The sequence below is a fragment of the Hydrogenophaga palleronii genome, assembly GCF_031457455.1.
GTDB classification, from domain to species: domain Bacteria; phylum Pseudomonadota; class Gammaproteobacteria; order Burkholderiales; family Burkholderiaceae_C; genus Hydrogenophaga; species Hydrogenophaga palleronii_A.
The window spans coordinates 340244-793112 of the sequence record NZ_JAVDWU010000001.1; the positions used below are offsets into that span (position 1 = coordinate 340244).

Here is a 452869-nt window from a genome sequence, read left to right on the forward strand (position 1 = left end):
ACCTTCCAGTTCGCCATCGTCACCGTGGGCATAGCCGCGTTGTACCGCTTCGTGCCGAACACCCATGTGCGCTGGAACCATGCGCTGCTGGGCGGCTTGTTTGTGGCCACAGGGCTTGAGCTGGCCAAGAAGGTGCTGACCTGGTACCTCGCTCAGGTGCCGACCTATTCCGTGGTGTACGGCACCTTCGCCACATTGCCCATCCTGCTGATCTGGATCTATGTGGCCTGGGTGATCGTGTTGCTGGGCGCGGTGGTGGCCGCCTACCTGCCCAGCTTGTTGTCGGGCGTGGCGCGGCGGGGTGATGTGCCCGGCTGGAGTTTTCAGCTGGCGCTGGAAGTGTTGCAGTATTTGCGTCTGGAAAGGGAAGCCCACGGTGCGGGATTGAGCCTGGAAGGTCTGGCGCAACGCATGCGGGTGGAGGCCTTGCAGCTGGAGGAGCCAGTGGCGGCCATGGTGGCGCTGGACTGGTTGGGGCGCCTGGACGAGGACGACGAGCGCTACGTGCTGCTGATCGCCCCCGAAAGAATCTCACTGGCCCCGTTGGTGGAACGGCTGCTGCTCGTGCACAGCGACAGCACCGCCCGCTTCTGGACCTTGAGCCAATGGAGACAGCTCACGGTGGCGCAAGCGCTGGACTCGTCAGAGGCCGGCGGGATGCAGCACTTGGGTGGTGGTGTGGCCGAAGCGGCCGTCACCGGATCGAAAACGCCGCTCTGAGGAATCCCCGAAAGCGTGCCCGGCCGCCTCTCGTCGGCGGTTCGGCGAGCTGGTAGCCGGGAAAGCGCTGCAGGAAACGCCCAATGGCGATTCGGCCTTCCAGGCGTGCCAGGCTCAGGCCAGCGCACTGATGAATGCCGAAGCCGAATGCCAGGTGCCGGTTGTTCTCTCTCGTCAGATCCAGCACCTCGGGCCGATCAAACTGCGCAGGGTCGCGATTGGCCGCGCCGATGCACAGGGTCACCAGCGCGCCTTCGGGCAGGTCCACACCGCCCACGGTCGTGGGTTTGAGGGCCCGGCGGTTGCCCAACTGGTTTGACGACTCGAAACGCAGGAACTCGTCCACCGCCAGCGTCAGGGTGTTTTCCAGCATGGCCGGATCGCCTTGCTGCGCGCGCAGGGAGTCAAGCAGTCCTTCCCTGGCGTGCGGATGCTCCTGCAGGGCCAGCAGGCCATTGCCGATCAGGTTGGTGGTCGTTTCGTGGCCGGCGTTGAGCAGGAAGATGCAGTTCTGCAGCAGCTCCACCTCGCTGAGCTTGTCCCCCGTGGCGTCGCCCTGGATCAGGCGCGTGAGCACGTCGCGCTCGGGATCGCCAGGCTGGCGGCGCCGCTCGGTGACCAGTGTGCGCAGGTAGTCGAGCATTTCTGTCACGCTGCGGTTGCCCAGCGCGTGCTGCTCGGGCGTCACTACCGGTTCGAGCGCGCCCAGAATCGCCAATGACCAGTCGCGCAGCGGGCCCCGGTCGCCATGCGGAACGTCCAGCAGGTTGCCGATGATTTCCACCGGGATGGCCGAGGCGAAATCTTCGATGAGGTCGCCACCACCTTGTGCATCGATGCGGTCCAGAAGCTGATCGACCAGTTGCACCAGGCCTGGCTCCATTTCGGCGATGGCGCGCCGTGTGAGCGCGCCCATGATGAGTTTGCGCACCCTCGTATGCAGGGGTGGATCGTTGAACACCAGGCTGGTGGTGTGGTGTTCGAACAAGGGCGAGTCAGCGCCGTACTTGGGGGCGAACTCCACGTGCTTGTCGGAACTGAAAGTCTGGGCGTCCCGGTACACCGCCACCAGATCGGCGTAGCGAGTGAGGAAGCAGGAGCCGTCGGGCATGCGCCGGATCGGCTCGGTCTCGTGCAGCACGGCATAGACCGGGTACGGATTGGCGAGGAAGTCGGCGGGCAGGGCGCGCAGGTCGAAGCTGGCAGCAATCTCGCGCGCACGTGCCGCGCTCATGGTGGGTGTGATCTGGTCTTTGAACATGGTTCGGCGATTGTGGCTGTGAGTCGCGCGATGGGGGTGCTGGTTTTCCCGTCACGCATGCTCCCGCTGCTGCTGCTGCTGCTGCTGCTGCTGCTGCTGCTGCTGCTGCTGCTGCTTCGGCAGGCCATGACCGACCTCAGGTTTTTCCCTTCGGGAGCGAGAAATAGAAGGTGGCACCGAAATCAACAGCGCCTTCTGCCCACGCCCGGCCACCATGCCGGGAGACGATCCGCAAGACGTTGGCCAGACCGATGCCCGTGCCCTGAAACTCCTCGAAGCGATGCAGGCGCTGAAAGACGCCGAAGAGCTTGTCGCGGTACTGCATGTCGAAACCGGCGCCGTTGTCCCGGACGAAAACCACGGTTTCGGCCGCTTGATCAGGCGGGCAGCCGATGGTTATCTCTGCTTTTTCACGTTTCTGGGTGTATTTCAGGGCGTTTGAGATCAGGTTGACCAGCACCACACGCAACATGGCGCGATCGCCGGTGACCATGGGCAGTTCGGCAATGTGCCAGTCGACCTCTCTACCTTCGATCTCGGGCGCCATCTCCCGAACGATATCGGCCACCAAGGCACCCAGGTCCACGGCGGTCTTGCTCATCTCCTGGCGCCCCATCCGGGAGAAAGACAACAGATCGTCGATCAGCAGGCTCATGCGGCGGGTGGCGCTGGCAATCGATTCGATGAGCTTCAGATTGTCTTGATCAAGTGTCGGCGCAGCGCTCTCCTTGAGCAGCGACAGATAGCCGTCGATGTGGCGAACCGGCGCGCGCAGGTCGTGTGAGACAGAGTAGGAAAAGGCTTCCAGCTCCTTGTTTTTTGCGGCCAGTTCGGCCGTGCGTTCGGTCACTTCGCGCTCCAGTTTTTGGCTGTATCGCTTGAGCCGCATGACCCGCAGGCGATCAGCGTTGAAAGCCAGGCCCAGCAGGAGCACCAGCATCAGGCAGATGAACCACCACGTGGCCCACCACGGCGGCGTGATGGTGACCTTGAGGCTGCTTCCCTGGTCGTTCCAGACGCCGTCTTCGTTCGAGCCCTGCACGCGGAACAGGTACTGGCCCGCAGCGAGGCCGGTGTAGACCGCCAACCGTTCGTTGCTCCCCACTTCGCGCCAGGTCCTGTCAAAACCTTCCAGTTGGTAGCGGTACTGGTTCTTGGACGGCGCGACATAACTCAACGCAGAAAACTCGAACGAGAGACTGTTCTGGAAGTGGGGAAGGGTCAGCGCATCGGTGCTGCTGATGCGCTTTGTCAGCACCGGGTCGTTGCCGCCGACCGGCACGGACTTGCCAAACAGCCGGAAATCGGTGAGCACGACCGGCGGAACAAAGGGATCATCCTTGATGTTGTCGGGGTGAAAGACATTGAAGCCGTTGATGCCACCAAAATACATTTCGCCGGTGCGCGGGCTTTTGTAGAAGGCCGTGAAGACGTTGAACTCGTTGCTTTGTAGTCCGTCCAGGACGTCGTAGTTCCGGAAGGTCTTCGTCTTGGGGTCGAAGCGGGTGAGGCCGTTGTTGGTGCTGATCCACAGCTTGCCTTGCGCGTCTTCCAGGATGCCTGCGATGGTGTCGTTGGGCAGTCCTTCCTTCTGGGTGTAGACCGCCGAGCAAGTTCCGGTGGTCCGGTCGAAGGCACACAGGCCACCGGCCGTTCCGACCCAGAACTGACCGACCTGATCTTCATGGAGGACCCGCACCGCGTCGTCGGGCAGACTGGCAGGATCTTTTGGATCGTTGTGGTATCGCTGGAAGGTTTCTGTCGCCGGGTCGAATCGGCTCAGGCCGCCGCCTTCCGTGGCCACCCACAAGGTACGCGCGCGGTCTTCGTAAATGTCGGTGACCGAGCCGCCTCCCAGACTGGTCGGCTGGCCCGGGTCGTGTCGGAATTGCCGGAAGGTTTCCGTTGCACGATCAAAGCGGTTCAGTCCATTGTTCCAGCCACCCACCCACAAGTCGCCGCTTGAGTCGCGGTAGAGCGCGCGGACAATGTCGTCGCTGAGGGTGTGGGGGGAATTGGGGGTAGCCCTGTAAGCCTTGAATTGGTTGATCTTGGGGTCAAACCGGTTCAGCCCACCGTTGTAGGTGCCGAACCAGAGTGTGCCATCCGGGTCTTCCTGGGTGGCTGTCACCGAACCGTTGGAAATGCTGGTCGGGTCTGCGGGGTCGTTGCGATAGGTCCGCCATGTGTTGGCGCTGCGATCCCAGCGGTTGAGGGTTCGGTCATTGCCGATCCACACGATGCCATTGCTGTCCTCAAAGAGCGAGAGGATGAAGTTGTCGGCAACACTGTTGGCATCTTGCCCGCGTCGGTAGAGGGAAAATTTGGGCGGCCGTGTTGAAAGTCTGTTCGCCCCGCCGCCCAGGGTTCCCACCCACAATGTCCCGGAAGGGTCTTCCCAGAACGCGCTGACGAAATTGTTGCGCAAGCTGTGGGGGTTGGCGGAGTCGTGCTTGTATTGCACAAGCCGGCGCTGAGCCGGATCAATTTTCAGGACGCCTGCGCCTCCGGTGCCCAGCCACAGCGTGCCAGTCGCATCTTCATGGATGGTCGTTATCGCATGGAGGCTGGCCACATCTCGCTGACTGGCCACCACGGTATGGCGTGTGAAGAGGTTGGTGCGCCGATCCAGCGAAACCATGCCCTTGTGGGTGACCACCCAGAACGTCCCGGCCCGGTCTTCGTGCATTCCGTGCACGCGTGAGTCCGGCAGCGCGTGCGGGTCGTCGGGGTTCGAGGCGTACCGGGTGATCCGGCCTGAGACCGGGTCGAGCTGGTTCAGCCCCGCGTCTGCCGTGCCGATCCACAGCGTTCCGTGCGAATCCCGGTAGACGCTTTCGATGTTGTTGCTGCTCAGACTGTTGGGATTCTGCGGGTCGTGCCGGAAGTGGGTCGCGGCGCCCGTCGCCAGGTCGAGCCGGTTCAGACCACTGTCATTGGTGCCTATCCACAATGTGCCCTGTGGGTCCTCCAGCAGGCCGGCTTTTGAAATGCTGTTGCTGCTCAGACTGCTGGGGTTCCTGGGGTCGTGGCGGTAGTGGGTGAAGGTTTCCGTTGCCGGGTCGAACCGGTCCACCCCTGCGCCGGTGGTGCCCAGCCACAACACGCCGCCGTGCCCCAACTGAATGCTCACAACGGTGTTGTGGCCCAGACTGTTGGGGTTGTTGCGATCGAATCGAAAGTTTCGGAAGGCATAACCGTCGTAACGGCTCAGGCCGTCGCCGGTTGCAAACCACAGGAAGCCCTGGGTGTCCTGGGCGATACCGTACACGTTCCCGGACGGCAGTCCCGCTTCTCCGGTGAGGGCTATAAACGGACGGTCCGTGCCGGCAACCACCTGCAGTCTCACGGTGTCCGAAGGCTCGCGGGCATGGACCCCCAGGGACGCCGAACCCAGGAGTACCAGTACGGTCAGAAATGGGGCGATCGCAGTCCTTAAGAATGCGTAAGCGTTCATGTTCTTCTTGTCGCCGTTCTTGGACAGACGCCAGTTTGGCGGAGCACCGCCACTTTTTTTCAGGATGACAGTTCCCGCTGCGCTTGGTTATTTTCGTCGATTGAGTGGCGGTTGGGGGAAATAGGGCTTGCGGCGGCGTCAAGCTTTCCATTCGCCCATCTCCGGTCGCCATCAGACGGGTTTGGCGGGTACCCGACGCCCAGTCGGGAGCATCCTACTGAGTGCTTAGGCGGCTCGCAATACCGGTGGCGGCGGGCTGTTGGCAGGGCGATCCAGCATCTGGCGCGCGATCTCCCCAATGCGCGCGAGGGCCTGCATGGTCATGGCGTTCCAGGGGCCGGAGAAGTTCAGGCGCAGGCAGTTGCGGTAGCGGTCGGTGGCGGTGAACAGCTCGCCCGGGCCGAAGGTGATGCCTTCGCTCGCGCAGCGCCGAAACAGGTCCATGCAGTTGATGGCCGGACTGAGCTCCAGCCACAGCGTATCGCCCGAAGGCGGGTTGCTCACGCGTGTACCCTGGGGAAAGTGGTGGGCGATCAGGTGCCGGGCCTCGCTCCGGCGCTGTCGCATGTGGGTGGAAAGGCGCCGCAGGTGGGCCTCGTAGCTGCCCTGGGTAAGCAGGTCGGCCAGGGCTTCTTCCAGCACCACATTGGTCGCTGCACCCTGTAGCCGCTTGTGGGTGGCAATGGTGTCGCGCCAGCGGCCGGCCTCGACCCAGCCCAGGCGGATGCCCGGCGTCAGGGTCTTGGCGAACGAACCGCAGATCATTACATTGCCTTCGGTGTCCCAGGCCTTGGCGGCCTTGCGCCGCTCGTCGCCGGACAACAGGTCGTTGAACACCACGTCCTCGATCAACGGCACGCGCCGCTGGGCCAGCAGGCGCACCAGCCGCTGCTTGGCCGACAGTGGCATCACCGAACCCAAGGGGTTGGACAGCGTCGGGGCGGCGAGCACGGCCTTGATGGGCTGCGTGTCCAGCGCCAGTTCCAGTGCGGGCAGCGAGAGACCGGTGGCCGGATGGGTCGGAATCTCCAGCACCCGCAGGCCCTGGGACTCGATCAGGTCGAGGTAGCCAAAAAAGGTCGGCGACTCCAATGCCACCACGTCTCCCGGCAAGGTGACGGCGCGCAGGCACAGGCTGACTGCATGGGTGCAACTGGCGGTGATGATGATGTCCGACGCATCGAACGCGCAGCCCAGGTGCAGGGCGCGCTGCGCCACCGCCTGACGCAGCGCGGGGCGCCCGGCATCGGCCTTGTTGTATTCGGTCAGGCTGCGCCGGTGCACGCGCGAGGCTCGGCCCACTGCCACGCGCAGGCGCTCATCGTCAAACAGGTCGCTGCTCTGGGGCGTGAATCCGCCAAAACTTGCACGGTCGCCGGGCTGGTGGAGCAGGGCGAAGGCTTCGGAACGGCTCTGGCGCTCCAGCAGAAAGCTGCGCTGTGGCGGCGCGCTCAAGCCGGGCTGTGCGATGCGTTGGGCGCGGCGCACGAAATACCCGGCCTTGGGGCGTGCCTGCACCAGGCCCTGTTCTTCCAGTTGGCGAAAAGCCTGCATGGCAGTGGAGATGGACACGCCTTGCGTCAGCGCTGTCTCGCGCACCGAAGGCAGCCGTTGGCCCGCCTTGAACGTGCCGTTGTGGATCAGCTGTGCCAGTGCCTGCGCGATCTGCTGGTACAGCGGCAGGATGGGGCCGGGGCTGGGGGGCGAGACCGGACACAACGTGAGAGTGGTTGGCGGCGCTGACATGGCATATCCATGCTAACCCAGCGCCCGGCCACCGCCGGGGCCGGCAGCGACGTGGACCGGTACAGATCAACCTGAAAGAGACCACACAGATGCGGCCTGTACCGGTTTCGCAGGCCCCAACTGGGCGAACGGTGTGTCTGTTGCGGGGCGGCGTGATCAAAGACAGTGGAGCCTCATCCAAAGGAGATCCGCCATGCACCCCACCGCGCCGACCACCCGCCTGCTGCCGCTACAGACGCGCATGATCAACGCCAGCAACGGCATGCGCCTGAGGGTGGTCAGTGGCCACTTCTGGCTGACCCAGCCGAACGCAGAGCAAGACCTTTTCCTCGGCCCCGGTGCCAGCGTCGACCTGCGGCAGGACTGGGTGGTGATCGGCGCCGACGCCGGTCCCCGCCCGTCGGCAGATGCGCCGCCCTGCTACAGCGAGTACCTGCTGACGCCATTGGCAGAAGCTCTGCCGAACCCCTGCTGGAACCACGCGGTCTGGCGTGTTTTGCAACGATGGATTCGGCAGGCAGCGGTCGCGACACGAAGCGCATGGCCCCGCGCCTTCGCCAAGTGACCGTCAGCGACCCTGAAGAAAATCCCGGATGCCAAACAAGGTGGCATCGGGCGTCTCGGTCATCTGGTGGTGACCCACCGGCAGGTTGAGCACCTGCACCGTCTTGCCCGCGGCCTGGGCCCCCTTGATCAGCCCTTGCGCGGCCTTGGGGTGCGTCATCTGGTCCTGGCTGCCCAGCAGGAACAGCACCGGGCAGGTGAGGGCCGCCATAGCGGCATCGCCACCGGCGTAGCTGTCGCAGGCCACAAAGCCGCGGTGGAACACGTTGACCCGCGTGTTGCTGGCCAGCACCCTGCGGCCCAGCGCCGTGCTGGCGCCGAACACCCAGGTGCCCGGGCCCAGCGCCGAAGGCGGGGCGGCCAGCGTGCTGCGCGAGAACACGTTGACCATCTTGAGCGCTTTCTCGGGCTCGTTGAGCGAAGCTTCGATGAGCGCGGGTGACACCTTCATGGGGTAGGCGGTGCCCACCAGCACCAGGTGGCTGACACGGTCTTTCAGCCGGGCCGCTGCTTCCATAGCGATCAGCGAGCCCCAGCTGTGGCCCACCAGGGCGGCCTTTTGCACGCCCGCGGCATCGAGCAAGGCGCCGATGAAATCGGCGGCTTCTTCCACCGAGGCGGGCGCTTCACCCTCGCTCTTGCAATGGCCTGGCAGGTCCACCGCCAGCACATTCCAGCCGTGGTGGGCCAGGTAGCGGCTCTGCAGGATCCAGACGCTGTGGTCATGGAGGACACCGTGAATGAACACCACGATGGGTTTTGCGGAATCAAAGGCCTTGCCGCCGGTGTAGCAGTAGGTGGGGGCGTTGTTGACGGTCAGGTACATGGTCAGGCCCCCGCTTTCTCGGCCGCTTTCAAGGCGCGCTTGAGGTCGTCAATCAGGTCGTCGGCGTCTTCCAGGCCGATCGACAGGCGGATGGTGCCTGGGCCGATGCCGCCGGCGGCCAGCGCTTCGTCGGTCATGCGGAAATGCGTGGTGCTGGCGGGGTGGATGACCAGGGAGCGGCAGTCGCCCACGTTCGCCAGGTGGCTGAAGATTTTCAGTGCTTCAATGAAGGCCTTGCCCTGCTCTCGGCTGCCCTTGATGTCGAAACTGAACACCGAACCGGCGCCCCGCGCGCCAAAGCGCAACAGCTTCTCCGCCAGCGCGTGGCTGGGGTGGGTTTCGAGCAGGGGGTGGCCCACGCGGCCCACCAGCGGGTGGCTGGCCAGGAACTGCACCACCTTTTCGGTGTTGGCCATGTGGCGGTCCATGCGCAGGGACAGTGTTTCCAGCCCCTGCAGGATCAGCCAGGCGCTGTGCGGCGACAGGCAGGCGCCGAAATCGCGCAGGCCCTCGCGGCGCGCCCGCAGCAGGAAGGCGCCCACGGTGCTCTCTTCGCTGAACACCATGTTGTGGAAACCTTCGTAGGCCTCGGTGAGTTCGGGGAAACGGCCGGACTTTTCCCAGTCGAAGCTGCCCGCGTCCACCACCACGCCGCCGATCACGGTGCCATGGCCGCTGAGGAATTTGGTGGCCGAATGGTAGACCAGGTCGGCGCCCAGCTCGAACGGTTTGACCAAGTAGGGTGTGGTGAGTGTGGAGTCCACCAGCAGGGGCACGCCGGCCTCGTGGGCAATCTGCGCCACGGTGGGAATGTCCAGCACGTCCAGCCCCGGGTTGCCCACGGTCTCACCGAAAAACAGCTTGGTATTGGGACGCACGGCCGCTCTCCAGCCGTCGATGTCACCGGGTTTGACGAAGGTGGTGTCGATGCCGAAGCGGCGCATCGTGTAGTGCAGCAGGTTCTGGCTGCCGCCATACAGCGCGGTGCTGGCCACGATGTGTGAGCCCGCGCCCATCAGGGTGGCCACGCTCAGATGCAAGGCCGCCTGGCCGCTGGCGGTGGCAATGGCCCCGATGCCGCCCTCGAGAGCCGCCATGCGCTGTTCGAACACGGCGTTGGTGGGGTTGCTGATGCGGCTGTAGACGTGGCCGGCGCGCTCCAGGTTGAACAGGGCCGCGGCGTGGTCGCTGGACTCGAAGACGAACGAGGTGGTGAGGTGGATGGGCACCGCGCGTGCGCCGGTGGTGGGGTCAGGGGCAGCACCCGCGTGCAGGGCGAGGGTGTCGAAGCCCGGGTCGGCGTATCCGGCCATGTGAATGTCTCCTGGGAGTCAAGGGTTCGGCGGGTCGCCAGACCGTGTTGACAGGTTGTTTCAAAGCGATCGAAGCGGCCTCGCCCATGGCAGGGAAGGCATGGTTGCTTGGCGTGATTGTGGGCTATATTCCTCCTCAGGCCAGCCCGACTGGCGACAGTGCAACTCCGAGGAGACCAGGCATGAAAGTCAGCGACATACTGCGCGTCAAAGGCGGCACGCTCTACACCATCTCACCCAACGAACCGCTTGAGCGGGCGGTGCAGACCATGGCCGAGTTCGACATCGGGTCCCTGGCGGTGATGGAGCACGGTGAGCTGGTGGGCATGCTCACCTTTCGCGAACTCATCCACACCCTTGCCCGCAGCGGCGGCTCCTTGGGCAACCGCACGGTGCGCGCCGTGATGGACGACCACCCCATGAGCTGCACGCCGGAAACCGAGCTCGAGCAGGTACGCCCCATGATGCTGGAGAAGCACACCCGCTATATGCCGGTGATGGACAACAAGATGCTGATGGGCGTGATCAGCTTCTACGACGTGGCCAAGGCCGTGGTCGACAGCCAGAACTTCGAAAACAAGATGCTCAAGGCCTACATCCGCGACTGGCCGGAAGAAGAAAACGGCAAAGCCGAACCCAACTTCCCCTGATCACCAAGCAAAGCGCCCCGCACTTCGGGGCGTTTTGCTTTGGAGAATTCGTAGGCGTGAAGGAGCCTTTCAAGTAGCACCGTGGAACCGGCTTCGCCGGGCCACAGGGTGCTGCCCCCTGAGGGGGTGACGCGCGCAGCGCGGCGCGGGGGGGAGCCCAAGTCAACAAGTGCTGAATATCGCTTCCCGCACCCGCGGATAGATCTGCTGGTTCCAGCGGCGCCCGCTGAACACGCCATAGTGCCCCACGCCGGTCTGCACATGGTGGGTCTTGCGGTAGGGGCGCACGCTGCTGCAGAGGTCCTGTGCAGCCACCGTCTGGCCCACGGCGCAGATGTCGTCGCGCTCACCTTCCACCGTCATGAGCGCGGTGCGGCGAATGGCCGCCGGGTTCACGGTGCGGCCTTGCCAGGTGAGCTTGCCCATTGGCAGGTCATAGGTCTGGAACACCTTTTCCACCGTTTCCAGGTAGAACTCGGCCGGCAGGTCGTTGACGGCCAGGTACTCCTCGTAGAAGTTTTGGATGGTGGCGGCTTCTTCCATGCGGCCGTGGTCCAGGTGTTCGAACATCAGGCGGAACGACTCTTTGTGGCGTTCCGGGTTCATGCTCATGAAGGCGCTGAGCTGCACGAAGCCGGGGTAGACGCGCCGCATGACACCCGCGTGGGGCAGGGGCACGCGGCTGATGAGGTTCTTTTCGAACCACTCGATGGGCTTGCTCACCGCCAGCCGGTTCACTTCCGTGGGGTTGATGCGGCAGTCGACCGGGCCGGCCATCAGCGTGAGGCTGCGGGGCTGTGCCGGGTTGTCGTCTTCGGCCATGATGGCCGTGGCAGCCAGTGCCGCCACGCAGGGCTGGCACACCGCCACCATGTGGCTGTCCGGCCCCACCGCTTCGGTGAACCGGATCATGTAGCTGATGTAGTCGTCCAGGCTGAAGCCCCCGTGCTGCAGGGACACGTCGCGGGCGTTGTGCCAGTCGGTGATGTAGACGTCGTGGTCTTGCAGCAGGGTGCGGGCGGTTTCGCGCAGCAAGGTGGCGAAGTGGCCGGAGAGCGGTGCCACCAGCAGCACCGGAGGCTGATAGGGCAGGCCGGCGTCTGCCTTGCGGAAGCGCAGCAGGGTGCCAAAGGGCAGCGTGAGCACGGTTTCTTCGGTCACGGGTACGTCCTGCTCGCCGACCATGACCGAATGAATGTTGTACGGCGGGCGCGCGTGGGTCAGCCGCATGCGCGAGAACACGTCGCAGGCAGCCGCCAGCTTGCGCAACGCGCTGCGTTCGGTCTGCTGAAACAACAGTGTCGAGCTGATGTACTGGGCCGCGAGCCGGAGCGGGGATGCCAGATCGGACTGGAACTGATAGGCCTGATACAGCATGGCGGACTTTCCGGAGAAGGATGCACCGAATGCAGGCAAGGAATGGGCCAGCGAACCTGCACCGAATGGGTGCGTGGGGATGCAGGGATTGCGCACAAACTTGGCACAGCCCTTGCTCAGTGCATGCCCTCACGAGGAGCTCTTCATGGCCACAGCGGTTCTCACGATCAGCAGCAAAAACTATGGAGCCTGGGCGTTGCGCGGCTGGTTGATGGCCAAACTGGCGCGCCTTGACTTCACTGAACACGTGATTTCGCCAGACGATCCCGACATGAAGGCCGAAATGCTGCTGCTGTCAGCGTCCGTGCGTGTGCCCGCCCTGGAGCACGACGGCGTGCATGTCTGGGACACCCTGGCCATTGGCGAATACCTGAACGAGATCAAGCCCAAGGCCGGGCTGCTGCCGGCAGACCGGGCTGCGCGCGCGCATTGCCGTTCGGTGTGCGGCGAGATGCATTCGGGCTTCAGCGCCATGCGTTCGTCGCTGCCCATGAACATCAAGGCCCACTTTCCGGGCTTCAAGCTGTGGTCGCGCGCCCAGGCCGATATCGATCGCATCGAGGCCATCTGGACCGAATGTCTCTCTACCTACGGTGGTCCCTACCTTTTTGGTGCCAAGCCCTGCATCGCCGACGCCATGTTCGCGCCGGTGGTCACGCGTTTCATCACCTACGAAGTGGCCTTAGACCCGGTGTGCGTGGCCTATTGCGACACCATCATGGATTTGCCGGCCATGAAGGAATGGGTGGCGGCGGCCGAAGCCGAGCCGGACGAGATCGATGAACTCGATGCAGAGTTCTGACCTATCTCCACCTCCACCTCCGCGCCCGCTCAAGAGTTCAAGGTATCAACCGATCTGCAGCGCGTGAAGTGTCTTGATCCAGGGGGCACCGTGGAACCGGCTCTGCCGGGCCACCAGTGCCGTCCCCCCTCGAAGCGCCGCAGGCGCGCCACGGAGGGGGGAAGCCGCAAAGCGGCGCAGGGGGGAGTCGCTAGCCCTACCAGGGGGTGGGAGGCGGAATCTCGCAGACGGGCTCGACGGGCACCGATTTGAAATCGGCGGGCGACACGATTTCCAGGTATTCCATGTCGGGGGAGTAGTCGAACAGGTAGTGGCGGATGCCGGGGCGCTGGTGCACCACGTCGCCGGCTTCGACCAGCGTCACTTGCTCTTCGTACATGAACTTGGCCCAGCCCTTGATCATGATCACGATCTGGAAGTCGGCTTCGTGGATGTGCCAGCCGGTACCGCCGTCGGGCGGCTCGTTGGCCTTGACCAGGTGGGCGATCACCTTGCCATGGGTGGCCTCTGCGATGCCCAGGTCGCGGTAGAGAAAAAAGTCGCGCAGGCCGCCTCGCACGAACGCGGTGTCGTTCGGCTTGACGTGGGAGAACAGGGTGGTGGTTCGGTCCAGCATGGGGCGCTCCTTGACACTGAAGGCAGCTGGATGGCTGCAATGCAGCGCCAAGCATGAAGCGTTCCATTGGTGGCTTGGGTGCAGGCTGGCCCTTCCTATCCGCCAACGGACTGCGCTGTGCACCAGTTTGGGTGAAGGTGCACGCCCTCGGACCCCGGGCCTCAGGGATAATCCAGCCCCATGAGCGGCAACACCATCGGCACCCTTTTCTGCGTCACCAACTTTGGTGAATCCCACGGCCCGGCCATTGGCTGCGTGATCGACGGTTGCCCGCCCGGCATGGCGCTGAGTGAAGCCGACATCCAGATCGAGCTGGACCGGCGCCGCCCGGGCACATCGAAGTTCGTGACCCAGCGCAACGAACCCGACACGGTGGAAATTCTCAGCGGCGTCTACGAGGGCAAGACCACCGGCACACCCATTGCCCTGCTCATTCGAAACACCGACCAGCGCAGCAAGGACTACGGCAACATCCTGCAGACCTTTCGCCCCGGCCACGCCGACTACACCTACTGGCAGAAATTCGGCATCCGCGACCCGCGCGGTGGTGGGCGCAGTTCGGCCCGGCTGACGGCGCCCACGGTGGCCGCCGGCGCCGTGGCGCGCAAGTGGCTGAAGGAAAAATTCGGCACCACGTTCCGTGGCTGCATGACGCAGATCGGCGAGCAGGTGATCCCGTTCGAAAGCTGGGACCATGTGCCCCACAACCCGTTCTTCGCACCCGTGGCCGACGTGTCCGCGCTGGAGGACTACATGAATGCGCTGCGCAAGAGTGGCGACTCGTGCGGCGCGTGCATCCGCGTGACGGCGACCGGCATGCCCGTGGGGTTGGGCGAGCCGCTGTACGACCGGCTCGACGCCGACATCGCGCACGCGATGATGGGTCTGAATGCCGTCAAGGGTGTGGAGATCGGTGCCGGTTTCGCCAGCGTGGCCGACAAGGGCAGCACCCACGGCGACAGCCTCACGCCCGAAGGCTTCGCCGCCAACAAGGCCGGTGGTGTGCTGGGCGGCATCAGCACCGGGCAGGATCTGGAGGTGGCCATTGCCATCAAGCCCACCAGCTCGATCCTGATTCCACGTGAAAGCATCGACACCACCGGTGCCGCCACAGAGGTCATCACCAAAGGCCGACACGACCCCTGCGTGGGCATTCGCGCCACCCCCATTGCCGAGGCCTTGCTGGCGCTCGTGGTGATGGACCATGCGCTGCGGCACCGGGCGCAGTGTGGTGACGTGGTGTTGCCGACGCCAGACATTGCCGCTGTGGGCCGCGGTTGATTCCCTTTTTGCAGCCTTCACAACCGTTCGCCCTGAGTTTGTCGAAGGGCTCGCAAAGGCTTCGACAGGCTCAGCCCGAACGGAGCAGTCGGTGAGTCAGCGCAAACAGCTGTTCCCTTTCGCCATGCTGTCGGCGAGCTACTTCGCCCACATCGGTTTTTTCAATCCCTATCTCCCGCTGTGGCTCAAGGACATGGGGTTCAGCCTGATCGCCATCAGCGTGCTGACCTCGGTGCAATCGGCCACCAGGCTGTTTGCGCCTTATGCCTGGGGCACGCTGAGCGACCGCACCGGTGAGCGCGTGAAGCTGCTGCGCTACGGGGGCACGGCAGCTCTCGTGCTCTCGCTGGGCTTGTGGTTCGACATGGGTGGTGTGGCGCTGTTCATCGTGCTGCTGCTCATGTTCAGCCACACCAGCGCCATGATGCCCATGAGCGAGGCAGCGCTGGCCCATCTGGTGAGCCATGGCGGCGCGTTCGACGCCCGCCGCTATGGCCGCGTGCGTCTGTGGGGCTCGCTGGGTTTTCTGCTCACGGTGGTGGCGGCAGGGGCCTGGTTCGAGCGCTTCGGAATGTCTCACTTTCCGGGCTGGACGGCGCTCACGCTGGCCGCCGTGGCCCTGAGTGTGTGGATGTTGCCGGATGCGCGCGAGGCGGCACACCACACCGACGAGCACCCTAACGTGTGGCCGGTGTTCCGCCAGCCGGCGGTGCGCTGGTTTTTCCTCTCGATGTTCTTCCATGTGCTTTCGCACATCTTCATCTACATCTTCTTCTCGCTCTACCTGGATTCGCTGGGCTACAGCAAGACCGTGATCGGCCTGCTCTGGGCGGTGTCGGTGGTGATCGAGATCGGCTGGTTTTTCACGCAGGGGCGCTGGTTGCCCTTGCTATCGCTGCCCGGTTGGCTGGTGCTGGCGGCCGCGCTCATGGCCCTGCGCATGGGCATCACGGCCGGCCTGCCGCTGGTGTGGCCGCTGCTGTTGCTGGCGCAGGCGGTGCACGCCATCACCTTCGCGGCGCACCACACGGTGTGCATCGCCTTGCTGTCTCAGCATTTTCCCGGTCGCCTGCGCGGGCGGGGTCAGGCGCTGTATTCGGTGCTGGGTTATGGGCTGCCGGGGGTGTTGGGCGGCGTGGGTGGCGGCTTCCTGAGTTCGGCGCTGGGGCTGGCCAGCGTGTTCTGGCTTTCCATGGTCAGCGCGCTGGTGGCCACCGGTTGTGCGCTGCGGTTGCGCCAGCTGGCACACCCAACCCGTCAGCCACAGTCCCTGCAATCGTGAACACGCTCTGAAGCGCTGTGCGGGCTCTTCTTGCAAATGAAAGGGGCCCCGAGACGGGCAGAATGATGTCTGTCCAGGCCGATGGGCCAGTCCCCGCAGCAGGCGCCTTGAGACGGGCTGCTGTTTCCCAACTCAGGCGCCACAGCCGTTGCGTCTGCCTACTCATATGGCCTCACATCAGTCCACCACCAGGGGTCGTGCACCCAGCAAGCCGCCGGAAATACCGCCGTTCTGGCACAAGCTGAATGCGTTCTTCCTGTTTCCTTTCCAGAGCAAACCGCTGGTTTATGCCTTGTTTTTGTCGCTGTGTGCGCTGGCAGTGACCGTGTCACCGCTGATCGCCTTCTTCACGTTGCTGGGCATCCTGCTGGCCACGGCCCGCTACAGCTTCAAGGTGGCGGCCATGGCGTCGATGGGTGTGATGCGCAGCGCGGACTACGACAGCACAGCCAGCGACCCCGGCTGGACCTACTTGCCCTGGAAGTTTCTGGGCGTGTTGGTGGTCCATGGGCTGGTCATCGGCTTCATGGCCAGAGCCAGTGAGGGTCTCGCCGATCTGGGCAGTCTGGTGTCTTCGCTCTTGATTCCCGCGACGCTGATGGTGTTGATCCAGTCCTGCAGCCTGCGCAGCGCGCTCAACCCTGCCGAGTTGTTGCGCGCCATGGCGGCTGTGGGGTGGCCCTACCTGTTGTTGTGCGTGTTCATGTTGTTACTGAGCATGGGCATGCCCATGGCGTGGGCGCTGTTGGTGCCGTTGGCGCCGAAGACGCTGATCGCCCCGGTGCTCATGTTCGTGGTGGTGTACTTTTCCTGGGTCACGGCCAGCATGATCGGCTACGTGATGTTCCAGAACCACCAGAAGCTCGACATCGACCTGGTGAAGGAGCCGGAGGAGGCTGTGTCTGGAACTGGGCAGGGCCGACCGGAAAATCCGGTTGCGAAGCTGGCCCGTGAACGCGATGCGGAGGTGGCGACCCTGATCCGCGAGGGCCAGGTCCGTGAAGCGTACGACTTCGCCTACGACTGGCAGCGCGTCAACCCCGACAGCCTGGCCGATCAGCGCCGCTACCACCGGGTACTGTTGCTGACGGACAAGAAGGACACTCTGGTGTGGTTCACGCAGAAGTACATCCAGAGCCTGCTCAAGGAACGCAAAGGGCAGGATGCCTTGAAGGCGCATGCGGCGACCCTGGACAAGGTCCCCGATCTCGTGCTGGAGTCTGCCGAACTTACGCTGGAGCTGGCGCACCTGGCCTGGAAGAGCCTGGACCACAAGCACGCCACGGCCTTGCTCAAAGGATTCGACAAGCGCTATCCGCGCCACCCTGCCATCCCCCAGGCCTACGAGCTGATCTCCCGCATCCTGCACCAGGGGCTGGGTCGCACCGACCAAGCCCTGACTGTGTACCGGGTACTGAAAGAGCGGTATCCGCAACATGCCAGCACCCAGGAAGTGGGATGGTTGCTGCGTGACCACACGGGAGAGGCAGTGGCTACAGCACCCCTGCGCTCAGCCTGAGACCGCTGACGCCGTCCGCCTGGTTGCTCAACCGCGCAGCGCGCGATCCACGACGCATGAAACGGTCTGACCCAGGGGCACCGCCGAGGACGGCCAGTGCCGCCCCTTTGAGGGGTGACGTGAAGCGGCGCGGGGTGTTTCATTTCTGCTTCGCCAGTAACTGAGTGACAGGTGCCGTCGGCGCGTGGGCCTGAAGGGCTGGCAGCCAGCCCATGGCCGCTTCCCACTGGTTGTTCTGAGTCAAGCCGTTGACCAGAAAAGTGAGCGTGTCGGGCCACTTGGGGTGAACAGACGTATTCCGCTGCAGCAGCCCGGCCAGCCGCTGAGCGTCGTCCCAGGCGTGTAGCTTGACGAACACCGGGATCAAATGAACCAGCGTGTTGGCGCTCAGGCGCAGACCGGGCTTCGCCAGTTTCAGGTAGGTGTGGAAGTGGGCGTGCGTGCGCTTGCGCGCGGCGTGATCGGTGTCAGGCAAGGTCAGCAGCAGCTTGGCAGCGGTGTGGAACTCATCGCTAGCAGGGAAGTGCTGTGCCACCTCGAACCAGGGCTCCAGTACTTCGGGATCACGGGGGCGCAGGCGGGCGGCGCTGTGCCAGGCCTGGTTGGCGGCGGCGTAGTCCAGCTCATCGGTCAGGCGCAGGGCGCGCTGGATGCTGGCCCGGGCTCGGGCCTCGTTGCCAGACAAAGGGGCGGCAACGGTGGGTATCAGGTTGGCGGGGGCATCGAGTTTTTTCAACGTCATCAGGAGCGCCATCAACAAGGCCCCGCTCAACAAACCACCAAAGTGGGCCATGTAGTCCACGCCCTGGCCGCCCAGCCATTGCTGCAGCAACTCATGGGCCATGTACACCGGCAGCATCATCAGCGCGGGCCATTTGGCGTAGTTGAAGTAGAAGAACAGCATGTAGAAGAACTGGATGCGCCGCAGCTTGTACATCACCACGTACATGGCCATCAGTCCCGCAATCGCTCCCGAGGCGCCCAGACCGTAGGTGGCCGTTCCAGCGTGGCTCCACAGCGACACGGCCGATGCACCCACGCCGCAGAGCAGGTAGAGCAACAGGTACAGCCGGGAACCCAGTGCCATCTCCAGTGTGAAACCGAAGAGGAACAGAAACACCATGTTGCCCAGCAGGTGGCCCACACTGCCGTGCAGGAACGTGGCGGTCAGCAAGGTCTCAGGGCGGTCCGTGAAGCCGCGATCAAAGTACTGCGCCCAACGGGTGGTGAAGGGCTGCGGTTCATGAGGTGCCAGCTGGGACCGAAGCCTCCGCCACTCGGCGTGTTGCGGGTCGTTCTCTCGGATCACCTGGCCCGCCAGCAAAACCTCGCGAAAGCGCTGCTCGTGCCACATGTCCTGGTACACCCATGCGTCTTTCCTGCCTTTCCACAGCGACTCCACCATCTCCAGATGTGGTTTGCCCTCCGGCGCCTGCTGGACCTGTCGCTCCAGATGGCGGATGTAGTGCGGCACCTCCAGTTCAGCCAGGCCGCTGAGGGCATAGTGCTCTGCGCTGCGCGCCACCGCCCGTTCTTCCGGCGCCTGCCAGCCCCAGTACACCAGCATGTTGATCACGATGATGAGCACCGTCATCCAGGGCGGTGCGTGCCAAGTAGGCTTGTTGGCAAGGGGTATGGCAAAGAACATGGGGCCACATTGTGCCGCTGCGCCAAACGGGGCCTTTCCTGTGGCTGCGTTCGTGAAGCAGTGCTGGCGCCCGCTGGAATCCTGCCTGGCTAAAGCAATGCGCGCAGTCCTCGCGCGGCCTCCAGCAGCACCGGCAGCACACGGGCCAGGGCGTCGACCTGGCTTTCCTGGTTGATCGGCATGGTGATGCTGATGGCCCCGTGCACACCGTTGTGCCGGTCCAGCAGCGGCACCGCGATGCCGCGTGTGTTCAGTTCCAACTGCTGTTCCAGCATGGCCCAGCCCTGGCGGCGGAAATGCTGCAGCGCCTCGTGCAAAGCCTGGGGTGTGGCGAGCGTGTAGGGCGTGAAAGCCTGCAAGGTGCGGCCGGTCAGCCAGGCATCGCAAGCCGCTTCGCCCCAGGCGGCCAGAATGGCCATGCCGGCGGTGGACAGCTGAGCCGGGATGCGCGAACCCAGGATGTAGCCGGTGTTCATGTGCCGCTGCGAACCGCTGCGCGCGATGTAGACGGCTTCGTCGCCGTCGAGCACCCCCAGGTAGGCGATTTCCTGTGTGCCGCCCGCAATGCGCTGCAGAAAAGGGTGCACCAGCCGGGGAAAGCGCGCCGATTCCAGGTAGGCATGGCCCAGGCGCAGGATGCGTGGCGTGAGCCAGAACAGCTTGCCATCGGTGCCCACGTAGCCCAGGTGCGCCAGCGTCAGCAGGTAGCGGCGTGCGGCCGTGCGCGTCAGGCCGCAGCGTGCCCCGGCCTGGCTGGCGGTCAGGCGGGGGTGCTGGTCGTCAAACACTTCAATGATGGACAGGCCCTTTTCCAGCCCGGCGATCCAGTCGCGTTTGTCCAGCGTTGAAGGGGGTGAAGGCGTGATGAGGTCCATGTGGCGAAGGGTGTCGTGACCGTGGAAAACCCGCAAAGCGATCGATGATCGATCGGAATTGAGCGATTATCGATCGCCAAAGGGCGCCTCAGGCGCCGCATCCACGACTGGCGCTACTACAGTGCTGAAAGAGTGCGGCCCCTGCAGGTGCGGGTGCGCCAGCGCCTCATTCGGAGACCTGCATGAGTGACCTGCTGCTCAACCACCCTGAGGGCCGCGAGCCCTTGCAAGCCTCATTCAGCGATGCCGCGAACCCGCTGGGGCTCGATGGCATCGAGTTCATCGAGTACGCGACTTCGCAGCCGCAGGCGCTGGGCCAGATGCTGGAAATGATGGGCTTTCGTCCCGTTGCCCGCCACCGTTCCCGCGAGGTGCTGCTGTACCGCCAGGGCGAGCTGAACATCGTGGTCAATGCCCATCCTATCGACGCCAAGGGCGCCGGGCACGGCAGCAGCGTGCCCACGCTGTCTGCCATGGCCCTGCGGGTGCGCGACGCGCGCGCAGCCTACCACTGCGTGCTGGAGCGCGGTGCCTGGTCGGTGAGCACGCACGCCGAGGTCATGGAGCTCAACATCCCGGCCATCCACGGCGCAGGCAGCAGCCGCATCTACTTCGTGGACCGGTACAAGGAGTTCTCCATCTACGACGTGGACTTCGTGCCGATTCCCTCGGTGGACCAGCACCCACCGGCCACCGCCGGCATCCACTTTTTTGGCATCGTGCAGTACATCGGACCGGAGCGCAGCAACGACTGGATCGCGTTCTACAACGAGCTGTTTGGCGCGGAGCTGATCCCTGACGAGCAGCGTTTCGGCATCATGCCCAAGGGCACGCTGCTGCGGGTGCCCGCACTGGACTCGGCCAACCGGTTCATGCTGCAGTTGATCGAACCCGAGATCAATGTGGTGGACAGCGATGAGCGGCTGCAACGCATCGGGCTGGGTGTGCCCGACGTGCTCGCCGCCGTGAAGGCCTTGCGCGCCCTGGGTGTGGAGTTTGTGGAAACGCAGGCCGCCCACACTGAGCAGCGCGGTGCCATCAGCAAAACCTACCTCGGATCGGTGGTGTTCGAACTGGTGCACAGCCCCCTGGCCACCGCACAGGCCTGACGCCATGAACAGCCCTCACACGATCGCCGAAGCCATCAACTGTTTCGGCATGGACACCATCACTTTCGCCGGCCCGCTCGAGGCCAAGCTGGCGGCGATGAAGGCGGCCGGTTTCTCCCAGGTGATGCTCAAGGCCAATGATCTTGTGGGCCACCCTGGCGGACTGGACGCAGCGGTGCAGGCCGTGAAAGACAGCGGCCTGCGCGGCACCGGTTTTCAGGTGCTGCGCGATTTTGAAGGCCTCTCCGGTCACCTGCACCACTACAAGGTGGACATCGCCAAGAGCATGCTGGAAATGTGCGCCACGCTGGGCTGCAAGGTGTTGCTGGCCTGTTCATCCACCTCCACCCATGCCAGCCAGGACCTGGACCACATTGCGCGCGACCTGCGCAAACTCGCGATGCTGGCGCTGCCCCTGGGCATTCGCATCGCGTATGAAGGCTTGTCGTGGGGCCGCACCATCAACGAGTTCACCACCGCCTGGGACTTGGTCTGCCGCGCCGACTGCCCCAACCTGGGACTGGGCATTGATTCGTTCCACATCTTCGCGGCCAAGACCTCGCTGGAAGAAATCGACTACCTCGATCCTGAAAAAATCTTTCTGGTGCAACTCGCCGACTTCATGTGGCAGGAAACCAGGACCTTTGAAGAACGCATGACCACCGCGCGCACCTTCCGCGTGTTCCCCGGTGAGGGCGTGCACAGCGAACAGCTGGTGGACCTGGTGCTGCGGCTCGACCGGCTCGGCTACGAGGGTGACTACAGCTTCGAGGTGTTCAACGACGATTACCAGCAGATGCCGCTGCCGCAGGTGGCCGAGCGCGGCCGCCGATCGGCCCTGTGGCTGGCCGAAGATGTGCTGCGCCGCTCGGTGCCTTTGCCAAACCAGATGCGGTTGAAATCGCTGGCGGGCCGTTAAGCTGGGTCCGTTCGATCAGGGCCACGTGCACGGGCGTGCTTCCTGGCGACGACACTGAGCATTCATGCGACAAGGAAACCACATGCACCTACGTGGACAGGCCCAACTGGCGATCTGGAGCGACATAAAGCCGGAACAGGAAACCGACTACCTGCACTGGCTCACGCGGGAACACGTGCTGGAGCGGGTTGGCGTCGACGGCTTCCTCTCCGGACGGGTGTTTCGATGCGAGGTCGCCGACAGGCGCCGCTTCTTCATCACCTATGAACTGCGGGAGGCCGGCGCACTGGCGGGGCCGTCGTACCTGGCACGGCTGAACGCGCCCACGCCATGGTCGCAGCGCACCATGCCCATCCTGCAGAACTTTGCGCGTGGCGGTGGCCCTGTGGTGGCGCGTGCCGGCCTGGGCTGTGGCGCGGTCGTGGTGCCCTTGCGTATCGACCTCGAAGCCGCGGGTTTGTTGACTGCGCACGCGCAGCAACATCTGGTGCAGCGGATCGCAGGCCTCGACGCGGTGGCGCAGGTCTGGCTGATGCAGGTGGATGCCGCTGCGACCGGCGTGCCTACAAAAGAGAAATCCATGCGACGCAGTGAGGAAGGCGCGTTCGATGGCGTGCTGGTGGTCGAGGCCCTGCACGAAGCGGCAGCGCGCGCGGCTGTGGATGCGCTCATGAGCAAGGAACTGGCCTCGGCAGCACTGGCCGACCGGGAGGTGTTTGCCGCCTGTTTCCAGTTGGACCGCCGGCTGGCGGGGCTTCCCTGACGCGACCGTGGCCCGTCGCCTGTTCAGCGGCCCTCAGGCCTGGGTATCCAGCAGGGTTCCCAGCATGCGGTTCTGCGTCTCCACGGTGCGCAGATTGGCGGCAAAGCTGTAGAGGCTCATGCGCTGTTCAACCAGATCTTCGGCCAGGTGGCCGAAGGGCGCACCGCTCGCCGATGCCGTCTCGGGTTGACGCTCGACCTGTGCGTTCACGCCGCCAAGGTCCGGGCGGGCGGTCTGGGTCACGACCTGGCGCTGGAAGCCCGGCGTCAGCGCGTTGGCCACGTTGTGGGCCGTCGTGTCCAGCCGCAGCTGGGCGGCTCGCATGCCGCTCATGCCGGTGAATGCTGCGGAGGTGACGGACATGGCCATGGGTGGATCTGCTTTGAAAAGGACGGCGCTTGCGCCATACGCACCTGATCGGCACCTGGTGGCGGATCTGAAGCCGTGGGCGCCCGTCAGGCGACAAACGGTTGCCGCATGGCCCGGACAAGGTAGCGGGCGGCGGGAGTCAGTCGCTCAGGCGTGCAACAGAGCGCAGCACATCTGCCGTGGTGGTGGGCAGGCCGAAGTACTCCAGGTAGGCCGGAATCTGCTCGAACAGCATGTCAGTGCCCACCTGCACGCGGCAGCCGCGTGCCTGTGCGGCCGTCAGGAAGGCCGTCATGGTGGTGCGCATGACCACTTCGCCGACGAAGGTGTGCGGCTGCAAGCGCTCCACGTCCAATGGCAGAGGGTCGCCTTCGTTCATGCCCATGGGCGTGGCGTTGACGACGAGGTCGAAGCCGGCCGGATCGTTGCTGCCGGTGTGGGCTGCAATGCCCGGGTAGTGGGTGGTCAGGCGCTGTGCCAGTGCGTGGGCCGTGGCGGGGTTCACGTCGAAGAGGTGGATGGCCTTCACGCCAGCGGCCGCCAGAGACGCAGCAATGGCGCAACCCACGCCGCCGCAGCCCACCACCAGCGCGCTGGCACCGGTCAGATTCAGTCCCTTTAGGCGCACGCCGCGCACAAAGCCTTCGCCATCGAAGTTGTCGCCCTGCAGACGGCCGTCGGCAGTGCGACGCACCGCATTGCAGGCACCAGACACCCGCACCGCCGGGGTGACCTCATCCATCAGATCCACGGTCACCACCTTGTGCGGCATGGTGATGAGCGCGCCCCGGATGTTGGTGAGGCGGAAAACTGAACGCAGGAAATCAGGGTAGTCGGCCGACTGGCACCCCATGGGAACGACCACGGCGTTGATGCCCGAGTGCTCGAAGTAGGGGTTGTAGATCATCGGCGACTTGAAGCTGTGCGTCGGGTAGCCGATGTGGGCGATGAGTTCGGTGTGGCCGTTGATGGTGGCCGGGGTACTTTGTGTCATGGTGATGGGCGGCTTCTGCCTACCGGAAAGACCTGCAATTGCACATCAGCGGGCGTGCGCTGCACCGGCGCGATGCACAGGCGTTGGTTCAGCCACGCTTGCGGGCCGGCGGGTGGCCCGGCGGCGTTTGCCGCGAATGGGCCGATGCGCGCGTCGATGCTGAACGCGAAGCTTGGGGCCGGGGGCGTGGGGACCGGGTTCATGTCGTGATCGTGACGTCCCTGAGCCAGGCGCACATGCGCTGAAACGAAGCCTGCGCCGAGCCGTAATAGGCCTTGGCGCGCAGGTAGCCATGGATCAGGCTCTCCCCCCGGTCCAGCACGGCGGGTGTGCCGTCGGCTTGCAGCGCTTCGGCATAGGCAATGCCTTCGTCGCGCAGCGGGTCGTGTTCGGCCACCGCAACGTAGGCAGGCGGGAGTCCGGCGTGGCTCTCGGCCAGCAGCGGTGCCACCAGGGGATTGAGCAGGCCGGCTGGGTCGGGGCTGTACATGGCGTTGACCGCCGGCATGGATGCCACAGTGACCAATGGACCATCAGCGTTTTCGCGGTGGGACGGTCGGTCGGTGTTGAAGGATACGGCCGGGTACACCAGCAACTGCGCACGCAGCGGGTAGGCGCTGCCGCGCAGCACCAGGGTCACGGCCGCGGCCAGGTTGCCGCCAGCGCTGTCGCCGCCGATGGCAATGGCGTCTGAGTCGATGCCCAGCGCCTCAGACTGGTCAAAGGCCCAGCGCGTCACTGCTGTGCACTCATGCAGTGCGCGAGGAAAGGGGTGTTCGGGCGCCAGGGCGTAGTCCACGCTGATGACGATCTGCTGGTTCGCTGCTGCAATACCGGCAGTGATGTCCCAATGGGTTTCGGGGCTGCCCTGCATCCACGCACCACCGTGCATGTAGATCAGGGCGGGCAGCGCACCGACGGCCTGCGCGGGCCGGAACGTGCGCACCCGCACCTGTATGTCGGTCTCGGGAACGTCCACCAGATGCACATCGGTGACGATGCCTTCGGGGTGCGGCTCGCGCATCCCGGCGGCCACCACCTCGAAGTGGGCGCGTCGCTGGGCCGGGCCTGCGCCGGCAGGCAGGGTGGACCAGGCTTTGTCCCAGTCGGTGAGAAAACGTTGGATATCGGGATGGATCATGGGTCGGTGTGAACGGACATGAACAAAAGACGCTTGGTCTCTCAGCCCTGGTAGCCGAACTGCCGCGGCAGCCAGAGCACGGCGCCGGGCACATAGGTGAGAAAGGCGAGCGCGGCCAGCATCACGAACACGAACGGCAGGGTTTCCTTGACGATGCGCTTGATGGATTCGCCGGTGATGTTGCCCATGATGAAGAGAAGCAGCCCGTAGGGCGGCGTGATCAGACCGATCATGAGGTTGACCGTGACCACCACACCGAAGTGCACCATGTCGATGCCCAGCAGCTTGGCCGTGGGAATGAGGATTGGGACGATGACGAGGAGGATGGTGCCGCCTTCGAGCAGGGCGCCCAGCAACAGCAGCAGCACGTTGACCATCAACAGGAAGGTCATGGGTGTGAGGTCCATCGCGGTCATGAACTGGCTGACCGCCTGCGGAATATCTTCGCGGGTGACCACGTAATTGAACACCAGCGCACCAGCGATCAGAATGCCGATGGAGGCCATGGACCGGCCGCTGGAGAGCAATGCTCGGTACGCACCGACCGGTGTGACCGAGCGGTACAGCACCACCGAAATCACCAGCGCATACAGCGCGGCCACGGCGGCGGCTTCGGTGGGCGTCATCACGCCACTGTAGATGCCGCCCAGCAACACCACGGGCATCATCAAGGCGGGAATGGCGCGCCAGGTGATGCCGGGCAGTTCGCGCAGCGGCACCGGCGTTTCCACCGGGAAGTTGCGCACCCGGGCCAGGTAGGCATTCATGGCCATGAGCACCAGGGCCAGCAGCAGGCCCGGCACCACGCCGGCCATGAACAGGAAGCCGATGGAAGCGTCAGAGATCAGCCCGTAGAGCACCAGTGGAATCGACGGTGGAATGATGGGGCCGATCACGGCCGAAGCCGAGGTGATGGCCGCCGCGTAGGCGGGGGTGTAGCGGCCGTCCTTGGTCATCATGTTGATCACCATGCGGCCCACGCCGGCTGCGTCGGCAATGGCCGAGCCCGACATTCCCGAGAAGATCAGCGACGACAGGATGTTGACGTGCCCCAGGCCGCCCCGGAAGCGGCCCACGATGGCGTTGCAGAAGCGAAGCAGCCGGTCGGTGAGCGAACCCATGTTCATGATCTCCGCCGCCAGGATGAACAACGGGATCGCGAGCAGGGTGTAGGTGTTGTTCAGGCCTTGCAGCAGCTGTTCGGCGGCAATGCCCATGTCCTGCCCGGTGATGAACAGGTAGACGACCGAGCTGGCAATCATGGACAGCCCGATGGGCAGGCCCATGAGGCTGAGCGCAAAGATCAGGTAGACCGTGAGCGCAAAGGGCGAAAAGAAGTTCATACCGGGTCCTTGGCGCCATCGGTTGTCAGCGGGTCGTCGTAGAGGCGGCCGCGCAAGGCCTCAATGCCGATGTACAGGTGGCGCACCACCATGGCCACCACGAAGGCGATGTAGATGGAAAACAGGTGGTCCATGCGGATGCCCAGCGAGGCGGTGGACTCCACCTTCATGAAAGTCACATAGCTCCAGGCCGAAGGCATCGAGCCCACCAGGATCACCACCACCGAGACGCTCACCACCACGGTGAACCAGCGTTTGACTTCGCGCGGCACCTGTCCGATGAGCACGTCGAAGCGAATGTCTTCGCGGTTGCTCATCACGAACGAAGCACCCCACAGAATGCCCCAGATCCAGGTGATCACGCAGATCTCCTCGGTCCATGCCACGGGCTTGTTGAACACATAGCGGAACATGATCTGCAGGATGAAGGACACGAACATCGTGGCCATCATCACGACTTGCACGTGGTTGGCGCCCAGCCGGAGCCAGCGCAGTAAACGGAGAGCAAGGGGCAAGGAGGAGGTGGAATGCATGGCGGGATTCCGGGTCGTTCAGTTCAGGCGGTTCAATGGCTCCGGTGCGTCACCTGCCCCGCACGAGGCACCCCTTTCCTGGGGCACCGAGGAACCGGCTTTGCCGGGCCTCAGGTGCCGTCCCCCTCCCGCCGAAGGCGAGAGAGGGGGAAGTCGCGAAGCGGCGCAGGGGGTGATTACAGCTTGTTGATGCGGTCCAGCATACCGGCTGGCCAGTCGTTGGCGAACTTGGACTTGCTGTACACGTCGAGCACGTGCTTGCGGAACGCCGCCAGATCCGGGGTGTAGACGTCCAGCCCTTGCTGTTTCATGAAGGCCTCCTGCTCCACGTCGTCCTTGAGCGCCTGGGCGGTCACGGCAGCGGCGAACTTGTCGGCGGCATCCTGCACGGTTTTCTGCTGTGCGGGACTCAGGCTGTTCCACTTGCTCAGGCTGATGGCGAAGAGGTTGTTGGCCACCAGGTGGCTGGTTTTCACGATCTGCGAGCTCACCTCGTAGAACTTCATGCTGCGCACCGCGCCCATGGGGTTGTCCTGTCCGTCGATGGTGCCGGTCTGCAGGGCGGTGTAGACCTCGGTGAAGGCCAGCGGCGATGGGTTGGCGCCCATGGCGGTGCCCACGAACTGCCAGCCTTCACCGGGCGGCATGCGCAGCTTGATGCCGGCCAGGTCGGCCGGGGTCATGATCTTCTTCTTGGGCTTGAGGCCCAGGTGGCGCGTGCCGATGTAGGGCACCGACAGCACCTTGATGCCCATCTTCTCTTCCATCATGGCGAACAGCGCCTTGCCCACGTCGCTGTCGAACACGGCCTTCATGTGCACATGGTCGCGGAACACATAGGGCGTGGTCACGATGCTCCAGGCGGGAACCTGCCGTTGAACGTCGAAGGCGGCCAGGTTGGCCATGTGCAGGTTGCCCCGCTGCATGGCCACCGGCTCGGTGCCTTGCTTGAACAGGGTGGCGCCGAAGTAAGGCTTGAAATCGAAGTCGGCGCCCAGCGAGCCGCCGAAGGCTTCCTTGAGGATGGCGGCGCGCACGTCGCTTTCGGCCACCGTGTCGGAGTAGATCAGTTCGACTTTGCCCTGGGCAAGTGCAAGGGCAGGCAGGCCGGCAATGGCCAGACTGGCGGCGGCGCCCAGCAGTGTGCGACGTTGGATGTGTGCGGTCATGGTGTGTCTCCTCTTGGGGGTGGCAGGGGCGGTTTCAACAGGGTCGAATGCGGCTTGAAAGGCCTGCGTCTAATAATGTACGAACTGGTTAATTAAATCAACGAGATGCGATCGGGGTTTTCCCTGAGATCGGGATGAAAGCCGCTGAACGGTGGCTGGCCCGGGGGAATTGAGAGAAAGCGGCTGGCGCCTCAGTCGCGGCGCAGGTAGCGTTCGACCATCTCCACCACACTCTTGCGCCGCTGTGCCACCCAGTCCGGTGCGGTGGTGTCGCGCTTGAAGATCAGGCCAAAGGTGTGCCGGTTAGACACGTTGAAGAACGTGAGCGCCGAGATGGAGGCGTGAATGTCCAGTGCGTCCAGCCCCGGGCGGAAATCGCCTGCAGCCACGCCTCGGTCGTACAGCGACTGGATGGCCGAGATGGCGGGTACGTTGAGTTCCTGAATGAAGGGGCTTTGCGCCAGGTATTGCCCCCGGTTGATGTTTTCGCCCATCACCAGGCGGATGTAGTTTTCGCTCTCCCGGTGGTGGTCAAAGGTGTATTCCACCAGCTTGCGCAGCGCGTCCACCGGGGCCAGGTTTTCCAGATCAAGCTGGCCTTCATGAAACCGCATCTCTCCGTAGGAGGCCTCAAGCACCGCCAGATAAAGGCCCTCTTTGCTACCAAAATAGTAGTAGATCATGCGCTTGCTGGTCTGGGTGGCCGCGGCAATCTCGTCAATGCGTGCGCCCGCCAGTCCCTTTTCGGCAAATTCGCTCATGGCCACCTCGAGGATGTTGGCCATGGTGCGATCAGGGTCGTTGGTGCGGGGGGTTTCCCGGGCTTGTGCCTTGGGGCGGCCAGCTTTGCGCGCGAAATGTACCGGTTCGTTCATGGCGGCAGTATAGGTTCGGCTTTCGCCGCTGTGGGTATTGAGGGTGCCAGTCTGTGAGCCCTGGGCTTCAGGGTGCCGGATCCACCACCGGCCTTCGGCGCAGTGGGTTGAAACCGGTCACCAGCGCGGAAGCCAGCAGTACCAGGGCACCACCGAAGAATATCCCGGGCGAGAGCGCTTCATCCAGGAACAGGTGGCCCCAGGTGACGCCAAACACCGGAATCATGAACACCGGGCTCATGGCGGCCACTGGCGACACGTGCCGGATGATGCGCACATGTGCCCAATAGGCCAGGCCAGAAGTGACCACGCCCATGAGCACGACCGCACCCATGGCTTCCGCAGTGAAGGAGGCCTGCGGCAGTGCCCAGAGGGCGCCGGGCAGCACCAGCACCATGGCCGCCACATGGATGCCCGCCGCGATGGCCAGCGGCTGCATGCGGGTGGTGGCGCGTTTCATGAGCGGCGTAGAGAAACCGTAGCAGGCGGCGGCGGTGACGCAAGCCAGCGCAGCGGCGAGCGTGGCTGCGTCCGGCTGCATCGGACCCAGCCGCACAATCAGGCCCACGCCCACGAAGCCGCACACACAGCCCAGCAGCTTGCGCACGGTCAGCGTGTCTTCCTTGTACCAGGCAGAAGCCAGCGTGCCGAACACCACCGCCGTGGTGTTGAGCAAAGCGCTGTACCCGGCGGGAAGCCGCAGGGCCGCCCAAGCGTACAGCAGGAAGGGCACCGCGACCGACAGCGCACCCAACACCATCAGCTCTCGCCAGTGTTCCCACGGCCATTTCTGCTGCAGGCCGCGCATGATCAGCGCCAGTGTGGCGCCCGCCAACGCCACGCGGCAGCCGGCCAGCACCAGAGGACCCATGACGGGGCTGGCGATGCGGATGAACAAAAAGGAAGCGCCCCAGAGCGCCGACAGGGCGACCAACTGGGCGAAGTGGCGGGATTTCACCGCTCGATTGTGGGGCCAGAGTGCAACCCGTCTGAGCCGGCCTGTCGCGGGCAGGACCGGTCGTTCATCCGGCGAGCTGGCTGGCCTTGCGCACCAGGCCCTCAATGGCCAAACGGTAGCCGTCGGTGCCGAACCCGACCACGATGCCGGCCGCCGCTGGCGACACATAAGAGTGGTGGCGGAAGGCCTCGCGCGCGTGCACGTTCGAAATGTGCACCTCAATCACGGGCATGGGCTTCACGCCGCTGATGGCGTCGAACAACGCCACCGAGGTGTGGGTGAACGCGCCCGGGTTGAACACCACGCCCACCAGCTCACCGGCCTTGAAGCGGCGGCCGGCAGCGTGGATCTGGTCGAGCAGGTCGCCTTCGTGGTTGCTCTGGAAGGCTTCAAGCGAGTGACCCAGACCCTTGGCCACCTCGCTGCACATGGCCTCCACATCGGCCAGGGTGGTCGCGCCGTACACGGCAGGCTCGCGCGTGCCGAGCAGATTGAGGTTGGGGCCGTTGAGCAGGAGGATGGTGGACATGGTGATTTCGGAATAGGGTGAAAGCAGGAGGAGGGGGTCAGACCAGGGGCACGGTGAGCCGCTCGATCACCGGCCGGGTGTCGGGGCGCACCCCTCGCCACCACTGGAAGGCCTCGGCAGCCTGTTCGATCAGCATGCCCACGCCGTCGGCCACGCGGGCCACGCCGGCCGTGCGTGCCTGTTTCAGGAAAGGGGTGAGCCCCTTGCCATAGACCATTTCGTAAGCCAGCGCGCCAGGGGCAAACACGCCTGGCGGCAAGGGCAGTGTGTCTTGCGACAGGCCGGTGGACGTGGCGTTGAGTACCACATCAAAACTCAGGCCAGCCAGGTCGTCGTAGCCTCCGGTTTGCAGGTCCACGTGCGCGGCAAAGTCGGCCTTGAGGGCGTGCGCCTTGGCGGCGGTGCGGTTGGCCACGGCAATGAGCGCAGGCCCTTGCCCGGCCAGCGGCAGGATGGCCCCGCGTGTGGCACCGCCCGCGCCGCACAGCAGCACGCGCTTGCCCGTCAGCGACACGCCCTGGTTGCGAATGATGTCGTTGACCAGGCCGATGCCATCGAAGTTCTCCGCCAGGATGCGGTCACCATCGAACTTCAGCGCATTCACCGCACCGGCCAGCCGCGCGCCCTGGGAGGGATCGGTGGCCAGCTCGAAGGCCTGCAGTTTGAACGGCAGGGTCACGTTCGCGCCGCGTCCGCCCGCTGCGCGAAACGCCATCACGGTGTCGCGAAAGGCGTCCACCGGTGAGTCGATGGCGGTGTATTCCAGCACCTGACCGGTGGCCTGTGCGAACAGTCCATGGATTAGGGGCGACTTGCTGTGCGAAATGGGGTGGCCGATGACGGCGTAGCGATCGATCATGTGGCTCTGGGCAAACTGAACACGGGCGTTGGAGCGCCGATTGTCGCGCAAGCCCTTGATCTGGGCGTGGGCATCGGCGGTGGGCTTATTCTCGCCAGGCTCGTGGTCACCATCCTGAATCATCATGTCTCCACTCAAAATCGATTTTGTGTCCGATGTGTCCTGCCCCTGGTGCGCCATCGGCCTGGGTGCGCTGGAAGAAGCCCTGACCACCCTGAAGGACGAGGTGCAGGCCGAACTGCACTTCCAGCCTTTCGAGCTCAACCCGCAAATGGACCCCGGCGGCCAGGACATCGGTGAGCACCTGGCGCAAAAATACGGTTCCACCCCCGAACAGCAGCGCCAGATCCGCGAGACCATCCGGCAGCGTGGTGCGGACGTCGGGTTTGTGTTCAACCCCGAAGGCAGGGGCCGCATCTGGAACACCTTCGATGCGCACCGCCTGCTGCACTGGGCCGCTTTGGAAGGCCAGCCTGGACAGCAGCACGGACTGAAGAAAGCGCTGCTTGCGGCCTGCCATACGCGTTCGCAAGCCATGGAGTCTCACGACGTGTTGTTGGCCTGCGTCGCCGACGCTGGCATGGACACGGTGCGCGCCCGGGCCGTGCTGGCGTCCGCCGAGTTTGCGCAAGACGTGCGCGAGCGCGAGCGCTTCTTCACCAGCCACGGCATCCATTCAGTGCCGGCGGTGATCATCAATGATCGCCACCTGATCTCCGGTGGTCAGCCGGCGGCGGTGTTCGAACAAGCGCTGAGGCAGATTGCTGCGGAAAGCGCCACATGAACGGCGAGGCGCCGACCTGACGCGGACCTGTGTGTCAGGGCTGATCGGGATCGCCTTGCGCCGATCAATCGGGCGGGGCTCCCAGGCGTCAATCGGGCAAATGGGCCTCTTCGATGACACATCTGCATCGAGCAGGGGATGCCGATGTGCCGTGGGTGCATGAGTGGAATGGGCGGCACTGTTGAATTTCGGACCCAATTCACGTGACATTTGGTGAGAAAAAGAAACACCCGGCGGGTGTGCCACGTGGTTGCGTTTGTATCGCGCCATCCCATGCTGAGGGCCATTTGCCGCCTGAAGGTCGCTGCGCAAGGCGGGAAAGCTTGAGTCAAGCCCCGAAGACCAGCGACGTTTGAGACACCAAACCGGCGCCAACCTGCGCTGATGCGGTTGCACTTTCTGTGCGCATCTGATGCGCACATGGAAAAATTCGCGACAACTTCTTAACGGGTCAACCGTGCTGCCGATCGCCGAATTCGTCGAGCCGATAAGCCACGGGAGATTTCGCGGAGCATTCTTGGAAACCCATCGATTGACCGGAAATGTTCACTGAAGCGGAAGAATCCAGGCTCGTCGGGGATTGGGGAGGTATCACCACTGCCTACCCGAGAGAGGCGACCATCGGCGGGCTTTTCCTGGAGACAGCGCGCCGTTTCCCGGAAGGCGAGGCGCTGCGTTCCGGTGTGCGTTCGCTCACGTATTTCCAGTTGCATTCGGAGGCGAGCCAGCTCGCGCTGCAGTTGCGCGATGCCGGTGTTGCTCCCGGCGATTTGATCGCGATCAGTTCGCGCTCTTCACCGGAAATGATCGTTGGATTCCTCGCCATCCTGCTTGCTGGTGGCTGCTGCGTGCCGATCGACCCCAGCTATCCCAGGGACCGCTTCGCGCTGCTGCTGGAGGACTGTGGTGCGTCCATCGGCCTCGCGACGACGGGTTGTCAGGCCTACTATCCGCCGGGGTGGAGGGGGAAGATCATCCCGATCCCCGCAACAGGCCAGGTGAGCGCCCCGGCAGAGCTTCCGGAGATCCCGCTGACGGCGGAGCATCCGGCGCATCTGCTTTTCACCTCAGGCTCCACCGGACGGCCCAAGGGCGTCCTGCTTGCCCATCGTGGCGTGGTGCGGTTGGTCAGGAATCAGAACTTCCTCACCATCACGCCTGACGACGTCTTCCTGCAAGCCGCGCCGGTGTCTTTCGACGCATCGCTTCTCGAGATCTGGGGCCCGCTGCTCAACGGCGGCCGCCTGGTCCTGCTGCCCAACGGCCCGGGCATCGCGGAAATCGCCTCGGCGGTCTGCGAACACGGCGTCACCACACTTTGGCTCACGTCCGGCTTGTTTCAACTGATGATGGACACAAGCCCTGAGGCTCTCAAAGGGCTGCGCTATCTACTGTCGGGAGGCGATGTCCTGTCCCCTCTCCATGTGCGTCAGGCGCTGGAGGTTCTGCCAGACACCCGGTTGATCAACGGCTACGGACCCACCGAAAACACCACGTTCACCACCTGCCACACCATCACCCTGGCGGATCTGAACAAACCCTCGATCCCGATCGGCAAACCGATCGCCAACACCACGGTACATCTGTTGGATGACGCGCTCAGACCGGTCCCGGTTGGCATGCCGGGCGAGCTTTGCACCGGCGGAGACGGTCTGGCCATCGGCTACCACGGCGCGCCCGAACTCACCGCGGAAAAGTTCATCTTCCATCCCGAGTTCGGCAGGCTCTATCGCACCGGCGATCGCTGTCGCCGGGCGAGCGACGGCACCATCGAGTTTCTCGGTCGTGGTGACCATCAGGTGAAAGTCCGTGGCTTCCGGGTCGAACTCGGTGAAATCGAACTCCTTCTCGCCAGCCACCCGGACGTCCGCCAGGCCAGGGTCGCCGTGCGTGGGGAAAGCGCGGAAAGCAAACGCATCTTCGCCTGGGTCACGCTTCGCGAGCGCGTCAACCTTCTTGAGGCCGATCTGACAGCGTTCCTCGAGGCCCGGTTGCCGGCCTACATGCGACCCGACGCCGTCGGCATCATCGAATCGTTCCCACTCAATGCGAACGGCAAGATTCAGGTATCTGCCCTGCCTGACCCAGCGAGAACCCGGCGCGAGACTGTGACGAGACCAGCGGCACCGCCCGTTGGAGAGACGCAAGAGCGGCTCGCGGTGATCTGGCGTGAGTTGCTCGACATCGCGGACATCAACCGCGACGATGACTTTTTCGCTCTCGGCGGCCACTCGCTGATGGCCCTGCGGATGTTTGCCCGGATCCACAGCGAGTTCGACCGATCGCTGCCGCTGGCCACCTTGCTCCAGCATCCCACGATCGAAGGTCTCGCCCGCGTCTTGTCCCCACCGGACGAAGATAAGTCGGTCGAAAACCCTCCGATTCCGGGCAAGGGCAATGTCGTCACGCTCGCCTCTGGTGGCGAGGACACCCCTCTGTTCTGTATCCACGGTGGTGATGGCGGGGTTCTGTTCTACCGCAGTCTCGCGGCGTTGATGCCACCGGAAATCCCGCTGCATGCCATCGAGTCGCTGGAGCTTGGTAGCAGCGGTCCTGTCGAATATTCCAGCATCGAGGAAACGGCGGCAGGCTACATCCGCAGCCTGCGGGCCGTCCAGCCGCACGGGCCTTACCGCCTTGCCGGATACTCGTTCGGCGGCGTGGTGGCGCATGAAATGGCCATCCAGTTGACCCGGGAAGGCCACGCAGTTGAATTCGTGGGCCTCTTCGACACCCACAACCCGGTCGCCCCGGCGCGGTTCTACACGCTGATGGAGCGGCTGGGAGTCTTTTGGCGACAGAACTCGGCCGAGCCGGTCGGGCGCCGGCTGAAGCGGGTGATGGACCGTTTGATCGAAGGGATTCGGACCAACCGCCGGGTGAAGGCGGAAACCAGGGCCGCGCAACGCAGCGGTCCGGCGCCGCCCTACAGCGATCTGCGCCGCGTGCAGGTGCGCCAGGAAAACTGGCGTGCCATGCAGGCCTACCGCCCCCCGCCTTACCAGGGACGCATCACCCTTTTCAAAACCTCGATGATCAGCGACAAGGTCGAGCGTCCGGATGACTATGGTTGGGCTTGCCTTGCCGGCGGTGGGCTGAACATCGTCTTTATCTCCGGAGAGCACCTCACCCTTTTTGAGCCGCAGAACGTTGCCACCCTTGCGCATGCGCTGACGGAATCCCTTCTTCAGTCCGAGCGCTTGACGCGTTGATCGTTGCCCCGCTGGCCTGATCGTTCAGACGTGAAGGCCCGGCCGGGCCAGCGCCTTGGCGAGACGATTGCGCTTGACGGTGGAGCGCGGCACCTGCTGCGGCAGGTGGTCAAACCAACGGCGCACATCGTCTTCCACACACAGGCCGTGCATATAGTTGTAGATAGCCTTGCGCAGGCCGACGCCCAGTGCGTCGTGGTCCACCCCGGTGGGGTCGATGAAACCGATGTCGTTTTTGGCAAAACTCACCGGTGGCAATGGGATCAGTTCGATGCCGTATTCGGCCGGGTTCAAGCCCACCGGCGAATGCACGGTGCAGCTGAAGCGGTGGAAGAAGCCGCTCTGGATGCAGCCGTGTTCGAACAGCTGGCGCACGTACTCCAGCGCATCCACCGTGTCCTGCAGGGTCTGGGTGGGAAAGCCGTACATCAGGTAGGCGTGCACCAGAATGCCCGCGTCGCTGAAGCCTTTCGTCACGCGGGCCACCTGTTCCACAGACACGCCTTTTTTCATCAATGTGAGCAACCGGTCGCTGGCCACTTCCAGGCCACCGCTCATGGCGATGCAGCCGCTTTGCGCGAGCAGTTCGGCCAGTTCGGGCGTGAAGGTTTTTTCGAAGCGGATGTTGCCCCACCAGGAAATGTTCAACTGGCGGCGGATGAGTTCTTCGGCCAGCGCCTTCAGGGCCTTGGGCGGTGCGGCCTCATCCACGAAGTGGAAGCCGGTCTGGCCGGTTTCATTCACGATGGCCTCGATGCGATCGACCAGCGTGGCGGCGGTGGCGGTTTCGTAGCGGCCGATGTAGTCCAGGCTCACGTCGCAGAAGCTGCATTTTTTCCAGTAACAGCCATGGGCCACGGTGAGTTTATTCCAGCGCCCGTCGCTCCACAGCCGGTGCATGGGGTTGAGCATGTCGAGCAGGCTCAGGTAGTGGTCCAGCGGCAGACCGTCCCAGGTGGGGGTGCCCACGTCCTCAAACGGAATGTCGGGTTCGCCGAGGTGGATGTATTGCACCAGGCCTTCGTCGTTACGCACGAAGGTGCGCACCAGACGCTGCCGGGAGCGTTGGCCACGCAGATGCTCCATCAGCGCCAGCACCGGGCGTTCGCCCGCATCCAGGGTCACGTAGTCCACGAAGTCGAACAGGCGAGGGTCGCTCAGCTCGCGCAGTTCGGTGTTCACAAAACCGCCGCCCAGCGCCACGCTGATCATGGGGTTGTGCATCTTGATGGTTTGCGCGATGCGCAGCGCCGCGTACACCGACCCCGGGAACGGTACTGACAGCAGCACCAGCGCGGGCCGGTGCTGTTCCAGTGCGGCCAGCGTCAGGTCCTGCAGCAACCGGTCCACCAGCGTGGGCGGTGCGGCCAGTGCCTGGGCCAAGGGGTCAAAAGTGGGCTGGCTGCTGGCCAGCGATTCGGCGTAGCGAACGAACTCGAATCGTTCGTCCACCGCGTCGCGCAGCACGTCGGCCAGGTCGTTCAGGAACAGGGTGCACAGATGGCGGGCCTTGTCCTGCACGCCCAGTGCGCCAAAAGCCCAGGCCAGCGGATCACCGCTGCCGTCATCTTCATAGGCATCCAGCGCCGCAAAGCGAAGGCCTTCAGGCAGCAGACCGCGCGCGGCAATACGATGGGCGAGGGTGGAATCTCGGCCCTGCAGAAAGCGGATCACCGGCCCGATGGTGGCGCGGTAGGTGTCGAACTGGTCCAGGAAGGCATGCACGCTGCCGGTGCGGTCTCGCTCGGGCAGTTCCAACGCCTGCCCACGCACTGCTTCCAGCCCGGCCGGCGTGAACAGCTTGAGCACCAGCGCCAGCGCCAGATCCGCCTGCACCGCATCCACACCACGCGAGCGCAGGAATCCTGTGAGATAGGCGGTGGAAGGGTAGGGCGTGTTGAGCTGCGTCATCGGCGGGATGAGGCTCAAGACGCGGAAATCGGATGTCATGGAGCGTGGCAATGGGGAGAAGCAATGAGCTTAGCCCAAGAAGCAAGGCAGGGCGCGGTCGCCAAGAAGATCCCCCGCCAATATGCTTCCGGCATGCGTGCCCCCAATCCAGAGGTGCCGTGGAACCGGCTTCGCCGGGCCACAGGAACCGCCCCCTTGCAGGGGGGTGACGCCGAAGGCGGCGCGGGGGGTAGTCAATCCCTGCGCGGGGGTAGTCAACACTCCACGATATTGACGGCCAGACCTCCCCGCGACGTCTCCTTGTACTTGGTCTTCATGTCGGCGCCGGTCTCGCGCATGGTCTTGATCACCTTGTCCAGGCTCACAAAATGGGTGCCATCGCCACGCAGCGCCATACGCGCGGCGTTGATGGCCTTGACCGATGCAATCGCGTTGCGTTCAATGCAGGGGATCTGCACCAGGCCGCCCACGGGGTCGCAGGTCAGGCCCAGGTGGTGTTCCATGCCGATCTCGGCGGCGTTCTCCACCTGCTCGGGTGTGCCACCCATCACCGCACACAGGGCCGCAGCGGCCATGGAGCAGGCCACGCCCACTTCGCCCTGGCAGCCCACTTCCGCGCCGCTGATGCTGGCGTTTTCCTTGTAGAGAATGCCGATGGCCGCTGCAGTGAGCAGGAAGTCGACCACGCCGTCGTCGGTGGCGCCGGGCACGAAGCGGCGGTAATAGTGCAGCACCGCCGGTACGATGCCGGCCGCGCCGTTGGTGGGTGCGGTGACCACGCGGCCTCCGGCGGCGTTTTCTTCGTTCACCGCGAGCGCGTAGAGGTTGACCCAGTCGAGCACGGCCAGCGGATCGGTCAAGGCCTTTTCCGGGTGGGCGAGCAGGTCCTGGTGCAGTTGGTGCGCACGGCGCTTGACCTTGAAGCCGCCTGGGAGCACGCCGTCGGTGCTGCAGCCGCGCACCACACAGGCCTGCATCACCTCCCAGATGCGCAACAGACCAGATCGCACCTCAGGCTCGCTGCGCCAGTGGCGTTCGTTGGCCAGCATCACCCCGGCGATCGACAGGCCGTGTGCCTGGCAGCGCTGCAGCAGCTCATCGCCTGAGCGGAAGGGGATGGGCAGCTCGGTGGTGTCGGGCGCAATCGCCTTTTGCTTGCTGCCGTCGGCCGCCACCTCTTCACTCACGATGAAGCCGCCACCCACCGAGTAGTAGGTGCGCTCGGCCAGCAGCGCGCCGCCGGCGTCCCAGGCGCTCAGGCGCATGCCGTTGGCGTGGAAGGGCAGGGTCTGGCGAAAAAAGGACAGGTCTTCGCGGTCGTTCCAGTCCACGGCGCGTTCGCCCAGCAGCGGGATGCGCCCGGTGCTTCGGATGGTGTGGATGGTGGGTTTCACCGCGTCGATGGGTACGGTCTCCGGGTCGTGCCCGCACAGACCCAGCAGCACGGCCTGGTCGCTGCCATGGCCCTTGCCGGTTGCCCCCAGCGAACCATAAAGCCCGCAGTGCACCCTGGCCACTTGTGCCAGCAGCCCATGGGACTGCAGGCCGCCCACGAACAGCCGCGCGGCCCGCATGGGCCCCACGGTGTGTGAGCTGCTGGGCCCGATACCGATCTTGAACAGATCAAATGCCGAAATGGCCATGGTGTCTCCTGGTTGTTGTGATGTGTTTGTGGTGGCTCAAGCCGTGGCAGATCGCAGCGTGGCACGGCTTGCCTGTGGGTGCTGCCACTGTGCCACGTGATGGGTGAGCTGGTGCGCCGTGATGGCGGAAAGTGTCCAGCCCAGGTGGCCGTGGCCGGTGTTGTAGAAGACGTTGGCGCGGCGACCGGCACCCACGCGCGGCAGCATGCTGGGCATCATGGGGCGCAGGCCGGCCCAGGGTTCCACGCGGCGCGTGCTCACACCGGGGAAACAGCGGTTCACCCAGTCCACCAGCGGGCGGATGCGGTCGGCGCGGATGTCCAGGTTGAAGCCGTTGAACTCGGCCGTGCCCGCCACGCGGAAACGGTCGGCACCCAGCCGGCTGGTGACGAGCTTGGTTTCGTCATCGAGCAGGCTCACCCGCGGTGCGGCGGCCTGGCTGGTTTCGTCGTTCAGCATCACGGTGATGGAATAACCCTTGACCGGGTACACGTTGAGCCGGTCGCCGAGCTGTGCGCCCAACGCGCGGCTGTGCACACCTGCGCACACCACCACCGCATCGGCACTCAACACTTCGCCGTTTTGCAGCGTCACCTGGGCAGTCTGGTCCGTGCTTTGTACGCGCGTCACGGTGTGACCGGTCAGCAGCTTCACACCCAGGCGTTCGCAAGCCAGGCTCAGGCCGTGGGTGAATTTGTGGATGTCGCCGGTGCTGTCACTCTCGGTGAAGTAGCCGCCAAAGTACTCGCCCTGCAGTGTGGGCTCGATGGCGCGCATTTCCTCCGGCGTCACCGCGCGACGCGGCAGACCGCCTTCTGCCAGCAGCTTCGACACTTCACCCGCATGTTCGAAGCCGGCGCGGTCGCGGTAGATGTGCAGGATGCCTTCGCGCTTGAGGTCGAAGTCGATGCCCTCCGCTTCGGCCCAGCCGAACAGGTGTTCGCGCGCCGCCACAGCCAGCTTGGCGGTGGCCACGGTGTTGTCACGGTACTTCGGGATGTTGGCCACGAACTCGGCAAACCAGCTGAGCTTGTGCCAGGAAGGCTTGGGGTTGACCAGCAGTGGCGCGTCGGCCTTGAGCATCCATCTCAGGCCCTTGATCAGCGTGCTGGGGTGGGTCCAGACTTCGGCGTTGGAGGCTGATAGCTGACCGCCGTTGGCATGGCTGGTTTCCATGCCCGCGTAGCGGTGCTTTTCAATCAGGGTGACCTGGTGACCCTGCCGGGCCAGGGTGTAAGCGCTGGTGACGCCGGTGATGCCGCCGCCAATGACGATGAGGTGTGTCATGGAATCTCTCGGAGAAAGTCGTCAAACGTGGGAGGACACAACCCGCACACCGTGTGCGGGCCATGACCCCCTCTGTTTGGGACCTGAGAGATTCGCCCCCTGCCATTGCGGTAGGGCTTGCTCCTGCGGTGGGCCGGGAGACGAATCCCGGCCACTCTTCAGAGTGTGTGTAGCGCGTCGACCGGTCCTTTTGCCTGAGAGTTTCCGGGGCGGTTGCTCCTTCGGCGCCGAGCTTCGCGGCCTTGCGCGAAGTCGGTCTCTCCCGATCGACTGCTGGCGATTCTAGCCATTCCCCGCACCGGTGGGTGCCTTTCAAAAACCGTGCTGACGAATTAACAGCTGTTAATGCGCATTCCCGCTCGCGCAGCAACACTGCCGTGGCGGCCGATGGGTGCCGCTGCTTGACGGAGTCGAAGAATGTTTGTTGAGGACAACCGGGTCGCCATGGCCCGCAGGACCTTTCTGGGTGCCATGGCTGCCGGGGTCACCGGCGCGGGAGCGCAGGCCGCAGACAAGCTGTCCGCGCGCCTGCCGGCGGCCATGGTTCAGCCGGGCGGAGCCGACGTGCCCTACGGCCAGCCATCGTCCCACGAGGCCCATGTGCAACGCACGCTGTCCACCCAGTCCGGCTTCCCGGTGTGGCGCACGCCGCTGCAGCATCAGCATGGCATCGTCACGCCGAACGGGCTTCATTTCGCGGTCCACCACAACGGTGTGCCCGACATCGCGCCTGAGCGACACGCGTTGCGCATACACGGCCTGGTGAACAAGCCATTGCGTTTTGATCTGGAGCGGCTGATGCGCTACCCCATGGTCAGTCGGGTGCACTTCCTGGAATGCGCCGGCAACTCGGCGGCCAACGCCTTGTCGCCAACCGCCCTGGACGAATCGCTCGGCGAACTGGCGGGTGAGGTGTCTTGCGCGGAATGGACCGGGGTGCCGCTGTCGTATTTGCTGCACGAAGCGGGCCTGAAGGAGGGTGCGCAATGGGTGGTGGTCGAAGGGGCCGATGCCGGTTCACACAGCCGCAGCCTGCCGCTAGAGGCCTTGCTGAAGGACGCCCTGGTGGCGCTGTTTCAGAACGGGGAGAGGTTGCGTCCTTCCCAGGGCTATCCGATGCGCCTGTTCATGCCCGGCTGGGAAGGTAACGTGAACGTGAAGTGGCTGCACCGCCTGGAAGTGACCGATCGGCCGGCCTTCACCAAGGACGAGTCCGGCCTGTACACCCAGGTGCTGGCCGATGGTCGTATCGAACGCTTCGCGTTTCACATGGAGGTGAAGTCGGTCATTACCAATCCTTCAGGGCGCCAGACCCTTCTGGAGCCTCATGGTTTTTACGAGATTTCCGGACTGGCCTGGTCGGGTCGGGGCCGCATCGCCCGCGTCGAGGTGTCGGTCGATGGCGGCCGGTCGTGGGTCGTTGCTCAATTGCATGCGCCGGTGCTGGACCGCGCTTTCACGCGGTTCAGCTTGCCGTGGCAATGGACGGGACAGTCGGCCGTGCTGATGAGCCGCGCCACCGACGAGCATGGCAAGGTCCAGCCCCTGCGCAGTGAATGGAAGCGGCGCTACGCCATGCACTCCTTCAACCACTACAACGCGGTTCAGGCCTGGCGCGTGCGCACGGACGGTCGGGTGGAGAACGTGTATGCGTGAAGGCCAATACGCCAACGCACCGACCGACTGGGGCCCGCATCTTCGGTACATGGCAGTCGCAGGCATCCTGTGTGTGTCAGGCAGCGTCTGGGCGGCCGATGTTCAGTCGCCGCCCATCATCGGACTGGGGCAGAGAATGCCGGCGGAAGAAGTTGAGCGATATGCCATCACCGTGTTTCCGGATGGCCGCAATCTGCCGCCGGGGCAGGGCAGTGTGGAGCAGGGCGCTCGGCTGTATCAGCTGCACTGTGTAGCCTGCCACGGCGCAAGCGGCACCGAGGGACCGGCTGCGCGCTTGGCAGGTAGGGACGGCTGGATCGCCTGGAGCGACCCTTTCCGACCACTGCGGGTGCGCAAGTACCCTTTGCATGTGCTGTCGGTGGGCGCGATGTGGCCCTACGCCACCTCGGTGTTCGACTACGTGCGCCGGGCCATGCCGCCCCATGCGCCCAAGAGCCTGAGCAACGACGAGGTCTATGCGATCACTGCTCAGTTGCTGTTCATGAACGGCCTGCTGGACCGCAGCGCTGTGGTGAACCAGCAGAACCTGCCGCAGGTGGTCATGCCGGGGCATGCCAGAACATTGAGTGCCTGGCCCCCGCAGGATTGAACCTGAATTCCGCAGAAGCGCAAGGCTCAGGTATTCAGCATGCCCAGACGCGCGCGGATGCGTGAGAGCGAGACCGGCGATATGCCCAGGTAGCTCGCCACATGGTGCAGAGGCAGGCGCTGGGCCAGTTCGCCCTGGGTGGCCAGGAAAGACTGGTAGCGGGCTTCTGGCGGTTCGCTCAAGAGTTCGGCCTCGCGCTGGGCGTGTTGACGGAACTGGTAGCCCAGGGCCTCTTCCAGCAGGGGCTGGATGCGGGGAAAGCTGAGCTGCCACTGCTGCAGTGTGGCGTAGCTCAGCTCGACGGCTTCGGTCACTGCCAGGGCTTCGATGGCGTAGGGGCTGGGCAGCACCAGCGGCGGCATGCTGCCAGCCACCCAGCTGCCGGCACCGTGGAAAGACCGGTTGCGCTCGGTACCCTGTTCGTTCAGGTAGAACAGGCGCACCACGCCGCTTTGCAATTGCCAGCAGAGCGTGCTCGCTTCGCCAGCGTGCTGAACAAGCGTGCCCGCAGCGAACCGGCGGCGTGGCAGCGCAGCCCAGCGAGCGGCCAGACCGGGCTCGGACTGGACCAACATCGCCAGTTCGGGCGGCTGGCAGATGGAGCAGGCACCGGTAGCGGGTGTCGCCATGGTGTTTCTCAATGAGAGGCGATTCGACAGCAGATCATTCGGCCTCGCCCACTGGCACGCAACTGCAGAACAGATTGCGGTCACCATAGACGTTGTCCACCCGGCCCACCGGCGGCCAGTATTTCGCATTGGCCCGGGTGGAGGTGCTGGCCGCCCCGTCCTCGCGCGAATACGGGTGAAGCCACTCCGCCTTCATCAGACTGACGGCGGTGTGAGGCGCGTTCTTGAGCGGGTTGTCGTCCTGTGGCCAGGTGCCGTTTTCGATCAGCCGGATCTCTTCGCGGATGGCGATCATGGCGTCAATGAAACGGTCCAGCTCTTCTAGCGTTTCACTCTCGGTGGGTTCAACCATCAAGGTGTTGGCCACCGGGAAGCTCAGCGTGGGCGCATGGAAGCCGTGGTCCATCAGGCGCTTGGCCACGTCTTCGGCCATCACACCGCTGGTTTCCTTCAGGCCGCGCAGGTCCAGGATGCACTCGTGCGCCACGTGACCGTTGGCCGACGCGTACAGTGTGGGGTAATGGTCGGCCAGGCGTTTGCTGATGTAGTTGGCGCTGAGGATGGCGGTTTCGGTTGCGTGCTTGAGGCCGTCGGCGCCCATCATGCGGATGTACATCCAGCTGATGGGCAGCACAGCGGCATTGCCCAAAGGAGCCGCGCTCACTGCCCCCACGCCACCGCGAATACCTGCCGTTTCATGGCCGGGGAGGAAAGGCACCAGGTCTTCCACGACACACACCGGGCCCACGCCAGGGCCACCACCGCCGTGCGGAATGCAGAAGGTCTTGTGCAGGTTCAGGTGGCTCACGTCGCCGCCGAACTCGCCGGGCGCGGCCACGCCCACCAGCGCGTTCATGTTGGCACCGTCCACGTACACGCGTCCGCCGTGTTCATGCACCAGGGCGCACAGCTCTTTCACGGTGGTCTCGAACACACCGTGCGTGCTGGGGTAGGTGATCATCACCGCCGCCAGGTTGGCGCTGTGCTGTTCGCACTTGGCCTTCAGGTCGGCCATGTCCACGTTGCCGTTGTCGTCGCACTTGGTCACCACCACCGTCATGCCCACCATCTGCGCGCTGGCTGGGTTGGTGCCGTGCGCGCTGCTGGGGATCAGGCAGATGTTTCGGTGGGCTTCGTCGCGCGAAGCGTGGAAGGCCTTGATGGCCAGCAGTCCGGCGTATTCGCCCTGGGAGCCTGCATTGGGCTGCAGGCTGATGCCGGCATAACCCGTGGCCTCGCACAGCCAGGCGCGCAGTTGTTCATCCAGCACTTTGTAGCCCTGCAACTGGTCGGCCGGGGCGAAGGGGTGCACGTTCGCAAACTCGGGCCAGGTGATGGGGATCATCTCGCTGGTGGCGTTGAGCTTCATGGTGCAACTGCCCAGCGGGATCATGCTGCGGTCCAGCGCCAGGTCCTTGTCGGACAGGGCACGGATGTAGCGCAGCATGCCCGTTTCGCTGTGGTGGGTGTTGAACACCGGGTGGGTGAGGAAGTCGCTGGTGCGGCGCAGTTCGGTGGGGATCAGCGGCTCGATGCCTTTCTCGAAGGCCTCGAACGTGGGCCGTGCCTGGCCGTCATTTGCGAACACCGACCACAGCTTCGCAATGTCTTCGCGCGTGGTGGTTTCGTCGAGCGTGATCGCCAACGATTCGGCGCACACGCGGCGCAGGTTCATGTCAGCTGCACGCGCTCGTGCCAGCAGCGCATCGGTCTGTGGGCCGCTGAGCACGCACAGCGTGTCAAAGGCGGTGCGCTTGCGCAGCGTGTGGCCCAGGCTTTGCAGGCCCTGCGCCAGCACGGCGGTGTAAGCGGCCACGCGCTGCGCAATGCGCTTCAAGCCCTGCGGCCCGTGATACACGGCGTACATGCTGGCCACCACCGCGGGCAGCACCTGCGCAGTGCAGATATTGGACGTGGCTTTTTCGCGGCGGATGTGCTGCTCGCGCGTCTGCAGCGCCAGCCGGTAAGCAGGGTTGCCGTGCTTGTCCACGCTCACACCCACCAGGCGGCCTGGCAGGCTGCGCTTGTATTCGTCGCGGCAGGCCATGTAGGCGGCATGGGGGCCGCCGGCGCCCATGGGCATGCCGAAGCGCTGGGTGGTGCCGACCACGATGTCCGAGCCCATCTCGCCCGGCGGCTTGAGCAGGGTCAGTGCGAGCAGGTCGGCGGCGACGATGAAGGCGCCGGAACGGGCGTGGGTTTGGTCCGCATAGGCGCTGAGGTCTTCGATGGAACCCATGCTGGCTGGGTACTGCGCCAAAGCCGCAAAATGTTCTGCCGCCAGCGCGGCGTTCCATTGTTCGGCGTTTGTTGTCACCACCACTTCGATACCCAGAGGTGCCGCGCGGGTGCGGATGACCTCGATGGTTTGCGGGTGACAGTAGCCCGACACCACAAACACCTTGCTCTTGCTCTTGACCGATCGCATGGCCAGCGTCATGGCCTCTGCGGCGGCCGTGGCTTCGTCGAGCATGGAGGCGTTGGCGATGGCCATGCCGGTGAGGTCGGTGACCATCGTCTGGAAGTTCACCAGTGCCTCCATGCGGCCCTGGGAAATCTCAGCCTGGTAGGGGGTGTAGGCGGTGTACCAGGCGGGGTTCTCCAGCACGTTGCGCAGGATCACGCCTGGCGTGTGCGTGCCGTGGTAGCCCTGCCCGATGAAGCTCTTGAGCACCTGGTTCTGACTGGCGATGGATTTGAGTTCGGCCAACGCGGCGGCCTCGGTCACCGCTGGGGGCAGGTCCATCACCACGCTGCGCGCGATGCTGCGCGGCACGATGCTGTCGATCAGGGCACGGCGCGAAGCCTCGCCGATGACGGACAGCATGTGGGCTTCATCGGCTTCGCTGACACCGATGTGGCGGGCGATGAATTCGCTGGGGTTTTCGAGTTCACCCAGGGGTTTGACGGCGGGCATCAGCATGGCTTGCCTTAAGGGAGATGTTGATCTGCGGTTCTTGAAGAGGGGCGGCGCGAAGCGACGCTAGGGAGACATCCATTGCTCCGGCGTGAAATGCCTTGTTCCAGAGATACCGTGGAACCGGCTTTGCCGGGCCACTGGTATGCCTTGCAGGCCGCAGCCCCGCCAGAGACGGGGCTTCTTCGGGCTGTCCAGGCCTGCGCAGGCAGGCCTGGAGCCGCGGCCCTCAGCCCCCTTGAGGGGGTCGCGCGCAGCGCGGCGGGGGTGCTCACTCTCACCCTGCAGCGAAGGCGTCGTAAGCGGTCTTGTCGAGCAGGGTGTCCACCTGGGATGCGTCCGAGAGCTTGATCTTGAAGAACCAGCCGGCAGCGAGCGGATCGCTGTTGGCGAGCGATGGGTCGGCACGCAGAGCTTCGTTGACTTCCGTGACTTCGCCGCTGACTGGCATGTACACATCGGCCGCAGCCTTTACGGACTCGACCACGCCAGCCACGTCCTTCTGGGCAAAGGTCTTGCCCACTTCGGGCAGGTCAACAAAAACCACGTCGCCCAGGGCGTCTTGCGCATGGGTGGTGATGCCGACGGTGGCGATGTCGCCCTCCACGGTGATCCATTCGTGGTCTTCGGTGTACTTGGTCGTCATGGGTTCTCCAGTAAAAGGGGAGGTTGAGAGCGAGGGTGGTTTTCTGGTCCAGAGCCACCGCAGAACCGGCTTTGCCGGGCTGCTGGTGGCGTTCCCCTTTCAGGGGGCGGACGCGAAGCGGCGCAGGGGGTCATCCCCTGTGATAACGGTTGGGCACGAAGGGCAGCGCCACCACTTCCATGGGCACCACCTTGCCACGCACGATGGCGTGCACCCGGGTGCCCACGGGGGCATGCACCGGGGTCACGTACCCCAGGGCCACTGGCTTGTCGGCCGTGGGGCCGAGCAGGCCGCTGGTGACTTCGCCGATGGTGTCACCCTGCAGGTTCTGCAGCTCGGTGTGATCACGCACAGGAACGCGTTCCAGCGCCACCAGCCCCACGCGCTGGCGGGTCAGAGGCTGGGCGCCATCGAGTTGCGCGAGCACGGTGTCGCTGCCCGGGAATTCCCCGGCGCGCGCACCACCGGTGCGGCGCACCTTTTGCATGGCCCAGGTGAGTGCGGCCTCCACCGGTGTGGTGGTCGTGTCGATGTCGTTGCCATACAGGCACAGGCCGGCTTCCAGGCGAAGCGAATTGCGCGCACCCAGGCCAATGGGTTTCACTTCGGGCTGCGCGAGCAGGGCTCGGGCCAGCAACTCAGCGTGTTTGCCGGGCACCGAGATCTCGAAGCCGTCTTCGCCCGTGTAGCCGCTGCGGGTGATGAACAGGTCGGCACCCTCCCACGCGAAGGCAGCGCCGGTCATGAACACCAGTCTTTCCACGCCCGGTATCAGGCGCTGCAGCGCCTCCACGGCCTTTGGCCCCTGCAGCGCGAGCAGGCCGCGATCATGCAGATGCTCGACCTTGCAGAGGGCGCCGATGGTGGCCTGAATGTGGGCGATGTCGCCCACCTTGCAGGCGCCGTTGACGATGACAAATATGTCTTCGCCCCGGTTGACGAGCATCAGGTCGTCGATGATGCCGCCGGATTCGTTGAGCAGCAGCCCATACCGCTGTTTGCCCACTGGAAGGTCGACAACATCCACCGGCATCAAGGTTTCGAAGGCCGACGCAGCGTCTTCACCGATCAACCTGAGCTGCCCCATGTGGGACACGTCGAACAGGCCGGCCGATGCGCGCGTGTGGTGGTGTTCCTGCAGCACGCCCATCGGGTACTGCACCGGCATGCTGTAGCCGGCAAACGGCACCATGCGGGCACCCAGTTCAAGGTGCAGGGCGTGTAGCGGGGTCTGAAGCAGTTCGGCGTCGAGAGGTGGCACGGCAGGCTTTCAATGGCGATTGAAATGGAGGCAGAACCCGCAGACGGGTCTCACGGTTCATCCGTGTCTGCCCCTCTGTCCGCTCTACCTGAGAGATTCATGTGGACGATGCCGCATTTGCTCCTTCGGTGGATCGCCTGCACCAGGTGGTGGGCGACCTCTCTCCAGTGGGGAACACCGGCCTTGCGGCTGGTGGTCATCAGTCCTTTTGCCTGAGCGTTCAGGGCCGGTTGATCGACCTCCTGCGCCTTCGGCGGCTCCTCGGGGGAGCGCTCTCCTGATGGGCTGAGTTTAACGGAATCGCCGCGTCGCGGAACTCATTCCACGTTGTCGAGCAGATGATCGGGCAGCAGCTTGGCAAAGCGTTCGCTGATGCCGTCCGCGCGCTCGCTGCCGGCGAGGCGCTCCACGTCGGCAATCAGGGCTCGCCCCGCCACCAGCATCGCCTGCGGGTCCCGGGCTTCGCGCAGGGCCTGGCGGTGGTGGCTGGCCAGGGCCTTGTCACGGGGGGCGAACAGCCGTTCGCTGATGTCAAACAGGAACATGCGGGCCGAAGCCAGCGAGCGCGCACCGCTGAAGGACTCGCCGTGAGCGACTGCCCGCTGCCCGGCAGGACTGGATGCGCCTGGCGTGAGCGCGGCTGTGCCGGCAGGGTGTCGCCGCTCCAGGTATCCCTGGGCCAGCAACTGGTTGAGCAGGCGGCGGCCATCACCCTGCATCAGCTCGGCCATCTTTGACTCGCTCTGCCGGCCATCGGCCAGGAGCAACAAGGTGCGCTCGCGCTGCCCCAGGGTCCGGTTCCCTGGGCGCAGCTCTTGCCGACCTTTTTCGGTCTTGATCAACATTGAATTCACGACTCCAACAACGATTTGCCGAGTGTGTGTCCTGCATATGTCACCGTCATGAATGACGGTTGCCGATGGAGGTGCCAGGGCGTCAGGCCAGGAAATGGTAGGTCTGCGAGGTCTCGTCGCAAGACACGCGGCGGTGCGCCCGGTGCATGCTGGCCTCCACCCGGCGGGCATTGGGCTCGTCGCTCTGGGCGATCCAGTCCAGTGCGGCTTCACGGCTGCGCCCGAACTGCACATGACGGGCCGCCAGGCGCTCCAGCCGCAGCGCGCTGTCTACCTGCAGGTACCAGACTTCGTCCAGTGCGGCGGCGGCCGCCTGCCAGGGTGATTCATCGAGCAGCAGGTAGTTGCCCTCGGTGATCACCAGGGGCGTGTGGGGAAACACCGGCAGCGCGCCTGCCACGGGTTCTTCGATCTCCCGTCGGAAATCCGGCGCATAGACCACCTCGTCATGGCCCTGGTGGCGCAACCGCTGCAACAGCGCTGCATAGCCGGCAGCGTCAAAAGTGTCAGGGGCGCCCTTGCGTTGGGTGCGGCCCAGTCGCAGGAGTTCGATCTGGGCCAGATGGAATCCGTCCATGGGCACGGCCTGCGCCCGCTGCCCGAGGGCCTGCACCAGCAGTGCCGCCAGGGTCGACTTGCCTGCACCGGGTGGTGCGACCAGCCCTAGCAGGCGGCGCGGACCGGCGCTGAGTGCGTGCAGGCGCTGCAGCAGCTCAGGGTGGAGGCACGGCACTTGTGTGTTGTCGCTCACTGGATGACCCTCCGTGCTGCGCATGGGGGCTATGCGCCGCCATTGCGCAAGGCCATGAGTCGGTCACGCGCGTGCTGTAGGTGCTCACGCAGGGTGTACCAGCGGTCGGCGAAGCGGTCAGGCAGCTCCATGTTGGCCACCTGCCGTTCAAGGAAGTCCAGCCGGGAGAGCGCCGCGCGCATCGCGGCAGGATCGGTGGCGGTGATGCTGGACATGTCTTGCTCAAGAAACTTCAGGTCGCCGTAGAAGTGCTGCAGCGCGGCGTCGACCCGCCATTCGATGTAGCGGGGCGCACGCCACAGCAACAGGCCGCCCAGCAACACGATGGGCAGCACCGCAAACAGCCACAGCTGGGTCCACTGCGCTGCGCGGAAGGGCAGCAGTGTCTCCATCCACGGACGCAGGCCCTGGGCATGCCGCAGCGCCGTGGGCGAGACTGCGAAGTCGCTGCCCAGGGTGGTGGGGTACATCCCTTGCCTTTCCAGAAAACCCGCCATCACATGCAGCTCGCCCGCCACATCGAGCAGCGCCCGCTGCGCGGCAGGATGCAGGCCAGGACGAACCAGCAGATGGGTCAGGGTGACCATGGTGGGCAGGTCGGATGCGGGCAGGTTGCTGCGCAGTTCGATCGACCCCTGGGGCATGATCACCGCGCGCAGATTGGGTTCGCGGGCGGCCAGCGCACCCGCACGTTCAATGCCCAGAATGCGCACATTGTCCATTCGCACCAGGGCATTGGCGGTCTGTGAGTCCCCTGTGGCCACGTGAATCACGGCATCCACTTCGCCGCTGGCCAGTGCAGTCAGGGCCTCGTCTCCCACATGGTCTGTGAGCTTGACTTCGTCCCCGTTGATGCGCAGATGGGCCAGCAGCAGGTTGGCTGCCAGACGATTTGACGAGTCCTGCACCGATGTCGCAATGCGCTTTCCCCGCAACTGGTCGATGTGTTCGATGCTTCGCTGGGCCACCACCCAGATGATTTCGTGTCCCACCACCGACAGCGCCTGCACGCCGTTGGTCTGTGCTGCGTACAGCCCTTGCGCGAAGGTGACGTCGATGGAAGGATCGCCCTCTGCCATGCGATGCAACGGATCCTGCGGGCGGGGGTGTGTGACGATGTCCACCGCCAGACCCAGGTGTTCCAGTCGGTTGGCGTAAGCACGTGCCAGCTTCAGATAGCTGCTCTGGGCCGGGCCGGTCCCGATCACGATCCTGGTGGGCGGCAAGGGGTCCCACACCCGTGCCACCACCGCGAGCAGCAAGCCCAGCGAGAGCACGATGGGGAGGTAGAGCAGCCACCAGCGGCGGCGGTAGAGCAGCAGGAGCTTCATCGGCCGCGGTACCCCCGGATGCGCGAGCGGACGAAGTCCACATGCTGGTGCAGGGTGTACCAGCGTTGAGCAAGTTCTTTCGGCAGCTTCAAGGACCCGATGGCCTGATCCATTTCGCGCAGGCGCCCGTTGATGCGGCTCAGCTCCATGCCTCCGACATCCACGTTCTTGTTGATCAGGTCGTTCTCGATGAATTTCAACTCGCCGTACCAGCGCGTGATGCGGCTTTCCAGGCGCCAGCGCACCCAGGCAGGCACCATGCGGAACAGCGCGACGGTGAGCAACAGCAAGGGCACACAGATGATCAGTAGACGCTGCAGCACCTGAACCCACCAGAAGGGCAACACACTCTCCATCGGCCCGAGGCCGCGCAACAGCACCTGCCTCGCCTCGGGGGCCGACGGAAAATCGCTCGACCTCAACGACGGAAACTCGCCCGCCCGGTGAAAGGCGCCGGCTTTTCCGTGCACTTCCATCGCGACGGCAGTGGCCATGCGCTTTAGCGCGGGGTCCAGGTCCTGCCTGACCAGCAAGTGCGCCGGTGTGGTCAGCATGGGTGTGTCAGAAGGCGGCAGGTTGGCGCCCAGGCCGTCTTGCGGCAGCAAGCGGCTTTCCAAGTAGTTGTTGCGCTCGGCGATGGCCGTGGTGCGCTCCAGGGTGGCCAGCGTCAACGCCGGGTTGCGCAGCAGTGCCAGCACCCCAGGCGAGCTTGGCGACGCCACCATGAAAACGGCGTCGATCTCGCCGCGCGTCAACGCCTCGTTCGCGGCCTGCCCGCTCAGGTCCGACCAGATCAGCTCGTCCAGCCCGATGCGCTGCTGCATCAGCAACCTTTGCAAGAGCACGCGGTGCCCGCTGCGTTCGGGACCGGCCGCGATCCGCAGACCGCTGAGTTGCAGCAATGAGCGGATGGGTGGGTTGCGGCTGAACAGCCACAAGGCTTCGATATCGACGCTGGCAAGCGTCTGCACGCCATCCTGCTGGCTGGACTCACTCATCGGCGATGACCAGCCATACCCACCTTGCACCAGCGCCAGATCGGTTTGGGGTGGATCGCTTTGCAGGCGCTCCAGATTCTGGGTCGAGCCCTCTGACGCCAGCACGGTCAACTCGATCCCCCTACGGGAAAAAGCTTCCACGTAACGGTTGGCGTAAAACTGGTAAGCCCCATCGGCCAGGCCCGTGCTGATCGTCAGCTGGGTGGGCGGCATGGGATACAGCCTGACCCACACCAAGCTGGCCAGCGCCAATGCCAACACCGCCAATGGCAGGCGGATCATCAGCCAGCGGTGTTGGTACAGGGCAGCAGAATTCATGGGTTTCCACAGGGCACGGGTGTCACAGAATAAATCAAGGTTATGTTTCGCAATGGACTTTTGGCGTGGTGTGGCGCAGGTGCAGCAGATGCGGGGCAAAAAAAAGACCGCACATGGCGGTCTTTTTTGACGGGTGAGGAGCTTCACATGCCCGCGTAGTTGGGGCCACCGCCCCCTTCGGGTGTGACCCACACGATGTTCTGCGTCGGGTCCTTGATGTCGCAGGTCTTGCAATGCACGCAGTTCTGCGCGTTGATCTGCAGGCGGTCGGTGTTGTCTTCATTCTTCACGAATTCGTACACGCCAGCGGGGCAGTAGCGGCTCTCGGGGCCGGCGTACTTCGCCAGGTTGATCTGCACCGGCACGCTTGCGTCCTTGAGCGTGAGGTGCGCCGGCTGATGTTCTTCGTGGTTGGTGTTGGACACGAACACGCTGGAGAGCTTGTCGAAGGTGAGCACGCCATCGGGCTTGGGGTAGCTGATCTTCGGCATCTCGGCCGCCGGGCGAAGCTTCACGTGGTCAGGGGTGGTGTTGTGCAGCGTCCAGGGCGGGCTGCTCACGCCCACCTTGGGCAGGAACCAGTGCTCCACGCCGGTCATGAGCTTGCCCAGCAGCGGGCTCTTCTTGAACCAGTTCTTGAAGTTGCGGTACGTCCACAGCTCTTCATGCAGCCAGCTCTTTTCGAACTTCTGCGTGAAGGCGCTGAGTTCGTCGCTGCTGCGCCCGGCCGTCACCGCCTCAAAGGCCGCTTCGGCACAGAGCATGCCGCTCTTGATGGCCGCATGGCTGCCCTTGATGCGCGCGGCGTTCAGGAAGCCGGCATTGCAGCCCACCAGCGCGCCGCCGGGGAAAGTCAGCTTGGGCAGGGCCTGCGGCGTGCCGTTGTTCAGCGCGCGCGCGCCATAACCCAGGCGTTTGCCGCCTTCGATGTGGGCCTTGATGCTGGGGTGTGTCTTCCAGCGCTGCATTTCTTCGAACGGCGACATCCAGGGGTTCTGGTAGTCCAGCCCCACCACCAGGCCCAGCGTGACCTTGTTGCCTTCCAGGTGATAGAGGAAGCCGCCACCGAAGGTGTCCGCGTCCATGGGCCAGCCGGCGGTGTGCACCACCAGGCCCGGCTTGGCTTTGTCGGCCGGGATCTCCCAAAGTTCCTTGATGCCGATGGCGTAGGTCTGCGCGTCCTTGCCTTCGGTGAGCTTGAACTTCGCCAGCAACTGCTTGCCCAGATGACCACGCGCGCCTTCGGCAAACACCGTGTATTTGGCATGCAGTTCCATGCCGATCTGGAAGCTGTCGGAAGGCTCGCCGTCCTTGCCCACACCCAGGTTGCCGGTGGCCACGCCCTTGACCGAACCGTCATCGTTGTAGAGCACTTCGGCAGCGCTGAACCCGGGGAAGATCTCCACACCCAGCGCTTCGGCCTGCTCCCCCAGCCACTTGGTGACCGCGCCCAGGCTGATCACATAGCAGCCGTCGTTGTGGAAGTTGCGCGGCATCAGCCAGTCAGGCGTGCGGGTGGCACCGGTTTCGCTGAGCACCAGCAGGTCGTCGCCAGTCACGGGCTGGTTCAGTGGAGCGCCCAGTTCCTTCCAGTTCGGGAACAACTCGGTGATCGCCTTGGGGTCCATGACCGCACCGCTGAGGATGTGGGCGCCGGGCTCGGAGCCTTTTTCCAGCACGCACACGTTGATCTCGCTGCCTTTTTCTGCGGCCAGCTGTTTCAGGCGAATGGCGGTGGACAGGCCTGCGGGGCCGCCCCCGACCACAACCACGTCGTATTCCATGGCTTCGCGTGGGCCGTAGGTGCTGAGGATCTCTTCAGGGGACATGTCGTGGTCTCGCTCTGTGGGTTGTCATGGCGCTGCTGGTTGGCGCCATGAAGAGACGCCAGCGCCGGAGAACGGTGAGCAAGCCTCACCGTATCGCGGGGTTGACTGTGATTCTAGTGGTCGATGCGACACAATGACTGTCACGTCCAACACGCGTTCGCCACATGGGCGCATATTTGAGGAGCCTCTCTAATGTCCTACAGCCTCGATCTTTCTGGCCGGGTGGCACTGATCACCGGTGCTTCCGGCGGCCTGGGGGAACAATTTGCCAAGACGCTGGCGCGCGCAGGCGCTGCCGTGGTGCTGGCGAGTCGTCGAACCGACCGGCTGATGGCGTTGCGGGCACACATCGAGGCCGATGGCGGGGATGCTCACGTCGTTGCGCTGGATGTGACCGATCAGGCGTCCGTCAAGGCTGCGGTGGCGCATGCCGAGACCGAAGTGGGTGCCATCGACATCCTGATCAACAACTCCGGGGTGAGCACCACCCAGCGACTGGTGGATGTGACGGAAGAAGACTACGACTTCATTTTCAACACCAACACCCGAGGCGCCTTTTTTGTGGCCCAGGAGGTGGGCAAGCGCATGCTGGCTCGGGCCAAGGGGGCTGCACCAGGCACTTTCGTGGGTGGGCGCATCGTCAACATCGCGTCGATGGCCGGTCTCAAGGTGTTGCCGCAAATCGGCGTTTACTGCATGAGCAAGGCCGCCGTGGTGCAGATGACCAAGGCCATGGCGGTGGAATGGGGCAGGTATGGCATCAATGTGAACGCCATCTGCCCGGGCTACATCGACACCGAGATCAACCACCACCACTGGCAGACGGAGCAGGGACAGAAGCTCATCGGCATGTTGCCGCGCAAACGTGTGGGACAGCCAGCCGATCTGGACGCCCTGCTGGTGATGCTGTGCGCAAACGAGAGCCATTTCATCAACGGCGCCGTGATTGCCGCCGATGATGGCTTTGGTGTCTAGCTTTGTCTCCCCACCTGCGCCGCAGGGATCATCCCCCCGCGCCGCCTTCGGCGTCACCCCCCAAGGGGCAACACCTGTGGCCCGGCGAAGCCGGTTCCTTGGCGTTTCTGGATTCAGGCACTTCGCTCCGGTGGGGTGTCTGGTTTGGAGTCTTTTTTTTTCCTTGCTTGAATTGACATGAGCAGTGTGGTGATCGATCGTCCGCTGGGCTTGCCGCCCGGCATGTGGCTGGGCATTCTGGCCGGGCTTGGGGCAGGTGCGTTCTGGGGCATGACCTTCATTGCGCCCTTGCTTGTGGCGGGCTTCAGTTCGGTCGACTACACGGTGGGGCGGTTTGTGGCCTGCGGTGTCTTCAGCGTGCTGCTGCTCGCCTGGGCCCAGTTCAAGCAACGCGCCATGGGCGGTGCGGCGGCGCGGTTGCCCAGCTGGCGCCAGGCCAGCGCGGCCGTGGGCTTGAGTCTGCTGGGTTACACCGGCTACTACCTGCTGCTTGTGCTGGCCATTGCGGACGCCGGCGCTGCCCTGCCGGTGCTCATCATCGGCACCATTCCGCTGGCCATCATGTTGCTGGGCAAGCCCGCCGGCTTGCGCTGGAAGACGCTGGCGCCTGCCCTTGTGCTCACCGCGCTGGGGCTGGCGCTGATGATGCAGGCCACGGCGGCTGAAGTGGGTGAGGGCGGCAGTGGCCACCTCTTTCGTGGCTTGGTCTATGCCGTGTGCGCCATGGCCAGCTGGACCGCTTTCGGCCTGCTGAACGCTGCGTGGCTGCGCCGACACCCGGAGGTGAATTCCACCCTGTGGGCCAACTGGCTGGGTGTGGCGGCCGGCCTGGGGGCGCTGGTGCTCTGGATGTTCTGGGGCAGTGCCTGGGCCGACATGGTGCAGCGTCCCGGTTTCTGGCCGTTTGTGGCGGTGTGCGCCGTCACCGGTATCGGCTCGGCCTGGGTGGCTGCCGTGTTGTGGAACATGGCCAGCCGGCGGCTGAGCCCCAGTCTCGCGGGCCAACTCATCGTCAGCGAGACGGTGTTTGGCCTGATCTATACCTTTGCCTGGAGTGGCCAGTGGCCTGCACCCGTGCAGTGGGCGGCTTCTGTGCTGTTCGTTCTCGGCATTCTGGCATCCATACGGGCCCACCGATGAAATTCGAACTACCCGAAAAGAAGCGCGAAGTCCACCGCATGACCATTCCTATCCGCTGGGGCGACATGGATGCCATGGGGCATGTGAACAACACGGTGTACTTCCGCTACCTGGAAACCATCCGCATCGACTGGATGCGCAGCATCGGCTGCGTGCCCGAGCCACTGGGCGAGGGCCCGGTGATCGTCAACGCCTTCTGCACCTTTCACAAACAGCTGGAGTTTCCGGGCGATGTGATCGCCATCATGTACGTGAGCGACACCGGCCGCAGCAGTTTCGAGAGTTGGTGCACGCTCAGCCGTGCGGACGACCCCGACACGGTGTACGCATCGGGCGGTGCCACCACCGTGTGGGTGGATTTTCCCAAGCAAAAGTCGGCACCAATACCTGACAAGTTGCGCCGCCACCTCGAAGGCTGACGGCACCGCTGCAGGGATCAGGCCGCTTTGGCCTTGGGCAGCCGACCCATCAGGTAGAACTCGGGGTTGGGGGTCATGCCGCTGAAGCTGGCCATGCGATTCGACAAACCAAAAAATGCGGTGATGGCCGCGATGTCCCAGGCGTCTTCGTCGTTGAAGCCGTGCGCGTGCAGGGCTTCAAAGTCGGCGTCTTCGATCTCGTGCGATTCCAGGCACACCTTCATGGCGAAGTCGAGCATGGCGCGCTGGCGCGGGGAAATGTCTGCCTTGCGGTGGTTGACAGCCACCTGGTCGGCCACCAGCGGTTTTTTCTCGTAGATGCGCAGAATGGCGCCGTGGGCCACCACGCAGTACAGGCAATGGTTGGCTGCGCTGGTGGTGGTCACGATCATCTCGCGGTCACCCTTGCTGAGGCCGGAGTCTTCCTTGAGCATCAGCGCATCGTGGTAAGCGAAGAAGGCGCGCCATTCCGCCGGGCGACGTGCCAGCGCCAGGAACACGTTCGGCACGAATCCCGCCTTTTCCTGCACCTCCATCACTTTGCTCTTGATGTCCTCGGGCAGGCTGTTCAGGTCGGGCAGGGGATAGCGTGGCGTGCTCATGGGTGTCTCCGTCATGGGTGTGAGGTATCGGTGCCAAAGTTTATCCTTGCAGTCCTCTTCACAACGTCAACCGGAGCACACATGCAGGACGAGCAGTACCAGCGGGGCCTGGCCACCCGCAGAGAGGTCATGGGCGATGAGTTTGTCGACCGCGCGCTGGGCAGCGTCACGCCCTTCACCCAACCCATACAGGATCACATTTCGCGTGCCGCCTGGGGCGATGTGTGGCAGCGCGACGGCCTGGACCGCAAGACGCGCAGCCTGATCACCGTGGCCATGCTCACCGCGCTGGGCAAGCAGCATGAGCTCAAGGGGCATCTGCGTGGCGCGCTCAACAACGGGGCCACACCAAAGGAGCTGCAGGAGGTGTTGCTGCACGCGGCCGTGTATTGCGGCATTCCCACCGCGGTGGAGGCCTTTCGCACCGCCAGCGACGTGGTGGGCAGTGGCGACATCTGATCGCAGCGGTCGACGCAGTACCCAGGTGCCTTTCTTGCTGGCATTTCTGCACCGAAACCGGCCTGTGTGAAGGGGCCAGGTCACCCCGTGGCGAACCACGAGGCCGCCGTCTTCCGCTTTCAACCCATCAAGGATTTGTTCATGTCCACATCCCGTAGAACCCTGATTGGCCATGCGCTCGCGCTGGCCCTGGGAGCATCGCTGTTCGCTTCGCCGCTGCTGGCCCAGACGCCCACCCGCATCCTGGTCGGGTTTCCGGCCGGGGGCGGTACCGATGCCATTGCCCGCATCCTGGGTGAGCGCCTCAAGGACGAACTCGGTGCCCCGGTGATCGTGGAAAACAAGGCCGGTGCTGGCGGCCAGATCGCTGCACATGCGCTCAAGGCGGCAACGCCAGACGGGCACACCCTTTTTCTGAGCCATGACCACAGCATCACCATCCTGCCGCTGGTGATGAAGAACCCCGGCTATGACTCAGCCAAAGACTTCGTGCCAGTGGCCGGATTTGCCACCTTCGTCAACGCCATTGCGCTCTCGGGCGGCACGCCCGCCACCAGCTTCAGCACCTATGTGGACTGGGTGCGGCAGCAAGGCGGCAAGGGTGCGGTGGGCATTCCCGCGCCCGCATCGGTACCGCAGTTCCTGGTGCAGGAGGTGGCACGCAAGAACGGCCTGGACCTGGTGGCAGCGCCATACCGCGGCAGCGCGCCCATGATGGCCGACATGCTGGGCAACCAGATCGCCGCCGGCGTGGCGTCCATTCCGGACTTCATTGAAAACCACAAGGCCGGCAAGCTGCGCGTGGTGGCCGTCATGGGCACCCAGCGCCAAGCCGCCATGCCCGAGGTGCCCACCTTCGCCGAACTGGGTCTGGCCGGGTTTGAAGAGATGCCGTACTATGGCCTGTTTGCGCCCGCCGGCACACCCCAGGCCACGCTCGACCGGCTGGCCGCTGCCGTTCAGAAGGCGATCGCCCAGCCCGACGTGCGCGACAAACTCACCGCCATGGGCCTGACCGTTGGCTACATGAGTGGCAAAGAACTCGGTGCGCGCGAGCAGGCTTACGGCAAGGTCTGGGCCAAAATCATCAAAGACAGCGGCTTCCAGCCGCAGTGAGTTTCAAAGGTTCACCGCCAGGCGCGCCAGTGCAGCCCGGCGGTGAACCCCCACCTTTTCAAACACCCGCTGCAGGTAGGTGCGCACGCTGGGCAGGGCGATGCCCAGTTCTCGTGCGATCTCCTTGTCGGTCAGGCCTCGTCCCACGCAGCGCGCCACGGCAGTTTCGCGGGGGCTCAGCAGGGCCATGGCCCTCTCGCTTGCATCGATGTCCGGTCGGCGCGCATCGCGTGCGCGGCGCAGTGCGGCAGCGAAGGCCGGCTCGATGAACTGCAGCAGCGATCGATCGTGCCCTGAAAAGTCGCGACCAGAGCGCCCGCGCCAGATGCGCAGGTCACCCAGGGCCTGCGCACCGTCGAAAGCGTGGAGGTTGATCCCCCAATGCAGGCCGTCGCGGCTGAGGAAGTCGTTGAAGAACTCACAGCGCAACAATTCACCACGGGGCATCACCTCGCTCACCAGCGTGGCACGGCGGCGTTGTTGCAGACGAAAGGTGATCGGATCGCGGTACTGGTACCAGGTCTCGTAGCGACTGAGGTTGCCTGGGTCCATGTTGATGGACACACCATGATCAAAACGGCCCGTGGCTTCGTCCCATACGTAGGAGGCGAAATGATCCGCGCGGAACAGGTGCAGCAATTGCCCACCCAGACGGGCGCGGATGTCGTGTTCGTTCAGGTCCTGGGCCAGCAGTGCGAAGCACGTTGCCAGCTGACCTTGTGCGGTGGGACTCAATTGCATGGCGGCAGGCTACCCCGGTCAAGGGAAGCGGTCAATCCGGATTGGGGAGCGGTTCGCATGATCAGCAAGTCGTGTGCCTGTGTCGTGTCATCCTTCTTCACGACAGACATCACATACAAGGGCGCGCAACATTGGGATCCCATTTATTGCCGGAGCCACAGTCATGCGTCAATTCCTTGTTTCCATCTGGGTGGGCCCGCTGGTGCTGGCAGGTTGTGCCGGCACGGGTGGGCCTGTGCCCGACCTCACCTCCCTCACCGCCAGCGAGGCCGCCGCAGCGGTTTGCAGTGGACGCGTGAGCAGTGAAACCCTCACACGCGCCTACCTGGCCCGCGCCAAAGCCCGAACCGCACTCAACGCGTTCGTCACACTGGACGAAGCGGGGGCCTTGACCGCTGCCCGGCAGGCCGATGCCCGCCTCGCCAGTGGCGCCCCCTGCCTGCCACTGCAGGGCGTGCCCGTGGTGGTGAAGGACAACATTGAAGCGGCCGGCCTCCCGACCACGGCGGGCACGCCCGCACTGAAGGGATTCGTGCCCAAGGCCGATGCGCCCGTGCTGCAAAAGCTGCGCGACGCAGGTGCCGTGTTGCTGGGCAAGACCAACATGCACGAACTGGCATTCGGCATTTCCGGGTTCAATGCCAACTTCAATACCGGCCCACAGCCCGGGGTGCGAAACGCCTACGATCCATCAAAAATGTCCGGCGGGTCGTCGTCCGGCACGGCGGTGGCCGTTGGAGCACGCATGGCGCCCGCCGGCCTGGGCACCGACACCGGTGGGTCCGTGCGCCTGCCATGTGCGCTCAACGGCTGCGCGTCCCTCAGGCCCACCATGGGTCGCTACGATCAGACAGGCATCGCCCCCATTTCACACACGCGCGACACCGCAGGACCCATGGCTGTGTCCATGAACGATGTGGCGCTGCTCGACCGCGTGATCGCCGGTGGTGATGCCGTGTCGGCCGCCAATCTGCAGGGCGTGCGCCTGGGTGTGGTGCCCGATTTCATGGCCAATCTCGACGTCGACACCCGGGGCGCCTTTGACGCAGCGATCCAGCGCCTGCAAGCGGCCGGTGTCACCGTGGTCCCCGTGGCCATGCCCAGGCTCATGGAATTCAACGGCTTGGTTGGCTTTCCCGTGGCCATGTTTGAGGCCCACGACGACATGGTGCGCTATCTGCGAGAGCGCGGCACCGGTGTGATCCTGCCGCAGCTCGTTGCGGGCATCACCAGCCCTGACGTCAAGGGCACCTACGAGGCCCTGGTGATGCCCCGCAAGCTGCCCGCGCCGCCGCCGGCCAACCTGGTGGATGCCGAGCCGGCCTACCGTGCCGCACTGGCCACCCACCGCCCGGCGCTCATCCGGCTGTACACAGACACCTTCGCCCTGCACCGCCTCGATGCACTGGTGTTTCCTACCGTGCCTCAGGTAGCACCGGATGCGGGCCCGCAGAGCAGCAGCCTGGAGACCTTTGGCCTGTTCATTCAGAACACCGATCCTGGCAGCAACGCGGGGCTTCCCGGGGTGCAGGTCCCCATCGGCCTGGGCGCTACCAGCCGGCTGCCCGTGGGCATGGAGCTCGATGGCCCCGCCGGCAGCGACCGCCGCCTGATGGCGCTGGGCATGGCCATCGAGCAGTTGCTGGGGCGCGTACCGCCCGGCCGCTGACCACTCCCATCAGCCTCTTCAGCCCGCCAGCAACCGGTGCACCAGATCCGGCGTGCTGTGCGCCTGGTACTTGCGCATCAGCCGCGCCCGGTAAATCTCCACCGTGCGCGGGCTGATGCCCAGCGCTTTTCCGATCTCCTTGCTGGTCAGGCCATCCATCAGAAAGGCGGCCACTTCGCGCTCGCGGGCGGTGAGCTCCGCTTTGACCGTGCGGCGCGAGCTCAGGTCCTCGAAGCTCCAGATGCCGGCTTCGTGCGGGGCTTCGCGCCTGAGCGCACGCCCGGTCACATGGCACCAGAAGGTTTCTCCCTTGAGCCTTCCGTCCACCCGCTTCATGATGCGGTCGTCGGCATAGGTACCGTTGCGCCCGAGCAGCGGCAACATGCGGGCACCCGTGCGCTCGTATTCGTCGGCACTGGGGTACAGGATCTGAAAACTCTGGCCCACCAATTGGTCGCGCGTGGCGCCGAACATCTCGCACAGCGCCTGGTTGCAATCGATCATGGTGCGTTGTCGCGAAAGGGCCAGGCCAATCGGCGCCAGCTCGAAGGCCAGGCGGTAGTCGATATCCAATGGGGCAGGGTTAGTCATTACGGCAAACTACGTATGTCATTACGTAGTATCGTAGCCTTCGTTCCATTTCAATTCTTGGAGGCACCGACGTGAACAAGATTTACCCGAGCGCAGCAGAGGCCCTCAAAGGCGTGGTGGCCGATGGCCAGCTCATGGCCGTGGGCGGCTTTGGCCTTTGCGGCATCCCCGAGGCGCTGATCGACGCCTTGCGCGACAGCGGCGTGAAGAACCTGACCGTGATTTCCAACAACGCGGGTGTCGACGGTTTCGGCCTGGGCAAGCTGCTGGAAACGCGCCAGATCAGCAAGATGATCTCCAGCTACGTGGGCGAGAACAAGGAGTTCGAGCGCCAGTACCTGGCCGGTGAGCTGCAACTCGAATTCACCCCCCAGGGCACGCTGGCCGAAAAGCTGCGCGCTGGTGGCGCCGGCATCCCGGCTTTCTTCACCAAGACCGGCGTGGGCACCCTGGTGGCCGAAGGCAAGGAGCTGCGCGAGTTTGATGGCGAAACCTATGTGATGGAGCGTTCGCTGGTGCCCGAGGTCTCGTTGGTGAAGGCACATCGCGCCGACAAGTCCGGCAACCTGCAGTTCCGCTACACCGCGCGCAACTTCAACCCAGCCGTGGCCATGGCGGGCAAGATCTGTGTGGTCGAGGTGGAGGAAGTCGTTGAAACCGGCGCCATCCATCCGGATCAGATCCATCTGCCCGGCATTTATGTGCACCGCATCGTGCTCAATGCGAATCCCGAAAAACGCATCGAGAAACGCACGATCACAGAGAAAGCAGGAGTCTGAACATGCCCTGGAACCAAGACCAGATGGCGGCCCGCGCCGCCCACGAACTCGAAGACGGCTTCTACGTCAACCTCGGCATCGGCATTCCCACGCTGGTGGCCAACCACACGGGCAACAAGGAAGTCTGGCTGCAGAGTGAAAACGGCATGCTGGGCATTGGCCCCTTCCCGACCGAAGACGAGGTCGATGCCGACCTGATCAACGCCGGCAAGCAGACCGTGACCACCCTGCCGGGCTCCAGCATCTTCGGCAGCCACGACAGCTTTGCCATGATCCGCGGTGGCAAGATCAATCTGTCTATCCTGGGCGCCATGCAGGTCAGTGAGAAGGGCGACCTGGCCAACTGGATGATCCCCGGCAAGATGGTCAAGGGCATGGGCGGCGCCATGGACCTGGTGGCAGGCGTGAAGCGCGTCATCGTGCTCATGGAACATGTGGCCAGGAAGAAAGACGGCACCGAAGACCTGAAGATCCTGCCTGCCTGCACCTTGCCGCTCACCGGCGTGGGTGTGGTCGATCGCATCATCACCGACCTGGGCGTGATGGACGTGACGCCCGAAGGCCTCAAGCTGGTGGAGCTGGCCCCTGGCGTGACACGCGAGTTCATCCAGTCCAAGACCGGCGTCACCTTGATCTGATCGGTCTTCGGGCACCCGTTTGCCGGCGGTTGCAGATTCACCCCCTCCTGGCAGGAGGCAGGGTGCCAGCTGGGTGCGCGGGTAAGACACGGTGCGCCTGCGAGGGGCCCGCAAGCGTGCGAAGCCCGGGCTGCGTGTTTTTTGGCGTGGCGCTGCGGCGCCGCGCCCTCGCTCGAATGGCCGACAAGGAAATGCGGCTTTGTCCTACGAGCCTCCTACTGTCGTCCCGATATCGTCAGGTGCATGCCAACCGATCGATAAGAAGCAGAAGGAGCAACATTTGGACAACATTTTTGAGGCCTTGCGCGAAAGCCACGAAACCCAGCGCAAGCTCTGTCGCCAGCTCGTTCGCATCAAACCGGAGGATGCTCGTGCTCAACAGGTTTTCAGGGCGCTCCGCATTGAACTGGCGGCGCATGCGGCCGCAGAGGAACGCTTTCTCTATGCCCCGATCCTGCTTGACGACATGGGATTGAAGTCGTCTCGCCATGCGCTCGCCGAGCATCACGAGATTGATGAATGTGTGGAGGAGATGGCCAGGGCAAGAGGCCAGCACGACGTCTGGCTGGAACTGGCGAAAAAGCTGTCACACGAGGTGCATCACCATCTTCGAGAGGAAGAACGAAAGTTCTTTCAGATCTCGGGAAAGATTCTGAGCGACGGGCAGAAAAAGCAGTTGGCCACCAAGTACCGCAAGGACCTTGATCGCATGCGCACGGTGGTAGCACCTTGATGCGAGGGCCATTGCATGCAGCGCCCAGCTGGTTCTGAAAAAGCGCCGATGGAGCGGGTGAAGGGAATCGAACCCTCGTATGAAGCTTGGGAAGCTGCCGTTCTGCCATTGAACTACACCCGCTTGAGCGAGTCGGATGATAACGCACTTGCATGGGTTGCCAGTTGAGCGAATGCGTGCAGCAGCCAGAAGCGATGCATGGCCTCTCACGAGGTTGGACAAGTTTTCGTAAACCAGACTTTCAAGGAGCTGAGATGACAACCTATAGACCATTTTCCATTCTGATGGCTGGCGTGCTGGCCGTGGGTTTGGCCGGTTGTGGCGCCACTGGTGGCCCGCGTGAAACTGGCGGGACTGTCATCGGTGGTGTTCTCGGGGGCGCGTTGGGATCGCAAGTGGGCGGCGGCTCGGGGCGCACTGTTGCCACGGTGATCGGCGCCTTGATCGGTGCGAACATCGGCGCCAATGTGGGCCGCTCCATGGATACCACCGACCGCATGCGCACCGCGCAGGCGTTCGAGACGGCACCCACCGGGCAACCAACGCAGTGGGTCAACCCGGATACCCGCAACCAATATCAGGTGACCCCTACGCGCACCTATGAACGAGGCGGGGCGCCGTGCCGCGAATACACCATGCAGGTGATGGTAGGCGGTCGTCCTGACACGGTCTACGGCACCGCCTGCCGTCAGTCCGATGGCTCCTGGCAGGTGATGAACTGATCAGTGCACGAGTTGGGAACCAACTCCGCCTGGAACCAAGCAACTCGGAAGGTTGATCCGCTCCGACTGGAGGGTCCTCATCCAGGGGCGACAAGGGTCCGGCTTCGCCGGCCCGAGACGCCGTCCCCCTCCAAGCCGAAGGCGCAAGTGAGGGGGAAGACGCGTCAGCGGCGCAGGGGGTGTCTTACTTCTGAATATCGCCCAGGCAGAGGTACTTGATCTCCACGTAGTCGTCCATGCCGTGGTGTGAGCCTTCCCGGCCCAAGCCGGACTGCTTCACGCCGCCGAAGGGCACGTGCTCGGTCGCCAGAATGCCGACGTTGATGCCCACCATGCCGTATTCCAGTGCCTCTGCCACGCGGTAGATGCGGCCGATGTCGCGGCTGTAGAAATAGCTGGCCAGGCCGAATTCGGTGTTGTTGGCGGCGTCGACGGCTTCTTGCTCGGTCTTGAACTTGAACACCGGAGCAAATGGGCCGAAGGTTTCTTCTCTGGCGCACAACATGTCGGCCGTGGCGTCGGCCACCACGGTGGGCTCAAAGAACTGGCCTTCGAGCCGCTTGCCGCCCGCCACCACGCGCGCGCCTTTAGCCACGGCGTCGTCCACGTGGCGCTGCACTTTCACCAATGCGGCTTCTTCGATCAGTGGGCCTTGGTTCACACCGTCTTCAAAGCCGTTGCCCACCTTGGCCGTCTTCACCTTGGCGGCGAACTTGGTGACGAACTCGTCGTACACGCCCTCTTGCACATACAGCCGGTTGGAACACACGCAGGTCTGGCCGGCGTTGCGGTACTTGCTGGCAAAGGCGCCTTCCACGGCGGAGTCGATGTCGGCGTCGTTGAACACGATGAAAGGCGCATTGCCGCCGAGTTCGAGCGACATCTTCTTCACCGTGGGCGCGCTTTGCGCCATCAGGATGCGGCCCACTTCGGTGGAGCCGGTGAAGCTGATGTGGCGCACCACATCGCTGGCGCAGAGCACCTTGCCCACGGCGATGGAGTTCTGGTCGTCGGCCGTGATCATGTTGAGCACACCGGCCGGGATGCCGGCACGGATCGCCAGCTCGGCGGCGGCTAGCGCGGTCAGCGGCGTGAGTTCGGCGGGCTTGATGATCACCGGGCAACCAGCAGCCAGTGCGGGCGCGACCTTGCGCGTGATCATGGCCAGCGGGAAGTTCCAGGGCGTGATCGCGGCGCAGACGCCAATGGGCTGCTTGAGCACCATCAGGCGGCGGTTGTTGTCGAACTGGGGGAGGGTCTCGCCGTTGACGCGCTTGGCTTCTTCTGCAAACCATTCCACGAAGCTCGCACCGTAGACCACTTCGCCTTTGGCTTCGGGCAGGGGCTTGCCCTGTTCGGCGGTCATGATGCGGCCCAGGTCGTCCTGGTTGGCCATGAGCAGGTCGTACCACTTGCGCAGGATGATGCTGCGTTCCTTGGCGGTCTTGTTTTTCCAGAGGGGCCAGGCGGCATTGGCCGCAGCGATGGCTTTTTCCGCATCGGCCGGGCCGAGGTTCGCCACGTCGGCGAGCTTCTGACCGGTGGCGGGGTCGAGTACATCAAAGCGGCTGGCACCTTTGACCCATTCACCATTGATCAGGGCGTCGGTCTTGAGCAGGGTGGGGTCGTTCAGCAGGGCCAGGGGGGAGGTCTTCATGTCCATGGTTGTCTCGTTCGGTTCGGTAAAAGGAAGAGGTTAGCGCCAAAGCCGGCCGCATGCCGTCACCGGTATTTCACCCCTGGGAGCACGCAGAGCATTTCAAACAGCAGGTTGGCGCCCAGCAAGGCGGTGTTGCCGCTGGTGTCGTAGGCTGGGGACACTTCGACCAGGTCGCAACCGACAAGGTTCAACCCGCGGCAGCCGCGAACGATCTCCAGCGCCTGCGGCACGCTCAAGCCGCCGATCTCGGGAGTGCCGGTGCCGCCGGCGTAGGCTGGGTCGATGCCGTCGATGTCGAAACTGAGGTAGGTGGGGGTGTCCGGGCCGATCTTTTCGCGGATCTGCGCCATCAACGGCGCCAGGCTGGTCCACCAGACTTCGTGTGCCGGTACCACGGTGAAGCCTTGCTGGCGCGGCCAGTCAAAGTCTTCGGCCGAATAACCGCTGCCACGCAAGCCGATCTGCCAGACCTTGTCGCCGATCAACAGACCTTCTTCCACGGCGCAACGGAACGGTGTGCCGTGGGCGATGCGCTCGCCAAACATGTCGGGGTTCACATCGGCGTGCGCGTCCACATGGATCAGCGCCACCGAGCCATGCTTCGCCTTGATCGCGCGCAAGATGGGCAGGGCGATGGTGTGGTCGCCGCCCAGTGTGAGCGGGATGCACCCGGCCTCGATGACCGGGCGGTAGTGCTGCTCGATGATGTCCACCGACTTCAGCAAGTTGTAGGTATTGATCGCCACATCGCCCAGGTCTGCCACCTGCAAGGCGTCGAAGGGCGCGGCGCCGGTGGCCATGTTGTAGGGGCGGATCAGGCACGACTCGGCGCGAATCTCGCGCGGACCAAAGCGCGCGCCAGGGCGGTGGCTGGTACCGATGTCCAGAGGCACGCCAATGAAGCCGGCATTCAGACCCACGGCGGAAGTGGCCACAGGCAGTCGCATCATGCTGGCCATGCCACCAAAGCGCGGCATGGTGTTGCCGCCCAGGGGTTGATTGAGAGGGGTGGGGTGGGTCATGTGCGGTGTCTTCTCATGCTCACGCCGTGGTGCTGCCCTTGGACTGGATGTGGTCGGTCAAGGTGGTGTTGGTATGGAGGGGCATGGTCGAGAGGTTTCGCGGTGAGGGTTTGCCTGTCAGTACGGGCCCTGCCGTCTGGTTTCAACGTCATCCAGGGCAAAGAATTCGCAGAGATCCGCGTCTGGAATCTGCTGTTCCGCGTAGTCGAACCGCCCATGCTCCAGCATGGCGCGAGATGCCCGACGGATCAGGCCCAGGCAGGCCCGTGCGAGGCTGCCTCCGGTGCTGATGCGCCGCACGCCCAGGCCGCGCAGGTCCGCCACCGTCAACGAAGACGAAGCCAGCCCCATCACGACGTTGACCGGCGCAGGCACTTCCGCGACCAGCCGGCCGATATCGTCCGCGGTCGTCAGACCCGGAACAAAGACACAATCCGCGCCAGCCTGCGCGAAGGCCTGGCACCGTTCGATGGCTTGCGCCAGGGCCTGTGTGCCGCCGATCAGGCAGGCGTCCGTCCGGGCGGTGAGTGTGAACCAGGAACTCGCGGAGCGCGCTGCGCGAATGCGGTCAAGGGCCAGCCCAAGGTCGTAAAGGCCGTCCGGACTGTTGGGGCTGGCATCCTCGATATTGCCGCCGACGGCGCCGGCCTGGATGGCCATGGCAACGGTTTGCGCCACATCGTCCGGGCTGGTACCGAAACCCGCTTCCAAGTCGGCGCTGACCGGTACCGACACCGATGAGGCAATGCGGTGCACAGCGTCCATCATCTCGGCGCGACCGATGGCCTGCGCGCCATCCGGAAGTCCGCGCGAATACGCGATGCCTGCACTGGTGGTGCCCAGCGTCGCAAACCCCTGGGCCGACAAGATGCGTGCGCTCCCCGCGTCCCAGGCATTGGGCATCAGGAAGCAGCCGCTGTTTCCATGCAGCGCTCTGAAGGCGACGGCTTTTTCCGCGGTGTTCATGGTTCCTCTCTGGGGCAACGCGTCACTTGCGGCGCCCACGCAGCCATTCCAGCGTCAACATCAACGCCGTGGTGAACAAGGTCAGCAGCGTGGCCACAGCAGCAATCGTGGGTGAGATGTTTTCGCGAATGCCGGTGAACATCTGGCGCGGCAGCGTGACCTGTTCCGGACCGGCCAGGAACAGAGTGACCACGACTTCGTCGAACGAGGTCGCAAACGCGAACAGCGCGCCCGAGATCACACCCGGTGCGATAACGGGCAGTGTGACGCGGAAGAAGGTTTCCAGCGGGCTGGCGCCCAGGCTCAGGCTGGCCTTCACCAGGTTGTGGTTGAAGCCTTGCAGCGTGGCCAGTACGGTGGTCACGACAAACGGGGCGCCCAGAGCGGCATGCACGATAACGAGGCCCAGGTAGGTGTCGTTCAGCCCCCACTTGGCGAAGTACAGGTAGCTGCTCACACCCACCACCACGATGGGCACCACCATGGGTGCGATCAGCAGGCTGGTGATGAAGCCTTTGCCGAAGAACTTCGTGTTCGCCAGGCCCATGGCCGCGAGCGTGCCCAGCACGGTGGCCAGCAGGGTGGCGAGCGGGGCGACGATGAAGCTGTTCTTCGCAGCACGGATCCAGTCGTCGGAATGGAACATCTCGCGGTACCACTGCAGCGACCAGCCTTCAATGGGGTAGGCGAGGAACGAACTGTCGCTGAACGACAGCGGGATGATCACGACCACTGGCAGCAACAGGTAGACGATGACACCGATGCCAACGCCGCGCAGGGCGAACCAGCCCAACTTGTCGAGCAGGGTGTAGTAGGCGGGGAAGACGGGCAGGAGTTTCATGGATGAACGACCCGACGGGCCGCCCCAAGGGTTGTTCGCGCCCCCGTGGGGGGCAGCGAGTACATGCAATGACGAGCGTGGGGGTGCATGTTTCTTTCCTGTTACCCGAGGCTGAGTTCGGCCTTGGAGACCTTGCGGTACAGCGCGTAGAGCACCATGGTGGCGGTCAACAGCACGGCGCCGAGCGCGCAGGCCATTCCCCAGTTGACTTCGACGTTGGTGTACTGCGCCACGTAGTAGCTGAGCATTTGATCGGCCGGTCCGCCGAGCAGGGCGGGCGTCACGTAGTAGCCGATGCAGGTGATGAAGACCAGCAGCCCCCCTGCGGCCACGCCCGGGTAGGTCTGCGGCAAATAGATCCGGAAGAAACCGGCCAGCGGCGTGCTGCCCAGTGAGATGGCGGCGCGCAGGTAGTTGGGTGGCACCGACTTCATGACGCTGTAGAGCGGCAGGATCATGAAGGGCAGCAGGATGTGCACCATGGCGATGATCACGCCCAGGCGGTTGAACAGCAGGGGAATGGGCGCATCGGTCGCGCCGACCCAGATCAGGAAACGGTTGATCAAACCGTTGTTCTGCAGCAGCACGATCCACGCCGCGATGCGCACCAGCACCGAGGTCCAGAACGGCAGCAGCACCAGGATCAGCAGCACGTTGGCCCGGCGGGCGGGGAGCGTGCTGAGCCAGTAGGCGAGCGGGTAGCCCAGGAGCAAGGCTGCTGCAGTGACGATGGCGCTGATCTGGAAAGTGCGGCCCAGGATATCGCTGAAGGCGGCCTCGTCGGCCCCCACGCGCTCAATGTCACCCTGGGCGTTGCGCTTGAAATCGAGCGAGGCAAGCAGGTAGTCCGGTGTCCAGCGGGAGCTGTTCTTGGCGATGGACTGCCAGTAGGGCAGTTCTTCCCAGCGCGCGTCATGTTCAATGAGTTTGCTGCGCGCCTCGTCGGCACTCAGGTTGTCGCCCAGGGGCAGAGCCCGGTAGGTGCCCATGACCAGCGAACGGGCACCAGCCACCTCGCTGTTGAGGCGGCGGGCCAGCGTGCCGGCCTGGGCGGTTTCTTCGATGCTGCCCAGGTCCGCCAGGATGGCGGCGTAGGCGGCGGCCGGCGGCGGGCTGTTGCGATCCCAGTCGACCAGCGCCTGCCCGGTGTGGGGCAGGACGTCGGCCACTTCGGGGTTTTCGACCGCCCGCACCAGCAAGGAACCCAGCGGAACCAAAAAAAACACCAGCAAAAACACCAGCAAGGGCAGGGTAAGTGCCAAGGCGCGCAGTTTCCTGCGCCGCTCAGCGCGGCGCAACTGTGCGGCGAGGGTGCCCCCCGCCAAGGCCTGGCCAGCGTCCCCTGCCGGGGCGGGTCGTTCCAGGGCGACCCCTGCGAACGGCTGAAGATCAGTTCCGCTGGCGCTCATCACTGCGCTGCCCAGGCGGAGAAGCGCTTCTCCAGGGCTTCACCCTGGTCGGCCCAGAAACTGATGCCGAACTGCAGCGCGTCCTTGCTGTTGGCGGCGGACGTGGGCAGCATCCCCAGGACCTTGGCGTCGAGCTTTTCCAGCGCCTTGTTGTTGGTCGGGCCATAGCTGATGTGCTTGGCGTATTCGGCCTGGGCGTCAGGCGAGCTGGCCATGGCAATGAACTTCAGGGCGGCTTCCTTGTTGGGCGTGCCCTTGGGCATGACCCAGTAGTCCAGGTCGTAGATGCCGCCGGTCCAAGTGATCTGGAGGTTCTTGCCTTCGCGCTGGGCGGCGTCGATGCGGCCGTTGTAGGCGGTGGTCATGACCACGTCACCGGCGACCAGGAACTGGGGCGGCTGCGCGCCGGCTTCCCACCACTGGATGTTGGGCTTGAGTTCGGTCAGCTTCTTGAACGCACGCTCGGCGCCCTCCTTGGTGGCGAGCACCTTGTAGACGTCGGCGGTCTTGACGCCGTCGGCCATCAGGGCGAATTCGAGGTTGTAACGGGCGCCCTTGCGCATGCCGCGCTTGCCTGGGAATTTCTTCACGTCCCAGAAGTCGGCCCAGGTGGTAGGCGCGGTCTTGAGCTTGTCGCCGTCATAGGCCATCACGGTGGACCACACGAAGGTGCCCACGCCACATTCGTGTACGGCGGCCTTCTGGAAGTCGGCCTTGTTGCCGACCTTGGCCCAGTCCATCTTCTCGAACAGGCCTTCGTCACAGCCTCGGCTCAGGTCCGGGCTCTCGACTTCGACCACGTCCCAGGTCACTTTCTTGGCCTCGACCATGGCCTTGATCTTGGCCTGTTCGCCGTTGTATTCCACGGCGGTGATCTTGCCGCCACCGGCTTTCTCAAAGGGCTCGAAATAGGCCTTTTTCTGGGCGGCACCATTGGCGCCACCAAAGTTGACGACCGTGAGCTGGCTCTGGGCCATCACGGGCAGGGCGACCATCATGGCCGCAGCCAGGAAAACGGGCTTCAGTTTCATCGGGGTTATCTCCAGGGGTTGAGGAACGGGGAACGGGAAAACTGCTTCAACGGTAAATACGGAGGTGTTCCGGCGGGATGTGCAGGTGGACGGCTTGGCCGGCGTCCATGTGGCCCAGGTGCTGCAGCGGTACCTTGACGCTGATCTCGGGCTGCCCGCTGACCTGGCAGCGCAGGCGCAGGTGGTCGCCGAAATAGATCACGTCGCCGATGGCCGCGCCCAGGCGGTTGTGGGTGGGGTCACTTCCGTTGACCACGGTGATGCGTTCGGGCCGCACGCTGCACTGCACCGCCTCACCAGCTTGTGCCTGGTTGACGTTGACGCCAGTCAGTCGCGTACCGTCGGCGAGCGCCACCTCACAATGTTCGCCCGTGGTCTGTACCACCTGGGCGTCGAGCACCGAGTTGTCGCCCACGAAGCTGGCGACAAAGCGGTTGGACGGTGTTTCGTAGAGCCGGTCGACCTGGTCGATCTGCTGGATCACGCCTTCGCTGAACACCGCCACGCGGTCGGACATGGTGAGCGCTTCCGACTGGTCGTGCGTCACGTAAACAAAGGTCACGCCCAGGCGGCGGTGCAGCGCCTTGAGTTCCAGCTGCATGTGTTCGCGCAGTTGCTTGTCGAGCGCGCCCAGCGGCTCGTCCATCAGCACCAGCTGCGGGTCGAACACCAGCGCGCGGGCCAGCGCCACGCGCTGCTGCTGGCCACCCGAGAGCTGAGCCGGGTAGCGGCTGCCCATGTGGCCCATCTGCACCATGTCGAGCGCGCGCTTCACCTTGGCTTCGACGTCGGCCTTGCCAAGCTTGCGCACAGTCAGCGGATAGGCGATGTTGTCGGCCACCGTCATGTGCGGGAACAGCGCGTAGTTCTGGAACACCATGCCGAAGTTGCGCTTGTGCGGCGGCGTGCGCGTGATGGGCACGCCGTTCAGGCTGATCTCGCCCGAAGTCGGAGACTCAAAGCCCGCCAGCATCATCAACGTGGTGGTCTTGCCCGAGCCCGAGGGGCCAAGCAGCGAGAGAAACTCGCCCTTCTGAATCTCCAAGTTCAGGTCTCGGACCACCAGGGTGTGGCCATCGTAGGTTTTCTGCACACCGGTGAAGGTGACGAGTGCGTTGGGGGTGGTCATGGGCGCGATCGGTTCTGGCGTAAGGACTGGAAGAGGTTCACGACTGGTCATGCAACCATCGTGCCGGGTGGGCGCCGAGGGAGGGGGGCGGCAGATCGGCGACGGGGCGCTGCCCGTCCAGCACCATCGGATTGGCGATCATGGGTGGCACTGTGGCACTTTCGGGTTGTATGCGCAATCCGCGCGCCGCCACGTGGGGATGCGCCATGACTTGAGCAATGTCAAGAATCGGCGAACAAGGCACGCCTGCGGCGCTCAGCAGCCGCACCCATTCGGCGGTGTCGCGCGCCATCGTCCAGCCGGTGAGCAGCGGCACCAGCGTGGCGCGGTGCTCCACCCGCGCCGGGTTGGTGGAAAAGCGCGCGTCGCGCGAGATTTCCGGGTGGTCGCAGGCTTCGCAGAAGCGCGCGAACTGGCCGTCGTTGCCCACAGCCAGCACCATGTGGCCATCGCGCGTGGGGAACACCTGGTAGGGAACGATGTTCGGGTGGGCGTTGCCCATGCGGGTCGGCGTCTGGTTTCCAATCAGCTGATTGGCGGCCTGATTGGCCAGCATGGCGACCTGCACGTCGAACAGGGCCGCGTCGATGTGGCGCCCCTTGCCGGTGCGTCCACGTTCGTGCAGTGCAGCCAGGATGGCGGTGGTGGCATAGACCCCGGTCATCAGGTCGGTCACGGCCACGCCCACTTTCTGCGGTTCGGCGCCCAGGTCGCCGGTGATGCTCATGAGCCCCGCTTCGGCTTGAATCGCAAAGTCGTAGCCGGCCTTGTGCGCCAGCGGGCCGTTTTGCCCATAGCCGGTGATGGAGCAATAGATCAGGCGCGAATTGATGGCTTGCAGGCTGGCGGCGTCGAGCCCGTATTTGGCGAGCTGGCCGACCTTGTAGTTCTCGATCAGCACGTCCGCGTCGCGCACCAGCTCGCGCACCTGCTGGATGCCTTCGACGGTCGCGATGTCGATCGCCACCGAGCGCTTGCCGCGGTTGGCGCAGACGAAGTAGGCTGCCACACGCTCGGCGCCTTCGCCCCACCAAGGCGGGCCCCAGTTGCGCGTGTCGTCGCCCGCACCCGGGCGCTCCACCTTCAGGACTTCGGCGCCGTAGTCGGCCAATAGCTGACCGGCCCAAGGGCCGGCGAGCACGCGCGAGATGTCGAGCACACGCACGCCCGCGAGTGGGCGGGGTGTGCTGGCGCCGTCGGGGGGCTGGTCTGCGCTCATGCCGCGAAAGCGGCTTCGAGCGAGGCAGCAATGATCGCCAGGCCCTCGTCCAGCAAGGCATCGCTGGCAGTCAACGGCACCAGGATACGCACCACGTTGCCGTAGGTGCCGCAGGTCAGGATGATCAGGCCGCGTTTCGTGGCTTCGGCGGCGAGCGCCTTGGTCAGGTCGGCGTCGGGCTGGTGCGGGTCGCCGTTCTTGCAGAGTTCCATGGCCACCATGGCGCCCAGGCCGCGCACGTCGGCGATGCATGTGTGCTTTTTCGCCAGCGCCTGCAGGCTGGCGGTGATGCGCTGGCCCACGTCGCGGCTGCGTTGCAGCAGGTCGTGTTTCTCAAACTCGTCCATCACGGCCAAGGCTGCAGCACACGCCATGGGGCTGCCGGCGTAGGTGCCACCCAGGCCGCCGGCAGCGGGTGCGTCCATCACCTCGGCGCGGCCAACCACGGCAGAAATGGGGAAACCGCCGGCCATGGACTTGGCCAGGGTGATCAGGTCAGGGGCAATGCCGCTTTGCTCGCAGGCGAACCAGGTGCCGGTGCGGCCGGCGCCGGTCTGCACCTCGTCGCAGATCATCAGGATGCCGTGCTGGTCGCACAGGGCACGCAGGCGCTGCATCAGCTCGGGTGGCGCCACGTTGAAGCCGCCTTCTCCCTGCACCGGTTCGATGATGATGGCCGCCACGCGGCGGGCTTCGATGTCGTTCTTGAAGATCTGTTCGACCGAGGCGATCGCGTCATCCACGCTCACGCCGTGCAGCGCGCTGGGGAAGCGGGCGTGGAAGATTTCGCCCGGGAAGGGGCCGAAGCCGGTCTTGTAGGGCGCGACCTTGCCGGTCAGGCCCAGGGTCAGCAGGGTGCGGCCGTGGTAGCCGCCGGTGAAGGCGATCACGCCCGAGCGGCCGTTGTGGGCGCGCGCGATCTTGATGGCGTTCTCCACCGCTTCGGCGCCGGTGGTGAGGAACAGGGTCTTCTTGGCGAAGTCGCCCGGGGCCTTGGCGTTCAGGCGCTCGGCCAGTTCCACGTAGGGCTCGTAGGCCAGCACCTGGAAGCAGGTGTGGGTGTACTGATCGAGCTGGGCCTTCACGGCTTCGATCACGGCCGGGTTGCGGTGACCGGTGTTGAGCACGGCGATGCCACCGGCGAAGTCAATGTAGCGTCGGCCTTCCACGTCCCAGACCTCGGCGTTTTCACCTTTGGCGATGAAGATCTGGTGGCTGTGACCCACACCGCGCGGGATGGCCGCCTGGCGGCGGGCCATGAGCATGGCGTTGGTGGCTTGGGGTTCGCGTTGCATGCAGGGGCTCCGATCATGAAGAAATTTCAGATTGGGGCGGACTGTAGGCCGCATGGGCCGCAGCTAACATATACAGACAGTGCCTGCACAGCGATGCACTGTGCAGCCCCACAGACCTGTACAGAATTACCCTGATAGCCGCCGATGTTTACCCTGAACCCCAAAAGCACCAGCCCGCTCGTGGTGCAGATCGTCGAGGGGTTTCGCGACCTGATCCAGAGCGGCAACCTGCGCCCTGGCTCCAAGGCGCCCTCCATCCGCCAGTTCGCCCATGCCCACGGCGTGAGCGTGTACACCGTGGTCGATGCCTACGACCGGCTGGTGGCGCTGGGCTATTTCACCTCGCGCCCGCACTCGGGCTTTTTCGTGCGCAAGCGCGAAGGTGTGGCGCCGCAGGCGCCCGGCACGCTGCCCGCTGAGACCGCGAACTACAACTTCGACTCCATGTGGTACCTGCGCCGGGTGTTCGAGGCCCGCGCGCTGCGCATGAAGCCGGGTTGTGGCTGGTTGCCGGGCAGCTGGCTGTTTGAAGAAGGTTTGCGGCGCAGTCTGCGCACGCTGGCGTCTGAGAACGTGGATCTGGGGGGTTATGGTGAGCCCAAGGGCTTTGCGCCGCTGCGCCAGCTGGTGCGCGACCTGCTGGCCGAACAGGAGATTGCCGTCAGCGCCGATCAGGTGCTGCTCACCCAGGGTTCCAGCCAGGCCATGGATCTGGTGGCGCGCCGCCTGGTTCGCCCGGGCGATGCGGTGCTGGTGGACGATCCCGGCTATCCCAACCTGCTGTTTTCACTGCGTTTCCTGGGTGCCCGGCTGATCGGCGTGCCACGCACGCCCGCCGGCTACGACCTCGCTGCGCTCGAAGCCCTGGTGATCGATCACAAGCCCAAGGTGTTCTTCACCCAGCCGCGCCTGCAGAGCCCCACCGGCTCGGTCGCCAACCTCGCGCACCTGCACCGCGTGGTGCAGCTCGCCGAACAGCACCATTTCACCGTGGTGGAAAACGACATCTACGCCGACCTCGACCCCGAGCCCCGGCCGTCGCTTGCCAGCCTGGACCAGTTGCAGCGGGTGGTCTACATCAGCAGCTTTTCCAAGACCATCTCGCCCAACATCCGCGTCGGCTACCTGGCCGCGCCACCCGACTTGCTGGAAGATTTCGCCCAGCTCAAGATGATCTCGGGCCTGACCTCGTCAGAGTTCAACGAGCGACTGGCCTACGGCGCGTTGGTGGACGGCCGCTGGCGCAAACACCTGCGCAACCTGCGCGAGCGCCTGGCGCAAGCGCATCAGCGTGTGGCCCAGCAACTGGAGAACCTGGGGTTCGAGCTGTTCTGCGAGCCCAAGGCGGGCATGTTTCTCTGGACGCGCCATCCCGAGATCCAGAATGCGACGGAGCTGGCCTACAAAGCGGCGGAACAGGACATCCTGATCGGGCCCGGCCATCTGTTTGCGCCCGACCTTCAGCCCAGCCCCTGGTTCCGTTTCAACGTGGCTTTCACCGAAGAACCGCAGGTGCTGGCGTTCCTGAAAAACCATCGGCAGACCGCCTGAGGCCCGGAATTCCGGGCGCGTTCCGACGTACCTTCGCCAGTTTGCGAAAATACCCGGTTCGGCGCTTCCCTTGCGCCAGACCGTTCCAGATCGACAGAACTTCTACAAGGCCCACATGACCCGCCCCGTCACCGCAGTTGCTTCCGTTGCCGACATTCGCAAGTCCTTCCTGGACTTCTTCGCCTCCAAGGGTCACACGGTGGTGGCGTCCAGCCCCCTGGTGCCGGGCAACGACCCCACGCTCATGTTCACCAACTCGGGCATGGTGCAGTTCAAGGACGTGTTTCTGGGCACCGACAAGCGCCCCTATGTGCGTGCCGCCTCGGTGCAGGCCTGCCTGCGCGCCGGGGGCAAACACAACGACCTGGAAAACGTGGGCTACACCGCGCGCCACCACACCTTCTTCGAGATGCTGGGCAACTGGAGCTTTGGTGACTACTTCAAGCGCGAGAGCCTGAAGTGGGCCTGGGAACTGTTGACCGAGGTCTACAAGCTGCCAGCCGAGCGCCTGCTGGCCACGGTGTATGAAGAAGACGACGAGGCCTACGACATCTGGACCAAGGAAATCGGTCTGCCGCCAGAACGCGTGATCCGCATCGGCGACAACAAGGGCGGTCGCTACAAGAGCGACAACTTCTGGATGATGGCCGACACCGGCCCCTGCGGCCCCTGCAGCGAGATCTTCTACGACCACGGCCCGCACATTCCTGGCGGCCCCCCGGGCAGCCCCGAAGAAGACGGCGACCGTTTCATCGAGATCTGGAACAACGTGTTCATGCAGTTCAACATGGCCGAAGACGGCTCGGTCACGCCACTGCCAGCGCCCTGTGTGGACACCGGCATGGGCCTGGAACGGCTGGCCGCCATCCTGCAGCACGTGCACAGCAACTACGAGATCGACATCTTCGACGCGCTGATCAAGGCCGCCGCCCGCGAGACCGGGACCAAAGAGCTGACAAACCCTTCGCTCAAGGTCATTGCCGACCACATCCGTGCCACCGCGTTCCTCATCAGCGACGGCGTGATTCCGTCGAACGAAGGCCGCGGCTACGTGCAGCGCCGCATCGTGCGCCGCGCCATCCGCCACGGGTACAAGCTCGGCCAGAAGACGCCGTTCTTCCACAAGCTGGTGCCCGATCTGGTGAAGCTGATGGGCGATGCCTATCCCCACATGGCCAGCCAGGCGCAGCGGATCACCGAGGTGCTCAGGGTGGAAGAAGAGCGTTTCTATGAAACGCTGGCCAACGGCATGGAGATTCTGGATGCGGCGCTGGCCGATGGCGCGAAGGTGCTGCCCGGTGACGTGGCCTTCAAGTTGCACGACACCTACGGTTTCCCTCTGGACCTCTCGGCCGATGTGTGTCGCGAGCGAGGCCTGACCGTGGACGAAGCCGGTTTTCACGCCGCCATGGAAGCCCAGAAGGCCAAAGGCCGTGCGGCTGGCAAGTTCAAGATGGACAAGGCATTGGAGTACACCGGAGCCGGCAATGCTTTCATCGGCTACGAGTCGCTGGAATCACCGGCCAAGGTGGTGGCGCTGTACCTGGACGGCATGGCGGTGGCCGAGCTCAAGGCCGGTCAACAGGGAGTCGTGGTGCTCGACACCACCCCGTTCTACGCCGAGAGTGGCGGCCAGGTGGGCGACGAAGGCGTCATCACCAGCGGCTCTGCCCGTTTCACGGTGGGCGACACGCAGAAGATCAAGGCCGACGTGTTTGGCCACCACGGCGCCATGGAGCAGGGCACGCTCGCCGTGGGTGACACGGTGACCGCCAGCGTGAACATGGACCTGCGCGCCGCCACCGTGCGCAACCACAGCGCCACCCACCTGATGCACAAGGCCTTGCGCGAAGTGCTGGGCGAACACGTGCAGCAGAAGGGTTCGCTGGTGAACGCCGAGCGCACCCGCTTCGACTTTGCGCACAACGCACCCTTGACCGATGCGCAGATCCGTGAAATCGAGGCGCGTGTCAACGCCGAGGTGCTGGCCAATGTGCCCACACAGGCCCAACTGATGGACATCGAAGCGGCGCAGAAAACCGGGGCGATGATGCTGTTTGGCGAGAAGTACGGCGAGATCGTGCGTGTGCTGACCATCGGCTCCACCCAGGAACTGTGTGGTGGTACGCACGTGCAACGCACGGGTGACATTGGTCTGTTCACCATCGTGGCCGAGGGCGGCGTGGCCGCTGGCGTGCGCCGCGTGGAGGCGGTGACGGGTTTGAATGCCCTGGCCTATATGCAGGAAATGGAAGCCACGCTGGGCGGCGTGGCCGGCACATTGCGCGTGGTGCCCAGCGAGGTGCCGGCGCGGGTAGGCGCGCTGCTGGAACAGCTGCGTGAAACAGAGAAAGAAATGACCGCACTCAAGGGGCGCCTGGCTTCGGCACAGGGCGATGAATTGGTGTCGCAAGCAGTCGATGTCAACGGTGTCAAGGTGCTCGCTGCCACGTTGCAGGGTGCCGATGCCAAGACCTTGCGCGACACCATGGACAAGCTCAAGGACAAGCTCAAGAGTGCCGTGATCGTGCTGGCAGCCGTTGATGGCAACAAGGTGCAGCTGGCGGCTGGCGTGACCGCCGACAGCGTGGGCAAGGTCAAGGCCGGAGAACTGGTCAACTTTGTGGCGCAGCAGGTGGGTGGCAAGGGCGGCGGCAAGCCGGACATGGCTATGGCCGGTGGCACCGACGCCTCGGGTCTGCCCAAGGCGCTGCAGTCCGTGCAGGGCTGGGTGAAAGAAAGGCTCTGACCCTCTGCTCCGCCCTCGCGCGGCGAGGGGCGATCAATCGGGCCAGCTCAGGGCTTGCTGGCTTTCGAAGTGCCGCAGCGCACCGGTGAGGGGGTCCGTGAAGCGAATCGCCTTTGCCTGCAGGCGCAGCGGGTGGGCGAAGTCTTCAGCTTCGTCCGGCCCACGCAGAACACGTGGGTAGAACTGGTCGCCCGCAATGGGCAGCCCCAGCGCGTTCATGTGCACGCGCAACTGGTGGCGCTTGCCGGTGACCGGCTTCAAGGCGTAGCGCGCCCATTCACCGCGCCGTTCCAGCAGATCAATGTGGGTTTCGCTGTTGGGCTCACCAGTGGCTTCGGTCATGCGGAAAAACGCATCAGCCTCTTCGACGATGCGGCTGCGTCGCTCCAGGGGCCAGTCAAGGCGTTCGTCGAATGGTGCGATCGCCTCGTAGGTCTTGGCGACGGCCCGATCGCGGAACAGCCCCTGGTAGGCCGCCCTGTCCTGTGGGCGCAGGCTGAACACCACCAGGCCGGCAGTTTCGCGGTCGATGCGGTGGATGGGGCTCAGCGTGTCGATACCCAGTCGGTTCTTCAGGCGCACCAGCAGGCTTTGCTGCACGTAGCGCCCCGTGGGCGTGACGGGCAGGAAGTGGGGCTTGTCGGCCACCAGCAGGTGATCGTCCTGGAAGACCACGGCCTCCTGGAAAGGCACGTCCGGCTCGTCTGCCAGGTGGCGGTAGTAGTAGACCCTGGCGCCCGGAAGAAAGGGTGCGTCAGGCAGCAGGGCCTGGGCCGATTCATCGAGCACCTCACCTCTGTCCATGCGCTGGTGCCAGCTGTCTCGCCCGACGGCTGAGAGGCGGTCGGCCAAATAGTCCAGCACCGTGCTCCATGAGGCTGTCTTGTCGGGTGGCAGAGCCACGCAACTCGGCGACACGCCATTGCGCGTCGGGATGAGGGAACTCCGGCTGGGGCGGGCCACTGTCGGGGGCGCGTGGCCCTGGTTCAGTTGCGCCGGAACACCAGGTCCCACACACCATGGCCCAGCTTCAAGCCCCGGTTCTCGAACTTGGTGAGTGGGCGGTAGTCCGGTTTGGGCACATAGCCGTCGCTGCCAGGAGGCGCCGTGTTGACCAGCAGGGGTTCGGCGCTCAGCACCGTCAACATTTGCTCGGCATAGGGATGCCAGTCGGTGGCCAGGTGCAGGTAGCCACCGGGTTTGAGGTGGCGCGCCAGCCGGTTGACGAAGGGCGACTGAATCAGGCGGCGCTTGTGATGGCGGCTCTTGTGCCAGGGGTCGGGGAAGAAGATGTGCACGCCGTCCAGGCTGTTTTCGCCCAGCATGTGGTCCAGCACTTCCACCGCATCGTGGCGCACGATGCGGATGTTCTCCAGCCCTTCATCACCCGCCAGTTTGAGCAGAGCGCCGACGCCGGGCTCGTGCACCTCGCAGCACAGGAAGTTGTCTTGCGGACGGACGCGGGCGATGTGTGCCGTGGCACCGCCCATGCCGAAGCCGATTTCCATGACCAGCGGCGCCTGCCTGCCAAAGGCCGCATCGACGTCCAGTGGCTGCGGCGTGTAGGGCAGCAAAAAGTGGGCGCTGTAGAGCTCGTAGGCTCGCGCCTGTGCCACGGTGGTTCGCCCGGCTCTCAGCACATAGCTCTTGACGACGCGCATGTAGGTACCCGGCGGGGGGCCAGGCTTTTTGGCTGGGTCGGCGGCGGCCGTGGGCTCGGCGTTGTGAGTGGTGTCTTCGGTCATGGGCGTTCACGGATGCGGTGGGAGATTTTAGGTGGCCTTGCTTCTGTAGCTCCTGTGCTTATCTGATCTGAAGCAACGAGACAAGGCGTGCTGCAGTTCACGGAGCGCGCCTGCTGCGCCCGGTAAGCCCCGATGGGCGGTCGAATTAGACGACCCAATGCCCTTGGCGTCAGATAGGATCAAAAAAAGAATACCTTCAACAAGAACAAAGCGGCGTGAAACACACGCCGCTTTCAATTTGGGAGCTTACCTGCACCATGGCTGATTTTTCCCCTCGTTCCTCCGGCATCACCCGACGCAACTTCACCCGCCTGGCCGCCAGCGCCGCTGTGCTGGGTGCACCGGTGCTGCATGCCCAGACCAACAACCGCATCGTGCTGGGTCAGTCCGCCGCGTTCACTGGCGCAGCAGCCCAGCTGGGTATCCAGTTCCATGCAGGCGCCAAGCTGTTCTTCGACCAGCTCAATGCCCAGGGTGGCGTGAACCAGTCGCGCATCGAGATCATGCAGCTGGACGACGGCTATGAGCCCGATCGCTGCGCCGCAAACACCACCAAACTCATCAACGAAGACGTGTTTGCCCTGTTCGGCTACATCGGCACACCCACCAGCGTGGTCGCTCTGCCGCTGGCCACCACCGCACAGGTGCCATTCGTCGCGCCGTTCACGGGTGCCATGGGTCTGCGCCAGCCATTCAACCGCATGGCGTTCCACTTGCGCGCTTCGTACAACGACGAAACCGCCCTGATCGTGCGCAACCTCACCAACCTGGGCATCAACCGCGTGGCGGTGTTCTATCAGAACGACGCCTATGGCCGGGCCGGGCTGGACGGCGTGACGCTGGCCCTGACCGAGCGGCGCCTGGAGCCGGTGGCTGTGGCCACGGTCGAGCGCAACACGGTGGAAGTGGCGCAAGCGGTGGCCACCCTCAATGCCGCCAAGCCCCAGGCGGTGGTTCAGATCAGTGCCTACAAGTCGTGCGCTGCCTACATTCGCGCGGCCCGCGCCGCAGGCTACGGGGGGTCGTTCTACAACGTGTCCTTCGTCGGTACCCAGGCCCTGGCCGACGAGCTCGGCAAAGACGGAGCGGGTGTGGTGGTCTCGCAGGTGACGCCCACGCCGTACCGCACCACCCAGCCCATCACCCGCGAGTTCCTTGAGGCGGTGGCCAAGGGGGGCAACAAGGTGCAGCCCAACTTCTCCAGCATGGAAGGCTTCCTGGCGGCACGGTTGTTCACCGAAGGCCTGCGTCGCGCGGGTGCGCGGCCCACCCGGCAGAGCTTCATCTCCGGCATGGAGGCCATTGGCGATCAGTCGTTCGGGGGCTTCTCGGTGTCGCTGAGTCCCACCGACCACGTGGCATCCAGCTTCGTGGAGCTTTCCATGCTCTCCGGGGACGGAAAGGTCCGCACCTGAGCGTCTGGGGTCGGCGTGGGGGTCAGCCCCAGCGCTCCCGCCACGCCTGGACCCATCGATAAAGCAATTCGGGCACCTGCGCCTTCGCTTGAGGCAAACCCAGGCAAAGGGCCGCCTGATTGAGTGCTGTTGCAGGATCTGACAGGTTCAGTGCCGCGGCGCCGGTCTGTTTGCTCAGCTTCTCGCCTTTTGCGTCACGGACCAGCGGGGTGTGCAAATAGCTCGGGGTTGGCAAAGACAGGGCCTGTTGCAGCAGGATCTGACGCGCCGTGTTGTCGGCCAGGTCCTCGCCTCGCACCACAGCGTTGATGCCTTGTTCGGCGTCGTCCACCACCACCGCCAGCTGGTAGGCCCAGAGGCCGTCTGCACGCAGCAGCACAAAATCGCCCACGTCACGGTCCACGTCCTGCGCCTGTCGCCCCAGGCGCCGGTCGGTCCATTCCACCCGAGAAGCACCTGCGTCGCACAAAAAACGCCAGGCCCTCGGAGGCCGTCCGTGCAAGCCGCCCCGCTCAGGCCGGCAGGTGCCGGGGTAGATCGCCGCCTGGTGGCGTTCGCGTGGCTGCCCCATCGCCCGCAGGGCGAGTTCGATGTCCTTGCGTGAGCAGGCACAGGGGTAGGCGCGGTTGCCATCAATGAGTTGCTGGAGTGCCGCCTGGTAGAGGGCGCTGCGCTTCGATTGCCAGACCACGGGTTCATCACTGACCAGACCGCAGGCGGCCAACTGCTGCAGCAGAAAGGTGTCTGCACCCGGCACACACCGGGGCATGTCCACATCTTCCATGCGCACCAGCCACTGGCCGCCGTGCGCACGGGCGTCCAGCCAGCTCGCGAGGGCCGCCACGAGCGAGCCGGCATGCAACGGGCCGGTGGGGGAGGGGGCGAAGCGGCCCCGGTAGGCTTGGGTGGTGAGGGCGGTTCTGGCACTCACTGGACTACTCTCCGTGCTTCGGGGTGAGCGCCTTCGGGACGGCCCGGCGGCGTTTCATGGGGGCTGATCGACCGCTGACCGGCTGTGTGCGAACCCCGCCGGCCTCTTTTGGCAGCCTGGCTCAGGCCATCGCCAGTGCCAGTTCCAGCCCGGAGACAAAGGCGTCTTCCACCCGGTGCCCCAGGCACCAGTCGCCGCAAAGGCCCAGCCCCAAGTTTGCGTCCATCAGGTATGGCTTGCCCAGGGGTATCTGGGTCTGGGCGAAGCGCCAGCGGTGGACCACCGCGTGGCTGGGTGTGGCGCGAATGCCGGTGATCTCTGCGAAACCCTTGAGCATCTTTGCCTTGACCCGCTCGCCGTCGTCTTCCAGGTGTTTGGCTGACCAGGCCGGACTGGCCTGGATGGTCCATCGTTCGACGGGTTCGCGCCCGGGCTTGCTCGATTCGCGGGCCAGCCAACTGATGCGGTGGTGCGTGCTGCGCGCGGCGTTCCACTGTGGTCCCAGGTGGGGCAGGCCGGGCTGCATGGCCTGGGGGTAAGCAACCATCAGCGTCCAGCAGGGCGCCACGTGCACGCTTGCCAGCGCCTTGCGCAACTCTGGCGCCAGGCCCGATGAGCGCAAGAGGTCGTGCGCCTGGGGGTGTGGGATGGCAAGCACCACGCGGTCAAAGCCACCCAGCACGCGCAGGCCGCCAGCATTGTCTTCTGTGCGGACCTGCCATTGCTGTGGGTGAAGGGCATCGCGTTCAATCTGCGTGGCCCGCGTTTCAAGCAAGGCGGAGGCACTCAAGTGACCATGCTGGTCGGGCCTGAGCAGGGGTTCCGCCCACATGGCCACCAGGGCGCTCATGCCGGGCGAAGCCACAAAATGCGGTTCGGTGGGGGGTGGAGCGCTGGCCAGCACATGGCCGAATTCGTCAAGTACACGCACGGTGCTCGCGCTCCACGGTCGCACCACCTGGGTGGCGTTGCTGCGCAAGGCCTTCTCGAAACGCGGGTCGCGCACGGTGAAGTACTGCGCGCCATGGTCAAACCCGCCGAATTCGGTCCGCCGGGTCGCCATGCGCCCGCCAAACCCCCTGCTTTTTTCCAGCAGCGTGACCCGATGACCCGCTTGCACCAGCGTGCGGGCGCAAGCCACACCGGCCATGCCCGCGCCAACGACAACGATGTTCAGCGGCAAGGCCGCAGCCGGAGGTTTGGACTTGCGGGTCGAGGCGGTGTTTTTCATGTTCGGTTCTGCGGTGGAGGGCAAGGAGTGAAACCGACTGTAGCAGCCTGCTCATCCATACAAACCCCGATGGCGTCAAATCTGATGGTGGTTGTTGAGCAGCGCGGCCCGCGTGGTGGGGTGTTGCAGCCGGTCAAGCCACCAGCGTAGCGCCCGCCCTGTGTCACCCGCGCTGCGTGGCTGTCGCCAGGCATAGGCGAGCCGGATGGAGCTGGTGGGTCGTTCCACTTTCTTGACAATGAGCCGGCCCGCATGAATGAAGGGCTGGGCCATGGCCAGCGGCAAGAAGCCTGCGCCCAGTCCGCGCAACTGGGCCTCGAGCTTGTGCTGCATCGTGGGCACGGTGAGCACGTCCTGCCCGGGCACCAGGTTGTGGGTGACACCGTTGCCCCGTTTCGTGCTGTCGGCCACGGCAACGGCCCGGTACTGGGCGCGCTCTTCGTCGCACAGGCTGTGGTTGACAGAGGCCAGCGGGTGGTGGGGCGCCACTGCGAAGACGAACGTCATCGAACCCAGAGGGGCGGACTGGATTTCGGGCAGTGAGAGTTCGTGGGTGACGCCCAGGGCGATGTCCGCCTGGCCGCTTTGAAGCGCTTCGATCGTGCCGGACAGCGTCTCCGCGCGGATCTTCACGCGGGTTGGCGCGTTCTCTGCATAGAAAGCCTCGCAAAGCTCGAACAGCGTGGTGCGCGAGATCACGGCGTCGGCCGCGAGCGTCAGCTCCGGCTCCCAGCCTGTGGCCACGCGCTTGACCCGCTGCGCCACGGCATCGAGTTCGTCGAGCAGGTACTGGCCCGAGCGCAGCAACTCTGCACCGGCGGGCGTGAGTACCGCGCGGCGGGCGCTGCGGTCAAACAGCAGCACATCCAGTGCATCTTCGATCTGGCGCACGCGGTAGGTGAGGGCGCTGGGCACCATGCCCAGTTCGCGAGAGGCGGCGGCCATGCTGCCCAGGCGGGCCACGGCTTCAAGCAGACCGAGGTTTTCCGGGGAGAGGGCGGCGCGGGGTGAGGCAGAAGCCATGTCTGGGGCCTTCGATGATTCAATTCATTTGAATGATGCCATCAAACCCGTGCAGTCCGGTAGATGGGCCTGAGGTTCAGAATTGTCCCCACGTCACGCCGAATCGATGGATGCGGCAACCCACTCCTAACTCCTAAACAGGAAAGGAACACGCCATGATGAAGATTCGCCGCTCTGAAGCCCGTGGATATGCCGACCACGGCTGGCTCAAGAGCTTTCATTCGTTTTCGTTTGCGGAGTACTTTGACCCCGCCTGGATGGGCTGGGGCAATCTGCGAGTGATCAATGAAGACCGCATTGCGCCCGGCACCGGTTTTGGGACCCATGGTCACCGCGACATGGAAATCATCAGCTATGTGCTGCAGGGCAACCTGGCGCACAAGGACAGCATGGGCAACGTCAAGGGCATTCCGCCCGGTGACGTGCAGCGCATGAGCGCTGGCAGCGGCGTGCGACACAGCGAATTCAATCACGCACCCGATCAGACCACGCACTTCCTGCAGATCTGGATTGAACCGAACGTGACCGGCATTGAACCGGGCTACGAGCAGAAGAGCTTCGGCCCGGATCAGAAGCGCGGCAAACTGCGTCTGGTCGCGTCCAACGGAGGCGCTGAAGGGTCGGTGCACATCAACGCCGATGCGTCGATGTACGCGGGCCTGTTTGATGGCACCGAAGAAGCCCGCATCGAACTGAACCCGGCACGCAAGGCCTATGTGCACCTGGTGCGCGGGGAGATTGAAGTCAATGGTGAGACGCTGAAGGGCGGTGATGCCGCCGTGCTGGCCGAAGAAGGGCAGCTCCATCTGGCGAATGCCAAGGACGCAGAAGTGCTGGTTTTTGACCTCGTTGCCTGATCCCTTACAACCCTTTTCATACCCAAGGAAATTCTCATGAACACGTTGCAAAACCCCCTGGCCCTTGTGTCCCGTCTGTTGCTGGCCGCAGTGTTCCTGCCCGCCGGCATCAGCAAGATCGGTGGCTTCGAAGGCACCGCCGGCTACATCGCGTCTGTCGGTCTGCCCATGCCGGCGTTGGGCGCGGCAGTGGCCATTGCGGTGGAGGTGCTGGGTGGCGTGGCCCTGATTCTGGGCCTGGGCACCCGGTGGGCAGCGCTGGCACTGGCCGCATTCACCTTGGTGGCCTCGTTCTTTTTCCACAACTTCTGGGCCATGCCCGCCGAGCAGCAGATGATGCAGCAGCTCATGTTCATGAAGAACATCGGTCTGGTGGGAGGCCTGCTCGCGCTGGTTGCGTTCGGTGCAGGCGCGTTCAGTCTGGACGCTCGCCGCAAGGGCTGATCCCCATTGATGGGCAAGAGTGGTGCAGGGGCTTCGTTCGAAAGAGGACTTTGCCCTTGTGCCGGCAGGCACATGGAAGGGCGCCAGACAGGCCGCGACCGCGCTCCAGCCTTGTGTTGTCATCCGCACAGAGGGGCGATGAGGGTCAGGGTATGGTGGTGCTGGAAATCGGGGCTTGTGGCGCGCACGCCGTTTTTTTCGGTCAGCCGCTGCGGGAACCTGTGGTGCTCTCCGGCCATTCGTCGGAAGTCAGGAGAAGACACCGCAGCCCATGCCTGGATTTTCAGAGCGGCGCCCCATGGGCGAGCAGAGCGCTTGGTTGCGCGCTGAATTTCATTGAATCTCGCTGAAGAATTTTCTTCCACCTGCAAATCTGCGCGCCCGGCCGATGCCATGGGTGCCAACTTCAAGGGGTTTTGAATGGCAAAAGTTGTCGTGGTTTACCACTCCGGGTACGGTCACACCCAGCGCATGGCGCAGTCGGTGGCACAGGGTGCCGATGCCGAACTCATCGCCATTGATGCCGATGGCAACCTGCCTGATGGCGGCTGGGATGCGCTGGACGCGGCCGACGCCATCATCATGGGCTCGCCCACCTACATGGGTTCCGTGAGCTGGCAGTTCAAGAAATTCGCTGATGCCTCCAGCAAGCCCTGGTTCGCTCAGAAGTGGAAGGACAAGATTGCGGCCGGCTTCACCAACAGCGCCGGCATGAACGGCGACAAGTTCAACACCCTCACCACTTTGTTCACCCTGGCGATGCAGCACGGCATGATTTGGGTGAGCCAGGGCCTGATGCCCAGCAACACCAAGGGCGCCCAGCGCAACGATGTGAATTACCTCGTCAGCTACAGCGGCGCCATCGCCCAGAGCCCGTCCGATGCCGGTGCCGGTGACATGCTGCCCGGTGATCTCGAAACCGCCCGTCTGTTCGGTGAGCGCGTGGCCGCTGTGGCGGCAAAATTCAAGGACTGATCCTTGGGTCAGCCCCCTCGGGGGGGGCAGCGACCCGCGCAGCGGCGGAGCGTGGGGGCAACCCAGCCCTGCGGCGGAGTGTGGGGGTATAGCCTTACCATCGGGGCCTATGAAGTTCCTGAGTCTCATTCCCTTGCCCGACTGGCTGGCGCTGGTCTGCTTTTTTGCCCTGTGGATCGGCTACGCCTGGTTCGCAAAGGTGTGGGGCCGCAAGCGAGGTTCGCTGATACAGACCACCAACCGGTACCGGGGCTACTGGATGCTGCAGGCCACCGCGCGCGATCCGCGCATGCTGGATGGCCTCATCACGCAAGCACTTTCCAACACCCCGACCTTCTTTTCCTCCACGTCCATTCTGGTGATCGGTGGTCTGTTTGCCTTGCTGGGCACCACCGACAAGGCCACCGAACTGATGAGCGAGATCCCGTTCGCACAGACGACGACACTCGTGGTGTTCGAGTTCAAGATCCTGGTGCTGGTCTCGATCTTCGTTTATGCCTTTTTTCGCTTCTCCTGGTGCATGAGGCAATACACCTTTGTGGCCCTGGTGATCGGCTCCATGCCGTCGCCCAAGGAATTTGAATCCGGCAAGTTCGACCGGCACCGCTACGCCGAGCGCGCCTCGGCCATGGTAGGTGCCGCAGCCGAAACATTCAACGATGGTCTGCGGGCCTACTACTTCTCTTTTGCGGCGCTGGCGTGGTTCATTTCACCTGTGGCCATGGTGGTCGCCACACTGGCGGTGGTTGCCATTCTTTACAGCAGGGAGTTCCGTTCGGAAGTGCTCGGCATCTTGAAAGACGACGTAAATCCGCCTGACTGAGGCCGCTGTGGAGTGGAGTGGCTCCTAAAATGGCCGGATGTTCATACACCTGCGCCTGCACACCGAATTCTCCGTCGTTGACGGCACCAACCGCATCGACGACACGGTGGCCGCCGCCGCTGCCGATGGCCAGCCCGCCCTGGCCATCACCGATCTGAGCAACCTGTTCGGCGCGGTCAAGTTCTACAAGGCCGCCCGGTCGGCTGGCGTGAAGCCGCTGCTGGGCGCAGAGGTGATGTTGCAGGGGTTCAGCGATGAAACCCCGGGCGCCATGCCTGGCAGCCACCAGCCCGCAGCACCGCGTGTTGTGCTGCTGGTGCAAGACAACCAGGGCTACCTGAATCTTTGCGAACTGTTGGCCCGTGCCTGGACGCGCAGCGGTGCGCGTGGGGTGGCGCTGGTGCAGCGCGAATGGCTGGAGGAGCTGAATGCGGGTTTGCTGCTGCTCTCAGGGGCGCAGGCCGGGCCTGTGGGCCAGGCGCTGATCCAGGGCGACGCCCAGCGTGCCGCCGATCTGGCGCTCCAGCTTGCCGGCCTGTTCCCGCACCGCTTCTATCTGGAACTGCAGCGCGCTGGCCGCACCGACGACGAGCGCCACGTGATCGCTGCCGTGCAGCTGGCGGCGCGTCTGCACCTGCCGGTGGTGGCCACGCACCCGGTGCAGTTCCTCGAGCCCGACGACTACGAATCGCACGAGGCACGGGTCTGTATCGCAGACGGCGAAATCCTGGGCAACAGCCGGCGCGTGCGGCGCTTCACCCGCGAGCAGTATTTCAAGAGCGCGCAGCAGATGCAGGCGCTGTTTGCTGATGTGCCCTCTGCTGTGGCCAACACACTGGAGATCGCCAAGCGCTGCAACCTCACGCTGGTGCTGGGCAAGCCGCAGTTGCCCGACTTTCCCACTCCACTGGTCGACGGCGTTCCCATGCCGATGGCCGACTTCTTCCGGCAATCGTCGTTTGAGGGTCTGGAAGAACGGCTGGCCCATCTGTACCCCGACGCGGCCAGGCGCGACGCCGAGCGCCCGCGCTATGTGGAACGTCTGGAGTTCGAGATCAACACGATCCTGAACATGGGATTCCCGGGCTACTTTTTGATCGTGGGCGACTTCATCAACTGGGCCAAGAACAACGGTTGCCCCGTGGGTCCCGGCCGAGGATCTGGCGCCGGTTCGCTGGTGGCCTATGCGCTCAAGATCACCGACCTCGACCCGCTGCAATACAACCTGCTGTTCGAACGGTTCCTGAACCCGGAGCGGGTGTCCATGCCCGACTTCGACATCGATTTCTGCCAGACCAACCGCGACCGCGTGATCGACTATGTGAAGGACAAGTACGGCAAGGACGCGGTGAGCCAGATCGCCACTTTCGGCACCATGGCCGCGCGCGCCGCCATCCGTGACGTGGGCCGGGTGCTCGACTTTTCCTACGGCTTCTGCGACGGCATCTCCAAGCTGATCCCGAACAAGCCGGGCATGTCGGTCACGTTGCAGTACCCGCCCGTGCCCAAGAAGGAGGGCGACAAGAACAACTACGCCATCGAAATGGAGCCGGTGCTGGCCGAGCGCATCCAGAAGGAAGACGACGTCAAGACCCTGATCGAGCTGGCGCAGAAGCTCGAGGGCATGACGCGAAACATCGGCATGCACGCCGGTGGCGTGCTGATCGCGCCGGGCAAGCTCACCGACTTCTGTCCGCTCTACATGCAGCCCGGCAGCGACTCGGCCGTGAGTCAGTACGACAAGGACGACGTGGAGGCCGTGGGCCTGGTGAAGTTCGACTTTCTGGGTCTGGCCACGCTCACCATTCTGGAGATCGCGCGCGAGTTCATCGTCAAACGCCACCAGGGCAAAGAGAACTTCCGTTTTGAGGACGTACCGCTGGACGACCAGCGCGTGTACGCGCTGTTCTCACGTGGGCAGACGGAGGCTGTGTTCCAGTTTGAAAGCCGCGGCATGCAGGGCATGCTCAAGGACGCCAAGCCCACGCGTCTGGAAGACCTGATCGCGCTCAACGCGCTGTACCGTCCAGGGCCCATGGACCTGATCCCCAGTTTCGTGGCGCGCAAACATGGGCGCGAGCCGGTGGAATACCCGCACCCGGCAGTGGCCGAGATGCTCAGCGAGACCTACGGCATCATGGTCTACCAGGAGCAGGTGATGCAGACCGCGCAGATCCTGGGCGGCTATTCGCTCGGCGGCGCCGATTTGCTGCGCCGCGCCATGGGCAAGAAGAAGGCCGAGGAAATGGCCGAGCACCGCGAAAAATTCCGTGCCGGTGCGCTGGCCACGCATGGCATCACCCAGGAAAAAGCCGACGAAGTCTTCGACTTGATGGAGAAGTTCGCGGGCTACGGCTTCAACAAGTCGCATGCGGCTGCCTACTCGCTGCTGGCGTACCACACAGGATGGCTCAAGGTGCACTACACCGCCGAGTTCTTCTGCGCCAACATGACCGTGGAAATGGACGACACCGACAAGCTCAAGGTGTTGTTCGAAGACGCGCAGAAGATGGGCATCAGCTTCGAGGCGCCCGACGTGAACCGCGGGTTCCACCGCTTCGAGCCCATCACCGACAAGTCCATCCGCTACGGCCTGGGCGCCATCAAGGGCACAGGCCAGCAGGCCATCGAGGCCATCGTGGCCGCGCGTGAAGGCCGGGGCGAAGGCCCGGCCGGTCAAGAGAGCGGTCCGTTCAAGAGCTTGTTCGACTTTTGCCGCCGCGTGGACCGCACAAGGCTGAACAAGCGCACCGTGGAGGCGCTCATCAAGGCGGGCGCCTTTGATTCGTTGCACCTGAACCGCGCCGAGGTGCTGGCATCGGTGGAGCGGGCCTTCGACTTCGCGGCGGCCCAACAGGCGAATGCCAATCAAGGTGGCCTGTTCGATCTGATGGGCGGTGACGACCACGGCTCCAGCACCCAGGAACCCGACCTGGTGTCCACGGTGCCCTGGGGCGTGAAGGAGCGGCTCACGCTGGAAAAAACCGCGATCGGTTTCTACTTCTCCGGCCATCTGTTCGACGAGGTGCAGCGCGAGGTGAGGCGCTTTGCGCGAACCGAGCTCGCCGATGTGAAAGAAAGCCGTGACCCGGTGATCCTGGCCGGCATCGTCACCGACTTCCGCATCATTAACGGTCAGCGCGGCAAGCTGGCCCTGTTCAAGCTGGACGACAAGACCGCCGTGCTCGAGGTCAGCGCCGACGAAAACCTCATCAACCTGCACCGCAATGTGCTCAAGGAGGACGAACTCATCGTGGTGCAGGCCGTGGCTCAGCCCGACCGATTCTCCGGTGGTCTGCGACTGAAGATCCAGCACATCTGGGATCTGGCGGCGGCCCGCTGCCGTTTTGGCAAATACCTGCGGGTGGCCGTGAACGGGCAGGCGCCTTCCATCGCCGAACTGGTGCGCGAGTTCCCGCCCAAGCGCGAAGTCACCGATCAGGGTGAGCTGGTGAGGGGCCTGCCTGTGCGCCTGGCCTTGCAGCGCCCGGGCGTGCAGTGCGAACTGCAACTGGACGATCGGGCCTTGTTCTTCCCCACGGATGCAGCACTCGCGAGCTGGATGGCGCAAGCGCACGGGCAGCAGGCCGAGATTGTGTTCGACTGACCGGTCCGATTGACTCAAGGCTTGATTGCAAGGCACCAAAAAGGTGCCTTAGTGCCGTGAAATAGCGCATGGATGGGTGTCCGCTCGCTCAATTTAAGGAGGCGTCGGTCGATACTTTCGTAAACCATGAAACTGCAACACAAAGCCTGGGTGCTGATATTGCTCGTCGTTGCACTCTGCGCCGGCGGGGCCATGCTGGGCGCGCGCTTCATCGTTTCCGAGTCGTTTGAACGCCTGGAAGCCGACCGCGCGGCCACGGAAGGTGAGCGCGCCCGCCGTGTGCTGGATCAGCAGGTTCAGGCCTTGAGTGCCACCGTGCGCGACTACGCGTTCTGGGTTGACGCGGTGGCCTATGTGCTTGGGCAGAAACCCGAGTTCATGGACGACAACTTCGACACCGAGAATCTGGGGTACCTGGGTATTTCGGAAGTGCTGGTGCTCGATGCGCGGGGCAACACGGTGTCCACCGTGGCGCGCGTGGGAGGCGACGAGCTGGGTGAAATCGCTGCTGATCGTGTGGGTGCCCTGCGCGATCTCATGATGCCTGTGCTTGCTGCCGGAGATGTCAAAGCCTTTCTGAAGACCCTTCGCGTGGTTGATGGTCAACTCGAGGTGGTGGTGGGTGCTGCGGTGCACCGGCCGGACGACGAGAGTCCGGTCGCCGTGGGGGCCATCGTCATGGTGCGCCGTTTCGACGAAACTGCGGTGGAGAGCCTGTCCAATGTGTTGATGATGCCGGCTCGCCTGTCGTTGACCGCGCCGGACCACGCGGGTCAGCTTTCACATCTGGAACCCGGAAACGACGATCACGACGAGTTGCACGCAGTGCTTGTCGACCAGCAAGGGCTTCCGGTGGCCGAGCTGGTGCTGTCGCTGGACCGGCGGCTTCATCAGCAGGCCGAAACGGTGGCGTGGACGGCCATGGGCCTGGCGGCTTTGGCGGGTCTGCTGGCCAGTGTGCTGCTGGTGACCTTGCTGGATCGCATGCTGCTTCGCCGCGTGCAGGGTCTGCACGACGACCTGAAGCGCATCACCGAAGGTGATCTCACCGGGTCGGTGAGCGTGCGACCGTTGGGCAAAGATGAACTGAGTCACCTGGCACGCGGCATCAACCAGTTGCTTGACCGTGTTCGACGGGATGCCGTGGCCCAGCGTGAGGCGCATGCACAGCAGGAAGCCTTGCAGATGCAGTTGCTGCAAAGCCAGAAGATCGAGGCCTTGGGACGCTTTACCGGTGGCATTGCGCACGACTTCAACAATTCACTGGCCGCGATCTCGGGGTGGACAAAGATGGCCGTGGAAGATCTCGACTCGGCACACCCCAGCCACGAAGCCTTGCAGCACGCGCTGAAAGCCACCCGGTACGCCGACGGGCTGATGCGCCAGTTGCTCGCCTACAGCCGCCAGTCGCCGCCGCGCATGGAGCGGGTGCGCCTGAGCAGCTTGATCGAAGAAGTCCGTACGCTGGTGGCCTCCGGTTTGATACGCCGCAGCCAACTGGACATCCACCTGTTGACAGAGGACGACTGGGTGCAGGCCGATCCCACTCAGATGCAGCAGGTGCTGGTCAATCTGCTGATGAACGCTTCCGACGCCATGCAGGGCGAGGGCACCATCCACCTGACGCTCGATGCGTTTGATTTGCAAGCCGGCGCGCCGATTGCAAACCAACCCGAAACGGCAGGCCTGCCGGCAGGGCGCTATGTGTGTCTGCGTGTGCGCGACGAAGGCCCCGGCATTCCGCCAGAGCACCTGCACAGGGTGTTTGACCCCTTCTTCACGACAAAAAAGGTGGGACGCGGCACCGGCCTGGGTCTGTCGGTGGTGCACGGCATCATGTCGCGCCACGGTGGAGAAATCGGTGTGGCCAGCCCCCCTGGAGAAGGCGCATGCATGACCTTGTACCTGCCCGCAGCAGAAGAAGCGCGCACGGGCACCCCTGTCCAGCATCAGTCCCCGCCCATGCAGAAGAGTCGTCATCTGCTGTTCGTGGACGACGATCAGCTCGTTCGCCATGCCTGGAGTCGCCTGCTCGAACGCCAGGGGTGGCAGGTCACCCGCGCACGTGATGGGGAAGAGGGCTGGAAGCTGTTCACACAGAGCCAGACCCGCTGGGACGTGGTGCTGACCGATCTGACCATGCCCCGCCTCAATGGCCTGGGTCTGGCTTCCCGCATTCGGGCCACCAGGAGCCCACCCCCCATCGTGCTCATGAGCGGCAATATCGGGACCGAAGAGCGCCTTGAGCTGCTGCGCACCAGCTTTGCAGCGGTGTTGCACAAACCCGTCGATGCGGCCGAGCTCGAAAGCGTGCTGCGCGAAGTTACCCAGGACCGCGCCACTGTCGTTGATTGATGCAGAGCGTCTGGTGCGCCGAGTGCGCTGGCCTGTGGGCTGGTGGAGACGGGAGGCACCGGGCGCAAGGCGGAGCTCGGCGCAACGCGGCCGCTCCACTACAATGCGGGTTTTCCCTTGGCCTTGAGCATGCCGTCATGGCCCATGCCGCCCCATCGCGCCACACGGAGCCACCCTTGTAAAACCTTCAACCCGACCGTTTCGTTTGTCGTTCCGCGCCTTGCCCTTGCCTGCATTGCTGCGTGGCCGATCTGACTCGGTATACGGGTGAATTGCCTGCTGTCACCACCGGCAGCCCAGGCAACACGGGGTTCGTATGCACGGCTCGTGAAACCTCCGCGTTTCAATCCTCTTCGTCCCCATCTCCATCTTATTGACAGCCCGCCGAGCTCTCTTTTCGGCGGTGCGGAGTGTTTGAATTGATCAAGAATTTCCGACAGGACTGGTTGTCCAATGTCCGCAACGACTTGCTCGCCGGCCTCGTGGTTGCACTGGCGCTGATCCCCGAGGCCATTGCCTTTTCCATCATTGCGGGTGTGGACCCCAAGGTGGGCCTGTATGCCTCGTTCTGCATTGCAGTAGTGATTGCCTTCACCGGCGGGCGCCCGGGCATGATTTCCGCCGCCACCGGGGCCATGGCGTTGGTGATGGTCACCCTGGTCAAAGACCACGGTCTGCAGTACCTGCTGGCGGCCACGGTGCTCACCGGCGTGCTGCAGATCATTGCCGGGTGGGTGCGCCTGGGCGTCCTGATGCGCTTTGTGTCCCGCTCGGTGGTCACTGGCTTTGTCAATGCATTGGCGATCCTGATCTTCATGGCGCAGTTGCCCGAGCTCACCAACGTCACCTGGCACGTGTACGCCATGACGGCTGCAGGCCTGACCATCATCTATGGTTTGCCCTACATCACCAAGGCCGTGCCCTCGCCGCTGGTGACCATCGTCGTGCTGACCGGTGTGGCCATTTTCATGGACCTGGACATCCGCACTGTGGGCGACATGGGCGAGCTGCCCGACAGCCTGCCGTTTTTCCTGATCCCGGACATCCCGCTCACTTTCGAAACGCTGCAGATCATCCTTCCCTACTCGCTCACGCTGATGGTGGTGGGTTTGCTGGAATCGCTCATGACCGCCACGATCGTGGACGACCTGACCGACACCAAGAGCGACAAGAACCGCGAATGCGTGGGGCAGGGCGTGGCCAACATCACCAGCGGCTTCATCGGTGGTATGGCCGGCTGCGCCATGATTGGCCAATCCATCATCAACATCAAATCGGGTGGTCGCGGTCGCCTTTCGACCTTGTCGGCGGGTATCTTCCTGTTGCTGATGGTGGTGTTCCTGGGTGACTGGGTGGGCAAGATTCCCATGGCCGCGCTGGTGGCGGTGATGATCATGGTGTCCATCGGCACCTTCAATTGGAGCTCCATCCGCAACCTGCGCGATCACCCCAGGAGTTCCAGCTTCGTGATGATCGCCACCGTTGCGGTCACGGTGGCCACGCACGATCTGGCCAAAGGCGTGCTCACCGGCGTGTTGCTCTCTGGCTTTTTCTTTGCCCACAAGGTCGGTCAGATCCTGCGTGTGCGGTCGCTGTCTGAGGCCGAAGGCCGCACCCGCACCTACACCATCCTGGGCCAGGTGTTCTTCGCTTCAGCCGATCGGTTCATTGCCTCGTTCGACTTCAAGGAAGTGATTGAAAAGGTGCGCATCGACGTGAGCCGCGCGCACTTCTGGGACATCACCGCCATCGGTGCGCTCGACAAGGTGGTGCTCAAGTTCCGCCGCGAGGGCACGGAAGTCGAGGTGATCGGCCTCAACGAAGCCAGTGCCACCATGGTCGATCGATTTGCGGTGCACGACAAGGATGGCGCAGACAACATGCTGATAGGCCACTGATCCGGGAGACGAAAACATGACACGAGACCTCAAAGTCCTCGCCTGTGTCGACCAGTCGGCCTACGCCAATCACGTGGCCGACTACGCCGTCTGGGCCGCATTGCGCATGAATGCCCCGCTGGAGTTCCTGCACGTGATCGATCGCCACGCGCCTGTGGGTGCCGGTCAGGATCACAGCGGCTCCATCGGTGCCAACGCCCAGGAAAATCTGCTCTCGCAGCTCTCTACCGAGGACGAAGTCCGGAGCCGCGCGGCGCGCGACAGCGGGCGCATCTTCCTCAACACACTGCGCGAACGCGCACTGGCGGCTGGCGTGTCCACTGTGGACACGCGTCAGCGCCATGGCGACCTGGAAGAGACGCTGACCGAACAGCAGAACGACGTGCGGCTGTTTGTGCTGGGCCGCAGAGGAGCCTCGGCCGACAACACCCAGCGCGACCTGGGGCGCCATGTCGAATGGGTGGTGCGTGCTTTGCAGCGGCCGATTCTGGTGGTGACCGAGGGCTTCAAGGCGCCCGAGCGGGTGCTGATAGCCTTCGATGGCAGCAGCATCACGCGCAAGGGTGTGGAGATGGTGGCAGCAAGTCCATTGTTTCAAGGCCTGCCCATTCACATTGTGATGGCCGGCAAGCCCGGCCAGGATGCTCCCAAACAGATGGAGTGGGCCCGCAACAAGCTCGAAGCCGCCGGCTTTGGCGTGGTGACCGAGATCGTGCCGGGCGATCCAGAGACCGTGATCGGCGCAACCGTGCGCAGCAAGGGCATCGACCTGTTGATGATGGGTGCCTACACGCACTCGCCGTTGCGCAGCCTGGTCATGGGCAGCAAGACCACCGATCTGCTGCGCGTGGCGCGAATTCCGACGCTGCTGCTGCGCTGAAAGGGCGGGGGGCAGGCCTGGTGCTCCTGCAGCCCGTCGTCAGTCCTGCGGCCGAAGCCCAATGATCAACGACGAAGGCACACGACCATCGGTGTCGCGCGGCAGCGTGCCCGTGCGCTCGATGGCGCGCAGGGCGGCATCGTCCCAGGCCTTGTTGCCGCTGCTCTTGACCAGACGGCTCGATGTGATGGTGCCATCGGGCAGCGTGCGGATTTCGATTTCCGCACGCGGGTTGCCGGGCGCCGGTTCGGTGAAGAGCACATTGGGCTTGATGGTGGCCGCCACGCGGCCGGCGTAACCAGGGGAGGGTCCGCTGGATTGTTGTGCCGTGCCGGTGGCCTGGGGGCCGCCGCTTGCGCCAGCCTGTCCCATCATGCGGCGGATCTGATCCTGGCGGGCGCGCTCCTGCGCCGCCGCCTGCTCTTTCTGCGCCTCCGCCTGCTTGCGCGCATGCTCGCGTTTGGCGGCCTCTTCCTTGGCCTGCTTTTCCTTGCGTTCCTTATCTGCCTTGGCGCGCTTCTCTGCTTCCGCCTTGGCCTCGACCGCTTTCTTGGCATCCTCGGCCTTCTTGGCATCCGCAGCCTTCTTCGCTGCAGCCTCGCGCTCCCGCTTTTCTGCCTCCGCCTTTTTCTTGGCCCGTTCCACCGCGATCTGAGCCTCATTCGGGGCGGGCGGCGCTGGCGGAGGTGGCGCAGGCGCGGGGGACGGCTCTGGAGGGGGAGCCGGTTCAGGCTCGGGTTTGGGTTCGGGTGGGGGCGGCACAGCGCGTGGCGCTGCCTGTTGCGGCAGGCGCGACCAGATCTCAGCCTCGAAGGTGGCGGTCGGGTCGTCGTGCTTCCAGTTCACGCCCCAGGTCAGGGCCGCAATCAGCAAAGCATGAACCACCAGGGCAAGGCCCATGGGGCCCAGCCAGCGGCCGGCGCGGGGGGGAGCGAGGTCGAGATGGTCGGCGGTCGATTGCATGGATTAGCGAGAACTCTGAACCGACAGACCCACGCGCTCGATGCCGGCGCGCTGCAGGGCGTCCATGACCTTGACCACCGCTTCGTATTTCACGTTCTTGTCGGCGCTGATCACCACGGGTGCGGGCGCTGTACCTTCTGGCGCCGTACCTTGCAGCTGACTCACACGCTCGACCAGTTGACTCATGGGTACATCCTGGCCTTCACCTTTGGTGCTGCCTTCGCGCACTTTCAGCTGTTCGTCCTTGTCGATCACCACCTGCACGAAGTGCTCGGGCTGACGCGCAGCCTGGCCCACGGTGGGCAGTTCGATCTGGCTCGGCGTGATGAGCGGGGCGGTCACCATGAAGATGATCAACAGCACCAGCATCACGTCAATGAAGGGCACCATGTTGATTTCGTTGATGGTGCGGCGACCACGTCCGCGGGATGACACGGCTGGCATGTTCAGTGTCCCGAGGCGGTTTGGGGAGGCGTGTGCACGCCCAGGTTGCGCTGCAGGATGTTGGAGAACTCTTCCATGAAGGTCTCCATGGCATTGGCCACCCTGTCGATATCGTGCGCAAAACGGTTGTAGGCCACCACCGCCGGGATGGCCGCAAACAGGCCAATGGCGGTGGCCACCAGTGCTTCCGCGATGCCGGGTGCGACGCTGGCCAGCGTGACCTGGGCCATGGCCGCCAGACCGGTGAAGGCATGCATGATGCCCCAGACGGTACCGAACAGGCCCACGTAAGGTGCCACCGACCCCACCGTACCCAGGAAGGACAGGTTGGTCTCCAGCGCGTCGAGTTCACGCTGGAAGCTGGCGCGCATGGCACGGCGGGCGCCGTCGAGCAAGGTGACGCCATCGGTGATCTTGCGTTCACGCAGCTTCTGGTATTCGCGCATGCCGCTGGCGAAAATGCGCTCCATGGGGCCACCGTGACGCGCACTTTGCGCCGCTGCCGCATACAGGTCGTTGAGGTTGGTGCCTGACCAGAATTCGCGCTCGAAGCCCTCGTTGTGATTCTTGACGCGCTTGATTGCGAAGATTTTTCGGAAGATCGCTGCCCAGCTGACGATCGACATGACGATCAGCAGCAGCACCACCGCCTGCACCACCCAGCTGGCGTTGAGCATCAATTGAACAATCGAGAGGTCTTGGGTCATGGGCTTCGGAGTGAGAAGTCTGGAAAAGGTTTCGTCTGGCCGAACGGGATTCAGAAGCTGATGCCGAGGGCGTTCAGCACAGACGCGGGAATTCGTTGGGGGCGCAGGGTCGCTGCATCGACCCAGCCGATCCGTATGGTGCCAGAGCACAACAACACCAGATCTGCTTGCGCCGAATCGGTGGGCACCCGGGTCGATGGCGTCTGGCAGTGCGCGGACTGCCCGATTGTGAGCGACGCGCGCCCCGCTTCCAGCACACGCGCTGTAACCAGAAGAAAATCATCCAGCCGCGCTGGGCGCTGGTAACGCACCTGCGTGTCGGTCACCACGAACATGCCGCCGATTTCGTCCCGTAGGCGCTGTTGCTCAATGCCCAGATGCCTGAGCCATTCCGTGCGCGCGCGCTCGAAGAACTTCAGGTAGTTGGCGTAAAAAACGATGCCGCCGGCGTCGGTGTCTTCCCAGTAGACGCGGACGGGCCACTGAAAGCCACCCAGCTCGTCTGCCGCGTTCACAGCGCCTGCTCCATGCGTTCAATCGCCTCTTGCAATTGCGGCATCGAACTGGCGGTGGAAAACCGCAGGTAACGCCAGGGCTCTGCACTGCCAAAGTCGCGACCCGGTGTGGCTGCGATCTGGCAGCGTTTCATCAATTCAAAGGCCAGCGCCCAACTGCCCCCTTCATCCGGGCGTTCGCCGTGTGGGGGGATGTCCCATCGGTCGCACCACTGGCGCACGTCGGCCCAGGCATAGAAGGCACCATCCGGCATCACGGGCACGGTCAGCCCCAGGCGATTGAGTTCGGGAATGAAAAAATCCCGGCGGGCCTTGAATTCGGCACGGCGTCGCTCGTATTCCGCCAGGCTCTCCGGCGCAAAGCAGGCCAGCGCCGCATGTTGGGCAATCGTGCTGGCGCAGATGAACAGGTTCTGCGCCAGCCGTTCCACCGCATGCACCAGCGCGGGGGGCACCACCAACCAGCCCAGGCGCCAGCCGGTCATGTTGAAGTATTTGGAGAAGCTGTTGATGCTGATGATGTCTTCGCCCAGATCGGTGCCGTCGGCGCCGCGCAGGCCCAGTGCACTGTGACCATAGGCATCGTCGAAACTGAGCCCGAGGTAGATCTCGTCGACCATCGTCACGCCGCCCTTGCTGCGAACCCACTGCGCGATGCGTGCCAGTTCTTCACGGCCGATGGACGTGCCTGTCGGGTTGGACGGTGAAGCGAGCAGAACTCCCCGGGTGGCCTCTCCCCAGGCCGCTTCGACCTGGGCGGCACTGAGCTGGAAGCGGTTCTCCGGCCCTGACGGAATCAGCACCGCGCGTCCCTCGGCGGCCTGCACAAACTGGCGGTTGCAGGGATAGCTCGGGTCCGGCATCAGTACTTCGTCGCCTGCCTCGATCAAGGTGAGACAGGCCAGTTGCAAGGCAGCTGAGGCACCCGCCGTGACGATGATGCGCTGCGGGTCGATGTCCAGCCCAAAGCGCGAAGCGTACCAGCCGCTGATGGCCTCCCTCAACGCGGGCAGGCCCGTGGCCTGGGTGTACTGGCTGTGGCCCGCCTGGATGGCTCGCTGGGCAGCGGCTTGTACCAGCGGTGGCGCGGTGAAATCCGGCTCACCGATGTTGAGGTACAGCATGGAGCGGTCACCGGGCCGTAATTCGGCCGCCTGGGCCGCAGCGGCCTTGGCCAGTTCCATCACGTAAAAGGGTTCGACGCGCTGAGCCCGTCGGGAAATCTTCATGGCTTGGTCCCGAGCGCGTCAGGACGCTTCATCGCCCGAGCGGATGGCCGGGCCTTTGCGTGTACCTGTTTTTGCGGGTGCAGCTGCGACTTCCACGGGCCGCAACTGGGCGGCCAACTGGTGCAGCACGCCATTGACGTACTTGTGGCCATCGGTGCCGCCAAAGGACTTGGCGAGTTCAATGCACTCGTTGAGCACCACGCGCCAGGGCACGTCCAGGCAATGCTGGAACTCGTACACACCGATCCACAGCACGGCGTGCTCGATCGGCGAGATTTCGGCCATGGGCCGGTCCAGCAGCGGCGCAATCAGCACGTCTTGTGCAGAAGCGCCGGCAATGCAGCCGTGCAACAGCGCGTCGTAGTGCACGCTGTCTGCCTTGTGGAAGCCGCTGAGATCGCGGGTGAACGCGTCGATGTCGCCCGCGTCGTTGCGGCCGACCAGGTGCTGGTACAGCGCCTGGAGGGCGAATTCGCGTGCGCGGGTGCGGGCCGACTTGTCGGCCGCCTTGCGGGCCTTGGGGGGCGTGGTGGGAGCGTCAGTCATCGTCTCAGGCAATCTGTTCAAGCAAGTGCGCCATCTCAACCGCGACGCGGGCCGCATCGCGGCCCTTGTCCACCTGGCGCGCAACGGCCTGTTCCATGTTCTCGGTGGTGAGAATGGCATTGGCGATCGGGATCTGGTAGTCCAGCGACAGGCGCGTCACGCCGGCCCCGGATTCGTTGGCCACCAGCTCGAAGTGGTAGGTCTCACCGCGGATGATGCAGCCCAAGGCGATCAGCGCGTCGAAGTCGTCGCGCTCTGCCAGAGCCTGCAGGGCCACCGGCACTTCGAGGGCGCCAGGGACCTTCACATGCGTGATGTTCTTTTCCTGCACGCCCATGGCCAGCAGCTCGTCATGGCAGGCTTCGAACAGGGCGTCGGTGATGGATTCATTGAAGCGGGCCTGCACGATGCCCACGGCGATTTTTTTGCCGTCGAGGGGGTCTGTGCTGCCTTTGTCTGCGCCAAACATGTGGAATTCCGTTTCTATTTTTTGTTGATGACCGAATCAGTCGTCGTGGCCGAGGTAACCGGTGATTTCCAGCCCGTAGCCCGTCATGCTGGGCATGCGGCGCGGTTTGCCCATGAGCTGCATGCGATGCACGCCGCACTCCCGCAGAATCTGTGCACCCACGCCGTAGGTGCGAAGATCCATGCGCCCGCGCTCTGGCGCCTGCGCGGACCGGGCGGTGCCTTCGAACTGAGCCAGCAGCTGGGCCGCCGTTTCGCCGCAGTTGAGCAACACCGCTACGCCCATGCCTGCCTTCTCCAGATGTCGCAGGCTGGCTTCCAGACTCCAGCTGTGCATGGACCGGTTCACTTCCAGCGCGTCAAGTACCGACAGGGGCTCATGAACCCGCACCGGCACCGACGCTTCCGGGCTCCACTGGCCCTTGACCAATGCCAGATGCAAGGCGCCGCTGGGCTGGTCACGGAAGGCGGTGACGCTGAACTCGCCGAACGCGGTGTGCAGCGGGCGTGTGCCCAGTTTTTGCACCAGGGTTTCGTTGCGGCTGCGGTGTTCGATCAGATCGGCAATGGTGCCAATCTTCAGGCCGTGCTCGGCCGCAAACAGCTGCAGATCGGGCAGGCGGGCCATGGTTCCGTCGTCCTTCATGATCTCGCAGATCACGGCCGAAGGGCTGCAGCCAGCCATGGCGGCCAGATCACAGCCGGCTTCGGTGTGGCCGGCGCGCATGAGCACACCGCCTTCGACCGCCTGCAGCGGAAAAATGTGGCCCGGCTGCACCAGATCGGTGGCTTGAGCACCCGGAGCAACCGCCGCCTGCACGGTGCGCGCCCGGTCGGCCGCAGAAATACCGGTGGTCACGCCTTCCGCCGCTTCAATAGAGACCGTGAATGCCGTGCTCATCTTGGTGCCATTGCGCGGCACCATGGGCGGGAGGTTCAAGCGCTCGCAACGCTCACGGGTCAGGGTCAGGCAGATCAGGCCGCGGCCATAACGCGCCATGAAATTGATGGCTTCTGGCGAAACATGATCGGCTGCCAGCACCAGATCACCTTCGTTCTCACGGTCCTCTTCGTCAACCAGAATGACGATTTTTCCGGCCCGCATGTCCGCGACGATGTCTTCAACAGGCGAAATCTGGACCGGTGCCAGGGTATCGGTGGCGCTCATGCGTTTTCCTTGGAGGAGGGTAGGGCGCCCGCGCTGAGCATGCGCTCCACATAACGCGCGACGGTGTCAATTTCAAGGTTGACGGCGTGGCCCGCAGCCAGCTGGCTCAGGGCGGTGTTTTCCACCGTGTGAGGAATGAGGTTGATGCTGAACTCGCAGCCTTCGGCGCTGTCCTCGATCTGGTTCACCGTAAGGCTCACGCCATTGACGGTGATGGACCCTTTGTAGGCCAGGTATTTGCCCAACGAAGGTGGCGCCATCACCCGCAGCTCCCAGCTTTCGCCCACCTGGGCAAAACGCGTCACCCGACCCACGCCGTCCACATGCCCTGACACGATATGGCCGCCCAGGCGGTCATTGGCCCTGAGCGCTTTTTCCAGATTGATGCGGTGGCCCGGTTCAGCCAGGCCCGTGGTCCGTGCCAGCGACTCGGCGGAAATGTCGATGGTGAACAGCCGCTGATCGGGATCAAGGGAGGTGACCGTCATGCAGGCGCCATTGAGCGCAATGCTGTCGCCCAGGCCCACGTCGTCGAGGTAGCCTGGCGGCGCCTCGATAGCAAGTCGCCTGCCATGGTCCAAAGAACTGCCCAGAGCGTGGAGGGCGGCGATGCGCCCCACGCCGGTGATGATGCCGGTAAACATCGGGCTATTTTCGCAGGGTTTGTGCGCCTGCTCCGGGCAACGTCAGCCTTGGCCTGCTGCAAGGACCGAATAAAACCCGTGGCAGGTGGGATCAGCCCTTGAGAAACGCGTCTCGATCCACCCCGCGCGCCAGAATGCGCAGGTCTTTGCCCACCCGTTCAACCGACTGGAACTGCAGCGGCAACCCCTCGCCGAGCTGCTGCAAGGGGCCAAAATTGGAAATGCCAGCACCTTGCCCCAGCAGTGTGGGCGCCAGGTAGAGCAGACATTCGTCCACCAGGCCGGCGCGGAGAAACGATCCGTTGAGCTTGTAGCCTGCTTCCAGGTGAAGTTCGTTCACCTCGCGCTGGGCCAGATCTTTCAACATGGCGCCCAGGTCCACCTTGCCGTTGGCATCGGGCAAACACCTGATCTGCGCGCCCAGTGCTTCTAGCGCAGCCTGTCTGGTGGCACCGGGCCGAGCGCAGTAAATCCAGACCTGGCGGGGCAACCCGTGTGCGGCGGGCTGAAACAGCCGGGCATCCGGCGGCGTTTCGAGGCGGCTGTCGACGATCACCAGATGGGGCTGCCGAGTCGCCGGCACCAGCCGCACGTCAAGCATGGGATCGTCTTCAAGCACCGTACCGATACCGGTGAGCACCGCACAAGCCCGCGCCCGCCAGCCATGGCCATCGGTGCGCGATTCTTCAGAAGTGATCCATTGGCTGGTGCCATTGGCCAGCGCCGTCGTGCCGTCGAGCGAAGCTGCCATTTTCATGCGCACCCAGGGGGTGCCACGGATCATGCGGCTGAAGAAGCCGATGTTGAGTTCCCGCACAGCACGTGTCACCTCATGGTCTGCCGACAGTACCTCCACTTCAATGCCTGCAGCCCTCAACTTTTCAATCCCGCGCCCCGCGACCAGCGGATTCGGATCTCTCGTTGCGACCACCACCTTCCGCACGCCAGCCACCACGAGGGCGTCGCAGCAGGGAGGTGTTCGCCCGTGATGAGAGCAGGGCTCCATCGTCACATAGGCGGTGGAGCCCTGGATGTCCATGCCTTGCGCTACTGCAGCGCGCAACGACATGACTTCGGCGTGCGGACCACCCACCTGTTGGGTGTGGCCGATGGCGCGCCGCGAATCCTGGGAGATCAGGGCGCAACCGACCGCAGGATTGGGTGCGCAGATGAGTCGTGCCAGTTGACCCGCCTCGGCCGCAGCAAGCATGGGGTCGGCGCTTGCCGAAGCTTCATCAGATTTGGGGTTGTTCAAATCGAAAGTACTCACATAGACTCCATCGATTGGAAAAATGGGTTCTAAAGAACTCACGCGCTGGCATCTCATGTGAAGTGGCGATGCAGCGAACGATCATGCAGTGTCAGGGAGGTGCGCGTGCGAAAAGGGAGTATGGGGAGTATGGGGAGTGCGAGGGGTGTTACTGCGGTGGAACTTGCCGTCGTGCTGGCAATAATGGCCATTCTGGCGTCGGTTGCCATACCGAGCTGGAAAGAGTTTTCAGCACGGCAGCGCAGGGATTCGCTGGCCAGTCAGTTGACTGCGCATATGGCATTGGCTCGAAGTGCAGCGATTAGCAGAGGGAGGCCGGTGGCACTGTCTACGCGGGGCACCGGCTGGCATTCTGGCTGGCGGGTGCATTTGGAATTGCACCGCAATGGAAGATGGGACGCCAATGAACCCATACTGGCCGAGCACGAAGGCGACCCTCAAGCGCAGATGGTGGGGAATGGGGCCATGAGCCGCTACCTGATATTCGACGCTGATGGACGCCCCGCACAGAACAATGGCGGTTTTCTGGCGGGGAGCATGGAGGTCTGCATTCCTTCGCAGCAGGGAGTCACCATGCTGGTGATGAGTGCAACCGGCCGCGTCCGCCAGGAACAGCGTCAGTCAGGCTGTTCGCGCTGAGGACACCCGTTGCGCCTTTATGTCGATGTCCCAACTGCTCTGCGCTCACTGCCAGCAGAGATTCATGGCGGCCGTGCCACTGCGGCCCTTGGTACCAGCCTGTGTCAACGTCAGTGTTCCGCACCCGGCATCATTGGTCGCTTGGCCGCCTTGTGGAACTGCTTGAATCGTGTAGGTGGATTGGGTGGGTTGGCCAGCCGTGAAGCTGAAGGTGTAGAAGGCGGTCATTTCCGCCCGACAGGTGGGATTCGCCAGCGCCACAGCGACAGGGGGGGTGGCCGCCGTCTGGTCGTAGCGCATGTTGGTGGTATAGAAGCGCTCCATGAACTGCGCCATTTCCACCAGACATCCCTGAGCGGCAGTGCGGCGGGTTTTGGTCACTGATTGAATGTAGCTCGGGTATGCCACCGCCGCCAGGATGGCAACGATGGCGACCACGATCATCACCTCAATCAGGGTGAAGCCCCGATGGCTGGATTTGTTGCTCATTGGTTTGTCCGTCGCATGACTGTAAATGCATTAGTGAGTTGGGTCACCGCACGATCTCCCGCCATGAAATGCGACCACGTAAGCCGGAGCCTGCGGGGCGGATGATCGCAACGCTGCCCACTTCTCCTTCCGAACCACCCCCTACCAAAAAGGGATCAACCAGCGCTGCCTCACCAGGCTTGCCGACGCCCAGGTCGATGGACCCCGGATAAACACCGTTCAGCATATCTTGCGTTGCAGGGTTGTCGTCAACATCGAAGAGGGGACTGGCCAAACGGCCACCGGTGAATGGGTTGACCGCATTCAGGTAACCACGACCCCCGGGGTTACATACGTCGTCCACGGGAATGACGGAACTGGCAAGCAGGGTTGGGTTGGTCAAGTTGTAGAAGCGCGAAGCGGTCACCATCCGTTCACCTTCGAGCACATTGTTGAATATCAGATCAATGACCCAGCCTCTCCTCGTCTGCATGGCATTGGGTTGGATCTCCCTGAACGTGCGCACGGGCCTGCCCGCGACCTCGCCGGCGTTCAAGAGACCGGGTGTCTGTAGCAACTCACTGCGCAATATGGGCGTTCCTGTGTCAATCAGGCCGTACCACGACTGCAATGCCGTGTTGGACGGGTCGGAGGTTTGAAAGTCGCTGCCGGTGCCGAAATGCACAAACCACCGACCCACATGCGGGTCGCCAGCGTATTCCGCCTCGGTTTTCATGGTCGCGGTAATGGGCGCCGTGATGGGTTGTGCCACGCCAGCGCTGGTCTCGGCGGTGAACAGCGGTTGACCACTATTGGCAATCGACCATGAAGCAGCCGAGTTGCCGGAGAGGTTGAACTTCCAGACGTTGCCCATCAGGTCGCCAGCGTAAGCCGTTGTTACCCTGCCGGCATTGTCCAGAACAAGGCCCGGGGTGGCAAGGCCATTGTCCCCGGCCACTCCAGTATCCAGCTTGCGAATCAGGGCGCCTGTACTCAAATTGAAGACGTAGAGCACGGCTCGGCGGTTGGTGCTGTTGTAGCCGTTGCCAATGATCACAGCCCATGTGCCATTTTGCAGTTGGGCGATGATGGGGCGGCCCAGCATGTAGCCCAGATCTGCATCGGTGGGAGAAAAGTACTCCCAGAGCACGTCGTCGCCATCGAAGTTGGCCGGGTCCGTCACATCGAGGCCGTACAAGCCTTTGCCACCGCGACCCAGCGCGCCCACCAGGTAGTTGCGGCCAGCCGTCTGGGTTCTGTTGGAGACGGCGATGTCGCCATCCACAAAATATTCGTGGTTTTGATCAAAAGCGACTTGAGACAGGTTCCTCAGGCGACTGAGGACAGCGCTGGGGATGTAGGCAAATTGCTCCGCCCCGTCCGTGCCACTGAACGCGTGCAGCATGCCGTCATTGGCACCCACGAATACGGTGCCCGTATCGGGCAAGTAGAAAGGCGAAGAGTGTGCGATATCACCCAGCACGGTATGCGGGTTACGGTCACGGAGCGTGCCTCCGTTGGCGATCTCAAGATCGCGATCTCCACGCAGATAGTTGACGATATTGGAGTTGCCCAATAGGGCCCGTTCGCTGGTGGAGAGCAGGCCCCAGTCAAATTCCGTACCGTCCAGCGTGCCGCCTTCCATTGACCCGAAGTAAATGCGGCGAACGTCGTGGGCTGGCAGCTCTTCGGCAGCATTCCAGGTGGCAGCAGCTGCCACGCCCCTATTGGTAGTGTCGTTCGTGACACGGTAGGCCAGCAAGCCACCTGACCAATTTTCCGGGTTGAAAAGTCCCTGGAAGACAAAGGTGGTGGCTGACGCACTGGTGCTGTTGGCCACCACGTTAGCTCCGCTGCCAGCACGGTTGATGATGTTGTCGAAGGCTCTGCGCAGCGACTCACTGAGTTCGAGAGGGTTTTGGACGAAGAAATAGGTGTCCGGCACGCCGTCCCCATCCCGGTCCCACTCAGAAGTCTGATCTAGTGTTCCGCTGTTGTTGCCGTCTACATAGCCGCCATGTTTGGCCGCATACCAAAGAGGGTCCTTGAGCAAGGTGGCAGCAGCGTTGTTGCTAGGCGTGAAAGTGTAGGTGGCGGGCGTCGGGGAATCGGTTGATGGATTCGCATAGGGCAAGGTGCCGCAGTCGGCCGGCATGGGACTCTGATTGCAGTCCCCTGGTGCCTGGCCAGGTCTGACGTTGAGGAAGTAGCCCGGCGTGGCGCTGTTGTCCTTGGCCACCAGATAGATACCGTCGGCAGAGGAGCCGGAAACAATGTAGCCCATGGAGTGCCCAATGCCACCAGCCTCGTAGGTTGGGGTCACGGTCACTTCCACCTGTCCTGCGGCGTTTTCCTGGATCACGTACCTTGCGATCGCATCCATGTCGTGGTCGGCGCCCTGTTCCACGTCTTCAAAGTTGATCTGGAATATGGCTTCGTAGCGTCCCTCGTTGGCTGAAGCGTCTGCATCGCCTGTGCCGGAGTTGGCAATTCGCTCCACGTAGAAATCCACAATCTGGTTGGTGGGCTGGAACTCGCCACTTGCAGCGTTGATGCCGCTGCCGCTGACGGATTTGGCAAAGGGGACGATGGTCACCGAGCGACCATTCGACGTGGTGACTTCGATCTTTGGTAAGGGGGAACTCAGCGCAACGACGTAGGTGTCAGCCGATTGCCTGCCTGTCAGTTCAGGCCGGAGGTCGGTGTCCCTGGCGTATTTGGCAACGGATGCGCTGTAGTAGCTACCTTGTTTGGTGGGTTCTTCTGGGGCCAGGCCACGGATTGTTCCCAAAGAATTGACAGTCTTGGGTGTGGGTGCTGCATCATAGAGAGCTTCAGATTGGCCTATGAACCTCAAACCGGTGATGTTTGATTCAATCGTTGTGATGGCATCGCCGATGGTTTCGACATTCAAACCGGTCAGGTCACCGGTAAAGGATGGTGCAAAGTAAGAGCCAGGCAACTGGTTGGAGTCGAACGACGGATTGACATCAGAAATGGTCAAAAAGCTGGCGCGGGCACAGGCAGCACCACTTGCCTCACTGTTCGGTGAATACGGATCGTCCCATGTCACTGAACTCAGCCCCACCTGCCCGTCTATGGTCTCGTCCCCAGCATAGGCCGCGGTGGCAGCGGAGCTGCCGGCAAAATAGCGCGTCGCTTCATAAAGCATCTCTCCGATGGGGTTGCCCCAGTCAGGGAATTCGCCCTGATTCATCGCCCTGGTCGTGACCCATCCACCTCTGTAGCGGTTTTCCGTGTTGCCGTTGTTGAAGTCGCGAATGCGCAGGTTATTGATGGTGTTGACAATGCGGGCGTTCGCATTGAATTGGCCGGTGGTGCTGTTGACTTCGTTGCTGAAGGAAGACACCACTTTGCGCAAACGGCCGCCGCTCATGTTGCGGTCGTAGCTGCCGGTCAGCAGGCCGAAATACATGCTGTCGTCTTCGCCATAGTCGTGCAAAAGGCCGACCGGTTTGTAGACGGGAGAACCACCATTCGGGTACTGCTTGCAGCCTGCGTTGAATATGGCGGTACAAACCTCAACCCTGACACTGAAGTCTTGTGCGGCACCGGTCCCGCTTGGAAAGCTGCCTGTTGAAAGTGAACCGGCCAGCACAGGGCGCTCCTTGGACGCCCATTCCCAGATCCTGTGGTTATTGCCAACGTCGGTGCGCACGCGCAGCAAGGGTTGCCGATCACTGCAATCGCTCAGAGTCGCACAATTGATTCCGTTGGTGTCGGTCAGGCTACCGAAAAAATGCCGTCCGTTGTTGGCAGGCAGGGCGAGCGGGGTGTAGTCTGCGATGTCGTAGCCATCTGTGGCCACGCTGTGGTATTCCTTGCCCCAGCTATGCGCATCCTGCGGAATGTAGGCGCGGCGCAAGATGGTCTGTGTGGTACTGTCCACTTCCCGATGGCCGCCATAAAGCACTTTGCGCAGTGCGTCGATACGGGTGGTGGTCACGTAGTTGAGCCACCGGCCTGACCATTGTGCGGTCCCGGTGCAGCGACCGGTATTCGCTTCTGCCGTGCCTCCAGGGGAAAAAAGATTGGACGCGTAGTTATAACAAAGGGTGGAGTCAAACAGGCCGTAGTAGTCGATGGACGGCTTGAATCTCACGTCCAAAGTGCCGTCGCCATCGACATCGCTGGCATCGTTGTAGGCTTCGTAAAACAGTTTGTGGTCTTTGCCCATCACCAGCATGGTCATGGGTGTGGCGTTGGTGGTGGCGCCCAGCGGCGTGTTGGGCCAGGTGATTGCATTGGCGCCAAAATAGACGGCCAGCGCCGAAGTGGCCACCACCACCTGTGCAACCCGGTTTGCAATCGTGGACAGCTTCATGGTGTTGCTCTCTGTTCTGTGTTTCATGATGTTCCTCTCCTATTTCCGTATCTCAGGTGGTTTACTCCGTCGCATAGACGGATTGAAGAATCACTTCGGCGCGGTCGGCACCGGCTTGGCTGCGGGCTGAGATGCGGTAGCGGGCACAGGTGTTGTTCGCCAGCGGTTGGCTGGGGTCACAAGGGAAGGTGTTCCCCAGGAATTCCACAAAGTACTGCGGCGAGGATCCGGCCTGGGTGTTCAGGGTCACACCAGTTGCGTTGGTCCATCCCGTAAAGCCGGCAAGATTCCAGCGCCCTTCGCAGAAAGTTCCCGGCGGGGAGCAAAGGCCCCCAGAGCAAGATGAAGAGCACTGTGTGTTGTTGACAGGAGTGGTGAGTGCCAGAGCTTGGGCATGCCTGGGTGTTGCTGAAGCCTGAGCATCCGCAATGGCTTCACCGGCCCGGAGCCCCGCTTCTGCGGCCTGGAAGGCCAGACTGCGGTCGTAGAAGTTGGAGGCCATTTTTTCTTCCAGCACCACGTTGCGCAGGCTGGCTACCCCGACCAGAGTGATGAGCACCATCAGGATCAATGAAACGATCAGGGCAGCGCCGCGCTCGCGGCGCAGAGTGGCCTGGCGGATAACATGCAATTTTTTCATGGCAGGCGGTTGCGAAGGGTGACCACGTAAGTCATCTGGCGCTGAATGGGTGCGTTGTCGGTGCCGACGTTCTGCAGCGTCTGAAGTGTGAGAGTGACTCGGACTGCAGACACATCCGCCCAAGAGGTTACTGAGGTGGCGTCTACATAGTTGGTCGGCAGGGGGCCGGCGGCAGTAGGCTGAAGGTAGGTCAATTGAAGATCGGTGACGCCTTCGGCAATTTCTTCTGTGAGGGTGGAGGGCGTCCCACCGGAGTTGACCAAGCGCGCCCGGTAGAGAGATCTTCCTCCGCGGCCATTTGCGCCGACGTACCAGATTTCGCTCGACAAGCGGATCAAAAATCCACTGTCAAATACGTACTCATTTCCGTTCGCGCTAGAGCAATCGGTCGGGAAGCCCAAACCCTTGCTGCAGTTACCCGGCGTTCCTGTCCCTGAGTTGTGGACAACGGTATCATTGGTGGGCGAAGCGCTGGTTACTTGCAATAGGGCAGACTGCCGATAATTGCAAACCATGACGATCTCGCCATCGCTCAAGCCGTGGCTGGTGGTACCAAGTTGAAACTGAGCAGAAACAGGATTGTGGTCTTCAATAACTGCCCCTTGGTTTGCGTTGGCAAATACCAGAAATACTGCGTCGGTACCTTGAATCCTTTGGGCGGCAGCGGTGCCGAAGCCCACGCCGTCTGCAGCCACATCGTTGTCATAGCCCCGAATGCCATCTCCCCAGTTGGCCCACCAATGCGTGCCCGGGTTGTTGATCGTGTTGGCAGTCGGAATGCCACGACCACAAGGGCTACCACCAGCTTCGCGTAGTTGCCTTGCCATCAGCTCCACAGCGGTACGACCGCTTTCCTGCATGCGTGAGAGCTGTTCGGTGGTGCGGTAGGCCTGCTGGTTGCTGAGGAACACGCTGATGGCGCCCCCAACCAGAAACAGGCCAAGCGCCAGGGCGATCATCAGCTCGACCAGACCGAAGCCTCTGAGATGCTGGCGCGAAGGCAAGGGATTGCGGGTGCGTAGATGCCGGGTCATGGTGGTTCTTTTCACAGCACACTGATCGTTTCGACCGAATAGTTGTCACTGCCTTCTGTGGCGCGACTGTCATCCCAAAATACTCGAATCGTGCAGCGGTTACCCACGCAATTGATTTCGCCGCAAGTGGTGTCGCGATCTCCCAAGGTTTGTTTCATGGACTGCAACCACAGACGTTGGTCGTTGGTGATGAGCGTGCCGCCAGCGTTGACGTTGCAGGTCCTGTTCATGTTGTACTGCCCGGTACGGGCTGCATTCACATTGGCACGCATGGCGTCCAGCATGAGGTAAGTGAGGGTCACGGCCTGGCTGCGCTCGAAAGCGCTCTGGCCGTTTTTGAGCGCACGGCTCTGAAGGCCGGCGATGCCAAGAAGTCCGATGGCCAGCACAAGCACCGCAACCAGTACTTCGATAAGACCAACACCTCTCTGGGACGATCGCCTGCCGCTGGATGCTTGCCAAGCAAATGGACGGTACTTACTCAACATGGATAGACCCCGTGCGAATCCTGATGGTGCGTGTCTGAGCACCCGAAGTGATGGTGATCGTTCCGCCGGTGACCAGGGCGGTGCCGACCGCACTGCTGCCACAGGTACAGCTGTAAGGCAGGCCATCGGAACGGAAATCGGTGCAAATATCGGTTGCAGTCGTGTTTCCTTGGAGCGTGCCTTCCCGAATGGCGGTCGCTGAGGCGGGCGTGCGAACGATCCAGCCAGTGTTTGAATTGCAGAAGCGGTGGGTGGCATTCTTGCGAATGGCTTCGCTGCGTGCCGCCTGAAGGCCTCCAAGCAGTTCGTTGGATTGCGCAGCAACCCTATTTCGTTCCAGCATGTCCCGAAAACTTGGAACTGCTATGCCCAGCAGAACTGCTGCCACCGCCAGGGTCACCATCAATTCGATCATGGTGAATCCCTTGGAAAGGGTGATTGGGCTCCGCAGAATATGTGTCGACGTGTTCAAGCACTCTCCGTACAGGCAGTTACAAAAAATCACCAAGGCAGCAGTTTTTCCATACTGACTGATGAGCCTATCAGGGGAATGAAGGCCTTTTGTAAGAAGTGCGACGGACGGAAGAAGTTGCAGGTTGTACGGGAGCGGGGTGCTTTCTCAGGCCTTGGAGCGAGACGTTTCTCGCACGGCATCCATGAACTCGCTCACATCGTCAAAGCTCCGATACACGCTGGCAAACCGGATATACGCGACCTTGTCGAGCTTCTTGAGCTCGCGCATCACCATTTCACCGAGGCGGGCGGCAGGGACCTCGCGAGCGCCCAGGTTGAGCAGTTTTTCTTCAATTCGGTCAATCGCAGCGTCGACCTGTTCCGTGCTGACGGGGCGCTTGCGCAGCGCCAGGCTGAACGAGGCGCGCAGTTTGTCAGGAACGTAGTCCACACGGCGCCCGTCTTTTTTTACCACCGCGGGAAAACTCACGTCTGGCCGCTCATAGGTGGTGAATCGTTTTTCGCAATGGCCGCATTGCCGCCTGCGGCGGATGAAACCAGCGTCTTCAGACACACGGGTTTCCACGACCTGGGTTTCGAGATGACCGCAGAAGGGGCATTTCATGGGAGGTCGTGGATCGTATGTGTCATTAAATCAGCCGTAAACGGGGAAGCGGGCCGTGAGCGCGTTCACCTTGGCGCGAACCGCTTCAATATTGGCCGGATCGCGGGGGTTGTCCAGCACGTCGGCGATCAGGTTGGCGGTCAGCCGGGCTTCTTCGTCCTTGAAGCCCCGGGTGGTCATGGCTGGAGTGCCGATGCGCACGCCGCTGGTGACCATCGGTTTTTCCGGGTCGTTGGGGATGGCGTTCTTGTTGATGGTCATGTGGGCGCTGCCCAGCACGGCCTCGGCTTCCTTGCCAGTGATGCCTTTGGCGCGCAGATCGACCAGCATCACATGGCTTTCGGTGCGGCCGCTGACGATGCGCAGGCCGCGTGATGTGAGTGTTTCGGCGACGATGTGCGCATTTGTGAGCACTTGCTGCTGATATGCCTTGAATTCCGGCATCAGCGCTTCCTTGAAGGCCACCGCCTTGGCCGCGATCACGTGCATCAACGGGCCGCCTTGAAGCCCGGGGAAAATGGCGCTGTTGATGGCCTTTTCGTGCTCGGCCTTCATGAGGATGATGCCGCCGCGAGGCCCACGCAGGCTCTTGTGCGTGGTGGAGGTGACCACGTCGGCATGGGGCACCGGGTTGGGGTAGACGCCTGCCGCGATCAGGCCGGCGTAGTGCGCCATGTCGACCATGAAAATGGCCCCCACGTCCTTGGCCACTTTGGCAAATCGCTCGAAGTCGATGCGCAGGCTGTAGGCTGACGCGCCAGCGATGATCAGTTTGGGCTTGGTTTCGTGGGCCTTGCGCTCCATGGCCTCGTAGTCGATGGCTTCATTGGCGTCCAGGCCGTAAGACACCACGTTGAACCACTTGCCCGACATGTTCAGCGGCATGCCGTGGGTGAGGTGACCGCCTTCGGCCAGGCTCATGCCCATGATGGTGTCGCCGGGCTTCAGAAAGGCCAGAAACACGGCTTCGTTGGCAGAGGCGCCGCAGTGGGCTTGCACGTTGGCGGCATCGGCACCAAAGATCTGCTTGACGCGGTCAATGGCAAGTTGCTCGGCGATGTCCACGTATTCGCAGCCACCGTAGTAGCGCTTGCCCGGGTAGCCTTCGGCGTATTTGTTGGTGAGTTGGGTGCCTTGTGCGGCCATGACGGCCGGCGAGGCGTAGTTCTCGCTGGCGATCAGCTCGATGTGGTGTTCCTGGCGGGCGTTTTCGGCCTGAATGGCAGCGAACAATTCAGGGTCGGTTTGCTCGATGAGAATGTTGCGGTCGTACATGGTGGCAGTCTTGGGTGACGTGAATCCCTGTGCCTTGCGCGGTGCAATGACAGGGGCTGCCCAGGCGAACGGCTGAACGCCAGACCGACATACAAGGGTCAGGCGGCACGCTTCCCAGTGGTTGTCCCTTGCCTGCAGTTGCTCGGAAGGGGGTCCACGTCAACACCGCCACGCGGGTCATGCCCGGTTCCCGTGGTGTGCCTATCGCCAGTCGCGTACCCGCAGAGTTTAGCCGAGTGTCGTCAATCTGACGTCGGCCAATCCTGATCTGATCTCTACCCGATGGAGATCATCAGGATTGGGCAACCGTGACGTTGGTGGCTGGGGTGACACCTCCTGAAGGCTGCTGAACCGCATCATCTGCCACAGGAGCAATGGCGGGCGCTCGCCGCGCGGAGGCGTCTGGCAAGGTGGCCAGGGCAGACTCCGTGGAAACAGCGGCCGACTCCAACGGCGCAGGATCGACGGTAATGATGGGGCGTGCAGGGGCAATGTATCGAGGTACCGGCTTGCCCAGAGCCACGTGCTGCAGCCGCGTGTGCTCAGCCATCACCTTGTTGATGTAGTCGCTGCCATCGGAGGAAACGGCGCCCACGTAATAGCGAAGGCCCCCTTCGACGGACCCGGCTCGGCGAATGCAGTCCTTGAGCACCATCACGCCGACGCGAAGGTTGGTCAGTGGATCAAAGGCCGCCAGCTTGCCTCCGAAGTCTTCGTACTTTTCGGTGTGAACCTTGGTCAGCACCTGCATGAGTCCCTGAGCGCCCACCGGGCTCTGTGCGAAGGGATTGAACCGGGACTCGATTGCCATCACCGCCAGGATCAGGGTCGGGTCAATTTTCACCTTTTCGCCGATCTCAAAAGCCTCGCTCACCAGGACCGTCAACGGCTCAGGCGCCACCCGATATTTCTTGCTTAGCCAAAAAGCCACCCGGGCCTGCTGTTCGGGCAGCGATTGCGGATGAGCCGCCGTGACACGATCAATGGCGGTGGGTTCCGGGGCGATGGCCACCTGGGGGATAGTGTTCGCTTGTCGCTCCACCAGCCAACTCAGCAATTGTTGTTCGGCATTGGCTCTAAGGTCGCTCCGCGCGCCCAGCACGATGAGGCTCACGGCGAGGGCCGTGCCCATGAGCGCCAGCCCGTTGTGTGTGACTTCAAAAAACCCGCGGGCCACATCGCCCGCCGCAACTTTCACTGATGACCCCACGGCATGCAAGCCGCGAAGAGATGTGGGTTCGTTCGTTCTTTTCATGGTGTCGCTCCAGACTTCTCCAACCGGCCAGAGGGGCCGGTGGTTGGGGTGGGGTCGCCATCGGTGGCAGCACCTTGCAGGGTTGCCTCGGACTTAGCCTTGTGGGGCAGCGGTTAAGGGTTTACCCGTTGAATTGGGCAAAGCCAGCGGATGTTAGGTGGGGCTTAGTGTCAAGTCAAGTATAAAAACTCAATTTATATGCCAAAAAAGAATATCAAATGGAATGAAAAAGTTCCCCCACAGAGTTCGCTAGCGCGCAAGCGTGTGTGGCTGCGGCCTCTGAGAGCCTTACCTGCGGGACCTGGGACATTTACCGCTTGTCGCCCAAAAGCAACCCTTCATGTCTGATTCCTCCAATGTGAGGACGATGATGGGCGGGCAGGCCGTGATTGAAAATCTCCATCAAACCACGGTCTTGGAGGCTTGATGCGGTTGACGATACCGGGTAACCTGCAATCGCCTGTTGTCACAACAGGTGCTGCTGGTGACTCGATTCATTCGATAGCCGGCCCCAACGGGAGCAATCTGTTGCTTCCAGGCTGGGGAGACATCCATCTCTCTCCGCCAAATCCGACGGCATGAGCATTTAGCCCGCCGTCAACCCCGACGGGTTTGACCCGTCGGGGTTTCTTTTTTGTGCAATCGAGATGCGATATCCACTTTTTCACAGACCTTCCCTTGCTCGCGGCGGCGGAAGGCTTGCAGGAGCGAATGCCTCTTCTACTCATCTATCCAGGTGTCTTCTGGGATTCGCCCCTGGGCGTTGGCAGCGCCGCATGAGGTGCCTGCGCCAACAGCGGTGACAATACCGGGTTGCGAGCCGTGTTCTGATGGCCCAAGCGAATCATCTGCCCATCATCCATACCTCTCCATGTCGCTGTTCTCTCTGCGAAAATCCGCGCCCCAGTCCCCAGCCCCTGAATCTGCCGTGAACTCGCCTGCACCGTCCAAATCCGCCTCCGCCCATCCGCTGGACGCTCTCACCGGTGGTGCTTTTTCAGCACCCACCTCAGGCGAGCGCACCGCAAGAATTCGCGAGTGGCTCACGACCTCGCCTTCACTGGAGCAGATGTCTGACGTGTTCAAGGAGCTGTCTCACCGCGATCGGGGGGCATCCAAGCCACTGAAGGAAAAGCTCGACGAACTCAAGCGGCAGAAGAGTCAGGAGCAGATCGCCGTGGAATGGGCTGCCAAGGCGCAGGCGATGCTGGATCAGGCACGCCTCAATCTGGCCGATGCGCTGGCGTGGCAACGCGACGCGGCAAGGGCGGGAGCCCCCCTGTCGCGTGAGCCCCTGTCGGGACTGAAGCAAGCGCTTGGTGAACGCGTCAAGGCCATCGAGGACTTGCAGCACCGTGTGCAGGTCGAGCGGGAGGCGGCCGTCCTGATTGCCCAGCGCATTGAGGTGTTGTCGACCAAACCCTGGAAAGAGGCCCAGGCCAGCGCGCCTTCCTTGAGTGCCGACGTGAGCCATTGGCAGGAGCAAGTGGCTGGCCTCACAGAAGATCCCCAGTGGTCCAGCGTCGAGGCCAAATTCCCCACCATGCTGGATGCTTCCAGGAGCCAGCTGCAACTGGTCTGGGAGGCATTTGCAGCGGCGCTCGACCAAACCGTGGCAGCCGATGCAGATCCGCAGGCGCCATTGCCAGCCGTGCCGGTCTGGGCCGATGAGCTGCGCCTTGCCCGCGGGCAGGATGTCTCTGTCGCCGCTGAAAAGAACAATCAGAACACCCAGGCCGCGCAAGAGAAGCGCGCCCGCGCAGGCGCCGAGATCGACAAGGCGCTGACCGTGCTGGAGCGGGAACTGGCAGAAGGGCATGGCAAGGCCACGCCCAAGGCGGCCGCAGATGTGCGGGGCTTGCTCAAGACCCACGGCCGTCTGGTCAGTGCCGAACTGGAAGCCCGGGCGCATGCGGCGCTGTCTCAGGCAGGCGAGCTCGAAGGCTGGCAGCGCTGGCGGGCCGATCAATTGCGCGAAGAGCTGGTGGCCAAGGCCGAAGGTCTTTTGCGGGCGCCAGAGGGCCAGCGTCTGGGTGGCCGGAAGATGCAGGAAACGCTGCGCAGTCTGCGCGAACAATGGAAAACCACCGACCAGGGTGGTCAGGCCAACCATGCCCTGTGGAAACGCTTCGACGAGGCGTGTACCGAGGCGCACAAAGTGGTGGAGACCTGGCTGGCGCAGGTCCGGCAGCAGGCGGAGGTTCACAAGGCCCAACGCCTGGCCATCATTGACGAACTCAAGGCCTGGGCCGAGTTGCACGCTGCCAGCACTGACTGGAAGGCCCAGGTTCGGGAGTTGCACCGGTTTTCCGAGCGTTGGCGCGAAGCTGGGCATCTCAGTGAAAAAGCGTTTGCCGAATTGCAGCCTGCATGGAAAGACGTCATGCACAAGGCGCACGCGCCCCTGGAAGCGGCGCAGGCCGAGAGCACGGCGCGTCGTCGTGCCCTGATCGACGAAGCCGTTGCACTGGGTTCGGCTCCGCAGTTGCGTATTGATGCCGTCAAGGCGCTGCAACAGCGGTGGCAGGCCGAAGCGCACGCGGTGCCGCTGGAGCGCAAGCACGAACAAAAACTGTGGGAGGCCTTCCGGCAGCCCATCGACGACGCGTTTGCTCGCAAGAGCAGCGAACGTGAAAAAGCCGTCACGGCGCTCAGTGCGCACGATCAACGCGTGCTCGACGCTTCGCGGGCATTGGAAGCGGCCAGCGCCAGTGGAGACGCTCAGCGGATTCGGGAAGCCATGCAGTCACTTGAGCTGGCGCTCGCAGGGCAAGCCGATGCGGCAGCCAGCAAGGCTGAAGCAGTGAGTCAGCCTCCAGCGGCGCAAGCCGAAGTGGCCACTGATTCAACGACGGAGCAGTCTGCCGAAACAGTGGCTTCCGGCGAGCCAGCAGAGGACATGGCCGCGCAGGACAGCGAGGCCGATGTGAAGCCAGCGCCTGCCGCTCCGGCGTCCCCACCCAAGAAAGTGGTGGCGGTGCGAGGCGACGACCGGCCCGGCATGAAAAAGGCCGAGCCTGCCGCTCGCGATGGTCGCCGGGGGGATCGGCCCGATGGGCGCCGTGATGGACCGGGCATGGGCCGGGCCGACGCACGCGGCCGGGGCCCTGGCGCGTCGTCACCGTGGCGTGAAGAGCGCGAACCGCGTGGACCGCGTCTGGGCGACGCGGCCTTTCGTGCCCAGCGTCAGGCCATTGAAGCTGCCCAGATGAGCCTGCGTAAGCTCGCCGCGCAAGCTCATGGCGAGGTCCTGACCCAGCTGATGACCGCGTGGGAGCAGCGCGATGCCGAGCAGTTGCCGACGGCACAGGCTCTGGGGCCCCGCGTGAACGCGTCCAGCCGCAATGCCTGGGTCTCAGCGCTGGCCAAAAATGCCGGCCCGCTCCATGCTGAAGTGCTGCTCCGACTTGAAATCGCCGCTGAAGTGCCCACACCTGCCGAGCATCTGAGCGAGCGCCGCATGCTGCAACTGCAATTGCTCACGCGCAAGCACGCAGCCGCACCTGCTGAAACCTGGGTCGAAGATGTCGCATCGGTACTGGCATCCCGCTTTGATGCTGCGGCCGCGCGGCGCTTGCAGACTGTGCTGAAGAGCTTGTTGAAGCGCTGACTTGACCCACCCCCGCGCCGCTTCGCGTCACCCACTCAAGGGGGCGATACCTGTGGCCCGGCGGAGCCGGTTCCACGGTATCTCTGGATTGAGACATCTCGCTCCGGAGGAGTTGCACACCCCGCAGCGTTGCGCGCTACGCATTCAGGAGAGCGCACCATGTGCTTGGCGGGGTCTGAAAAAGCCGTCGTACAAAGGCAGCAGCGTCGGAAATTCTTCGCCAAACCGGTCGCGGCGCACGAAGTACGCTTCGCAGGTGACGGCAAAGAACTCTGCCGGATTCGTGGCCGCGTAGGCGTCCAGCCAAGGCGGTTCGACGCCAAATCGTTCCGACATGGACACGGCTTCGCGAAAGTCGTCAAACGCTTGTTGCATGGTCTGGCGCCAGAGGCGCTGGCCGCCGGCAAGCGAACCCGTCCCCAAAAAGCCGGATGGCAGCGGCGGGGCGCCACCGGGAGCGTCGCCCAGCCTGATGTCTCGCATGTCCATTTTGTGGACAAACTCGTGAATCACCAGATTGCTGCCGCTGGCGGCCGCCTCGCCCGCCATCGCCACCGCATCCCAGGTGAGCATGACAGGCCCGCGGTCCATGGCCTCGCCGGCCAGGACCTCGTTATAGTGATGCACCACCCCTGCGCCATCGACGACCTTTCTCCGGGCCACCACGGCGCCGGGCTGCACCACGATGCCGACGAAGTCGTCGTACCAGTCCAGCAACTCCAGCGGATCTGAAGCGGGCCGCCCCGACGGACTGTGCATGTGCAGCAAGGGAAGACAGGCTTGCGCAGCAATGGCCAATGCCATGGCATCGGTCAGACGCAGGCCGTTGGCGGGATGAAATTCCTTTTCGTTCAGAAAGTGGGCGCTCAACAGACGCAGACGTTGCTGTTCGACCGAACTCAGTTGGCCCAGAAACGCATAGGCGGCCACCACCTGGTTCCAGAGCCCATCGGGCACCGGCGGCGGGCGGCGCCATCGACGGGGCAGCCACCTCTGGATCAGGTCGAACATCGGCTGGTGCGGGTGGGGTGGCGGTTGTTCAGGGCGGCGTCATGGGTAGACGTTGCATGCCTTGGGCACCGATGCGCAACACCTCGGCTCGCGAGTGCTGGCCGCCGACCTCCCAGTCGCTGAGCACCACCCGCTGCAGTCCGCCGCCAAGCGGATGCTCGGCAGGACGGTGTGTGTGCCCATGTATGAGCGTCTGCGCCTGAGCGTGCAGCAACCACGCTTGTGCAGCAGGGTGATCCACGTCCGCCCAGCTGTGAGGGTCGCCCGCAGCGCTTTGCTTGCGCGCTTCGCTTTGCTGCCGCAGCTCGCGGGCGATGGCTTCGCGTTCTTCCAGCGGGCGCTCCAGAAACGTGCGCTGCCATTGTGGATGCCGGACCTGTTCCCGAAACTGCATGTAGTCGGTGTCGGCCAGGCAGAGTGCGTCACCATGGCTCAACAACCAGCGATGGTCCAGAAAATCCAGGGCGGTCGGGTCGCTCAGCAATTGCATGCCGCAGGCCTGTGCCGCGACTGGGCCCAAGAGAAAGTCGCGATTGCCCACCATGAAATACACCGGGGTCTGCTCGGCATGGGTGCGAATGACTTGGACGCATGTGCGCCAGAAATCGTGTTCAGCGGTACCAGTTTGAGCCAGTACATCGTCGCCCACCCAGACTTCAAAAAGGTCACCCAGGATGAACAGCGCGTCGGCCCGTTCAGTGAGCGGGCGTTCGAGGTAGCGCCGCCAGGCTTCGAACGTGGCCGGTTCGCTCGCCTGCAAGTGCAGGTCGGATATGAAATCGACCGTTTGCCAATGGGCCGGAGCCCGCAGCTCGGCAAAGCGGCCTGGGAGGTTATTCATGCCGGATAGGTGTGACCTACGCCACCCTCACCCCAACCCTCTCCCGACAGCGGGAGGGGGAACAAAGCCCGCAACGAAAGAAGTGGTGCCCAATCCAGAGGCACCGAAGGTCCGGCTCCGCCGGCCCATGGGTGCCGTCCCCCCTCCAAGCGCCCTGGGCGCGCCAGAGAGGGGGGACGCCGCGAAGCGGCGCAGGGGAGAGTCCATCAAAGCGCCACGGCCTTTTCAATCACCACGTCGTCCTTGGGCACGTCGTCATGGAAGCCTTTGCGACCGGTGGGCACGCCTTCGATCTTTTTGACGATGTCGGCACCGCCAACCACCTTGCCGAACACGGCGTAGCCCCATCCCTGGGCGCTGGGGGCGGTGTGGTTCAGGAAGCCGTTGTTCGCAACGTTGATGAAGAACTGGGCAGTGGCCGAATGGGGGTCACTGGTGCGAGCCATGGCCAGTGTGTAGGTGTCGTTCTTCAGGCCGTTGTTGGCCTCGTTGGTGATCGGGGCATCGGTGGGCTTCTGCGTCATGCCGGGTTCGAAGCCGCCGCCTTGGACCATGAAGCCCGGGATCACGCGGTGAAACACGGTGTTGTTGTAGTGACCCTTGTTCACATAGGCCAGGAAGTTGGCCGCAGACAGAGGGGCTTTTTCGGCATCGAGCTCGATGGTGATGACGCCGTGGTTGGCGATGTGCAGTTCGACTTGGGGGTTGGCCATGTTCATTTCTCCAGAGTGGCTTGGGTGATGGTGATGGGAGTTTTGGGTACGTTCTGGTGTCCACCCTGGTTGCCGACGGCTGCGTTGCGGATCTTGTCGACCGTGTCCATGCCCTGGATCACTTTGCCAAAGACCGTGTAGCCGTAGCCGTCGGGTGCGGGTGCGTTCAATCCGGCGTTGTCGACCACATTGATGAAGAACTGCGCCGTGGCGGAATTCGGGTTCGCGGTGCGAGCCATGGCAATGGTGCCGCGGTCGTTCTTCAGTCCGTTGCTGGCTTCCAGCGGAATGGGCGAGCGAGTGCGCTTTTGTTGCAGATCGGGCGTGAAGCCACCACCCTGGATCATGAAGTTGCTGATCACGCGGTGGAACACGGTGCCGTCGTAGTGCTTGTCTCGCACATACTGCAGGAAATTCTCGACCGTCTTGGGGGCTTTGTCGGGGTACAGCTCAAGCACCACGTCGCCCATCGAGGTGCTCAGCTTGACCTTGGGTGCGGCAGACGGCGATTGGGCCAACGCGGGCAACAAGGTGAAGGAGAGCAGGCCAGAGATGACCAGAGTGCCAAGGCGCCTGCGAGCGGGCTGCGATACGTGTTTCATACTTGTCCTTCAAAAAAAATCTTCCACTGGCCATTTTCAAGGCCCCAGTACTGGCGCTTGGTCACACCGCGAGATTGACCCTCCGCCACCTCGCCGAAAGTGACCACCATGGTGTCTTCACTGTCGCGCCAGCGCAGCACGGACAGATCCTTGAGCTGGATGGTGCGGTCGCCCTTGTTGCGGAGTTCGCTGTCCACGCGCGCCCACCATTGATCCGGGTTGCGCCCCGCGCTGCGGAACTGGTCAGAGTAATAGGGCTTCAACCCCTCCATCATTCCCAGGCTTTTGGCGTTGCGCCAGGCTTCCAGGGTGGCATGGAAGGCCTTGCGGTCCGGGTCCAGCGCATCGGGTTTCACCCATCGCAACTCCTGGGCAATGATCACCGGCGTTGAGCGAATGGCGACCGTGGCCAGCAAACGCTGAAGGTCCGGGTTGGACAGCACCACGCAACCGTCAGAGGCTTGAGGCGCGCGCACAAACTGGGCGCGCGGTGTTCCGTGCAGCCAGATGCCGTGTCCGGTCTTGCCCCGGCGCACATCAAGAGCATTGGGGTAGTTGATGGGCAGAGCCCCTGCGCCGTAGAGGTCGGGCAGGTTGGCAGGGTTGAGGTTGCTGGTGATGTAGTAGACCCCGAGCGGCGTGCGCTGATCACCTTCCACCACCTTCTCGATGCCTGAAAGCCCCACTGAAATATAGAAGTCGCCAATCAGGCGCAGTTGCGGCGTGGGTGGCTCACCCATTGCCGACTCGCTGGAGGCGAGATTTTCAAACAGGTAAAGACGCGATCTGGACGCGTCAACCGCAATGACATGCCGGCTCCTGGGGCCAAGGGCCAGGATCTGGTCGGGCATTGTGCCTGCCGGGGGGCGCTCCGTGAGCGCACGCAGCCTGCGGCTGGACTCGTCGCGCAAGGCCGCCAACTGCTCCCGGGCAGCGAGGGCTGTGGTGTCCGGTACGTTGCCCAGCTGACGAACGGGATGCGACTGCAGCGTGAGCAGGTCACCCAGAACCAGTTGGGCCAGTTGAAAGTTCGGGTGCGCCGTCACCAGGTTTTCGGTCAAGTGCAAGGCTTCCCTGTGCCTGCCCTGGCCAATGCGCTGGTAGATCTCGATCAACCTGGCCTCGGCTTCACCCAGCAGTGGCAGCACGTGCTGGAAGCTCTCGTCGGTCAAGCTGATGGAAGTCATTCCATTGCCGGAAGATGAGACCGCACTGAGGGGCGTGCTCACCACTTTGGCCTGCGCGCTTTCGATGAATGAGGGGAGGGCGTCCAGGCCACCCCGTGTGGTGGCGCCATCGTCTTCCGAGCCCGCGCGGGAGAATAACGACCCGGCTTCAGACCACAGGGCACTGTTGCCCAGCACGAACATGAAGCCCAGCAGAGCGGCCGCGCCAATGGCCAGTTGCAATGAACCGCCTCGTTTGAGCCCGGTGACCGGTGTGACTGCCGGCACAGGCAGCTGCAGACTGGCATGGCCAGTCTGCGAAGCGCGCGAACTGGCCATCAGGATCCCGTGGATTCCTTGACGATCAGCCATCGGTTTCCGCTCCTGACCAAGTCAAGGGTCTTCAGGCTGGTGACGTTCAGGGTGTCTGATGTGTAGACCTGCCGGAACCGCGCGGTGGCCCGATCGCCGTTGACTGCCACGTCCAGATCGTTGACTTCAACATTGATGCGCTGCCGGGGCACGATGCGCGCGCGCCGTTCGGCTTCCCAGTCGCTGCGCGCCTGACCACCGGTCGGCGTGAAGCTGGGTGCATAGGCCCCGAGGTAGTCCGGCATGCTCTTGTTCGACCATGCCTGTGCCCATTTCTGCACAGCGCTTTCGACGTCGGCTTGCCCGGCACCTCCGGTAGCGGCAGGCGTGGCAGGCGCGACCGGCGTGGCGGGGGCGGCCGCAACAGCGGGGGCTGGAGGTGCCGCAGATGTTGCAGGTGCTGCAGCCACCTTCTCGGCCTGGGCGGAGCGGCTATCGGCCGAAAAGAGGCTCCGGATCAGGCTGAGCTTGGGGGCCGCGCCTGTGTTGCCGGCATCCAGCTGAAGCGCCTTGCTGTAGGCCTGGCTGGCCAGCTTGGCGTACACGTCACCCAGGTTCTCGTGGGCGGTGGCGTAGCTGGGGTTGGTCCTGATGGCCATCTCGAGCGCGGCGCGCGCCTTGTCGAACTGGCTCTGGCCCGCGTACAGCACGGCGAGGTTGTTGTAGGGCTCTGGTAGCTCCGGATAGTCCTGGGTCAGGCTGAGAAATGCGGCAATGGCTTCGCTGGTCTTGCCGGATTCCGTCAGGATCACGCCCTTGAGGAAACGCATCTGCGGGTCGGCAGGCTTGGTGGCCAGGTACTGGTCGGTCTTGGCAAGGGCTTCGTTCAGTTGCCCAGCACGCACAAGCCGATTGACGTCGGCGTACGGGTCTGCCTGGGCCATCACAGCTGTGCTGCCGAGTGCCGCTGAAACCGCCAGCGACACGGCCAACCGGCGCAGGCTGGAGCGCATGCCACCGGGGGTGGCCGGGCCTGCCTCATGGTTCTGAAAAAACGGAGATTTCGTCGAATGGAACATGAGACCTCAGGGGCTGACTGGATATGAACTGGCCATGCAACAGGACCCTGGATCAACGATCATCAGGCCCGATGGACACACTGGCACAGCGCCGGGCTGGCTATACTGGCGCATTGTATCTGAGGGGTGTCGGTGTTCGACCCTTGCCCGCCCGGTGACTCCGGGGGAGGGCAAGCGGTAATGCAACACTCGGGCTGAAGCAATGGCCATGCGGGTCGTTTGCCTGGCGCAACAGATGCTCCCCCCTCTTTTCCCTCCCATGACTTTAAGAATCTACAACTCGCTATCGCGACGGCTGGAAGATTTCCAGCCCATCGAACCCGGGCACGTGCGCATGTACGTTTGCGGCATGACCATCTACGACCTGTGCCATGTGGGGCATGCGCGGATGATGATGGCGTTCGACGTGGTTCAGCGCTGGCTGAAGGTGAGCGGTTACAGGGTCACGTACGTTCGCAACATCACCGACATTGATGACAAGATCATCCGGCGTGCCCTGGAGCGGGGCATCAGCTTGCGCACGCTGACGGACGAAATGACGGCAGCCATGCACGAGGACATCGGTGCCTTGGGTATCGAGCCCCCGACACTGGAGCCCCGCGCCACCGAGTACATCCCGCAGATGCTGAGCCTCATCTCCCGCTTGCAGGACAGGGGGCTGGCCTATCAGGCCGACAACGGAGATGTGAACTTTTCGGTGCGCAAGTTCGAGGGCTACGGCAAGCTGTCGGGCAAGTCGCTGGACGATTTGCGCGCGGGTGAACGGGTGGCGGTGGCCCAGGACAAGGCCGATCCACTGGATTTCGTGCTGTGGAAATCGGCCAAGCCCGATGAACCTGCTGAGGCCAAATGGGAGAGCGCTTTCGGCCCGGGGCGGCCCGGCTGGCACATTGAGTGCTCTGCCATGTGCAGTGCCACGCTCGGCGAAACCTTCGATATCCATGGCGGAGGCGCCGACCTGCAGTTTCCTCATCACGAGAATGAAATTGCGCAGAGCGAGGGTGCCAACGGCAAGCCACTGGCCAGGTTCTGGGTGCACAACGGCTTTGTGCGGGTGGACAACGAGAAGATGTCCAAGAGCCTCGGCAACTTCTTCACCATCCGCGAGGTGCTGGTCAAATACGACCCGGAGACGGTGCGTTTCTTCATCTTGCGGGCCCACTACCGCAGTGCACTGAACTACAGCGATGTGCATCTGGACGATGCGCGTTCGTCGCTCAAACGTTTGTACACCGCACTCAGTCTGGTCCCGTTCAACAAGCTCTCGGTGGATGCCATTGACTGGCAGCAGCCGCACGCGCAGCGCTTCAAGGCGGCCATGGATGAAGATTTCGGGACGCCGGAGGCGGTGTCCGTGTTGTTTGATCTGGCCAGCGAAGTCAACCGCCACAAGGATGCGGCCAGTGCGGCACTGCTGTGTGCACTGGGTGGCACATTGGGTCTCCTTCAGGTCGACCCGGCGAGCTATCTGCAGTCGGGTGGTGTCCGTGCACAAGAAGGTCCGTCTGACGAAGCGGTGCGGTCCTTGATTCAGCAGCGGGCCGCCGCCAAGCAGGCCAAAAACTTCGCAGAAGCCGATCGCATCCGTCAGGAACTGGCAGCGCTCGGCATCGTGCTCAAGGATGGCCCTGCCGGCACCACTTGGGAGCGGTCCTGATGGCGCCGGTGGCCATGCCGGTACCGCTGCAGGACGCGCCTGAGTACTGGGTCGAGGCCTGTCGCCATCTGATCAAGCGCGACCGGGTGATGAAAAAACTGATTCCACAGCACGGTGGTGTGTGCCTGCAGTCGCGCGGCGACGCGTTCGTCACGCTGGCGCGCAGCATCGTGGGCCAGCAAATCTCCGTCAAGGCCGCCCAAGCGGTGTGGGACCGTTTTGAAGCCCTGCCCAAGAAGATGGTGCCGGCGCAGGTGCTCAAGCTCAAGGTGGACGACATGCGCGCAGCCGGTCTGTCTGCCCGCAAGGTGGAGTACCTCGTCGACCTGGCGCTTCACTTTGCCAACAACCAGGTGCACGTCGGTGCCTGGGCCGACATGGACGACGATGCCATCATCGCCGAGCTGGTGGCGATTCGCGGCATCGGCCGCTGGACGGCGGAGATGTTCCTGATCTTTCACCTGATGCGTCCCAATGTGCTGCCCTTGGACGATGTCGGGCTTCAAACGGGCATCAGCCGCTGCTATTTTTCAGGAGAGCCTGTCAGTCGCAGCGAAATACGTGAAGTGGCGGCCAACTGGGCACCCTATTGCAGCGTGGCGACTTGGTATATTTGGCGCTCGCTGGACCCGGCCCCGGTCGCGTATTGATCAAAAGACGTCGTTGTCGCAGACTCCCGCCCCACAGGATGCCCAATTCCTTCGCATGTGGGCTGCGGACCATCACAAGACCACAGGAGTGAACCTTGGCCAAAAAGAACTTTCTCGATTTTGAGCAGCCCATTGCCGAACTCGAAGGAAAAATTGAAGAACTCCGGTATGTGCAGACCGAATCGGCCGTGGACATCTCTGCGGAGATCGAACAGCTTTCCAACAAAAGCCTGCAGCTCACCAAGGACATCTACAGCACGCTGTCGCCTTGGCAGATCACGAAGATCGCCCGGCATGCGGACCGCCCTTACACGCTGGACTATGTGCGCGACATCTTCACGCACTTCGTCGAACTGCACGGCGACCGCCATTTTTCAGACGACCTGAGCATCGTGGGCGGCCTGGCCCGCTTCAATGGGCAACCCTGCATGGTGCTCGGCCACCAGAAAGGCCGCGATACCAAGGAGCGCGGGCTGCGCAACTTCGGCATGACCAAGCCCGAGGGCTACCGCAAGGCCTTGCGGCTGATGAAGCTGGCCGAAAAATTCAAGCTGCCTGTGTTCACTTTCGTGGACACGCCCGGTGCCTACCCGGGCATTGACGCCGAAGAGCGGGGCCAGTCGGAGGCGATCGGGCGCAACATCTTTGAAATGGCCCAGCTGGAAGTGCCCATCATCTCCACCATCATTGGTGAAGGTGGTTCCGGCGGTGCGCTGGCCATCTCGGTGGCCGATCAGGTGCTGATGCTGCAGTACTCGGTGTACTCCGTGATCAGCCCTGAAGGCTGTGCGTCCATCCTCTGGAAAACCAGCGACCGTGCCAGCGATGCGGCTGATGCGCTGGGCATCACGGCGCACCGCCTCAAGGCATTGGGGCTGGTCGACAAGATCGTGAACGAGCCCGTGGGCGGGGCGCATCGCGATCACAAGCAGATGGCCGCCTTCCTCAAGCGCGCGCTGGGCGATGCCTGGCGCCAGCTGGCCGATCTCAAGGTGAAAGAGCTGGTGGATCGACGCTATGCGCGCCTCAACAGCTACGGCCGCTACACGGACACCAAGGTCGACAGCAAAAACGACAAGCGCTGAGAGACTGAGAGTCTTTTGCTCATGTCCGCTCACCACCCCAAAACGCACCCGCTAGTCTCTGCAAACGCGCGCCATAGAACGAGCTATGGCTGTGCTTTGCGCCTTGATCGGGCACGTTTTGGCGCGTTGCTCGGACACGCCCAAAAAACTCTCAGCCTCTGAGGTGATCGCCCGGCCTGCGCCACCCGACGCCTGCGAAAAGGCGGTGGGCGATTGGTGCGGGCAGTTTCTCAGAACCGACAACCGCGCTGGCGAAGAAGCCCCTTGTATGGCCGTGGCCTACAGTGCGGGGGCCGATTCCACCGCCCTGCTGTTGGCCGTGCAGCGGCAGTGGCGGGGCAGGGTGGTGGCCTTGCATGTGCACCATGGCTTGCAGGCCGCCGCCGATGACTTTGAAGCGCGTGCCCAGGCACTCTGCGCCTCGCTTGGCATCGAGCTGCATTCGGCCCGGCTGGATGCCACGCCTTCGCCTGGACAAAGCCCGGAAGACGCTGCGCGGATCGCGCGCTATGGCGCATTGGCCCAGCTCGCACAACAGGCGGGGGCCGCCTGCGTCCTGCTGGGGCAACACGCAGACGATCAGGTTGAAACCTTGCTGCTCGCGCTGAGCCGTGGTGCCGGTTTGCCCGGGTTGGCGGCCATGCCCGGCCGCTTCATGAGGCACGGCATGTGCTTCGGCAGGCCTTTTCTTGACCTGCCAGGCGCCACCCTGCGCGCCTACGTGACGTCGCAATCCGTGGCTTTCGTGACCGATCCCACCAACGCCGACGAGCGGTACACGCGCAACCGGATTCGAGCGGTGCTGTCGCCCGCCTGGGAGCGGTGTTTCCCCGGGTACAGACCCATGTTGTTGCGCAGCGCCCGGCATGCCGCACAAGCGCAGAGTCTGCTGGAAGATCTTGCCCGACTGGATCTGGAGCGGGTGGGGTCGCCTCCTTCCATCGCTGCCCTACAAACGCTTGCGAGGGAGCGCCAGGCCAACGTGGTGCGCTACTGGTTGCGAACCAGCGCCCAGGTGGCGCCCAGTGCGGCGCAACTGGGTGAGCTGCTCGACCAGGTGGGCTGCTGCACCACGCGCGGCCATTCCATCTGGTTAAAGGTGGCCAATGGGTTCGTGTGCCGATCAGGCGATCGGCTGGTTTACCGGCCGTCGATATAATCAAAGGCTTTGTCCGACCGCGCGCCAGGCGCGGCCCGAGCCGTCTGGGTCCCAGGCGCAGCGGGTTGCACCTCCGAGCATCTTCCCGACACACGCAATGGCATTGATCGTTCACAAGTACGGTGGCACCTCCATGGGGTCGACCGAACGCATTCGCAATGTGGCTCGCCGCGTGGCCAAATGGCACCGCGCCGGCCACCAGATGGTGGTGGTGCCCAGCGCCATGAGCGGTGAAACCAACCGCCTGCTGGGGCTGGCCAAGGAACTTGCCCCCGGCCAGACCAACGCCGCTCACGACCGCGAGCTGGACATGCTGGCCGCCACCGGTGAGCAGGCTTCATCGGCCTTGCTGGCGATTGCGTTGCAGGCCGAGGGTCTGGAAGCGGTGAGCTACGCCGGATGGCAGGTGCCCATCAAAACCAACAGCGCCTTCACCAAGGCCCGCATCGAATCCATTGACGATCAGCGCGTGCGTGGCGATCTGGATGCGGGCAAGGTGGTGATCGTCACCGGCTTTCAGGGCATTGACCCGGACGGCAACATCACCACGCTGGGGCGTGGCGGCAGCGACACCTCGGCCGTGGCCGTGGCCGCAGCCCTCAAGGCCGCAGAATGCCTGATCTACACCGATGTGGACGGTGTCTACACCACCGACCCGCGCGTGGTTCCCGAAGCGCGCCGCCTGGCGCGCGTGAGCTTCGAGGAAATGCTCGAGATGGCCAGCATGGGTTCCAAGGTGCTGCAGATCCGCTCAGTGGAGTTCGCGGGCAAGTACAAGGTGCCCCTGCGCGTGCTCTCCAGCTTCACGCCCTGGGACATCGACCTGACCGAAGAGGCCGCCTCCGGCACCCTGATCACTTTTGAGGAAGACGAAGACATGGAACAAGCCGTTGTTTCCGGCATTGCGTTCAACCGCGACGAAGCCAAGATTTCGGTGCTGGGCGTGCCCGACACCCCGGGCATCGCCTACCAGATTCTTGGCGCGGTGGCAGAGGCCAACATCGAGGTGGACGTGATCATCCAGAACCTGAGCAAGGGCGGGCTGACCGACTTCAGTTTCACTGTGCACCGCAACGACTACCAGAAGGCACTCGACCTGCTCAAAGCCAAAGTGGTGCCGGCGCTGGGCGCTGCCGAGGTGGTGGGTGACGCGAAGATCTGCAAGGTGAGCATCGTGGGCATCGGCATGCGCAGCCATGTGGGCGTGGCCAGCCGCATGTTCAAGTGCCTGAGCGAGGAACGCATCAACATCCAGATGATCTCTACTTCAGAGATCAAGACCTCCGTGGTCATCGACGAGAAGTACATGGAGCTGGCGGTCCGCGCTCTGCACCGCGAGTTCGATCTGGACCAGACCGCCGACACGATTTCGGGCTGATACCTGCTGCGTGATGGCCTCGGTAGATGAGGCATAATACGCAGCTTCGGAGCGATGACCGAGTGGCCGAAGGTGCTCCCCTGCTAAGGGAGTATGGGGTGTAGAGCCTCATCGAGGGTTCGAATCCCTCTCGCTCCGCCAGACTGAAGCCTAAGTGACTTGTTCACTTAGGCTTTTTTCTTGGGCGTTTTCAAGGCTTTGCTTCTTGTCGGTGCCAACACTTTTTCGCTTGCCATCAGAACCCTTCCACCCATGCGCACCCCGCCACCCTTGATGGCCCTTTCGGGCACCGCCTTCGCGATCTTGCTGCTCATCGCCTTCATGATGGGCGCGAATCATGTGGCCGCGCGGATCGCCTTCGATCATGGCGTCGATGTGGCCACGGCGGTGACGTTTCGAAGTGCCGTCACGGCCTTGGTGGTGGTGGCGCTGCTGCGAATCTACAAGGTGCCTTTTCAGTTGACCGCACGCCATCGCCGCGCCCTGCCTGCCATGGGGTTGCTGGTGGGCATTCAGAGTCTGTGTCTGTATTCGGCCGTGGCCCGTCTGCCCGTGGCCATTGCGCTTCTGGCCTTCAACACCTACCCGCTGTGGACCGCCTTGTGGGCCCGTGTGGTGTACGGCCAGAAGCCGCCACCCAGCCTGGTGCGCGCCATGCCGGTGATGCTGTTCGGTCTGGCGCTCGCACTTGATGTCCTGGGTGCCTCATCCGGCCTGGGTGCGTCAGGACAGTGGCAGCAGATCGGTGCAGGCGTGGCGTTCGCCCTGACCGCGGCGGCCACGTTTGGCCTGGCGCTGGTGCTTACCCAGCACGAGACCGGTGATCTGGACGGGCGCTTGCGCACGGCGAGCACCATGGGCATCGTGGCGGTGCTGGCCCTGGCCGGCGTGGCCTCCCAGGGCGGCTTTCAGCTGCCACAGGCCCTGGCAGGGTGGTGGGGGCTGGTGGGCCTGACGGTGTTGTACGGAACGGCCTTCACCATCATGTTCACCGTGCTCCCGCGTCTGGGTGTGGTGGGCAATTCGGCCATCATGAACATCGAGCCGATTTTTGCGCTGGTGCTGGCCTGGGCCATTCTGGGGCAGGCGATTGCACCGGTGCAGGTGCTGGGGGGGCTGGTGGTGGTGGCCACGGTGGTGTGGCTGGGGCTGCGCAAGAACTGATGCCGTTCCTGACGGCGACTGGGCTTGCTCAATCGTCCACGGATGCGCTCCACCGGTCGTTCCAGGGTGCTGCGCCGGGGCGGTCACGCCGGTCACGCAGTTGATCGATGTCGCGCCGGTCGCGTTTGGTGGGGCGCCCAAGCGGCTGTGAATGCGCGGGTTCGGGTGCCAGGCGACGTCGCTCGGCGTTCTCTGCGCGCCGTGCGATGGATGCAGCGGTTTCTTCAAAGAGCAAGGCCGCCACGGGGGCCGGGCCACGCACGCCACTGACGCCGCGAACCACGATGGTCCTCGTTCCGTCTGAATGGCGAAGCTCGATCGTGTCGCCCGTGCGCACTTCTCGCGACGGTTTGGCCGCCTGGCCATTGACCTGAACCCGGCCTTTGTCGATTTCATCGGCGCTGAGCGCGCGGGTCTTGTAGAAGCGGGCCGCCCAGAGCCATTTATCGAGACGGACGCGAACGGACGGGGTGGCGGAGCCGGGGTGAACAGGCATCGTGCTTGAGGTCAGCTGGTGAACACGACCGAAAGGTAACATGCCGGGCATGACCCAAGACGACCGTCTGCCGCGCGACGCGCAAAGCATTCTTGAGCTGGCCGCCCGGTCCATGTTCGACCTGTTTGCCAACGCCAGCGAGGGCATGATGCTGGTGGACCGCAATGCACGGGTGGTGTGGATCAACGACCAGTACCGCCGCTTTCTGCCGGCCCTGGGTTTTGAACGCGAAGAGGATTTTGTCGGGCATCAGGTTTCCAGCGTGGTGCAGAACACCCAGATGCATCAGGTGCTGGCCACGGGAAAACCCATCCTGATCGACCTGTTGAGCAACAAGGCCGGCACCTTCGTGGTGAGCCGGATTCCCCTGCGCGACGAAGCGGGAGAGGTGATCGGCGTGCTGGGCATCGTGCTGTTTGACCACCCGGAGACCACGCTGCAGCCGCTGATCACCAAGTTCGCCCGCCTGGAGCAGGACCTGAACGACGCAAGGCGCGAACTCGCCAATCAGCGTCGCACCAAGTACACCTTTGCCAGTTTCGTGGGGAGCAGCCCGGGCGCGCTGGAGGTCAAGCGCCAGGCGAGACGGGCGGCGCTGTCGGCAAGCCCCGTGTTGCTGCTGGGGGAGACCGGCACGGGCAAGGAGTTGCTCGCGCATGCCATTCATGCAGCATCGCCCCGGGCCGGTCGACCCTTTGTGAGCGTGAACATGGCGGCCGTGCCCGACACCTTGCTGGAGGCCGAATTTTTTGGTGTGGCGCCCGGCGCGTTTACGGGGGCCGACAAGAAGGGCAGGGACGGGAAATTCAAGCTGGCCGATGGAGGCACCCTGTTTCTGGACGAACTGGGTGACATGCCACCATCGGTGCAGGTGAAACTGCTGCGCGCGCTGCAGGAGGGCGAGATCGAGCCGCTGGGCTCCAACAAGATCGTACGGTTTGACGTGCGGGTGGTGGCAGCCACTTCTCGCGATCTTCAGCAGATGGTGCGCGACGGCGATTTTCGCGAGGACCTCTATTACCGTCTCAACGTTTTGCCCATTCGCGTGCCGCCCCTGCGTGAACGCCGAGGCGACATCCATCTGCTGATCGAGGCCTTGTGCGAGGACATTGCCGCCAGAGGTGGCGGGCCACAACTGGAGCTGACCGCTGACGCGCAGGCATTGCTGGCAGCGCAGGTCTGGCGCGGCAACATCCGCGAATTGCGCAACGTGCTCGAACAGCTGGCCCTGCGCAGCGACACCCACCACATCGAGGCCGCACAGGTGGGCGCGGTGCTGGCCGAGGCTGGCCTGACCCTCATGGAGCCGATGGCGGTGTCGTCGTCTGCGCCAGCGTTACCGGAGCCGGGGTCGGCGTTCCGGCCGCTGCCCGAACAGATCGCCGAACTGGAGCGCAGGGCCATTCGCGAAGCGCTCGCGCGCACCGACGGCAATCGCGCCGCGGCTGCAAGATTGCTGGGCATCTCGCGAGCCAGTCTGTACGATCGCTTACAAGCAATGCTGTAGATGTCTGAATTTCAGTCATGTGTCTTGTTTTTAGACATATTTTCTTGACTGATTTGTCTGAATTTCAGACGTTGCATTGGAGTAGGCGTAAAAAATCTGAACAAAATCAAACAACTTGTCTGTTGGCACGAAGCCTGCAATGAAAAGGCACGGCGCATCGCGCTGTGCTTCCATTCCAACAGGAGACAAGACATGACAAACCCCACCCGCCGTCTGGCGGTCATCGCACTCGCCTGCGCCGCTTCCCTTGCTGCTTCCGTTGCCACGGCTCAGGCCAGCAAAGGCGAAATCCGCATTGCCCACGTGTACGACAAGACCGGCCCGCTGGAGGCCTATGCCAAGCAGACGCACACTGGGCTGATGATGGGGTTGAGCTACGCCACCCAGGGCACGATGATGGTCAATGGCAAGAAGCTGGTGGTGATCGAGAAAGACAGCCAGTTCAAGCCCGATGTGGGTAAGGCCCAACTGGCCGCCGCCTATGCCGACGACAAGGCCGACATCGCCATTGGCCCGACCGGCTCCGGCGTGGCATTGGCCATGCTGCCGGTGGCCGAGGAATACAAGAAGATTTTGCTGGTGGAGCCCGCCGTGGCCGACTCCATCACCGGCGACAAGTGGAACAAGTACATCTTCCGCACCGGCCGCAACAGCAGCCAGGACGCCATTTCCAATGCCGTGGCGCTGGACAAGGCCGGCACCACCATCGCCACCCTGGCGCAGGACTACGCCTTCGGCCGCGACGGCGTAAAGGCCTTCAAGGACGCCATCAAGAACGCCAAGCTGGTGCACGAGGAGTACCTGCCCACCAACACCACCGACTTCACCGCCGGTGCCCAGCGCCTGATTGACAAGCTCAAGGATCAGCCCGGTCGCAAGGTGATCTTCATCATCTGGGCCGGTGCGGGTAATCCGTTCAAGATCGCCGATCTGGATCTCAAGCGCTACAACATTGAGATCGCCACGGGCGGCAACATCCTACCCGCGATGACGGCGTACAAGCAGTTCCCGGGCATGGAGGGCGCGAGCTACTACTACTTCGGCCTGCCCAAGAATCCGGTGAACGACGCCATGGTGGCCGAACACTACAAGCAGTTCAAGGCACCGCCCGACTTCTTCACCGCCGGCGGTTTCTCTGCCGCCATGGCGGTGGTCACTGCGCTGAAGAAGACCGGTGGCGACACCAACACCAACAAGCTCATCCAGACCATGGAAGGCATGAGCTTCGACACGCCCAAGGGCACCATGACCTTCCGCAAGGAAGACCACCAGGCCATGCAGAGCATGTATCACTTCAAGATCAAGGTCGACCCGGCGTTCGCGTGGGGCGTGCCGGAACTGGTGCGCGAGATCAAGCCTGAAGACATGGACGTTCCCATTCGGAACAAGCGCTGAAAGCGCTTGACCCCCTGCGCCGCTGAGGCGGCTTCCCCCTGAAAGGGGGACAACACGAGCGGCCCGGCAGAGCCGGTTCCGCCGTGTTCCTGGAAGGGTGCATTGCGCTCCGACCAGCTCATTTCTGATCGCCAAGGAACCCCTGGAGACACAGGGGCAGGAGAGGTTTCGCCCGAAAAGACCCGCTCTTGAACACCCCAGGAGACAAACCCATGAGCTTCCAGCCGCTTCGTTCGCTTGCCGTTTTTGCCACGCTCTCTGCGATTTCTGCCAGCACCGCATTCGCGGCCATCAACCTGCCTGCCTACAACGTGGACACCAACCAGACCACGGTATCCGGCCTGTCTTCTGGCGGCTTCATGGCCAACCAGCTGGGGGTTGCTTATTCCTCGCTGTTCAAGGGTGTGGGCGTTTTTGCCGCCGGGCCGTACATGTGTGCGGGCCTGAGCAACTACACCTCGTGCATGTACAACGCCAGCATCTCCAGCACGGCTTTGGCGAACATGCAGAACCGCATCGACACCTGGAGCGCCAGCGGGGCCATCGACAACAAGTCGAACATCGCGGGGCAGAAGGTGTACCTGTTCATCGGCACCAGTGACACCACCGTGGGTCAGAACCCCACCACCGCGCTCAAGACGCAGTACACCAACAACGGCGTGCCCGCGGCCAACCTGGAGCATGTGGTGCGCAGCGGCGCGGCCCACACCTTCCCCACGGACTTTGACAGCACCGGGAACAACGGCTGCGGCAGTGCCGCCTCGCCCTACATCAGCAACTGCAGTTACGACGGCGCCAAGGCGGTTCTGCAGAAGTTCTACGGCACCTTGAACCCGCGCAACAACGCGCCAGCGGCGGGCAACTACATCGAGTTCAACCAGACGCAGTTCACCACCAACCCGGGCATGGCTTCGACCGGCTGGGCTTACGTGCCGGCGAACTGTGCCAGCGGCAGCCAGTGCAAGGTGCACGTGGCATTGCACGGCTGCCAGCAGAGCACCGACAAGATCGGCGACAAGTTCGTCAAGAACACGGGCTACAGCCGCTGGGCCGACACCAACAGCATCATCGTGCTGTTCCCGCAGACCAAAACCGACAACACCAGCCGCAGCACAGCGGCCAGTGGCTCGCTGGCCAACCCCAACGCTTGCTGGGACTGGATCGGCTGGTACGGCGGCAACTTCGCTCAGAAGGCCGGCACGCAGATGGCTGCCATCAAGGCCATGGTGGACCGCGTGTCTTCCGGCACGGGCTCCGGCGGCGGCACACCGGCCCTGCCAGCACCCACTGGCGTGACCACCTCCAACCCCACCAACACCAGCATGACGGTGACCTGGAACGCAGTGAGCGGAGCCGACAGCTACAACGTCTACCGCAACGCCAACAAGACCAACGCGCTGCCGGTGACCGGCACCAGCTTCACCGACACCGGCCTGGCCGCAGCCACACAGTACAGCTGGACGGTTCGTGCGGCTGATGAAAACGGCATCGAGGGCGCCGTGTCGGCGGCCGCCACCGGCACCACCACCGGCAGCGCGCCACCGCCGGCCACCTGCTACACGGCCAGCAACTACGCACACACCACGGCGGGACGTGCCTATGTGGCGGGGGGGTACACCTATGCCAACGGGTCCAACCAGAACATGGGCCTGTGGAACGTCTTCACCACCCGCACCTTGAAAATGACGGGCACCAATTACTACGTGATCGGCACCTGCTGAGCCAAACCATCCCTCCAAGGAGACCATGAGCTTGTTATCCACCCAGAACCTGACCGTGCGCTTCGGCGGCCACGTGGCGGTCAACAACGTGACCTGTGCTTTCGAGCCCGGCACGCTGACCGCCATCGTGGGCCCCAATGGCGCGGGCAAGACGACCTACTTCAACCTGATTTCAGGGCAGATCAAGGCCAGCGCCGGCAGCGTGATGCTGGGTGGCAAGGACATCTCCGCCTTGGGCGCGCCTGCGCGTGCACAGGCCGGTCTGGGCCGGGCGTTTCAGCTCACCAACCTGTTTCCCAACCTTACCGTGCGGGAGAACGTGCGGCTGGCGGTGCAGGCGAGGGCGGGTGCGGGTCTGAACTTGTGGCGCATCTGGAGCGACCGGCGCGATCTGACCGAGAAAGCAGACGAGGTGCTGGCGGCGGTGGCTCTGTCGGATCGACGCGATGCCCTGGCTTCCAGCCTGCCGCATGGCGACCAGCGCAAGCTGGAGGTGGGCATTCTCATGGCGCTGGAGCCGCAGGTGTTCATGTTTGATGAACCCACGGCCGGCATGAGCGTGGACGAGGCGCCCGTGATCCTGAACCTGATCCGCAGCCTCAAGGCCGACAAGACCAAGACCATCCTGCTGGTGGAACACAAGATGGACGTGGTGCGCGAACTCTCGGACCGCATCATCGTGCTGCACAACGGCGAACTCGTGGCCGACGGCGAACCTGCCGCGGTGATCGCGTCGCCGGTGGTGCAGCAGGCCTACCTCGGCATCAACCCTGAAGAGGAAGCGACCGCATGAAACAGCCCTCACCCCAACCCTCTCCCGCAAGCGGGAGAGGGAGCCAGAGTCCCGTGCATTTCCCCCTCTCCCGCTTGCGGGAGAGGGCAGGGGTGAGGGTGCCGGCATGAGCAATCTTTTGAGCCTGAGGGGTGTTCACACCCACATCGGGGCTTACCACATCCTCCACGGCGTGGACCTCGTGGTGCCCGCCAACCAGCTCACCATGCTGCTCGGCCGCAACGGTGCCGGCAAGACCACCACGCTGCGCACCATCATGGGCCTGTGGCATGCCAGCCAGGGCAGCGTCACGCTGGACGGGCAGGACATCACGCAGAAACCCACGCCTGAAATCGCCCAGTCGGGCGTGGCCTATGTACCGGAAAGCATGGGCATCTTCTCTGACCTGTCCGTGCGCGAGAACATGCTGCTGGCCGCCCGTGGCGCACGCAAGCTCGACGACATCGACACCGATCGGCTGGAGTGGATCTTTGGCCTGTTCCCCGCCATGAAGAAGTTCTGGCTGCACCCTGCGGGCAAGCTCAGCGGCGGGCAGAAGCAGATGCTGGCAGTGTCGCGCGCCATCATCGAGCCGCGCAAGCTGCTGCTGATCGACGAGCCCAGCAAGGGCCTGGCGCCCGCGATCATCCAGAACATGATCGAGGCGTTTCGCCAGCTCAAGGCGGCGAACACGACCATTCTGCTGGTGGAGCAGAACTTCAACTTCGCCCGCCAGCTCGGCGATTCGGTGGCCGTGATGGACGACGGCCGCGTGGTGCACAGCGGGTCTATGGCCGAGCTGGCTGCCGACGAAGCGCTGCAGGCCAGGCTGCTGGGCCTGAGCCTGGGAGCACACCAATGAACCCAGGGAAACGTATTCCCCTGCATGCCGACGAATCGGGAGACATCGCGTGATTCAACTCAAGGAACTCGACTGGAAGCCCATGGCACTGGTGCCGGCGCTGGCACTCATTGCGCTGCCGCTCACCGGCAGCCCTTCCACCTGGCTCACGCTCACGGTGGCGGGGCTGGCCATGGGCATGATCGTCTTCATCATTGCTTCCGGCCTGACGCTGGTGTTTGGCCTGATGGACGTGCTGAACTTCGGCCACGGCGTGTTCATTGCGCTGGGCGCCTTTGTGGCCACCACGGTGCTGGGCACCATGGGCGGCTTCACCACCAGTGACAGCCTCTGGCTCAACCTCATGGCGCTGTTCCCTGCCATGCTGGTGGCCATGGCGGTGGCGGGTGCCATCGGGCTGGTGTTCGAGCGCTTCATCATCCGCCCGGTGTACGGCATGCACCTCAAGCAGATCCTGATCACCATGGGCGGCATGATTATTGGCGAAGAACTCATCAAGGTGTTCTGGGGGCCTGAGCAGATTCCGCTGCCCCTGCCCGAAGCGCTGCGCGGCTCCATCCTGCTGGGCGACGCGGCCGTGGCCAAGTACCGGCTGCTGGCCGTGATCGTGGGCGCTGCGGTGTTTGCCGCCATGGTGTGGACGCTCAACAGCACCAAGGTGGGTTTGCTGATCCGTGCCGGCGTGCAGGATCGCGAAATGGTCGAGTCCCTGGGCTACCGCATCAAGCGCCTGTTCGTGGGCGTGTTTGTGGTGGGATCGGCGCTGGCCGGCCTGGGCGGCGTGATGTGGGGTCTGTACCAGGAGTCGGTGATTCCGCAGATGGGCCACCAGGTCAACGTGCTGATCTTCATCGTCATCATCATCGGTGGCCTGGGCTCCACGCTGGGTGCGCTCATTGGCGCCTTGCTGGTGGGCCTGATGGCCAACTACACCGGCTTTCTGGTGCCCAAGGTGGCGCTGTTTTCCAACATCGCGCTGATGGTCGCCATTTTGTTGTGGCGGCCGCAGGGTGTGTATCCCGTCACGAGTCGATGACACCCCCCCGCGCCGCCTTCGGCGTCACCCCCCAGGGGGCGCAGCCCTTGGACCGGCGGAGCCGGATCTTCGGCTGCTGCTGGATGGCGGGTTCGCGTTCGACGCGGGTTGGCATCCATATCCAAGAGGCTTTTCATGTTGAGTAGATTGCTTTCCAACGACCTTCCGCGCAGCCGCTGGCTGGTGGCGCTGCTGGTGGTGCTGTTCCTGGGTCTGGCGTTTGCGCCGTTCCTTTTTCCGGGTGTGAAGGCGCTGAACGTGGCGGCCAAGGTGCTGATCTTCATTGCGCTGGTGGCGAGCTTTGATCTGTTGCTGGGCTACACCGGCATCGTGAGTTTTGCCCACACCATGTTCTTTGGCATTGGCGCCTATGGCGTGGCCATTTCGCTCAGCGCGGCCGATTCACCGACATGGACCGCGCTGCTCACTGGTGTGCTCGCGGCACTGGTGGTGTCGTTGGTGCTGTCGCTGGTGATCGGGCTGTTCTCGCTGCGGGTCAAGGCCATCTTTTTTGCCATGATCACCCTGGCGGTGGCCACGGCCTTTCTCACGCTGGCTTCTCAGCTCTCTGACTTCACCGGTGGCGAAGATGGGCTCACATTCCGTGTGCCCGAGTTGCTGCAGCCTGGCTTCTCCCTGCGCGAGGAGCCTTTGCTCACACCGCTGGGCGAGGTGGATCTGAACGGGCGCTTCATCAGCTACTACCTGATCTTCGTTTCCGTGACCGCCATCTTCCTCACGCTGCTGCGCATCGTGAACTCGCCGTTCGGGCGCGTGCTGCAGGCCATCCGCGAAAACGACTTCCGCGCCGAGGCGCTGGGGTACCGCACGGTGATCTACCGCACGCTGTCCAACGTGCTGTCGGCCAGCTTTGCCACGCTGGCAGGGTGTCTGCTGGCGATCTGGCTTCGCTACAACGGGCCGGACACCTCTCTCTCGTTCGAGATCATGCTGGACATCCTGCTCATCGTCGTGATCGGTGGCATGGGCACGATGTACGGCGCGGTGATTGGTAGCGTGCTGTTTGTGCTGGCGCAAAGCTACTTGCAGGATCTGCTGCGTGTGGCGGGCAACGCGACCGAGGGCATCCCGCTGCTGCCCGCATTGCTCACCCCGGATCGGTGGCTGCTGTGGATGGGCGTGCTGTTCGTGCTGTCGGTGTACCACTTTCCCACGGGCATCGTGGGCCGGTTGAGGGAGCGAACCGCCAGAGCGCTGCGTTCGTCGCAAGCACCCACCGATGGTGGTACCGGTAGCCCGACCCAACCGATCGCTCGGCGCTCTTGAACAACACAGCAGGTTCACATGACCACATCAGCCATTGTCCAATCGCGCTACCTTGCGTGCGAAGGCCGCGAAATCCACTTCATGGACTGGGCGCCCGCCACCCCCAACGGATCGACCGTGGTGGCCTGGCACGGCCTGGCACGTACCGGGCGCGACATGGACCCGTTGGCGGCCCATCTCACCGCACTGGGTTACCGGGTGATCTGTCCCGATACCATCGGGCGCGGGCTGAGCCAGTGGAGCCCGGACCCGCAAGCCGAATACTGTCTGGATTTCTACGCCCGCATTGCCACGGCCCTGGTGGACCAGTTGAAGCTGGAGCGATTTTTATGGGTGGGCACGTCGATGGGCGGCGCCATCGGCATGGTGTGCGCCGCTGGCCTCTTGCATGGTCGCATCCAGCGACTGGTGCTCAACGACATTGGCCCCAAACTGGCCGAGGCAGCGGTGGAGCGTATCCGCAGTTATGCCGGGCATCCGGCCGCGTTTGCCACAGTGGGTGAGCTGGAGCAGTACTTTCGCACCGTGTACAAGCCTTACGGCTTCCTCACCGATGCGCAATGGATCCTGCTCACCGAAAGTTCTGCCCGCCGCCTGCCCGACGGCCGTGTGACGCCTCACTACGACCCCGCCATGGTGCAGCAGTTCGTGCACCACCCGGCCGATTACGACCTGTGGGACACCTACGACCGCATCGATGTGCCGGTGCTGTGCCTGCGCGGTGCCGAATCCGATCTGCTGCTGTCAGACACCGCCGAGGCCATGCGCGACCGAGGCCCGCGTGCGCTGGTGATCACCATTGCAGGTTGTGGACACGCGCCAGCGCTCAATGTGCCCGAACAGCTGGATCTGGTGCAGCGCTTCCTAGCGGACGGGCAGGTCCAGCCTGCCGAGTTGCATGCCTTGCTGGAACAGGGCGCTGCGTCTGGCGAGCGTCCTTTGCCGATCGGGCACTGAACAGCGCCGGCGTTGAGTGGGTTGGACGGAGCGAGGTGCGCTCAATCCTTGGCGCCCAACGCCAGTGCACGCTCGCGGCTGTCCTTGAGTGCCATGGGGTCGTCGGCCTGTTTCGTTGGCCAACCCTGCAGGTGCCGCTCGGTCAGATCGGCCAGCGCCCGGATCCAGTCGGGGCTGTCGTTGAGGCAGTCGATGTAGTGAAACTGTTCACCACCCGCATGCAGAAAGGCTTCGCGGGCTTCCATGCGGATTTCTTCCAGCGTTTCCAGGCAGTCGCTGGTGAAACCCGGGCAGATTACATCCACCGTTTTGACGCCTTGTTTGCCCATGGCGATCAGCGTGGGCTCGGTGTAGGGCTCCAGCCACTTGGCTTTGCCGAAGCGCGACTGGAATGTGAGCTTGTAGCGGTCCTTGGGCAGACCCAGCCGTTCAGCCAGCAGGCGCGCGGTCTTGTGGCACTCACAGTGGTAAGGGTCGCCCAGTGTCAGGGTGCGCTCGGGCACGCCATGGAAGCTCATGACGAGCTGCTCGGCCTGCCCGTGGTGCATCCAGTGCGCCCGCACCCGCTTGGCCAGCGCCTCGATGTAGCCCGGGTCGTCGTGATAACGGTTGACGAAGCGGAATTCGGGCAAGTGGCGGCGCTTCATGCCCCACTGCACGGCCGCGTCGAACACGCTGGCGGTGGTGGTACCGCTGTACTGCGGGTAGGCGGACAGAATGAGCACGCGCGTCATGCCCTCTTTTTTGAGTTCGTCCAGCACCGCCGGAATGGACGGGTTGCCGTAGCGCATGGCGTAGCGCACGCTGACCTGGTGGCCGCGTTCGCCCAGGTAGCCTCGCAGCAAGGTGGCCTGTTTCTCGGTCCACACCTTCAATGGCGAACCCTCGGGTGTCCAGATGCTGGCGTACTTGGCTGCCGACTTTTTCGGGCGCACGCGCAAGATGATGCCGTGCAGGATCAGCCACCAGACTGCTTTGGGGATCTCGACCACACGGTGGTCCCCCAGGAATTCGCTGAGGTACCGGCGCAGGGCAGGGGCTGTGGGTTCGTCGGGGGTGCCCAGGTTGCACAGCACGATGGCCGTTCGGGCGGCCTGACCATGCGAGTAGGAGGGTTCGGGCTGGAATGGCATGCGCTATTCTCGCTGAGCCATGAAAACCCCTTTCTTTGTGTCCCGTCGCACCGCCAAAGACACCGGTCTGGACCCGGACCGCATCCGTGCGATCACGCTCGATCTGGACGACACGTTGTGGCCGATCTGGCCCACCATCGAGCGCGCAGAGGCCGCGCTGCATGCCTGGCTGACCGAACATGCCCCCGCCACCGCCGCCTGGGGCGCCACACCGGGTGTGATCCGCTCGGTGCGCAACCACATGGGAACGACCCGCCCGGACCTGGCACACGACATGAGCGCGTTGCGGCTGGAGTCCATTCGCCTGATGTTGCAGTGCGCGGGGGACGACACGACCCTGGCCGAAGCCGCGTTCGAGGTCTTTTTCGCGGAGCGCCAACGGGTGGACTTGTATGAAGACGCCTTGCCGGCGCTGGAGTGGCTCGCCAGCCGTTTTCCGGTGGTGGCGGTGTCCAACGGTAATGCCGATGTGCACCGCATCGGGCTGGGCGCACATTTCCGGGCGGCTTTCAGTGCGCGTGAGTTTGGGGTGGGCAAGCCAGATGCGCGGATCTTTCTTGCGGCCGCTGAGGCTGCCGGTGTTGACGCTTCAGAGGTGCTGCATGTGGGTGACGATCCGCACCTCGACGGCGTGGGTGCCTTGCAGGCGGGCATGCAGATGGCCTGGCTCAACCGCGAGGGGCAGGCCTGGAGCCATGCGCCGCTGCAACCGCATTTGACCGTGAAGGATCTGGCGGCGTTGTGCCTTGCGCTGGGCAAGTAAAGCGGCCGCCTGCCCGGATTTCACCTGAACCATGAGCCTGACGATTTACGGCATTGCCGCCTCTCGTGCCAGCCGGCCACTTTGGGCTGCCACTGAACTCGGTCTGGCTTTCAAGCACGTGACCACACCCTACGCCGGTGGCGCAACGCGCACGCCCGCGTTCCTGGCGATCAATGCCAACGGCCATATTCCCGTGGTGGTGGACCAGCGCTCACCCGAAGAGGGCGGAGAAACCGTGGTGTGGGAGAGCATGGCCTGCGCGCTCTACCTGGCCCGCCACCATGGGCGGCCCGACGGGGCGAGCATCACGCCTGCCAACCCGAGGGAAGATGCTGAGGCGCTGCGCTGGAGCTTCTGGGCCGTGACCGAAGCAGAAGCCGATGCGCTCACGGTGTTGATGCACCGGATGGCCATGCCCGCCGGGCGCCGCAAGCCTGAACTGGCCGCAGCGGCTGAACGCCGCCTCGCCGTGCCGTTCAAGGTGATTGAGCAGCACCTGCAGCGTCAGCATGATCAAGGGCAAGGCTATCTGGCAGCGACACGCTTCACGGTGGCCGATGTGTGTGTGGCCAGCGTGCTGAACTGGGCGCGTCCTGCCCGCGGTCTGATGGCGGCCCATCCGTTCACCCGCGCGTGGTTGATGCGTTGTGTGCAGCGGCCGGCGTATCGGGCGATCCACGCGTTCGGAGAAGCCTGATCGGGTGGGCGGTAAAAGGCGTAAAGGGCCGAAAAGGGCGGTGGTGATGTCCGCTGAAGTCTGCACTTGAGCCGGGCCAGTTGCGCTCTGCGACGGCCAAAACGTATAGTCAGTGAGTTCAACCCGGCTACCGGTGGTTGAGCGGCTGGTCACCAGGTTTGCAGCAGCGTTCGGACTTTTCAGGTTGGTCGGGTTCTCGAGGACCGCGCGCGACCCCATTCACCCCAACCTGGAGGACACCCATGCACAAACCGTCTCACCTGACTCTGCCCGCCATCATGGCGCTGCTGATGCTGGCCGCCTGTGGCAAGACCGAGGACAAGGCGCAGCCCACACCTGCGGCCGAGGTGGCGGCCGAGCAAGCCTGTGGCAAGGTGACGGTGGCGAACATGGGCTGGGAGTCGGCCGAAGTGCTGGCTCAGGTGGACCGGCTGGTGCTGACGCATGCGTATGGGTGCGAAGTGGAGCTGGTGCCGGGCGACACGATGCCCACGTTCAACTCCATGATGGAAACCGGCGAGCCCGACGTGGCGCCCGAAGGCTGGATCAATGCCGCCCGGCAACCCCTGACGGCGGCCATGCAGGAAGGCCGCCTGCATTTTGGCGCCAGGGCCTTGCTGGACGGTGGGGTGGAAGGTTGGTGGATACCGAAATACGTGGCTGAGGCGCATCCCGAAATCAAGACGATCGACGATGCGCTGAAACACCCCGACCTGTTCCCCTCTGCCACAGACCCCAAGCGGGGGGCTGTTCACAACTGCCCTGCGGGTTGGCACTGCCGCGTTCCCACGGAGCACGCGTTCAAGGCCTGGGGCGCTGCAGACAAGGGGTTTGAGCTGGTCGACGTGGCTTCGGCCAGCGAACTTGACGACTCGATTGCCAAGGCCTTTGAAAACAAGACCGGCTGGCTGGGCTACTACTGGTCACCCACGTCGGTGCTTGGTCGGTTTGAGATGGTCAGGCTTGAAGCCGGTGTGCCGCACGATCAGGAGGCTTGGGAGATGTGCAACGCCGTGGCCGGGTGCGACAACCCGGTGAAAAACGAGTGGGCACAAGCAGAGGTGTTCACCGTGATGACGGACCGCTTCTACAAGGAGGACGGACCCGCTGTACGGTACCTGGAAGCGCGCGGCTGGGACAACCGCACGGTGAATGCCTTGCTGGCCTGGAAGCATGAAAACCAGGCATCAAGCGAAGAGACTGCGAAGCATTTTCTGAAAACCCAGCCGGAGGTGTGGAACGCGTGGGTCACCCATGAGGTGGCCGACAAGCTGAAGGCAGCGCTTTGATGAGCGCGCGGCCGGAGACCGCGCCTCCATGCCACCGAACTCACCAACCCCAGAGCAGGCTCTTGGCGATCCAGCCGTTGGGTGCGTCGCTGCGTTCGACGCGGACCCACTTGCCGCGCTTCTCGCGCGTGCGAACGACCTCGCCATAGACGGCCTTTCCAACGATGCGGTGCTGCGTGCCGGGCCCACTGCGGACATTGGCAGTGGGCCGCTTCACAATGTGGTGCGGCTTGCTGCTGGTGAGCGAGCCGGCCACCCAGCCGGTGTCGCCTTCAAAGTCCTTCACCTGCAGCCACTTGTTCTGCCGCTTGACCACTTGCAGTGGGTAGCCTTTCTTGAGCTCCCACAAAATATCGTTATGGGTGCCGGGCCCCGAGCGCATGTTCAGCGTGCTGCCCTTGACGCTCACCATGTTCTGGGCCATGGCGCTGGAAAGGGTGGCCAGGCATAGGCTGGCGGCGATCACGAAATGGCGTGCGGTGGGTGCTCCAAGCATGCGTAAAAACTCCTCGTTCCAAGTTAAAAGTTGTGACCCGGGTCAGAAGGCTTGCGTGCCTGGAGGTTCCCGAGTCAGTGACATTTTGGCAGGCGATTCGTTTCAAGCCCCGTTAAGCCCCTGCCCGATCAGCGCAGGCAGCGGCAAAAACGTTTCGGGAGTTCGGCGTTGGCCGCTGTCAAAGGGCTTGTGCCACAGCCACTCCGCTGCGCACAGCGCCTTCCAGCGTCGCAGGGTAGGGGCCCTCCACATAGTCGCCAGCGGCCCAAAGCGCGGGTGCGATGCAAAGCGGTGGCCTTTGCAACTCGGGCGTGCAGGCGAAGGTGGCCCTTTTTTCGACCACCGTTTGAATCGGCTGCAGCGAGTCCAGGCCCAGTTGGCGCGCGGCTTGCTGCAACACCCGCGATTGCAGGTCGTCGCGATCGCCCACGCTGGCACTCACCACGAAGGCCAGTACGCCGTGGTTGCCGGGTTCGTTGGGCTGGAGTTGACCCCGGTCGAACACAAACTGGGCCGGTGCGCTGTGTGCGTCTGGCTCGGCCCGCAAAGCCAGCAGGGGAGCGGGCAAGTGCACACCTTCGGACCAGGCGTAGACGGTGGTGATGGCGGTGAAATTCAGGGCCTGCGTGACAGAAGCCCATGCACGGAGTTGCTGGGCGACATTACCGTGCAGCGAGCGGGCTTGGGCCTCGTCAGCGGCTCTGCGCATGGCCTGTGCCGCAGGCGTCGCAGCCGTCGCCCAGATGACCTGATCAAATCGCTCCTCGCTGAGGGCACCCTGGCGCTCCACCTGCAGAACCCAGCCATCAGACGCAGGGTGCAGCGCGATCACCCGGGTGCCCGCGTGCACGCACGTCGTTTTTGGGTGGTGAAGGCCGAGCCACCGCTGCGCTGTTTGCGGAAAAGCCATGGACAAGTCCACCCTTGGCAGCAGCAGGTTCGAGGCGCCCATGGATCCGTGGCCTTTTCCGAACAGGGCATCACGCATGACGCGCAGAAACACTTGCGCGCTGGACTGCGAGGCAGGCGTGTTCAGCGCCGAGACGCACAGCGGCTCGATCAGTTCGGCCATCACCCGGCGAGGCAGACGCGCGCAGAGCTCACTGACCGTTGTTGACGGCGGGCACCGGAAACCGGCTGCTCGCCAAGCCAGCGAGGTGCGTACCAGCGCCAGGCGTTCTGACCAGCTCCAACCCCTGGCCGTGGCAATGGCGGCCAGCGCGTCCAGCGGCGCGGGCCAGTTCGCTGCCCAGCGCGGCGTCTGCAGCCCTTGTCCGTCAGGGTAGGGCAAGGCCAGCGGCATTGCCCACAAGGCCTCGGCCAGGTTCACCCCCACACGCTCCATCAAGGCCAGGCTGTCGGTGTAGGCGCCGATCAGGATGTGCTGGCCGTTGTCCAGCGTCAGCGGAACGCCGTCTGGCCGCTGAGCCGCCATCGCGCGTGCCCGCCCGCCCAGTGTGCGGGCGGCCTCGAACACGGTGACCTCACTGCCACGCTCCGCAACTGTGACAGCCGCCGCCATGCCGGCCCACCCAGCGCCCACGATGGCCACTTTCATGGGGCAGTGATCATGGTTTCAAGTCGACCACTGTCGTACCTTGGCAGCGGCGGCGTTCTGCGGCGATGGCTTCGCGTTTGGAGCGGCGGTGGACCTGCGTGGCATGTGTTGAGATGGCCGGTGGTCAAAGCCGGCCCAGCGCCTGCACCCGCCAGGCCAGCCAGAACTTGCGCAGGGGCGTGAGGCTGACCCGCTGGGTCAGCACCAGCAGTGGCTCGCTGGCGATTTCCTTGAGCAGGGTACGGTAGATGCTGGCCATCATCAGGCCAGGCTTCTGCGGGCGTCGATCGGCTTCGGGCAGCAGGGCCAGCGCCTCGTCGTAGGTCTGCAGTGCGCGCTCGCACTGGAACCGCATGAGGGCGGTGAAACGGCGTTCGAAATCGGCCGGGTCGGTGCCGGGTGCGGCACTGCGTTTGAGCAGTTCGTGGGCCTTCACATCAAAGCGCTGGAGTTCGTTGACCGGCAGGTAGATGCGTCCGCGGGCGGCATCTTCGCCCACGTCGCGGATGATGTTGGTCAGCTGGAATGCCAGGCCCAACCGGTGGGCGTAGGTGGTGGTCTGTTCCTGCGTCTGCCCAAAAATGCGGGCCGCCACCTCGCCCACCACGCCGGCCACCAAGTGGCAGTACTGCTGCAGGTTGGCGAAATCCAGGTAGCGGTTCTGTTCCAGGTCCATCTGACAGCCGTCGATCACGGCCAGCAAGTGCCGGGCCTCGATGCCGAACGTGGCGGTATGGGGCATCAGCGCCTGCATTACCGGGTGGTTGCGTTCGCCAGCGTAGGCCTGCGCCACCTCGCGGCGCCACCAGGCCAGTTTGGTCTGGGCCACGTCGGGGTCTCTGACTTCATCGACGACATCGTCCACCTCCCTGCAAAATGCATAGAAAGCGGTGATCGCCGCGCGCCGTTCCGGCGGCAGGAACAGGAACGCGTAGTAGAAGCTGCTGCCCGAGGCGGCGGCCTTTTGCTGGACGTAGTCTTGAGGAGTCATGGAACCGGAATTTTTCCGGCAAGTGTACGCATCGGCGGCATGCGCCGGGCAGACAAGCCCTATCCGGCGCTGGCATGAAAGTGCTTGATGGTTGTCAAGCCGCAGAGAGGGTCGCTGGCATAGCATGAATCTGCAATCCTGCAATTCCCCACGAGACTTCAAATGAACGGTTCAAATCGTCGTATTTTTCTGATGCAATTCGCCGCTGGCGGCTCGGTGTTGATGGCCGGCGCGGCACATGCACAGGCGGCCCCTCTGGTCGATGAAAAAAATGCCCAGGCCATGGCGCTGGGCTATGCCGCTGACAGCACCAAGGTTGACGGCAAGAAGTACCCCAAACATGCAGCCACCCAGTTGTGCTCCAACTGCACGCTCTACACGGGCAAGGCCGGCGAGGCCACCGGTCCCTGCGGAATCTTCCCTGGCAAGCATGTGACCGCGAAGGGGTGGTGTAGCGCTTACGTCAAGAAGGCTTGACCTTCGCCAGTTGAAGGCGTCAGCGCCGGCAGAGGTCGGCGCTGTGCATCAGGCTCGACACGGCCGGGCGCATGAGCGGCCAGTGCCGCGCAGCACCACCCAAGGTGCTGCACAAGCGCAGCATGAGCCGGCGTTCCCTAGAGTCCACAGGATGGGGATAGGTTTGAGATGCCGCCTCAAGGTCAACAGACGGGTCTGCCATTCTTGCTCACACTCTTGGCCATGGCTACACGATGCGCAAGCCCGCTCTCCCGCTCAAGCTGCAGCCTTCTCAGCAGATGCTCGACCCCACTGAACAACAAAACTTCTTTGAACTCGTGCTTGGCATAGAACGGCGCGTTCCACGGAATGTGGGCAAACGTGGTGAGCGTGACGTGGTGGCAACCTCGCTCTCTGGCTGCAGAGCACACCAATTGAAGTAGTTGTGCGCCAACGCCTTGCTTGCCGTGGCTGGGCAAAACATCCATTTCCACAATGTGCAGGCTGTCTCCGATCTGCTCTGCGGCAGCGAATCCGACCACGCCGGAGGTCTCATCTTCCGCGACCCACAGCAGCACAGCGGCGAGAAAACCAGCCAGCATTTCGGGAGAAGTGGACGAAGCAAGATGCGGTGGCAACACTTCTGGCGGGAACAGCTTCTCGGCTTCAGCTTCGATTTGCGTCAAGTAAGGCAAATCGCTTTGGGTCGCTAGTCGGAGGTGCACGGTATTCATTTTGTGTGTGACCTTATTGAAACGGATTGAAGTGGGCGCATCGGCCTCGGGTAGCGGCGCAGTGCACCCAAATCTGCCAGACCATCGGATTCATCCACGCTGGGGACGGATTAAACAAAGGGCGAGTTGATGGCAATGAAGCCTGCGATGTTCAACACAACGGTGGCCCAAAACGCCGAGCGAAATGAAGCCTTGCTCGACTTGTGTCGCAGGAACTGCTGGGCAACGATCGCTCCTGGCCAACCGCCAGCCAGGCCGAGCAAGAGCAGATTTCGTTCTGAAATGCGCCAGCCGCCCGAGACGGCTGCTGACTTGTCTGCAGCGTATGCGCCGAAGCAGACGATGCTGGCAATGATGTAACCCATCGCCATCCAGCCGGGAACACTCCATACGAAGGCAACAGCCAAGTACACGATGCCGAACGCCAGGATCGCAAACATGCTCGCGGTTCCCCATTGTGCAGATGGGTGGGACTGCCTGGCCTTTGTGAGCCGGGCTGGCTTGGCAACTTCGACATTCTTCGCCCGCTTTTTCCCGTCACGGTTGAGTTCGACTTCGAAAGTGACCCGCTGGTTGAGTTGTGGCCGGCCAGCGCGGGACGAAAAAGCCTTGATGTGGACGAATACCTCTTGCCCACCTTGATCGGCTTCGATGAATCCAAAGCCTCGGTCATCGTTCCAGGTCTTTATGGCGCCGCTGAATCGCATGAATGTGGGTCTACCAGACGACATTGGTTGACAGGAAATTCGATGGCAAAAGCGGTGGACCGCTGTCGCCTTTTCGTTGCATTTGCGTGAGCGTCCTCATGGTCTTTCGCCATCAACCAATCCATCCGCACAGCCTCCCCCGCCGTTGCTTCAGATCCACCGCGCCCGGGCTTCCAGGTGGCGCACCGCTTGGTGGATCGGTCGCCGCAGGCGAAGTGTCTGAAGATGAATTGGCGCAATGGCTGCGCGAACGCATGAAGCCCCGACAGCCATGAGCGCCGCACCGGGCCGTTCCCAAGCAAGCTCGCACCGCAGCCCACAGGGCGAAGGTGTTCCAGTGAGCGCCAAGCGCATGGCAACTGTATCCGGGGCCAGCATGCGGTGACGGTCCGCAGGGCGAGGCCGCAGAATTGGCTCAACCCGCCTTCAACGCGGTCACTTCCACTTCGATCTTCATGCGCGGATCAAGCAGGCTGGCCGAGATCATCATGGCCGCCGGGCGCACCTCGCCCAGGTACTTGCGCAGCACCGGCCAGCAGGCTTCGAACTCGCTGGCGTCTGGCAGCACGTAGGTCACCCGCACCACGTCAGACCAGCGTGCACCGGCCTGGGTGAGGGCGGCTTCGATGTTCTTCATACATTGTTCGGCCTGCTCGACGACGTCGTCCGAGATGGTCATGTTGGTGTAGTTGAACCCGGTGGTGCCGGAGACAAACACCCAGGGGCCGGCGACCATGGCGCGGCTGTAGCCGATCTGGGTTTCAAAGGTGGAGCCGGAGCTGATGAGTTGACGGTTCATGGGGTGAGGTGCTAAGAGGTACCAGAGGCAAGACAGGGGTAGCGAGCAATGTACTGCTCGAAGGCCATGAGGCAACGCCAGCTTGGTGGTCTGGCAGCGGTGAGAGCATTGTTCGTTCTGAAAATGGAACGCTGAGTGCGATCTTTGCCCACTACCGGATTTTTCGCCATCCCCATATGCTCTATCTACGGGTTTTGACGCGCGTCTGGCGTCTGGCCGTTTCAAGGAGTTCTCATGAAAAAAGTGCTTGGTGTTCACAATGCGCCGCCCCGCCACTGGGTGGGTGACGGTTTCCCTGTGCGCTCACTGTTCAGCTACGACGGCCTGGGCCTGCAGCTCAGCCCGTTCCTGATGCTCGACCACGCCGCACCCACACACTTTGAACCGGCGGCTCGCCCACGCGGCGTGGGGCAGCACCCGCACCGCGGGTTCGAGACCGTGACCATCGTCTACCAGGGCGAGCTGGAACACCGCGATTCCACCGGTGCTGGCGGGAAAATTGGTGCTGGTGACGTGCAGTGGATGACGGCGGCCGGCGGGATCGTGCACGAAGAATTCCATTCGCGAGCGTTCACTGAGAGTGGCGGAACGATGGAAATGGTGCAGCTGTGGGTGAACCTGCCCGCCAAAGACAAGCTGGCGCCAGCGGGCTACCAGACGCTGCTGGACGCCCAGATCCCATCGGTGGACTTGCCAGACGGGGCAGGCCGTGTGCGCGTGATTGCGGGGTCGTTTGACGGGCACCATGGGCCGGCACGCACCTTCACGCCCATTGATGTGTGGGACATCCGCCTGCAGCCCAACGGCAGTTCGCAATTAAAGGCGCACGAAGGTCACACGCTGGCGCTGGTGGTGCTCAAGGGCACGGTGATGGTGAACGCGGAGCACGTGGCGCGCGAAGGCCAACTGGTGCACCTGGACCGGGCGGGCAGCGATGTCAGCATCGAAGCCAACGGCGAGGCCACGGTGCTCTGGCTTTCAGGCGAGCCGATCGATGAACCGGTGGTGGGCTACGGGCCGTTTGTGATGAACAGCGAGGCCGAGATTCACCAGGCGATTGCGGACTTCAACAGCGGCAAGTTCGGGCGGGTGCCGGCCTGAAAGCCTGAAATCAAGGCAGGGCGCCGCGTCAGCGCCCTGTGGCGTGCGCAGTCGAATCGGCCATTGCCGCCTTGCCCTTGGCCACCGGCGTCGGCTTGTCCAGTCGCACGCCGTTTTTCACCGCCACCACCTCGGCCATGATGGACAGCGCAATTTCGGCCGGGGTCTTGCTGCCTATGTAGAGGCCGGCCGGGCCGTGCAGCGCTTGCAGAGCTTCGTCAGAAAGACCGAAGTGTTCGCGCAGGCGGGCGCGGCGCTGTTCGCTGTTGCGCCTTGACCCGATGGCGCCCACATAAAAGGCCTGGGACTGCAGGGCGTCGATCAGCGCCAGGTCGTCCAGCTTGGGGTCGTGGGTGAGTGCAACCACGGCGGTGCGGGCGTCGGGTTTCAGGCGCAGCACCAGGTCGTCGGGCATTTCGTGGCTCAGCTGCACGCCGGGCAGCGCCCAGGTGGCGCACTGCTCGGAACGCGGGTCGCACACGATCACCTCGAAGCCCATGCTCAGCGCCATTTCGCTCAGGTAGCGCGAGAGGTCACCGGCGCCGATGACGATCAGCCTGGCCTGCGGACCCAGAAAGGTGTGCAGCTGGGTGTCGTCGAGCCGGGGCACGCCATCGCGCTGGCCAGGTCGCAGGGTCACTTCTCCACTGTTCAGGTCGAGCACGCGTTCGGTGCTCTGGCGTTGCTGGCAGGCCTGCAACAGCTCGTGCAGCCTGCTGTGGGCGGCCACCGGCTCCAGCACCAGTTCCACCGTGCCCCCGCAGGGCAGGCCAAAGCGGTGCGCCTCATCGGCAGAGATGCCGTAGCGCAGCACGGTGGGCGTGCCGCTGGCGCACACCGCGGCCACGCCGCCTTCGTGAATGCGGTGGATCAGGTCGTCTTCAATGCAGCCGCCCGAGACCGAACCCACGGTTTCGCCCCTGGCGTTGATGGCCATGAGCGAACCCGGCGGACGCGGCGAAGAGCCCCATGTGCGCGCCACGGTCACCAGCACCACCGGCTCGCCTGCGGCGTGCCATTCGGTGGCGGTGCGCAATACACGGGTGTCGAGGTCTTCCATGGCGGCTCCTGTGGGTGGCGATCATGCCATCTTGAAGGGCAGTTCGCGCAGCGGTTTGCCTGTCAATTGCGCAATGGCGTTGGCAAAGGCCGGCGCCAGCGGTGGCACGCCCGGCTCGCCCATGCCGGTGGGGGCGTCGGCGCTGGGCACGATGTGCACCGCGATGGCCGGCATGTCGGTGATGCGTGGCACCACGAAGTCGCCGAAGTTGCTCTGCTCCACCACGCCGTCTTTCAGGGTGATGGCCGCACCCGGCAGGCACATGGACAGGCCCATGAGCGCGCCACCCTGGATCTGCGCTTCCACACTCTTCGGATTCACCGCCAGGTTGCAGTGCACGCCGGCGGTGACCTGGTGCAGCTTGGGCGCACCGTCGACCACCGAGGCTTCCACCACATAGGCCACCACCGAGCTGAACGATTCGTGCACCGCCACGCCCCAGGCGCGGCCGGCGGCCAGCTTCTTCTTGCCGTAGCCGCTCTTGTCGACCGCCAGTTGCAGCGCGGCGCGGTGGCGTGTGGCCTTGGCGTCCATGAGCTTCATGCGGTAGGCCACCGGGTCTTGTCTGGTGGCGCGGGCGATGTCGTCGATCAGCGTTTCCATCACGTAGCCGGTGTGGGTGGATCCCACGCTGCGCCACCACAGCACCGGCACGTTGAGCTTGGGGTGGTGGGCGGAGAGCCGCATGGGCACGTGGTAGGGCTCTTTCATGCCTTCCACCATGGTCGTGTCCACGCCGCCCTGGACCATCATGGGTTCAAAGAAGGTGCCGGCCATGATGGACTGGCCAACGATCACATGGTCCCAGGCTAGCACCTTGCCTTCGGCGTCAAACCCGATCTCTGCGCGGTGCACGTGCATGGGGCGGTAGTAGCCGCCACGCACGTCGTCTTCGCGGCTCCAGAGTGTGCGCACCGGCGCGCTGTGGCCGGCGGCCTGTGCGGCCTTGGCGATGCTGCAGGCCTCCACCACATAGTCGCTGGCGATGATGGCGCGCCGGCCAAAGCCACCGCCCGCCATCTGCACTTCCAGGGCCACGTTCTCGGGTTTCACACCCAGCACGCGCGCAGCGGCGGCAGCGTCGGTGCCGGGCATCTGGGTGCCCACCCAGAGCTTGGCCTTGGCGTCGGCCCCTGTGCCAGTGAGCTGCACGGTGCAGTTCAGCGGTTCCATGGGCGCGTGCGCGAGGTAGGGGAACACGAATTCGGCGCTGATCTTGAGCGGTGCGCTGGCCAGCGGGGCCATGTCGGCGTCGTGCTTGATGTGGCCGGTCTTGGCCGCGAGCTCGCGGTAGCTGGCGAGCTGGCGGGTGCTGTCCACTTTTTCCCGGCCGGCGTCGTTCCACTGCACTTTCAGTGCCTCGCGACCCTGCTTGGCGGCCCAGTAGCCGTTGGCCAGTACGGCCACGCCTTCGCCGCCATCGTGCAGGGGCACGCGCAGCACCGCCTTCACGCCGGGCACGGCGCGGGCAGCGGCGTCGTCCACCGCGGCCACCTTGCTGCCAAACACCGGCGGGCGGGCCAGCACGGCAGTGAGCATGCCCGGCAGGTTCACATCGATGCCGAAGTCCTGCTGGCCGCTGGATTTGTCCCTGGCGTCGAGCCGGGTGGTGGGCTGGCCGATGATCTTGAAGCGGGCAGGGTCCTTGAGCGTCACCTGGGCTGGCACAGGCTGCTGCATGGCGGCTTCGGCCAGTTCGCCGTAGCCGAGGCGCTTGCCGCCGGGGCCAATGACGACGCTGCGCTCTGCGGCCAGCGATGAGACGGGCACGTTCCACTGTTTGGCCGCTGCCGCCAGCAGCATGGCGCGGGTGCGTGCGCCCAGCTCGCGGTACTGGGTGTAGGAATGTTTCATCGACGTGGAGCCGCCGGTGATGTGCAGGCCAAAGGCAGGGTCGGCGTAGGCCATGTCGGCGCTGCCGTGCACGGCCTGCACCCGGGTCCAGTCGGCGTCCAGCTCTTCGGCCAGCACCATGGCCAGGCCGGTGTGCACACCCTGACCGAATTCCAGGCGGTTGATGGTCACGGTGATGGCGCCGTCGCTGGCGATGCGCACGAATGCAGCCGGTTGTTGCGAGGGCTTGAGGCCGTCGGCCGCGGCGGGTGCAGCCGCATCTTGCTGGGCGTTGGCCAGCAGGGGGAAGGCGCCGAGCGCGAACCCTGAGGCGGTGGCCACCTTGAGGAAGCTGCGGCGGGCAATGCCTCCGTCGCTGGGGGTGTCAGACGCGTCTTGCAGGCGGTGGGCCAGCGCGGGCGGCAGCATCGACCGGATCTGGTCGGCGGAGAGGGAAGGGATGTGCATGGTGGTGTCTCCTGTCAGGCCAGCGAACGGGCCGCCTCCTGGATGGCAAGCCGAATGCGCGCATAGGTGCCGCAGCGGCAGATGTTGCCGGCCATGGCGGCGTCGATGTCGGCGTCGGTGGGCTTCTTGTTGGTCTTGAGCAGGGCGGTGGCGCTCATGATCTGGCCGCTCTGGCAGTAGCCGCACTGAGCCACGTCGTGCTTGACCCACGCGGTCTGCAAGGCGGTGCCCACGCGGTCCTTGCCACCGGTGGTGGACTCGATGGTGGTGATGGACTTGCCCGCGGCGGCTGAAATGGGGGTGACGCAGGACCTGATGGCCTGGCCGTCGAGGTGCACGGTGCAGGCGCCACAGAGCGCCGCGCCGCAACCGAACTTGGTACCGGTGAGGCCCAGCGTGTCACGCAGTGCCCAGAGAATGGGGGTGCCGGGGTCCACATCGACCGTGTGCGGTCGGCCGTTGACGTTCAAGGTGGTCATGGGGTGCTCCTGTTCTGAGGCGTCGTTGAAGCGGCAGAGTGTGCCGGGCGATGGCGGTGCAGATTTGCCGGTTTTGACGTATGTTTTGCCATTTCTGATGATTCACCATCGAAGGCCAGACCGGTCTGGCGAACGGCGGTACAGTCGCCTTCGACCGCTCCTGGTGGCGCTGCCCATTGCGGCGTCGTCCTGCACTCTCCGCACGAATCGAAACGCCATGTCCATCCAAGCGCTCGCCCACCAGATTGCCCGGGTTGCCGTAATTGACGGCGAACACACCACCGCGTTTGCGCCCCTGTGTCTGTACCGCAGCAGCGCCCGCACCGATCCCACGCCTTGCATTTATGGCCTTGGACTGGCGGTGGTCGCGCAGGGGCACAAGCAGGTGGTCGCTGGCGAACAGGTGCTGAACTACGGACCAGGCCAGTCACTGCTGGTCTCCGCAGACCTCCCGGTCATCGGTCAGATCGACCAGGCCGACGTGGCCCATCCGTTCCTGTGCGCCTACCTCGCGTTGGACGCTCGCGCGCTGTTGCAGATGGCCGCAGAACTGGACCTGCCCCCGGCGGGGCGTGAGCAGGTGCCACGCGCCTTGTCGCTGAATGTGATTGACACTTCCCTGATCGAGGCGGTGATCAGGCTGGTGCAACTGCTGGAGGAGCCTGAGCTGGTGAACACCTTGGCGCCCTTGGTACAGCAGGAAATCATGGCGCGTCTGCTGGTGGGACCCCATGGGCCGAACCTGCGTCACATCGTGGCCGGCGGCACACCCAGCCATCAGGTGGCCCAGGCCATGGCCTGGCTGCGGCTCAACTACAAGAACGATTTCCCTATCGACGAACTCGCTGCTCGCGCGCACATGAGCCCGTCCACCTTCCGCCTGCACTTTCGCGGCCTCACCGGCATGAGCCCCTTGCAGTACCAGAAGCAGCTGCGTCTGCAGGAGGCGCGGCAGTTGATGATGAACGAGGCGCTGGACGCCGGCACCACAGCGGCGCGCGTGGGCTATGAGAGCGCTTCACAATTCAGCCGCGACTACAGCCGCCTGTTCGGCGAACCGCCGCAGCGTGACATCCGGCGCATGCGCGATCCTTCGGCTTCCAGGGCAGCGGCCCCCGTTCATCGGCTGGCCATGTGAGTTTCCGGTGGGCCGGGTAGCAAACATGGAGGTTCGGCAAGCCGTGGCTGCGGTCAGGCCTCACAATCGAACATGCTCCTCAAAGTCACTCCTTTGCCCTCCACGCGTGAGCCCGAAATCACGCTTTCGTGCGCCCAGTGCCAACTGCGGCCACTGGAATTGTTCCAGGCGCATGAACCTGCCGAGCTGGAGCTGGTGCAGTCACTCAAGCGCCGCGACATGCTCCTGTCTGCCGGGAAGGCACTGATTCAGGAGGGTCAGGTCGACGCGCCGCTCTACACGCTGCACAGGGGTTGGGCATTTCGCTTCAAGACGCTGAGCGACGGGCGACGGCAGATCCTGAACTTTCTGCTCGCGGGCGACTTCATCGGGGTGCAGCAGAAGATGGGCGACGCCGCCGCGCACGGAGTGGAAACGCTGACCGAGGCCGTGTTCTGCGTGTTCCAGCGCGACTCGCTGTGGGAGATTCACCGGCGTTCGCCGACCATGGGTTTCAACGTGACCTGGCTCACCGCACACGAAGAATCGCTGGTGGACGACACGCTGCTTTCGGTGGGGCGGCGCAGTGCCGAAGAGCGCATCGCCATGCTGCTGATCCTGCTGTTCAAGCGGGCAGCTGCGCTGCAGGAAGACGCTGGCTCGAAGGGCGTGCCGTTTCCTTTGACGCAACAGCACGTGGCCGACGCGCTGGGTCTTTCGCTCGTGCACACCAACAAGACGCTGCGCAAGTTGGAAAAGCGCGGCTTGCACCAGATCGTCGAGGGCCGTTTGCACATGCGCGACGTGAAGGCGCTCGCGCGCCTGGCCGATCTGTACGGAGACGGCCGCCCGCCAGTGCGTCCGCTGGTGTGAACGGGCTGCGGGATGAAAACCCGGATTGACAACCCGTAACACCTTTGTTTGGTTTCATGTCTTTGTACACAGTGAACGGTTGACCTGCGGCCTACATTGCGTCCAACCCTGCTACCCGCCGCAAAGGCCGGCAGGGATGTTGCAGCCCTCCGCCATGAACGGCAGGGGCTGCGGCAAGACGCAATGCCAACAGAGGCCGACATGATCCCTACCGTCTCACGGTTTGAAACGAACCAGTTGCTGGGCCACCTCTCTTCAGCCGAATCGCTTTGGCTGGAGCACGACCTGGAGCGTGTGGAGCTGGCCGTTGGGACGGTGCTGCATGCCAGCGGGTCTGCGCTGCGTCACGTCTACTTTCCAGGCACCGCCACCGTGTCGTTGGTGTCCCTGATGGCAGATGGGGCGTCGGCCGAAGTGGCTGTGGTGGGCAGCGAGGGCATGGTGGGCGTGTGTGCCTTCATGGGCAATGCCAGCGCGCTGAGCGATGCCGTGGTCCAGCGCCCGGGCCACGCCTGGCGCATGAGCACCACGGCCGTGCTCCACCACACCCGCCGCTCGCCCGATTTCATGCAGCAGTTGCTGGGTTACACCCAGGCCCTGTTCACCCACATGGCACAGACCAGCGCCTGCAACCGCCATCATGCGCTCGACGAGCAGGTGTGCCGATGGATGCTGCAGCACCTGGACCGCCAGGATGGCAATGAACTGCAGGTCACGCAGGAGCGCATGGCTCGCCTGTTGGGCGTGCGGCGCGAGGGTGTCACCTGGGCAGCGCTCAAGCTGCAGAAGGCCGGCCTGATCGAATACCGTCGCGGTCGCATTTTCATCCTGGACCGCGCCGGGCTGGAGGCGCGCAGCTGTGAGTGCTACGGCGTGGTGCGCAGGTCATTCGACCGGTTGTCTTGTTCGCACAGCCCCGCGCGGCGCTCGCCGTCGATGACAGACATGGGCCTGGCCACGCTGGTGGTGCACCGCCAGCCCATGGCCGTCAATTGAATTTCGCGTGGTTGTGCCCCCGCAGTGCCCAGTCGCCTGCCGCACCTCCCGCATCCCTCCTGCAGACGCCAGTTGTCCACCAGACAGGAGGCCGCACGCAGAATTCGCCCCGCCATCCAACCCTCACTATCTGGGAGCCACCACATGAACTACGAAGAACGCGATTCGTTCGGCATCTACTCTGCCACCCCCACCGCCATGGACGACACCGTCCCGGAGCGCAACCGTGGCCCGGGCCCCCACCTGATGGGTGCAGACACCCTGCTCGGCAATGACGTGGTGAACACTCAGGACGAAGACCTGGGTGACATCAAGGAAATCATGCTCGACATGCGCACTGGCCGCGTGAGCTATGCCGTGCTGTCGTTTGGGGGCTTTCTGGGCATGGGCGAGAAGCTGTTCGCCGTGCCATGGGAGGCATTGAAGCTGGATACGGTCAACAAATGCTTCGTGCTCGACGCAAGCAAGGATCGTCTGGAGAACGCGCCCGGCTTCGACAAGAACGACTGGCCCGACATGGCCGATACCGCCTGGGAAAAGGGTGTGCACGACTTCTATGGCACGCAGCCGTACGTAGACTCGCGCGCCCTCTGATTCCCCGCGCCGTCCACCTGGTGGTCGGCGTTGGGTGTCAAACGCCATCAAACCGCGCCGGCATTCGCCGCGCGGTTTTTTTTGCAGTCAAGGCGCTGCGCTGAACACTTCGTCCAGTGCCAGTTGGTCCGGCAGCACATATATGGTGGCCGACGTGCTGGAGAACACGGGCAGGATGTGGGTCTCGAAGAAGTCGACCGGCACGTTGATGCAGCCGTAGGAAATGCGGTTGTCTTCGCTCGTTTCAGAAGCCAGCCGCTCCAGTCGCCGTTCACTGGCGACGTTGGGGCGCACCCGGTGCATGGACACAGCCGCGTCGTAGTCGACCCACACCACCTCTTCGCCGCTGAGGTTGCGGCCTATCCGGCCGTTGAAGCGGCCTGCCGGCGTAGTGCGTTCTTCGGGCAATACGTCGGCAATGGCCTTTTCGCCGATGCCGGGGACGGTGTGATCGCCAATGGCCGAACCCAGCAGCACGGCCGTGTGGGCCTGCAGGTGGGCGCTGGCGTCGAACACATAGAGGCGCGCTGCCCGCTTGTCGATGATCACAAAGGGCATGGCGGCATGGTCTTGCGTGACCGCGCTCCAGAGCGCCATGTTCTTCACCTGGTCTGAAACCGGTGTGTCACCCCAGTCGGCCAGACGCACAGGCGCAGACGGCAGCGCAGCCGTACCGGTTCCAGTGGAAATGGCATTCGCGTGCGGCGGCGATCCGCTGGGCAGCACCAAGGCCAGGACGCTCAGGCCTGCGACAAGGCCCATGCGCAATTCGCCGATCAGGTGTGGAATGACGTGTTCCGACGCCGGAAAAGGCTGTGCTGCACCCGCGCAGCGAGGGTTCTTCTCCGCCTGACAGGAAGGGAGACGCATGATGCGTGCAGCTCGTTTGAACAGGAAGAAAAATTGGCCCGACAACCCGTACTCGCTGGCACGATGTGGCAGGTGTCAGGCCGGGAGGGTGAACCGATCAATTGCGGTCGGCGCGTGCAGCCAAGCGCTCATCCATGGAACGGTCCTGCTCCATGTTGGTGGTTCCCTGACTCAGGGTGCCTGAACCCGGGTTCGTGGTGTCAGTACCTTGACCCATGGTCGTGCCGGTATCTGGGCTGGTGGTGCCCTGGTTCAGGGTGCCGGTGGCAGGCGGGGTGGCGCCCTGGTTCAGTGTCCCGGTGGCAGGGTTCTGACTGCTGATGTCGCCGGGACCTGGGCTGGGCGTGCTGGGGGTGGTCTGGGCATAGACGAAGCTGGCGGAGCCAACCACGGCCAAGGCTGTCAAAGAAGCGGTGAGGTATTTGGATACGAGCATGGAAGTCTCCTTTAGGCTGCAAAGCAGCGTGGTTCAAATCCAGTCGGAAATCCCGACTGAGGTTCAGCGTAAGCCGGTGACATGCACAGGGTCTGTGCGCCTGCGAACCAACGCGGCGCCCGCAGGTGTAAGAGATTGCATATGAACCAGGTGTTTCTGTGCGCTGTCGAACCGACCGGCGCATACTGGTGCGTACCCTTCACGCATCATTGAAAAGGATTCAGATGGCTCAAACCGCACGCATCGTGGGCAAGGTCGAATACCGCGGGGGCGATGGCCCTCCGGTGGAAATTCGGGAAGGCCCTGTGGAGGTGTCGATCTCGGAAACCGACGCCACCTTGAGCTGGGTGGACGAGGAGGTGCATGGTTCTGCGGCCATGCCCCTTGGCGACTTCCAGCGTTATGTGGAGGAGGGCCTGATCAAGCTGGACGGGCCGGTACAGCCCGAGAGCTGAAGCGCACGGCAGTGCGTCTTCGCACTTTTCAGAACGCCCAGTTCAATCGCACCGAAGCGGTGTGGTCGCGCAGGCCCTTGCGCAGGCGCAGGTCGTAGCGGGCGACCAGTTCCATGTTGTCGCTGGCCTGGTGACTGATGCCTGCGCCCAGTTCAGCCAGGGTTTTTGACTGGGGCAGTCCTTCGGTGGTGAAAGCCACACCACCGCCGGTGAAACGGGCGGTCACCGCATTGCGCTGGTTGCGCAGGTCGTGGCCCAGCGCCGCGCTGACCAGCCATCGGGTCTGTGGGCTGATCTGTTGCTGCAGCTGTGCACCCACCTTCAGAATCGCTTCCTGCGCGGTCTGGGCATTGACCTGCAGGTTCAGTGCGCCGGCGCCGGTTTCGGTGTAGCCCTTGGCCTTGAGGCTGCGCCAGTCGAGCGCGAGCATGGGCTTGACCGTGGTCTGATCATTGACGGCGTAGGCCTTGCTCACCCCCACACCCAGGTGCCAAGCGTCACTGTTGTACTTGGCTTGTGCGGTGCGGCCGATGAAGCTGAGGTTGCGCTCTGACTCCACCCGGTTGCGGGTGAAGTCGCCCTGCCAGTTCAGTTGCCAGCCAGAGGCGTCCAGCGCGTGTTGCCCGTAGCCCACCAGTTGCACGCTTTCGATGTCGCTACGGTGGCCGGCGGCAAAGTCCTGGCCGTCCACCTTGCTGTCGAGGTATCCCAGGCCAAAGCCCAGCGTGGTGCTGGTGTTGAGTTCGGTCTGCGCGCCACCGATGAGGCCGTAGGTGGCCAGTTTGTAACCACTGGCGCCGAGCGCACCGTCCTGATTCACCCGATTGCCGAGTGGCTTCACCCATAGGTCCTTGCCGCCATGACCCAGACCACCTGCACCACCGCCGCTGCCACCGTTGGGCTCATGCAGGCTTGCGGCGGGGCCGCCTTCAAGTTGCTGCTGAATGGCGACCCCGGTGCTTCCGCCGATCGAGAGCAGGGTGGCGGGTGCGTTGCCATGCAGGGAGGGCATGGCCTGGCCCACCGCCTGGGCCACGGTGCGGCTGGTGGGCAGCTTGCCCAGGGCCGTGACCACGTTGTCGAAATCGGTGCCGGTGGCGCCACCGCGAATGAAGCCGTCGAGCACCCTGGCCGCCGGCACACCGTTGAGCAAGTTGTTCTCGATCACAGCGGGCACGATGCCGATCTGTTGGGGTTGTGCGGGTGCGGGTGCAGGTGAGGGTGCTGGGGAAGGAGCAGGAGCAGGAGCGGGAGCAGGAGCGGGAGCGGGAGCGGGAGCGGGAGCGGGTGCAGGTGCAGCGGCCACGATCTGCAGGTCCATCGCGTTGCCATTGGTCACCGATTCAATATCGAACAGGTAGCTGTTGTCGCTGACGTTGTTGCTCGGCGCGCTGTTGCTCAGGGTACCGCCTGCGGTGATCACGCCAGCCAGCGTCTGGCCCACCGCCAGGGTGTGGGTGGCATTCACGTCCACATCGAAGGTGGCATCGTTGGTCAGGGTCACGTTGCCGCTCACGGCCAGGCGCCCGTAGCTTGCGGTGCTGCTGGCGCCAATGCGCAGGGTGCCGCTTTGTGTGTAGTGGCCCTGCACGTTGGCCACCAGGCCCTCTGCCACGTCCAGGGTGCCGGCGTTGTGGAAGGCATCGGCATTCGGGCTGTCCACTGCCAGCGCGTACGAGGTATTGGCCACGCGCAAAGTGCCGTTGGCTTCGATGAGGAAGGTGTTGGACTCGAAGGTGTTCTCGGGCGTGAAGCGGGCACCGCTGCGCACGTTCACGGCCCCACCGGGGTTGTAAACCCAGCCGGTGATGCGTGACTGGTTTCCCAGGATGTTGATGGTAGTGGCGTCGGTGTCGACATCCCCTTCGATCACCCCCGCGTTGTTCAGGGTGGTGAGGCCCCCGTCGGGTGAGTAGATGGCGCTGAAGTTTCCTCTGATCACCGCTCCAGCTTCATTGGAGACAGTTCCAATCTGACCGAAGTTGTCTATCCCAACTTCGTCTGCAACCCCACCGATTTCGCCACCGGCTTCGTTGGTGATCGAGCCAATGGCGCCTTCGTTGTAGATGGAAATGTTGTCCGAGGTGATCGAGCCGCTATTCACAATTTGGCTGATGGATCCGACGTTGTAGATGGTGATGACGGTCCCGCTGATTTCCCCCTCGTTCAGGATGGTGACCCCGGTGACGCCTCCATCCACCCTGACAGGTCCAAAAAAACTGGCAATGCTGCCCCCGTCCTGAATGGTGAGCTGCTCGTTGGTTGCCAGGAAGCACGATCCACTTCTGTGATTCGAGACGATGAGCCCGCCATTGGCGTCGGAACATGAACCCGTCCCTGCATGCAGGGGACCCATGGCACCTCCCATCAACGTCAACGCCCCCAACGTGGCCGCAGAAACCGTGCGCAGTCTGGGGCCTGCACCAATGGCGGCGCCGCAGTGGCCTTGTCGTCTCATTTCAGGTGCCTGACAGCTCGGAGGTTTCGGATGACCAGACACAATGGCATCAACGTGATTCATGTTGTGTTGTCCCGCCGTTCGAGTTGTGTAAAAGCAGTCGCCAGGCTCCCGGGATGAAACCGATAAAGGCCCATTGGATATGGCGTGTGCATCGGACACTCGGCATGGCTGATGCATCCAATTTGCACCTATCCAAAGACTGACGGCAGACAAATATTAGCGAGTGGTGGCCTATTGCGCATCTCATGTGTCGCTGAAATGCCATAGACGTCACGCATTGCGCAACACTTGCCGGTCCCGCAGTCCGGCCATGGCATGGGGGAGATCCCCATTCACACCGTCGCGTGCCGCCGGCTCCTGGCGATTTTGTTGATCAGAACGCCCAATCCAACCGAACCGACGCGGTCTGATCGCGCAAGCCCTTGCGCAGGCGCAAGTCGTAGCGGGCGACCAGTTCCATGCTGTCGCTGGCCTGGTAGCGAATGCCCACACCCAGTTCGCCCAGGGTTCTGGACGGCGGCAGACCTTCTGTGGTGAAGGCCACGCCGCCCCCGGTGAAGCGGGCGGTTACCGCATTGTGCTGGTTGTGAAGGTCGTAGCCCAGTGCTGCGCTGGCCAGCCATTGGGTTTGTGGCGTGATCTGCTGTTGCAGCTGTGCACCCACCTTCAGCATCGCTTCCTTCGCCGTCTGTGCATTCACCTGCAGGTTCAACGCACCCGCACCTGTCTCGGTGTAGCCCTTGGCTTTGAAGCTGCGCCAGTCGAGTGCGAGCATGGGCTTGATCGTGGTCTGTGGGTTCACGGCGTAGGCCTTGCTCACCCCCACACCCACGTGCCAGGCATCGCCGTCGTAACTGGCCTGTGCAGTGCGACCAATGAAGCCAAGGTGGCGCACTGATTCCACCCGACTGCGCGTGAAGTCACCCTGCCAGTTCAGTTGCCAGCCAGCGGTGCCCAGCGCGTATTGCCCATAGGTCACCAGTTGCACGCTCTCGATGTCGCTGCCGTGGCTGGCGGCAAAGTCCTGTCCCTTCACCTCACTGCCGAGGTAGCCCAGCCCAAAGCCCAGCGTGGTGCTGGCGTTCATCTCGGTCTGCACCCCGCCGATGAGACCGTAGGTGGCCAGCCTGTAGCCGCTGGCGCCATCCACAGCGTCCTGGTTCACGCGGTTGCCCAGGGTCTTGACCCAGAGGCCCTTGCCGCTGGTGTTCAGGCCACCCGCGCCACCACCACTGCCGCCGTTGCGTTCCTGCAGGCTGGCCACGAGGCCGCCTTCAAGTTGCTGCTGAATGGCGACCCCGGTGCTTCCGCCGAGCGAGAGCAGGGTGGCGGGTGCGTTGCCATGCAGGGAGGCATGGTCTGGCCCACCGCCAGGGCCACGGTGCGGCTGGTGGGCAGCTTGCCCAGGGCGGTGACCACGTTGTCGAAATCGGTGCCGGTGGCGCCGCCGCGAATGAAGCCGTCGAGCACGCCTGCAGCCGGGGCACCGTTGGGCAGGTTATTCTGCATCACTGCTGGCACGATCCCGACGGGCGGTGGCGGGGGGGCTGGCGCAGGGGCGGGTGCCGGGGAAGGGGACGGTGCAGGGGATGGGGACGGTGCTGGTGCTGGCGCTGGCGCGGGTGGAGGTGCCACGATCTGCAGGTCCACCGCGTTGCCGTTGGTCACCGACTCGAAGTCGAACAGGTAGCTGTTGTCGCTGACGTTGTCGCTGGGCGCGTTGTTGGTCAGGGTGCCGCCAGCGCTGATCACGCCGGGCAACGTCTGCCCCACAGCCAGGGTGTTGGTGGTGTTCACGTCCACATCGATGGTGGCATCGCCGGTCAGCGTGGCATTGCCGCTCACGCTCAGGCGACCAAAGTTGGCTGTGCTGCTGGCACCAATACGAAGGGTTCCACTTTGTGTGTAGTGGCCTTGTATGTTGGCCACCAGCCCTTCTTCCACGTCCAGGGTGCCGGCGTTGTTGAAGGCGTCGGCAGCAGGGCTGCTGACCGTCAAGGCGTACGAGGTATTGGCCACACGCAAGGTGGCGTTGCTTTCAATGAGGAAGGTGCTGGAGTTGAAGGTGTTCTCTGGCGTGAAGCTGGCACCACTGCGAACGTTCACGGACCCGCCGTTGTTGATGACCCAGCCGGTAATGCTTGACTGGTCTCCCAGGATGTTGATGGTGGTACTGCTTGTTTGAACATTGCCGTCGATCTCACCTGCGTTGTTGAGGGTGGTGAGCGTGCCAAACGGCGAGTAGATGGCTCTTGCTGTACCACGGATCAGTGCACCGGCTTCGTTGTTGATGGTGCCTATCTGGCCCCAGTTCGTGATCGTGAGGAAACCGCTCGTGAGTTCTCCGCCTGCTTCGTTGGTGATGGATCCGATGATGCCCTCGTTGTTGATGGCGGCGTCCCCGCCGGTGATGTCGCCGGTGTTGACGATCTGGCCGATGGTTCCGTAGTTGACAATGCCCTGCCAGGTGCCGCCGATGTCGCCATCGTTCTGGATGCCAACGCCGGTGATGCCATGGAGCACGCGGACGGGTATGGAGCCGCCACCGTCGATGCTTCCCCCCGGATTGACTGTCAATTCGTCGTCTGCTTCCAGGTCGCAGGTGCCTGCCCGGGCGTCAGACACCGTGAGTCCGCCGCTTCCCACGGAGCATGAACCCGTGCCCGCATGCACCGGACCCACGCTGCCGCCCATCAGAGCCAGGGCTCCCAGCGTGGCCGCAGAAACCATGCGCAGCTTGGCCCCTGTGCCAAAGGCGGCGCTGCCTTTGCCACGTCGCCGCGCGGTTTCCGGCGCTACTCGGCTGGGGCTCTGAGGATGGGCACAAACAATGGTGTAGATGTGGTTCATGGTGTGCGGTTATTGAGCGTTGACAGCAAGGAGCAGCAAGCGCGCGAAGGCACGCGCTTGGAGCCGCCTCCCATGGAACAGCTCACAGACCCATCGCGTAGCGACAGGGTGCCTGCACAAAGACTATAGGAGCCCTGGCTGTCTGAAATGTCGGAAGTGACCTGGATACAACGGTCACTTTGCGTTGTTCAACTCGTCCCGATGGTGGCCGAACGCTTGCCTGGAACTTGTCCGTCAATAGGCGGACAAGTGCTAAAACCCCAGCCGTTCCCCGGCCCCCCACAGCGTGGCCACGCCCAGCACCGCAAACACCGTCGCAGCGATGCCATGCACCAGCCTCATGGGGATTCTTTCGGCCAGCTTGTTGCCCACGAACACGGCGGGAACGTCGGCAATGAGCATACCCAGCGTGGTGCCCAGCACCACCCACAGCGGTGCCGCATAGTTGGCGGCTAGGGCCACGGTGGCGATCTGGGTCTTGTCGCCCATTTCGGCCAGGAAGAAGGTGATGAGCGTGGCGCCGAACACGCCAAAGCGGGTGGCCACGCGGGTTTCGTCGTCTTCGATCTGGTCGGGAATCAGTGTCCACACCGCCATGGCCAGGAACGATGCGCCCAGCACCCAGCGGAGCACCTCAGGGGTGAGTACGGTGGTGATCCACACACCCAGCGCACCCGCCAGGCCGTGGTTGATCAGCGTGGCCAGCAGGATGCCGGCGATGATGGGCAGGGGCTTTTTGAAGCGGGCGGCCAGGATGAAGGCAAGCAACTGGGTCTTGTCGCCGATTTCTGCTAGGGCAACGACGCCGGTGGAGACGAGCAGGGCTTCCATGAGAGGGGGGATCCTTGAGGCCGGAGCAACAGACGAATGACCACCACGCTTCCCCGGCCAACGCGGAGGCATGGTGGTCAAAGGTCTTGCCAGGCGGTGGGCTGCATGCGCCATGGCGGGAATGTGATTTCCCGACCAAGTGTGTTGACGCAAGCCTCTTCAAGGTGATGTGGTGAAGAGCGGCTACTCCCCAATGACGGGCGAGAGTTTATCAGGGCACCGGGGTGCGACACCGCACAGACGCTCTGCGATCTCCCGCATAACCTGAGCAGTCTGGCGCTGGAACTGTCTCCAGCGATCTCGCGCGGTACCGCCAGATGGTCCGCCGGTCTCTCATATCCAAGGAATACTCCATGAAAACCATCCAACGCATTTCGGTCCTCGTGCTCGCTGCCGCTGCTTTCACCACCATGGTGGGCTGCGCTTCCACCGCCACCAAGGAAAGCACCGGTCAGTACGTGGACGACACCGCCATCACCGCTAAGGTGAAGGCCGCCATCTTCAACGAACCCACGCTGAAGTCGGCCGAGGTCAATGTGGAAACCTACAAGCGCGTGGTCCAGCTCAGCGGATTCGTGAGCTCGCAGGCCGACATCCAGAAGGCAACCACGGTTGCCCGTGGGGTGGAAGGCGTGGCCTCGGTGAAGAACGACATGCGCATGAAGCAGTGAGGCACCCCCTGCGCCGCTTCGCTTCTTCCCCCTCTCTCGCCTTCGGCGGGAGGGGGACGGCACCTCAGGCCCGGCAAAGCCGGTTCCTCGGCGCCTCTGGTTGAGGTTGCTTCTGGCGGGCGGGTTCTGCTTTGGCGACTTGACCTTGTTTCTATAACCCCTTATTTTCTGAAAGCTCATCATGAACACGCCTGGCAACAACATCAGCAAAGACGTTTCCGCATTGGCCAACACGGCCGCACAAACCGCAGAAGGTGCCGTGCGTCTGGCTCAGCAGGGCGCAAGCCGTGTGGCTGACGGCGTGAATGAAGTGCGCGCGCAGACCGGCACCGCTTTCAAGCACCTGGCTCACGACACAGAGCTGCTCGCCCAGCACAGCAAGGAGGCACTGCGAGAGAGCATGGAGCAGTTGCGCGAGCGTTCACTGCAAACCCGCGATTCCGCTGCGACCTATGTTCAGCACGAGCCGATCAAGTCGGTGTTGATCGCCGCTGCTGTGGGCGCTGCGCTCATGGGCATGCTCACATTGCTCAATCGCCCACGTCGCTGAAAGGGTATAGGGGACGGCGGGACACTATCGCAGGTTGGAAGAGAGGCGTCTTCGCTTCGCGCGGGCGCTTGGTCTTGGGCGTGTTTGCTTTTCATGCAGGGGGCTCCATGATTGACGTCCTGGTAATCGTTTCGCTTCTTCTGTGGCTTCTTGGGCAGATCACCTCGACCACCCTGGATGGCTTGACCCACGTGCTGCTGGTGATCGCCGTGGTCTTGGTCCTCATGCGTTTGATATCAGGCCGACCTCCCGTCTGATCGGTGGCGATCACTTTTTGCCCTTGCGCCTGGAGCCTTTCCCAAAAAAAGACCTGCAACGCAGGTCAAAAGGGGGAGGAGATCTCTGGCAGCGGAGCCGGGATTTGGCTGGGGCAACGTTCGAAACCGCACAGACGTTTCGTCGCCCCATCTCTACCGTCAACCCTCTTCGAACAACGGCGACGCCCAGATTTCTTGTGGTGCTGTATGGGTGTTTCGGTCACAGGAGGTGAACATGACAAATCCCGGCACATTGGGCACCGAGCGCTCAGATCACGGTCTCGTCACCAGCGACCACGCCATCGAGCGTTCCTCATCAGGCATGAGTGCGGTTTCATGGGGGGCCATCTTGGCGGGTGCAGCGGCTGCGGCGGCACTGTCGCTGATCCTGCTGATTCTGGGTGTGGGCCTGGGACTTTCGTCAGTTTCTCCGTGGGCCCACGCAGGCGTGGGAGCCACCACCTTGGGCGTGTCAACCATCGCATGGCTGACGGTGACCCAGTTGTTGGCCTCCGGTATGGGCGGTTACCTCGCGGGCCGTCTGCGCCGCAGGTGGATTGGCACCCTTCCTGATGAGGTGTATTTCCGCGACACGGCCCATGGCTTTCTGGCCTGGGCCGTGTCGTCGCTGGCCACTGCAGCGCTGCTCACCTCGGTCATCGGTTCCATCGTGGGAGCTGGCGTCCAGGCCGGTTCCACCGTTGCAGCTGGGGCGGCTGGCGGCACCGGTGGTGCTCTCACTGCAGTGGCGAGCCTGGCGCAAGGCGAGGAGGAAAGGTCGATGGCTTACTTCGTGGACTCACTGTTTCGCCGCGATGCGACCGACGCGACGGTGGCGACCACTCTCACCGACCCGGGGCAAAAGAACGTCCTGGAGGCCGAAGAAATCAGCCGCATCTTCATGAATTTCAGTCTGTCGGAACCGCTGCCCGCCGATGATGTGCGGCATGTCGGCCAACTGGTCGCCCAGCGCACAGGTTTGTCGCAGGCCGACGCGGAAAAACGGGTCACAGATACCTACGAACGTGCTCAGGCTCGGAAGCAGGAGGCAGAAGCCGCAGCGCGGGACGCTGCAGACACGGCTCGCAGGGCTTCTGTGTACACAGCGCTGTGGATGTTCATCTCGCTGCTGATCGGGGCCTTTGTTGCCAGTCTCTCTGCCACCTGGGGCGGGCGTCAACGCGATACCTGAGATTGTTCATCCAACCGTTTTGGAAGGCACAACATGCGCTCACTTCTTCTCTTCTTCCTGGGCGTCCCGATCCCCGTGATCATCCTGATTGCTTTGATTTTTTGAAGGCATGGGTTGTCCGCCAGGCGGAGCGAAGCCCAAAAACGAAGCCCCAAAAAAAAGACCTGCAGCGCAGGTCGAAAGGGGGGGAGAACCTTTGCGGTCAGACCGCGATTTCTTGTGGTCGCCGCATGTCAGATCCGCGGCTCGCCGTCGCCATTGACTGTGACGGTGCGTCCGGGTGGTTCGGTCATCTGCACCCGGTGTTCGACACCGCGGAAGTTGTAGGTCACGTCCCAGTAGTCGGGTGTGCTGCGGCTGTGATCGGTGGTGCAGCGCTGCACGTCCTGCGTCTGGGTACCTCCGTAGCCACCACTTCGGCCCACGTTGGAACCCACTACCGCGCCCGCCACCACGCCACCAGCGGTGGCGATGTCACGCCCACTGCCGCCGCCGATCTGGTGACCCAGAATGCCGCCGATCACCGCGCCAACGACGGCGCCTGGCATATTGGCCGGGCCGCGCGTCACAGGCACGTTTTCACGCTCGATCCAGCAGCGTTGCCCGCGCTCACCCATGACGGCACGTACCGAAGTCACAGGGACGTCAAACAGGCGCTCACGATCGCGGCGGCGGTAGTCGCGCCGGCCTTCCTCGCGCCGGTTTTCCTGCTGCTGGACCTGCGGTGCCGGGTAGGTGTAGACCGGCTGGGGCGCCTGGGCCACCGGCTGTTCGTACACCGGGTAAGGGTAGGGCGCGGCACAGCCGGCCAGGGCCAGCACGGCAACGGCGGTGAGGGCGCTGGGCAACAAGCCCTTGAAGCTGCGGGGTGTGGATGTTTTCATGGAAGGCTCCTGGAAGACAGCAATATGCTGACCCTCAAGGTAGGCGCAATGTCGGGTGCCGTCTGTGCGCTGTCGCACCTGCCTGGGCCAGCAGGCGGATCACCGATAGAAGGTGAATCCGCCGGGGCCTGTGCAGGGGTTCAAGCCAGCATGCGCACCGATGCCTCGCGGGTCCATTGACGTGTACACGCGGCATCCACAAACGCCTTGGGGTTGTCCGCGCCCAGCACGCCTGCATCGGGCTTGATGCCGGCCGCCATCAGCAAAGCCTGCGCACCCGCATCGGTGGCAATGGCCTTGAGGTGGCCAAAGGCGTCGCGCACGAAATCCACCGCCGCCGCTTCATTGCACAGGGCATTGCCGGCCGACCCCGCGAGCACCAGCGCCACAGCGTCGAACAACACCGATGGCGAGCCAGCGAGTTGGCCGTCGGCCGCCAGCTTCTCGCCATTGGCCAGCGTGACGCCTCCCACGCGCGGCGCAATGACTTTTACGCCGGCACCGGCCGCCACTGCGGCTTTCTTCAACGCGGCAATGGCAGCGCCGTCGGAGCCATCGTCCACCAGAATGGCGATGCACCGGCCGGCCAGCGTGTGCCTGGCGTTGTCGATGATGCTCAAGGCCGCTGAAGGGGGCAGATTCTTCACCGGCTGGGCTGGCGTCGCTGCCGCAGGCAATTTCTCCAATCCCAGACCGTCTGCCACCCGCTGCCCCAGGGCCGCATCGATCACCAGCAGGTGCGACACCATGGCCTCGCGTATGTGCGGATGCTCCACTTTCGACAGTTCGAACACCAGCGCCGACGCGAGGTGTGCCTGCTCGGTTTCGGTCTGGCTGATCCAGAACTGACGCGCCTGGCTGTAGTGGTCGGCAAAGCTGGCGTCGCGCACCCGGCCGCGCTCGCCGCCTTCGTCCAGGGCCACGCTCACAAACCCATTGGTGCGATCGCTGCGCGGTGAGTCAGGCGACAACGTGTTGGGCTCGTAGGCCACGCGCCCGGCCGGTTGCGCCATCTGCATGTGGCCGTCGCGCTGGTGGTTGGCAAACGGGCACTTCGCCGCATTGATCGGTATCTGTTCGAAGTTCACCGAACCCAGGCGCGAGAGCTGCGTGTCGCGGTACGAGAACAGGCGACCCTGCAGCAGCGGGTCGTTGGAGAAGTCGATGCCGGGGACCAGATGCGAAGGGCAGAACGCCACCTGCTCGGTCTCGGCAAAGAAATTGTTGGGCCAGCGATCAAGCACCAGGCGACCGATCACCTGCAAGGGCACCAGCTCTTCGGGAATGATCTTGGTCGCGTCGAGATGGTTGAAGGGAAAGGCGTCGGCCTCTGCCTGCGTGAACAGCTGTACCGCGAACTCCCATTCAGCCACTTCACCCGCGCTCAGCGCGTCGAACAGTTCGCGGCGGTGGTAGTCCGGGTCGGCGCCGGCGATTTTCACGGTCTCGTCCCACACGGTGGACTGCATGCCCAGCTTGGGGCGCCAGTGGAACTTCACGAAAGTCGAATCGCCGGCGGCATTGAGCAGTCTGAAGCTGTGCACGCCAAAGCCTTCGATCATGCGCAGCGAACGCGGCAAGGTGCGGTCCGACATGATCCACATCACCATGTGCATGGACTCGGGCGTGAGCGAAATGAAATCCCAGAACGTGTCGTGGGCTGTGGCGGCCTGAGGGAACGCGCGGTCGGGTTCCATCTTGACAGCGTGGACCAGGTCGGGGAACTTGATCGCGTCCTGGATGAAGAAGACAGGAATGTTGTTGCCCACCAGATCCCAATTGCCTTCCTTGGTGTAGAGCTTCACCGCGAAGCCCCGCACATCGCGCGGCGTGTCGGTGGAACCCGAACCGCCGGCCACCGTGGAGATGCGCGAGAACACGGGCGTTTTTTCGCCGACCTCGGTGAGCACCTTGGCCGTGGTGTAGGCCGCCAGCGAATGGGTGAGTTCAAAGAACCCATGGGCGCCGGAGCCGCGCGCATGCACCACCCGCTCAGGAATGCGTTCGTGGTCGAAGTGGGTGATCTTCTCGCGCAGGATGAAGTCTTCCAGCAGGGTGGGTCCCTGGGGGTGAGCGCGCAGCGAATTCTGGTTGTCGGCGATCACCAATCCCTGCTGTGTGGTCAGTGGCGGATGCTCGGCGTTTGCCTGCTGGTGCAGTTCGCCGCCGTTGCCCAGCAGGTCGTCCTGGGTTTGAGGTTTTTTCATGAGGTTCCTTTTCAGTTGGATAGCTGAGGTTCGTCGTGGCGTCCTTCTGGTCGACAGGAGCCACGGGGGGCGACCTGGCAAGCATGGTGGGGCGGTCTGCTCCCGTCGGTGCTATGGCGTACATACCTGGCACGTCGCAGCCTGCCAACAGGCGTGTCGGCGTACGCGGAGCAGGCGCCTGGCTCAGCCGGCGGCAGCCGCTGGTTTCCTGTGCGTTCGCTGACGTACAGACGTCCCATTCGGCGCCTGACCCAATGAACCACACCGGCATCGCATGCCACTGCGATCGCCTTCCTTTTTGAACCCCTGCCACACGGAGTTCCCATGAATGCACTGATGAACACCCCATTCGTCTCGACGAAAGCGCCAGTCGCCTCCCTGGCCCTACCCACCGTGCACGTGAATGCGCCAGGCTTGCGGCAAAGGGATCGCGATGAAATGTTCATCCAGATGCTTGATGCCTACCGGGGAAGTGGCGGCCTGTCTCGCGGCACTCAGATCAGCGCCTTGCTCGAAGGGCGCGGTCGCCACACGGCTGGCACGGTGGACAAATGGAAAGACACCAACGAAGTCATCTACTTCGAATGGGAACTCGAAACCTGGTTGCCCAGGTTCCAGTTCGACATGGCCAACAAAGCGCCGTGGGCAGAAGTGGGTCTTGTGGCCACCGAGCTGGCGGGTGTTTATGACAACTGGGAAATGGCACTGTGGTTCGCCCGTCCGAGTTCTGCGCTGGAGGGGCGGCTGCCGGCAGACACATTGCGTTCGGATCCGGACCTGGTCATTCAGGCCGCACGACACGACAGATCCCTGGCGAGCTGATGGGCCACCTCGCCCCCGCCGCGCCGATCGGGCGGGAACGGGCCGCTCAGGTTGAAGCCACCATCAGTTCGTTGTACAGCAGCTTGTCGGCCTCATAGCAGCTGCACGCCTCACCTTCGAGCCCCACCCGGTCCAGCACCTTCAACTCGCCCCGCCGGTATTCGATGAGGCCATGTTTCTGGAAGTCGCTGGCGGACTGGGTCACGCCCACGCGCCGCACGCCCAGCATCAGCGAGATGAATTCCTGCGTGACGTGGAACTGGTCGGAGCCGGCACGGTCCTGGCTCATGAGCAGCCAGCGTGCCAGCCGTTGGCCGATGGGGTGGAAGCGCTCGCACGCCGAGGCCAGGGACTGCTGGTGCAGCCGGGTCATGAGTGTCCGTTGCACCAGCGACTGCAGGCCCGGCATGTCCTCCATCGCCTGCTGCAACGTCTTGACGTCGATGCGCAGGCTGTGGCCATTGCCCTGCACCACGGCGCGCCAGGGTGTTTTTGCCAGACCCAGCACCAGTTCAGAGCCCAACATGCCTTCGCGTCCGATCATGCCCACTTCCAGGGGTGGGTGGCTGTCGATATCGACGACCAGGGAAATGAAGCCTGTGCACGGAAAGTAGGCGTGGGTCAGCTGTTTCCCGCTCTCGATCAGGTCGGACGAGAGGACCAGCTCGAAAGGTTCACACAGAGCGATGAATCGTTTTTTTTCTGCCTTGGGCAGCAGTTCGATGAGGTGATTCTCGATGTCTGACATGGTGTCCGCCCTGTTCACATGCGCCCCCAGTCCAGGGGGGCAGTCTTGCGGGTCGCTTGAGCCCTGTGCCCGGCGATCCCTGGCCCACTATGGGGCGTCTGTGTCGCGCCGACCGTCTGTCAGCGAACACAGGATGGCGAAGTGGGCAGGGTGTGCATGCCGGTTGGAACAGCGATCTTCTCAGGCAGCAGACGGTCGTATTCCGCCTTCACGACCCGGTAGCACTCACAGGTGCGCTGCTCCAGCCGGGGCCGGTCCAGCACCCAGATGTGGCCGCGCGCATAGCGGATCAGACCGGCGGCCTGCAGCTTGAGCGCCGCTTCCGTGACACCTTCGCGGCGAACGCCCAGCATGTTGGCAATCAGTTCCTGAGTCATCACCAGTTCGTTGCCGGGCAATCGGTCCAGGCTGAGCAACAGCCATCGGCAAAGCTGCTTTTCCAGCGAGTGGTGGCGGTTGCACACGGCCGTCTGGCTCATCTGAGATATCAGGGCCTGGGTGTAGCGCAGGACCAGTTCCCGGGCAGGCAAGGATCGCTCGAACGCATCCTTGAAGGCGTGGGCAGGCATCCGGTAACCCGTGCCTGCGCTTTGCACCACGGCGCGGCTCGGCATGGCGTCACCGCCCATGACGGTGCAGATGCCCAGAAGACCCTCAAAACCAATCACCGCGATTTCCGCAGATGAGCCGTTGTCCAGCACGTGAAGCATCGAGATGATCGCGTCTGAGGGGAAGTACACATGGGTCCGCTGTACGCCGGACTCGTAGATCACCTTGCCCAGCGGCAGGTCCACCTGTTCAAGCTGGGGTTTCCATCGCTGCCACTCGGCATCGGGCAGGCCTGCCAACACCCTGTTCTGGCGTGGGTTGCATGGTTTCATAGCGTCGCTGTCCTCCCAGACTGCTTTTTTTGAATCACTGTGCGCTATCGCACTGTATCTGCCCCGGAGTCAGGTGGGAGCGACCGTTGGTCTGATCACAGCGGATCCGTGAACGCCGCCGTGATGCCGCCTTCAATTGGTTCATGCCCAAGGCCGCAGAGATCACGGGCAGGACAGCATGGCGGCCACTGTTCGTCAGCGTACAGACCGTTTTATCAAACGCCGATTCAATGATCGTGACGTGCTGCCGTGTCCGGCACCGGGAGTCCTGCATGCTGGCCACTGTCATTCGTGCCTACAAGGAAGCGATCTTTGTACGTGGGTTCTTGAATTCGGTGGCAATGATGGCCGGCACGCCTGGCGTACCAATGAACATCGCCAGCTTCGCGCCGGCCATGTGGTCCGGGAGAGCATCCTGTGCCACGCTCGCCAGGAGCGGCACGCCCTTGAGGCCAGGGGACCCATCATGTCGTTTGTAGAACGGCCCACGCTGAGTCAAGACGAGGCCACGGGGGAGCATGTGTGGCGGCGCTGGTTGGCCGATGAAGGGTGCCAAGAGCGCTGTGTCCAGGAATGGATTCCTCCCTGCGCGCGTTTGGTGATTGTTGCCCCGCATCCTGACGACGAGATACTGGCCTGCGGGGGACTGATATCTGCGCACGCGGCGCAAGGCGGGCGGGTATTGTCCGTTGCCGTCACCGACGGTGAAGACAGCCATGGCGAGTCTTCTCCGTTCAATCGCGAGGAACTGGCCGAGATCCGACGCAGCGAACAGGTGCTTGGCCTGCGGCGACTGGGGCTGTCGGACCCCGAGGTGCTGGCCCTGGCGCTGAGAGACGGGTGCGTCCGGCCACAGAGTGACGTCTTGCTGGACCGATTGATGTCACTGTTGCAGCCAGGCGATGTGGTGGTGAGCACCTGGGAGAACGATGGGCATCCCGATCACGACACAACTGGCTACATGGTCAATCTCGCGAGCGCTGCCACTGGTTGCCGCTTTCTCGCAGCGCCTGTGTGGATGTGGCATTGGGCTACGCCAGCGGACGTGCGTGTGCCCTGGCGACGTTTGCGCGGCATGTCCCTGACTCCCGAGGATGTTTCGCGCAAGCAGGCTGGACTGGCGGCCCACCAGTCCCAGCTCGTTTCGCGAAATTTCAGCCTGGGTGCCGCGCTGGATGACGCCATCGTCAAGCGGGCCGCCTGGCCCACCGAGTACTACTTTGTTTGAGTGCCTGAGCGTCCTTCCTCCAAGCCTGCTCGCCATGCCAAAGTGCTTCCACCCGGCCTTGCAAGTGCACGTCCAGGCCATGCCATCGTTGCGGCATAACGCCCGGGTCGAGCGCGTTCTGTGGTGAAAACAGGCGCCTTAAGTTCGCGAGCGCACAGACCTTGCGCGGGTCAGCGGGTACAAATGGTTTCAGTCCCTAGGAAGGCGTCTGCCTTCAATCATTTCAGGAGAGACCCATGCCCAAGAACACCGCTGTCACGCCACTGTGGACCACCTCGTCGTTCGGGCATCCGGCCGATTGGCTGTCGTCCGAACGTTCCGAACTGAGCGCCCACCTGACGCATTGCGGCGCCCAAAGGCGGCCCCTGCACGTGTTGCGCAGCGGGGCGGACCGGCTCCAGGGCGTGCTGGTGTCCCGCGTGGTCACGTCGGTCGTGGTGTTGGGTTTGCTGCTGGGTTGTTCCTGGTTGGCCCTTTGAGGCAGCCGGCGCTTCACCGCAGCCGGCCCCTCTCTGGTGGCGCCCCTTGCGGCGTTAGGTAAACCATGGCGTTCATGCAAGCACTGCCGGCGTGGACACCTGCCGATACGGTGCGGCGCATGCGGGTGGACGATGGCCCGCTGCTGGCACCCATCCGCTCGGAAATCTTCGGGCTGACCCGCTTCGAGGAGCACGGCCGCAGCCTGGGTCAATCCCACCGTGCGGATCGCCCCGCCTTTGGCCAGAGCACCTTCTACCCGCGCCTGCACAACAACATCCGCTGCCTGCGCCAAGCCTACCGGGACATTGCGGCCCATGCGGATGAAGGCCACGACATCAGCCCTTCGGCCGAATGGCTGTTCGACAACTTCCATCTGATTGAAGACCAGCTGCGGGAGATCCGGGAAGGCCTGCCCGGGCGCTACTACCGGTCGTTGCCGGTGCTGCTGGATGCGCCGCTGAGCGGCCTGCCGCGCGTCTATGGCCTGGCCTGGGCCTTTGTGGCCCACACCGACAGTGCCTTCGACCCCAGCCTGCTGGTGCCGTTTCTCAACGCCTACCAGGACAGCCGCGAGCTCAGCCAGGGTGAACTCTGGGCCCTGCCGACCACGCTGCGCGTGGTGCTGATCGAAAACCTGCGGCGCCTGTCTGACCGGATTGCCGGTCACCGCGCGGCGCGGGATCTGGCCAGCCAGTGCGCCAGCCGCCTGGACACGCTGTCGTTGAGCGAAGTGGAGATCCTGCGGGACAAGGCCGCCCAGCGCGGGCTGGACCGCGTGTTTCTGTACCACCTGGCACAGCAACTGGCCGGGCACCGGCCCACCGGCCAGGCCAGGGCGCTGCCCCTGCTGCGGCAATGGATGGCACTGACCCTGCCCGACCTGGCTGCGCTGCAGACCCAGCACCACGCCGACCAGGCGGCCGACCAGCTCAGCATGGGCAACGCCGTCACAGCCCTGCGGCTGATCGGCGGTGCCGACTGGTCGGGCATCGTGGCGCAGACCAGCCGCGTGATGCGGGTGATGCTGAGTTCTCCTGTGTTCCAGGCAGAAGACAGTGCCAGCCGGACCATCACCCTGCATGGCATTGAGCGGCTGTCGGCGCGCAGCGGGCGCAGCGAGGCTGCCGTGGCGCTGGCGCTGCTTAGCGCCATGTCCACCGGCACGGGCGACACCGCGTTGGCCAGGCACTGGCTGCAAGGCGCGGGCCAGCCGGCGCTGACCCAGGCTCTGGGCATGAACCGCCCGCTGTTTCAGGGCGCCCCTCGCGCCCTGCGCAGCATGCGGCTGCCGTTGTATTTCAGCGCTTTGCTCGGGGGCACGCTGGCACTGGTGAGCGCCTTGCTGTGGCCGACGCACTGGCAGATCGAAGGTGGATCGACGATGACCACCGTGTGGTGGTCGCTGGCGGCTTTCCTGGCGGTGTTTCCCGCGTCTGAGGCGGTGGTGGCGCTGGTCAACCGGCTCATCGGCGAGTCGATCCAGCCGGTGCAGTTGCCGCGCTATGCGTTGGCCCATGGCATTCCGGCCAGTGCGCGCGTGATGGTGGTGGTGCCGGCGCTGCTCAGCCATGCCGACAGCATCGCACCGTTGGTGCACCGCCTGTTGCTGCACTACCTGGCCAACCCGGAGCCCATGGCCCAGTTCGCGCTGCTCAGCGACTGGTCCGACGCCGACACGCCGGAACAGCCCGACGATGCTGCGTTGCTCACCATGGCCTCTGAGCAGCTCGCTGCCCTGAACCACAAATACCCCGCAGCCCCGGGTGCGGCGCCACGCTTCCTGTTGTTGCACCGGGCGCGCAGCCATTGCGCCACGCAGGGTCAGTGGATCGGCTGGGAGCGCAAGCGCGGCAAGCTGGAGCAACTGGTGGCGGCACTTGCCACAGACACACCCGGACCATTTCTGGCGCTGGGCGAGCTGTCCCACATCGCGCCAGGTACGCGCTACGTGCTCACGCTCGACAGCGACACCCAGTTGCCACCCGGGCGCCTGCGTGCCCTGGTGGGCGTGGCCGAGCATCCGGAGAACACACCCGTGCTGGACGCCAGCGGCCAGCATCTGAGCCGTGGCTACGCGATTCTGCAACCCCAGGTGCTGCCGCCCCTGTCAGATGGCGAAACCGTCTCTCCCTATGAATGGCTGCACAACGGCCAGCACGGGCTCGACCCTTACAGCGCCATGAGCTCCGACGTGTACCAGGACCTGTTTGGTGAAGGCAGCTTCACCGGCAAGGGCTTGCTGCATGTGGCCGCGGTGCATGCCGTGCTGGGAGGGCGCCTGCCGGCCGGGCAGGTGCTCAGCCACGATCTGATCGAAGGCGCTCTGGCGCGCTGCGCCGTGGTGACCGACATCACCTTGCTGGAAGCCGACCCGCCGCACGCCGACGTGGCTGCCGCCCGCCTGCACCGCTGGACCCGTGGCGACTGGCAACTGTTGCCCTTCCTGCTGCAGCCGCGGCGCTGGCCCATGGCGGTCATCAACCGCTGGAAGCTGTTTGACAACCTGCGCCGCTCATGGGTGGCGCCGGCCTCGCTGGCCCTGATCTGCCTGGCCATGCTCGGGTACGGCGTCTCGCTGCCTGTGGCGCTGTTGCTCAGCATGGCCGCGCAGGCGGCCGCCCCCCTGATGGGCGCACTGGCCGGGGCCGTGCCTCAGCGCCTGGCGCTGGTGGGTCTGCGTTTCGGGCGTGCGGTGCTGGTCGACGTGCTGCGGGCCGTGGGCGGTGGCCTGTGGCACCTGGCCACCTTGCTGCAGCAGACGCTGCTGCTGGTGGACGCGCTGGTGCGCACGCTCCACCGGTTGCTGGTGAGTCGGCGCCGCCTGCTGGAATGGACCACGGCCGAAGCCGTGACCGCAAGCCAACACCGTGGCATGCAAGGCGCCTTGCGCCGCCATGGCGGCGGTTCGGTAGTGGCACTGGTGCTGCTGGCTGCCCTGTGGTGGTGGGTACCACAACCCCAGGCACTTGCGGTGGCGGTGCTGCTGCTCTGGGCGCTGGGACCGTTGGTTTCCTGGTGGACCAATCGGCCCTGGCGCGTGCGTGCGCGAGAAGCGCTGCGGCCGGCCGACCAGGCCTGGCTCGACGGCGTGGCCCGCGACACCTGGCGGTTGTTCGAACACTGCGTGGACGCGCAGAACCACTTCCTGCCACCCGACAACCTGCAGACGCAGCCCTTCGACGCCGTGGCGCACCGCACCTCGCCCACCAACATCGGCCTGTATCTGCTGAGCGCAGCCTGTGCGCGGCAGATGGGCTGGATCGGTACCCAGAATCTGCTGGCCCGGCTGGAAACCACGCTGGCCACCCTGCACGAGATGGAGCGCCACCGGGGCCACTTCCTGAACTGGTACGACACCCTGACCCTGGCGCCGCTGCTGCCGCGCTATGTCTCCACCGTGGACAGCGGCAACCTCAGTGCCCACCTGCTGGCGGTGGCACAGGCCTGCCGGGCTTTCGCCTTCCAGCCGCATGAAGGAGTTTCGTCGGTGCAGGCCATCGGGCGTTCGTTCCTTCGCATCCAGCCACACCTGAGTGCGCTGCAGACGGCGGCGCGCCGCCCCTGGCGCGACACCGCGCTGGGGCGCCTGCTGCAGGCCCAGCCAGTGGACGCGCAGACCACCGACGACCTAGCCACGCAACACCTGCTGCTGTACGACGCGACGCGCGAGTTCCAGGCCCTGTGGCCCAAGCCGCCCGGCGAACGCACCGGGTCTGACGAACTGCAATGGCTGCTGGCCGACCATCTGGCCGCCTGGCGCTGCGCCGAGCAGGACGCCGTGGCTGCGATGGAGGGGGGTGGCGAGCGCGCCAGCGCCAGGCTGAAAGCCCTGGCGTGTGCGTTCGAGCAACTGGCCTGGTCCGCCGAATTCGGGTTCCTGTTCCACCCTCAGCGCGAACTGCTGCACATCGGCTACCGGCTGGACGAACAGCAACTCGACGGCTCCTTCTACGACCTGCTGGCGTCGGAGTCGCGCACCACCAGCCTGCTGGCCATTGCCAAGGGCGATGTGCCGGTGCGCCACTGGGCCGCGCTGGGGCGTCCGTTTTTTGCCAGTGGTGTGCACGCCGTGCTGCGTTCCTGGTCGGGCTCGATGTTCGAGTACCTCATGCCCTCGCTGGTGCTGGCGGAGCCGCGCGGCAGCGTGCTGTTCGACGCCGCCGCCGCCGCCGTGCGCGAGCAGAGGGCCTTTGGCCATCACCTGCAACTGCCCTGGGGTGTTTCCGAGAGTGCGTACGCCGGCCGCGACCACACGCTGGCCTACCAGTACGCACCGCAGGGCGTGCCCCGGTTGGCGCTGCGCCGCACACCCGAAAACGAACGCGTGGTGGCACCCTATGCCACCGTGCTGGCCACTCAGGTCGACGCCACCGCCGCCTGCCGCAACCTGCGCCGGCTCGAATCGCTCTCTGCGCGCGGGCCTTACGGTTTCATGGAGGCGCTGGACTACACGCCCGGCCGGCCGGCGCAAAACGGGGGCGTGGCGCTGGTGAGCACCTACATGGCGCACCACCAGGGCATGAGCATCGTGGCCCTGTGCAATGTGCTGCTGGGCAACGTGGCGCGCCGCTGGGGCATGGCCCATCCGCGCATTGAAGCGATGCTCCCGCTGTTGCACGAACGCACACCGCGGGTGGTGCCGCCGCCCGCGCCGCTGCTGGCCCAGCGCCTGCCGCTGCAGGCGCTGCAACCGCGCGCACCGGATCTCGTTCGCACCGTGCGCCCCGGCGAGCAGGCGCTCGAGCCCACACACATGCTGGCCAACGGCCGCTATGGTGTGACACTGCGGTCCAACGGTGCGGGCTGGAGCCGCTGGGCCGGCATCGGCATCACGCGCTGGCGCGACGATGCGCTGCGCGACGCCTGCGGCCATTTCATCTACCTGCGGCTGGGGGCCAAGGGGCCGCCGGTGTCCATCACCCGCCACCCGGCCCCAGACCCTTCAGCCAAGTACCAGAGCACTTTCCACGCCGATCGCATGGAGTTCGAGGCCTTGTGGCCGGAGCTGCGCATCACCACCACGGTGTGGGTCAGCCCGGAAGACGACGTCGAACTGCGCAAGGTGGTGCTGGTGAACCTGAGCGACAGCCCCATGGATCTGGAGCTGATCTCCGCCATGGACGTGACGCTGGCCACCCCTGCGGCCGACGAGGCCCACCCGGCTTTCTCCAACCTGTTCGTCAAGGCCCGCTGGATCGCCGAGCACCAGGCCCTGTACCTGGAGCGAACGCCGCGCCTGGCCACCGAACGCACGGTACAGGCCGCGCACTTTGTGGCCGAGGTGGAAGGCCCGTTGCGCGGTTTGAACTGTCAGACCGACCGGGCGCAGTGGCTGGGCCGCAACCACACGCCCAGTCAGCCGCTGGCGCGGCTGCGCCAGGTGCCGGAAGCCTCGCAGCCCCTGGACACCGGGCTCGACCCGGTGGCCGTGCTGGGCGTGCGCCTTCGGCTGGCGCCGGGCCACACCAGTTGTGTCACGTTCGGCACGGCCGCCAGCGACGACGAGTCCACCCTGCTGGCCGTGATCGACAAATACCGCCAGCCCGTCTATGTGGAGCGGTCGTCGGTCATGTCGGCCACGCTGGCCGGCATCCAGTCGGTCTCGCACCGGCCGCGCCCGGAATACCTGCCGGCGCTGCAGGCCATCACCACCGCGCTGGTCATGACGCTGCCCTGGATGGACCCGAGCCAGGCCCATGGACATCCGTCGGTCACCTGGGCCTGCGACCGCAGGCTGTTGTGGCCACTGGGCATCTCGGGCGACCGGCCCCTGCTGCTGGTGAACGCCGGCACCGTTCAAGGCATGGGCCTGCTGCGCATCCTGGCGCAGGCGCTGCGGGAATGGTCGCGCTGCGGCGTGTCGTGCGACGTGGTGGTCATCAGCAACGAGGCCCATTCGTACCACATGCCCCTGCAGCGCGAGCTCACCCAGCTACAGGAACAGCAGGTGGCCCACCACCTGGCGGAACCATCTGCCGCCACGGCCGAGCTGCACCTGGTGCGTGCGGAAGTGCTGTCGGACGAACAGTTGCACACGCTGGAGCACCTGGCCCGCCTGCATCTGCATGCGGACGGTCGGTCGTGGCTGCACCAGGTGCGGGACTGGCGCGTGCGCCAGGAAGCCCTGCGTCCTGCCGCAGCCACCGCTGCCAGCGACCCCGTGCCCACACGCGAGGCGGTGCTGCCCGCGCTGGCCGCCCGGGGCCAGTTCTCGCCCGACGGTTCGGTGTTTGCCTTTGAGGTGGGCAGCGCGCTGCGGCCTGCGCGCCCCTGGGTCAACGTGCTGGCCAATGCGGGTTTTGGCGCCATGCTGTCAGAGACCGGTGGCGGCAACACGTGGGCACTGAACAGCCGCCTGAACCAGCTCACGGCCTGGGTCAACGACCCGGTGGCCGACCCGCCGGGTGAATGGTTCCTGCTGCAGGACCGGCGCAGCCGCGAGGTGTGGAGCGTGGGCCCTTCGGCCTGGGGAGAGGACCGCCTGAACTACCGCGTGGAACACACGCAGGGTCGCACCACCATCAGCCACCGCCGGGGTCCGCTGGAGGTGACGGCCAGCTGGTGCGTGGACACCGATACAGCCGTCAAGCAAGTGCGCATCACGCTGCGCAACCGGGGCACGGCCATGGCCCACCTGCGACTGGTGGGCATGGTGGAGTGGGTGATGGGCGAGAAGCGCACCGACCGCGCCACGCTGGAGTCGAGGGCCTGCTTCGAGGCCGGTGGCGACGATGTGCTCACCGGCCTGCTGTGTACCCAGCGCGATGCTGCGGGCGGTTTTGGTGGCGGCACGGCCTTTTTCTGCGAAGCCAACGACCACCTCACGGATCACGACAGCCCGGCCAGCCTGGACTGGACCTGCGACCGCAGCGCCTTTTTTGGCGAAGAGGGCGAACTCGTCTTGCCCCGGTACCTGGGACAACGCAGCGGCTACGGCATGGACCCCTGTGCGGCGTTGTCGCGCCTGGTCACCTTGCGCCCGGACGCGGAACTTGAGCAGGTGTACCTGCTTGGCTACGCGGACTCGGCCGGCGAGGCACGGGCGCTCATGCGGCAGAGCAGGGCGCAGCCGGCGCGGGCGCGCGAAGAGGCCATTGCGGCGCATTGGGACGATCTGTTGGGCGCAACCGAAGTGCACACGCCCGACCCGCTGTTCGACGCCATGGTCAACCGCTGGCTGCTCTACCAGACCGTGTCGTCGCGCCTGTGGGCCAAGGCCGGCTACTACCAGGCAGGCGGCGCCACCGGCTACCGCGATCAGCTGCAGGACACCATGGCGATGAGCTGGGCGCGACCCGACTGGCTGCGCGAACAGATCGTGCTGTGCGCCTCACGCCAGTTCGCTGAGGGCGACGTGCAGCACTGGTGGCACAGCCCTGGCGGCGCCGGCGTGCGCACCCATTTTTCAGACGACCTGCTGTGGCTGCCCTACGCCTTGACCCACTACCTGCAGACCACGCATGACCACAGCGTGCTTGATGAAGCGGTGCCTTTCCTGGTTGCCGATCCCATTCCTGAAGGGGCCGAAGACGCCTACACCACGCCAATGGTGGGCGGCGATCACGCGTCGGTGTTCGAGCATGCGGCGCGCACCATCGACCGCAGCCTGCAGGTGGGTGAACACGGCCTGCCGCTCATGGGTGGTGGCGACTGGAACGATGGCATGAACCGCGTCGGCCATGAAGGGCGGGGCGAATCGGTGTGGTTGGGGTGGTTCCTGTGCACCATCGTGCGCGACTGGATTCCGCTGGCAGTGGAACGTGGCGAAACCGCCCGCGCCGACCGCTGGACGCAAGCCATGCACGGCTGGCTGGGGGCGCTGCATGGCCCGGCCTGGGACGGCCGCTGGTTCCGGCGCGCGTTCTTCGACGACGGCAGCGCGCTGGGTTCGGCGTTCATGTCCGAGGGCCGCATCGACCTGATCGCCCAGGCCTGGGCGGTGCTCTCTGGCCAGACCACACTGGCCCGCCAGCGCATGGCCATGGAAGCGGTGGAGACCCATCTGGTGAACCGCCAGAGTGGCCTGATCCAGTTGCTGGCGCCGCCGCTGGTGGATGCCGACCCCAGCGCCGGCTACATCCAGGCGTACCCGCCGGGCGTGCGTGAGAACGGCGGGCAGTATGCGCACGCGGGCGTGTGGGCCCTGATGGCCGCGGCCAAGCTGGCGGCCAAAGATGAAACCGGTTCGCCACTGGCCGACACCGCCTACCGCTATTTCACCTGCCTGAGCCCGGCGCACCGGGCCCATCACAAGCAGTGGGGACTGGTCTATGGCACCGAACCCTATGCCATGGCCGCCGATGTGTACAGCCAGTCCCCGTATGAAGGTCGGGGCGGCTGGAGCTGGTACACGGGCGCCGCCGGCTGGCTGCACCGCGCTGCCGTGGGATCGCTGCTGGGGCTGCAGGTGGAGGGTGAAGAGCTGTTTTTCACGCCCTGCCTGCCCTCGCACTGGCCGGGTGCCGAAATCACCCTGCGCCGCGATCAGCAGGAGTTGCGCGTGCTGCTGGTGCGCGTGAGGCCGGGCGGGGAGCCTGCAGACCCGACGCTTGCGGTGCCTGAAGGGGCACAGGCGCTGGCTGTGGGTGAACGCCTGAGCTGGCCGACGCTGCCATTGGCCCATTGCTGCGTGGTGTCTTTGCCTGGCGGGCAGAGCTGACCCGGCTGTGTTCGGTACCGAACATACAAACGCCTGATGCTCTGCGAACATGTGAAATCGGCCATGAATGCCACTTGTCGGCCGAAGCTCCCAGCTCACGGACGTGGTCTCCCATAAGGAAAAAAACAATGCCACATTCCGTCACCCCTCCGCCTGCAGAAGTGGTCACCGCAGAGATCACGCTGCGACCAGACCCCCTGCAGAACATGTTGCTGGCCGCTTTGCCACCCGCCGAATGGGCGCGCTGGCAGCCCCAGCTGGAACTGGTGGATTTGCCCCTGGGCAAGGTGTTGCACGAATCCAGCGTGCCCATGAACTACGTGTACTTTCCCACCAGCGCCATCATCTCCTTGCTGTATGTGCTGGAAAACGGCGCTTCGGCTGAAATCGCGGTGGTGGGTTTTGAAGGCGTGGTGGGTATTTCCATCATGATGGGGGGAGGCTCCACGCCCAGCCGTGCAGTGGTGCAAAGCGCCGGCAAAGGCTACCGCCTGCGGGCCGAAGCCATGAAGGGCGAATTTGATCGGTCCACGCCGGTGATGCACCTCATGCTGCGCTTCATCCAGTCGCTGATCACCCAGATGAGCCAGACCGCCGTGTGCAACCGACACCACACGCTGGACCAGCAACTCTGTCGCTGGCTGCTGCTCAGCCTGGATCGCCTGCACGGCGATCAACTGGTGATGACGCAGGAGCTGATCGCCAACATGCTCGGCGTGCGCCGCGAAGGCGTGACCGAAGCCGCCCTCAACCTGCAGAAGGCGGGGCTGATTCAGTACGCGAGAGGGCACATCACCGTGATGGACCGTCCGGGCCTGGAGAAGCGCACCTGCGAGTGCTACGAGGTGGTGAAAAAGGAATACGACCGCCTGCTGCCCGACCTCGAGGCGACGTGACTCGGGCGGGGAACACGCAGTGTGCGAAAACGAACAGACCGGCAGTTGATGTGGCGATTACATACGAGGGGTGCACGTTCCGTGCCCTCAAAAGCCCAAAGGAAACCGATCATGATCGAACTGGCCAATGCTCCCAGACCCAAACCCCTCCCAGCGGCGACACCGCCGTTGGCAGGTCAGCCCGCTGCCGCTGCCGAACGCGAACTTCCAGCGAACCCGGTGCGCGTCATCCCTCGGGTGCAGTCCAAGCCCATCACCGCTTTCGGGCAGCGACCCTGAGCGCACACAGGTAACGGAGGACAGAGACATGAGATGCATTTCCGTGGTCCGTCTGCGCGACGGACTTGACCAGCTCCATGGCGAGCACCGGTCGATACGGCAGTTGTTGCGCGCGTTTGAGCGCGTTCGTTTGCTGGGTGCCGGCGGGTATGACGAGAAGGCGGCCATCGTGGACAGCCTTTGCGACACACTCACGTTGCATGCCCGCATTGAAGAAGAGATCTTCTACCCCGTCGTGCGCTCGGTGCTCAGAGGGAACAGCGAAGCCACCTCAGCCTTTTGCGACCACGAGCGCCTGCTGGAGCTGATCGCTTCACTCGATGAGCTCGAGCCAGACCACCCCGACTACGACCGTCTGGTGCGAATCATCGGCGACTGTGTGCTGCCCAGCATGGAGCAGGAGCAAGAGGTGCTGTTTGAAGCGGTGCGCTCAGCCGGCCTGGACACACTGGCCCTGGGGCAACGTATGGCGCTCTACCGCAAGACGCACCGCCGCGACCTGACGGTGCTGGGCCTGCCGGAAAGCATGGCCTGAGCAGGCCGGCAGCCTGCCATGGCCACCCGGTTTCCGGTCATTTTGGCGCTGTGTGCGGTGACAGACAGTCTGGTTTGTCGAAGCCACCCACACTGCCTCCACAACCCACCGATTCCAGAGAAAAGGTGGGGTGACGACGGCCATCCGGTCGGCGTTTCGTGATCCTTGAACTCCTCCATGCCTGCCCGCGAAAACCACCTGATTCACCAGTTGCCCAAGTCCGCCCGCAAGCACTTCATGGATCGCTGCGAGCCGTTTGACATGGTGGTGTCTGCCGAACTGAGCGAGCGAAACCAAGCGCTCACCCATGCGTACTTTCCGTGTGAAGGCTGCATTTCGCTGGTGATCGATGTGGAGAGCCACCCGCAACTGGAAGTGGGCATGGTGGGGCACGAGTCCATGCTGGGTGCCGAGTTGATTCTGGGGCTGTCAAAGACGCCTTGGCGCGCCGTGGTGCAGGGGGAGGGCGCCTGCTGGCGCATGGCGGCCGAGACGCTGCGCGAATGCAGCGAAGCCATTCCTGAGTTGCACGACCTGCTCAACCGCACGCTGCTGGTGCGCCTGCACCAGCAGGCGCTGGCTTCGGCCTGCGAACGTTTTCACATGATCGGCCCCCGTCTGGCGCGCTGGATGCTGATGAGCCTTGACCGCGCCGAGGCCGACACGTTTGACGTGACGCAGGAGTTCATGGCCCTCATGCTGGGCGTGCGCCGTGTCGGCGTGACCATGGCGGCGGGTGAGCTGCAGCATGACGGCCTGATCGAATACCACCGCGGCCATCTGACCGTGCTTGACAGAACGCAGCTCGAATGCCGGGCATGCAACTGCTATGCCGCCGACAAGGTGATTTACAGGGACCTCATGGGTGGGCCCATGCCGGACCGGCGCCCGGCTTTTTGAAGCACCCCGCCGCGCTTTGTGCGCCAGGAAGCGTGTATTCGAAGCTCTGAGAAAGAGAAGAGAATCTCCGGAGCGAGGTGCCCCTTCCAGCAACACCCAGGATCCGGCTCTGCCGGTCCGAAGGTGTGCCCCTTTGAGGGGGTCGCGCGAAGCGCGGCGGGGGTGAGCCTAAAACAACCAGCTGCTGTGGGCCGAATCTTCCCAGCTCTGCACCTGGGCGTGTGCCTCTTCCGGGGACACGCTGTAGCGTTCCTGGATCCGGGCGGACAATTCGCCCCGATCGCCGGCCACAGACCGCAGGTCAGCGCTCGAGAGCATGTTCCAGCGAAACTTGGCTTGCCCGGTGAGGTGGGGCCAGTTGCCTTGAATGGTGTCCCAGGTCATGAGCGGCCTTTGAATGTGTGTGGTGAGAACTGGTACGGAACCAGCGACTCTGTGAATGATGCGAGCATCACGTGCGCAGGTCTGTACGCTGGCGAACAACGCCTGTTGGTTTCGGCATGCAGGCGGTGTTGCCGGCCCACAGGGTCACTTCAGCCAGTCGTCAGAAGACTTGGCTTCCCATTCCTTAAGTTGCTTTTCGGCTTCGTCTTTGGCAATGCCGTAGCGCTCCTGGATCTTTCCCGAGAGTTGGTCGCGGTGTCCGGCCACGACTTGCAGGTCGTCGTCGGTGAGCTTGCCCCACTGCTGCTTGGCCTGTCCGGTGAGCTGTTTCCAGTTGCCTTGAATCGTGTCCCAGTTCATGTGAATGTCCTCAGATTGGGACGGATGACGTATCCGCCTGGGTGCATCTTCCCGTCCGGGCCAAGCGCGGTCTGTTCGCTTTCGCACTTTGCGCGGATGGCTCGGAGACTGTTACAAGGGCCTACTGTGAGTGGGCACGAATATGGCTAAATTGGGCCATGACCTACCCGACCTGGCTTGACCCTGCCTGGCAGGAGTGGCTGCCCGCCCTGTGGGCCTCCTTGCTGGCGCTCTTGATCGCCGACCTGGTGTATCGCTTCGGCAAACGCGTCTACCTGCGCGCCACCCGCAAGGTCCCGGTGGCGGCCAGCGTGGGCTACGCCATCCGCGCGCCGGCCAGGCTGGCCCTGCTGCTGCTGGCGATCAATTTCGTGTGGCACCCGATATCTGCCGACGCGAGATGGGTGGCCACGCTGCAACACGGGATCGGCCTGTGCCTGATGGCCACGCTGACCTGGTTGCTGGCGCGTGCCGTGCATGGCGCGGCGCGCGGTGTGATGGACGCCCACCCGGTGACGGTGGCAGACAACCTCGTTGCGCGCCGCATCCGCACCCAGACGCTGGTGCTCTCGCGTGTTCTGCAAGGTCTGGTCGTGCTGATTGGTGTGTCGCTGATGCTCATGACCTTCCCGGCCGTGCGACAGGTGGGCACCAGCCTGCTCGCTTCTGCCGGGGTGGTGGGGCTGGTGGCAGGCTTTGCCGCAAGGCCGGTGCTCAGCAATCTGATTGCGGGCCTGCAGATCGGCATCAGCCAGCCCATCCGCATCGACGACGTGGTGATCGTGGAAAACGAATGGGGCGTGATCGAGGAGATTACCGGCACCTACGTGGTGGTGCGCATCTGGGATCAGCGCCGGCTGGTGGTGCCGCTGCAGTACTGGATCGAGAAGCCGTTTCAGAACTGGACCCGCAGCACCTCCGAACTCATCGGCACCGTGTTCCTGTGGGTCGACTACCGCATGCCGCTGGCACCGCTGCGCGAAGCCTTGCAGCGGGCCTGCGAAGGGTCTGAACACTGGGACAAGCGCCTTGCTTTGCTGCAGGTGACCGAAGCCGGTGAGCGGGCCATGCAGCTGCGCTGTCTGGTCACCGCCGCCTCGGCCGGGGCGGCCTGGGACTTGCGCTGTGAGGTGCGCGAACAACTGGTGGACTTCATGCAGCGCGAATACCCGCAGTTCCTGCCGCGTCAGCGGGCCGATGTGGCGCTGGAAGATCAACCCGCTGGCCGGGACGCGAGCGCTGCCTCGGTGCCCCCGGTCAGGCCGGGTTGATCATGTGACGAGGGGGCGTGCCTACTCGTCGCCCGGGTCCTGGTCGGTGGTGGTGCGGATCGTGTCGCGGCCATGACGGTCTTTCACGCGACCCAGGTCGGTGTCCAGTGCGCGTGTGAGTTTTTCCACCGCGTCGATGAAGGCAACTGCCATCTTGTCCGCATCGGCCGTCACGTTCACCGGCTGGCGGCTGGCGACGCGGGCTTCGAGGCGGCAGCGCTTGTCTTTGACACCCGACTTGCTGCCGTCGAGATCGGTCAGGAACACCTCCACGCGGGTGATGTGGTCACGGAACCGGCTCAGGCGGCTGACGGTTTCTTCGTTGACCCATTTGGCCAGGGACTCGCCCCCCTGGATGTGGTCGTCGGTGTTCACTTGGACTTGCATGTTCTGCCTTTCTGAGGATGGCCGGCACGCGGGCCGGGGTGGTGGGCGCGTCACTGTTCCGTGAACGGCTTGCCCGTTGGTCTCGATGAACCAGCGTAACACCGGGAGACGGGGTGTGCGGCGTGTTTTGGTGGGAACGATACCTGCGCTTACATCCTCTTTGATCTGCGTCAGATTCTGGTGGGCGCGAGGACTGGGCCAGGCCTGTAGCGGTCTCGGGCAGGTGCACCGCCCGAGCAGAGCAGACCGACAATGTGGCCATGTCCCTGACCCAGTCCACGTACCCATTCGATCAATTGCACACCATGTCCAAGCCACCTTTTTCTCTCGACCGGGTCAACGAAGGCGTCTACCGCGTGCTGGATGCGCAAGCGCAGCACGTGGGCAACCTGAAGCGCATCGGCGGACAGTGGAAATTCAAGGCCGTGGGCTACACCGAACAAGGTGCCTTGATCCCGGGCGGCGGGCCGCTCACCACGCAGCACAACCAGGTGTTTGAAGCGCCGGATGCGGACTTGGTCAGCGAGCGCCTGACACCGTTGCCTGGCGCGGGCGGGTGTGCAGACGCCCAGCCCTGATCAGTTCCGCGTGTCCGGTTGCGCTGATGGGTCGGGCTGTGTTGGCCGGGTCGGCGCAGGTGGGGGCGATGCGCGCTTCGCAGGGGACGAGACGTTGGCCAGATTGGGGTTGCAGGGATCGGCGTCCTTTTCGCTTCCTTGTTCAATCAGCGGCAGGATGGCGGCGACCGGTCCAGCGACAGAGCCCAGCGCCAGTGCACTGAGAACACGTGTGATCAATCCCTGCGGCTCCAGGCCCACATTCGGATTGCTGAGCGTGCCGGTGACGGTCACGGGCGTGCGCAGTGACACCAGCGAAAAGTCCTTGGGCCGGGTGACCACGTGCAGGTCCAGTGTTTCATCACGCAGGTTGACACTGCCGGTGATCCACACGGTGCTGTCTCGGTTGTCCAGCACCGCGAGCTTGGGCTCGATCAGGCCGTTGTTGGCGACCAGATCGAACCGGGCGCAGCGCAGGGGCAACGGACGATCACCCGTGATCATCACACTCAAGGCCTGCGCCACATCGATGCCCAGGGCCTCAGTGATCAGGTGCGACAAGGTGCTTTCCCGCAAACCCAGGTTCAGCGGTCCGCTGGCTGAGCCCAGGATCTCGGCTGTGGAATGGCCCGCGCCGCGCAGGTGCATGTTCCCGGAAAGCAAGCCCGTGAGGTAGGCCTGCACCGATTCACCGGAACCCTGATGGGCCTTCTTGCGTTCGCGAGCGAGCGCGCCTGTTGCGGTGGGTGGTGGCGCCCCGCCTTCTGCCGAGTCGGGGCGCAGGCCCCTGATCCAGCCCGCCATGTCCACGCCCTGGAAGTCCAGGCGCGCTTCCCACTTCGCGGGATTGGTGTTGCTGTCAAGCGAGGTCATGCCCTTGACCTGTCCGCCAGACACCGTGGCTTGCAATGACTCCAGTCGCAGTACACCGCCGTCGAGGAGCACTTGTGTTTTGAGTCCACGCAAGGGTGCCATCGCCTCGGTGCCGAAATCCAGCGTTTCGATGTCCACCTGCACGTCGGCATCCATGGCTTTGAGCGAGGGCAGATCAAAGCGCCGCTGTGGCAATGCGCGATCGCCCTGTCCCTCTGCGGGCGCTGCAGACTTGTCCTCGCCGTCCGCGCCAACCGCAGGCCCCAGGTCGGCCAAGGCCAGCTTGGGGCCTGTGAGGGTGCCCGTGAGGCGCGGCGGTTGAGCGAGTTGCGTGTACTGCACGTCGCCCTGGAGCCGGCTGCTGCCGATGTGGGCGCGTGTGGTCTTCAGCCGCCAGACACCGCCGTCCTGCTGCAGTTCGCCACGCAGATCGAATTCGGGCGTTTCCGGCAAGGTCAGGCCCAGTGGGGTGGCCACGTCCGCCAGCGAAGGACCGGCCACCTCCACGGTGCCTTGCAGGCGCGGGGTGCCGAGCAGGGAAGCGGCCTGGCCGTCGTACAACACACGGGTGGCGGCGACGGTGCCCTCGATCCTCACCGGCACCCAGGGTGCGTCGCCGGCGGCATCCGGGGATTGCAACAAGGGCAGGGTGCTGCCGGCGCGCAGCGTGAGCTTCAATGGCAGGGCCCGGTAGCGGCCGCTCAGGGTGGCCTCGTAGCCAGCGCCTGTGCCGGCGTTGACGCCTTCGCCGCCACGCACCTTCATGGCCACGTCCGCATCCTGCACGGCATCCACCCACGCGATCTGTCCCTGTCCCACCATCAGGGTCCCAAAACTTGGTAGCGCTGTGTCGTTTGAAGCATCGGGTTCTGGTAAAGGTTCGTCGGCACCCAGTTGCCAATTGGCCTTCCCATCTTCGGTGCGCACCAGATGCGCATCGAGCGTATCCGCGCGCAGCGCATGTATGTGCAGGTTGCCGCTGCGTCGCCAGCGCCAGACGTCGCCCCAGCGCCACGCCAATGCCACTCGTTCGGCTTTCAGCAAGTGCGGCGCTTCAAAGCGGGGGGCAGAGCCCATGTGGATCCGTTCGACTTCAAGTCTGGGGCGCCAGATGAGGTGCAGCCTCACATCGCCTTCCAGCTCGACCTGTGCCGCCGTGCCTCGCGCGATCGCCCGCTCCAGTGGTTGCCGCAGGAAGGGCCAACCGGCGACCTCGCCCAGCAACACGATGAGCAACAGCAGACCCACCGCACCACCCGCGATCCACAGGGCAGGCCGGTGCGCAAATGCCGCCCGTGCCCGTGCCCGTGCAGCGGCGGAGGGCGACGGCGGAGGGCTGTTGGTCGATGAGTTCATCTCGCAGTTGAGTCGGCGCCAGCGGCAGGCCGTTCCAGCCAGATCATAGAAGCGCACCTTCCTTCGGTACGTGCGGCATCGCACAGACCATACCGTCGATAGAATCCAAATTTCGAAGATGAATGGGTTCATCCATGCGCGACGCTTCCAGTGGAAACGCCTTGTCGGACACGATGGAGGTGAATGACGAGACGCAGGCTCCTGGTGCAAGCTGGCTCCCCCGGGGCGACGACTGGGTGCTGCAGCTCAGTGGGGCCTGGCGCGGGCAGCGCGCCGCATTGCCAGAGCTGCCCGCGCAAGACTTCAACGGTGCCGTGGCGGTGGATGCCGAGGCACTGCGCTCCTGGGACGCCGGGCTTGCGGCCCAGTTGTGGCAACAGCTCGACCCGCTCGCCCGCCGCTCAGTGACGCTGGATCTCCAAGGCTTGCCGCAGGGCCTGCAGGAGGTGCTGGCATTGGCGCTGCACGATGCGCCACCGACCGAAGAAGCAGCTGTCGGCCCTGCACACGGCCCGCTGGAGCGTCTGGGCGAACGCACCAAAACCTGGTGGGCCGACCACCGCAAGACGCTGACCTTCGTGGGCGAGGTGTTGCTGTCGATGGGCCGCTGGGTGCGCGGCAAGAGCGACATGCGCACGTCGGACCTGATGTGGCAGATCGAACAGACCGGCCCGCGCAGCCTGCCCATCGTGTCGCTGGTGTGCTTTCTGGTGGGTCTGATCGTCGCCTACATGGGGGCGGCGCAGTTGCAGCGCTTTGGTGCGCAGAATTTCATTGCGGACCTGGTCACGGTGGGCGTGGTGCGCGAGGTGGCTGCACTGCTGGTGGGCATCGTGCTGGCCGGGCGGGTGGGCGCGGCATTTGCCGCGCAGATCGGCAGCATGCGGGCCAACGAAGAGGTCGATGCGCTGACCACCCTGGGCGTGAACCCGTTTGATTTTCTGGTGCTGCCACGCGTGCTCGCGCTGCTCATCGTGGGCCCCATGCTCACTGCTTTTGGTGCAGCGGTGGGCATGGCCGTGGGCTGGCTGGTGGCCGTGGGCATTTACGGTGTCACGCCGCTGGAGTATGTGTATGCCAGCGTGGAGTCGCTGACGCTGCCGCACGTGGTGGTGGGATTGATCAAGGGCACGGTGTACGCGGTGCTGGTGGCGTTGGCGGGGTGCCTGCAGGGCATGGCCGCAGGCCGCAGCGCGCAGGCCGTGGGCGACGCCACCACCGCATCGGTGGTACAAGCCATTGTCTGGATCGTGGTGGCGGCCTCCGTGCTCACTGTGGTGTTCCAACGCCTGGATTTCTGATGACCGAATTGCTTGACTCCTCTTCCACCGCAGAACACCCCACAGGTGGCACCGCCGCTGCGCAGGCGCCGCTGGTGCAGGTGCGCGAACTCACCATGGCTTTCGGCGACAACGTCGTTCAACGCGATCTCACCTTCGATGTTCGACCCGGCGAGGTGCTTGCCGTGGCAGGTGGCAGCGGCTGCGGCAAGAGCACGCTGCTGCGCCACCTGATTGGCCTGCAGGCGCCAGCGAAGGGGCAGGTGCTTTACGGCAAATACGACCTCTACGCTGCGCAGCCCGATGTGCGGCGCACGCTCATGCAGACCTTTGGTGTGGCCTTCCAGGCCGGGGCCCTGTGGAGCAGCATGACTGTGGGTGAGAACATGATGCTGCCGATGCAGGTGTTCACCGACATGAGCGAGGAACAATGCGAGCAGGAAGCGCGCTTTAAGCTGGCGCTGGTGGGACTGGCCGGCAGTTTCGACAAGGAACCCGCCGCGCTCAGTGGGGGCATGAAAAAGCGGGCGGCCATTGCGCGGGCGCTGGCCTTGAACCCGGCGCTGCTGTTCCTTGACGAACCCTCGGCCGGTCTGGATCCACTGTCATCGGCCAATCTGGACGAACTCATCATGCACTTGCGCGACGATCTGGGCACCAGTGTCGTGATGGTGAGCCACGAACTGGCGAGTATCTTTGCGCTGGCCGATCGCCTGCTGTTCCTGGACGCCCAGACCAAGACCATGACCGCGCTGGGTCCGCCTCGGAATCTGCTGCGCGAAGGCCCCGAAGGCGTGCGGAATTTTCTGCGGCGTGGTGCTGCGCACGACGGGGAAGAAGAATGAAGAGAAAAGCCAGTGCCACATTGATTGGCAGTTTTGTGGTGCTGGGCCTGGCCTTGATTGCCACCACCATCATCGCCCTCGCGGGCAACACCTTGTTCACCAGCAAGGAGCGCGCGGTCCTGCATTTCAGTGGCTCGGTCTATGGCCTGCAGGTGGGTGCGCCGGTGGTGTTCCGGGGCGTGCGGGTGGGCAGCGTGGAATCCATCGAGGTGTTCTACGATCGCACCACAGACGACTTCTCCATTCCCGTGGTGGTGGGGCTCGACAGCAATGTCGTGAGCGGTCTTGATGGCAAGCGCGCCGATGTGGACGTGGGCCTGGCCTTGCCTGCCCTGATCGAACGCGGGCTGAGCGCGCAACTGGCCACACAGAGCCTGCTCACCGGCTTGCTCTATGTGGACCTGGACCTTCGACCACAACGCGAGCGCAGTGTGCGCGGCACCTATGAAGGCGTGACCGAAATCCCCACCACGGTCACGGCGATCCAGAACATCCGCGACCAGTTCGAGGGCATGGACTTCCGGGCCATTGCCGACGATCTCTCGGCGATTGCCGCCTCTGCGCGGGCGGTGGTGTCGGGTCCGCAGCTCAAGCAGGCCCTGAACGATCTGACCGAAATGGCGGCGTCGTTCAACCGCATGTCGACTCGCCTGGACAAGCGGCTGGACCCGCTGGCCGATGAACTGCAGCGCGCGCTGACGGCCACGCGCAAGGCCATGGAGGACATGCAGCAGGCCGCACGATCGGTCAATGAGACGGCCGATGGCGTGGGTCGCACGTCAGACCGCGTGGGCGATCTGCTGGCGCCGGACGCACCGCTGGTGCAGAACCTGCAGCGCGCGGCCGATGAAGTGGGACGCACCGCGGCAGCCTTGCGTGCCGCTACCTCGGGCGACTCCACGCTCATGGTCGGGGCAGACCGCGCGCTGGAAGACCTGTCCCGCGCCGCCCGCGCACTGCGCGACCTGGCCGAAACGCTGCAACAGCAACCCGATGCGCTGTTGCGTGGAAGAGAGACAAGACCTTGAACATGAACATGAATAAGAATCGCCGGCTCGCACTCACTGGCATGGTCATGGCGCCATGGCTGCTCACCGCATGTGCCCGCCCGACCGTGCCCACGCACTGGTACGAATTGCGCAGCCAGCCGCCGGAGCAGGTGCCCGCGGCGCGTCCGGGTGACGGTGCGCTGTGGGAAGTGGCCAGTGCGGTGGGCCTGCCCGGTGCGCTGGACCGCGAAACGCTGGTGGTGGCCAGCGGCGCGGCCAGTCTGGAACCCCTGGAAGGCCATCGCTGGGTGGAGCCGCTGCGCGACAGCATTCCGCGCCTGCTGGTGGCCGACCTGGCCGCGCTGCGTGGGCCAGGTCTGGTCTGGCGGGCGCCCGTACCGTCCGGGGTGAACGCCACCCGGCGCTTGCGGGTGGAAATCGTCAATTTGATGGCCGACGCAGGACGCCGGAATTTGCGCCTGCAGGCCCGCTGGTGGCTGGGCGACATGCGCGCGGGCGGCGCCGCACCCGCGCTGGGTCAGACCGATATCGACATCCCGATCAGCGATGCCTCGGTCGATGCGCTGGCTGCCGCGCACCGTCTGGCACTGTGGCAACTGGCTCTGCGCATCGTCGATTCAGGCCCCGTGTGAGGCAAAGCTGACCCATCTCCCAGTGATGCGCCGGGGGGAGGGGATCAGCTTGTCGTTCGCCTTAGAACGGCGAGTCCGGGTGGTAGAACTTGGAAGCGTTTTCCTTGGTGATCAACACCGAGGGAATGATGGTGGTGGCCGGCATGGCCTTGCCTGTGACGCGGGCTTCTGCTGTGAGCTTCATGGCGTCCGCGATCATGCTGGGCGAGTAGGTCACATCGGCGGTCACCACTGGGTCGCCATCCATCACTTTCTTGATGTAGTCCTTGGAGCCCGCGCCGCCCAGCACCAGCTTCACATCGGTGCGCTTTGCCTGTGTGATGGCGCGCTGCACACCCACCGCCATGTCGTCGTCTGAAGCCCACACGGCGTCGATCTGCTTGAAGCGGGTGAGGTAGTCCTGCATCACCTTGAAGGCGTCGTCGCGGTTCCAGTTGCCGTGTTTGGCGTCCAGCACCTTGATGTCGGGGTGGTTCTTCATCACGGCGTTGAACGCGTCTACACGCTCGTTGTCGATCACGGTGGGGATGCCGCGCAGAATCACCACGTTGCCCTTGCCGCCCATGGCCTTGGCCATGTATTCGGCCGCCACCTTGCCAAAGCCCGGGTTGTCGCCGGCCACATAAGCGTCTTGCGCACTCGGGTCGGTCAGGCCGCGGTCCACCACGGTGACGAACACGCCCTTGCTCTTCACCTGGGCCACGGGCCGGGTCAAGGGCGCCGATTCAAACGGCAGGATCACCAGGGTGTCGATCTTGTTCACCGTCTGCATGTCCTGAACCTGGTTGGCCTGCTCGGCAGCAGAGCCGGCGGTGCGCACGACGACCGTCGAGCCGGGGTACTGCTTCTCCAGTTCGGTCTTGGTTCGGTTGGCCCAGTACACCACGCCGCCGGTCCAGCCATGGGTGGCGGCAGGCACGGACACGCCCATCACCATCTTGTTCTGAGCGAAGGCAGGTGCGGTCATCAGTGTGCACACGGCCAATGAAATGGCCGAGAAAAGACGTCGATTCATGTTTGTCTCCTAGCTAGGTTCTTGAGGCAAAAATGGCCCGCCGGCCTCATGGCTGCGCGGCCGGAAGTTCATCGTCGCCCTCTTTGCAGGAAGGCCACGACGATGATCACGAAACCTTGCACCGCCGCGTTGAGGTATACGCTGATGATGCTGGTGAGATTCAGGATGTTGCCGATGACGGAGAGCAGAATCGCGCCCACCACCGTGCCCACAATGCGGCCCTGGCCGCCCTTGAGCGCGGTGCCACCCACGATCACGGCGGCAATGGCTTCCAGCTCCCAGAGCAGTCCGGTGGAGGGCGAAGCAGAGCCCAGGCGTGGCACGTAGAGCAGGGTGGCGATGCCCACGCAGATGCCCAGCAGCACATAGGTCAGGATCTTGATGCGGTCCACCGCCACGGCGGCGTAGCGCGCCACCTGTTCGTTCGAGCCGATGGCCTGCACATAGCGGCCGTAGCGGGTGCGGTTCAGCAACACCGCGCCGGCCACCGCCACCGCCAGGAACACCCAGATGGGGATGGGTATGCCCAGCCAGGCGCCGTAGTACACGGGGCCGTAGACGTCGCCCAGTTCATTGTCGAGCGTGAGCGCGCCGCCGTTGGAGAAGTAGGTAAGGTAGGCGCGGAAGATGCCTAGCGTGCCCAGCGTGACGATGAAGGGCTCGATGCGGCCTTTGGTGATGAGCACGCCATGCGCCAGGCCAAACGCCGCGCCCAGCGTCAGCGCCATCACCATACCCACCAGCACGGCCGCCACGGGGCTGCCCACCAGCGGGGCCACCCAGTTCATCACCATGATCATGCAGCCCGCGATCAGCGCAGCCATGGAACCCACCGAGAGGTCAATGCCACCAGAGATGATGACGAAGCACATGCCCACCGCGATGATGCCGATGAAGGCCGTGCGCGTGAGCACGTTCATCGCGTTGTCCCAGGTCGCGAAGTCCGGGTTGAGGATGGTGCCGGCGATGCACAGCAGCACCAGGCCGACGATGGGCCCAGCGTCGCGCAGGTATTGGCGCATGGGCTTGCCGGTGCGCATAGGGGAGGCGGCTTTGTCCGCAGAGAGAGTGAGGTCTTGCATGGTGTCAGTGGGTGCCCGTTGCGTGAGCAATGAGTTCTTCTTCGGTCAGATGGTCGGCATTCAAGGTGGCCTGGACAACGCCCGCCCGCATCACCACAACGCGGTGACACAGGCCGATCAGCTCCATCAGCTCCGAAGAAATCACGACGACGCCGCGACCTTCTGCCGCCAGGCGCTGGACCAGAAAATAGATGTCGCGCTTGGCGCCGACGTCGACACCGCGTGTGGGCTCGTCCAGCACCACCACGCGCGGGTCGGGCTGCAGCACCTTGGCCATCGCCAGCTTCTGCTGGTTGCCACCAGAGAGTGAGCCCGCAGGCGCATCGAGCGAGCCGGTGCGGATGCCGAAGTCGGCCACGGCCTTTTCCAGTGCGCGGCGCTCCGAACGCGGGTCTAGCCAGGGTCGCGCGTGGCGGTCCAGATCCATCAGCGTGAGGTTTTCCTGCAGCGACATACGGATGTGCAGGCCACAGCCCTTGCGGTCCTCGCTCAGGTAGGTCATGCCCTCGTGCGCCGCCTCGCGTGGGTTGCGAAAGCTCACCGTGCGCCCCGCCAGTTGCATCTCGCCTGCGCTTCGCGGGCGCAGGCCCAGCAGGCCTTCAAAGAGTTCGGTACGTCCCGCTCCCACCAAACCTGCAAAGCCCAGGATCTCGCCAGGGCGCACATCGAAGCTCACATCCTTGGCCCAACCCGGCACCGTCACGTGCCGCACCGACAGCAATGGTTCGGCCGCCGGTGGCGTGATGCGCGGCGGGAACATGTCGGAGAGTTCGCGGCCCACCATCAAATTGGCCATTTGATGGCGCGTGTGTTCAGACGTGGGGCCGCGCGACACGAATCGGCCATCGCGCATCACCACGATTTCGTCTGTTACGCGCTCCACCTCGTCGAGCTTGTGCGAGATGTAGACGATGGTCACACCCTGTTTGCGCAGCCGCGCAATCAGGTCGAACAGGCGCTGCGTCTCAGACGGCGTGAGCGTGGCGGTGGGCTCGTCCATCACCAGCAGGCGTGCGTTGCGCGACAGCGCCTTGGCAATCTCCACCAACTGCTTCTCGGCCACGATCAGGTCGCGTGCGCGGGTGTCGGGGTCGATGTCCAGGCCCACCTGCTGCAGCACGTCGCGCGCGGCGCGGCGCATGCTGGCCTCATCCAGCAGCCAGCCGCGGTGCGTCTCGCGGCCCAGAAAGATGTTCTGGGCCACGGTGAGATCGTCGGCCAGATTGAATTCCTGGTGGATCAGCACAATGCCGGCTTCTTCGGCTTCCCGCGAGCTGGCGAAGTGCCGCACCTGGCCATCGACTTCGAGGCTGCCACCGCTGAGTGACTCGTAGCCCGAGAGGATCTTCATCAGCGTGGACTTGCCGGCACCGTTCTCGCCCAGCAGGCCCACCATGCGACCGGGCGCGAGATCAAAGCTCACGCCGTGCAGCACGCGCACAGGGCCAAAGTCCTTGACGACTTCGTTGAAGCGCACGCTGAGGCTCACTGGACAACCCTCCGTGCTGCGCACTGCGGGGCTGAGCGCCTTCGGAACGGCCGGGCGGCGCTCACGCTTCCACCCCCACCCACTGCCCACCTTGCGCAGACGAACGCACCGCCGCTTCAATGAAGGCCATGCCGTGCACGCCGTCTTCGATGGTGGGGAACACCACGGCGGGCGCGATGGTCGAGCCATCGCGCGCTGCGCGCAGGGCCTGGGCAATTTCGGCATACACCGTGGCGAAGCCTTCCAGGTAGCCTTCGGGATGGCCCGAGGGCAGGCGGGTCACGCGGGCCGCGTCGGACAGGGCCGCGCCGGTGCCGCGCGAGATGATCTGGGTGGGTTGGCCAAACGGCGACCAGTGCAATTGGTTGGGGTGTTCCTGTCGCCATTCAATGCCGCCTTTGTCACCGTAAACGCGCAGGCGCAGGCCGTTTTCATTGCCGGGTGCCACCTGGCTGGCCCACAACATGCCACGCGCGCCACCGGCGAAGCGCAGCATCACCTGCACGTTGTCGTCCAGCGCGCGGCCGGGCACGAAGGCGCTGAGTTCGGCGCACAGCGATTCGGTTTGCAGGCCGCTCACGAAGGCCGCGAGCTGGTAGGCGTGGGTGCCGATGTCGCCGATGCAGCCACCCGCCCCAGCGCGCGCCGGGTCGGTGCGCCAGGCGGCCTGCTTCTGCCCGCTGGATTCCAGCGATTCGGTGAGCCAGTCCTGTGCGTATTCCACCTGCACCACGCGCAACGTGCCCAGAGCGCCTTCGCGCACCAGCTGGCGTGCGTGGCGCACCATGGGGTAGCCGCTGTAGTTGTAGGTCACGGCCAGCACCAGGCCGCGCGCACGGGCCAGCTCGCGCAGGCGCTGCGCCTGGGCCAGCGTGGTGGTCACCGGCTTGTCGCAGATGACGTGAATGCCGGCCTCAAGGAAAGCCTCCGCCGCTGGTGCGTGCTGATCATTGGGTGTGACGATGGCCACGGCCTCGATGCCGTTGGCACCCAGCGCGGCTTCTTCACGCGCCATGGTGCGGTAGTCAGGGTAGGCGCGGGCCAGGCCCAGTGCCTGGGCCGAACGCAGGGCCTTTTCCGGGGTAGACGAGAGCGCGCCAGCGACCAGCTCGAAGTGGTCGTCCAGCCGCGCAGCGATGCGGTGTACCGCACCAATGAAGGCACCTTCACCACCCCCCACCATGCCCAGGCGGATGCGGCGGCCAGCGCCTTCAGCAGCAGAGCCGGCTTCGATGGTCATTTCGCGGCCTCCTGCAGGCCCAGCATGCGGCGCAGTTGCGCGGGGTCGGTGTCGCCACCGGCGAAGTCGTCAAAAGCCTTTTCGGTCACGCGGATGATGTGCTTGCGGATGAACTCCGCGCCTTCAGCCGCACCGGCTTCTGGGTGCTTGAGGCAGCACTCCCACTCCAGCACCGCCCAGCTGTCGTAGTTGTACTGCGCCATCTTGGAGAAGATGGCGCCGAAGTCCACCTGCCCGTCGCCCAGCGAACGGAAGCGCCCGGCGCGCTGCACCCACGGCTGGTAGCCGGAATACACGCCTTGCCGCCCGGTGGGGCGGAACTCGGCGTCCTTGATGTGCAGCGCCTTGATGCGCTCGTGGTAGATGTCGATGAATTCCAAGTAGTCCAACTGCTGCAGCAGGAAGTGCGAAGGGTCGTAGTTGATGCAGCAGCGTGCGTGGTTGTTCACGCGCTCCAGAAACATCTCGAAGGTGGTGCCGTCGAACAGGTCTTCGCCGGGGTGCAGTTCAAAACACACATTGCAGTCGGCGTCTTCAAAGGCGTTGAAGATCGGCAACCAGCGCTTGGCCAGTTCGTCGAACGCGGCTTCGATCAAGCCGGCAGGGCGCTGTGGCCAGGGGTACAGAAACGGCCAGGCCAGCGCACCGGGAAAGCTCACGTTGCTCTTGAGGCCCAGCCGTTGAGAAGCCTTGGCTGACAAGATCATCTGCTCCACCGCCCAGGCCTGGCGGGCCTTGGGGTTCTTGCGCACGCTTTCAGGGGCGAAACCGTCAAAGGCTTCGTCGTAAGCAGGGTGCACGGCCACCAGCTGCCCTTGCAGGTGCGTGCCCAGCTCGGTGATTTCCACGCCGTTTTCGCGCGCCACGCCGGCCACCTCGTCGCAATAGGTCTGCGATTCAGCGGCCTTGTCGAGATCAAAGATGCGTTTGTCCCACGACGGTATCTGCACGCCCTTGAAGCCCAGACCGCCGGCCCATTTCGTGATCGATGCCCAGGAATCGAACGGTGCGGTGTCACTGGCGAACTGCGCGAGGTAGATGCCGGGACCTTTGATGTTGGTGGCCATGTCAATGTCTCCTTGTCTGCTTGTCGAAACTCAGATATAGCTGTTGACCAGGTGCTCCAGCCGTTCCTGCTGAGAAGAGCGCGGCTGGGGCTCAAGGCCTTCGGCTTCCACTTCACGCGCCAGCGTCTCCAGCGAGCGCTCGCCTTGCAGGATGGCCTGGCCACGTGGTGTGTTCCAGCCCTGGTAGCGCGTGTCCACGTGGCGCTGCAGCGCGCCGTCCTGCACCATCTTCTCGGCCACCAGCAGCGCGCGTGCGCACAGGTCCATGGCCGTGGCGTGGGCCCACACCAGGTCGTCCGGATCGATGGACTGGCGGCGCAGCTTGGCGTCGAAGTTCAGGCCGCCCTGGCCGATGCCGCCGGCCTTGAGCACCTCGTACATCGTCATGGCCACCTGGGGCAAGTTGTTGGGGAACTGGTCGGTGTCCCAGCCCAGCATCTCGTCGCCGCGGTTCATGTCCAGCGAGCCGAAGATGCCCAAGGCACCGGCCAGCGCAATCTCATGTTCAAACGTGTGGCCGGCCAGCAGCGCGTGGTTCTGTTCGAGGTTGACCTTCACCTCGTTTTCCAGCCCGTGCGCTTTCAGAAAGCCGTAGACCGTGCCCACGTCGTAGTCGTACTGGTGCTTGGTGGGTTCAGCCGGTTTGGGTTCGATGAGAATCTGGCCCTTGAAGCCGATCTTGTGTTTGTGCTCCACCACCAGGTTCAGGAAGCGGCCCAACTGCGCGAGCTCGCGTTTCAGGTCGGTGTTGAGCAGGGTCTCGTAGCCTTCACGTCCGCCCCACAGCACATAGTTGTGGCCGTTGAGACGGTGCGTCATTTCCAGCACGTTTTTCACCTGTGCGGCGGCGTAGGCGAACACGTCCGGGTCCGGGTTGGTGGCAGCACCCGCCAGGTAGCGCCGGTTGCTGAACAGGTTGGCCGTTCCCCACAGCAGCTTCACACCGGTCTCGTCCATCTTGCGTTCGAACACGCCTTCGATGCGCTTCAAGTGCTCGTTCGATTCACGCAGCGTGGCGCCTTCGGGGGCCACGTCGCGGTCGTGGAAGGTGAAGAACGGCGAGTCGATCAGGCGGAACAGATCAAACGCCACGTCTGCCTTGTGCAGCGCCATGGCCATGGGATCACCCGCGCCGTGCCAGGGCCGCACAAAGCTGGGCTCGCCGAAGGGGTCCGTACCTCCCCAACCGAAGCTGTGCCAGTAGCAGGTGGCAAAGCGCAACTGGTCTTCCATGCGCTTGCCCAGCACCATGCGGTTCTTGTCGTAGTAGCGGTAGGCAAAAGGCTCGGCGGCTGTGGGCACAAAGCCTTCGCCACGAAACGTGAACGGCTCGCGAAAAGAGAAATAGGCACCGCTCTTCGCTGCGTCCGTGGGGGAGGGGGACAGGGTTGTGATCATGGTGAAGTGGGTCTGGTGCGTGACAGTGAAAAGGGTCAAGTGGCCGTGGCCCGGGCAACCACTGGCGGGTTGGGAGGCGGTGGCACCTGCCGCGCCAGTTCGTACAGGGTGCGCCAGCGGTGGTGAGCCTCGTTGTAGAAGGCAAGGCGCCGGGCGTCGGGTTCGAAGCTGCGCAGGCGTTGTGATTTGGCATACCTGGCTTCGCCACCAGCGGCGGTGCGTGCCAGGCGTGCGGCACCCAGGGCACAGCCGTGTTCGCCGCCTTCGATCTGGTGCAGTGGCATGCCCAGCACGTCGGCCAATATCTGGCTCCACTGCGCAGAGCGCGCGCCACCGCCCAGCAGGTCGGCATCCATCAGTTGGGTGCCGGCCGTGGCCAGGGCGTCGCGCGCATCGCGGAACGCAAAGGCCACGCCTTCGAGCACCGCCTGGGTCATGTCTGCACGCCCGGTGTCGGCCGAAACATGCATGAATCCGCCACGCACCTCGCTGTCGTTGTGCGGCGTGCGGTCGCCGGAAAGGTAGGGCATGAACCAACAAGAAGCGGGTGACGTCTGGGACCGGTCCAGTTCGTTGAGTAGCTGAGACTCGTTCACGCCATTCGTGCGCGCCCACCAGGCCAGTGAAGCCGCGGCCGAGAGCTGCACGCCCATCTGGTGCCACAGGCCGGGCAAGGCATGGCAAAACGCGTGCACGCCCTGGTGCGCGGCCGGGGCAAAGCCGGCGGTGGTGGCCCACAGCACGCCCGAAGTGCCCAGCGAAACAAAGGCATCACCCGCCTTGACCGCGCCCACGCCCACGGCACCCGCTGCGTTGTCGCCCGCGCCACCTGCAATCACCGGCGTGTGATCAAAACCCCAGCGCCGTACCCATTCAGAGCGCAACTGGCCTGCCGGTTCACTGCCTTCAACCAATCTTGGCATCTGGGCTTCGGTCAGCCCGCAGGCAGCCAGCAATTCTGCTGACCAGCAGCGCCTGGCCACGTCGAGCCACAGCGTGCCCGAAGCGTCAGACATTTCTTCGATGAACTCACCGCTGAGCTTCCAGCGCAACCAGGCCTTGGGCAGCAAGACCTTGGCAACCCGCGCAAACACTTCCGGCTCATGCTCGCGCATCCACAGCAGCTTGGGCGCGGTGAAGCCCGCCATGGCCGGGTTGCCGGTAAGCTCGCGCAGATGCACGGCGGGCGCTTCCAGTTCGGCGCACTGCGCACCGCTTCGCGCATCGTTCCACAGGATGCAGGGGCGCAGCACTTCGTCGTCGGCACCCAGCAGCGTGGCGCCATGCATCTGGCCAGACAGGCCAATGCCGAGCACGGCGGCGAGCGCCCGAGGGTGTTTGGCGGCAAGCTCGTCCAGGCAGCGTTCGGTGGCCTGCCACCACTCCGCCGGGTGCTGTTCCGACCAGCCCGGCGCAGGCCGCTGCACGGTGAGCGGCGCAGTGGCCGTGGCAATGGTGGTGTCGCCGTCAAGCAGCAGCGCCTTGATGCCGGAGGTGCCCAGGTCCAGGCCCAAGGTGATCACGGTAGGTTGTCCTTCAGGTAGATGTCAATGCGAATGCGTTCCTGGTCGGCGATCACCGGCTCTTGCGACCATTGCGCCAGCGCCACGCGCAGGGCAGAGCGGATCTCGTGGCCCGCGTCCTGGTTGATCACCGCGTCCATCGTGCCGTCGAGCAGGTCTGTGCGAGAAGCGGGCGTGAGCTCGTGGCCCACAAAAACCGTGTTGTGCGCGCGGCCGCTCGTGCGCAGCGCCGTGCTGATACCGCCGTTGCCGGCGCCCACGCTGTAAATGGCCGCGAGGTCCGGGTGTGCAGTGAACAACTCTTTCGTCAACACCTCGTTGCGAGTGGCATCGTCCTGCCCTTCCAGCGGTGGCAGCACGGTCAGGTGCGGGTGCTCATGCGCCATCACCTGGTTGAAGCCGAAGTAGCGTTCGGCATGGTCGCGCAGCGACAAGCTGCCCAGAATGATGGCCACCTTGGCAGGCTGCCGGCCGACGAAGCGGCCCACCAGCGTGGCGGCGGTGCGGCCAGCGGCGGTGTTGTCGATGCCCACGTAGTGCTGGCGCGTGGAGGAGGGCACGTCCGACACCAGCGTGATGACCACGGTGCCCGCCTGCGTGAGCTGGTCGATGGCCGAACGCACGACGGGATGGTCCAGCGCCATCACCATCACCGCATCCCGCTGGCCCTCTTGCGCAAGCAAGGCTTTGGCCAGCTCGCCCGGGTTGAACACGTTGACCGCCAGCACTTCGGAATCGATGCGCTGGTCGCGCATCCACTCCACGTTGGCTGCGATCTGTTCACTCAGCAAACCGACGAAGCGGTTGGCACCCGCCGGCAGCAGAAACGCCACCCGCCGCAAGCGCGAACGCGCCAGCTTGGCCGCAGAAGGGTCGGGCCGGTAACCCAGGCGCCGCACCGCCTCATTCACCCGGGCCACCGTGGCCGCGCGCACGCCGGGGCGTTTGTTCAGCACCCGGTCTGCGGTCGCCAGGCTGACCTGCGCGTGCTGCGCCACGTCTTCCAGCGTGGCGCGCACCTTTGGGGTGTTTTTCGCTTCCATGAAGGTATTTTGAGGTGCGCACCTCAGAAAATCACTCAGGGTTTTTACCAATCTTGGTTAGCTTTCTGAGGTTCGTAACTCGGAGGGTGATCGGGATGCTTGAGGTGGCCTGCGAACCCCTTTGTCGGTCCGCGACCGGAGGTCGGGAAGAGATCGGGAAGAAGTGGCAGCTCTCCCGTATTTGCTGCAAGTCTTTCATTCCATGCAGGCTGGGTACGCGCGCCATTGCACCACTCGCAAGCCCATTGCCCATAGGCCACGCTCGCCTGCGGTTGGATCAGCCGCAGGCACAGCGCTTGCCACTTGTTGATCTCATTCCATCCACGCTTTTTTGCTAAAGGAGGCAATCATGAACACATCCATCTCAACGTCCAACTGCGATGTCATCAGCTCAGACAAGGTGGAAGGCACCGCTGTGTACAACAACGCAGGAGAGAAGCTGGGCACGATCGACAATTTGGTGATCGACAAGCGTTCGGGTCAGGTGCGCTATGCCGTGCTTGAGTTCGGCGGCTTCCTGGGGATGGGTACAGATCGCTACCCATTGCCGTGGTCAATGCTCAGCTATGACACCGATCGCGACGGCTATGTGGTGCCCATCGACAAGAGCCGCCTCGACGAGGCACCACGCTATCCACTCGCCGACCCATCCCCTTTCACCACGGACGCAAGCTACGGCCAGCGAGTCAACAGCTTCTATGGCTACTGAGCACCCTGGTCGCACCCCTCCCATTTTTCACCAGAGAAAACGCCATGGAATTCAGAACCACTGCGCACTGGGAAAACCCGGGCCGACCACGAACGCGGCCGGAGAGGCTCAAGGCGTGCGAGTACCGCTCAAAGACGAAGTCCCGATCGATCTGGATCCGGCGACCGGCAAGGTGGGCGACGTCGCGAGCAAATGGTGGGAAGCCGATGCCAGAGATCGGGCCACGGATCGAGCGGACGACCAAAGCATTGAGCGGATGCACAAAGAGCGGCTTCATCGACGCCACCCATGGATTGCTTTTGGCCTGCCCGGAGGGACTCGAACCCCCGACCTGCTGCTTAGAAGGCAGCTGCTCTATCCAGTTGAGCTACGGGCAGACAGGGTGATTTGATACAAAAAAGGCCCACACTGTGGGCCTTTTTGTTTTTATGAATGGTCGGAGCGGCGGGATTCGAACTCGCGACCCTCTGCTCCCAAAGCAGATGCGCTACCAGGCTGCGCTACGCTCCGACTAAGCTGCGAATTGTACCCTGTGAATCACCCGGTTCTGGGCCAGCCTGATTTTGCTCAGCGTTTTTTGTATTGGGTCTGCCCAAACAGCACGTCGCGGGCCTTGTCGTCGGTCAGCGGTTTGCGTGCATCGGCGAGCACCGCCACGCCGCGTTGTACGGCAGGGCGGGCGTTGATGCGGTCGAACCACACTTTCAGGTGCGGATAGTCCGCCCAGTCGATGCCCTGGTTCTGCCAGCTTCGGAGCCACGGAAAGATCGCGATGTCGGCCACCGAGTACTGCTTGCCTGCAATGAAGGGGTGCTTGGCCACCTGCGCGTTCATCACGCCATACAGGCGCTTCGCTTCGTTGGTGTAGCGGTTGATGGCGTATTCGATCTTCTCTGGCGCGTAGAGGCGGAAGTGGTGCGCCTGCCCGAGCATGGGGCCCACACCGCCCATCTGGAACATCAGCCATTGCAGCACGTCGAACTTCTGCCGGTCGGTCTTGGGCAGCAGCTTGCCGGCCTTTGCCGCCAGGTACAGCAGAATCGCGCCCGATTCAAACAGGCTGATCGGCTTGCCGTCGGGCCCGTCGGGGTCCACCAGCGCTGGGATCTTGTTGTTCTGGCTGATCTTGAGAAAGTCGGGTTGAAACTGGTCACCCTGGCCGATGTTGATGGCGTGTACTTGCCAGTCGCGGCCCAGTCGCCAGCCGCACTCTTCAAGCATGATGTGCACTTTGTGCCCGTTGGGCGTTGGCCAGGAATAGACGTCAATCATGGTGAAAAGGGTTTATAGGTGAAGGAATGCTCATAATGATCGCACCCCACGAGATTTCGCTGCGACATGTTTGAACGCTTGAAGAACGCCTTGTCCGCCCGCCGTGCCTCATTGCCAGAAGACGAGGCGCTGCACCACTGGGCCATGGAAAGAATGCTGGCTCACGTGCCGCGCCAGCACGGTGGCTATGCGATCGCCGGCCAATGGATGGACCGACCGTTCCGGGCCGAATGTGCACCGTCGGCGCGCAGCTACATCGAGGGGTTCGAGTTCAAGGCCAAGGCCGAACTGGCCCTCACCCACGAGGTGCACCTGATCCTGATGAACCGCGCGCTCAAGCGCACGCTGGAGGCGCAGGCAAACAGCTTGTACGAGAACGTCACCGACGGCGTGAAGACCACCGCGAAGCAGTTGCCCGAAGAAGTCCGCTGGTTGTCCATGTACCGCGATGCCGGCTGGCCCGGGCCGGACGACAGTTTCTGGGCGCGGTACGCCGTGCTGACCGACGCACCCGAGATTGCCCGCCGCTGCCTGGACACACAGATCATTGAATTGCTCATGGACTGGCCCGAAGGCGTGGACGAGCGCACGCCGATGATGTTCATGTTGATTCGGGGCAATGCCTATGTGCGGATGCAGGTGGATCGCCCTTCGGACAGCGAGGCCGTGCTGCATGCACTGGACATTTTTGAGCAATTCAGCGCCCAGGCTGTGAAACAGCTCGAACGCTGAAGCGCGTGCGCTGCGGGTTCAGCAGCCCCGCGTGACGGGCATGTCCACCTCCGATTTCACAGCCATGTGCCGGGCCAGTTCGAGCTTGGCGATGGACTGGCGGTGCACCTCGTCAGGGCCGTCGGCCAGGCGCAGTGTGCGCTGGTTGGCGTAGGCGTAGGCCAGCGGGAAGTCGTCGCTCACCCCACCGCCGCCATGCGCCTGAATGGCCATGTCGATCACATCACACGCCATGTTGGGCGCCACGACCTTGATCATCGCGATCTCGGCCTTGGCCACCTTGTTGCCCACGGTGTCCATCATGTAGGCGGCCTTGAGCGTCAGCAGGCGCGCCATCTCGATGCGGCAGCGTGCATCGGCAATGCGTTCGTGCCAGACCGACTGGGCCGACACCGGCTTGCCAAAGGCCACGCGGCTGTTGAGGCGCTGGCACATGAGTTCCAGGGCACGCTCTGCCGAACCGATGGAGCGCATGCAATGGTGAATGCGGCCCGGGCCAAGGCGGCCTTGGGCGATCTCGAAGCCGCGGCCTTCGCCGAGCAGCAGGTTGCCCACCGGCACCCGCACGTCCTTCAGGATCACTTCCATGTGGCCGTGAGGCGCATCGTCATAGCCGAACACCGACAGCGGGCGCACAACCGTGACGCCCTTGCTGTTGGCCGGCACGACGATCATGGATTGCTGCGAATGCCGGGGCGCGTCGGGATTGCTCTTGCCCATCACGATGTACACCGCGCAGCGGGGATCACCGGCGCCGGACGACCACCACTTGCGGCCATTGATCACGTATTCATCGCCATCGCGTTCGATCCGGCACTGAATGTTGGTGGCATCGCTGGAGGCCACCTCGGGCTCCGTCATCAGGAACGCCGAGCGGAAATCACCCCGCAACAGTGGCTCCAGCCACTCGTCTTTCAGCTCCTCGCTGGCATAGCGCTCAAGGGTTTCCATGTTGCCGGTGTCGGGCGCCGAGCAGTTGAACACCTCGGCCGCAAACGGAACGCGGCCCATGATCTCGCACATGGGCGCGTACTCCAGGTTGGAGAGACCCTGTGGTGCGCGCACGCTGCGCGGCAGGAACAGGTTCCACAAGCCGGCGGCCAGCGCCTTGGGTTTGAGTTCTTCGATCAGGGTGGTGGGCACCCATGCATTGCCCTTGGCACGGTTCGCCGCAATCTCGGCGAAAAACCGGCCCTCGTTGGGGTAGATGTGTTCGTCCATGAACGCGAGCAGGCGTTCGCGCATGTCCTTGACCTTGTCGGTGTAATCGAAGTTCATCGGGGCTCCTGTGGGTGTGTAGGGGGGCGCGGTCAGGCCATCAGCCTGCGCTCGCGAATCGCCAGGCCAGTTCCGCCATGGGGCGGGCACCTGCCGCAGAGCTGACGGCCTGCGGGCTGGAAGCGGTGCCGGTCTCGACCCGCTTGGCAATGCCTTGCAGGATCGCTGCCAGGCGGAACATGTTGTAGGCCAGGTAGAAGTTCCAGTCGGCCTTGAGCTGGTCGGGCGTGGTGAAACCGGTGCGTTCGCAGTAGCGGGCGATGTAGGCGTCTTCGCGTGGAATGCCCAGGGCGTCCACATCCAGCCCGCCAATGCCCCGGAATGAGCCCGGCGGAATGTGCCAGGACATGCAGTGGTAGCTGAAGTCGGCCAGCGGGTGGCCCAGCGTGGACAGTTCCCAGTCGAGCACGGCCAGCACCCGCGGTTCTGTCTTGTGGAACATCAGGTTGTCGAGCCGGTAGTCCCCGTGCACGATCGACACCATGTTGTCATCGCGCGCCATCGCGGGAATGTTCTGCGGCAGCCAATCCATGAGGCGGTCCATCTCGGGGATGGGCTGGGTGATCGACGCCACGTACTGCTTGCTCCAGCGACCGATCTGGCGTTCGAAGTAGTTGCCGGGTTTGCCATAGCCCTCCAGGCCCACGGCAGACGGTTTCACCGTGTGCAAAGCGGCCATCACGCGATTCATTTCGTCGTAGATCGCAGCGCGCTGGTCGCGTGCCAGTTCGGGCAAGGCCTGGTCCCACATCACACGGCCTTCCACACATTCCATGACATAGAAGGCGCGCCCGATGACCGATTCATCTTCGCAGAGCACGTGCATCTTGGCCACCGGTACATCGGTGTTCTGCAGCGCGCTCATGACCCGGAATTCACGCTCGATGGCGTGTGCCGAAGGCAGCAGCTTGGCCACAGGCCCCGGTTTGGCGCGCATCACGTAGGCACGGTCGGGCGTGATGAGCTTGTAGGTCGGGTTCGACTGACCGCCCTTGAACATCTCCACCTGCAGCGGGCCGGCAAATCCCGCCAGGTTGGCGTTCAGCCAGTCTTGCAGCGCGGACTCGTTGAAGGCATGCTGCTCTGAAACGGGCCGGGTGCCAACGAAGTTCTTGTTGATGCTCATGCTCGTTGCCCGTGGTTGGCTGTCAGGTCGGTGGCGCCTGGCTGGGCACGAGTGCCATGGAGCACTTCGCCCCAAGCGGTGAGGGTCAGGATTCGGCTTCGGCAATGCGCATCAGCATTTCCCGGTTGCGAACCACCAGCCCGCCTTGTTCGATACGGATCGCGTCCTCGCGCTCCATGGATTTGAGTTCCTGGTTCACCCGCTGCCTCGATGCGCCGAGCAGTTGGGCCAGTTCTTCCTGCGCCAGTTGCAGCCCGATGCGAATCTCGTTGCCGTCGTTCAGACAGGGCACGCCGTAGCTGCGCACCAGGTGCAGCAGTTGCTTGGCCAGCCGTGCACGCAGGGGCAGGGTGTTGAGGTCTTCCACCAGTCCGAACAGTGTGCGGATGCGCCGTGCCTGCAAGCGCATCAGCGCTTCGTACAGCTCCACGTGCGCGCTGAGGATTTTCTGGAAGTCGGTACGGGCCACGTTGAGCAAGGTGGTCGGGCCATGCGCATACGCGTCGTGCGTGCGCTGATCGCCGTCGAACATCGCCACGTCGCCAAACCACACCCCCGGCTCCACATAGGTGAGGGTGATCTGCTTGCCAGAGAGCGAAGTGGAGCTCACGCGCACCGCACCCTTGGCCACTGCCGACCATTCGGAGGGCGGATCGCCTCTGGCGACGATGAGGTCGCCATCCTTGAATCGCTTGACGTGGGCGCATCGGAGTATGTCGTGTCGCAGGGAGGGTGAAAGAGTGCTGAACCAGCGACCACTGTTGATCGCCTCGCGTTCTTCCATTGTCAGAATCGGTTCGTCCATTGGCTGTCTTATGAGTGACTGGAAATGAGTGGATTGTCGCCACAGGGACCCGGAGTGCGCATCAGGGAATGCGCGAGCCGCTGTCCCTCAGGCGTCGCGGATGGGAGTTGAAAGCGCTTGAGCACCCGCCATCGGGTGTCAGCGGTAGCGGGCAGGGCGCTTTTCCAGGAACGCCGAAATGCCCTCGCCAGCGTTGGCGTGATGAAGGTTGCGCACGAAATGGTCACGTTCGGCACCCAGCTGGCTGTGCAGCGAGCCCGTGGGCACATCGTTGGCCAGCTCCTTGATGCTGGCCAGCGCATTGGGCGCCCGTGAGTTGAGCTTTTCAGCCATCGACAATGCCTCCGTCAGCGCGTCGCCCTGGCTGCACACCTGGGTGATCACACCCAGCGCATACAAGCGCTGTGCGTCCACCCGATCGCCTGCCAGCATCAACTGCATCGCCGTGGCCCGAGGCATGGAGCGCATCAGGCTCCAGGTGGCGCCGCCGTCTGGAGACAGACCGACATTGCTGTACGCCATGACAAACACGCTGTTGTTGGCCGCCGTGATCAGGTCACAAGCCAGCGCCAGCGAAAAACCTGCGCCGGCGCAAGAGCCTTCCACGGCTGCGATCACCGGCTTTGAAAAAGCGCGGATGGTCTCTATCCAGTTGTGGAGGCCTTCGATGCTCTGGGCTTGCACCTCCGGTGCCTGCTGGCGGTTGGACAACAGGCGCTGCAGGTTGCCGCCCGCACAGAAGTGACTGCCTTCGCCGGTGATGACCACGCTGCGGATGTCATCGTTGCCCTCGGCCACGTTCAGCGCCTCCACCCCCGCTGCGTACATTTCCGGGCCCAGTGCATTGCGGTGTTCCGGGTTGCTCAGCGTGAGCACCATGGTCTGGCCATGGCTGTGGCTTTTGAGTGTGGCTGTCATGGGGGCAGTCGTTGAGGTGATCGGGCTTCAGATTTCTTCGTGGGTCAGGCTCAGGCCCAGTGCGCCACGCCGGCGCAGCCAGGGGGAAGGGCGGTAGCGTGGGTCACCGTACACCGTCTGCAGATTGAACAGAATCTCCAGCAAGTTGGTGGGACCGATGCGGTCGCCCATGGCTAGCGGTCCCATCGGGTAACCGAGGCCGAGCGTGACGGCCACATCCAGGTCGGCTGGCGTGCAAATGCCTTGCTGGCACATGTCGGCAGCGATGTTCACGATGGTGGCCACGACCCGCTGAGAAACAAAGCCGCCACTGTCGCGCACCACGCTCACGGGCTTTCCGTCGAGGGCAAACAGGGCGTGGGCTGCGTCGCGCATGTCGAGGCGGGTGGCCGGGTTGGTGGCCAGCACACGCCGCTTGGTGGCACCGTCTTCCAGCATCATGTCGAGGCCCACGGTGCGGGTGGCGTCCAGCCGCTCGACGGCGGCGATGGTGGTCACATCCAGGCCCAGCGGGGCGACCAGAATCAGAGCCGACTCAGACGGCGCTGCACCGGTCTCGATACTCGCACCCAGTGCCTTGAGCAACTGGTAGATCTCTGGCCGGCGAGCCGCTTTGGGCGACACCCACACTGGAGGCAAGGCCGCCACCTCGGGTGCTGGTGGGTCCGCAGGAACCTGCGCAACACCTTCTTGGTAGGCGTAAAAGCCTGCGCCCACCTTCTTGCCCACCACACCGCCGGCCAGTCGCTGCGCGGTGATCACGCTCGGGCGGTAGCGCGGCTCTTCAAAATACTGGTGGTAAATGGACTCCATCACCGGGTGCGACACATCCAGCGCGGTGAGGTCCATGAGCTCGAACGGTCCGAGCTTGAAACCCATCTGATCTTTCAGGATGCGATCGATGGTCGCGAAGTCTGCTACGCGCTCACCGACCACCCGCAAGGCCTCGGTGCCGTAGCCGCGTCCAGCGTGGTTGACAATGAAGCCCGGTGTGTCTTGCGCCGATACCGGGGTATGTCCGAATTGCCGTGCGTAGTCAGAGAGTTGCTTGCAAACAACGGGGCCGGTCTTGAGCCCGGCGATGACTTCGACCACCTTCATGAGGGGAACCGGGTTGAAAAAGTGGTAGCCCGCGAACTGCTCCGGACGGCTCAGGCCAGCGCCAATCGCCGTGACCGAAAGAGACGAAGTGTTGGTCGCGAGCACCGTCTGGGTGCTCACGATGGCTTCCAGTTCACGAAACAGGCGCTGCTTGACATCCAGCTTTTCCACGATCGCCTCGACGACCAGCGTGCAGGGCGCCAGAGCGGAAAGGCTGTCTGCCACCGTCAGCCGATCCACGCAGGCCTGCAGGCCTGCGGCGTCCATCTTTCCTTTCTCCACCAGCTTTTGCCAGGTGGCATGGAGCGCGCTCCTTGCGGCTTCGGCCGCTCCTGGCTGAACGTCGAACAGCACCACCCGGCTTCCGGCCTGCGCTGCCATCTGGGCAATGCCCCTGCCCATGGCGCCGGTGCCAACTATGCCCGCAGTTTCAAAAATGGCTTGCATATCAAGGTATTAACTCAGGAAGTTCGGTGAGAACCTATGACAGAATGATTCACCGAAAAACAAAGGAAAACTGACGTGCGCCAGTTCTGGTTGGGCTGTATTTTGCTATCAACTGTGCTGAGCAGTGCCGCCGCGTCCTTGGGGCGGCACAGTGGCGCTGCGGTCATCGGTCGTCCGCTGGACGTGCGGGTTCAGGTTTTGCTGGCGCCGGGCGAAGAATTGAACGCACTTTGCCTGGCGGCCGAAGTGCGCTATGGCGACACCTTGTTGCCCTCAACGGTCGTGAGCGTGAGCCCTCAGCGCACCGCGCCCGATGCCGAGGCCTCCATTCGCGTGCAGGCTGCCCGGGCCATTGACGAACCCATTGTGATGGTCAATGTGCGAGCCGGATGCAATGCCTCGCATTCCCGGCAATTCGTGTTCCTCGCCGACCTGGTTCCTGACACCCAGGCTGCGCAGCAGCCTGCCGCCGGTCCCGCACCTGTCGCTGCCGCTCCCCTGCCTTCCGCAGGGTCTCGTCCAGCGCCCGGAGCTGCCTCCGTGTCGCCGGATGCGTCCGATGCAGCAGGGGCGGGGCAGGCCTCACCTCGGCGTCCAGCACCTCCCGCCGCAAGGCCGAAAGCACCAGCTCAGGCACCTTCCCCCAGTGTGGTGCGTCGTCCTGCCGCCATGCCGCCTCCCGCCCCTGTGCCACGTTTGCAGCTGGATCCCGTGGATATCAGCCTGAACATTGAACGCAATCCCACGCTCCGGTTGTCGATGACCATGCTCAGCGAACCCACCGATTCGGAGGAGGTTCGTGCGAACGCAGCGCGGTTGTGGGCGGCCATCAACGCTTCGCCCGAAGACATCTTGCGCGACGCGCAAAAGCTTGCTGTGCTGGAGGCCGAGGCGCAAGGCCTCAGAAGCGAAGAAGCCCGCAATCAGGCCACCATCGCGGAGCTGAACGCGAGCCTTGAGCGTTCGCGTTATGTCAATTGGCTGGTCTACCTGCTCGCGGCCTTGTTGTTGATGGCGGTAGCAGCCTTGATTGTGGTCTGGCGCAGAAGGGGCGTGGCGCAGGATGGCGAAGCGTCCAAGGCATGGTGGTCAGACGAGTCCAAGGCCGAGCTGGCCGGTAAGCCGAGAGAAAAGTCTGCTTCTGCCAAGGTTGACGACCTGGACCTGGCACTGGACTTTGAACTGGGAGAAGACTCCGGCTTTGGTGGACCCCGGCAGAACGATCCTCCGGTATCCCGGTCGAGGACACGCGAGAGCGACAGCATTCCCTCCATTCCTTCGCGAGACAAGCGGGACTTTTCGGCGAGTGCCATCGGCGGGTCGCGTTCCGTGGCCACGGAAGAGCTGTTCGATATTCAGCAGCAGGCAGATTTTTTTGTATCGCTGGGTGAGGATGAGCAAGCCATTCAGGTTCTGGTGAACCACCTTGCAGACAGCCATGAGCCCAGTCCGCTGGCCTACCTTGATTTGTTCAAGCTCTACCACCGGCTGAACCGGCGTGAAGACTACGAGCGTCTGCGCACGGAATTCAATGTGGTGTTCAACGCGGGTGCGCCACCGTTTGAACACTATACGGATCAGAGCCGCGGTCTTGAAACTTATGAGGCCGCATTCACCCGGATTCAGGCGCTCTGGGGCGATGCCCGTGTGCTGGACGTGATCGAGCAGTCGATATTTCGCGAGGCCGGCGATGGCGAGAGCGGTGGCGAAGTGTTTGACCTTGAAGCGTACCGGGAATTGCTTCTGCTTCATGCCATCGCCAAGGAGATTGTCAAACGCGAAGCTGCAAACGATGCACCGACCAATTTTCGGCACACCAAGGTGCAACCGCTCAAGGCCGCTGGCACCATTGGCGCGCCAGTGGTTGCCCAACCGTCTGCCACCGAAGGTGGGGCCGGAGCGTCTGAGCGCCACACGGAGCCGATGGAGGCGATGCCGCCTGCCTCACCCCGATTGGGTCTGGACGTAGACCTCTCGGAGCTGGATGCCTATTCGGAGTTTGAGGCTTCGCTGCCGGAAGTGGCCAGGCCTGTTGAGCCGACTTCAAGGCCCCGTTCGCTGACGGAGTCATCGAAAGACGGCCCGGCGAGCAACATGATCGACTTTGAGTTGCTCGACTTCGTGCCGCCATCGGACGATGCGTCGTCCGATCCTGGCAACCAAGACAAGAACTGATTCCTGAAAATTGCCGGATGCGCTCAGGCGTCGATGTCTGCGAACAGGACCCGCTCAGCGCCTGACTTGGAGGGCGCCCGGATTCACGATATTGGTGGGTGTGCCCTTGATGAAGTTCACCACATTGTCAAAGGCAGCAGAGAAGTAGGATTCGTAGCTGTCCTGCTCAACATAGCCAATATGGGGTGTGCAGATACAGTTTTCCAGTCTGAGCAAGGCATGACCCTGAAGAATGGGTTCAGATTCGAACACGTCCACCGCAGCCATGCCCGGCCGGCCTCGGTTCAGTCCTGCCAGCAGTGCTTCAGGTTCGATCAGTTCGGCGCGAGAGGTGTTCACGAGCAACGAGGTGGGCTTCATTCGCCCCAGATCTTCCAGCGTGATGCAGCCAGCGCTGGTTTCACTCAGGCGAAGGTGGATGGAGAGCACATCGGCCGACTCAAAAAGGCTTTCCTTGCTGGTCGCCACATCGAACCCATCGGCAGCCGCGCGAGCACGTGACTCTTCGCTGCCCCAGATGATCACGTGCATACCGAATGCCCTGCCGTAGCCCGCCACGAGTTGGCCGATTTTTCCGTAGCTCCACACGCCCAGTGTCTTGCCACGCAACACCATGCCAAGACCAAAGTTGACAGGCATCGCCGAAGATTTCAGCCCGGACTGCTGCCAGGCGCCATGCTTCAGGTTGGACACATACTGGGGGATGCGACGCATGGACGTCATGATCAGCGCCCAGGTGAGTTCTGCGGTTGAGAACGGTGCGCCAACGCCTTCGGCAACCGCAATGCCCCGTTCCGTACAGGCACTCACATCCAGATGGACCCCCACGCGACCCGTCTGGGCAATCAGCTTGAGACGGGGCAGCTTTTCGACCAGTTGGCGCGTGATGTGGGTGCGCTCTCGAATCAGCACCAGCACATCGGCATCCCTCAGTCGGACTGAAAGCTGGCCCACGCCCTTGACGGTGTTGGTGAAGACCTTGGCCGGATAAGGCTCCAGCTTTTCTGCGCAGCGCAGTTTGCGCACAGCATCTTGGTAGTCGTCAAGGATCACGATATTCATGCCGCTATTGTGCCCGCATGAATTTCAAGAACCCCAACAGGCTGGTGCGTTGCCGGCCGCGGCGTGTTTCGATTTGTGACCACAGGCGCGCGCCCGAGAGCCGCGCACGCCAGCCATCACATTTGCCGCATCAGCGAAGATTGTTCCTGCGCGGCCATGCGGTCCAGTTCCGCACACACATCGCCAATTCGGCCAGAGATCACCATACGCATGTCACGCCGGCCACCCACGCCCACACTGGCGGATCGCAGCACACGCACACCGCAGGCTTGAGGCACCGCAGTCGCCACAACCGCAACTGGTGTGGCGTGCTCCCGAGGCACCGAGGCCAGGTTCAGCCAACCCGCCCGGGCGAACAATTGAAGTGCGCGACTGGGTTTGCGCGGCACGGCTGATGGCGCCGCAGATCGCAGCGGCAGCAGGTTGTCGATCAGACGCAGCGGCGCGCGCCAGGTGTTGGATTTGAAGCGGATTCCCATGCGAAACTCCTTGAAGGGGTTGAACACAGGCAGGATTGCAAAAGAGGACGCCAACGCAGGGATGTGTCTGAGGGCTCCACGCACCACAGACCAACCGCCCGCCACCTGCTGAGGCGACACCAGCCCAGTCGTCAGAGCTGGAAACTGTTGCGGATCAGGCCCACCGCAAGGCCTTCAATTTCAAAAGGCTCGCCCGGTTCAACCACGATGGTTTTGTAGTCCGGGTTTTCGGCATGCAGTTCAATCGAATTCTGGCGCCGCATGAAGCGCTTGACGGTGACGTCGTCTCCCAGGCGCGCAACGACAATCTGCCCGTTTTTGGCTTCTTTGCTGGCCTGGACCGCGAGCAGGTCACCGTCCATGATGCCGATGTCTCGCATGGACATGCCCCTGACCCTGAGCAGGTAGTCGGGCGTGCGCTGGAACAGGCTGCGCTCCACCTGGTACGTCTGGTCCACGTGCTCTTGAGCAAGAATAGGTGAGCCCGCCGCCACGCGACCAATCAGAGGCAACATCAGTTGCGTCAGGCTGGGCAGGGGCAGTGTAAGCTGTCGCCCGCGTGACGCATTGATGGACTGAAGGTCTTCACTGCGCAAGCGAATGCCGCGGGACGTTCCGCTGACCAGTTCGATCACGCCTTTGCGCGCAAGGGCCTGCAGGTGTTCTTCGGCCGCGTTTGCCGACTTGAAACCCAGTTCGTGGGCGATTTCAGCCCGTGTTGGCGGCGCGCCTGTTCGCGCAATGGCAGACTGGATGAGTTCCAGGATCTGCTGCTGGCGCGCGGTCAATTTGGGCGGGAATGGCTGTGACTCGATCATGGCGTTCTCAAGTGGCGGGCTGTATGCGAGTGGTTGGATGGCGGAATACTGTTTCTCCATCCAGTAACTGTATTTTTCATCAGTTTTTGGGATTTGGCAAGTGACCGAAGCAGATTTGTTGTCGAAGGCTGACGGGTGTGTGGTTGTGTTGGGCACCGGCGGCACCATCGCGGGCAGGGCTTCCAGCCCTGATGATCTGAGTGGCTACGTGGCCGGTCAGGTCGGTGTGGCCGATCTGGTGCGGGACATCCCTGCGTTGGCCGGCGGTGCGGTCGAGGTGGAGCAGGTCGCGCAGATTGACAGCAAGGACATGGATCTCGGTGTGTGGCAGGCGCTGGTCGAACGGATCGCTCATCATCTTGCGCGCCCTGATGTGGTGGGCGTGGTGGTCACCCACGGCACCGACACCATCGAAGAGACCGCCTACCTGCTTCAGTCCGTGCTCAAGCCCCGCAAGCCAGTGGTATTGACGTGCGCCATGCGCCCGGCCACCGCGCTGGCGCCCGATGGACCGCAGAATTTGAACGATGCCGTGTTGCTGGCGCGGTGTGCCGGCGCGCAGGGCGTGGTGGTGGTGTGTGCGGCCAGGGTGCACGGCGCACTCGACATCGCCAAGACCCATACCTATCAGGTGGACGCGTTCGATTCTGGGGACGCCGGGCCGGTCGGGACCGTCGAACATGGGCAGGTCCGGTTGTTCCGACCCTGGCCTGGGGCTGGCGATACCGGAGAAGGGATGGTCGATGAAACGACTGTGAAGCGTTTCCTGAAGGCGACCCGTCTTCCCCGGGTCGAAATTGTCTTGAGCCACGCGGCTGCGGATGGTTTGATGGTGCGCTGCCTGCTGGAACATGGTCTCAACAGTTCGCCGGCTCCTCTTCAGGGCCTCGTCGTGGCAGGGACCGGCAATGGCACCGTACATCGCTCGCTCCTGTCGGTGCTGGAAGACGCCATGACCGCCGGGGTGCGCGTGGTCAGAAGCACGCGCTGCGCCCGGGGCCAAGTCTCTGCCGACAAGACCGGTATCCCGGATTCGGATGGACTCAGTCCGCTCAAGGCTCGTTTGGCCCTGATGCTGGATCTGTTGAAAGGCTAGGATGAAACAGCCCCCACGCGCACTTCTTTCGCTGACCCCCGAGGGGGTGCGTCAGTGCCTTCGGGCGGCCGCGCGTCACTGACATGTTTGCCGCGCTGGGTGCCCACCCCTGGGCCTATCCCATGCTGGAGGTCGCTCATATTCTGGGCATTGCGTTGATTCTGGGCAATCTCGTCTTGTTGGAGATGAGGGTCTTTGGATGGGCCACAGATCTGCCGATGGACAGCCTTGCACGTCTGAGTCTGGCGCTCGTGGGCATCGGCTTTTCGGTCGCCGCAGCATCGGGTTTACTGATGTTTGCCACCCAGGCAGAGGAACTGTTGGCCAACAGGGCATTCACAGCCAAGATGCTGCTGCTGATCCTGGCCGCATGCAACGCGGCTTGGTTCCATGGGCGACGATCACTGCAGCGGCTGGACGGCGGGGCGAAAGTCCTGATGGTGGTGTCCACGGTGACCTGGCTGCTGGTCGTGACCTGTGGTCGATGGATCGCCTACGTGTAAGCCGATCGCAATTCTTCAGGAGAGACTGATGCAAAGACGGATATTTCTGCATGCGAGCGCCTTCGCCGGCCTTTCGGCTGCGGGCGGCGCGGCTTGGGCCCACCACGGCTGGAGCAGTTTTGACCAGAACCGCCCCATCTACCTGGAGGGAAAGGTGGTCGAGGTGAAATGGCGCAACCCGCACGCGGAACTGGTGCTGGAGGTGCCTGAATCCCTTGTCCTGCCGGCTGATCTTGCGCAGCGGCCTGTGCCTGCACAAAGCGCCAGCATCGATGGCGCTGCGCTGCTGGGCAAGGCGGTATTGCCAACACGACGGGATCGGCGCTGGGAAATCGAACTGGCACCGCTGTTTCGGATCAATCAGTGGAAAATGCCCGAAGTGACCGTGGGCACCGAACTGTCCGTGGTCGGCTTCACTTTCAACGGCGAAGCAGGTGCCGCACTGGTGCGTGCGGAGTACGTCTTTTACGGCGGCAAAGCGTACGGCCTGCGGTCCAGTCCGGTGTGAATCCAGGGCAATCCGTTCTTGCATTCCGATTGGATGGCGCAGGTTGGTAGCCACAAAAAAACCCGGCGTTGCCGGGTTTTGTCACCGAAGGGCAGGCTCGATTCAGTGGCCAAGCGCCTCGAAAACCCGTGCGGTGATTTCTTCGACACTTCCCATGCCGCTGATGGCACGGTACTTGGGTGCTGAAGCTGCGTCCTCCTTGGCCCAGCTGCTGTAATACGCCACCAAGGGCCGGGTCTGGGCGCTGTAGACCTCCAGGCGTTTTTTCACGGTTTCTTCCTTGTCGTCATCACGCTGAATCAACGGCTCACCCGTGATGTCGTCCAGGCCTTCCACCTTGGGTGGGTTGAATGTGACGTGGTAGGTTCGCCCGGACGCAGGGTGTGACCGACGCCCGCTCATGCGGTTGATGATGGCCTCGAAGGGCACGTCGATTTCCAGCACGTAGTCGAGCTTGACGCCAGCGGCTTTCAGGGCGTCGGCCTGGGGGATGGTGCGTGGAAAGCCGTCGAACAGGAAGCCGTTGGCGCAATCGGCCTGGCTGATACGTTCCTTGACGAGATTGATGATGAGCTCATCGCTGACCAGACCGCCCGATTCCATCACGGACTTGGCCTGGACGCCCAGCGGTGTTCCAGCCTTGACCGCGGCGCGGAGCATGTCGCCCGTAGAGATCTGGGGGATACCGTACTTCTGGCAAATGAACGTGGCTTGCGTTCCCTTTCCGGCGCCGGGGGCACCCAACAGAATCAGTCTCATCGCTTTCCTTTATCTGAGTTTCAATGAATCGGCACGCAGTCTCGTGCGAGCCTGCCCGGCAGGCAGGGGCCCCGGGGCAACCGATCGAGGATAGCATGTGCTCGCCCGCCGCTGGCTTACAGCGGCAGACCTGTCGATTCACCCACTCAAGGGGGGGGAGGCGCATGGCGCAGCAGTTCGCGCACCCGCGCCAGGTCCTCTGGCGTGTCCACCCCAGGGCCAGGGGCCTGTTCACAGACATGCACCGCAATGCGATGCCCGTGCCACAGCACACGCAGTTGTTCCAGCGCCTCGACATGCTCCAGGCCGGCAGGTTCCAGATTCGGGAATGTACGAAGGAACGCCGAGCGGTAACCGTAGATGCCGACGTGGCGAAGAGGGGCTGGTTCGGCAAGCCCCTTCAATGCGTCTGGCGGCGGGGTGCCGTCTGGTCCTTCGCTGCTTCGCCACCAGGGGATGGGCGCTCGGCTGAAGTAGAGCGCGGTCCCTGAACGGTCGAGAACCACCTTGACCACATTGGGATTGAGAAATTGATCGAGGTTGTCTATGGCATGTGCGGCCGTGCTCATGACGCAGTCCGGCCGCCGGGTGAGTTCGTGTGCGACCGCGTTGATCAGATCCGGGTCCATCATCGGTTCGTCGCCTTGAACGTTCACGATCAGCGCGTCGTCCGGCAGCTCCAGCAGCTCGCAAGCCTCTGCCAGCCGGTCGCTGCCTGACAGGTGATCGGCCTTTGTGAACAAGGCCTCCACTCCGTGAGTCTGGCAGGCTAAAACAATGCGCGCGTCATCGGCCGCCACCACGCAGCGACGGGCACGACTGCGCATGGCCTGGTGCGCGACGCGCACGATCATGGGCAATCCTGCGATGTCCGCCAGCGGCTTCCCCGGAAGCCGGCTGGACGCCATTCTCGCGGGTATCAGAACGGTGAAGTCGCCGGTATCGTCGGCTTGCGCGTTCATGGCAGCGGTGTCGGCGGGCGCGGCCTTGCTGCCTCTTCTTCGCTGATCGGGCGGGCAATGTGTTCGAGCAGGACCGGAATGCCATCCCGAATCGGATACGCCAGACGGGCGCTGCGGGAAATCAGTTCCTGCTTTTCCCGGTCATAGATCAACGGCCCCTTGGTGACGGGGCAGACCAGCAATTCAAGCAGTTTGGTGTCCATGGGGCAATGATAGCTTCGGTGCGCTGGACTGAGAGGGCTCAGTTCTTTGTCGTCAGGGAGGTAAGTCGGTGTTCGATGGCCTCGAAGAAGGCAGGTTCAATGTCGACTTTCAAAGGGACAGACCACATGGCCGAACCAGGCGGGGCGGCATTCTGGAACAGTTTGACCGCATCTTTCTCAGTACAGATCAATGTCGGGGGTCTGGCGGCCAGCAGCGCCGCATAGGCTGCTGGCTCTGCATGGTCGGGCAGGGTCACTGCGTTTTGCAACGTGAGCCCACGTGCCCGCAACATGTCAAAAAAGGCGGTAGGTCGTGCAATGCCGGCCACCGCAGTCAGGGGAATGCCTTGCAGCGCCTGCATCGCCAATCGCTCTCCCCGAGGGCCCACCACCTCGTCTGAAAGGCGCCGTGTGGCATTGAAATCGGGTACACCGTCCGGCAATGTCACGGCCGTCGGTGGTCGGTCGTCGCGATGCTGGTGAAGCACGAAATCAGGGCTGCCCAATGCGCCGTGGAGTGGAGGCCATCGGTCACGCAGCAGACCTGCCGGCAACAGCCAGCCGTTGCCCGTGCCGCGGTCGTCAAACACCACGATGGAAATATCGCGCGCCAGGGCCAGGTGCTGAAGCCCATCGTCACAGATCAGGACATTCGTTTGGGGATACGCATCCAGCAGCGCGCGGGCGGCGTCCGCGCGGCGGGTGGCCACAAACACTGGCGCACCCGTGCTTCGGTGGATCAGGGCGGGTTCGTCACCACTGAGGGCGGGTGGCGTGTCTGCCTCAACCTGCGTGGGTCTGCCGTGCGTGCCGCCGTGACCGCGAGACACCACGCCCGGGTGCCAGCCCCTGGCTTGCAGATGCTGCACCAGCGCGATCACGGTGGGCGTTTTGCCTGCACCTCCAACCACAACGTTGCCCACCACGATCACCGGCACCGGTAGTCGGTGGGTGGTGAGCCAGCCCGCCGCGTAGAGCCTGCGGCGCAGTGCCATCAAGGCACCGTATACGATTGAAACCGGCCACAGTGCCCGCGCCGGAAGGCCTCTTCGTTGTGCGAGCGCCTGCCAGCGGGCTTCTCTGCGGGCCTGTGTGGCGCTCAAAGGGGAAGGGCCTTGTCAGGGGCGGGCACCTTTGGCCGACCCGCTGCTCGACTGCTGAGTGGCAAAAGTGATTTGAACAAGTTGGGCTCGACGCGCGGCGTCCATGACATTGATGACCGATTGGTGTGTGGCAGCTGCATCGGCGCTGATGACGACCACCACCACTTCGCCGTTGTCTGGCTTGGCTGCAGCCAGTGCGCGGGTCAGCGCTTCGACGCCGGTCTCCGTGAGCACTTGCCGATCGATGGCGTAGCGGCCATCGCTGCTGATGGAGACCACCACTTCCCTGGGCTTGTCCCGGGGCGCTTGGGCATCGGCGGTGGGAAGGTTGACCTGCAGTTCGGTGAACTTGCTGTAGGTGGTGGTGAGCATCAGGAAGATCAGCACCACCAGAAGGATGTCGATGAACGGGATCAGGTTGATCTCAGGTTCATCCCGGTTGGTGGACTGGAACTTCATCTCCGCACCCTGAGCAAGTGGCGTACGAAGCGCTCGGCTGACACTTCCATGACAAGCAGGTAAGCATCCACCCGCGCCCGGAAATAGCGCCAGAAGATCAGCGCCGGTATGGCCACCATCAACCCGAAGGCGGTGTTGTACAAGGCGATGGAAATCCCATGGGCCAGTTGGGTGGGATCGCCACCGCCGGGTGAAGTGCCCATGCCGCCCGCGCCACCCTGAGAGGCGAAGATCTCGATCATTCCGATCACCGTGCCCAGCAGACCGAGCAAGGGTGCCGCCGAAGCGATGGTGGCCAGAGCGCCCAGATAGCGCTGCAGCTTGGCCGCGGCTTGACGACCAGCGCCCTCAAGACTCGAGCGCAGATCGCTTTCGCTGACCTTGGGATTGCTGTTGAGTGTGCGAAACCCGCTGGCAAGCACCTCGCCCAGCACCGAGTTCTGCTCCAGTTGGGCCACCACGTCGGGGCCGGGAATGCTGGCGTTGGAAACCATGATCGCTTCGTCCAGCAGTTTGGGCGGGACGATCCGATCGGTTTTCAGGCTGATGAAGCGCTCGATGATGAGGGCCAGACCCAGGATGGAACAGGCGATCAGGGGCCAGATGGGCCAGCCAGCGGCTTGTATGATGGAAAACAAAACAGGGCTCCAGGCGGTCGCCGCCGCAACAGGCGGACTGATTTCAATCGATGGGATTATGGCGTACGAGCAAGGCCCGCCTCATTTGGCTTTTCCCTATGTGGTTGCATTCCGAGAGCGCTTCCATGGGTGCTCGTTTGGCCTCTGCCGGGATGCCAGGTGGCCTGTGGATAACTTTGTGAAGAACCTGGCATGGCTGGAAGGCGTACCAGTGCCGCCAATGCCAAGCGGGTCCTGAATACCCGGTGAGACCACACAAAACACTTTGAAATCAATGACTTGTTCCCATCATCACCCTATGGTGGCATGCCCCATGCCGCCCGCATGGAATATCGCGGCCTGTGGACACCTTTTGCCCTGGAGACCGCATGGCTGAAGCTTTTTTTTCCTCAACCGCCGAATCTGCGGGCCGGATATGGGCGGTTGGGCCTCTCATGCGAGCCATTGCGGACACCTTGTCGGCCCGGTTCAATCCTGTCGCGGTTCGCGGCGAGCTCTCCGGCTTTGCCCGAGCGGCCAGCGGACACTGTTATTTTTCGCTCAAGGACGACACGGGCCAAGTGCGTTGTGCCATGTTTCGGCGTGCAGCGGACCAACTGAGGTTCCAGCCCCGAGACGGACAGTTGGTGGAGGTGAGGGGCAAATTGGACGTGTACGGCCCCAGAGGTGACCTTCAACTGATCGTGGAAAGCCTGCAGCCTGTGGGGCAGGGCGCGCTGTTTGAGCAGTTTCTGTTGCTCAAGGCGCAGCTCGAATCAGAGGGCTTGTTCGACGCCGCCCGAAAAAAGCCTCTGCCGCTGCAGCCCAGGAGCATCGGTGTCGTGACATCGTTGGGTGCGGCCGCTTTGCGAGATGTTGTGACGGCACTTCGCCGGCGTGTGCCGCACCTGCCGGTGGTGATCTATCCTGCTGCCGTGCAGGGCAGTTCGGCGCCTGCCGAACTTTGTGCCGCACTTCAAAAAGCGTTCCAGCGCTTCCACGACCATGGCGAAAGCGACGTGGTGCTGCTGGTGCGCGGCGGCGGGTCGCTGGAAGACCTGTGGTCGTTCAACGATGCCGGTGTGGTGCGAACCATTGCGCAGGCGCCCATGCCTGTGGTCTGTGGCGTGGGCCATGAAACCGATTTCACGTTGGCTGACTTTGTGGCGGACCTGCGCGCGCCCACACCCACGGCCGCAGCAGAATTGTGTTCTCCGCCAAGGGAGCAGCGCCTGGGCGAACTGAGCTACCTGGGAGAGCGTTTGCGGGATGAAATGGTGAGTGGCCTGGATCGCCGTGCGCAGCGTATCGATTACATTGCCCAGCGCTTGGGACGGCCTTCATCCCGACTGCATGAAAGCGCTCAGCGACTGTCTTCGCTTCAGCACAGGATGCAAAGTGGTGTGAAGCATGCTGCCCAGCGCCATCGACTGCGCATCGAGGCCATGGAGGCCGCTCTTCCCCGGGCGGTGGAGCGGGCCATGGAGCTGCAACGCCGACGCTTGCAGACCTGTGAAACATCACTGGGAATGCTCGATCCGCATCTGGTGCTGGAGCGCGGATATGCCTACCTGAGTGATGCGCAAGGTGTGGCCATCACACGTGTGGACCAGAGTCATGCAGGTCAATCGGTGGTGGCCACCCTGGCGGACGGGCAAATCGGTTTGACGGTGAATGCAACGTAGAGACGTGTTTACGGGTCCCATGACGGCCGTGATCACGAGCTAAGACCCTGTTGCGGTTGCTTGCATCGGGGTTTCCTACAATGGCGTTCGCAGACGATGGTACGGCTTTTCAGGTGGACCATCGTTCGTTGTCTTCAAAACTTCAATCACACGAGGAAATCACATGGAACATACCCTGCCCGCATTGCCCTATGGCCTGGACGATCTGGCCCCCCACTACAGCCGCGAGACGCTTGAGTACCACCATGGCAAGCACCACAACGCCTACGTGGTGAACTTGAACAACCTGCAAAAAGGAACCGAGTTCGAAAACCTCGATCTGGAGTCGATCATCAAGAAGGCCAGCGGTGGTGTGTTCAACAACGCTGCGCAGATCTGGAACCACACCTTCTTCTGGAACTGCATGAAGCCCAATGGCGGGGGTGAGCCATCTGGTGCGCTGGCGACGGCCATCAATGCCAAGTGGGGCAGCTACGCCGCCTTCAAGGAAGCTTTTGTGAAGAGTGCCGTCGGCAATTTCGGCTCAGGCTGGACCTGGCTGGTCAAGAAGCCTGACGGTACGGTCGACATTGTGAACACAGGTGCTGCAGGCACGCCCCTCACCACCGACGACAAGGCGCTGCTGACAGTGGACGTCTGGGAACACGCCTATTACATCGACTACCGCAACGCGCGTCCGAAGTTTGTCGAGACCTTCCTCGACAAGTTGGTGAACTGGTCGTTCGCTGAAAAGAACTTCGGCTAAACGGGCCGTTCGCCGCGCCACTGAAGCCCGGGGGTTAGCCTTCCGGGCTTTTTTTCTTGCCGGTCTGGGGGCAAAGGTCCGTTCAACAAGGAAAAAAAGTTCGCGTCTTTCCATAATGCGGCATATGAGTTCAAAAAACGGCAAGGCGGTCAGAGCGCTGCGAGCAAAATCCCGAAGGATCCTTGGATTCGGCCGGACAGCCTCACGCTCCAGCGGAATTCAGACACCAAGAATGACACCCGGAGAAATCTCATGAGCAACACCCCATCCACCATCATCTACACGCTGACCGACGAGGCACCGCTGCTGGCCACCAGCGCCTTCCTCCCCGTTGTGCGTGCATTCACGGCGCCCGCCGGCGTGCATGTCGAAACCAGTGACATTTCGGTTGCCGCTCGCATTCTCGCGAACTTCCCCGAATACCTGTCTGAAGATCAGCGGGTGCCCGACAGCCTCGCCGAACTGGGCAAGCTCACGCTCAAGCCTGAAGCCAACATCATCAAGCTGCCCAACATCAGCGCGTCGGTGGGCCAGCTGGTGTCGGCCATCAAGGAACTGCAGGGCAAGGGCTACGCCTTGCCAGACTACCCTGAGAACCCGAAGAACGATGAAGAAAAGGCCATCAAGGCCCGCTACGGCAAATGCCTGGGTTCGGCCGTGAACCCCGTGCTTCGAGAAGGCAACTCCGACCGTCGCGCACCCCGCGCCGTCAAGGAATACGCGCGCAAGAACCCGCACAGCATGGCTGAGTGGAGCCAGGCCTCGCGCACACACGTTTCTCACATGCACCACGGTGACTTCTACCACGGCGAAAAGTCCATGACGCTGGACCGCGCCCGCAATGTGAAGATGGAGCTGATCACCAAATCTGGCAAGACCATGGTGCTCAAGGAAAAGGTCGCCTTGCTGGACCGGGAAGTGATCGACAGCATGTTCATGAGCAAGAAGGCCTTGCTCGCCTTCTACGAAAAAGAGATCGAGGACGCCCGCAAGACCGGCGTGATGTTCTCCCTGCACGTCAAGGCCACCATGATGAAGGTCTCGCACCCCATCGTGTTCGGCCACTGCGTCAAGATCTTCTACAAGGAAGCCTTCGAAAAACACGGCAAACTGTTCGAAGACCTGGGTGTCAACGTCAACAACGGCATGGTCGATCTGTATAACAAGATCGCCACCCTGCCGCAAAGCCAGCAGGACGAAATCAAGCGGGACCTGCACGCCTGCCATGAACACCGCCCCGAACTGGCCATGGTCGACTCGTCCAAGGGCATCACCAATTTCCACTCGCCCAACGATGTGATCGTTGACGCGTCCATGCCGGCCATGATTCGCAATGGCGGCAAGATGTGGGACGCCAACGGGCGCCTCAAGGATGTCAAGGCCGTGATGCCCGAGTCCACCTTTGCCCGTATCTACCAGGAGATGATCAACTTCTGCAAGTGGCACGGCGCTTTCGATCCAAAGACCATGGGCACGGTGCCCAACGTGGGCCTGATGGCCCAGCAGGCCGAAGAGTACGGCTCGCACGACAAGACTTTCGAAATCACCGAAGACGGCGTGGCCAACATCACCGACCTGGAGACCGGCGAAGTGTTGATGAGCCAGGACGTGGAGGCAGGCGACATCTGGCGCATGTGCCAGGTCAAGGACGCCGCCATTCGTGACTGGGTCAAGCTGGCTGTCACCCGCGCCCGCAACTCGGGCATGCCGGTGGTGTTCTGGCTGGACGCCTACCGCCCTCACGAGGCGCAGCTGATCACCAAGGTCCGGATGTACCTGCACGAGCACGACACCACCGGGCTGGACATTCAGATCATGAGCCAGGTGCGCGCCATGCGCTACACGCTCGAGCGTGTCATCCGCGGCCTGGACACGATCAGCGCCACCGGCAACATCCTGCGTGATTACCTGACCGACCTGTTCCCCATCATGGAGCTGGGCACATCGGCCAAGATGCTGTCCGTCGTGCCGCTGATGGCCGGTGGCGGCATGTACGAAACCGGTGCGGGCGGCTCGGCGCCCAAGCATGTGCAGCAACTGGTGGAAGAGAATCACCTGCGCTGGGATTCGCTGGGCGAGTTCCTTGCCCTGGCGGTGTCACTCGAAGACCTGGGCCTCAAGAGTGGCAACAAGAAGGCGACCCTGCTGGCCAGAACGCTGGATTTGGCCACCGGAAAACTGCTGGACAACCGCAAGGGCCCGTCGCCCAAGACCGGTGAGCTGGACAACCGCGGCAGTCAGTTCTACCTGGCCATGTACTGGTCCGGAGAACTGGCGGCTCAGACTGAAGATGCCGAACTGGCTTCGCACTTTGCTCCCTTGGCCAAGTCACTGGCTGAGCAGGAGCATGCCATCGTGGCCGAACTGGCCGCCGTTCAGGGCAAGCCAGTCGATATCGGCGGCTATTTCAAGCCCGACTTCGACAAGCTGGCCCAGGTCATGCGGCCGAGTCAGGCCTTCAATGCCGCACTGGCTGCTGCGACCGCCTGAAGGTTGCTCACGGGGGAACTCAGCGGCTTGCGAAAGGTGAGCCGCTGAGCTTGAATCCCTTCTGGATGCCGCGCTTGGCAAACCAGCCCTGGTGCATCTCCAGCACGTAGCGCACCGGTTTGGCCGAGCAGTGCGAGTCGAGCGACCGCGGCTGCATGTCGGCCAGGTTGACCACTGTGCCGTCGTCCTGCACAAAGGCGGCGGTCAGTGGCAGCAGCGTGTTCTTCATCCAGAAACACTGCACGGCGGGTTGCTCGAACACGAACAGCATGCCTTCGTTGGTGGGCATGTCGACCCGGTGCATCAGGCCCACGGCCCGCTGCTGCGGCGTGGACGCCACCTGAGTCTGTATCAGGTGCATGCCGGCCTTGAGCGTGGTGCGCGGAAGGTCCAGTTGCGGGACATCCTGCGCCAGGGCGGGTGTCAGCAGGAGCATCAGCACACTGGCCAGCATGATTTTCATGGCGTTGGGGGACGTGGTTTTGCGCATGCAGGCATTGTCCCTCAAGGAAGAGGCGGGCCGGAAATCGGCGGCTGCGGCAGGGCAGGGTGATCTGCTGATAGGGACTAGAATTTGTCGGGTAGCCACCTGGGGCACCGTGCCGGGTGACTTTCTGTTATTCAACGCATTCCAACCGGAGACTCTCTACATGTACAAGCACATCAAAGTGCCCGCCGAAGGCCAGAAGATCACTGTCAATGCCGACATGTCGCTGAATGTGCCCGACGAGCCGATTGTTCCTTACATCGAAGGTGACGGCACCGGTCTCGACATCACACCGGTGATGCTCAAGGTTGTGGATGCTGCGGTTGCCAAGGCTTACGGCGGCAAGAAGAAGATCCACTGGATGGAGGTGTACGCAGGCGAAAAGTCGACCAAGGTCTATGGCCCCGACGTCTGGCTGCCTGAAGAGACGCTGGCGGCGCTGAAAGAGTATGTGGTGTCCATTAAGGGCCCGCTGACGACACCTGTGGGTGGCGGCATTCGATCGCTCAACGTCGCGCTGCGCCAGGAGCTCGACCTCTACGTTTGCCTGCGTCCCGTGCAGTATTTCAAAGGCGTGCCTTCCCCGCTGAAGGAGCCCGAGAAGACCAACATGGTGATCTTCCGTGAAAACTCCGAAGACATCTATGCCGGCATCGAGTACGAGGCGGAATCCGACAAGGCCAAGAAGCTGATCAAGTTTCTCATGGAGGAGATGGGCGTGACCAAGATCCGTTTCCCGAACACCTCGGGTATCGGCATCAAGCCTGTGTCCCGCGAAGGCACTGAGCGTCTGGTGCGCAAGGCGATCCAGTATGCCATTGACAACGACAAGCCCAACGTGACCATCGTGCACAAGGGCAACATCATGAAGTACACCGAGGGTGGCTTCCGCGACTGGGCTTACGCGCTGGCGCAAAAGGAATTTGGTGCTGAACTGATCGATGGTGGCCCATGGTGCAAGTTCAAGAACCCGAAGACAGGCAAGGAAATCATCGTCAAGGACAGCATTGCCGACGCCTTCCTGCAGCAGATTCTGCTGCGCCCTGCGGAGTATTCCGTGGTGGCCACGCTCAACCTGAACGGCGACTACATCTCTGACGCCCTCGCTGCACAGGTGGGAGGCATTGGTATTGCCCCTGGCGCGAACCTGTCAGACACCGTGGCCTGCTTCGAAGCCACCCATGGCACGGCACCCAAGTACGCTGGCAAGGACTACGTGAACCCTGGTTCCGAAATCCTTTCTGCAGAAATGATGCTGCGCCACATGGGCTGGACGGAAGCCGCGGACCTGATCATCAGCTCGATCGAGAAGTCCATCGCCAGCAAGAAGGTCACTTACGACTTTGCCCGCCTGATGGACGGTGCCACCCAGGTCAGCTGCTCTGGCTTCGGTCAGGTGATGATCGAAAACATGTGAGCGGCTGAGGTTTGCACTTCATCCGTTTGTCGGATGAAGTCCGGACAGTAGCGAATGCCACAAATAGCCGCCGAGAAGCACGGCTCCTCGGCGGTTTTGTTTTGGGCGGCCGCTGCACAATGGTGCATGCGTTGCTGCGCCAGACTTCACCTCGTGACTTGGCCCCAGGAAGAATCATGGTTCCTTGGCCCGGCTTTCAGTGAGGAAGTGTGTGCGCCGCTAGAATGGTTTTCATGGCCACCCAGAACCCCAAAAAACCCGAAACCCCCGTCGCGCCGCCCAGTGTGGGAAGCGACGACGCGGTGGTGCTTGAGCGCCGTACACAGCGCGCCAAGCCGCCCCAGATGTTTCAGGTGGTATTGCTCAATGACGACTTCACGCCCATGGAGTTCGTGGTACATGTCATTCAGGAATACTTTGGCAAGGACAGGGAAACAGCCACACAGATCATGCTCAAGATCCACCTGGAAGGAAAAGGCATTTGCGGGGTTTATTCTCGTGATGTGGCCAATACCAAGGTGGACCAAGTCTTGCAAGCGGCCAGAGGCGCAGGCCATCCATTGCAATGCTTGAGTGAACCTGTTGAATAAGACAGAACGTGCCCCAGATGTGAACGAACCCACCCAGTCTTTGCTCTTACCAGTTGCGATTCAGATCACCCACAGCCAAAGGACGTGTCCATGATTGCCCAAGAACTTGAAGTCAGCTTGCATATGGCCTTCGTCGAGGCCAGGCAACAGCGACACGAATTCATTACAGTCGAGCACCTGCTGCTCGCCCTGCTGGACAATCCCAGTGCGGCGGAAGTGCTCCGGGCCTGTTCGGCCAACATCGACGACCTTCGAAAGTCGTTGACCAACTTCATCAAGGACAACACCCCCCAGGTGGCCGGTTCGGACGAAGTGGATACCCAGCCCACGCTGGGCTTTCAGCGTGTGATCCAGCGCGCCATCATGCACGTGCAAAGCACCGGCAATGGCAAGAAGGAAGTCACGGGCGCCAACGTGCTCGTGGCCATCTTTGGCGAAAAGGATTCACACGCGGTGTACTACCTCCACCAGCAGGGCGTGACCCGCCTGGACGTGGTGAACTTCATCGCCCATGGCATTCGCAAGAGCGACCCGCCAGACACCGGCAAGCCCGGCGAGAGCGCCGCTGAGAACGAAGAAGCCGCCGAACCCAAGGGCAATGAGAAGGCCTCGCCGCTGGAGCAGTTCACCCAGAACCTGAACCAGCTTGCCAAGGACGGAAAGATCGACCCGCTGATCGGACGCGAATACGAAGTCGAGCGTGTGATCCAGATCCTGTGCCGCCGTCGCAAAAACAATCCACTGCTGGTGGGCGAGGCCGGTGTGGGCAAGACCGCGATTGCCGAAGGCCTGGCCTGGCGCATCACACAAGGCGATGTGCCCGAAATCCTGGCCGAATCCAGCGTGTTCTCGCTCGACATGGGTGCTTTGCTGGCGGGTACCAAGTACCGTGGCGATTTCGAGCAGCGCCTGAAAGGTGTGCTCAAGTCGCTCAAGGACAAGCCCAACGCCATCCTGTTCATTGACGAGATCCATACCCTCATCGGTGCAGGCGCTGCTTCGGGCGGTACGCTGGATGCGTCCAACCTGCTCAAGCCGGCGCTCTCCAGCGGCCAGCTCAAATGCATTGGCGCGACCACGTTCACCGAGTACCGTGGCATCTTCGAAAAAGACGCTGCGCTCAGCCGTCGCTTCCAGAAGGTGGATGTGGTGGAGCCCACGGTGGAGCAAACCGTCGACATCCTCAAGGGCCTCAAGTCCCGCTTCGAGGAGCACCACAACGTGAAGTACGCCTTGGCCGCGCTGCAGGCCGCTGCAGAGTTGAGCGCCAAGTACATCAACGACCGCCATCTGCCCGACAAGGCCATTGACGTCATTGACGAAGCCGGTGCCGCCCAGCGAATCCTGCCGGTGTCCAAGCGGAAGAAGACGATCAGCAAGACCGAGGTCGAGGAGATCGTGGCGAAGATTGCTCGCATTCCGCCCGCCAATGTGTCGAATGACGACCGCGGCAAGTTGCAAACGCTTGAGCGCGATCTGAAGAGCGTGGTCTTTGGCCAGGACAAAGCGCTGGAAGTGCTGGCGTCTTCGGTGAAGATGGCGCGTTCGGGTCTGGGCAAGAACGACAAGCCGATCGGCGCCTTCTTGTTCAGCGGTCCCACAGGTGTGGGCAAGACCGAAGCCGCGAAGCAGCTCGCCTACATCATGGGCATCGACCTGATCCGCTTTGACATGTCGGAGTACATGGAGCGCCATGCGGTGAGTCGCCTGATCGGTGCGCCTCCGGGCTATGTGGGCTTTGATCAGGGCGGGTTGCTGACCGAAGCGGTGACCAAGAAGCCGCATTGCGTGCTGTTGCTGGATGAGATCGAAAAGGCGCACCCGGACATCTTCAACGTGCTGCTGCAGGTGATGGACCACGGCACCCTGACCGACAACAACGGGCGCAAGGCCGATTTCCGCAACGTGATCGTGATCATGACGACGAACGCCGGTGCGGAGACCATGAACAAGGCCACCATCGGCTTCACGAATCCCCGTGAAGCAGGCGACGAGATGGCTGACATCAAGCGACTGTTCACACCGGAATTCCGCAACCGGCTGGACGCCATCGTGGGCTTCAAGGCGCTGGATGAGAACATCATCCTGCGAGTGGTCGACAAGTTCCTGCTTCAGCTCGAGGGCCAGCTCGCCGAGAAGAAGGTGGAAGTTGCGTTCACCGACACCTTGCGCAAGCACCTGGCCAAGAAGGGTTTCGATCCATTGATGGGTGCCCGTCCGATGCAGCGCCTGATCCAGGACACGATCCGCCGTGCGCTGGCCGACGAGTTGCTGTTTGGTCGCCTGACCGACGGTGGACGTCTGACAGTGGACTTGGAGACAGTCACCGACGAAGCCGGCAAGGAGACCCAGGAAGTCAAGCTCGACATCCAGCCTCTGCAGAAGAAGGAAGGCAAGGCAAAGCCGGAGGAAGCAACCGCCGGTTGACTTTGCCAAGCGCCAAAGAAAAAGGCCCGGTCGAACCGGGCCTTTTTTATGCTCGATTGCCAGTGGTTGTCAGGGTGCTGCGAGGTAGGCAGCGCGCAGCGCTTCCATCCGTTGGCGGTTCACACCGAAGTCCTCGCGGCCGAGGCGGCTGGCGCTGCGCAATTCAATCACACCACGCGCCGGGTTGGCCCAGAACTCCAGATCGTCCACGAACTTGAGCCAGCGCGTTTGCGCCTGTGCGTACAGGTAATCGGGCTTCCGTTCGACGACGGTGACGCCGGGCATGGCATTCAACGCGGCTTCGAGTGCCTTGAGCGAATCGGCTGAGCCACCTGGTTTGAACGGCAGCGCTTCAATGCTGGCGTCGGTGCGCTGGGGGTGTTCAGGATGCATTGCGGCCTGGCTGCTCACGCTGTTGCGGGTGAGCGACGGGGGCTTGAGCCTGCCGTCTTTCACGCCGAGATCCTGTGGCCGTTGACCGCTGAGCAAGCCGAGCTGGGCGATCGCCAGCATCAGCACGATGAAGGCCAGAAGCAGGTAGAAGGCGAACTTCGTGAACGTGTTCACTTTGATCGTTTGCCGCCCAACAGACCACCCAGGACGCCGCGCAGAATCTGTCGACCCAGTCCACTGGCCACGGTGCGCGCCGCGGTCTTGGCCATCGTCTGGACCAGTCCGTCATACTGCCCGCCGCGCGGGCCGGTGCGGCCGAACAGCGCTTCATTGACCTTGTCGCCGAGGCCACCTCCGCTGGTCCCCGGTGCCTGCTTCGTCGCGCCAGGAATGCGCGGCGTTTTGGGTGCGGCCTTGTCTTCTTGAGGCGCGGCTTCGGCGCCGCGCTGGGCCGCATGTTGGGCGAACATCTCGTAGGCGCTTTCGCGGTCCACCACCTTTTCATAGACACCTGCCACGAGGGATTCCTGGCGCAACTGCAGGCGTTGTGCTTCGGTGATGGGGCCCAGTTGGCTGCCTGGTGGCACCACGTACACGCGTTCGGTTTCGCAGGGGCGCCCCTTGGCGTCGAGCAGGCTCACCAGGGCCTCGCCCACGGCCAGCTCGGTAATGGCCGCTTCGATGTCCAGCCCGGCCTTGGGGCGCATGGTCTGCGCGGTCGACTTCACCGCTTTCTGGTCGCGCGGCGTGAAGGCACGCAAGGCATGCTGCACGCGGTTGCCCAACTGGCCGAGCACGCTGTCCGGGATGTCCAGCGGGTTCTGGGTCACGAAATACACGCCCACGCCTTTGGAGCGCACCAGTCTCACCACCAGCTCGATGCGCTCGATCAGTACCTTGGGTGCCTCGTTGAACAGCAGGTGGGCCTCATCAAAGAAGAAGACCAGCTTGGGTTTGTCGGGGTCGCCGATCTCGGGCAGGGTCTCGAACAGTTCGGACAGCATCCACAGCAGGAAGGTGGCGTACAGGCGCGGCGCATTCATGAGCTTGTCGGCCGCCAGGATGTTGATCACGCCCTTGCCATCCACGGTCTGCATGAAATCGCTGATGTCGAGCATGGGCTCGCCGAAGAACCGGTCGCCGCCTTGCTGCTCCACCTGCATCAACCCACGCTGGATGGCCCCGATGCTGGCCGCGCTGATGTTGCCGTACTCGGTGGTGAACTGCTTGGCGTTGTCGCCGATGTGCTGCAGCATGGCGCGCAGGTCTTTCATGTCCAGGAGGAGCAGACCGTTGTCGTCCGCGATCTTGAACACCAGGTTGAGCACGCCAGACTGCGTGTCATTGAGATTGAGCATGCGGGCCAGCAGCAGTGGCCCCATGTCGCTGATGGTGGCGCGCACGGGGTGACCCAGTTCGCCGAACACGTCCCACAGCGTAGTGGGGCAGGCCTGGGAAGGGGGCAGGGCGATGCCGCGGTCCTGCAGCACTTTGCTGATCTTCTCGCCAAAACTGCCCCTTTGGCTGATGCCGGAAAGGTCGCCCTTGACGTCTGCCATGAAGACCGGGACACCAATGTTGGAAAACTGTTCGGCCAGGGTTTGCAGCGTGACGGTCTTGCCGGTGCCGGTGGCGCCGGTGATCAGGCCGTGTCGGTTGGCCAGCCCGGGCAGCAATTGGCAGGTGGTGTGGGCGTTCTGGGCGATCAGCATCGGTTCGGCCATGGCGGAATCTTCCTATCTGGGCGTTGTTCGGGGCAGGACGGGTGAAATCGTAAAATTGCGGTCTTATTAGATCAAAGCCAGCACGGGCAGAAGGACAATTTCGTGGCCGGACACAGCAAATGGGCAAATATTCAGCACCGCAAGGGTCGTCAGGACGAGAAGCGGGGCAAGATCTGGACGCGTGTCATCCGTGAGATCACCGTGGCCGCGCGCCAGGGTGGCGGTGACCCGGCCATGAATCCGCGGCTGCGTCTGGCGATCGACAAGGCGAAGGCCGCCAACATGCCGGCTGACCGCATCAAGTACAACGTGGACAAGGCGTCTGGCAACCTGGAAGGCCAGGCGCTGGAAGAGATCCGGTACGAAGGCTATGGCATTGGCGGCGCGGCCGTGATCGTGGACACCATGACCGACAACCGCGTGCGCACGGTGGCCGAGGTGCGACATGCCTTCAGCAAGCACGGCGGCAACCTGGGCACCGACGGCTCGGTGTCGTTCCAGTTCAAGCACTGCGGCCAGCTGGTTTTTGCGCCGGGTACCTCTGAAGACAAGGTGATGGAGGTTGCCCTGGAGGCGGGAGCCGAGGATGTGATCAGCGATGACGATGGCGCCATCGAGGTACTGACCGCACCGACCGAATTCGAGACAGTCAAGCTCGCCCTGGAGGCTGCTGGACTGAATCCAGACGTGGCTGAGGTCACCATGCGTCCGGAGAACACCGTCGCGCTGGAGGGTGACGATGCCGTGCGCATGCAGAAACTGCTGGATGTGCTTGAAGACCTGGACGATGTGCAGGAAGTCTTTCACAACGCTGAGTTGTGACCCACCCCTGCGCCGCGCTTCGCGCGTCACCCCCTCAAGGGGGCAACGCGATGCGGCCCGGCAAAGCCGGTTCCGCCGCGTTCTGGGCTGGGACATCGTGCTTCGGCAAACTGCCTGAGTCAGGCTTGGATTTTTGGAGAATGGTTTGAAAGTATTGGTGATTGGTGGCGGTGGCCGCGAGCATGCCCTGGCCTGGAAACTCAAGCACGACGAAGGCGTGAGTCAGGTGTTTGTAGCACCCGGCAACGCCGGCACGGCACGTGACCCTGATCTGACCAACCTCGATATTTCTGACAGGGTGGCGCTGCGGGAATGGGCGCAAGCCGAAGGCGTGGCGCTGACCGTGGTGGGACCCGAAGCGCCCCTGGCTGCTGGCGTGGTGGACGAGTTCCGTGCGCACGGCCTGGCGATCTTTGGCCCCACAAAGGCCGCTGCCCAACTGGAAAGTTCCAAGGCCTTCTCCAAGGCGTTCATGCAGCGCCATGGCATTCCGACTGCAAAGTACCAGGCTTTCACCGATCCAGCATTGGCCCACGCCTACGTGGATGCCGAAGGTGCGCCCATTGTCGTCAAGGCCGATGGGCTGGCGGCCGGCAAGGGGGTGGTGGTGGCCATGACGGTGGCCGAGGCGCACGAGGCCATTGACTTCATGCTGCTGGACAACAAGCTGGGCGTCGCACATAACGCAGGCGGTGCGCGCGTGGTCATCGAAGAATTTCTCGAAGGCGAAGAAGCCAGCTTCATCGTGATGTGCGACGGAGAGCACGCGCTGGCCATGGCCACCAGCCAGGACCACAAACGGTTGCTGGACGCTGATCAGGGCCCCAACACCGGCGGCATGGGTGCGTACTCGCCGGCCCCGGTGGTCACGCCAGTGGTGCACGAGCGGGCCATGAACGAAGTCATTCTTCCGACCCTGCGCGGCATGGCATCTGACGGCATTCCCTACACCGGTTTCCTCTATGCGGGTCTGATGATCGCAGCCGATGGCAGCGTGAAGACGCTGGAATTCAACTGCCGCATGGGGGACCCGGAGACGCAGCCCATCATGATGCGACTGAAGAGCGACCTGTCACCGGTCCTGTTGGCAGCGACCCGCGGCGAGCTGGATCGGGTGGCGTTGGAATGGGATTCGCGCGTCGCGCTCGGCGTGGTGCTGGCAGCGGCTGGCTATCCTTTGAACCCGCGCAAGGGAGACACGATCATCGGACTCCCCGGTGATGCGGCTGAAACCATGGTCTTTCATGCTGGTACGAGTGCGAGCGGTGAAGCTGTGTCGGTCTCGGGTGGTCGGGTGCTGTGCGTCACCGCGCTGGGTGAGTCCGTGGCCGAAGCGCAACGCAAGGCGTATGGTGTGGTGGACGGTATCCACTTTGATGGCATGCAGTGCCGCCGCGACATTGGCTTCAGGGCACTTTGAAAACCCGTGATGCCGTCACCCTGGCCGTACACAGGTTTGAGTGGTTCTTGGCGTTTTTGCGGCATTGCGAGCGGACTGTGTGCGGCCATGCAGGCGCGCTGCATCATTTGTTATCCCGTATGTGTATGTATAAGACCCAGGAGACGGCTTCGTCATCATGAGCAAACAGACCCAAAACGTGAGGGACTATCTGACGGACCTCCAGGAACGCATCACTTCCACGGTGGCTCTGGTGGATGGGGGGCGGTTTCTGGTGGATCGCTGGAAAAAGCAGCCCGGTGACGCCCTGCAAGGCAATGGCAACACCCAGATTCTTGAGGGGGGTCAGGTGTTCGAGCGCGCCGGGTGCGGGTTCTCTCATGTGAGCGGACCCCGTCTGCCGCCATCTGCCACCCAGCATCGGCCAGAGCTGTCAGGCGCGCCTTTCGAGGCCATGGGGGTTTCGCTGGTTTTTCACCCTCGAAATCCATACGTGCCCACGGTCCACATGAACGTTCGGATGATTTCTGCGACACCGGAGGGCGGTGAGCCGGTGTGCTGGTTCGGTGGTGGCATGGACCTCACGCCCTATTACGGGTTTGAAGAAGACGCCATTCACTTTCACGCCACGTGCAAGAACGCGTTGGACCCGTTCGGCGTCGACAAATACCCTCGCTTCAAGGCCTGGTGCGACGAGTATTTCTACCTCAAGCACCGCGACGAACAGCGCGGCATCGGTGGTGTGTTCTTCGATGATTTTTCAGAACTGGGGTTTGATGGCAGCTTGGCCATGATGACCTCGGTTGGCGATGCCTTTCTGGATGCCTATCTGCCCATCGTGGACCGGCGCAAGAATGAGCCCTACGGCGAGCGTGAACGCAGTTTCCAGCTCTACCGTCGGGGGCGGTACGTTGAATTCAACCTGGTCTGGGACCGCGGCACCCATTTTGGTTTGCAGTCAGGCGGGAGAAGCGAATCCATTCTTTTGTCGATGCCGCCACTGGTGAGCTGGGCCTACAACCGGGTGACCAAAAAAGGCACACCCGAAGACCGCTTGTACAAGTCATTTCTCGTGCGCCGGGAGTGGGTCTGATGCCTGCCCCTCCAACAGTCAAGCGTGTCGGCATGTTTGGCGGCGCTTTCGACCCGCCGCATTGGGCACACTGCGAACTGGCCAAAACCGCGCTGGACCAGTTGGCGCTCGACGTGCTGCACATCCTGCCGACGGGACACGCCTGGCACAAGACCCGGGTACTGTCCTCGCCGGAACACCGCATGGCCATGTGCCGGCTGGCGTTTTCAGACCTGGAGCGCGTCCGTCTGGACGATCGCGAAATACACCGGCAAGGTCCCAGCTACACAGCCGACACCCTGCATGAACTGCGTGGCGAATACCCGGGTGCGGAGTTGTTTCTGGTGCTGGGCGCTGACCAACTGCTGGCGTTCAGGAGCTGGGTTCGTTGGCAGGAGGTGCTCGATCTCGCCACGCTGGCTGTTGCCAACCGAGCCACCAACATCGGGGCCGATGCACGGCTTGATCAAGCATCCGAGACCGATCTTTCCAGCGTCGACCTGCCGTTCAAGCGGCTGAGCATGCCCTTGAAAAACATCAGCGCTTCGGCGGTCAGGGCACGGGTCAGCCAGCCCAAGAGCAGGGAGGCCGCCCTGGAGGTTCTGGTGCCAGAAGCCGTCGCAAGCTATATTTCACAACATTCCCTTTACCAGACCCCTACATGACCAGCGAAACCACAGCCAAAAAAGACCTGCAACGACTCCAGCGAGCCATCATCGACGGACTGGAGGATGTCAAGGGTCAGGACATCGCGGTCTTCAACACCGAACACCTCTCCCCCTTGTTTGAACGTGTCATTGTGGCCAGTGGCACGTCCAACCGCCAGACCAAGGCGCTCGCTGCCAGTGTGCGCGACGCGGTTCGCGATGCCGGGTTCGACAAGCCGCGCATTGAAGGTGAAGAAAATGGTGAGTGGATCATCGTGGACTGCGGCGCAGCCGTGGCCCATGTGATGCAGCCGGTGATCCGGGCGTACTACCGCCTGGAAGAAATCTGGGGCGAAAAACCTGTTCGCATGAAACACGGCGCCGCCAAACCGGCAGAGGCCGAAGAGAAACCTGCAAAGCCCAGCCGCAAAAAAGCCGCAGCCCCTGCGAAAGCCGTGCCGGCGAAGACCGTGGCACGCAAGGCCGCACAATCGGCAGCCAAAGCTGCGGCCGCTCCTGCCAAAGCAGGCAAGGGCGCAGCCAAGTCTGCAACGGGCACGACGAAACGACCCGCTTCGGGTAAAGCCGCAACGTCCACATCCAAAGCCCCTGCCAAGTCCGCAGGAACGAGCGCTGCAGCCAAGACCGTTCGCACCACCAAGACGGGCACCACGGGTGCGGCCAAGCCCGCCATGCAGAAGATGGTGGTCAAGCCGCGCGCAGCCACCAAGCCAGCCGCCAAGGGTGCGGGCAAACCAGCAGCCAAGACCGCGTCCCGCGTGCCCGCCAAGAAAAAGGCATGAGGCTGTTGATCGTCGCGGTCGGGCAACGTGTGCCGGACTGGGCGCAGACCGCGTACGACGACTATGCCAAGCGATTCCCTCCCGAACTGAGGGTCGAACTCAAGGCCGTGAAAACCGAGCCCCGAGGCTCCAAGACGCTTGAGACACTTCTGGTGGCAGAGCGGGATCGCATTCAGGCTGTATTGCCCAAAGGCTGCAGGGTGGTGGTGCTGGATGAGCGTGGCACGGCGCTGACAACCATGGCGCTTGCGCAACAGCTGAAGCAATGGCAGCTCGCCAGCGATGACGTGGCCCTGGTGATTGGTGGTCCTGACGGGCTGGAACCTGCGTTCAGAGAACGTGCGCATCAGCGCATCCGCCTGTCAGACCTGACGCTTCCGCATGCCATGGTGCGCGTGCTGCTCATCGAGCAGCTCTACAGAGCCTGGTCGGTCAACGCCAATCATCCGTACCACAGAGAATGACTGTTGACCCCTACGCTCCGCCGCTGCAGTCCTTGTGCCCCCACGCTCCACCGCTTCGCGGGTCGCTGCCCCCGAGGGGGCTGATACGGCTTGGGGCGGCGGCGCCGGATCTCGTTGCCCCCATGCTCTATCGTGGCAGTTCTTGTACCCCCCCACGCTTCGCGCTGGGCGGGTCGCTGGCTGGCGCGGTAACGTCTTTTAACGCAACCTATGACCGATTTCATCTACCTGGCCTCTCAGAGCCCTCGGCGCTTGCAGCTGTTGGAGCAATGGGGGGTGCACTGCAAGCTCTTGTTGCCCGAGGCGGACGAGGACGTCGAAGCCCTGGAGGTTGTGAAAGCGGGTGAAAAGCCTGCGGCTTACGTGCAGCGTGTCACTGGTCTGAAGCTTCAAGCCGCGCTGGCGCGCATCAGACACCGCAAATTGAAGCCGGCGCCAGTGCTCTGCGCTGACACCACGGTGGCGTTGGGCGCCCGCATTCTGGGCAAGCCAGAGGGCAAGGCGGATGCGATGCGCATGCTGGCCGATTTGTCTGGGCGTCGTCACCGTGTGCTGACGGCGGTGGCTGTTGGTCGGCCCTCTTTGCGTGGGGACAAGGTCTGGTCGGCCTTGTCGACCTCGTGGGTGGAATTTGCACCGCTGACCCCGAGCCAGATTCGTCGCTATGTGGAAAGCGGCGAACCCATGGGAAAGGCGGGGGCTTATGCCATCCAGGGGCATGCCGCATTGTGGACGAGCCACATCAGCGGCAGCTATTCAGGCATCATGGGGCTGCCTGCGCACGAGACAGCGCAAGTGTTGAATGCCGCTGGCGCTCGGCTGAGATGAGACACCCCCCGCGCCGCTTCGCGTCACCCCCCTCTCTCGCCTTCGGCGGGAGGGAGGCGGCACTGGCCGTCCGGCAAAGCCGGCCCGGCGGTGCCCCTGGATGGGACCGTTTCATGCGTCGCGGGTCGCGCGCTGCGCGGTGGAGCAACTGATATGAAAAGAATTCGAGTGACCCCATGAGCCAGGACATCTTGATCAATTGGGCGCCGCAGGAGACCAGGGTCGCGGTGGTCGAGCAGGGCGCCGTGCAGGAGGTGCACCTGGAACGAACGCTTGAGCGTGGGCTGGTGGGCAACATCTATCTGGGCAAGGTGTCCCGGGTGTTGCCGGGCATGCAGTCGGCATTCATCGATATCGGTCTGGACCGGGCGGCCTTCCTGCACGTGGCAGATCTCATGCCCAACATCGCAGCGAAGCATGCGGTGCCAAGGGAACGCAGTCAGGCGACTGCCGTGCCTACAAACAGCTCGCCGGAGCAACCCGCGCAGCCCGCAGTTTTGGGCAACGGGCAAGCTGCCAAAGTGCTGACACCCAACCCCGTCTTGCCGATCGAGCGCCAGATCTTTGAAGGACAGGCGCTGATGGTGCAGGTGCTCAAGGACCCCATGGGTACCAAGGGCGCCCGGCTCACGGCCCAAATCAGCATCGCCGGGCGCCTCCTGGTTTTTTTGCCGCAGGACAGCCACATTGGCGTATCACAAAAAATCCCACCAGCCCAGCGCGACGCATTGCGCCAGCGACTGTTGCGTCTCACAGCGGTGGGTGAGGGCGGGCAGTCCGGTGGTTTCATCCTGCGGACCAATGCCGAAGACGCCAGCGATGACGAACTTGGCGAGGATATTGCGTACCTGCGCAAGACCTGGTTGCGCATCAAGGAAGCATCGACCAGGCAGCCACCGGCATCCTTGCTGCATGAAGACCTGAGCCTGATGCAGCGCGTGCTGCGTGACCTGGTCAGCGTTGACACACAGTCCATCCGCATCGATTCCAAAGAGCAGTTTGGTTTGCTGCAGACTTTTGCCAGTGAGTTCATGCCCGACACGGTGAACAAGCTGCAGCACTACAGCGGAGAGCGGCCCATCTTCGATCTGTTCAACATCGATGAAGACATCGTTCGCGCACTCAGCCGACGTGTGGAGCTGAAGTCGGGTGGGTATCTGGTCATCGACCAGACCGAGGCGCTCACGACCGTCGATGTGAACACGGGTGGCTTTGTCGGGGCCCGCAATTTTGACGACACGGTGTTTCGCACCAATCTGGAGGCCGCGCAAACCATTGCCCGACAGCTGCGGTTGCGTAACCTGGGCGGCATCGTGATCGTGGATTTCATCGACATGGTTCGAGAAGACCACAAGGAAGCTGTGCTCACCGAGTTTCGTAAACAACTCGCGCGCGACAGAGTCAAGACCATGATCGGCGGCTTCTCACAACTGGGTCTGGTTGAGATGACGCGCAAGCGCACGCGCGAGTCGTTGGCCCACGTGATGAGTGAATCCTGTGCGGCCTGTAGTGGAAAAGGAACGGTCAAAACGGCTCGAAGCATTTGTTACGACATCCTGCGGGAAATTCTTCGTGAGGCCCGCGCTTTCAATCCCCGTGAGTTTCGGGTGGTGGCCTCACCACAGGTGATAGAGCTCTTTCTGGACGAGGAGAGTCAGCACCTGGCCGGTCTTTCGGACTTCATTGGGAAACCCATTTCCTTGCAAAGTGAAGGCTCAATGACCCAGGAGCAGTACGACATCGTGTTGCTCTGAGTTCAGGCAGTGCTTTCCGAATCGCCAAACGGCAGACACGCGTATCACAGTTGCTGTTTCTGAATGTGAGCACTGTTGCCTACAGGGGATCGGTGCCGGAAACCTGCACGTCGCGTCCCACTGGATGTCGATAATGGAAATTCCTCGCACTCCTTGGCGCGCAGCCTTTCTGCTGAAATCTCCGGGAGGCGAATCTCCTCTTGTGCCTTTTCAACACCTTCATTCACCAAGACCTTATGAACTACAAAAACGCCACTTTCGTTCTCTCTGCCTTGGGTGCGGCCACGTTGTCGCTGAGCGTGCATGCAGGCATGGTCACAGACGCCAACGGCAACGTGGGCTATGACACCGCTGCCGAATGCGACATGGCAGTGCAATCGGGCACGGCGCGTTTCTATCAGCCCACCACCAGAATGCGTCCGCAGCGCCGCCAGGGTGAGGTCAGTGTGCGCACGGCGCAGCTTGCCGACCTCGGACCTCAGTATGCACAGGGGGCCTGCGACCTGGGTGTGGGCCGCAAGGACGGGCGCAATGGCGTGTCGAAGACTCTGCAGGGCAAATACGTGCCTTTCAGCCCCACGATGCCGGTCAACCTTTACCTCAACAAGGATGGCGCACCTGTGCGGGCCAGCATGGGGCAATGCGACAACCGATTCTCGGATGTGCAACCCCGACCGGTTGCAGTCGCCGCACCGGCGCCGGCGCCTGTGGCCGCTGCACCAGCACCCGCCCCCGCTCCTGCGGTCGCTGCGCCCGCTCCGGCGCTGGCGCCCGCTCCCGCACCAGTGGTTGCAGCACCTGCACCTGCAGCGAAGGGGATGACTCCCTATGTGTTCGGCACGCTGGGTATGGTCAACGACAGCACGATCTACCACGCACCCGTGCCAACGAACAGCGTTGGTGCCACCGATCGGCAGATGGGTGGCCAGATCGGCGCCGGTCTGCAGTTCAATGACCTGCTGGGCGCGGAAGTCTTCTACCAGGGCGGCAAGAGCCATGAGTACCCGTTGGCGAACGGTGTGGACACGGCCGGTATCGCGCTGAAGGCGCTTGGAGCCCGCCTGACGCTCGGCGGCAACGTCACCGAGAAGCTGCGCCTGTTCGGCAAGCTTGGTGCTGCCCGTGTCACCCATGACAGTTTCACGGGTGGCGATGAGTCCAAGACCCGCGGTCTGATTGGCTTCGGTGCGGCCTACCTGCTCAATGACAATCTCTCGTTGCGCTTCGACGCGGACCACTATCCCCGCATGAGCCCCAGCAGCAATCCACGCTGGGGCAACATCGACTACTTCGGTGTCGGCCTTCAGTACAGCTTCTGACGATCCATCCTGTCTGTTCTGTGAAGCAAAAAAGGGCTCCTGCGGAGCCCTTTTTTTGCCTGGCCGCCCCACCAGGGTGTCATCGATGCCCTTGCTCTTTCATGCGCCAGAGAGCCGCGCAGCTGTGGCATGCGCAGTCTGGGCTTTCTGAGATCCGGGCGGTGTGGTCGCTGCCGTCAAGCTGCACTTTGGCTTGTCTGCTCGGAGCCGTCTTCTGTTGTCTTGAATCCCTGGGCGTGCAGGCGCGCGTAGAGCCCGTCCGCGGCAATCAGTTCGGCATGTGAACCCTGCTCGCTGATCTGTCCGTCAGCCAGCACCACAACGCGGTCGGCGTGCTCAATCGTGGACAGACGGTGCGCGACCACCAGCGTGGTTCGTCCCTTCATGAGGCGGGACAGTGCCTCCTGAACCAGACGCTCGGATTCGTTGTCCAGCGCCGAGGTGGCTTCATCCAGAATCAGAACAGGCGCGTTCTTGTAGATGGCCCGGGCAATGGCCAGACGCTGGCGTTGTCCACCAGACAGCTCGGCTGCGTTGTGCCCGACCTTGCTGTGAATGCCTTGCGGCAACTGATGAATCAGGTCGAGCAAGTTGGCCGAAGTCAGGGCGCTCAACACGCTGGCCTCATCGAGTGAGCCGGGGTCGTCACCCAGGGCCACATTGGCGGCCAGCGTGTCATTGAGCATCACCACGTCCTGGCTGACCAGGGCAAATTGCCGCCGCAGGGAGCGCAGGTCCCATTCACCCAGCGGCACCTCATCGAGACAGATTTCACCCTCAGTTGCATCCACAAAACGTGGCAACAGATTCACCAGGGTGGATTTTCCAGAGCCCGATGGCCCGACCAGGGCCAGGACTTCACCGGGCGCAATGGTCAGGTTGATGCCCTTCAGCGCAGCGCGTCCCGCGTGCGCCTCGCCGTCGGTCGCGGCTCGCGACGGGTAGCGCACCCAGACATTGCGCAGCGAGAGACTGCCTTGCGCATGGTCAACCGCATGGCCGCCGCCCACTTGATCGGGCGTGCTTTCGATGAGGTCGAGTCCTCGCTCCAATGCTGCCAGGCCTCGGGTGATGGGTCCTGCAATTTCGGCCAGGTGGCGAATGGGAGCCACCAGCATCAACATGGCGGTCACGAACGCCACAAAATTGCCAACCGTCACGCCGCTGCTGCTGCTTTGCCACAAGGCAACCGCAATCACGGCCGAGAGCGCTGCCGACGCCAGCAATTGCGTCAACGGGGTCATCGCAGCCTGCGCAATGGTGGACTTCAATGCCAGACGCCTCAAGGCTGTGCTCAAGGCATTGAAGCGTGCGGTCTGACTGCCCTGTGCGCCGTGCAGACGCACCACACGGTGCGCCAGTGCGTTTTCTTCGACGACGTAAGCCAGTTCGTCCGTGGCTTGCTGGCTGGAGCGGGTCAGTCGATACAGTCGACGGGACAGCACCCGCATGATCATCACCAGCCCTGGAAAGATCAGCAGCACGATCAAGGTGAGCTTCCAGTTCAGGTACATGAGATAGCCCATGAGTGCCATCATCGTCAGGCTGTCTTTGGCGAGACTGAGCAGTGCATTGACCAACATCGTCGATCCGGTCTGTACCTCGTACACCAGTGTGTTGGACAATTTGCTTGCACTTTGCTGCGAGAACAGCTCCATCCGCGCGACATTGAGCTTGGCGAACATGGCGCGCCGCAGATTCAGAAGCCCGAGACTGGCCGTGTGAGACAACGCGTACTGCGCAAGGAACCCTGCCAGACCTCGGATACCAAACAGACCCATCAGGGCCACGGGCACCATCCAGAGGGCAATGTTCCCCTCTGCGAATCCCCGATCCAGCAGTGTCTTGAGCAGTGCAGGAATGAGCGGCTCGGTGAGTGCGCCCACCACCGAACAGATGGCCGCCAGCACGATACCGGCTTTTGCCGACTGAAAATACGGCCAGAAACGTAACAGCCGTTGGGCAATCGACCTCTGCGGTAGAGGTTTTGGGTGAGGTGATTCGGTCAAGTCCGTAGCGGCCTGAAAAGAGGTGAGGCGGGAATGAATGCCGGGATGCAAGATCGTAAGGCGTGCCAGGGAGCGACATCGCCATTCGAGCACATCTTGTCACGGGTGCAGGGGATCGATCCGGTATTATCCGCTGGAGGTTTGCGAGGGAACTCAATTTGAGTTTTTCGGCCAAAGCAACCATTCAGATATAAGGAACGCAGGATTTGAATCGAGACCATTGGCCGCTATCACGGCGACGTTTGCTTTCTCAGGCTGTTTTACTCCCCGCCGGTGCTTTGCCTCTGTCAAACGCCTTGGCGCAGTTTCGCGTCGAAGTGACGGGTGTGGGCATGACCCAGATTCCGTTCTCTGCTGCTGGCTTTCGGGGAAATGCACAGGTCGGTCAGGACATGGCGGCCATTGTTCGTGCCGATCTGGAGCGCAGCGGTCAGTTTCGTTTCGTGGACCCATTGCCCGGCCAATTGGACGAAACGTCACGGCCCGATCTCGCTCCCTGGCGGGCTCGAACCACGGACGCCTTGCTCACGGGCAGCGTGACGCGCCTCGCAGATGGTCGGCACGATGTCCGTTTCAGGCTTTGGGATGTGGTCAAGGCACGGGATCTGGGTGGTCTCAGCTACCCGGTGACAACACAGGACCTGCGACTGGCGGCGCATCGTATTGCGGATTACGTGTATGAGGCGCTGACGGGAGAGAAGGGCGTGTTCGCCACCCGAATCGCGTACGTTTCCAAGGCAGGCAGCCAACATATCCTCTGGGTGGCAGACGCCGATGGCGAGAACGCACGCGCGGCCCTGACCAGTCCTGAGCCCATCATTTCGCCCAGTTGGGCCCCTGGTGGCAGTCAATTGGCTTATGTGTCATTCGAATCCCGCAAGCCGGTGATCTACACACACGACGTGGCCACGGGACGGCGCCGGCTGTTGGCCAATTTTCGGGGCTCGAACAGTGCGCCTTCGTGGTCTCCCGATGGCAGCCAATTGGCTGCCACATTGTCCATTTCAGGCAATGCCCAGATTTATGTGATGAGCGCCAACGGCAGTGAGCCTCGCAGGTTGACCCAGTCGGGCAGCATCGACACCGAGCCCGTTTTCTCCGCAGACGGAAGCTCGTTGTTCTTTGTGAGTGATCGTGGCGGATCGCCCCAGATCTATCGCATGGGCGCACAAGGCGGGAACCCACAGCGACTGACCTTCACTGGCAACTACAACATTTCTCCCTCTCCCAGCCCGGATGGTCGTTGGCTGGCCTACATTTCGCGTGTGGGAGGGGCCTTCCGTCTGCACGTGATGGAGTTGGCCAGTGGCAATGCCACGGCACTCACCAGCACTAGCGGTGACGAGAGCCCGAGCTTTTCTCCCAACAGCCGTCTCATCATTTACGCCACCCGCGAAAATGGCCAGGAGGCGCTCATGACCACCACGGTCGACGGTCGCATCAAAACACGGCTGGCGGGTGCTCGGGGCGACATTCGAGAGCCTCAATGGGGGCCGTTTGCTCGCTGACGCCCTCGTGTTGTTTGCGGCATTTTCATCCATCCGCTCGAATTTCTATCCAATCTGAAAGGGAATCCTTCATGCTTAACCTGACCAAGCTCTCTGCAACTGCCACGCCTCGTTCACATCGTTCGATCCTGAGCGGCTTTTTTGCGGTGGTGCTGGCGTTCTCACTTGCCGCATGCGGCTCAAGCGTCAAACTCGATGAGGCACCGGTCGAAGACCGTGGCGCCGCTGCAGGGGGCACTGGCACGCAAGGCGGTACCGGCAGCGGCGTGGACCCCAGTGGCGTTTCGGGCGTTCAGGTGCCAGGGGTGGACTCACAACAGCCAGCCAACATGGCCCGGGTGATTTATTTTGACTACGACAGCTTTGAAGTGCGTCAAGAGTTTGCAGGTGCACTTGAAGCCAATGCAGCTTTCCTGAAGGCCAACCCCAGCCGCAAGGTTGCGCTGGAAGGCCACACCGACGAACGTGGGGGGCGGGAGTACAACCTGGCCCTTGGACAGAAACGTGCAGAGGCGGTTCGCCGAGCCATGCAATTGCTGGGCGTGAGTGAATCGCAGATGGAGGCCGTGAGCTTCGGAGAAGAAAAGCCGGCTGTCTATGGCTTTGATGAGAGCGCGTTCGCCCAAAATCGTCGGGTTGAAATCACCTACCGTTGATCAGCATGACCCATTCGATGAAGCGCTTTTCGTTCCAACTGATTGCCAGCGGGATTGCGATGGCGTCGATGCTTGCCCCCTTGCAGGCGCAAGCCTTTCTTGGTGACGACGAAGCTCGCAGGGCCATCATCGAGTTGCGTCAGCGGTTCGAAGCCAGTGAGGCCCGTCAGGCCAAATTGGCCGAAGAAGCGCGCTCGCAGGGCAACACAGGTCAACGAAGCCTGCTCGATCTGGCCAATCAGATTGAACAGCTCCGATCTGAAGTTGCCCATTTGCGGGGTCAGAATGAGCAGTTGGCGCGGGAGGTGTCGGAGCTGCAGCGCAAACAGAAAGACGTGCAGTCGGGTCTCGAAGAGCGCCTGAAGCAGGTGGAGCCCTCGACGATCTCGCTGGATGGTCGCGATTTCACTGCGGCACCGGCCGAGCAGCGCGACTATGAGGCTGCCATGGCCGTGCTGCGGCGTTCGGAATTTCCTGCGGCAGCCTCTGCCTACGCCAGCTTTCTTCAGCGCTATCCAGAGAGCGGCTACACCCCATCGGTCCTGTATTGGCTGGGCAATGCCCAGTACGCGAACCGGGCCTACAAAGAGGCCATCGAAAGTCATCGGCGTCTGATTTCACAGTTTCCTGGTCATCAGCGCGTGCCTGAAGGCATGCTGGCACTCGCCAACAGTCAGGTGGAGATGAAAGACAGCAAGGCTGCGCGTCGTACTCTCGAAGATCTCGTGAAAATCCATCCCGGATCTGAAGCCGCCTCCGTGGCGCGCGAACGCCTCTCGCGCCTGCGTTAGTCCACGACACTTGTTGGGCAAGTGGTGGTAAATGGCCGCCGTAGCGGGCCCTCCTGGGCCTGCTCCTACAATGGCGCCCATGGAAATCGACGAGCTCAATCAGCTGTACACATGGGTTCTCTGGGCAGCGTTTGCTGTCGCAGCTGCATTTGGCTTCATTGCCCAGCGCACGCATTTCTGCACGATGGGTGCCATCAGCGACATCGTGAACATGGGCGACTGGACCCGCATGCGCATGTGGGGCATGGCGGTCGGTGTGGCCATGATCGGGTTCTACGGCATGGCAGCACTGGGCTGGATTGACCCCACGCAGACCATCTACACCTCGGGTCGGGTGCTCTGGTTGTCGGCGTTGTCCGGCGGCGCGCTGTTCGGGTTTGGCATGGTGCTCGCTTCAGGCTGTGGCAGCAAAACGCTGGTGCGCATTGGTGCGGGGAGCCTCAAGTCCCTCGTGGTGTTCTTTGTGATGGGGTTTGCGGCCTTCGCGACCCTGCGGGGCGTGGTGGCTGTGTGGCGTGACAGCACGGTTGATCAGGTTGTGTTCGATCTGGCTGCGGGTGGCGCAGTGCCGTTCTGGCTGTCCAGTGGGCTTGGCCTGAATCCCGCTGTCGCTGGCATCTCGGCTGCGCTGGTGATCGGTGGGGGCTTGATCATCTGGGCGCTTGCGGGGACCGATTTCCGCACGGGCAACAACCTGCTCGCGGGGCTGGGTCTGGGAGCGGTCATCGTGGCCATGTGGTGGGTCAGTGGTTACCTGGGCTTTGTCCCCGAACACCCTGAGACGCTTGAGTCGATATATCTGGCCAGCAACTCACGGCGCATGGAGTCGCTCACCTTCACAGCGCCCATGGCCTACACATTGGATTGGATCATCTTCTACAGCGACTCCTCCAAGGTGCTCACATTTGGCGTGGTCACCGTGGCGGGCGTGCTGGTAGGGGCGTTGCTGTGTTCACTCATCGAGCGCAGCTTTCGGTGGGAGGGTTTTCACGGCACGCAAGACACGACCTTGCACCTGGTGGGCGCCGCGTGCATGGGTGTGGGTGGTGTGACGGCCTTGGGTTGTACGGTGGGGCAGGGCATGTCAGGGCTCTCCACGCTGAGCCTGTCCAGCATGATCGCTGTCTCCGGGATCGTGCTGGGGGCGGTTGGGGGGTTCCGTTTTCAGATGTGGCTGCTGGACCGGGAATGAGCGACTTGGCCAAGGAGACTTTTGAGCGGCGTTTCGGAGGACTGCGCAGGCTCTATGGCGTTGACGGTGCACAACGCATTTTTGACGCACATGTGGCGGTGGTGGGTATCGGGGGAGTGGGCTCATGGGCAGTCGAGGCCCTGGCCCGCAGTGGCGTGCGCGAACTCACGCTTATCGACATGGACCATGTGTCCGAGTCAAACTTCAATCGGCAGATTCATGCCATGGAGCCTTCGCTGGGGCAAGCCAAGGTACAGGCCATGCGTGAACGCATCAACCACTTTCACCCTGGGTGCAAGATCAACGTCATCGATGATTTCGTGACACCGGAGAACTGGCCAGCCCTGTTGTATGAGGGGGCGAGTCTGGATGGTCAGCGGCCCTTAGAGTCTTTTGCACTGATAGATGCCTGCGATCAGGTGAGGGCCAAGACGGTCATGGCCGCATGGGCGCTCGCGCACAACGTGCCTTTCGTGACTGTGGGAGCAGCGGGCGGCAAGCGCGAATCACAGTGGGTGGAGGTGGTCGATCTTGCCGAAGTCACGCACGATCCGCTGCTGGCCAAGCTCCGGTACGGGCTGCGTCGCTATCATGAAGGTGCTCGCACGGGTCGAATGGGCGTTGCTTGTGTGTGCAGCCGGGAAGCTGTGGCTCCACCAGATGCGTCGTGTGGTATCTCGGCAGTGGATGGTTCGTTGAACTGTCACGGTTATGGCTCGTCGGTGAGTGTGACAGCGACTTTCGGTATGTGCGCGGCGGGCTGGGCAATGAATGCGTTGACCAGGGCTGCACGAAAATCTGTGGCGGTTGAAAAAGCGTTCACAATGACGCTATAATTTGAGGCTTGGCGCAGTAGTCAATAGACGAAAAGAGATTTTCCGTTCGTCTTCATGTTCGCGGCAAAACCCTTGGGGCGTTAGCTCAGTTGGTAGAGCAGCGGACTCTTAATCCGTAGGTCGAGTGTTCGAGTCACTCACGCCCCACCATCCCCCGGACGGTGCGGGGAACAAGGTTTGTTTTGATGGGACGTTAGCTCAGTTGGTAGAGCAGCGGACTTTTAATCCGTTGGTCGGCAGTTCGAGCCTGCCACGTCCTACCAAAAACGTGAAGCCCTGGTCGCAAGACCAGGGCTTTTTCGTTTCTCGGGCACGGTGCGACCACCGCGTCGTTCTTGTAAGGGGCGCTCATTTGGGCGCGCGTGAACATGGCAGGGCGAACCGTCCTCAGCCTGCCCCGGTAGGCGCTGCGCAGAGCCAGCGTTCAGGGGTGAGAGAGCGCCAATGGCCCTTCATCAAAATGCTGGCGCCGGCCCTCATGACACTCAGAGTATCTCGCTGGCGAAATCGGCAAGCCTTGAACGCTCGCCGCGCGCCAAGGTGATGTGCCCCCCATGCGGCCAGCCCTTGAAACGGTCCACGGCATAGGTCAGGCCTGATGAGCCTTCCGTGAGATAGGGGGTGTCGATCTGGGCCAGGTTGCCCATGCAGATGATCTTGGTGCCCGGGCCGGCGCGGGTGATCAGCGTCTTCATCTGCTTGGGTGTGAGGTTTTGCGCTTCGTCGATGATCACGTACTTGTTCATGAACGTGCGGCCTCGCATGAAATTCATGCTCTTGACCTTGATGCGGCTGCGGATGAGCTCATTGGTGGCGGCGCGGCCCCATTCGCCGGCATTGCCGCCATCGCCCTTGGCAAGAAACTCCAGGTTGTCGTCCAGCGCGCCCATCCAGGGGCCCATTTTTTCTTCTTCTGTGCCAGGCAGGAAACCAATGTCTTCGCCCACGCTGACGGTGGCGCGGGTCATGATGATTTCGGTGTAGCGGCGGTCGTCCAGCACCTGGGTCAGGCCGCTGGCCAGGGCCATCAGCGTCTTACCGGTACCTGCCGTACCCGCGAGCGTGACGAAGTCGATCTCCGGATCCATCAGCAAGTTGAGCGCGAAGTTCTGCTCGCGGTTTCGGCTGGTGACGCCCCACACCGCGTTCTTCAGGTGGGTGAAGTCCTTGAGCGTCTTCAAGACCGCCGTCTTGTCGCGGATTTCGGTCACGCGGGCGTAGAGCGATGGCTCGCCGGGCGCCTCGAAGTACACAAACTGGTTGATGTAAAACTGCCCCACCGCCGGTCCGCTCACACGGTAGAAGGTGTGGCTGCCGCTTTGCCAGCTCTCGATGGTTTTGCTCTGGCGGGTCCAGAAATCCTGAGGAAGCGCCAGCGCGCCGGCATACAGCAGATCGCCATCTTCCAGGGTCTTGTCGTTTTGATAGTCTTCAGCCGCCAGGCCCAGGGCGCGGGCCTTGACCCGCATATTGATGTCCTTGGAAACCAGAATCACTTCCCGCTGGGGAAACTTGTCCCGCAGCGCATGCACCACGCCCAGGATCTGATTGTCCGCCTTGCCTTGAGGCAGGCTGGACGGCAACTCGCTGTCCAATGGCTCTGTCTGGAAAAACAGCGAGCCTCGGGCGGACTGGTGGCCTGTGGCAGACAGCTTGAGTCCCTTGGTGAGGTCAGCGCCCTGCTGGGCCACCAACGCGTCCAGGGTGCGGCTGGTTTGTCGACCGTTTCGGGCAACTTCCGTCATGCCCTTCTTGTGGCCATCCAGCTCTTCCAGCACGATCATCGGAAGAAAGATGTCGTGTTCTTCAAACTGGAAAAGACTGATCGGATCGTGCAGCAGCACGTTCGTGTCGAGCACAAAGAGACGGCTGATACCGTTGATGGTGGCTTTGTTGCGACCCGTACGACGGTTGCTGGCGACGGGCGAGACAACGGGTGCCGGCACCGGGGGGCGTGCGTCGGCAGGCTTCTGACTCTTGCCTTCGACAGGCATGGGCGCCATGGATGGCACCACCGCAGGCATTGCACCGCGTTTTGAACGGGCTTGGTCGCGTTCCGGCGCTTGTTCGCCCTTTCGCGACCTGGATCTGCTGTCCCGGCGGGGCTCAGAGCCCCTGGCGGCTTCCGTTTTATGGGATACCTCGGAAGAAGTCGGGGCTGCCGCAGGAATGGCATCGAGCACCACTTCAAAAAGATCTTCGGCTGCTTTGAGGCTGTAGGACTCGGGTGAGAGAAGGGCGGCGCGTTTGGTGGGGGCGGGTGGCAGTGGCATGGAATGGGGTGGTGTTCAGCGAGACGCCAGAAAACAAAAAGCCGCCGGGCTAACCGGGCGGCTTTCAGAGCTGCTTGAGGATGGGCAAGAAGGCGATGCGGAAGGACTTCCTAACGTCATGAAATCATTATGCACGAGTCATGTGACCGTACCCTAGCCCCCGGCAACCACACGGAACGCGGGTCGTCAGGCGGCTTTTTTGAGTGCCTTGACGGCTTTGAGAACGTCTTCCACATGGCCAGGGACCTTCAGGCCACGCCATTCCTGCTTGAGCACACCGTCGGGACCCACGAGGAAAGTGCTGCGCTCAATGCCTTTGACCTTCTTGCCGTACATGATCTTGTTCTTGACCACGCCGAACATGTGGCACATTTTCTCTTCGGTGTCTGCAATCAGCTCAAACGGCAGTTCGAGTTTGGTCTTGAAGTCGTCGTGGGACTTCATGTTGTCGCGCGAGACGCCAAACACCTGCGCCCCCGCTTTCACGAAGTCCTTGTACTTGTCGCGAAACTGCATGGCCTCGGTCGTGCACCCGGGCGTATTGTCCTTTGGATAAAAATAGAGCACGATGGTCTGACCCAGGTGCGTTTGATTGCTGACCTTGAGGCCGCCTGTGGCCAGCGCTTCAAATTCGGGAATGGGTTTGTTGACAACGACTGCCATACTGCGTGAGCCCCTGACATAAGTTGGTGGTGATTCGTTGGCTTCCCAGCTGCTTCATGATCTTGCTTTTGCCGGTTGGCAAACGGAGTCATGGCAGGAAACAATCGGCTATTTTACTCTGAACTGACAAGTCGCGGCTGTCGCGTCCGGTCACCCCTGCCGCGGCCATCGTTTGACGCCTGTCATTCATCCCCGGAGACCAAGTCTCCCGTGTCACTGCCTTCAATCAGCAAGGCCGCGAGCACTCTGCGACCTTCGCCTGCCAGGATGTTGAAGGTGCGGCAGGCGGCCTGGGTATCCATGGTCTCGACCCCGATGCCCCGGTTGATCAGGCTTTGCAGCAGGGCGGGGCGCACGAAGCGCAGGCGTTTTCCACTGCCAAAAATGACCAGTTCGGGCGGCGAGTCCATCAATTTCAGCAGCGACGCGAAGTGCCCGGCGTCCAGTTCGTCGTGCGCGCTGCAGCGCCAGTCGATGCGCTCGCCACTGGAGGCCAGTACCACGCTCCGGCTCAAGCGCTCGCCATTCACGGCGATCCAGCCGTCGCCGTAAGCGGTGACGGTGTTGGCATCGGGTTTGTCGGCGTGGAGTTTCATCAAAAATTCCCAAGGCACAGGGCGGTGTGTCGGCAGGCTTCATGCACCGAATACGGTGCCGAACTGTGTTCAAATTACAGGTTTTCCCAAGCGCAGCAGGCTTGAATATAGCGGTCCGGGTCCGCCCCCAAACTGTTGCAGACATTCTCACTGCCCCATGCGGGAGGGACTTTGAAGACCATCCAGAAATCCGCCAAGCTGGCCAACGTTTGTTACGACATCCGGGGTCCCATCATGGACGCCGCGCGCCAGATGGAAGAAGAGGGGCACAAGATCATCCGGCTCAACATCGGCAATCTCGCGGTGTTCGGCTTTGATGCCCCGGAAGAAATCCAGCAGGACATGATCCGCAACCTGCCGAATTCGGCGGGCTATTCCGACAGCAAAGGCATTTTCGCGGCGCGCAAGGCGGTCATGCACGAAACCCAGAAGCAGGGCATCAAGGGCGTCACGCTCGACGATATTTATCTGGGTAACGGCGCGAGCGAGCTGATCGTCATGGCGACCAATGCCCTGCTCGACGATGGTGACGAGTTGCTGCTGCCCGCACCGGACTACCCCCTGTGGACGGCAGCGGTAAGCCTCTCCGGCGGCACGCCGGTGCATTACATGTGCGAAGAAGCCAATGGCTGGATGCCCGATCTGGACGACATTCGCCGCAAGATCACGCCGGCCACCAAAGGCATTGTGGTCATCAACCCGAACAATCCAACCGGTGCGCTCTACTCGGACGAGCTGCTCCGCGCCATTGTCGAGATTGCCCGCGAGCACGGGCTGGTGATTTTTGCCGACGAGGTCTACGACAAGGTGCTGTACGACGGCGCCAGGCACACGGCGATTGCCAGCCTGTCGGACGACGTGCTCACCCTGACCTTCAATTCGCTGTCCAAGAGCTACCGCTCCTGTGGCTATCGCGCCGGCTGGATGATTGTCTCGGGCGACAAGAAACCAGCCAAGGACTACATCGAGGGCCTGAACATGCTCTCGAACATGCGCCTGTGTGCCAATGTGCCGGGGCAGTGGGCGATTCAAACGGCACTTGGGGGCTACCAGAGCATCAATGACCTGGTCTGTGAGGGCGGCCGATTGCGCCGGCAACGTGACCTGGCTTATGAGCTGATCACCGCCATTCCCGGCGTGACCTGCGTCAAACCGTCGGCGGCACTCTACATGTTCCCCAAGTTGGACCCCAAGGTCTACCCGGTGGAAGACGATCAGCAGATGTTCCTGGAGCTCTTGCAGGAAACCCGTGTGATGCTGGTACAGGGCTCGGGTTTCAATTACCCGGACAACCAGCATTTCCGCATCGTGTTCCTTCCTCACGAGGACGATTTGCGTGAAGCGATCGGGCGGGTGGCCAGGTTCCTTGAAGGTTGGCGCAAGCGGCATGGCACCGCCTGAAGAGGCATCATTTCGCGCCGAAATGGCCATCAGTGCGGCATCGTCTCCCGTCTGGCCTTGATTGGGGACAACTGGGGGGCATCGGTGTCCCGTCTGTTTAATTGAATGAGAGAAGCATGAAACCGATCCAAATAGGCCTGCTGGGCATAGGCACCGTGGGCAGCGGCACATTCAATGTGTTGAAACGCAACCAGGAAGAGATCAAGCGGCGCGCTGGTCGCGGCATTGAAATCACCATGGTGGCTGATCTGGACATGGATCGTGCGCGCTCCCTGGTGGGGCCGGACGTCAATGTGGTGAACGACGCACGCGCTGTGATTGCCAACCCCGACATCGACATCGTCGTGGAGCTGATCGGTGGGTATGGCGTGGCCAAGGCGCTGGTGATGGAAGCCATCGCGGCTGGCAAGCATGTGGTGACGGCCAACAAGGCCTTGCTGGCCGTGCATGGCACTGAGATTTTCGCTGCGGCTTCGGCCAAGGGCGTGATGGTGGCCTTCGAGGCGGCGGTGGCCGGTGGCATTCCCATCATCAAGGCGCTGCGTGAGGGTCTCACGGCCAACAGCATCCAGTGGATCGCGGGCATCATCAACGGCACCACAAACTTCATCCTGTCAGAGATGCGTGACAAGGGGCTGGACTTCGATGTCGTGCTCAAGGAGGCTCAGCGACTGGGTTATGCCGAAGCGGACCCGACCTTCGACATCGAAGGCGTGGATGCGGCCCACAAGGTCACGCTGATGAGCGCCATTGCCTTTGGCATTCCTGTGCAGTTTGACAAGGCCCATGTCGAGGGCATCACCCAACTCAGTGGCACGGACATCCGCTACGCTGAGCAACTGGGCTACCGCATCAAGTTGCTGGGCATCACGCGGCGCACCGAGGCGGGTGTGGAGCTGCGTGTGCATCCGACCCTGGTGCCGAGCAAGCGACTGATCGCGAACGTGGAAGGCGCCATGAATGCGGTCGTGGTGCAAGGAGATGCCGTCGGCACCACACTGTATTACGGCAAAGGGGCCGGCAGCGAACCCACGGCCAGTGCGGTGATTGCCGATCTGGTGGACGTGACCCGACTGCACACCGCCGACCCGCACCACAGGGTGCCGCACCTGGCGTTCCAGCCCGATGCCATGAGCGACCTCCAGGTGCTGCCCATGAGCGAGGTCGTGACCAGCTATTACCTGCGACTCCGCGTGGCAGACGAGGCGGGCGTGCTGGCCAAGGTGACGGGCCTGCTCGCAGAGGCGGGCATCAGTATCGATGCCTTGCTCCAGCGCCGGGCCGAGGAGGTGAGTGCCGACCTGGCCGTGGCGGGTGCAGCTTCGACCGATCTGATCATCCTGACGCACGACACACGGGAGGGCGTCATGAACCGTGCCTTGGCCGATATGCAGGGCCTGTCTTCCGTGCTGGCGCCGATCACGCGCATTCGCAAAGAGGAGTTGAACTGACCTCCTGCGCCACTTCGCGTCTTCCGCCTGCGGGCGGGACCACACTCCTGACCTGGCAAAACCGGTTCCGTGGAGTGGCTGGATCAGACGCCTTGCACGCACGAGGGCGGTAGCTCGCAATGCCCTGGAACACTGACATGCTGTACCTCTCTACCCGCGGCCATCTGGATCGCAAACACTTCTGCGAAATCCTGCTGGAGGGCCTGGCGCCCGATGGCGGTCTGTACCTGCCCGAGCGTTATCCGCAAGTGGACGCAGCCACACTGGCACGCTGGCGAGGCGTGTTCAATGGCGGCGCCCCCGGCGGTTACGCGGCGTTGGCCTTCGAAGTGCTGTCGCTCTACATCGACGACATTCCTGCGACTGATCTGAAGGCACTTTGCGACAAGACCTACACCGAGGCGGTGTACGGCACGGCGGCCATCGTGCCGCTGAAGAAACTTGAAGATGGTTTCTACCTGGAAGCGCTGTCGAACGGTCCGACGCTGGCGTTCAAGGACATGGCCATGCAGCTGCTGGGCAACCTGTTCGAGTACGAGCTGGCGCGCCGCGGCGAACAACTCAACATCCTGGGTGCGACCAGTGGCGATACCGGCAGCGCGGCCGAGTATGCGATGCGAGGCAAGCAGGGCGTGCGGGTGTTCATGCTCAGCCCGCACGGCCGCATGAGCCCATTCCAGCAGGCCCAGATGTTCAGTCTGATGGACGAAAACATCCACAACATCGCCATTGAAGGCGTGTTCGACGACTGCCAGGACATTGTCAAGGCCGTGTCCAACGACCTGGCCTTCAAGCGCCAGTACAAGATCGGCACGGTCAATTCAATCAACTGGGCCAGACTGCTCGCCCAGGTGGTCTATTACTTTGCGGGCTACTTCCAGGCAACCTCGAGTGATTCGCAGAAGGTGAGCTTCACCGTGCCTAGCGGCAACTTCGGCAATGTCTGCGCCGGGCATGTGGCACGCCAGATGGGGCTTCCCATCCAGACCCTGGCCGTGGCGACGAACGAAAACGACGTGCTCGACGAGTTCTTCCGCACCGGTGTCTACCGCGTGCGCGCCAGCGCCGACACGCACGAGACCTCCAGCCCGTCGATGGACATTTCCAAGGCCAGCAACTTCGAGCGCTTTGTTTTTGATCTGCTGGGTCGCGACGGGGCGCGGGTCAAGGCGCTGTTTGGTGACGCGCTCAGCCGCGAGGGCCGTTTTGAATTGGGTGCCGACCCGGTGTTTGCCGAAGCGGCGATGCATTACGGCTTCGTCAGCGGCAAGAGCACGCACGCAGACCGCCTCGCCACCATCAAGGACACCTTTGAACGCTTTGGCGTGGTGATCGACACCCACACTGCCGATGGTGTGAAGGTGGCTCGCGCACACGCCAGAGCGGAAATCCCCATGATCGTGCTGGAAACCGCTCTGCCGATCAAGTTCGCCGAGACCATCGTCGAAGCGCTGGGGCGTCAACCTGACCGTCCCGCTCAATTCGAAGGCATCGAGGCATTGCCCAAACGGGTTCAGGTCATGCCAGCCGATGCGGTGGCCGTGAAGAACTACATCGTCCAGCACTGCGCCGATTCATGAAGGTTGTTGCCTTCGCGGGTTTTTCGGGGTCTGGCAAGACCACCTTGGTCGAGCAGCTCATCCCGGCGATGAAGCTGCGTGGGCTCCGGGTGTCGGTGGTCAAGCATGCCCACCACAAGTTCGACATTGACCATCCCGGCAAGGACACCTGGCGCCACCGCGAGGCGGGCGCGTTCGAGGTGGTGGCGGCCTCGCGGCATCGCCTGGTGCTGATGCGTGAATTCGAGCAACCCGTCGAACTGGGCGTTCACCATTTATTGGCCGAGCTGTACGACGGCATCGACTGGGTGTTCGTGGAAGGGTTCAAGGACTGCGACCTGCTCAAGATCGAGATCTGGCGCGCAGAGAGTGCAAAATCGACGCTTTACCCCAACGACCCGTTCATCGTGGCCATTGCCACCGACAGTGCCGACCGGCTCCCTGAGGCCACCCTGCGCCCGGTGCTGGATTTGAACCAGCCCGATGAAGTGGCTGCATGGCTGATCGAAAATGGGCAAAGATTTGATTACAACCCGGAGGCACACGGGTGACAGACAGATCCCCGCGCCAACAGAAGGCGCCGTGCTGACGCCAAACACCGTTCAAACATGACCGCTCCCGCCCACCTGCGAACGCCTTTGATGGAACTTGACCTTGCACTGGCGCAGTTGCTGGAGCGCGTCGAACCCCTGTCGGGCGTGGAAACGGTCGCCACCTTCGACGCCGATCGCCGGGTTCTGGCTGAAGACCTGGTTTCATCCCTTCAGGTGCCACCGCAGGACAACTCCTCCATGGACGGCTACGCGGTGCGTTGCGCCGATGTGAGCGCGCCCGGTGTGGTCCTGCCGGTTTCTCAACGAATCGCGGCCGGCCATCCAGCCAGCCCGCTGCGCGAGGGCAGTTGTGCCCGCATATTTACAGGGGCCACCCTGCCGCCAGGTGCCGATGCCGTGGTGATGCAGGAAGACACGGAAGAGGTGGGCGGCAACATCCACGGTGTGCACATCCATGCGATGCCGCAACCCGGCCAGTGGGTGCGGCGGGCTGGTGAAGATGTGGCCCTTGGTTCGGTGGTGCTGGCCCGGGGTGAGAGGCTCTCGCCTGCCGGTCTCGGCCTGGCAGCCAGCCTGGGCAGGGCCAGGTTGTCGGTGGTGGCGCGACCGCGTGTGGCGCTTTTTTCCACCGGTGACGAACTCGTCATGCCCGGCGATGTACCGCCCGAAGCCATGCCCCCCGGGGCTATCTACAACTCGAACCGCTTCTTTCTGCGGGCGCTGCTGCACCGAATGGGGTGCGAAGTGAGTGATTTGGGGATCGTGCCCGACCGGCGCGATGCGACCCTGGCCGCCCTGCAGTCGGCGGCCGACCACCACGACCTGATTCTCACCAGCGGAGGTGTGTCGGTCGGCGAAGAAGACCACATCAAGCCGTCGGTGCAACGGCTGGGCTCGCTGGACCTCTGGCAGATTGCCATGAAGCCCGGCAAGCCATTTGCCTATGGCACGGTCCGGCGGCATCCTGCCACGGAAGCGGCGGAGCAGCCGTGCCATTTCATTGGTTTGCCCGGGAACCCGGTGTCCAGCTTTGTCACCTTTGTGCTGCTGGTGCGTCCGTTTCTGCTGGCCTTGCAAGGTGTGAAGGCAGATGTTGTCCCATCCATGCCGGATCCGATGATGCTGCCGGCCCACTTTGACGTGACCCGCGCTGACAAGCGCCGAGAGTTCATTCGTGTGCGGCGCAACAGCTCAGGTGGCCTCGATCTGTTTCCCAACCAGAGTTCGGGCGTGCTCACCTCGGTTGCCTGGGCCGACGGACTGGTGGACAAGGCCGCAGGCCGTACCATTGCCCATGGTGACCTGGTTCCTTTTGTTTCGTTTGCAGAGTGGCTTGCATGAACGTCAACATCCGTTATTTCGCTTCCATACGCGAAGCTTTGTCCACGGGCAGTGAAGCGGTGAACACGAGCGCCCCAACGCTGGGCGCGCTGCGCGACGAGCTGATCGCCCGGGGCGGCGCTTACGCCGAGGCGCTGGCCCGCGGAAAGGCAGTGCGGGTCGCACTCAACCAGACCATGAGTGAAGAAACTGCCGCGCTGCCGGAAGGCGCCGAGGTCGGTTTTTTCCCGCCCGTCACCGGCGGCTGAGGTCGGTGATGCGGTCTCATTCAACCCTCAGGTGAATCACATGACTGAACGGGTGAGTATCCAGGTCGATGACTTTGACTTGTCCGCCGAGGTGGCACAGCTGCGTGAGCGCAACCCGGGTGTGGGCGCGGTCTGTTCGTTGGTCGGCACGGTCAGGGATCGCAATGACGGGCAGGGTGTGCATTCGATGGAGCTGGAGCACTACCCGGGCATGACGGAGAAAGCCATCGAGGCCATGATCGACGAGGCGCATCGCCGGTTCGACATCCTCGGTGCCCGCGTGATCCATCGCGTGGGCGTTTTGCAGCCCATGGACCAGATCGTGCTCGTGGTGGTGACCTCGGCCCACCGGGGCGAGAGTTTCCAGGCCTGCGAATTTCTCATGGACTACCTCAAGACCCAGGCACCCTTCTGGAAGAAGGAACAGACGCCAGCGGGCGCGCGCTGGGTCGATGCACGGGTCAGTGACGATGCTGCGCTTCAGCGCTGGGGCATCGCGGGTCAGAACGCCTGATCGCCCTAGGGCAGGGACGCATCCATGAGCACCGGAGAACGCGTGTTGTTGCCGCTTGCCGACACGGATGTGGAGTCCATCGAGCGCGCCACGCTGGAAGCGGTGGTGCCCGACCGGATGGAGCATCTCCCCGGGTGGCTGCTGCCCATTTTTGACGGTACTGTAGGCCGGGCGCGATCCGCGGTGCCCCTGCAGCACAGTCGGCCCGATGTCGGTCTGGTCGAAAGCATTGCCGAACGCTACCGGGCTCTGGGATTTGCGCCAGCATTCCGTCTGCCGGATTTGCCAGCTTTTGACGACTTTCATGCACAACTGCGTCGCCTGGCCTATGAGCGCGAGCAGCCCACGCTGACCATGGTCGGTCAGGTGGAAAACCTGTTGCAACTCCATCCCGGCCCGCCTGGCGTGCTGGAAGACAAAGCCGATTCCCAGTGGATGGCGATGTTTCTGGGGCCTGGCCTGGACCCGGTCGATGGAGCGAGCAGGGCCCGCGCACTCAGCCGAGCCCACAACACGCTGTTTGCCAGCGTGCGAGAAGCGGGGCGCACCGTGGCCTCGGGTGCGGCGGCGTTCGGGCGTGGCTGGCTCAGCGTGCATGGCATGCGCACCCATGCGGCTTGTCGGGGGCAGGGGCTGGCGCGACGCGTGCTGGTCACCATGGCAGAGGAGGCCCGGCGGCGCGGCGTGGCCAGGGTATTCCTGCAGGTGGATGCCGGCAACGCCGCTGCGCTGGCGCTTTACCGGCGAGCCGGCATGGAGACGGCCTGGCCTTACAGCTACTGGCGCAAGCCAGGCTGAACGTCGAGCCGGTTGACCTGCGTCAATCTTCGGGGTGCAGGCGCCGGCACGAGTTCGGCTTGCGCTTGAAAATGGGTGAACCAGCGCCAGATGAGCCGTAATTCATTTTTCCGGAGTACCCAGGCATGCGACTCGACAAACTCACCACCAAATTCCAGGAAGCCCTGAGCGAAGCCCAGACCTTGGCGCTGGGCAACGACAACGCCTACATCGAACCGGCCCATCTGCTGTTGGCCATGCTGCGTCAGCCTGATGGCCCGCAGTCCTTGTTGCAGCGTGCGGGCGTGAACGTGGCGGGCCTGAGCAAGGCTGTTGAGGCGGTGGTGAAGCGCCTGCCGGAAGTGCAGGGGCAGGAACAGGTCCAGGTGGGCCAGGAGCTGGCCAAGTTGCTGCAGGCCACCGAGAAAGAGGCCATCAAGCGCGGCGACCAGTTCGTGGCCAGCGAGCTCTTCCTGCTGGCTGTGGCCGACGCTAAGGGCGAACTCGGGCGCATCGCCAACGAGAACGGACTTTCCCGCAAGAGCCTGGAAAGCGCCATCGACGCCGTGCGTGGCGGCCAAAAGATGGACAGCCCCGAAGCCGAGGGCCAGCGCGAAGCGCTGAAAAAATACACACTCGACCTGACGGAGCGTGCCCGCGCCGGCAAGCTCGACCCTGTGATCGGCCGGGACGACGAGATCCGCCGCGCGATTCAGGTGCTTCAGCGCCGCAGCAAGAACAACCCCGTGCTCATCGGCGAGCCCGGCGTGGGCAAGACCGCCATCGTGGAAGGCCTTGCTCAGCGCATTGTCAATGGTGAGGTGCCAGAGAGTCTGCGCGACAAGCGCGTGCTGGTGCTGGACATGGCCGGCCTGCTGGCCGGCGCCAAATACCGCGGCGAGTTCGAAGAGCGCCTCAAGTCCGTGCTGAAGGAAGTCTCGCAGGACGAAGGCCGGATCATCCTGTTCATCGACGAACTCCACACCATGGTGGGTGCCGGCAAGGCAGAAGGCGCCATTGATGCCGGCAACATGCTCAAGCCTGCGCTGGCGCGTGGTGAGTTGCACTGCATCGGCGCGACCACGCTGGACGAATACCGCAAGTACATCGAAAAGGACGCCGCGCTGGAACGCCGCTTCCAGAAGGTGCTGGTCGACGAACCCACGGTGGAGCAGACCATCGCCATCTTGCGCGGCCTGCAGGAAAAGTATGAAGTGCACCACGGCGTGGAGATCACCGACCCGGCCATCGTCGCCGCGGCCGAGCTTTCGCACCGCTACATCACCGATCGTTTCTTGCCAGACAAGGCCATCGACCTGATCGATGAGGCCGCCGCCAAGATCAAGATCGAGATCGACTCCAAGCCAGAAGTGATGGACCGGCTGGATCGCCGCCTGATCCAGTTGCAGATCGAGCGCGAGGCCGTGCGCAAGGAGCAGGACGAATCGTCTCTCAAGCGTTTTGCCTTGATCGAAGAAGAGATCCACCGGCTGCAAAAGGAAATCGCCGATCTGGACGAAATCTGGAAAAGCGAAAAAGCCCAGGCCCAGGGCAGCCAGCATGTGCGCGAAGAGATCGAAAAGCTCAAGCTGCAGATCGAGGAACAGACCCGCAAGGGCGACTTCAACAAAGTGGCCGAACTGCAATATGGTCGCCTGCCCGAACTGGAAAAGCGGTTGAAAGAAGCGCAGGACAAGGAGTCCGCCAAGGTCACCGAAGGCGCCGCGCCCAAGTTGCTGCGCACGCAGGTGGGTGCCGAAGAGATTGCCGAGGTGGTGAGCCGGGCCACCGGTATTCCTGTGTCAAGAATGATGCAGGGCGAGCGCGACAAGCTGCTGCAGATGGAAACCAAGCTGCACGACCGCGTGGTGGGGCAGGACGAGGCCATCGCCGCCGTGGCCAATGCCATTCGCCGCTCACGCTCGGGCCTGTCTGACCCGAACCGCCCCACCGGATCGTTCCTGTTCCTGGGCCCGACCGGAGTGGGCAAGACCGAGTTGTGCAAGGCGCTGGCCGGCTTCCTGTTTGACACGGAAGAGCATCTCGTCCGCATTGACATGAGCGAGTTCATGGAAAAACACTCCGTGGCACGCCTGATCGGCGCGCCGCCGGGCTACGTGGGCTACGAGGAGGGCGGCTACCTCACCGAAGCCGTGCGCCGCAAGCCCTACTCGGTGTTGCTGCTCGATGAGGTGGAAAAGGCCCACCCAGACGTGTTCAACGTGTTGCTTCAGGTGCTGGACGACGGCCGCCTGACCGACGGCCAGGGCCGCACCGTGGACTTCAAGAACACCGTGATCGTGATGACGAGCAACATCGGCTCTCACCTGATCCAGGCCATGGTGGGTGAGCCCTACGAAGACGTGAAGGACGCCGTCTGGGGTGAGCTGAAAAACCACTTCCGGCCCGAGTTCCTGAACCGCATTGACGAGACGGTGGTGTTCCACGCACTGGACGCCAAACACATCGAATCCATTGCTGGCATCCAGCTCAAGGCCCTGCAGGCACGACTCCAAAAGATGGACTTGCGGCTGGAGGTGGCACCCGCTGCGCTGGCAGAGCTGGCCAAGGTGGGCTTTGATCCGGTGTTTGGTGCCCGGCCCCTGAAGCGGGCCATTCAGCAGCGCATCGAGAACCCGCTGTCCAAGCTGCTGCTGGAGGGGCGCTACCCGCCCAAATCGGTCATTCCGGTGGGGGTCGATCCGGTTCGCAACCCTGGCGTGTTCGAGTTTGGCGACGCCTTAAGCGCTGCCTGACAGCGCTGAGCCGGATTCACCAGGCGTGCCTGGGTTCCCCACCAATTGGAGCCCAGGCACTACCCGACGCGGCCTGCGGGTTCTATCATGGACCGCATGACCCAGAACCCGCCCGATTTCCCCTTGCGCGCGCTGTTTGAGGCGCAGCACGCCGCCAGCCGGGCACAGGTGGATGTGCCCCTGGCGCTGCGTCGCGACCGGCTCGCTCGACTGCGTGACCTGATCGAAACCCATGCTGAAGCCCTGTCCGAAGCGGTGGAGGCAGACTTTGGCGTTCGATCCCGTTCCTTGACTGAGGCCGCGGACCTGTTCGTCCTGCGAGCAGGAATGGCCCAGTTGCACAAGGAGTTGCCGCGCTGGATGAAGCGCCAGCGCGTGCGAACCCCTTTCTACCTGCTGCCCGCCAGAGGCTACCTGCAGCCCCAGCCGCTGGGTGTGGTCGGCGTGATTGGCCCTTGGAACTATCCCCTGCAGCTCACCCTGGGCCCGGCAGCCACGGCGCTGGCGGCGGGCAACCGCGTCATGCTCAAGCCCAGCGAGCTCACGCCGCAAAGCTCGGCGCTGATGGCATCCCTGGTGCGCCAGACCTTTGCCGCTGACGAGTTCTGCGTGATTCAGGGGGGAAGCGATGTGGCGCAGGCCTTCTCGCAGTTGCCCTTCGACCATCTCTTCTTCACGGGCTCAACGCAGGTGGGCCGGCAGGTGGCTGCGGCGGCTGCCGTCAATCTGACGCCCACCACCCTCGAACTGGGTGGCAAGTCGCCCTGCATCATTGACGCGTCTTGCGATTTGCACGACGCCGCGATCAAGATTGCGCACGGCAAGCTGCTCAATGCCGGTCAGACCTGCATTGCCCCGGACTATGTGATGCTGCCCAAGGGCATGGAGCCGGCATTTGAGACCGCCTACTGGGCTGCGGTGGCAAAACTGTTCCCCAGCATCGAGGGCAATCCGGACTACGCGTCCATCGTCAGCGAACGCCACCATGCCCGATTGCTGGCCCTGGTCGACGAGGCGTGCAAGCAGGGCGCCCGGGTGTCAGGCTGGGATGTCTCTCCGGCCAATGGCTCGACCAGGCGCCAGATGGCGCCCGCACTGGTGTTTGACGTGCCGCCCGGTGCGCGATTGATGACGGAAGAGATCTTTGGCCCCGTCCTGCCGGTGTTGTCGTACATCGATCTGGACGAAGCGATCGCCGCCATCAACGCCCGCCCACGCCCCTTGGCGCTTTACTGGTTTGGTCGCGAGGACGCCCACCGCGACAAGGTACTCATGCGTACCGTGAGCGGTGGCGTCAGTGTGAATGACACCCTCATGCATGTGGCTCATGAACAGTTGCCGTTCGGCGGCGTGGGTGAGAGCGGCTGGGGCGCCTACCACGGCAAAGCCGGCTTTCTGCGCTTCACCCAGCAGAAACCGGTGTTGGTGCAATCCAGGTTCGCCATGGGCCACCTGTTCTACCCACCCTACGGTGCGCGGTTTACACGGGTCATTGGCCTGATGAAACGCTGGCTCTGACAAAAGCCAGCAGCATTTTCACCTCAAGCGCCCGCTGAACTCTCTTCGTCGACATCGCCCGGCAACCTCAGTTCCGTCTCCTTGAGGTAGCCCCCGGCCTCCAGCGTGCTCGCCAGATCGTCGATGTCCTGGCCCAGCAGGGCCGAGAGTTCGAGACTGCTGCGTCGGCCATTGACCATCAGCAGCAGCGTGTGGGCCTCGCGACCCACCAGGTCGGGTCGTGTCAGCGCTTCCCATGCGCGGGGCGTCTTCATGAAACGTCGGATAGTGGTCATCTATTTTTCTCCCTGTGCCACTGGGGCACGGAGCCACTGTGTCAGAGGCTTGCATCCCTATCCGTAAGGTACCTGTCAGATATGACAGTGTGTTGACCGTTTGTCGCCCAACAAACATGATGGTGGCCGGCAGAACCTACCTCGGTCTTGTCAGCTGAACCTTGAGGTAGTCCAGAAAAGTCTGCGACGTGCGAGACAAGGTGCGACCCACCAGGGTCTGCACTTCGATATTGCGCAGATCCAGGCCGCGGTCCTTCAGCGGCATCGACACCAGTTCACCGCGTTCGATTTGTTCGCGCACGGAGATCTCTCCGCAGATCGTGATGCCCAGCTTCGAGTGGCGCAGGAAGCCCAGGAGGCCTGCAATGTAGCGACTGGTCAGCACCGGCTCGATCTGCAGGCGCTGTCGATGACAAGCGATGTCGAACAGCTGGCGCACCGTGGTGTCCTGCTCTGGCAATGCGAGCGGGTAGGCGGTCAGTTGCCGCAGGCTGATCTGCTTGAAGCGCACCAGCGGATGCGTGGGCCGCATCACAGCCCTGACCGGAGAAGGCTGGATGTGTTCGACCTTGATGTCCTTTTCTGCACCGCGACTCATGACGAGGCCGATATCGGCATCGCCCAGAAGAATGCGCCGCGTGCTCTCGGCGGGCGGGTGTACGCCCAGATGGAACTGGATGCCGGGATGCTGCGTCACGAACTCGCTGATCAAACGTGGAAGGAACTCCAACGAGAAGCCTTCGGTGGTGGCGATGCGCACGCGGCCCCGCTGCATGCCTTGAAGGGCCTGTACCTCGCCGACGATGCGCTCTGCATCGTGCGCAGATCGCAGGGCGTGGACAGCGAGCAGCTCGCCCGCCGCATTCGGCACCATGCCACGCGCATGACGGTCGAAAAGGCTCACCCCGAGAAGCGCCTCCAGTTGCGCGATGTGTCGGCTGATGGCCGAGCTGGCGACGTTGAGCCGTGCAGATGCCTCGCTGATCGACCCGCAACGAACGACCTCCAGGAAGTAGCGCAGCGCAGTGTCTTGCAGCTGCCGGGCAATGAGCTGGGATGTGGCCATGGCAGAGTTGATTATCGACGCGTGGACCACCCATCGTTCAGACGAGCCTTGCCTTTTTGGCATCGATGAGGTCGAAATTCTGTAAAGCTTGAAACGCTACCGAACCCTACTATTGCCCCGTCGGAGCGATTCTGTTCAACCTCTTTCAAGGAGCGTTTCATGGGGTATCTATCCACCACGCTGGTGCAGCGCGGACTTCTGGCAATGACTTTGGCTGTTGCCGCAGCGACGGCGTACGCCGGCAAGGCTAACGACACACTGACCTACGCGTCCGACAACGAGGTCGAGAACGTCAGCCCGTACCACAACAACATGCGCGAAGGCGTGATCCTGGCAGCCATGGCCTGGGACACGTTGATCTATCGCGACACCAGGACCGGTGAGTTCAAGCCGCAACTGGCCACCACCTGGAAGTGGGAGTCGCCCACGGCCTTGAACCTCACCCTGCGCCAGGGCGTGACGTTCCACAACGGCGACAAGTTCTCCGCCGACGATGTGGTCTACACCTTCAACGAAGTCACTGGCGCAGATGCCAAGATCGCAACGCGGCAGAACACCGACTGGATCAAGAGCGTCGAAAAACTTGGCGAGTACCAGGTGCGCATCCACCTGAAGACACCGTTCCCGGCCGCGCTCGAATACCTGGCCGGACCCACGCCGATCTACCCCGCAGCCTACTTCAAGAAGGTGGGGATCGAGGGCTACAGCAAGGCGCCGATCGGCACCGGCCCCTACAAGATCACCGCGGTCGTTCCTGGTCAGGGCGTGAATATGGTCAAGAACCCGGCCTACTTCAAGGACAGCCCGATCGGCCAGCCAAAGATCGGCAAAGTGAATTTCGTCGTCATCCGCGACCCTGAGGCGCGCATGGCACAGCTCATGACCGGTGCGGTCGACTGGATCTGGCGCGTGCCCGCGGACCAGGCCGAGTCGCTCAAGACCCTGCCCAACCTCACCGTGCTCAGTGGCGAGACCATGCGGGTGGGCTTCATCTCCATCAACAACCATGGCTCCACGCCTGAGTCCACACCTTTCAAGGACCCGCGAGTGCGCCAGGCGGTGAACATGGCGATCCATCGCGAGGGGCTCGCCAGCAGCCTGGTGCGAGGTGGCAGTCAGCCGGTGCACGCACCCTGCTTTCGCACCCAGTTCGGCTGCGAGACGGTCAAGGTCGTGAAGTACCCCTACGACCCGGTCAAGGCCAAAGCGCTGCTGGCCGAGGCTGGGTTCCCCAACGGGTTTGACACGGACCTCTGGGCCTATCGCGAGCGGGACTACGCAGAAGCCATGATTGGCGACCTGCGCAAGATTGGCATCCGTGCCCGTCTGCATTTCGTGCAGTATCCGGCGTTGCGCACAGAGGTTCGCTCCGGGCGTGCACCACTGAGCTTCCAGGCCTGGGGCTCTTACTCCATCAACGACGCCTCGGCCTTTACCGGCAACTTCTTCAAGGGCGGGGCGGACGACACGGCCAAGGACCCGCAGACCATCGATCTGCTGCAAGCCGCCGACACGACTGTGGACGCGGCGCAGCGCAAGGCCATGTACGCAAAGGCGCTGCAGCGCATCTCCGAGCAGGCCATGTGGGCACCGCTGTTCTCGTACTCGACCAACTACGCATTCACCTCGGACCTGCAGTTCGAGGCGCAGCCCGACGAGTTGCCGCGCTTCTTCATGGCCAGCTGGAAGTGACGCCAATCGAGCGAGGGCCCTTGCCATGCTGACCTACATCTTCCGGCGCCTGCTGGTGGCCCTCTCCGTCATGTTGACGGTGGCCGTCGTGAGCTTCATGTTGCTGCATTTGTCGGGTGACCTGGCAACGGCCATCGCCGGACCAGAGTCGAGCGCTGCCGACGTGGAGAAGATCCGCGTGCAGTACGGGCTCGACCGGCCGATCACCTCGCAGTTTTTCGACTGGCTGGGCGCCGCCTTGCGATTGGACTTCGGACGTTCGTTCTACTTCCAGGGCACCGTGATGGAGCTCATCGGCGAACGCCTTCCCATCACGCTGAAGCTCGGCGGCATGGCTTTGCTGCTGGCCGTGGTGGTGGCGATTCCGTTGGGCGTGCTGGCCGCAATCTATCGCGACACCTGGATCGACCGGCTGTCGCTGATGGTGGCGGTGGTGGGGCAGGCGATGCCCACATTCTGGTTCGCGCTCACGCTGGTCATCGTGTTCTCGGTCGGTCTCCAATGGCTGCCGGTGGCGGGCAATACGAGCTGGCAACACTTCGTCTTGCCGGCCGTGGCGCTGGGGTACTACGCCATGCCGGCGATCATGCGGCTCACACGCGCTGGCATGCTCGACGTGCTCGGCTCCGACTACATCCGAACGGCCCGGGCCAAGGGCCTGAGCCCGGCACGCGTGGTCTTCAAGCATGCCCTGCGCAACGCCATCATTCCGGTGGTGGCATTGGCTGCCGTGGAATTGGGCTTCATGCTCGGTGGCTCAGTGGTCATCGAGTCCGTTTATTCGATGCAGGGCCTGGGCCAGCTCGCGTGGGACTCGATCTCGCGCAACGATTACCCGGTGGTGCAGGCCGTGGTGCTGATCATCGCCGTGTTCTACATCGGCCTCACCTTCGTGGCCGATGTGCTCAACGCTGCGCTCGACCCGCGCATGCGCACGCGCTAAGGAAGCGGCATGAACACCACGACACTGTCGAACGATGCCGCGAGTTTTGCGGCACCCGCGCTGGCCTTGCCGCCTGCAACCGCCTGGCGGCGCCTGTTGCGCCGCGTGCTGGGGCAGCACGGTCTCACCATCGGCGCGGTGATCTTCGGATTGATCGCGCTGGCAGCGCTGTTCGCGCCCTGGCTCGCGCCCCACGACCCTTATGCGCAGGACGTCACGCGCCGCCTGATTCCACCGATCTGGCACGACAAGGGCTCGTGGGAGCACCTGCTCGGCACCGACAAGCTGGGGCGCGACTACCTGAGCCGCCTGCTGTTCGGTGCACGCGTGTCGCTGATCATCGGCTTGGTCACTGCGGTGATCGCCGGCGTGATCGGTACGACGCTGGGGGTGCTGGCTGGCTACTATGGCGGCCGCGTGGATGCGGTCATCAGCTACATCATCACCACGCGCCTGGCGATGCCGGTGGTGCTGGTGGCACTGGCCATGGCTTCACTGGTCGGTGGCTCGCTGCAGGTGGTGATCCTGCTGCTCGGCCTGCTGCTCTGGGACCGGTTTGCCATCGTCACGCGTTCGGCGACGCAGCAGCTGCGCGATGCCGAATTCATCTCCGCGGCCAAGGCGCTGGGAGCCTCCACGCCCTACATTCTTCTGCGCGAACTGCTGCCCAACCTCATGAGCGCGCTCACGGTGGTCGCCACGCTGGAGATGGCGCATGCCATCCTGCTCGAATCCACACTGTCCTTCCTCGGCCTGGGCGTGCAGCCGCCCACGCCGTCGTGGGGTCTGATGGTGGCTGAAGGCAAGGCCTACATGTTCTTTCAGCCCTGGGTGATCGTGATTCCGGGCGCGGTGCTGGCGCTGCTGGTGCTGTCGATCAACCTCGTGGGCGATGGCATTCGCGACCTGACGGCACCTGACGGCCGCAACTGAAGGATCACAACATGACGACACCATTGCTTGACGTGAAGAGCCTGCACGTCGACATTCCCACCGAACGCGGCATGCTGCATGCCGTGCGCGGCATTGATTTCCATGTGAACCGCGGTGAGATGCTGTGCCTGGTCGGCGAGTCCGGTTGCGGCAAGTCCATGACCTCGCTGGCGTTGATGGGCCTGCTGCCGCGCAAGGCGGTTCGCACGGCTGAGCACATCCGCTTCGATGGCGTTGACCTGCAGACCTTGCCGGAGAAGGGCATGGCCGCCCTGCGCGGCGCACGCATGGCGATGATCTTTCAGGAGCCGATGACCTCGCTCAACCCGTCTTACACGCTGGGCGACCAGCTTTGCGAGGCCTTGCGCGCGCATCGCAAGGTCAATGCCGCCGATGCGCGCGACCGCGCGGTGCACCTTCTTGAACGCGCTGGTGTACCGCAGGCGGCCGACCGGATGCGCCAGTACCCGCATCAGCTCTCGGGTGGGCTGCGCCAGCGCGTGATGATCGCCATGGCCCTGATGTGCGGCCCCGACCTGATCATCGCGGACGAACCCACCACCGCCCTCGACGTGACCATACAGGCGCAGATCCTGCGACTGATCCGGGAGCTGCAGAGGGAGTTCGGTACGGCAGTCGTTTTCATCACGCACGACCTCGGTGTGGTGGCCCGCATCGCCGACCGCGTGGCTGTGATGTACGCCGGCGAGGTGATCGAGACCGCACCCGTGGCCGAGCTTTTCGCCCGGCCCACCCACCCTTACACGCGCGGCCTGCTCAACTGCATTCCGGTGCGCGGCAAGACCTTGCCCGGCAGCCACCTGCAGGCCATTCCCGGTGTGGTACCGAGCCTGATCGGTGACGTGCAGGGCTGCGCTTTTGCCAACCGTTGCACCGAGGTGCAATCCGCCTGTGCACAAACGTCGCCCTATGTGATGCTGAACCAGCGACATGCCGTGCGCTGCGTGGCAGCCCGCGCCGAACTGGCGGAGGCGGCATGAATAACATCGTGCAACCCAGGCCTGCCGTGCCTGATGACGACATCGCACTTGAGCTGTGCGCGCTGACGCGCATCTACAAGCTCAAGCGCGGCCTGTTCCGTGCGCCGGGCGAGATCCGGGCGGTCAACGACGTGTCGCTGCGCATCCGCAAGGGTGAAACGCTGGGCCTGGTCGGTGAGTCGGGCTGCGGCAAGAGCACGCTGGCCAAAATGCTGCTGGGCCTGCTGGCGCCGACATCGGGCAACGTGCTGATCAACGGTCGGGAGATCGATCCGGGTCAACGCAAGGCGCTGGCCCGCGCGGTACAGCCGATCTTCCAGGACCCATACTCATCGCTGAATCCGCGCCGTACCGTGGCCGACATCGTTGGCGTTCCGTTGTGGCTGCACCAAATCGGTACGCCGGCTGAGCAGCGCCAACGCGTGAGGGACATGCTGGACCTGGTCGGCATGCCCGAGCGCACGCACGGCCAGTACCCGAATCAACTCTCCGGCGGGCAGCGTCAGCGTGTCGCCATTGCGCGTGCGCTGGTCTTGCGCCCCGACATCCTGATCTGCGACGAGCCGACGTCGGCCCTCGATGTGTCGGTGCAAGCGCAGATCCTGAATCTGTTGCTCGACCTGAAGGCGGAGTTTGGCCTGACCTATCTCTTCATCAGCCACGACCTCGGCGTTGTCGAGCACCTGGTTGATCGCGTTGCAGTGATGCACCAGGGCAGCATCGTCGAAAGCGGAACCCGTGAGCAGATATTCGCACGACCCGCACACCCCTACACCCGCATGCTGCTCGCATCCGCGCTCACGCCCGAGCCCGGCCTGGGCATACCCGACATCGAACGCGATCTGCCGCTCCCCGTCGCCTGATCCGTCGTTCACCCACCCCTTTCTTCCGAGACTTTTCCATGAGCCGTCACCAAGCCGTTACACAGGCGCTGGCCTGTTTCGACGACGGTCGCTTCCAGCAGACGCTGGCGCGCCGCGTCGCCTTTCGCACCGAGAGCCAGGACGCCACCAGCGGCCCGATCCTGCAGTCCTACCTGGACGACGAGATCGCGCCGCAGCTCCAGGCGCTGGGTTTCGTCTACCGCGTTGTCGGCAATCCCATTCCGGGCAAGAGCCCCTTTTTGCTTGCCGAACGCATCGAGCCTGGCGCGTCCTTCACGCTGCTGACCTATGGCCACGGTGACGTTGTGCGCGGTTACGACGCGCAGTGGCGCGAAGGGTTGAAGCCATGGGAGCTCGTCGTCGAAGGCAACCGTTGGTACGGTCGCGGCATCGCCGACAACAAGGGTCAGCACACCATCAACCTCACGGCACTGGAGCAGGTGATCGCGGTGCGTGGTGGCAAGCTCGGTTACAACGTGAAGATCATCCTGGAGATGGGCGAAGAGGACGGCTCACCGGGTCTGAACGAAGTCTGCGTGCAACACCGCAAGTCGCTGGCGGCCGACGTGTTCATTGCGTCCGACGGTCCACGCGTTTCGGCCTCGCGTGCGACCATGTTCCTTGGCTCGCGGGGTGTCTTCAACTTTGATCTGCACCTGAAGCTGCGTGAAGGCGGCCACCATTCCGGCAACTGGGGTGGCCTGCTGCGCAACCCCGGAATCCGGCTGGCCCATGCCATTGCCAGCCTGGTCGATGCCAAGGGCAAGATCCTCGTTCCCGGCTTGCTACCGCGCGAACTGCCGGACAGTGTGCGCCGTGCGCTCAAAGATATCGCGGTGGGTGGCGATGTGAATGACCCCGAGATTGATCCGGACTGGGGCGAGCCAGGCCTGTCGGCATCGGAACGCGTCATCGGGTGGAACAGCCTCGAAGTGCTGGCTTTCATCACCGGCAACCCGGCCATGCCGGTGCATGCTATCCCGTCGGATGCACGTGCGCATTGCCACATGCGCTACGTCGTCGGCAGCGACCACATCCGATTTCTCGAACACATCCGCCAGCACCTGGACGCGCACGGCTTCGACGATGTCGAACTGCGCGGCACCGACGTGCACATGGCCGCCACACGGCTTGATCCGGACGATGCGTGGGTGCGCTGGGGCATGGCTTCGATTGAACGCAGCACCGGTGTGCGCCCGGCGCTCTTGCCCAACCTGGGTGGCTCGCTGCCGAACGAGGTCTTTGCGGAAACGCTGAGCCTTCCGACGCTGTGGGTGCCTCATTCGTACCCGGCATGTTCGCAGCATGCGCCCAACGAACACATCCTGGCCGACGTGACGCGAGAGGCGCTGCACATCATGGCCGGTCTGTTCTGGGACCTGGCCGAAGAAGGACCGGGCGTCTTCAAGAGTCGCCCATGAGCGCGCCGGATCTCGAAGCTGCTATCGCCTGGCTTGCCAACCAGCGCGGGGCCATGCAGACGGCGCTGGCCACCCTGGTCGACATCGACTCCAACAGCCACGACAAGGCCGGGACCGACCGGGTGGCCGAGGCCATGCGAGGCTGGCTGCTCGCTGATGACATCGAGGCCGAGCATCATGCCGATCCTGCCGACGGTGATGTGCTGCTCGCACGGCTGCCTGGCGCGTTGCCATTGGCGTCGCCTGTTGTGCTGATGGGCCACCGCGACACGGTGTTCCCGACGGGTACCGTGCTGAAGCGCCCTTGGCACGTCGAAGGTGATCGCGGCTACGGACCTGGGGTCGCCGACATGAAGTCGGGCCTGGTGTTGCAGTGTTTTGTGCTGATGGCGTTGCGGCGGGTGGCACCATTGCCGTTTCCGGTGCTCGGCCTGTTCACCGCCGACGAAGAAATCGGCTCGCAACGCGGACGCATTGCTATCGAGGCGCATGCGCGCGCCGCGCGGGCCGCGTTCAACGCCGAGCCCGGGCGCGTCAGTGGCAACCTCGTCACCGCGCGCAAGGGCGGCGCCAATTTCGTCATCGACGTCACCGGCCGCGCCGCACATGCCGGCATGAACCACGCCGACGGGGCGAGCGCCATCGAAACTCTGGCACGCAAGATCCGGGCGCTGCATGCGCTGACCGATTACGCTGCCGGTATCACCGCCAATGTGGGCCTCGTCAGTGGCGGCCTGTCAAGCAACACCGTGGCGCCCTCGGCCCAGGGAAAACTTGACGTGCGCTTCTGCACACAGGCACAGCGCGAGACGCTGTTCGCGCGCATCCGGGACATCGTGGCTGAGCCAGGTGTTGCAGGAACGGTGGCAACGGTCACGCAAACGTCGGAGTTCCTGCCGCTCGAACCAAGGTGGAGCGAGGACCTGCTTGTGCGCTACCAGGCAAGCGCCGCACGCGTCGGCTTCGCGGTGGATGGTGAGTTCACCGGCGGCTGCTCTGACGCGGGCTTCACCGCCTCGCTGGGCATTCCGACGCTGTGCGGCGTCGGGCCAGTGGGGGCCAAGGCGCACACCGAGCAGGAGTACTGCTGCCTCGACACCCTGGTGCCGCGCGCACAAGCATTGCTCGCCACCATCGTCGGGCTTTCCACTCAAGTCGCGGCGTCAGCGGATAGATAGGGCGTTGGTCACGATGTAATTGCCCCTTCACATGCTTTCAGAGGTTCGTGATGGCCTGGGTTCTTGGAAATGCTCAGAACGGAGACGACAAATGCAACTTCGTGGCTAGGGCATGCTGGCTCCACCGCGTGGGCGGGTGGCCCACTGCCGCCTTGAACATCGCGCTGAATGCGCTGTCGCTGGTGTAGCCGGTGGCAGCGGCCACCTGGCTGACAGACGCCCCACGTGCCAGCAAAGGCAGCGCATGGGCCAGCACCGCCTGTTGGCGCCACTCCTGGTAGGTGGTGCTCAACTCTTCGCGAAACAACCGTGTCATCGTGCGCTCGCTGGCCCCCGCATTGGCGGCCCACTGCGCCAGGGTGGCGCGCTCGCCGGGCGCACGCAGCACCGCCTCGCACAGCGCTCTCAGGCGCTTGTCATGGGGCAGCGGTACGCCCAGTTGCTGGGTGTCGGCATGGGCCAGCTCGTCCAGCACCAGCCCAGTCAGCAAGCGGTCGCGGGCGGGCTCGGAAGCGCGGCGTGTGTCAGCGTCCATGGCCTGCACCAGCTCGCGCAGCAGTGGTGAAACGCGGATCATGCGGCAGGACATCCCTGCACAATGCCTCGCGCGGGCATGGATGTACAGGGTGCGCAACTCTGCCGCTTCACGCACCGTGACCGCGTGGCGGGTGTTCGGCGGAATCCACACCGCGCGGGACGGTGGCACGATGAAGGTCACGGCCTGCCGGCCTTCGTCTTCCGGCGCCACCATGACCTGCACGATGCCCGTGGCGCAATACGCCAGCTGGCCCCATGGGTGCCGATGGAGTTCGAAGTGGGTGTCTGCACTGAGCGAGCGTGCCCGCACCCGCACAGGGCGGGCCTCGTCGGGGGTGAAACTGTCGGTGTCGCCCAGCGGCGTCGGTCTGGGCTGGCGCAAGGATCTAGGTAGGCGAGGCGAGGGCATGGCGGAGGGGTGAAATGCGGTTTGGCGGGAAATCGACGAAACATGTCAGATCGTCGCCATTCGGCGAGTCCGGTCGAGTCTACGATCACGCCATGTCTTCATCAAGTCCCGCCCACGTCCTCCCTGCCAGCGGCCTGGTTCCCCTGCGTCAAGACGCCAGTCTGATCGGTCTGGTGGGGCTCGCGCACATGATCAGCCACTTCAGCCAGTTGCTGCTTGCGCCGCTGTTCCCCTGGCTGAAAGACGCGTTCGACGCCAGCTACGCCGAGCTGGGCTTTTTGATGACGATCTTTTTCGTCACCTCATGTGCTGTTCAGACTGCATCCGGTTTTGTCGTCGATCGCTTCGGACCGCGCCCGGTCCTGTTTGCGGGCCTGTCGCTCCTGGGGGTGGCTGCCTTTGGCTTTGCCGCCAGCACCAGCTACGCCATGCTGGCGGCCTTTGCGGTGGTGGCCGGCCTTGGTAACGGCGTGTTCCATCCGGTGGATTACACCTTGCTCAATCGCAAGGTCAGTGCCCCCCGGCTGGGCCATGCCTACAGCGTGCATGGCATCACCGGTAGCCTGGGCTGGGCGCTGGCGCCCGCCATGCTGGTGCCCATTGCCCTGGCGTATTCCTGGCGGGCGGCATTGGTGAGTGCCGGGGTGCTGGCTTTTGTGGTGTTGGGCGTGCTGTGGATGCACCGGGAACGCTTGAGCCTGCCGGCTGCACCGCCGCCAGAGCGCAGCGCGACTGGCCAGACGGCCGCAGAGAGTTCATTGGCTTTTCTTCGCATCCCGGCGGTGTGGATGTGTTTCGCTTTCTTTTTCTTTTACGCCATGTCTCTCAGCGTGGTGCAGGCCTTCGCCCCGGAGGCCGCGCGCCAGTTGCACGCCGTTCCGCTGGCTCTGGTGGCGGTCTGCCTGACCACTTACATGCTCTGCGCGGCAGGGGGGATGGTGGTGGGCGGGTTCTTGGCGGCCGATCCGACCCGCTGCGAAAAAGTGGTGGGGGTGGGCTTTGGCATTGCGGCGGGCATTGCCTTGTTGCTTGCGCTGGGCAAGCTGCCGGCGATGGCGGTGCCCGTGCTGTTCGGCGCCATGGGGTTTGCGGCGGGCATCGCCGGTCCGTCCCGCGATCTGCTGGTCAAGCGGTCCACACCCGAGAACGCCACCGGTCGCGTCTATGGCGTGGTGTATTCAGGTCTGGACATCGGGCAGGCGATCTCGCCGCTGATCTTTGGGTTGATGATGGACCAGGGCCTGTTCCGAGGTGTTCTGATCGGGCTGGCGGTGGTGCAGGGTGTGCTGATCGTGAGCGCGTTCAACGTGCGCCGCGTCAGGCGCACCGCGCTGGCCGTGGTCTGAGCAGCACACACCGGGCAGGCATCCCCTTCAGTCTGAGGTCTTTCGATTGAATTTGCGCCCCGGTCCAAGGCGGTGTGGGCTGAAATTTTTTCTGCGGCACCGCTGCCCAACCTTCCAGAAGGTATAACTGCGGCTTGTCCATTTTCCGATCGTCCGGCAGATTTCTGCAGACCGACAATGACGGCGCGTCCCCGATTGCTCCAACAGTGTTTTCAACAAGCGCTCACAGAAGCCCCTGAGATGCTGGGCCGCTGCATGGAAGTGGCCATTGCCGACCTGCAGGTCGCCGAGAACAAGGGCACGGACACGGCCATGCGCGACCGCGTGGCCCGGGCTTGGTGGCTTCTGCTGCAGAACAAGGCTCAATGGTCGAAGGCCTTTCCGCAGCGCTTGCGGGAGGCGTTCGAGGGTGCGCCGGGCGATACCCAGCTCTCCCGCCCTGCCACGCTCTCCGAGTCGGTCATGCTCTCCCTGGTCGACGAAGACGTGGTGAACGAATCGCTGGAGTCTGCGCGCCTGCTGCAGAGCATCCAGCCAACGCTTGAGCAGGAACTGGCGGTGCTCGATGCGCTGATGAGCTCGCTCATTGGCGAGGGAACGGTCCGAGCCGAGCTGAACCCCCTTCGGCCTTCGGTGTTCATACGGGCGTTGCGCGATCTGATGTCCAACGACGAGCCCGACTCTGAAATCAGGGGTTTGTGGCTGCGCCATTTTGGGCCGCCGCTGGGGCGTGAACTCAAGAAGATGTATGAGAACCTGGCCGTGATGCTGCAGCGCGCCAATGTGCGCGAGGCGGGTTACCGGGTTCGGCTCGCGCCTCAGGGTAAGCGGGCGGTGCGCGCCGGCATCGCAGAAGAAGGTTCCCAATGGGGCAAGCTCCCCGAGCAGGACGGGATGGGCGGACGGCTCTCCGGCGGCGCACCGCTGGATTACCCTGCCTATGATCTGCCACCCATGCCGCACCTGGGGCGCCTGCAGTCCGGTGTTGAGCATCGCGTGTTTCACGATTTTCTCGAACACGGTCACAGCCGCTACGAACGTCCCCTGGAAGGTGGCTATTACCAGCAGGTGGAGCGGGAGTTGCGGGAGGTGGAGCGGTCTGCTCCTGCAGAGCCGATTGATGAACAGGTGCTGCAGCAGCAGCGCATGCAGTACCGCGATGTCACGGCTGTGGACCGGCCTGCTCGCGAAGTGGGCATTGGCAGCGAACTCAGCCCCCAGGAATGGGGTGACTTCGCGGCCGCTCATGAGCGTTCCAAGCTGCTCTTGCAGCTCAAGCAGAAGGCGCAGAAAGTCAGCCAGGCCGTTGGCCTTGACGTGGTGCGCACCCTGGTCAACCAGGTGGCCAGCGACCCGCTGCTGCTGGCACCGGTGCGCGAAGCGGTGGTGGCCCTGGAGCCTGCACTGCTGCGCCAGGCGATGGCCAATCCGCGATTCTTCAGCGAGGACGAACACCCTGCAAGGCGCCTGATCGAGAGCGTTGCCCAGCGCAGCTTCAAATACAACGACGAGTTCGCGAGCGAGTTTGATCGGTTTTTCCAACCGGTACAGCAGGCATTTCGCGAACTCAATGCATCGGAACAGGCCGATTCCACTGCCTTTGCCGACCTCCTCGACCACCTGGAAGAGAGCTGGCAAGCGCAAGACCAGGCCGATCTGCAGCAGCAGGACCAGGGCCTGCAATCGGTTCGGTACGCAGAGGCGCGCCAGGCACTGGCCGACCAGATCGCCTGGGATATCAGCCAGCGCGCGGACATCGACCATGCGCCAGGCGTGATTCTGGATTTTCTCTACGGCCCATGGTCGCTGGTGATCGCCTCGGCCCAGCTCAACGACCAGACGCAGCACCACGATCCGGGGGGCTACAAGAAGGTGGTCTCCCACCTGCTCTGGAGCGTCAAGAAGGAAGTGACACTCAAGCGGCCGGCCAAGCTGTTCGAGATCCTTCCCAAGATGCTCAGTACCCTGCACGAGGGGCTGGACATGCTGGGCCAGACCCGTGAAGAGACCCAGCCATTCTTTGACGCTTTGATGCGTCTGCACGAGCCGGTGCTGGGCCTGCGCCGTGCCCGCACCCGCAGCGATGCCGGCTCTTCTGACCCGGTGCCGCTGGAAGGTTCGTCAAAGTCCATGGAGCTGGACGAGACCCTGCCTGCCACGCCCGAACAGCGCAAACCCCGTCAGTCTGGTCAGCCCTGGCTTGGGCGGCGTGAGCTTGACGCAGCCGGGTTCGAGGACACGCTGCCGACCGATTACGCCGATCTCGCCGAAAGCCAGGCCGCCGCCCAGGCCCATCAGGCCGACGAGCAGGCCATGGTGCAGGCGGCCATGGCGGAAAGCCAGGAAGCGATTGATCCGGCGATGGTGCTGGCCGGACTGCGCGAAGGCGACTGGGTGGATCTGAATTCCCGACGCGAGTGGCTGCGGGCGCAACTGATCTGGGCCAGCAGCAAAGGCACGCTGTTCATGTTCGTCAGCAGGGGCGGGCGACCGCATTCCATGACCAAACGCAGCTGCGAGCGGCTGATCGCCAATCGCCTGTTGCGCCCCATCGAGTCGCGCAGCGTGGTGCAGAAGGCCATCACGGCCATGGCCCGTGACGCGGCCCCGTCTTCAGAACCTGAGCCGGCCTGATCCTTAGGACAAACCCGTCGCGACCTCTCAAGGCGCGAGATCGACCCCTGGCGATTGACCGCCGGTAGCTCAGGAACAGCCGTCTGGAACCTCGAGTGCTCAGGGATGGTCGGCATGACCGACAACCCTCATGAACGTCATCGATTCCCGGGTATAAATTCGAATCCCCTACCTTCGCATTGAGCCAGTCTCCCGCCATGTTGGTCACATCTCCGCTGCTGTCGCAGTGCTTGAAGGAAGCACTGCAGCAATCCCCCGAACTCCTCGGGCGTTGCCTGGACGATGCCGTGACCTCCCTCAAAGCCCTGGCCGGGCAAGGGCGCGAAGTGGTGGTGCACGACGCGTCTTCCAAGGTCTGGTGGGACCTGCTTCAGAACAAGGCCGACTGGTGCCTTGCCTATGCCCACCTCCTGCGCGAAGCCTTCTCTGCTGGCCAGCATGGCAATCAAGGGCCCGACAAGGCGCTTCACCTGCATGCCTCCAAGCACGAACTGGCGCTGGAAGACGAACAAGCGGTCAACGAATGGCTGGACGCGGCGCGGCTGTTGCAGGAGTTGCAGACGGCGGTGGAGCAGGATCTGGCGGCCCTTGACGCCCGCCTGAGCTCCCTCAGCGGGCAGGGCGCCATTCTTGTCGAAAACACACCTTTGCGGCCTTCGGTTTTCATGGGCGTGCTGCGCGACCTGATGGCGTCGCTCGAACCAAGCCCTGGGGTGCGGGCGGTCTGGCTACGCCACATTGCGCCCACGCTGGGCCTTGAGCTGCGACGCCTGTATCAGCATCTGGCGCTCATGCTGCAGCGTGCCACCAAGGAACAGGTGAGCTATCGCGTGCGTCTGGTTGAAGCGCCTCAACCCGCCCCGCCACCGCGCCGCGACTTGCTGGGCGACGATTCTGGTCTGGCGGGCAGAGGCGATGCGGGTTCCGCCGCTGCAAAGCCGGCGCGGCTGGTGCTGCCGACCATGGTTGCTCTGGCCCGCGCCAAGTCAGAAGTGAGCCAGGCGATTCTGCTGGCATTCCTGCAGCACGGCGGTGTGCCCTTCGCGCGGGCGCTGTCTGACGACTACTTTGAACAGGTGAAGCAGGAACTGGCGCAACTGGACGAACACGTGGCATTGCCGGTGCTCAGCGAAGTGGTGGACCATGCGCACCGCGATCAGGCCCTGCCTGCCGTGGACCGTTCCGCGCGCGAGGTCGACATCGATTCGCGGCTCAACGCCACAGATTGGGGTGTGTTCGCCGATCCCCGTGAGCGCGCCCGTGTGGTTCTGAAACTCAAGCTGAAGGCCGAACGTGTGGCCCAGGCCATGGGCATCGACGTGGTGCGTCGGCTGGTGAACCAGGTGGCCCGCGATCCGTTGTTGCTGGCACCAGTGCGCGAGGCCATGGTGGCCGTCGAGCCCGCCCTGCAGCGGCTGGCGCTGGTGCAACCGCGATTCTTCAGCGAGGCCGACCACCCGGCCCGACGTCTGGTGGAAAGCGTGGCCCAGCGTTCCTTCAAATACAACGACGAATTTGCTTCCGAATTCGGCGATTTCATGCAGCCGGTGCGCCTGGCGTTCAACCTGCTCAACGAATCAGCGACCGAGGACCCCAAGATCTTTGCCGACGTGTTGACCGCCATGCGTGAACTCTGGGACAACCAGGACCAGCGCGAGAAGGTGCTCAAGGATCAGCGCTTGCGCGCCATGCGCTTTGCCGACGAGCGCCAGGCACTGGCCGACCACTTCACCCGCGAACTCGGCCAGCAGGCGGATCTTGAAGGCGTGCCCGGCTTCATCGTGGACTTTCTGAGCAGAATCTGGTCGCTGGTGATCGCCTCTGCCCGCCTCACCCACCCCAACGGTGGCGACGACCCGGGCGGCTACCGCGCCGCCGTGGACCCGCTGCTCTGGTGTGGGCGCAAAGAAGTCGTCATGCGCCGCCCGGCCCAACTTTTTGAAATCCTGCCCGATCTGATCCAGACCCTGCACAACGGGCTCGACATGCTGGGCATGACCAAGGACGAAACGAAGCCGTTCTTCGACGCGCTCATGCGCCTGCACGAGCCCGTGCTGGGCGCTCGCCGTGCCCGGGTGCGGCACGATGGCACGATCTCCGGCCCCACGCCGCTGGATTCTTCGATGTCGATGGACCTCGACGAGACCTTGCCCGCCACGTCGGAGCAATTGCGCCTGCGCGAAGCCGAAGAACCCTGGCTGGACCGCAGCGAACTCCATGCGGCCGGCTTCGAAGAAGCACCCTCGACCGACTTTGGTGAACTGTCGGACTTTCCCTCGGACGATGGGGGCGACGACGACGTGCCGCCGGTGGGTGCACCGATGTCGGACCAGGACGCCGAGGGGGTGCTGGCTCAGCTGCGCGTGGGCGACTGGATCGACCTGTGCTCCCACGGCGAGTGGCTGCGCGCCCAGATGATCTGGGCCAGCGCACGCGGCACTCTGTTCATGTTCACCAGCAGCGGTGGTCGCGCGCACTCCATGAGCAGGCGCAGCTGCATCAAGCTGATCCGCCGCCGCTGGCTGCGCCCGGTGGACACCCATGCCGTGGTGCAGATGGCCATCCAGGCCATTGCCGACACCGGCGACAACGGCGGTCCTGCAGGCGAAGCCCGCTGATCGGTCCCCGTGCGCATGCGGGCACAATTGGCCGCATGACTACCCAACTCGCTGGCCACCTTCTCGTTGAATGCCTGATCGCCCAGGGCGTGACCCACGCCTTTGGCGTGCCGGGCGAAAGTTATCTTGCCGTGCTGGACGGCTTCCATGCCCACGCCGACCGCATTCGCTTCATCACCAACCGGCAGGAAGGCGGCGCCGCCTTCATGGCCGAAGCCCAGGGCAAGCTCACCGGCCGGCCCGGTGTGTGCTTCGTCACCCGGGGGCCTGGGGCCACCAATGCGTCCATCGGCGTGCACACCGCGTTCCAGGACTCAACGCCCATGGTGCTGTTCGTGGGTGATGTGGCCAGTGATGCGCGCGACCGCGAGGCGTTTCAGGAAATGGACTACGCCGTCTTTTTCGGCCCCAGCACCAAGGGCATGGCCAAGCGGGTCGAGCGCATCGACGACGCCCGGCGCATTCCCGAATACGTGGCCCGCGCCTTTGCCACCGCCATGAACGGCCGGCCCGGGCCAGTGGTGCTGGTGCTGCCCGAAGACATGCTCACGCAATCGGTTGATGCCGAACCCTTGCCCCGCGTTGAGCCGGTACAAGCCTGGAGCGACCCGGGTTCGCTGCGTGAATTGCGTGAACTGCTGATGCAGGCCCGGCGACCGCTGGTGATCGCGGGCGGTGGCGGCTGGACACCGCAGGCCGCCGCGGCCCTGCAGCGCTTTGCAGACAACTGGCAACTGCCCGTGGCCAACGCCTTCCGCTTTCAGGACACGTTCGACAACCACCACCCGCTCTATGCAGGCGACGTGGGCCTGGGCATCAACCCCGCGCTGGCTGCCCGCGTGCGCGACAGCGACCTGCTGATCGCACTCGGCCCCAGGCTGGGTGAATCCACCACGGGCGGCTACACGCTCATTCAGGCGCCCGTGGCGCGGCAAAAACTGGTGCACATCCATTCCAGCGCCGAAGAACTCAACCGCGTGTACCAGGCCACCCTGGCCATTTGCGCCACCATGAACGCCGCCGCGCGCAGCCTCGAAGTGCTGGCGGCTCCGCCCACAGTGCCGTGGGCAGACTGGGCCAACGCCTGCCACGCCGACTACCTGGCCAACATCGACCCCGCCAACGGCGGCATCACGCTGCCCGGCACCATTGACATGCCGGCCATCATTCACACCCTGCAGCAACACCTGCCGGCCGACGCCGTGCTCACCAACGGGGCCGGCAATTTCGCCAGCTGGCTGCACCGGTTTTATCGCTACCACGGCCTGGTCAAAGGCCACAAGACCCAGCTCGCGCCCACCAACGGCGCCATGGGCTACGGTGTGCCCGCCGGTGTGGCCGCAGCCATCCTCACCGGGCGCACGGCTTTCACCATTGCGGGTGACGGCGACTTCCTCATGAACGGGCAGGAACTGGCCACCGCCGTGATGCACGGCGCCAAGAGCATCGTGCTGCTGCTCAACAACGGCAGCTTTGGCACCATCCGCATGCACCAGGAGCGCGAGTACCCCGCCCGCACCAGCGGCTCCGACCTGCAAAACCCCGACTTCTGCGCACTCGCCACCGCCTACGGCTACCGCGCCGAACGCATCACCCACACCAGTGAATTCGAGCCTGCCCTGCTGCGTGCACTGCAAGGGGAGGGCGGGGTACTGATCGAGGTCGCGCTGGACCTCGAGGTCATCACCACCCGCGCCACGTTAAGCGCAATAAGGAAGTCCTGAACATCGTTGCACGAAGGCGCCTGAGTAAAAGCGCCAGTCCACAACGCACGAGGTAGCGCCAAATCCAGGGGCACCGAAGGTCCGGCTCCGCCGGCCCAAGGGTGCCGTCCCCCCTCCCAGCGCCGAAGGCGCGCAAGAGAGGGGGGAAGCCGCGTCAGCGGCGCAGGGGGGAGTACCGAATCCAGGTACTAGATCACAAACTGACGGGTACCTTGATACGCCACTTAAGAACACGTTCTTCCTACACTGAAGCCAACTTCAGGAGGTTCCGATCATGTGGCAACTTAACGAAATGGACTACGGTACGGCGGCTCAGGCAGGTCGTCAGTCGCTTACCCCCAAGGGGCCCGGCGCAGCCATGCTGTTGCGCATGCTCGACGAAATCGACTACGGCGTCCTGGTGATCGACGCGCAAGGGCAGATCCAGCACGCCAACCACCTTGCCCGCCACGAACTGGCCAGCGGGCGGCTGGTCATGGTGCGTGGCAACTCCCTGCTGGGCAGCACCACCGAGCACAGCGCCATGATCCAGCAGGGGCTGGACCACGCCTGCCGCGGCCAGCGCAAACTGGTCTTGCTGGAGCAAAACGAGCTGGAGTTGTCGCTGGCCTTCATTCCCCTGAGCCACCCGCTGGAGGCCGAATCGCCCACCGTGCTGGTGCTGCTTCAGCGGCAGAGCACCTGCGACAACCTCGCGGTGCGCATGTTTGCCCGCAACAAGGGCCTGAGCCCCAGCGAAGAGTCGGTCATGATCGGCCTGTGCCGTGGTTTGGGCGTGCCGGAAATTGCCCGTGAACACGGCGTGGCCGAGTCCACGGTGCGCAGCCAGGTGAAGTCGCTGCGTGAGAAAACCGGCTGCTCCAGCATCCGCAGGCTCATGCAACGCGTGACCAGCCTGCCCCCGGTGGTGCCGGCCTTGCGCATCATCACCCCCATGGCGCATGGCGCAACGGAGTTCGTCCATCCATAATTGGAGGGATGAACGCGGCGCTCCCCACTTTTCAAGCTCCCCAATCCACCCACCACATTCAGGCCCTGGCCCGGCTGGGCGTTCAGCGGCGTTATCGCCGGGGCGCATTGCTGATCCAGGAAGGTGAGACCGGCGACACGCTCTATATCGTTCAGCAAGGCCGCCTGCGCGCCTTCCTGGCCGATGGCAATGGCAAGGAACTCACCCTGGGTAGCTACGGGCCCATGGAGTACGTCGGTGAAATGTCGCTCGACGGCGGGCCGCGCTCTGCCAATGTAGAAGCCTCAGAGAACTGCACCTGTTCGGTCGTCTCGCGTGAAGTGCTCCTGAGCTACATCGCATCTGAGCCGGAATTTGCCCTTGAACTCATGGCCCGGCTTATCCGCCGCGCCCGCCTGGCCACGGAAAGCGCCCGCAGCGTGGCGCTCATTGACGTGTACGGCCGGCTGGTTAGGCTGCTCAACCAGATGGCCAGGGAGCCCAACGAAGCGGGCGAACGCGCGTTGCGCGAACGAATGACCCACCAGGCCATGGCACAGCACCTGGCCTGCTCCCGTGAAATGGTGAGCCGGCTGCTGCGCGACCTGGAAACCGGCGGCTACGTTGCCGTGCGAGAACGCTGGATCTGGCTGCTCAAGCCCTTGCCTGCGCGTTGGTGAGTCTTTGCCTCTGGTCGGGCAATCGATCGCCGTTTCGTACGCAGCTCACCAGTCGTTGATCAGATCCCTTGCCAATTGCGGCGACGATGAACTGGTGCCAGCCAGCCTCACCACGCTGCCGCTCAAGCTGCCCGTTCCCAGCACGCCCCACAGGGCTGAGTTGTCGTCGCTGGGTTTGAGGGTGTCGGGTACCTTCTTCACGCCCGGTCGCTGAGGACGGCCGGCGTCCGGATCGGGTTTCTGAGGCGAATACAACGCGAACGGACCCACCGGGCTCGTGGGGTCGGCTTCGCGGCGCGTGCCGCCCACGCTCACGGTGCGTTGCCCGGTGGACAGGCTGTTGAAGGTGCCGCTGCGGCGGATGGGTGTTGGATTACCCGGATGGTCCACCCAGGCTTCCAGGTTGCCGCTGGTGTCGTAGAGCGCGTCTTCAAAATACGGCTGTTTGGCACCGGTGTTCTGGCCCAGGGCCACGTCGTCGCGCTCGATGTAGGCGTCCAGCGTCACCGCGTTTTCGCCGTGATTGGTCAGCGTGACCTGCCACCGGCCAAAGGGCGCAGTCGTCACGGAGGCACGGTGACTGAAGGTGGGCGCCAGCGCCAGCAGGGCGCAGGTTCCTTGAGTACCCAGGGCAGAGCTTGTCGGAAAGATGAGGGCGCAAACAGGCTCTGCGCCAGACCCCTGCGAGTGAGCCTCACCCATCCATAATCCCGATTGGCCCATGCGCACGACCGGCAAAGCTTGCGTGTAGCCCGGCGGCGTGACCGCGATCTCCACCCCTTCCGCGCCGTCCTGCAGCCACAGCTCCAGGAAACTCTCGGTGTGGTCGTCGGGTTGCACGCGCCAGTTCAGCGGCAGTGACTGCCCTGGCTGCAGCGTGGCATTGGCGTGGGTGCGGCTCTGGTAGGCGTTGCCGGCAGGCACGGCAATTTTTAGCTGACCATTGCGCAGTTCAATCAACTGGTCCATGGCAGCCTCCAGTATGGAACTGCCGTCGTGCGGGCCAGCCAGCGTGCCCCAGCTGATGTTCACCACCACCTGGGCCGAATCGGCACAGCGGGCCAGAATGAACATGAGGCCATCAAGCACGCTCACATTCATGGCGCCGCCAGAGGTGTCGAGCACGTTGGACCAGTCGAGCTGCACGGCCACCAGGTTCACCCGGCTGGCTTCGTCGTGTTGAGGGTTCAGTGGCAGGACGGCGCCAGCGGCGAGGCTGGTCACATGGGTACCGTGGTTGACCGGGCGACTCAGGTCCCACATCTGTAGGTACGCATAAAGCGCCTCTTCGTCCAACTGGCCGTTGTGGGTGAATTGCGCAATGGCTTCGTCGATGGCGGCGCCGGTGAGTTCATGCCCGTAGCCCATGTCGTCTGGAATGGGGCCGGCGCGCTCAGGGTCAAGCGGCACCTCGCGGTGACCATGCGTGGCTTGCCCGGGCCATGGTCCGCCGTAGTAGTTGTCCTGCCGCCAGAAGTATTGCACCCGCGTGGCGCCGGTGCCCTGCTTGCGGCGGAAGGTGGCATTGGCCACAGCCAGTCCGCCGTCGATCACACCGAGCACTTTGCCGGTGAGCCTGTCACCAGGGGAGGGCGCTTCTTGCGTCAAATGGGTAAGGCCGTCTTTGCTGCAGGGATTCTTGATGGCGTGGGTATGGTGCCCCACGGGCAAGCCCAGTTCGTAGCGCTGGATTAGGCTGCGCAGGTGCGCGTTGTGGCGCAGGTGCTTGAAGAAAGCCGAGCGCACACGGGCCGTGCAGTAACGCAGCGTGGGCAGGTTCACCTCCACATACACCTTGGGTATTTGCAGCCAGCGTGTCGACGAAGCATCCACAAGGTCTTGCACGCTGGCCTGAGCAGTGAGCTCGATCACGATGGGCACCCATTTGGGTGGCTTGTGCCCATGGCCCAGGCGGTAGCCCGCGAAGTGATCGCTCTCGGCCCAGATCAGATAGGGGTCTTCACCGGCAGTGGCGCCGGGTTGACTCCAATTGGTGCCCGTGAATACACCTTTCGGCAGAGGCTGCCAAGGCTTGGGTGGAGTCGCGGTCACTGGACTACCCTCCGTGCTTCGCACTGCGGGGCTGAGCACCTTCGGAACGGCCGGGCGGTGCTCATGCCCACTCCTTGAGGGCTTCCTCCCAGAGCCAGCCCACCAGCGGGGCACTACCGACCGAGTAACCGTTGGCCGCACGCGAGTAGCCGATATCGCCGTCGGTCAGGGGCTGGTGCAGGCTGAAATCCAGCGCAGTGCCGTCTGGCTTCTGGTATTGGCGGCCATCAAAGCCGCGCTCGTGCACCTTGCCTCCCGTGGCGCGGGCCACCAGGAATTCGGCCAACGCCGTGCCCAGCATGCGGCCCGCTGCACTGTCGACGGGGAAGTGCACGCCAGCCACCACTCGGTTGGTGGCGATGCGCGCCGCCAGGCGCTGCAACTGTTCGCGGCTGGCGGTGCCGTTGGCCGGTGTGGCCTCCGGAGGGGACGCGGCGTCGAGCAATTTCTCAAAGAACACGGCAAATGCGAAGGATTCCGTGGCATGGCCGCTGGGCCAACTGCCATGGCCCGGCGTTTCGATCATGGGCTGGATCTGGGGCGACATGGCCACCGGCCGCAGGCTGGCGAAGATGTGCTTGAAGCGCATTTCCGTTTCCACACACAGCAGGAACACCAGTTCCATGAGTTGCAGCGTTTTCTTGTGGCGGTGCGCCGAGAGCCCGATCACGGAAGACCAGAACGCCACCGGCAAACCCACCTGTGCGATCACTTCGGCGGCGCGGTCGGCACGCAGGTCGGCATAGGCGGCCGTCAGATCCAGCTGCTTTTTGAACTGGCCTTTGGTGGGTGCACGCAAGGTCACCAAGGGTTTGCGCTGGATGTTGTTGACCTGCAGATTGGCAAACCCCAGCTCCGCTTCCTTCGGTCCGTTGCGGGTCTTGAAGAGCAGGCCTTCGGCGAGGTCTGAAAAACAGGCTTCGATGCGGGGGCCGTCGGCCCACAGGGCCAGGTTGTCGGGCTTGTCGAATCCAGGCTCGTTGACATGGAGTGCCGGACCGATATAAGGGCCAACGATGGCGGCGCGGCTGAGGATAAGGGCGTCGGAGGATACGACAGCGGCGCTGATGCCACTGCTGATCCCGCTGCTAATGCCACTACTAATGCCACTACTAATGCCGCTGCTGATGCCACTGCTGATGCCACTGCTGATGCCACTGCTGATGCCACTGCTCATGTTTTTTCCTTTGTATTCAGTTTTTCGGTAATCCAAGCGACTCCATCACTTTGGCTACCCGACGACGGAGCGCGCTCTCGCCCCCCGACGACAGGTACTTGTCAATAGTTAGGTTGGATTGCAATGTCAGCATGATTTCGAACGTCTTTCGGGCTTCTGCTTTCTCGCCAAGTTCATGCTGTGCAGTCATGAGAGATCGAATCGTCGGGAGGTGATACCGGTTCTTCTTGAGGGAGGATTTGCACAATTCGACTACTTCCTCCCAACGCTCAAGCGCTACGTAGCTGGCCGCCAGCATCATCTCGAAGTAGTATTTCTGAGGGTCGAGAGGAGAAAGTCGCAATGCGTTCTCAGCTTCCACCACTGAGTCCTCTGCGTTGCCCCACATTTGAGACCACACGCTGTTGTAAAGCCAGGCCATTGGGTCATTTGGGTTTCCCTGGGCTGCTTCCAGAAGCAACTGGCGAGAAGTTGCCACGTCTTCACCGAGGTGGCACAGTGCATGCCCTTTGATGGCGAGAGCGAGCGAACTATTGGGCTCAAGGTCGAGTGCTCGGTTTGCGGTGGCAATTGCACGGTGGAAATCTCGCGCAGGTTCGCCGGAGAGTCCTTGCACCACTTGCATGATGTGCCATTTCGCGAGCCATGCCCAAGGCGCGGCCACGCGCTTGTGCCGCTCAGCCACGGCTTCAAGCAACTGGTGGCTGCGCTGCAAATCGCGCGGGGTGGAGCGGTGCATGAGGGTGATGCCACCCAGCATGAGCGCGTTGCTGTCGAGCTTGGGCAAGGGCAGCACCAGACTGCGCTGCACTTCTGAGTTGAGAAGAGCATGGGCACAGGCGGTGCAGAGCGAACCCAGCATTTCGCTCTGCACTTCCATCAGGTCCATCGTGTCGCCGCTGAGGCGTTCGGCCCACACCACCTCGTTGCGTCGGGTGTCGGCCAGCTCGGCCATGATGACCACTTTGCCTCCCAGGGTGGCGTAGCTGCCGCTGAGCACGAAGGCGGCATCAAGCCGGCCATCGATCTCGCTGGCCGATGCGCGCCGCCCGCGAAACGCGGTGGTGGAGAGGCGGGAGATCACGCGAAGGTCTTGGCTGCGAGAAAGCTGCGCAATCACGCCGTCGGCAATCAGCTCCCCGATCACAAAGTGTTCAGGCGACGGGTTGCGCGCTTCAAAGGGAATGACGGCAATGGAAGGTCGGAAGTCGGTGGCGGCAGCTTCGCGAGGCTCAGGCCGCCACAAGACTTGCCCCGCTCGCACCGGGTGCACACGCCAGGTGCGCACCGGTTCGGGCCAGTGCTTGAGGTAGCTCTCGCCCATGTCTTCCACTTCGCCGTCCACGCCGTCGACAATGCCGTCGCGCACGCTGGCGGTGACGACGATGTCGCCGGGCTCGGCCAGACTGGCCACACGAGCCGCCAGGTTCACACCATGACCGTACACATCGTGTTCACCCACGTACAGCTGGCTGGCGTTGATGCCGGCGCGAAGGTGCAACTGCTCGTTCGGGTGCAAGGATTTGTTCACCGGGATGAAGTGGCTGTGCAGTGCCATGGCCGTCTGCACGGCGTCGGCGGCTTCGTCGAATTCAGCCAGCAGGCCGTCGCCCAGGCTCTTGACCAACCGGCCGCGGTGTTCAGGCACGCACTTGGATGCGAACCGCATGAACCCTTGCCAGCGCTCCACCACCGCTGCTTCGTTGCTCGCCATCAGGCGCACCGATTCCACCAGATCCACCACCAGCACCACCTTGTGTTGTTGCAAAGGCAAGGCACCATCCAGTGGCGCGTCGACGCTGGAACCTTGTAACTGCATGTTGGTGGTTGTTGTTGAAGGTGTCATCCCACAACTGGGGGAAACAGTGGACAAAGTTTCTCACAGTTTGGCGACACGCCCTATGGCAGACCGTGTGCATTCGGCGACGAAGCGTTGCGTTGTTGACGTTTCCATCAATGCGTGCAGGTTGAACGGTGTGGTCTGAACGCGGAATTGAATCGCAGGTCAGGCACAAATGGGGGATGGCGCCCCAACCGTCGCGGTCGCTGATTCGGTTTGTGATGGGCAGCAACTGCTCATGGCGACGGCGCACAGGCGAAAAAAAAGCCGGCTTGCGCCGGCTTTTTCTGTGTGCGGCAGCTCCGAGTTAGAGCTGCCGCAGGCAGGGATCACTTGAGGTGATCGTTGATCATCTTGGTCATCTCGAACATGGAAGCCTGGGCCTTCTTGAAGATCTCCTTCAGCTTGGCGTCGGCGTTGATCATGCGACGGTTGACGGCGTCTTGCAGCTTGTTCTTCTTGATGTATTCCCAGACCTTCTTGGTCACTTCGGTGCGTGGCAGCGGATTGCTGCCCACGATGGCGGCCAGTGCAGCGCTGGGGGTCATGGCCTTCATGAAGGCCGCGTTGGGGGTGCGCTTCTTGGCGGGGGCTGCCTTTTTGGCGGGAGCCGCCTTTTTGGCGGGAGCCGCCTTTTTCGCTGGAGCGGCTTTCTTGGCAGGTGCCGCCTTCTTGGCCGGTGCCGCTTTTTTCGCAGGTGCTGCCGCCTTCTTGGCCGGTGCAGCTTTCTTCGCTGGTGCGGCGGCTTTCTTTGCCGGTGCCGCTTTTTTAGCGGGCGCTTTTTTCGCAGTTGCCATGGTTGAATGTCCTTCTAGAAGTTTGTAATTCACCAGCAGAAAACGCGCTTTCTTACTGGTGTCTCGGATGCTAATGGACTTGCAGAAGCAATCCAAGATGGGCAGCGCGCTTTTTGAGCGAATTTCATAGAGGGAACACCGGTTTGTGGCACGGAAAACAACACTTCTGCGCGCCTTGTGTGCGTGGCACCCGCATGGTGCCTGGGGTTCACTGCCTATGATGGTGTTTTTTCCTCTGCGTTTCCTTCTGCCAAACCTCTTCAAAACACATCTAATCCTTCGTGAGATCGACCATGTCGTCCAGTACTTCCAGCCCACCTGAGTTCACCCCTTTCGTGCCCACTTGCGATCTGTGCGACGCGCACAAGAGCGATGATTCCGGCCGCTTCCGGGTGCTGCCACCGGTGTTCCTGAGCATGGGTGGCCGGCAGCGTTTTGCCGGCGCAGTGGTCACGGTGAAATGCTTTGAAGACAACACACCAGTGAAGCAGGCCGTGGAGAGCCCGGGCGAAGGGCGTGTGCTGGTGGTGGACGGTGGGGGCTCGCTGCGCCGTGCGCTGGTGGGCGGCAACCTGGCCGCTGCGGCAGCGCGCAATGGCTGGGCCGGTGTGGTGGTCAATGGCTGCGTGCGCGATGCGGCAGAGCTAGCGGCGTGCGATGTGGGCATCAGGGCGCTGGCCTTGATACCGATGCCCACCGAGCGGCGCACCGAAGGGCAACGTGACGTGGCGTTGCAGATCCAGGGGGTGTGGGTGAGGCCGGGTGACTGGTTGTATGCCGACGAAGACGGCATTGTGCTGGCCGACCGCAAGCTGGGTTAAAGGGCGCGTACTCGAGATTCAGAACGGCGTTGAGGAGCTGAAGTCTCGCCTTCGATCCACATTAGTGCACATCAAGGCACTTCAAGCGGTCAAGCCTTTGTAGGCCATGTAGGCCGCCAGCAGGAAGAGAATTCCGGCAAACACCCGCCGCAGTGATTTCACCGGAAGGGCGTGCGCCGCCCGCACACCCACTGGCGCCATGAGCACGCTGAACACGGCGATCACCACCAGGGCCGGTATGAAGATGTAGCCGAACGACCCCGGCGGCAGATCGGCCACACCCTGCCCAGAGATGGCATAGCCCACCGCATTGGCCAGCGCAATGGGAAAGCCCAGTGCGGCGCTGGTGGCCACGGCGTTGTGGATGGTGACGTTGCACCAGGTCATGAAGGGCACGCTCACAAAACCACCCCCGGCGCCGACCAGGCCAGAGAGAAAACCGATGGTGGTGCCAGCTGCCACCTGGCCAGCGGTGCCGGGCAGTGTGCGGGTGGCCTTGGGCTTGCGTTCCATCAGCATTTGCGTGGCAGAGAAGCTCACAAAGGCCGCAAAGAACAGCGCCAGCCAACTGCCCTTGAGCAAGGCGAACACGCCCAGGCTGGCCAAAGCGGCGCCGAGCACGATGCCGGGCGAAAGGCGCTTGGCAATGTCCCAGCGCACAGCGCCCCGCTGGTGGTGCGCGCGCACGCTGGAGATGGAGGTGAAGATGATGGTGGCCATGGATGTGGCGATGGCCATCTTGACCGAGAGATCCACCGGCACGCCACGGCCCGCCAGAATCGCCGAGATGAACGGCACCATGATCATGCCGCCACCAATACCCAAGAGGCCAGCCAGAAAGCCGGTACACAGGCCCAGCACGATCAGCTGAGCGATCAACAGAGGTTCAAAAATCATGGAGGGATTGTGGCCGAACGCCAAGCGGCAAGCGTGCGCGGGGATGTGGGCCGTCCAGCGCGTCCGTGAATGTGATTCAGCTTGAGGCAGCCAGCACGTCAGGCGACGAAACAGCTTGGCTGTGGGGCTGCCGCCAAACACCAGGACCACATGCAGGAAGGGGAATCGGTCCAGGGCAGCCGTGGAACCGGCTTCGCCGGGCTACTGGCTGCGTTCCCCCTCCCGCAGGAGAGGGGGGAAGCCGCGAAGCGGCGCAGGGGGGTGTGCGGAATAGGGGTGTCTGCAAGTGCCACCGGACCGGCATCCTGAACCGGGGTTCAGGTGGGCAAGGTCAGCATGGCTTCGGGTTCGTCTGACGCGAGACGCTCACACCCACCATGCGATGTTCCAAGCCCGGGCTCTATGAGCATTGGTTCAAGGAAATATAAAGCCCGGCGCGCACTGCAGACAGTTCAAATTGTAGGTGCACGCGAAGAGGTGTGTGGACCATTGGTCCAGAAAAAACCTCTGACAGACGGACGGCAGTTGAACAGGAAAAGAAGGGCTGCGCTGCAAACGCCGGTCAGAGCAACTGGCCGTCTAAGCCGAGCGTACCGTCGAGCCGGCGGATGAGCTCGTCCACCCGGGCCTGGACGGCGGGGTCGGTGTCTTCGGCATCACCGAGCTGCGATGCTTCGCCACCAAATGACGAAGCCTGAAAACTGTCGGCTTCGCGTTGCGAAAGTTCGAAGGCGAGATTGAGAGAAGCCAGCACAGCGATGCGGTCGCGTGCCTTGACCTTGCCAGCGTCGCGAATGCGGCACATGGCGGTGTCCACACGCTCCACGGCATCGAGCAGCGCCGATTCGCCACCCACTGGGCAGGCCAGCAGATAGCTCTGTCCCATGATCTGAACTTCAACCTGCTTGCTGGTGGGCTTGTTCATGCGCGCTCCTGGCGGCTGGGGTCGGCGACGGGATCGGACTCGGCAGCACCTTGACTGCCTGGTAGCCGGTCGAGCAAGGCGTCGATGCGCGCGCGAGCGGCGTTCAGGCGGGATTTAAGGGTGTCGCGCTCGCTTTGCAGGGCCTGGATCTGTTCATGCAGCAGGGCATTGGTGCGCTGGAGTTCTTCATGGCGCAGCAGCAAGCGTTCTACCCGCTCGGCGATCTGGTCAAGGTGCTTGATGTCGGCCATGGTTACCACTTGAGTTTGCTCATTGTAGGGTCGACGCGCGATGGCCGGGCGTACAATGCCAGCCGTTGGTGCTCGCGGTGTGGTTCACATGCCGCAGTTCAACGGGAAGCAGGGGGGTCGCGTTCACCCGAACAGACCTAACCTGCGCTGCCCCCGCAACGGTAAGCAGACGAGAGACCCGAAACCCTTTCGGTTCGCTCCGCTTTCATCACGCAGCCACTGGATCGCAGTCCTTGTCGAAGGCCTGTGCCCTGGGAAGGCGATGAAGGTTGTTCTGTCAGCCCGGATACCGGCCAACAAGGTGGTAGTGCGTCCGGCAACGGGCACGCTTCCGTGACGTCCATGCACTGTCGGGGAAGACGGTGAGGACACCCAAGCTGGTTCTCTTTCATGAAAAACAAGTCTTCGCGCGTGCACCTTGCCGCGCTGCCGCTCGCCTTGCTGGCGGCTTTCCCTTCCCACGCCCAGACGGAAACCGTCGCCCTGCTCAAGGAAACCGTGGTCACCGCCACGCGTGTCGAAACCCGTACCGATGCCCTGCTGAGCGATGTGGTGGTGATCGAAGCCGACACGCTGGAGAGATCCACCGGCCGCACATTGTCCGAGGTGCTTTCGCGATCAGCCGGGCTGCAAATGTCGGCCAACGGTGGCTTGGGCAAGCAGTCGGGCCTGTTCGTGCGTGGCACCGAATCCCGGCACGTGCTGCTGCTGGTGGACGGCGTGCGCTACGGCTCGTCCACGGCTGGTTCGGCATCGCTTGACAACATTCCGCTGGGCATGGTCGAGCGCATCGAAGTGCTCAAGGGCCCCGCATCTGCGCTGTATGGCAGCGATGCCGTGGGTGGTGTGGTGCAGGTGTTCACCAAGCAGGGGTCCAAAGGCTTCCACCCCAACGCCAGCGTCACACTGGGCAGTTTTGGCCACCGCGCCGCCACCGGTGGCCTCAGCGGTGGTACCGACACGCTGACCTACGCCCTCAACTTCGGCACCGTGCGCGAAGACGGCTTTTCGGCGACCAACCCGAACGTGGCCTTTGGTGGATACAACCCGGACAACGACGGCTTCGACCAGGACAGCGTTTCCGGCTCGCTGCGCTGGGCTTTTGCGCCCAGCTGGTCGACCAACGTTCATTTCACCCAGGCCGATGGCACGTCCCAATACGACCAGGGCCTGGGCGACTTCAATGTGCGCACGGACACCACCACGCGCATTGCCGGCTGGGGCCTGGAACGGAAATGGTCGGCCAACTCGCGCACACAACTCAAGCTCGCCCGCAGCGAAGACCGTTCCACCAGCTTCACGGCTTTTGACACCGGGCAGTTCGACACCGCGCAGACGCAGACGACCCTGCAGCACGACTTGAACACAGCCGCCGGCAACGTGATCGTGGGTCTCGAATCGATTCGCGAGGAGGTTTCCGGTACGCAGTCCTATGCCGTGAACAGCCGCACCACGCGCGCCGTGTTTGCGGGCTTGCATGGTCAATCAGGCGCGCATTTCTGGCAGGCCAACCTGCGGCGCGACAGCAACTCGCAGTTCGGCGACGCCACCACCGGCTTTGCCAGCTACGGCTACCAGATCACGCCGCACTGGCGGCCGCACGTGGCCTATGGCACTTCGTTCAAGATGCCTTCGTTCAACACGTTGTACTACGTGTCGCCTTTCTTCAACGGCAACCCCACGACACAGCCCGAGCGTGGCAAGAACAGCGAAGTGGGGTTGACCTACAGCCGGGGTTTGCACGAGGTCAAGCTCACCCGCTTCGACAACCGGGTGCGTGGCTTCATCACCACCCAGCCGGTGGTGTTGAACGTGCCCCGTGCCCGCATGGAAGGCTGGTCGCTGGGCTACACCGGTGCGGCGGGCAATTGGACCTGGAACGCGAACCTGGAATTGCTGGACGCACGCAACGAAGCCAATCAGCTCAAGCTGCAGCGCCGCGCCGACGAAACACTGACCCTGGCCTTGGACCACCAGCGTGGCGCCTGGACCTGGGGCGGTTCGCTGCTGGCGGTGTCCGATCGCTTCAACAACGCAGCCAACACGGAGCCGCTGCCCGGCTTTGCCACACTGGACCTTTACGCGGCGTACCAATTGCGCAAGGACTGGTCGCTGAACCTGCGGCTGAACAACCTGGCCGACAAGGTGTACGAGACGGCGCGCGGCTACAACCAGCCCGGTCGCGCCGCCTACCTCACGCTGGACTGGAAGCCCAAGCGGTGAGTGCGCGCTGCCCGGCTGTTCTGGTGGCGGCTCCGGCGTCTGGCCAGGGCAAGACCACCGTGGCCGCAGCGCTGGCTCGGCTGCACGCGCGCGCCGGGCGGAGGGTGCGGGCGTTCAAGTGCGGGCCCGACTTTCTCGACCCGCACTGGCTGGCGCTGGCCACCGGTCACCCGGTGCATAACCTGGACCTGTGGATGACGGGCGAGGCCGATGCCCGCGAGCGCCTGCATGCCGCTGCAGTCGATGCGGACCTGATCGTGGTGGAGGGGGTGATGGGCCTGTTCGACGGCGAGCCCAGCGCGGCCGATCTGGCACAGCGTTTTCAGTTGCCCGTGCTGGCGGTGATCGACGCATCGGCCATGGCGGGCACCTTTGGTGCGCTGGCGTTCGGGTTGCAGCACTTCCGTGCGGGCATGCCCTGGGCCGGTGTGCTGGCGAACCGGGTGGCCGGGGAGCGCCACGCGCAGATGCTGGAATCGGCGCTGCGTGATGGACCTGAGGGTTCCGCGTCTGCCTGGCTGGGGGCGGTGCTGCGCGATGAGCGTTTCACCTTGCCCGAGCGTCACCTGGGTTTGACCGTGGCTTCTGAATTGCCTGATGCCATGGCGCGGCTGGACGCTGCTGCGCATGCACTGTCCACCACGGAACTGGGGCAGATGGACATGGCCGCACTGTCGCGATGGACGGTGGACTTTGATCCCCCATTGCCTGCGGGGCCTGTCGCACCCCTGCTGAAAGGGCGCACGGTGGCGGTGGCCCGAGATGCGGCTTTCTGTTTTATCTATCCCGCCAATCTGGACACCTTGCAGGCGCTGGGTGCACGGTTGGTGTTTTTTTCACCGCTGGCCGACGAACCTGTGCCACCTTGCGATGCGGTGTGGTTGCCGGGGGGCTACCCGGAACTGCATGGTGCGGCTTTGGCGAACAGCCACACCTGTCGGGAAAGCCTGGCTGTCCATGTGGGGGCGGCCAAGCCGGTATGGGCCGAATGCGGCGGCATGATGGTGTTGTTCGACGCGGTGGTGGATGCGGAGGGGCATCGCCACGATGGTTGGGGTGTGCTGCCTGGTGCTGTGCGCATGCAGAAACGCCTGGCGGCTTTGGGGCCGCACCGGCTCCCGCTGCCTGCAGGCGAGTTGCGTGGCCATACCTTTCACTACTCTGTGTGCGACACGTCCTTGCAGCCGGCGGCCCGGACCGTACCGGCGCGGGCGAGGGTGGTGTCCGACGGTGAGGCGCTTTACGCGCAAGGGTCGGTGCGGGCCAGCTACTTTCACACCTGGTTTGCGTCCAGCCCCGAAGCGGCGGCTTCGCTGTTTTTACCGGAGGCCCTTGCATGAACAAGCACCACTCGCTGGGCCCGCAGCGCATCGTCTGCCTGACCGAAGAGACCACCGAGTGGCTCTACCTGCTGGGGCAGGAGCACCGCATCGTGGGCATCTCCGGCTACACCGTGCGGCCGCGCCGGGCGCGCGATGAAAAGCCCAAGGTGAGCGCCTTCCTGACCGCCAAGATCGACAAGATCCTGGCGCTGCAACCGGACTGCGTGTTTGGTTTTTCTGACCTGCAGGCCGATATAGCCGCAGCGCTGGTGCGCGCGGGCGTGCAGGTGACGGTGTTTAACCAGCGCAGCGTGGAAGAGGTGTTCTCCATGCTGTACCAGGTGGCGGCCATGGTGGGGTGTGCGGATGCCGGACTGGCGTGGATGGATGCCCGGCGTGTGCGTCTGGAGGAGATGCGTCAGGTGGTCGATGCGCTGGTGGCGGCGGGCAAGCGCCGTCCGCGCGTGTTTTTTGAAGAATGGGACGAGCCGCACATCAGCGGCATCCGTTGGGTGTCCGAGCTGTTGGATGTGGCGGGTGGCGACGATTGTTTCCCTGAGCTGGCGCAGCAGTCGCTGGGCAAGGATCGCATCATTGCCGATGGCGCCGAGATCGTGCGGCGCAACCCCGACATCATCATCGGTTCCTGGTGCGGCAAGAAGTTCAGGCCCGAGAAGGTGGTGGCCCGCCCCGGCTGGGAAAACGTGGCTGCGTTGAAAACCGGGCAACTGTTCGAGATCAAGTCGGCCGACATCCTTCAACCTGGGCCGGCGGCCCTTACCGACGGCGTGGAGCAGATGCACCGCATCGTCACCCAGTGGATGAAGACCCATGGCTGAGACTGTGCGCAGTGAACTCATCCTGGGCGGCCAGCGCAGCGGGAAGTCCCGCCGTGCCGAATTGCTCGCGCGCCAGTGGCTAGACGCATCGCCCGCACACCGCGCGGTGATGGTCGCCACCGGTCAGGCCTGGGACGACGAGATGCGCGAACGTATCGCGCGCCACCGGCGCGACCGGGCCGAGCGGGTGCCGGGCATGCGCACGGTGGAAGAACCGCTGGCCCTGGCCGAGGCCGTGCAAGCACACAGTGCGTCGCAGACGCTGGTGGTGGTGGACTGCCTCACCTTGTGGTTGACGAACTTGATGATGCCGGCCGAAGGAGCCCCTGGCGATCCCGATGCGCCGACCTTCGCGCTGTGCAACGCGATAGGGCACGCGCACGGGCCGGTGGTGTTGGTGAGCAACGAGATTGGTCTGGGTGTGATCCCCATGGGGCGCGATGTGCGCGCTTTCGTGGACGCGCTGGGCGGCTTGAACCAGCGGGTGGCTACCGTGTGTGCGCGTGTCACCTTGATGGCGGCCGGCTTGCCGCTGACCTTGAAAGACGTCTCATGAAAGCTTGGGTTGGGTTCCTGCGGTGGTGCGGCCTGTGCATGGGCCTGTTGGGGGCGGGCGTGTTGCAGGCCGCTGGCTTGCAGATCATCGACGACCGGGGTGTGACCGTGACGCTGGCGCAGTCGCCGCAACGCATTGTCTCCCTGCTGCCTTCGTTGACGGAGACGGTTTGCGAACTGGGCCAGTGCCACCGGCTGGTGGGGGTGGACCGCTATTCGAACTTTCCTGCTTCGGTGCAGGCACTGCTCAAGACCGGCGGGGGCATCGACCCCAACATCGAGGCCATCGTGGCGCTGAGGCCCGATGTTGTGTTGATGGCCACGTCCTCGCGTGGCGTGCAGCGGCTGGAAGCGCTGGGGCTGAAGGTGGTGGCGCTGGAGCCGAAAAACTCGGTGGGCGCGCAGCGGGTCATGGGAAAACTGGGCCAGTTGCTGGAGGTACCTGACGCCGATCGCATCTGGCGCGCCATTGAGGCGGGTGTGAGCGCTGCGGCGCAGTCGCTTCCGCCCAGCGCCCGCTCTTTGCGCGTGTACTACGAGGTCAGCACCGGTGGCTATGCGGCCGGGGCGGGGTCTTTCATTGGAGAGATGATGACGCGCCTGGGTGTGCAAAACGTGGTCGATCCCGCGCTCGGTCCGTTTCCGCGCATCAACCCCGAATACGTGGTGCGCGCCAACCCGGATCTGATCATGATCGGCGCACGCAACGTGAACGGCATGGCGCAGCGACCGGGCTGGGCCGGCATGCGCGCCTTGCGTGAGCAGCGGTTGTGCGTCTTCACGCCGGAAGAGTCCGACGTCCTGGTGCGCCCAGGCCCTCGCATGGCCGAAGCCGCAAGGGTCATGGCGCGGTGTATCGCCGACAAAGGTGTGCCATGAGCGGCGCGCGCCACAGCCTCTGGCTCGGCAGCGCCTTGCTGCTGGCGGCAGCCGCCGTGCTGGCGCTGGGAGCGGGCGTGGGCAGCACCGGTTTCGACAGTGTGCTGAACGCGCGAACCGACCCGGTGGCCTGGCAGATCCTGTGGGACATCCGGCTACCGCGAACCTTGGGGGCCTGGGTAGCGGGCGCCTTGCTCGGCCTGGCCGGGTCGGTGGCCCAGGGACTGTTCCGCAATCCGCTGGCTGATCCCTATCTTCTGGGCAGCGCTTCGGGTGCGGCGCTGGGCGTGGCTTTGGTGCTGGCTTTCTTCGGCGCGTCACCGTTTGCCACGCAGTGGCTGGTGCGGCTGGGCCTGACCGGCGCGGCGTTCGCTGGTGCAGTGCTGGGCGTGATGCTCACGCTGGCGCTGGCCAAGGGCGTGCAGCACACTCTGCGTCTGCTGCTGGCCGGCGTGATCGTGGGCGTGGTGCTGGGCGCCGTGCGTGATCTGGTGACCATCGCCGAGCCCGACACGCTGCAGGCCATGCAGGGTTTTTCGCTGGGCAGCACGGGCTTCGTGGGTTGGTCGGCCTGTGGCGTGATGGCGGCGGCGTTGATCGGCAGCCTGCTGGTGGCCGCATCGCTGGGGCGGGTGCTGGACGGGCTGGCGCTGGGGGAATCGACGGCGCTCAGCCTCGGCCTGCCGCTGCTGGCCGTGCGTGGCGTGCTGGTGGCGGTGCTGGCCCTGGCCACGGGTGCGGCCGTGGCGCAAACCGGCCTGATCGCGTTTGTGGGTCTGGCCTCGCCGCACCTGGTGCGCTCCATCGTGAAGACCACGCATGGCAGGCTGCTGGTGCTCAGTGCGTTGATGGGCGGCCTGCTGCTGATGGCCGCAGACGTGCTGGCGCGCTGGGTGATCGCGCCGCAGGAGCTGCCCGTGGGCGTGCTCACCGCGGTGCTGGGCGGCAGCTATCTGCTCTGGCTGATGCACCGGCGCCGCCGGCCTGGAGGTGGGCTGTGAGCGCCGCACGGGGGTTTTGGGAATGACGCAGGCACTGCAAGCCACGGGCATTGGTGTGGCGCTGGGCGGCGTGATGGTGCTGCACGGCATTGACGTGAATCTGGCCGCAGGGCAGTGGACCAGCATCGTGGGTCCCAACGGCGCCGGTAAATCCACCTTGCTCAAGGCCTTGGCCGGCCTGTTGCCGCACACCGGCGATGTACACCTGATGGACCGACCCTTGGGGCAATGGCGTGGTCGCGAACGCGCACGCTGCCTGGCCTGGCTGGGGCAAGGCGAAGCCGGCGCAGACGATCTCAGCGTGTGGGACGTGGCCATGCTGGGCCGACTGCCGCACCAGGCCTGGCTGGCGGCGCCGTCGGGAGCCGACCGCGTCGCCGTGGAACAGGCCTTGCGCGCTACCCAGGCCTGGGACTGGCGCGAACGACCCCTGGGCGCACTCTCCGGCGGTGAGCGACAGCGTGTGCTGCTGGCGCGCTTGCTGGCGGTGCAGGCCGATGTGATGCTGATGGACGAACCCTTGGCCAACCTGGACCCGCCGCACCAGGCCGACTGGTTGCTGCTGGTGCGCGAACTGGTGGCGCAGGGCAGGACCGTGGTGAGTGTGCTGCACGAGATCGGCATGGCGCTGCACGCCGACCAGATGGTGGTGATGGCCCAGGGCCGCGTGTGCCACCAGGGCGCCTGCGACGACGTTCTTACCCACCGCGCGGTGGAGCAGGTGTTTGACCACCGCGTGGCGATCCACCCGTTGGGTGATGAATGGGTGGCGCTGCCCTGTGCGCCCCCTGCGGTCGCACCGCCATGAGCACACCTGAATGGCTTTCTTTTTCCTCGTTTTCAACCCGCGTTGTTACCCAACGCACTTCCTCAGGAGAAACCATGCACATTGAACCCGGACTGGTCGACAGCACCAAGATATTCCTGAGCTACGCCACGGCCACCGCGGCCTTCGGCTACGCGGCCAAGCTGGCGCTGGACACTGTGAAGAAGGAGGGCGTCGCGGCCGTGGTGCTGCGCGCGGTCATCGCGGCGGTCCTGGTGTTCGGCTTTTTTGAAGTGCTGCCGACCCACCCGGTGGGCGTGTCCGAAGTGCACTTCATCCTGGGTTCGACCTTGTTGCTGGTGTTGGGTGCGGGGCCGGCTGCCTTCGGTCTGGCCGGTGGTCTGCTGATCCAGGGCCTGTTCTTTGCTCCCGATGACTTGCCGCAGTACGCCATGAACGTCACCACGCTGCTGGTGCCGCTGTTCGCCACGGCTACCCTGGCACGCAAGGTCATTCCCGATGCCGTGGCCTACGTTGACATCCGCTACGCGCAAGCGCTCAAGCTCTCGCTGACCTACCAGGGTGGCATCGTGATGTGGGTGGGCTTCTGGGCTTTGTATGGTCAGGGCATGGGTGCGGAGAACCTCGCCAGCATCGGTACCTTCGGGGCGGCCTACATGACGGTCGTGCTGCTGGAGCCGCTGATCGACCTGGGTGTGCTGGCCATCGCCAAGACACTGCACCGCCTCAAGGGCTCGACGCTGGTGGAGCGCCGCCTCTACAGCGCGGCCTGAGGAGGGCGCGAGCATGGAAATCGAAGCACCTCCGGTGTTGCGCGACACCCCCAAACCGCAAGGCGAACGACGCGGCCTGGTGCTCGTGCACACCGGCACCGGAAAGGGCAAGAGCACCGCCGCCTTTGGCCTGGCCTTGCGCGCGCATGGCCGTGGCAAGGCGGTCAAGGTCTACCAGTTCATGAAGGTGCCTTCGGCGCGCTTTGGTGAACACCGGCTGTTCGAACAACTGGGCATTCCCATCGAAGGCCTGGGCGATGGCTTCAGCTGGAAGAGCCGCGATCTCGATCATTCCGCCGAGCTGGCCCTGGCGGGCTGGGCCAAGGCCGAAGCCACGATCCGTGCGGGCGAACACTTCATGGTGGTGCTCGACGAAATCATGTACCCGCTGCGCTACGGCTGGGTGCCGCTGGATGCCGTGCTCACCTGCCTGCGAGAGCGACCGCCCCACGTCCATGTGGTGCTCACCGGGCGCGGTGCGCCTGCCGAGCTGGTGGAGCTGGCCGACACGGTGACGGAGATGACGCTGATCAAGCATCATTTCAAGGCGGGTGTGCCGGCGCAGCGCGGGATAGAAGATTGAACCACCCCCGCCACGCTTCGCGTGTCCCCCTGCAAGGGGGCGGTATCAGCGGCCCGGCCAAGCCGGTTCCGCGATACCCCTTGACGCGACCGCTTCAGGCGTCGGTGCCTGCGTTGGCCGCGCTGGGCTTGTTGAGCTGCTTTGCTGCGGTGCCTGCTCACGCCCAACACCGCATCGTCACGCTCTCGCCCTCACTCACCGAGGCCGTGTGTGCGCTGGGGCATTGCGCTCAACTGGTGGGCACCGATCGCCACTCCACCTGGCCGGGTGGGGTGGGCAAGCTGCCCAAGGTGGGCGGTCTGCAGGATGCGCAGATTGAGCACATCGTGGCCCTGCGGCCCGACATGGTGCTGCTGGGGCCGCGCAGCCGCGCGGGCGAGCGCCTGACCTCGCTGGGGGTGCCGGTGCAGGTGTTCGATGCACGCACCCATGCCGACCTGAAACGCATGCTGCTGTCGCTGGGCGATTCGCTCGGGGAACAGGCGCGCGCTGCCGAACTGGTGCAGCGCATCGAGAGCGAGCTGGACGCTGCGTCGCGCCGCGTGCTTGCGGCGCTGCGTGGACGCAGCGTGTACGTGGAAGTCGGCATCGGCCCCACGGCGGCCAGCGCCAAGAGCTTCATCGGCGAGACCGTGGCGCGGCTGGGGTTGGTCAACATCGTGAGCGGTGAGCAGGGTTTGTTCCCGCGCGTCAACCCCGAGATGGTGGTGCGCCGCTCGCCCGATCTGATCATCGGCCCGATGAGCACGCTTGCCAGCATCGCCGACCGGCCCGCCTGGGTCGGCTTACCGGCGCTGCGTCGGCAGCAGGTCTGCCGGCTGGACACCGAGCGCATGGACCTGTTGTCTCGTCCCGGTCCCCGACTGGGCGAAGCCGCACACATGCTGGTGGACTGCCTGCTGGCGTTGCCACCGTTGACGCATTGAACAAACGACACCTTTTCATTTCGAGGCCACCTGATGCAAACCCGCAAGATCCCCGCCACCATCGTCACCGGCTTCCTGGGCGCCGGCAAGACCACGCTGCTGCGCCACCTGCTCACCCACGCGCAGGGCCGGCGCATTGCCGTCATCGTCAACGAATTCGGCGAACTGGGCATCGATGGTGAACTGCTGCGTGGCTGCGGCATTGGCTGCGACGAAAACGGTGAAGAGAACGGGCAACTGTTTGAACTCGCCAACGGCTGCCTGTGCTGCACGGTGCAGGAAGAGTTCGCGCCGGTGATGGAGCAGCTCGCCGCGTGGCGCGACCAGATCGACCACCTGGTCATCGAAACCTCGGGCCTGGCCCTGCCCAAGCCGCTGGTGCAGGCCTTCCAATGGCCCGCGTTGCGCAACACCTTCACGGTGGACGCGGTGATCACCGTGGTGGACGCTCCGGCCGTGGCCGCCGGCACCTTCGCCGACGACCCCGTGGCGGTGGACGCGCAACGCCGTGCCGACGACAACCTGGACCACGAATCGCCATTGGCCGAACTGTTTGAAGACCAACTGGCCACCGCCGATCTGGTCGTGGTGAACAAGACCGATGGCATGGACGCCGCCACACTGACCGAAGTGGAGACCCTCATCCGCAAGGAGACACCCGCTGGCGTGAAGCTGGTGCACGCGCAGCACGGCCGGCTGGATCTGGGTGTGTTGCTGGGCCTGGAGCGCGCGGTGGAAGACGCCATCGACCAGCGCAAGACCCATCATGACGAAGAAGAGGACCACGACCACGACGCCTTCGATTCGGTCTCGATCACGCTGAACGTGGCAGACCGCCAGTGTCTGCTGGATGCGCTGGCTGCTCTGGTGCAGCAGCACGAGATCTACCGCGTAAAGGGCTTCGTGGCCTTGCCCGGCGCGGCCATGCGCCTGGTGGTGCAGGGTGTGGGCCAGCGCTTCGACAGCCACTTCGACCGCGCCTGGCGTGGAGACGAAGCGCGAAGCACGCGGCTGGTGCTGATCGGTGACCACCTCGATGCCGCCGCCCTGCAGAACGCGCTTCAAGCCGCGCTGCTCGCCGACACCGCCACCGCCTGAAGCCCATGCACCTGCTCAGCACACGCCCGGGTGGCCACGTCGAAGACGGCGGGCAGGGCGTGGTGCGCGTGGCGCAGACGCCGGGCGACATCGTGGTGCTGAGCGCGGCAGACACCACGCTCTCGCTGCTGGCCGATGCGGTAGCGAGCCTGGGTGAAGACTTTCCTACGGTGAGGCTCGCCAACCTGATGTGGCTGCGCCAGCCCGCCTCCACCGACATGTACGTGGACGATGTGTTGCGCCACGCCCGCGTGGTGGTGATCGACCACCTGGGCACCCCCAGCGACTGGGCCTACGTGGTAGAGCAGGCGACCTCACTCGCCGCGAAGCACGGCCAGTGGCTGGCGCTGTTCTCTGGCGACAACGTGCAAGACCCGCAGCTGCTGATGCGCAGCACCGCACTGCCCGAAGACTGCGACCGGCTTTGGCGCTGCCTGCGCGAAGGTGGGCGTGAGAACGCGCTGGCTTTCTTCTCGCTCATCGGTCACGCGGCCTTTGGCCTGGGGCAACGGCCACCGCCGCCGCTGCCCTTGCCACCGGTGATACCTTACAGCCCGGCCGCCGCCACAACCTGGCGCGTGGGCGCGCCGACTGCGTTGCTGGTGTTCTATCGGGCGCACCTGCAGGCTGGCAACACAGCCGTGTTCGACGTCATGCTGGCCGCGCTGGCTGATGCCGGCCTCAACGCGCTGGCGGTGGCGGTGGACTCGCTGAAGAACCAGACCAGCTTGGCCACGCTGCAGGCCATTGCCGCTGAACACCGCGTGGGCGTGGTGATCAACGCCACCAGCTTTGCCATCGCCTCGCTCGACGGAGGAGACGAGGCTCCCGAAAGCGAACCGTTGGCCGGCGACGCGCCAGTGCTGCAGCTCATCACCGCCGGTTGCTCGATGGAGCAATGGCAGGCCGATCCGCACGGCCTGGCACCGCGCGACCTGGCCATGCAGGTGGTGCTGCCCGAGGTGGATGGCCGCATCGGTACGCGCGCCATCAGCTTCAAAGGTCTGGCCTGGCGCTGTGATCGCACCGAGGTGGACGTGGTGCGCTACCAGCCCGAGCCCGAACGCATCCGCTTCGTGGCCGAGCTGGCGCGCCGCTGGTGCGTGTTGCGCGAGAAGCCGAACGCAGACAAGCGAATCGCGCTCATCCTCGCCAACTACCCCAACGATGACGCACGCCTGGCCAACGGTGTGGGACTCGACACGCCGGCCTCCACCCTGAACATCCTGCACGCCTTGCGCGATGCGAGCTACAACACGGGTGAACTTCCGCCAGACAGCGACGCGCTGATGGTGCAACTCCAAAATGGCGTCACCAACAACCTCGACGCGAACGATCACCGGCCCGCCGGCCAGAGCTTGGCCATGGCCGACTACCTGGCCGACTTCCACGCCTTGCCGCCAGAAAGTCAGCAGGCAGTGAACGCCCTGTGGGGACCGCCTGAACATGACCCGATGATGCGCAGTGGCCGCTTCATGGTGTCGGGCCTGCGCGTGGGCCAGGTGTTCGTGGGCATACAGCCCGCGCGCGGTCGCGATCTGGACCTGGTGGCCACCTACCACGACGCCGATCTGGTGCCCACGCACGGCTACCTGGCGTTTTACTTCTGGCTGCGGCGCGTCCTCAAAGTGGACGCGGTGGTGCACGTGGGCAAACACGGCAATCTGGAATGGCTGCCGGGCAAGAGCGTGGCGCTGGGCGCTGCCTGCTGGCCCGATGCCATCCTGGGCCCCTTGCCGCACCTGTACCCCTTCATCGTGAACGACCCGGGCGAAGGCAGCCAGGCCAAGCGCCGCACGCAGGCGGTGATCATCGATCACCTCATGCCGGCCCTCACGCGCGCCGAGACCTACGGTCCGCTGCAGGAACTCGAGCGCCAGATGGACGAGTACTACGAGGCGCTCTCGCTGGACCCGCGCCGCGCCAGGCTGCTGCGCGAAAGCATCCTGCAGCAGGTGCTGAAACATCAATTGCACAAAGAGCTGGGCTTCCAACCACCGGCCACCGACGAAGAACGCGAGCAACTGCTGGCCCGGCTCGATGCCTACCTGTGCGAAATCAAGGAATCGCAGATCCGCGACGGCCTGCACATCCTGGGCCAGTCACCGCAAGGCCGCCAACGCACCGATACCTTGGTGGCGCTGGCGCGCTTTCCTGGTGGCCAGGCGGCGGGGCAGGGCAGCTTGCTGGTGGCGATGGCGAGCGACCTGGGCCTTGATGGTTTTGATCCGCTCAGCCTTGAGTGGGCGGAAGCGTGGACAGGGCCGCGCCCTGAGGTGCTGAAGGCATTGAGCGACGACCCCTGGCGCCACGCTGGCCACACGCGCGAACGCCTGGAGTTGTTGGCCACCGCGCTCGTGGAGGCTCATCTGAGCAAGGATGCAGCGCCGCTCGACGAGCAGGTCTGGCCGCGCACCGCGCCGGTGATCCACCGCATGCGCCAGACCCTCGCACCCCGGCTTGACGCCTGTGGTCCGAATGAAATGGGGCAGCTCCTGCGCGGCCTGTCCGGCCGTTTTGTGCCGTCCGGCCCCAGTGGCGCGCCCTCGCGCGGCAGGCCCGACGTGTTGCCCACCGGGCGCAATTTCTATTCGGTGGACACCCGCGCCGTGCCCACGCCCACCGCCTACGCCATGGGCGCCCTGGCCGCCGACCGGGTGATCGAGCGCCACCTGCAGGACCACGGCTGCTTTCCGGCTGCGATCGGCCTGTCGGTCTGGGGCACCAGCACCATGCGCACCGGTGGCGAAGACATCGGCCAGGCGTTCGCATTGTTGGGCGTGCGGCCCAAATGGGCACCGGGTAGCCACCGCGTGGTGGACATCGAAGTCCTGCCCATGGCCATCAAAAACCGACCGCGCATCGACGTGACCTTGCGCGTCTCCGGCTTCTTCCGCGACGCCTTTCCTAACGTGATCGACCTGTTCGACACGGCGGTGCGCGCCGTGGCCGCGATTCCTGAAGACGACGAGCCGGACGACGTGAACCCCATCCGCGCACGGGTGCGGCGCGAAGCCGCCGAGGCCGTGGCACAGGGCGTCGAAGCAGTGGCCGCACAGCGACAAGCCACCTGGCGCGTGTTCGGCCCTCGGCCGGGTGGCTACGGTGCGGGGCTGCAGGAATTGATGTCCAGTGGGCGCTGGAACGAACACGCCGACCTGGCCCAGGCCTACCTGCGCGCCGGTGCGTTCGCCTACGGGCAGGATGGTCACGGCACGGCCGCCCGCCAGACCTTCGAGCAGCGCCTGGCGCAGGTGGAAGCGGTGCTGCACAACCAGGACAACCGCGAGCACGACATCCTGGATTCCGACGACTACTACCAGTTCCAGGGCGGCATGGCCTCGGCCGTGCAGCACCTGGCGGGTGCGCCCGCCGCGCTCTACCACGGCGACTTCAGCACCCCCGGTGCGCCGCGTGTGCGCACCTTGAGCGAAGAGGTGGCGCGCGTGGTGCGCGCGCGTGCGGTCAACCCGAAATGGATTGATGGCGTGAAACGCCACGGCTACAAGGGCGCATTCGAGATCGCCGCCACCGTGGACTATCTCTTCGCCTTCGACGCCACCACCGGCGTGGTGGGCGACCACCAGTACGCCCTGGTGGCAGACGCCTACCTGCACGACGACGCCACCCGCGACTTCCTGCAACAACACAACCCGCTGGCCCTGCGCAGCATCGGCGAGCGCTTGCTGGAAACGATGCAGCGAGGCCTGTGGGGCGAGCCTGGCGAGCACCGCGAACGCATCACCCACCACCTGCTGGCGCTCGAACACTCGTTGGAAGAACAAGGACCCTTGTCATGAACACCACCGTTCCCGAACTGCACGCGGCCGCCAGCGCGGCCTTTCCGTTCACCGCGCTGGTTGGGCATGAGCCGCTGCAGCGCGCGCTGCTGCTCGCCGCCATCGACCCCGGCATGGGCGGTGTGCTCATCAGCGGCCCGCGCGGCACGGCCAAATCCACATCGGCGCGCGCGCTGGCCGCGTTGCTGCCGCAGGCGCCCTTCGTCACGCTTCCGCTGGCGGCGAGCCTGGAGCAACTGGTGGGCACGCTGAACATCGAAGACGTGCTGCGCGATGGTCAGGTGCGGCTGGCACCAGGAATGGTGGCGCGCGCGCATGGCGGCGTGCTGTATGTGGACGAAGTGAATCTGTTGCCCGATGCGCTGGTGGATGCGCTGCTCGACGTGGCCGCCAGTGGCCTGAACACCGTGGAGCGCGATGGTGTGTCGCGCCAGCACGCCGCGCGATTCGTGCTCGTGGGCACCATGAACCCGGAAGAGGGCGAGCTTCGGCCCCAGCTGCTGGACCGTTTTGGTCTCTCGGTGACGCTCGAGAACCCGGTCGACGCCGAGCAACGCCAAGCCATCGTGCGAGCACGCCTGGCCTTTGATCACGACCCCCAGGCGTTGCTGGCTCGACAAGCCAAGAAACAGGCGCTGCTGGTGGCCGCCATCATGGAGGGCCGTGAAGCCCTGAACGACCTGCACTGGCCGGACGCCGTGGTGCAGCACGCCGCGCAACTGGCGCTGACCGCTGGTGTCGATGGCATCCGCGCCGATCTGGTGATGCTGCGCGCGGCGCGCGCGCTGGCCGCGCTGGAACAACGCGGCAGCGTGCGCGTGGAAGACGTGGACGCCGTGGCCGAACTGGCTTTGGCACACCGCCGCTCGCCAGACGCAGCGCAGCCACCGGCCAATCGACCCTCACCCGCGCCCGCAGACGGGCAGCGGGCTGCGGAACAGCAGCCCACGTCTGAAGGCGATTGGGGCGCGCTGCCTCCGCAGTCACAAGGCATGGTGCGGTTCGCAGCCACGGGGGTATGGCCCCCAAAAAAAGCATGAGCCACCCCAGTCCGCGCGCTGCCACAGCGCAAGGCAACTGGCGGTGGCAGACCCCGACTCGTCCCCCGCGACTCGGCCTCACCCGCCACGTGCCTCGTCCAGCCGAGACCTCAGGCGCGGGCATTGACTGGGTGCGCACGCTGCTGGCCAAGGGGCCTCAGCGGTTGGCCGCTTCCCATCTGCGCCATCGCCCGTTGAGCGCGCGCGTGGCGAGCTTGCACCTGATCGCGCTCGACATCTCGGGCTCCATGCGCAACGGCGGGCGCCTGGCCCGCGCCAAGGGCTATGCCGCACACCTGATCGAACAGGCGGCGCGCGCGGGCGACGATGTGGCGTTGCTGTGCTTCGGCGGCCAGGGAGTGGAACTGCTGTTGCCGCCAGGGCCGGCACGCACGGCGGGCAGCGCCCGTGTGCGTCCTGTGGGCGGCGGCGGTGGCACGCCGCTGGCGGCCTGCCTGAAAGAGGCCGAGCGCCTGCTGCGAATGGTGAAAAAAAAAGGCGGCGGCAGCGGCGCCGCGCACCTGTGGCTGCTTACCGATGGCCGCACGCTTGAACAACCCGCGGCTCCCCTGGCCCCGGACCACATCGTCATCGTGGATTTCGACGATCCCCCGCGCTCCCTAGGGCGCTGCGCCGCCTGGGCCGAACGTTGGCAGGCCGAATACCGCCCTATTGGAATCACCTCCTGAACCCGATGTCTGCACCCGTTTTACCCCCCACCACCGAAGTGATCATCTGCACGACGTGCCGCCCGCCGGGCGCCTCGCTCGACCTGCCGGCCGCGGGTGCCGAATTGTTCGAAGCCGTGCAAACGCAGCTGTTGCTGCACGATGAGCGTTGGGCCCATGTGCGGGTGCGCGGGATGGCGTGCCTGAGCAGTTGTTCCCGCAGCTGTTCGGTCGCCTTCCAGGCGCCAGGCAAACACACCTACCTGTTTGGCGACCTGGTGCCGGATCTTGAAACCGCCCTGCACGTGCTGGACTGTGCGACCATGCACGCCGCCGCGAACGACGGCAACCTCGTTCGCAACGAAAGGCCAGCGCGCCTGCGTAGCGGCATCCTGGCGCGGCTGCCGCCCAGTCTGGCATCCACCCGAAACGAAGGCACAGCCCCGGAGACGGGCAAAATCCAGACCATCACAGGAGCTCAAAAATGACCACTCACACCCCATCTCGATCCGCCACCACCGTGCAACCGCTGCATTTCCACGCCGCGCCCAAGCCTGCGCCCGACACGGGCGCCTGGAGCGTGGAAGCCATTCAGGCCCTGTTCGATCTGCCGTTCGCGGACCTGCTGTACCAAGCCCAGACCGTGCACCGCGAGCACTTCAACCCCCGCGAGGTGGAGCTGGCCACGCTGCTGTCGGTGAAAACCGGTGGTTGCCCTGAAGACTGCGGCTATTGCCCGCAGTCGGTGCACTTCGACACCGGCCTGACCGCCGGCAAGCTGATGGGCGTGGACGCCGTGCGCGAAGCCGCCCAGCGCGCGAAGCAGGCCGGTGCCACACGCTTTTGCATGGGGGCGGCTTGGCGCGCACCCAAAGACCGCGATGTGGACGCCGTGGCCGAACTGGTGCGCGCCGTGAAGGAAGAGGGGCTGGAGGCCTGCGCCACCCTGGGTATGTTGAACGAAGGTCATGCCGAAACCCTGCGCGAGGCCGGACTGGACTACTACAACCACAACCTGGACAGCGCCCCCGACTTCTACGGCGAGATCATCACCACCCGCGACTACCAGGACCGGCTCGACACCCTGGAGCGCGTGCGCGGCGCAGGTGTGAAGGTCTGCTGTGGTGGCATCGTGGGCATGGGTGAATCGCGGTTGCAGCGCGCCGCGTTGGTGGCGCAGCTCGCCAACCTCGCCCCAGACTACCCGGAGTCGGTGCCCATCAACCATCTGGTGAAGGTGGCCGGTACGCCCCTGGCCGACCAGCCCGACCTGGACCCCCTGGAGTTCGTGCGCACCATCGCCGTGGCCCGCATCACCATGCCGCGTGCGCGGGTGCGCCTGTCCGCCGGCCGTCAGCAGATGAGCGAAGCCGTGCAGGCCTTGTGCTTTCTGGCGGGCGCCAATTCCATCTTCTACGGCGAGAAGCTGCTCACCACCGGCAACCCCGACGTGGCGGCCGACATGGGCCTGCTCGCCAAGCTGGGCCTTCAAGCGCGCCGGGCCTGATGCCGCTCCACCATGCCTGAGTTCTGGCCGTCCACCATCGCTGCGCCACTGGCGGTGCTCGTGGCCTTGGCGCTGGACCGCGCATTCGGCGAACCGCCCGCGCGCTGCCACCCGGTGGTGGCCATGGGGCACTACCTGTCCTTCATGGGGCGGCGCATCGCACCGCTGGTGGACGAGGCGCACAAGCGCCCGGCCTTGAGCTTCATTCTGGGTGGGCTTGCATGGTGCCTTGGCTTGGTGTTCTGCGTGTCGCTGGCCGTTGTGGCTGCCTGGCTCATGACCGGCTGGCCATGGTGGGCGCAGGCGCTCGCGCTGGGCGTGCTGCTCAAGCCCATGCTGTCGTGGCGCATGTTGCGGGACGAGGTGCGGGCCGTGGAAACGGCCCTGGCCGAGTCGCTGCCAGCGGGGCGCGAACGGCTCTCCTGGCTGGTCAGCCGAGACGTGAGCCATCTCGGCGAAGCAGCGGTGCGCGAGAGCGCGATCGAGACCCTGGCTGAGAACCTGAACGACTCGGTGGTGGCCCCCTTGTTCTGGTTCGCCGTGGCAGGCTTGCCCGGCGCCGCGCTCTACAGATTCGCCAACACCGCCGACGCCATGTGGGGCTACCCAGGCGAGCGCAACGGACGCGACTGGACCTGGGCTGGCAAATGGGCCGCGCGGGCAGACGATGTCTTGTCCTGGTTGCCCGCCCGCCTCACGGCGGCCCTGCTGGCCGTGCCGACTGCCCGGCAGCGACTGCGCCACTTGCCGGCCCAGGCCGGGTTGACCCCATCGCCCAATGGCGGGTGGCCGATGGCCGCCATGGCCCTGGCCCTGAACGTGCGGCTGGCCAAACCCGGCGTGTACATCTTGCATCCGACGGGCCGCAGCCCGACACTTGCTGACACGGCGCAGGCGCTGCACCTGAGTGCCCGCGTGGTCGCGGGGTTGGCCGCTTTCGCCTGTGTGGCTGCACTGTTCAATGGTTGGAGACACTATTCATGATGCGTGAACACGGCGGAACGGATGCCAATGGCGTGCCCCGATGGGACTTCTCCACCAACGCCAACGCCTGCGGCCCATGCCCGGTGGTGCTGGAATCCGTGCGACGCGCCGACGCCGCTCACTACCCAGACCCGCGCTACACGGCACTGAGGGAAGCTCTGGCTTTGTTCCATCAGGTGGACTTTCGCCGTATCGTGGTCGGCACCAGTGCCAGCGAACTGATCTCGCGTATCACTGCCTGCGCATTCCGGGCCGGCGCGCGCCGCTTCTGGCAACCGGCACTCGCTTATGGCGACTATGCGCTCGCCGCGCAAGCCTGGCGCCTGCATCAGGTTGACGACGCGGAGCAGGCCGATCTGGTGTGGTTGTGCGAGCCGTCCAGCCCGCTGGGTGTCGCCGAAAGCCAGTGTGTCCAAGCCGCTGTGCAGGGTCGCACTGTCGTGATCGACCGGGCTTACGAACCCTTGCGTCTGGCCGGTCAGTGCAGCTTTACCAGAGCCGAACTGGATGCGATCTGGCAACTCTGGTCGCCCAACAAGGCCATGGGCCTCACCGGCGTGCGCGGCGCGTACGCCATCGCGCCGTTGCAAAGCGCGACCATGGTGCGCGAACTGGAAGACATGGCGGCTTCGTGGCCGCTGGGTGCGCACGGCGTGGCGATGCTGCATGCCTGGACGGGCGTCGAGGCCCAGCAGTGGCTGATCTGGAGCCGGCATCGGCTCAGCGCGTGGAAACAGCAGCAGTTGAGCTTGCTGGAGCAATTGGGGTGGGAATGCCTGCCCAGCGTGACCAACTATTTCTCCGCCACGGCGCCCACGCCCGTCGACGAAGACACCTTGCGTGAACATGGTGTGAAGCTGCGCGACACCCGGACGCTGGGCCTGCCCGGCTACTGGCGCCTGAGCGTGCAGTCACCTGAGGCACAAGGGGCCTTGAGGGCCGCCCTGATACGGCGGAAGGAGCGCGTCACATGATCGCAGCGACGGGCCCTTTCCAGACCAGCTCGCTTTCACCGACACCCGCGAAGGGCGTCCTGTGACCGCTGTTTGCGTGATGGTACTGGGCACCACCAGTGGCGCCGGCAAGAGCTGGGTGACGACGGCGCTGTGTCGGTACTACGCGCGCCAGGGTTTGAAAGTCGCGCCGTTCAAGGCGCAGAACATGAGCAACAACGCTCGTGTGGTGAAGGGACCCACGGTGGAAGACCGTTTCGCCGCCGGGCCGCCCCAAGGCGAAACAGCCCCCCAGGGGGGCAGCGACCCGCGTCAGCGGTGGAGCGTGGGGGCAGAAATTGGCAGCGCTCAGTACTTTCAATCGCTCGCCGCCAACGCCGAACCCGATGTGCGCATGAACCCGCTGCTGCTCAAGCCCGAGGCCGACACACGCAGCCAGGTGGTACTGCTGGGACAGGTGAACCTGACCCTTTCCGACATGCCCTGGCGCGGCCGCAGTCTGCACGTTTGGCCGGAGATTGCCGCTGCACTGGATGCGCTGCGTGCCGAAAACGACGTGGTCGTGATCGAAGGCGCGGGCTCGCCGGCCGAGATCAACCTGCACGGCAGCGACATCGTCAACATGCGGGTGGCCAGACATGCCCAGGCGCGCTGTCTGCTGGTCACCGATATCGACCGTGGTGGGGCCTTTGCCCATCTCTATGGCACCTGGGCGCTGCTCCCGGCCGACGAACAGACACTGATCCGCGGCTTCGTGCTCAACAAGTTCCGCGGTGACGCCAGCCTGCTCGCGCCCGCACCGCAGATGCTGCAGGACCTCACCGGCATACCAACGGTCGCAACCCTGCCCATGTGGTGGCAGCATGGTTTGCCGGAAGAGGATGGCGTGTTCGACGACAAGACCCGTGCCTCTGGTGCAGTGCAAAAGACCATCGCCGTCATCGCCTACCCGCGCATCAGCAACCTTGACGAATTCCAGCCATTGAAGAACGTGCCGGGCGTGCGCCTGGTCTGGGCCCGCACGCCGGCCGAGTGCGTGGGTGCCGACTGGATCGTGCTGCCCGGTAGCAAGGCCACAGCGGCCGACCTGGAATGGCTGCGCGCACAGGGCCTGGACCGTGCAGTCACGGACCATGCCGCTGCTGGCGGGGCAGTGATGGGGGTGTGCGGTGGATTGCAAATGCTGGGCGAGGCCTTGATCGACCCGCACCAGATCGACGGCAACGCCCCTGGCCTGGGCCTGCTCCCGCTGGTGACGCAGTTCGAACTGCAGAAGACCGTGCGTCACGCCCAATCCCGCTTCGGCACGTTGTCAGGCCCTTGGGCGGCGCTGTCGGGCGTAGAGGTGACTGGCTACGAAATTCACCATGGACACACTTCGCAACACCCCGCCATGGCCGCCGGTGGTCAACTGGCGGTGGAGGTGTTGCCAGGGCTGGCTTGGCAGGCCGACAATGGCTGCGAAGGGGGCAACAAGGGCAACGTGCTGGGTGTGTACCTGCACGGTCTCTTTGAAGACCCCCGCGTGCTGCAAGCGCTGTTTGGTGCCACTGCACCCAACATGGACCACGTGTTCGACGGTCTGGCCGATTTCATCGAAACCCATTTCGATGCGGGCGTGCTGGACCAACTTGTAAAACCCTGAGATCAGAGGAGGCTCCCATGTCATTTGAATTGCCTGTCATTGAAGATATTGAACACACCGCACTTGCTGCGCGCCTGCAGCACTTGCTCGACAACAAGACCAAGCCTGTCGGGTCTCTGGGTCGCATCGAAGCGCTGGCCCAGCGCATCGGGCTGATCCTGGGGACCGAGTCGCCGGTGCTGGAGGCGCCGCAACTGGTGGTCTTCGCAGCCGACCACGGACTGGCGGCTCGCGGCGTCTCTGCCTTCCCCAGCGACGTGACCTGGCAGATGGTGGAGAACTTCCTCGCTGGCGGCGCGGCCGTGAGCGTGCTGGCGCGCCAGCACGGCATCGGTCTGACGGTGGTCGACTGCGGCGTGGCCCACGAATTTGCCCCGCGACCGGGGCTGGTGGTATGCAAGCAGGGGCCAGGCACGGCCGATGCACTGGATGGCCCGGCCATGAGCGCCGAGCAGTGCACCGAGGCGCTTGAAGCAGGCGCGGCTCTGGTGCGCGAGTTGCCGGGCAACGCGCTGTTGCTGGGCGAGATGGGCATTGGCAACACTTCGGCCGCATCCATGTTGCTGGCACGCCTGGCCGGCCTGGCGGTGGCCGACTGCACCGGCGCCGGCACCGGGCTGGACGCCGATGCCGTTCAGCGCAAGATCGCCGTGTTGCGCCAGGTGCTGGCGCGCCACCCGGACGCCAGGCAGCCGCTTGAGGCTCTCGCTGCCTTTGGTGGTTTCGAGATCGCCACCATGGTGGGGGCCGTGCTGGCCGCTGCCGCCGAGCGGCGGGTGATTGTGGTGGACGGCTTCATCGCCAGTGCGGCGGTGCTGGTGGCCAGCCACATGCAGCCGCACGTGCTGCAGCGCTGCGTGTTCGCTCACCGTTCGGGCGAGCGGGGCCATGCGCTCATGCTCGCGCACCTGCGGGCAGATCCGCTGCTGGAGCTGGGTTTGCGTCTCGGCGAAGGCTCCGGGGCCGCTTTGGCCTGGCCGCTGCTGGTGAGTGCCTGTGCACTGCTGCGCGAAATGGCAAGCTTTGAGTCGGCAGGCGTGTCGCGACAAGACGAAGCCCCGGCCGTTGCCGCACTGACCGCCTGATCCCACCCGCCGTGCAGCCCACACCCCCTGCCCAGGAGCCCCTTGGTACCGGTTCAGCCGGACCCAACGCGATGACCCCCCCAGGGGAAAACGCACCGCGACTCAAAAGGGGGGTCCTGTTTGTTCGCCACTACCTGCTGGCACTGCAGTTTTTCACGCGCGTGCCGGTGACGGGAAGGCTCGCTGCGTGGGTGGGCTTCAGCCCGGCCATGTTGCGGGCCAGTGCCGCGCACTTTCCCGGCGTGGGTTGGCTGGTGGGCGGGCTCACGGCAGCCCTGTTGTTTGGACTGTTGCAGGTCTTGCCCGCGGTGGCCGCCGGACCCTGGGTGGCGGCCATGGCCAGCACCGTTTTCGGCGTGCTGCTCACCGGCGCCTTCCACGAAGACGGCCTGGCCGATCTGGCCGATGGCCTGGGTGGCAGCATGGACCGGGAGCGCGCACTGGACATCATGAAGGACTCGCGTATCGGCACCTATGGCGCCATGGCGCTGGTGCTGGCTTTGTTGAGCAAGGTGGCGTTGCTGGCTTTGCTGGCGCAGGTCGATCCCATTCTGGCTGCCACAGCCTTGTTCGCCGGGCACGTGACCTCGCGCCTGGTGCCGCTGTTCGTCATTCGCACCTTGCCACACGTGGGGGACACGCCCACGTCCAAGAGCAAGCCCCTGGCCGAGCGCATTGGCAACGCGGGCGTGGTGATCGGTGTGCTCTGGTGGGCCGTGGCCATGGCGCTGGTGGTCTGGGCCTTGCCTGCTGCGCCCTGGTCGCAGGCGATCCTGGGTGCGCTGATTGGGTTGGCCTGGATGTGGCGCCTGCTCAGGCGGCGTCTGCAAGGTTTTACGGGTGACGGGCTGGGAGCCACGCAGCAGGTGAGTGAAGTGGGTTTCCTGCTGGCGCTGGCCATCGCATTGCCAGCTTCGCTCGCGGGCGGGGGAGTGTGAAGCTCTGGCTGCTGCGCCATGCGCGCGTTGACCTGGCGCCCGGCCTTTGCTACGGCGCATCGGATGTGCCCGCGCATGCGGATCTCACCCAGGCAGCGGCCGAAGCGCTGGCGCCCCTGGTGCCTCAAACTGCACCGCTCTGGGTGTCCGGCCTGGGCCGGGCCAGACAACTGGCCGAGGCCGTCCGACTTCTCCGGCCCGATCTTGAGCCCCTGCGCACCGATGCGCGGCTGAACGAGATGGACTTTGGGCAGTGGGAGCTTCAACGCTGGGATGCGATTCCTCGCCATGCGTTCGAAGCCTGGATGGCCGAATTCGCCCACCACCGGTTCGGTGGCGCCGAGAGCACCCAGCAGGTGATTGATCGCGTCTTTGCTGCCTTGAACGACACGCGCAAGACTGGCCGACCAGAAGCCGTCTGGGTCACCCACGCGGGGGTGATCCGCGCGGTGCAGTACCTCGCTGTGCATGGCGCCCGACCGATTCAAGACGCAAGTGGGTGGCCGGCCGATGCGCCTGAACCCGGTGGCCATCTCTGCCTGACACTGTGAACCCCTGACTGGCCTCTCCGCCAGCGGTCACACTTGCCACATGACAAGCCGGTCTCCCGTTTCACCCCTTCGCGAGCCCTACAGCCTGGCCCGCATGAAATCGCTTGCGCTGGGCCTGCTGCTGCTCGCGGCCCTGGTGTACGCCGTGGCCACACTGCTGGAGCCGCGCCATGGCGCCTGGGGTTACGTGGCCGCTGCAGCCGAAGCCGCCATGATCGGTGCACTGGCGGACTGGTTCGCGGTGGTGGCGCTGTTCCGCCATCCGCTGGGTCTGCCCATTCCGCACACCGCCATCATCGTGGCCAACAAGGACCGTCTGGGAGCACAACTCGCCCGCTTCCTCGGCGAACACTTCCTGACCGCCGAACATGTGCAGCGCGCGCTGGCCCGCTGGGACATGGCGGGCGATCTGGGGCGCTGGTTGTGCAGGCTCGAATCGGCGCAACAGGTGGGGCGATGGCTGCAGCAGGCCACGCCCGCGCTGCTTGACGCACTCGACCAGACACCCGCCAGGCAATGGGTGGCGCGAATCGCCCAGCGCATGCTGCGCGAGGCCGATCTGGCGGTGCTGAGCGGTCAGGCGCTGGCGGCGCTGACGGTGCACGGCCACCACCAGCAGTGGCTCGACGGACTGCTGCGCCAACTGGCGACCTGGGCCGAGCAGGAGAGCGTGCAGGAGCGCCTCACCGACGCCATCGCACTGGAACTCAAACAGCTCAAGTACGTGGGGCTGGACCAGATGGCTGCCCGACTCGCCACACGCAAGCTGGTGGCGGCGCTCACCCGCACCTTGTCAGACGTGGCCGCGGATCCCGCCCACGAGTTGCGCCACCGGTTTGATGACTGGATGCAGGCTTCCATCGAGCGCCTGCAGACCGACGCCGAATGGCGTGCCAAGGTGGCCGGCTGGCGCGACGCGTGGCTTGAACAGCCGGGCTGGGCCGTGCCGATCGACGCCTGGTGGCATGACTTCATGGGCACCCTGCGCGAAGACGCCGCCCGACCAGACAGCCCGTTGGCAGACCGGATCGCCGCGGTGGTGCAATCGACCGGGCAACAGCTGGTCAACGACGCGAAGCTGCGCGACTGGCTCAACTTGCAGGCCCAGGCGGCCCTGCTGCATCTGCTGGACGCCAGCCGCGACACGCTGGTGGCCTTCGTGACCCAACGGGTCGAGGCCTGGGATGCCCACGACATGAGCCAGGTGCTGGAGAACCACATTGGCCGTGATCTTCAGTTCATCCGCATCAACGGCACGCTGGTGGGTGCGCTGGTCGGGTTGGTGCTGCACGCGCTCACCCAGATGGCGCTGGGTTTTCCAGTGGTGCAGGGTTTGATGCAGCCGTGAGGCTCAAGGCCCTTGTTCAGGCCTTTGTCTTGTCCTTGAACTCGCAGTAGGCGCAGACCGCGCATTGGGGGCACAAGGGCTTGCGCGCCTGGCACACATAGCGCCCGTGAAGGATCAACCAGTGGTGCGAATCCACCGCGTAAGCTGGCGGGACGCGCTTCATGAGCTGGATTTCGACCGCCAGCGGTGTTTTGCCCGCCGCCAGGCCGGTGCGGTTGCTCACCCGGAAGATGTGTGTGTCCACCGCCATGGTCGGCTGCCCGAAGGCCACATTGAGCACCACGTTGGCGGTCTTGCGGCCCACGCCGGGCAGGGCTTCCAGGGCTTCGCGCGTGCCGGGCACTTCGCCACCGTGCTGGTCCACCAGCATGCGGCAGGTCTGCATCAGGTGTTTGGCCTTGCTTCGGTACAGGCCGATGGTCTTGATGTAGCTCTCCAGCCCGTCCAGACCCAAGGCCAGGATCTTCTGCGGGGTGTTGGCCACCGGAAACAACAGACGGGTGGCCTTGTTCACCCCCACGTCGGTCGCCTGCGCAGAGAGCAGCACGGCGGCCAGCAGTTCGAACACGCTGGTGTATTCCAGCTCGGTCTGCGGCTGCGGGTTGGCGGCTTGCAGGGTGGCAAAGAAGGCCTCGATGGCGGCGGGTTTCATCATGCGCGGGAGTTTAGGGCAACGCTGAACGCGTCTTCGTGGCGCGCGCATCCCTGCTGCGGGCGGTCTGCTGCGTTGCAAATCCTCGTGATACCGCCCGGTATCACTGCGGTTTGCGCCTTGCATCCCATCCCGCAGCCGGGCGCGCACATCCACGAAGACGTGTTCAGCGTCGCCCGAGGGCCTGGCACGGCACCAGGCGCGGAACACGCAGGAATCGTGCAACGGAATTGGCGACAATGCCGTTTTGCCCATTCACATCCCCGAAGAGACACCGACATGCCTTTCACCACGCCCTTCGCCGACCGCCTGAACAACGTCGAGACCTCCGCCATCCGCGAACTCTTCAAGCTGCTGGGCAAGCCCGGCATCATCAGCTTCGCCGGTGGTTTCCCGGACAGTGCGATGTTTGATGTGGATGGCATCCGTGAAGCGGTCAACGCCGCGCTCACCGAAGAACCCGGTGCGGCCTTGCAGTACGGCGCCACCGAAGGCTACCAGCCCCTTCGCGAGCAGATCGCCAGTTTCATGAAGGGCAAGGGCACCCAGGCCCTGGCACCCGAGGAGCTCATCGTCACCACCGGCAGCCAGCAGGCCCTCGATTTGCTTGGCAAGACGCTGATCTCACCCGGCGACAAGGTCATCGTTGAAGGCCCCACGTTTCTCGCCACCATCCAGTGCTTCCGCCTCTACGGCGCCGAACTCATCACCGCCCCGGTTGACGGCGACGGCGTGCAAACCGATGCACTGGAGAAGCTCATCGAGCAGCACAAGCCCAAGTTTGTCTACCTCATTCCCACCTTTGGCAACCCCAGCGGCGCCATGCTCAACCTGGAGCGCCGCCAGCGTGTGCTGGAAATGGCGGTGAAACACAACACGCTCATCGTGGAAGACGACCCGTACGGCGACCTCTACTTCGGCGAAGCGCCGCCGCCCAGCTTGCTGGCCCTCAGCGCCAGCGTGCCCGGCAGCCGCGAATTGCTGGTGCATTGCGGTTCGCTTAGCAAGGTGCTGAGTCCCGGTTTGCGCGTGGGCTGGATGGTCGGACCCGCCGAATTGCTGGCCAAGGCCACCATGTGCAAGCAGTTCAGCGATGCCCACACCAGCACCTTCGCCCAGGCCACGGCTGCGCAGTACCTGAAGGCTGGTCGCATGCCCGCCACGCTGGCCAAGGTGCGTGCGGTGTACGCAGAGCGCGCCACGACCATGGGCCATGCGCTCAGACGCGAACTCGGCGATGCCATTTCCTTCGTGCAGCCGCAGGGTGGTCTGTTCGTGTGGGCGCGCCTCACCGGCGCGGGCGGCAAGGTGGCTGACGGCGGTGAGCTGGCGAAGCGCGCGATTGAAAAGGGCGTGGCGTTTGTGCCCGGCGCACCGTTCTATGCCAGCCAGCCCGACCGTGCCACCTTGCGCCTGAGTTTTGCCACCGTGGGTGTGGACAAGATCGAAGAAGGGGTGGGGCGGCTCAGGGATGCCATCTGATGAGGTCGTTGCGTGCTGGCGCGGCAGCGCCTGCGCTGCTCGCGATGGGGCTCATTGCCCACGCGCCGTCCGGCCTGGCGCAACAAGTGCTCGACTGTGCCCACCCGAGCGAGCGCAGCGATAGGCTGCTTTGCTCCGATCAGGACCTGCAACGGGCCTTTCAGGACGCCGCGCTGCGGATCGGCGCTTTGGCGAGTTGGTCCAAGGCGCCGAAGGCCTGGTACCAGACCCAACGTCTCTGGGAGCGCGAGCGTCGTGATCCATGTGAAAACGCCGAGTGCTTGCGAGCGGCGTACCAGGAGCGCAATGCCTATCTCACTGTTTTGCACGAAACACCGACGCCGGTGGCGCCCGGACCATGGACGCCATTGATGCCCGCGCTGGTTCTTCAGCAAGTCGATGACACGGCACTTGTGCGCCTGCCGCCCATGACGTTCGCTGTCGAATCGCTGGTGCGTGTCGAATGGAAAGTGCCCGCCGGCGATCGGGCCAGATGGGCAGTTGCTGGGCCTGGCGGGCGGCTGTTGTGCCAGCCACCGGACGCACGCGAGGGCTATGCAGCTGACTTCACATTCCGCCAGTCGACCCAGGGGGTCTATTGGCCGCGATGGGAGCGCGATGGTCAAGGGGTCGTTTTCGAGGTGTTTTCATTTGTGGCGGGCCGCGATGTACCGCTGAACAAGCCGGTGCGGTGTTCATTCACCATCGGAGAAACCCTGGTGGATAACCCCTCCGTCATCTCGGTCTGGCAGGTACCAGTAGTGAAGCAGCATTAATGGCAAAAAACCGGCAAAAGGCGCTCCAGCTACCTGGCCGCCCTGCTTGAGGCTTTTCCTGCGGCGTGTTGCCTGGCAGAGGGCTTTCCCTGCAAGTCTTGATGCTTGGCCCCGGCTGTCGTGTGCTTCGCGTCGGTGCTGCTATTCGTGTTGCGCCGCATTCTTCCCCTTGAAGGGCGCATAAAACGCCTTGATGTGCACCATGTCGGCTTCAATATCGCCGCTGGGCACGAAGATCGGGCCCAGGCCGCTGCGCTTGGTGGCGTAGTCCATGTAGGCCATCACGATCGGTACCTCGGCCTGCAGCGCGATGTAGTAGAAGCCGGTTTTCCAGTAATGCGTCTTGCTGCGCGTGCCTTCGGGCGGAACAATGAGCTGCAGCGGACCGTCTGCGGCCTTGATGGCTGCGGCCGACGCGGCCACCAGGTTGTTGGATTGCGCGCGGTTCACGGGAATGCCACCGAGCCACCGCATCACGCCACCAAATGGCGCCTTGAAGATGCTTTGTTTGCCCATCCAGTGGATGTTGAGGCGCAAGGCGAAGGCCACCATCAGCGTGTAGGGCAGATCCCAGTTGCTGGTGTGGGGTGCGGCAATGAACACGCTCTTGCTTGCATGCGCGGGAAGGGCCCCTTCCAGTTGCCAACCGGTGAGTCGCAAAAAGCCGATTGAAAAGACCCGCAAAAGTGTATTGACCCCTGGGGTCGTGAAGATGGTTCTGCGCATTCAGGAAGTATGACCCAGCGGCCGTACCCTGACATCTTTGCGACGCCTGCGGCGCAGGCGTGCGCTACGATGCCGCCACAAGAATCCCAACGGAGACTCCCGATGCCAAGCATCCTCAGCGTCCAGGATATGGACGTCTTCATCGAAGGCCAGGGGCCGACCGTGGTCATGCTGCACGGCTGGCCCGATTCGCCTGCCTTGTGGGACGAAACGGTTGCCGCCCTGAGCGATGGCTATCGATGCGTGCGCTTCGCCCTGCCCGGGTTTGATCTCTCCAAGCCGCCCCGTCCGGTGTCTGTTGATCATATGTGTGAGCTCGTCGGTGCGGTGGTGGACGCCGTCAGCTCGGACGAGCCCGTCACGTTGCTGCTGCATGACTGGGGGTGCTTCTTTGGCTACGAATATGCTGCGCGCCACCCGCAGCGGGTCTCGCGCGTGGTGGGCGTTGACATCGGGGACACCAATTCCTCGGCCTACCTGAAAGGGCTCAGTGGCAAGGAGAAGCTCATGATTGCGGGCTATCAGGTCTGGCTGGCTGCCGCCTGGAAGCTGGGTGGCGTGTTGCCGGGTCTGGCCGACCGCATGACCCGCTTCATGGCCCGGAAAATCGGGTGCCGCACCGCCCCGGAGCGCATCGGGTGGCAAATGAACTACCCCTACGCCATGCAGTGGCTGGGCGCGTTCGGCGGCCTGCGCGGCGTCGCCAGGGTCGACAAGGTGTTTGGCCCCCGTTTGCCCACGCTGTTTGCGTTCGGCAAGCGCAAGCCGTTCATGTTCCATTCCTCCCGCTGGCTGGCCCAGTTGGCGAACACGCCCGGCAGCGCAACGCAAGGTTTTGAAGCCGGCCACTGGCTGATGCGGCAGAAGCCGGTGGAGTTCACCGCCACCGTGCGGAGCTGGCTGGACCAGAGCCGTGTGAACCCGCTGGAACCATGTGCCGAGACCACGGCATGAGGCCGGAAGACCTTGAGCGCCTGTTGACGGTGGAAATGCCCTTCGGCAAACACAAAGGCCGCGCTATCGCCGACCTGCCGGGCAACTACCTCAACTGGTTTGCACGCGAGGGGTTTCCCAAAGGGGAGATCGGTCGCTTGCTGGCGCTCATGCACGAGATCGACCACAACGGCCTGAGCGATCTGCTTACACCTCTACGGTCGGCTCAGGCTTTGAGTGCATCAAAGACGCGCGCTGCCGCGTAGGCGTCGTTCGCGGCATAGATCAACTGAGCTTCGCTCAGGCGCGGATTGGCCCAGTTCGAGGTGGCCGCCTTTTTCGATTTGATGAAGCGCTGATTGAACAGCACCGCCACCGCGCCCTTGACGCCCATGTCCTTGCGGTAGCCACGTTCGCGAAAGATCGCATTGAGCTCCAGCACGCCGGCCGGCTCCACCGCCAGCTTGGACTTGATGCGTTTGGTGTCGTCCCCCAGACCGAACCCGGCCTTGATGAACGCTTGCTCTGCCAACAAGCCGGCCACCATCTCCAGGCACCCGGGTTCGTGCAATTGGAACACCCAGGCCCTCTGCAGGGTCGCCAGCTGAACAATGTGTGGCCCGTCGGACACCTGATCCTTGAAGAAGGTGGGCTTGGATTCTGTGTCGAAGCCCCAGGCCGGGTGGTCACGCAGGGTCGCACTGGCTTCCACGGCCTGCACCCTGTTGTGGACCAGGGTGATGCGATCCAGACCGAGGCGGTCGAACGCCGGCAACAGCGCGATTGCTTCCTTGTCGGGTGTGGTGCGTGTGGTTTGCATGGATGGTGGGTTTGCTGACCAGGTCGATAATCCGGCCATTGTGCCCTCCACACTGAAATGACCTATTCCCTCAAGCTCTTCGTGCCCGACGACACCACGCCCGCCCAGCGGGAGGCGGCGGAGCGCCGTTTCCGCGATGCGCTTGAAGGCGCCCTGGGCGATGCCTCGCTGGTCGCGCCCGTGTACTCAGCCTACCTGCGCATTGCCGCCGTGCATGGTGAAGACCCAGGCGCCGACGCGCTCAGCGATGGCGAGCGGCTGGTGTTTGACCAGTGGCAGGCCGCCGAAGCAGCCGCCATGGAAGCGGTTTTTGGCCCGCACCGGCACATGGGGGAAGGTCTGGTGGAAATCCGCCTGCAGGCATAATCGGCGGCCTTGGTTCGCGTCCACACAGCGCGGTCTCCCCTCGCTTTACCTGGACTTCCCATGAGAAAAACCTACCCGCTTCGCCCTGAGGGCAAGCACCCTGATCGCGTGCTCGATGCCGTCAAGCACGACATCCGCAAATACATGAAGCGCGAGCGCCGGCGCGATGTGCCCGAAGGTGCGGATTTCTGGGATTTCGACTGCCGTTTCGGCGCCACGCAAGACACCGCAGAGGTGGTGCAGGCGAGCCAATTGACGGGTTTGCTGGATGGGCTGGCCCAGGGAGGCGCAACGCACTGTTACGTCGAGCTGCTGGCAAAGCCGGCTGTCTGGCAGCGGCGGGAAGCCGATGTCAATGCCGAGGCGGACCATCCGGCACAATCTGCAGATGGCCCTGACACAGACACCCCTTCCCGCGACGACCCCCCTCACTGACGGAGGCGGCGAACTGCCCGCAGAGGGCGAGTTCATCCGGTTTCCCGGGTCGCCCTTCGAACTGTTTCTTCCTTACCCGCCCGCAGGTGATCAGCCTGAAGCCATACGGCAACTGGTGGAAGGCATCAACGACGGCGAGGTGTTCCAGACCCTGCTGGGCGTGACCGGCTCGGGCAAGACCTTCACCATGGCCAACGTGATCGCCCGCCTGGGGCGCCCGGCCATCGTGTTCGCGCCCAACAAGACGTTGGCCGCGCAGCTCTACAGCGAATTCCGCGAGTTCTTCCCGAAGAACGCGGTCGAGTACTTCGTCAGCTACTACGACTACTACCAGCCCGAAGCCTACGTGCCGCAGCGCGACCTTTTCATCGAGAAGGACAGCGCGATCAACGAGCACATCGAGCAGATGCGGCTCTCCTGCACCAAAAGCATTCTGGAGCGACGCGACGTGGTCATCGTGGCCACGGTCTCGGCCATCTACGGCATCGGCAAACCCGAGAGCTATCACCAGATGGTGATGACGCTGCGCACCGGCGACAAGATCGGCCAGCGCGACCTGATCGCCCAGCTGGTGCGCATGCAATACGCCCGCAACGAACAGGATTTTTCGCGTGGCAAGTTTCGTGTGCGGGGTGACACCATCGACGTGTTCCCGGCCGAACACTCCGAAATGGCGATTCGCATCGAGCTGTTCGACGACGAGGTCGAAACCTTGCAGTTGTTCGACCCGCTCACCGGCAAGGTGCGGCAGAAGATTCCGCGTTTCACGGTCTACCCCAGCAGCCATTACGTGACGCCGCGAGAGCAGGTCATGCACGCGGTGGAAGCCATCAAACTGGAACTGGCAGACCGCCTCAAGGAACTGGTGGGGCAGGGCAAGCTGGTGGAAGCGCAGCGCTTGGAGCAGCGCACCCGCTTCGATCTGGAAATGCTCAGCGAGGTGGGGCATTGCAAGGGCATCGAAAACTACTCGCGCCACCTGGCTGGCAGTGCTGCGGGTGAACCGCCGTCGACCCTGACCGACTACCTGCCCAAGGACGCGGTGATGTTCCTGGACGAAAGCCATGTGCTCATCGGCCAGTTTGGCGGCATGTACAACGGCGACCGCGCGCGAAAGGCCACGCTGGTTGAGTACGGCTTCCGGCTGCCAAGCGCACTGGACAACCGCCCGTTGAAGTTTGAGGAATTCGAGCAGCGCATGCGCCAGGTGGTGTTCGTGTCGGCCACCCCGGCGGAATACGAAAAGACCCACGCCGGCCAGGTGGTGGAGCAACTGGTGCGGCCCACGGGGCTGGTTGACCCCGAACTGGAGGTTCGACCGGCCATCCACCAGGTGGACGACGTGCTGCAGGAAATCCGCATCCGGGTGGAGAAGAACGAGCGCGTGCTCATCACCACGCTGACCAAGCGCATGGCCGAACAGCTCACCGACTACCTGACCGAAAACGGGGTGAAGGTGCGCTACCTGCACAGCGACGTGGACACGGTGGAGCGTGTGGAGATCCTGCGCGATCTGCGCCTGGGCGCCTTCGACGTACTGGTGGGCATCAACCTGTTGCGCGAGGGTCTTGACATACCCGAGGTTTCCCTGGTGGCCATTCTGGACGCCGACAAGGAAGGCTTCCTCCGCTCCGAGCGCAGCCTGATTCAGACCATTGGCCGCGCGGCGCGCAACCTCAACGGTCGCGCCATTCTTTACGCGGACCGCGTCACTGACTCGATGAAAAAGGCGATGGATGAAACCCATCGTCGCCGTGCCAAGCAGGTGAGCCACAACCTGGCCATGGGTATTGAGCCGCGCAGCATCAACAAGCGGATCAAAGACCTGATCGATGGCGTTTACAGCGAGAAGGCGGGCAAAGAGGCCGACCGGCTGGCCGCAGAGAGCGCACACCGGGCCAGCGTGGAAGAAATGAGCGAAAAGGACGTGGCCCGTGAGATCAAGCGGCTGGAAAAACTCATGCTCGAGCACGCGCGCAACCTGGAGTTCGAGCAGGCCGCAGGTGTCCGCGACCAGTTGGGCAGGCTCAAATCCAAGGTGTTTGGTGCGTCAGGCACTGACAACATCGCCTGAGACGGGCAAGGTGCACCGGCTGAAACAAAGGTTGTCGAGCGAGTGGGGGAGGGGAACTCACTGCCCCAGCATAAGTCAGTTTGTCCTAGACAAACAAGGCGTTGGGCTACAATGCTGAGCAATTCACTGGGGTTTTAAGGTATACTCGACGAAAACAGTCGGGAATCCTTCAGCTAAGCGGCCAGAAAATGGCCGGGGTGGGCGGAGAAGGGGTTCAAGGGCATTTGCCTTTGGGCCATTCAACGACAGTCAAGCCAACAATTAAGGAGCTTGAAATGCGCCTCACGACCAAAGGCCGCTTCGCGGTCACTGCCATGATTGATCTGGCCCTGCGCCAGAACAACGGTCCCGTCACGCTGGCCGCCATCAGCCAGCGGCAACAGATATCCCTCTCTTACCTGGAACAGCTGTTCGGCAAGCTGCGGCGGCACGAACTGGTGGAGTCCACCCGGGGTCCGGGCGGCGGTTACACGCTGGGTCGCAAGGCCAGCGCCATTACCGTGGCGGACATTATCGTATCGGTCGATGAACCCATCGACGCGACCCAATGCGGTGGCAAGGAAAACTGTCTGGGTGAAGGCAATCGCTGCATGACCCATGAACTTTGGGCTGCCCTTAACACCAAGATGGTCGATTTTCTGGATTCGGTGTCCTTGCAGTCTCTGGTGGATGATCAGCTTGCAAAGGGCGTGGTGGTGGAAAACGCACCCATGATCAAGCGGGCGATTTCCAGTGCGCCAGTGGTCAAGCCGATCAGGGTGAATGCGCCCAACTCGGTTTTTGCGCTGGGTGGCGCTGCCTTTTCAAAGTGAGCCGCCTGCCAACTGGGGCGACGCCCTGGTGGCAGGCCTTATACACGGCCGCCCTTGCTTCGCTTCCATTCCACAGTCTGGGCCTGAGATCTGATCTCTGCCTGCCTCCGCCAGCTACCAACTGTCTGCCATGAGCACTCCACATTTCCCTATCTACATGGACTATAGCGCCACCAACCCCTGTGATCCCAGGGTGGTCGACGCCATGATTCCCTGGTTGCGCGAGCATTTCGGCAACCCGGCTTCGCGCAGCCATGCCTGGGGCTGGGAGGCTGAGAAGGCGGTGGAGACGGCACGCGAACAGGTGGCTGCACTGATCAATGCCGATCCAAGAGAAATTGTCTGGACCAGCGGTGCGACAGAATCGAACAACCTGGCCTTGAAAGGTGCTGCTCACTTTTACAAGACCAAGGGCAAACACATCATCACCGTGAAAACGGAGCACAAGGCGGTGCTCGATACCTGCCGCGAACTTGAACGCCAGGGGTTCGAGGTCACCTACCTTGATGTTCAAACGGATGGTCTCGTGGATCTGGAGGTTTTCAAGGCCGCCATTCGACCTGACACCATCCTGGCATCGGTCATGTTCGTGAACAATGAAATCGGTGTGATCCAGGATATCGCTGCCATTGGCGCCATTTGCCGCGAAAAGGGTGTGATCTTCCACACCGATGCGGCTCAAGCCACAGGTCGAGTCGATATTGACCTGAGCACGCTGCCAGTCGACCTGATGAGCCTGACTTCGCACAAGACATATGGCCCGAAAGGTATTGGCGCGCTCTTCGTGCGCCGCAAGCCGCGCGTGCGGATCGAGGCACAGATGCACGGCGGGGGACATGAACGCGGCATGCGTTCGGGCACACTGCCTACCCACCAATGCGTGGGTATGGGTGAGGCCTACCGTATCGCGAAGGAAGAGATGCACGCCGAGAACGTGCGCATCCGCGCCTTGCACGACCGCATGGTGGCGGGATTGAAAGACATTGAGGAAGTGTTCATCAACGGCCACGAGTCGCAGCGTGTGCCACACAACCTGAACATGAGCTTCAACTACGTGGAAGGTGAATCGCTGATCATGGGCATCAAGGGGCTGGCGGTGTCGTCGGGCTCGGCCTGTACGTCGGCCAGTCTGGAGCCCAGCTATGTGTTGCGCGCCTTGGGCCGCAGTGACGAACTGGCCCACAGCAGCCTGCGCATGACCATCGGCCGCTGGACGACCGAAGAAGAAATCGATTACGCCATTTCCACCATCAAGGAGAACGTTGCGAAGCTGCGCGAACTCTCACCGTTGTGGGAAATGTTCAAGGATGGTGTGGACCTGTCCACCATCCAGTGGGCGGCGCATTGAGTTAGTGAAACACCCCCGCGCCGCTTCGCGTCACCCCCTCAAGGGGGCGATGCCAGCGGCCCGGCAAAGCCGGTTCCCCGGCATCTCTGGATGCGGTATCGGCAAACGTAACGTGTCAGCGAAAGGAAATCATCATGGCTTATTCTGAAAAAGTGGTGGACCACTACGAAAATCCCCGCAACGTCGGCTCGTTCGACAAGGGCGATGAATCGGTCGGTACCGGCATGGTGGGTGCACCCGCCTGTGGCGACGTGATGAAACTGCAGATCAAGGTCAACCCCTCCACGGGTGTGATCGAGGATGCGCGATTCAAGACTTATGGCTGTGGCTCGGCCATTGCCTCGTCTTCGCTGGTGACCGAATGGGTCAAGGGCAAGACGCTGGATCAGGCGGCCTCGTTGAAAAACAGTGAGATCGCGGAAGAACTGGCACTGCCACCCGTGAAGATTCACTGCTCCATCCTCGCCGAAGACGCGATCAAGGCAGCGGTGGACGACTACCGCAAAAAACATGTGAACTAACCCCTTGCGCCGCTACGCGTCTTCCCCCATGGGGACCTCGCCTGCAGCCCGGCAAAGTCGGTTCTGCTGCTAGTGCTTGAAATGACACCTCTTTCGGTGCGGCGCCCTGGATAAAAATATGGCCATCTCGATTTCAGAAGCCGCTGCGCGGCACGTCAACCGCTACATTGCCAAGCGAGGGAAAGGTGTGGGCGTGCGTCTGGGCGTGAAAACGACGGGCTGCTCGGGTCTGGCCTACAAACTGGAATACGCCGACGAAATTGCACCCGAGGACGTGGTGTTTGAAGACAACGGTGTGAAGGTGTTGGTTGATCCCAAGAGTCTGGCCTACATTGACGGCACGCAGCTCGATTTCGTCCGCGAAGGTCTGAACGAGGGTTTTCGGTTCAACAATCCCAACGAGCGCGACCGCTGCGGTTGCGGTGAGAGTTTCCGCATCTGACAAAGGGTTGAATGCATCCAGGGCCGCCAGTGCGCATTTGTATTGGCGGCTTTTGTTTTTCCCGGGTCAACGCCTTTGAATTCGGTCGGCGCGTCGAGCAGCCTCCTACCTGAGAGATCAGTCCTGGCATGAGCCTGAATCTGCAATCCAATGACTTTGAGCTTTTTGGTCTGACACCCGGTTTCGCCGTGGACCGCGCCGCGCTGGACGCGCGCTGGAAGGCACTGCAACGCGAAGCCCACCCGGATCGTTTCTCCACCTCTGATGCCCAGGCTCAGCGTCAGGCGATGCAGTGGTCCGTGCGCATCAACGAGGCCTACCAGCGCCTGAAGAATCCGCTCAAACGGGCTTCCTACCTTTGCGAACTTCACGGCATTCCCATTGGCGCAGAAGACAACACGGCCATGCCTGCCGCTTTCCTGATGCAGCAGATGCAGTGGCGGGAAGAGCTTGAAGAGGCTCGCACGGTTGAAGATCTGGAGCACATGCTCGAAGAGGTGGTCACCGTGCGTCGCGATATGCTTGCGGCGCTGGCCCAGACCGCTGACGTGGAAAAAGACCATGCAGCGCTTGCCAGGCAGGTCAGAGCCCTTATGTTTGTTGAGCGCTTTGCAAGCGATGTGGAGCAGCGGCTCGATCAGCAGGGACAATAGTCGCTGTCCGTCAACAGTTCCCCTGCCTCTTTTTCCTACCAACTGTATTCATGGCGCTATTGCAAATTTCCGAACCCGGTCAATCCCTCGATCCACATCAGCGGCGCGTGGCCGTGGGCATCGACCTCGGGACGACCCATTCGCTGGTGGCGGCGGTTCGGCATGGGGTGGCAGAGTGTTTGCCTGCTGAAGACGGTAAGGTGATTCTGCCCAGTGTGGTGCGCTACACAGACCCGGCCCAAGGGGGGGCGGGTCGACAGGTCGGCTTCGATGCGCTGGCGGCACAGGTCAGTGACCCTGCCAACACGGTCAGCTCGGTGAAGCGGCTCATGGGCCGCACGCGCGCTCAGGTGGTCGATGTGGACCGTTTGCCGTTTGAAGTGGCGGATGAAAACGGCATGGCGGTGGTGGAAACCGTGGCCGGACGCAAGACACCCATGGAAGTCAGCGCCGAGATCCTGGCCACACTTCGCTTCCGGGCCGAAGACAGCTTCGACGACGAGCTTTATGGCGCGGTGATTACCGTGCCGGCCTACTTCGACGACGCACAGCGCCAGGCGACCAAGGATGCTGCGCAGTTGGCCGGCATCAACGTGCTGCGCCTGATCAACGAGCCCACCGCCGCCGCCATCGCCTACGGGCTGGACAATGGCTCCGAAGGCGTATATGCCATCTACGATCTGGGCGGCGGGACCTTTGACGTGTCCATTTTGCGCTTGACGCGTGGTGTTTTTGAAGTGATGGCCACGGGGGGAGATTCCGCGCTGGGGGGCGACGACTACGATCAGGCGTTGGCCGCCTGGGTGTTGGCCCAGCAAGGTATCGGCACCTCGTTGACCGCCTCAGAACGCGCAGCCGCGCATGCGGAGGCCCGCCGCGTGAAGGAAGCGCTTTCGACAGCCGAACGGGTGAGTTTTTCTGTGCAAGTGACCGGTCGGCACATCGAGCAGTCGATCTCAGCGACCGACCTCGAACAATGCACCGCGGCTCTCACGTCGCGGACCATGACGGCGGTGCGCAAGGTGCTGCGCGATGCAGGCCTGACCAAGGACGAGGTTCAAGGGGTGGTCATGGTGGGCGGATCCACCCGCATGCCGGTGATCAGGCGCACGGTGGGCGAATTTTTCGCGAAAGAGCCGCTGACCAACCTCAATCCGGACGAGGTGGTGGCACTGGGTGCCGCCATTCAGGCCAACGCACTGGCCGGCAACAGCCGCGACGGCGACTTGCTGTTGCTGGACGTGATTCCCCTGTCGCTGGGCATTGAAACCATGGGCGGACTGGTGGAGCGCATCGTCCCGCGCAACAGCCCGATTCCCACCGCCATGGCGCAGGATTTCACCACCTATCAGGACGGTCAGACTGCGCTGTCGCTGCACGTGGTGCAGGGGGAACGCGATCTGGTGGCTGATTGCCGCAGCCTTGCGCGCTTTGTCTTGCGCGGCATTCCGCCGATGGCGGCTGGGGCCGCACGCATCCGGGTGAGCTTCACAGTCGATGCCGACGGCTTGCTTTCTGTCAGTGCCAAGGAGCAGGGCAGCGGCGTAGAGGCCCGGGTCGACGTCAAGCCTGCCTATGGCCTCACAGACGAGCAAATTGCCGCCATGCTCAAGGACAGCTTTTCCACTGCACAGCAAGACATGCAGGCAAGGGCCCTGGTGGAAGCACGGGTTGATGCCGATCGCATGATCGCTGCCACGCGCACGGCACTGGCCGCTGACGCCGATCTCCTGGAGGCGGCCGAGCGCACGCACATCGACAGCCTCATGGAAGCGCTCACCCAGTGCGTGACGGGTGAAGATGCAGCCGCCATCGAAGGGGCTACCACCGCTCTGGCCAAAGGCACCGAAGCGTTTGCTGCCATGCGGATGAACCGGGGCATTCAGCAGGCCCTGGCCGGCAAAAAGGTTGAAGAAATGTGAGAGGCTGAGCAGCTCTCCGGCTTATTCCAGTACAACGAGTTCTCATGCCCACGATCAAAATCCTGCCCCATCCCGAGTACTGCCCGAAGGGCACCGAGGTCAGCGCACCTGCCGGCACTTCCATCTGCGAAGCGCTGCTGGACAACAACATCCCCATCGAGCATGCCTGCGACATGGTTTGCGCCTGTACCACCTGCCACGTCATCGTGCGAGAAGGGTTCAGCAGTCTGAACGAACTCGATGAAAACGAAGAAGATCTGCTGGATCGCGCTTGGGGTCTGGAGCCGCAGTCCCGGCTCTCTTGCCAGGCCATCCTGGCGCAGGAAGACGTGACGATTGAGATACCGAAGTATTCGATCAATCACGCAAAAGAAAAACATTGACCGCTCTTGGATCGATAGCAGAAGGGAAACAAGAACATGCGCCAGATCGTCCTTGATACCGAAACCACGGGCCTCTCCGCCGACAGCGGAGACCGGATCATTGAAATCGGCTGCGTGGAGCTGCTCAATCGTAAGCTGACGGGCAACAACCTTCACTTCTACGTCAACCCCGAGCGCGACAGTCATGAAGACGCACTCAAGGTGCACGGCATCAGCAACGAGTTCCTGCGTGACAAGCCCAAATTCGCGGCCATCGCCGATGAACTGCTCGACTACCTGCGCGATGCCGAACTGATCATTCACAACGCGCCGTTCGACATGAGCTTCCTGAACAAGGAACTCGAACGGCTGGGCCGCCCGCCGCTCAATGGCCTGATCGCACAGGTCACGGACAGCCTGGTGATGGCGAAGGAGATGTTCCCGGGCAAGCGCAACGGTCTGGACGCCTTGTGTGACCGGTTGGGTGTCGACAACTCGGGTCGGACTTTGCACGGCGCATTGCTCGACGCCGAGTTGCTGGCCGATGTGTACATCAACATGACGCGCGGCCAGGACGCGCTGATCATTGATCTGGAATCAACGACCAGTGATGCTGGGGAAGTGATTCAGATCGATCTCAGCGGCATCGAACTGCCCGTGATTGGTGCCAACGAGCAGGAGCAACAGGTACACGAACGCGTGCTGAGCGACATCGACAAGGCCTGCAAGGGCAAAACAGTCTGGCTGCATCTGGCTTCCGAAAACGCAAATCACTGACCGCCAAAAAACGAGGCCAGAAGCACGCTATAATTTGAGGCTTCCAAATGATTGGATCGAAAGAACAAAGTCATTTGGGCGGTTAGCTCAGTGGTAGAGCACTGCCTTCACACGGCAGGGGTCGCAGGTTCGAACCCTGCACCGCCCACCAGGCCATCAAGCCCGCAAGTTGAAAGACTTGCGGGCTTTTTGCTTTCCGTTCGGGTATCGGCACGCCGGAACCGTCGGCCCTGCGGCTGCAAAAAGTAGAAGAAAGTCACTGTTTCCGGGGTTGTTCGGGTTTTTTAAGTCGGTTTTCAGCGGTTTAATCTCGGCATGTACAAGCCGCTGCCACTGGATGCCATTGCGCTGAACCAACCGGTGCCCGTGAACGTCTGGGATCCGAAGGGCGTTCTGTTGCTGCGCAAGGGGGAGTCCATCACCTCAGAGCAACACCGCGGCCACCTGATGCTGCATTCGCCGATGGTTGAAGATGCCGATTGGCAGGCTTGGACCTACAGCTACAAAGCCGAGCTGGACCGCATGGTGCGCAGCAACGAATCTTTGAGTCGCATCGCCGGCCTCAGTCACCATGTGGAGGTGCGGGAGGCGCGCGACCGCCAGCCCCCTGAAGAAGTCGGCCCCGCAGTTGCCTGGCCCGATCTGCATGCCGCGCTGTCCACCTTGCTGCATCAGGGCGCCGATGCCAGCCAGTTCCCAGAACGCCTGGAGCGTTTGTTGTGGCGCGCTCGCGAACTCTGGCGCGTCGGCCCGGACGACAGTCTTCTGGTGTTGGTACAACTTCTGTTTGATCAGCGAATGGCTTACAGCGCCACGCATGCCTTACTTTCAGCGGGCTTGTGCGACATGGTGGCACCGTCGGCCGGTTTGTCCGTGAGCGAACAGTCGACACTCTTTCGTGCGGCATTGACCATGAACATCGGCATGACGCGCGTGCACGACGGCCTGGCGCGTCAGGTCGGTGAGTTGACCGACGCGCAGCGGAACACAGTCCGGCAACATCCATTGCTTGGTGCCAGGCTTTTGCGCCGCTTGGGAATTGATGATCCGTTCTGGCTGTCGCTGGTGGAAGACCATCATGAACAACCTGATGGCAGTGGATACCCGAGCGGCAAAGCCGTCAAAGACCTGTCCCAGCGCCTGTTACAGATGGCCGATGTGTACGTGGCTTGCATCAGTCCCCGTCAGAGCCGGGGAGGGCTGCTGTCGCAGAATGTGGCGCGCGAGCTGTACCTCGGCGCTGACCAGAAGCCTGACCCTTTGGGGGCCTTGTTCGTCAAGAGCGTCGGCTTTTATCCGCCAGGCAGCTACGTGCGACTCGCCAATGACGAGGTGGCGGTGGTGGTCAAACGCGGGGAACGGGCCAACACGCCGGTGGTCTGCTCCATCGTCGGACGGCAGGGCCTGCCCTTGGGTGAGCCTGTCATGCGAGACACCGCCAATCCGTTGTTCGAGGTCAGGGCTAGCCTGGCACCCGGGGAAGTGCGGGTGGTGGTGAACGTGGCGAAATTGCTGAGCCGCACCTGATGCCGCTGCAGGCTCTGCCTTAGCCGTTGCTGTAGACGGTTTTTCCAGGCGGTTGCCAGCGAAAGAACATGGGGTAGACCTTTTCAACCACCGGTCCATTGAAGTCCCAGGCGAGGCACTTCCCCAGATGCATGGGCGGGCTGCCGTCTGCCGGCGGGGCGAACGATGCGGACCGGCTTTGAAAGGCTGCTGTGGCCATGTTGAACAGCAGTTCACGAAGGTGGGTGCAACCCTGTATGCCACCCAGATGCCGTTCGATGGTTTGCCGCCAGCCCTTGCCCATGACGCTGCCGATCATTCGGCGCATGGGTTCCTGGGCCTGAGGGCATGGGCTGTGGGGCACGCTGTCCATGGCCACCGCAATGTCCCTGATCACCATGGCCGCGTCCAACGTCACCCGAATATGCATGTGATGCACCGGCTCTTCCGGCGCCCAGGTCCGTTCACCCTCGATCACGAAGGCATGGGGCTTGGTGTCCAGCAACTCGCCTTCGATGTCCCAAAGGCCATCATCACGTTCGAAACCGCGAAACGACATGCGGCGGGTGTGCATCAGCTTGCGGGGAGCGGGATCGGGGAGCGGCAAAACAGGACCTCTTGGCGACGGGTAACCCTGTATTTTCGCCGGATCGGGATGGTGGTGCCTGGCAAGGGGCACAGCGAGCCTGCTCGGCTCAGGGTGACTTTGATCCTGTAGCAGCCGCCGCGGCTCGTAGCTTGTCCTTCTTGCTCGGGCGTTTGCCCTTGATGCCGCCGCCACCCGGTGCGGGAGGCGGGGCAAGCTGCTGGGGCTCGAATCCGGGGATCTGCTCGCGCGGCAGGCTCATGCCCTGGCGCTTCTCGATCAGGCGCCAATGCGCGTCGGCTTCGGCGGTGACAAAGCTGATGGCCAGACCACCCTCGCCGGCGCGTCCGGTGCGGCCAATGCGATGCACATGATCCACCGCAGAACGGGGCAGGTCAAAGTTCACGACCACAGGCAACTGCGCAATATCGATGCCGCGCGCAGCGAGGTCGGTGGTGACCACCACGTCCCAGCGCTTCTCCTTGAACTCCTTGAGTGCCTGCTTGCGCGCGCCCTGGCTCAGTCCACCGTGAAAAGAGGTGGCGTAGATGTCGCCGTGGTGCAGCTTGGCTGCCACTCGCTCGGCCGCATACTGCGTGGCCACGAACACCAGCACCCGCTCCCACTGCCCTTCTTTCATGAGATGGCGCAGCAACTGCACGCGCCGGTCTGCATCCACTTCGATCAGGCGTTGCACCACCAATGGGGGTGAAGCGGCACCCGTTTCACAGGCAGCGTCCATCACCTCGATGCGCACGGCATCGTGCAGGAGCTCATTCGCGAGCGCCTGCACGTCCGGGGGAAAGGTGGCGGAAAAGAACAGGTTCTGCCGCTGCCTGGGCAGCAGGGCGAGCAGACGCTGAAGCTCGTCGGCAAACCCCAGGTCGAGCAAGCGGTCGGCTTCGTCAAGCACCAGCAACTGCACCGCATCAAGCTTGAGTGCGTTTTGTGAGACCAGGTCAAGCAGACGGCCGGGCGTGCCGACCATGATATCGGCGCCGCCGCGCAGCGCCATCATCTGGGGGTTGATTGAGACACCACCGAAGGCCACAGCCACCTTGGGCCGCGGTTCCAGATGCAGGGCAAACTGGCGCACCATTTCGCCGACCTGAGCCGCGAGTTCACGCGTGGGGACCAGCACGAGCGCGCCGACCCGGCGGTTTGAAGCGGTCTTTTGTTGCTGCAGCCGCTGCAGCAGTGGCAACGCATAGGCGGCTGTTTTTCCTGAGCCGGTCTGGGCCGTGCCCAACACATCCTTGCCCTCCAGAATCACAGGGATGGCCTCCGTCTGGATCGGCGTAGGTGTTGTGAAGCCGAGATCGGCGGCGGCCTTGGTGAGAGCGGGAACGAGTCCCAGTGCTTGGAATGGCATGTGGCAAAGTTTGAGTGCAGTGTAACGTTGGCGATTTCGCGCGCTACGATCACCACCCATGAAAAGCAAGTCTTCCAGTGGCGGACTGGTGTATTCCACCGAGGCGGGACGCATGTGCCCGGCCTGCCGACAACCCATAGCGCAGTGCGCGTGCGCCAAGCGAGCGTCTGTACCCGCAGGTGACGGCGTGGCCCGCGTGTCACGGGAAACCAAGGGCCGAGGCGGCAAGGCGGTCACCGTGGTCAAAGGCGTCGCTGTGACCACTGAAGCCCTGCAGGCGCTGGGCAAACAGCTCAGAACGGCTTGCGGTTCGGGCGGAACAGTGAAGGACGGCGTGATTGAAATCCAGGGGGATCACGTCGAGCGGGTGATGGCCGCATTGCAGGCACAGGGGCTCAAAGTCAAGCGGACCGGCGGTTGAAGCGCATGAACATTCAGGGCTGAACGACTTCGAGCAAGCGATCCAGACCGCCGGTGTTGATGGCCACCTTGGCCTGCGCACGCACGGCAGGTTTGGCGTGGTACGCCACCGACAGGCCGACCGCACCCATCATGGGCAGATCATTGGCGCCGTCGCCCATGGCAATGCACTGTGAGGGTTCGATGCCCAGCAGCGACGCCACCTCCAGCACGGTGCGACGCTTCTCTGCGCCATCGCAGATGTCGCCCCAGGCCTGGTCGACCATGCGGCCGGTGAGCTGGCCACAATTCGGCCCGCTTTCAACCTCCAGCACGTTGGCGCGCGTGAAGTCGATGCCCAGCGTCTGGCGCACGCGCTCGCTGAAAAAGGTGAAACCACCTGAGACCAGCAGCACCTTCAGACCAGCGGCCTTGCACGCTTGGATGAGTTCGGCTGCGCCGGGGTTGATACGCAGGCGCTCGACGTAGACATGCTCCATGTCGGCGATGGTCACACCGCGCAGCAGGGCCACGCGCTGTCTCAGGCTCTCCTTGTAGTCGGTGATCTCACCCCGCATCGCGGCCTCGGTGATGGCCGCGACCTCGGGCTTCTTGCCCACGGCATCGGCGATTTCGTCCACGCACTCGATGCTGATGAGCGTCGAGTCCATGTCAAAGGCAATCAGCTTGAAGTCGCTGAGTTTCAAAGGAGGCGTGAAGCCTTGGATGGTGAGGCCGGGGGCAAATTCGGAGGCGAGGTTCATGCGGGTTCCGGTTGTTTTGTAGGTTGGCCGAGCGAGCGCAGCACGTCACGCACCAACTGCACGCGGTCCTTGACCTCCGGCAGGGCGCGCTCGATGCGCAGCTTCTCGTTCCCCGCCAGCTTGATGTGGTGGTTCTTCTGAATGAGTTCGATGATGCGCATCGGCTCGATGGGTGGGTTGGCCTTGAAGGTGATGTTCGTCACCCCGGGCGCTGCATCGACCTTCACCACGCCATACGGTGCGCTGAGGCAACGCAGTCGGTGCACGTCGATCAGGGTCTGGGCCTGGGCGGGTAGTTTGCCAAAGCGGTCGACGATCTCTTCCAGCAGGGCATCGATCTGATCGGTTGTCTTGGCGGTGGCGAGTTTTTTGTAGAAGCTCAGGCGCAGATGCACATCGCCGCAATAATCGTTGGGCAGCAGGGCGGGTGCGTGCAGGTTGATGTCGGTGGTGACCGACAGCGGCGAGAGCAGATCGGGTTCGCGGCCCGCCTTGAGCGAGCGCACCGCCTCACTCAGCATTTCGTTGTAAAGCTGAAAGCCCACCTCCAGCATGTTGCCGCTCTGGTTCTCGCCCAGCACCTCGCCAGCACCGCGAATTTCCAGATCGTGCATGGCCAGGTAGAAACCGCTGCCCAGCTCCTCCATCTGCTGGATCGCGTCCAGCCGTTGCGCGGCCTGCTTGGTCAGGCCTTCAATCTCGGGCACCAGCAGGTAGGCGTAGGCCTGATGGTGGCTGCGGCCCACCCGACCACGCAACTGGTGCAATTGCGCCAGGCCGAACTTGTCGGCCCGGCTCATGACAATGGTGTTGGCCGTGGGCACGTCAATGCCCGTTTCAATGATGGTGGAGCACAGCAGCAGGTTGTAGCGCTGCGCCACGAAGTCGCGCATCACGCGTTCCAGCTCGCGCTCGGGCATCTGGCCGTGGGCGATGGCGATGCGCGCTTCGGGCAATATCTCTTCCAGCTTCTGCTTGCGGTTCTCGATGGTCTCGACCTCGTTGTGCAGGAAGTAGACCTGACCGCCGCGCTTCAGTTCGCGCAGCACGGCTTCGCGGATCACGCCATTGCCTTCATTGCGCACGAAGGTCTTGATGGCCAAGCGCCGTTGCGGCGCGGTGGCGATCACGCTCAGGTCGCGCAGGCCTTCCAGTGCCATGCCCAACGTGCGCGGAATGGGCGTCGCCGTGAGGGTCAGCACGTCCACTTCGGCGCGCATGGCCTTCATGGCTTCCTTGTGGCGCACACCGAAGCGGTGCTCCTCATCGATGATGAGCAGGCCCAGGTCCTTGAACTTCACCGATTCGCTGAGGAGTTTGTGCGTGCCCACCACGATGTCGACACTGCCGTCTGCCAGGCCCTTGGCTGCCGCGGTGATCTCTTTCTGGGAGCGGAAGCGGCTCATCTCGGCGATCTTCACCGGCCACTTACCGAACCTGTCCACCAGGGTCTGGTAGTGCTGTTCGGCCAGCAGGGTCGTGGGTGCCAGGAACGCCACCTGCCGTCCTCCGGTGACGGCCACGAAAGCGGCGCGCAGGGCCACCTCGGTCTTGCCAAAACCCACGTCGCCGCATACCAGCCGGTCCATGGGGCGTGGGCTGATCATGTCTTGAATGACCGCGTGAATGGCCGCGCGCTGGTCGGCGGTTTCTTCAAAGCCGAAATCGGTCGCGAACACCTCGTAGTCCTGTGCCGAGTAGCGGAACGCATGCCCCACCCGCGCCGCACGGCGGGCGTAGATGTTGAGCAGTTCAGCCGCCGCGTCGCGCACCTGCTCGGCCGCCTTGCGCTTGGCCTTCTCCCACTGGCCACTGCCCAGGCGGTGCAGGGGTGCTTCGTCGGCGCTTACGCCGGTGTAGCGGCCAATCAGTTGCAGTTGGCTGACGGGCACATACAGCACGGCCTTGTCGGCGTATTCCAGGTGCAGGAACTCCATCAGGGCCGGCGATCCATCGGGGTTTTTCTCCCCCATGTCCATGTTCACCAGGCCCCGGTAGCGGCCGATGCCGTGTGCGTTGTGCACCACCGGGTCGCCCACGTTGAGCTCGCTGAGGTCTTTGATGAGCGCGTCGACATCGCTGACCTGTTCCTGTTTCTTGCGGCGCCGGGTCGTGGGGCCGGCGGCGAACAGCTCGGTCTCGGTGACAAAGTCGATACCGCCTTCCAGCCAGGAGAATCCGACCGAAAGCGCCGCCGTGGCAATGCCGATCTTTTCTTCGCTGCCCTGGAATTCGGTCAACGAGTCAAACGCGGGTGGGCTGACCCCGCTGGCGCGCAGGAAGTCCAGCAGACTCTCGCGCCGGCCGTCGCTCTCTGCCAGCAGCAGCACGCGGTTCGCGGTGTTCCGGATATGGGCATGCAGACGGGCAAGTGGGTCGTCTGCGCCACGCACCACGGAGAGATCGCCCAGCTTCTGAATGTGTGCGTTGTCTGCCACGTCCGCCAGTTCGGGCCTGATGGCCAGCTGCGCGTGTGCGTTGGCGTGGGTGTAGAACTGTTCGGCGGAAAGGAACAGCGACTCGGGTGGCAGGGCGGGGCGCTCAGGGTCGGTGCGGACGATGCGGTAGCGGTCCTGAGTGTCTTTCCAGAATCGCTGGAAGGCCGGTTCCAGGTCACCATGCAAAACCACCGCGGCCGATTCCCCCAGGTAGTCGAAGACGGTCGCGGTTTCTTCGAAAAACAAGGGGAGGTAATACTCGATGCCGGCGGTGGCGACCCCGTTGCCCATGTCCTTGTAAATGCGGCTCTTGGTCGGGTCGCCCTCCAGCAGTTCCCGCCATCGGCTGCGAAAGCGCGCGCGGGCGGCATCGTCCATGGGGAATTCACGCCCTGGCAACAGGCGAACCTCGGGTACCGGGTACAGGCTGCGCTGGCTGTCGGGGTCGAAGGTGCGGATGCTGTCGATCTCGTCATCGAACAGGTCCACGCGGTAGGGCACCAGGCTGCCCATGGGGAACAGGTCGATCAGGCCGCCACGCACCGCGTATTCGCCAGGGCTCACCACCTGGGTCACGTGCTGGTAGCCGGCCAGCGTCAACTGCCCCTTGAGCTTGGCTTCATCGAGTTTCTGTCTGACCTTGAATTCAAACGTATAGCCCGCCAGAAACGCCGGCGGCGCCAGCCGATACAGCGCGGTGGTGGCGGGCACCACCACCACGTCGGCGCCCGCATCCTTGGCGTTCCCGTTGGCCCGGTTGTGAATGCGCCAGAGTGTGGCTAGGCGTTCAGAGATCAGGTCCTGGTGGGGCGAGAACGTGTCGTAGGGCAGGGTCTCCCAGTCGGGGAACAAGGCAATGCGCAGCTCCGGCGCGAAGAAGGCCATTTCATCAATGAGGCGTTGTGCATCGGTGGCATCGGCCGTGACAATGGCCGTGGGTCGACCGGCCGCCATTTCGCGTTGTGCCAGCTGAGCCAGCAGCAGGGCATCGGCCGATCCACTGGGTCGGGGTAGGGTGAAACGTTTGCCGGGCGTGAGTTTGGGCAGTTGCATGAGAGCGGTTTCGGATCGGAATCGGGGTCACACTTGACCGGCCATGACAAACACCCCCGGCCCGACAGGGCAGGGGGTGAACGAACTGATTTTAGAATGCGGCAGCCCTATGCCAGATCGACCCGACCAAATCACCCCGTCCCACGCCAACCGGCCTAACGTGCGTTGCCACCTGCTGTTGCCGTGTGCGGGCTCCGGAACCAGGTCAGGCAGTGTGCAGCCCAAGCAGTACCAGCCCCTCGCTGGCAAGCCCATGGTGTTGCACACGCTGGCTGCATTTGATTCGGTTGCACGTCTGCATACCCGACTGCTGGTCGTGGCACCGGGAGATGACACCTTGGGGGTACCTCCTGCCGGCGTGACAGTACAAGCCTGTGGCGGTGCAAGCCGCGCCCACAGTGTGTTCAATGGACTCGATGCGTTGCGGCGAATGGGCGCCGACCCCCTGGACTGGGTGCTGGTGCACGATGCGGCGCGGTGCCTGCTGACGCCGGATCAGGTGAATGCCTTGATGGATGCCTGCTGGGAAGATCCCGTGGGCGGTCTGCTGGCGCTGCCTCTTCCCGACACGCTCAAATCCAGTGCCGACGGGCGCGTGGCCGCCACGGTCGATCGGTCTGACAAATGGCTGGCACAAACGCCTCAAATGTTCCGCCTGGGCGCCTTGCACTCTGCAATGGCGCTTTACCTGGACCGGGATTTTGCAGGCGTGACGGATGAATCCAGCGCCATGGAGATGGCCGGTCACCACCCGCTGCTGGTGCGTGGCAGCGCCCAGAATTTCAAGGTCACCTACCCGGAAGACTTTTCACTCGCCGAAGCCGTCATAAGGAGCCGCACATGACATCGCCCATTCCTGCACTGCGCGTTGGTGAGGGGTGGGATGTGCATGCCCTGGTGCCTGGACGCCCGCTCATCATCGGCGGGGTTCACATCCCACATTCCATGGGTTTGCTGGGGCATTCCGATGCCGACGTGTTGTTGCACGCCATCACCGACGCGTTGCTGGGAGCCGCTGGGCTGGGAGACATCGGCCGGCACTTTCCGGACACCGATGAGCGCTTCCGGGGCGCCGACTCGAGCATCCTGTTGCTCGAAGTCGCCCGGCGGGTGCGCGCCGAAGGTTTCGAGATCGGGAACATCGACAGCACGGTGATTGCTCAGGCGCCGAAGCTGGCGGCCCATATTCCCGCCATGCAGCAAGGCATCGCGTCAACACTGGGCTTGCTTCCCTCGCAGGTCAATGTGAAGGCCAAGACCGCTGAAAAGCTGGGGCCCGTGGGGCAGGGGCTGTCCATTGAGGCCCGTGCCGTGGCATTGTTGTTCCGGTAGGTCCTGGTTCTCGCCGTTCAGGCGGGGGGCTTCACTGAGTGGCTCTGCGCAATTTGATGTGTGCAGCGAGGCCCCCGGTGCTGCTGTTGGCCAGGGCGAAGCGCCCTCCCATTCTGGCAATGGCGCGCTCCACGATGGCCAGCCCAAGGCCGGTGCCGGTGGCCGATTGGCGAGACGCATCACCCCGGAAAAACGGTTGGGTGAGCTGCTCCAGCATTTCAGGGCTCACGCCGCTGCCATGGTCACGCAGTTTGACGAGGATCGAATCATCCTTGGCCTTGGCAGCAATTTCCACGGTGGCGGTACCGGTCTTGGGGTTTCGGCCATAGCGCTGGGCGTTTTCAAGCAGGTTGGCAAAGACCCTTTGCAGTTCCACCGCGTCGCCCATCACCATGGTATCGGGCGGGATGTTGGTGAGGACCTGGGTGGTTGGGTCATTGCCCAGTGCGTAGACCGCGGAATCGATGACCTGATTCAGATTGATGCGCTCCGGCGTGAGGTGGTCCGGGCGGGCGTAGTCCAGGAACTTGTCAATGATGGCGTTGACCTGGTCGATATCGGCGGCCATGTGCTCCCGGGCCTGAAGATCGGTCACGCTCATCTCCGTTTCCAGGCGCAGCCGGGAGAGCGGTGTACGCAAATCATGGGAGATGCCCGCCAGCATCAGGGCGCGGTCCTGTTCAATTTTGCTGAGTCGCTGCGCCATGCGGTTGAAGCCGATGTTGACTTCCCGAATTTCGCTGGTCGCGACCGCCTCGCTGAGGTGGCTGGCCTGAAAGTCGCCCTCCCTCAAACGGCTGGCGGCGAACGAGAGCTTCTTGAGCGGGCGGTTGATCAGGCCCGCGATGAGCGCTGCGCCTGCAAGCGACAACACTGCGGCGGTTGCGAGCCAGATCAGCCAGGTGGTCCCCGTCACCAGCCCGATGCGCGAGGGATCGGTCAACAGCCAGTAGGGGTCTTCTTCGATGGTGAAACCGATCCAGAGACCCGGCGTTGAATTGACCTCCCGCGCCACCAGGGTGTCGGCGCCCAGCCGGGCGCTCAGCCGTTCGCTCACGCGACGACTGAGCGAGTCGGTGTTGTAGAGCCGGTAGGTGTCAGTGGGTTCGCGGGGGGCAATGCGCACACCTTCTTCATCGGCCAGCGTCTTGACCAGGGAGACCCTGGCGATCGAGTCAGAGTGCACCAGGGCCGCGCGGGTGAGGTTCACCAGCGAGGCCAGTTGTTGCGCGCTTTGCAACGCCCGGGGCTCAAACTCCAGTGCGCGAAAGGTCTGCAGCCACGCGATGATGCAGCCCAGCAGCAAGACGGCCAGCAGGATGAAGGTGCGCCAGAACAGGCTGAACTCCCTGGGAGGCCGACCGTCCAACGGAGCAGGCGCAGTTTCCAGGGAGGCGGGCTGCGTCTCGAACGGGACGCGCGACTCTTCGGACATCAGGAGGTGCCATCCGGTACGAATACGTAGCCCACCCCCCAGACAGTCTGCAGGTAGCGTGGTGATGCGGCGTCTTCTTCAATCAGCTTGCGCAGGCGTGACACCTGAACGTCCAGGCTGCGGTCAAACGGTTCAAATTCGCGCCCGCGAGCCAACTGGGCGAGTTTTTCCCGGGAGAGGGGTTGGCGAGGATGGCGCACCAATGCCTTGAGCATGGCGAACTCGCCCGTGGTCAAAGGCAGGTCTGCGCCATCCTTGCGCAGCGTGCGCAGGCTCAGGTCGAATTCAAAGGGGCCGAAATTGACCACCTCCATGTCCTGGGATGGGGCGCCGGGCACTTCCGCCGGCGGCCGACGGCGCAGCACGGCATGGACCCTGGCCAGCAGTTCACGCGGGTTGAACGGCTTGCCCAGGTAGTCGTCTGCGCCCACTTCGAGGCCAACGATGCGATCCACGTCTTCGCTTTTGGCGGTCAGCATGATGATGGGCGTTCGGTCGCCGTTGGCTCGCAGCCGCCGGCAGATGGAAAGCCCATCTTCGCCGGGCATCATCAGATCGAGCACGATGATGTCCACCGAATCACGCTGGAGCACACGGTTCAGGGCCTTGCCGTCTTCCGCCAACATGACCTCAAAACCCTCCTGCATCAGATAGCGGCGCAGCAGGTCGCGAATGCGAACGTCATCGTCAACGATCAGAACTTTGTTGGGACGGGTGCTGGTTTGTGGCATATGAGCAACTTCCTTGAAATGTAACAAACGCGATTGTGGCAGCGCCAAGTGCTTGTCAGCACACGTTTTTTGTTTTTATGACACGCTGTTACAGATGTTGCCTGAGCGGGTTGGGACGGCAGCCGGTGTGCGTCAGACAATGTCGTCCATGTCCACTCTTGGAGTCACCATGAAGCCGTTTGCCAGGCGAAGCATTTGCTTGGTGTTGCTAGTACCCGCCTGGGCTCTGTCAGCCGACCAGCGTCCAATCGACGAAGTACCCACCGAAACCGCCATGTCGGTGGTCCCCATCTCCATGGTTGAACCAGAGACCCGCACCACGGTCCGTCTGCGTGAGAGTTTGCGCCAACCCTACGGCGACGAGCTCGAGTCCAACAAGCCTTACCGCCTTTCGTTGGAAGAACGCGTTCGCCTAAGAGAACAATTGCGCGGTGTCCCCAGCCTCGCCAGCTCCCCCAAGTGATTCATGACTGAAAAATACCGTGTGGGAGGCATCTCCCAGGTTCTTTTGCGTGCGCTGCCTGTTGTTGTCCTCCTGGTTGGCCTGGGATCAGTCCCAGCATTTGCGCAGTCGTCCTCAAACTCGCAACCCGCTCCGCCGCTGTCCAATGTGGTCAGTCTGTCCGCAACAGGCGAAACCGAGGTCCCGCAGGACTTGCTCATCTTGAGCCTGCGGACCACAAAAGAAGGGTCCAGCGCGGCGGCGGTTCAGAACGAACTCAAGGCGGCACTGGATAGGGCCTTGGCAATGGCCAGAGCGCAGGAGAAAAAGGGCCAGATGGATGTGCGCACTGGCCAGTTCAGCCTTTATCCCCGGTATGGCAAGGAAGGCAAGATTGCCGGTTGGCAAGGCACAGCCGAATTGTTGCTGGAAGGCAGGGATTTTTCGCTGGTCAGCAGCACCGCAGGAAAGCTGGACTCGCTGACCATGTCGAGCGCCGCCTTCAGCTTGTCCAGAGAAGCGAGGCAACGACTGGAGAAGGAAGTGGAAGCGCTTGCCATCGAGCGGTTCCGCGCTCGTGCGAACGATGTTGCCAAGGGCTTTGGTTTCTCCAGCTACGTGCTCAGAGAGGTGTCGGTCAGCTCGACTGACGACGGGGGCATGCCCGTGCATCCCCGCATGATGGCCATGGAAGCCAAAGGCATGTCGGATGCCTCGATTCCGGTCGCGGCGGGAAACAGCACCGTCCGAGTGACCGTCTCGGGCTCCATCCAGCTGCGCTGACACTGGGTTCTAGGTTGGGCCGCGCCACCGGGGCTGCCCAGGGCTTTTTTCCAGGTCAGGCGGCCGCGTCGATCACTGTGCCACCCATCCTCCGTCCATGTTCCACGCCACGCCACGCACGTTGTTGCCGGCGGGCGAGCAGAAGAACACAGCCAGCGCGCCCAGCTCTTCCGGGGTGGTGAACTGCATGGAGGGTTCTTTTTCACCGAGCAGTAGTTTGATGGCATCGTCGTTGCTGATGCCCTGCGCCGCGGCTTTGGCGTCGACCTGCTTTTGAACCAGAGGCGTGAGCACCCATCCCGGGCAGATCGCGTTACAGGTCACGCCGGTAGACGCTGTTTCCAGTGCCGTGACCTTGGTGAGTCCTACAACGCCGTGCTTGGCGGCCACATAGGCCGATTTTTCAGCCGACCCCACCAGCCCATGCACAGACGCCACGTTGATCACCCGACCCCAATTGGCAGTGCGCATGGCGGGAAGTGCCAGTCGGGTGGCATGAAACGCGCTGGACAGGTTGATTGCAAGGATGGCGTCCCACTTTTCGACGGGAAAGTCTTCCACTTTGGCAACGTGCTGGATGCCGGCGTTGTTGACAAGAATATCCACACGGCCGAATTGCTCGGCGGCATAACCCATCATGGCTTCGATTTCAGCGGGCTTGCTCATGTCTGCACCGTGGTACTCGACCTTGACGCCCAGTGCTGCGATCTCGGCCTTGGGGCCTTCAACGTCCCCAAAACCGTTCAGCACGATGTTGGCGCCTTGCTGTGCCAGCGCTTTGGCGATGCCCAGGCCGATGCCGCTGGTAGACCCGGTGATGAGAGCGGTTTTGTTCGAAAGCATGTGGGAGCTCCAGTTCAATTACGATAGGTTGAAAGACGCTGGAACCATTATCGTGGACGCTTAAACGACAACCTCACCATGCAGGTACCCTCACTCAAGTTTTTGCCCGTTGGCGACCCCGCCGCAGTGGGTGGTGCCGCGCGCCGATTGGCCTATTGGGATTGGCCGAGCCTGAACGATCAGGCGAAGCACACCGTGGTGTGCGTGCATGGCCTTTCGCGTCAGGGGCGCGATTTCGATACTCTGGCTCAGTCGCTTCAGCCCACGTCTCGTGTTGTCGCGGTAGACGTGGCCGGGCGAGGTCACAGCGACTGGCTGGCCGATCCGATGGCCTACCAAGTGCCCACCTATGTGGCCGATCTCGCAGCCCTCATTCTTGCGCTGCGCGCGGAATCACCCGGGATCACCATGGATTGGGTCGGCACCAGCATGGGTGGCTTGATCGGTCTGGCCATTGCCGCGCAGCCTGCGCTGGCGCCGCGGCGTCTGGTGCTCAACGATGTGGGGCCGGTCATTCAATGGGCTGCGCTGCAGCGGATTGGAACCTACCTCGGCAAGAACCCGCAGTTTGAAAGTGAACAGGCTGCATGTGATTACCTAGCATCGATTTCTACCGGGTTTGGTCCTCACACCGCAGCGCAATGGCATGCATTGTGTGTGCCCATGTTGCGTCACCAGGAGGGCAAGTGGCGTCTGCATTACGACCCCGCAATTGCGCAACCCTTACTGGCTCTGCTGAACAGCAGCGACGAGGAGGCTGCGCTTCGCTCGGTGAAGGAGGGTGAGAACGCTCTTTGGCGGTTGTACGACGCCATCACATCCGAAACCCTTCTTCTGCGTGGCGCCGAATCCGACCTGCTGTCACACGAGACTGCTCTGCTCATGTCCCGGCGTGGACCCATGGCTGAGTGCATCGAATTCGCTGGCGTGGGTCATGCACCCACCTTGATCGCGGACGAGCAGGTCAATGCGGTGCGGCGGTTCCTGTTGAAGCCTTCTCGGGTGTCATCACGCTGACATGAAGTCTGCCGACCTTTCATCTTTCAGTGAACCGGCGGTGGCCACGGGCTCCGAAACCAGTGCGGGCCAGGGCGGTCAGGTGGTTCCTTCGGCCATCGTTGCGGCCACATCCGACAGCCTGCCACAGCAAGCTCATGCATTGGCGCGAGCCAGAGCGTTTGCCGAACCCCTGCTGGCCTGTGAGCAACTGGACACCGGAGAGAACACCTTTGCGCACGCCGATGCGGTGGCTGCAATCCTCCGCGACATTGGCGGCTCTGAAGCGATGCAGGCGGCTGCCTATCTGGTTTATGCCTGTCAACATCTGAATCGTCCCCACGAGGTCATCGCCAAGGCCTTTGGTGAACAGTTTGCAGCGCTGGCGGTTGAAACCACCAAGCTGGTGCAGTTGCAACGGCAAGCGCGTGCAAAGGCGGCAGAGGTGCAGGCCAAAAAGCACGAAGAGCGAACGGCCGCACAGGAGCTCGCGCTTCCGCTGGTTTCTCCCAACAAGGCGCCGGTCACCGAGCTGGCGGCGAGTCAGACCGAAAACGTCCGCAAGATGCTGCTGGCGTTTTCCCGCGATCTGCGCGTGGTGATGCTGAGACTGACATCTCGCTTGCAGACCCTGCGCTATTACGCGCTGAGCCGGGGTGACCCTGGCGAGGCGCTGGCCAGCGAATCCTTGCATGTGTTCGCACCGCTGGCCAACCGGTTGGGCATCTGGCAGGTCAAGTGGGAAATGGAAGACCTCTCCTTCCGCTTCCTGGAGCCACAGACCTACAAACAGGTGGCGCAGTTGCTGGACCAGAAGCGCGCCGAGCGGGAAGACCATGTGGAGCAGGTTCGCCTGCAGCTGGAGAACGACCTGCAGCAACTGGGGGTGAAGGCGTCGGTGCAGGGACGACCCAAACACATCTACAGCATTGTCAAGAAGATGCGCGGGAAGTCGCTGGACTTTGACCAGGTTTTCGATATTCGAGCGCTTCGCGTGGTGGTGCCGGAGAAGGACCATTGTTATGCCGTGCTGGCACACGTGCACGCTCAGTTCTCACCTGTGGCCGAAGAATTTGACGACTACATCGCCAAGCCCAAACCGAATGGCTACCAGTCGCTGCACACGGTGGTGCGCGATGCGCAAGGGCGGGCTTTCGAGATCCAGATCCGCACGCAGGCCATGCATGACCACGCCGAACATGGTGTGGCGGCCCACTGGGCCTACAAGGAAGCGGGGGCCAAAGGGTATGCAGGCGTGTCGGCGAGCTCAGACTACGACGCCAAGATTGCCGTGCTCAGGCAACTGCTGGCTTGGGAGCGCGATCTCAGCGGTGCGGCGCAGGGGCTTTTCGAGGACAGGATCTATGTGCTCACGCCCGATGCCGCGATCGTCGAGTTGCCACAAGGCGCGACGGCCCTTGATTTTGCCTACAGTGTTCACACCAGCCTGGGCCACCGCTGCCGGGGCGCACGGGTCGATGGCGCCATGGTCACCCTCAACACGCCCTTGCAAAACGGGCAGACGGTGGAGATCACGGCGGCCAAGGAAGGCGGGCCTTCGCGCGACTGGCTGAATGGTGATCTTGGCTATCTGGTCAGCCATCGAGCAAAAAGCAAGGTGCGCGCCTGGTTCAATGCGCAGGCCATGCAGGAAACCATGGCCCGAGGGCGTGAAGCGGTTGAGAAGCTGCTGCAGCGCGAAGGCAAAACCGCGCTCAAGCTGGATGATCTGGCGGTGACCATGGGCTTGTCCTCAGCCGCAGAGTTGTTTGAGCAGGTCGGGAAAGACGAGCTGTCCCTGCGCTCGATCGAGACCCACCTGAGGCCGTCCGATCCAGAGCCCGCTGCCGATCTTCCCATCTGGCTGAAGAAGCCACGAAAGCCCGCTTCGGGATCTTCGGGTGGGGTTCTGGTCGTGGGGGTGGATTCGCTGATGACCCAGCTGGCCAAATGTTGCAAACCCGCACCGCCTGACGAAATAGGTGGTTTTGTCACACGCGGCAAAGGCGTCAGCATCCACCGGGCGGACTGCAGCGACTTTGCCCACCTCAAAGTGAAAAGCCCGGACAGGGTGATCGAAGTGCAGTGGGGTGGAGAAAAGAACGGAGATGCCGGCGTCTACCCCGTGGATGTCGCGGTTGAGGCCGCAGATCGCCAGGGCCTGCTGCGGGATATTTCCGACGTGTTTGCCCGCGAAAAGATGAACGTCATTGGCGTGCAGACGCAATCGGTCAAGGGCGTGGCATGGATGACGTTCACCATCGAAGTGAGTGATGCCAGACAGGTTGCCCGTGCCATGGCGGTGGTCGGTGATGTGGCCGGGGTGAGGGTGGTGCGTCGCAAGTAGGACTTCGCAAAAAAGCCGCTTCGCCATGGGCTATACTCTCGGCTTCGAATTCGATCCCAGGCGCGTAGCTCAGCTGGTTAGAGCACCACCTTGACATGGTGGGGGTCGTTGGTTCGAGTCCAATCGCGCCTACCAGAATCAAACCCCTGATCTCTTTTTGAGACAGGGGTTTTTCTCATTGGGTTTCTTGCGTTTGCTTCGGTCGGGTACCGCCGAAGGTCTGATGCACAAGAGCGCCACGGTTTCACTTCGAACCCTGATTCAGATCAATCAATGATTGAAACCCTGCGCACAGGGAAAACCCATGGCACCAAGGCTTGCCAGGGTTTTTAGAATGTGTCATATCCTTCAAGCAGTCCTGAGGCGCGTGCCTCTTCCCTTCAGAAAGTCCGTAGTGCAAAAATCCAAGGCTGAGTCCGGTAGCGAGCGGGTGGGTGGTGTGCGCATCATCAAGAAGTACCCGAACCGGCGTCTCTACGATACAGACACCTCGTCTTACATCACCTTGGCTGAAGTGAAGGCGCTCGTGATGGACAACGAACCTTTCGTGGTCCGGGATGCCAAGTCCAACGACGACCTGACCAGAAGCATTCTTTTGCAGATCATCCTGGAGGAAGAGACGGCAGGTGTTCCCATCTTCACCGAGCAGGTGCTGGCGAACATCATCCGCTTCTATGGGCACGCCATGCAGGACTTCATGGGCTCGTATCTGGAAAAAAATGTGCAGATCTTCATGGACCTTCAGCACAAGATGACCGAGCAGTCCAGCGGCCTGAATCCGGAAGCCTGGAAACAGTTCATGAATGTACAGTCGCCGATGATGCAGGGCATGATGGGCACCTACCTGGAGCAGTCGCGCACCGCGTTCACCCAGATGCAGGAACAGATGCAGAAGAACAGCGAGCAGATGCTGGCCGCGCTGGGGCTGAAGCGCTGAAAGTTCGATCCCAGGCGCTCGGGCGCTGGGTCTGAGACAATTGGGGCATGTCCGAACCCGTTGCCCAGTCAGGGCCCTCATCGCCCAAAGTCGGTTTTGTCAGCCTGGGTTGCCCAAAGGCACTCACCGACTCCGAACTCATCCTCACGCAACTCAGCGCTGAGGGCTACCAGACCTCCAAGACCTTTGCCGGTGCCGATCTGGTCATCGTCAATACCTGCGGCTTCATCGACGATGCTGTCCGCGAGAGCCTGGACACCATCGGTGAGGCGCTGGCCGCCAACGGCAAAGTCATTGTCACGGGATGCCTGGGTGCTCGCGAGGGCGAAAACGGCGGCAATCTGGTGCGGCAGATGCATCCCAGCGTGCTTGCTGTGACCGGCCCTCATGCCACCCACGAAGTGATGACGGCGGTGCACCAGCACTTGCCCAAGCCGCATGATCCGTTTGTCGACCTGGTGCCGGCGCAAGGCATCAAGCTCACCCCCCGGCACTACGCCTACCTCAAGATCAGTGAGGGATGCAATCACCGGTGCACCTTCTGCATCATCCCTTCCATGCGGGGTGATCTCGTCAGCCGGCCGATCGGTGATGTGCTGACCGAAGCGCGCAAGCTATTTGATGCCGGCGTCAAGGAGCTGCTGGTGGTCAGCCAGGACACGTCGGCCTATGGCGTGGACGTGCAATATCGCACCGGGTTCTGGGATGGCCGGCCGGTGAAGACGCGGATGTTCGACCTGGTTCGCGCCTTGGGAGAGTTGGCCAAGGGTTATGGCGCCTGGGTGCGGTTGCATTACGTCTATCCTTACCCACACGTCGACGACATCATTCCGCTCATGGCGGAAGGGCTTTGCCTGCCGTACCTTGACGTGCCATTGCAACACAGCCACCCTGCCGTGCTCAAGCGCATGAAACGGCCTGCCAGTGGCGAAAGGAATCTTGAGCGCATCGCGCGCTGGCGCGAGCTTTGCCCGGAGATCGTGGTGCGGAGCACCTTCATCGCAGGGTTTCCCGGCGAGACCGAGGAGGAGTTCCAGCACTTGCTGTCGTTTGTTGAAGAAGCCCGCATCGACCGCGCAGGCTGTTTTGCCTATTCGCCCGTTCAAGGCGCAGCGGCCAATGAACTGGCTGATCCCGTTCCTGCAGAAGTTCGTGAAGAACGCCGGGCGCGCTTCATGGCTGTCGCAGAGGCCGCTTCCATCAACAAGCTGCGTCAGCGGGTGGGTGCCACCATGCAGGTGCTGGTGGATTCGGCGCCAGGGCTGGGCAAGAAGGGCGGCGTGGGGCGCAGCTACGCCGATGCGCCAGAGATTGATGGTGTCGTGCGGCTTTTGCCGCCAGAGAAGATCAGCAAGACGCTGAAGGTGGGTGAGTTCACCAAGGCGCGTATCGTGGCTGCCGAGGGGCACGACTTGCTGGCGGTGCCGATTTGAAGCGCTCCGCGCTGCAAGGCAATGGCTGCATGGTGCAGCGAATTTTGAAGGGGGCAGTTGCGTCAGCGAAGGATGAGGCGCTTCCGCTGCTCGCCTTTTTGATTGCCGCTGTTGCCACAACAAGAAAAGGCTTGCAAACGTTGTGTTTGCAAGCCTTTATGATTGGTGCCCAAGAGAGGACTCGAACCTCCACGCCTCTCGGCGCTAGTACCTGAAACTAGTGCGTCTACCAATTCCGCCACCTGGGCATCTCAGGAAAACCAGAAGTATATCAGAGAAAAAGTGAACGAAAAAAACAGCCTGTTGGCAGAATTTGAAGGTGTCGTGTCCGGCCATCGTGACGGGCACGGTTTTGTGATTCGTGACGATGGACAGGCAGATATTTATCTGCCATCCAATGAAATGCGAGCCGTCCTGCACAAGGACCGCGTCAAGGCACGGATCGTGCGCCTTGACAGAAAAGGGCGGCCTGAAGGCCGAGTGACCGAGATCGTGGAGCGCTCGGAGGCGCCGATCATCGGGCGCCTGCTGCAGGAAAGTGGTGTCTGGCTCGTAGCGCCGGAAGACAAGCGCTACGGGCAGGATGTCCTCATCCCGAAAGGCGCCACGGGCACCGCAAAGACCGGACAGGTTGTGGTGGTGGAACTCACCGAACCTCCTGCGCTTTTCGGGCAACCCGTGGGGCGGGTCAAGGAGGTGCTGGGTGAGATCGACGACCCCGGCATGGAGATCGAGATTGCGGTTCGGAAGTACGGTGTGCCTCACATATTTTCAGATCTGGCAATGGCCCAGGCCCGTGCTCTGCCAGACCACGTGCGCGCTGTCGATCACAAGAACCGCGTCGACCTGCGGGACGTCCCGTTGGTGACGATCGATGGTGAAGACGCCCGCGATTTTGACGATGCGGTGTACTGCGAACCCGCGAAAGTGGGCAGGGGCAAGGGCTGGCGGCTGCTGGTGGCCATCGCCGATGTGAGCCACTATGTGCAAACCGGCTCGGCCATCGATGTGGATGCTTATGACCGGGCGACCTCGGTGTACTTCCCGCGCCGCGTCATTCCGATGCTGCCAGAGAAGCTGTCCAACGGTTTGTGTTCGCTCAACCCCGGTGTAGAACGCCTGTGCATGGTGTGTGACATGCTGGTCAATGCCAAGGGTGAGGTTCACGCGTACCAGTTCTATCCTGCCGTGATGTTCAGTCATGCGCGGTTCACCTACACCGAAGTCGCGGCTATTCTCCAGAACACGCGAGGCCCGGAGGCCGCACAGCGCAAGGCATTGGTGCCTTACCTGTTGAACCTGCATGACGTTTACCGCGCCTTGCTGGTGGCACGCCAGGCGCGGGGGGCAGTGGATTTTGAAACCACCGAGACCCAGATCGTCTGCGATGACGCGGGACGCATCGAGAAGATCATTCCACGCACCCGCAACGATGCCCACAAACTGATCGAAGAGGCCATGCTGGCGGCGAATGTGTGTTCGGCCGACTTCATCAGCCAGGGCAAGCAGGCAGGCCTGTTCCGTGTGCACGAAGGCCCGACGCCGGAGAAGCAGGAAATCCTTCGCAACTACCTCAAGGCCATGGGTGTGCCGCAGACCATCAGCGACAACCCGAAGCCTTCGGAGTTTCAGCTCATTGCCAATGCCACCAAGGATCGCCCGGAGGCTCAGCAGATTCACACAATGCTCCTGCGATCCATGCAGCAGGCCATTTACACGCCCGTCAACAGTGGGCACTTCGGGCTGGCTTTCGAGGCCTACACCCACTTCACCAGTCCGATCCGGCGCTACCCCGATCTCCTGGTTCATCGGGTCATAAAGGCCATCCTGAGTCAGCAGCGTTACCAACTGCCCCAATTGCCAACGCCCGGCGAGGCGCACGCCAAGCTCAGCAAGCGCCTGGCCAGCCGGGCCAAGCCCGCTGGCGACCAGCCTGCGAAGAAGCCGTCGGTGGACACGCTGGCCTGGCAGGCCGCTGGTCTGCATTGCAGCGCCAACGAGCGTCGCGCGGACGAAGCCAGTCGCGACGTGGAGGCCTGGCTGAAATGCAAGTACATGCGCGAACACCTGGGTGAGGAGTTCAGCGGTGTGGTCAGCTCGGTCACCAGCTTCGGTCTCTTCGTCACGCTGGACGCCATGTATGTAGAAGGGTTGGTGCATATCACCGAACTGGGCGGCGAGTTCTTCCGTTTTGACGAAGCGCGTCAGGAACTGCGCGGAGAGCGAACCGGCATACGCTACGCCCTGGGATCTCGGGTCAACGTTCAGGTCAGCCGGGTGGACCTGGATGGACGGCGAATTGACTTCCGGCTGGTTTCCGGTGATGACGATCTCGTGTTGCGAGCCATGCGCGACAAGGGTGGTGTGGCAGACGCTGGTGAAGCCAAGGGCAGGCAGGGCAAACCGCGCCGCGCCAAAGGAGGAGGGGCATCCTCCCATTCGCCGGGTCGCCAGAACGAGCTTTCGGCGCCTTCAGCGAAGGAGCCTTTGCCGGCAAGTCGCAAGTCTTCTGGTGCAAAGAAGGCGGACCGGGGCACTGCGAGAAGCGCTTCTGGAAAGGCTCGAAAGAGTCGCAGGTGATGGGTGGGGGCGTGAGCGACAGGAAGACAATGGGTGATACGTCGGCGCGGGCGCCTGCGAAGCGAACCGCTCGCGACGTCCGGTCGCCAGCTTCCGGGACACGCGAGGCCCCCAGGGTCGTCAAAGCGGGGAAAGCGGAGGCGACGAGCAAGCCAAAAGTGGTCAGCAGTTCCGGCGAGCGACCCTTGCGCATCGGCGTATCGGCGCGCTTGCTCTACCAGGTGCCACAGGAACTCGGTTTTCGGAACAAGTATCTGCAATACATCGAACAGTCGCTGGCGCACTGGATCATGGAGCATGGAGCCGTTGCCTTCATGGTGCCTGCCGTGGCCCACGACAGCAAGCACGCGGCCCGACACCTCAAGGTGGATCACGTGGTGCAGGAACTGGATGCGCTTGTCCTGCAAGGGGGCGCAGACGTGGCGCCACAGACCTACGGCCAGACCCCCATCGATGAACGATGGCAGGGTGATGTGGTGAGGGACAAATACGAGCTGTCCCTGTTGAGGACATTTCTCGCCCAGAAGAAGCCGGTGCTGGGCGTGTGCAGGGGGGCTCAACTGCTTAATGTGGCCTTTGGCGGTACGCTGTACCAGGACATTCCCACCCAATGCCCTGCAGCTCATGCGCACGTCGACACAGAGCTCTACGATCAGCTCGAACACGACGTAACTTTCCTTCAGGGATCTGCCCTGACGAAGCTGTACCCCAAGTCCTCGCAATTGACCGTCACCAGCATTCACCATCAGGCAGTGGCCGAGCTCGGCAAAGGCATGGTGGTGGAGGCGGTGTCCACGCTGGATGGTCTGGTCGAGGCCATCCGATGGACCGGCGATGCCTACGCGCGAGGCGTTCAATGGCACCCGGAATTCCATCATGGGCGGCATGCGCTGGCCGACAGCTCACCGATCATGCTCGACTTCCTGCAGGCATCACGGGCGGCAGCGCTGGTCCGCCTCGAAGCAGGGCGCGAGCCCGACCCGAGAGTGCCGCGTCCACCTTTGCGGCTTGCCTGATGCCTGCCGTTTCTGGACGACACATCGAATCCGGCTTGTTGAAGCCTCATCCATTTTCCTGTCGAGAGCCGCGTTCGGTAAACTGCTGTGGTGGTGTTTGGCCGTGATTCAGCCCGACTCGCCGTCCGACTGACCGAAATAAACCCTTCCATCGCATGCGCATTGTTCTATTCCTGTTGGATACGCTGTTTTTCTTTCTGGTCGCGGCAGGATTGTTGCGGGCATGGATGAACCATTTGCGCGTCCCCATGTGGGCCCAGCCAGGTCGATTCGTGATGGCCGTGACAGACTGGCTGGTGGCTCCCGTGCGGCGCATCCTGCCCCGTGGGATGGCCCAGGGCCGCGTCGACTGGGGCAGCCTGATGGCTGTGGTGCTGATGGCACTGGCCTACGGCGGACTGTGGATCATGCTGGCCACGGGTTTCAACACGGTGGCCGTGTCGCCGGCCGCTCTGGTGATGGCCATTCCCGTGCTTGCCTTCAAATTGGTGCTGCGCAGCCTGTTGCAGGGGCTGATGGTGCTTCTGCTGGTGTATGCGGTTCTGTCGTGGGTTCAGCCTCAGTCCCCGATTCTGGCGACCCTTGACCGCCTTTGCGGGCCGATCTTGCGCCCCGTGCGCCGAGTCATACCCACCATCGGAGGGGTGGATCTGTCCGTGCTCGTGCTGATCATCCTGCTGCAGGTGGGCTTGATGCTGATCGCCTGACTCGCTGCGCTCTCGTTGGTGAATCTCAGGAGAATGGGCGAACCCGCCGGGCCAACTCGCCTGCGGTGAGGATGGCCATCATGTCGCATGGATGGCCGGTTTCGGCCCAGCTGTCTGCCAGCTTGCCATGTTGAAACACGGCAGATGCAACCCTGTGTCTTGCATCGCCCTCCGGTGAACCTCCGGGAGCCGCAAGTGCGGCGCCAATCATGCCCGCCAGCACATCGCCCGTGCCTGCGGTGGCGAGACGTGCATTGCCAGAGGCATTGATCCAGGGTGTGTCTCCTGGCTGAGTCACGATGGTGCCGGAACCCTTGAGCACGCAAATGGCGCCAAACCGATCGGCCAGTGTTTGGGCTGCAGCCAGGCGATCTCGCATCACCGACGCGGTGCTGGTTTCCATCAACCTCGCTGCTTCGAGAGGGTGGGGTGTCAGGACGGTCGTCCATCCTTGTTGTGAACGCTGCGTCAGTTGCGCCTGCAGGGCCGGATCTTTTGCAATCGCATTGAGGGCGTCGGCGTCAAGCACCAGGCGCCGTGATCTGGTCAGTACGGAAGGCAGAACGGCCGCCACCGCTTCGCCGCCGCCACATCCGCAAACGACGGTGGCGCTGTCTGGCAAGTCAGATTCGAGCATGCGCTGTGGGGCGCGAAACATCAGTTCGGGCGAGTGGGGTTCGTAGCGGATTTCAGAACCCGGTGCCTCGCCCAGCAGACTCACAAACACCCGGCCGGCGCCGGCGTGCAAGGCAGCCGTTGCGGCGAGGATGGCCGCGCCCGTCATGCCGACGCCGCTGCCCGCGATCGATTGTCCTCCCAGTATCAAAACGTCGCCGAACTTCCCCTTGTGGCTCGAATGGGGCCTTCTGGCTTGCAACGTCGTGTGCGGCGCCTCTGCATACAGCCTGGCCATGGGCGGTGTGTCTGGCTGCGGGACCGCTGACAAGTCGTCAAACCAGATCTTTCCCGACGCATCCCGCCCGTCATTTGTGAACAGGCCCGGCTTGAGTGTGAGCAGCGAGAGGGTGTATCTGGGTCCTGCCTGATGAGGCGTTGCAATTGATGGGTCGGCCAGCAAGGGTTGCAACTCACCGGTTTCCGCGTGCAGGCCGCTGGGAAGATCCACGCAAAGCACGGGGGACGAGGTATGGCGCAGGTGGCTCAGCGTCTTCGAAATCACGCCAGACAGAGGGCCGCTTGCGCCCATGCCGAGCAGTGCGTCGATGCCCAGGTCGAACTGTGCAGGGGGTTCAAGTTGAATCAACACGCCAGCCGTGCGCGCCGCTGCCAATGCGTTCTGTGCATCAGGCGGCAACACTTTGCTGAAGGCAGGGTCTGCGCTGCCATGGGTGGCGATCACGCGCACCCCGTTCCCTGTTGACTGCGCCCACTGGTGCAGGTGTGTCGCAGCCACCAGACCATCGCCGCCATTGTTGCCGGGGCCGCATGCCACCCAGATGCACCGGGCATGGGGTTGAACCGCGCGCGACAACTGAGCAATGGCGAGGCCGGCTCGTGCCATGAGGGTGTGCGGCGGAAGGCGGCCTGCGGCGAGGTGTTCCCAATGCCGGGTGGATTCAAGGCCGTAGAGTGCCTCTTCCCGATCGAGGGCGACGCGCCGGATCAACCTGGCCTCCCGTGAGACGGGGAAGTGAAGGCGTCGGGTGCAATGAGCAGGAGCGGGAAGTGCATGGAATGTCTGTCCGGCATCGACAAAAGGGCTGCTGATCCTGACAGCTTAGCCCGTCGCAGGCTCAACGCGTACTGCAGCCCGTCACGCCAGTCGACCATGACTGGGTACGTGCCTGGGCAGCAGATGCTATACTCGACTGGCTTTGCCTTGTGCAGCTGGCACTTTTTTGGTGCAGCACGAGGCCAGGCAAATCGCAAACCGGCCCAACCGGGTGTCGCTTTCAGCGTCCAGACCAAGTGAGTGTGGATGCAAGGTGATCAGGGTCGGATTTAAGACTCAACCTCTGGAACGTTAATCTATGTCTATCTCCATGCGCGAAATGCTGGAAGCTGGTGTGCATTTTGGCCACCAAACCCGCTTCTGGAACCCCAAGATGGCCCCGTACATTTTCGGCCATCGCAACAAGATCCACATCGTCAACCTCGAAAAGACGCTGCCTTTGTTTGAAGAGGCTGCCAAATTCGTGCGTCAACTCTCCGCGAATCGCGGCACCATTTTGATGGTGGGCACCAAGCGCCAGTCGCGCGACATCGTGGCCCAGGAAGCGCGTCGCGCGGGCGTGCCGTTTGTTGACCAGCGCTGGCTGGGTGGCATGCTGACCAACTTCAAGACGGTCAAAACCTCGATCAAGCGTCTGAAGGATATGCAAGCCCAGAAAGAAGGTGGCCTGGAAAGCATGACCAAGAAAGAGCAGCTGATGTTTGCTCGCGAGATGGAAAAGCTGGAGAAGGACATTGGCGGCATCCAGGATATGCCTGCATTGCCTGATGCGATCTTTGTCATCGACGTGGGTTTCCACAAAATTGCCGTGCTGGAAGCTCAAAAGCTGGGCATTCCTCTGGTTGGTGTGGTGGATACCAACCACTCGCCCGTCGGTATCGACTACGTCATCCCTGGCAACGATGACTCGGCACGTGCTGTGGCGCTGTATGCCCGTGGCATTGCCGATGCCATTCTCGAAGGCCGTGCCAATGCGGTGAATGACGTCGTCAAGGCGGTTTCAAAAGAAGGCAGCGACGAATTCGTCGAAGTCAAGGATGGCGCAGCGGCCTGACTGCTGCCCGCGTGAGTCAGAGGGGCTCAAGTAGCCCCTTTTTCACAAGTTTTAACGAATCACATGACATGTCTGCCGTCGCTTCATCGCGTGAGGCAGATCAAGGAGAAATGAAGATGGCGATTACTGCAAGCATGGTGGCAGAGCTTCGTGCCAAAACAGATGCGCCCATGATGGAGTGCAAGAAGGCGTTGACTGAAGCCGAGGGCGACATGGCCAAGGCCGAAGAATTGCTGCGGGTCAAGCTGGGCACCAAGGCTGGCAAGGCTGCCAGCCGTGTGACGGCCGAAGGCGTGGTGGCCTGCCATATCGATGGCACCACCGGTGCGCTGATTGAAGTCAATTGTGAGACCGACTTCGTCACCAAGAACGACAGCTTCCTGAATCTGGCCAATGCTGCCGCCCGTCTGGTGGCTGAGCACAACCCCGCCGATCTGGAAGCGCTGGCCGCCTTGCCCTATTCTCAGGAAACCTTCGGGCCCACGCTGGAAGACGTGCGCAAGGGGCTGATTGGCAAGATCGGCGAAAACATGAGCTTCCGCCGCTTCAAGCGCTACAGTGGTGCCAGCAAGCTGGCCAGCTACCTGCATGGCACCCGCATTGGCGTCGTGGTGGAGTTTGACGGGGAAGATACGCCCGCCAAGGATACCGCCATGCACATTGCCGCCATGAAGCCCGTTGCGCTCACCAGCGCAGACGTGCCGGCCGATTTCATTGAGCGTGAACGCTCTGTGGCGACCGCCAAGGCCGATGAAGCCAACAAGGAGCTGGTGGCAGCAGGCAAGCCCGAGCAAAGCGCCGAGATCACCGCCAAGCGGATCGACGGTGCCGTTCAGAAATACCTCAAGGAGGTTTCGCTGTTCAATCAGCCTTTCGTCAAGAACGACAAACAAACGGTTGAGCAGATGCTCAAGGCTGCTGGCACGACGGTCAAGGGGTTCACCCTTTATGTGGTTGGCGAGGGTATTGAGAAGAAGGTGGACGACTTTGCCGCTGAGGTGGCCGCCCAGGTTGCTGCAGCCAAGGGCGCCTGATCCGGATCGAGGGCCCGGACAGCCTGAGCCAGGAAGAATCAACGGGCCGAAAGGCCCGTTGTCACGTGCGACCTGGGGAAGGGGGCTTCGGCATGCCGGGGGTCCGCACAGAACGATAGGTAGCCCGAGCCAGAGTCAGCCCCGCTACACTCGTTGATTCAAAAATTTGAACATCGAAATTCAGAAGGTCACCATGCCAGCGTATAAACGCATTTTGCTGAAGCTTTCGGGCGAGGCCCTGATGGGTGACGACGCCTTTGGTATCAACCGGGCAACCATCGTGCGCATGGTTGAAGAGATTGCCGAGGTGACGCGCCTGGGTGTCGAAGTGGCCATCGTCATCGGTGGAGGCAACATCTTCCGCGGTGTGGCGGGCGGGTCGGTCGGAATGGATCGGGCCACTGCCGACTACATGGGCATGCTTGCCACTGTGATGAACTCGCTGGCGCTGGCCGACGCGCTGGACAAAGCCGGCGTCGTGGCGCGTGTCATGTCGGCCATTGCCATTGAGCAGGTCGTGGAGCCATACGTGCGTCCCAAGGCGCTCCAGTATCTTGAAGAGGGCAAAGTCGTCGTGTTCGCTGCCGGAACCGGGAATCCCTTCTTCACCACCGACACCGCTGCCGCATTGCGTGGCGCGGAAATTGGCGCAGAGATTGTTCTCAAAGCCACCAAGGTCGACGGGGTGTATTCTGCCGACCCCAACAAGGACGCCAATGCCACGCGCTATGCGTCAATCACCTTTGACGAGGCCATGGCCCGCAATCTTCAGGTGATGGATGCGACTGCCTTTGCCCTTTGCAGAGACCAGAAGCTGCCCGTCAAGGTGTTCTCCATCTTCAAACCCGGCGCCTTGCGCAAAGTGGTGCTGGGTGGCGATGAGGGCACCCTGGTTCACGTGTGATCCCGACCACTGCCGATCAGAGATCTATCGAGGAGCAATATGAGTACAGCTGAAATTCGCCAGACCGCCGAGCACAAAATGCAGCAGTCCATCGAATCTTTCAAGAGTGGCTTGACCAAGATTCGCACGGGCCGTGCCAATCCGCTACTGCTCGACACGGTTCATGTCGATTACTACGGTTCCATGCTTCCACTTTCGCAAGTGGCCAACCTGTCCCTGCTTGATGCGCGCACCATCGGCGTGGCGCCTTGGGAAAAGGGCATGGGGGCAAAGATTGAAAAGGCCATACGGGAATCTGATCTGGGACTGAACCCCTCCAGCCAGGGCGATCTGATTCGTGTGCCGATGCCGCCCATGACGGAAGAGCGCCGCAAGGAGCTGACCAAGGTGGTGCGGGGAGATGGCGAAGCGGCCAAGATCGCCATCCGCAATCTGCGCCGGGATGCCAACGAGGCTGTGAAAAGGCTCGTGAAGGACAAACTCGCTTCGGAGGATGACGATCGTCGCTCGCAGGAAGAAATCCAGAAATTGACCGACCGGATGATCGCGGAGGTCGACAGACTGGTTGCATCCAAAGAGCAGGACATCATGGCGGTTTGACGCACAAAGCGTTGAACGTGCACAGCATCAGATGACAGTCCCTGTTTCATCCAACCCGGTACCGCCCATGCAGGTCCCCAAGCATGTGGCGATCGTCATGGACGGCAACGGTCGCTGGGCGCAGAAACGCTGGTTGCCCCGGGTGGCCGGGCACAAGCAGGGCGTGGATGCCCTGAGAAACACGGTCGCGGCTTGTCTCGAGCGCAAGGTACGGGTACTGACCGTCTTTGCTTTTTCCTCAGAAAACTGGAGCCGGCCGGCCGACGAGGTTTCCGGGCTCATGGAGCTGCTGGTGATGGCGCTTGCGCGGGAAGTACCCAAGCTGGAAGCCAACGGTGTTCGGCTGCACTTTCCCGGGAACCGGAAGGGGCTTTCCGACAAGGTGGTGCAGGGGCTGGAGAGTGCTGAACGCGCGACACAACACAATGACCAACTGGTCCTCAACGTGTGTTTCAACTACGGTGGGCGCTGGGATGTGGCGCAGGCCGCACAGCGGCTGGCATCGCAAGGAATCGAGATCACTGAAGCCAGCCTGTCTCAGGCCATGTCCATGGCACACGTGAGTGACCCGGATCTGATGATTCGCACGGGCGGCGAACAACGTATCAGCAACTTCCTGCTGTGGCAGGCGGCCTACACCGAGCTCTATTTCACCGAGTGCCTTTGGCCGGACTTTGATGCCGCCGAGCTGGACCGGGCCTTCGCTGACTATGCTGGTCGACAGCGGCGTTTCGGACGGACGGCCGAGCAGTGTGCCTCTGAAGAGGCCGCGCCTGTCCCGACAGGCAGCTGCCATGCTTAGACAGCGCATCATCACAGCCCTCTTGTTGCTGGCCGTCCTGCTACCGGCACTTTTTTATTCTGATACGAGACCCTTTACGGCCTTGAGCCTGTTGCTGGTCATGACCGGCGCCTGGGAGTGGGCCCGTCTCAACGGATGTCGGCCCGGTGTGTCCCTGGCCCTGGGTCTGCTCCTGGGCCTTGCGATGGCGCTTTTCTGGTTTTTGGGGGGCCTGGATCGGTCCTGGAGAGTGGGCTGGATCGTGGTCGGGCTGCTGTGGGTGGCGCTCGCTTTCGGCATGCTCGCCAGAGGCGTGGCAGGGTGGTCGAACTGGCCTTTCCTGCCCAGGCTCTGGGTTGGGCTGTTCCTGATCTGCTGTGCCTGGCTGGCCCTGGTGCAGGCGCGGCAGCTGGGGCTGGCGTTTCTGCTGTCGGTCTTGATGCTGGTCTGGATGGCTGATGTGGCGGCGTATTTCGGAGGCAAGGCCTTTGGGCGCCGGAAGCTGGCGCCGTCGGTGAGTCCTGCCAAGAGCTGGGAAGGTGCCATCAGTGGTCTGATTGGGGTGTGCCTGCTTGCCGCCTGCTGGCTATGGGCCGATGCCGGGGGCCTTGGCGATCGGTCCAGCCTGTACGGCCGGCTCTGGCAGATGGGGCCTTTATGGGCAGCTGTTTCGCTTTTCTTCCTTGTGGCCATGAGTGTGGTCGGGGATTTGCTGGAATCACTGGTCAAGCGCAGCGCAGGCGTGAAGGATTCAAGTCAATTGCTTCCCGGTCATGGAGGGGTTCTGGATCGGGTCGATGCATTGCTTCCAGTCCTGCCATTGGCCATGATGCTGGTCTCGTTGTGAAATTTGCATGAACATGCGCCAAACCGTCACGATCCTTGGCTCAACCGGCTCCATTGGCGTCAATACCCTGGATGTGATTGCTCGCCACCCCGAGCGCTTCGCCATCCATGCACTGACCGCCTCGACCCAAGTCGAGTTGCTGCTCAGGCAATGTGAGCAATTCCGGCCACGCTATGCGGTCATGGTCAGTGAACCGCATGCTGTCGAGCTAAGGCACAGGGTGCTTCAGTTGGGACTGGATGTCGAAGTGCTTTCCGGAGAGCGTGCCCTGTGCGAGGTCAGCGAAGACCCCGACGTGGATATCGTGATGGCATCCATCGTCGGCGCCGCTGGACTGGCGCCCAGCCTTGCCGCTGCCGCTGCTGGAAAGAAGCTCCTTTTGGCCAACAAGGAGGCCCTGGTGGTTGGGGGCGGCCTGTTCATGGAAGCCGTCAGGCAAGGCGGTGCGACGCTGCTGCCCATCGATAGCGAACATTCGGCCATCTTTCAGTGCCTGCCTGAGCATCCCTCCAGTTGGCCTCAGAGACTGGATCACATTTGGCTGACCTCCTCTGGTGGGCCCTTCAGGCAGGCGCCTATGGATGCGCTGGCGGCCATGACGCCCGAGCAGGCGTGTGCCCATCCGAACTTTGTGATGGGGCGGAAAATATCCGTGGATTCAGCGACCATGATGAACAAGGCGCTGGAAGTGATCGAAGCCAGGTGGCTTTTTGATCTGCCACCAGAGAAAATCAAGGTGTTGATCCACCCTCAGCAAATCATCCACTCGATGGTGCAGTTCAAGGACACCTCCGTGCTGGCGCAGTTGGGCACACCTGACATGCGTGTGCCCATCGCCTATGGGCTTTCATGGCCGGAGCGGATGGACAGCGGTGCACAGCCGCTGGACTTCTCGACCCTGGCGTCGCTCACCTTTCTGGAGCCTGATCCGGTACGCTACCCGGGGTTGTTCCTTTCCTGGGATGCGCTTCGAGCCCCGGAAGGCACCACCGCCGTCCTGAACGCCGCGAACGAGATCGCAGTGGCGGCGTTTCTGGATCGTCGGCTGCGGTTTGATCAGATCCATGCGGTCAACCATGCAACTTTGACGGCATTGCAGCCCTCCAAGCCTGCAAGTCTTGCAGACTTGATGGCCATCGACGCGGAAGCACGGTCGATGGCTGAAGCGCAAATCCAGCGCGTGCAAGGTTGAACACCTCGGCAGCCTGCCAGTCCCGCCTTTTCACGCTTCAGAGCTCCTAGGAAACCTTGCCATGCTTACCCTGATTGCGTTTGTCGTAGCGCTTGGCATCTTGATCGCCATCCATGAGTACGGCCACTACCGCGTGGCCGTGGCCTGCGGCGTGAAGGTGCTCCGTTTTTCTGTTGGGTTCGGCAAGCCCTTGCTCCGCTGGCAGCGCAAAGGAAGCCCGACCGAATTTGTGCTGTGTGCATTGCCTTTGGGTGGCTATGTCCGGATGCTGGATGAGCGGGAGGGCCCGGTCGACGCGGCCGAACGGCACCTGGCGTTCAACACCCAACCACTGCGGTCGCGCGCGGCGATCGTGGCGGCGGGGCCTGTGGCGAACCTGCTTCTCGCTGCTGTACTGTATGCCGTGGTGAACTGGAGCGGCGTGGAAGAGCCCAAACCTATTCTGGCCAGCCCGGTTGCGGGCTCGCTGGCCCAGCAGGCCGGGATTGTCAGCGGGGACTGGGTGGCCAGTTCCGCTGTTGGCGATGCTGAGCCCATGGAAATGGGATCCTTTGGCGACTTGCGCTGGCGTCTGACACAGGCGGCGTTGTCCGGCGACGACATGACCCTCTGGGTTGGGAAAGGAGAGGGCGCACCCACCCGCGAGGTCCTGTTGCCTCTGAGCCAACTGGATGTGCGAGAGGTGGATGCGAAGCTGTTTGAACGCATGGGTATCACAGCGCCTTGGAGTGCGCCTGTGGTTGGCGGTGTCGTGGAAGGCGGCGCCGCTGCGGAAGCGGGGCTTCTGGCCGGTGACAAGGTCCGCGCAGTCGATGGTGTTCCCGTCGCCGATGGACAGCAGTTGCGATCCCTGATCGGCAGCGCAGTGAACCCGGACGGTCAACCGGTGAATCAGGAATGGCAGTTAGAGCGGGCAGGGCAGGTCGTCACGCTCCAGGTGTCACCAGCGTCGGAACTGGTCGACGGTGTCCCGGTGGGACGCATAGGAGCCTACATCGGCGCTGCGCCTGAATTCATGGTCGTGCGGTACGGTCCGGTGGACGGCCTGGTACAAGGCGTGGTCCGAACCTGGGAAGTGTCGTGGCTCACCCTCAAGATGATGGGGCGCATGCTCATTGGAGAGGCATCGGTCAAGAACCTCAGCGGGCCGCTCACCATTGCGGACTACGCAGGCAAGTCGGCCAGCTTGGGTCTCACTTCCTATCTGCTGTTTCTGGCCCTGATCAGCGTGAGTCTGGGCGTGCTCAACTTGTTGCCATTGCCTGTTTTGGACGGTGGGCACCTGATGTATTATCTTTGGGAGGGTGTGACCGGGCGCAGCGTATCTGATGTCTGGATGGAGCGCCTGCAGCGCGGAGGTGTCGTTGTGTTGATGGCACTCATGTCCGTAGCCTTGTTCAATGATGTGGCCCGTTTGGCGGGCTGAACATACCCTTTCCATGAAAAAAATCAAAAATGGTTGGCGCAGCCTGTCGCTTTCTGCGCTGGCCGCATCTATGCTGTCTGCCCTCCCGGCCTGGGCTGTGGACCCGTTCACTCTGCGAGACATTCGTGTCGAGGGTCTGCAACGGGTGGAGCCGGGAACCGTGTTCGCATCGCTCCCCTTCCGCATCGGTGATCAGTACAACGACGACAAGGGTTCGACCGCCATCCGGTCGCTGTTCGGCCTAGGCTTGTTCAGCGATGTCCGTCTCCAGATCAATGGCGACGTTCTTGTGGTGATTGTTGAGGAGCGCCCATCCGTTGCCGATGTGAGCTTTTCCGGCATCAAGGAATTTGACGCCGAAGTCCTGAAGAAGGCCCTGCGTGACATTGGCCTGACCGAGGGGCGTCCGTTCGACAAGGCGCTGGCTGACCGCGCAGAGCAGGAGCTCAAGCGCCAGTACATCAACAGGAGCATGTACGCAGCAGAAGTCACCACCACCGTGACGCCTGGCGAGCGCAATCAGGTCAATCTCAACTTCAGCGTGGTCGAGGGAGACGTGGCCAAAATCCGGGATATCCGCGTGGTCGGTAGCCAGGCCTTCCCGGAATCCACCCTGCGTGATCTGTTTGATCTGGATACTGGTGGCTGGCTCAGCTGGTACACCAAATCCGACCGCTACTCTCGCGAGAAGCTCAATGCCGATCTGGAAAAGCTTCGCTCTTACTATCTGACGCGTGGTTACCTGGAGTTCCGAATCGATTCCACGCAGGTCGCCATCGACCCTGAAAAAGATGGTATGTCCGTCACCATCAACATCACGGAAGGCAATCGTTTTGTCGTGTCGTCGGTGACGCTGGAAGGCGAGTATCTGGACAAGGAAGAAGAGTTCAAGCGACTGGTCACCTTGCAGGCCGGGGAAGCCTACAACGCGGAAGAAGTGGCCAATACCGTCAAAGCTTTCACAGATTATTTCGGCGCATTTGGGTATGCGTTTGCACAGGTTGACGCGGTACCGGACATTGACCGGGTGAACAACCAGGTGTCTTTCGTGCTGCGGGCGCAGCCACAGCGTCGTGTGTATGTGCGCCGGATCAACGTCGAAGGCAACAACCGCAGCCGGGATGAAGTGATCCGCCGTGAATTCCGGCAGTTGGAGTCCGCGTGGTATGACAGTGATCGCATTCGGCTGTCGCGCGACCGGGTGGATCGTCTCGGGTTCTTTACCGAAGTGGGCATCGATTCCCAGCCAGTCCCTGGCACGCAGGACCAGGTGGACCTGGTGGTGACAGTGGCGGAAAAGCCCACAGGCAATCTCTCCATCGGTGCTGGCTACTCTCAGGCGGACAAGCTCTCGTTCCTTGCCGGCATTCAACAGGAGAACGTGTTCGGCTCGGGCAACTACCTGGGGCTCAACGTCAACACGAGCAAGTTCAACCGGCAGTTCGTGCTGACCACCACCGATCCGTATTTCACGCCAGATGGCATCTCCCGTACCTTTGACGTCTATTACAAGACCACCCGACCCTACACCGAACAGGGTGGCGACTACCGCATCGTGACGCCAGGTGTGGGTGTGCGATTCGGTGTGCCGTTTACGGAGCGGGATACCGTATTTTTTGGCATCGGAGCTGAACGCATCCGCATTGATGAAGGCAACCAACTGCCTGTGGCCTACCGCGATCAGGATGGGACTTACATACCTGCCACGATTGGATGGACCCGGGACGGCCGCGACAGTGCACTGGTGCCCAACGAGGGCAGGTTGCAACGCTTCAACACCGAGTTCGGCGTCAGCAGCGACAAACGGTATGTCAAGCTCAACTATCAACTTCAACAATACATTCCACTGACTCGAAAATACACGTTGGCCTTCAACGGTGAAATCGGTGTGGGTCGAGGCATCAACGGTGACTTCCCCGTTCTGAAGAACTTTTATGGTGGTGGTCTTGGATCGGTCCGTGGTTTTGACCAGGGAACCCTGGGACCACGCTCCGAGGTGATTGGCTCCACGACGGGTGAGACGGTCAACGTGGGTGGTGCCAAGAACTTTGTGCTCAATACCGAGTTCATTGCGCCGTTCCCCGGTGCAGGCAACGACCGCACCTTGCGCATGTTTGCATTTGTTGACGTCGGAAACGTCTATGGAGAAAAAGAAAAAGTCAGCTTCTCCGATATGCGTGCATCAGCCGGCGTCGGCTTGAGCTGGGTCTCTCCCATCGGCCCCTTGCGCTTTGCCTACGCCACCCCGATCCGCAAGTTTGCAGGGGATAGAATCCAGAAATTCCAGTTTCAGATCGGAACCTCCTTTTAATGAATGCCTCCTTTTTTTCAGTGATTCGCGCAGCTGGTCTCGCGGTCATCGCCAGCATGATGGCGATGTCCGTGATGGCGCAGGACTTCCGAATTGGCTTCGTGAATACCGACCGGATTTTTCGTGAAGCCTCGCTGGCCAAGGCCGCGCAGGCCAAGCTTGAGCAGGAGTTCCTGCGTCGAGAGAAGGAAGTCCAGAATCTCGCAACCCAACTCAAGTCTGCTTCGGAAAAGTTTGAGCGTGAGGCGCCCACGCTGCCAGAGAGTCAGCGCGTGATTCGACAGCGTCAGCTGATCACCCAGGACCAGGAGTTCCAGCGCAAGCAACGTGAATTTCAGGAGGACCTGAATCTGCGCAAGAACGAAGAGCTTCAAGCTGTGCTCGAGCGCGCCAACCGGGTGATCAAGCAGATTGCAGAAGCCGAGAAATACGATCTGGTGATCCAGGAGGCCGTGTACATCAATCCCAAGCACGACATCACCGACAAGGTGCTGAGCAGCTTGAACAACGCCAAGTAGCGCGCGGAGAGTGGGCGTGACGAAGTCCCTGGGTGACATCGTGGATGCCCTCGGGGGCACACTGATGGGGCCTGCTGAAATCAAAATCCATCGGCTCGCTCCGGTGACCTCAGCCGCCGCAGGTGATCTCACCTTCGTCTCTCATGCCAGGTTCGCCAACCAACTGGCCTCAACACTGGCGGCGGCTGTCATTGTGCCGCCCGCGCTGCAGACACAAGCCGTTGCGAGGGGGCCCTGTGTGGTCACCGACGATCCCTATCTCTATTTCGCGCGACTGACTCAGTGGTGGCGGCGTGCGCACGAGCATCGCCCTGCAGCACGCGTTGATCCACTTGCGAGCATTCACCCCGATGCTGTCATTGAAGAAGGTGTCGATGTGGGGCCTTTTGCCGTGATAGGGGCAGGGGCCCGCATTGCCAAAGGTGCACGGGTCGGGGCTCACGCCGTGGTGGGTGCCGGTGCCCATGTGGGTGAGGGTACCTGGCTGCATCCTCGCGTGGTGCTGGGTGATCGCTGTGTGGTGGGTGCCCGCGGTGTGATTCATTCAGGAGCCGTGATCGGGGCCGATGGATTCGGCTTCGCACCCCACCAGGGCACATGGGTCAAGATCGAACAGCTGGGCGCGGTCCGTATTGGTGACGATGTCGAAATTGGCGCAAACACCTGTATTGATCGCGGCGCTCTTGACGACACCGTGATTGAAGACGGCGTGAAGCTGGACAACCTGATCCAGATTGGTCACAACGTGCACGTGGGCGCCCATTCTGCGATGGCAGGTTGCGTGGGTGTGGCGGGCAGTGCCGTTATCGGGGCGCATTGCACCGTTGGCGGCGGTGCCGTGGTGCTCGGTCATCTCACCCTGGCTGATGGCGTCAACATTTCGGCCGCTTCGGTGGTGACCAGGTCGATCAGCAAGCCAGGTCACTACACCGGCATGTTTCCCATCGACGACAATGCCAGTTGGGAAAAGAACGCCGCTTCCCTGAAACAGCTCAACCGCTTGCGAGAACGGCTCAAGGCCGTCGAGCAAGCGATCGCACAAGCATCAGAACAGACCCAAAAATCATGATGGACATTCACGAGATCCGCAAGCAACTGCCGCACCGTTACCCCTTCCTGCTGGTGGATCGGGTGCTCGAGATCGAGAAGGGCAAACGCATCAAGGCGATCAAGAACGTCACCATCAACGAGCCTTTCTTTGGCGGTCATTTCCCGAATCGTCCCGTGATGCCGGGTGTGCTGATGCTGGAGGCCATGGCGCAGGCGGCCGCACTGCTGGCATTCGATACAGCGGGTGTGACCATGGATGACAACACCGTGTACTACTTTGCCGGCATCGATGCGGCACGTTTCAAACGACCGGTCGAGCCGGGCGATCAACTGGTCATGGAAGTCGAACTGGATCGCATGCGGTCAGGCATCTACAAGTTCAAAGGCGTCATCCGTGTCGATGGCGAAGTGGTGTGCGAGGCAGAGCTGATGTGCACCATGCGCACCGTTTCCTGAGCGCTTTGCCGGAGTGCGCCTTGTGACTCAGATTCATCCCACCGCTTTGGTGGATCCCTCCGCGGAAATCGACGCTTCAGTGACCGTTGGCCCCTACACGGTGATTGGTCCCCATGTGAAGATTGGCGCGGGCACGTCCGTTGGTGCGCATTGCGTGATCGAAGGTCGCACCACGATCGGGCAGAACAACCGGATTTTCCAGTTCAACTCGCTGGGCGCAGTGCCGCAAGACAAGAAGTACGCGGGCGAGCCCACCGAGCTGCTCATTGGCGACCGCAACACCATTCGTGAATTCTGCACGTTCAACCTCGGTGTTCCTGGCGCAGGCGGCGTCACGCGGGTCGGCAATGACAACTGGATCATGGCGTACACGCATATCGCCCATGACTGTCTGATCGACAACCACACCACCTTAGCGAACAACACCACTTTGGCGGGCCATGTCCATCTGGCCGACTGGGTCACGGTGGGGGGCTTGACGGGCATCCACCAGTTTGTATCGGTGGGGGCACACGCCATGATCGGATTTGCCAGTGCCGTCTCTCAGGACGTGCCTCCCTTCATGCTGGTGGATGGCAATCCGCTCGCGGTGCGCGGCTTCAACATCGTGGGTCTGCGCCGACGCGGCTTCACGTCCGGGCGCATCGCCGCCGTCAAGCAGATGCACAAACTGCTTTACCGCCAGGGCCTCACCCTTGAGCAGTCGCGCAGCGGCATCGAGGCACTGGCGAACGATATTCCGGAAGCTGCTGCTGACGTGGACATGATGAGCCGCTTTCTGGCCTCATCGACCCGCGGCATCGCCCGCTGAACGTTTGCCGCTCTCATCCATGGAAGGACAACGCCGGATTGCGATGGTGGCAGGCGAGACGTCCGGAGACCTGCTGGCCGGCCTGTTGCTGAAAGCCATGCGCCAGCGCTGGCCCGATCTGAAGGCCGCCGGCATTGGCGGCCCGCGCATGGTCGAACAGAGGTTCGATGCTTGGTGGCCCAGCGACCGACTGGCCGTTCGGGGCTATCTGGAGGTGTTGCCCAAATTGCTGGGCATTCTTCGCATCCGCAAGCGCTTGCGTGAGCGGCTTCTGGCACAACCGCCCGCGCTGTTCATCGGCGTGGACGCACCCGATTTCAATTTCGGTCTGGAAGCGGACCTCAAGGCCGCGGGTGTGCGCACCGTGCATTTTGTCTGTCCTTCATTCTGGGCGTGGCGGCCCGAGAAGGTGGAGAAGGTGCGCCGTGGAGCCGACCATGTGCTGTGCATTTTTCCTTTCGAGCCAGCGCTGCTGGCCGTACATGGCATCGCGTCTACCTACGTGGGCCATCCGATCGCACATGTCATCCCCATGGAGCCCGATCGGGCGGCCGCAAGGCGCAAGCTGGGCCTTCGGGACGACGACCTCGTGGTGGCGATTCTCCCGGGCAGCCGGGCTTCGGAAATCCAGTATCTGGCCGAAAGGTTCTTTGCGGCCGCAGCCAGAATGCTCGAAGCCCGACCGGGGCTTCGATTCGTGGTGCCGGCGGTGCCCGCTTTGCGCGAGCGCATTGCCCGGCTGGCTGCGGACAGCGGCCTCGGCGACGCGCTGAGCCTGGTTGACGGGCAGTCGCACACTGTGTTGGCCGCCTGCGATGTCACGCTGATCGCCAGCGGCACCGCCACGTTGGAAGCGGCCCTGTTCAAACGGCCGATGGTGATCGCCTACAACATGAACCGGCTATCCTGGCACATCATGCGCCGCAAACAGCTGCAGCCATGGGTGGGTTTGCCGAACATTCTGTGCGGCGAGTTCGTTGTGCCCGAGTTGCTGCAGAATGCCGCAACGCCCGAAGCCCTGGCCCGCGCCACACTGGCCTGGCTGGATGCCCCCGAAAAAGTCACCGCTTTGCAGGCGCGATTCTGTGCCCTGCATGAGACGCTGCGACGAGACACCGCTCAACTCGCCACCGATGCGATCGAAAAAGTTCTTCAAAGCTGAACAGGCCTCCCTGGTCTGGGACGTGCCCGGTCTGGTGGCCGGCGTGGATGAGGCCGGGCGCGGCCCGCTGGCCGGGCCGGTGGTGGCCGCGGCGGTGATCCTGGACGAGCTCAAACCCATCAAGGGCCTGGCCGACTCCAAGCAGCTCACCGCCAGGCGACGCGAAAAGCTCTACGACGAAATTCGTGCCAAGGCGTTGTGCTGCAGCATCGCGATGGCCTCGGTGGAAGAGATCGACCACCTCAACATCTTGCAGGCGACGATGCTTGCAATGCAACGCGCGGTGCATGGGCTGCGCCTCAAACCCAACAAGGTGCTGGTCGACGGCAACCGCCTGCCGACGCTGGACGTGCTGGCGGAGGCCATTGTGTCGGGCGATGCGCTGGTGCCAGCCATTTCGGCGGCGTCGATCATCGCCAAAGTGACGCGGGATCGCCTGCTCGAGGAACTGCATCTGCAGCATCCGGCTTACGGCTTCGATCGCCACAAAGGCTACGGAACGGTGGTTCACCTGCAGGCGCTGCAAACGCTGGGCGCCTTGCCCGTGCATCGGCGATCTTTCACACCGGTCGCGCGGGTGCTGGCCATCACACAGGTCAAGCCATGAGCGCCGCGCCGGGCCGTTCCCAAGCAAGCTCGCACCGCAGCCCGAAGGGCGAAGGTACTCCAGTGAGCGCCGCGCAGGGCCGTTCCCCAGCAAGCTCGCACCGCATCCCGCAGCGCGAAGGTGCTCCAGTGAGCGCCGCCCGGCCGTTCCGAAGGCGCTCAGCCCCGCAGTGCGCAGCACGGAGGGTAGTCCAGTGAACGCCCCGACCACCATCTCATCCCGCGACAACCCGCTGCTCAAGCGCTTGCGCGTGCTCGCGCAGGACAATGCCGCGTACCGCAAACAGGGCCAGGTGTGGCTGGAGGGTGACCATCTCTGCCGCGCTCTGCTTGCCCGCGACCACAAGCCTGCGCTGGCGCTGTTCACGGAGGACGGCTGGCATCGGGTGGCGCCAGACCTTCGTCATGTGGCTTCAAAAAACCATGTGCTTTCATCGTCATTGATGAAGAGCATCAGCGGACTGGAGTCACCGGCCGAAGTGGGTTTCGTCTGGGATCTGCCTTCAGCGCCCGTGCTTCAACCAGCGCAGGCGACGGTGGTGCTTGACCGCTTGCAGGACGCGGGCAACGTGGGCTCCATTCTTCGCAGTGCGGCTGCATTTGGCTTCAAGCAGGTGCTCGCAATCAAAGGCACAGCGGCTTTGTGGTCGCCCAAGGTGGTTCGAGCGGGCATGGGCGCGCATTTCGGCTTGCAACTGGTCGAAGGCTTGTCGGTGGAAGACCTGTCTGCCTTGCGGGTGCCTCTGGTGGTGACCAGTTCCCATCAGGGCGTCCTGTTGCCGCAGGCAGAACTGCCCTACCCATGTGCCTGGGTGATGGGGCACGAAGGGCAGGGTGTGGGTGAGGCATTGGCAGCGCAGGCGAGGCTGTCGGTGCGCATCCCGCAACCCGGCGGAGAAGAGTCGCTCAACGCCGCCGCGGCAGCCGCCATCTGCCTGTACGCCAGTGCCGTCGGCGCGCCAGGGTAGCTGCGGTCTGAAGGCGCGCGGTGTGACCCTCCAGACTCAGGTATCTGGGGCTTGGAAGCACGGCTGACGGGGGTGGTATTTGCTCTGGCGCGGCCTCTTTGGCATGAACTGCGGGCTATAATTCCGGGGTTTACCCGCAATCGGCGCCACCCGCTGCGCCCGCCCGGCTTCCTGTCCAGGTTCAGTGTCTTTTTTTCGTCGTTCCGGCTGGCCCGTCTCGGCGAAAACGGACGCGATTCCTCCCCGGTTGTGCCCCATGGCGGGCGTGGGTGCGTCCCTCACTTCTGGAGAACCCCGTGCTTCCCGTCCACCCGAAAGCCCTTCTCGCGCTAGCCGACGGCACGGTCTTTACAGGCATCTCCATTGGCGCAACCGGCCAGACCTTTGGCGAGGTGGTGTTCAACACCTCCATGACCGGTTACCAGGAGATCCTCACCGATCCGAGCTACTGCCAGCAGATCGTCACGCTCACCTATCCCCACATCGGCAACACCGGCGTGAACAAGGAAGACGTGGAGGCCAGCCGCATTCATGCTGCTGGACTGATCATCAAGGACCTGCCCCTGCTGGCATCGAACTTCCGCAGCCAGGAAACCCTGTCCCAATACCTGCAGCGCGAAGGCACCGTTGCCATCGCTGATCTTGACACCCGTGCATTGACCCGCCATCTGCGCACCCATGGCGCCACCAATGGTTGCATCCTGGCACTGGCCTTGGGCGAGGCGGTGACCGACGCACACCGTTCGCAGGCCATTGCAGCAGCGAAAGCGGCGCCCAACATGAGCGGGCAGGACCTTGCCAAGGTGGTTTCGGTGGATGCCCCCTACAACTGGTCCCAGACCGAATGGCAGCTGGGCTTCGGGTACGGTGAGCAGATTGCGCCGCGCTTTCACGTGGTGGCCTACGACTTCGGCGTCAAACACAATATCTTGCGCATGCTGAGCGCGCGCGGCTGCAAGATCACCGTGGTGCCAGCCCAGACGCCGGCCGCTGACGTGTTCAAGCTCAAACCCAATGGCGTGTTCCTGTCCAATGGGCCCGGCGACCCGGAGCCTTGCGACTACGCCATCGAGGCGACCCGGGAAATCATCGAGAGCGGTGTACCCACCTTCGGTATCTGCCTGGGGCACCAGATCATGGCCATCGCCAGTGGTGCCAAGAGCTACAAGATGAAGTTTGGCCACCACGGCGCGAACCATCCGGTAAAGGATCTCGACAGCGGTCGCGTGTCCATCACCAGCCAGAACCACGGTTTTGCGGTTGACGAGAAGTCGCTGCCAGCGAGCTTGCGAGCCACCCATGTGAGCCTGTTCGATGGCACGCTGCAGGGCCTGGCCCGCACCGACAAGCCTGCCTTCTGCTTCCAGGGCCACCCTGAAGCATCCCCGGGCCCGCACGACATCGGCTACCTGTTCGACCGGTTCATCACACTCATGCAAGATCGGGTGCCGGCCTGATGCCTACGGAGGTCACCCCATGAAGCTCTTCAGTTTTCCGGTTTTTGCCGTCGAGAAAGCCATCTCCAAGCGCATGTTGTCGCTGGAGCCACAGCACCGCGAATGGTTCGCGCAGCGCTGGGCGCAGAAGCCCTACCGCAAGGCGTTCCTTGAGAACAAGGCCATGCCGCTGGTGACCCTGGTGGCCAAAGGCAAAACCTGGGACGACGAAACCTTCAACGCCGAAATGGCGGCCTGGGACGCCTTGTTCTATCCCGCGGAAGTTGAAGTCCTGCGGCCCATGGTTGAAGGCGACGGCCTGTTGCAGCTGATGCAGAAAAACGTACCGGCCGAGCGTGTGCAGGCCCTGTTGAACAAACTGGAAACCCAGCGGCAGTCCTGATTGGACTACGCTCAAAGAATCAAGCGAATCCATGCCCAAAAGAACAGACATCCAGACCGTCCTCATCATTGGCGCTGGTCCGATCATCATTGGCCAGGCCTGCGAGTTCGACTACTCCGGCGTTCAGGCCTGCAAGGCACTGCGCGAAGAGGGCTACAAAGTCATTCTGATCAACAGCAACCCCGCGACGATCATGACGGACCCGGCCACTGCCGATGTCACCTACATCGAGCCCATCACCTGGCAGACGGTGGAGAAGATCATCGCAAAAGAGCGCGCGCTGGCACAAGGGGGCTTTGCCATCCTGCCCACCATGGGTGGCCAGACGGCACTGAACTGCGCGCTCGACCTCTGGCGCAACGGCGTGCTGGCCAAGTACGACGTGGAGCTGATCGGCGCCACGCCGGAAGCCATCGACAAGGCAGAAGACCGCCTGAAGTTCAAGGACGCCATGACCAAGATCGGTCTGGGTTCGGCGCGTTCCGGCATTGCCCACAGCCTCGATGAAGCCTGGGCCGTTCAGAAGACGGTGGGATTCCCCGTGGTGATCCGCCCCAGCTTCACGCTGGGTGGCACCGGCGGCGGCATTGCCTACAACCCCGAAGAGTTCGAAGTCATTTGCAAGCGCGGGCTGGAAGCATCGCCCACCACCGAGCTGCTGATTGAAGAATCGCTGCTCGGCTGGAAAGAGTACGAGATGGAAGTGGTGCGCGACAAGGCGGACAACTGCATCATCGTCTGCTCGATTGAAAACCTCGACCCCATGGGTGTGCACACCGGCGATTCCATCACCGTGGCGCCTGCACAGACCCTGACCGACAAGGAGTACCAGATCCTGCGCAATGCCAGCCTGGCTGTGCTGCGCGAGATCGGCGTGGACACCGGTGGCTCCAACGTGCAGTTCTCCATCAACCCGAAAGACGGGCGCATGGTGGTGATCGAGATGAACCCCCGCGTGTCGCGTTCGTCCGCGCTGGCTTCTAAAGCCACGGGCTTTCCCATTGCCAAAGTCGCGGCCAAACTGGCTGTGGGCTACACGCTCGATGAGCTTCGCAACGAAATCACCGGTGGCGCCACACCGGCATCGTTCGAGCCTTCCATCGACTACGTGGTCACCAAGATCCCGCGCTTCGCGTTCGAGAAATTCCCCACCGCCGACAGCCGCCTGACCACGCAGATGAAGAGCGTGGGCGAAGTCATGGCCATGGGCCGCACCTTCCAGGAATCGTTCCAGAAAGCCCTGCGTGGCTTGGAAGTGGGCGTCGACGGCATGAATGAAAAGACGCAGGACCGTGAGACGCTGGAGCGCGAACTCGGCGAGCCAGGCCCAGACCGCATCTGGTACGTGGGCGATGCGTTCGCCGCCGGCTGGACGCTGGACGAGGTCCATCATTTCACCAAGATCGACCCCTGGTTCCTGGTGCAGATCGAAGAGATCGTGAAGATTGAGCTCGCCCTGGAGAAAACCAGCCTGGAAGCGATCGACGCCGACACCTTGCGCGGTCTGAAGAAAAAGGGCTTCTCGGACCGCCGTCTGGCCAAGCTGCTCAAGACAAACGACCAGGCCGTGCGCGAGCGCCGCATTGCCGAGAACATCCGCCCGGTCTACAAGCGCGTGGACACCTGCGCGGCCGAGTTCGCGACCGACACCGCCTACCTGTACTCGACCTATGAAGGTCACGGCGATGGCGAGTGCGAAGCCGAGCCGACGAACAAGAAGAAGATCATGGTGCTGGGTGGTGGCCCCAACCGCATTGGCCAGGGTATCGAGTTCGATTACTGCTGTGTTCACGCCGCACTCGCCATGCGCGAGGATGGTTACGAAACCATCATGGTCAACTGCAACCCGGAGACCGTGTCGACCGATTACGACACCAGCGATCGCCTCTACTTCGAGCCGCTCACGCTGGAAGACGTGCTCGAGATCGTGGACAAGGAAAAACCGCTGGGTGTGATCGTGCAGTACGGCGGCCAGACGCCCTTGAAGCTTGCGCTTGGTCTGGAAGCTGCAGGCGTGCCCATCATCGGCACCAGCCCCGACATGATCGATGCGGCCGAAGACCGCGAGCGTTTCCAGCAGATGCTGCACACCCTGGGCCTGCGCCAGCCGCCCAATGCCACTGCTCGTACCGAGCCGGAAGCGCTTGAGAAGGCAGCCGCCCTGGGGTATCCGCTGGTGGTGCGCCCGAGCTACGTGCTGGGTGGCCGCGCCATGGAAATCGTGCACGAACAGCGCGACCTGGAGCGCTACATGCGCGAAGCCGTCAAGGTGAGCCACGATTCACCGGTGCTGCTCGACCGCTTCCTGAATGACGCCATCGAGTGCGATGTGGATGCGGTGCGCGACCACACCGGCCGTGTCTTCATCGGCGGCGTGATGGAACACATTGAACAGGCCGGCGTGCACAGTGGCGACTCCGCCTGTTCGTTGCCGCCGTACTACCTGAGCAAGGCCACGGTGGACGAACTCAAGCGCCAGACGGCCGCCATGGCCGCAGGCCTGAACGTGATCGGTCTGATGAACGTGCAGTTCGCCATCCAGGAAGTGGAAGAAAACGGCGTAAAGAAGGATGTGATCTTTGTGCTCGAAGTGAACCCGCGCGCCTCGCGTACCGTGCCCTTCGTTTCCAAGGCCACGGGCATCCAGCTGGCCAAGGTGGCCGCGCGATGCATGGCCGGGCAGTCGCTGAACGATCAGGGCATTGGCGAAGAGGTGACGCCGCCTTACTTCAGCGTCAAGGAAGCCGTGTTTCCGTTCGTGAAGTTCCCGGGCGTGGATACCATCCTTGGCCCGGAGATGAAATCCACGGGTGAAGTGATGGGCGTGGGCAAGACCTTCGGCGAGGCCTTCGTCAAGAGCCAGATGGGTGCCGGTACCCGACTGCCGACCGCTGGCAAGGTGTTTCTCACGGTGAAGAACGGCGACAAACCCCGCGCGGTGGAAGTGGCTCGTCAACTGATCGGCATGGGGTTCGAGCTGGTGGCCACGCGCGGAACCGCGGCGGCCATCGCAGAAGCCGGGGTGGCGGTGCAGACGGTGAACAAGGTCACCGAAGGACGCCCGCATATCGTGGACATGATCAAGAACGGCGAGATCGTCCTGGTCATCAACACGGTGGAAGAGCGGCGCAATGCGATCACCGATTCACGCGCCATTCGCACATCGGCCTTGCTGGCCCGAGTGACCACCTTCACCACCATTGCGGGAGCCGAGGCAGCGGTCGAGGGCATGCAGTACCTGGACAAGCTGGACGTGATTTCTGTCCAGGAAATGCACGCGCAACTCTGAGCGCACGAGCAGCCTGCTGTCTCCGACGCTTCTTCGCTTGAGGGGCGAGGCAAGGCACGGGTTTGATCGACGTCGCGCCGGTGGCATCGGACCGTGAAAATACCGGCGGATTCAACGCGTGTTTGCCCGGATGGGGCGGCCGAATCTTTCGCGGCATAATGTGTTTTCTACATCACCGCCGAGCGGCAACGCCCGGCGGTTTGCTTTTGGAGGCCCGAACACATGTCCACCCTTCCCATCACCAAGCGCGGCGCTGAAAAACTCAAGGAAGAGCTCCATCGCCTCAAGACCGTCGATCGTCCGTGGGTGATCAATGCGATTGCTGAAGCCAGAGCGCAAGGCGACCTGAGCGAAAACGCCGAGTACGACGCCGCCAAGGATCGCCAAGGCTTCATTGAAGGCCGTATCGCCGAAATCGAGAGCAAGCTGTCTGCGGCCCAGATCATCGATCCTGCGGCGGTTGAAGCCGGTGGCCGCGTGGTTTTTGGGGCAACGGTGGAACTAGAGGACGAAAGCACCGGCGCTGCGGTGACCTACCAGATCGTCGGCGAAGACGAAGCCGATCTGAAGCACGGGCTGGTGAACATCAGCAGCCCGATTGCACGAGCACTGATCGGCAAGGAAGAGGGCGATGTGGCCGAAGTTCAGGCGCCAGGCGGAACCCGCCGGTATGAAATCGTCTCGGTGCGCTACGCGTAAGCCCATAGGGGTTCCATGCAGCGCCTGTCCCTGTTCCTCTCCGCCCTCTGGTGGGGTGGCATCACGGCATTGAGTTTTCTGGCTGTGCCATTGCTGTTTGCCCGCCTCGGGCCTTCGGTGGCGGGGCCTGTGGCGGCGCAGCTGTTCTCTTTGCAGAGCTGGGCGAGTGTCTTCATCGGCCTCGCGATGCTGGTGATGCTCAGGCGCCAGCGCTCGGGCGGTGGAGTGGAGAGGGGGGTGGATCTGGAGGGGGATCGTGTTTCCCTGGATGCTTCTGTGCTCGGCTCCATGGGATTTGTGCTCTTGGCCATGCTGCTGGCCCTGCTGCAGGAGTTCGGTGTGGCTCAGAAGATCGTGAGTGCGCGTGCCACGGGTGGCGATCTTCGGTTATGGCACGCGCTGGGCAGTGCCTTGGTGCTTGGGCAGTGGTTGTGTGCGGGCGCCCTGCTTTGGCGATCGGGCAGCGTGGAGCGCAATCCCCCCAGGATGGTGTGAGCAGAACCCCGGTTCAAAGCTCGATCACGGCTTTGGGCAGTACCCCCTGCGGCGCACCATGATCCGCCAGCAGCCAGGCTCTGTCGGTGTGCTCGGCGGCTTCATCGAGCAATTCACACAAGAACCGTGACGAAGGCCCATCCAGTGCCGCGAATGGCTGGTCCAGCAGAACCACAGGTGCATGGGCCGCAAATGCCGCCACCCACCACACCTTGCGGCGGCTGCCGGTGGAGAGCATGTACAACGGCTTGGCCATGTGCGGTTCCAGCGAGAAGCCATGAACCAGCGATGCAACGCGGCGGGAGTCGAAGTGGGGAAACTGTTCGTTCTGGCGCTTCAGAAAATCCTTGGCCGTGATGGCGTTGTGTGCGTCCGTGTGTGGGTCGATCCAGAAGACGTTCTGACGGCAAGCGTCGGGGTGCTCAGCCTGGCTGATGCCATTGATGGCGATTCGGCCTGACCGTGGTGAGAGGGCGCCTGCCAGCAAGGCCAGCAATGTGCTCTTGCCGACCCCATCGTCACCAACCACAAGGCTCACACCGGCGGGCACCTCAAAGGTGAGTTTCTCGAACAGTGGCCGCTCGGACCAGCTGAAGCAGAGATCGGCCACCGAGATCATCGTTTTTGGCGGTTGGTCCATCTGATGGCTGTCAGAAGCCGATGCTGTAGCGTGTGCCCTTGAAGTTGAGCACCGCGCTTCGCTGACCGATGGTTTCCACCTGAAGGCCAGGCGCAATCTCGTCGCCCTCCTGAATCACCTTGCCGTTGGCGATCAGCGTGCGCAGCTTCGGGTTGTTGGAGTAGGTGGACCCGCTGACGTTGACCTGTGGAAGCTGCGCACGAAGTTCGGGCGAAAGCTCTGCGAAGCGGCGCACGGCGGCAGCAGGCGGTGGGGCAGCCGCCGAACCGCCCGGAGGAGCCGTTGCAGCTGGCGCTGCAGTGGCTGGTGCGCTTGCCGGAGTTGATGCGATGGCAGCTGGGGCGTCAGCAGTTCCGCCCGCACTGGGGCGTTCTGCGCGTGCGGGTGGAGGCGGGGGGCGAGGCGGTGGTGGCGCCAGAATGGGTAGGTCGGGCGCGGTGGCCGTCCGCGGCTCGGAGGGGGCGACAGTCGGTGCAGCCGGTGCTTCTGCTGGTGCTTGAGCGGCCGGGATTGCCACTGGTTCCGTCGTGCCCGTGGTCGATGATGCGAGGCCCTGTTGGTGTTCGCCGGCAGGCCAGAAGGCCCACGCGGCCACCAGTGCCAGCACGAACAGACCGGTCCAGGCCGCGACGCGTGCCAGCTTGGGCGGCTGGCGCCGTCGATCGCGCTGAATGCTGCCGCTGGGCAGGTTCTGGCTGTGCAGGCCTGGCACGTTGCCACGCTCGCGCTCTCTTTCGGTGTCTGCGCGCTTGAGTGCATCAAGAATGTAGGACATGGGCGTGCCTCAGGTGGACGGTGACCTGAGACGGGGCTCATTCACGCCACTGACCCGGTTGAGTTGCATGAAGGTCATCGGACCCGCCAGACCATCGGTTTCCAGTCCCTGGCTGCGCTGAAACGCCTCTATTCGGCTGTTCAGGTTGGTCGCCGAGGCAATGGAGGGTTGACTGGAGGCCAATTGGGCGAGTTGTTGTCGCAGCCAGACGCCCGCCGCGCCACTGTCTCCCTGGCGGAGTTCGCCCTGATGGCCCGGCGGCAGTTGCCACAGCGTGGTGTAGCCGCCTCGCCAGATGTCGGCCAGCACACTCAGGGGCAGCCGCCATGTTTCAGATCCCGCGCGCAGTGTGGCCGAGTCAGGTGTGATGGCCGTCAGCAAGGCCCAGCGGTCGTCCTGGCCGGGAAGGTGCAGGGTAAGCACCGCCGGCCGATCCATCTGGCCCAGGCCATGCAAGGTCATGCGGTTGGTCCGGAAACACTGCAGACCGCGTCCCAACGCGCTGACACAGGGGTCGGTGCCATCGAGCGCCCTGTTCCAGATGGCTCCCAGTTCTCGCAACCCGGCCGTTTCACTGGAAAGCAGGGCGCCGGCTGTGGGCAGGCTGTTCGAAGGTGGGGGGGCAGCGACTGCCCCTGGGGCAGGGTCGGTGGTGGTGGTGGCATCTGAACGCGTTGGGGCTGCGGCGGCAGGAGTGGGCTCCGGCTTGCCTGTTGCCGGTTCGGACGCTGGTGAGGGGGTTGGCGAAGCAGCGTTCTCAGACCTGGATATGGGCGCGCTGCCGTTGCCCGAAGGGGCTGGCGAGCCTGGCCATAGCCAGAACATAGTGGCGGCAGCGAGCCCTCCCCCCAAGGCGCCCAGCAGCAGGTTCTTGATGCCAGCGGTCCACCGCTGAACCCGCACAGGGGCGGTCGCAGGCGTGTTTTCGTCGGTCTCGAACACTTCAGCTGCCGCCTTGTTCACCACCGCCTCATCCACGCGGGGCAGGCCATTGGCGTAGGCACCCAGCAACGATCTGTCGCAAAGCAGGTTGATGCGGCGGGGCACCCCACGCGTGATGGCGTGAATGCGCTGCAGGGCACCTGTAGAAAACGGCATGGGTCCGCGCAGCCCACCAATGCCCATGCGGTGTTGAATGTACTGGCGGGTCTCAGCCTCGGTGAGAGCACCCAGATGGAATCGGGCAATGACGCGCTGGGCCAGTTGCTCCAGTTCGGGCCTGGCCACCATCTGTCGGAGCTCGGGCTGCCCGATCAGGATCACCTGCAGCAGCTTTCGTTCTGCGGTTTCCAGGTTGGTCAGCAGCCGCAACTGCTCCAGAACGTGTGGCGTGAGGTTCTGGGCTTCGTCGATGATCAGGATGTTCTGCTGGCCCTTGGCGTGGCTGGCGAGCAGGTATTCGTTGAGCGGATCAAGGTGGTCCTTGATCGTGGCCGGGCCAATGCCTGTGTGCTGGACCGGGATCTGGAATTCGTGACAGATCGTCTTCAGGAGATCCGACACCGTCAACTTGGGGTTGAAGATGTAGGCTACCCGGCAATGCTCAGGCATCTGCTCCAGGAAGCAGCGGCAGATGGTGGTTTTGCCGGCGCCAATCTCACCGCTGAGCAAAACAAACCCGCCGCCGCCCCGGATGCCATAGAGCAGATGCGCCAAAGCCTCCCGATGCCGCTCACTCATGAAGAGGTAATGCGGATCGGGGGCGATCGAAAAAGGCTCTTGTTTTAGTCCAAAGTATTCGGCGTACATGCCCGGAGCATACCGGGGCCGAAGAGGGGCGGCAACGGCACCCGGTTGATCAATGCCGGGTGCCCTGTCTGGGATGGTCAGGCTGCGAGAGCCATGGAAGGTTTGTTGGCCGACCGGGTTGCCGTGGACACCGTGCATTCGATGTCGCCAGAGAGTTGGCCGCCTTCTTCAATCACGACCTTGCCATAGCGAATCTTGCCCGTGACCTTGCCCGTGGCGTAGATCACCAGCTTCTGGCGAACGGTGAGGTTGCCGTCGAACACGCCGCGGATTTCGGCGATGTCGATTTCAGCCGAGCCCTTGAACTCGCCCTGTTGTGCGATCTGGATCACACGCGAGTCCATGGTGGCCTCGACCAGACCTTCCACGACCAATGTGTCGCAGTCGGTGATTTCAACGCCTTTGAGTTTGATGTTGGGGCCGACCGTGAGCTTGCTACCGCCCTCTGGCGCCGAATTCGTGCTGGCGCTGGGCGCTGCGGCGGTCGGTGGGGTCACCGCCTGGGCCGCTTCCGGTGCTGAGGGAGGCTGCTGGGCCGGGCTGGGGGAAGCAGAACCGTAGCGGGGCGTGGCCATGCCGCTGCTCAGAGGTTTGGGTTGTTCAGTCTCGCGTTTGCCGAAATGCAGTGCCATGAAGCCTCCTTCAAAAAGTGAAGCGTCCATGCTAATGACCGAGAGGCTTACATTCGCGGTGGTACCGTAAGACCAGTAACCAGATGCACGGTTGAATGCGTTGCTTGAACGGCATGCTCATGCGGAACCTGAAGCACACCGGCGCACTGGGCGCGTTCAGATCGATACTTCCGACATGCAAAGTCACTGGGTATTGGAAACAAAACCATTAACCGGACCGACGGTCTCCCTGACGCATGCCACAGCGCTGCTGCAACAGCTGGGCATGGGGAACCAGCACGCGGTGGCAGAGGGCTTGTTGAATCTTCTGGGTGAACACCTGCCGCTGGCACAGTGCACCATTTTTGCCTATGAGGGCATGCGGGCCCCGCGCATCGTTGCGGTGGGCGACCGTTCGCGCACGCAGACACTGCCCGATATTGCCGAAGCCTATGTGACGCGCTTCTATCGGCTGGACGGCTGCATGACCGCCATGCGCGAAGAGCTGGCTGCGGCCCGCAAGGCGGGCATGCAGCATCCCCGCATCGTGATGCACCGCCAGACCGGCTCAGACATTGCCCACGATGAATACCGGCACGTGTGCTATGAACGGCCGCAGGTGGCCGAGCGGCTCGCCCTGCTGGCCTTGTTCGAAGGGCGACGGTGGTTGTCCGTGAATCTGTACCGCGGCATCGAACACGGGCCGTTTGATGCCAGGGCCATCGATGTGGTGAGCGCCTTTGCCCCGCTGATCGTGCACGCCGTGCGCCTGCACCACACCGGGCAGAGCGTGAACCAGGAGCTGGGCGACCTGTTGCTGGCGCGCCTGAGAGCGCGTCATCCGCAGCTCACCCCGCGCGACTGCGATGTGGTGCGCAGCCTGCTGGACGGTCAGAGCACCGCCGCGATGGCCGAGCGGCTGGGGCTCACGCTGGCCAGTGCGCGCACCTACGTCAAGCGGGTGTACCGGAAGCTGGGGGTGTCGGGCCAGCGAGACCTGATGGGCATGCTGCTGGAGCCAAGCTTGAAGGGCTGACAGCGAGGCAGCTTCAGATTTGTCTCCATATGGGGACATCGCGTCCAAGGTCCACCCATAGACTGATCCATCCGCGGCCGTGTTCGCCGCTTTCCCAAAGTCCCAGAGGTCCTCATGCACCTTCTCCACGCCGAACCCCGTTCATCGCTCTACTACCGCTACGAGGTGTTCGATCCCTGGCTGCCCTCACAGCACGCCGGGCCGCAAAGCCACCGCGTCGTGGTGGCGGGTGCCGGGCCGATTGGTCTGGTGACGGCGCTGGCGCTGGCGCACCAGGGGGTGGCCTGTGTCTTGGTCGAGTCGGAGCGGCAGGTGTGCGAAGGCAGCCGGGCGATTGTGTTCACCCGCCGGTCCATGGAAATCCTGCAACAAGTCGGAGTGGCCGACCAGGTGTCAGCTTCTGGCTTGCCCTGGCGGTTTGGCAACTCGTTTTACCGGGGCCAGCGCGTCTTCCGCATGGAGGCGCCGCACGACCCGGACGACCGTTTTTTCCCCATGATCAACCTGCAGCAGCAGTTTCTGGAGGAATACTTGGTGGATGCGGTGCGCCAGCATCCGCTGATCGACTTGCGGTGGGGCAACCGCGTCACGGCGGTGGTGCAGGACGCGAAAGGTGCGAGCCTGGAGGTGGATACCCCGGAGGGGCCTTACACGCTGCAGGCAGACTGGCTGGTGGCAGCCGACGGTGCCCGCTCCCCCATTCGCAGCCTGATGGATCTGAAGCTGGAAGGCGCTTCCTACGAAGGCCGCTTCGTGATCGCCGACATTCGCATCGATCTGCCCCTGCCCACCGAGCGGCTGGCCTACTTCGACCCCGACTGGAACCCCGGCAACACCATCCTCATGCACCGGGAACCGCATGGCATCTGGCGGGTGGACTACCAGCTGCCACCGGGTGAAGACCCGGAAGACGCCCTGAAGCCAGCGTCGCTGAAGGCCCGCATCGATGCGCAGATGGCCATGATCGGTCATGCAGGCGTGCCCTGGGAAATGGACTGGTGCTCCGTGTATGCGGCGCGCGCGCTCACGCTGCCAGACTATGTGCATGGTCGCGTGCTGTTCGTGGGCGATGCGGCGCATCTGCTGCCCATTTTTGGCGTGCGCGGCGCCAACACGGGTTTTCAGGACGCGCAGGGCCTTGCCTGGCGCCTGGCGCTGGTGGTCAAAGGCACATCACCTGAAAGTCTGCTGAACACCTACAGCAGCGAGCGCGTGGCGGCCGCGCGCGAAATCATTGACGAAGCGGGCAAGAGCACCCGCTTCATGACACCACCTACGCGGGGTTTCCGCCTGCTGCGAGATGCCGTGCTGTCCTTGTCATTGACCGAAGACTTTGTGAGGCCGCTGTACCACTGGCGCACCTCGCGTCCGCACGAATACACACATTCGCCCATCAACTGCACAGATGACGACAACACATCGTTCCATGCTGGTCCAGGCCACGGTGCGCCGCCCCGAAACGTGCAACTGGGGCCCGACGACCACCTGCTCGATCACCTGGACCACCAGTTTGCCTTGCTCTGGTTCACGGACGCAAATGCGATGCCTGCAGATTTGCAGGTGGCCATACGCGAAATGCGGGATCGAGGCATTCCGCTGCGCGTGATCGCGGTGGGAAGGGGTGCGCCCGTGTCAGGCGCCGATGAAACGCTGAACAATGCCGCTGGGCATTTGCGCGACCGCTATGGCGTGACCGCCAGCGGTGCGGCGTACCTGTTGCGACCCGACCACCACGTATGCGCACGCTGGACGCGTCTGGACGCCACCCGCTTGCGCGCTGCGCTGAGCAACGCAGCCGGCCTGCAAGGAGCCTGACCATGCATCCATCTCAAGTCCTCACCGTGCCCGGCCTGGAACAGGTTTACGACGCACTCGCCACCGCCATTGACACGGCCGGCCCGGAGAAAACCGAGCTGTTTCTGGTCAAGCTGGCACTGATGAACGCCAACGCGCTGGCGGACCCGGGGCTGTTGCAGTCCCACATCGAGGCCGCCCTCAAGGATCTTTGAGACACCCGGCTCAGACAGCGCCACTGCCGGTCGATGCGGCCAGCGGCAGGCAGATGTCCGTCAGCAGGTCGGCCGGGCTGGAGGTGCGCGGGTTGTTGTGGTATTCCTCAAACACGGGCTGGTCGGCCAGTGCGTGGCCCGACGCGACCAGCCAGGTGCCGTAGAGCCACCGGTAGGCGTCGCGCATGTTGGGGTAGGGCCCCTGGTAGCGCAGCACGGCGCAGGGCGTGCCACCGGCAGTGAAGCGTTGCAGTGGCGGCTCGACCTGGGCACCAGGCGGCAACGACAACCCAGCGCGCGAGTTGAGCTGGGCCTCGGGGTAGGCGAAAGGGTCGTCGTGGTACTGGCCCACCCAGCGGGTGTCCTGCCGCATCAGGCCTTGCGCCGCGAGGTGGATCTGCGATGACTCGAAGGCCTTGCCGATGCGCATGTAGCTGCCCCGGTGGGGCATCCCGGCCAGCTCGATGATGGGCACATACCGGACTTCCACCGGCCATCCACGGGCCGGCTGGGGGTTGGCGTCTTGCCACGGCAGGTCGTCGGTCCGGGTGTCGCGCCAGGCCTGCGGACTCTGGCCAAAGCGCTGGCGGAAGGCGCGGGTGAACGATTGCGCATTGGGGTAGCCGCAGCGCCGGGCGATCTCGGTCACGGTGAGCGCCGTTTGCGCGAGATAGCCCGAGGCCCGGTGCAGCCGCACCCGGCGCACCGTGGCCGCCACCGTTTCACCAATCAATGCGTGATAGACGCGGTGCCAGTGGTAGGGCGAAAGGTCGGCCACCACGGCCAGTTCAGCCAGGTCCAGCGGCTCGGCCAGGTGGTCGTGAATGTGGGCGGTGACCCTGGTGAGCTGTGCGCGGTAGTCGACCCAGTTCGGCGTGGAGGGCATGGGGTGGGGTCAGTTCATTGGTTGGCGAAGAATCGTTTTCCATTTCGCTGGGTCTGCACGCCTCACATCGCTCAGGTAGATTTCGTGGTGCTTTCCACGAAGGCCAGACCGTTCGTTGATGAAGGCATGCATGCGTTCGATGGCAGGCCCCTCTTCAGAGAACGGCCCCACATGCAGCACCTGGGCACAACGCCCTTCCGTGAAGCGTTCGAGGCGCAGCCGGTCGACCCCGGGCAAATTCTTTTTTCTCAGCACCTCGCCAATGGCTTTGTGAATGAGTTCATCGGACACGAAGTCGGGCTGCATGATCATCATGGTCCATCGCCACTGCGCCTTGTCGGCTGTGGCGAAAGCGCGCATGTCGTCGGCCCACCACAGGCCTTCGAGCGGCATGACGGCGTAGTCCTGCGCCATGGGCCCCTTCTTGACCATGAACTTGGTGGTGTAGGCGACCGAGAACAAGGCCTGCACCGCCTCAGCGTACGCGGGCGATGTGTTGGGGTCGCCTTTACCATCGATCATCAGGAACTTGAACTCGGGCACGTCGACGATCACGACCGATTTTGCGGTTGCCCGGTACAGGTCTTTCAGGTCTTTCTTGAGATCAATCTGGGTCATGGGCACTCCCGTGAACGCCGATGTGGATGTCGATGCTGCCGTTTGGCTGGTAGCGCTCGTAGTCTGCCAGAGCGGTCTTTCGCAGATCGGCCATGGTCCAGATCACCTGCCACTGTTCAACGACCAGGTCGAATCGGCCTTTTTCAACCGGGAACACCGCGCGCTGCGACGCAGGCGCCACCACATGGATCAACCCTTCAGGTGGCAAATCGGGCGTATTGGCAGGCACCGCATGCCCGATGACCATGGTGTAGGTGCCGCCGATGTCAACGCCTGCGTTCTCGAAGTGGGTGTAGACCGCATACACATCGTCCGACAGGCGGTGGGGTAGGCGTTCGGCCAGCTGGGCCTGACTGAAGCGGGCCCAGTGTGCAGGGATGGTTTCGAATGCTTCGCCGTTGTGTGTGCGCAGGGCGATGCCCACCACGTGAAGGGCCTGGGGTTGGGGGATGAGTTGCATGGCGTTGCTCCGGGTTGGTGGAAAGGCATGCCATTCTGGGGACGGGATACGGACAAATCTTGCGGTCTGAGCGCCGTCTGTGTGCCTATTGCCATGGTGTCGTCAGCACCACACTCGCCACCAAGGTTGATGGCCAGCGCCTACACTTGAGGGTTACCCCCAGATTGCCTCCATGAACGCCCCCGTCGACGTCTCCTTTTTCGCGCGCGCAGCCAAGCCGCTCACCAGCTACCGTCCCTACTGGGCCAAGCGGTTCGGCGTGGCCCCTTTCCTGCCCATGAGCCGCGCCGAGATGGAGCAGCTGGGCTGGGACTCGTGCGACATCATTCTGGTGACCGGCGACGCCTATGTGGACCACCCCAGCTTCGGCATGGCAGTGATCGGCCGCGTGCTGGAGGCGCAGGGATTTCGCGTGGGCATCATCGCCCAGCCAGACTGGCAGAGCGCCGAGCCCTTCAAGGCGCTGGGCAAGCCCAACCTGTTCTGGGGCGTGACCGCGGGCAACATGGATTCCATGATCAACCGCTACACGGCGGACCGCAAGATTCGCAGCGACGACGCCTACACCCCTGGCGACGTGGGCGGCAAGCGGCCCGACCGCGCGGCCATCGTCTACAGCCAGCGCTGCCGCGAGGCCTACAAGGACGTGCCCATCGTGCTCGGCGGCATCGAAGGCAGCCTGCGCCGCATCGCCCACTACGACTACTGGAGCGACAAGGTGCGCCGCAGCATCGTGGTGGACGCCAAGTGCGACCTGCTGCTGTACGGCAACGCCGAGCGCGCGCTGGTGGAAGTGGCGCACCGCATCGCTGCGCGCGAGCCGGTCGACCAGATCACCGACGTGCGCGGCACCGCCTTTGTTCGCCGCCCGGGTGACCCTTCGACCGAGGGCTGGATCGAGCTGGACTCCAGCGAGGTGGACCAACCCGGCCACGTGGAAGACCACATCAACCCTTACCTGACCACGAGCGAGCAGGCGCAGGCGCAAGGCCAGAGCTGTTCCAAGGACGAGGAGAAGGATGGGAAGTTACCCCCTCTCTCGCTCGCGGGAGAGGGCAGGGGTGAGGGTTCTTCGGTCTACAAACCCATCACCATCCACCGCCCCCAGGGCGCGGGCGGCGTGGCCAAGCTGCCGCGCGAGCGCACTGTGATCCGCCTGCCCAGCTACGAGCAGGTGAAAAGCGATGCCGTGCTCTACGCCCACGCCAACCGCGTGCTGCACCTGGAAACCAACCCGGGCAACGCCCGCGCACTGGTGCAGGCGCACGGCGAGGGCGCGACCGCGCGCGATGTGTGGATCAACCCGCCCCCCATCCCGCTGACCACGGCCGAAATGGACTGGGCATTCGACCTGCCCTACGCCCGCAGCCCGCACCCCGCCTACGCAGACGAAAACGGCCGGCACGACGGCGCGACCAAGATCCCGGCCTGGGAGATGATTCGCTTCAGCGTGAACATCATGCGCGGCTGCTTTGGTGGCTGCACATTCTGTTCCATCACCGAACACGAAGGCCGCATCATCCAGAGCCGCTCTGAAGAGTCCATCATCAAGGAGGTCGAAGACATCCGCGACAAGGTCGAAGGCTTCACCGGCGTCATCAGCGACCTGGGTGGCCCCACCGCCAACATGTACCGCCTGGGCTGCCGCAGCCCGGCCATCGAAGCCGCCTGCCGCAAACCCAGTTGCGTGTACCCCGGCATCTGCCAGAACCTCACCACCAACCACGACCCACTCATCAAGATCTACCGCCGCGCGCGGGCGCTCAAGGGCATCAAGAAGGTGTTGATCGGCTCTGGCCTGCGCTACGACCTGGCCGTGAAAAGCCCGGAGTACGTGAAGGAACTGGTGCAGCACCACGTGGGCGGCTACCTGAAGATCGCGCCCGAACACACCGAGGGCGGGCCGCTGTCAAAGATGATGAAGCCGGGCATTGGCAGCTACGACAAGTTCAAGGCCATGTTCGAGAAGTACAGCGAAGAGGCGGGCAAGAAGCAGTTCCTGATCCCGTACTTCATCGCCGCGCACCCGGGCACCAGCGACCAGGACATGATGAACCTGGCCATCTGGCTCAAGAAAAACGGCTTCCGCGCCGACCAGGTGCAGACCTTCTATCCCAGCCCCATGGCCACCGCCACGGCCATGTACCACACCAGCTTGAATCCGCTCAAGGGCATTCACCGCGACGAGCGGGCCGAGAAGGTGGACATCGTGCGCGGCGACAAACGCCGCCGCCTGCACAAGGCGTTTCTGCGCTACCACGACCCAAACAACTGGCCGCTGCTGCGCGAAGCGCTCAAGACCATGGGCCGCGCCGACCTGATCGGCAACGGCAAGCACCACCTGATACCCACCTTTCAGCCGATGACCGATGGTGGGTATCAGAGTGCGCGGCGCAAGAACAGCACGCCTGGGGGCGCCAAGGCCAGCGAGCGGGCTGCTGCGGTGGTGAAGGCGGGTGGGGCGGGGCGGGGGGCTTCAAGCACTCGCGGCAATGCGCCGGTCAAGGGGAGCATGCTGACGCAGCACACGGGGTTGCCGCCGCGGGCGGGGGTGAAGGGGCAGACGCGGGGGAAGTAAGGCTTCTTGGTGCGGCTGGAGTCGACAAAGAGCGGCCAATGAGTGGTCGCAAAAACGGACGTGTAATGAATAGACTCAGCCAACAGCTAAAGGCGCAGCGTTTTGGCAGTCGGCTGGCGTGACGCTCTGATCAGATGGCAAAGAATTTTGTCTTTTGAGCTTTTTGCAGGTGCAGGATAAAGTTCTTTGGTCGCTCTGGACTAGGTTTTCTGCGAGTGACTTTCTCGTTTGATCCAAGCCAAGACATCTCCGAAAGTTTCAGTTATGGTTGCATACCGTATTTGTTGAACGCCAGATATGTTGGAAAATTCATTCACGCCCACTCTCATTAATATGATCGCCCGTGAAAATCCTAATTTTCCCTGAAAAAGACCTGTTTCATGAATCACGTTCGGCCTTGAATTAAAAGATCCGTCAGCAAGTTCATCTTCAGGAGTATGAACAAGAATTGCCAGCTCTGATCCGTCAAGCATGTCCTCTAGCACATCTCGAATTGTGTGTCCTGCGCGTGAGCCAACCTCATATGCTTCGATCTCTATTTCATGTTTGTCTTGGAGATGGTCTTTTAGTGCCCTCCAATCCTGGTCACGTCCGTGTCCTATGAATATAGTTGGAGTAGCTTTGTGCGCAATTTCGGGAAGTGGAACGATATGTGTAGTGGCCACATTATCCGCGCTCGTTTCGAATTGCACAATTTTTTTCTTGTCGTTCGATTTGATTTCCCATCCGAATCTTCCGTAGTGACATAGTCTGACTCTTTGTGAGTCACTAAACTCCAGAAAGAGATCGGAGTTGTTTGGATTCAATCCAGCTACGAAATCTTCAAGCTTGTCATACGTCCAGGTTCCATTGTGAGTATTTGCGTTGCCGTGGATTGAGTCGGGTTCTCCGAAAATATCTTCGCTCAATTGAATTAGGTTTCTCCAACCTAGTTCACTTAAATAGTATCCTTCGTACTTCTTGGTGCGCTCCATCGTAATTTCCTAATGTTTAAGTTGGTGGGCTTTCGCACTTTTTCTTACGGGCTCGTTAGAATCACGACGGTTAGCCCTTGTGCATGTACTGTTTGATAAGCACCCATAGTAGCTCCGATGTGCCCAAGAATACAGCCATACTCGAAATTAGGTAAAAAGTGCCGACCTTCAATTTCGCAATTGCCCAAATTGATTGACATAGATTCAGAACATACAAGGCGAATCCAGTCGCCACCAATAGGATGCCAAACACAATGCCTGCACCTGGAAAATTATTTGCTTGGGCTCCATGCTGAGCCAAATAGATGCCGGCGACGATGACTGTTGCAGCAATGCCATAGTTTCTGATGTTGTCGAAAATGAATTTCAATGTTATTTCTTCTAGCTTTACTTCGATTAGCTGTCGAAAAAAGCGCTCGGTTTGTGGCTCCTCTTTTTTTCGAAGCATGTGGGTTCCATTGTTTTGGAGGGCTTCGTTCTCGCGATAATTCTCATGGCGCCATTCACGCTGCATTTTGGAGAGGTGCTTGAATGGTTTTACATATAGAGGGGTGCATTCCCACTTGACTCTCTCCCAGTCGTGTTTGAGAAGGAGCGCAATGCGATGGGTGAATCCTTTTAGATCGTCGGACCCATCGGAAAACAGTTGATCGTAATGAACTAAGATTGCGCCGTCGTTGACACTGTCCTTGGGGTTGATAGACGTTGCGAGACGCGCCCTTAATGAGGCCACCTTTGCAGGAATTGCATTAACCCTATTTTCAACGTGAGCGTTGGTGATCTCTTCGCATAGCTTACGCATGTTGTCTCGCCACTTCGTTCGTTCTTTGGTGACTTGTTCAATCTGAATAGTTCGCTCATCTTTGCGAAAAGCGATGAAATATGAGATCCAGCCGCCGACAGCAGTAATGGAAATACCGGCCAATAATGATGTTAGGTCAATGTCGAAGCTCATGGATGGCTTAAATCTGAATTAAGATGCGCCGCGAAGTAGAGTTGGCTTGAATGAATTTTTAGGGTGCTAACCAGTCGCGGTCAGGTCTAGCTACTTGTCTCGCATTGTTGTATGCCATGTCTAGGGTCAGGCAAGTAGCGGCGCGATAGAAGTCTCCAAACCTCTCTGCAACCAGAGCTAGATCAGCTTTAGCTGGATCAAGTAGGGTTAGTGGAAGAAGCAACTGCACGCTTCCTTGATAGTATTGAGGAATTGCCGTCTTGTAGTTGCGCCTAACACGTTCGGTTGCAGAATCAATTGCCCCTTTGACGAGATTTTGAAGGCCGAACCTATTCATCGCCTTAAGGGTGTCGGGGAACCGCTCGATGTTGTCCTGGATAATGTGTTCAACATTCACCCGAAGTTCTTTGCGTGAGTCATAGACCAAGCTCGCCGGATTGTCATAGTAGTGAGCCATGTCGGGAAGGGAAGAGAATCTATTGAGATCAGATTCTCCTCGGCGACAAAATCTCCAAAAGTGCCAGTAATGCGATAAATTTTCTAGCTTGTTTTTAGAGAAGAGGGCGTAAATAGGTTCTTGTGAGGCGGTAATAAGACCCACATTCAGGCACGCGTACTCTTCGTCCGGAGTGACTGCGATCTTCTTTTCTTCCGCAACGCGACGATAGGTGTACGTAAGGTAGTTTCGAAGAATTGGTTTTGGATGGGCGGCAGCTGTCGCTTTGTAACCCCAGTCTTCAGGTTCAGCGAGAGCCGCAAGTGCATCAATGTTTTCTTCGAACTTCGGCATAAATACAAAGTCACGAAAGTGTTCTGGGAAGTCGTATGGTTGGTTCTTGCTCATGGGTTCCTCGGTGGGTGATAAAGCGCCTTACTTTGTACTTTGATGTGGTGGGTTAAAACACTAGATGGCCCAACGCCAACCGCTAAACAGGTCGCATGTTGCCTCTGAAAAGTGTTTGAATCAACCAGTTGGCTCAAACTGGCGGGTAGATGCGCAGGTATAACAGAATCGACAGGCCTGACCAAGCATCACCGCGATCGCTGCTCAGGTTCGCAAGCCGCTTGCCAGTTTAATTGGGTATGTTCGTTCTACTCAGCAGAACCTGCCAACCACTGCAATGGCAATGAAGACTATGCGACATTTGGCCGCCTCTTGCTCAGGACTGGCGCAGCTGTTTCTTGTGTTGCCGATTGGCGCAAAATGGCGCAAAATGCCCCATACAGGAGATTCGCCATGTCCAACGTTGCCCACTCGTTTGCGTCCGTGAAACTGCCCGCCGCCTTGGTGCAGCAGGCCCGAGAGGCGGCCCAGCCGCAGCGCCGCTCGGTGGCTGGTCAGATTGAATACTGGGCCACCCTTGGGCGCATTGCCGACGAAACCGGCCTCACCGTGCAAGAGGCTCGCGAGGCGATTGCACTTTACGACGCCCGCCACAGTTCCCCGGCAGACGATGAGTCGATCGACGCGATTGAAGCGCGTTTCATGGCCGCAGAGTCCACCGGTCGCCTGGCCCAGGCGGTGCGCGACACCGTGCTGGCCAACCGCCTCAAGGCCGCGCCTTCCCGCCACGCCGCCTGACGCCACGATCCTTTGGCCGCTCCGGTTTTTTACCTGCTGGCCGGGCCCAACGGCGCGGGCAAGTCCACGCTCTATCGCAGTGCGGTGGCCCAGGGCCTGATTCCGGCCGATGCCGAATTCGTCAATGCCGACCTGCACGAGGCGGCCCATTTGCAGCATGTGGCCGATGCCGCAGAGCGTTCGCGCCAGGCGCGCCAATGGACGGATGCGCGGCGGGCGCAGTGTATTGCCGACGGCCGCTCGTTCGCCAGCGAGACGGTGTTTTCTCACACCTCCAAGCTGGACCTGATGGCCGCGGCCAGGCGCGCCGGGTTCAGCGTGGTGCTGCTGGTGGTGTGCGTGGAAGACCCGCAACAGCTGATTGAGCGCGTGAATCAGCGGGTGGAGGAAGGTGGCCACCCTGTGCCGCCCGAGCGCATTCTGGCGCGTTACCCGCGCACGGTGCGCCACCTGAGTGTGGCGGTGCGGCGGGCCGATCTGGCCTTGCTGTACGACACGTCTCAACCACCGGGCCAGGTGTATCAGCCCCCGCGCATGGTGGCGCGGCTGCGCGGTGGCGAGCTGGTGTGGCAGGCAGATCCGCTGCCGGCCTGGGCTCGCCGGGTGGTGTCGCCTGAACCGATGCGCTGAGCGAGCACCTGCAAAAAGGCCCTTGACCACTCAGGCCGGCAAGGTGTGCAGGGGGATGTCGTTGGCTGCTGCCAGTTTGTCGAGTTGCTTGCGTGTCTGGCCAGCGAAGAAGCTGGCGATGGATGCATGGGTCTGTGGCTGGAACATGGCGCGGAGATCCGTCATAGGCACACCCGCCACCCTGCACAGGGCGGCCGCAAAGTGCGGCTCCAGTGCGGCCACCGCCACGCGTCCGCCTTTGCAGGCATACACCCGGTAGCCCGCATGGGCGCCGCCCACTGCGCCGGTGGGCTGGGTCAGGCCCCAGGTTCGCGGCAGGGCCAACCAGGCGGCAGCGTCTGACAGCGCCACTTCCTGAAAACTGCCTTTGCCGCTGGTGCGCTGGTTCAACACCGCCTTCAGTGCGGCTTCGCTCGCCATCAGAGCGCCGCCCATGTCTGCAAACAGGGTGGCGGGCAGGCTCATGTCGTTGACCAGGCCGGCCTCGGCCAGGTAGGTCAGGTCGTGCCCAGGCTCTTCGGCGCGCGCGCCGGGTGCACCCACAATGGCCACGACAGACAGTTGCGGGTAGACCTTGTGCAGCGCCTTCCAGCCCAGGCCCAGCTTGGCCAGCGCCGAGGGGCGGAAAGAGGTCAGCAGCAGGTCGGTGCGGGCCAGCTCCTGGTGCAGCCGGGCCTGGCCCTTGTCGGTCTTCAGATCGATGCTCAGTACCTTGATGCCCTGGTGCAGCGTGGCGTAGGCGGTCGGGTTGTACTGGCCCATGGGGTCGCCACTGGTGCCGGCGGGCGTACCTTTGGGGCCGGGCGGCTCGGCTTTGATGCAGGTAGCGCCCATGGCATGGAGGCGCATGAACGCGGCTGGGCCGGGCAGGTTGAGCGCCAGGCTCAAGACGCGGACGCCGCGCAGGGGCTTGAGGGGTTTGGACGTGGCAGGGGAGGGTGTGGACATGGCTGTACCGGTTGACGTTCACGTCAATGTACAGCCAAGCTCAAACGGACAGAGGCAAGGCGGCGACAGCGGCGGACATACCCTCCGGAGCGAAATGCCCCTGATCCAGCGACACCCAGGATCCGGCTCTGCCGGTCCGAAGGTGTGCCCCCTGGAGGGGGTGAAGCCGCAGGCGGCGCGGGAGTGGATCTATCTTTCCGGAGCGAAGTGCCCCCGTCCAGAGATACCGTGGAACCGGCTTTGCCGGGCCACTGGTATCGCCCCCTCGAGGGGGTGGCGCGAAGCGACGCGGGGGTGGGCCTGCTACTGGCCAAAGTCCAGCGGCAAGCCCACGTAGTTCTCAGCCAGCGTGCGGGATGCGGCCTCCGATCGAACCAGGTATTCCAGCTCGGCTTCCTGCACCTTCTGGCCAAAGCCTTCGGTGTCGGGGAAGCGGTGCATCAGGCTGGTGAGCCACCAGCTGAAGCGCTCCGCGCGCCAGACGCGGGCCAGCGCTTTCTGTGAGTAGTTGTCGATGCCGGCATCGGTGTGCTCGATGTAGTGCTCGGTCAGCGCATTGGCCAGGTACTTCACGTCGCTGGCAGCCAGGTTCAGGCCCTTGGCGCCGGTGGGTGGCACGATGTGCGCGGCGTCGCCAGCGAGGAACAGGCGGCCAAAGCGCATGGGCTCAGCCACAAAGCTGCGCAGGGGCGCGATGCTTTTTTCGATGCTGGGGCCGGTGATGATGCGCGAGGCCATTTCAGGGTCCAGCCGCAGGCGAAGCTCGTCCCAGAAGCGCTGGTCGCTCCAGTCTTCGACCTTGTCGTCCAGCGGGCACTGCACGTAGTAGCGGCTGCGGGTAAGGCTGCGCATGGAGCACAGCGCAAAACCACGCTCGTGATTGGCGTACACGATGGCGTGTGAAGAAACGGGAGGCACGTCGGCCAGCACGCCCAGCCAGCCAAAGGGGTACACCTTTTCGTATTCGCGAATGGCGTCGCGCGGCACGCTGGCGCGGCACACACCATGGAAGCCGTCGCAGCCGGCGATGAAGTCGCAGCTGATTTCTTTGGACTGGCTGTCCACTTCGTATTTCACCGTGGGCGTCTTTCCGTCGAAATCGTGGATGCTGACGTTCGCTGCGCTGTAGATGGTGGTCAGGCCAGCGGCGGCACGTGCCTCCATGAGGTCGCGCGTGACCTCGGTCTGGCCATAGGCGGTGACCACGCTGCCGCCGGTGAGGCCGGTTACGTCAATGGGGTGACGGGTGTTCTTGTAGACCAACTCGATGCTGTGGTGCACCGTGCCTTCGCTGGCCACGCGCTGGCCCACACCCGCTTCATGCAGCAGGTCCACGGTAATCTGTTCCAGAATGCCGGCACGGATGCGGCCGAGCACGTAGTCCGGGCTCTGTCGCTCGATGATGATGTTGTCGATGCCGGCCTTGTGCAGCAACTGGCCGAGCAGCAGGCCGGAGGGGCCTGCGCCAATGATGGCAACCTGGGTTTTCATGAGGGTGTCTCCTGGGCGTGTGGCCTGAAAGCTTGTGCGAATGAGATTCGACGGCAAGGGCGCCGCGACCTGCATGCAGCTTAGGCAGAGGGACCCGTGCGGGCAATGGCTTGCAGGCGGCGCTGCGCGATCTACGGATGCTTTGCGCGATGAACGCACAATCTGCCATCGCTTGGCCATAATGGCGCCCATGGACACCCACCCGCACCCCATCGCAAAGGCAGACTTCATCGAGGGCATGGCCAAGGGCATGGCCGTGCTGGAGAGCTTCGACACCGAACGCCAGCGGCTGAACGCCACGCAGGCCGCCGAGCGTGCGGGCCTGACGCGGGCCGCAGCGCGCCGGCATCTGCTCACGCTGGCACACCTGGGCTACCTGGACACCGACGGCAGCCACTACTGGTTGTCTGCCAAGGTGCTGCGGTTTTCCGGCAGCTACCTGGCTTCAGCGCGCTTGCCCCGGCTGCTGCAGCCCACGCTCAACCGCCTGGCCGCGCAAACGCGCGAGTCGTTCTCAGCGGTGGTGCTGGACGGTGACGAGGTGGTGATCGTGGCGCGCAGTGCTTCTGTGGGCGGGCAGCGGCTCATGGCTTACGGGTTGCACCTGGGCGCACGCTTGCCGGTGCATGCCACATCCACCGGGCGGGTGCTGCTGGCGGGCTTGCCGCGCAGCACTTTTTCAGCCTGGCTCAAGGGGCGCGAACTGGCCCGGCTCACGCCCAAGACCACGGTGGACCACAAGGGCTTGCGTGCGGAGGTGGAGCGCGTGCGGCGAGACGATTTCTGCGTGGCGAGTGAAGAACACGAACTGGGCGTGCATGCATTGGCGGTGCCGTTGCGCAGCATGCAGGGCAAGACCGTGGCCGCGCTCAACGTGGTGGCTTCGCCTGACCGGTTGGAGGCACAGACGCTACAGACCGACCTGCTGCCCCTGCTGCTGGACGCGGCCAGAGAACTGCGCCCCCTGCTGTGACCTTTGTCGGCTGCGTCACACGCCCAGGTACTGTTCCAGCAACTCCGGTGTTTCCAGCAGTTTGCTGGTGGCGCCATCAAACACCACCTCGCCCTTGACCAGAATCACGTTGCGGTCGGTGATCTGGGTGACGTGTTTCCAGTTCTTGTCGACGATCACGCTGCTGATGCCGGATTCGCGAATCAGGCCGCAGATGCGCCAGATCTCGCGGGCGATCAACGGGGCCAGGCCTTCGGTCGCTTCGTCGAGGATGAGCAGGTCCGGGTTGGTCATCAGCGCGCGGCCGATGGTGAGCATCTGCTGCTCGCCACCGCTGAGCTGCTGGCCCCCGTGGTTCAGGCGCTCGGCCAGGCGCGGGAAGGTTTCCAGCACGCGCTCGTAGGTCCAGTCGCGCTGCCCCTTGGTGCCTGCGCGTGCCGACATGACCAGGTTTTCCTTCACGCTGAGGTTGCCGAAGATGCCGCGACCTTCTGGCACGTAAGCGATGCCCTGGCGGGCCACTTCGAAAGTGGGGGCGCCGGTCATGGCCTTGCCCTTGACGTGCACGCTGCCGCCACTGGGTTTGACGATGCCCATCAGCGATTTCAGCAACGTGGTCTTGCCCATGCCGTTGCGCCCCATCAGGCCGATGGTCTGCCCGGGCGCGACTGTGAAGTCGATGCCGCGCAGGATGTGGCTGGCGCCATAGTGGGTGTGCAGGCCCTTGGCTTCGATCAGGGGGTGGCTCATGTCAGTGCTCCTCGCCCAGGTAGGCAGCTTGGACGCCTGCATCGGCTCGCACTTCGGCGGGTGTTCCGGTGGCAATGACCTGGCCGTTGACCATCACGGTGAGCTGGTCCGCCAGGGTGAACACCGCGTCCATGTCGTGTTCCACCAGCATCATGGCGTGGTCCTTCTTGATCCGGAGCAGCAGGGCCACCATGCTTTCGGCTTCGGCCTGCCCCATGCCGGCCAGGGGTTCGTCCAGCAGCAGCACCGTGGGTTCGGTGGCCAGGGTCATGGCGATCTCCAGCTGGCGCTGTTCGCCGTGGCTGATGGTGGCGGCCACGGTGTGGGCGCGTGCGGTCAGGCCCGCCAGTTCCAGAGCACGTTCACAGCGCTCATTCACGCCCGGCATGGCGCTGGCCGAAGACAACCAGCGCAGCGGGTTCCAGGGGCCGTGCCGCTCGCGCGACTGCGCGGCCAGGCGAACGTTGTCCCACACGGTGAAGGGCAAAAAAATGTTGGTCTTCTGGTAGCTGCGCCCCAGGCCCAGGCGGGAGATGGTTTCCGGCTTCTTGCCGGCGGTATGCGCGCCGTTGAGCGTGATCTGCCCAATGGTGGGGGGCAGGTCGCCAGAGAGCAGGTTGGTCAGCGTGGACTTGCCTGCGCCGTTGGGTCCGATGACAGCGTGGATGCGGTCACGGAACAGATCGACAGATACGTCGTTGACGGCCGCCAAGCCACCGAACCGTTTGGTGAGGTGCTGGGCAGAAAGAAGCAGGTCGCTCATGGCGTGTCCCCGCGCTTGCCAAAAAGGCGTTCACCCAGGCCCAGCAGTCCGCGGGGCGCCACCAGCACCACCAGCACAATGAAGCCGCCCATCAACAACTGCCAGTGCTTGGTGAGGTCCTTGAAAAAGTGCATCACATACTCGAACGCAAAAGCGCCCACGATGGCCCCGGCAAAGTTGCCCATGCCGCCCAGAATGATCATCATGATCGCGTGAGCGCTCATGTGAAAGCCCATGAGTTCGGGGTTCACGTAGCCGGTTTGTGCCGCCCACAGGAAGCCTGCCACGCCAGCCAGCGTGCCGGCCAGGGTGAAGGCGGCGAGCTTGTAGCCGAAGGTGCCGTAGCCCACGGCCCGCATGCGGTGTTCGTTCACGCGGATGCCCGCCAGCACACGGCCGAACGGCGAGAACAGCAGGCGCCGCAGGAACAGGTACACCAGCACCAGCACCAGCAGCGTGAAATAGAAGAAGGTGGTCTTGTTTTCCAGGTCGATCACTTGCCAGCCGAAGATGGAGGCATCAGGCCGGAAGTAGACGTAGATGCCGTCCGAGCCGCCCAGCGTCTTGTTGTCGAAGAACAGGAAGAAGATCATCTGGGCGAAGGCCATCGTCACCATGATGAAGTAGATGCCATGGGTGCGCACGACGAAGAAGCCGATGATCAGTGCCGCCAGGCCCGCGCCCAGCGCAGACACGGGCAAGGCCCACCACAGGCTGATGGGCGCATCTGCTGGCGTGAGGAAGGCCAGTGCATAGCCAGCGAGCCCGAAGTAGGCCGCATGCCCCAGCGAAACCAGGCCGGTGACGCCTTGCAGCAGGTCCAGACTCATCGCGAAGATCGCCAGGATCATCATCTGCGAGAGCATCTGGAGGTAGAAGTCGGAGCCGGTGAGCGGCACGAACGGGAACACGGCCAGTGCCACTGCGCCGAGCGCCAGCAGCATCTGCACGCCCTGGGGCAGTTTTTCGAGTTGGGCTTTGGGGGAACTCATCTGGGTCCTATTGCTTGAACAGACCTTCGGGCTTGTACAAAAGCACCCCGGCCATCAGCATGTACACCGCCATGCCCGCTATCTGCGGCACCAGCACCTTGCCGAAGGTGTCCACCAGGCCCACCAGCAGCGCCGCCACCAGGGCACCGCGCACCGAGCCGATGCCACCGATCACCACCACCACGAAGCACATGATCAATACCGAACTGCCCATGCCGGGGTAAACGCTGGCAATGGGCGAAGCAATCATGCCGGCGATGGCGGCCAGCGCCACACCGAGCGCGAACACCACGCCATGGATGAGCCGGATATTGATGCCGAGCGCTTCGGTCATTTCGCGGTTGAAGGCACCGGCCCGGATCTTCATGCCCAGGCGGGTTTTGGAGATCAACAGGTACAACCCCAGCGCCAGCGCGATGCAGACGCCCGACATGACCAGCCGGTAGACCGGGTAGGAGAGGTTATCGGTCAGCGGGACGGACCAATTCAACATCTCCGGCACTTGCACCGCGTGCACGTCGTCACCCCAGAAAATGGAGCGCATTTCTTCAAAGATGTAGATCAAGCCAAAGGTGAGCAAGACCTGATCGAGGTGGTCGCGGTGATAGAAATGCCTGAACAGCAGCCATTCCAGCAGCCAGCCCAGCACCACTGCAATCAAGGTGCCCACAATGATTGCCAGCACCAGACTGCCCAGCTGTGAGGCGAGGAACCAGGCCAGGTAGGCACCCAGCATGTAGAAGCTGCCGTGCGCGAGGTTGACCACGCCCATGATGCCGAAGATCAGGGTCAGGCCCGCCGCGAGCATGAACAGCAACAGGCCGTATTGCAGGCTGTTGAGCAGTTGGATCAGGAAGTTGGCGAAATCCATGGGGCAGGGGCGTTGGACAGGTGCTGGACACGCGTGCAAAAAACAGACCAGCGCCGTTCAAGCGCTGGTCTGCGGCACACGGTCGCGTGGAAAAAACGCGAGGACTCTTAGCCCATGCGGCAGCCGGTGGCTGGATCGGCCACGGCCTTTTGCGCAATGCCGATCACCTTGTTTTCCTTGTTTTCGACCTTGCGCAGGTACATGTCCTGGATCGGGTTGTGGGCCTTGCTCATCGTCCACTTGCCGCGTGGGCTGTCGATCACGGCACCTTCCATGGCGGCATACAGCGCCTGCTTGTTGCTGATGTCGCCCTTGACCGCGTTGGCACCTTTGATCAGCAAAAGACCCGTGTCGTAACCCTGCACGGCATACACGTCGGGCTGGGCGCGGAAGGCCTTGGCGTATTCCAGGCGGAATTGCTTGTTGCGGGGGGTGTCCAGCGAATCGCTGTAGTGCATGGTGGTCAACACGCCATCGGCGGCCGGGCCTGCGGCGTCCAGCACACCTTCGGTGAGGAAACCGGAACCGTAGAGTTGGATGTTCTTGTTCAGACCGGCTGCGGCGTAGTCGCGCAGGAACTTCGCAGCACCACCGCCAGCGAAGAAGCAGGCCACGGCGTCCGGGTTGAGAGAAGCGATTTCGGTCAGCAGGGCCTGGAATTCCACGTTCGGGAAGGGCAGGCCCAGCTTTTTCACAATGGTGCCGCCAGCTTCCGTGTAGCTCTTCTCAAAGCCTTCGAACGCCTCGTCGCCCGCAGCGTAGTTCCAGGTGATCCACACCGCCTTCTTGTGCCCGCGATCCACCATGGCCTTACCCAGCGCCAGCGTGGGCTGGGAGTTGGAGAAGGAGGTGCGGAACACATTGGGTGCGCACTGGGCGCGGGTGGCCACGTGCACGCCTGCGTTGGGAATCAGGTTGAGCACACCACTGTCGCGGGCCACCTTGTGAATGCCCATCTGCACGCCGGAATGCACGGTGCCCACCAACACATCCACCTTGTCGCGCTGGACCAGCCGGGTGGCGTTCTCGATCCCTTTGGCGGGGTTCGATTCGTCGTCCACCTTGAAGAACTCGATTTCACGCCCACCCAGCTTGCCCCCCTGCTCATTGAGCGCCATGCGGAAGCCGTTTTCAATCGCCACACCGAGCTGGGCAAAGGTGCCTGTGTAGGGCAGCATGAAACCCACGCGGACCTTGTCAGACTGGGCTCGCACAATCTGGGGCAGCAGCAAGCCGGTGGACGCAGCGCCAATCACGGCGGCACTGCGGGTAAGAACAATTCGGCGGGTGGTCATGGAATTCTCCTGTGGGTGGTTGGCCGGGATGCGATTGACTTTAGACGGGTGGTTTTGGATTGGCGATCCAGAATTACCCGTACTTGAGACCTGAATTGTTGAGGTATAAATTTAATTCCCATTGGCCTTGGCGGTCAATGCCGCCGGTGAACCAGAATCTGGGCGCGAGTTGAAGCTGCTCAAAGGCACCATGCGGGCGGGCGACTGCAAGGAAAGATGCTCTATATTGCATTTTCTGGGTAAGTCCTGTGTCGGTCTGCGCTGCCTTCTTTGTACCTGAGCCGGCGTCGTCGTTGCCCGGCAGTGGCCTCAATGGCGCCAATAGCGTGCAATATAGTGCACATTGCCGATTTTCGTCCCCGGGAAAACCCTTTGATCCCGGCGGGATGAACATGCACCACAGCCCCCGATTGGTGCTGTGCAGGTGCCATGTTGCATTCCGATGCAGACGCGCACGGGGCAGCGATGGGTGCGACACTTCCTGCATGAACAGGTCTTCCCATTCCAAAAGTCCGCGATCTCAAGCTTCTGCAGATTCAGCGGCCGGCAGCATCCCGGTCGACCCGCTGTTTCTGGCTGCGCCCAGGGTTTCTTCGTTTCACGGAACGCAGGCATTGACGAACGCGAGCGGGTTCTTCTTTGAACGTGAAGACAGGCTGTTTCTGGTGACCAGTCGGCACGTGGTGATCGACGAGGACACGAAACACTTTCCAGACCGCCTGGAAATCGAGCTGCACACCGATGCCAGCAACCTCACCTTGTCGACCGGCTTTTCCATGCTGCTGTACCAGGAGGGTGAAGCGGTCTGGCGGCAGGGGAGTGACAGCGGCGGCGACATCGACGTGGCGGTGTTGGAGGTTGACCGCAGCGCACTGCCGAAGGCGGCCGTGATTCGTGCCTTCTCACCGGCACACCTGCAGACGGCTTTTGGTGAAGTGCACCCCGGCGAGTCCTTGTTGGTCGTGGGATTCCCGCTGGGCTTCCACGATGCGCTGCACCACCTGCCGGTACTGCGCTATGCCGTGGTCGCATCGCCCTACGGCATCCGCTTTCAGGGGCAGGGGTTCTTTCTCACCGACGCCCGCACCCACAGAGGCACCAGTGGGGCGGCCGTGGTGATGCGTGATCACTCGCCCGGTGCTGCCACCGCCGCATTGCCCTGGAAGCTGCTGGGCGTGCACTCGGCGCGCATGGACATGGGTGATCGCGATCTGGTGCTGGACGAATCGCTGGGGCTCAACTGCGCCTGGTATGCCGACATCCTGCTCACACTGACCGAGCCACGAGAGCGCACGGGCGCCGCGCCGGGCTCAAGCGCCAGGGCGGTCACCTCTTAGGGCTGTTTTGTGGCGTTTGGCTGTGCCCGTGTGCGTACGGGTGGCAAGCGCATGGGCGGCACACACCCGCACGATGGGCGATCACATCCCGATCAAGCCGCCACTTCTGTGGAGAGTGCTGATCTGGCGGCCTTCAGCCGCTCGCCTTTGCGCCGCATGAAGGCCAGGAAAAGCAGCGGTACCACGAACAGCGTGAGCAGGGTGGAGAACGCCAGACCCCAGACGATGCTGGCAGCCACCGGCCCCCAGAGGAGACTCTTGCCGCCAATGCCGAAGGCCAGCGCAAACAGGCCGCCGATCGTGGTGGTGGTGGTGATCAGCACAGGCACCACGCGGCGTCGGCCGGCCTGGATGATGGCATGAATGGCGCCCATGCCGCGTTCCAGCCGGTCATTGGCGGCGTCAATCAGCACGATGGCCGAGTTCACCGCGATACCGGTGAGCGCGATCACCCCGTACAGCGTGTAGAGCGACAGCGGGTTGTTTGAAATGGCCAGGCCGAACGCCACACCCGTGAAGGCCAATGGCACGGTCACCAGGATCATCATGGGTTGGAAATAGCTCTTGAACTGTGCCGCCAGAATCAGGTAGATCAGGCCCAGTCCCAGCAGGAACAGCACCTGCATGGCGGCCAGGCTTTCTTCGATGTCTTCGAGCTCGCCAGAGAAGTCGAGGTCTATGCCCGGATGGCGCAGGCGGATGCTTTCCCATTCGGCCTTGATGAAGTCGTTGGCAACCTTGGTGTCAGTGACTTCCTTGTCCAGGTTGGCCTCCACCGTGGTGGTGCGGCGCAGGTTGTAGTGGCGGATGAAGCCGCGGCCGGGCATGGCTTCGGCTTGCACGAGCGCACCCAGGCGCGTCACGCTGCCGTCGGGCAAGGCAATGGGCTCGTCGAGCAGGCTGTCCGGGTCCACCCTCAGGGCGTCGCCTTTGAGCAGCGCCTGGTCGGACCGCACCCGCAGCTCCACCTTGTCGCCACCGTCGCGGGTGAAGGCCACCACTTCGCCGTCCACGGAAAGGCGCACCAGGCGAGCCACTTGAGCGGCGTTCAGGCCGGCCTTGCGCACGGCTTCGTTGTCCAGCGTGATCTGCAACTGATCACGGCCGGGCAGGTTGTCGTCTTTCACGTCGGTGGCGCCGGGAATGCGCCGCACGATGGCCTTGAGCTCATTGGCAGCGGCCTCGATCTGCTCGAAATCGTCGCCCCTTACCTTCACGCTGATGGCCTTGCCCGCAGGCGGCCCACCCGAGAGGACGGTGAAGCTCTTGGTGCCGGGCGAGGTCATGGCCTCCACCTCGGCACGCATGCCATCCACCACGTCGGTCACTTCGCGTGCGTCTTCGGTGCGCGGATTGAGTGACACGAACACCTGCCCGTACATATCGCCATACACCACGTCGGTTTCGGTGAATTTGATGCCGGCCGTGGAGGTGACGGCGCGGGCTTCGCCATTCGGATCGACGCCCTGCAGGCGAGAGCGCACCACTTCCTCGACGCGCTGGGTCGCCAGCAGCGTGTCTTCCAGGGTGGCGCTCTCGGGCATGTCCACGTTCACATAAAACGCCCTGATCGGGTCAAACGCGAAGAACTGAACCCGGACCACCCCGCTGACCAGCAGCGCCACGGCGGCCACCACGGCCAGCACGCCCACGGTAGCAAAGCGTTTGGGGCGACGCAGCGTATAGGCCAGCGCCTGCCCATAGCGCAAACGCAACCCTCGATTGAATCTTTCTCGCCAGCGTTGCACGCGGGTTGGGCGATCGAATCGCAGACCGACCGCGCTCACATGCACCGGCATCATCCAGAACGCTTCCAGCAGCGAGATCAGCAGAGCCAGGGTGACCACGAACGGAATCACGAACATGAACTTGCCAACGATGCCGGGCAACAGCATCAGCGGCAGAAAGGCTGCCATGGTGGTGGCCACCGAGGCCAGCACGGGTTTCCAGACTTCGGCAATGGCGTCCAGGCTGGCTTCCAGAGCGGCCTGACCCCGCTGCATGCGATAGAAGATCGCCTCGACCACGACCACCGCATCGTCCACTAGCATGCCCAGGGCGATCACCACGCCCAGCAGCACCGAGACGTTGACCGTGTAGTCCATGGTGTTGAGGACGGCAAACGTCCCCATCAGTGAAAACGGAATGCCGATGGCCACCAGCATGCCAATGCGCCACCCCAGGAACAGCCAGCACACCGCCAGCACCATGATCACACCGTAGAGGGCGTTGGTTTCCATCACGCCGATGGCCTCCCGCGTGGGCACGGTCTGGTCATCGGTGAGCACCAGTTCAAGGCCGAGTTCGGTCAGCACCTGGTTTTCACGTTCCATGAAGGCCTTGAGCTGATCTACCAGTTCCAGCGTGTTGGTGCGCGTCTTCTTGGTGATGGCCATGGAAATCCCGTCACGGCCTTCGGTGGCCGCGAGTTGCGAGGCGGGTGCCCGCGCGCGTTCAATGCGGGCCACTTCGCCCAGTCTGGCCGAAACACCAGGACGGCCGGATGACATCACCGGCAGATTGGCCAAGGCCTGCGGATCGGTGACCACGCCCTTCACGCCCACCGACCAGGCCCCGCTCTGGGTCTTGAGCGTGCCACCAGTGGTGTCGCGCCACCAGCTGGACAGCGTGTCGGCCACATCGGTGGACAGCAGACCGCGCGCGGCCAGCGCCTGCGGATTGGGGCTGACCAGGATTTCGGGATCGCGCAGGCCCACGGCCACCACCGTGTCTACCCCTGCGATGCGCTCGATGCTGGATTGGATGCGGCGCGCGTTGACCCGCAGGGTTTCGTCGTCGGCCTGGCCCATCAGAATCATCGTCGCAGTGGGAAACCCGTTGCTGGTCGTGATCTCCAGGATCACTGGGTCTTCTGCGTCGGATGGCAGTTCACTGGATGTCTTGCTCTGGATTTCGCGGCGCAGATCGGCCATGCGCTTGTCGAAGGTGCGCTCGTCGATTTCGCGGAATCTCACCAGCATGCTGGAGACGTTCTCGCGCGAGTTGGAGAGAACGAACCGCACGTCGGCGACGCCCTTGATGGCGTCTTCCAGTGGGTTGGTGATCAGCCGTTCGACGTCTTCTGCGCTGGCGCCGGGCAGGGCGGCCGTGACGGCGACCCAGTTGAAGTTGATCTCCGGGTCTTGTTCGCGGGGCATGGTCAGGTAACTGACCAGCCCGAGCAGCAAGACCACCGTGAAGGCGATATTGGCCAGCGGGTGGTTGGTGAGCAGGGCGCGCATGAAGGGCATGGTGAAGCCTTGAGCCTGGGGTGGTCTTGTGGACGATCGATCCGGGGTACCGGGATGGGGAGCGGAGGCAGCGCCGCAAGCCGTCAGTTGGCGGCGGGGCGCGACTCGATGGCCTGACCGTTTTGCAGGGCTTCATGGCCACGCACCACCACGCGCGCGGTTCCACTCAGGCCGGGAGGCGCAGGTGTGGCGCGGCTTTCCTGGGCGCCGGGGACCGGAACAAAGCGTGCGGTGGCCTGAGCGCCATCACCTTGCACCACAAACACACCCATGGCACCGTCGCGGCGCACCATGACCGATGGGGGCAAATGCGGTTGGCTCTCCTGCCAGCGCAGCGTGCCGCTGGCCCCGGCGGCGGGCGCGCTGGCGGCGTCCACAAATGCCAGGCGGGCCGCCCGGGTGCGCGCGGGTGCGGTGACCGCGTCAGACACACGCAGCAGCCGCACCGCAAACTCGCCTTCGCGGGTGTGGAGCTGCAGGTCGGTGGCGTTGCGCAAACCGGTCACGTCGGACGGGCTCAATGTCGCGTTCACTTCGTTGTGCCCCGATTCCACCAGCACGTACAGCACCGTGCCCGGTGCCACGGCCTCGCCAGTCTGGGCCATGCGTTCGCGCACCGTGCCCGCAAAGGGTGCCACCAGCTTCGTCTTGGCAAGCTGTCGTTGCTCGGTCGCCAGCTGGGCGCGCGCACTGTTGACTTCGGTTTGCAACAGCGCCACCTCGGTCTCGCGCTGGCCAAGGGCCTCCTGGGAGAAGAAGCCTTGCGCCACCAGTTCACGGGAACGTTGCAGCTGCGCCTGAGCCAGCTTCAACCGGGACTGGCTGGCATTCAGGCTAGCCTGTGCGCGCTGCACCGCCAGTTCGTAGTCGCGTGGATCGATCTGGGCCAGCAATTCTCCGCGCTTCACCGTGGCACCCACGTCGGCACCCCAGCGCTGCAGCGTGCCCGACACTTCCGCCGAAAGCCTGGATTCGTTGCGCGCGACCACTTCGGCTGGCGCTTCGCGCTTGGGCAGCAGCCAGACCTGATCGAGCGCACGGGTTTCCACGGCGGTCCGCGTGGCAGTGGCCGACTCGGCGCCCGCAGGTGGTGAGCCATTGGCGGACTGCGCAATGGCGGGGCTGTTGAAGAGGGAAAGCGCCAGAACCATGGCAGGCAGTGCAACTGGCTTGACCAGGGGCAGGTTTGCAGAAACGCGAGGGGTGGCAATCGACATGAGACGTCCTGAATGAATGGGTCGGCTGGTCAGCAGGTTGGAAATGCGCGTGTGCATGGCCGTGGCGTGAGGCTGTCTTGGTCACATCCACAGTGCACGCCAGATCAGGTGCGGCAGATCCGCGCGCTGCAGGCGCGGGCGTGTGAGCCAGCTGCGGTGGTCGATGGCCGCGATACCGTCGAGGATGCGAAGACCGCCTTGTACCACCAGACGGAGCTCCCATCCAGCGCGCCCTGGCACGCGCAATGCCAAAGGGGCGCCCTGCATCATGAGTCCGCGGGCGTGGGCGCAGAGCTCACCCACCACGGCACGCGCTGCGTGGTCGGGCAGGGGGGCGTCTGGCAAGAAGTCGGTGATTCTGGCACCGTGCCGCTGCAACATATCCTGGGGCAGGTAGCAGCGCTGGCGGGGCAGGTCGATGCTGATGTCCTGCCAGAAGTTGATGAGTTGCAATGCGCTGCAGATCTGGTCACTTTGCTGCAGAGAGGTCTCGTCGCTCACGCCATACAGGTGCAGCAACAGGCGCCCCACCGGCTGGGCTGACAGCCGTGTGTAGTCGAGCAGTTCATCGACGCTGGCATAGCGGTGGGTGCTTGCGGTGTAGCGCACGTCCTGTTCAAAAGCGCTGATCAGGTCGTGAAGCAATTGCAAGGGCAGCCCGTGTTCCCGGAGTGCAGCGGCCAAAGGGCCGAACACGGTCGGCCACTGGGAAACCAGTGCGGGTGGCCGTGGTTCAACGGGTCCTTCGGCGCGCGCATCGGCAGGCACATCGGTTGAGGCCGTGTGTGCATTGTTCACCCCCATGGCGCATGCGTTCAGTGCAGCACGGTAGCGTGCCAACTCGGCCAGGCGAGCCGGGGCGTCGGCAGGCCCTTCGTCAGCGATGTCGTCGGCGGTGCGGGCGAAGTGGTAGATCGCCATCACGGCCGGTCGCAGCCGTGCCGGGCACAACAGCGACGCCACGGGGAAGTTTTCGTAGTGGCCCACCCCTTGCGTGAGCGGTGTGGTGCGTGTCGCAGGGATCACCGCGACGGGGTGTACGGACGGGGGCGAGTTCATGGGCGATGGGATGGATGCGGTATCGGTGGCGGATTCCAAGAGGCCTGCGGCAGTGTGCCCGTCCAGGTGCCGCCGATCTTCAGCGGGTTGTGGCTCTTTGTCTGCGATCAGAAATGGCCTTTCTCCGGGGTCATGCGTTTGCACTACAATTTTGATTACTAACCAGTCAGTCATTAATATAGCCGCCGCAGTGCGGGCAAAACCCGCCGGGTTTGCGGCCCGGTTTCGCCGGTCTTTCGACTTTTACTGACATTCATCAAAGCGACCAGCCATGAAAACACGCCATTTTGTCCTGATCATGACCAGTTCGTTGGCCATGGCTGCCTGTTCTGACAGGCCACCCCTTCAGGAGCCCATCCGGTCGGTCAAGCTGATGACGGTACAGGCCGATGCGCTGGGCGCACACGCCGAGTACGCGGGAGAAGTGCGGGCGCAGCTGGAGTCGCGTCTGGGCTTCCGGGTGGGGGGCAAACTGGTGGAACGCCCCGCCGAAGTGGGGCAGCGGGTGGAGGCCGGACAGTTGCTCGCGCGGCTCGATGCACGAGATCTCGCACTGGGCAGCCAGGCTGCGCAGGCGCAGGTGGCCGCAGCGCGCACCCAGCGCGACCTTGCCGCCGCCGACCTGAAGCGATTTGCCGATTTGCAGAAGCAGGGATTCGTCAGCGGCGCCGAAATCGAGCGCCGTGAAGCCACCCTCCAGGCGGCGGAAGCCACTCTGCAACAGGCCCAGGCCCAGGGGGCAGTCCAGGGCAACCAGGCCGCGTATGCACGGCTGCAGGCAGATGCGGCAGGCGTGGTGGTGGCGGTGGATGCCGAGGTGGGCCAGGTGGTGGGTGCTGGAACGCCCGTGGTGAGGCTGGCGCAGGACGGCCCGCGCGACGTGGTGATTGCCGTGCCGGAAGACCGCGTGGCCTTGATTGGCAACGGCCTCGAAGCCCGTGTGCGTTTCTGGGCCGATGCCGGCAACGGCGCCTCGCCAGAAGGGGTGACTGCCACAGTGCGTGAGGTGGCCGCCAGCGCGGACCCCGTCACCCGCACCTTCCAGGTGAAGCTGGCCTTGCCTGGCGATCTGGATGTGCCGCTGGGCGCTACAGCTTATGTGCGTTTCGCTGCCAAAGGCCCGGCGGCCGCACCAGTGATCAAGGTGCCCACCACCGCGTTGCTGAAGGAGGGTGATGGCACGGCGGTCTGGGTGTTCGACGCGACCACATCCACCGTGAATACGCGCACCGTGCAGGTGCTCACCGCCGATGGCAACGATGTCGCCATTGCCGCCGGCCTGCAGCCCGGAGACGAGGTGGTATCGGCGGGTGTGCACGTGCTCTCGCCGGGCCAGAAGGTCACCCGTTTTGCCGCTGCGGCCACCCAGTGAGGCCGGGCATGAGCGAATCCCACGCAGCCGCTGCGACGACATCATCCTGGGTGTCGCGTTTCAACCTCTCGCAATGGGCACTGGATCACCAGGCCCTCACGCGCTACCTGATGATCGTGCTGATGCTGCTGGGCGTGGCCGCCTATTTCCAGCTCGGTCAGGACGAGGATCCTCCGTTCACCTTCCGTGCCATGGTGGTGAGCGCCTATTGGCCTGGTGCCACGGCGCAGCAGGTGGCCGAACAGGTGGCGGACCGGCTTGAAAAGACGCTGCAGGAAGTGCCGCACGCGGACAAGATCCGCAGCTATTCCAAGCCCGGTGAAACCCTCATCATCTTTCAGCTCAAGGACGATGCGCCGGCGGCTGAAGTGGAGCAGACCTGGTACACCGTTCGCAAGAAGATCGGCGATATGCGCGGCACGCTGCCGCAAGGCGTGGTGGGACCGTTCTTCAACGACGAATTCGGTGATGTGTATGGCGTGATCTACGCGCTGCAAGGCGACGGCTATTCCCCGGCTGACAAGAAGCAGGTCGCCGACTCCGTGCGCCAGCAACTGTTGCGCGTCAAGGACGTGAACAAGGTCGCCCTGTTCGGCGCGCAGGACGAAAAGCTCTATGTGGGGATCTCGCAAAAGCGCCTGGCCACGCTGGGACTGGACCTGAATCAGGTGCTGGCCTCGCTGGGCCAGCAGAATGCCGTGGAACCCGCCGGCACGGTACAGACGCCGCTGGACGTGCTGCAGGTGCGTGTGGGTGGCGCCTTCAATTCGGTGGAGCAGCTGCAGGCCATGCCCATCCGCGCGTCCAATGGCAGGCAGATCCGCCTGGGCGACATCGCCGACATCCGGCTGGGCTATGTGGACCCGGCCCAAGTGATGGTGCGACACAACGGCAAGGACAGCATCGCGCTGGGCATTTCCATGGCCAAGGGCGGCGACATCATTGCGCTGGGCAAGGCGCTCGATGTGGCCATGGTTGACATTGAGCGGCAACTGCCAGCGGGCATGTCACTTGTGCAGGTGCAGGACCAGCCCAGCGCTGTGACCGCCTCGGTCAATGAGTTCGTGAAGGTGCTGATCGAAGCCGTGGTGATCGTGCTGGCGGTGAGTTTCCTCGCGCTGGGCCTGCACAAACGCGAAGGCGGGCGCGGCCTGCGCCGCTATGTGCTGGACATGCGACCGGGCCTGGTGGTGTTCATCACCATCCCGCTGGTGCTGGCCATCACTTTCCTGGCCATGAACTACTGGGGCATCGGCCTGCACAAGATCTCGCTGGGCTCGCTGATCATCGCGCTGGGCCTGTTGGTGGACGACGCCATCATCGCGGTCGAAATGATGGTGCGCAAGCTGGAGGAGGGCTACACCATGATGCGTGCGGCCACCTTCACCTGGGACGCCACCGCCATGCCCATGCTCACTGGCACGCTCATCACGGCGGCGGGCTTTCTGCCCATCGGCATGGCGAATTCCACAGTGGGCGAATACACCTTCGCCATCTTTGCGGTCACCGTGATCGCGCTGGTGCTGTCGTGGATCGTGGCGGTGATGTTCGTGCCCTACCTGGGCATGAAACTGCTCAAGGTCAAGCCCCACGTGGGCGAGATTCAGGAAGTGTTTGATGGGCCGTTCTACGACCGCTTCCGCGCCACGGTGGACTGGTGTGTGCAACACCGGTGGAGCACCATCGGCGCCACCATCCTCACTTTTATGCTGGGCATTGTGGGCATGGGGCAGGTGCAGCAGCAGTTCTTTCCGGATTCCAGCCGGCCGGAAATCCTGGTCGATCTGTGGTCGCCCGAAGGCACCAGCATCGCCGCCAACGACGAAATCACCCGCCGCGTGGAAGCCCGCATGGCCGAGCAGCCCGGGGTGAAAAGCGTGAGCACCTGGGTGGGTTCGGGTGTTCCCCGTTTCTATCTGCCACTGGACCAGACCTTCCCTCAGACCAACGTCTCGCAGCTCATCCTCATTCCGCAAGACCTGAGCACGCGTGAAAGCCTGCGTCAGGCGCTGCCTGCCTTGCTGGCCACCGAATTCCCTGAGGTGCGCGGCCGCGTGAAGTTGTTGCCCAATGGCCCGCCTGTGCCTTACCCGGTGCAGTTCCGCGTGGTGGGCACCGATCCCACGGTGCTGCGCACCCTGGCCGATCAAGTCAAGGACGCGATGCGCCAGAGTCCGAACACACGCGGCGTGAACGACAACTGGAACGAGTCTGTGAAGATGTTGCGGCTGGAGGTGGACCAGGCCAAGGCCCGTGCGCTGGGCGTGTCCAGCCAGTCGATCGCCCAGGCGGCACGTACCCTGCTCAGCGGCAGCACCGTGGGTCAGTACCGCGATGGCGACAAGCTGATCGACATCGTGCTGCGCCAGCCGCTGGACGAGCGCGATGCCATCACCGACCTGGCGCAAGCGAACCTGCCCACGGCCAGCGGCAAGGCCATTCCGTTGCTGCAGATTGCCCGGCCGGTGTTCGACTGGGAACCCGGCGTGATGTGGCGCGAAAACCGCGACTACGCCATCACGGTGCAGGGCGACGTGGTCGAAGGCCTGCAAGGCGCCACAGTAACCAATGAACTGCTGCCTGCGCTGCGCGCGATCGAGGCCGGCTGGCGCGAGCAAGGCCTGACAGGTTACCGGGTGGAGGTGGCTGGCGCAGTGGAGGAGAGCAGCAAAGGATCGTCGTCAATCGTCGCCGGCGTGCCGCTGATGCTGTTCATCGTGTTCACGCTGCTGATGCTGCAACTGCAAAGCTTCAGCCGGTCTGTGCTGGTGTTCCTGACCGGGCCACTGGGCCTGGCGGGCGTGGCTGGCGCTTTGCTGCTGCTGGATCGACCGTTTGGTTTCGTGGCGTTGCTGGGCGTGATCGCTCTGATGGGCATGATCCAGCGCAACTCGGTGATCCTGATCGACCAGATCGAACAGGACCGCGCCCGGGGCGTGCCCGACTGGGAAGCGGTGGTGGAAGCCACGGTGCGGCGCATGCGGCCGATCGTGCTCACGGCCGCCGCTGCGGTGCTGGCCATGATTCCGCTCTCGCGCAGCGTGTTCTGGGGACCGATGGCGGTGGCGATCATGGGTGGGCTGGTGGTGGCCACGGTGCTGACGCTGCTGGCTTTGCCGGCGATGTATGCGGCCTGGTTCAGAGTGAGGAGGTAACACCCCAAGGACGGGAAACACCCCCGCGCCGCCTTTGGCGTCACCCCCTCCAGGGGGCGATACCAGTCGTCCGGCAAAGCCGGCCCGACGGTATCTCTGGAATGGGTCATTTCGCTTCGGAAGATGTTTTGGTCAGGGTGGGTGCCAGAGGCGTTGGTACACAATCTCCCCCATGCGTCTGCGCCACATCGAAGTCTTCAACGCGGTCATGCTCACCGGCAGTGTGAGTGCGGCCGCGCGCATGATCAATGTCACCCAACCGGCGGTGAGCCGCACTTTGCAGCATGCCGAGGTGCAGCTGGGCTTTCCGCTGTTTCAGCGGGTGGGTGGGCGGCTCAAGCCGACGGTGGAGGCGCAGACGCTGTACCCGCACATCGAGCGGCTGTTTGCCCAGTTGGATGAAGTGCAGCGCCTGTCGGTCAACTTGAAGGCCGGGCGGGGGCAGGGCGCCCTGCGGGTGTTGACGGTGCTGGCGCTGAGCTATGAAGTGTTTCCGCGTGCCATGCATCTGTTCAGGGAAAAGCATCCCAACGTGGTGGTGAACCACCAGGCATTGCATTCGCCGCAGATCGTCTCTTCGCTGGTGCTGCAGGAGGCTGATGTGGGCTATGTGTTCAGCGCGGTCTCTCACCCCGCGCTGGCACAGGAGCGGCTGGCCGAGCGGCGGGTGATGTGCGTGGCGCCCAAAGGTCTGGTCAGCGCACGGCAGGCGAAATCTGGCCTTATCACCCTGGCCCAGCTGAGCAAGCTGCCGGTGATTGCCCTGGACGGACAAGACCCGCTGGGCACCCTGCTGGCGCACACGGTGCGTGACAGTGGTGCCGGACTGAACGAAGTCATCACGGTGCAGACCTACCACGTGGCCCTGGCACTGGCCCACCACGGCGTGGGCGTGGCCATGGTGGAGGGGTGTACCGCTGCGTCGGCCGATCGCAGCAAGGTCGACGTGCTGGCGCTGGAGCCGGCCATCGCCACCTCCGTTCACATGCTGCGGCCCATCGCACGCCCCAATTCCATCACCACGCGCGCCTTCACGCGCTGCATGCAGCAAGCCCTGCAGCAACTGGCCTGACTTGCGGCCGCAGCGCGGCGGCAATGTGCTCGGCGCTGCCAAAGGCCAGCGTGAAGCCGAGGGCGCCATGTCCCGTGTTGAACAGCAGATTGGCCGGGCCGGCCGGCAGACGACCCAGCACCGGTAGACCTTTGGGCGTGGCGGGCCGCAAGCCCGCCCAGGGGTGCACATTTTCAAACCTGGTCGCTCGGGGGAACATGTCCCTTGTGGCCGACACCAGGGCGTCAATGCGGTCGCTTGAAATACGGCGATCTTCGCCCACCAGTTCGGCCATGCCCGCCACGCGCAGACGCTGCCCGATGCGCGCAAACACGATCTTTCTTCCTGCGTCCGTGACGTTGACGGCAGGCGCCGACGTAGCGTCTGCGCCATCTTGAATGTCCAGCGTGATGCTGTAGCCCTTGAGCGGATACACCGGCAGCCGCAGCCCGAGCGCAGCGGCCAGGCGTCGCGAACCGGTGCCCAGGGCCATCACGAATGCGTCCGCATGCACCGCGCCTGCGGGCGTTCGCGCCTCAACCACGCGGTCCCCTCGACGGACCAGGCCCGTGACCGGTGTGTCGAGCAGAAAGCGCACGCCGCGCGCCCGCAACAACTGCTCCAGCGCCTGGCAGACCTTGAGGCAATCAGCTGCGGATTCGCTGGGCGTGTACACGGCGCCATGAAAGTGTGACGTGCGATGAGAGAGAGCGGGCTCAATCGCCACGCACTCTGCCGGCGATAGCGCGTGCTGCTCACTGCCCAGCACGCGCTGCAGCGCCATCTGGTGTCGCGCTGCAGCAAAGCTGGCTTCGGTCGGGTAGAGCACCAGCTTGCCGGTGGTCGAGTGATCGGCATCCATGGCGGTTTCAGCCCGCAATGTGTCGAATGCCAGGCGGCTTTGCGCGGCCAGGTGCAGCAACTGGGCGGTGGTGTCGCGCGACACGCTGGCGCGACAGGCGGCCAGAAAGCTCAGCCCCCAGGCCCATTGGTGAGGATCCATCCGAAGCCGCAGCTTCAGTGGCGAGTCGTTGGCCAGCAGCAGCTTGGGCAACTGTCGCCAGATGGATGGATCGGCCAGGGGCTGCACGTAGGAATAGCTCAGCTGCGCGCCGTTGGCGGCGCTGGCGCCCGCACCACTGTGGGCGCTGTCGATCACGGTCACGGTGTGACCGTCGCGCTGCAACCGCCAAGCAGTGGCCAGGCCCACAATGCCTGCGCCAAGGATGCAGACATGCCGGGGAGATGAGGAGGGGTGTGTCATGGGAACGAACTCTAGGGCGTTCGTCGCCTGCTGAAAAATGCCGACTGCACACTCGCCCATGCCGCGAAGTCATGGTCTGTGGCGATCCGAGACCATAAGCAAAAGGCATGGAATCGGCGCAAAAAGGCATTTTTACGATCTCACCCAGGTACCTACACTGGCTTGTTTTTCACCACATCGGCGCTTCGCCGCTTGCCATCGATGCCTGCTTCAACCTCCACCCGCGTTTTTCATCGCCAGTTGCATCACGACCTGCCTGTGGCCGTGAGTGGTCAGGGGATTTCCATCACCGACAGCGCCGGGAAGGCGTACCTGGACGCCTCGGGCGGTGCGGCCGTCTCCTGCCTGGGGCACGGGCACCCCGACGTGATCGCAGCCATGCACGCGCAGATCGACAAGCTCGCCTATGCCCACACCAGCTTCTTCACCACCGAAGTCGCCGAGGAGCTTGCTGATCTGTTGATCGAGAGTGCGCCTGAAGGCATGAGCCATGCCTACTTTGTCAGTGGCGGCTCTGAAGCGGTGGAGGCGGCGCTGAAAATGGCGCGCCAGTATTTCGTCGAGATCGGTCAACCCCAGCGCCGGCACTTCATCGCGAGGCGCCAGAGCTACCACGGCAACACCCTGGGTGCGCTGGCCGTGGGTGGCAATGCTTGGCGGCGGGAGCAATTCAAGCCTTTGCTGATCAACGTGGCCCACGTGGCGCCGTGTTACGAATACCGTGACCGTCGCGAAGACGAGAGCGCTGAGCAATACGGCCAGCGTCTGGTGGCGGAACTGTCAGCCACGATTGAGCAGCTCGGCCCTGAAAACGTGATCGCTTTTGTGGCCGAGACGGTGGGCGGCGCCACCGCAGGAGTCTTGCCTCCGGTCCCTGGGTACTTTCGCGGCGTGCGCGAACTGTGTGACCGTCACGGCATCTTGCTCATTCTTGACGAGGTCATGTGCGGCATGGGACGCACCGGCACCTTGCACGCCTGCGAGCAGGAGGGCGTGGTGCCCGACCTGGTCACCATCGCCAAAGGTCTGGGCGGAGGCTACCAGCCCATTGGTGCCGTGCTGGCCCAGGCCCGGCTGGTGGACACGTTTCGGCAGGGCAGTGGCCTGTTCCAGCATGGGCACACCTACCTGGGCCATGCCGTGGCCTGCGCGGCGGCGTTGGCGGTGCAGCAGGTGATTCGGCGGGATGGTCTGCTGGCGCAGGTGCGATCCCGTGGCGAGGCGTTCCAGGCCAGACTGCTAGAGGCGTTTTCCAGCCACCCGCATGTGGGCGACATCCGCGGCCGAGGCTTGTTCTGGGGGCTTGAGCTCGTGACGGACAGGCGCAGCAAGCAGTGGTTCGACCCGGATTTGAAGCTGCACGCGCGCATCAAGAAGGCCGCCATGGCAGAAGGACTGATGGTCTACCCCATGGGAGGCACAGTGGACGGCCGCTGTGGCGACCATGTGCTGCTGGCACCACCTTTTGTGGCCAGTGAGGCAGAACTGGCGGAGATTGTCGAGCGGTTGAACCGCTCCATCGACGCCGCCATTCGATCTGCCGGGTAAACCTGTGGATGGCATGACGGGGTTATTACTTAGGGCGCGACGCGTTGGGAGGTAAACGTTTGAATTAACATCACCAGTCCAAGACACGATCTGTCGATTTTTTTCCATGCAACGCAGCGACCCTGCAGGAGACCTCAATGAAAAAATTGTTCGCATGCATCACCGCCATTGCCGCCGCCACCGCCATGCTCGCGCCGGTGACAAGCGTCCAGGCCCAGCAAAAGTTCATGACGATCGGCACCGGTGGCGTCACCGGCGTCTATTACGCTGCGGGTGGCGCCATCTGCCGCCTGGTGAACAAGGACCGCGCCAAGCATGGCTTCCGCTGCTCGGTGGAATCGACCGGTGGTTCCGTGGTGAACATCAACACCATCAAGGCCGGCGAGCTTGATTTCGGTGTGTCGCAGTCTGACGTGCAGTACAACGCCGTCAATGGCGCCCGCCAGTTCGAAAAGGACGGCAAGCACAGCGACCTGCGTGCGGTTTTCTCCATCCACCCCGAGCCCTTCACCGTGTTGACGCGCAAGGAAGCCAACATCACCAAGTTTGAAGACCTCAAAGGCAAGCGTTTCAACATTGGCAACCCTGGCTCGGGCACTCGCGCCGCCATGGAAGAGTACTTGAGCACGGCCGGTTGGAAAGTCTCCGACTTCGGCCTGGCTGCCGAGCTCAAGGCCGACGAACATGGTGCCGCCCTCTGCGACAACAAGATCGATGGCTTCTTCTACGGGGTGGGCCACCCCAGCGCCAACATCCAGGACCCCATTACCACCTGCGGCGCCAAGCTGGTGCCCCTGACGGGTGCGGCTGTGGACAAGCTGGTGTCGGCCAACACCTATTACGCCAAGGTCAACATTCCTGGCGGTCTGTACGCCGGTCACCCGAACCCCACGCCTACCTACGGTGTGCTGGCTTCTTTTGTGACTTCGGCCAAGGTGGATGATGCGGCGGTGTATGAGCTGGTCAAGGCCGTGTTCGAGAACTTTGACGAGTTCAAGAAGCTGCACCCCGCTTTTGGCGCGTTGGATCCCAAGAACATGATCAAGGACGGCCTGTCGGCTCCGCTGCATCCTGGTGCCCTGAAGTACTACAAGGAAAAGGGCTGGATGTAATTTCGCCCGACTGCTGAGGTCGACAAGGGCCGCAGCCACAGGAAAGCTCTGATTCGTCAGGGCTTTTTTTGTTTGCATCCCCACCTTCATACCAAGAGGACTGCATGAAAACCCAAACCGCAACCGACGTGGATGTCAACCAGCTGGTGGCAGATAACGACACCGGCGGCCGCTCGCCTGGCCCCGTGATCAGCCGCCTGCTGCTCTATGTGGCCATTGCATGGTCGCTGTTTCAGCTATGGATTGCGTCGCCGCTGCCATTCACCTTGGGCGTGTTCGTGTTCAACGACACCGAGACCCGTGCGATCCACCTTTCGTTTGCCGTGTTCCTTGCCTACATGGCCTACCCGGCGTTCAAGCGGTCGCCCAGGGCCTACGTGCCGGTTATGGACTGGGTGTTGGCCATTGGGGGCGCTTTCTGTGCTTCCTACCTCTTTCTGTTTTACGACCAACTGGCCACCCGCCCCGGCCAGCCCACGCCTATGGACGTGTACACCGCAGCCGTCGGCGTGGTGCTACTGCTTGAGGCCACGCGCCGGGTGCTCGGCCTGCCCATGGTGATCGTGGCCGTGGTGTTTCTGGTCTACACGTTCGGCGGCCCCTACATGCCTGACATGATCGCCCACCGGGGCTTTTCGCTCAATCGCGCAATGAGCCACCAGTGGCTCACCACCGAGGGTGTGTTCGGTGTGGCGCTCGGCGTCTCCAGCAGCTTCATCTTTCTGTTCGTTCTCTTCGGATCGTTGCTGGACAAGGCGGGTGCTGGCAACTACTTCATCAAGTCTGCCTTTGCCCTGCTGGGCCACATGCGCGGTGGTCCGGCCAAGGCGGCCGTGCTTTCGTCGGCGGCCACAGGCATCATTTCCGGCTCCTCGATCGCCAACGTCGTCACCACGGGCACCTTCACCATTCCCCTGATGAAGCGCGTGGGCTACCGCGGCGACCAGGCGGGAGCGGTCGAAGTTTCCAGCTCGGTCAATGGGCAGATCATGCCGCCTGTGATGGGTGCCGCCGCGTTCCTGATGGTGGAGTACGTTGGTATTCCCTATATCGAGGTCATGAAGCACGCCTTTCTGCCAGCCATCATTTCTTACATCGCACTGTTTTATATCGTGCATCTTGAGGCGCTGAAGGCCGACATGGTCGGACTGCCGCGTCGAAACACGGGTACCGCCAGTGCCCGTTTGCTCTCGTTCGGCCTGACTGTCAGCGGCTTTCTGGTGCTGGCCGGTGCGGTGTACTGGGGTATTGGCTGGATCAAAACCGTGATGGGGGACGCCGCCATCTGGATCGTGGGTGCCGGTCTCCTGGGCGCCTATGTGGGCCTGCTCTGGTTCGGATCCAAGCAGCCAGAACTGGAGCTGGATGATCCCAATGCACCGGTGTTCGAGCTGCCTGAGACCGGCCCCACCGTCAAATCAGGCCTGCATTACCTGCTGGCCGTGGTGGTTCTGATCTGGTGCCTGATGGTGGAACAGATGTCGCCAGGCCTCTCCGCCTTCTGGGCCACGATGTTCATGATCTTCGTGATGGTCACCCAGAAACCCATTGTCGCGATGTTCCGGCAACAGGGTTCCGTCGGAGCGGCCACACGGCAGGGGTTCGCCGATCTTGTCGATGGTCTGGCCACCGGCGCACGCAACATGATCGGCATCGGTGTGGCCACGGCCGCTGCGGGCATCATCGTGGGCACGGTGTCGCTCACGGGCGTGGGTCTGGTGATGACCGAACTGGTGGAGCTGCTCTCTGGCGGCAACCTCATGCTGATGCTGGTGCTGGTGGCATTCATCAGCCTGATCCTTGGCATGGGCTTGCCCACCACGGCGAACTACATCGTGGTCTCCACCCTGATGGCGCCCGTGGTGGTGGAGTTGGGCGCACAGAGCGGCCTGATCGTCCCGCTCATTGCAGTGCATCTGTTTGTGTTCTATTTCGGCCTCATGGCCGACGTAACGCCACCGGTGGGTCTCGCTTCTTTTGCAGCTGCCGCCATAGCGCGGGCTGATCCCATCAAGACCGGTATCACCGCTTTCTTCTACAGCATGCGGACCGCGATCCTGCCGTTCCTGTTCATCTTCAACACCCAATTGCTCTTCATCGGCTTGACCGGTCCGTTCCATCTGGTGCTCACGGTGGTCAGTGCGGTGGTGGCCATGCTGGTGTTTGCGGCGGCCACGCAAGGCTACTTTCTCGTGCGCTCGCGCTGGTACGAGAGCCTTGCCTTGCTGCTCGTCACTTTCACCCTGTTCCGGCCCGGCTTCTGGTGGGACATGGTCTACCCGCCTTACGACATGGTGCCGGCCGCCAGCATGAACAAGTTGATCGAGGAGGCTCCGGCCAATACGGGCAAGCGTTTGTGGATTGAAGGCACCAACCTCAACGGGGACGATGTGCGCAAGGGCGTGTTGCTGCCGCTGGGTGCTCAGGCGCCAGCGCGCGAACGCCTGTCAAGCGCCGGGGTAAGCGTGGTCGCGCAGGGCGACGAACTCCTGATCTCCGGTGTGAAGTTCGGCAGTCCGGCCGAGAAGCTGGGCATGGAGCAAGGCTTCCGCATCGTGTCGGCCGAGATTCCGGCCGATCGTCCTGCCAAGGAGTGGGTGTTCATCCCGGCTGTGGTCCTTTTGCTGCTGGTGATGTTCCTGCAGCGCTTGCGGCGCCCTCGTCAGCCTGTGGCACCTGCCGCAGCGCCAGTGCAATGACCCGGATCGCGCTCGTCCATGCCCTGGCGCATTCCGTGGCGCCGATCAATGAAGCGCTGGCGGCGGCATGGCCGGAGGCCGTTCGCATGAACCTGCTCGACGACAGCCTTTCCGCCGACCTGGCTCGCCATGCCGGCAGAGGTGCCGGTGGCCTGGACGAGGTCATGCATCAGCGTTTCGAGGCGCTGGCCGCTTATGCCGAGGGTACTGGCGCCGACGCCATTCTGTTCACCTGTTCGGCATTTGGTCCGTGCATTGAAGCGGCCGCTGCGCGTCGCCCTCACATGCCGGTGCTCAAGCCCAACGAGGCCATGGTGGCTGATGCCGTGGCCCTTGGAGGACGAATCGGTCTCATCGCCTCGTTTGCGCCCACTTTGACCTCCATGCCGCCCGAGTTCCCCTCCGGCGCTGATCTCGTCACCCGACTTGCCGATGGTGCGCTGGACGCGCTGAATCGAGGCGACGGTGACCGGCACGACGCACTGGTGCTGGGCGCCGCCCGGCAGCTCAGGGATCAGGGTGCCGAGGTGATTGCGCTGGCACAGTTCAGCATGGCAAGGGCCGGTGGTCGCGTGGAACACGAACTGGGCATTCCCGTGCTCACCACACCAGGCAGTGCGGTCCGTGCGCTGCGAAGGCGTCTGAGCGCATGATTCGATCGACGAAGAGTGCCGTGAGGCTACAATCTTGGGTTGCCGTGAAGCGGATGACCGAAAGCCCAGCGCTGAGATAGAGACTATCCCGGATGGCCGAGCCAGGCACTGCAATGTAGGCGCGCGGGTGGCGAAATTGGTAGACGCACCAGGTTTAGGTCCTGACGCCAGCAATGGTGTGGGGGTTCGAGTCCCCCCCCGCGCACCACCTCACAGACGAAAAGATCCCGGGTCGGCCAGGCAGGCTGGTTGACCGCCACCCATTTGGAGATTGCGATGACCGTGACCGTAGAAACCCTTGAGAAGCTCGAGCGCAAGATCACGCTGACGCTGCCGGCCGATGTGATCCAGAACGAGGTGTCCAACCGCCTCAAGCGCATCGCGCGCGACGTCAAGATGGACGGTTTCCGTCCCGGCAAAGTGCCCATGAATGTTGTCGCTCAGCGCTATGGCTACTCGGTTCACTATGAAGTGATGAACGACAAGGTCGGCGAAGCGTTTGCGGTGGCCGCCAATGAGGCCAAGTTGCGCGTGGCCGGCCAGCCCAAGATCACGGAAAAGGAAGAGTCGCCTGAAGGCCAGCTGGCTTTTGATGCCGTGTTCGAGGTGTACCCTGAAGTCAAGATCGACGATCTGTCGACCGCTGAAGTGGAACGCGTTTCGGCAGAAGTGACCGATGCGGCCATCGACCGCACGCTCGACATCCTTCGCAAGCAGCGCCGCACCTTTGCCCAACGGGCTCAGGATCAGGCCGCGCAAGACGGCGACCGCGCCACGATCGACTTCGCCGGCAAGATCGACGGCGAGCCGTTTGAGGGCGGCAAGGCCGAAGGTTTCCAGTTCATCGTGGGCGATGGCCAGATGCTCAAGGAGTTTGAAGACGCGGTGCGCGGCATGAAGTCTGGCGAGTCCAAAACTTTCCCCCTGGCCTTCCCCGAGGATTACCACGGCAAGGATGTGGCCGGCAAGACCGCCGATTTCCTCGTGACCGTGAACAAGCTCGAAGCCGCCCACCTTCCCGAGGTGGACGAGGCCCTGGCCAAGTCCCTTGGCATTGCCGAAGGAACGGTTGAGGCCCTGCGCGCCGACATCCGTAAGAACCTGGAGCGCGAAGTGAAGTTCCGCCTCCAGGCGCGCAACAAGCAGGCAGCGATGGATGCGTTGGCAGCCAAGGCTGAGCTTGACCTGCCGAAATCTGTGGTCCAGGCCGAGCTCGACCGGCTGGTCGAAGGCGCGCGCGCAGACCTCAAGCAGCGCGGCGTGAAGGATGCAGACAAAGCCCCCATTCCCGAAGAACTGTTCCGTCCTCAAGCGGAGCGCCGTGTGAAGCTGGGTCTGGTGGTCGCTGAGCTGGTTCGCGCCAACGAACTGCACGCCAAGCCGGAGCAGATCAAGGCGCACATTGAAGAGCTTGCTGCTTCCTACGAAAAGCCCGCCGACGTGGTGCGCTGGTACACCGGCGACAACCGCCGTATGGCCGAGGTCGAAGGCATCGTGATTGAAAACAACGTCACCGAATTCGTGCTGTCCAAAGCCAAGGTCAACGACAAGGCCATCAGTTTTGATGAGCTGATGGGTCAGTCCTGACACTTGCATGGCCTCGTTGCGGGAAAGGGCGGACTTGTCCGCCCTTTTTTTCGCCTGGCCGCTTGTGTTTGGCCTCCAGTGCGCCATATGCCCATCACGGCCATGGGTGCTGCGTCGGCAAGGCGGCGGCGGGTTGGTTACAGTATGGAAATCGCAATGCATCAAAACATGGAGAAACGCATGAGCGCAATGGAAATTCAGAACCTGGGCATGGTGCCCATGGTCATCGAGCAATCCGGCCGAGGCGAGCGCGCCTACGACATCTATTCCCGCCTTCTCAAAGAGCGCGTGATCTTCCTCGTCGGTCCCGTGAATGACCAGTCGGCCAATCTGGTGGTGGCCCAGTTGCTGTTTCTTGAGAGCGAGAACCCTGACAAGGACATTTCGTTCTACATCAACTCTCCCGGTGGCTCGGTCAGCGCCGGCATGGCGATTTTCGACACCATGAATTTCGTCAAGCCCGACGTGTCCACACTGTGCATCGGCATGGCGGCCAGCATGGGCGCCTTTTTGCTGGCTGCGGGTGCCAAGGGAAAGCGATTTGCCTTGCCTAACTCCAAAGTCATGATCCACCAGCCGCTGGGTGGCACGCAGGGGCAGGCGACCGAAATCGAAATCCATGCACGCGAAATCCTCAAGACCCGCGAGCAGCTGAACCGCATTCTTGCCGAGCGCACCGGGCAGCCGCTGGAGAAGATCGAGCGCGACACCGAGCGCGACTACTATCTGTCCGCAGCCGAATCGGCCGAGTACGGCCTGATCGACAAGGTGATCGACAAGCGACCTGGCGCCGCCTGATACCCGGTTGAACGATGCCGCGTCCACGACATCTTCATTGAGTTTGTATCAATGTCCACATTCCGGGTGCTTTTCCTTCGATCAGCCCGGGTGGGCCTTGAACTATCATTGGTCCTGATACCCCGTTTCCCGCACACCTGACACCAAAGACCCATGGCCGACAAAAAAGCCACCACGCCTGAAAAGGCGCTTTACTGCTCGTTTTGTGGCAAGAGCCAGCACGAGGTCAAGAAGCTGATCGCTGGCCCCTCGGTGTTCATCTGCGACGAGTGCATTGACCTGTGCAACGACATCATCCGCGACGAGCTGCCGGGTCTGGAATCGGTCAAGGCGGCAGGGGACGATGTTCCAACGCCAGCAGAGCTCAAGTCCAATCTGGACAACTATGTGATCGGGCAGGACTCTGCCAAACGGGCGCTGGCGGTGGCGGTGTACAACCACTACAAACGCCTGCGTCACAAGCAGAGCGCCAAAAAGGACGACGTCGAACTGGCCAAGAGCAACATCCTGCTGATTGGCCCCACGGGCTCAGGCAAGACGCTGCTGGCACAGACCATGGCGCGCATGCTCAATGTGCCCTTTGTCATGGCCGATGCCACCACGCTCACGGAAGCAGGGTATGTTGGCGAAGATGTCGAGAACATCGTGGCCAAGTTGCTGCAGAGCTGTAACTACGAGGTTGAGCGGGCCCAGCAGGGCATCGTCTATATCGACGAAATCGATAAGATCACCCGCAAGTCCGACAATCCCTCCATCACGCGGGATGTGTCCGGTGAAGGTGTGCAGCAGGCGTTGCTCAAGCTCATTGAAGGCACCATGGCCTCGGTGCCTCCTCAAGGCGGCAGAAAACACCCCAATCAGGACTTTCTTCAGGTCGACACCACGAACATTCTGTTCATTTGTGGTGGCGCGTTCGCCGGGCTCGAAAAGATCATCGAGAACCGCACCGAAGCGTCCGGTATTGGATTTGGCGCTGTGGTCAAGAGCAAGAAACAACGTAGCCTGACCGATGCCTTCAAGGAAATCGAACCGGAAGATCTCATCAAGTTTGGCTTGATCCCTGAACTCGTGGGGCGCGTGCCCGTGATTGCGGCGCTTGCCGAGCTCAGTGAAGACGCCTTGGTTGAAATCCTCACCGAGCCCAAGAACGCTGTCGTGAAGCAGTTTGCTCGCATGCTGTCGATGGAGGGTGCCGAGCTCGAAGTCCGTCCAGCCGCACTGAAGGCTATTGCTCGGAAAGCCCTGGCCCGCAAGACTGGGGCGCGAGGTCTGCGGTCGATCCTCGAAAACGCGCTCATCGACACCATGTTCGAACTGCCGGGCATGAGCAATGTTGAAAAGGTTGTGGTGGACGAAAGCACGATCGAAGAGAACAAACCACCCTTGCTGGTGTACCGCGAGGCCGCCAAGCAGGCCTGAATGTCGCCTCCAGGCACGCGTCATGCCTCTGTCTGTGTGAAGTTGATGATGCGTCCGGTTGAAATCGCCCGCATCTGCCCCACGTGCCCATTTTGTCGAGGTTGAAATGTCCGGACACACCCCTTTGCCCAACTCACCGATTGATCTGCCATTGCTGCCGCTGCGCGATGTCGTGGTCTTCCCGCACATGGTCATTCCACTCTTTGTAGGAAGACCCAAGAGCATCAAGGCACTGGAATCGGCCATGGAAGCCGAGCGCCGGATCATGCTGGTGGCTCAGAAAGCAGCCGCGAAGGATGAGCCTTCGACCGAAGACATGTTCGAGATGGGCTGCGTGGCCACCATCTTGCAGATGCTCAAACTGCCCGACGGCACTGTGAAAGTGCTGGTCGAAGGGCTGCAACGTGCCAAGGTGCTAGACATCCGTGACGGTGAAAGTCACTTCGTGGCCAGCGTGGCGCCGGTGGATCCTCAGGTTGAGCGCGCCGAATCGCAGTCGAACGAGCTCGAAGCACTGCGTCGCGCCGTGATGCAGCAGTTTGACCAGTACGTGAAGCTGAACAAAAAGATTCCGTCCGAGATTCTCACGTCGATTTCCAGCATTGACGATCCCGGTCGACTGGCCGACACCATTGCTGCGCACCTGCCGCTGAAGCTGGAGTCGAAGCAGGTGGTGCTCGATCTGGATCCGGTCAACAAACGGTTGGAGAACCTCTTCGAGCAGCTGGAGCGCGAGGTTGACATCCTCAACGTTGATAAGAAGATCCGTGGTCGGGTCAAGCGGCAGATGGAAAAAAACCAGCGCGACTTCTATCTGAACGAGCAGGTCAAGGCCATCCAGAAGGAATTGGGTGAAGGCGAAGAGGGCGCCGACATCGAAGAGATCGAAAAGAAGATCAAGGCTGCCAAGATGCCCGCCGAGGCACGCAAAAAGGCCGACGCCGAGTTCAAGAAGCTCAAGCTCATGTCACCCATGTCGGCCGAGGCCACGGTGGTGCGCAACTACATTGATGCGCTGGTGGGGTTGCCATGGAGCAAGAAGACCAAGATCAAGCACGATCTCGCGCACGCCGAGGCCGTCTTGAACGAAGATCACTACGGCCTTGAAAAAGTCAAGGACCGGATCCTTGAATACCTTGCAGTGCAACAGCGCGTGGACAAGGTGAAAGCCCCCATCCTTTGCCTTGTAGGACCGCCCGGTGTGGGCAAGACCTCTCTGGGTCAGTCGGTTGCCAAAGCCACCGGTCGCAAGTATGTGCGCATGGCCTTGGGTGGCATGCGCGACGAGGCCGAGATTCGCGGGCACCGTCGAACCTACATTGGTGCCATGCCTGGCAAAGTGCTGCAAAGCCTTGGCAAAGTGGGCACGCGCAACCCCTTGTTCCTGTTGGACGAAATTGACAAGCTCGGCACGGACTTCCGGGGTGACCCCTCCAGCGCGCTGTTGGAAGTGCTCGACCCAGAGCAGAACCACACTTTTGCTGACCATTACGTCGAGGTCGACTTTGACCTTTCGGACGTGATGTTCGTCGCTACCTCCAACTCCATGAACATCCCGCCTGCGCTGCTGGATCGCATGGAAGTGATTCGCTTGTCCGGCTACACCGAAGACGAGAAGATCAACATTGCCATTCGCTACCTGCTGCCCAAACAGCTCAAGAACAATGGCATTCGAGAAGGTGAAATGGAGATTCGCGAAGACGCGGTGCGCGACATTGTTCGTTACTACACGCGCGAAGCCGGCGTGCGCTCTCTTGAGCGCGAACTCTCCAAGATCTGCCGCAAAGTGGTCAAGGGCTTGCTGCTGAAGAAGTACACACCCACCGTGGTCGTGGATGCCGAGAACCTCAACGAGTTTCTGGGTGTGCGCAAGTTCAACTATGGCCGCGCAGAGGTTCAGAATCAGGTGGGTCAGGTGGTCGGTCTGGCTTGGACAGAGGTCGGTGGCGATCTGTTGACCATTGAAGTCGCGATCATGCCGGGCAAAGGCGTGATCACCCGCACGGGATCGCTGGGCGATGTGATGAAGGAGTCGGTGGAAGCTGCTCGCACGGTGGTGAGAAGCCGCGCACGGGCGCTTGGCATCAAGGATGAGCAGTTCGACAAACGCGACATCCACATTCATGTACCCGACGGTGCAACACCCAAGGATGGTCCCAGCGCAGGCGCCGCCATGACCACCGCCCTGGTGTCATCGTTGACAGGCATCCCCGTGAGGGCTGATGTGGCCATGACGGGCGAGATCACGCTGCGAGGGGAGGTGACCGGTATTGGTGGCTTGAAGGAAAAGCTGCTTGCCGCACTGCGTGGCGGGATCAAGACGGTGATCATTCCGGAGGAGAACGTCAAGGATCTGGCGGAGATTCCTGAAAACGTGAAGCAGGGTCTTGAAATCGTCCCCGTCAAGTGGATTGACAAGGTGCTGGCAGTGGCGCTCGAGCGCCAGCCCGTCGCCTTGACGGATGAAGAGGTTGCCGCTCAAGTGGCTGCCTCCGTGGGCCGTCCCGCGCCTTCGCCTGACGCAGTGAAACACTGACTCAAAAAATGTAGAGGGTCTTGAAAAGGGCTCGATTTCTACGCTATAATTTCAGCTTCAGACAAGCACAGCAATGTTCTGAAAAATGCGGGAATAGCTCAGTTGGTAGAGCGCAACCTTGCCAAGGTTGAGGTCGCGAGTTCGAATCTCGTTTCCCGCTCCAGATTCAAAAAGGGAAGCATTGCTTCCCTTTTTTGTCGGTTTGTTGGAACGTCTGACCTGCACGTTTCCAGTCTGTGGCGCGATAGCAAAGCGGTTATGCAACGGATTGCAAATCCGTCTAGCCCGGTTCGACTCCGGGTCGCGCCTCCAGTCCTCCATGCCTCGCCAACCTAGGTTGTCGAGGTTTTTTTTTGCGGTTCGCTCGGCAGGGCACGTGGGCAGGTCAGGCCCGACCAACCTGAGACAATACATGGCGTGCCTCGATGGTGAAATTGGTAGACACAGCGGACTTAAAATCCGCCGCCTTTAATCGGGCGTACCGGTTCGATTCCGGTTCGAGGCACCAGTCCCTAGGATTTTTCCGGAATCGCCGGTACAGTGAGTTTCCATGACCCGTTACAACGCCCCCTTTGAGATACATGTGCATGGGGATGTACCCCTGCGCGAGGACGTCGTGTATGCCCAGATACAGGACGCGCTCAAACCCTTATGGCAGTACGCGGGGGCGCGCTCGCTCGCTGCCGCCGCTGAAAGTGCCTACGAGGATGAGCCAGGCATCCGGTTCGATGCTGCCACCCACGTACTCCAGATGTGCTGGACGGTACCGGGTGGTGAAGAGTTTCGACAGGTGATCGAAGAGACCTGCATGGCGCTCAATGACATTGCAGCTGCAGGTGCGCCGCTTGAAGTGTCTTTTTACGATACGGAGTACGACGAGGAAGACGACGCGGCCGAAGAAGAGGCGCGGGACGATTTCATGATGTGTTTTGTCGGCCCCACGCCGGCGGCCATCATGCAAGTGCAGCGCGATCTCCTGGTGCAAGACGTGATCCATGTGATGGAGCGCCACTTTGACTCTGCGGAGCTTGGCGAGGTTGTTGCTGCCGTCGACAAACTGTTCACACAGCGGTTTGATGCGTTGGTCAACTCCATGCAGCTCGGCAAACCACCGCGTGGCCATGGCGGGTCCTCTGGTCACGGCGGACCCCGCAAGCCAAGGCACTTGCATTGAACACGGTGGTTTTTTTCCTGGCTCAAGCACCCAACGAGTGGCCCTTTCTGACCACGGTTGTGCCCGGCTACTGCACCAAACTGGTGGATTGTTGATCGGGAGTGAGAGGCCGGCCTTCAGATTGGTATCTGGCGGGTCGCCCTCTGATGCAAGCCAGGTAGCCAACGCTCACAAGTTTCTTTCAAGGCCGCGATGCTTCCCGTGGCACAGAGTGAAACGCAGCCATGCTGAGCCGTGGCCTGAGCCGTATGAGCATCACCGAGCAGGCTTGCGGTTCTTCTTGCAATCGGCGTTGCGTTATCGATCAGATGCACGCTCGGTCCGCAGAGCTGTTTCAGCGTTTCGATGGCAAAGGGGTAGTGCGTGCATCCAAGCACCAGACTGTCCAGGCTTTTTTGCACAGGAACCTGATTCATCAAGGCCGTGACGAATCGTCTGCAAAGAAGCTCGATTGCCGTTTTGTCATCCTGCTCGATCGCATCTGCCAGTCCTGGGCAGGGCTGGCAAAAGAATGTCAAGCCTGATCCAGCTGCGGAGGTCTCCACCTTGTTTCGCAGTGTGGCAAAACGGCTGCTTGCCAGCGTGCCACTCGTGGCCAGTACGCCAATGCACCCTGTGAGTGAGGTCTGGGCGGCGGTTTTCAGGGCCGGCTCCACGCCGACGATGGGCAGAGCCGGGAACATGTCACGCAGGCTGTCGATCGCATGAGCCGTGGCTGTGTTGCAAGCCACGACGAGTGCATCGAGCGGGTGTTCCTGGGTCAGCCATGCCGTGATGCGCAGGGACCTCTCGATGACTTCCTGATTGCTGCGGCCCCCGTAAGGTGCAAAGGCGCTGTCGGAGAGATAGATCCAGTGCGTGTGGGGTACCTCGCGCTGCAAAGCACGCAGCACGCTCAAGCCGCCCACGCCGCTGTCGAAGACCCCGACGGTTCTCAAGCGCTGGTGACGCCAATGCCCTTGAACTCGCCGCTGGCGATGCGCTTCTGCCATTCGGCAGGACCGGTGATGTGGGCGCTGGTGCCGCCCGAATCCACTGCTACGGTCACAGGCATGTCGATCACGTCAAATTCGTAGATGGCTTCCATGCCGAGGTCTTCGAACCCCACCACCTTGGCGTGTTTGATGGCCTTGGAGACGAGGTAGGCTGCACCACCGACCGCCATGAGGTATGCACTCTTGTGCTGTTTGATGGATTCGATGGCGACAGGGCCACGTTCGGCTTTGCCAATCATGGCGATCAACCCGGTTTGCTCCAGCATCATGTCGGTGAACTTGTCCATGCGCGTGGCGGTGGTGGGGCCTGCGGGACCAACGGCCTCGTCGCGGATGGGGTCCACCGGGCCGACGTAGTAGATGACCCGGTTGGTGAAGTCCACAGGCAATTTTTCGCCTTTGGCGAGTATGTCCTGGATGCGCTTGTGCGCGGCGTCCCGGCCGGTGAGCATCTTGCCATTGAGCAGCAGGGTCTGGCCCGGTTTCCAACTGGCCACCTGTTCCTTGGTGAGCGTGTTCAGGTCGACGCGCTGGCTCTTTTCGGTATCCGGCGTCCAGTTGACGTTGGGCCAGAGGTCCAGACTGGGCGGATCCAGGTAGACCGGGCCGCTGCCATCAAGCACAAAGTGCGCGTGTCGCGTGGCCGCGCAGTTGGGGATCATGGCCACCGGCTTGCTGGCCGCATGGGTGGGGTACATCTTGATCTTGATGTCGAGCACGGTGGTCAGGCCACCCAGGCCCTGGGCGCCAATGCCCAGCGCGTTGACCTTGTCGAACAGTTCCAGGCGAAGTTCTTCGACCTGGCTCAGCTTTTCGCCCTTGGCTGCCTTGGCTTGAAGTTCGTACATGTCGATGTCGTCCATCAGGCTCTCCTTGGCCAGCAGCACCGCTTTTTCGGCTGTGCCACCGATGCCGATGCCGAGCATGCCTGGCGGGCACCAGCCAGCGCCCATGGTCGGCACGGTCTTGAGCACCCAGTCGACCAGGGAATCGCTGGGATTCATCATGATCATTTTCGACTTGTTCTCGGAACCACCGCCTTTGGCAGCCACCGTGATGTCCACGGTGTTGCCTGGGACGATTTCCGTGAAGATGACGGCAGGCGTGTTGTCCCGGGTGTTCTTTCGCGCAAAGTGAGGGTCGGCCACCACGCTGGCACGCAGCGTGTTGTCGGGGTGGTTGTAGCCGCGGCGCACGCCTTCGTTGATGGCGTCTTCAAGGCCACCTGTGAAACCTTCCCAGCGAACATCCATGCCGACCTTGATGAACACGTTGACGATGCCGGTGTCCTGACAGATCGGCCGCTGTCCGGTGGCGCTCATCTTGCTGTTGGTCAGTATCTGGGCAATGGCGTCTTTGGCGGCCGGGCTTTGCTCGCGCTCGTAGGCGCGTGCCAGGTGGGCGATGTAGTCGGCCGGGTGGTAATAGCTGATGTACTGCAGTGCGGCGGCAACGGATTCGATGAGGTCGTTCTGACGGATGCTCGTGGTCATGGCTGTGGGGTGGTTGGAGTTTGCTGCAGGGGGTTGTTGTCGCGACAAGCCTGAGCAAGTCTGCTACGGTGGGCCAGGGTGTATTTTGACAGGTCGATCCAACCGCAGCTGACACAGGAGAGTGCACATGACACAACGCATGGAACATGACACCATGGGCGCGATCGAAGTGCCCGAAGAATGCCTCTGGGGCGCACAGACCCAGCGGTCGCTTCACCATTTCGCCATCTCCACCGAGAAGATGCCGCCCGAACTGATCCATGCCCTGGCATTGATCAAAAAGGCCTGTGCCAGGGCCAACCATGAGATGGCCGGGCTGGCTCCTGACAAAGCGACAGCCATCGCAACGGCGGCTGACGAGGTCATCGCTGGCCAGCATGCCTCGGCTTTCCCACTGGCGATCTGGCAGACCGGATCAGGCACGCAGACCAACATGAACGTCAACGAAGTGCTGGCCAACCGCGCCAGCGAACTGCTGGGCGGTCCACGGGGCACTGGTCGCCTGGTGCACCCCAATGACGATGTCAATCGCAGCCAATCGTCGAACGATGTGTTTCCGACCGCCATGCATCTTGCGGCGGTGGAGGGCATTGGAAATCGGTTGCTGCCTGCGCTTGAACGCCTGCGGGCTGAACTCGATCGGAAGCGCGGGGCCTTTGACGACATCGTGAAGATCGGTCGCACGCATCTGCAGGACGCCACCCCTCTGACCTTGGGTCAGGAGATTTCAGGCTGGGTGACACAGCTCGCCCACGGGCAGCGCCGCATACGGGAGTCCTTGCCCCACTTATGTGAGCTGGCGTTGGGAGGCACGGCCGTGGGCACCGGGCTCAACGCTCCCTCCGGGTTTGGCGATGTGGTGGCGAAGCTGCTGGCGGATGAAACCGGCTTGCCGCTGGTCAGTGCACCGAACAAGTTTGAGGCGCTGGCCGCGTGTGATGCGCTGGTTCATGCCCACGGTGCGCTGAAAACGCTGGCCGCCAGCCTGATGAAGATTGCCAACGACGTGCGCTGGCTGGCCAGTGGTCCGCGCAGCGGATTGTGCGAGCTGGCAATTCCGGAGAACGAGCCCGGTTCGTCCATCATGCCTGGCAAGGTCAATCCCACGCAGTGCGAGGCGCTGACCATGGCCTGCGTGCAGGTGCTGGGTAACGATGTCGCGATCGGTATCGCGGGCGCCTCAGGGAATTTTCAACTCAATGTCTATCGCCCTGTGTTGATCCACAATTTTCTCCAGAGCGTACGGCTGCTGGCAGATGGCATGGACAGTTTCGAACGACACTGCGTCAAGGGAATCGAGCCCCAGCGGGCGCGGATTGCCGAGTTGGTGGAGCGGTCGCTGATGCTGGTGACGGCACTGAACCCCCACATCGGCTATGACAGGGCAGCCGCGATCGCGAAGAAGGCGCACGCTGACGGCACAAGCCTGAAGGCCGCTGCTCTGGCTTTGGGCTATGTGAGCGCAGAGCAGTTCGACCAGTGGGTGGTGCCCGGGAACATGGTCGGGCGCTGATCGGGGATCAACCCGGAACGTTGCCCATCGGTGGGGGTGATGCTGGCGGCATGGCACCAGGAACTGAGGTGCGCAACAGGGTTTTGAGTTCCCCGATTTCCTGCCGCAGCGATTGGACCTCCGCGTGCAACTGGTGTTCGATCGAGTGACCCACCGTCTCCACCGCGCCGACCGTGGCCTGGTGTTCACTTTCCGTGAATGTCTGCATCGCGTTCACGATGATCGCGATGAACAGGTTGAGCATGGTGAAGGTGGCGAACAGGATGAACGGAATGAAGAAGGCCCATGCGTACGGCGATTCTTCCATCACCGGGCGTGAAATCCCCATTGACCAGCTCTCGAGCGTCATGACCTGGAAAAGGGTGTAGAGGGAACGGCCCAGGTGCCCGAACCAGTCCGGGAACTGCTGACCAAACAGATGGGTGGCGATCACGGCGAACACGTAGAACACCAGCATCAGCACCATGGCGATCGAAGACAAGCCGGGAATGGCTGACAGGAGCGCTCCGACCACCCGGCGCATGGACGGCACGATGGTGAGCACCCTGAGCACGCGCAACACCCGCAGGGCCCGCAGGACCGCAAATGGGCCGCTGGCCGGGATAAGTGCGATCGCCACGACGGCAAAATCGAAAAGGCTCCAGGGGTCGCGGAAAAAAGCGCCGCGATGGACATACAGACGCACTGCCAACTCCAGCACGAACACGGCAAGGATGACCTTGTCCACGGCCAGCAACCAAGGTCCTACCTCGGCCATCACGCTGGCTGACGTCTCCAGCCCCATAAAGACCGCGTTGAGCACAATCAGCGCCAAGATGCCGTGTTGAATAATCGGCCGGGCCAGGAAAGCATGGCAGCGTTGGCGGAAATCGAGGGATGGCAGGGTGTCTGTGGACATGGGAGCTGGTGGGTGGCCTGATCGGCGAAGCACGCATTTTAGGGATTTGACGGCGGTCTTCCGTCACCTGACCGCACGGAGGCGCTTGCCCACAGGGGATTGTTTGGGATCACTTGGGCGCCGGCTCTCCGGCTTGGTCCGCGCATTGTTCCGGCGACGGGCAAGGGTGCTGATTCGAGCCGGATGGGTCCAATGGCGTATACCATGTAAGTGGCTCGTAAGAGCCTTTGCGCACAGTCGCTGGCGAACCTGAACCCACAACATTTAAGGAGACTGCCCATGTCCGCACCTTCGACGTCCATTGAATCCACGCTGGTCGAGAATCGCGTTTTCGAGCCCACCGAAGCGTTTGCGAAGGGCGCTCGTGTGTCCGGCATGGCGGCCTATGACGCGCTGTGTGCGGAAGCGGAGAACGACTTCGAAGGTTTCTGGGCCAGGCTCGCGCGGGAATCGCTGACGTGGCACAAACCCTTCACCAAAACGCTCGACGAATCGAATGCACCTTTCTACAGGTGGTTTGACGACGGTGAGATCAATGCCTCCTACAACTGCCTTGACCGGCACATGGGCACGCCGGTCGAAAACAAGACGGCCATCATCTTCGAGGCAGACGGCGGTGAGGTGACCAAGGTCACCTACAAGGAGCTTCTGGCCAAGGTGTCCCAGTTCGCGAACGCGCTCAAGGCCAGGGGCGTGAAAAAAGGCGACGTCGTGGTTGTCTACATGCCGATGACAGTGGAGGGTGTGGTGGCGATGCAGGCCTGCGCCCGCATCGGCGCGACCCACAGCGTGGTATTTGGCGGCTTCTCGGCCAAGGCATTGCAGGAGCGCATTCAGGACGCGGGCGCGGTGGCGGTCATCACGGCCAACTACCAGTTGCGTGGTGGCAAGGAACTGCCCCTGAAGTCGATCGTCGACGAAGGCATCGCCATGGGTGGGTGCGAGACCATCAAGAATGTGCTGGTGTTCCAGCGCACCCAGACCGCGTGCAACATGGTGGCGGGTCGCGACAGCTTCATGCATGAAGCCATGGCAGTCGAATCCACCGACTGCCCTGCCGAGATGGTGGGTGCGGAACATCCTCTGTTCGTTCTGTACACCTCGGGTTCCACCGGTAAGCCCAAGGGTGTGCAACACAGCACGGCGGGCTATTTGCTGTGGGCGAACCTCACCATGCAGTGGACCTTCGATCTCAAAGATGACGACATCTTCTGGTGCACGGCAGACATCGGCTGGATCACCGGCCACAGCTATGTGGCCTATGGTCCACTTGCAGCTGGCGCCACGCAGATCGTGTTCGAAGGTGTGCCCACGTTCCCCAATGCGGGACGCTTCTGGCAGATGATTGAACGGCACAAGTGCACGATCTTCTACACGGCGCCCACTGCCATTCGTTCATTGATCAAGGCGGCTGAAAGCGACGAAAAGGTGCATCCGGCCCGTTCCGATCTTTCCAGCCTCCGCATTCTCGGTTCGGTGGGGGAGCCGATCAACCCCGAAGCCTGGATGTGGTACTACAAGCACGTGGGCGGCGAGCGCTGCCCCATCGTGGACACGTTCTGGCAGACCGAAACCGGCGGCCACATGATCACACCTCTGCCAGGTGCCACGCCGCTGGTGCCGGGCTCCTGCACGCTGCCGCTGCCAGGGATCGCCGCCGCGATTGTGGACGAGACCGGGAACGACGTTCCGAACGGCGCGGGCGGCATATTGGTGGTGAAGAAGCCATGGCCCTCCATGATTCGCACCATCTGGGGTGACCCGGAGCGGTTCAAGAAAAGCTATTTCCCTGAGGAGCTCAAGGGGTACTACCTGGCCGGTGATGGGGCGGTGCGCAGCGCAGACCGGGGTTATTTCCGCATCACGGGGCGCATTGATGACGTGCTCAACGTGTCAGGTCACCGCATGGGCACGATGGAAATCGAGTCGGCGCTGGTGGGCAAGACGGACCTGGTGGCCGAGGCCGCCGTGGTGGGACGCCCTGACGATGTGACCGGAGAAGCCATTGTGGCCTTCGTGGTGCTCAAGCGTTCTGTTCCGACGGGTGACGAAGCCAAGGCTATCGCCAACGAACTGCGCAACTGGGTCGGCAAAGAGATCGGGCCCATTGCCAAGCCCAAGGAAATCCGATTCGGCGAAAACCTGCCCAAGACCCGTTCCGGCAAGATCATGCGGCGCCTGCTGCGGGCACTGGCCAAAGGCGAGGCCATCACGCAGGACACCTCGACGCTGGAGAACCCCGCCATCCTCGAGCAGTTGGCCAAGACCAACTGAGCAGGCAGGGGCATCCACCACAAAAAACCCGCTGAAATCAGCGGGTTTTTTTGTCGACTGGGCTGGATTATTTGTGGGACAAGACCCATGCAGACAGCTTCTTGGCCTCTGCAGCGCTGACCTGGGGGTTGGCGGGCATGGGGATTGCGCCCCAGACACCGGATCCGCCCTTGACGATCTTCTCCGCCAGCGCGTCCACTGCCTTGGCGTCGGCGCCGTACTTCTTGGCAACGTCTTTGTACGACGGACCCACCAGCTTCTTGTCGATGGCGTGGCAAGCCATGCAGTTCTTGCTCTTTGCCAGGGCCTCATCGGCCAGGGCGGGTGCAGACAAAGCGGTAAGGGCGGCCATAATCAGGAAAGCGCGTTTCATGTGGGTGTCCTTGTGATTGATTGAAAAGCTCGTTGGTCTGAATTCTAGCGATCGGAACGCCGCTGAAACGCCCGCTTACAGTTTCTTGCCGGGCTTTATCGGACCTTTACCGGAGGGTGTGATGTATTTACTGATATTGGGCCTCGGCATGATGTTGCTGAAGTATCTGGAGATCGGTTTTGTGGCCGAACTGTCTTGGTGGTGGGTGTTGGCGCCCTTTGCATTGGCAGTGGCTTGGTGGGCCTGGGCCGATGCAAGCGGCTATACCAAGCGCAAGGCCATGGAGAAGATGGACCTGAAGAAGAAGAACCGCCTGGAAAAACAGCGCGAGTCGCTGGGTATCAAGCCCAGGCGCCGCTGAAGTGTGTGCCTCACGGCCGGGCGAGGCACACGGTTCAACCAGGGCTCAATAGTTGTCCAGCACGGCGCCCTTGCTGGCGCTGGAGGCGTTGAAGGCGAATTTGGCCTGCACGCCCCGCGTATAGCGCGGAGCCGGTGGCGTCCATCCGGCGCGGCGCTTCTCGATTTCCGCTTCGGGTACGTTGAGCTCCAGCAATAGCTGGTGTGCGTCAATGGTGATGCTGTCACCTTCGTTGACGAAAGCGATTGTGCCGCCCGCCGCTGCCTCAGGGGCGACATGGCCCACCACCATGCCCCAGGTGCCACCGCTGAATCGGCCGTCGGTGATCAGGCCCACGCTCTCACCCAGACCTGCACCGATGAGCGCGCCGGTAGGGGCCAGCATTTCAGGCATGCCCGGGCCCCCTTTGGGGCCCAGGTAGCGCAGCACCATCACATCGCCTGCCTTGATCTTGCCGTCCAGAATGGCCTGCAGGGCAGACTGTTCGTCATCGAACACCCGCGCTGGCCCTGTCATCACCGGGTTCTTCAGGCCGGTGATTTTGGCCACTGCGCCTTCGGGGCTGAGATTGCCCTTGAGGATGGCCAGGTGACCATGGTCGTACATGGGTTTGTCGATCGGACGGATCACGTCCTGGTCGGCACGCGGCTCATCGGGCACACCTTTCAGCACCTCGGCAATGGTCTGGCCTGTGATGGTGAGGCAATCCCCGTGCAACAGGCCGGCGTTGAGCAACACCTTCATCACTTGCGGAATGCCCCCGGCCTTGTGCAGGTCGACCGCCAGGTATTTGCCACTGGGCTTGAGATCGCACAGCACAGGGGTCTTCTGCCGCACGCGCTCGAAGTCGTCGATGGTCCATTCCACGCCGGCTGCGTGCGCGATGGCCAGGAAGTGCAACACCGCGTTGGTCGAGCCGCCCGTGGCCATGATCACCGCCACCGCATTTTCGATTGCTTTCTTCGTGACGATGTCGCGCGGCTTGATGTCCTTTTTGATCGCTTCGATGAGCACCTTGGCCGATTCCTTGGCCGAGTTCATTTTCTCGTCGTGCGGATTGGCCATCGTGGACGAGTAGGGCAGCGAGATGCCCAGCGCCTCGAAGGCGCTGGACATGGTGTTGGCGGTGTACATGCCGCCGCAGGAACCCGAACCCGGGATGGCGCGCATCTCGATCTCGCGCAGGTCTTCGTCGCTGAGGTTGCCGGCCGCGTTCTGGCCCACGGCTTCGAAGACGCTGACGATGTTGAGGTCCTGGTCTTTCCAGCGGCCCGGGAGGATGGTGCCGCCATAGACGTAGATCGCAGGTACGTTGGCGCGAAGCATGCCCATCAGGCCGCCGGGCATGTTCTTGTCACAGCCACCAATCACCACCACGCCGTCCATCCATTGGCCGCCGACGCAGGTCTCGATGCAATCGGAAATCACCTCGCGGCTGACCAGCGAGTACTTCATGCCCTCGGTACCCATGGCCATGCCATCGGAGATGGTGGGTGTGCCAAACACCTGGGCGTTGCCGCCGGCTTCTTCGATGCCGGCGATGGCTGCGTCGGCCAGCTTCTGCAAGCCGGAATTGCACGGTGTGATGGTGCTGTGCCCGTTGGCCACGCCCACCATGGGTTTGACGAAATCGCCTTCCTCGTAGCCCATGGCGTAGTACATGGAGCGGTTGGGCGCACGCGACTTGCCCTGGGTGATGTGAGCGCTGCGGCTGTTGATGGGCTTGATGGGAATGGTTTTGTTGTCGGCCATGGTGTCGTCTCGTGTGTGGGGAAAAGAGGGCAGTATGCGGCAGGGGCGGCGTGTTTTCCAATAGCTTTGGCTGGCGGATTTGATACGCTCAGCATATGAATGGGTCATCCAGATCGCTTCGCATTGAATTGCGGCAGTGGCGCCAGTTTGTTGCGCTGGCTGAAGAACTTCACTTCGGCCGGGCCGCGCTGCGCCTGCACATGACCCAGCCTCCGCTGACCCAGGCTATTGCCGGGCTGGAGGTGGCGCTGGGTGTGCGCTTGTTTGATCGCACTCGGCGCAGCGTACAGATCACGCCCGCCGGTGCGGCATTGCTGCCAGAGGTTCGCGAGTTGCTGTCGCGGGCGCAGGCGCTGCCTGAACTGGCGCGTGCGGCTGCGGCAGGCGAGTTGGGCCGGCTGCGGCTGGCGTTTGTATCCACCGTGGGCTTTGATCTGCTGCCGCGCTGGGTACGGGCTTTTCGCGAGCAGTGGCCGCAGGTGGCGCTGGAGTTGATTGAGGCCACGGGCGACGTGCAGCTGGATCTACTGGCGAAAGCTGAGGTGGACGCCGGCTTCGTGCTGCATTCACCCGGCTTTGCCGCCGCCGGACTCACGCAGATGCGCATTGCCAGCGAACCACTGGTGGTGGCTTTGCCGGAACACCACCCACTGGCGAAGCTGGATCGACCGGCGCTCAAAGACCTCTTGTCGGAACCCTTGGTGATCTTTCCCCGGCGCATCCTGCCCTCGCTGCACGACGCTGTTTTTGCGTTGTACAACGCAGCGGGTCAGGTGCCACGGGTGGCGCAGGAGGCCATTCAGATGCAGACCATCGTGAATCTTGTGTCTGCAGAGCTTGGCTTGGCCTGGGTGCCGCAGAGCGTGTGGCAGTTTCAGCGACCGGGGATCGTGTACCGGCCAGTGGAATGGCCCAGGGGCAGGGCGGTGCCCGCGTGTGAAACCAGCCTGGTCTGGCGGCCGGATTCGGTGAGCCCGGCACTGATGCATTTTCTGAACTTCGCGCGCGAACAAGCTGTCACAGGCCTGCCCAGGGGTAGTCAAGGTCCAAAGGCACAATAGGCCACATGCTCCAACATCCCCAAATCGATCCCGTTGCCCTCCAGCTCGGCCCGCTGTCCATTCACTGGTATGGCCTCACCTACCTGATCGCCTTCGGGCTGTTCATGTGGCTAGGGCACCTGCGTTTACGCCACCCGGCGTTTGCGGGCGCCAGTCTTGCTCTGCCCTGGACCCGGCGCGACGTGGAGGACATGCTGTTTCTGGGCGTGCTGGGCGTGATAGGCGGTGGCCGCCTGGGCTACTGCCTGTTCTACAAGCCGGCTTATTACCTGCAGAACCCGCTGGAGGTCTTTTTCGTCTGGCAAGGGGGCATGAGCTTTCATGGCGGCATGCTGGGAGTGGCGGCGGCCATGCTTTGGTTTGCACACAGCCGCAAGCGCCCGTTTCTGCATGTCATGGATTTCGTGTCGCCCTGTGTGCCTACCGGGTTGGCGTCAGTGCGCCTAGGCAACTTTGTCAATGGCGAATTGTGGGGTCGGGTGTCCGACCCATCGTTGCCCTGGGGCATGGTTTTTCGGGGTGCGGGCGATCTGCCCAGGCATCCCTCACAGATCTATCAGTTCTTGTTGGAGGGTGTTCTGCTGTTCGTGTTGCTGTGGGTGTACGGCAAGAAGAAGCATGCCACCGGGCAAGTGACTGCGGCCTTTCTTTTTGGGTATGGTGTCTTCAGATTCATTGCGGAGTTCTTTCGTGAACCAGACGCACATCTCGGCTTTTTGTCTCTGGGCATGACCATGGGCCAATGGCTCTGTGTTCCCATGATTCTGGGCGGCGCGGGTCTCTGGATCTGGGCTGGCCGTCGAAACACCTCGGTATAAAGGCGGGGGGAAACCCTGAGGCAAAAGACTTGCTTCCGGAGTTCTGCTCATTCATAATTACCGGTAATTACAGGTAATTCTGCTGACGCAGAGCATGCAAAATGCGCGTTGTTTCGAACTCCCTTCATGATGAAGTTGCCGCCCGGTTGCGGGACCTAATCTTTTCTGGCGAATTGCTGCCGGGCGCGTTCGTCGATGAAGTGGCTATCGCCCAACAGCTTGAGATATCGCGTACCCCGTTGCGTGAAGCACTCAAGGTGCTGGCAGCCGAGGGCCTTGTGCGCCACGAGCAGCGCCGGGGCTGCTTTGTCAACCAGGTCACGGAGCAAGACCTTGACGAAATCTTCCCAGTGATCGCGCTGCTTGAAGGACGGTGCGCGTTCGAGGCCGCGCGAAACGCCACCGAAGCTGACATCGCGGCGCTGGAAACGCTTCACGAGCGACTCAACAAGCACGCCCGCGCGGGCCGAATCACCTCGTACTACGAGGCGAACTTTGCGATCCACGAAGCCATCATCACGCTGGCGAACAACCGCTGGTTGGCTCAGGTGATTGCCGACCTGCGCAAGATCCTCAAGCTGGCCAGACTTCAGCAACTGCACGCCCCGGGCCGCTTGCAACAAAGCCTGTCTGAACACATGGCGGTTTTTGCTGCGTTGAAAGCGCGGGATCCGGAAGGCGCCGAAGCCGCCATGAAGACCCATCTGACAAGACAACGTGAGGCATTGCGTGAACTTGCGCGCAGTGGTCGATCGAAACTGGCATGAGCGACAAGGCAGCAACTTCACCGCCCGCCCACTACCTGGCTGTCAGCGATTTCAGGCCATGGCGGGCGAACATGGGAGTCAATCTATGAACACATCGGAATGGATCAACCGGGGCGTGACGATGCTTCGCACCGGGCCGCTGAAAGGCGTGGCGCAAGCGGCGGAGGTGCTGTCCAGTCCGACCAAGGCGGTGGCAAGGTCGACAAAAGAGCGCCTTGGCGCGACGCTTCGGCGTGAGGAAGAGGCGCTGTCTCCCAGAGTGCTGCGGCGTACGCTCGTTGAACTCCGGTCGATCGTCGACCCCAAGGTCAGCGAGGTCGAGGGGGGGCGCCGCGCACGTGGAGTGGCTGGCTGGTACGCCAGCGCCACACCGGAG

The 452869-nt window shown here is 63.3% G+C and carries 405 protein-coding genes, 13 tRNA genes, 1 other RNA gene and 7 riboswitches (2 of these 426 cut by a window edge); of the genes, 236 read left to right on the forward strand and 183 right to left on the reverse strand.

Annotated elements, in window-relative coordinates:
- Positions 1-720, forward strand: the 3' portion of a protein-coding gene (locus J2W49_RS01620) for a YihY family inner membrane protein (RefSeq protein WP_310310891.1). Its footprint begins 585 nt before the window's first position; 720 of the gene's 1305 nt are visible here — the last part of the coding sequence; its start codon lies beyond the left edge, outside the window; it ends in the stop codon at positions 718-720.
- Here the strand turns inward: J2W49_RS01620 and J2W49_RS01625 are convergent.
- From J2W49_RS01625 to J2W49_RS01635, 3 genes are all read right to left on the reverse strand, one after another.
- Positions 695-1981 (reverse strand): cytochrome P450, encoded by a 1287-nt coding sequence (locus tag J2W49_RS01625; RefSeq protein ID WP_310310893.1) that lies wholly within the window; start codon positions 1979-1981, stop codon positions 695-697. The genes J2W49_RS01620 and J2W49_RS01625 overlap by 26 nt on opposite strands.
- Positions 1982-2117: 136 nt before the next feature.
- A complete protein-coding gene (locus J2W49_RS01630) occupies positions 2118-5438 on the reverse strand; it encodes a two-component regulator propeller domain-containing protein (protein WP_310310895.1) in 3321 nt (1106 codons plus the stop codon).
- Positions 5439-5663: 225 nt separating this feature from the next.
- Positions 5664-7184 (reverse strand): aminotransferase-like domain-containing protein, encoded by a 1521-nt coding sequence (locus J2W49_RS01635; protein WP_310310898.1) that lies wholly within the window; start codon positions 7182-7184, stop codon positions 5664-5666.
- 193 nt (positions 7185-7377) lie between these two features.
- Here J2W49_RS01635 and J2W49_RS01640 point away from each other — a divergent pair, with 193 nt between their 5' ends.
- The gene (locus tag J2W49_RS01640; protein ID WP_310310901.1) at positions 7378-7749 is read left to right on the forward strand and encodes a DUF2917 domain-containing protein; all 372 of its coding nucleotides are present in this window, start codon (positions 7378-7380) and stop codon (positions 7747-7749) included.
- 3 nt (positions 7750-7752) lie between these two features.
- On the opposite strand, the gene J2W49_RS01645 is transcribed toward J2W49_RS01640, so the two are convergent.
- Positions 7753-8574, reverse strand: coding sequence for an alpha/beta fold hydrolase (locus J2W49_RS01645; RefSeq protein ID WP_310310904.1), 822 nt, complete (start codon positions 8572-8574; stop codon positions 7753-7755).
- A 2-nt stretch (positions 8575-8576) separates the two neighbouring features.
- The gene (locus tag J2W49_RS01650) at positions 8577-9887 is read right to left on the reverse strand and encodes an O-acetylhomoserine aminocarboxypropyltransferase (RefSeq protein WP_310310907.1); all 1311 of its coding nucleotides are present in this window, start codon (positions 9885-9887) and stop codon (positions 8577-8579) included.
- A 182-nt stretch (positions 9888-10069) separates the two neighbouring features.
- Here J2W49_RS01650 and J2W49_RS01655 point away from each other — a divergent pair, with 182 nt between their 5' ends.
- Entirely contained in the window at positions 10070-10537 is a 468-nt protein-coding gene (locus J2W49_RS01655; protein ID WP_310310911.1) for a CBS domain-containing protein, read from the forward strand.
- A 162-nt stretch (positions 10538-10699) separates the two neighbouring features.
- Here the strand turns inward: J2W49_RS01655 and J2W49_RS01660 are convergent, their stop codons facing one another.
- Positions 10700-11914, reverse strand: a complete 1215-nt coding sequence (locus tag J2W49_RS01660; protein WP_310310913.1) for a polyhydroxyalkanoate depolymerase — start codon at positions 11912-11914, stop codon at positions 10700-10702.
- 145 nt (positions 11915-12059) lie between these two features.
- Between J2W49_RS01660 and J2W49_RS01665 the strand changes: the two genes are divergently transcribed.
- The gene (locus J2W49_RS01665; RefSeq protein ID WP_310310916.1) at positions 12060-12716 is read left to right on the forward strand and encodes a glutathione S-transferase; all 657 of its coding nucleotides are present in this window, start codon (positions 12060-12062) and stop codon (positions 12714-12716) included.
- Positions 12717-12912: 196 nt separating this feature from the next.
- On the opposite strand, the gene J2W49_RS01670 is transcribed toward J2W49_RS01665, so the two are convergent.
- Positions 12913-13332, reverse strand: coding sequence for a cupin domain-containing protein (locus J2W49_RS01670; RefSeq protein WP_310310920.1), 420 nt, complete (start codon positions 13330-13332; stop codon positions 12913-12915).
- Between the two features lie 180 nt (positions 13333-13512).
- Here J2W49_RS01670 and aroC point away from each other — a divergent pair, with 180 nt between their 5' ends.
- The 3 genes from aroC to J2W49_RS01685 all read left to right on the forward strand — a co-directional run bounded on the left by aroC (position 13513) and on the right by J2W49_RS01685 (position 17414).
- Positions 13513-14613 carry a chorismate synthase gene (aroC, locus tag J2W49_RS01675; RefSeq protein ID WP_310310922.1) on the forward strand — a complete coding sequence of 367 codons (1101 nt, stop codon included), beginning with the start codon at positions 13513-13515 and terminating at the stop codon, positions 14611-14613.
- 91 nt (positions 14614-14704) lie between these two features.
- The gene (locus tag J2W49_RS01680; protein ID WP_310310925.1) at positions 14705-15895 is read left to right on the forward strand and encodes an MFS transporter; all 1191 of its coding nucleotides are present in this window, start codon (positions 14705-14707) and stop codon (positions 15893-15895) included.
- Between the two features lie 166 nt (positions 15896-16061).
- The gene (locus tag J2W49_RS01685) at positions 16062-17414 is read left to right on the forward strand and encodes a tetratricopeptide repeat protein (protein WP_310310928.1); all 1353 of its coding nucleotides are present in this window, start codon (positions 16062-16064) and stop codon (positions 17412-17414) included.
- 139 nt (positions 17415-17553) lie between these two features.
- Here J2W49_RS01685 and J2W49_RS01690 read toward each other — a convergent pair whose 3' ends face one another.
- Both J2W49_RS01690 and J2W49_RS01695 read right to left on the reverse strand, forming a co-directional pair.
- Positions 17554-19062, reverse strand: coding sequence for a rhomboid family intramembrane serine protease (locus J2W49_RS01690; RefSeq protein ID WP_310310931.1), 1509 nt, complete (start codon positions 19060-19062; stop codon positions 17554-17556).
- A gap of 89 nt (positions 19063-19151) precedes the next feature.
- Positions 19152-19937 carry an IclR family transcriptional regulator domain-containing protein gene (locus J2W49_RS01695; RefSeq protein ID WP_310310934.1) on the reverse strand — a complete coding sequence of 262 codons (786 nt, stop codon included), beginning with the start codon at positions 19935-19937 and terminating at the stop codon, positions 19152-19154.
- A gap of 182 nt (positions 19938-20119) precedes the next feature.
- On the opposite strand from J2W49_RS01695, the gene J2W49_RS01700 reads away from it, so the two are divergent.
- From J2W49_RS01700 to J2W49_RS01710, 3 genes are all read left to right on the forward strand, one after another.
- Positions 20120-21046: a 4-hydroxyphenylpyruvate dioxygenase gene (locus tag J2W49_RS01700; protein ID WP_310310937.1), complete on the forward strand. Its 927-nt coding sequence runs from the start codon at positions 20120-20122 to the stop codon at positions 21044-21046.
- A 4-nt stretch (positions 21047-21050) separates the two neighbouring features.
- Complete coding sequence (locus J2W49_RS01705) at positions 21051-21965, forward strand: sugar phosphate isomerase/epimerase family protein (RefSeq protein WP_310310940.1); 915 nt, start codon at positions 21051-21053, stop codon at positions 21963-21965.
- Positions 21966-22047: 82 nt separating this feature from the next.
- Positions 22048-22728: a DUF4286 family protein gene (locus tag J2W49_RS01710; protein ID WP_310310943.1), complete on the forward strand. Its 681-nt coding sequence runs from the start codon at positions 22048-22050 to the stop codon at positions 22726-22728.
- A 33-nt stretch (positions 22729-22761) separates the two neighbouring features.
- On the opposite strand, the gene J2W49_RS01715 is transcribed toward J2W49_RS01710, so the two are convergent.
- The 11 genes from J2W49_RS01715 to aroE form a co-directional block, all read right to left on the reverse strand.
- On the reverse strand, positions 22762-23097 hold the full coding sequence (locus tag J2W49_RS01715) for a flagellar basal body protein (RefSeq protein ID WP_310310946.1): 336 nt from the start codon (positions 23095-23097) through the stop codon (positions 22762-22764).
- A gap of 139 nt (positions 23098-23236) precedes the next feature.
- The gene (locus tag J2W49_RS01720; protein WP_310310949.1) at positions 23237-24091 is read right to left on the reverse strand and encodes a shikimate dehydrogenase family protein; all 855 of its coding nucleotides are present in this window, start codon (positions 24089-24091) and stop codon (positions 23237-23239) included.
- Complete coding sequence (locus J2W49_RS01725) at positions 24088-24294, reverse strand: hypothetical protein (RefSeq protein ID WP_310310951.1); 207 nt, start codon at positions 24292-24294, stop codon at positions 24088-24090. The genes J2W49_RS01720 and J2W49_RS01725 overlap by 4 nt, the downstream gene beginning before the upstream one ends.
- Positions 24291-25232 (reverse strand): alpha/beta hydrolase, encoded by a 942-nt coding sequence (locus J2W49_RS01730; RefSeq protein WP_310310954.1) that lies wholly within the window; start codon positions 25230-25232, stop codon positions 24291-24293. Before J2W49_RS01730 ends, J2W49_RS01725 begins: the two co-directional genes overlap by 4 nt.
- 41 nt (positions 25233-25273) lie before the next feature.
- Positions 25274-26575 (reverse strand): TRAP transporter large permease, encoded by a 1302-nt coding sequence (locus tag J2W49_RS01735; RefSeq protein WP_310310957.1) that lies wholly within the window; start codon positions 26573-26575, stop codon positions 25274-25276.
- Positions 26572-27108 (reverse strand): TRAP transporter small permease, encoded by a 537-nt coding sequence (locus J2W49_RS01740; RefSeq protein WP_310310959.1) that lies wholly within the window; start codon positions 27106-27108, stop codon positions 26572-26574. The genes J2W49_RS01735 and J2W49_RS01740 overlap by 4 nt, the downstream gene beginning before the upstream one ends.
- Before the next feature lie 176 nt (positions 27109-27284).
- The gene (dctP, locus tag J2W49_RS01745) at positions 27285-28277 is read right to left on the reverse strand and encodes a TRAP transporter substrate-binding protein DctP (protein ID WP_310310961.1); all 993 of its coding nucleotides are present in this window, start codon (positions 28275-28277) and stop codon (positions 27285-27287) included.
- A 191-nt stretch (positions 28278-28468) separates the two neighbouring features.
- Positions 28469-29152: a TetR/AcrR family transcriptional regulator gene (locus J2W49_RS01750; protein WP_310310963.1), complete on the reverse strand. Its 684-nt coding sequence runs from the start codon at positions 29150-29152 to the stop codon at positions 28469-28471.
- 67 nt (positions 29153-29219) lie between these two features.
- Entirely contained in the window at positions 29220-30110 is an 891-nt protein-coding gene (locus tag J2W49_RS01755) for a DMT family transporter (protein ID WP_310310966.1), read from the reverse strand.
- A gap of 64 nt (positions 30111-30174) precedes the next feature.
- Positions 30175-30639, reverse strand: a complete 465-nt coding sequence (aroQ, locus tag J2W49_RS01760) for a type II 3-dehydroquinate dehydratase (protein ID WP_310310968.1) — start codon at positions 30637-30639, stop codon at positions 30175-30177.
- A 37-nt stretch (positions 30640-30676) separates the two neighbouring features.
- Positions 30677-31498: a shikimate dehydrogenase gene (gene aroE / locus J2W49_RS01765; protein WP_310312105.1), complete on the reverse strand. Its 822-nt coding sequence runs from the start codon at positions 31496-31498 to the stop codon at positions 30677-30679.
- Positions 31499-31622: 124 nt separating this feature from the next.
- On the opposite strand from aroE, the gene J2W49_RS01770 reads away from it, so the two are divergent.
- Together J2W49_RS01770 and J2W49_RS01775 are read left to right on the forward strand one after the other, a co-directional pair.
- Complete coding sequence (locus J2W49_RS01770; RefSeq protein ID WP_310310970.1) at positions 31623-32282, forward strand: DsbA family oxidoreductase; 660 nt, start codon at positions 31623-31625, stop codon at positions 32280-32282.
- Positions 32283-32824: 542 nt separating this feature from the next.
- Complete coding sequence (locus tag J2W49_RS01775; protein ID WP_310310972.1) at positions 32825-35494, forward strand: non-ribosomal peptide synthetase; 2670 nt, start codon at positions 32825-32827, stop codon at positions 35492-35494.
- Between the two features lie 24 nt (positions 35495-35518).
- On the opposite strand, the gene J2W49_RS01780 is transcribed toward J2W49_RS01775, so the two are convergent.
- The 3 genes from J2W49_RS01780 to J2W49_RS01790 form a co-directional block, all read right to left on the reverse strand.
- Entirely contained in the window at positions 35519-37444 is a 1926-nt protein-coding gene (locus J2W49_RS01780; protein ID WP_310310975.1) for a B12-binding domain-containing radical SAM protein, read from the reverse strand.
- 215 nt (positions 37445-37659) lie between these two features.
- Positions 37660-39048 (reverse strand): L-serine ammonia-lyase, encoded by a 1389-nt coding sequence (locus tag J2W49_RS01785; protein WP_310310977.1) that lies wholly within the window; start codon positions 39046-39048, stop codon positions 37660-37662.
- 36 nt (positions 39049-39084) lie between these two features.
- The gene (locus tag J2W49_RS01790) at positions 39085-40335 is read right to left on the reverse strand and encodes a D-amino acid dehydrogenase (RefSeq protein WP_310310980.1); all 1251 of its coding nucleotides are present in this window, start codon (positions 40333-40335) and stop codon (positions 39085-39087) included.
- Positions 40336-40397: 62 nt separating this feature from the next.
- A riboswitch (glycine riboswitch) is annotated at positions 40398-40507 on the reverse strand.
- A riboswitch (glycine riboswitch) is annotated at positions 40508-40610 on the reverse strand.
- A 142-nt stretch (positions 40611-40752) separates the two neighbouring features.
- Here J2W49_RS01790 and soxC point away from each other — a divergent pair.
- Positions 40753-41991 carry a sulfite dehydrogenase gene (gene soxC / locus J2W49_RS01795; protein WP_310310983.1) on the forward strand — a complete coding sequence of 413 codons (1239 nt, stop codon included), beginning with the start codon at positions 40753-40755 and terminating at the stop codon, positions 41989-41991.
- Entirely contained in the window at positions 41984-42601 is a 618-nt protein-coding gene (locus J2W49_RS01800) for a c-type cytochrome (protein WP_310310986.1), read from the forward strand. The genes soxC and J2W49_RS01800 overlap by 8 nt, the downstream gene beginning before the upstream one ends.
- 26 nt (positions 42602-42627) lie before the next feature.
- Here the strand turns inward: J2W49_RS01800 and J2W49_RS01805 are convergent, their stop codons facing one another.
- The 9 genes from J2W49_RS01805 to J2W49_RS01845 form a co-directional block, all read right to left on the reverse strand.
- A complete protein-coding gene (locus J2W49_RS01805; RefSeq protein WP_310310989.1) occupies positions 42628-43230 on the reverse strand; it encodes a Crp/Fnr family transcriptional regulator in 603 nt (200 codons plus the stop codon).
- Between the two features lie 34 nt (positions 43231-43264).
- Positions 43265-46153 carry an aminomethyl-transferring glycine dehydrogenase gene (gene gcvP, locus J2W49_RS01810; protein ID WP_310310991.1) on the reverse strand — a complete coding sequence of 963 codons (2889 nt, stop codon included), beginning with the start codon at positions 46151-46153 and terminating at the stop codon, positions 43265-43267.
- Between the two features lie 271 nt (positions 46154-46424).
- Positions 46425-46793, reverse strand: coding sequence for a glycine cleavage system protein GcvH (gene gcvH, locus J2W49_RS01815; RefSeq protein WP_310310994.1), 369 nt, complete (start codon positions 46791-46793; stop codon positions 46425-46427).
- A gap of 130 nt (positions 46794-46923) precedes the next feature.
- On the reverse strand, positions 46924-48054 hold the full coding sequence (gcvT, locus tag J2W49_RS01820) for a glycine cleavage system aminomethyltransferase GcvT (protein WP_310310997.1): 1131 nt from the start codon (positions 48052-48054) through the stop codon (positions 46924-46926).
- Positions 48055-48119: 65 nt separating this feature from the next.
- Positions 48120-48232: riboswitch (glycine riboswitch) on the reverse strand.
- Positions 48233-48244: 12 nt separating this feature from the next.
- Positions 48245-48344: riboswitch (glycine riboswitch) on the reverse strand.
- Between the two features lie 27 nt (positions 48345-48371).
- Entirely contained in the window at positions 48372-48899 is a 528-nt protein-coding gene (locus tag J2W49_RS01825) for a hypothetical protein (RefSeq protein ID WP_310311000.1), read from the reverse strand.
- 91 nt (positions 48900-48990) lie between these two features.
- Positions 48991-49683: a nucleoside/nucleotide kinase family protein gene (locus J2W49_RS01830; RefSeq protein ID WP_405000965.1), complete on the reverse strand. Its 693-nt coding sequence runs from the start codon at positions 49681-49683 to the stop codon at positions 48991-48993.
- A gap of 5 nt (positions 49684-49688) precedes the next feature.
- Positions 49689-50990: an ABC transporter substrate-binding protein gene (locus tag J2W49_RS01835; protein WP_310311005.1), complete on the reverse strand. Its 1302-nt coding sequence runs from the start codon at positions 50988-50990 to the stop codon at positions 49689-49691.
- On the reverse strand, positions 50987-52306 hold the full coding sequence (locus tag J2W49_RS01840; RefSeq protein WP_310311007.1) for a TAXI family TRAP transporter solute-binding subunit: 1320 nt from the start codon (positions 52304-52306) through the stop codon (positions 50987-50989). The genes J2W49_RS01835 and J2W49_RS01840 overlap by 4 nt, the downstream gene beginning before the upstream one ends.
- A 143-nt stretch (positions 52307-52449) precedes the next feature.
- A complete protein-coding gene (locus J2W49_RS01845) occupies positions 52450-54135 on the reverse strand; it encodes an electron transfer flavoprotein-ubiquinone oxidoreductase (protein WP_310311010.1) in 1686 nt (561 codons plus the stop codon).
- A gap of 192 nt (positions 54136-54327) precedes the next feature.
- Here J2W49_RS01845 and J2W49_RS01850 point away from each other — a divergent pair, with 192 nt between their 5' ends.
- The 3 genes from J2W49_RS01850 to J2W49_RS01860 all read left to right on the forward strand — a co-directional run bounded on the left by J2W49_RS01850 (position 54328) and on the right by J2W49_RS01860 (position 56669).
- Positions 54328-55110, forward strand: a complete 783-nt coding sequence (locus J2W49_RS01850; protein ID WP_310311011.1) for an SDR family oxidoreductase — start codon at positions 54328-54330, stop codon at positions 55108-55110.
- A gap of 177 nt (positions 55111-55287) precedes the next feature.
- The gene (locus tag J2W49_RS01855) at positions 55288-56250 is read left to right on the forward strand and encodes a DMT family transporter (RefSeq protein ID WP_310311012.1); all 963 of its coding nucleotides are present in this window, start codon (positions 55288-55290) and stop codon (positions 56248-56250) included.
- Positions 56247-56669, forward strand: coding sequence for an acyl-CoA thioesterase (locus tag J2W49_RS01860; RefSeq protein ID WP_310311014.1), 423 nt, complete (start codon positions 56247-56249; stop codon positions 56667-56669). Before J2W49_RS01855 ends, J2W49_RS01860 begins: the two co-directional genes overlap by 4 nt.
- 17 nt (positions 56670-56686) lie before the next feature.
- On the opposite strand, the gene J2W49_RS01865 is transcribed toward J2W49_RS01860, so the two are convergent.
- Entirely contained in the window at positions 56687-57271 is a 585-nt protein-coding gene (locus tag J2W49_RS01865; protein ID WP_310311017.1) for a peroxidase-related enzyme, read from the reverse strand.
- Between the two features lie 81 nt (positions 57272-57352).
- Between J2W49_RS01865 and pcaC the strand changes: the two genes are divergently transcribed.
- Together pcaC and J2W49_RS01875 are read left to right on the forward strand one after the other, a co-directional pair.
- A complete protein-coding gene (gene pcaC, locus J2W49_RS01870) occupies positions 57353-57730 on the forward strand; it encodes a 4-carboxymuconolactone decarboxylase (protein WP_310311019.1) in 378 nt (125 codons plus the stop codon).
- A 141-nt stretch (positions 57731-57871) separates the two neighbouring features.
- Complete coding sequence (locus J2W49_RS01875) at positions 57872-58846, forward strand: Bug family tripartite tricarboxylate transporter substrate binding protein (protein WP_310311022.1); 975 nt, start codon at positions 57872-57874, stop codon at positions 58844-58846.
- Positions 58847-58849: 3 nt separating this feature from the next.
- On the opposite strand, the gene J2W49_RS01880 is transcribed toward J2W49_RS01875, so the two are convergent.
- Positions 58850-59587 carry a helix-turn-helix transcriptional regulator gene (locus J2W49_RS01880; RefSeq protein WP_310311024.1) on the reverse strand — a complete coding sequence of 246 codons (738 nt, stop codon included), beginning with the start codon at positions 59585-59587 and terminating at the stop codon, positions 58850-58852.
- Positions 59588-59750: 163 nt separating this feature from the next.
- Here J2W49_RS01880 and iaaH point away from each other — a divergent pair, with 163 nt between their 5' ends.
- Positions 59751-61256 carry an indoleacetamide hydrolase gene (gene iaaH, locus J2W49_RS01885; RefSeq protein ID WP_310311027.1) on the forward strand — a complete coding sequence of 502 codons (1506 nt, stop codon included), beginning with the start codon at positions 59751-59753 and terminating at the stop codon, positions 61254-61256.
- 18 nt (positions 61257-61274) lie between these two features.
- On the opposite strand, the gene J2W49_RS01890 is transcribed toward iaaH, so the two are convergent.
- Positions 61275-61847, reverse strand: a complete 573-nt coding sequence (locus J2W49_RS01890; RefSeq protein WP_310311030.1) for a LuxR C-terminal-related transcriptional regulator — start codon at positions 61845-61847, stop codon at positions 61275-61277.
- 71 nt (positions 61848-61918) lie between these two features.
- Here J2W49_RS01890 and J2W49_RS01895 point away from each other — a divergent pair, with 71 nt between their 5' ends.
- The 3 genes from J2W49_RS01895 (at position 61919) to J2W49_RS01905 (ending at position 63997) form a co-directional block, all read left to right on the forward strand.
- Complete coding sequence (locus tag J2W49_RS01895) at positions 61919-62626, forward strand: CoA transferase subunit A (protein ID WP_310311032.1); 708 nt, start codon at positions 61919-61921, stop codon at positions 62624-62626.
- A gap of 2 nt (positions 62627-62628) precedes the next feature.
- On the forward strand, positions 62629-63264 hold the full coding sequence (locus tag J2W49_RS01900; protein ID WP_310311033.1) for a 3-oxoacid CoA-transferase subunit B: 636 nt from the start codon (positions 62629-62631) through the stop codon (positions 63262-63264).
- 199 nt (positions 63265-63463) lie between these two features.
- A complete protein-coding gene (locus J2W49_RS01905) occupies positions 63464-63997 on the forward strand; it encodes a hemerythrin domain-containing protein (protein WP_310311036.1) in 534 nt (177 codons plus the stop codon).
- A gap of 49 nt (positions 63998-64046) precedes the next feature.
- On the opposite strand, the gene J2W49_RS01910 is transcribed toward J2W49_RS01905, so the two are convergent.
- Positions 64047-64120: transfer RNA gene (locus J2W49_RS01910), tRNA-Gly, on the reverse strand.
- A gap of 131 nt (positions 64121-64251) precedes the next feature.
- Here J2W49_RS01910 and J2W49_RS01915 point away from each other — a divergent pair.
- On the forward strand, positions 64252-64719 hold the full coding sequence (locus tag J2W49_RS01915; RefSeq protein WP_310311039.1) for a glycine zipper 2TM domain-containing protein: 468 nt from the start codon (positions 64252-64254) through the stop codon (positions 64717-64719).
- A 184-nt stretch (positions 64720-64903) separates the two neighbouring features.
- Here the strand turns inward: J2W49_RS01915 and J2W49_RS01920 are convergent, their stop codons facing one another.
- The 9 genes from J2W49_RS01920 to gabT all read right to left on the reverse strand — a co-directional run bounded on the left by J2W49_RS01920 (position 64904) and on the right by gabT (position 75291).
- Positions 64904-66382, reverse strand: a complete 1479-nt coding sequence (locus J2W49_RS01920) for an NAD-dependent succinate-semialdehyde dehydrogenase (RefSeq protein WP_310311041.1) — start codon at positions 66380-66382, stop codon at positions 64904-64906.
- Positions 66383-66441: 59 nt separating this feature from the next.
- Positions 66442-67401 carry an agmatinase gene (speB, locus tag J2W49_RS01925; protein ID WP_310311043.1) on the reverse strand — a complete coding sequence of 320 codons (960 nt, stop codon included), beginning with the start codon at positions 67399-67401 and terminating at the stop codon, positions 66442-66444.
- Between the two features lie 117 nt (positions 67402-67518).
- Positions 67519-68367, reverse strand: coding sequence for an isocitrate lyase/PEP mutase family protein (locus tag J2W49_RS01930; protein WP_310311045.1), 849 nt, complete (start codon positions 68365-68367; stop codon positions 67519-67521).
- Between the two features lie 22 nt (positions 68368-68389).
- Positions 68390-69208 carry an ABC transporter permease gene (locus J2W49_RS01935; RefSeq protein WP_310311048.1) on the reverse strand — a complete coding sequence of 273 codons (819 nt, stop codon included), beginning with the start codon at positions 69206-69208 and terminating at the stop codon, positions 68390-68392.
- 101 nt (positions 69209-69309) lie between these two features.
- The gene (locus J2W49_RS01940) at positions 69310-70470 is read right to left on the reverse strand and encodes an ABC transporter permease (RefSeq protein ID WP_405000966.1); all 1161 of its coding nucleotides are present in this window, start codon (positions 70468-70470) and stop codon (positions 69310-69312) included.
- Between the two features lie 146 nt (positions 70471-70616).
- The gene (locus tag J2W49_RS01945) at positions 70617-71648 is read right to left on the reverse strand and encodes an ABC transporter substrate-binding protein (RefSeq protein ID WP_310311051.1); all 1032 of its coding nucleotides are present in this window, start codon (positions 71646-71648) and stop codon (positions 70617-70619) included.
- Between the two features lie 46 nt (positions 71649-71694).
- Positions 71695-72777, reverse strand: coding sequence for an ABC transporter ATP-binding protein (locus J2W49_RS01950; RefSeq protein ID WP_310311054.1), 1083 nt, complete (start codon positions 72775-72777; stop codon positions 71695-71697).
- A gap of 37 nt (positions 72778-72814) precedes the next feature.
- Positions 72815-73996, reverse strand: coding sequence for a CaiB/BaiF CoA transferase family protein (locus tag J2W49_RS01955; protein WP_310311056.1), 1182 nt, complete (start codon positions 73994-73996; stop codon positions 72815-72817).
- Positions 73993-75291, reverse strand: coding sequence for a 4-aminobutyrate--2-oxoglutarate transaminase (gabT, locus tag J2W49_RS01960; protein ID WP_310311059.1), 1299 nt, complete (start codon positions 75289-75291; stop codon positions 73993-73995). Before gabT ends, J2W49_RS01955 begins: the two co-directional genes overlap by 4 nt.
- Positions 75292-75435: 144 nt before the next feature.
- On the opposite strand from gabT, the gene J2W49_RS01965 reads away from it, so the two are divergent.
- Together J2W49_RS01965 and alaS are read left to right on the forward strand one after the other, a co-directional pair.
- Entirely contained in the window at positions 75436-76842 is a 1407-nt protein-coding gene (locus tag J2W49_RS01965) for an aminotransferase-like domain-containing protein (protein ID WP_310311063.1), read from the forward strand.
- 115 nt (positions 76843-76957) lie between these two features.
- Positions 76958-79591: an alanine--tRNA ligase gene (gene alaS, locus J2W49_RS01970; RefSeq protein WP_310311066.1), complete on the forward strand. Its 2634-nt coding sequence runs from the start codon at positions 76958-76960 to the stop codon at positions 79589-79591.
- A gap of 33 nt (positions 79592-79624) precedes the next feature.
- On the opposite strand, the gene J2W49_RS01975 is transcribed toward alaS, so the two are convergent.
- The gene (locus J2W49_RS01975) at positions 79625-80494 is read right to left on the reverse strand and encodes a pseudouridine synthase (protein ID WP_310311068.1); all 870 of its coding nucleotides are present in this window, start codon (positions 80492-80494) and stop codon (positions 79625-79627) included.
- A gap of 83 nt (positions 80495-80577) precedes the next feature.
- On the reverse strand, positions 80578-81336 hold the full coding sequence (trmB, locus tag J2W49_RS01980; RefSeq protein ID WP_310311071.1) for a tRNA (guanosine(46)-N7)-methyltransferase TrmB: 759 nt from the start codon (positions 81334-81336) through the stop codon (positions 80578-80580).
- Between the two features lie 257 nt (positions 81337-81593).
- Here trmB and J2W49_RS01985 point away from each other — a divergent pair, with 257 nt between their 5' ends.
- On the forward strand, positions 81594-82751 hold the full coding sequence (locus J2W49_RS01985; RefSeq protein WP_310311073.1) for an ABC transporter substrate-binding protein: 1158 nt from the start codon (positions 81594-81596) through the stop codon (positions 82749-82751).
- 22 nt (positions 82752-82773) lie between these two features.
- Here J2W49_RS01985 and gluQRS read toward each other — a convergent pair whose 3' ends face one another.
- The 3 genes from gluQRS to J2W49_RS02000 form a co-directional block, all read right to left on the reverse strand.
- Positions 82774-83682: a tRNA glutamyl-Q(34) synthetase GluQRS gene (gene gluQRS, locus J2W49_RS01990; protein WP_310311074.1), complete on the reverse strand. Its 909-nt coding sequence runs from the start codon at positions 83680-83682 to the stop codon at positions 82774-82776.
- Between the two features lie 121 nt (positions 83683-83803).
- Positions 83804-84832, reverse strand: coding sequence for an NAD(P)/FAD-dependent oxidoreductase (locus tag J2W49_RS01995; RefSeq protein ID WP_405000980.1), 1029 nt, complete (start codon positions 84830-84832; stop codon positions 83804-83806).
- A gap of 156 nt (positions 84833-84988) precedes the next feature.
- Complete coding sequence (locus tag J2W49_RS02000; RefSeq protein WP_310311078.1) at positions 84989-85936, reverse strand: LysR family transcriptional regulator; 948 nt, start codon at positions 85934-85936, stop codon at positions 84989-84991.
- 155 nt (positions 85937-86091) lie between these two features.
- On the opposite strand from J2W49_RS02000, the gene J2W49_RS02005 reads away from it, so the two are divergent.
- Positions 86092-86793, forward strand: a complete 702-nt coding sequence (locus J2W49_RS02005) for a pirin family protein (RefSeq protein WP_310311080.1) — start codon at positions 86092-86094, stop codon at positions 86791-86793.
- A 36-nt stretch (positions 86794-86829) separates the two neighbouring features.
- On the forward strand, positions 86830-87237 hold the full coding sequence (locus tag J2W49_RS02010; protein ID WP_310311083.1) for a DoxX family protein: 408 nt from the start codon (positions 86830-86832) through the stop codon (positions 87235-87237).
- A 119-nt stretch (positions 87238-87356) separates the two neighbouring features.
- Here the strand turns inward: J2W49_RS02010 and J2W49_RS02015 are convergent, their stop codons facing one another.
- A complete protein-coding gene (locus J2W49_RS02015; protein ID WP_310311085.1) occupies positions 87357-87647 on the reverse strand; it encodes a hypothetical protein in 291 nt (96 codons plus the stop codon).
- Between the two features lie 10 nt (positions 87648-87657).
- On the opposite strand from J2W49_RS02015, the gene J2W49_RS02020 reads away from it, so the two are divergent.
- The 6 genes from J2W49_RS02020 to J2W49_RS02045 all read left to right on the forward strand — a co-directional run bounded on the left by J2W49_RS02020 (position 87658) and on the right by J2W49_RS02045 (position 97775).
- On the forward strand, positions 87658-88212 hold the full coding sequence (locus tag J2W49_RS02020) for a flavodoxin family protein (protein WP_310311087.1): 555 nt from the start codon (positions 87658-87660) through the stop codon (positions 88210-88212).
- Positions 88213-88321: 109 nt separating this feature from the next.
- Entirely contained in the window at positions 88322-89035 is a 714-nt protein-coding gene (locus J2W49_RS02025; protein ID WP_310311090.1) for a DUF599 domain-containing protein, read from the forward strand.
- A 37-nt stretch (positions 89036-89072) separates the two neighbouring features.
- A complete protein-coding gene (gene dnaE / locus J2W49_RS02030) occupies positions 89073-92642 on the forward strand; it encodes a DNA polymerase III subunit alpha (protein WP_310311094.1) in 3570 nt (1189 codons plus the stop codon).
- A gap of 126 nt (positions 92643-92768) precedes the next feature.
- Positions 92769-94997, forward strand: coding sequence for an ATP-binding protein (locus J2W49_RS02035; RefSeq protein ID WP_310311097.1), 2229 nt, complete (start codon positions 92769-92771; stop codon positions 94995-94997).
- A 419-nt stretch (positions 94998-95416) separates the two neighbouring features.
- Positions 95417-96895 (forward strand): SulP family inorganic anion transporter, encoded by a 1479-nt coding sequence (locus J2W49_RS02040; RefSeq protein WP_310311099.1) that lies wholly within the window; start codon positions 95417-95419, stop codon positions 96893-96895.
- Positions 96896-96911: 16 nt separating this feature from the next.
- Positions 96912-97775 carry a universal stress protein gene (locus tag J2W49_RS02045; protein ID WP_310311100.1) on the forward strand — a complete coding sequence of 288 codons (864 nt, stop codon included), beginning with the start codon at positions 96912-96914 and terminating at the stop codon, positions 97773-97775.
- A 39-nt stretch (positions 97776-97814) separates the two neighbouring features.
- On the opposite strand, the gene tolA is transcribed toward J2W49_RS02045, so the two are convergent.
- The 10 genes from tolA to ribD form a co-directional block, all read right to left on the reverse strand.
- Positions 97815-98738 (reverse strand): cell envelope integrity protein TolA, encoded by a 924-nt coding sequence (gene tolA / locus J2W49_RS02050; RefSeq protein WP_310311103.1) that lies wholly within the window; start codon positions 98736-98738, stop codon positions 97815-97817.
- Positions 98739-98741: 3 nt separating this feature from the next.
- Positions 98742-99182: an ExbD/TolR family protein gene (locus J2W49_RS02055; protein ID WP_310311105.1), complete on the reverse strand. Its 441-nt coding sequence runs from the start codon at positions 99180-99182 to the stop codon at positions 98742-98744.
- A 2-nt stretch (positions 99183-99184) separates the two neighbouring features.
- Positions 99185-99889, reverse strand: a complete 705-nt coding sequence (tolQ, locus tag J2W49_RS02060) for a protein TolQ (RefSeq protein ID WP_310311108.1) — start codon at positions 99887-99889, stop codon at positions 99185-99187.
- Between the two features lie 50 nt (positions 99890-99939).
- On the reverse strand, positions 99940-100404 hold the full coding sequence (locus J2W49_RS02065; protein ID WP_310311111.1) for a YbgC/FadM family acyl-CoA thioesterase: 465 nt from the start codon (positions 100402-100404) through the stop codon (positions 99940-99942).
- Positions 100401-101633 carry a pyridoxal phosphate-dependent aminotransferase gene (locus J2W49_RS02070; protein ID WP_310311114.1) on the reverse strand — a complete coding sequence of 411 codons (1233 nt, stop codon included), beginning with the start codon at positions 101631-101633 and terminating at the stop codon, positions 100401-100403. The genes J2W49_RS02065 and J2W49_RS02070 overlap by 4 nt, the downstream gene beginning before the upstream one ends.
- 18 nt (positions 101634-101651) lie before the next feature.
- Positions 101652-102179, reverse strand: coding sequence for a transcription antitermination factor NusB (gene nusB, locus J2W49_RS02075; RefSeq protein WP_405000967.1), 528 nt, complete (start codon positions 102177-102179; stop codon positions 101652-101654).
- Positions 102180-102183: 4 nt separating this feature from the next.
- Entirely contained in the window at positions 102184-102648 is a 465-nt protein-coding gene (gene ribH, locus J2W49_RS02080; protein WP_310311118.1) for a 6,7-dimethyl-8-ribityllumazine synthase, read from the reverse strand.
- Positions 102649-102684: 36 nt separating this feature from the next.
- On the reverse strand, positions 102685-103815 hold the full coding sequence (ribBA, locus tag J2W49_RS02085) for a bifunctional 3,4-dihydroxy-2-butanone-4-phosphate synthase/GTP cyclohydrolase II (RefSeq protein ID WP_310311121.1): 1131 nt from the start codon (positions 103813-103815) through the stop codon (positions 102685-102687).
- Complete coding sequence (locus tag J2W49_RS02090; RefSeq protein WP_310311123.1) at positions 103812-104459, reverse strand: riboflavin synthase; 648 nt, start codon at positions 104457-104459, stop codon at positions 103812-103814. Before J2W49_RS02090 ends, ribBA begins: the two co-directional genes overlap by 4 nt.
- Positions 104460-104550: 91 nt before the next feature.
- Positions 104551-105669 (reverse strand): bifunctional diaminohydroxyphosphoribosylaminopyrimidine deaminase/5-amino-6-(5-phosphoribosylamino)uracil reductase RibD, encoded by a 1119-nt coding sequence (gene ribD / locus J2W49_RS02095; RefSeq protein ID WP_310312110.1) that lies wholly within the window; start codon positions 105667-105669, stop codon positions 104551-104553.
- 216 nt (positions 105670-105885) lie between these two features.
- On the opposite strand from ribD, the gene J2W49_RS02100 reads away from it, so the two are divergent.
- Complete coding sequence (locus J2W49_RS02100) at positions 105886-106368, forward strand: GspH/FimT family pseudopilin (protein WP_310311125.1); 483 nt, start codon at positions 105886-105888, stop codon at positions 106366-106368.
- 45 nt (positions 106369-106413) lie between these two features.
- Here J2W49_RS02100 and J2W49_RS02105 read toward each other — a convergent pair whose 3' ends face one another.
- From J2W49_RS02105 to J2W49_RS02145, 9 genes are all read right to left on the reverse strand, one after another.
- Positions 106414-106857: a type IV pilin protein gene (locus J2W49_RS02105; RefSeq protein ID WP_310311129.1), complete on the reverse strand. Its 444-nt coding sequence runs from the start codon at positions 106855-106857 to the stop codon at positions 106414-106416.
- A 43-nt stretch (positions 106858-106900) separates the two neighbouring features.
- Positions 106901-111208, reverse strand: coding sequence for a pilus assembly protein (locus tag J2W49_RS02110; RefSeq protein WP_310311132.1), 4308 nt, complete (start codon positions 111206-111208; stop codon positions 106901-106903).
- A gap of 34 nt (positions 111209-111242) precedes the next feature.
- The gene (locus J2W49_RS02115; RefSeq protein ID WP_310311135.1) at positions 111243-111821 is read right to left on the reverse strand and encodes a pilus assembly PilX family protein; all 579 of its coding nucleotides are present in this window, start codon (positions 111819-111821) and stop codon (positions 111243-111245) included.
- Entirely contained in the window at positions 111818-112855 is a 1038-nt protein-coding gene (locus J2W49_RS02120) for a PilW family protein (protein ID WP_310311137.1), read from the reverse strand. The genes J2W49_RS02115 and J2W49_RS02120 overlap by 4 nt, the downstream gene beginning before the upstream one ends.
- 11 nt (positions 112856-112866) lie before the next feature.
- On the reverse strand, positions 112867-113343 hold the full coding sequence (gene pilV, locus J2W49_RS02125) for a type IV pilus modification protein PilV (protein WP_310311140.1): 477 nt from the start codon (positions 113341-113343) through the stop codon (positions 112867-112869).
- The gene (locus tag J2W49_RS02130; protein ID WP_405000981.1) at positions 113333-113848 is read right to left on the reverse strand and encodes a GspH/FimT family pseudopilin; all 516 of its coding nucleotides are present in this window, start codon (positions 113846-113848) and stop codon (positions 113333-113335) included. The genes pilV and J2W49_RS02130 overlap by 11 nt, the downstream gene beginning before the upstream one ends.
- Positions 113849-113962: 114 nt before the next feature.
- Complete coding sequence (gene nrdR / locus J2W49_RS02135; RefSeq protein WP_310311145.1) at positions 113963-114421, reverse strand: transcriptional regulator NrdR; 459 nt, start codon at positions 114419-114421, stop codon at positions 113963-113965.
- Between the two features lie 30 nt (positions 114422-114451).
- Positions 114452-115696, reverse strand: coding sequence for a serine hydroxymethyltransferase (gene glyA, locus J2W49_RS02140; RefSeq protein WP_310311148.1), 1245 nt, complete (start codon positions 115694-115696; stop codon positions 114452-114454).
- Between the two features lie 51 nt (positions 115697-115747).
- Positions 115748-115921, reverse strand: a riboswitch (ZMP/ZTP riboswitch).
- A gap of 67 nt (positions 115922-115988) precedes the next feature.
- Entirely contained in the window at positions 115989-116951 is a 963-nt protein-coding gene (locus J2W49_RS02145) for a lytic transglycosylase domain-containing protein (RefSeq protein WP_310311151.1), read from the reverse strand.
- Between the two features lie 871 nt (positions 116952-117822).
- On the opposite strand from J2W49_RS02145, the gene J2W49_RS02150 reads away from it, so the two are divergent.
- On the forward strand, positions 117823-120561 hold the full coding sequence (locus tag J2W49_RS02150) for a DUF349 domain-containing protein (protein ID WP_310311154.1): 2739 nt from the start codon (positions 117823-117825) through the stop codon (positions 120559-120561).
- A 144-nt stretch (positions 120562-120705) separates the two neighbouring features.
- Here the strand turns inward: J2W49_RS02150 and J2W49_RS02155 are convergent, their stop codons facing one another.
- From J2W49_RS02155 to J2W49_RS02180, 6 genes are all read right to left on the reverse strand, one after another.
- A complete protein-coding gene (locus J2W49_RS02155; protein ID WP_310311157.1) occupies positions 120706-121572 on the reverse strand; it encodes a M90 family metallopeptidase in 867 nt (288 codons plus the stop codon).
- A gap of 28 nt (positions 121573-121600) precedes the next feature.
- Positions 121601-122413, reverse strand: a complete 813-nt coding sequence (locus J2W49_RS02160; RefSeq protein ID WP_310311159.1) for a UDP-2,3-diacylglucosamine diphosphatase — start codon at positions 122411-122413, stop codon at positions 121601-121603.
- Between the two features lie 206 nt (positions 122414-122619).
- Entirely contained in the window at positions 122620-123126 is a 507-nt protein-coding gene (locus J2W49_RS02165) for a peptidylprolyl isomerase (protein WP_310311162.1), read from the reverse strand.
- Positions 123127-123128: 2 nt separating this feature from the next.
- Complete coding sequence (locus J2W49_RS02170; protein WP_310311165.1) at positions 123129-123728, reverse strand: peptidylprolyl isomerase; 600 nt, start codon at positions 123726-123728, stop codon at positions 123129-123131.
- Positions 123725-125266 (reverse strand): L,D-transpeptidase family protein, encoded by a 1542-nt coding sequence (locus tag J2W49_RS02175; RefSeq protein ID WP_310311168.1) that lies wholly within the window; start codon positions 125264-125266, stop codon positions 123725-123727. The genes J2W49_RS02170 and J2W49_RS02175 overlap by 4 nt, the downstream gene beginning before the upstream one ends.
- On the reverse strand, positions 125233-126219 hold the full coding sequence (locus tag J2W49_RS02180; RefSeq protein ID WP_310312113.1) for a nuclear transport factor 2 family protein: 987 nt from the start codon (positions 126217-126219) through the stop codon (positions 125233-125235). Before J2W49_RS02180 ends, J2W49_RS02175 begins: the two co-directional genes overlap by 34 nt.
- Before the next feature lie 325 nt (positions 126220-126544).
- On the opposite strand from J2W49_RS02180, the gene cysS reads away from it, so the two are divergent.
- From cysS to J2W49_RS02215, 7 genes are all read left to right on the forward strand, one after another.
- Complete coding sequence (cysS, locus tag J2W49_RS02185) at positions 126545-127942, forward strand: cysteine--tRNA ligase (RefSeq protein ID WP_310311171.1); 1398 nt, start codon at positions 126545-126547, stop codon at positions 127940-127942.
- Entirely contained in the window at positions 127942-128592 is a 651-nt protein-coding gene (locus J2W49_RS02190) for a DNA-3-methyladenine glycosylase family protein (protein WP_310312116.1), read from the forward strand. The genes cysS and J2W49_RS02190 overlap by 1 nt, the downstream gene beginning before the upstream one ends.
- Before the next feature lie 95 nt (positions 128593-128687).
- Entirely contained in the window at positions 128688-129677 is a 990-nt protein-coding gene (locus tag J2W49_RS02195; protein WP_310311174.1) for an acetyl-CoA carboxylase carboxyltransferase subunit alpha, read from the forward strand.
- Positions 129678-129945: 268 nt separating this feature from the next.
- Positions 129946-130836 carry a tRNA lysidine(34) synthetase TilS gene (tilS, locus tag J2W49_RS02200; RefSeq protein ID WP_310312120.1) on the forward strand — a complete coding sequence of 297 codons (891 nt, stop codon included), beginning with the start codon at positions 129946-129948 and terminating at the stop codon, positions 130834-130836.
- A gap of 97 nt (positions 130837-130933) precedes the next feature.
- Entirely contained in the window at positions 130934-132214 is a 1281-nt protein-coding gene (locus tag J2W49_RS02205; protein ID WP_310311177.1) for an aspartate kinase, read from the forward strand.
- A gap of 48 nt (positions 132215-132262) precedes the next feature.
- Positions 132263-132355 (forward strand) — tRNA-Ser (locus J2W49_RS02210).
- Positions 132356-132466: 111 nt separating this feature from the next.
- A complete protein-coding gene (locus J2W49_RS02215; protein WP_310311179.1) occupies positions 132467-133378 on the forward strand; it encodes a DMT family transporter in 912 nt (303 codons plus the stop codon).
- A 28-nt stretch (positions 133379-133406) separates the two neighbouring features.
- On the opposite strand, the gene J2W49_RS02220 is transcribed toward J2W49_RS02215, so the two are convergent.
- Complete coding sequence (locus J2W49_RS02220) at positions 133407-133874, reverse strand: RNA-binding S4 domain-containing protein (protein ID WP_310311181.1); 468 nt, start codon at positions 133872-133874, stop codon at positions 133407-133409.
- Between the two features lie 40 nt (positions 133875-133914).
- Between J2W49_RS02220 and J2W49_RS02225 the strand changes: the two genes are divergently transcribed.
- The 8 genes from J2W49_RS02225 (at position 133915) to J2W49_RS02260 (ending at position 143411) form a co-directional block, all read left to right on the forward strand.
- Positions 133915-135381 carry a sigma-54 interaction domain-containing protein gene (locus tag J2W49_RS02225; RefSeq protein WP_405000968.1) on the forward strand — a complete coding sequence of 489 codons (1467 nt, stop codon included), beginning with the start codon at positions 133915-133917 and terminating at the stop codon, positions 135379-135381.
- 192 nt (positions 135382-135573) lie between these two features.
- Entirely contained in the window at positions 135574-136776 is a 1203-nt protein-coding gene (locus tag J2W49_RS02230; protein WP_310311187.1) for a substrate-binding domain-containing protein, read from the forward strand.
- 212 nt (positions 136777-136988) lie between these two features.
- Positions 136989-138497, forward strand: coding sequence for an extracellular catalytic domain type 2 short-chain-length polyhydroxyalkanoate depolymerase (locus tag J2W49_RS02235; protein ID WP_310311189.1), 1509 nt, complete (start codon positions 136989-136991; stop codon positions 138495-138497).
- 25 nt (positions 138498-138522) lie between these two features.
- Entirely contained in the window at positions 138523-139290 is a 768-nt protein-coding gene (locus J2W49_RS02240; RefSeq protein ID WP_310311191.1) for an ABC transporter ATP-binding protein, read from the forward strand.
- Positions 139291-139396: 106 nt separating this feature from the next.
- Positions 139397-140131 carry an ABC transporter ATP-binding protein gene (locus J2W49_RS02245; RefSeq protein ID WP_310311193.1) on the forward strand — a complete coding sequence of 245 codons (735 nt, stop codon included), beginning with the start codon at positions 139397-139399 and terminating at the stop codon, positions 140129-140131.
- 82 nt (positions 140132-140213) lie between these two features.
- Positions 140214-141167 (forward strand): branched-chain amino acid ABC transporter permease, encoded by a 954-nt coding sequence (locus tag J2W49_RS02250; RefSeq protein ID WP_310312123.1) that lies wholly within the window; start codon positions 140214-140216, stop codon positions 141165-141167.
- Between the two features lie 135 nt (positions 141168-141302).
- Entirely contained in the window at positions 141303-142454 is a 1152-nt protein-coding gene (locus J2W49_RS02255) for a branched-chain amino acid ABC transporter permease (protein WP_310311195.1), read from the forward strand.
- Positions 142455-142472: 18 nt separating this feature from the next.
- Positions 142473-143411: an alpha/beta fold hydrolase gene (locus tag J2W49_RS02260; RefSeq protein WP_310311197.1), complete on the forward strand. Its 939-nt coding sequence runs from the start codon at positions 142473-142475 to the stop codon at positions 143409-143411.
- 41 nt (positions 143412-143452) lie between these two features.
- Here J2W49_RS02260 and hemH read toward each other — a convergent pair whose 3' ends face one another.
- Positions 143453-144544: a ferrochelatase gene (hemH, locus tag J2W49_RS02265; protein WP_310311199.1), complete on the reverse strand. Its 1092-nt coding sequence runs from the start codon at positions 144542-144544 to the stop codon at positions 143453-143455.
- Positions 144545-144563: 19 nt separating this feature from the next.
- Between hemH and J2W49_RS02270 the strand changes: the two genes are divergently transcribed.
- From J2W49_RS02270 to J2W49_RS02280, 3 genes are all read left to right on the forward strand, one after another.
- Positions 144564-145307 (forward strand): HAD family hydrolase, encoded by a 744-nt coding sequence (locus tag J2W49_RS02270; RefSeq protein ID WP_310311201.1) that lies wholly within the window; start codon positions 144564-144566, stop codon positions 145305-145307.
- Between the two features lie 31 nt (positions 145308-145338).
- Positions 145339-146004 (forward strand): glutathione S-transferase family protein, encoded by a 666-nt coding sequence (locus J2W49_RS02275; protein ID WP_310311202.1) that lies wholly within the window; start codon positions 145339-145341, stop codon positions 146002-146004.
- Positions 146005-146246: 242 nt separating this feature from the next.
- Positions 146247-147293 carry a glycine betaine ABC transporter substrate-binding protein gene (locus J2W49_RS02280; protein WP_310311204.1) on the forward strand — a complete coding sequence of 349 codons (1047 nt, stop codon included), beginning with the start codon at positions 146247-146249 and terminating at the stop codon, positions 147291-147293.
- A 40-nt stretch (positions 147294-147333) separates the two neighbouring features.
- Here J2W49_RS02280 and J2W49_RS02285 read toward each other — a convergent pair whose 3' ends face one another.
- From J2W49_RS02285 to hpnD, 3 genes are all read right to left on the reverse strand, one after another.
- Positions 147334-147789 (reverse strand): SH3 domain-containing protein, encoded by a 456-nt coding sequence (locus J2W49_RS02285; RefSeq protein WP_310311205.1) that lies wholly within the window; start codon positions 147787-147789, stop codon positions 147334-147336.
- A gap of 178 nt (positions 147790-147967) precedes the next feature.
- Positions 147968-149347 (reverse strand): hydroxysqualene dehydroxylase HpnE, encoded by a 1380-nt coding sequence (gene hpnE, locus J2W49_RS02290; protein ID WP_310311206.1) that lies wholly within the window; start codon positions 149345-149347, stop codon positions 147968-147970.
- A gap of 124 nt (positions 149348-149471) precedes the next feature.
- Positions 149472-150338 carry a presqualene diphosphate synthase HpnD gene (gene hpnD / locus J2W49_RS02295; RefSeq protein WP_310311207.1) on the reverse strand — a complete coding sequence of 289 codons (867 nt, stop codon included), beginning with the start codon at positions 150336-150338 and terminating at the stop codon, positions 149472-149474.
- 192 nt (positions 150339-150530) lie between these two features.
- Here hpnD and J2W49_RS02300 point away from each other — a divergent pair, with 192 nt between their 5' ends.
- The gene (locus J2W49_RS02300; RefSeq protein WP_310311208.1) at positions 150531-150815 is read left to right on the forward strand and encodes a high-potential iron-sulfur protein; all 285 of its coding nucleotides are present in this window, start codon (positions 150531-150533) and stop codon (positions 150813-150815) included.
- 182 nt (positions 150816-150997) lie between these two features.
- Here the strand turns inward: J2W49_RS02300 and J2W49_RS02305 are convergent, their stop codons facing one another.
- From J2W49_RS02305 to J2W49_RS02315, 3 genes are all read right to left on the reverse strand, one after another.
- Complete coding sequence (locus J2W49_RS02305; RefSeq protein WP_310311209.1) at positions 150998-151528, reverse strand: GNAT family N-acetyltransferase; 531 nt, start codon at positions 151526-151528, stop codon at positions 150998-151000.
- A gap of 110 nt (positions 151529-151638) precedes the next feature.
- The gene (locus J2W49_RS02310; RefSeq protein WP_310311210.1) at positions 151639-152235 is read right to left on the reverse strand and encodes a DUF1294 domain-containing protein; all 597 of its coding nucleotides are present in this window, start codon (positions 152233-152235) and stop codon (positions 151639-151641) included.
- A 415-nt stretch (positions 152236-152650) separates the two neighbouring features.
- On the reverse strand, positions 152651-153034 hold the full coding sequence (locus J2W49_RS02315) for a RidA family protein (protein ID WP_310311211.1): 384 nt from the start codon (positions 153032-153034) through the stop codon (positions 152651-152653).
- 234 nt (positions 153035-153268) lie between these two features.
- Between J2W49_RS02315 and J2W49_RS02320 the strand changes: the two genes are divergently transcribed.
- The gene (locus J2W49_RS02320; protein ID WP_310311212.1) at positions 153269-154135 is read left to right on the forward strand and encodes a pirin family protein; all 867 of its coding nucleotides are present in this window, start codon (positions 153269-153271) and stop codon (positions 154133-154135) included.
- Positions 154136-154163: 28 nt separating this feature from the next.
- On the opposite strand, the gene J2W49_RS02325 is transcribed toward J2W49_RS02320, so the two are convergent.
- Genes J2W49_RS02325 through J2W49_RS02335 form a run of 3 tightly spaced genes read right to left on the reverse strand, consistent with a single transcriptional unit; the run spans position 154164 to position 157975 of the window.
- Positions 154164-155195: an XdhC family protein gene (locus J2W49_RS02325; RefSeq protein WP_310311214.1), complete on the reverse strand. Its 1032-nt coding sequence runs from the start codon at positions 155193-155195 to the stop codon at positions 154164-154166.
- A 21-nt stretch (positions 155196-155216) separates the two neighbouring features.
- Positions 155217-157496: a xanthine dehydrogenase family protein molybdopterin-binding subunit gene (locus tag J2W49_RS02330; protein ID WP_405000969.1), complete on the reverse strand. Its 2280-nt coding sequence runs from the start codon at positions 157494-157496 to the stop codon at positions 155217-155219.
- A gap of 14 nt (positions 157497-157510) precedes the next feature.
- Positions 157511-157975, reverse strand: a complete 465-nt coding sequence (locus tag J2W49_RS02335) for a (2Fe-2S)-binding protein (RefSeq protein WP_310311215.1) — start codon at positions 157973-157975, stop codon at positions 157511-157513.
- Positions 157976-158192: 217 nt separating this feature from the next.
- Here J2W49_RS02335 and J2W49_RS02340 point away from each other — a divergent pair, with 217 nt between their 5' ends.
- The 4 genes from J2W49_RS02340 to J2W49_RS02355 all read left to right on the forward strand — a co-directional run bounded on the left by J2W49_RS02340 (position 158193) and on the right by J2W49_RS02355 (position 161555).
- Positions 158193-159113 (forward strand): AraC family transcriptional regulator, encoded by a 921-nt coding sequence (locus J2W49_RS02340; protein WP_310311218.1) that lies wholly within the window; start codon positions 158193-158195, stop codon positions 159111-159113.
- Positions 159114-159185: 72 nt separating this feature from the next.
- Positions 159186-159965, forward strand: a complete 780-nt coding sequence (locus J2W49_RS02345; RefSeq protein ID WP_310311221.1) for a Crp/Fnr family transcriptional regulator — start codon at positions 159186-159188, stop codon at positions 159963-159965.
- 201 nt (positions 159966-160166) lie between these two features.
- Positions 160167-160961 carry a Crp/Fnr family transcriptional regulator gene (locus tag J2W49_RS02350; RefSeq protein WP_310311224.1) on the forward strand — a complete coding sequence of 265 codons (795 nt, stop codon included), beginning with the start codon at positions 160167-160169 and terminating at the stop codon, positions 160959-160961.
- Positions 160962-161105: 144 nt separating this feature from the next.
- Positions 161106-161555, forward strand: a complete 450-nt coding sequence (locus tag J2W49_RS02355; RefSeq protein WP_310311227.1) for a PRC-barrel domain-containing protein — start codon at positions 161106-161108, stop codon at positions 161553-161555.
- 87 nt (positions 161556-161642) lie between these two features.
- Here the strand turns inward: J2W49_RS02355 and J2W49_RS02360 are convergent, their stop codons facing one another.
- Both J2W49_RS02360 and J2W49_RS02365 read right to left on the reverse strand, forming a co-directional pair.
- On the reverse strand, positions 161643-162425 hold the full coding sequence (locus J2W49_RS02360) for a hypothetical protein (RefSeq protein WP_310311229.1): 783 nt from the start codon (positions 162423-162425) through the stop codon (positions 161643-161645).
- A gap of 97 nt (positions 162426-162522) precedes the next feature.
- Positions 162523-162861 (reverse strand): hypothetical protein, encoded by a 339-nt coding sequence (locus J2W49_RS02365; RefSeq protein WP_310311232.1) that lies wholly within the window; start codon positions 162859-162861, stop codon positions 162523-162525.
- Between the two features lie 224 nt (positions 162862-163085).
- Between J2W49_RS02365 and J2W49_RS02370 the strand changes: the two genes are divergently transcribed.
- Positions 163086-163316 (forward strand): hypothetical protein, encoded by a 231-nt coding sequence (locus J2W49_RS02370; protein ID WP_310311233.1) that lies wholly within the window; start codon positions 163086-163088, stop codon positions 163314-163316.
- 28 nt (positions 163317-163344) lie between these two features.
- Here J2W49_RS02370 and J2W49_RS02375 read toward each other — a convergent pair whose 3' ends face one another.
- From J2W49_RS02375 to J2W49_RS02390, 4 genes are all read right to left on the reverse strand, one after another.
- A complete protein-coding gene (locus J2W49_RS02375; RefSeq protein WP_310311236.1) occupies positions 163345-165774 on the reverse strand; it encodes an autotransporter family protein in 2430 nt (809 codons plus the stop codon).
- Positions 165775-166150: 376 nt separating this feature from the next.
- Positions 166151-167101 carry an autotransporter outer membrane beta-barrel domain-containing protein gene (locus J2W49_RS02380; protein ID WP_310312129.1) on the reverse strand — a complete coding sequence of 317 codons (951 nt, stop codon included), beginning with the start codon at positions 167099-167101 and terminating at the stop codon, positions 166151-166153.
- A complete protein-coding gene (locus tag J2W49_RS02385) occupies positions 166987-168627 on the reverse strand; it encodes a hypothetical protein (RefSeq protein WP_310311238.1) in 1641 nt (546 codons plus the stop codon). The genes J2W49_RS02380 and J2W49_RS02385 overlap by 115 nt, the downstream gene beginning before the upstream one ends.
- 252 nt (positions 168628-168879) lie before the next feature.
- Complete coding sequence (locus J2W49_RS02390) at positions 168880-169458, reverse strand: TMEM165/GDT1 family protein (RefSeq protein ID WP_310311241.1); 579 nt, start codon at positions 169456-169458, stop codon at positions 168880-168882.
- A 16-nt stretch (positions 169459-169474) separates the two neighbouring features.
- A riboswitch (yybP-ykoY riboswitch) is annotated at positions 169475-169662 on the reverse strand.
- 149 nt (positions 169663-169811) lie between these two features.
- Between J2W49_RS02390 and J2W49_RS02395 the strand changes: the two genes are divergently transcribed.
- From J2W49_RS02395 to J2W49_RS02410, 4 genes are all read left to right on the forward strand, one after another.
- On the forward strand, positions 169812-170129 hold the full coding sequence (locus J2W49_RS02395; protein ID WP_310311244.1) for a BON domain-containing protein: 318 nt from the start codon (positions 169812-169814) through the stop codon (positions 170127-170129).
- A 181-nt stretch (positions 170130-170310) separates the two neighbouring features.
- Complete coding sequence (locus tag J2W49_RS02400; protein WP_310311246.1) at positions 170311-170679, forward strand: hypothetical protein; 369 nt, start codon at positions 170311-170313, stop codon at positions 170677-170679.
- A gap of 107 nt (positions 170680-170786) precedes the next feature.
- Complete coding sequence (locus tag J2W49_RS02405; RefSeq protein ID WP_310311250.1) at positions 170787-170936, forward strand: lmo0937 family membrane protein; 150 nt, start codon at positions 170787-170789, stop codon at positions 170934-170936.
- 235 nt (positions 170937-171171) lie between these two features.
- A complete protein-coding gene (locus J2W49_RS02410) occupies positions 171172-172128 on the forward strand; it encodes a hypothetical protein (RefSeq protein WP_310311252.1) in 957 nt (318 codons plus the stop codon).
- Between the two features lie 233 nt (positions 172129-172361).
- On the opposite strand, the gene J2W49_RS02415 is transcribed toward J2W49_RS02410, so the two are convergent.
- Both J2W49_RS02415 and J2W49_RS02420 read right to left on the reverse strand, forming a co-directional pair.
- On the reverse strand, positions 172362-173012 hold the full coding sequence (locus J2W49_RS02415; RefSeq protein WP_310311256.1) for a glycine zipper 2TM domain-containing protein: 651 nt from the start codon (positions 173010-173012) through the stop codon (positions 172362-172364).
- A gap of 140 nt (positions 173013-173152) precedes the next feature.
- Positions 173153-175219, reverse strand: a complete 2067-nt coding sequence (locus J2W49_RS02420; RefSeq protein ID WP_310311258.1) for a catalase — start codon at positions 175217-175219, stop codon at positions 173153-173155.
- A gap of 324 nt (positions 175220-175543) precedes the next feature.
- Here J2W49_RS02420 and J2W49_RS02425 point away from each other — a divergent pair, with 324 nt between their 5' ends.
- Positions 175544-176041: a hypothetical protein gene (locus J2W49_RS02425; protein ID WP_310311260.1), complete on the forward strand. Its 498-nt coding sequence runs from the start codon at positions 175544-175546 to the stop codon at positions 176039-176041.
- 46 nt (positions 176042-176087) lie between these two features.
- On the opposite strand, the gene J2W49_RS02430 is transcribed toward J2W49_RS02425, so the two are convergent.
- From J2W49_RS02430 to J2W49_RS02440, 3 genes are all read right to left on the reverse strand, one after another.
- Positions 176088-176789, reverse strand: a complete 702-nt coding sequence (locus tag J2W49_RS02430; RefSeq protein ID WP_310311261.1) for a Crp/Fnr family transcriptional regulator — start codon at positions 176787-176789, stop codon at positions 176088-176090.
- Between the two features lie 119 nt (positions 176790-176908).
- Positions 176909-177670, reverse strand: a complete 762-nt coding sequence (locus J2W49_RS02435) for a Crp/Fnr family transcriptional regulator (protein WP_310311263.1) — start codon at positions 177668-177670, stop codon at positions 176909-176911.
- Positions 177671-177965: 295 nt separating this feature from the next.
- The gene (locus J2W49_RS02440) at positions 177966-178190 is read right to left on the reverse strand and encodes a hypothetical protein (protein ID WP_310312212.1); all 225 of its coding nucleotides are present in this window, start codon (positions 178188-178190) and stop codon (positions 177966-177968) included.
- Between J2W49_RS02440 and J2W49_RS02445 the strand changes: the two genes are divergently transcribed.
- The 6 genes from J2W49_RS02445 (at position 178137) to J2W49_RS02470 (ending at position 190647) form a co-directional block, all read left to right on the forward strand.
- Positions 178137-178898 (forward strand): PIG-L deacetylase family protein, encoded by a 762-nt coding sequence (locus J2W49_RS02445; RefSeq protein ID WP_310311265.1) that lies wholly within the window; start codon positions 178137-178139, stop codon positions 178896-178898. The two genes, J2W49_RS02440 and J2W49_RS02445, sit on opposite strands and share 54 nt — an antisense overlap.
- Positions 178899-179134: 236 nt before the next feature.
- Positions 179135-179377, forward strand: coding sequence for a hypothetical protein (locus J2W49_RS02450; RefSeq protein ID WP_310311266.1), 243 nt, complete (start codon positions 179135-179137; stop codon positions 179375-179377).
- A gap of 65 nt (positions 179378-179442) precedes the next feature.
- Positions 179443-188037, forward strand: coding sequence for a glycoside hydrolase family 94 protein (locus tag J2W49_RS02455; protein ID WP_405000970.1), 8595 nt, complete (start codon positions 179443-179445; stop codon positions 188035-188037).
- Between the two features lie 206 nt (positions 188038-188243).
- Complete coding sequence (locus J2W49_RS02460; protein WP_310312133.1) at positions 188244-188933, forward strand: Crp/Fnr family transcriptional regulator; 690 nt, start codon at positions 188244-188246, stop codon at positions 188931-188933.
- Positions 188934-189240: 307 nt separating this feature from the next.
- Entirely contained in the window at positions 189241-189747 is a 507-nt protein-coding gene (locus J2W49_RS02465) for a hemerythrin domain-containing protein (protein WP_310311268.1), read from the forward strand.
- Positions 189748-189924: 177 nt separating this feature from the next.
- Entirely contained in the window at positions 189925-190647 is a 723-nt protein-coding gene (locus J2W49_RS02470) for a Crp/Fnr family transcriptional regulator (RefSeq protein WP_310311270.1), read from the forward strand.
- Positions 190648-190815: 168 nt separating this feature from the next.
- Here the strand turns inward: J2W49_RS02470 and J2W49_RS02475 are convergent, their stop codons facing one another.
- Both J2W49_RS02475 and J2W49_RS02480 read right to left on the reverse strand, forming a co-directional pair.
- Positions 190816-191031: a CsbD family protein gene (locus tag J2W49_RS02475; RefSeq protein ID WP_310311272.1), complete on the reverse strand. Its 216-nt coding sequence runs from the start codon at positions 191029-191031 to the stop codon at positions 190816-190818.
- Between the two features lie 144 nt (positions 191032-191175).
- Positions 191176-191391 carry a CsbD family protein gene (locus tag J2W49_RS02480; RefSeq protein WP_310311274.1) on the reverse strand — a complete coding sequence of 72 codons (216 nt, stop codon included), beginning with the start codon at positions 191389-191391 and terminating at the stop codon, positions 191176-191178.
- Positions 191392-191549: 158 nt separating this feature from the next.
- Between J2W49_RS02480 and J2W49_RS02485 the strand changes: the two genes are divergently transcribed.
- The gene (locus J2W49_RS02485) at positions 191550-192662 is read left to right on the forward strand and encodes a mechanosensitive ion channel family protein (protein ID WP_310311276.1); all 1113 of its coding nucleotides are present in this window, start codon (positions 191550-191552) and stop codon (positions 192660-192662) included.
- Positions 192663-192683: 21 nt separating this feature from the next.
- Here the strand turns inward: J2W49_RS02485 and J2W49_RS02490 are convergent, their stop codons facing one another.
- On the reverse strand, positions 192684-193049 hold the full coding sequence (locus J2W49_RS02490) for an HPF/RaiA family ribosome-associated protein (RefSeq protein WP_310311278.1): 366 nt from the start codon (positions 193047-193049) through the stop codon (positions 192684-192686).
- A 305-nt stretch (positions 193050-193354) separates the two neighbouring features.
- Here J2W49_RS02490 and J2W49_RS02495 point away from each other — a divergent pair, with 305 nt between their 5' ends.
- Positions 193355-193627 carry a hypothetical protein gene (locus J2W49_RS02495; RefSeq protein ID WP_310311280.1) on the forward strand — a complete coding sequence of 91 codons (273 nt, stop codon included), beginning with the start codon at positions 193355-193357 and terminating at the stop codon, positions 193625-193627.
- On the opposite strand, the gene J2W49_RS02500 is transcribed toward J2W49_RS02495, so the two are convergent.
- Entirely contained in the window at positions 193628-195835 is a 2208-nt protein-coding gene (locus J2W49_RS02500) for an AsmA family protein (RefSeq protein WP_310311282.1), read from the reverse strand.
- Positions 195836-195969: 134 nt separating this feature from the next.
- On the opposite strand from J2W49_RS02500, the gene J2W49_RS02505 reads away from it, so the two are divergent.
- The 4 genes from J2W49_RS02505 to J2W49_RS02520 are packed head-to-tail and all read left to right on the forward strand — an operon-like array spanning position 195970 to position 199602.
- Positions 195970-197136, forward strand: coding sequence for an MlaE family ABC transporter permease (locus tag J2W49_RS02505; RefSeq protein ID WP_310311284.1), 1167 nt, complete (start codon positions 195970-195972; stop codon positions 197134-197136).
- Positions 197136-197960: an ABC transporter ATP-binding protein gene (locus J2W49_RS02510; protein ID WP_310311286.1), complete on the forward strand. Its 825-nt coding sequence runs from the start codon at positions 197136-197138 to the stop codon at positions 197958-197960. The genes J2W49_RS02505 and J2W49_RS02510 overlap by 1 nt, the downstream gene beginning before the upstream one ends.
- Complete coding sequence (locus J2W49_RS02515; RefSeq protein ID WP_310311288.1) at positions 197957-198988, forward strand: MlaD family protein; 1032 nt, start codon at positions 197957-197959, stop codon at positions 198986-198988. The genes J2W49_RS02510 and J2W49_RS02515 overlap by 4 nt, the downstream gene beginning before the upstream one ends.
- A gap of 8 nt (positions 198989-198996) precedes the next feature.
- The gene (locus J2W49_RS02520) at positions 198997-199602 is read left to right on the forward strand and encodes a PqiC family protein (protein WP_310311290.1); all 606 of its coding nucleotides are present in this window, start codon (positions 198997-198999) and stop codon (positions 199600-199602) included.
- 61 nt (positions 199603-199663) lie between these two features.
- On the opposite strand, the gene J2W49_RS02525 is transcribed toward J2W49_RS02520, so the two are convergent.
- The 8 genes from J2W49_RS02525 to J2W49_RS02560 form a co-directional block, all read right to left on the reverse strand.
- On the reverse strand, positions 199664-200617 hold the full coding sequence (locus tag J2W49_RS02525; RefSeq protein WP_310311292.1) for an ABC transporter substrate-binding protein: 954 nt from the start codon (positions 200615-200617) through the stop codon (positions 199664-199666).
- A gap of 68 nt (positions 200618-200685) precedes the next feature.
- Entirely contained in the window at positions 200686-201657 is a 972-nt protein-coding gene (locus tag J2W49_RS02530) for an ABC transporter permease (RefSeq protein WP_310312136.1), read from the reverse strand.
- Positions 201658-201703: 46 nt separating this feature from the next.
- Positions 201704-203188 carry a sugar ABC transporter ATP-binding protein gene (locus J2W49_RS02535; RefSeq protein ID WP_310311294.1) on the reverse strand — a complete coding sequence of 495 codons (1485 nt, stop codon included), beginning with the start codon at positions 203186-203188 and terminating at the stop codon, positions 201704-201706.
- A gap of 61 nt (positions 203189-203249) precedes the next feature.
- Positions 203250-204428: a Gfo/Idh/MocA family protein gene (locus J2W49_RS02540; RefSeq protein ID WP_310311296.1), complete on the reverse strand. Its 1179-nt coding sequence runs from the start codon at positions 204426-204428 to the stop codon at positions 203250-203252.
- The gene (locus tag J2W49_RS02545) at positions 204425-205495 is read right to left on the reverse strand and encodes a sugar phosphate isomerase/epimerase family protein (RefSeq protein WP_310311299.1); all 1071 of its coding nucleotides are present in this window, start codon (positions 205493-205495) and stop codon (positions 204425-204427) included. Before J2W49_RS02545 ends, J2W49_RS02540 begins: the two co-directional genes overlap by 4 nt.
- Positions 205496-205525: 30 nt before the next feature.
- Positions 205526-206893: a xylose isomerase gene (xylA, locus tag J2W49_RS02550; RefSeq protein ID WP_310311301.1), complete on the reverse strand. Its 1368-nt coding sequence runs from the start codon at positions 206891-206893 to the stop codon at positions 205526-205528.
- A gap of 35 nt (positions 206894-206928) precedes the next feature.
- Positions 206929-208413: a xylulokinase gene (gene xylB, locus J2W49_RS02555; RefSeq protein ID WP_405000982.1), complete on the reverse strand. Its 1485-nt coding sequence runs from the start codon at positions 208411-208413 to the stop codon at positions 206929-206931.
- On the reverse strand, positions 208413-209459 hold the full coding sequence (locus tag J2W49_RS02560) for a LacI family DNA-binding transcriptional regulator (protein WP_310311305.1): 1047 nt from the start codon (positions 209457-209459) through the stop codon (positions 208413-208415). Before J2W49_RS02560 ends, xylB begins: the two co-directional genes overlap by 1 nt.
- A gap of 349 nt (positions 209460-209808) precedes the next feature.
- Here J2W49_RS02560 and J2W49_RS02565 point away from each other — a divergent pair, with 349 nt between their 5' ends.
- Positions 209809-210168 carry a PRC-barrel domain-containing protein gene (locus J2W49_RS02565; protein ID WP_310311307.1) on the forward strand — a complete coding sequence of 120 codons (360 nt, stop codon included), beginning with the start codon at positions 209809-209811 and terminating at the stop codon, positions 210166-210168.
- A gap of 300 nt (positions 210169-210468) precedes the next feature.
- Here J2W49_RS02565 and J2W49_RS02570 read toward each other — a convergent pair.
- From J2W49_RS02570 to J2W49_RS02580, 3 genes are all read right to left on the reverse strand, one after another.
- Positions 210469-210545: transfer RNA gene (locus J2W49_RS02570), tRNA-Arg, on the reverse strand.
- 56 nt (positions 210546-210601) lie between these two features.
- Positions 210602-210678, reverse strand: a tRNA-Pro gene (locus J2W49_RS02575).
- 57 nt (positions 210679-210735) lie between these two features.
- Positions 210736-211440, reverse strand: a complete 705-nt coding sequence (locus J2W49_RS02580; RefSeq protein ID WP_310311309.1) for a glutathione binding-like protein — start codon at positions 211438-211440, stop codon at positions 210736-210738.
- 66 nt (positions 211441-211506) lie between these two features.
- Between J2W49_RS02580 and J2W49_RS02585 the strand changes: the two genes are divergently transcribed.
- Complete coding sequence (locus tag J2W49_RS02585) at positions 211507-212172, forward strand: hypothetical protein (RefSeq protein ID WP_310311310.1); 666 nt, start codon at positions 211507-211509, stop codon at positions 212170-212172.
- An 18-nt stretch (positions 212173-212190) separates the two neighbouring features.
- On the opposite strand, the gene J2W49_RS02590 is transcribed toward J2W49_RS02585, so the two are convergent.
- The 5 genes from J2W49_RS02590 to J2W49_RS02610 form a co-directional block, all read right to left on the reverse strand.
- Complete coding sequence (locus J2W49_RS02590; RefSeq protein ID WP_310311311.1) at positions 212191-213450, reverse strand: acyl-CoA dehydrogenase family protein; 1260 nt, start codon at positions 213448-213450, stop codon at positions 212191-212193.
- A 40-nt stretch (positions 213451-213490) separates the two neighbouring features.
- Positions 213491-214576: a phosphotransferase gene (locus J2W49_RS02595; RefSeq protein WP_310311312.1), complete on the reverse strand. Its 1086-nt coding sequence runs from the start codon at positions 214574-214576 to the stop codon at positions 213491-213493.
- An 85-nt stretch (positions 214577-214661) separates the two neighbouring features.
- Positions 214662-215381 (reverse strand): Crp/Fnr family transcriptional regulator, encoded by a 720-nt coding sequence (locus tag J2W49_RS02600; protein ID WP_310311314.1) that lies wholly within the window; start codon positions 215379-215381, stop codon positions 214662-214664.
- Between the two features lie 138 nt (positions 215382-215519).
- Positions 215520-216299, reverse strand: coding sequence for an oxepin-CoA hydrolase, alternative type (locus J2W49_RS02605; protein ID WP_310311316.1), 780 nt, complete (start codon positions 216297-216299; stop codon positions 215520-215522).
- Positions 216300-216326: 27 nt separating this feature from the next.
- Positions 216327-217847 carry a 3-hydroxyacyl-CoA dehydrogenase gene (locus tag J2W49_RS02610; RefSeq protein WP_310311318.1) on the reverse strand — a complete coding sequence of 507 codons (1521 nt, stop codon included), beginning with the start codon at positions 217845-217847 and terminating at the stop codon, positions 216327-216329.
- A 75-nt stretch (positions 217848-217922) separates the two neighbouring features.
- Between J2W49_RS02610 and J2W49_RS02615 the strand changes: the two genes are divergently transcribed.
- Positions 217923-220022 (forward strand): hypothetical protein, encoded by a 2100-nt coding sequence (locus J2W49_RS02615; RefSeq protein WP_310311320.1) that lies wholly within the window; start codon positions 217923-217925, stop codon positions 220020-220022.
- Between the two features lie 54 nt (positions 220023-220076).
- Here J2W49_RS02615 and J2W49_RS02620 read toward each other — a convergent pair whose 3' ends face one another.
- The 3 genes from J2W49_RS02620 to lexA form a co-directional block, all read right to left on the reverse strand.
- On the reverse strand, positions 220077-221084 hold the full coding sequence (locus J2W49_RS02620; RefSeq protein WP_310311322.1) for a D-2-hydroxyacid dehydrogenase family protein: 1008 nt from the start codon (positions 221082-221084) through the stop codon (positions 220077-220079).
- A 116-nt stretch (positions 221085-221200) separates the two neighbouring features.
- Entirely contained in the window at positions 221201-221563 is a 363-nt protein-coding gene (locus J2W49_RS02625) for a hypothetical protein (RefSeq protein ID WP_310311325.1), read from the reverse strand.
- A gap of 131 nt (positions 221564-221694) precedes the next feature.
- Positions 221695-222381 (reverse strand): transcriptional repressor LexA, encoded by a 687-nt coding sequence (gene lexA, locus J2W49_RS02630; RefSeq protein WP_310311327.1) that lies wholly within the window; start codon positions 222379-222381, stop codon positions 221695-221697.
- Positions 222382-222526: 145 nt separating this feature from the next.
- On the opposite strand from lexA, the gene J2W49_RS02635 reads away from it, so the two are divergent.
- The 3 genes from J2W49_RS02635 to J2W49_RS02645 all read left to right on the forward strand — a co-directional run bounded on the left by J2W49_RS02635 (position 222527) and on the right by J2W49_RS02645 (position 224488).
- Positions 222527-223477 (forward strand): asparaginase, encoded by a 951-nt coding sequence (locus tag J2W49_RS02635; protein WP_310312140.1) that lies wholly within the window; start codon positions 222527-222529, stop codon positions 223475-223477.
- 83 nt (positions 223478-223560) lie between these two features.
- Positions 223561-223980 carry a hypothetical protein gene (locus tag J2W49_RS02640; RefSeq protein ID WP_310311329.1) on the forward strand — a complete coding sequence of 140 codons (420 nt, stop codon included), beginning with the start codon at positions 223561-223563 and terminating at the stop codon, positions 223978-223980.
- 28 nt (positions 223981-224008) lie between these two features.
- Positions 224009-224488 carry a DUF6152 family protein gene (locus J2W49_RS02645; protein WP_310311331.1) on the forward strand — a complete coding sequence of 160 codons (480 nt, stop codon included), beginning with the start codon at positions 224009-224011 and terminating at the stop codon, positions 224486-224488.
- Positions 224489-224590: 102 nt separating this feature from the next.
- On the opposite strand, the gene adk is transcribed toward J2W49_RS02645, so the two are convergent.
- The 6 genes from adk to J2W49_RS02675 form a co-directional block, all read right to left on the reverse strand.
- Complete coding sequence (gene adk / locus J2W49_RS02650) at positions 224591-225247, reverse strand: adenylate kinase (RefSeq protein WP_310311333.1); 657 nt, start codon at positions 225245-225247, stop codon at positions 224591-224593.
- 146 nt (positions 225248-225393) lie between these two features.
- Positions 225394-226209, reverse strand: a complete 816-nt coding sequence (kdsB, locus tag J2W49_RS02655; RefSeq protein ID WP_310311335.1) for a 3-deoxy-manno-octulosonate cytidylyltransferase — start codon at positions 226207-226209, stop codon at positions 225394-225396.
- Positions 226206-226412: a Trm112 family protein gene (locus tag J2W49_RS02660; protein ID WP_310311337.1), complete on the reverse strand. Its 207-nt coding sequence runs from the start codon at positions 226410-226412 to the stop codon at positions 226206-226208. Before J2W49_RS02660 ends, kdsB begins: the two co-directional genes overlap by 4 nt.
- A 38-nt stretch (positions 226413-226450) precedes the next feature.
- A complete protein-coding gene (gene lpxK / locus J2W49_RS02665) occupies positions 226451-227515 on the reverse strand; it encodes a tetraacyldisaccharide 4'-kinase (protein ID WP_310311339.1) in 1065 nt (354 codons plus the stop codon).
- 15 nt (positions 227516-227530) lie between these two features.
- Positions 227531-227974 (reverse strand): ExbD/TolR family protein, encoded by a 444-nt coding sequence (locus J2W49_RS02670; protein ID WP_310311341.1) that lies wholly within the window; start codon positions 227972-227974, stop codon positions 227531-227533.
- Entirely contained in the window at positions 227971-228612 is a 642-nt protein-coding gene (locus J2W49_RS02675) for a MotA/TolQ/ExbB proton channel family protein (protein WP_310311343.1), read from the reverse strand. The genes J2W49_RS02670 and J2W49_RS02675 overlap by 4 nt, the downstream gene beginning before the upstream one ends.
- Positions 228613-228980: 368 nt before the next feature.
- Between J2W49_RS02675 and xseA the strand changes: the two genes are divergently transcribed.
- From xseA to J2W49_RS02690, 3 genes are all read left to right on the forward strand, one after another.
- Positions 228981-230276: an exodeoxyribonuclease VII large subunit gene (gene xseA, locus J2W49_RS02680; protein ID WP_310311345.1), complete on the forward strand. Its 1296-nt coding sequence runs from the start codon at positions 228981-228983 to the stop codon at positions 230274-230276.
- Between the two features lie 163 nt (positions 230277-230439).
- Positions 230440-231021, forward strand: a complete 582-nt coding sequence (locus tag J2W49_RS02685) for a superoxide dismutase (protein WP_310311347.1) — start codon at positions 230440-230442, stop codon at positions 231019-231021.
- Positions 231022-231273: 252 nt separating this feature from the next.
- Positions 231274-233511, forward strand: coding sequence for an NADP-dependent isocitrate dehydrogenase (locus J2W49_RS02690; protein ID WP_310311350.1), 2238 nt, complete (start codon positions 231274-231276; stop codon positions 233509-233511).
- 19 nt (positions 233512-233530) lie between these two features.
- Here the strand turns inward: J2W49_RS02690 and J2W49_RS02695 are convergent, their stop codons facing one another.
- Complete coding sequence (locus J2W49_RS02695) at positions 233531-233974, reverse strand: DUF192 domain-containing protein (RefSeq protein ID WP_310312143.1); 444 nt, start codon at positions 233972-233974, stop codon at positions 233531-233533.
- Positions 233975-234161: 187 nt separating this feature from the next.
- Here J2W49_RS02695 and icd point away from each other — a divergent pair, with 187 nt between their 5' ends.
- From icd to clpA, 3 genes are all read left to right on the forward strand, one after another.
- Entirely contained in the window at positions 234162-235415 is a 1254-nt protein-coding gene (gene icd, locus J2W49_RS02700; RefSeq protein WP_310311351.1) for an NADP-dependent isocitrate dehydrogenase, read from the forward strand.
- A 233-nt stretch (positions 235416-235648) separates the two neighbouring features.
- Positions 235649-236005, forward strand: coding sequence for an ATP-dependent Clp protease adapter ClpS (clpS, locus tag J2W49_RS02705; RefSeq protein ID WP_310311353.1), 357 nt, complete (start codon positions 235649-235651; stop codon positions 236003-236005).
- Between the two features lie 90 nt (positions 236006-236095).
- Positions 236096-238432 (forward strand): ATP-dependent Clp protease ATP-binding subunit ClpA, encoded by a 2337-nt coding sequence (clpA, locus tag J2W49_RS02710; protein WP_310311355.1) that lies wholly within the window; start codon positions 236096-236098, stop codon positions 238430-238432.
- Positions 238433-238501: 69 nt separating this feature from the next.
- Here clpA and J2W49_RS02715 read toward each other — a convergent pair whose 3' ends face one another.
- Positions 238502-238999 carry a DUF1499 domain-containing protein gene (locus J2W49_RS02715; RefSeq protein ID WP_310311357.1) on the reverse strand — a complete coding sequence of 166 codons (498 nt, stop codon included), beginning with the start codon at positions 238997-238999 and terminating at the stop codon, positions 238502-238504.
- A complete protein-coding gene (locus tag J2W49_RS02720) occupies positions 238996-240549 on the reverse strand; it encodes a helicase HerA-like domain-containing protein (RefSeq protein WP_310311359.1) in 1554 nt (517 codons plus the stop codon). Before J2W49_RS02720 ends, J2W49_RS02715 begins: the two co-directional genes overlap by 4 nt.
- 102 nt (positions 240550-240651) lie before the next feature.
- Between J2W49_RS02720 and J2W49_RS02725 the strand changes: the two genes are divergently transcribed.
- The 9 genes from J2W49_RS02725 (at position 240652) to J2W49_RS02765 (ending at position 249657) form a co-directional block, all read left to right on the forward strand.
- Positions 240652-241371 (forward strand): YebC/PmpR family DNA-binding transcriptional regulator, encoded by a 720-nt coding sequence (locus tag J2W49_RS02725; protein WP_310311361.1) that lies wholly within the window; start codon positions 240652-240654, stop codon positions 241369-241371.
- Positions 241372-241516: 145 nt separating this feature from the next.
- Positions 241517-242791 carry a phosphoribosylamine--glycine ligase gene (gene purD, locus J2W49_RS02730; RefSeq protein ID WP_310311363.1) on the forward strand — a complete coding sequence of 425 codons (1275 nt, stop codon included), beginning with the start codon at positions 241517-241519 and terminating at the stop codon, positions 242789-242791.
- 157 nt (positions 242792-242948) lie between these two features.
- Positions 242949-243863 carry an oxygen-dependent coproporphyrinogen oxidase gene (hemF, locus tag J2W49_RS02735; RefSeq protein WP_310311364.1) on the forward strand — a complete coding sequence of 305 codons (915 nt, stop codon included), beginning with the start codon at positions 242949-242951 and terminating at the stop codon, positions 243861-243863.
- The gene (gene nadD, locus J2W49_RS02740; RefSeq protein WP_310311365.1) at positions 243863-244507 is read left to right on the forward strand and encodes a nicotinate (nicotinamide) nucleotide adenylyltransferase; all 645 of its coding nucleotides are present in this window, start codon (positions 243863-243865) and stop codon (positions 244505-244507) included. Before hemF ends, nadD begins: the two co-directional genes overlap by 1 nt.
- A complete protein-coding gene (gene rsfS / locus J2W49_RS02745) occupies positions 244504-245292 on the forward strand; it encodes a ribosome silencing factor (RefSeq protein ID WP_310311367.1) in 789 nt (262 codons plus the stop codon). Before nadD ends, rsfS begins: the two co-directional genes overlap by 4 nt.
- A complete protein-coding gene (gene rlmH, locus J2W49_RS02750) occupies positions 245289-245756 on the forward strand; it encodes a 23S rRNA (pseudouridine(1915)-N(3))-methyltransferase RlmH (RefSeq protein WP_310311369.1) in 468 nt (155 codons plus the stop codon). Before rsfS ends, rlmH begins: the two co-directional genes overlap by 4 nt.
- Before the next feature lie 210 nt (positions 245757-245966).
- A complete protein-coding gene (locus tag J2W49_RS02755; RefSeq protein ID WP_310311371.1) occupies positions 245967-246584 on the forward strand; it encodes a Maf family protein in 618 nt (205 codons plus the stop codon).
- A gap of 176 nt (positions 246585-246760) precedes the next feature.
- Positions 246761-248338: an Rne/Rng family ribonuclease gene (locus J2W49_RS02760; RefSeq protein ID WP_310311373.1), complete on the forward strand. Its 1578-nt coding sequence runs from the start codon at positions 246761-246763 to the stop codon at positions 248336-248338.
- 236 nt (positions 248339-248574) lie between these two features.
- On the forward strand, positions 248575-249657 hold the full coding sequence (locus tag J2W49_RS02765; protein WP_310311374.1) for an outer membrane beta-barrel protein: 1083 nt from the start codon (positions 248575-248577) through the stop codon (positions 249655-249657).
- A gap of 176 nt (positions 249658-249833) precedes the next feature.
- Here J2W49_RS02765 and msbA read toward each other — a convergent pair whose 3' ends face one another.
- Positions 249834-251666 (reverse strand): lipid A export permease/ATP-binding protein MsbA, encoded by a 1833-nt coding sequence (gene msbA, locus J2W49_RS02770; RefSeq protein WP_405000971.1) that lies wholly within the window; start codon positions 251664-251666, stop codon positions 249834-249836.
- Between the two features lie 206 nt (positions 251667-251872).
- Here msbA and tolB point away from each other — a divergent pair, with 206 nt between their 5' ends.
- From tolB to J2W49_RS02805, 7 genes are all read left to right on the forward strand, one after another.
- On the forward strand, positions 251873-253174 hold the full coding sequence (tolB, locus tag J2W49_RS02775) for a Tol-Pal system beta propeller repeat protein TolB (RefSeq protein ID WP_405000972.1): 1302 nt from the start codon (positions 251873-251875) through the stop codon (positions 253172-253174).
- Positions 253175-253245: 71 nt separating this feature from the next.
- Positions 253246-253830, forward strand: coding sequence for a peptidoglycan-associated lipoprotein Pal (gene pal / locus J2W49_RS02780; protein ID WP_310311378.1), 585 nt, complete (start codon positions 253246-253248; stop codon positions 253828-253830).
- Positions 253831-253835: 5 nt separating this feature from the next.
- Entirely contained in the window at positions 253836-254621 is a 786-nt protein-coding gene (gene ybgF, locus J2W49_RS02785; RefSeq protein ID WP_310311380.1) for a tol-pal system protein YbgF, read from the forward strand.
- Positions 254622-254700: 79 nt separating this feature from the next.
- Positions 254701-255813: a YeeE/YedE family protein gene (locus tag J2W49_RS02790; RefSeq protein WP_310311381.1), complete on the forward strand. Its 1113-nt coding sequence runs from the start codon at positions 254701-254703 to the stop codon at positions 255811-255813.
- Positions 255810-256649, forward strand: a complete 840-nt coding sequence (locus J2W49_RS02795; protein ID WP_310311383.1) for a tRNA threonylcarbamoyladenosine dehydratase — start codon at positions 255810-255812, stop codon at positions 256647-256649. Before J2W49_RS02790 ends, J2W49_RS02795 begins: the two co-directional genes overlap by 4 nt.
- A gap of 74 nt (positions 256650-256723) precedes the next feature.
- Positions 256724-256799: transfer RNA gene (locus J2W49_RS02800), tRNA-Lys, on the forward strand.
- 37 nt (positions 256800-256836) lie between these two features.
- Positions 256837-256912 (forward strand) — tRNA-Lys (locus J2W49_RS02805).
- A gap of 222 nt (positions 256913-257134) precedes the next feature.
- Here the strand turns inward: J2W49_RS02805 and J2W49_RS02810 are convergent.
- The 3 genes from J2W49_RS02810 to J2W49_RS02820 form a co-directional block, all read right to left on the reverse strand.
- Positions 257135-258922, reverse strand: a complete 1788-nt coding sequence (locus J2W49_RS02810) for a PhoH family protein (RefSeq protein ID WP_310311385.1) — start codon at positions 258920-258922, stop codon at positions 257135-257137.
- Positions 258923-259108: 186 nt separating this feature from the next.
- On the reverse strand, positions 259109-259585 hold the full coding sequence (locus tag J2W49_RS02815; RefSeq protein ID WP_310311388.1) for a peroxiredoxin: 477 nt from the start codon (positions 259583-259585) through the stop codon (positions 259109-259111).
- A 182-nt stretch (positions 259586-259767) separates the two neighbouring features.
- The gene (locus J2W49_RS02820) at positions 259768-260181 is read right to left on the reverse strand and encodes an Mth938-like domain-containing protein (RefSeq protein WP_310311390.1); all 414 of its coding nucleotides are present in this window, start codon (positions 260179-260181) and stop codon (positions 259768-259770) included.
- Between the two features lie 171 nt (positions 260182-260352).
- On the opposite strand from J2W49_RS02820, the gene J2W49_RS02825 reads away from it, so the two are divergent.
- The 10 genes from J2W49_RS02825 (at position 260353) to J2W49_RS02870 (ending at position 272300) form a co-directional block, all read left to right on the forward strand.
- Positions 260353-261582, forward strand: a complete 1230-nt coding sequence (locus J2W49_RS02825) for a pyridoxal phosphate-dependent aminotransferase (RefSeq protein WP_310311393.1) — start codon at positions 260353-260355, stop codon at positions 261580-261582.
- A gap of 116 nt (positions 261583-261698) precedes the next feature.
- A complete protein-coding gene (locus tag J2W49_RS02830; protein WP_310311395.1) occupies positions 261699-263033 on the forward strand; it encodes a homoserine dehydrogenase in 1335 nt (444 codons plus the stop codon).
- Positions 263034-263170: 137 nt separating this feature from the next.
- Entirely contained in the window at positions 263171-264613 is a 1443-nt protein-coding gene (thrC, locus tag J2W49_RS02835; protein ID WP_310311398.1) for a threonine synthase, read from the forward strand.
- Positions 264610-265143, forward strand: a complete 534-nt coding sequence (mobB, locus tag J2W49_RS02840; protein ID WP_310311399.1) for a molybdopterin-guanine dinucleotide biosynthesis protein B — start codon at positions 264610-264612, stop codon at positions 265141-265143. The genes thrC and mobB overlap by 4 nt, the downstream gene beginning before the upstream one ends.
- Positions 265144-265200: 57 nt before the next feature.
- Positions 265201-266487, forward strand: coding sequence for a molybdopterin molybdotransferase MoeA (locus J2W49_RS02845; RefSeq protein ID WP_310311401.1), 1287 nt, complete (start codon positions 265201-265203; stop codon positions 266485-266487).
- Positions 266484-266735 carry a MoaD/ThiS family protein gene (locus J2W49_RS02850; protein ID WP_310311403.1) on the forward strand — a complete coding sequence of 84 codons (252 nt, stop codon included), beginning with the start codon at positions 266484-266486 and terminating at the stop codon, positions 266733-266735. Before J2W49_RS02845 ends, J2W49_RS02850 begins: the two co-directional genes overlap by 4 nt.
- Positions 266736-266775: 40 nt before the next feature.
- A complete protein-coding gene (locus J2W49_RS02855) occupies positions 266776-267249 on the forward strand; it encodes a molybdenum cofactor biosynthesis protein MoaE (RefSeq protein ID WP_310311405.1) in 474 nt (157 codons plus the stop codon).
- Between the two features lie 24 nt (positions 267250-267273).
- Positions 267274-268047 carry a GNAT family N-acetyltransferase gene (locus tag J2W49_RS02860; protein ID WP_310311407.1) on the forward strand — a complete coding sequence of 258 codons (774 nt, stop codon included), beginning with the start codon at positions 267274-267276 and terminating at the stop codon, positions 268045-268047.
- Between the two features lie 125 nt (positions 268048-268172).
- On the forward strand, positions 268173-270782 hold the full coding sequence (clpB, locus tag J2W49_RS02865) for an ATP-dependent chaperone ClpB (RefSeq protein ID WP_310311409.1): 2610 nt from the start codon (positions 268173-268175) through the stop codon (positions 270780-270782).
- 96 nt (positions 270783-270878) lie between these two features.
- Complete coding sequence (locus J2W49_RS02870; protein WP_405000983.1) at positions 270879-272300, forward strand: coniferyl aldehyde dehydrogenase; 1422 nt, start codon at positions 270879-270881, stop codon at positions 272298-272300.
- A 23-nt stretch (positions 272301-272323) separates the two neighbouring features.
- Here J2W49_RS02870 and J2W49_RS02875 read toward each other — a convergent pair whose 3' ends face one another.
- The gene (locus J2W49_RS02875) at positions 272324-272575 is read right to left on the reverse strand and encodes a hypothetical protein (RefSeq protein WP_310311411.1); all 252 of its coding nucleotides are present in this window, start codon (positions 272573-272575) and stop codon (positions 272324-272326) included.
- Positions 272576-272711: 136 nt separating this feature from the next.
- Positions 272712-273641: a LysR family transcriptional regulator gene (locus J2W49_RS02880; RefSeq protein WP_310311412.1), complete on the reverse strand. Its 930-nt coding sequence runs from the start codon at positions 273639-273641 to the stop codon at positions 272712-272714.
- A gap of 204 nt (positions 273642-273845) precedes the next feature.
- On the opposite strand from J2W49_RS02880, the gene J2W49_RS02885 reads away from it, so the two are divergent.
- From J2W49_RS02885 to J2W49_RS02915, 7 genes are read left to right on the forward strand one after another with little or no spacing between them, the layout of a single operon-like run.
- Positions 273846-275333, forward strand: a complete 1488-nt coding sequence (locus J2W49_RS02885) for an ABC transporter substrate-binding protein (protein WP_405000984.1) — start codon at positions 273846-273848, stop codon at positions 275331-275333.
- A 25-nt stretch (positions 275334-275358) separates the two neighbouring features.
- Complete coding sequence (locus J2W49_RS02890) at positions 275359-276276, forward strand: ABC transporter permease (protein WP_310311414.1); 918 nt, start codon at positions 275359-275361, stop codon at positions 276274-276276.
- Between the two features lie 9 nt (positions 276277-276285).
- Positions 276286-277209, forward strand: coding sequence for an ABC transporter permease (locus J2W49_RS02895; protein ID WP_310311415.1), 924 nt, complete (start codon positions 276286-276288; stop codon positions 277207-277209).
- An 11-nt stretch (positions 277210-277220) separates the two neighbouring features.
- Entirely contained in the window at positions 277221-278210 is a 990-nt protein-coding gene (locus tag J2W49_RS02900; RefSeq protein ID WP_310311416.1) for an ABC transporter ATP-binding protein, read from the forward strand.
- Entirely contained in the window at positions 278207-279073 is an 867-nt protein-coding gene (locus J2W49_RS02905; protein WP_310311417.1) for an ATP-binding cassette domain-containing protein, read from the forward strand. Before J2W49_RS02900 ends, J2W49_RS02905 begins: the two co-directional genes overlap by 4 nt.
- A 38-nt stretch (positions 279074-279111) precedes the next feature.
- Positions 279112-280515 (forward strand): M20 family metallopeptidase, encoded by a 1404-nt coding sequence (locus tag J2W49_RS02910; protein WP_310311418.1) that lies wholly within the window; start codon positions 279112-279114, stop codon positions 280513-280515.
- Positions 280512-281693, forward strand: a complete 1182-nt coding sequence (locus J2W49_RS02915; protein ID WP_310311419.1) for a M20 family metallopeptidase — start codon at positions 280512-280514, stop codon at positions 281691-281693. The genes J2W49_RS02910 and J2W49_RS02915 overlap by 4 nt, the downstream gene beginning before the upstream one ends.
- Before the next feature lie 73 nt (positions 281694-281766).
- On the opposite strand, the gene J2W49_RS02920 is transcribed toward J2W49_RS02915, so the two are convergent.
- Positions 281767-282639 (reverse strand): AraC family transcriptional regulator, encoded by an 873-nt coding sequence (locus J2W49_RS02920; protein ID WP_310311421.1) that lies wholly within the window; start codon positions 282637-282639, stop codon positions 281767-281769.
- A gap of 92 nt (positions 282640-282731) precedes the next feature.
- On the opposite strand from J2W49_RS02920, the gene J2W49_RS02925 reads away from it, so the two are divergent.
- The 6 genes from J2W49_RS02925 to J2W49_RS02950 all read left to right on the forward strand — a co-directional run bounded on the left by J2W49_RS02925 (position 282732) and on the right by J2W49_RS02950 (position 292590).
- The gene (locus J2W49_RS02925) at positions 282732-283985 is read left to right on the forward strand and encodes an MFS transporter (protein ID WP_310311423.1); all 1254 of its coding nucleotides are present in this window, start codon (positions 282732-282734) and stop codon (positions 283983-283985) included.
- Positions 283986-284162: 177 nt separating this feature from the next.
- The gene (locus J2W49_RS02930; RefSeq protein ID WP_310311425.1) at positions 284163-286619 is read left to right on the forward strand and encodes a DUF1631 family protein; all 2457 of its coding nucleotides are present in this window, start codon (positions 284163-284165) and stop codon (positions 286617-286619) included.
- A 197-nt stretch (positions 286620-286816) separates the two neighbouring features.
- Positions 286817-289237 (forward strand): DUF1631 family protein, encoded by a 2421-nt coding sequence (locus J2W49_RS02935; protein ID WP_310311427.1) that lies wholly within the window; start codon positions 286817-286819, stop codon positions 289235-289237.
- Positions 289238-289272: 35 nt separating this feature from the next.
- The gene (locus J2W49_RS02940; protein WP_310311429.1) at positions 289273-290961 is read left to right on the forward strand and encodes a thiamine pyrophosphate-binding protein; all 1689 of its coding nucleotides are present in this window, start codon (positions 289273-289275) and stop codon (positions 290959-290961) included.
- Between the two features lie 274 nt (positions 290962-291235).
- Positions 291236-291931 (forward strand): helix-turn-helix transcriptional regulator, encoded by a 696-nt coding sequence (locus J2W49_RS02945; RefSeq protein ID WP_310311431.1) that lies wholly within the window; start codon positions 291236-291238, stop codon positions 291929-291931.
- A gap of 8 nt (positions 291932-291939) precedes the next feature.
- Positions 291940-292590, forward strand: a complete 651-nt coding sequence (locus J2W49_RS02950; RefSeq protein ID WP_310311433.1) for a Crp/Fnr family transcriptional regulator — start codon at positions 291940-291942, stop codon at positions 292588-292590.
- 45 nt (positions 292591-292635) lie between these two features.
- Here the strand turns inward: J2W49_RS02950 and J2W49_RS02955 are convergent, their stop codons facing one another.
- The 4 genes from J2W49_RS02955 to J2W49_RS02970 form a co-directional block, all read right to left on the reverse strand.
- A complete protein-coding gene (locus J2W49_RS02955; RefSeq protein WP_310311435.1) occupies positions 292636-294642 on the reverse strand; it encodes a S8/S53 family peptidase in 2007 nt (668 codons plus the stop codon).
- A 61-nt stretch (positions 294643-294703) separates the two neighbouring features.
- Positions 294704-295819, reverse strand: coding sequence for a phosphatase PAP2 family protein (locus J2W49_RS02960; protein WP_310311437.1), 1116 nt, complete (start codon positions 295817-295819; stop codon positions 294704-294706).
- 16 nt (positions 295820-295835) lie between these two features.
- Positions 295836-297638 (reverse strand): adenylate/guanylate cyclase domain-containing protein, encoded by a 1803-nt coding sequence (locus tag J2W49_RS02965; protein ID WP_310311438.1) that lies wholly within the window; start codon positions 297636-297638, stop codon positions 295836-295838.
- 350 nt (positions 297639-297988) lie between these two features.
- The gene (locus J2W49_RS02970; protein ID WP_310312149.1) at positions 297989-298456 is read right to left on the reverse strand and encodes an SWIB/MDM2 domain-containing protein; all 468 of its coding nucleotides are present in this window, start codon (positions 298454-298456) and stop codon (positions 297989-297991) included.
- 293 nt (positions 298457-298749) lie between these two features.
- Here J2W49_RS02970 and rraA point away from each other — a divergent pair, with 293 nt between their 5' ends.
- Positions 298750-299277, forward strand: coding sequence for a ribonuclease E activity regulator RraA (gene rraA / locus J2W49_RS02975; protein ID WP_310311440.1), 528 nt, complete (start codon positions 298750-298752; stop codon positions 299275-299277).
- Positions 299278-299358: 81 nt separating this feature from the next.
- Here rraA and J2W49_RS02980 read toward each other — a convergent pair whose 3' ends face one another.
- The 4 genes from J2W49_RS02980 to J2W49_RS02995 form a co-directional block, all read right to left on the reverse strand.
- On the reverse strand, positions 299359-300174 hold the full coding sequence (locus tag J2W49_RS02980) for a sulfite exporter TauE/SafE family protein (protein ID WP_310311442.1): 816 nt from the start codon (positions 300172-300174) through the stop codon (positions 299359-299361).
- A gap of 273 nt (positions 300175-300447) precedes the next feature.
- A non-coding RNA gene (ssrS, locus tag J2W49_RS02985) (6S RNA) lies at positions 300448-300627 on the reverse strand.
- Positions 300628-300736: 109 nt separating this feature from the next.
- On the reverse strand, positions 300737-301099 hold the full coding sequence (locus J2W49_RS02990) for a cell division protein ZapA (protein ID WP_310311444.1): 363 nt from the start codon (positions 301097-301099) through the stop codon (positions 300737-300739).
- Positions 301096-301350, reverse strand: coding sequence for a DUF904 domain-containing protein (locus J2W49_RS02995; protein ID WP_310311446.1), 255 nt, complete (start codon positions 301348-301350; stop codon positions 301096-301098). The genes J2W49_RS02990 and J2W49_RS02995 overlap by 4 nt, the downstream gene beginning before the upstream one ends.
- 49 nt (positions 301351-301399) lie before the next feature.
- A riboswitch (cobalamin riboswitch) is annotated at positions 301400-301663 on the forward strand.
- Positions 301664-301740: 77 nt separating this feature from the next.
- On the opposite strand from J2W49_RS02995, the gene J2W49_RS03000 reads away from it, so the two are divergent.
- The 23 genes from J2W49_RS03000 (at position 301741) to J2W49_RS03110 (ending at position 326855) form a co-directional block, all read left to right on the forward strand.
- On the forward strand, positions 301741-303573 hold the full coding sequence (locus J2W49_RS03000) for a TonB-dependent receptor domain-containing protein (RefSeq protein ID WP_310311448.1): 1833 nt from the start codon (positions 301741-301743) through the stop codon (positions 303571-303573).
- The gene (locus J2W49_RS03005; RefSeq protein WP_310311450.1) at positions 303570-304913 is read left to right on the forward strand and encodes a cobyrinic acid a,c-diamide synthase CobB; all 1344 of its coding nucleotides are present in this window, start codon (positions 303570-303572) and stop codon (positions 304911-304913) included. Before J2W49_RS03000 ends, J2W49_RS03005 begins: the two co-directional genes overlap by 4 nt.
- The gene (locus J2W49_RS03010) at positions 304910-305734 is read left to right on the forward strand and encodes an ABC transporter substrate-binding protein (RefSeq protein WP_310311452.1); all 825 of its coding nucleotides are present in this window, start codon (positions 304910-304912) and stop codon (positions 305732-305734) included. Before J2W49_RS03005 ends, J2W49_RS03010 begins: the two co-directional genes overlap by 4 nt.
- Positions 305727-306290 carry a bifunctional adenosylcobinamide kinase/adenosylcobinamide-phosphate guanylyltransferase gene (locus J2W49_RS03015; protein WP_310311454.1) on the forward strand — a complete coding sequence of 188 codons (564 nt, stop codon included), beginning with the start codon at positions 305727-305729 and terminating at the stop codon, positions 306288-306290. Before J2W49_RS03010 ends, J2W49_RS03015 begins: the two co-directional genes overlap by 8 nt.
- The gene (locus J2W49_RS03020; protein ID WP_405000973.1) at positions 306287-307168 is read left to right on the forward strand and encodes an ABC transporter substrate-binding protein; all 882 of its coding nucleotides are present in this window, start codon (positions 306287-306289) and stop codon (positions 307166-307168) included. Before J2W49_RS03015 ends, J2W49_RS03020 begins: the two co-directional genes overlap by 4 nt.
- Positions 307165-308169, forward strand: coding sequence for a FecCD family ABC transporter permease (locus J2W49_RS03025; protein WP_310311456.1), 1005 nt, complete (start codon positions 307165-307167; stop codon positions 308167-308169). The genes J2W49_RS03020 and J2W49_RS03025 overlap by 4 nt, the downstream gene beginning before the upstream one ends.
- Positions 308170-308191: 22 nt before the next feature.
- A complete protein-coding gene (locus tag J2W49_RS03030) occupies positions 308192-308977 on the forward strand; it encodes an ABC transporter ATP-binding protein (RefSeq protein WP_310311458.1) in 786 nt (261 codons plus the stop codon).
- A gap of 74 nt (positions 308978-309051) precedes the next feature.
- On the forward strand, positions 309052-309729 hold the full coding sequence (locus J2W49_RS03035; protein WP_310311460.1) for an energy-coupling factor ABC transporter permease: 678 nt from the start codon (positions 309052-309054) through the stop codon (positions 309727-309729).
- A 13-nt stretch (positions 309730-309742) separates the two neighbouring features.
- On the forward strand, positions 309743-310312 hold the full coding sequence (gene cobO, locus J2W49_RS03040) for a cob(I)yrinic acid a,c-diamide adenosyltransferase (protein WP_310311462.1): 570 nt from the start codon (positions 309743-309745) through the stop codon (positions 310310-310312).
- A gap of 80 nt (positions 310313-310392) precedes the next feature.
- The gene (locus J2W49_RS03045) at positions 310393-311238 is read left to right on the forward strand and encodes an ABC transporter substrate-binding protein (RefSeq protein WP_310311464.1); all 846 of its coding nucleotides are present in this window, start codon (positions 310393-310395) and stop codon (positions 311236-311238) included.
- Between the two features lie 33 nt (positions 311239-311271).
- Entirely contained in the window at positions 311272-312336 is a 1065-nt protein-coding gene (cobW, locus tag J2W49_RS03050) for a cobalamin biosynthesis protein CobW (protein ID WP_310311466.1), read from the forward strand.
- A gap of 5 nt (positions 312337-312341) precedes the next feature.
- Entirely contained in the window at positions 312342-316136 is a 3795-nt protein-coding gene (gene cobN, locus J2W49_RS03055; protein WP_310311468.1) for a cobaltochelatase subunit CobN, read from the forward strand.
- Entirely contained in the window at positions 316133-317176 is a 1044-nt protein-coding gene (locus J2W49_RS03060) for a magnesium chelatase ATPase subunit I (protein ID WP_310311469.1), read from the forward strand. Before cobN ends, J2W49_RS03060 begins: the two co-directional genes overlap by 4 nt.
- A gap of 89 nt (positions 317177-317265) precedes the next feature.
- Positions 317266-317865 (forward strand): vWA domain-containing protein, encoded by a 600-nt coding sequence (locus J2W49_RS03065; RefSeq protein ID WP_310311471.1) that lies wholly within the window; start codon positions 317266-317268, stop codon positions 317863-317865.
- Between the two features lie 5 nt (positions 317866-317870).
- On the forward strand, positions 317871-318332 hold the full coding sequence (locus J2W49_RS03070) for a DUF1636 family protein (RefSeq protein WP_310311473.1): 462 nt from the start codon (positions 317871-317873) through the stop codon (positions 318330-318332).
- Positions 318329-319351, forward strand: a complete 1023-nt coding sequence (bioB, locus tag J2W49_RS03075) for a biotin synthase BioB (RefSeq protein ID WP_310311475.1) — start codon at positions 318329-318331, stop codon at positions 319349-319351. The genes J2W49_RS03070 and bioB overlap by 4 nt, the downstream gene beginning before the upstream one ends.
- A gap of 12 nt (positions 319352-319363) precedes the next feature.
- A complete protein-coding gene (gene cbiB / locus J2W49_RS03080) occupies positions 319364-320335 on the forward strand; it encodes an adenosylcobinamide-phosphate synthase CbiB (RefSeq protein ID WP_310311477.1) in 972 nt (323 codons plus the stop codon).
- Positions 320332-321309, forward strand: a complete 978-nt coding sequence (locus J2W49_RS03085; RefSeq protein ID WP_310311479.1) for an aminotransferase class I/II-fold pyridoxal phosphate-dependent enzyme — start codon at positions 320332-320334, stop codon at positions 321307-321309. Before cbiB ends, J2W49_RS03085 begins: the two co-directional genes overlap by 4 nt.
- A gap of 79 nt (positions 321310-321388) precedes the next feature.
- Positions 321389-322933 (forward strand): cobyric acid synthase, encoded by a 1545-nt coding sequence (locus J2W49_RS03090; RefSeq protein WP_310312154.1) that lies wholly within the window; start codon positions 321389-321391, stop codon positions 322931-322933.
- Positions 322934-322950: 17 nt separating this feature from the next.
- Positions 322951-324018, forward strand: a complete 1068-nt coding sequence (gene cobT / locus J2W49_RS03095; protein WP_310311481.1) for a nicotinate-nucleotide--dimethylbenzimidazole phosphoribosyltransferase — start codon at positions 322951-322953, stop codon at positions 324016-324018.
- 71 nt (positions 324019-324089) lie between these two features.
- A complete protein-coding gene (locus J2W49_RS03100) occupies positions 324090-324956 on the forward strand; it encodes an adenosylcobinamide-GDP ribazoletransferase (RefSeq protein ID WP_310311483.1) in 867 nt (288 codons plus the stop codon).
- Positions 324953-325507, forward strand: coding sequence for a histidine phosphatase family protein (locus tag J2W49_RS03105; RefSeq protein ID WP_310311485.1), 555 nt, complete (start codon positions 324953-324955; stop codon positions 325505-325507). Before J2W49_RS03100 ends, J2W49_RS03105 begins: the two co-directional genes overlap by 4 nt.
- A gap of 94 nt (positions 325508-325601) precedes the next feature.
- Positions 325602-326855 carry a DUF445 domain-containing protein gene (locus tag J2W49_RS03110; RefSeq protein WP_310311487.1) on the forward strand — a complete coding sequence of 418 codons (1254 nt, stop codon included), beginning with the start codon at positions 325602-325604 and terminating at the stop codon, positions 326853-326855.
- A gap of 16 nt (positions 326856-326871) precedes the next feature.
- Here J2W49_RS03110 and nth read toward each other — a convergent pair whose 3' ends face one another.
- Positions 326872-327507 carry an endonuclease III gene (gene nth, locus J2W49_RS03115; protein ID WP_310312157.1) on the reverse strand — a complete coding sequence of 212 codons (636 nt, stop codon included), beginning with the start codon at positions 327505-327507 and terminating at the stop codon, positions 326872-326874.
- 279 nt (positions 327508-327786) lie between these two features.
- Here nth and J2W49_RS03120 point away from each other — a divergent pair, with 279 nt between their 5' ends.
- Both J2W49_RS03120 and J2W49_RS03125 read left to right on the forward strand, forming a co-directional pair.
- Positions 327787-328989, forward strand: coding sequence for an aminotransferase-like domain-containing protein (locus tag J2W49_RS03120; protein WP_310311489.1), 1203 nt, complete (start codon positions 327787-327789; stop codon positions 328987-328989).
- A 44-nt stretch (positions 328990-329033) separates the two neighbouring features.
- Positions 329034-329765, forward strand: a complete 732-nt coding sequence (locus J2W49_RS03125; protein WP_310311490.1) for a lysozyme inhibitor LprI family protein — start codon at positions 329034-329036, stop codon at positions 329763-329765.
- A gap of 141 nt (positions 329766-329906) precedes the next feature.
- On the opposite strand, the gene J2W49_RS03130 is transcribed toward J2W49_RS03125, so the two are convergent.
- Positions 329907-330491: a 1-acyl-sn-glycerol-3-phosphate acyltransferase gene (locus J2W49_RS03130; protein WP_310311492.1), complete on the reverse strand. Its 585-nt coding sequence runs from the start codon at positions 330489-330491 to the stop codon at positions 329907-329909.
- Positions 330492-330593: 102 nt separating this feature from the next.
- On the opposite strand from J2W49_RS03130, the gene J2W49_RS03135 reads away from it, so the two are divergent.
- Together J2W49_RS03135 and J2W49_RS03140 are read left to right on the forward strand one after the other, a co-directional pair.
- Positions 330594-331445: an alpha/beta fold hydrolase gene (locus J2W49_RS03135; protein WP_310311494.1), complete on the forward strand. Its 852-nt coding sequence runs from the start codon at positions 330594-330596 to the stop codon at positions 331443-331445.
- Positions 331442-331690 carry a DUF3820 family protein gene (locus J2W49_RS03140; protein WP_310311496.1) on the forward strand — a complete coding sequence of 83 codons (249 nt, stop codon included), beginning with the start codon at positions 331442-331444 and terminating at the stop codon, positions 331688-331690. The genes J2W49_RS03135 and J2W49_RS03140 overlap by 4 nt, the downstream gene beginning before the upstream one ends.
- Here J2W49_RS03140 and J2W49_RS03145 read toward each other — a convergent pair.
- Positions 331651-332244, reverse strand: coding sequence for a 3'-5' exonuclease (locus J2W49_RS03145; protein WP_310311498.1), 594 nt, complete (start codon positions 332242-332244; stop codon positions 331651-331653). The two genes, J2W49_RS03140 and J2W49_RS03145, sit on opposite strands and share 40 nt — an antisense overlap.
- A gap of 57 nt (positions 332245-332301) precedes the next feature.
- On the opposite strand from J2W49_RS03145, the gene J2W49_RS03150 reads away from it, so the two are divergent.
- The 13 genes from J2W49_RS03150 (at position 332302) to J2W49_RS03210 (ending at position 343483) form a co-directional block, all read left to right on the forward strand.
- A complete protein-coding gene (locus tag J2W49_RS03150) occupies positions 332302-332610 on the forward strand; it encodes a hypothetical protein (protein ID WP_310311499.1) in 309 nt (102 codons plus the stop codon).
- A gap of 60 nt (positions 332611-332670) precedes the next feature.
- Entirely contained in the window at positions 332671-333045 is a 375-nt protein-coding gene (locus tag J2W49_RS03155; RefSeq protein WP_310311501.1) for a DUF6172 family protein, read from the forward strand.
- A complete protein-coding gene (uvrB, locus tag J2W49_RS03160) occupies positions 332999-335119 on the forward strand; it encodes an excinuclease ABC subunit UvrB (protein WP_310311503.1) in 2121 nt (706 codons plus the stop codon). Before J2W49_RS03155 ends, uvrB begins: the two co-directional genes overlap by 47 nt.
- Positions 335120-335394: 275 nt before the next feature.
- Entirely contained in the window at positions 335395-335931 is a 537-nt protein-coding gene (gene iscR / locus J2W49_RS03165) for a Fe-S cluster assembly transcriptional regulator IscR (RefSeq protein ID WP_310312160.1), read from the forward strand.
- 130 nt (positions 335932-336061) lie between these two features.
- A complete protein-coding gene (locus tag J2W49_RS03170; protein ID WP_310311504.1) occupies positions 336062-337279 on the forward strand; it encodes an IscS subfamily cysteine desulfurase in 1218 nt (405 codons plus the stop codon).
- A gap of 134 nt (positions 337280-337413) precedes the next feature.
- On the forward strand, positions 337414-337800 hold the full coding sequence (gene iscU / locus J2W49_RS03175; RefSeq protein ID WP_310311506.1) for a Fe-S cluster assembly scaffold IscU: 387 nt from the start codon (positions 337414-337416) through the stop codon (positions 337798-337800).
- A gap of 118 nt (positions 337801-337918) precedes the next feature.
- Positions 337919-338242 carry an iron-sulfur cluster assembly protein IscA gene (gene iscA / locus J2W49_RS03180; RefSeq protein WP_310311508.1) on the forward strand — a complete coding sequence of 108 codons (324 nt, stop codon included), beginning with the start codon at positions 337919-337921 and terminating at the stop codon, positions 338240-338242.
- Between the two features lie 134 nt (positions 338243-338376).
- Positions 338377-338895 carry a Fe-S protein assembly co-chaperone HscB gene (gene hscB, locus J2W49_RS03185; RefSeq protein WP_310312163.1) on the forward strand — a complete coding sequence of 173 codons (519 nt, stop codon included), beginning with the start codon at positions 338377-338379 and terminating at the stop codon, positions 338893-338895.
- 50 nt (positions 338896-338945) lie between these two features.
- A complete protein-coding gene (gene hscA, locus J2W49_RS03190) occupies positions 338946-340817 on the forward strand; it encodes a Fe-S protein assembly chaperone HscA (protein WP_310311510.1) in 1872 nt (623 codons plus the stop codon).
- A gap of 44 nt (positions 340818-340861) precedes the next feature.
- The gene (gene fdx / locus J2W49_RS03195) at positions 340862-341200 is read left to right on the forward strand and encodes an ISC system 2Fe-2S type ferredoxin (protein WP_310311512.1); all 339 of its coding nucleotides are present in this window, start codon (positions 340862-340864) and stop codon (positions 341198-341200) included.
- A 36-nt stretch (positions 341201-341236) separates the two neighbouring features.
- Positions 341237-341956: a DNA polymerase III subunit epsilon gene (gene dnaQ, locus J2W49_RS03200; protein ID WP_310311514.1), complete on the forward strand. Its 720-nt coding sequence runs from the start codon at positions 341237-341239 to the stop codon at positions 341954-341956.
- A gap of 76 nt (positions 341957-342032) precedes the next feature.
- Positions 342033-342107: transfer RNA gene (locus tag J2W49_RS03205), tRNA-Val, on the forward strand.
- A gap of 164 nt (positions 342108-342271) precedes the next feature.
- On the forward strand, positions 342272-343483 hold the full coding sequence (locus tag J2W49_RS03210; RefSeq protein ID WP_310311516.1) for an HD-GYP domain-containing protein: 1212 nt from the start codon (positions 342272-342274) through the stop codon (positions 343481-343483).
- A 19-nt stretch (positions 343484-343502) separates the two neighbouring features.
- Here the strand turns inward: J2W49_RS03210 and J2W49_RS03215 are convergent, their stop codons facing one another.
- Together J2W49_RS03215 and J2W49_RS03220 are read right to left on the reverse strand one after the other, a co-directional pair.
- The gene (locus J2W49_RS03215; protein WP_310311518.1) at positions 343503-344069 is read right to left on the reverse strand and encodes a DUF2889 domain-containing protein; all 567 of its coding nucleotides are present in this window, start codon (positions 344067-344069) and stop codon (positions 343503-343505) included.
- An 88-nt stretch (positions 344070-344157) separates the two neighbouring features.
- Entirely contained in the window at positions 344158-345420 is a 1263-nt protein-coding gene (locus J2W49_RS03220; protein ID WP_310311521.1) for a DEAD/DEAH box helicase, read from the reverse strand.
- Between the two features lie 58 nt (positions 345421-345478).
- On the opposite strand from J2W49_RS03220, the gene J2W49_RS03225 reads away from it, so the two are divergent.
- Positions 345479-345841 (forward strand): translation initiation factor Sui1, encoded by a 363-nt coding sequence (locus J2W49_RS03225; protein ID WP_310311523.1) that lies wholly within the window; start codon positions 345479-345481, stop codon positions 345839-345841.
- A 13-nt stretch (positions 345842-345854) separates the two neighbouring features.
- Here J2W49_RS03225 and serB read toward each other — a convergent pair whose 3' ends face one another.
- Positions 345855-346583, reverse strand: a complete 729-nt coding sequence (gene serB, locus J2W49_RS03230; protein WP_310311524.1) for a phosphoserine phosphatase SerB — start codon at positions 346581-346583, stop codon at positions 345855-345857.
- Positions 346580-350074, reverse strand: a complete 3495-nt coding sequence (gene mfd, locus J2W49_RS03235) for a transcription-repair coupling factor (protein ID WP_310311525.1) — start codon at positions 350072-350074, stop codon at positions 346580-346582. The genes serB and mfd overlap by 4 nt, the downstream gene beginning before the upstream one ends.
- 109 nt (positions 350075-350183) lie before the next feature.
- Here mfd and ispD point away from each other — a divergent pair, with 109 nt between their 5' ends.
- Together ispD and ispF are read left to right on the forward strand one after the other, a co-directional pair.
- Entirely contained in the window at positions 350184-350918 is a 735-nt protein-coding gene (gene ispD, locus J2W49_RS03240) for a 2-C-methyl-D-erythritol 4-phosphate cytidylyltransferase (RefSeq protein WP_310311526.1), read from the forward strand.
- A complete protein-coding gene (gene ispF / locus J2W49_RS03245) occupies positions 350915-351406 on the forward strand; it encodes a 2-C-methyl-D-erythritol 2,4-cyclodiphosphate synthase (RefSeq protein ID WP_310311528.1) in 492 nt (163 codons plus the stop codon). The genes ispD and ispF overlap by 4 nt, the downstream gene beginning before the upstream one ends.
- Positions 351407-351437: 31 nt before the next feature.
- Here the strand turns inward: ispF and J2W49_RS03250 are convergent, their stop codons facing one another.
- Positions 351438-352841: a sensor histidine kinase gene (locus tag J2W49_RS03250; protein ID WP_310311530.1), complete on the reverse strand. Its 1404-nt coding sequence runs from the start codon at positions 352839-352841 to the stop codon at positions 351438-351440.
- Positions 352841-353572, reverse strand: a complete 732-nt coding sequence (gene ompR / locus J2W49_RS03255) for an osmolarity response regulator transcription factor OmpR (protein ID WP_304914316.1) — start codon at positions 353570-353572, stop codon at positions 352841-352843. Before ompR ends, J2W49_RS03250 begins: the two co-directional genes overlap by 1 nt.
- 148 nt (positions 353573-353720) lie before the next feature.
- Between ompR and J2W49_RS03260 the strand changes: the two genes are divergently transcribed.
- Both J2W49_RS03260 and J2W49_RS03265 read left to right on the forward strand, forming a co-directional pair.
- A complete protein-coding gene (locus J2W49_RS03260; protein ID WP_310311532.1) occupies positions 353721-354035 on the forward strand; it encodes a hypothetical protein in 315 nt (104 codons plus the stop codon).
- A gap of 45 nt (positions 354036-354080) precedes the next feature.
- Positions 354081-354797 carry an SIMPL domain-containing protein gene (locus J2W49_RS03265; RefSeq protein ID WP_310311533.1) on the forward strand — a complete coding sequence of 239 codons (717 nt, stop codon included), beginning with the start codon at positions 354081-354083 and terminating at the stop codon, positions 354795-354797.
- A gap of 72 nt (positions 354798-354869) precedes the next feature.
- On the opposite strand, the gene J2W49_RS03270 is transcribed toward J2W49_RS03265, so the two are convergent.
- The gene (locus J2W49_RS03270; protein ID WP_310311535.1) at positions 354870-355640 is read right to left on the reverse strand and encodes a 3-hydroxybutyrate dehydrogenase; all 771 of its coding nucleotides are present in this window, start codon (positions 355638-355640) and stop codon (positions 354870-354872) included.
- A gap of 78 nt (positions 355641-355718) precedes the next feature.
- On the opposite strand from J2W49_RS03270, the gene J2W49_RS03275 reads away from it, so the two are divergent.
- The 5 genes from J2W49_RS03275 (at position 355719) to rimO (ending at position 361353) form a co-directional block, all read left to right on the forward strand.
- The gene (locus J2W49_RS03275; protein ID WP_310311537.1) at positions 355719-356657 is read left to right on the forward strand and encodes an alpha/beta fold hydrolase; all 939 of its coding nucleotides are present in this window, start codon (positions 355719-355721) and stop codon (positions 356655-356657) included.
- A 1-nt stretch (position 356658) separates the two neighbouring features.
- Positions 356659-358983, forward strand: a complete 2325-nt coding sequence (locus tag J2W49_RS03280) for a RelA/SpoT family protein (protein WP_310311539.1) — start codon at positions 356659-356661, stop codon at positions 358981-358983.
- Positions 358984-359041: 58 nt separating this feature from the next.
- Positions 359042-359118 (forward strand) — tRNA-Val (locus J2W49_RS03285).
- Between the two features lie 259 nt (positions 359119-359377).
- A complete protein-coding gene (phaR, locus tag J2W49_RS03290) occupies positions 359378-359920 on the forward strand; it encodes a polyhydroxyalkanoate synthesis repressor PhaR (protein ID WP_310311541.1) in 543 nt (180 codons plus the stop codon).
- 47 nt (positions 359921-359967) lie between these two features.
- Positions 359968-361353 carry a 30S ribosomal protein S12 methylthiotransferase RimO gene (gene rimO / locus J2W49_RS03295; protein WP_310311543.1) on the forward strand — a complete coding sequence of 462 codons (1386 nt, stop codon included), beginning with the start codon at positions 359968-359970 and terminating at the stop codon, positions 361351-361353.
- Between the two features lie 163 nt (positions 361354-361516).
- On the opposite strand, the gene J2W49_RS03300 is transcribed toward rimO, so the two are convergent.
- Positions 361517-361601 (reverse strand) — tRNA-Leu (locus J2W49_RS03300).
- Positions 361602-361635: 34 nt separating this feature from the next.
- Between J2W49_RS03300 and rnr the strand changes: the two genes are divergently transcribed.
- From rnr to J2W49_RS03315, 3 genes are all read left to right on the forward strand, one after another.
- Positions 361636-363933 carry a ribonuclease R gene (gene rnr / locus J2W49_RS03305; protein ID WP_405000974.1) on the forward strand — a complete coding sequence of 766 codons (2298 nt, stop codon included), beginning with the start codon at positions 361636-361638 and terminating at the stop codon, positions 363931-363933.
- Positions 363934-364091: 158 nt separating this feature from the next.
- On the forward strand, positions 364092-364949 hold the full coding sequence (locus tag J2W49_RS03310; RefSeq protein WP_310311545.1) for a gamma-glutamyl-gamma-aminobutyrate hydrolase family protein: 858 nt from the start codon (positions 364092-364094) through the stop codon (positions 364947-364949).
- Positions 364950-365104: 155 nt separating this feature from the next.
- Positions 365105-365656, forward strand: a complete 552-nt coding sequence (locus J2W49_RS03315) for a YggT family protein (protein ID WP_310311547.1) — start codon at positions 365105-365107, stop codon at positions 365654-365656.
- 25 nt (positions 365657-365681) lie between these two features.
- On the opposite strand, the gene J2W49_RS03320 is transcribed toward J2W49_RS03315, so the two are convergent.
- Complete coding sequence (locus J2W49_RS03320; RefSeq protein WP_310311548.1) at positions 365682-367178, reverse strand: NAD(P)H-hydrate dehydratase; 1497 nt, start codon at positions 367176-367178, stop codon at positions 365682-365684.
- A gap of 469 nt (positions 367179-367647) precedes the next feature.
- Here J2W49_RS03320 and rpsB point away from each other — a divergent pair, with 469 nt between their 5' ends.
- The 21 genes from rpsB (at position 367648) to J2W49_RS03425 (ending at position 389391) form a co-directional block, all read left to right on the forward strand.
- Positions 367648-368403 carry a 30S ribosomal protein S2 gene (gene rpsB, locus J2W49_RS03325; RefSeq protein WP_310311551.1) on the forward strand — a complete coding sequence of 252 codons (756 nt, stop codon included), beginning with the start codon at positions 367648-367650 and terminating at the stop codon, positions 368401-368403.
- A gap of 116 nt (positions 368404-368519) precedes the next feature.
- Positions 368520-369437, forward strand: a complete 918-nt coding sequence (gene tsf, locus J2W49_RS03330) for a translation elongation factor Ts (RefSeq protein WP_310311553.1) — start codon at positions 368520-368522, stop codon at positions 369435-369437.
- Between the two features lie 193 nt (positions 369438-369630).
- Positions 369631-370341: a UMP kinase gene (gene pyrH, locus J2W49_RS03335; protein ID WP_310311555.1), complete on the forward strand. Its 711-nt coding sequence runs from the start codon at positions 369631-369633 to the stop codon at positions 370339-370341.
- 39 nt (positions 370342-370380) lie between these two features.
- Complete coding sequence (gene frr, locus J2W49_RS03340; RefSeq protein ID WP_310311557.1) at positions 370381-370941, forward strand: ribosome recycling factor; 561 nt, start codon at positions 370381-370383, stop codon at positions 370939-370941.
- Between the two features lie 67 nt (positions 370942-371008).
- A complete protein-coding gene (gene uppS, locus J2W49_RS03345) occupies positions 371009-371743 on the forward strand; it encodes a polyprenyl diphosphate synthase (protein WP_310311558.1) in 735 nt (244 codons plus the stop codon).
- Complete coding sequence (locus tag J2W49_RS03350; RefSeq protein ID WP_310311559.1) at positions 371736-372569, forward strand: phosphatidate cytidylyltransferase; 834 nt, start codon at positions 371736-371738, stop codon at positions 372567-372569. The genes uppS and J2W49_RS03350 overlap by 8 nt, the downstream gene beginning before the upstream one ends.
- Before the next feature lie 13 nt (positions 372570-372582).
- Positions 372583-373761, forward strand: a complete 1179-nt coding sequence (gene ispC, locus J2W49_RS03355; RefSeq protein ID WP_310312170.1) for a 1-deoxy-D-xylulose-5-phosphate reductoisomerase — start codon at positions 372583-372585, stop codon at positions 373759-373761.
- A gap of 61 nt (positions 373762-373822) precedes the next feature.
- The gene (gene rseP, locus J2W49_RS03360) at positions 373823-375187 is read left to right on the forward strand and encodes an RIP metalloprotease RseP (RefSeq protein ID WP_310311560.1); all 1365 of its coding nucleotides are present in this window, start codon (positions 373823-373825) and stop codon (positions 375185-375187) included.
- Positions 375188-375200: 13 nt separating this feature from the next.
- Positions 375201-377498 (forward strand): outer membrane protein assembly factor BamA, encoded by a 2298-nt coding sequence (bamA, locus tag J2W49_RS03365; RefSeq protein WP_310311562.1) that lies wholly within the window; start codon positions 375201-375203, stop codon positions 377496-377498.
- 56 nt (positions 377499-377554) lie between these two features.
- Positions 377555-378016: an OmpH/Skp family outer membrane protein gene (locus J2W49_RS03370; RefSeq protein WP_405000985.1), complete on the forward strand. Its 462-nt coding sequence runs from the start codon at positions 377555-377557 to the stop codon at positions 378014-378016.
- 16 nt (positions 378017-378032) lie between these two features.
- Positions 378033-379085, forward strand: a complete 1053-nt coding sequence (lpxD, locus tag J2W49_RS03375) for a UDP-3-O-(3-hydroxymyristoyl)glucosamine N-acyltransferase (RefSeq protein ID WP_310311565.1) — start codon at positions 378033-378035, stop codon at positions 379083-379085.
- Positions 379082-379522: a 3-hydroxyacyl-ACP dehydratase FabZ gene (gene fabZ, locus J2W49_RS03380; protein WP_310311567.1), complete on the forward strand. Its 441-nt coding sequence runs from the start codon at positions 379082-379084 to the stop codon at positions 379520-379522. Before lpxD ends, fabZ begins: the two co-directional genes overlap by 4 nt.
- Before the next feature lie 22 nt (positions 379523-379544).
- Entirely contained in the window at positions 379545-380333 is a 789-nt protein-coding gene (gene lpxA / locus J2W49_RS03385) for an acyl-ACP--UDP-N-acetylglucosamine O-acyltransferase (RefSeq protein ID WP_310311569.1), read from the forward strand.
- A 19-nt stretch (positions 380334-380352) separates the two neighbouring features.
- Positions 380353-381495 carry a lipid-A-disaccharide synthase gene (gene lpxB, locus J2W49_RS03390; protein WP_310311571.1) on the forward strand — a complete coding sequence of 381 codons (1143 nt, stop codon included), beginning with the start codon at positions 380353-380355 and terminating at the stop codon, positions 381493-381495.
- A complete protein-coding gene (rnhB, locus tag J2W49_RS03395) occupies positions 381467-382102 on the forward strand; it encodes a ribonuclease HII (protein WP_310311573.1) in 636 nt (211 codons plus the stop codon). Before lpxB ends, rnhB begins: the two co-directional genes overlap by 29 nt.
- 193 nt (positions 382103-382295) lie before the next feature.
- On the forward strand, positions 382296-383069 hold the full coding sequence (locus J2W49_RS03400; RefSeq protein WP_310311575.1) for a TrmH family RNA methyltransferase: 774 nt from the start codon (positions 382296-382298) through the stop codon (positions 383067-383069).
- A gap of 296 nt (positions 383070-383365) precedes the next feature.
- The gene (gene carA, locus J2W49_RS03405; protein WP_310311577.1) at positions 383366-384526 is read left to right on the forward strand and encodes a glutamine-hydrolyzing carbamoyl-phosphate synthase small subunit; all 1161 of its coding nucleotides are present in this window, start codon (positions 383366-383368) and stop codon (positions 384524-384526) included.
- 19 nt (positions 384527-384545) lie between these two features.
- On the forward strand, positions 384546-384908 hold the full coding sequence (locus J2W49_RS03410) for a hypothetical protein (protein ID WP_310311579.1): 363 nt from the start codon (positions 384546-384548) through the stop codon (positions 384906-384908).
- 31 nt (positions 384909-384939) lie between these two features.
- Entirely contained in the window at positions 384940-388197 is a 3258-nt protein-coding gene (gene carB, locus J2W49_RS03415; protein WP_310311581.1) for a carbamoyl-phosphate synthase large subunit, read from the forward strand.
- A gap of 222 nt (positions 388198-388419) precedes the next feature.
- Positions 388420-388896, forward strand: a complete 477-nt coding sequence (gene greA, locus J2W49_RS03420; protein WP_310311583.1) for a transcription elongation factor GreA — start codon at positions 388420-388422, stop codon at positions 388894-388896.
- Positions 388897-388911: 15 nt separating this feature from the next.
- Positions 388912-389391, forward strand: a complete 480-nt coding sequence (locus J2W49_RS03425; protein WP_310311585.1) for a DUF4149 domain-containing protein — start codon at positions 388912-388914, stop codon at positions 389389-389391.
- A 13-nt stretch (positions 389392-389404) separates the two neighbouring features.
- Here the strand turns inward: J2W49_RS03425 and J2W49_RS03430 are convergent, their stop codons facing one another.
- The 4 genes from J2W49_RS03430 to J2W49_RS03445 form a co-directional block, all read right to left on the reverse strand.
- Positions 389405-390031: an ABC transporter ATP-binding protein gene (locus J2W49_RS03430; RefSeq protein WP_310311587.1), complete on the reverse strand. Its 627-nt coding sequence runs from the start codon at positions 390029-390031 to the stop codon at positions 389405-389407.
- A gap of 10 nt (positions 390032-390041) precedes the next feature.
- Positions 390042-390806: a general secretion pathway protein GspB gene (locus J2W49_RS03435; RefSeq protein ID WP_310311589.1), complete on the reverse strand. Its 765-nt coding sequence runs from the start codon at positions 390804-390806 to the stop codon at positions 390042-390044.
- A 9-nt stretch (positions 390807-390815) separates the two neighbouring features.
- Positions 390816-392555 (reverse strand): ExeA family protein, encoded by a 1740-nt coding sequence (locus J2W49_RS03440; protein WP_473092258.1) that lies wholly within the window; start codon positions 392553-392555, stop codon positions 390816-390818.
- A gap of 77 nt (positions 392556-392632) precedes the next feature.
- A complete protein-coding gene (locus tag J2W49_RS03445) occupies positions 392633-393187 on the reverse strand; it encodes a bactofilin family protein (RefSeq protein WP_310311591.1) in 555 nt (184 codons plus the stop codon).
- 265 nt (positions 393188-393452) lie between these two features.
- Between J2W49_RS03445 and J2W49_RS03450 the strand changes: the two genes are divergently transcribed.
- The 3 genes from J2W49_RS03450 (at position 393453) to J2W49_RS03460 (ending at position 396211) form a co-directional block, all read left to right on the forward strand.
- A complete protein-coding gene (locus tag J2W49_RS03450; protein ID WP_310311593.1) occupies positions 393453-394202 on the forward strand; it encodes a helix-turn-helix transcriptional regulator in 750 nt (249 codons plus the stop codon).
- Positions 394203-394316: 114 nt separating this feature from the next.
- Positions 394317-396017, forward strand: a complete 1701-nt coding sequence (locus J2W49_RS03455) for an FAD-dependent monooxygenase (RefSeq protein ID WP_310311595.1) — start codon at positions 394317-394319, stop codon at positions 396015-396017.
- Between the two features lie 2 nt (positions 396018-396019).
- The gene (locus J2W49_RS03460) at positions 396020-396211 is read left to right on the forward strand and encodes a DUF2783 domain-containing protein (RefSeq protein WP_310311597.1); all 192 of its coding nucleotides are present in this window, start codon (positions 396020-396022) and stop codon (positions 396209-396211) included.
- A gap of 10 nt (positions 396212-396221) precedes the next feature.
- On the opposite strand, the gene J2W49_RS03465 is transcribed toward J2W49_RS03460, so the two are convergent.
- Genes J2W49_RS03465 through J2W49_RS03475 form a run of 3 tightly spaced genes read right to left on the reverse strand, consistent with a single transcriptional unit; the run spans position 396222 to position 398175 of the window.
- A complete protein-coding gene (locus J2W49_RS03465) occupies positions 396222-397097 on the reverse strand; it encodes an AraC family transcriptional regulator (protein WP_310311599.1) in 876 nt (291 codons plus the stop codon).
- A 9-nt stretch (positions 397098-397106) separates the two neighbouring features.
- On the reverse strand, positions 397107-397715 hold the full coding sequence (locus tag J2W49_RS03470; RefSeq protein WP_310311600.1) for a GyrI-like domain-containing protein: 609 nt from the start codon (positions 397713-397715) through the stop codon (positions 397107-397109).
- The gene (locus J2W49_RS03475) at positions 397702-398175 is read right to left on the reverse strand and encodes a GyrI-like domain-containing protein (RefSeq protein ID WP_310311602.1); all 474 of its coding nucleotides are present in this window, start codon (positions 398173-398175) and stop codon (positions 397702-397704) included. The genes J2W49_RS03470 and J2W49_RS03475 overlap by 14 nt, the downstream gene beginning before the upstream one ends.
- 172 nt (positions 398176-398347) lie before the next feature.
- On the opposite strand from J2W49_RS03475, the gene J2W49_RS03480 reads away from it, so the two are divergent.
- On the forward strand, positions 398348-400753 hold the full coding sequence (locus J2W49_RS03480) for a YgiQ family radical SAM protein (RefSeq protein ID WP_310311603.1): 2406 nt from the start codon (positions 398348-398350) through the stop codon (positions 400751-400753).
- 200 nt (positions 400754-400953) lie between these two features.
- Here the strand turns inward: J2W49_RS03480 and J2W49_RS03485 are convergent, their stop codons facing one another.
- From J2W49_RS03485 to J2W49_RS03495, 3 genes are all read right to left on the reverse strand, one after another.
- The gene (locus tag J2W49_RS03485; RefSeq protein WP_310311604.1) at positions 400954-401727 is read right to left on the reverse strand and encodes a nucleotide-binding protein; all 774 of its coding nucleotides are present in this window, start codon (positions 401725-401727) and stop codon (positions 400954-400956) included.
- A gap of 70 nt (positions 401728-401797) precedes the next feature.
- Entirely contained in the window at positions 401798-402682 is an 885-nt protein-coding gene (locus tag J2W49_RS03490) for a hypothetical protein (protein ID WP_310311606.1), read from the reverse strand.
- Positions 402683-402740: 58 nt separating this feature from the next.
- The gene (locus J2W49_RS03495) at positions 402741-403526 is read right to left on the reverse strand and encodes a DUF3825 domain-containing protein (protein WP_310311608.1); all 786 of its coding nucleotides are present in this window, start codon (positions 403524-403526) and stop codon (positions 402741-402743) included.
- Between the two features lie 393 nt (positions 403527-403919).
- Here J2W49_RS03495 and J2W49_RS03500 point away from each other — a divergent pair, with 393 nt between their 5' ends.
- Positions 403920-404264, forward strand: a complete 345-nt coding sequence (locus tag J2W49_RS03500; RefSeq protein ID WP_310311610.1) for a TA system antitoxin ParD family protein — start codon at positions 403920-403922, stop codon at positions 404262-404264.
- Positions 404265-404276: 12 nt separating this feature from the next.
- Positions 404277-404894, forward strand: a complete 618-nt coding sequence (locus J2W49_RS03505) for an ATPase (protein WP_310311612.1) — start codon at positions 404277-404279, stop codon at positions 404892-404894.
- A 30-nt stretch (positions 404895-404924) separates the two neighbouring features.
- Here J2W49_RS03505 and J2W49_RS03510 read toward each other — a convergent pair whose 3' ends face one another.
- The gene (locus J2W49_RS03510; protein ID WP_310311614.1) at positions 404925-405842 is read right to left on the reverse strand and encodes a CaiB/BaiF CoA-transferase family protein; all 918 of its coding nucleotides are present in this window, start codon (positions 405840-405842) and stop codon (positions 404925-404927) included.
- A 303-nt stretch (positions 405843-406145) separates the two neighbouring features.
- Complete coding sequence (pobA, locus tag J2W49_RS03515; RefSeq protein ID WP_310311616.1) at positions 406146-407333, reverse strand: 4-hydroxybenzoate 3-monooxygenase; 1188 nt, start codon at positions 407331-407333, stop codon at positions 406146-406148.
- A gap of 190 nt (positions 407334-407523) precedes the next feature.
- Here pobA and J2W49_RS03520 point away from each other — a divergent pair, with 190 nt between their 5' ends.
- Positions 407524-408306 (forward strand): IclR family transcriptional regulator domain-containing protein, encoded by a 783-nt coding sequence (locus J2W49_RS03520; protein WP_310311618.1) that lies wholly within the window; start codon positions 407524-407526, stop codon positions 408304-408306.
- A gap of 15 nt (positions 408307-408321) precedes the next feature.
- Here J2W49_RS03520 and J2W49_RS03525 read toward each other — a convergent pair whose 3' ends face one another.
- The 5 genes from J2W49_RS03525 to J2W49_RS03545 all read right to left on the reverse strand — a co-directional run bounded on the left by J2W49_RS03525 (position 408322) and on the right by J2W49_RS03545 (position 412956).
- Complete coding sequence (locus J2W49_RS03525) at positions 408322-409035, reverse strand: ABC transporter ATP-binding protein (RefSeq protein WP_310311620.1); 714 nt, start codon at positions 409033-409035, stop codon at positions 408322-408324.
- Between the two features lies 1 nt (position 409036).
- On the reverse strand, positions 409037-409798 hold the full coding sequence (locus J2W49_RS03530) for an ABC transporter ATP-binding protein (protein ID WP_310311623.1): 762 nt from the start codon (positions 409796-409798) through the stop codon (positions 409037-409039).
- Positions 409795-410790, reverse strand: a complete 996-nt coding sequence (locus tag J2W49_RS03535; RefSeq protein WP_310311625.1) for a branched-chain amino acid ABC transporter permease — start codon at positions 410788-410790, stop codon at positions 409795-409797. The genes J2W49_RS03530 and J2W49_RS03535 overlap by 4 nt, the downstream gene beginning before the upstream one ends.
- Before the next feature lie 7 nt (positions 410791-410797).
- On the reverse strand, positions 410798-411661 hold the full coding sequence (locus J2W49_RS03540) for a branched-chain amino acid ABC transporter permease (protein ID WP_310311626.1): 864 nt from the start codon (positions 411659-411661) through the stop codon (positions 410798-410800).
- Between the two features lie 107 nt (positions 411662-411768).
- Entirely contained in the window at positions 411769-412956 is a 1188-nt protein-coding gene (locus tag J2W49_RS03545; RefSeq protein WP_310311628.1) for an ABC transporter substrate-binding protein, read from the reverse strand.
- Positions 412957-413570: 614 nt separating this feature from the next.
- Between J2W49_RS03545 and J2W49_RS03550 the strand changes: the two genes are divergently transcribed.
- Complete coding sequence (locus J2W49_RS03550) at positions 413571-414293, forward strand: S1 family peptidase (RefSeq protein WP_310311630.1); 723 nt, start codon at positions 413571-413573, stop codon at positions 414291-414293.
- Between the two features lie 92 nt (positions 414294-414385).
- Here the strand turns inward: J2W49_RS03550 and J2W49_RS03555 are convergent, their stop codons facing one another.
- The 3 genes from J2W49_RS03555 to hpnC form a co-directional block, all read right to left on the reverse strand.
- Positions 414386-417544, reverse strand: coding sequence for an efflux RND transporter permease subunit (locus J2W49_RS03555; protein WP_310311631.1), 3159 nt, complete (start codon positions 417542-417544; stop codon positions 414386-414388).
- An 83-nt stretch (positions 417545-417627) separates the two neighbouring features.
- Entirely contained in the window at positions 417628-418761 is a 1134-nt protein-coding gene (locus J2W49_RS03560) for an efflux RND transporter periplasmic adaptor subunit (protein WP_310311633.1), read from the reverse strand.
- Positions 418762-418842: 81 nt separating this feature from the next.
- The gene (gene hpnC, locus J2W49_RS03565; RefSeq protein WP_310311635.1) at positions 418843-419820 is read right to left on the reverse strand and encodes a squalene synthase HpnC; all 978 of its coding nucleotides are present in this window, start codon (positions 419818-419820) and stop codon (positions 418843-418845) included.
- 271 nt (positions 419821-420091) lie between these two features.
- On the opposite strand from hpnC, the gene J2W49_RS03570 reads away from it, so the two are divergent.
- The 3 genes from J2W49_RS03570 to J2W49_RS03580 all read left to right on the forward strand — a co-directional run bounded on the left by J2W49_RS03570 (position 420092) and on the right by J2W49_RS03580 (position 425419).
- Complete coding sequence (locus tag J2W49_RS03570) at positions 420092-421192, forward strand: efflux RND transporter periplasmic adaptor subunit (protein WP_310311637.1); 1101 nt, start codon at positions 420092-420094, stop codon at positions 421190-421192.
- Between the two features lie 8 nt (positions 421193-421200).
- A complete protein-coding gene (locus J2W49_RS03575; protein WP_310311638.1) occupies positions 421201-424347 on the forward strand; it encodes an efflux RND transporter permease subunit in 3147 nt (1048 codons plus the stop codon).
- 172 nt (positions 424348-424519) lie between these two features.
- Complete coding sequence (locus tag J2W49_RS03580) at positions 424520-425419, forward strand: LysR family transcriptional regulator (RefSeq protein ID WP_310311641.1); 900 nt, start codon at positions 424520-424522, stop codon at positions 425417-425419.
- Here J2W49_RS03580 and J2W49_RS03585 read toward each other — a convergent pair.
- Positions 425379-426662 carry a D-amino acid dehydrogenase gene (locus J2W49_RS03585; protein WP_310311643.1) on the reverse strand — a complete coding sequence of 428 codons (1284 nt, stop codon included), beginning with the start codon at positions 426660-426662 and terminating at the stop codon, positions 425379-425381. The two genes, J2W49_RS03580 and J2W49_RS03585, sit on opposite strands and share 41 nt — an antisense overlap.
- Before the next feature lie 201 nt (positions 426663-426863).
- Between J2W49_RS03585 and J2W49_RS03590 the strand changes: the two genes are divergently transcribed.
- From J2W49_RS03590 to J2W49_RS03650, 13 genes are all read left to right on the forward strand, one after another.
- Complete coding sequence (locus tag J2W49_RS03590; protein WP_310311644.1) at positions 426864-428210, forward strand: aspartate aminotransferase family protein; 1347 nt, start codon at positions 426864-426866, stop codon at positions 428208-428210.
- Between the two features lie 137 nt (positions 428211-428347).
- On the forward strand, positions 428348-429322 hold the full coding sequence (locus tag J2W49_RS03595; RefSeq protein WP_310311647.1) for a TAXI family TRAP transporter solute-binding subunit: 975 nt from the start codon (positions 428348-428350) through the stop codon (positions 429320-429322).
- Between the two features lie 104 nt (positions 429323-429426).
- Entirely contained in the window at positions 429427-432021 is a 2595-nt protein-coding gene (locus tag J2W49_RS03600) for a TRAP transporter permease (RefSeq protein ID WP_310311649.1), read from the forward strand.
- Positions 432018-432674 (forward strand): aspartate/glutamate racemase family protein, encoded by a 657-nt coding sequence (locus J2W49_RS03605; protein WP_310311651.1) that lies wholly within the window; start codon positions 432018-432020, stop codon positions 432672-432674. The genes J2W49_RS03600 and J2W49_RS03605 overlap by 4 nt, the downstream gene beginning before the upstream one ends.
- A gap of 121 nt (positions 432675-432795) precedes the next feature.
- Positions 432796-432882: transfer RNA gene (locus tag J2W49_RS03610), tRNA-Leu, on the forward strand.
- 68 nt (positions 432883-432950) lie between these two features.
- Positions 432951-434261 carry a trigger factor gene (gene tig / locus J2W49_RS03615; protein WP_310311653.1) on the forward strand — a complete coding sequence of 437 codons (1311 nt, stop codon included), beginning with the start codon at positions 432951-432953 and terminating at the stop codon, positions 434259-434261.
- A gap of 180 nt (positions 434262-434441) precedes the next feature.
- Positions 434442-435059, forward strand: a complete 618-nt coding sequence (clpP, locus tag J2W49_RS03620) for an ATP-dependent Clp endopeptidase proteolytic subunit ClpP (RefSeq protein ID WP_310311655.1) — start codon at positions 434442-434444, stop codon at positions 435057-435059.
- Between the two features lie 153 nt (positions 435060-435212).
- Entirely contained in the window at positions 435213-436478 is a 1266-nt protein-coding gene (clpX, locus tag J2W49_RS03625) for an ATP-dependent Clp protease ATP-binding subunit ClpX (RefSeq protein WP_310311657.1), read from the forward strand.
- Between the two features lie 106 nt (positions 436479-436584).
- Positions 436585-439014 (forward strand): endopeptidase La, encoded by a 2430-nt coding sequence (gene lon, locus J2W49_RS03630; RefSeq protein WP_310311658.1) that lies wholly within the window; start codon positions 436585-436587, stop codon positions 439012-439014.
- An 87-nt stretch (positions 439015-439101) separates the two neighbouring features.
- A tRNA-Gly gene (locus J2W49_RS03635) sits at positions 439102-439177 on the forward strand.
- 75 nt (positions 439178-439252) lie between these two features.
- Positions 439253-439326, forward strand: a tRNA-Cys gene (locus J2W49_RS03640).
- 107 nt (positions 439327-439433) lie between these two features.
- A tRNA-Leu gene (locus tag J2W49_RS03645) sits at positions 439434-439522 on the forward strand.
- 42 nt (positions 439523-439564) lie between these two features.
- Complete coding sequence (locus J2W49_RS03650; RefSeq protein ID WP_310311661.1) at positions 439565-440188, forward strand: DUF6806 family protein; 624 nt, start codon at positions 439565-439567, stop codon at positions 440186-440188.
- Positions 440189-440304: 116 nt separating this feature from the next.
- Here J2W49_RS03650 and murI read toward each other — a convergent pair whose 3' ends face one another.
- Together murI and J2W49_RS03660 are read right to left on the reverse strand one after the other, a co-directional pair.
- A complete protein-coding gene (gene murI, locus J2W49_RS03655; RefSeq protein WP_310311663.1) occupies positions 440305-441180 on the reverse strand; it encodes a glutamate racemase in 876 nt (291 codons plus the stop codon).
- On the reverse strand, positions 441123-442676 hold the full coding sequence (locus J2W49_RS03660; protein WP_310311665.1) for a fumarate hydratase: 1554 nt from the start codon (positions 442674-442676) through the stop codon (positions 441123-441125). The genes murI and J2W49_RS03660 overlap by 58 nt, the downstream gene beginning before the upstream one ends.
- Positions 442677-442803: 127 nt before the next feature.
- Here J2W49_RS03660 and fumC point away from each other — a divergent pair, with 127 nt between their 5' ends.
- Positions 442804-444189 (forward strand): class II fumarate hydratase, encoded by a 1386-nt coding sequence (gene fumC / locus J2W49_RS03665; RefSeq protein ID WP_310311666.1) that lies wholly within the window; start codon positions 442804-442806, stop codon positions 444187-444189.
- A gap of 7 nt (positions 444190-444196) precedes the next feature.
- Here the strand turns inward: fumC and J2W49_RS03670 are convergent, their stop codons facing one another.
- On the reverse strand, positions 444197-445087 hold the full coding sequence (locus tag J2W49_RS03670; RefSeq protein WP_310311668.1) for an ion transporter: 891 nt from the start codon (positions 445085-445087) through the stop codon (positions 444197-444199).
- A 279-nt stretch (positions 445088-445366) separates the two neighbouring features.
- Between J2W49_RS03670 and acs the strand changes: the two genes are divergently transcribed.
- Positions 445367-447361, forward strand: a complete 1995-nt coding sequence (gene acs / locus J2W49_RS03675) for an acetate--CoA ligase (RefSeq protein ID WP_310311670.1) — start codon at positions 445367-445369, stop codon at positions 447359-447361.
- A gap of 67 nt (positions 447362-447428) precedes the next feature.
- Here acs and J2W49_RS03680 read toward each other — a convergent pair whose 3' ends face one another.
- Positions 447429-447734, reverse strand: a complete 306-nt coding sequence (locus tag J2W49_RS03680) for a c-type cytochrome (protein WP_310311672.1) — start codon at positions 447732-447734, stop codon at positions 447429-447431.
- A 121-nt stretch (positions 447735-447855) separates the two neighbouring features.
- Between J2W49_RS03680 and J2W49_RS03685 the strand changes: the two genes are divergently transcribed.
- Complete coding sequence (locus tag J2W49_RS03685) at positions 447856-448095, forward strand: TIGR04438 family Trp-rich protein (protein ID WP_310312172.1); 240 nt, start codon at positions 447856-447858, stop codon at positions 448093-448095.
- A gap of 45 nt (positions 448096-448140) precedes the next feature.
- Here the strand turns inward: J2W49_RS03685 and ilvD are convergent, their stop codons facing one another.
- Positions 448141-449847: a dihydroxy-acid dehydratase gene (ilvD, locus tag J2W49_RS03690; RefSeq protein ID WP_310311673.1), complete on the reverse strand. Its 1707-nt coding sequence runs from the start codon at positions 449845-449847 to the stop codon at positions 448141-448143.
- A gap of 95 nt (positions 449848-449942) precedes the next feature.
- Here ilvD and J2W49_RS03695 point away from each other — a divergent pair, with 95 nt between their 5' ends.
- From J2W49_RS03695 to J2W49_RS03710, 4 genes are all read left to right on the forward strand, one after another.
- Positions 449943-450908 carry a LysR family transcriptional regulator gene (locus tag J2W49_RS03695; protein ID WP_310311675.1) on the forward strand — a complete coding sequence of 322 codons (966 nt, stop codon included), beginning with the start codon at positions 449943-449945 and terminating at the stop codon, positions 450906-450908.
- 5 nt (positions 450909-450913) lie between these two features.
- A complete protein-coding gene (lgt, locus tag J2W49_RS03700; RefSeq protein ID WP_310311677.1) occupies positions 450914-451726 on the forward strand; it encodes a prolipoprotein diacylglyceryl transferase in 813 nt (270 codons plus the stop codon).
- Between the two features lie 101 nt (positions 451727-451827).
- The gene (locus J2W49_RS03705) at positions 451828-452493 is read left to right on the forward strand and encodes a GntR family transcriptional regulator (protein WP_310311679.1); all 666 of its coding nucleotides are present in this window, start codon (positions 451828-451830) and stop codon (positions 452491-452493) included.
- 85 nt (positions 452494-452578) lie between these two features.
- Positions 452579-452869: the 5' end (the start) of a malonyl-CoA decarboxylase gene (locus tag J2W49_RS03710; protein ID WP_310311681.1), read on the forward strand. The gene runs 1089 nt beyond the window's last position; the window shows 291 of its 1380 coding nt (coding positions 1-291); the start codon lies at positions 452579-452581; its stop codon lies beyond the right edge, outside the window.

Excerpts from the sequence above, each read along its gene's own strand:
- J2W49_RS01625 (WP_310310893.1), bottom strand. The coding sequence starts at position 1,981 with ATGTTCAAAGACCAGATCACACCCACCATGAGCGCGGCACGTGCGCGC.
- J2W49_RS01630 (WP_310310895.1), bottom strand. The coding sequence starts at position 5,438 with ATGAACGCTTACGCATTCTTAAGGACTGCGATCGCCCCATTTCTGACC.
- J2W49_RS01635 (WP_310310898.1), bottom strand. The coding sequence starts at position 7,184 with ATGTCAGCGCCGCCAACCACTCTCACGTTGTGTCCGGTCTCGCCCCCC.
- J2W49_RS01640 (WP_310310901.1), top strand. The coding sequence starts at position 7,378 with ATGCACCCCACCGCGCCGACCACCCGCCTGCTGCCGCTACAGACGCGC.
- J2W49_RS01645 (WP_310310904.1), bottom strand. The coding sequence starts at position 8,574 with ATGTACCTGACCGTCAACAACGCCCCCACCTACTGCTACACCGGCGGC.
- J2W49_RS01650 (WP_310310907.1), bottom strand. The coding sequence starts at position 9,887 with ATGGCCGGATACGCCGACCCGGGCTTCGACACCCTCGCCCTGCACGCG.
- J2W49_RS01655 (WP_310310911.1), top strand. The coding sequence starts at position 10,070 with ATGAAAGTCAGCGACATACTGCGCGTCAAAGGCGGCACGCTCTACACC.
- J2W49_RS01660 (WP_310310913.1), bottom strand. The coding sequence starts at position 11,914 with ATGCTGTATCAGGCCTATCAGTTCCAGTCCGATCTGGCATCCCCGCTC.
- J2W49_RS01665 (WP_310310916.1), top strand. The coding sequence starts at position 12,060 with ATGGCCACAGCGGTTCTCACGATCAGCAGCAAAAACTATGGAGCCTGG.
- J2W49_RS01670 (WP_310310920.1), bottom strand. The coding sequence starts at position 13,332 with ATGCTGGACCGAACCACCACCCTGTTCTCCCACGTCAAGCCGAACGAC.
- aroC (WP_310310922.1), top strand. The coding sequence starts at position 13,513 with ATGAGCGGCAACACCATCGGCACCCTTTTCTGCGTCACCAACTTTGGT.
- J2W49_RS01685 (WP_310310928.1), top strand. The coding sequence starts at position 16,062 with ATGGCCTCACATCAGTCCACCACCAGGGGTCGTGCACCCAGCAAGCCG.
- J2W49_RS01690 (WP_310310931.1), bottom strand. The coding sequence starts at position 19,062 with ATGTTCTTTGCCATACCCCTTGCCAACAAGCCTACTTGGCACGCACCG.
- J2W49_RS01695 (WP_310310934.1), bottom strand. The coding sequence starts at position 19,937 with ATGGACCTCATCACGCCTTCACCCCCTTCAACGCTGGACAAACGCGAC.
- J2W49_RS01700 (WP_310310937.1), top strand. The coding sequence starts at position 20,120 with ATGAGTGACCTGCTGCTCAACCACCCTGAGGGCCGCGAGCCCTTGCAA.
- J2W49_RS01705 (WP_310310940.1), top strand. The coding sequence starts at position 21,051 with ATGAACAGCCCTCACACGATCGCCGAAGCCATCAACTGTTTCGGCATG.
- J2W49_RS01710 (WP_310310943.1), top strand. The coding sequence starts at position 22,048 with ATGCACCTACGTGGACAGGCCCAACTGGCGATCTGGAGCGACATAAAG.
- J2W49_RS01715 (WP_310310946.1), bottom strand. The coding sequence starts at position 23,097 with ATGGCCATGTCCGTCACCTCCGCAGCATTCACCGGCATGAGCGGCATG.
- J2W49_RS01720 (WP_310310949.1), bottom strand. The coding sequence starts at position 24,091 with ATGACACAAAGTACCCCGGCCACCATCAACGGCCACACCGAACTCATC.
- J2W49_RS01725 (WP_310310951.1), bottom strand. The coding sequence starts at position 24,294 with ATGAACCCGGTCCCCACGCCCCCGGCCCCAAGCTTCGCGTTCAGCATC.
- J2W49_RS01730 (WP_310310954.1), bottom strand. The coding sequence starts at position 25,232 with ATGATCCATCCCGATATCCAACGTTTTCTCACCGACTGGGACAAAGCC.
- J2W49_RS01735 (WP_310310957.1), bottom strand. The coding sequence starts at position 26,575 with ATGAACTTCTTTTCGCCCTTTGCGCTCACGGTCTACCTGATCTTTGCG.
- J2W49_RS01740 (WP_310310959.1), bottom strand. The coding sequence starts at position 27,108 with ATGCATTCCACCTCCTCCTTGCCCCTTGCTCTCCGTTTACTGCGCTGG.
- dctP (WP_310310961.1), bottom strand. The coding sequence starts at position 28,277 with ATGACCGCACACATCCAACGTCGCACACTGCTGGGCGCCGCCGCCAGT.
- J2W49_RS01750 (WP_310310963.1), bottom strand. The coding sequence starts at position 29,152 with ATGAACGAACCGGTACATTTCGCGCGCAAAGCTGGCCGCCCCAAGGCA.
- aroQ (WP_310310968.1), bottom strand. The coding sequence starts at position 30,639 with ATGTCCACCATCCTCCTGCTCAACGGCCCCAACCTCAATCTGCTCGGC.
- aroE (WP_310312105.1), bottom strand. The coding sequence starts at position 31,498 with ATGATCGATCGCTACGCCGTCATCGGCCACCCCATTTCGCACAGCAAG.
- J2W49_RS01770 (WP_310310970.1), top strand. The coding sequence starts at position 31,623 with ATGTCTCCACTCAAAATCGATTTTGTGTCCGATGTGTCCTGCCCCTGG.
- J2W49_RS01775 (WP_310310972.1), top strand. The coding sequence starts at position 32,825 with ATGTTCACTGAAGCGGAAGAATCCAGGCTCGTCGGGGATTGGGGAGGT.
- J2W49_RS01780 (WP_310310975.1), bottom strand. The coding sequence starts at position 37,444 with ATGACATCCGATTTCCGCGTCTTGAGCCTCATCCCGCCGATGACGCAG.
- J2W49_RS01785 (WP_310310977.1), bottom strand. The coding sequence starts at position 39,048 with ATGGCCATTTCGGCATTTGATCTGTTCAAGATCGGTATCGGGCCCAGC.
- J2W49_RS01790 (WP_310310980.1), bottom strand. The coding sequence starts at position 40,335 with ATGACACACCTCATCGTCATTGGCGGCGGCATCACCGGCGTCACCAGC.
- soxC (WP_310310983.1), top strand. The coding sequence starts at position 40,753 with ATGTTTGTTGAGGACAACCGGGTCGCCATGGCCCGCAGGACCTTTCTG.
- J2W49_RS01800 (WP_310310986.1), top strand. The coding sequence starts at position 41,984 with ATGCGTGAAGGCCAATACGCCAACGCACCGACCGACTGGGGCCCGCAT.
- J2W49_RS01805 (WP_310310989.1), bottom strand. The coding sequence starts at position 43,230 with ATGGCGACACCCGCTACCGGTGCCTGCTCCATCTGCCAGCCGCCCGAA.
- gcvP (WP_310310991.1), bottom strand. The coding sequence starts at position 46,153 with ATGCTGATGCCCGCCGTCAAACCCCTGGGTGAACTCGAAAACCCCAGC.
- gcvH (WP_310310994.1), bottom strand. The coding sequence starts at position 46,793 with ATGACGACCAAGTACACCGAAGACCACGAATGGATCACCGTGGAGGGC.
- J2W49_RS01825 (WP_310311000.1), bottom strand. The coding sequence starts at position 48,899 with ATGTTGATCAAGACCGAAAAAGGTCGGCAAGAGCTGCGCCCAGGGAAC.
- J2W49_RS01830 (WP_405000965.1), bottom strand. The coding sequence starts at position 49,683 with ATGCGCAGCACGGAGGGTCATCCAGTGAGCGACAACACACAAGTGCCG.
- J2W49_RS01835 (WP_310311005.1), bottom strand. The coding sequence starts at position 50,990 with ATGAAGCTCCTGCTGCTCTACCGCCGCCGCTGGTGGCTGCTCTACCTC.
- J2W49_RS01840 (WP_310311007.1), bottom strand. The coding sequence starts at position 52,306 with ATGAATTCTGCTGCCCTGTACCAACACCGCTGGCTGATGATCCGCCTG.
- J2W49_RS01845 (WP_310311010.1), bottom strand. The coding sequence starts at position 54,135 with ATGTCCCCTGAAGAGATCCTCAGCACCTACGGCCCACGCGAAGCCATG.
- J2W49_RS01850 (WP_310311011.1), top strand. The coding sequence starts at position 54,328 with ATGTCCTACAGCCTCGATCTTTCTGGCCGGGTGGCACTGATCACCGGT.
- J2W49_RS01855 (WP_310311012.1), top strand. The coding sequence starts at position 55,288 with ATGAGCAGTGTGGTGATCGATCGTCCGCTGGGCTTGCCGCCCGGCATG.
- J2W49_RS01860 (WP_310311014.1), top strand. The coding sequence starts at position 56,247 with ATGAAATTCGAACTACCCGAAAAGAAGCGCGAAGTCCACCGCATGACC.
- J2W49_RS01865 (WP_310311017.1), bottom strand. The coding sequence starts at position 57,271 with ATGAGCACGCCACGCTATCCCCTGCCCGACCTGAACAGCCTGCCCGAG.
- pcaC (WP_310311019.1), top strand. The coding sequence starts at position 57,353 with ATGCAGGACGAGCAGTACCAGCGGGGCCTGGCCACCCGCAGAGAGGTC.
- J2W49_RS01875 (WP_310311022.1), top strand. The coding sequence starts at position 57,872 with ATGTCCACATCCCGTAGAACCCTGATTGGCCATGCGCTCGCGCTGGCC.
- J2W49_RS01880 (WP_310311024.1), bottom strand. The coding sequence starts at position 59,587 with ATGCAATTGAGTCCCACCGCACAAGGTCAGCTGGCAACGTGCTTCGCA.
- iaaH (WP_310311027.1), top strand. The coding sequence starts at position 59,751 with ATGCGTCAATTCCTTGTTTCCATCTGGGTGGGCCCGCTGGTGCTGGCA.
- J2W49_RS01890 (WP_310311030.1), bottom strand. The coding sequence starts at position 61,847 with ATGACTAACCCTGCCCCATTGGATATCGACTACCGCCTGGCCTTCGAG.
- J2W49_RS01900 (WP_310311033.1), top strand. The coding sequence starts at position 62,629 with ATGCCCTGGAACCAAGACCAGATGGCGGCCCGCGCCGCCCACGAACTC.
- J2W49_RS01915 (WP_310311039.1), top strand. The coding sequence starts at position 64,252 with ATGACAACCTATAGACCATTTTCCATTCTGATGGCTGGCGTGCTGGCC.
- J2W49_RS01920 (WP_310311041.1), bottom strand. The coding sequence starts at position 66,382 with ATGGACATGAAGACCTCCCCCCTGGCCCTGCTGAACGACCCCACCCTG.
- speB (WP_310311043.1), bottom strand. The coding sequence starts at position 67,401 with ATGACCCACCCCACCCCTCTCAATCAACCCCTGGGCGGCAACACCATG.
- J2W49_RS01930 (WP_310311045.1), bottom strand. The coding sequence starts at position 68,367 with ATGAACACCGCGGAAAAAGCCGTCGCCTTCAGAGCGCTGCATGGAAAC.
- J2W49_RS01935 (WP_310311048.1), bottom strand. The coding sequence starts at position 69,208 with ATGAAACTCCTGCCCGTCTTCCCCGCCTACTACACCCTGCTCGACAAG.
- J2W49_RS01945 (WP_310311051.1), bottom strand. The coding sequence starts at position 71,648 with ATGAAACTGAAGCCCGTTTTCCTGGCTGCGGCCATGATGGTCGCCCTG.
- J2W49_RS01950 (WP_310311054.1), bottom strand. The coding sequence starts at position 72,777 with ATGACCACCCCCAACGCACTCGTCACCTTCACCGGTGTGCAGAAAACC.
- J2W49_RS01955 (WP_310311056.1), bottom strand. The coding sequence starts at position 73,996 with ATGAGCGCAGACCAGCCCCCCGACGGCGCCAGCACACCCCGCCCACTC.
- gabT (WP_310311059.1), bottom strand. The coding sequence starts at position 75,291 with ATGCAACGCGAACCCCAAGCCACCAACGCCATGCTCATGGCCCGCCGC.
- J2W49_RS01965 (WP_310311063.1), top strand. The coding sequence starts at position 75,436 with ATGTTTACCCTGAACCCCAAAAGCACCAGCCCGCTCGTGGTGCAGATC.
- alaS (WP_310311066.1), top strand. The coding sequence starts at position 76,958 with ATGACCCGCCCCGTCACCGCAGTTGCTTCCGTTGCCGACATTCGCAAG.
- trmB (WP_310311071.1), bottom strand. The coding sequence starts at position 81,336 with ATGACCGAAGACACCACTCACAACGCCGAGCCCACGGCCGCCGCCGAC.
- J2W49_RS01985 (WP_310311073.1), top strand. The coding sequence starts at position 81,594 with ATGGCTGATTTTTCCCCTCGTTCCTCCGGCATCACCCGACGCAACTTC.
- J2W49_RS01995 (WP_405000980.1), bottom strand. The coding sequence starts at position 84,832 with ATGGCCGGTGTGGCTTGCGCCCGCACGCTGGTGCAAGCGGGTCATCGG.
- J2W49_RS02000 (WP_310311078.1), bottom strand. The coding sequence starts at position 85,936 with ATGGCTTCTGCCTCACCCCGCGCCGCCCTCTCCCCGGAAAACCTCGGT.
- J2W49_RS02005 (WP_310311080.1), top strand. The coding sequence starts at position 86,092 with ATGATGAAGATTCGCCGCTCTGAAGCCCGTGGATATGCCGACCACGGC.
- J2W49_RS02010 (WP_310311083.1), top strand. The coding sequence starts at position 86,830 with ATGAACACGTTGCAAAACCCCCTGGCCCTTGTGTCCCGTCTGTTGCTG.
- J2W49_RS02020 (WP_310311087.1), top strand. The coding sequence starts at position 87,658 with ATGGCAAAAGTTGTCGTGGTTTACCACTCCGGGTACGGTCACACCCAG.
- J2W49_RS02025 (WP_310311090.1), top strand. The coding sequence starts at position 88,322 with ATGAAGTTCCTGAGTCTCATTCCCTTGCCCGACTGGCTGGCGCTGGTC.
- dnaE (WP_310311094.1), top strand. The coding sequence starts at position 89,073 with ATGTTCATACACCTGCGCCTGCACACCGAATTCTCCGTCGTTGACGGC.
- J2W49_RS02035 (WP_310311097.1), top strand. The coding sequence starts at position 92,769 with ATGAAACTGCAACACAAAGCCTGGGTGCTGATATTGCTCGTCGTTGCA.
- J2W49_RS02045 (WP_310311100.1), top strand. The coding sequence starts at position 96,912 with ATGACACGAGACCTCAAAGTCCTCGCCTGTGTCGACCAGTCGGCCTAC.
- tolA (WP_310311103.1), bottom strand. The coding sequence starts at position 98,738 with ATGCAATCGACCGCCGACCATCTCGACCTCGCTCCCCCCCGCGCCGGC.
- J2W49_RS02055 (WP_310311105.1), bottom strand. The coding sequence starts at position 99,182 with ATGCCAGCCGTGTCATCCCGCGGACGTGGTCGCCGCACCATCAACGAA.
- tolQ (WP_310311108.1), bottom strand. The coding sequence starts at position 99,889 with ATGACCCAAGACCTCTCGATTGTTCAATTGATGCTCAACGCCAGCTGG.
- J2W49_RS02070 (WP_310311114.1), bottom strand. The coding sequence starts at position 101,633 with ATGAAGATTTCCCGACGGGCTCAGCGCGTCGAACCCTTTTACGTGATG.
- nusB (WP_405000967.1), bottom strand. The coding sequence starts at position 102,179 with ATGACTGACGCTCCCACCACGCCCCCCAAGGCCCGCAAGGCGGCCGAC.
- ribH (WP_310311118.1), bottom strand. The coding sequence starts at position 102,648 with ATGTTTGGCGCAGACAAAGGCAGCACAGACCCCCTCGACGGCAAAAAA.
- ribBA (WP_310311121.1), bottom strand. The coding sequence starts at position 103,815 with ATGAGCGCCACCGATACCCTGGCACCGGTCCAGATTTCGCCTGTTGAA.
- J2W49_RS02090 (WP_310311123.1), bottom strand. The coding sequence starts at position 104,459 with ATGTTTACCGGCATCATCACCGGCGTGGGGCGCATCGCCGCCCTCCAC.
- ribD (WP_310312110.1), bottom strand. The coding sequence starts at position 105,669 with ATGCTTGCTGCGGCCGAGGCGGGTCAACTGGCACGACTCATCTGCGCA.
- J2W49_RS02105 (WP_310311129.1), bottom strand. The coding sequence starts at position 106,857 with ATGAGCAACAAATCCAGCCATCGGGGCTTCACCCTGATTGAGGTGATG.
- J2W49_RS02110 (WP_310311132.1), bottom strand. The coding sequence starts at position 111,208 with ATGAAACACAGAACAGAGAGCAACACCATGAAGCTGTCCACGATTGCA.
- J2W49_RS02115 (WP_310311135.1), bottom strand. The coding sequence starts at position 111,821 with ATGAAAAAATTGCATGTTATCCGCCAGGCCACTCTGCGCCGCGAGCGC.
- J2W49_RS02120 (WP_310311137.1), bottom strand. The coding sequence starts at position 112,855 with ATGACCCGGCATCTACGCACCCGCAATCCCTTGCCTTCGCGCCAGCAT.
- pilV (WP_310311140.1), bottom strand. The coding sequence starts at position 113,343 with ATGTTGAGTAAGTACCGTCCATTTGCTTGGCAAGCATCCAGCGGCAGG.
- nrdR (WP_310311145.1), bottom strand. The coding sequence starts at position 114,421 with ATGAAATGCCCCTTCTGCGGTCATCTCGAAACCCAGGTCGTGGAAACC.
- glyA (WP_310311148.1), bottom strand. The coding sequence starts at position 115,696 with ATGTACGACCGCAACATTCTCATCGAGCAAACCGACCCTGAATTGTTC.
- J2W49_RS02145 (WP_310311151.1), bottom strand. The coding sequence starts at position 116,951 with ATGAAAAGAACGAACGAACCCACATCTCTTCGCGGCTTGCATGCCGTG.
- J2W49_RS02150 (WP_310311154.1), top strand. The coding sequence starts at position 117,823 with ATGTCGCTGTTCTCTCTGCGAAAATCCGCGCCCCAGTCCCCAGCCCCT.
- J2W49_RS02155 (WP_310311157.1), bottom strand. The coding sequence starts at position 121,572 with ATGTTCGACCTGATCCAGAGGTGGCTGCCCCGTCGATGGCGCCGCCCG.
- J2W49_RS02160 (WP_310311159.1), bottom strand. The coding sequence starts at position 122,413 with ATGAATAACCTCCCAGGCCGCTTTGCCGAGCTGCGGGCTCCGGCCCAT.
- J2W49_RS02165 (WP_310311162.1), bottom strand. The coding sequence starts at position 123,126 with ATGGCCAACCCCCAAGTCGAACTGCACATCGCCAACCACGGCGTCATC.
- J2W49_RS02170 (WP_310311165.1), bottom strand. The coding sequence starts at position 123,728 with ATGAAACACGTATCGCAGCCCGCTCGCAGGCGCCTTGGCACTCTGGTC.
- J2W49_RS02175 (WP_310311168.1), bottom strand. The coding sequence starts at position 125,266 with ATGGCTGATCGTCAAGGAATCCACGGGATCCTGATGGCCAGTTCGCGC.
- J2W49_RS02180 (WP_310312113.1), bottom strand. The coding sequence starts at position 126,219 with ATGCGCTCCAGCCTGCGCCGGTTGGCCGTGTCGCTGGCGGTTTCAGCG.
- cysS (WP_310311171.1), top strand. The coding sequence starts at position 126,545 with ATGACTTTAAGAATCTACAACTCGCTATCGCGACGGCTGGAAGATTTC.
- J2W49_RS02190 (WP_310312116.1), top strand. The coding sequence starts at position 127,942 with ATGGCGCCGGTGGCCATGCCGGTACCGCTGCAGGACGCGCCTGAGTAC.
- tilS (WP_310312120.1), top strand. The coding sequence starts at position 129,946 with ATGGCCGTGGCCTACAGTGCGGGGGCCGATTCCACCGCCCTGCTGTTG.
- J2W49_RS02205 (WP_310311177.1), top strand. The coding sequence starts at position 130,934 with ATGGCATTGATCGTTCACAAGTACGGTGGCACCTCCATGGGGTCGACC.
- J2W49_RS02215 (WP_310311179.1), top strand. The coding sequence starts at position 132,467 with ATGCGCACCCCGCCACCCTTGATGGCCCTTTCGGGCACCGCCTTCGCG.
- J2W49_RS02220 (WP_310311181.1), bottom strand. The coding sequence starts at position 133,874 with ATGCCTGTTCACCCCGGCTCCGCCACCCCGTCCGTTCGCGTCCGTCTC.
- J2W49_RS02225 (WP_405000968.1), top strand. The coding sequence starts at position 133,915 with ATGCCGGGCATGACCCAAGACGACCGTCTGCCGCGCGACGCGCAAAGC.
- J2W49_RS02230 (WP_310311187.1), top strand. The coding sequence starts at position 135,574 with ATGACAAACCCCACCCGCCGTCTGGCGGTCATCGCACTCGCCTGCGCC.
- J2W49_RS02235 (WP_310311189.1), top strand. The coding sequence starts at position 136,989 with ATGAGCTTCCAGCCGCTTCGTTCGCTTGCCGTTTTTGCCACGCTCTCT.
- J2W49_RS02240 (WP_310311191.1), top strand. The coding sequence starts at position 138,523 with ATGAGCTTGTTATCCACCCAGAACCTGACCGTGCGCTTCGGCGGCCAC.
- J2W49_RS02245 (WP_310311193.1), top strand. The coding sequence starts at position 139,397 with ATGAGCAATCTTTTGAGCCTGAGGGGTGTTCACACCCACATCGGGGCT.
- J2W49_RS02250 (WP_310312123.1), top strand. The coding sequence starts at position 140,214 with ATGGCACTGGTGCCGGCGCTGGCACTCATTGCGCTGCCGCTCACCGGC.
- J2W49_RS02255 (WP_310311195.1), top strand. The coding sequence starts at position 141,303 with ATGTTGAGTAGATTGCTTTCCAACGACCTTCCGCGCAGCCGCTGGCTG.
- J2W49_RS02260 (WP_310311197.1), top strand. The coding sequence starts at position 142,473 with ATGACCACATCAGCCATTGTCCAATCGCGCTACCTTGCGTGCGAAGGC.
- hemH (WP_310311199.1), bottom strand. The coding sequence starts at position 144,544 with ATGCCATTCCAGCCCGAACCCTCCTACTCGCATGGTCAGGCCGCCCGA.
- J2W49_RS02270 (WP_310311201.1), top strand. The coding sequence starts at position 144,564 with ATGAAAACCCCTTTCTTTGTGTCCCGTCGCACCGCCAAAGACACCGGT.
- J2W49_RS02275 (WP_310311202.1), top strand. The coding sequence starts at position 145,339 with ATGAGCCTGACGATTTACGGCATTGCCGCCTCTCGTGCCAGCCGGCCA.
- J2W49_RS02280 (WP_310311204.1), top strand. The coding sequence starts at position 146,247 with ATGCACAAACCGTCTCACCTGACTCTGCCCGCCATCATGGCGCTGCTG.
- J2W49_RS02285 (WP_310311205.1), bottom strand. The coding sequence starts at position 147,789 with ATGCTTGGAGCACCCACCGCACGCCATTTCGTGATCGCCGCCAGCCTA.
- hpnE (WP_310311206.1), bottom strand. The coding sequence starts at position 149,347 with ATGAAAGTGGCCATCGTGGGCGCTGGGTGGGCCGGCATGGCGGCGGCT.
- hpnD (WP_310311207.1), bottom strand. The coding sequence starts at position 150,338 with ATGACTCCTCAAGACTACGTCCAGCAAAAGGCCGCCGCCTCGGGCAGC.
- J2W49_RS02300 (WP_310311208.1), top strand. The coding sequence starts at position 150,531 with ATGCAATTCGCCGCTGGCGGCTCGGTGTTGATGGCCGGCGCGGCACAT.
- J2W49_RS02305 (WP_310311209.1), bottom strand. The coding sequence starts at position 151,528 with ATGAATACCGTGCACCTCCGACTAGCGACCCAAAGCGATTTGCCTTAC.
- J2W49_RS02310 (WP_310311210.1), bottom strand. The coding sequence starts at position 152,235 with ATGCGATTCAGCGGCGCCATAAAGACCTGGAACGATGACCGAGGCTTT.
- J2W49_RS02315 (WP_310311211.1), bottom strand. The coding sequence starts at position 153,034 with ATGAACCGTCAACTCATCAGCTCCGGCTCCACCTTTGAAACCCAGATC.
- J2W49_RS02320 (WP_310311212.1), top strand. The coding sequence starts at position 153,269 with ATGAAAAAAGTGCTTGGTGTTCACAATGCGCCGCCCCGCCACTGGGTG.
- J2W49_RS02325 (WP_310311214.1), bottom strand. The coding sequence starts at position 155,195 with ATGGAAGACCTCGACACCCGTGTATTGCGCACCGCCACCGAATGGCAC.
- J2W49_RS02330 (WP_405000969.1), bottom strand. The coding sequence starts at position 157,496 with ATGCACATCCCTTCCCTCTCCGCCGACCAGATCCGGTCGATGCTGCCG.
- J2W49_RS02335 (WP_310311215.1), bottom strand. The coding sequence starts at position 157,975 with ATGACCACCTTGAACGTCAACGGCCGACCGCACACGGTCGATGTGGAC.
- J2W49_RS02340 (WP_310311218.1), top strand. The coding sequence starts at position 158,193 with ATGTCCATCCAAGCGCTCGCCCACCAGATTGCCCGGGTTGCCGTAATT.
- J2W49_RS02345 (WP_310311221.1), top strand. The coding sequence starts at position 159,186 with ATGCTCCTCAAAGTCACTCCTTTGCCCTCCACGCGTGAGCCCGAAATC.
- J2W49_RS02350 (WP_310311224.1), top strand. The coding sequence starts at position 160,167 with ATGATCCCTACCGTCTCACGGTTTGAAACGAACCAGTTGCTGGGCCAC.
- J2W49_RS02355 (WP_310311227.1), top strand. The coding sequence starts at position 161,106 with ATGAACTACGAAGAACGCGATTCGTTCGGCATCTACTCTGCCACCCCC.
- J2W49_RS02360 (WP_310311229.1), bottom strand. The coding sequence starts at position 162,425 with ATGCGTCTCCCTTCCTGTCAGGCGGAGAAGAACCCTCGCTGCGCGGGT.
- J2W49_RS02365 (WP_310311232.1), bottom strand. The coding sequence starts at position 162,861 with ATGCTCGTATCCAAATACCTCACCGCTTCTTTGACAGCCTTGGCCGTG.
- J2W49_RS02370 (WP_310311233.1), top strand. The coding sequence starts at position 163,086 with ATGGCTCAAACCGCACGCATCGTGGGCAAGGTCGAATACCGCGGGGGC.
- J2W49_RS02375 (WP_310311236.1), bottom strand. The coding sequence starts at position 165,774 with ATGAGACGACAAGGCCACTGCGGCGCCGCCATTGGTGCAGGCCCCAGA.
- J2W49_RS02385 (WP_310311238.1), bottom strand. The coding sequence starts at position 168,627 with ATGAACCACATCTACACCATTGTTTGTGCCCATCCTCAGAGCCCCAGC.
- J2W49_RS02390 (WP_310311241.1), bottom strand. The coding sequence starts at position 169,458 with ATGGAAGCCCTGCTCGTCTCCACCGGCGTCGTTGCCCTAGCAGAAATC.
- J2W49_RS02395 (WP_310311244.1), top strand. The coding sequence starts at position 169,812 with ATGAAAACCATCCAACGCATTTCGGTCCTCGTGCTCGCTGCCGCTGCT.
- J2W49_RS02400 (WP_310311246.1), top strand. The coding sequence starts at position 170,311 with ATGAACACGCCTGGCAACAACATCAGCAAAGACGTTTCCGCATTGGCC.
- J2W49_RS02405 (WP_310311250.1), top strand. The coding sequence starts at position 170,787 with ATGATTGACGTCCTGGTAATCGTTTCGCTTCTTCTGTGGCTTCTTGGG.
- J2W49_RS02410 (WP_310311252.1), top strand. The coding sequence starts at position 171,172 with ATGACAAATCCCGGCACATTGGGCACCGAGCGCTCAGATCACGGTCTC.
- J2W49_RS02415 (WP_310311256.1), bottom strand. The coding sequence starts at position 173,012 with ATGAAAACATCCACACCCCGCAGCTTCAAGGGCTTGTTGCCCAGCGCC.
- J2W49_RS02420 (WP_310311258.1), bottom strand. The coding sequence starts at position 175,219 with ATGAAAAAACCTCAAACCCAGGACGACCTGCTGGGCAACGGCGGCGAA.
- J2W49_RS02425 (WP_310311260.1), top strand. The coding sequence starts at position 175,544 with ATGAATGCACTGATGAACACCCCATTCGTCTCGACGAAAGCGCCAGTC.
- J2W49_RS02430 (WP_310311261.1), bottom strand. The coding sequence starts at position 176,789 with ATGTCAGACATCGAGAATCACCTCATCGAACTGCTGCCCAAGGCAGAA.
- J2W49_RS02435 (WP_310311263.1), bottom strand. The coding sequence starts at position 177,670 with ATGAAACCATGCAACCCACGCCAGAACAGGGTGTTGGCAGGCCTGCCC.
- J2W49_RS02445 (WP_310311265.1), top strand. The coding sequence starts at position 178,137 with ATGTCGTTTGTAGAACGGCCCACGCTGAGTCAAGACGAGGCCACGGGG.
- J2W49_RS02440 (WP_310312212.1), bottom strand. The coding sequence starts at position 178,190 with ATGCTCCCCCGTGGCCTCGTCTTGACTCAGCGTGGGCCGTTCTACAAA.
- J2W49_RS02450 (WP_310311266.1), top strand. The coding sequence starts at position 179,135 with ATGCCCAAGAACACCGCTGTCACGCCACTGTGGACCACCTCGTCGTTC.
- J2W49_RS02455 (WP_405000970.1), top strand. The coding sequence starts at position 179,443 with ATGGCGTTCATGCAAGCACTGCCGGCGTGGACACCTGCCGATACGGTG.
- J2W49_RS02460 (WP_310312133.1), top strand. The coding sequence starts at position 188,244 with ATGTTGCTGGCCGCTTTGCCACCCGCCGAATGGGCGCGCTGGCAGCCC.
- J2W49_RS02465 (WP_310311268.1), top strand. The coding sequence starts at position 189,241 with ATGAGATGCATTTCCGTGGTCCGTCTGCGCGACGGACTTGACCAGCTC.
- J2W49_RS02470 (WP_310311270.1), top strand. The coding sequence starts at position 189,925 with ATGCCTGCCCGCGAAAACCACCTGATTCACCAGTTGCCCAAGTCCGCC.
- J2W49_RS02475 (WP_310311272.1), bottom strand. The coding sequence starts at position 191,031 with ATGACCTGGGACACCATTCAAGGCAACTGGCCCCACCTCACCGGGCAA.
- J2W49_RS02480 (WP_310311274.1), bottom strand. The coding sequence starts at position 191,391 with ATGAACTGGGACACGATTCAAGGCAACTGGAAACAGCTCACCGGACAG.
- J2W49_RS02485 (WP_310311276.1), top strand. The coding sequence starts at position 191,550 with ATGACCTACCCGACCTGGCTTGACCCTGCCTGGCAGGAGTGGCTGCCC.
- J2W49_RS02490 (WP_310311278.1), bottom strand. The coding sequence starts at position 193,049 with ATGCAAGTCCAAGTGAACACCGACGACCACATCCAGGGGGGCGAGTCC.
- J2W49_RS02495 (WP_310311280.1), top strand. The coding sequence starts at position 193,355 with ATGTCCAAGCCACCTTTTTCTCTCGACCGGGTCAACGAAGGCGTCTAC.
- J2W49_RS02500 (WP_310311282.1), bottom strand. The coding sequence starts at position 195,835 with ATGAACTCATCGACCAACAGCCCTCCGCCGTCGCCCTCCGCCGCTGCA.
- J2W49_RS02505 (WP_310311284.1), top strand. The coding sequence starts at position 195,970 with ATGCGCGACGCTTCCAGTGGAAACGCCTTGTCGGACACGATGGAGGTG.
- J2W49_RS02510 (WP_310311286.1), top strand. The coding sequence starts at position 197,136 with ATGACCGAATTGCTTGACTCCTCTTCCACCGCAGAACACCCCACAGGT.
- J2W49_RS02515 (WP_310311288.1), top strand. The coding sequence starts at position 197,957 with ATGAAGAGAAAAGCCAGTGCCACATTGATTGGCAGTTTTGTGGTGCTG.
- J2W49_RS02520 (WP_310311290.1), top strand. The coding sequence starts at position 198,997 with ATGAATAAGAATCGCCGGCTCGCACTCACTGGCATGGTCATGGCGCCA.
- J2W49_RS02525 (WP_310311292.1), bottom strand. The coding sequence starts at position 200,617 with ATGAATCGACGTCTTTTCTCGGCCATTTCATTGGCCGTGTGCACACTG.
- J2W49_RS02530 (WP_310312136.1), bottom strand. The coding sequence starts at position 201,657 with ATGCGCACCGGCAAGCCCATGCGCCAATACCTGCGCGACGCTGGGCCC.
- J2W49_RS02540 (WP_310311296.1), bottom strand. The coding sequence starts at position 204,428 with ATGACCATCGAAGCCGGCTCTGCTGCTGAAGGCGCTGGCCGCCGCATC.
- J2W49_RS02545 (WP_310311299.1), bottom strand. The coding sequence starts at position 205,495 with ATGGCCACCAACATCAAAGGTCCCGGCATCTACCTCGCGCAGTTCGCC.
- xylA (WP_310311301.1), bottom strand. The coding sequence starts at position 206,893 with ATGATCACAACCCTGTCCCCCTCCCCCACGGACGCAGCGAAGAGCGGT.
- J2W49_RS02560 (WP_310311305.1), bottom strand. The coding sequence starts at position 209,459 with ATGGAAGCGAAAAACACCCCAAAGGTGCGCGCCACGCTGGAAGACGTG.
- J2W49_RS02565 (WP_310311307.1), top strand. The coding sequence starts at position 209,809 with ATGAACACATCCATCTCAACGTCCAACTGCGATGTCATCAGCTCAGAC.
- J2W49_RS02580 (WP_310311309.1), bottom strand. The coding sequence starts at position 211,440 with ATGATTGACGTCTATTCCTGGCCAACGCCCAACGGGCACAAAGTGCAC.
- J2W49_RS02585 (WP_310311310.1), top strand. The coding sequence starts at position 211,507 with ATGTTTGAACGCTTGAAGAACGCCTTGTCCGCCCGCCGTGCCTCATTG.
- J2W49_RS02590 (WP_310311311.1), bottom strand. The coding sequence starts at position 213,450 with ATGAACTTCGATTACACCGACAAGGTCAAGGACATGCGCGAACGCCTG.
- J2W49_RS02595 (WP_310311312.1), bottom strand. The coding sequence starts at position 214,576 with ATGAGCATCAACAAGAACTTCGTTGGCACCCGGCCCGTTTCAGAGCAG.
- J2W49_RS02600 (WP_310311314.1), bottom strand. The coding sequence starts at position 215,381 with ATGGACGAACCGATTCTGACAATGGAAGAACGCGAGGCGATCAACAGT.
- J2W49_RS02605 (WP_310311316.1), bottom strand. The coding sequence starts at position 216,299 with ATGACAGCCACACTCAAAAGCCACAGCCATGGCCAGACCATGGTGCTC.
- J2W49_RS02610 (WP_310311318.1), bottom strand. The coding sequence starts at position 217,847 with ATGCAAGCCATTTTTGAAACTGCGGGCATAGTTGGCACCGGCGCCATG.
- J2W49_RS02620 (WP_310311322.1), bottom strand. The coding sequence starts at position 221,084 with ATGAATATCGTGATCCTTGACGACTACCAAGATGCTGTGCGCAAACTG.
- J2W49_RS02625 (WP_310311325.1), bottom strand. The coding sequence starts at position 221,563 with ATGGGAATCCGCTTCAAATCCAACACCTGGCGCGCGCCGCTGCGTCTG.
- lexA (WP_310311327.1), bottom strand. The coding sequence starts at position 222,381 with ATGATCGAGTCACAGCCATTCCCGCCCAAATTGACCGCGCGCCAGCAG.
- J2W49_RS02640 (WP_310311329.1), top strand. The coding sequence starts at position 223,561 with ATGTTTGCCGCGCTGGGTGCCCACCCCTGGGCCTATCCCATGCTGGAG.
- J2W49_RS02645 (WP_310311331.1), top strand. The coding sequence starts at position 224,009 with ATGCAAAGACGGATATTTCTGCATGCGAGCGCCTTCGCCGGCCTTTCG.
- adk (WP_310311333.1), bottom strand. The coding sequence starts at position 225,247 with ATGAGACTGATTCTGTTGGGTGCCCCCGGCGCCGGAAAGGGAACGCAA.
- kdsB (WP_310311335.1), bottom strand. The coding sequence starts at position 226,209 with ATGAACGCGCAAGCCGACGATACCGGCGACTTCACCGTTCTGATACCC.
- J2W49_RS02660 (WP_310311337.1), bottom strand. The coding sequence starts at position 226,412 with ATGGACACCAAACTGCTTGAATTGCTGGTCTGCCCCGTCACCAAGGGG.
- J2W49_RS02670 (WP_310311341.1), bottom strand. The coding sequence starts at position 227,974 with ATGAAGTTCCAGTCCACCAACCGGGATGAACCTGAGATCAACCTGATC.
- xseA (WP_310311345.1), top strand. The coding sequence starts at position 228,981 with ATGGCTGAAGCTTTTTTTTCCTCAACCGCCGAATCTGCGGGCCGGATA.
- J2W49_RS02685 (WP_310311347.1), top strand. The coding sequence starts at position 230,440 with ATGGAACATACCCTGCCCGCATTGCCCTATGGCCTGGACGATCTGGCC.
- J2W49_RS02690 (WP_310311350.1), top strand. The coding sequence starts at position 231,274 with ATGAGCAACACCCCATCCACCATCATCTACACGCTGACCGACGAGGCA.
- J2W49_RS02695 (WP_310312143.1), bottom strand. The coding sequence starts at position 233,974 with ATGAAAATCATGCTGGCCAGTGTGCTGATGCTCCTGCTGACACCCGCC.
- icd (WP_310311351.1), top strand. The coding sequence starts at position 234,162 with ATGTACAAGCACATCAAAGTGCCCGCCGAAGGCCAGAAGATCACTGTC.
- clpS (WP_310311353.1), top strand. The coding sequence starts at position 235,649 with ATGGCCACCCAGAACCCCAAAAAACCCGAAACCCCCGTCGCGCCGCCC.
- clpA (WP_310311355.1), top strand. The coding sequence starts at position 236,096 with ATGATTGCCCAAGAACTTGAAGTCAGCTTGCATATGGCCTTCGTCGAG.
- J2W49_RS02720 (WP_310311359.1), bottom strand. The coding sequence starts at position 240,549 with ATGGCCGAACCGATGCTGATCGCCCAGAACGCCCACACCACCTGCCAA.
- hemF (WP_310311364.1), top strand. The coding sequence starts at position 242,949 with ATGAGCAAACAGACCCAAAACGTGAGGGACTATCTGACGGACCTCCAG.
- nadD (WP_310311365.1), top strand. The coding sequence starts at position 243,863 with ATGCCTGCCCCTCCAACAGTCAAGCGTGTCGGCATGTTTGGCGGCGCT.
- rsfS (WP_310311367.1), top strand. The coding sequence starts at position 244,504 with ATGACCAGCGAAACCACAGCCAAAAAAGACCTGCAACGACTCCAGCGA.
- rlmH (WP_310311369.1), top strand. The coding sequence starts at position 245,289 with ATGAGGCTGTTGATCGTCGCGGTCGGGCAACGTGTGCCGGACTGGGCG.
- J2W49_RS02755 (WP_310311371.1), top strand. The coding sequence starts at position 245,967 with ATGACCGATTTCATCTACCTGGCCTCTCAGAGCCCTCGGCGCTTGCAG.
- J2W49_RS02760 (WP_310311373.1), top strand. The coding sequence starts at position 246,761 with ATGAGCCAGGACATCTTGATCAATTGGGCGCCGCAGGAGACCAGGGTC.
- J2W49_RS02765 (WP_310311374.1), top strand. The coding sequence starts at position 248,575 with ATGAACTACAAAAACGCCACTTTCGTTCTCTCTGCCTTGGGTGCGGCC.
- pal (WP_310311378.1), top strand. The coding sequence starts at position 253,246 with ATGCTTAACCTGACCAAGCTCTCTGCAACTGCCACGCCTCGTTCACAT.
- ybgF (WP_310311380.1), top strand. The coding sequence starts at position 253,836 with ATGACCCATTCGATGAAGCGCTTTTCGTTCCAACTGATTGCCAGCGGG.
- J2W49_RS02790 (WP_310311381.1), top strand. The coding sequence starts at position 254,701 with ATGGAAATCGACGAGCTCAATCAGCTGTACACATGGGTTCTCTGGGCA.
- J2W49_RS02795 (WP_310311383.1), top strand. The coding sequence starts at position 255,810 with ATGAGCGACTTGGCCAAGGAGACTTTTGAGCGGCGTTTCGGAGGACTG.
- J2W49_RS02810 (WP_310311385.1), bottom strand. The coding sequence starts at position 258,922 with ATGCCACTGCCACCCGCCCCCACCAAACGCGCCGCCCTTCTCTCACCC.
- J2W49_RS02815 (WP_310311388.1), bottom strand. The coding sequence starts at position 259,585 with ATGGCAGTCGTTGTCAACAAACCCATTCCCGAATTTGAAGCGCTGGCC.
- J2W49_RS02820 (WP_310311390.1), bottom strand. The coding sequence starts at position 260,181 with ATGAAACTCCACGCCGACAAACCCGATGCCAACACCGTCACCGCTTAC.
- J2W49_RS02830 (WP_310311395.1), top strand. The coding sequence starts at position 261,699 with ATGAAACCGATCCAAATAGGCCTGCTGGGCATAGGCACCGTGGGCAGC.
- thrC (WP_310311398.1), top strand. The coding sequence starts at position 263,171 with ATGCTGTACCTCTCTACCCGCGGCCATCTGGATCGCAAACACTTCTGC.
- mobB (WP_310311399.1), top strand. The coding sequence starts at position 264,610 with ATGAAGGTTGTTGCCTTCGCGGGTTTTTCGGGGTCTGGCAAGACCACC.
- J2W49_RS02845 (WP_310311401.1), top strand. The coding sequence starts at position 265,201 with ATGACCGCTCCCGCCCACCTGCGAACGCCTTTGATGGAACTTGACCTT.
- J2W49_RS02850 (WP_310311403.1), top strand. The coding sequence starts at position 266,484 with ATGAACGTCAACATCCGTTATTTCGCTTCCATACGCGAAGCTTTGTCC.
- J2W49_RS02855 (WP_310311405.1), top strand. The coding sequence starts at position 266,776 with ATGACTGAACGGGTGAGTATCCAGGTCGATGACTTTGACTTGTCCGCC.
- J2W49_RS02860 (WP_310311407.1), top strand. The coding sequence starts at position 267,274 with ATGAGCACCGGAGAACGCGTGTTGTTGCCGCTTGCCGACACGGATGTG.
- clpB (WP_310311409.1), top strand. The coding sequence starts at position 268,173 with ATGCGACTCGACAAACTCACCACCAAATTCCAGGAAGCCCTGAGCGAA.
- J2W49_RS02870 (WP_405000983.1), top strand. The coding sequence starts at position 270,879 with ATGACCCAGAACCCGCCCGATTTCCCCTTGCGCGCGCTGTTTGAGGCG.
- J2W49_RS02875 (WP_310311411.1), bottom strand. The coding sequence starts at position 272,575 with ATGACCACTATCCGACGTTTCATGAAGACGCCCCGCGCATGGGAAGCG.
- J2W49_RS02880 (WP_310311412.1), bottom strand. The coding sequence starts at position 273,641 with ATGGCCACATCCCAGCTCATTGCCCGGCAGCTGCAAGACACTGCGCTG.
- J2W49_RS02885 (WP_405000984.1), top strand. The coding sequence starts at position 273,846 with ATGACTTTGGCTGTTGCCGCAGCGACGGCGTACGCCGGCAAGGCTAAC.
- J2W49_RS02890 (WP_310311414.1), top strand. The coding sequence starts at position 275,359 with ATGCTGACCTACATCTTCCGGCGCCTGCTGGTGGCCCTCTCCGTCATG.
- J2W49_RS02895 (WP_310311415.1), top strand. The coding sequence starts at position 276,286 with ATGAACACCACGACACTGTCGAACGATGCCGCGAGTTTTGCGGCACCC.
- J2W49_RS02900 (WP_310311416.1), top strand. The coding sequence starts at position 277,221 with ATGACGACACCATTGCTTGACGTGAAGAGCCTGCACGTCGACATTCCC.
- J2W49_RS02905 (WP_310311417.1), top strand. The coding sequence starts at position 278,207 with ATGAATAACATCGTGCAACCCAGGCCTGCCGTGCCTGATGACGACATC.
- J2W49_RS02910 (WP_310311418.1), top strand. The coding sequence starts at position 279,112 with ATGAGCCGTCACCAAGCCGTTACACAGGCGCTGGCCTGTTTCGACGAC.
- J2W49_RS02915 (WP_310311419.1), top strand. The coding sequence starts at position 280,512 with ATGAGCGCGCCGGATCTCGAAGCTGCTATCGCCTGGCTTGCCAACCAG.
- J2W49_RS02920 (WP_310311421.1), bottom strand. The coding sequence starts at position 282,639 with ATGCCCTCGCCTCGCCTACCTAGATCCTTGCGCCAGCCCAGACCGACG.
- J2W49_RS02925 (WP_310311423.1), top strand. The coding sequence starts at position 282,732 with ATGTCTTCATCAAGTCCCGCCCACGTCCTCCCTGCCAGCGGCCTGGTT.
- J2W49_RS02930 (WP_310311425.1), top strand. The coding sequence starts at position 284,163 with ATGACGGCGCGTCCCCGATTGCTCCAACAGTGTTTTCAACAAGCGCTC.
- J2W49_RS02935 (WP_310311427.1), top strand. The coding sequence starts at position 286,817 with ATGTTGGTCACATCTCCGCTGCTGTCGCAGTGCTTGAAGGAAGCACTG.
- J2W49_RS02940 (WP_310311429.1), top strand. The coding sequence starts at position 289,273 with ATGACTACCCAACTCGCTGGCCACCTTCTCGTTGAATGCCTGATCGCC.
- J2W49_RS02945 (WP_310311431.1), top strand. The coding sequence starts at position 291,236 with ATGTGGCAACTTAACGAAATGGACTACGGTACGGCGGCTCAGGCAGGT.
- J2W49_RS02950 (WP_310311433.1), top strand. The coding sequence starts at position 291,940 with ATGAACGCGGCGCTCCCCACTTTTCAAGCTCCCCAATCCACCCACCAC.
- J2W49_RS02960 (WP_310311437.1), bottom strand. The coding sequence starts at position 295,819 with ATGAGCAGTGGCATCAGCAGTGGCATCAGCAGTGGCATCAGCAGTGGC.
- J2W49_RS02965 (WP_310311438.1), bottom strand. The coding sequence starts at position 297,638 with ATGCAGTTACAAGGTTCCAGCGTCGACGCGCCACTGGATGGTGCCTTG.
- J2W49_RS02970 (WP_310312149.1), bottom strand. The coding sequence starts at position 298,456 with ATGGCAACTGCGAAAAAAGCGCCCGCTAAAAAAGCGGCACCGGCAAAG.
- rraA (WP_310311440.1), top strand. The coding sequence starts at position 298,750 with ATGTCGTCCAGTACTTCCAGCCCACCTGAGTTCACCCCTTTCGTGCCC.
- J2W49_RS02980 (WP_310311442.1), bottom strand. The coding sequence starts at position 300,174 with ATGATTTTTGAACCTCTGTTGATCGCTCAGCTGATCGTGCTGGGCCTG.
- J2W49_RS02990 (WP_310311444.1), bottom strand. The coding sequence starts at position 301,099 with ATGAACAAGCCCACCAGCAAGCAGGTTGAAGTTCAGATCATGGGACAG.
- J2W49_RS02995 (WP_310311446.1), bottom strand. The coding sequence starts at position 301,350 with ATGGCCGACATCAAGCACCTTGACCAGATCGCCGAGCGGGTAGAACGC.
- J2W49_RS03000 (WP_310311448.1), top strand. The coding sequence starts at position 301,741 with ATGAAAAACAAGTCTTCGCGCGTGCACCTTGCCGCGCTGCCGCTCGCC.
- J2W49_RS03010 (WP_310311452.1), top strand. The coding sequence starts at position 304,910 with ATGAACAAGCACCACTCGCTGGGCCCGCAGCGCATCGTCTGCCTGACC.
- J2W49_RS03015 (WP_310311454.1), top strand. The coding sequence starts at position 305,727 with ATGGCTGAGACTGTGCGCAGTGAACTCATCCTGGGCGGCCAGCGCAGC.
- J2W49_RS03020 (WP_405000973.1), top strand. The coding sequence starts at position 306,287 with ATGAAAGCTTGGGTTGGGTTCCTGCGGTGGTGCGGCCTGTGCATGGGC.
- J2W49_RS03025 (WP_310311456.1), top strand. The coding sequence starts at position 307,165 with ATGAGCGGCGCGCGCCACAGCCTCTGGCTCGGCAGCGCCTTGCTGCTG.
- J2W49_RS03030 (WP_310311458.1), top strand. The coding sequence starts at position 308,192 with ATGACGCAGGCACTGCAAGCCACGGGCATTGGTGTGGCGCTGGGCGGC.
- J2W49_RS03035 (WP_310311460.1), top strand. The coding sequence starts at position 309,052 with ATGCACATTGAACCCGGACTGGTCGACAGCACCAAGATATTCCTGAGC.
- cobO (WP_310311462.1), top strand. The coding sequence starts at position 309,743 with ATGGAAATCGAAGCACCTCCGGTGTTGCGCGACACCCCCAAACCGCAA.
- cobW (WP_310311466.1), top strand. The coding sequence starts at position 311,272 with ATGCAAACCCGCAAGATCCCCGCCACCATCGTCACCGGCTTCCTGGGC.
- cobN (WP_310311468.1), top strand. The coding sequence starts at position 312,342 with ATGCACCTGCTCAGCACACGCCCGGGTGGCCACGTCGAAGACGGCGGG.
- J2W49_RS03060 (WP_310311469.1), top strand. The coding sequence starts at position 316,133 with ATGAACACCACCGTTCCCGAACTGCACGCGGCCGCCAGCGCGGCCTTT.
- J2W49_RS03070 (WP_310311473.1), top strand. The coding sequence starts at position 317,871 with ATGTCTGCACCCGTTTTACCCCCCACCACCGAAGTGATCATCTGCACG.
- bioB (WP_310311475.1), top strand. The coding sequence starts at position 318,329 with ATGACCACTCACACCCCATCTCGATCCGCCACCACCGTGCAACCGCTG.
- cbiB (WP_310311477.1), top strand. The coding sequence starts at position 319,364 with ATGCCTGAGTTCTGGCCGTCCACCATCGCTGCGCCACTGGCGGTGCTC.
- J2W49_RS03085 (WP_310311479.1), top strand. The coding sequence starts at position 320,332 with ATGATGCGTGAACACGGCGGAACGGATGCCAATGGCGTGCCCCGATGG.
- J2W49_RS03090 (WP_310312154.1), top strand. The coding sequence starts at position 321,389 with ATGGTACTGGGCACCACCAGTGGCGCCGGCAAGAGCTGGGTGACGACG.
- cobT (WP_310311481.1), top strand. The coding sequence starts at position 322,951 with ATGTCATTTGAATTGCCTGTCATTGAAGATATTGAACACACCGCACTT.
- J2W49_RS03100 (WP_310311483.1), top strand. The coding sequence starts at position 324,090 with ATGACCCCCCCAGGGGAAAACGCACCGCGACTCAAAAGGGGGGTCCTG.
- J2W49_RS03110 (WP_310311487.1), top strand. The coding sequence starts at position 325,602 with ATGAAATCGCTTGCGCTGGGCCTGCTGCTGCTCGCGGCCCTGGTGTAC.
- nth (WP_310312157.1), bottom strand. The coding sequence starts at position 327,507 with ATGAAACCCGCCGCCATCGAGGCCTTCTTTGCCACCCTGCAAGCCGCC.
- J2W49_RS03120 (WP_310311489.1), top strand. The coding sequence starts at position 327,787 with ATGCCTTTCACCACGCCCTTCGCCGACCGCCTGAACAACGTCGAGACC.
- J2W49_RS03125 (WP_310311490.1), top strand. The coding sequence starts at position 329,034 with ATGGGGCTCATTGCCCACGCGCCGTCCGGCCTGGCGCAACAAGTGCTC.
- J2W49_RS03130 (WP_310311492.1), bottom strand. The coding sequence starts at position 330,491 with ATGCGCAGAACCATCTTCACGACCCCAGGGGTCAATACACTTTTGCGG.
- J2W49_RS03135 (WP_310311494.1), top strand. The coding sequence starts at position 330,594 with ATGCCAAGCATCCTCAGCGTCCAGGATATGGACGTCTTCATCGAAGGC.
- J2W49_RS03140 (WP_310311496.1), top strand. The coding sequence starts at position 331,442 with ATGAGGCCGGAAGACCTTGAGCGCCTGTTGACGGTGGAAATGCCCTTC.
- J2W49_RS03145 (WP_310311498.1), bottom strand. The coding sequence starts at position 332,244 with ATGCAAACCACACGCACCACACCCGACAAGGAAGCAATCGCGCTGTTG.
- J2W49_RS03150 (WP_310311499.1), top strand. The coding sequence starts at position 332,302 with ATGACCTATTCCCTCAAGCTCTTCGTGCCCGACGACACCACGCCCGCC.
- J2W49_RS03155 (WP_310311501.1), top strand. The coding sequence starts at position 332,671 with ATGAGAAAAACCTACCCGCTTCGCCCTGAGGGCAAGCACCCTGATCGC.
- uvrB (WP_310311503.1), top strand. The coding sequence starts at position 332,999 with ATGGCCCTGACACAGACACCCCTTCCCGCGACGACCCCCCTCACTGAC.
- iscR (WP_310312160.1), top strand. The coding sequence starts at position 335,395 with ATGCGCCTCACGACCAAAGGCCGCTTCGCGGTCACTGCCATGATTGAT.
- J2W49_RS03170 (WP_310311504.1), top strand. The coding sequence starts at position 336,062 with ATGAGCACTCCACATTTCCCTATCTACATGGACTATAGCGCCACCAAC.
- iscU (WP_310311506.1), top strand. The coding sequence starts at position 337,414 with ATGGCTTATTCTGAAAAAGTGGTGGACCACTACGAAAATCCCCGCAAC.
- iscA (WP_310311508.1), top strand. The coding sequence starts at position 337,919 with ATGGCCATCTCGATTTCAGAAGCCGCTGCGCGGCACGTCAACCGCTAC.
- hscA (WP_310311510.1), top strand. The coding sequence starts at position 338,946 with ATGGCGCTATTGCAAATTTCCGAACCCGGTCAATCCCTCGATCCACAT.
- fdx (WP_310311512.1), top strand. The coding sequence starts at position 340,862 with ATGCCCACGATCAAAATCCTGCCCCATCCCGAGTACTGCCCGAAGGGC.
- dnaQ (WP_310311514.1), top strand. The coding sequence starts at position 341,237 with ATGCGCCAGATCGTCCTTGATACCGAAACCACGGGCCTCTCCGCCGAC.
- J2W49_RS03210 (WP_310311516.1), top strand. The coding sequence starts at position 342,272 with ATGTACAAGCCGCTGCCACTGGATGCCATTGCGCTGAACCAACCGGTG.
- J2W49_RS03220 (WP_310311521.1), bottom strand. The coding sequence starts at position 345,420 with ATGCCATTCCAAGCACTGGGACTCGTTCCCGCTCTCACCAAGGCCGCC.
- J2W49_RS03225 (WP_310311523.1), top strand. The coding sequence starts at position 345,479 with ATGAAAAGCAAGTCTTCCAGTGGCGGACTGGTGTATTCCACCGAGGCG.
- serB (WP_310311524.1), bottom strand. The coding sequence starts at position 346,583 with ATGAACCTCGCCTCCGAATTTGCCCCCGGCCTCACCATCCAAGGCTTC.
- mfd (WP_310311525.1), bottom strand. The coding sequence starts at position 350,074 with ATGCAACTGCCCAAACTCACGCCCGGCAAACGTTTCACCCTACCCCGA.
- ispD (WP_310311526.1), top strand. The coding sequence starts at position 350,184 with ATGCCAGATCGACCCGACCAAATCACCCCGTCCCACGCCAACCGGCCT.
- ispF (WP_310311528.1), top strand. The coding sequence starts at position 350,915 with ATGACATCGCCCATTCCTGCACTGCGCGTTGGTGAGGGGTGGGATGTG.
- J2W49_RS03250 (WP_310311530.1), bottom strand. The coding sequence starts at position 352,841 with ATGTCCGAAGAGTCGCGCGTCCCGTTCGAGACGCAGCCCGCCTCCCTG.
- ompR (WP_304914316.1), bottom strand. The coding sequence starts at position 353,572 with ATGCCACAAACCAGCACCCGTCCCAACAAAGTTCTGATCGTTGACGAT.
- J2W49_RS03260 (WP_310311532.1), top strand. The coding sequence starts at position 353,721 with ATGTCCACTCTTGGAGTCACCATGAAGCCGTTTGCCAGGCGAAGCATT.
- J2W49_RS03270 (WP_310311535.1), bottom strand. The coding sequence starts at position 355,640 with ATGCTTTCGAACAAAACCGCTCTCATCACCGGGTCTACCAGCGGCATC.
- J2W49_RS03275 (WP_310311537.1), top strand. The coding sequence starts at position 355,719 with ATGCAGGTACCCTCACTCAAGTTTTTGCCCGTTGGCGACCCCGCCGCA.
- J2W49_RS03280 (WP_310311539.1), top strand. The coding sequence starts at position 356,659 with ATGAAGTCTGCCGACCTTTCATCTTTCAGTGAACCGGCGGTGGCCACG.
- rimO (WP_310311543.1), top strand. The coding sequence starts at position 359,968 with ATGTCCGAACCCGTTGCCCAGTCAGGGCCCTCATCGCCCAAAGTCGGT.
- J2W49_RS03315 (WP_310311547.1), top strand. The coding sequence starts at position 365,105 with ATGCGCATTGTTCTATTCCTGTTGGATACGCTGTTTTTCTTTCTGGTC.
- J2W49_RS03320 (WP_310311548.1), bottom strand. The coding sequence starts at position 367,178 with ATGGCACGAGCCGGCCTCGCCATTGCTCAGTTGTCGCGCGCGGTTCAA.
- rpsB (WP_310311551.1), top strand. The coding sequence starts at position 367,648 with ATGTCTATCTCCATGCGCGAAATGCTGGAAGCTGGTGTGCATTTTGGC.
- tsf (WP_310311553.1), top strand. The coding sequence starts at position 368,520 with ATGGCGATTACTGCAAGCATGGTGGCAGAGCTTCGTGCCAAAACAGAT.
- pyrH (WP_310311555.1), top strand. The coding sequence starts at position 369,631 with ATGCCAGCGTATAAACGCATTTTGCTGAAGCTTTCGGGCGAGGCCCTG.
- frr (WP_310311557.1), top strand. The coding sequence starts at position 370,381 with ATGAGTACAGCTGAAATTCGCCAGACCGCCGAGCACAAAATGCAGCAG.
- uppS (WP_310311558.1), top strand. The coding sequence starts at position 371,009 with ATGCAGGTCCCCAAGCATGTGGCGATCGTCATGGACGGCAACGGTCGC.
- J2W49_RS03350 (WP_310311559.1), top strand. The coding sequence starts at position 371,736 with ATGCTTAGACAGCGCATCATCACAGCCCTCTTGTTGCTGGCCGTCCTG.
- ispC (WP_310312170.1), top strand. The coding sequence starts at position 372,583 with ATGCGCCAAACCGTCACGATCCTTGGCTCAACCGGCTCCATTGGCGTC.
- rseP (WP_310311560.1), top strand. The coding sequence starts at position 373,823 with ATGCTTACCCTGATTGCGTTTGTCGTAGCGCTTGGCATCTTGATCGCC.
- bamA (WP_310311562.1), top strand. The coding sequence starts at position 375,201 with ATGAAAAAAATCAAAAATGGTTGGCGCAGCCTGTCGCTTTCTGCGCTG.
- J2W49_RS03370 (WP_405000985.1), top strand. The coding sequence starts at position 377,555 with ATGATGGCGATGTCCGTGATGGCGCAGGACTTCCGAATTGGCTTCGTG.
- fabZ (WP_310311567.1), top strand. The coding sequence starts at position 379,082 with ATGATGGACATTCACGAGATCCGCAAGCAACTGCCGCACCGTTACCCC.
- lpxB (WP_310311571.1), top strand. The coding sequence starts at position 380,353 with ATGGAAGGACAACGCCGGATTGCGATGGTGGCAGGCGAGACGTCCGGA.
- rnhB (WP_310311573.1), top strand. The coding sequence starts at position 381,467 with ATGCGATCGAAAAAGTTCTTCAAAGCTGAACAGGCCTCCCTGGTCTGG.
- J2W49_RS03410 (WP_310311579.1), top strand. The coding sequence starts at position 384,546 with ATGAAGCTCTTCAGTTTTCCGGTTTTTGCCGTCGAGAAAGCCATCTCC.
- carB (WP_310311581.1), top strand. The coding sequence starts at position 384,940 with ATGCCCAAAAGAACAGACATCCAGACCGTCCTCATCATTGGCGCTGGT.
- greA (WP_310311583.1), top strand. The coding sequence starts at position 388,420 with ATGTCCACCCTTCCCATCACCAAGCGCGGCGCTGAAAAACTCAAGGAA.
- J2W49_RS03425 (WP_310311585.1), top strand. The coding sequence starts at position 388,912 with ATGCAGCGCCTGTCCCTGTTCCTCTCCGCCCTCTGGTGGGGTGGCATC.
- J2W49_RS03430 (WP_310311587.1), bottom strand. The coding sequence starts at position 390,031 with ATGGACCAACCGCCAAAAACGATGATCTCGGTGGCCGATCTCTGCTTC.
- J2W49_RS03435 (WP_310311589.1), bottom strand. The coding sequence starts at position 390,806 with ATGTCCTACATTCTTGATGCACTCAAGCGCGCAGACACCGAAAGAGAG.
- J2W49_RS03440 (WP_473092258.1), bottom strand. The coding sequence starts at position 392,555 with ATGTACGCCGAATACTTTGGACTAAAACAAGAGCCTTTTTCGATCGCC.
- J2W49_RS03445 (WP_310311591.1), bottom strand. The coding sequence starts at position 393,187 with ATGGCACTGCATTTCGGCAAACGCGAGACTGAACAACCCAAACCTCTG.
- J2W49_RS03450 (WP_310311593.1), top strand. The coding sequence starts at position 393,453 with ATGGGGAACCAGCACGCGGTGGCAGAGGGCTTGTTGAATCTTCTGGGT.
- J2W49_RS03455 (WP_310311595.1), top strand. The coding sequence starts at position 394,317 with ATGCACCTTCTCCACGCCGAACCCCGTTCATCGCTCTACTACCGCTAC.
- J2W49_RS03460 (WP_310311597.1), top strand. The coding sequence starts at position 396,020 with ATGCATCCATCTCAAGTCCTCACCGTGCCCGGCCTGGAACAGGTTTAC.
- J2W49_RS03465 (WP_310311599.1), bottom strand. The coding sequence starts at position 397,097 with ATGCCCTCCACGCCGAACTGGGTCGACTACCGCGCACAGCTCACCAGG.
- J2W49_RS03470 (WP_310311600.1), bottom strand. The coding sequence starts at position 397,715 with ATGACCCAGATTGATCTCAAGAAAGACCTGAAAGACCTGTACCGGGCA.
- J2W49_RS03475 (WP_310311602.1), bottom strand. The coding sequence starts at position 398,175 with ATGCAACTCATCCCCCAACCCCAGGCCCTTCACGTGGTGGGCATCGCC.
- J2W49_RS03480 (WP_310311603.1), top strand. The coding sequence starts at position 398,348 with ATGAACGCCCCCGTCGACGTCTCCTTTTTCGCGCGCGCAGCCAAGCCG.
- J2W49_RS03485 (WP_310311604.1), bottom strand. The coding sequence starts at position 401,727 with ATGGAGCGCACCAAGAAGTACGAAGGATACTATTTAAGTGAACTAGGT.
- J2W49_RS03490 (WP_310311606.1), bottom strand. The coding sequence starts at position 402,682 with ATGAGCTTCGACATTGACCTAACATCATTATTGGCCGGTATTTCCATT.
- J2W49_RS03495 (WP_310311608.1), bottom strand. The coding sequence starts at position 403,526 with ATGAGCAAGAACCAACCATACGACTTCCCAGAACACTTTCGTGACTTT.
- J2W49_RS03500 (WP_310311610.1), top strand. The coding sequence starts at position 403,920 with ATGTCCAACGTTGCCCACTCGTTTGCGTCCGTGAAACTGCCCGCCGCC.
- J2W49_RS03510 (WP_310311614.1), bottom strand. The coding sequence starts at position 405,842 with ATGTCCACACCCTCCCCTGCCACGTCCAAACCCCTCAAGCCCCTGCGC.
- pobA (WP_310311616.1), bottom strand. The coding sequence starts at position 407,333 with ATGAAAACCCAGGTTGCCATCATTGGCGCAGGCCCCTCCGGCCTGCTG.
- J2W49_RS03520 (WP_310311618.1), top strand. The coding sequence starts at position 407,524 with ATGGACACCCACCCGCACCCCATCGCAAAGGCAGACTTCATCGAGGGC.
- J2W49_RS03525 (WP_310311620.1), bottom strand. The coding sequence starts at position 409,035 with ATGAGCCACCCCCTGATCGAAGCCAAGGGCCTGCACACCCACTATGGC.
- J2W49_RS03530 (WP_310311623.1), bottom strand. The coding sequence starts at position 409,798 with ATGAGCGACCTGCTTCTTTCTGCCCAGCACCTCACCAAACGGTTCGGT.
- J2W49_RS03535 (WP_310311625.1), bottom strand. The coding sequence starts at position 410,790 with ATGAGTTCCCCCAAAGCCCAACTCGAAAAACTGCCCCAGGGCGTGCAG.
- J2W49_RS03540 (WP_310311626.1), bottom strand. The coding sequence starts at position 411,661 with ATGGATTTCGCCAACTTCCTGATCCAACTGCTCAACAGCCTGCAATAC.
- J2W49_RS03545 (WP_310311628.1), bottom strand. The coding sequence starts at position 412,956 with ATGACCACCCGCCGAATTGTTCTTACCCGCAGTGCCGCCGTGATTGGC.
- J2W49_RS03555 (WP_310311631.1), bottom strand. The coding sequence starts at position 417,544 with ATGCCCTTCATGCGCGCCCTGCTCACCAACCACCCGCTGGCCAATATC.
- J2W49_RS03560 (WP_310311633.1), bottom strand. The coding sequence starts at position 418,761 with ATGTCGATTGCCACCCCTCGCGTTTCTGCAAACCTGCCCCTGGTCAAG.
- hpnC (WP_310311635.1), bottom strand. The coding sequence starts at position 419,820 with ATGAACTCGCCCCCGTCCGTACACCCCGTCGCGGTGATCCCTGCGACA.
- J2W49_RS03570 (WP_310311637.1), top strand. The coding sequence starts at position 420,092 with ATGAAAACACGCCATTTTGTCCTGATCATGACCAGTTCGTTGGCCATG.
- J2W49_RS03575 (WP_310311638.1), top strand. The coding sequence starts at position 421,201 with ATGAGCGAATCCCACGCAGCCGCTGCGACGACATCATCCTGGGTGTCG.
- J2W49_RS03580 (WP_310311641.1), top strand. The coding sequence starts at position 424,520 with ATGCGTCTGCGCCACATCGAAGTCTTCAACGCGGTCATGCTCACCGGC.
- J2W49_RS03585 (WP_310311643.1), bottom strand. The coding sequence starts at position 426,662 with ATGACACACCCCTCCTCATCTCCCCGGCATGTCTGCATCCTTGGCGCA.
- J2W49_RS03590 (WP_310311644.1), top strand. The coding sequence starts at position 426,864 with ATGCCTGCTTCAACCTCCACCCGCGTTTTTCATCGCCAGTTGCATCAC.
- J2W49_RS03595 (WP_310311647.1), top strand. The coding sequence starts at position 428,348 with ATGAAAAAATTGTTCGCATGCATCACCGCCATTGCCGCCGCCACCGCC.
- J2W49_RS03600 (WP_310311649.1), top strand. The coding sequence starts at position 429,427 with ATGAAAACCCAAACCGCAACCGACGTGGATGTCAACCAGCTGGTGGCA.
- J2W49_RS03605 (WP_310311651.1), top strand. The coding sequence starts at position 432,018 with ATGACCCGGATCGCGCTCGTCCATGCCCTGGCGCATTCCGTGGCGCCG.
- tig (WP_310311653.1), top strand. The coding sequence starts at position 432,951 with ATGACCGTGACCGTAGAAACCCTTGAGAAGCTCGAGCGCAAGATCACG.
- clpP (WP_310311655.1), top strand. The coding sequence starts at position 434,442 with ATGAGCGCAATGGAAATTCAGAACCTGGGCATGGTGCCCATGGTCATC.
- clpX (WP_310311657.1), top strand. The coding sequence starts at position 435,213 with ATGGCCGACAAAAAAGCCACCACGCCTGAAAAGGCGCTTTACTGCTCG.
- lon (WP_310311658.1), top strand. The coding sequence starts at position 436,585 with ATGTCCGGACACACCCCTTTGCCCAACTCACCGATTGATCTGCCATTG.
- J2W49_RS03650 (WP_310311661.1), top strand. The coding sequence starts at position 439,565 with ATGACCCGTTACAACGCCCCCTTTGAGATACATGTGCATGGGGATGTA.
- murI (WP_310311663.1), bottom strand. The coding sequence starts at position 441,180 with ATGGCAGAAGCGCATCGCCAGCGGCGAGTTCAAGGGCATTGGCGTCAC.
- J2W49_RS03660 (WP_310311665.1), bottom strand. The coding sequence starts at position 442,676 with ATGACCACGAGCATCCGTCAGAACGACCTCATCGAATCCGTTGCCGCC.
- fumC (WP_310311666.1), top strand. The coding sequence starts at position 442,804 with ATGACACAACGCATGGAACATGACACCATGGGCGCGATCGAAGTGCCC.
- J2W49_RS03670 (WP_310311668.1), bottom strand. The coding sequence starts at position 445,087 with ATGTCCACAGACACCCTGCCATCCCTCGATTTCCGCCAACGCTGCCAT.
- acs (WP_310311670.1), top strand. The coding sequence starts at position 445,367 with ATGTCCGCACCTTCGACGTCCATTGAATCCACGCTGGTCGAGAATCGC.
- J2W49_RS03680 (WP_310311672.1), bottom strand. The coding sequence starts at position 447,734 with ATGAAACGCGCTTTCCTGATTATGGCCGCCCTTACCGCTTTGTCTGCA.
- J2W49_RS03685 (WP_310312172.1), top strand. The coding sequence starts at position 447,856 with ATGTATTTACTGATATTGGGCCTCGGCATGATGTTGCTGAAGTATCTG.
- ilvD (WP_310311673.1), bottom strand. The coding sequence starts at position 449,847 with ATGGCCGACAACAAAACCATTCCCATCAAGCCCATCAACAGCCGCAGC.
- J2W49_RS03695 (WP_310311675.1), top strand. The coding sequence starts at position 449,943 with ATGAATGGGTCATCCAGATCGCTTCGCATTGAATTGCGGCAGTGGCGC.
- lgt (WP_310311677.1), top strand. The coding sequence starts at position 450,914 with ATGCTCCAACATCCCCAAATCGATCCCGTTGCCCTCCAGCTCGGCCCG.
- J2W49_RS03705 (WP_310311679.1), top strand. The coding sequence starts at position 451,828 with ATGCGCGTTGTTTCGAACTCCCTTCATGATGAAGTTGCCGCCCGGTTG.